The organism is Rheinheimera sp. MM224 (assembly GCF_947090785.1).
Taxonomy (GTDB): Bacteria; Pseudomonadota; Gammaproteobacteria; order Enterobacterales; family Alteromonadaceae; genus Pararheinheimera.
The window spans coordinates 1614373-2075745 of the sequence record NZ_OX352320.1; the positions used below are offsets into that span (position 1 = coordinate 1614373).

The window sequence follows — 461373 nt, forward strand, 5'->3', positions numbered from 1 at the left end:
GATGACCCAAATGTTTTCCCGTGTTAATCCCGAAGTTTGGTCTTATGCCAAAGGTGTTGGCACTCCGTTAATGATCCTGGCAGCTTTGGCCATGGTGGTATTACCTTTACCCCCTTTGATGCTGGATATTTTGTTTACCTTCAATATCACATTAGGTCTGGTGGTACTGTTAATCACCATCTACACCAGAAAACCTTTGGATTTTGCTATTTTCCCCAGCGTTATTCTGGTGGCTACTATTTTGCGTTTAACTTTGAACATTGCCAGTACGCGGGTCATTTTACTGGAAGGCCACAATGGCCCTGACGCAGCAGGTAAGGTGGTAGAAGCTTTCGGTGAAGTGGTGATAGGTGGTAATTACGCTGTAGGTTTTGTAGTTTTTATTATCCTCGTTATTATCAATATGATGGTTGTCACCTCTGGTGCTGCACGTATCTCTGAAGTAACGGCCCGTTTTACCCTTGATGCTATGCCGGGTAAACAAATGGCGATAGACGCCGACTTAAACGCTGGTTTTATTGACGCTGATCAGGCTCGTAAACGCCGAGAGGAAATTGGTGAAGAAGCTGATTTCTATGGTTCGATGGACGGTGCCAATAAATTCGTTAAAGGTGATGCCATGGCCGGTATCGTCATTATGGTAATAAACATCATCGGCGGTCTGATCATTGGTGTACTGCAGCACGATTTACCTTTTATGGAAGCTGTTGAAATTTATACCTTATTGACCATAGGTGACGGTCTGGTGGCGCAAATACCAGGTTTGTTGTTGTCAGTGGGTACAGCCATTATCGTTACCCGTCAAAACAAAGAGGGTGATTTTGGTACTCTGATGGCCGGCCAGTTCAGTAACTTTAAGGTGCTGGTCATTGCGACTGGCATTTTAGTCATTATGGGTATAGTCCCTGGCATGCCTCATGTCGCCTTCTTGAGTCTGGCCGCAATAGTGGGTGGTGCAGCTTATTATTTGTACCGGGTGGAAAACCCAACAGCTAAAAAAGCAGCTGCGATCAAAAAGGCTGAAATGACCACTCCTGTTGAAATGGCTCCCGTCAAAGAAATTGGCTGGGATGATGTACAGCCAGTCGACACTATAGGTTTAGAAGTCGGCTATCGTTTAATTCCACTGGTTGATAAAGCGCAGGGCGGCGAATTGCTGACCCGTATTAAAGGCGTGCGTAAAAAACTATCTCAGGAGCTGGGTTTCCTTATTCCGGCTGTGCATATTCGCGACAATCTGGATTTAGAGCCTAATACCTACCGTGTCACCATGATGGGCGTGACCACAGGCGAGTCAGAACTGCGGCACGATAACGAACTGGCGATTAACCCAGGTCAGGTGTTTGGTACTGTCAAAGGTATAGCCACTAAAGATCCTGCTTTTGGTTTAGAGGCGGTCTGGATCGCAAAAAATCAGCGTGAACATGCTCAAACCTTAGGCTACACAGTAGTGGATGCGGCGACCGTAGTGGCCACTCATTTAAGCCAGATTTTAACCAATAATGCTGCTCAGTTGCTGGGGCATGAAGAAGTGCAGAACTTGCTGGACATGCTGGCTAAATCTTCACCTAAGCTAGTGGATGCTTTAGTACCAGATACCTTGCCGCTGACTGTGGTGGTAAAAGTGCTGCAAAACCTGTTGCATGAGGGGGTGCCTATCCGTGATATGCGCACCATAGTACAAACCTTAGTGGACTATGGCTCGAAGAGTCAGGATGTTGACGTATTAACTGCATCTTGCCGTGTGGCGTTAAAACGCCTGATTATTCAGGAAGTGGTGGGCAGTGCGCCTGAAGTGCCGGTGATCACCTTCGCACCTGATTTAGAGCAGATGTTACATCAGTCGATGCAATCGGCCGGCAATGATGGCGCTGGTATAGAGCCTGGCCTTGCTGAGCGTATTCAGCAGTCATTAGCTACTGCCTGTCAGAATCAGGAATTAGCCGGCGAACCGGCAGTTTTATTGACTTCCGGCATTCTGCGATCAGTTATGGCACGATTCGTGAAGTACAGTATTCCAGGATTACGGGTTTTGTCCTACCAAGAGATCCCTGACAACAAACAAATCCGTATTGTCAGTGTGGTAGGCCAGTCGAATTAGGAGTTAAGCTATGAAAATCAAACGCTTTGTTGCCAAAGATATGCGTACCGCTCTGACAGAAGTCAAAGAGTTTTTAGGCCCTGATGCTATTATTCTGTCGAATAAAAAAGTGGCTGGCGGCGTTGAAATTGTAGCGGCAATAGACCCGGAAGCCGCGCCATCTGTGGTTGTGGCTGAACCTGCAGTTGCAGCTCAGCCTGCGGTAGGTAGTCGTTTGAATATCAAAGTAGATGATGAGCCAGAGCAAGTGCCTGCCGATTCTCTGCAAGCTTTATTAGCCCGTCAAATTAGTAAACAACCTGCAGCTGCTCAGGCTATCTCTGCCAATAAAATGGCGGCTGCAAAAACTGCTGCAGCGACCAACGCGCTATTTTCGGTTGCAAATTCAACACCTTCGGATAACGAACGTCAATCTTCCGACGCACCAGTGGTCAACCTGACTGAATTGACACGTTATCAGGAACAGCAAGCCAAGCTGATGCAAAAACAGTTTGATGCGATGCGTAGTGAAATGTCGTCGATGAAACAACTGCTGCAACACCAGGTCTCAGGTTTAATGTGGCAGGATTTAGCGCGTCGTGAGCCTGTGCGTGCCATGGTGATTGAAAAACTGCTGGCTCTGGGTTTATCTGAACCAGTGGCTGATCAAATTGCCTGCTTTATGCCAGAAGATATCAGCGATGCTGAAGCATGGGACAGTGCGTTAGAGTTATTAACAGGGCAGTTGATCACCACCAATGACGATATTATGCGTCGTGGCGGCGTAGTGGCCCTGGTTGGTCCTACAGGCGTAGGCAAAACCACGACTGTGGCAAAGCTTGCAGCTCAGTTTGCTAAACGTCATGGGGCGGATCAGGTGGCTTTAATTACCACAGATTCATTCCGCATTGGTGCTTACGAGCAGTTAGCTACTTTTGGCCGTATTATTGGTTGTCCGGTAAAACAGGTCAAAGACAGCGAAGAGTTAGCGACGCTGTTAAATCAGTTACAACAACGTAAATTAATTTTGATTGATACCGCAGGTATGAGTCAGCGTGACGTTCGTCTTGCTGAAAAACTTGCGTCTTTAGTGCATAATTCGCGTGTTAAAATAAAAAGTTATCTGGTATTGTCTGCAACATCTCAAGCTCGCGTGATGCAGGAAACCGTTGAACATTTCAAACGTATTCCATTAGCGGGTTGTATTTTCACCAAACTTGATGAATGCTTAAGTTTGGGAGAAATCATTAACGTGGCAATACAAAATGCGTTACCGGTCAGTTATTTGACCAACGGCCAACGAGTCCCTGAGGATATCGAGATGGCCGAAGCGAAAACAATGGTTGCCAAGGCAGAGCAGTTACGGACCTCTAACAGTAGTACGGGTTATCAGTGGTATTCAGACACGACGGCCCGGGTGGAAGGAACCTATGCATAATCTTCCGATGAATGATGATCAAGCCAGTGGCCTGAGAAGAATGAAGCAACAACAGAAACAACAGATTGTAAAAGTCATAGCAGTGACAGGCGGCAAAGGTGGCGTGGGTAAAACTAACGTTACGCTGAACCTTGCCATGTCTATGGCTCAGCTTGGAAAAAAAGTATTGGTGCTGGACGCTGACCTGGGGTTAGCGAACTGTGACGTAATGCTTGGACTTAGGGTGCAAAAAAACTTATTTCATGTGTTGTCTGGCGAAGCAGAACTGGATGACATTCTGATTGAAGGGCCTTTTGGTATCAAAATTGTACCAGCGACTTCAGGCACTCAATCCATGACCGAATTAAAGCCAGTGGAACATGCTGGTCTTATCCGTGCTTTTAGCGAAATGCGCACCCGTTTTGATATTTTACTGGTGGACACAGCTGCTGGTATTTCCGATATGGTATTAAGTTTTTCCCGCGCTTCACAAGACGTGTTAGTGGTGGTCTGTGATGAACCTTCTTCTATCACTGATGCTTACGCCTTAATGAAAATATTGAGCCGTGAACATGGTGTGCAGCGCTTTAAAATTGTTGCCAATATGGTTCGCAGTTTAAAAGAAGGGCAGGAGCTTTTTGCCAAGCTAAGCCGGGTGACAGACAGATTCCTTGATGTCACATTAGAGTTGGTCGCGACTATTCCATTTGATGAAAACGTCAGAAAAGCGGCACGTAAGCAGAAAGCTTTTGTGGATGCTTTTCCAAAAACTCCGGCCTCTTTGGCGATTCGTACTTTGGCCACCCGTGCAGTGCAGTGGCCTGTACCACCCGTCGCATCCGGGCATCTCGAATTTTTTCTGGAACAACTGGTACAACAACCTGAAGCGAGAGGTCTGGTTTGAATAGCAAACTTGCGGCCTACGGTGCCGCTGATCATCTGACTCAAATGGTTGAACGGCATGCGCCTCTGGTTAAACGTATTGCCTACCATTTGTTGGCCCGCTTACCTGCCAGTGTCCTGGTCGATGACCTTATTCAATCCGGTATGATTGGTCTGATCGAAGCTGCAAAAAACTTTGATGGCAGTAAAGGTGCAAGCTTTGAAACCTTTGCCGGTATTCGTATACGCGGTTCTATGCTGGATGAAATCCGTCGTGGTGATTGGACTCCGCGCTCTGTTCACCGCAATTCCCGTATGATAGCTGAAGCTATTTCTGAACTTGAATCCGAACTGGGTCGTGATGTAAAAGATAGTGAAGTTGCTGAAAAACTTGATATATCTTTAGATGAGTATCATCATATGCTCAGTGACGCCAGCAGTGGTCGCATTATTGGTATCGAAGATCTGGGCATCTCGGATGATGTGTTGGTCACGGCAAATGATAAAGATGACGATCATTTGTACGAACAACAGGCAACTGATGCATTTCAACAGGCGTTGATAAAAAATATCAGTAGCTTACCGGAACGAGAAGCTATAGTGTTGTCGCTGTATTATAATGACGAACTAAATTTGAAAGAGATTGGTGCTGTGCTGGATGTCAGCGAGTCCAGGGTCAGTCAGATTCATAGTCAGGCGCTGGTGCGCTTGCGCTCCAGAATGCAGGATTGGTTGTAATAGTTTGAGTTAGTCCAGCTTGGGCTCTCACCGGAGGGGATTTTGGATAAGAATATGAAAATTCTTGTGGTTGATGATTTCTCAACCATGAGACGCATTATAAAAAACCTGTTAAGAGATCTTGGCTTCACTAATGTGTCTGAAGCTGATGATGGCAGCACGGCTTTGCCTATGCTGCAAAACGGTGATTTTGATTTTGTTGTCACAGACTGGAACATGCCAGGTATGCAAGGTATTGATTTGCTGCGTGCAATTCGTGCTGATGCCAGACTGAAGCATATTCCTGTGTTGATGGTTACCGCTGAAGCGAAAAAGGAACAAATCATTGCAGCTGCACAAGCTGGTGTGAATGGATACATCGTCAAACCTTTTACTGCTGCAACCTTACAGGAAAAACTGGCTAAAGTATTTGAACGCCTGGGTTAAACCGTAACTGACAAAGGAGTACACCATGTCTGTAGCTACGGCACCCTTGATTTCATTAGAGCAGGCCCGTGAACTGGTTCAGTTGCTGGAGTTCGGCGAAACCGACGCGGCGAACGAATTGGTGCAACAGCTGGCTGTACCTGGCTCCTCCGAGTTATTTGCCGAGGTTGGAAAACTAACCCGGCAACTGCACGACTCGCTGAAAAGTTTCCAAATTGACCCATCCTTAAGTTCTTTGCTGGAAGATGATATTCCGGATGCAAAAAAACGGCTGAATCATGTTATTGATATGACAGAACAGGCCGCGAACAAAACCATGGACGCGGTTGAAAACTGTCTTCCTATCGCTGATGAACTCAACTCACACTTACAATCTATTTTGCCAAATTGGCAGAAATTGATGAGTCGCGACTTAAAAGTCGGTGAGTTCAAGGCCTTATGTCATAATCTCGATGGCTTTTTGCATCAGGCAACAGGAAACTCTGCTACCTTACATGCACGGCTGACCGAAGTATTGATGGCGCAGGATTATCAGGATTTAACAGGTCAGATTTTACGGCGGGTCATTGAATTGGTCCGGGAAGTGGAAGACAGCTTAATTGGTTTATTAACGGCCTTTGGTCAAACCAATTTAAGTATGGAAGAACGACCAGCAGCCGTATCGAAAAAACCAAAAGCAGGTCACGAAGCTGAAGGCCCTATTATTGACGCAGCAGAGCGTGATGACGTGGTGTCCGGTCAGGATGATGTGGACGATTTATTATCAAGTTTAGGTTTCTAAAAGGGGAGCTGTAGCATGGGCTTTGATTTAGATGAGGATATTTTACAGGATTTCCTAGTCGAAGCCGGCGAGATCCTTGAACTACTGCAAGAGCAGTTGGTTGAGTTGGAAAATAATCCGGATGACGCAAATTTATTAAATGCCATTTTCCGTGGTTTCCACACCGTCAAAGGTGGCGCTGGATTTTTATCGCTGACTGAATTAGTTGACGCCTGCCATGGCGCCGAAAACGTGTTTGATATTTTGCGGACCGGCAAACGTCGTGTGACCGCAGAATTGATGGATGTTATTTTACAGGCCCTGGATGCAGTCAACGCTATGTTTGCCGATGTGCAAAACCGCGAACCTCTGACTCCAGCTGACCCCGCTATTATCGAAGCTTTGCATCGACTGAGTATGCCTGAGTCGGAAGACGAACATGCTCATCATGCTGTGGCCTCAGAACCAGAACCTGAAATCAGCATGGAAGAGTTTGATGCTGTGGTCGAGTTTGCAGCTGCTCCTGCTGTCGAAAGTTCTTCTTCCATCGACGAAATCAGTGATGATGAATTTGAGTCATTGCTTGATGAATTGCATGGTGCCGGTGCGCCTGGCCGTGATACTTCAGCCAACTTGCCTCCGCCTGCCGTGAAAGAAACGGCCAGTGAAGATATTACTGATGATGAGTTCGAAGCTATCTTAGATCAGTTGCATGGTCAGGGTTCTTTTATTCCTGGCGAAGCCGCAGTTGCTGCATCTAAGCCAGTTGAAAAAGCTCCTGCTAAACCAGCAGAAAAAGCCAAAGCGGCTTCTGGTGATGATATCTCTGATGACGAATTTGAATCCTTGCTGGATGAATTGCATGGCAAAGGCAAAGCGCCTGTTGCGGTAGTGCCTGCTCCTGCGGCAAAAGCTCCTGAACCAGTGAAAGCAGCAGCGCCTGCACCAGCTGTAGCTAAAGCAGCTCCGGTAGCGGCAGCTCCAAAAGATCCAGATGCCGATCCAAAAGCTGCAGCCAACCAGCCAGAAACTACAGTCCGGGTTGATACCAAGCGCCTTGATCAGATCATGAACATGGTCGGTGAGTTGGTGCTGGTACGTAACCGTCTGGTGAGCTTGTCTGGTTCTGCTCAGAACGAAGAAATGAGCAAAGCCATTGCAAACCTGGATGTAGTCACCGCCGATTTACAAGGCGCTGTGATGAAAACCCGGATGCAGCCGATCAAGAAAGTATTTGGTCGTTTCCCACGCGTGGTTCGCGATTTAGCCCGTTCACTGCAAAAGGACATTAACCTTGAGCTGGAAGGGGAAGAAACAGATTTAGATAAAAACCTGGTGGAGGCTCTGGCCGACCCATTGGTCCACTTAGTGCGGAACTCGGTTGACCACGGTATTGAAATGCCGGACGTGCGTGTTAAAGCGGGTAAACCTCGTACAGGTTTAGTCAGACTGGCGGCCTCTCAGGCTGGTGATCATATTTTATTGACCATCCAGGATGACGGTGCTGGTATGGATCCGGAAAAACTGAAAGCCATCGCCATTAAACGTGGTGTGCTGGATCCGGATGCAGCTGCGCGTATGTCGGATACCGAAGCCTTTAACCTGATTTTTGCCCCTGGTTTCTCGACCAAAGAGCAAATTTCCGATATTTCTGGCCGTGGTGTGGGTATGGATGTGGTGAAAACCAAAATTACCCAACTGAACGGTACCGTACATATCAACTCGAAACTAGGTCAGGGTACTTTATTAGAGATTAAGGTTCCTCTGACTCTCGCCATATTACCAACCTTAATGGTGATAGTGGGTGAGCAGACCTTTGCCTTGCCGTTGGCAACAGTCAATGAAATTTTCCACCTTGATTTAGCCAAAACCAACAATGTTGATGGCCAGTTGACGATAGTAGTCCGCAATAAAGCTATTCCATTGTTTTATCTCGAGCATTGGCTGGTTAAAGGCTCAAGCAAGAAGATAAAGCGCGAGCAAGGCCATGTGGTGATAGTGCAAATAGGCACACAGCAAATTGGTTTTGTGGTGGATTCTCTGATTGGTCAGGAAGAAGTAGTGATCAAACCTCTGGATGCGTTATTGCAAGGCACTCCGGGTATGGCGGGCGCTACTATCACATCAGACGGCGGTATAGCGCTGATCCTGGATGTACCTAATCTGCTGAAGCATTATGCAAAACGCTCCAAAATTAAATTTGATCGCTTTGACAAATTCTCAGCTTAAGAGAGTGCACTATGACCATCAGGGTATTAGTTGTTGATGACTCCAGTTTTTTCCGTCGCCGTCTGACGGAAATACTGAGTCAGGATGCCGAGTTAGAGGTCATTGCCACCGCCAATAATGGTAAAGAGGCGGTGGAAAAAGCTTTAGCTTTACGTCCTGACGTTATTACGATGGACATCGAAATGCCGGTGATGGATGGCATTCAGGCCGTGCGCGAAATCTTAAGGGTGCAGCGCACGCCTATATTGATGTTTTCTTCGCTGACGCATGAAGGTGCCAAAGCCACTTTAGATGCATTAGAAGCTGGCGCCATCGATTTTCTACCGAAAAAATTCGAAGACATTGCCCGCGACAAAGCAGAAGCCGCTGATGTCTTACGTCAGCGCGTCAAAACAGTAGCCAGACGTCGAGTGATCAGCAGACCGTCCAGTTTAACTGGCTCTGCAAGCTCAACTTTAGCGTCAAGGACGCCATTGACGCCTCCGGCAAGTTCTTCAGCCATACCTGCAAGAGCACCTTTAGCTCAAAGTCTGGCCGCCAGAGCTTTAGCTGAACGTGCTGAATTGCAAAGTCGTGCTTCTGAGCGTGCAGAAACTCACCGTTCAGGCAGCTTTGATTCCAGCGGTAAAAACTACAAACTGGTTGCCATTGGTACGTCCACTGGCGGTCCTGTCGCTTTGCAACAAATTATCACCGCTTTGCCTGCCAATTTTCCTTTGCCTATAGTGCTTATCCAGCATATGCCTGCAGCCTTTACCGGCGCTTTTGCCAGCCGGTTAAATGGTTTAGCAAAAATTGAAGTGAAAGAAGCTGCAGACAACGATATTTTGCGCCCCGGTGTGGCTTATCTGGCACCTGGCGGTAAACAAATGCTGGTAGATGGCAATGAAAACCAAGCCAGATTGCGGGTTCGTGAAGATGATTCGCCCCGTATTACCTTTAAACCCAGTGTGGATATCACCTTTGGTACTGCAGCAAAAGTCTTTAATGACAAGGTGCTGGCTATAGTACTGACAGGCATGGGCTCTGATGGCCGTGAAGGCGCTCGTTTGCTGAAGCAATCCGGTTCACGTATCTGGGCGCAGGATGAAGCAAGTTGCGTGGTGTATGGTATGCCACAAGCTGTGACTGCTGCTGGTTTAACCGATCTTGAAGTGGCGTTATCTGACGTGGCAGCCCGTATTGTGGCTGAAGTAGGTCATGGATAAGCTTACCCTTGCCGGCATCATCATTGCGTTAGTGGCTATTGTCGGTGGGTTCAGCCAGGAAGGCGGCGATGTTTTTACCTTGTTGCATTGGCCTGCATTTTGTATCGTCTTCGGTGGTACTTTAGGTGCTGTGCTTATTCAAAGCCCTGCTTCGCAGTTTCGGTTAAGTATGAGTTTGCTGCCGTGGGTTATTACCCCTCCTAAACTGGACTTCGACTCCACTATTGAACGCATTACCCAGTGGGGCCACTCTGCACGTTTACAAGGGTTTTTGTCGTTAGAGCAAGATGCGTTAAACGAAGAAGAGCCTTTATTAAAACGGGGATTAAATTTATTGGTCGACGGCACTGAAGCCAAAGTGCTGCAGGATATTCTGGATACAGAGTTGCATCTGGAGAAAGAACGTTTATTGCGGGCAGCTAAGGTGTTTGAAGCTATGGGCGGCTACAGTCCAACTATAGGTATAGTGGGTGCTGTTCTTGGTCTTATTCTGGCGTTGTCTAACATTTCTAATCCGGATGAGTTAGGACAGGGGATAGCCACGGCTTTTGTTGCTACTATTTATGGTGTGGGTTTAGCTAACTTTGTATTTATACCTGTATTTAATAAAATCAAAGTATTAGTAGAAGAACGGGCATTGTTTCATTCGATGGTGATCGAAGGTTTGTGTTCTATAGCGCTGGGCGAAAACCCACGCAGTGTCGAATCCAAGCTGCTGGCTTACAGAGCAAATTAAATGTACAGGCCACGCCGCTCTGTCGCTGTTGAAGCGGATAAATCAGATACAGAACGTTGGTTGGTGTCCTACGCCGACTATATGACCTTGTTGTTTGCTCTTTTTGTGGTGCTTTATTCGATGGCTACCATGGAGCGTGAGCAGTTTCAAAAACTGCAGGACACTATTTCCAAGGTGTTTGTTGAAGCTACGGATAAAAAAGAGACGGGTATTCAGGGGCAATCGGTTCAACCTGATATCCATCCACAAAGTGACTTTGAATTATATGGTTCAGGTTTAGAAGAAGCGACAGGCCCGACTTTGTTGGCCGACAACGCTAAACTGGAACAGATCGACAGCACAAAATTGGGCAGTCCTTTGGCTGCAATGCAAAAAGACATCAACAGAGCTTTGCGTAGTCTGGTGGAGTCTGATTTGGCTAAGGTCACACTGGACGAAGACTGGCTGACCATTGAACTTAGCAGTGGCTTGTTATTTAGCAGCGGCAGTGCCAGTTCAAATAGTTCGGCTTCTGCGGTGATGACCGAACTTACTGCTATCCTGAAGCAGACAGACAACTTTATGAGGGTGCGTGGTTATACTGACTCAGTGCCTATCCGCACCGAACAATTTCCGTCGAACTGGGAATTGTCAGTTGCGCGGGCTGCGTCTATAGTCCGGTTATTGGAACAGTTAGGCATAGCACCACAACGTATGGCTATTGAAGGCTACGGGCAATATTCCCCTTTTGCAGAAAACAGCACTGCACAAGGGCGCAGCCAGAACCGTAAAGTAGTGATAGCCTTATCTAAATATGCATACGAGCCTGTTGTGGTTGAAGCGCCTGAACCAGTCGCACCGGACAGCGCAGCAGAACAAGTAGCTGAAGAAGCTGCACAACAAGAACAGAACAAAATACGGGTGATCCGCTTACCTCATGGTGGCATACGGATCACAACCAGACCGCCCGAGCCGGGCGAAGAAGAGCCACCTATACAGCAGGAACAGTAAATTGGTTGTTTGGACTATCGCAAATCAAAAGGGTGGAGTTGGCAAAACTACCACGACAGTCACTTTAGGCGCTTTGCTTGCACAGCGTGGTCATCGCGTTTTACTGATCGATACTGACCCTCACGGCTCTCTGACGTACTACTTTGGTATTGATGCCGAAGAGTTGGAAGTCAGCGTGTACGATATTTTCCTGCGCGGTAAAGACATTACCGGCGAAGAAATTCTGCAGTCCATGTGTCCAAGTGGTATGCCTAATCTGGATATTCTGCCGACCTCTATGGCACTTGCTACCTTAGACCGTTCTCATGGTCAGCAAGGGGGCATGGGCCTGATCCTGAAAAAGGCGCTGCAAAAAATAGAAAATGATTACGACTATGTGCTGATTGACTGCCCACCTGTCATTGGTGTGTTGATGGTCAATGCCATGGCCGCCTGTGACCGTATTTTAATACCTGTACAAACTGAGTTTCTGGCATTAAAAGGCCTGGACCGGATGATCGCCACTATGCAGCTGATGCATAGTTCGTCGCCACAGGATTATGCTTTCACCATAGTGCCGACTATGTACGACAAAAGAACTAAAGCATCACTGGATGCCTACAAAGCACTAAAAGCTCAGTATCAGGAAAGGGTTTGGTCGGCCGTTATTCCTATTGACACTAAATTCCGTGACGCCAGCCTGGCTCAGACTCCACCTCCTGTATTCGCGCCAAAATCGCGGGGTGTGTTTGCTTACAATACGCTGCTAACCTATTTACTGCAGTTAGCACCGGAGAATTAAGATGAGCGATTTACAAGCCAGCCAAAAAGTCATGAAGCATTATCTAAATGCTTTATTGACGGATGACGTGGTCGAAACGCCTATTCAGGAAGCAAAAAAACAGCAACTGAATGAACTGTTGGCTCCGGTATCAGCTCCGGTTATTGCGCCTGTTAAAGCCCCGGTGATAGCAAAACCGACCGTCGTAGCTCCGGTAGTAGCCCCAGTTGTCAAAGCTCCGGTAGTTGTGCCAGCCGCACCTGTTACTGAGCAGGTGAAAGTTGCTGCTCCTGTAGTTAAAGCAGCAGCGCCTGTGGTAAAAGATTACAGAAAAGGCCGTTTTCAGGCGCTGTTTTTTACAGTGGCAGGTTTAAAAGTGGCTTTACCTTTAAAGGCGCTGGGCGGTATTCATAAAATGATGCCTATCAACTCATTACCAGGCCAGCCTGAATGGCTCAAAGGTGTGATGTTGTACCGTGAACAAAAAATCAATGTGGTAGACACTGCGCTTTGGGTGATGCCAGAAAAATATGATCAGGGACTGGCAGAAAAGCTAAACTATCAATATGTTATTATGCTGGGCAATAGCCATTGGGGTCTGGCCTGTGATACTTTGGTCAACACAATCGCCTTAGAGCAAGACGAAGTAAAGTGGCGTGAGACCGAAGGCAAAAGGCCATGGCTCGCTGGTTTAATTAAAGAACATATGTGTGCTTTGCTGGACGTCGACGCCCTGATTGCCTTATTGGCAAAGGGAATGAATAGTCAGCACTGAATAAGAATACTATACCCAATTAACTTGGTGTTGCAGAGAGGCGACAAGCTTGTGAGTCCCCGGGAGCATAGTAAACTATGTGATTGGGGCGAGATGGCGCAGTCAACAAAGCTGCAGCTTCAAGTCTGACGGGTATATAAGAATTTAACCTCTGGGTAGGAGCTAGGCATGAGTAATTTAACAGCACAATCTGGCAAAACTAAAGAAGTCACAGACTTAGTGCTGCAATGGGTGACCTTTAAGCTGCAGGAAGAAACCTACGGTATTAACGTCATGCAGGTGCAGGAAGTTCTGAGATATACAGACATAGCGCCTGTTCCTGGTGCGCCAGATTATGTGATGGGCATTATCAATTTACGTGGCAACGTAGTCACTGTGATTGATACCCGTGCTCGTTTTGGTTTACCACCATCAGAAGTCACTGACAACAGCCGTATTGTGATCATCGAATCAGAACGTCAGGTCATTGGCATTATGGTCGACAGCGTGGCTGAAGTGGTTTATCTGAAACAATCAGAAATTGATACAGCTCCAAACGTAGGCACAGACGAAAGTGCCAAGTTCATCCAGGGCGTATCGAATCGTGACGGCGAATTATTAATCCTGGTGGATCTGAATAAACTGCTGTCCGATGACGAATGGGAAGAGATCCGTAGTATTTAATGGCTAATTTTCTGACTGACTTTTCATGGATATGGCTGCTGGGGATCGCAGCCATTTTGTTGCTTTCTGTAGTGATGGCTGTGGTTGCTTCACGCCAAAGTAGAAAGCTGCTGGCTATTATCAACGAAAATGCTGCCGCCAGCTGGCAACAGCAACAACAGATTGAGCAACTGCATCAGCTGCTGGAGCAACAAGTTGTGCAGTTAAAACGCTCGCATCAGGATGTGGAAGAATTGCGTTCCACCGTTATTGGTGTGGGACAAAGAGTACTGAGTTTAGAAAGTCATTTAGGGCAGGGCATGCAGCAAGTAGCTGAACTGGCCGAACAACAAAAATCCATGCATTTGTTTGATCCGGAATCAAAAATTTACAGCAGAGCGATGAAAATGGTTCATTTAGGCGCCAGCCTGGATGAAATTATGCTCGAGTGTGAACTTCCTCAGGCTGAGGCCGAACTGCTTTTTAACCTGCATAAACAATCTAAATAGCTCATTTCGTTGCAATAGTTGATGAGTTGTTAGTTATTTCACTTTTATCAAATTACAAATATTTACAAGTTAGTTACCTTTATGTGACCTATCGGGAAAGCCATGATATCTCTGGAAAAATCGCCATAGTTGTCTATGCTGGTGTGGGGAATTTCCCACAAGGAGTTAACATGAAAAACAAGATCTTAGGTAACGTATCGCTCAGCATTATTGCGTGTGCGGTTTTAGCAGGGTGTGGATCGGACGATAAAGACGAATTACCAACAGTATCCGTTGCAGCTGCAGTTTCGTTAAAAGAAAGCCGAACAACCACTATAGCTGCCACAGCAACAGATGATGACGACACTATCACATACAGCTGGACTCAAGTGTCTGGCCCAACTCTTACTCTGACCAACGCAACAACAGCTACTGTAGGTGTTACAGCACCAGCTGTGGATGCCAATGGCGCTGCAGTATTACGTATTACAGTAACAGACGAGGGCAGCCAAACTGCAAGTGCAGATGTAACGGTCAACGTAGCCAATAATGTATTGCCAACAGTGACCGCAACTTTTGATGCCGCGGCGGAAAAGTCTGATGTGACCTTAACAGCTGTTGCAGCTGATTCAGATGGTGAAATTGAAAGCTACAGCTGGACCCAAACTTCAGGCGCTGCTGTGACTCTGACAGGTGCTGATACTGCAACGCTCAGCTTTACCGCTCCTAGCGTGACAGAAGATACTGAACTCGCTTTTAGCCTGACAGTAACAGACGATGATGACGAATCTTCATCCGTTGAGGGTACTGTCACAATCACTCCTGTGATGACCACTTTTACGGTAACAGGCACTGTGTCTGATGCTGCTTTTGCCAACGCTGAAATCAGCGGCGAGTTAGCTGGTGAAGCTTTTACCACAACGGCAGATGCCGATGGTACTTTTAGCCTTGCCTTAGAAGCGGACGATGACGAAACTAATCTGTTTACCAATATCACCGCAAGCTCTGTAGTGACGCCCGGTGTTGAGTATTACAAATTTATTCCAAGCCTGACCGTTGGAGTTGCTGAAGCCGCGGCAGGTTCTGTCGTGGATAAAGTATCTGCAGTAGTTGCGACTTTATTAGATGTAACTCCATCCGCAGTGGGTGATAATCCGAACACTGTTTCTATCAATGCCGTTTCTACCGCATTGTATTCACTGATTGTTGCTGCCAATGGTGGCACGGCGCCAGCCGATCTGGATAGTTTTACTTTTGTTGAGAAATCAGTAAGCCCGGATGATTTGATTGAAGCTGCTGCTGTAGTTCAGTTAGTCATTCAAGGTGGTGCATTTGCATTACCTGAAGGGGTAACCAATGTGTTAGAACTGCTGACTAATACCGAAGCCTACAACAACTATGTTGAAGCTGCAGAAGCGGAAGATCCAGGTATTATTGCAGAGACTATTACCGCCATTATCGAAGATCCTGAATTAACTCCTCCAGTAGAAGAATCTGCTATTGCCAGTACCTATTATGAGGTATATCCGGCTGCGGACGGTTTCTTATCTCGTGGTGGTAATAGATTCGACTTCAACCAAGACGGCACTGGCGCTGAAACCTTCAGTAGTGGTATGAACGAATTTAGCTGGGAGCTGGTGGACGGTCTTATTCAGTTAACTTATCTGGATGAGGCACCATCGTATTACTATCCTAGTGTTCGTGATTCGAGTGTTGGCTTAACTGAAGATCAAAAGAATCTGTTAATTAACGCCGGTATCACTCAGATTGAAGTGAAGCGCGTTCAAGATAGCTCTTCAATGCAACGTATTGTTCAGGGCGAAAAAACTGACACCTATCGTTTTGTCTCAGCTGGCATTGACACCATGACACCTGTCACTGTGGGCCAGACTTTGGTTAACCCAACAGGTGTTGCATATCAAGCGACTCAAGACCAGTTATTGCGCAACGCTGACAAGTTAGGTGATGTTAAGTTTACTGAAACTGAGCTTGCAGGGCAGTGGATGTTTGAGCACTACTACTACGCTGGTGAGGCAGATTTAGGTTATGCCAGCATGTTTGCCGACATATTTGAAATTAATGCTGACGGTACTGGTACTGCATTAGAAGTAGACAAGAGCTTCGACTGGGAAGTTGATGCAGCAGGCGCTTTTGTCGCTACATTTGCCGATGGCTCCAGCATCAAAGCTATTAAGCTTGATCAAGTGGGTACAGATGTTCAGGTATTCAGCGCGACTTATGATGCAGAAGGCTCTTTAGTCGCAGCTGATGCTGATTATGCATTGATGTTGGATGGCAGTGACTTCAGTACTTTTGACCAAACCAATCCGGAAGATATGTATTGGAATACCACAATTAATACCTGGACTAAAGATTCATGGGACAATGGTAACTTATTGTGGAACAACGGAAATTCATACTTTGGTTGGCAGTTGCTTGAAGATAATACTGGCTACACCATGGGCAATACTGAGACTGCACCACCAACTTTCGAGCCTTTGTTTGACTTGCCATTAACTTGGGAAGAAGAAGCAGTAGAGGGCTCTGAAGATGAGTCTGTGGTGAGTATTAATCGTTGGACTTGTTGGGATGATGGTACTAAGCCCTGTGCTCAGCGCCAATGGCGTTTACTCAAATCTACTGATGGCAATTTAGGACCGCGTATTTATGTGTTTGAAATTGAAGAACGCAGAAATAGCAGTACTTCGCCATGGTATGTAGTAAATGGTTTAGGCCCACGCCTGAATATTTACGAAGAGCTGTCGTTCTCTTACTGGAATGATACAGCCGTAGCGCCAGCAGCGGCTGCTGTGACTTCCGGTGTGTCGACTACAAAAGCCTCGGCCGGCAGCAAAAAAGCGGTGGCACGTATCTTGGTTGAGCCAAACCAAAAGCCAGTCGCTGGTATGTAAGAGTAAAAACAGAACCATGTCTGTCCGGCATGGTGTGTTGAAATAAAACCACCTCTACATGAGGTGGTTTTTGCTTTTGTTGAAACAAAAACTATAGTTGTGCAGTATCAATAAACCGCTTAGGGCTTAGTTATGCACTATCAAAAAGTAGTCCATCACGGCGCAACTGACGGTGTTACTGGTTCATGCCACCAGTATTTCATCAATGAACAGCACAGCGTGCTGATTGACTGCGGTTTGTTTCAGGGCATAGAGCAGGGTAGGGGTAAAGCAGGAACAGATTCCGCCCAGATCAATTTCCCGCTCGATGGTATTCAGGCGCTGTTACTTACCCATGTGCATATTGACCACGCTGGCCGTATTCCTTATTTAATTGCAGCAGGCTTTCAGGGCCCTATTTATTGCAGCAGGGCATCCGCCTTGTTATTGCCTCTTGTGCTGGAGGATGCATTAAAAATGGGTATCACGCGGGATGAAAAGCTGATCACTGGCTTTATTCAGGCGGTATCGCGTCAATTGCGTCCATGCGACTACGGGACATGGTATCCATTGGAAGGATGTGCAGATACGGCCCGTGTACGTTTTCAAAATGCAGGTCATATTTTGGGCTCTGCGTATATCGAAATTCACCATCAAACCCTGTCGTCTTATAAGCAGGGTTGGTATAAGGCCGTTTTTTCAGGTGATTTAGGCGCACGTGATACCCCCTTGTTGCCTGACCCAACACCACTTGAAGATGCAGATTTACTGGTGCTTGAAAGTACTTATGGCGATAAAAATCATGAAGATCGAAAAAACCGGCAGCAGCGTTTACAACAAGTGCTGGAAAAAGCCTTTAGAGACAATGGCACAGTACTGATACCCGCTTTCAGTATTGGCCGCACTCAGGAATTGTTGTACGAGCTGGAGGATATTATTCATCGGATGCAAGGGCTGGCTATACATAAAGGTCTGAGATGGGAGCAGCTTGATATTATTGTCGACTCACCTCTGGCTGCAAACTTCACTGCAGTGTACAAAGAGTTAAAAGAGTACTGGGATGACGAGGCCAAACAAAAGCTACAAAGTGGCCGCCATCCTCTGCAGTTTGAGCAGCTACTTACCGTCAAAAGTCATGACGATCACCAAAAGGTAGTACAACATTTAGCGGATACCGGCAGACCAGCCATAGTGATAGCCGCCAGTGGTATGTGCGCAGGAGGCAGGGTGGTGAACTACCTGAAAGCTTTATTAAGTTCTGCGCGCCATCAAATTTTATTTATCGGTTATCAGGCTCGTGGCACACCAGGCGCAGCCATACTACAGCATGCCAAAACTGGCGGTTATGTGCAGCTTGATGATGAAGACTACCCCATTAATGCCGAAGTGATACAGCTGAGTGGTTATTCTGCCCATGCTGACCAGCAAGACTTATTGTATTTTGTCGATCAGATGCACAAGCCTCCGGAGCAAATTCGCTTAGTGCATGGCGATACAGAGGCCAAGTTAGAACTAAAGAGAAAGCTCGAAGCCAAAGGCCACAACGTAGTAATTGGATAACCTTATCCGGCATAATTTTGCCCTGAACTGATTTATTTAAGTTCCTGTTCAGCTAGCGTACTTTACTCTGCCGCCACAGCGTAAATTCTGATACCATTTCAGCAGTTTCATATTAATGGAAGTCCCTATGATCAAAGTATTAAGTGTGTTTGGTACCAGACCTGAAGCCATCAAAATGGCGCCTTTAGTTAATTTGTTAAAAGAAACGCCTGGTATCGATAGCAAAGTCTGTGTGACAGGCCAACACAGAGAAATGCTGGATCAGGTGCTGAAGCTGTTTGACATAAAGCCAGACTACGACCTGGCTATCATGAAAGCCGGTCAGGACTTGTATGATGTAACCACTAGTATTTTGTTAAATATCAAAGCAGTTCTGCGTGATTTCAAGCCTGACATAGTGCTGGTACATGGTGATACCAGCACCACTTTCGCTGCGGCTTTAGCTTGTTATTACGAGAAAACTGCAGTGGGTCATGTAGAAGCAGGGCTTCGTACCGGTAATATTTACAGCCCATGGCCTGAAGAAGCAAACCGCAAGTTAACTGGCGCTTTAACCAAGTTGCATTTTGCTCCAACCGACACGTCACAACAGAACTTGCTGAAAGAAAATATTGATCCTGCAGGCATAGTAGTCACAGGGAATACGGTCATTGATGCCTTGCATCAGGTAGTCGCAAAAATTGATGCTGATACCAATTTAACCAAAAACTTCGAACAACAGTTCCCTTATGGCTTAAATGGTCGTCGTTTAGTCTTGGTGACAGGTCACAGACGCGAAAGCTTTGGTGATGGTTTCGAACAAATTTGTGCCGGTTTAAAACAAATTGCTCAGCAATTCCCGGATACAGACGTTGTTTACCCAGTGCATTTAAACCCTAATGTGCGCGAACCTGTATTTCGTTTATTAAGCGACACGTCCAACGTGCACCTGATAGAACCTCAGGATTATCTGCCTTTTGTCTACCTGATGAGCCGAAGCACAGTGGTGTTAACCGACTCTGGCGGTATTCAGGAAGAAGCGCCATCTTTAGGTAAACCTGTATTGGTGATGCGCGATACGACAGAGCGCCCTGAAGCTGTAGCCGCTGGTACTGTTAGATTAGTCGGAACCGATGCACAAGTGATAGTGCAGGAAGTCAGCCGTTTATTAACAGACAAAGCCTATTACGAGCAAATGAGTTATGCCCACAACCCTTATGGTGATGGCAAAGCTTGTGCACGTATTATCGAGGCTATTAAAGCCAGTTTTAAAGGCTGAGCTATAAACAGCATTTTATAAATGAGGTGTTGTAACTAAATCAGGCGGCGAAATGTGATGAAATGTTTCGCCGTTGCTACCTTTAATAAACAAATTTCCATTAGACAAAAACAGCGTAATTCGCTAAAGTCGCCGCCGGTTTCGTTTGGATAAGAACCGTAAAGGACCTTTAGCATTAGGATGTGCAGAAATCCTCTCTGAGTTACTTCTGACATACAGCTGGTTTGACACAAAAAATCCTTTGGAAAGAACAATATCTTGTTCGGTTTTTTGTTTGTTAACAAAAGTGGCTAAAAATTTACTTGTGTATAGCTTGTGCAACCAAGCCGCAAGGCGGCATTTGATGCCAGTTTCTGCTTGGAAAAACGAGCAAAGCAGGTAAACTACATTGGTTTTTTGCTGGATCTAACAAATACAATATCTGGAGTTGTAGCGTGCTAAAACTTTTAAAAACTTGTGTGCTGGTGGCCTTGTTCGCCGCATTGCCAGTGTCTGCTGTGACACCTTCCCCTGCAATGATAGCGCAGTTTCAAAACTTATCTCCTGCCGAGCAGCAGCGTTTAGCTAAGCAATATGGTATTGAATTACCAACAGGTGCAGCAGGAGCTGCAAGCTCGCAACAGGCTCAGCCTCAGGTATTAGTACCGCAACAGCAAAGTGTTATTGTCGAAAATGTACTGTCTGAACCTGCTAGTACAGGCCGTGAGTCTCAGCGCTTCGGTATGACTATGTTTAATTCTCAAATCAGTACCTTTGCACCTGTAGATAACGCACCAGTGCCAGAAAATTACCGCTTAGGTCCGGACGATATTTTATTGCTGCAGTTATTTGGCAAACAAAACAGCAGCAACGAACTCATTGTAGGCCGTGATGGTTCAGTGAACCTGCCAGAGATTGGCCCAGTTCATGTCAGCGGTTTGTCTGTCTCTCAGGCATCCGATGTCATTGCCAATAAAGTACGTGAAGCCATGATAGGCGTCGATGCCGCTATTACTATGGGTAAGCTTCGTACTATCAATATTTTTGTCGCTGGCGAAGCAAAAACGCCTGGTATGTTTGCCGTATCAGCTTTAACTACTGTTACTCAGTCTTTGTATCTGGCTGGTGGTGTTTCAGATATTGGTAGCTTACGCGATATTCAGGTCAAACGTGGCGGTGCTACTGTAGGTCGTTTTGACTTATACGATTTATTACTGCGTGGCGACAGTTCAGGCGACATCCAGCTGCAGCACGGTGATGTAGTTTTTGTAGCCCCACTGAAAGCCACAGTTCAGGTGACAGGCGAAATTAAGCGTGCAGCCATCTACGAAGTTAAATCTGGTGAGACTATCGATACTTTGCTAAGTATGGCTGGTGGCACCAAAGCCGGGGCTTATCCTCAGTCTGTGGTGCTGGAGCGTTACAACAGCAACAACTTACGTGACTTACTGAACTTAGATTTAACCAACGCAGTAAACCGCCAAATGGCGTTACGTGACGGTGATTTATTGCGTATTGCCGAAACCTCTTCACGTATTGAAAATGTGGTCACTGTTGCTGGCGCTGTGGTTCGCCCTGGTTTTTATGCCTGGCAACAAGGTATTCGTATTAGCGATTTAATCAAGTCGTTCTGGTCTGATTTACATATGTCTGCCGATCTGGATTACGCCTTAGTAGTGCGTGAAGTGAACAACGCTGGTGATATCAAAGTGCTGCACTTCAGCCTGGCAGAAGCTATCAACCAGCCTTCAGGTGAAGCTAACCTTAGCTTAAAACCTCGTGATTTAGTCTTAGTCTTTCATCACGCCAATGAAGCTATAGATAGAGAAAAGTTAAGTGCTTATATTCGCGACAAAATTAAGCAGCGTTACAATTTGCCTGCAGACGTAAAATGGACTGCAGAAGACGACCTGTCCTCTAAAGCTTTTCTAAGCATGCTGCAGTACGATACTCAGTTGGATAGTAATCAGGGACGAGCGGGCAGAGCTTCAACTGCTGGTGAATTACGTATTATCGATGCACAAACTACGTTAAATGCTGACGTTACAGGAACACCTGTTGTGGCTACGCCGGATTTAGGTCGTGGCGCTTTACCAGCAATAATGCAACAGCTTATGCTGCAGATGTACAGAGACAAAAATGTTTTGGCATTATCCGCCAGCTTTAACAGAACAGAACTGCTGTACCCTTTATTACAGAAGCTGAAAAACCAGGTGCGTCGTGGCGCCGACCCGTTAATTCTTTCCGTCAGCGGAGAAGTAAAGGTACCAGGTGACTATCCTTTAACCGAAGGCGCTACAGTAGCCAGTTTAATAGCTGCCGCCAGTGGTTTAACTGAATCTGCGTTTTTAAACAGAGCTGAACTGACACGAGCTGCTGTCGCCGCCGACAGTAACAGCATTGAAGTAAACAATATCGCTGTCGATCTGAACAAGGTATTCTCTAAAGAAGAGGTAGTTGCCTTACAGCAAAGAGACAGACTGAATATTTTTCCAATCCCTGACTGGAATATCAACCGTACTATTGAAGTCCGTGGCGAAGTTAAATTCCCAGGGCGTTATACCATTCAACGTGGTGAAACCTTATCTAATGTGCTGAACAGGGCCGGTGGTTTAAACCGTAATGCTTTTATGGCTGGTGCTATCTACACTCGTGAAGATATAAAAGAGCGTGAGCGGGTGCAAACGAAAAAACTGGCCGCTCAGTTGCGTGCAGATATAGCCACTAAAAGTTTGTCTGAATCAGGCATTACAAGTACTCCGCAAGACGCATTACTCATGATTAAACAATTGGAAGAACAACCTCCGGTTGGGCGTTTAGTTATTGACTTGCCTTCTATTTTAGCAGGCCAGCCAGATTACGACGTACAAGTGCAAGATGGCGATTTACTATATGTGCCACGTATCGACAATACAGTGTCTATTGTCGGCGAAGTGCAACACGCCAGCAGTCACAGATTCCAGTCAGACCTTTCAGTGGAAGATTATTTAAAGCTTGCCGGTGGCACTCGTAAACGTGCTGATGAAGAGCGGGTTTATGTAATTAAAGCCGATGGTTCTGTAATGATGCCAGATCAAAATGGTTGGTTTGCAATAGAAAAAATGAATCTGGAGCCTGGTGATACAGTAGTTGTTCCTGTAGACACCGAATATAAAGACAATCTGTCATTATGGGGACAGTTTACTACTATTTTCTATCAAAGTGCTGTTGCTATAGCTGCGTTAAACACCTTCTAGGACTAACAGTTGTGGGGGAGTTCTTAAAAAATACGCTGATAAAATCAAGGCTCTGATGCGTTTGTGCTTGCTGATCTTAGGATGCTAGAAAAGTTAGGCAGACTACTTCAGCTACACGAGCCTTTTTTCTAATAGTGATAATGTTCAAATGACGAGAGCATGTCAGTAGTCCCTAGTCATATTTATTAGATTAGGGGATATAGAATATTTTTTAAGTGTGGGGATATTGCTCAAGCCAAACTTGGAAATGAGCCTGTATTCTGGGTAGTTCAATTTGAGTTTGTTATATTCATGATTCGATTAAAAAATCGGACTCAGCATTATTAAGAGTGTACCAATGCAATATGTTTTTGTTGGTGCGACGAGAAATAAACAGGGCTTTTGGGTTGCTATAACCTGAGGCTGAATTGTACCTAAAGTATGAGTATATGGTAGCTGATAACAATATGATTGATGAAAGCCAAACAGTAGCAGCCAGTAGTAGTTCAACTGACGAAATAGATTTACGTGAACTTTTTGCCGTTATTTGGCAAGGGAAATGGTTGATTATGGCTATCACTGCGCTATTTTCGATAGCCTCAGTGATTTATGTACTAACGCTGCCAAATATTTATAAAAGTGAGGCCTTGCTTGCCCCTGCCACAGAGCAAAAGGCGAATGGCTTATCGGGTCAATTAGGTGGCTTGGCTGCTTTGGCTGGTGTAAATTTGGGGGGAGGTGCTGCTGTTGATAAAACCGCTTTGGCAATCGAGATTGTAAAATCCCGAGAGTTTCTGGGCCGGTTTATTGAAAAGCGTATTCAACTGGCAGACTTAATGGCGATAGAAAACTGGGATTTAAGCACCAATACAGTTCAATATAATTCTGATATTTATGATGTGACAAATCAGCAATGGTTACGTGAAGTTGAGCCACCAAGACAAGCCAAACCTTCTGTACAGGAGGCATATAAAGAGCTGTTAAAAATTCTGGTTGTGAATCAGGACCAAGCGACCAGCATGGTAAAACTCAGCATTCAGCATGTATCACCCTACATAGCTCAAAGTTGGGTGAAAATCCTGGTAGAAGATCTTAATCTTGAAATGAAAACCCGTGATATCGAGGAGGCAGAAAAGAGCATCTCTTATCTGCAACAACAAATACCTAAGACAGAAGTTGCCGATTTAAGAACCGCTTTGTATTCATTGGTAGAAGAGCAAACGAAAACCTTGATGTTGGCTAATGTTCGTGAAGAGTATGCTCTTAAAACAATAGATAAGCCTATAGTGCCTGAAGAAAAAGCAGGACCGGCTCGAGCCTTGATTTGTCTGGTTATAACTTTCTTGGGCGGCTTTATTGGCATGATAGTCGTATTAAGCCGTGCTTTTCTGTCAAATAAAGAATGAAATACAATATGAAAACAATTCTAGTCACCGGTGGAGCCGGTTTTATTGGCTCAGCTGTGATCCGTCATATACGCGGTACTACGTCAAATAGGGTTATTAACGTAGACAAGCTAACTTATGCTGGTAACCTTAATTCGGTTTCTACGGTTGAGCAAAACGAGCTCTATCTGTTTGAGCAAGTAGATATCTGTGATGCGAAGGCGATGGCTGAACTTTTTGATAAATATATGCCGGATGCGGTAATGCATCTGGCCGCTGAAAGCCATGTAGACCGCTCCATCGATGGCCCTGCCGCTTTTATTGAAACAAATATCGTGGGTACTTACACTCTATTAGAAGCTACTCGTAGCTACTGGAAGGCTTTACCTGAAGACCGTAAGCGTGATTTTCGTTTCCACCATATTTCAACAGATGAAGTCTATGGCGACCTGCATGGCATCGATGATCTATTTACCGAAACAACGCCTTATGCCCCCAGCAGTCCTTACTCTGCAAGCAAAGCCAGTTCAGACCATTTAGTGCGTGCCTGGTATCGTACTTACGGTTTGCCTGTTATTGTAACAAATTGCTCCAATAACTATGGTCCTTACCATTTTCCGGAAAAACTAATACCACTGATGATCTTAAACGCCTTAGCAGGTAGACCTTTACCTGTTTATGGAAAAGGAAATCAAGTGCGTGACTGGCTGTATGTAGAAGACCATGCCCGCGCTCTTTATAAGGTTGTAACCGAAGGCAAAGTAGGTGAAACCTATAACATTGGTGGTCATAACGAGAAGCAAAACATTGAGGTCGTTCATACTCTTTGTAGCTTACTTGAAGAACTAGCACCCGCCAAGCCAACAGGCGTTGAACGCTATGAAGATTTGATTACTTTTGTCGCCGACCGTCCGGGCCATGATTTGCGTTACGCTATTGATGCCAGCAAAATCGAGTCTGAATTAGGATGGAAGCCAGAAGAAACCTTTGAAAGTGGTTTGCACAAAACCGTGTTGTGGTATTTAAACAATAGACATTGGTGGCAGTCTGTATTGGATGGCAGCTATAAAATTGAACGCTTAGGGCATGGAGGATAATAGATGAAAGGAATAGTTCTTGCTGGTGGTTCTGGTACCCGGCTTTATCCTATTACTCGTGGCGTATCGAAACAGCTATTACCTGTATATGACAAGCCAATGATTTACTACCCGATATCGGTTTTAATGCTGGCAGGTATCCGCGACATCCTAATTATCACAACGCCTGAAGATCAAGCCGCTTTTCAGCGCCTGCTTGGCGATGGTAGTGATTTTGGCATTAATTTGAGTTATGCCATTCAGCCAACTCCAGATGGCCTCGCGCAGGCTTTTATTATTGGGGAACAATTTATCGGTAACGATAGCGTTTGTTTAGTACTTGGAGATAACATTTTTTATGGTCACGGGCTTCGACCCAAACTTCAGAGCGCGGCGTTAAGAGACTCTGGTGCAACGGTGTTTGGATATCAGGTTAAAGATCCTCATCGGTTTGGTGTTGTTGAGTTTGACGACAATTACAAAGCGTTATCCATTGAAGAAAAACCAGAAAAACCTAAATCAAACTATGCAGTAACAGGACTGTATTTTTATGATAACGATGTTATTGATATAGCGAAGAACATCGAACCGTCCGCGCGTGGCGAGTTGGAAATAACTTGTGTTAACAATGAATATCTAAAACTAGGACGCCTCAATGTGGAGCTGTTGCGAAGAGGGTTCGCATGGTTAGACACAGGGACTCATGATAGCTTGTTAGAAGCTAGTGCTTTTGTTCAAACAGTTGAGCACAGACAAGGATTTAAAATTGCCTGCTTGGAAGAAATTGCTTTTATAAACAGCTGGTTGGATAAAGAACAGTTATTAAAATCATCTCAATCAATGCTGAAAAATGATTATGGCAAATATATTGCTTCTTTATTAGAAAGTATGTGATATGAAAGAAATATGCCATTTGATGTATTTGGACAAATTTAGTAAACCATTTTATCTTCTGATAAAAAATCACTTTACAAGTCAGCCTCACCACTTTATCACTTATGGTGAGTCAGTGAGTGATTATGTGCCAGACTTTTCTGAAAATCATTTGACTAACAGATTATCTGCTTTTATAAACGCAATACCAACTTTGAATCGAAGTGATAAAGTTATATTACATGGTGCGTTTAGTACAAAAGTTCTTTTTTATCTTATGTTGCAACCTTGGCTTTGGAATAAAGTATATTGGGTGATATGGGGTAAAGACCTTCAGTTTTTTAATAATCGTAAACGAAGCATATCATATGTGATTAGAAAGTTTGTGTTATCAAGAGTCAAGGCTTACATCACATATTTGCCTGAAGACTATGAAAAAGCTAAGTGCTTAATAAATGCTAAGCCAGTGTTTAGAGAATGTATCGCGTACCCAAGTAACGTTGTATCAGATTTTGATGACCGTGATTGCGAGAGAAAAAAACTTAAGATAATAATGGTGGGTAATAGCGCGGATCCGTCTAATTCTCATGTCGATGTCTTTGATAAACTGGTTGGCAGTAAAGATGAAATATCAAAGCTGATAGTTCCGTTATCGTATGGCGATAAGATTTATGCTGCTGAAATTATTGAAAAGGGTCAAGCTATATTCAAGGATAAGTTCTCCCCGTTGACAGAAATGTTGCCACTGAATGACTATAAAAAAATTCTAAAACAGATTGATTTAGCGTTCTTCAATCATGATAGGCAGCAGGCAATGGGAAATACGATATACCTCCTCTCCTTAGGAAAAACAGTATATATGCGTGAAAATACACCATCATGGCTGTTTTTTGAATCTAAGGGTGTTGTACTAAAAAGCATCAAAGATGATGAATTAGAATATATAGCACCTTCTGAATCGATGAGTAATAAAAGAGCAATTTTCAAATATTTTAATGAAGAAAATTTAGTTAAACAATGGACTGCAATTTTTAACGAATAGAATGAACACGTTTTAATGGGTTACGGGCAGTTTAAATGTGTAGGTTTGAGTCTGTTCGTAATGCTGCACTATATAGTATGGTTTTATGATTAAAACAAAGATTGCAATCAAAAGAATTTCAAGATAGTTAATTTTGCGGAGCGTACTGGTCTCGATTTTGAGTTTGAAAAACTCAGCAGACATTCAGAATCGGAATATATTACTGATGGTCTGCTTAAAATGAATTTCTTCTAAAAGATAGAAGTAACATAAATTTAAAAATAGAATGCCAGATTTATGCTGATAGCTCAGTGAAATGTGGTAAATAATACTCCCGTGTACTTCTTAAAATAGAAGTTGAGTTTTACAAGGAAGAACAATGATCCCATTTAATAAACCACCGGTAATCGGAACTGAGATTGACTATATTTCGAAAGCATTATCATCAAACAAACTCTGCGGTGATGGTGCTTTTGGAAAGTCGTGCCAGAATTGGTTTGAATCTAAGCTTGGTTGTTTCAAAGCTCTGATGGTTCCATCATGTACACATGCTTTAGAACTTGCCGCATTGCTAATCGATCTTCAGCCTGGTGATGAAGTCATCATGCCTAGTTATACTTTTGTAAGTACAGCGAATCCTTTTGTTTTACGAGGTGCAAAGATTATTTTTGTCGATATCGAACCCGATACGATGAATATTGATGTATCAAAAATAGAAAATGCAATTACAACCAAAACAAAAGCTATTGTGCCAGTACATTATGCAGGCGTTTCATGTGACATGGACTCGTTAATGAGCATAGCAAACCAGTATGGTTTAATCGTAATAGAAGATGCGGCTCAAGGGATGCTTTCAACGTATAAAAATCGTCATTTAGGTACTATTGGGCATTTGGCCGCGTTCAGCTTTCATGAGACAAAGAACTATACAAGCGGTGGAGAAGGAGGCCTGATTTTAATTAACGACAGCCGCTTTATTGAGCGTGCTGAAATAATCCGAGAGAAGGGCACTAACCGTAGCCAGTTCTTTCGTGGAATGGTCGATAAATACAGTTGGGTCGATATTGGCAGTAGCTACTTGCCTTCAGAAATACAGTCAGCTTATTTGCAGGCTCAGCTAGACAGCTCGGAAGTTATTTTTAAGCGAAGAATGGCAATTTGGAACCGTTATTATGATGCATTGACAGCAAAGGCTGGAGATAACGGCTGGAATCTTCCTGTAATCCCGGAAAATGTTACTCACAACGCCCATATGTTTTACATTAAATGTCGCGATATTGACGAGAGAGAACGATTTATTGGGCATTTAAAGCATAATGGTATTATCGCAGTATTCCATTATATACCTCTACATAGTGCTAAAGCCGGTAGGTTATTTAGTAAATTTAGTGGGCTGGATGAACATACAACGAAAGAAAGTGAGCGTCTGGTAAGGTTGCCACTGTTTTTTAACATGACAGATGATGAAGTTGAGCATGTTATTTCAACAGTTACAAATTTTAATTAATGAATCATAATCGTGTAGCACTAAGTGGCGTGAAGTGGACAACTGTTTCAATGTTGTTCACCACCCTATTAATGATGGTGCAAGTCGTTATTCTTGGCAGGTTTTTAGAGCCCGCAGAGTATGGCGTGCTTGCATTAATCATGATAATAATTGGATTGGGTGAGATATTTGTAAACTTCGGCCTTAGCGAAGCTATTGTACAAAATGAAGTTAACTCCAGTATCCAGCTTTCAAGCCTCTATATTGCTAATATCATTTTCTCAATTGTTGTTTTTCTGTTTTCTGCGGTGTTGATTTGGTTATTCTTCCCGTACCATGAGCATATTGTGCTCTGTACTGTTGCCATGAGCTCTGTCGTTATAAATTCAGTTTGTCTGCAATTTAAAGCTTTATGTCAAAGGGACTTCCTTTTTAACTTACTCGCCAAAATAGAGATTATTTCTTATTTAGCAGGATTTTTATCTTTACTTGTGGCGTTGGCTAACGGGTTTGGTCTTTGGTCAGTCATTATAGGCTTTCTGACAAGAATTGTTATATCAGTTCTTTTGCATGTTTTAAATGCAGTAAAAATGAATTGGTTTCCAGCATTTCATTTTAAACTCAACCAGATAAACGAGCAGCTCAAGTTTGGGTTTAACTTGCTGGGCGCAAATTTGCTTAATTACGTCAGTTCCCGATTTGACCAGGCCGTTGTAGCAGCAATATTAGGCCCGACGGCCTTAGGTTACTATTCAATGGCGTTTAATTTAGTCATACAGCCAATGCAGAAACTGAATCTTGTTGTGACCAAAGTTGCCTTTCCGGTGTTGTCTCGATTACAGAACAACAGGGACGACCTGACAAAAGGGTATATCCACGTGTTGCTTGCTGTTGTGCTGGTTAATACACCTATCATGTTGTCATTATGTTATCTGGCTCCAGAATTTGTAGGTCCTGTACTGGGGGATAACTGGCTACCTGTTGTTGTATTGCTGCAAATTTTATCTTTTTACGCTTTGATGAGATCAACAGGAAACGCTGGCGCGACTTTAGTCATGGCAACAGGCAAAGCCGCTCTGCTGTTTAAATGGAATATGTTCGTAACGGCTTTGCAGCCCTTGGTCATTGTTCTGTCTGCCAGATTTGGCGGGGTAGAAGATGTTGCCATTGCTTTAGTCATATTGCAGCTTACCTTGCTTTTTATCTGGTACCAATACGTGATCGTTGAATCGATTGGGAAATGCCTTAAAAAATATGTTTTAACTATTTTTGCTCCTGCTTTTATTTTTGGTCTTCTTCTATTTATTATCGAGCAATTCGGCTCATTCATTGAAGAACAATCGCCAATGTATAAAATTGTTTGGGTTATGTTGACATGTTTGATCTACTTTATAAGTATTTTAATACTTGTTAAGCGTGGCTATTTGTTTAATGTGAAAAAAGAAAATTAATATGCAATTAGTAACGGTAGTTATCCCTTTTTACTCAACGGTTAGAGGCTTGCTGATTAATTCAGTTCGCAGCGCTTTGAACCAGACACTCAGTGATATAGAAATCATTGTTGTTGATGATTGTTCACCAGTACCAGCACAAGACGAGTTAAAGAGCATAGATGATTCACGCTTGAAAATTGTTCGTCACAATATAAACAGCAATGGTGGTATTGCCAGAAATAGTGGATTGGATTCTGCCAGCGGTGACTATGTCGCTTTTCTTGACTACGATGATATCTGGTATCCTGATAAACTAGAAAAGCAACTGGCGCTTTTTAAGCAGGCAGAAAAAATGTCAGAAAATCCAGTGGTTTATTCACGCTGTAAAATTATTGATGGAAATAGGACAATGATAAGGCCAGTAAGGGCGATAGCGGATAAAGAGCCTGTTGGTGATTATCTGTTCTGTGCACGTCAAATTATTCAAACAAGCGGGATCTTTCTGAGAACTGCTGTGGCTAAGTCTGTCAGATTTGATGATTTAAAGCGGCATCAGGATTATCAGTTTTGTCTGTCGCTGGAACAATATGGTTGTACATTCCATATGTTAGAAACCCCCAGTTATGATTTTATTCAGATACCTAAGTTAAACGACTACAATTTTTCTTTGCAATGGTTAATGACATATTCTAAATTTTTATCAGGGAAGGCTAAGCATTCGTTCTTAGCATTGGTCGTTGTTAGATCGATGATAAGGCATAAACACTTTATAAGTGCGGTGATGTTATCTCTTAGACACGGGATTTTTTTGTCTTTTCTTTATTCACTTTTTGCTTTCATTTCTAAAGCAATTCTTTTTAAACGATAAAGTAGATATATTTTGTTTATAATATTTTTGGCAGCATTTATATTTCATATGGCCTCAATTTTTTTTACAATTGGGGCTGGCTTTTATTATCCAGTATCTAATGAAGTGATTTTCTATTCAACTGTGGATTTATTGTTAAGTTGTACAGTTGTTTATCTTGTGTTTCTCCGATTTCAGAGTGTAAGAGTTAGCTTCGTTGATGATTTCTCTTATAAGTGGGAAATTTTTTTAATAAACATAAATTCGTTATTGTTGCTCTAGTAGCATACACCGCTTATTTGGCATATCAATCATTTGGGTTAATTATGCAAGGGGTGGCGAGGCATCAGTTAATCGAGGAGTACGACACCGCAGGAGTAGATTACATGCTTCTCAGTGGGTTCTTTAAGCTTGCATTCCCTTTTTCTTTGATCTTTCTTAAAGATCGTAAGTTGAAATTCCTTCTTTTTATCGGATTGATCCTTTGTTTGGTGATAACTGCATCTAGGTCTGAGTTAAAATATGTGCTTAATTTTTTGCTAATGTATATGTTGTTCTTTCGTGGTTCAATACTTTTCAAAAAACTAGTTACACTTTTCATTGTTAGTTTTCTTTCTTATTAATAGCTACCTTGGTTACAGTGTTTATTCAGAATAGACCAGTTGCCGATGGGATATATTCAATCTTTTCTATTATTAGGAGTGTATTTCTTTATCAATCTTACGGATATTATCTCGCTGAGCGAGCGTTGGAGGCTGGTCATAATATAGATAAAGGTTTGTATCCATTCTTTGGTTATGCATCGGAGTTTATTGCGAAGCTTATTGGTGGAGCTTCTGTGCCAATTGATTCAAAGTTTGTTGGTGATCTTCATGTTCTTGGCGTCGGTTCGACAGATGGCAGACCGTTTTTAGCTAATATTGTTTATCCTTGGTGGGCTTGGTTTGTCGCTTATTTTGGTTTTTTCGGCCTTTTTGTTAAAGCGATATTTGTTTTCTTTTTCCTAAGTTTTTTGCTCAATTTCAGAATGATTTTTTCATTGGTACTGATATTGTCTTTTGTAATTCTTGGAACTGCAGGAGCACATCCTTTTTTGACGTTAACTCATACAATGTCTTTTGCCGTAGCATTTCTTCTAGATTTGTATGTTATAGCTTTTTCAAAATATTCAGTTCATCGGAGATAGAGGTAAATATGAAGATAATTGCGTTCGTTGGTGAGACTTTTGAGGCGTTTGATGATTATTTATATGCAAAGCCGACATCGGCTGCATTCCTTCAGGATGCTGTTGGTTCAGATAATGTATATGTATGTTCGCCTGTCATGTCTGCAGAAGTGCAACCAGAACGTTTTAGTACAAAAGTACAAGCCAAAAATTTTCATCCTTTCCCAAAATATTCATCTACAAAAGATTTTGTTATCAAGAGCTTATTAAAGCCTGGCTTTTTTGCGCAATATGCAAAAGTCGCTGATGATGTGATTAGGCAGCATTCCGGAGCTTACTTTTGGATAAGGACACCTTCTGTCGGAAGTATAGTTTTTGGGCTTCGCGCATTGAAGGCCGGAGAAAAAGTACTGCACCATATGTGCGCTGATGCGTCCAATACATGGCGCGATGCAAAATATTCTGGTTTTGAAAAAGTCTTGGGTTATGTATTGTCCCGGTATATTCGCTTTAAGCTTAAACAAATCTGTAGACACCCAGATACTCTGAATTTATGCACAGGTAACGCTTTAGAAGAGTTCAGTAAAGCCTATGCACCAGATCGTACTTTTCAGTTTGTCGATGTCATGGTGAAACCACCGAAAGAATTGACAGTAAATAGCTATACTCCAGGTTTTTTGAATATCTTATTTGTTGGTAGGCTTGTCGAAGACAAAGGCGTATTTGATCTGTTGCATGTTGTTTCTGAAATGGCAGACAAATGCCGTGTTACTTTTGTTGGTGATGGCCCTGACCTAGAGGCAGCAAAGCTGCTGTCAGCAAAACTTGGTGTGGATAACATAGTGAATTTTACAGGGCAGTTACCGCATCAGCAATTATCTGATATTTATAATGATTCAGATTTGGTTGTTGTGCCGTCAAATAACAATTATGAAGGTTTTCCTCGAGTTATTATGGAAGCATGGTCTCACCATAAACCTGTAGTTGTTGCTGACGTTGGAGGGATCAGAGCTTTTGTAAAAGATGGTGAGAATGGATTGATATTTCCACCAGGTGACCGCAAGCGGCTTTATCAGTGTATTCAGTCTGTTGTGCAAGATCAGTCCACCTACAATAAAGTCCGGGCAGGGGCTGAACTCATGGCTGCAGTTTCTATACAAGATTACTGGTTAGAAGTACTAAATAGTAAACTACGATAAATACAGGGATTTATTTATATGGGGCATAAAATTTCGCTACTTTACACCTGGTTTGTAAGGACATTGCTTATATTGTTACCTGACCATCCTGTGGTCATGAGGTTTAGGGGCCTGTTATACGGCTTTTGCATGCCAAGATGCGGAGTGGACTTTCAGGTTTCAGCGTCTGCAATTTTGAGAAATTTGGAGAATATTCATGTTGGACAAAATGTTTATATTGCTCCGAATGTTGTTATCAACGCGATTACATCAATCACTTTAGAAGACGAAGTGATGATAGGATTTAACAGCGTACTTGTATCCGGAAATCATACGTTAGTGGATGGTTCGTATAGATACGGAAAATCAAAGGTGAAGCAGATTATTATAGGGAAAGGTTCTTGGATTGCCGCAAACTGTACTGTTATTGCAGGAACCAAGCTTGCTGAAGGGTCTTTATTAGCTGCGAACTCATCTATTTCTGGTGAGTTTGTTGATACAGGGATATACGGTGGCGTACCGGCTAGGAAGATTAAGTGATGGCACAGTCAGTTTACGTGAGCGTAATTATGCCAGCCTATAACGTTGCTGGTTATATTGCAGAGTCTATACAAAGCGTAATAGCACAGAGTTTTCAGCAGTGGGAATTACTTATTGTCGATGACCGGTCAACTGACGATACGGTGAATGTTGTTCAGCAGTATGCGAATGATTCACGTATAAAACTGATCCAAAATGATAAAAATTTAGGTGGTGCTGGTTCCCGAAATGTAGCAATAAAAGCGGCCCAAGGTCGTTATATCGCATTTTTAGATTCTGATGATCTTTGGGCTCCAGAGAAGCTTGAGCGTCAACTGGCTTTTATGCACGAAAAGAAGGCAGATTTTTCTTTTTCTGGTTATTCGACCATTACCGAGCAAGGCGCGGTAGTGGACGATATTGAAGTACCGTCAAAAATTAATTTTAATAAGTTATTAAAGCATAACTATATAGGCTGTCTGACGGCTATTTATGATACAAAGCCTTTTGGCAAGATCTACATGCCATTGGTAAGAAAACGTCAGGATTTTGCACTTTGGCTTGAGTTATTAAAACGTTTTGACTACGCGTATGGTTTAAATGAGAATCTAGGGCAATACCGGGTGAGAGCTGGTTCATTGTCTGCGAGTAAAAAAGACGCATTAGTTTACTACTGGAGAGTGCTAAGGCAGGTTGGCGAATGTAATCTCTTTTCTTCTATTTATAACATTAGCTGTTATCTGGTTATTGTGTTTCTGAAGAAAAAGTATGTGAAGCTTTATAATCAAATTTTTATAAGTTGAACCAAGTGAGCACAAAAAAAATATTAGTGACTGGCGGTACTGGCTTTGTTGGCAAAGCTTTACTTAAGCAGCTTTCTGCAAAGGGCTACGACATTATCGCACCTGTCCGGCAAAAAACTGCTTATTTACCTGATGGCGTTGTGGCTCCGATAGTTGAAGATATATGCAGTCTGCCTGAACATTCTGATTTGTTTAATGGTTGTAGTGTTGTCATTCACGTAGCAGCAAAGGCACATGTAGTAGGTGAATCTCTGGAAGAGTTTAGACGGGTAAACACAGAGGCGACCTTAAATCTTGCTACTTTAGCAGCAAAGGCCGGAGTAAAGAGGTTTATCTTTTTAAGCTCGATAGGTGTGAATGGTATTAGCAATAAAGAGCCTTTTACTTCCTTTGATAAGCCTGCGCCTGTTGAAAATTATGCTATTTCTAAGTTAGAAGCTGAAATTGGTCTTACTCAACTTTCTGAAGCTTCGGGGATGGAAATTGTCATTATCCGTCCGCCATTAGTTTACGGCCCAGGAGCTCCCGGTAATTTTGGTAAGCTTATTCAGCTGGTGTATAAAAATCTTCCATTACCATTAGGCGCGATTGCTAATAAGAGAAGTTTGGTTGCTTTAGATAATTTAGTGGATTTAATCATTACCTGTATAAATCACCCTAATGCAGCTAATCAAACTTTTCTTGTCAGTGATGCCGAGGTCGTTTCAACAACGGAATTGTTAACCTCAATGATTTTGGCCTCCGGCAATAAGCCCAGACTGCTTCCCATCCCTATGAGTTGGTTAAAGGTAATTGGAAGGTTAACTGGAAAGCAAAGTGTTATCGACAGGCTTTGTGGCGATTTACAAGTTGACGCCAGCCATGCCAGAAATGTACTAGGCTGGACGCCGGTTATAACGCAAAGAGAAGGAATAGAAAGATGTTTTTTAAAGGATATTTGATTTGATGTTAATTCGACTATTCGATATTGTTTTTGCACTTTGTGGCCTAATCGTTGGTTTTCCACTGCTGATTTTACTTACTCTTATAGGCCTGTTTGATACGGGGTCTCCTCTTTTTCGTCAAGTGAGGGTTGGTCGCAATAAAAAACCTTTTACATTGGTGAAGTTCAGAACCATGAAGCCAGATACTGCGCATGTTGCAAGTCATTTGGCTAGCAGTTCCGCAATAACGACTTTTGGTGGATTTCTTAGAAGAACTAAACTTGATGAGTTACCTCAGCTATGGAATGTTCTCAAAGGGGAAATGAGTCTGGTAGGTCCGAGACCCTGTCTGTTTAATCAGGAAGAACTGATTATTGCCAGGGATAATTTAGATGTTTTCTCTGCTCGTCCCGGTATAACAGGTCTTGGTCAAATTAATGAAATAGATATGTCTACACCACAATTGCTCGCGGAGACAGACTGCATCATGAATAAAAGTTTGTCGGTTCGCTCTTATTTTAAATACATTTTGATGACCATTGCCGGAAAAGGCTCTGGTGACAGGGTCAGGCGCTTGTAAGTTGTCTGCTTGCTTTTGGAGAATGAAGAACTAATGAATACATTTAAAATTGCTGTAGCCGGCACTGGTTATGTTGGATTATCCAATGCGATGTTACTCGCTCAGCACCACCACGTAGTAGCTGTAGATATTGTCGATTGGAAGGTGAATTTACTTAATGAAAAAAAATCACCTATTGATGATAAAGAAATTTCAGATTTTCTGGCAAATAAATCACTGAACTTCGTTGCTACACTCGATAAGCAGCAAGCATATAAAGATGCAGATTTTGTAATAATAGCGACACCAACAGACTATGATCCTGAGACTAATTACTTCAATACTAAAAGTGTAGAAGCAGTTATTGCAGATGTTGTGTCTGTTAATCGTGATGCAATAATGGTTATTAAATCTACGGTGCCTGTTGGATTTACAAGTTCGGCTAAAGAACAATTCTCTACAAATAAAATCATGTTCTCACCTGAATTTCTTCGAGAAGGGAAGGCATTGTATGACAATCTCTATCCCAGCCGCATTATCGTTGGTGAGCAAAGCGAGTCAGCTAAAATTTTTGCATCATTGTTACAGCAAGGTGCTATAAAGCAGAATGTGCCGGTACTGTTTACTCACAGTACAGAAGCTGAGGCTATTAAGTTATTTTCTAATACCTATTTAGCAATGCGAGTTGCATATTTTAACGAGTTGGATAGCTATGCGGAAAGCCATGGTTTAGACAGTCGCCAGATCATTGAAGGTGTTGGTTTAGATCCTAGAATTGGCAATCATTATAATAATCCTAGTTTCGGTTATGGCGGTTATTGTTTACCTAAAGATACGAAACAGTTGCTGGCGAATTATAAAGATGTGCCTAACAATATGATTCAGGCGATAGTTGATGCTAATAGGACTAGAAAAGATTTTGTAGCCGATTCTATTCTGAAACGTAATCCAAAGACTGTTGGTATATACCGATTAGTGATGAAATCTGGTTCTGATAACTTCAGAGCTTCAGCGATTCAGGGAATCATGAAGCGTTTAAAGTCGAAAGGGGTAGAAGTTGTTATTTATGAGCCAGAGCTAAAAGCTGAATCCTTTTTTAATTCCAGAGTGATGACAGACTTAGACGAGTTTAAACGTTGCTCCGACGTTATTGTCGCAAACCGACGTAGTCCAGTGCTTGAGGATGTTGAATATAAGGTTTATACCCGTGATTTATTTGGAAATGATTAACAGGGAATGATTTTGAAATGGTAAAAAAAGCAGTAATACCCGTAGCAGGGCTTGGTACTCGTATGTTGCCCGCTACAAAAGCAATTCCAAAGGAAATGCTGCCTCTGGTGGATAAACCGCTGATACAGTATGTAGTGAACGAATGCATAGCTGCAGGTATAAAACAAATCGTATTAGTAACACATTCGTCTAAAAACTCGATAGAAAACCACTTTGATAAAAGTTTTGAGCTGGAATCTATTTTGGAAAAACGAGTGAAACGCCAGCTACTGGAAGATGTGCAAAGCATTTGCCCTAAAGATGTCACTATTATGCACGTGCGTCAGGGCGAAGCTAAGGGCTTAGGCCATGCTGTGCTTTGTGCTTTGCCTGCCGTTGGTGAAGAACCTTTTGTGGTGGTATTGCCTGATGTATTAATAGATGAGTACGACAGTAATTTGAAAAAAGATAATCTGTCGGAAATGGTGCGTCTGTTTGAAGAAACAGGCCACAGCCAGGTGATGGTTGAGCCTGTGCCTAAAGCAAATGTCAGCTCTTATGGTGTTGCTGACGTTGGAGGGCATCATCTGCAAGCCGGTGATTCAAAACAAATGACGGCTGTGGTTGAAAAACCTTCTGTTGAGGATGCACCGTCTAATCTGGCTGTAGTTGGACGTTATGTGTTTTCTGCGGAAATTTGGTCTTTGCTTAAACGCACTCCCGTAGGCGCTGGAGATGAAATTCAACTTACTGACGCTATAGCTATGCTAATGCAACAACAGCAAGTAAATGCTTACCATATTCGTGGTCGTAGTCACGACTGCGGCAATAAACTGGGGTATATCTCCGCTTTTGTTGAATATGCATTGCGGGATCAGATCTTAGGTGAAGATGTTAAAACTCGTCTGCAAGCTTTGCTGAGTTAACAGCTGTTTTTATTTAGCATGCAGCCTCTTAAAAGGGGCTGTTTTTGTATTTTTAAGTACCTATGATGCTGAAATGCAAAAAATAACCATGGGGTTCGCCTTGAATAAGTTGTCGTCCAAAGTGCTTTATCAGTTTTTTAGACCTTTAATGGGGTTGCACCGCAATACCAAGCGAATAATTTCTATGTTTGCGGACTGTTGCATTCTGTTTATTGCATGGCTTGGAGCGTACTATCTGCGTTTTGATAACTTTGCTGTATTGTCAGATGAGCCTTTTGTACTTAGTTTTTTTGCGGTAGCCTTTTTTACTTTGATTGTATTCAGTATTTTAGGGTTATACAGGGCTGTAGTGCGTTACATTGGTTTGCGCTCTATGTTGGCTGTGGCTATGGGAACTATTATTTCTGGCTTGTTGCTGCGCATGGCAACAGACGCAAACGCTGTGTTATATAGCGCCTCTGTTAATTTGAACTACATATTTTTTTCTTTTGTCGGCATAGGCGGCTCACGCTTGCTGTTAAGGGAAATAGTGTCAGTTGGGGGGCGCCACGCCCACCATAAAGTACTTATTTATGGAGCTGGAGCCAGTGGCAGACAGCTGCTTTTAGCTTTAGCCAGTAGTGTTGAGTATAGAGCCGTCGCCTTTGTTGACGACGACCCGTCGCTTAAAGGTGTGATGATTAAAGATGTAAAAGTGTATTCACCAGACTGTATTCAAGATGTCGTAACCAAATATGGTATAAGCAGAATTCTGCTTGCCGTGCCATCAGCGACCCGCACTATCAGAGCAGAGCTTATCCAAAGTTTAGAGCCCTTAGGTTTACCTGTGTTAACAATCCCGGGCATGGCCGACCTTGTCGACGGTAAAATGAAAATCGACGAGCTGCAGGATGTTAAGATAGAAGATTTATTGGGACGTGATGCTGTTACCCCTATACCGTCGTTATTAACAGCAAATATCACCAGTAAAGTGGTTATGGTGACTGGGGCTGGTGGTTCTATAGGCTCTGAATTATGCCGGCAAATTATTCTGCAATCTCCTTCCAAGCTGGTGTTGTTTGAAGCATCTGAGTTTTCGCTTTACGAAATAGATAAAGAGCTAAGTGGTACACTAACTGCTAAACAGCTGGATGTGCAGCTTATCCCAGCCTTAGGTTCTGTGTTGGACCAGCAGCGTTTGCAAACTATTATGCAAAATTATCAGGTACACACTGTGTACCACGCTGCTGCCTATAAACACGTACCTTTGGTTGAATTTAATGTGATTGAAGGGTTACGCAATAACTTGTTTGGTACCTGGCACACAGCTGAAGCAGCTATTGCTTCAGGCGTTGAAACTTTTGTGTTGATTTCAACAGATAAAGCGGTGCGCCCCACCAATGTAATGGGAACAACAAAACGTTTAGCTGAGCTTACTTTGCAGGCGCTGGCAAAAAGGCAGCAAGGTACCCGTTTTTGTATGGTTCGTTTTGGCAATGTGTTGGGGTCTTCAGGGTCTGTGGTGCCTTTATTCAGGAAACAAATCAAAAAGGGCGGGCCTATTACACTCACTCATGAAGATATTACCCGCTATTTTATGACAATACCCGAAGCGGCTCAGTTGGTTATACAGGCCGGCGCCATGGGCGAGGGCGGGGATGTATTTGTATTGGATATGGGCGAGCCGGTAAAAATTTATGATCTTGCGAAAAAGATGGTGCATTTAACTGGCCTGGAAATTAAGAATAAGCAAAACCCACTGGGTGACATCGAAATTAAAATTACCGGTTTAAGGCCGGGTGAAAAGCTATATGAGGAATTGCTGATAGGAGAAGATGAAAAATCGACCCGTCATCCGCGGATTAAAGCCGCGAACGAAGTGTCTTTGAGCTGGACAGAAATGCAGGCGTTGTTAAGTGAGCTTAGTGAAGCTGCTATAAATTATGATTTAGAAAAAATAAGAGCTTTGATGTTAAGTGCTCCCACTGGTTTTAATCCAACTGATGGTATTTGTGATTTAGTATGGCAAGCTCATCAAGGTTCAAGCCTGTCAACATCAGAAAAAACATAATAGAATTTTAACTGTTAGTTACTAAATGGCTGTTGTGCCAGTTTAGAAAAAAATGTAATGATGCTGTAAATAGCAAACTCAAAGGACATTTTTATTCATATAAAGTTCATTTTTAGTAGGTTAAAACTGGTAGATGGTCAGAGGCTGTCCTAAGCTGATGTTCTTAAAACCAGTCATATAGCTGACGAAGTGATAACTCTATGAATAAAGAGGGAGTGAAAGCGTGACTTGGATGATGTCGCTACCCCGTGCAACAAAACGGGGAATTTCGGTTGTATCAGATATAGTTTTTTTGCTAAGCGCATTGTTTTTGGCCAGTTGGCTAAGCGGTGTTTTGCAACCTTATGCATTTTTTCAGTCTCACTTTGTGGGCCTTCTTATTTGGCTTTTTTTTAGTATTTCTGTTTTTTTCTTCTTGGTTTGTACCGAGCCATTCTGCGTTATATGGCGCCGCAAGCCGTTGCTACGGTAATGAATGGTGTTGTGGTTAGCGCTGCCAGCCTGGCTGTTTTATGCTGGTTTTTACCTTGGGTCGATACTGCCCGTTTAGTTTTGTGTTTTGCTGTTATAGCGGTGTTGCTGATAGGTGGCAGCAGATGGGGTTTTCGCACAGCCCTACAAATACAACGGCATAAAACCAAAAGCAGGGTGCTGATCTATGGCGCTGGGTGTTCTGGAAGACAGTTGCTGTATGCATTGCAAAGTGGCGATGAATACAAACCCGTAGTTTTTGTTGACGACAGTACGGAGCTGCAAAAGACAACAGTATGTGGCTTAACTGTCTTGCCTTCAGAATTACTAGAAAAAGCACTTACGCGTTATCGTATTGACCGCGTGCTATTAGCTATGCCGTCTGCAGGGCGCGGTCGAAAACGTGAGTTGCTTGAATTATTGTCCAAGCTACCAGTACCTGTACAAAGTATTCCTGGTATGGCTGATTTAGTTGCCGGGCACATGAAAATTGACGATTTACAAGATATTCGTATTGAAGACTTGTTAGGCCGTGAAGTAATCGAGCCTGATCAGCAACTGTTGCAAGCCAATATCCGGCATAAAGTTGTAATGGTGACTGGGGCTGGTGGTTCTATCGGTTCTGAGTTATGCAGGCAAATTATCCGTTGTAAACCCGATGTACTGGTACTGTTTGATGTGTCTGAGTTCGCTTTATATTCGATAGAACGCGAATTAAATGCTGTTAAACGCCGTTTTGGTTACCCTTGTGCTATCAAGCCTGTATTGGGCTCTGTGCAGCAGCAAAAATTGCTGGAACAGGTGATGGCTAATTTTCAGGTTCAAACTGTGTATCATGCTGCCGCTTATAAGCATGTGCCTCTGGTGGAATACAATATGGTGGAAGGTGTGCGAAACAATGTGTTTGGCACCTGGGCCTGCGCTGAGGCAGCAATAGCTGCAAAAGTGGAGAACTTTGTATTAATTTCTACCGACAAAGCTGTACGTCCTACCAATGTGATGGGAGCAAGTAAACGCATGGCTGAACTTGTATTGCAAGGGTTGGCTAGCAGACAGACGACTACTCGCATGTGCATGGTACGCTTTGGCAATGTGTTGGGTTCTTCTGGTTCTGTAGTGCCATTATTTGCTCAGCAGATTAAAGCGGGTGGGCCTGTAACTTTAACCCATAAAGAAATTACCCGCTTCTTTATGACCATCCCAGAAGCTTCGCAGCTAGTGATACAAGCAAGTGCTATGGCCAAAGGCGGTGAAGTTTTTGTGTTGGATATGGGCGAGCCTGTGCGTATTTACGATTTGGCAAAACGTATGATCCATCTGGCTGGTTTAAAGTTAAAAGACAAAACTAATCCAAATGGCGATATTGAAATTCAAATCACAGGCTTACGCCCCGGTGAAAAGTTGTACGAAGAATTGTTGATAGGCAGCAACGAAAGCCGGACTGACCATGCCAGAATACGAGCTGCAAAAGAGCAATATTTATCCTGGTCTGCCACTATGTTGTTATTAAATAGTCTGGATGTAGCCTGCCAGAGTTTTGATCAACAAATGCTCAGACAAATTTTACTGGATGCTCCCACAGGCTTTGCGCCAAGCAGTGAAATTTGTGACTTATTATTTGTCAGTAGCCGTACCAGTGAGTCAGTTAAAAAGGAACTGGTGCATTAGGTAAATCGCTGTGACAACAAGGTTTTCCTGCTTATTTTAAGTTGGAAAGTTGTAAATCGATGGCAAAAAAATGCTTGTCGATTGTACGAAAAACCTCTATTCTTAGGGGACTTTTTTAAAAGGGATGATGTGATGAAAAAATTAAGCGTGTTAATGGCTGCTATGCTAGTAGTTTCTGGGTCTGTAATGGCTCAAGATGAAGAATCAGGTGCTGCAGGTGCAGGCTCTTCTGCTGGTACTATCGGTGGTATTGCTACTGGTACTATCGTAGCTGGTGCTATCGCTGCCGGTGTATTGGCTGCTGTTGTTTCTAACAACCGTAGCGATTCTCCAGTTGATTGCCCTACAGGTCAAACTCTGGTGAATGGTTCTTGCCAACCAAACAAAACTTTACAGTGCGAAGGCTCTGACCCGTTAGCTGGTGGTGTTTGTACTGGTACTACAATTGTTGTGTCTGGTTCTACTACAGTACCTGTGACCTTTACTTATGCTCCAACCTTAAAATAAGGTTTGCTAAGTTAAAAAGGCCGCCTGTTGGCGGCTTTTTATTGTCTGCTTAATTTATTTGAAATGGATACCATGTCTAAATTAGCCGCTATTTTTTGTTCTATTGCCTTAATAAGCCTTACTGCTTGTTCTAATACAGTTCGCACTTACACTGATACATTAAAATTAGCTTTTAACCCGGGCGAAGGCGCAAGCTTGACCAAAGAACAACTAGCCAGTCGCGCTGCTGATGCTTTGTATGCAACAGTAGGAAATTTACCCAGGGCGCAGCTAGCTTTGGCCTATATAGAACATGGCCAGCAAAAGTGGATTTCAGCAGATGACGCTTTTTTAGTGCTAGAGAATGGCCGCTTGGTAAAAACTACAGGCTTTGAGAATGATTTGATGTTTATTACCGGCTCAGAACAAGATCCATTAAAACAGCCAATGACTAAAATTCAGCCAGGACAACAATGGCAAGCTTTGTCTGACTGGAAAGCTCGTCAGGAAACAGGTTATCAGCTGAACTACGAAATAATAGAAATCGCTGTAGAAAAAATTGAATTGTTAGATCAACAGTTTGAGACCAAATTAGTAACTGAGCAGGTGACGTTTGCCAATGGAGACACCGCTATTAATTTGTTTTGGTTTGATTTAACCAGTGGCCGTTTATTAAAAAGCCAACAGCAAATAGCGCCGTTTTGGCCACAAGTTGAGCTTGTTCATATTAGTAGTGCTGCGCGTTTATTAGGTATTGTAAAAGCAGGGAGCAGCAAATGAGATTAGTTAGGTTTTTTTCCGCTGTTGTATTTTGTGTTGCCAGCCACAGCCATGCCGCAGGCCCTGCTGTGTTGGTAAAACATAATGAACAATATCAGGGCTTTATTTCACTGCCGCGCTTGAGCGAAGTAGTATCTGTCGTAAATAAAGAGCCTGCATTGTACTGGCCAGCTGCACGTTTATATAAAACTGACCCAGAAGCATTAGCAACACCAGAGCAGCAAAGGCAAGAATTGTTAATCACTCTGGCTAATCTTAAGCAGATTTATTTGCAGGATGACGATGCTGAATTGGCAGCTACAACAGAAAACTTACTGCAGCAAGTTAAAAGTTGGGTGTTGGCTAAGCAGCTTCTTTTAGCTTTAGACCCTGATAAAGTAAGAGCTAAACAAGCTTTAAACCCTAAATTACGTGCTGGCCAGTATTTACTGTTAGTTACCAAACGCCCGGATACAGTTACTGTGACTGGCTTAACCCAGAATAATAAATTGCCTTTCTTAAATGCGGCGGACGCAACAGAGTATCTTGAACAGATAAAACCTCTTGTTGGCGCCAGTTCTTCTTTTCTTTATATTTTGCCAGCTGGCGAAGCCGCTATTTTAGCCAAAACAGGCTTGTGGAACCGTCAACGTCAGGACATACCCGCAGGTGCAGTGCTTTATGTACCATTTGAACAGCGCTTGTTGCCATCAGAGTTTGAGCAGGTTAACCAACAAGTGATAGAGTTATTGCAGCACAGGGTTGTTTTAGAATGAAAAAATTATATTTAAGTGCTGTTATTACCACTTTAGTTACCCCTTTAGTTTCTGCCGAAACTAATCAGCCTGCGCCGAACAGCTATTCTCAGATGAATCAGGGTGGGGTTGGGTTAATTCAGATGCCGACGGCCCGTCATAATGCGGAAGGCAGCTTTAGCCTTAATTATCAGGATAGCGAAGAATATCGGTTTTGGTCAGCCTCATTACAACTGTTCCCCTGGATGGAAACCACAGTCCGTTATACAGACGTGCGCACTAAGCTTTATAGTGACGTTCCCAGCTTTAGTGGTGATCAGACCTATAAAGACAAAGGCATAGATGTTAAATTTCGTTTATGGCAAGAAAGTGAGTTTTTACCCGATTTGTCGGTTGGTTTCCGGGATTTTGGTGGTACAGGTTTATTTGAAAGTGAGTTTATTGCAGCCAGCAAACGTATTGGGCCTTTTGATTTTCACCTGGGCCTGGGTTTTGGTTATTTAGGTCGTAAAGACAATATTAGTAATCCGTTTTGTGACATAAAAGACAGTTTTTGTAGCAGACCTGGTGGTTTTAGCGGTTCAGGTGGAAAGATCGACTATCAAAAATTCTTTAAAGGACCAGCGTCTTTATATGGAGGTATAGAATATCAAACACCTTGGGATCCTTTGCGTTTAAAACTGGAATACGACGGTAACAATTACCAGCAAGACAGGGCTGGCGTTTTAATTCAGGATTCTGATTACAATGTCGCCGCAGTTTATGCGTTAAGTGAAGCTTTTGATTTAAACGTGAATTACCAAAGAGGTAATACCTTTGGTTTTGGTGTGAATTACAAACTTAACTTTAATACGATTAAACAAGTTAAATTTGACCCCCCAATCAAGGAGATCCCTGCTGTATCACCTGCTGCAATAGATACCTTAGATAAAGCCGAACTGCGCAGAGATTTATACTTAAACGCCGGTTTTGTCGTAAATAACTACGTAATAAAAGACGATGAAATTATTCTAAAGGGACAGCAAATTGCCTACCGTGATGAAGATCAATCGATAAATCGAATTGGGCGTGTTCTTGCGAATCATTTGCCAACACAGATTAAAACTTACCGTATAGTTACTGTAGCCTCTAATCTACCTATGGTAGAAACTGCAATTGACGCTGAGCAGTTTGTTCGCGCGGCAAGTTATCAAACTCCTGATGCAGTTGTAAAAAGCAGCTACCAGCGAGTAGAGCCAAAGCTAGAAGATGAAAACTGGGCTGTAGAACCTAATGAAACAGGCTTTGGTTACGGTGCTGAATTATTTTGGCTTCAGACTTTTGGTAATCCAGAAAGTTTTTATATGTATCAAGGCGGCTTATTTTTAGGTGGTGCTTACCAGTTTAATTCGAACTTTAGTGTACAAACTACTGCGAAAGTAAATCTGTTGACTAACTTTGATCAATTTAATTTTAAAGTCGATTCGCAAAATACCGGTGTTCCAAGAGTACGTACCTATATTCGTGAGTATGTTACCCGTAGTGACATCACCATGGAAAACTTTTATGGCCACTGGAAAGATCAATTAGCTGAGAATTGGTATGGTCAGATCTATGCTGGTTATTTAGAAACTATGTACGGTGGTGTAGGTGGGGAAGTTTTATACAGACCTATTGATTCAACGTTGTCTGTAGGTTTAGATTTGAATTATGTGCGACAGCGTTCTTATGAAAAAGAGCTGGCATTTTTTGATTATAAGACTCTTACTGGCCACTTAAGCTTTTACTGGAGACCACAGTTTTTAGATGACACTATGATCACGGCCAGCTTTGGCCAGTACCTGGCTAAAGATAGAGGTGTGACTGTAGATTTCGCTAAACGTTTTGACAGTGGAATTGTGGCTGGTGCTTACGCGGCGTTCACTGATATGTCTGCGGCTGAATACGGTGAAGGCAGTTTTACTAAAGGTTTTTATATATCCATTCCGTTTGATGTATTTTCATTGAAATCGGCAACTGGCCGCGGCCGTATCCCTTGGATACCTATTTCTCGTGATGGCGGTCAGATGCTAAATAAACCAGCAAGCTTAAATGGTTTAACTGAAAGTCGTACGCCATTTTTACGTTAAGCTTTAATTAGAAGAATATAAGGCCGCTGATACTAAGGTGGCCTTATTTATTTGTGCCAATGCTGTTTGATGCTGTTGCTATACACTTTACTATGTCGATTTTACGGAAAACTGATGAATAAAGTAACAACCTTACCTTTACCCGGCTTATTGTTGATACAGCCTCAATTGTATAAGGATGATCGCGGTTATTTTTTTGAAGTAAGCCGTAGTTCTGAGTTAAAACGGCAATTGGGTGACATTGACTTTGTGCAGGAGTCCCAGTCTGGCTCTTATCAACATGTGTTAAGAGGATTGCATTACCAGCTAAACAAACCTCAAGCGAAATTAATCCGGGTATTAACTGGTCGTATTTTTGATGTAGCAGTGGACTTACGGCAGCATTCAGCAAGTTTTGGCCAGTGGTATGGTTTTGAATTGTGTAGTGAGAAAAAGCAGCAGCTTTTTATTCCTGCAGGATTTGCTCATGGTTTTTTAACCTTAAGCTCTTATGCTGAGGTAGTTTACAAAACCGACCAATATTATGACCCTGTGTCTGAACGGGCTATTCGCTGGGATGATCCGCAGTTGGCCATACAATGGCCTTTAACAGAGACTCCAATAATTTCAGATAAAGACGCCAAAGCACAGTCATTTGCCAGCGCCGATATTTTTCTCAAATAAAATGGGGTCAGATCACATTATATGTTGAGGGTATTATTGCTTGGGCAATCAGGCCAACTTGCCTCTGAACTCAGATTAACCACGCCAGCATTAATTCAACTAAAAGTGCTGAGTTACGCTGAGTTTAGTGCTCTGTCTGACACAGCACTTAATAAGCTTTTTTTCAGCATTAATCCCGTTTGGGTGATTAATGCTGCTGCTTATAATCAGGTTGATCAAGCCGAACTTTTTCCTGAGTTGGCGCTGGCCGGAAATTTTTATCTGGTACAAAGGCTGCAGCGGCTTTGCGCATTAACACAGAGCAAGTTACTGCATATATCTACTGATTATGTGTTTGATGGTTTAGCTAAAACTCCATACAAGGAGCAGGATCAGGCACAGCCGCTAAATCAATACGGTAAAAGTAAGCGTGCTGCAGAACTCTGGTTGTTACAAGAGTATGCTGACTCGAGTGTGATTATCCGCACCAGCTGGTTGTATTCTGCCTATGGTACTAACTTTGTCAAAACTATGTTGCAGCTGATGCAGACAAAACCGCAAGTAAAGCTAGTACAGAATCAGCTAGGGTCACCTTGCGGGGCTTTGGGTCTGGCGCAGGTGATATGGCAAATTGTTAGCGGCAAAGCTGTAAATTCCGGAGTTTATCATTGGGCAGATGCTGGCTATTGTTCTCGCTATCAATTCGCACGGGAGATTCAGGCTGTTGGTTTAGAATTAGGATTGTTGCAGCAGAAAGCAGAGCTTTTACCCGTTGCGGCTAAACATTTTGCTTTATCGGCAGTGCGGCCTGCATTTAGTGCTTTAGATAGCAGTGCCTTAAGGCAGTTATTGTTGCTGCCAACAGTAAGTTGGCAGCAACAATTAGCGCTGGTATTACGCTCATTTTCGGTTATAAAATTGGATAAATTAGAAAAGGATTAGTGATGAGTTATGTTTTGTTAACAGGCGGTGCTGGTTATATCGGTAGCCACACAGCTTTAGCTTTGCTTCGGGCAGGCGAGCAGGTGATTAGTTTTGATAATTACAGCAATTCCAGCCCGGAATCATTAAAGCGGGTAGAGCAGTTGGCTTGTAAGCCTGTAATTCAGATTGAAGGCGATGTGTTGGATGCTGATGCGTTAGCTGCTGTATTTGAACAATACCCGATTAAAGCTGTAGTACATTTTGCTGGTTTAAAAGCTGTGGGTGAGTCGACACAAAAGCCTTTGTGGTATTACGAAACTAACGTCGGTGGCACTATTAAGCTTTGTCAGGTGATGGCGGAGTTTGGTGTTAAAAATCTGGTATTCAGTTCATCTGCAACAGTGTACGGCGATGCACAAAATAGCCCTCTGCCGGAAACTACTCCTACTGTGGCAATGAATCCTTATGGTCAGTCCAAGCTAATGACAGAATGGGTATTGCAGGACTTACATCAGTCAGACAACAGCTGGAACATAGCAGTGTTGCGCTATTTTAATCCGGTAGGTGCTGATGCCAGTGGCCGTATTGGAGAGGACCCTAATGGCATTCCTAACAACCTGATGCCGTTTATCACTCAAGTGGCGGTAGGTAAACGTGCGCAACTGCAGATTTTTGGCAAGGATTATCCAACAGCAGATGGCACAGGAGTGCGGGATTATATTCATGTGACAGATTTAGCTGTTGGCCATGTGGCAGCTTTGCAACATCTGTCTAAGGGACCTGGCTTTGATTACTTTAATTTAGGCAGCGGTGAAGGTTTATCAGTACTGGATATTGTAACTCGCTTCGCTGAAGTGAATCAGGTCACAGTGCCTTATCAATTCGCTGACAGGCGCCCTGGTGATGTGGCCCAGTATTTTGCCGATCCATCCAAGGCGAAAGCTATTTTGAACTGGCAAACAGAGCAGACACTGGATGATATAGTTCGGGATAGCTGGAACTGGCAAAAAAATAACCCGAACGGGTATTAATAAACCTGTTGATTCAGTAGAGTTTGAACTTGAAGCATCAATACCTTTCGCGCGTCTGTAAACACTTTTGGAGCTTAGATAATATGGAATATCAGACTGAACTACATATCCCCTCTTTAAATGTATTAGTCTTAGGGGCTGGCGGTAATGTCAGCATAGGTATTATTAAAACGCTTAAGCAAATTTCTTCAGTGAAGGTCAACGTATATGCTGCATGCGTAACTAAAGATGCTGCAGGATTTGCTTTATCTGATTTTGCTATTTTGTCTCCAATGGCTTCTAATCCAGAATTTCATGACTGGCTTGATCATATTGAACAAAGTTATTCAATTGACGTTGTTTTGAGTGGTGTTGAGGAGGTTAATCTGGCTTTAGCTGATCGGAATATAGAAGGTAAAGCTGGCCCAATCTACTTAATTCCAGAAAAGAATCATATGATGTGCTTTTCAGATAAATTAGAGACAACTAACTGGTTGAAGTTAAATAAAATTAATTACCCTGAAACTTTTAAGATAAACTCGACAACCAACCTTATAAAGGTTTACGAATCGTTATCTAAGCCTTTTATAATAAAACCCCGTTTTGGTAAGGGTTCTCAAGGAGTACATTTAATACACTCTTATGAGCAGTTTTCTTCGTTCGCACCTTTTGATGATTATGTTGCTCAACAGTGTATCGGAACGCCTGATTCGGAGTATACCTGCGGTGTCTACCCCACGGATGATGGTGACGCAAGCGTTATAGTTATGAAAAGGCGATTAAAAAATGGATCTACTTCTATTGCTGAAGTTGTGTTTGATAAAGCGATTGAGCAGTACTGCCGTGATATAGCAATTAAATTGAAAACTCAATCACCATTTAATGTTCAACTTCGAGTAAGTTCTGAAAATGGACATCCTTACTGTTTTGAAATTAATATGCGCCTCTCTGGAACTACGTTTATAAGGCATAACTTTGGATTTCCAGATTGTGAGGCTTGGTTGCTTCGCAAAGCTATGCCAAATATGATGCAGCCGATATTTGGTGTTCGCAAAGCCAAAGCTATTCGCTACGAGGCTGAGGTGTTTATAGAGCCTGAATCTTTAGAACAGACTAACCTTCTTTCTGCTATCAAACTTGGGTTGTTGGAAAGATGAGGGTTATCATTAGTGGTATAACTGGAGTTGTCGGGCGTAACCTTGGTATTGAGCTCGGCTCTAATGGTTGGAGTGTTTTTGGGCTTAGCCGAAGTCAAACGTCTTTGTTTGAAAGTTTATCGCTTGATTTAGCTGATGCAAATGAAGTTGATCGCGTAATTACTAAGATCCCTAAGTCAGATGTATTTATACATTGTGCAGCGTTGATTAACAGCGATAGTTCTCTTGTTGATTTAATTCAAGCCAATGTCATCGGAACTTTGAATGCCCTGAAGTTAGCACGAGAAGCGAACGTAAAGTACTTCATTAATATATCAAGCAGTGCAGTATTAGGCCCGATATTGTATCTACCTGTAGATGAGCTGCATGAGTCTAACCCGCAATCGCCTTATGCATTTTCTAAATATTTCGGTGAACTCGCACTAGCGTTTGAGCGGGAAAATTTTAAGCAAGTCTCTCAGCCTGAGATTACATCTTTCAGGATTCCGTCCCCTGTTGGGATCGGAATGCCTCAACGTTCAATTTTACCCATTATGCTTAGTCAAGCTATGAGGAAAAATCCATTAACAATTTCAGGTGATTCAGGACGTAAGCAAAACTTTTTAGATATAAGAGATATTGCAAACGCCGTTATGGGAGTCTGTGAGATAACTGGTGTTGAGCCTGTTTATAATATTGCTGGTGGCAGATCTTATTCTAATGCCGAGTTAGCTAGATTAATTAATAAAGTTACAGGAAACTTGCATGATATTGTTGATGAGAGCTCAAAATATGCTTTTCCGAATGGCACATTGAATCCTCAGTGTTGGGAAATATCGACAGAACTAGCGAACAAAAGCTTTGGCTTTATACCAAAATATGATCTGGAACATACATTAACTTGGCTAGTTAACTCGGATGCCTCCTTAACATGAGATGTATTATATTTTCTGATGTGCATGGAAATATTCATGCATTTAGAGCATTTTTAGAAAAGCTGCGGAAACAACAATACGATAAAATATTTTTTTTAGGTGATTTCGTTGGTTATTATTATAATCCGAATGAAATAATCGAGTATTGTATTGATTTAGAAGTGACTTGTTTGCTTGGAAATCATGATAGCTACTTTCTAAGAATGTTAAAAGCTGAGCTTGATGAAGATGAGTTAGTCCGTAAATATGGTAATTCGTATCGACAAGCTAGAAATACAATGACACAAGCATCAATTGATTTTTTGTCGTCTCTAAAGCCATCCCTTAATTTTAGTGCATCCGGAAGAAATGTTTTTTTGTGTCACGGGTCGCCGATTAATCCGCTTGAAGGTCGAATATACCCAGACACGGATCTATCAGTTTTTACGAGAGCCAGTAATTTTGACTACATCATCTGTGGACATACGCACCATAAAATTTCACGCAAGTGCGGGAGTACTTGGTTTTTAAATCCTGGTTCCTTAGGACAACAGCGAGACGGGAAAGGTTGTAGTTATTTATTAATAGACTTTTCTATTGATATGTGGACAATCGAGACTGTTGATTATGATATATGTGAGCTGGAAGCGCAGGTAGATAGATATGATATGGGAGCTGAGAGATTGAAGTCAGTGCTAAGGCGGACACCATCTCGTTAGATTTTTTCTCAATCAGTTACTGTAAATATAAAGTATTTTTCTAGATCTCATCTTATATAAAGACGTCTGGTATCATAAATACAGTATTTAAATTTTTTTGCGTTTTTTTAAAACTTTCAAAGGAAACTTAGCTGGGATATACCCCAATTAATGTAGGTTTACTGCGGATTAAACTAATATTCTAATATGGTGTGCTTTTAATGAAATATAGAAAAGAGATAGACGGGCTTAGGGCATTAGCTGTTTTGCCTGTTATCTTATTCCATGCTGGATTTACAGTATTTGGCGGTGGATTTGTAGGCGTTGATATTTTTTTTGTGATTAGTGGATACTTGATCACAACTATATTAATTTCTGAAATGGAGCAAGACAGGTTTTCATTGGCAAATTTTTATGACAGACGTGCTAGACGAATTCTTCCTGCTCTATTTTTTGTTATGTTATGTACTTTACCATTTGCTTGGTTATGGATGTTACCCGCTGATTTAAAGAGCTTTTCACAAAGCTTGGTAGCGGTGCCTCTGTTCGTCTCTAATATTCTTTTTTACTTGACTAGCGGATATTTTGATTTAACCTCAGAATTTAAGCCTTTGCTTCATACATGGAGTTTAGCGGTCGAAGAGCAGTATTATCTATTATTCCCTATATTTTTAATGATAACTTGGAAGTTTGGGAAAAATTTCATCACATATTTACTTATTGCGGCAACAATTCTAAGTGTAACTATTGCTCAATGGGCCTCATTTAACTACTCATCATTTAGTTTTTATATGTTACCAACCAGAGGGTTCGAGATACTGATTGGTGCATTAATTTCCTTTTATATCAATAGTAAGACTCTAAATCAGCCATTTTATCAGTTGTTTAGTAAACCTGTTAATCAGATCGGCAGTATAACTGGTATGGCACTAATTCTTTATTCAATATTCTTATTCGATAAAAATACACCATCTCCGAGTTTGTATACTTTAATTCCAACTTTGGGTGCTGGACTAATTATTCTTTTTGCGAATACCGACAATTTTGTCGGGAGACTTCTGGGTAGTAAAATACTGGTCTGGATTGGACTTATCAGTTACAGCACTTACTTATGGCATCAACCTTTGCTTTCCTTCGCCAGGTTACGTAGTGTAGAAGAGTTAACAAATGTGATGTTAGTTATGCTTTGCTTGGCTTCTCTGATTTTAGGTTACTTAAGTTGGAGATTCGTAGAAAGTCCGTTTCGAGACAGGAACGCTTTATCAACACAAAAAGTAGTGATTATTACGCTACCCTTGGGTATTTTATTTCTTGTATTAGGCGTTGTGGGCCACTTAACCAAAGGTTTTGAATCAAGATTTCAACCTGAAATAGGGAATATATATCAACCAACGAGAGGTTTCAGTTTACGATGTGATAAAAGCGACACTAAAGTTGGTTGTAAACTAGGAAGTTTGGGAACAACTCCAACTTTCGCTATGTTGGGTGATTCGCATAGTAGCGTTTTACAGCAAAATTTGAGCGATTCTTTAGAATTACAATTGAAGTCGATGGTAACTTACTACGGCAGTTGGTGCGCTCCACTTATAGATTTTGGTACGGATAACGTAAATAAAAATCCGCAATGCCGCAAGTTTATGAACGATTCTTTTGATCTCGTTTTAAAGGACAGCAATATATCAACTGTCATATTGGTAGCAGAGTGGGGTAACTACACTCAAGGGTATAGATGGAATGATTCAGGTATTGCCTTTTATACTGATGCTCAGTCTGGAACTTTGAGTGCACAAGAAACGATAAAGTCATTTCATAGAGCTCTTGAAAGAACTATCGGGCTGTTAAAAGAAAATCGTAAGAAAGTCATTATTGTAAAGAGCGTACCAGAATACGAAGAACATTTGCCTACATATATAGCCAAATCTATCGCTTTTGATGGTGGTTTACCTGAGGATGTGGATGACAAAATGATGAATTATGAACTTCGTAATGCTGATTTTGAAAACGTCCTTTCAAAACTTAAGGAAGATGGTTCAGTTACTGTTGTTGATACTGAACACCTATTTTGTAAAACTGGTAACTGTACTTTTATTGATGAGACGAACGAAATGCTTTATATAGATGGTAATCATTTATCTAAGTATGGTTCACGAATACTTGTAGAAGATATTATTAATAATCTCAAATAATGATTGTATAAGTTGAATACCATTCATATTCAACTTATACATATTGAAAACTCTGCAATGATTGTACGATATATTAAACCAAATTTGTCTTGCTAATAACAAAAAGACCAGCCGCAGCACCTATAATGACTTCTGTGGCTGGTTGTCTCTGCTTGTCCTTCAGCGGCACGGGCAATCGCTGCTCGCACTTAACCTTTATTTTTCCACATCTTTGAATCTGAAAGATTGATTAATCGATCTCTCATAGCTGAGATTACTCTTGATGTTTCAATGTATTTATATGCGGCTAACGACACTATATAGGTAAGAATTGAGATTAGACATATTGTTAATAATTCTGGTGTAGAGCTTGTCACAGTTTTTTGGTAATGAAGAAACAGTCCTATAATCAATACATGACAAAGATATGTGGAGTAAGAGTAATCGCCAAGTTTTGCAAAGAACATTGTTAGTTTGGATTTTTCATTTAATATGTTGTTTAATGCAATAAAAGAAATAACTAGCATAGTCGCTGAAACTGTCTTCTGTATTGTCCCATAACCAAGAACGCCCGACATTATTACTATAGAAAAGATAAGTATAAATGCCGCAGATTTTGGGCTAAGTATTTTCAATAAGTCAAACTTTGAATGTAGCCAACCAACGAATAGTCCAAAGACAAACTGCCACATAAGCACGCTAGATAGGACACTCATGATTGGGGCGTTATTTTTGAGTAGTACAAGAGGAAGTGAAATGACTATAATCCCACAAATATACACAGCATAGCGTTTGTTCAAAAATAAACATAATGCTAATATTGTATAAAACACTATTTCAAAGTTAAGTGTCCAGCCAACTGTTAAATAAGGAAATAAACCGAGACCAGAAGGGTTTTCATGAGGTATAAAGAACAGCGAATATAATAATGAGTTCAATGTATAAGCGGTAAAATTGAACGCATCAGGCATAAAATAGCTAAAAGATATCAATAGTACTGAAAAAAACCAATACGTGGGAAGGACTCTAAATAGTCTATTTATAAAGAATGACCATCCTGTGGATGATGAGCTATTTGCAGAGCCGAACATTACGAAACCACTTAGTACAAAAAAAATATCAACTCCAAATGCGCCAAACTTACTAAAGAACTCGCCTAAAAGGCTATCACTTCTTAAATTATAAAACAGCTGCATGTAGTGATGATATACAACAAGCCACGCGGCTATTGCTCTAAGGATTTGTAAAGACTGTATCTTCAATTCTTGCTCCGTACGGAATTATTTTCAAAATATATGAATAGATATTTTTATCCATTGCAAATCTACAGGCGTTTATTTTTGCCAAACGAGTTTTTTAATTATTCACTAATAAATATCTATAGTTCTACTTCTGAGGTATAGGATTTTTTTATAAAAATGCGGAAATAGAAAAATAGCATATATCTTAAAGTTAATATTAGACTTTCTCACTTTCTCACTTTCTCACTTTCTCACTTTCTCACTGGCTACCAGTGAACATGATTACATATAATTCGTGAGAACGTAACTTTGCTTCACAACATCTGCTGAATTTGCTCTTTGATGAAGTTGTATCTTTTACGTTGATCTTTGGGCAGTTCAGCTTCGTCTATCACGTTCATGCATTTATGGGCGAGGTAGATTAAATCTTCGTTTAAACGGCCGCGCTGGCTGATGGCTTGTAATAAGTTCATCGCGATGCTGGCGTTGGCCGGCATGGTTTTTTGTGCTTCGATAAAGTAGTTGATGGCTTCGGAGTACTGGCCCAGGCTGTAGGCTTCCATCCCGGCGTTGTGACTGGCCATCATAGTGGCTCTTTTGCTGCTGTATTTATCCTGTTCGGATAAAAACATCATATTCAACGCTTTGTTGTACAAATCGGCGCTTTGCGACAGGGTGTTTAAACTGCCCATGTAGTGGTCGCTCATCGCAAGATTGCCGCTTTCAAAATAAGCTCTGGCCCGGTCAAGCAAGGCGGAAGGGGATAAAGTTTTACCTAAACTTAACTCTTCGCTTTGCTGCAGCAGACTTTTGGCTTTTTCGGTTTTGCCTTCCAGTACTGCAACTCTGGCTTCTATCACCAGCTTGTCGTGCTCGTAAGTGGCAGGATTAAAACGTTTTTTTACGTCTTTTAGGAAATAATCTACTTTGCCAAGCACGGTGCGTTTATCCCGTACAGATAAACCCTGGGCATTTTGGATCATAGCGCGGGCGTAGTTCAGCATATTGTCTGCTGTGTCGTAGATAGAATACTTTGCCGCTTCCAGTAATTTGCTGTGCACCCGTACTGCTAAATCAGGTTGGTTGTTGATCACTGCTAAATTGGCCAGGACGTGCTGGCGCAGGTAGTTTTTTGGTGAGGCATCGGCTACGACACGGACCGTATTAAACGCGTCTTCAGCCCTGTTTTGGCTTAAATACAAACGCGTCAGCCAGTCGAGTGCTTCAATTTTAGTTTCAGGCTGGTCGACAAGTTCAATCAACATGCCTTCAGCTTCTGTATCCTGCTCCTGATAGCCTTTTGCTACCGCTATACCTAGTTTGGCCCAGGATAAATCCCGAAAGGCTAATACTTCGCTGTATAAGATTTCTGCTTCTTTGTAGCGACCTACTTTGACTAAGAGTTCGCCTTTGAGGCGTTGGGTATAGGTGTGGTGTACCGGGTATTGCTCTAAGGCGACGTCGCAGGCCTGAATCGCTTCAGGATAGTTTTCTTCTGCAATCATCTGGTAGGCGTACTTTAATGCACGTTTTACCTGAAAAGCCCGGCCAATACGGCGTTCCAGTTCGGCATAACTAAAAGGCTTGAGCAGATAATCGTCGGGCAGAAATTCAATCATGCCATAGACAGATTGACGGTGACGCTCGCCGCTGACCACAATAAAACAGCAGCTGTGTTTCAGGCAGTGTTCGGCTTTTAAGGCTTCAAACAGCTGATAACCGTCGCGGCCTACACCTAAGTTATAGTCACATAAAATAAAGTCGAAGTCGGTTCTGCGGCAGGCTGACATAGCGGTTTCTGCATTACGGGCTACTACGACCTGGTCGAAACCAATCAGCGCCAACATGCTTTTCATGTACGCTATGACTTGTTCATAATCTTCGATGACCAGAACTTTTTTAGACCGGTAAAATGCTCGCTTGGATACCACTGAACTCAACTCTCACGCCAACAGCCGCTAGCCTACCACAACAGCCAGCTACTCTGGGAATAAGAATATGTAACTTAATTTTGCGATCATGGGACCTAAAATCCTAAAGCTTTACCATAAATTCAATTGTTGTAATTCGGTAGGGCAGGCGCCTGCGCGGATCCATTTGGCTAAAGCCTGAGCCACATTAACGTATTGCACCTTATTGTTGTGTGACTGTGACTCTAACCAGATTTTGATCACATCTGTATTCAAAGTGTCGGTACTTTGACCCAATTGCAATTGAGTCAGCGCCAGTGCGTTGGATTGCTGTTCCATCTGGCCTTGCAATGCTTTGACTAAGATCCGTTTTTGTAGCTGCAGCGCTTCGCTAACCAGTTCAAAGCCTGCGTTGCTGATCACCGCATTGGATTGATGCAAGTCGCGCTTAAACTCGTCGACACAAGGGCCAGAGCATTGAATATGTCCGAGCTGGCTTTTACTTAGGCCTGGGCCATACAAATAAAATTGGTACTGAGTTAAAGGTTGTAGCCACTGCAGTACTTTGTTCTGGTTTTCAAATGGCAGATACACCAGCACTTTATTAGTATCAGCAGTATTTTCAGCCGGCTCTAAATCGACAATAGGTGGCAAAATTGGTTGGTTAAAATGATGCCAATGTAGACCAATTTGTTGCTGCCCTGGCGCAAAAAACTTAAAGATGTTGCGGCTTAAAGGTGTGGCATGTGTTTGAGGAATTTGATGTAAAAAGGCGTACTGATGACCAAAAGCAACAGAGCGCTTTTTCTGCATGCGTGCCGCCCAGGCGGTAATAGGTTCGAAATCGGTTAAGACTAAATCATAAGCTGAGCAGTCCAGTTGACGGATATCACGCCATAGCTCCAGAGGTTTGGCCCGCAGCGCGGTTTTTGGATAACTGATCTGGCCTTGTTCTGTGACAAAGGTCAGACCGGTTTTCACCTGATAGTCGCCAAACTGCTGCATATCAAAGAGTTGGTCAGCCGGACGGCCTGAAAATAAGAAGTCGACTGCTATGCCTTCAGCGTGAAGGTACTTGCCCATAGCGCGGGCTCTGCTGATATGTCCATTGCCTGTTGCCTGCACACCATACAAAACCCGCATCGAATGACTCCTTTAGTCCCTCCAGACCAGCGCTTTAAAGTGGACGCGGCACATGGAGATATATTGATTATTACCGCCTATCTGCACCTGACTGCCAGTGGTGGCTGCATGGCCGTTTTCGTCCAGTCGCACCACAAAGTTGGCTTTACGGCCACAATGACAGACCGTCTTTAATTCCACTAACTTATCTGCCCATGCCAGCAGAGCCTGGCTACCAGCAAAGGTTTCACCTAAAAAGTCGGTTCTAAGGCCAAAAGCCAATACAGGCACATTCAGATCGTCTACTACATAAGTCAGCTGTTTGACCTGAGCTTTGGATAAAAACTGTGCTTCATCAATCAGCACACAGTCCAAAGCACCTTGCTGTTTCAGCGTTTTGCAGGCTTCGATAAAGTCAAAGTTGGCGTCAAAAATCTGCGCATCCATCGACAAGCCAATGCGTGAACTGATTTTACCTACACCAAATCTGTCATCGATAGCAGCGGTAAAAAGCGCCACTGTCATGCCTCTTTCCTGATAGTTGTAAGCACTTTGCAGTAAAGAGGTCGATTTGCCTGCGTTCATCGCTGAATAATAAAAATACAATTGCGCCATCTGCGTGGTCTCGTTTTAAAAAGTCCGGCGCAGTATAACCAAAAGCATTACTCTGGCGTAGCCTAACGTCGGAAGATGACAGTAAGAAGACAATTGACGTACACTGCCGCTTCACGCAAATTGAGCTGTATAGTGTTAAATTTTATAGGGGAAACAATGGATAAGTTGTTGTTTGGAACTGTGTTGGTACAGGTGGTGTTAACCCTTGTGATGATGGTATTGATGGGAAAACGTCGTTTTAAAGCGGCGAAAAATCGTGAGTTACCTTTCAAAGCATTCAGACTAATGGATTTAACTGGTGCGAACGAGCAGGTGATCACCGCCAGCCGTAATTTTGATAATCAGTTCCAGTTGCCTGTGTTGTATTTATTTGCTGTGGCTTTTGCCATGCAGTTTGCAGTGGTTGATTTGAGTCTGGTGATTTTGGGTTGGTTATTTGCCATCAGCCGTCTGGCTCATGCTTATGTGCATGTGGGAGCTAACCATGTGCGTCTGCGTTTTGCAGTTTATGTATTTGGTGCCTTGATGTTACTGCTGTTCTGGCTGCGGTTAAGCATGGCGTATTTGCTCGCCTGATGACGGAGTTCCTTTGGCCTTATCTGAGTCTGGCCTTCAGCGCTTTTATCTCGGCGACTTTGTTGCCTTTTGGCTCAGAGCTGGTGCTGGTTGGCTTATTAACTCAAGGCCATCCGGTACTGGTGTTGTGGGGCATAGCTACGGTATTTAATACCGCAGGTTCGGTGCTGAACTGGTATTTGGGCCGACAACTGCTTTTGTTTCAGCACAAAAGCTGGTTTATGTTTAAACCACAGCAAATAGAACAAGCCAGCGGTCAGTTTCAGCGCTGGGGATTGCCTTCGTTATTGTTGGCATGGTTGCCAGTGATTGGTGATCCGCTGACCTTAGTGGCTGGTGTGCTGAGGGTTCCTTTGCTTTGGTTTGTGCTGTTGGTAGGATTAGGCAAAGGGTTGCGGTATGGTGTGGTTATTGGCCTGATGCCAGCGATTTGAACTGAATTTTGGAGATCTGATGAAGGCTTTATCTCTTTGTGCTCTGGTGGTGGCTTTAGGTTTTGGTACGGCTTTATCACAACAAAATCCGGCGACACCTATTCCCGCCCCCTCAACGACTGCAGCGCCAGTTGTGGCGGTAGATCCTTCCTGGCAACGGCTGCCACAGGATAATTTGCTTTATCTGGAAACCGATCAAGGCCGTATTGTGATTTTGTTGGCCCCTCAGTTTGCACCTGAACATGTAAAACGGGTCAAACAGCTGGTGAAAGCCGGCTTTTATGATGGTGTCACTTTTTATCGGGTGATTGAAGGTTTTGTCGCTCAGTTTGGCGTACCCGAACACGAGTGGGGCACCAGAGCCAAGTTAACACCAATGAAAGCTGAATTCAGCTGGCCTGTGCGAAGCGGCGATCCTTATCTTTTAGTGCAGCGTCCGGATTTATTAGCAGAAGAAACCGGCTTTAATCAGGGCTTTGCGGTAGCGCGTGAACAAAATCAGGAATGGCTGGTGCATTGCCCTGGTGTGGTCAATATGGCCCGTGCCAACGAACCTGATACCGGGGTGGCAGATATAGCAATTATGATGGGGCAGGCGACACGTCATCTGGATAAAAATATGTCAGCCTTTGGTAAAGTGATTTGGGGGCAATATGCTATCAATCGTATTCGCCGCGGTGACACTGCAGATGGCGGTGTAATAGGTTCTGCAGCGGCGCGCACTGTGATTAAGCAAGCACGTTTAGGCACAGATTTAGCGCCAGACAGACAGTTGCAGCTGGAGTGGCTTAGCACCACCAGTTCGGAGTTTTCGCAGTCTCTGGCTGAGCGTCGCTCCCGTACCCATGTGTTTTATCAGCACAAAGGCAACGGCAATATGGATGTTTGTTATCCGCAGGTGCCGGTGCGTGAGGTAAAAGCTGTATAAAGCCTGTAAAACACAAAATTTACTGGTCGATGACGGCCTTTTCAGTCATTATGTGCGCCTTTTCTGTGGCGCTCCGAGGGGATAGCAATGAACTACGAATTAACAGCTGACGATTTAAACAAACTCAGTTTATTGGACGCTGAACAGCGTTACGACTACTTCATTCAGGCCGTGGCCGATCTGGAAAAGATCTGGATCCTGGTAGATGAAGAAGGTTTTGTATTGGTTGATGCTGATGAAGAGCGTTGCATCCCGGTATGGCCACATGCTGAATTAGCAGAACTGTGGATCAACGGTGACTGGGCTCAGTGTCAGGCTCAGGCTGTTGACATCGCAACCTGGTTAGATAAGTGGACCAGTGGTTTAGACGGCGACGAATTAGCTATCGCTGTGTTCCCACACGCAGCTGAACCTGGCGTGGTGATTGGCCCTGAAGAGTTTTCTGAAACTCTGATTGAAGCTACACAAGACAACGAATAACAACTTAATTCGGGTCAGAGTAAAATTAATTCGATGATTTAATTTTACTCTGACCCGGATTATTTTTTCTCCTTGAAGCTATTGATAACAATTCTTGATTAGATTATGATGCCCGCAGTTCAACATGCAGGTGCATTTATGTACGTTTGTCTTTGTAAAGCAGTCACAGATAAAGCCATTCGCCAACAGGTCGAAGCGGGCGCTTGTTCTATGCGTGAGCTTAAACAAAATTTGGGCGTAGGCACTCAATGTGGCAAATGTGTCTGTCAGGCCAGCGATATTCTTGACTCTGCTTTATCTAAACAGTCAGCACAACAACGTATTCCGGTGTTGATGATCAATAACACTCGTCCTGCTGCTTAATTCATTCCTGTACTTTAAATTAGTCTAAGCACTATTCTTCATTTTTATTCATAAAATCAGCATTTAAAGTTAAATGGGCTGCATTTATCGCTGCGGCTAGGCATAATGTTGGCATCTTTTCCTGAGGTAAACCTTATGACTAAAATTGCTAAGGTTGCGATAGTGGGGGGCACCCACGGCAACGAATTCTCCGGTATTTATGCCATTCGTCAGTACCAGGCCAATCCAGCGTTGATCCAGCGCCCAAGCTTTGAAACCAGCACTTTGTTTGCTAATCCTGAAGCGCATAAAGCCAATAAGCGTTATTTACACAGCGATTTAAACCGCCAGTTTAAAAATGTCGATTTGGCCAATCCTGCGTTAACGAATTACGAACAGAGCCGCGCCAAAGTGATCAATGAAATTTTAGGGCCAAAAGGCAATGCCAAAACCGATCTGGTGATTGATTTACACAACACCACCAGCAATATGGGCGCCTGTTTGATCATGACGCAAGCCGGTCTTTTTTATAATCAGATGGCCGCTTACGTAAAGATGAAAATGCCAGAAGCTATTATCTCCCGCGATGAGGATCATTTAGCCGCTGAAGATCACGCGCTGATGTGTACGCTCGGCCGGTATGGTGTGATAGTGGAAGTAGGGCCACAATCTCAGTCTGTGCTGCGTCAGGACGTGCTGGAGCAAATGCATGAGATGACGGCACATATTCTGGACTTTGTGGAGCTGTACAACACCCAGAGCCTGCCAGAGCTGCCAAAACGCACTGAAGCTTATCTGTATCTGCACAGCATTAAATTGCCGATGAATGAAAAAGGCGAACGTTTGGGTATGGTGCACAAAAATGTGCAGGACAAGGACTATCATCCTATTCACCCTGGCGATCCGATTTTCACCTTATTTGATGGTACTGAAGTGCCTTACGACGGCGATACAGTGGTGTATCCAACCTTTATCAATGAAGCTGCCTATTACGACAACAATCTGGCTATGTCGCTGAATGACAAAATCTGGATTGAGCTGGAATAAGCCGGCGAGCCATTGAAAAAGGAGCCAATCGGCTCCTTTTTGCTATCAGCAGCTTTTTTCTATCCACAGCTTAAAGCTGCACGTAGCTGGCTTTTTTCTGGATAAGTTCGATGGCGTAGTTGTCCGGGTCGCGTACAAAAGCGATTTCTGTAGTACCACCTTTCACCGGGCCAGGTTCGCGGCTGATCACGCCACCTTTAGCGCGGATCAACTCACAAGCCGCATAAATATCATCTACTTCTAAGGCGATATGGCCATAAGCAGTGCCCAGCTCATAGCTGTCAACGCCCCAGTTGTAAGTTAACTCCAACACCGCACCTTCGCTTTCATCACTGAAACCAACAAAAGCCAATGTATATTTGTATTCAGCATTTTCTGAAGTGCGTAACAACTTCATGCCCAATACTTCAGTGTAAAAGGCCAAAGAGCGTTCTAAGTTAGTGACGCGGAGCATGGTATGTAAAATGCGCATAAAATTTCCTTAATCGACTTTGTCGGCAAACTCGCACAGATCTTCAATCAGGCAGCTGCCACATTTAGGTTTACGGGCTATGCAGGTGTAGCGGCCATGCAGGATCAGCCAGTGATGCAGGTCATACATAAATTCAGTTTTGTTCGGGGTGTTTTTAATAATGCTTTGTTCGGTTTCTTCAACCGTTTTGCCTTTGGCATAGCCTGTGCGGTTAGCCACGCGCTGGATATGGGTATCGACGGCGATAAAGTATTTACCTTCATTATCTTTTAGCCAGCCGAATGCTGTATTGAGCACCACGTTAGCCGTTTTGCGGCCTACACCAGGCAAGGCTTCTAAAGCTTCGCGGTTTTCCGGCACTATACTGTTGTGCTGGTCTATCAGGATACGGCAGGTTTTAATTAGGTTCTCTGCTTTTGAGTTAAAAAGCCCAATGGTCTTGATGTACTGCTTTACGCCATCCACACCCAAATCAAAAATAGCCTGCGGCGTATTGGCGACAGGGTAGAGCAATCGGGTGGCTTTATTGACGCTGACGTCCGTGGCCTGAGCCGATAACAACACAGCCACCAGCAATTCAAAAGGTGAGTTAAACTCAAGCTCAGTGGTAGGCTTAGGATTGTTTTCACGCAGGCGCTGTAAAATCTGAATACGTTTTTCTTTATTCATGTGGTTTTATTTAAAACTCTTTATTCAAATGTCTTTAGGCTAAGTGGAAACGTGGGTCACCCGTGCACGACTGATTTTTTGCTCTACAGGTTTAGCTTTAGCCGCTGCTCTGGCGTCCACTGCATTTTTACCCGCAATCAGAAAACCCATCACTAAAAATGCACCAGGCGGCAATATTGCCAATAAAAACTGATGGTCGGCCTGATACAAATGAATGGTCAGCACTTTGGCCCAGTCACCCAAGAGTAAATCGGCGCCGGCGAATAAAGTACCAGCACCTATCACTTCACGCACAGCACCTAAGGTGCAAAGCACTAACGCAAAACCGGTGCCCATCATCAAACCGTCAAATGCTGCTGGTAATACCGCATTTTTGGAGGCGTAGGCTTCGGCGCGGCCTATGACGATACAGTTGGTAACTATAAGCGGAATAAAAATACCTAAGGCCTGATACAGGTTATACATAAAGGCATGCATCAATAGCTCTATCACTGTCACCACAGAAGCAATGACCATAACAAAAACCGGTATACGGATTTCATTCGGTACATAGTTACGGATCAAGGACACGACGGTATTAGTGCTCAGTAACACCAGCATAGTGGCCAAACCTAAACCTAAAGCGCTGGTCAGGCTGGTGGTCACGGCCAATAAAGGACAAAGTCCTAATAACTGCACTAAGCCTGGGTTGTTTTTCCATAGACCCTGACGGACTATTTCCTGATATTGATTCATTGCTTCAGGCTCCACAATCGGCTGGCAAGCTGGCCAGTTCAGGATGTTGCTGAATATAAACCGCAGCATTTTTTACTGCTTTCACTACAGCACGAGGTGTAATAGTAGCACCGGCAAACTGATCAAACTGACCACCGTCTTTTTTAACCGCAAAGCTACGATCATCAGCTGAAGCCACAGTCTGACCATTAAAGCTCAGCACCCATGGGTTTTTACGCAGCTCAATTTTATCGCCAAGGCCTGGAGTTTCTTTATGACTCAACACCCTCACACCAATGACTTCACTGTCCGGACTAATAGCGGCCAGTACTTCGATAGCACCACTGTAACCATCGGGCGCTGTGGTCTCGATCAGATAGGCTTTTAGCTGACCTTCAGAGCGATAACGGTAGATCTTTTGTTTGGCATCTTTGCCTAATAACACAGTATCCAGTACAGCCACGCAGTCATTCAGTATGTCTGTATTACCGGCAAGTTCAGGCACAACTTCCACCAAAGTGCTCAATTTACTGGCTAGTTGCTGTTTTTCGATTTCAGCTTTGGTGATTTCATTGACTGCGGCCACTGCAAATACACAAAGCACGGCAGCGGTTCCAAGCAACAGCGCATTTTTACCGACAGAACTAAGCATCAGCGCACTCCCTTGTTTTTATGGCCATAAGTGCGTGGCTGGGTGTAGTAGTCAATTAAAGGCACTGTCATATTGGCCAGCATTACAGCAAAAGCAAAAGCGTCCGGATAACCGCCATAACTGCGGATCAAAAACACCAATACGCCTATTAAAGCGCCAAAAATCAACCGGCCTTTTTCAGTGGTCGAAGCGGATACCGGGTCAGTGGCGATAAAAAATGCTGCCAGCATAGTGGCACCAGAGAATAGTTGAAACACAGGACTGGCATTGGTATCGGGAGAGATCAGCCATGCCAGTAAACTACAGCCAAATAACGAACCTAATACAGCCACTGGAATGCGCCACTGAATGACTTTTTGCTGCAGTAAGAACAAACCACCGAGCAAATAGGCCAAATTGACCCAAAACCAGCCTTCACCCGATAACCAGCCAAACACAGGTTTTTTCATACTCTCTGCTGTGGTGTAACCTTGGGACAGATCGGTTTTTAAGGTATCCAGTGGTGTCGCCATACTGATGCCGTCCGCGTCCTGACGCAGTTGACTGACACTGTAACCGCTGCAGCTAAAGTCGGTAAAAATAGCGCAGACAGCATCAACAGGGCCTACAGATAAATGTTGCACCGGAGCCGCTGGCAACCAACTGGTCATAGGCAGAGGAAAGGACACCAAAAGCAACACATAAGCCGCCATGGCAGGGTTAAATAAGTTATTGCCTAAACCGCCGTACAGTTGTTTCACCACCACTATGGCAAAGGCAGTCCCTATCACCACTAACCACCAGGGCGCATAAGAGGGGATAGCGACAGCGAGTAACAAGGCTGTGACTAAGGCGCTGTGGTCCAACAGTTTGACTTTGATTTTTTTACTACGAATAGCCAATACAGCGGCCTCGCAACTCAAAGCCGTGATGATCGCCAGCACCAGTTGAATAAGCACGCCATAACCAAAAAAGTAAGCCTGCACTGCTATGCCTGGTACAGCAGCAAGCGCCACCAGTTTCATTAACTGAGCGGTATTTTTTTGACTGTGCTGGTGCGGAGAGCTGGCGATTTTAAAACTCATAACGGCTCACTGTTTTGTTGTTTTTTAGCTTTCGCACGGGCAATTGCTGCTGCAATGGCGGCTTTTTTCGCATCTTGTTCTGGCGCTGACTCTGCTGCTGCTTCAACTGGCTCCGTAACCTCTGCTGCAGGTGCAGGTGCAGGTTCTGTTTGTTGCACTTGCGCTTGTTCGGCCAGCTTTTTCGCTTTAGCACGGGCTATAGCGGCAGCAACTGCAGCTTTTTTGGCATCCGCATCAGCAGATGATGTTTCAACAGAAGCAGGTTCTGAAACTACTTCAGGCAGCGCTTCTGCTTGTTTTTTCGCTTTAGCACGGGCTATAGCGGCAGCAACTGCTGCTTTTTTTGCATCTGCGTCAGAAGCTGGTGTTTCAGCCGGAGTTGGTTCTGCAGTGGCTTCAGGCAAAGCTTCTGCCTGTTTTTTCGCTTTAGCTCGGGCTATAGCGGCTGCTACTGCGGCCTTTTTTGCATCCGCATCAGCAGATGATGCTTCAACAGGAGCTGGTTCTGCTGCAGCTTCAGGCTGTGCTTCTGGCTCTTGCTGTGTCAGCTTTTTCGCTTTAGCGCGGGCTATAGCGGCTGCTACTGCAGCTTTTTTTGCATCCGCATCAGCAGATGATGTTTCAACAGAAGTAGGTTCTGCAGCAGCTTCAGGCAAAGCTTCAGCTTGTTTTTTCGCTTTAGCACGGGCCAAAGCTGCGGCTATAGCTGCTTTACGTGGATCTTCTGTTTGCTCTGCACCAAGGTCTGCTGTAGGTTCAGCAGTCGCAGATTGTTGTTTCTGCTGCTGATAGGCCAAAGCCTCTGCTTTTTTACGTTCACGTTCTGCAATAATTTGTTCTTTATCCAGCTGCGGTGCGGCTTGATGTTGCGTACGCTCCAAAGCTTGTTGCACAGCTGCTGCGCTTTGAGTGGCCAAACCGCTGGCTTGTTGCTGGGCGACACGTTGTGCTGCCAGTTGCTGATTACGCTCTAAACGTTCTTGTTTATCCCGCTCCAAACGTTCAGTGCGCGCATCAAAACGGGCTTTGGCTTGTTCAGCTTTTAAGGCTTCGCGTTGAGTTTCCCGAATATCTGCTTTGGCGACACGGTAATAATGCACCAACGGAATTTCGCTTGGACACACATAAGCACAGGCACCACATTCAATGCAGTCGGATAAATTGTATTCCGCCAGTTTGTCCTGATCTTTGGCTTTGCTATACCACAACAGTTGCTGCGGTAATAAGCTGGCAGGGCAGGCATCGGCGCAGGCACCACAGCGGATACAGTCCATTTCGTCGCTGGCAGCGCCCAGTTCGTTTTCTGTTGGCGCCAGAATACAGTTGGTGGTTTTGACGACGGGTACAGACCAGTCTGCTATAGCAAAGCCCATCATAGGGCCGCCGATAATAACACGCTGCTGCGGTTCAGCCTGAAAACCACAGGCATTCAACAAGTCAGAAATAGGAGTACCGATCAGCGCCAATACGTTTTGTTGCTGAGCTAAAGTTTCACCAGCCACAGTGACTACACGATGGATCAGTGGAATATCATCCAGCACTGCCTGAGCTATCGCAAAGGCTGTGCCGACGTTTTGCATCACTATGCCAATGTCTAAAGGTCTGCGACCAGCAGGAACTTCTTTATTGGTCAGCAATTGGATGAGTTGTTTTTCGCCGCCAGAAGGATACTTGGTTGGCACTTCCCGCACGAGGTAGTTGTCTTTCTGGCCTATAGCGGCTTTTAAGGAGGCAGCTGCAATCGGCTTATCGTCTTCAATACCTATTAATACAGCTTTTGGATTCAGCAGTTTAACCAGTATCTCAATACCGGCGATAATGTCGCTGGCGCGCTCCTGCATCAGCATGTCATCTGCTGTGATATAGGGTTCGCATTCCACAGCATTGATAATCAGATAATCGACCGGCTGTTTAACATTCACCTTAATATGAGTCGGGAAACCTGCGCCGCCCATACCGGAAATACCAGACTCCTGAATACGTTCCAGCAAGGTATAGACATCCACCTGCTCTGGATCCAAAGGTCTACGAGGCCGCCATTCGTCCATACCATCCGGAGCCAGCACTAAGGTGGGCTCAGCCAAGCTGGATGGGTGCGCGCTGGTATGCAATTCAATAGCCTGCACCACGCCTGAGGTTGGCGCATGCACTGGCACTGCCATCGCATTATCAGCCTGAGTTAAAGCCTGGCCCTTCAGTACACGATCGCCTACTTTCACCAGCACTTTGCCAGCCACGCCAATATGCTGGCGCAGCGGAATATATAAACGGTCAGGAATATCCAAAAGCGCTACAGGCTTTTGGTTGGTGCGCTCTTTACGGCTTGGCGGGTGAATACCACCGTGAAAGTCCCAGACTTTTCCTGCCTGAATTTGTTGAAATAAAGTAGGCAAGTTACGACTCCAGCACTTTTACCGGGATAGCTTTTAAGTCCCATTTCCAGCGCTCAATACTGCTGGCTAATGGCACCATATCAATGCAATCCACAGGACAAGGTTCCACACATAAATCACAGCCGGTGCACTCGTCGACAATGACGGTGTGCATTTGCTTGGATGCACCTACAATAGCGTCGACAGGGCAGGCCTGAATACATTTGGTACAGCCAATACATTCATCTTCGCGGATAAAAGCCACACGTTTGACCGCCGGAGTTTGAGCTGCATCCAGAGGTTTGGCTTCAACACCCATTAAATCAGCCAGCTTTTTGATGGTGGCGTCACCACCCGGCGGGCATTTGTTGATGTCATCGCCATTGGCTATGGCTTCAGCATAAGGCCGGCAGCCTGGATAACCACATTGACCACATTGGGTTTGCGGTAAAATCTCATCAATTTGTTCAACCAGCGGATCGGCATCCACCTTAAAACGTATAGCGGCATATCCCAGCACAGCGCCAAAAATCAGCGCCAGAATACCCAAAGCCCAAAGGGCTGTGATAATAGACATTTACACTTTCACCAAACCAGTAAAGCCCATAAAGGCCAGTGACATTAAACCCGCGGTAATCATGCCGATAGCGGCACCTTTAAAAGAGACAGGCACATCGGCCGCGGCCAGACGCTCGCGCATCGCAGCAAATAAAATCAAGACTAAAGAAAAACCTACAGCTGCACCAAAGCCATAGACCACAGAGGAGAAAAAATCATGACGTGCTTTGACGTTTAAAAGCGCCACGCCCAATACTGCACAGTTGGTGGTGATCAGAGGTAAAAAGATCCCCAATAAGCGATACAAGGTAGGGCTGGTTTTATGCACCACCATTTCGGTAAATTGCACTACGACTGCGATCACCAGAATAAAAGCTAAAGTGCGCAGATAAATTAAATCCAGTGGCTGCAATAAGTAATAATCCACCAGATAACTGCAAAGCGAGGCTAAAGTCAGAACAAAAGTGGTGGCCATCGACATGCCAATAGCAGTTTCGAGTTTTTTTGATACGCCCATCACAGGACACAAGCCGAGAAACTTCACCAGCACGAAGTTATTCACCAGCACTGTGCTGACCAGCAACAGCAAAAATTCCGACATAAAAGAACCCCAGAAAAAAGTCGCGCTATTATGAAGCTTTGCGCCTTGTGAAACAACAGCGCTGAACGCGAATGGCTCTTATCTGAGCCTATGGCACACGCTGAAACAACAGTACACAACGCGAATGGCTCTTATCTTAGCCTATGGCACCGGACAAAAACGTAGGAGCGCCGAGTACTGCGACGTGACAAGCCGCGGTCGCTACACCAGCCCGTTTAAACAAAACCGTGGTTCAGGTGGATATTTGTATAAAGGTTTATTCCAATGGAGCAGGCTTACTTAAGAAGTAGCCTTGTATCCCGTCAATTAATAAAGATTCCAGCATTTGTTTTTCAGCAGCTGTTTCAACATTTTCAGCAAATACTGCCACACCAATACGGTGCGCTAAGTCGACCATCAACCGGACAAAGTACTGGTTGTTTTTATCTTCTTCAATTTGTCGGGTGTAACTGCCATCCATTTTGACAAAATCAGGTTTTAAATCGCGGAAAAATTTAAAGGATGTAATACCAGCACCAAATTTTTCCACTGTGACTCGTGAGCCGCACTGATGCAGCATATCAATCAGACGTTTACTCAATTTCAGGTTTTGTTGCAAACCCCATTCACTGATTTCAAATACCAGCCGGGATGTTAGTTCGTTTTCTTTTAACAAACGACGTTCCAGGTAGCTGATAAATTCTTCATCCTGCACTGAATGGGCGGACAGGTTCAGGCCGAAACTCTGGCCCGGATGTTTTGCCACTAATATCAATGCCTGTTCTACGATCATCTGCTCAATTTCGATCAACTTGTCGAGCTTTTGCGCCATGTCTAAAAACAAGGCTGTCGGCAGTAACTGATCTTCATTACTGCGAAAGCGCACCAATAATTCAGAATAGGTTTTACTGGTTTTATTCAGCGGTTGTATAGGCTGAACTAATAAGCTTAAACGCTGGCCTTGCAGCACATCATCAATCAGGTTACGCCAGTTTTTGGTGCTGAACGACGACTCTGCGGTTTGCTCCTGGCTGTCGGTAAACAAGTACCATAAATTACTTTGTTTAGTCGCTTTATTCTGTTTGGTTTTCGCCAGGCCCAAAGCTGTATCGGCCATCGCCAGCAGCTCGCCTAAAGGTTTACCCTGAGCCACCTGAACTAAACCCGTTAAGGCCACCGAGTCCAGCTGTTTTTGCTGCTGATAGCTATCGAAGTTTTGCTGCAGCAGTAATACCAGCTCTTCCGTTTGTTCGGGCGTCATTTGTGGAAACAACACACAGAAGTCTGTGTTGTTCAGGCGAAATAATGGGCTTTCATCAGACAGCTGCGGCAGTTGCTTTAATAAGTCCGCCATCTCTTTAATATACAAATCACCGGCCAGATAACCTTGTTTATGGTTGATCTGAGCCAGACTGTGACAACGTACCAGTAAAAATACTGATTGATGTACTGCATTGGCGGCTTTGAGTTGCTGTTCGTAATAACGCACAAATTGCTGACGGTTTGGTAACGAGGTCAGTTGATCATACAGTGCCAGCTCTAATAAATAGTCTGTGCCTGAGGTCGTTGCCTGAGGTTGTAATTGCTGCACTAGTGCTGGAGCTTGTTGCACAGCTGATTCTATTGGATGAGGCGGCAGAGCTTTTTGCTTTTTTGGCCGACCCGGCTGCAGGTAATAAGGCAATACACCTAAAATCAGCGGGCAAAAAAATAAAAACAAGCTAAAAAGCTCAAGGGTGCGCAATTGTTCTGACAGCTGGGGTAAAAACTCTACCTGTAAATTATGTGCCTGATCTTTGACTGAAGCTGGAGTAATGGGCCGGTCAAACTGAGTTAACATCCAGGAAGAGATAGTATAAGAGGGCATCGAATTGCTTTGTTCGTGCAGTACCACACCGTCGAGCTGACTCACTTTTAAGTAAGGTAAATCAAAACTGCTACTCAGCTGGCGGGTCAGAATTTTGGTATCACCAGTTAAATCGCTGGCTAACATCTGCTGAATAGCGCTGTAGTGCAGTTGATACAGGCTTTGAATTTGTTGAGCTGCCGCAAACCAGAATAACCAAAGTGCCAGCACAGCCGATACCAGAGCGGCAGTCCAGTGACTTAGAGCAATAAAGGATGGAGACTTCATAGCAGACAACCCATAAAGATTTTTTATCCGAGCTTGAACATCAGAAAATAAGCTTAAGGTATTTCAGGAAAAAACACTAAGGAAAAGAGACAATTAAGAGAGCAAACAAGATGTAATTTAGGTGGCTCCCCAGGTTGGACTCGAACCAACGACCTACGGATTAACAGTCCGCCGCTCTAACCGGCTGAGCTACTGAGGAATTGTATACGGTTATCAAATTGTGATTATTTCAGTTGGCTCCCCAGGTTGGACTCGAACCAACGACCTACGGATTAACAGTCCGCCGCTCTAACCGGCTGAGCTACTGAGGAACTGAAATAATATGTTGAGACTACAGTGGCTCCCCAGGTTGGACTCGAACCAACGACCTACGGATTAACAGTCCGCCGCTCTAACCGGCTGAGCTACTGAGGAACTGTGTTCTGCAACGGGGCGCAATACTAATGCCCGTCTCAAACACTGTCAACACTTTGCCCAGTGCTTTTTCATAAAAGAAGTTTACTTGCTGTTTGTTTAGCCAAAGCCGGTAGAAAAGCTGCGCAAAACCAATTTTTGCATATGCAAAAGCTATTCGCCCTTTTGTCATGGCATTGAAATTTGGCAAAGTCAGGCCAATAAAGGGCTAGCGTAAGTTACCCACAGAATCTGTGGATAAGTCTGTGAATTGTTGGCCTGATGGCTAGGCTAAGCCTTAACAGATAAGGCTTAGCGCCAGATCAATAGGTTTGCGACTAATTTTTTACCTTATATAAAACAACAGGTTATGAATCTGAAAGAACTGAAACTTTATGCAAAACGCTATTGAGGAAACAAAATTTCTATGCAAAAGCAGATTGTGAACATTTTTTCTTATTCTTGTTCAGTTTTACACCAATTTGGTCGCATTGCTGGTAGTGCCGCCTGTTACTTTTCTCTACAATAGCGCCACTTGCGCTTAAGCTGACTGTTATGACTCAATCCACTTCGAAACGTCCTGATCTACTCAAAGGTGATATTCAGGCCACCATGAAACAAATGACGGTGCCAGTGCTGTTTGGCATGATCACCTTAATGTCTTTTAATCTGGTGGATACCTTCTTTATTAGTATGCTTGGCACAGCAGAACTTGCAGCTGTCAGTTTTACTTTCCCTGTTACTTTTACCGTCATTAGTTTGGCTATTGGCCTGAGTATTGGTACTTCTGCAGTAATAGCCCGCGCATTAGGCAGTGGCGATCAGCAAAGTGCCCGTAGTGATGGGTTAGCGGCCTTGTGGTTATCGGCCTATTTAGTCATTGCTTTGTCGATAGTGGGTTATTTGACTATTGATCCTTTATTCCGATTGTTGGGTGCCAAAGAAGATACCTTGCCTTTTATTCATGAGTACATGGATATCTGGTTTTTTGGTGCCGTCTTCCTTATCACCCCCATGATTGGGAATGCGGTATTAAGAGCGGCGGGGGACACAAAAACGCCCAGTATTTTGATGGCCTCTGCTGGCTTATTAAATGCGATTTTGGACCCTATTCTGATTTTTGGTTGGGGCCCAGTGCCTGCTATGGGCGTTGCTGGTGCTTCACTGGCTAGCCTGATCTCCTGGTTATTGGGTTTTGGCCTTATTCTGTATTTGCTGATGGTGCGCCGTAAACTGGTAGATATAGGACATCAGCCTTTTGCTGAGTTTGTCAAAATCAGCCGGAAAATTCTGCATATAGGTTTACCGGCTGCTGGAGCCAATATGCTGACTCCATTGGCTATGGGGATTTTGACCGCCTTGATGGCAAGTTATGGCGCTGAAGCTGTGGCTGCTTTTGGGGTTGGGGCGCGCATCGAGAGTATTGCCTCTTTAGTAGTGCTGGCGCTTTCGATGACTTTACCTCCTTTTGTCAGTCAGAATTATGGAGCTTGTGCTTATCATCGTATTCACGATGCCTACAGAGGCTGCATTAAGTTTATTCTGGCCTGGCAATTTGTCGTTTATGTAGGATTAGCTGCGTGCGCCTGGGTATTGGCTGATGTATTTACCGAAGATCCGTTGGTGGCGCAGTATATCCGCTACTTTATCTGGATCTTGCCTTTAGGTTATGGCCTGCAAGGCATTATTATTCTGACTAACTCATCCTTTAACGCTTTGCATTTACCGCTGAATGCGCTGCAACTCAGTGTGATCCGCCTTTTCGTATTTTATGTGCCTTTTGCTTATATAGGTGGCTTGATAGGTGGCGTGATAGGGGTTTTTGTAGGCGGCTTGATTGCCAATGCTATTACCTCTGGCCTGGCATACAGTTGGTTTAAACGTAGATTGGCTGCCTTAACTTTAAGTGGAGAATCCTGATGAGCCGCGATATTAAATCGGTCTCCCATGACCTGCTCACTCTTACTTTGCAGGGGGATAGTTTATGAGCCGCGATATTAAATCGGTCTCCCATGACCTGCCCACTCTTACTTTGCAGGGGGATAGTTTATGAGCCGCGATATTAAATCGGTCTCCCATGACCTGCCCACTCTTACTTTGCAGGGAGATAGTTTATGAGCCGCGATTTCGAATTGGTCTCCAATTATCAACCTGCAGGTGATCAGCCCACAGCTATTGCAAAACTGGTTGAAGGCCTGGAGTCTGGTTTAGCTCATCAAACCTTATTAGGGGTTACGGGCTCAGGTAAAACCTTCACTATGGCCAATGTGATAGCGCAAGTGAACAGACCTACCTTGATTATGGCGCACAACAAAACCCTGGCGGCGCAGCTTTATGGTGAGATGAAGGAATTCTTTCCGAATAACTCGGTTGAATACTTTGTGTCTTATTATGACTATTACCAACCTGAAGCTTATGTGCCGTCCAGCGACACCTTTATCGAAAAAGACGCTTCTATTAATGAACATATAGAGCAGATGCGTTTGTCGGCGACCAAAGCGCTGATGGAACGACGGGACGTAGTGATTATCGCCTCAGTGTCGGCCATTTACGGTTTGGGCGATCCGGAATCCTATATGAAGATGCTGTTGCATCTCAAAGTAGGCGATATAGTCGATCAGCGTTTTATTTTACGACGTTTGGCTGAGCTGCAATACAGCCGCAATGATGCTGCGTTTGAACGTGCGACTTATCGTGTGCGTGGCGATGTGATTGATGTGTTTCCGGCTGAGTCGGATGAAATCGCAGTGCGGATTGAGCTGTTTGATGAAGAAATTGAGCGCATTAGTTTATTTGACCCGCTGACAGGTTCTGTCGAGAAAGTCGTCAGCCGTTACACTATTTATCCAAAAACGCACTATGTGACGCCACGGGAAAAAATCCTCGAAGCTACAGAGCGTATTAAGGTGGAACTCAAAGATCGCCGCGCTCACTTGCTTGCAGAAAACCGCTTGATTGAAGAGCAGCGTATTGGGCAGCGCACTTTGTTTGATTTAGAAATGATGGTGGAACTGGGGTATTGCTCCGGCATTGAAAACTACTCGCGCTATTTATCAGGCAGGGCAGAAGGTGAGCCGCCTCCAACTTTGCTGGATTATTTCCCGGCTGATGGTTTGATGTTTATCGACGAGTCGCATGTCACCATTTCACAAATTGGCGCTATGTACAAAGGCGATCGCTCACGTAAAGAAAACCTGGTGAACTATGGCTTTCGTTTACCTTCGGCTTTAGATAACAGGCCACTGAAGTTTGACGAATTTGAATCCATAGCGCCACAGCGGATTTATGTGTCGGCTACACCAGCAGATTACGAGTTAAAGCAATCAGCAGGTGAAGTGATAGAGCAGGTGGTACGACCAACAGGTTTGCTTGACCCTGTGATTGAAATCCGTCCTGTAGCGACCCAGGTTGACGATTTAATGTCAGAAGCTTTCCGCTGCGCCAAACTGGGTGAGCGGGTATTAGTCACAGTACTGACCAAAAAAATGGCTGAAGATTTAACGGACTATTTAGCAGGCCACGGCGTCAAGGTGCGGTATTTACACTCCGACATTGACACCGTAGAGCGGATGGAGATTATCCGGGATTTACGTTTAGGTGTATTTGACGTGCTAGTCGGTATTAACTTATTGCGGGAAGGCCTGGATATTCCTGAAGTGTCTTTAGTGGCGATTCTGGATGCGGATAAAGAAGGCTTTTTACGTTCAGAGCGCTCGCTGATTCAAACCATGGGCCGTGCCGCCCGTAACCTTTATGGTAAAGCAGTGCTTTATGCTGACCGTATTACCGGTTCTATGCAGCGCGCTATTAATGAAACCGATCGTCGGCGCAATAAGCAAATTGCATACAATGAACTGCATGGCATCACACCTACGGCTATTAAGAAGAAGGTGTCGGATGTGATGGATCTTGGTCAGGATGCCGATCTGCCGAAAGTGGCGGAGAAAATCAAACTGGCCAAAGGCAAAACGCCTTATCAGTTGCAGGCAGAAATTAAGCAACTGGAGCAAAAAATGCTGCAGCATGCCAAAGATCTGGAGTTTGAACTGGCAGCGCAGGCTCGGGATCAAATTCATCAATTACGCCAGGCTTTGCTGGAGATTTAAATCATGGGGTCAGAGTAAAATTAAACCGTGGTTTAATTTTACTCTGACCCCAATTATTATCTGCTTGATATTTATACACTTCTTTACTGAGCCATTCAGAGAGCATTAACTTTCAGACCTTTACACTGCCTGCGTTTTCTCAACCAAAAGGTAGTAATTATGAAACGTTCCATGCTCGCTTTACTTATCGCTGTAGTGTCAACCGGTGCAGCAGCGAACAGCTATCAAAATGAATCTTCAGTAGATTACATCAACGGTGATATCAACAATGTTGATGTAGACGCCTGGCAACTGAAGCATCAATATTTCTTTAATGCAGTAGACACTTCAGGCAATACACCACGTGCTGAAGCTGCATTTATCAATAAAAACGCCAGTGTCTTTGGCACCCTGTCCCGTACTTCTATCGGTGACTTTGATCAGAATGGCTGGTCAGTGGGTGGTGAGTATATGGACCAGAGCCATAACTTCTACGGTCAACTGGAATGGAGCCACTTCAGTGGCACTGACAGACAGGATGTCGATGGTACCGTAGGTTACTTCATCAGTAATGACTGGTTAGTAGGTGCTATTTTTGAGCACGACAGACCGGATCAAGGTGGCAGCAGCACTAACTATGGTGTAATGACTAAAAAGTTATGGGATTTAGGCACGGGTGATATGATCAACCTGGAAGCCGATATCCTGGACTACCGTAATAATTCAGCCACCCGTTATGGTGTGGGCGCGGATTACTACTTCGGCAAAAACTTCTCTGCCGGTGTAGGTTATCAGTGGATTTCTGACGGCGTATTAAGCGAAAGCGAAGATAGCCTGAGCTTACGCACTAAGTGGTTTGCTTTACCTAACCTGTCGTTATCAGCTGGCGTAGCCTTTGATGCGCTGGAAACGGGTGATGATCTGTATCAGTTAGGCGCAAGCTACCGCTTCTAATGTTTTGCCCGTTGTATTTGGCGCCGCAACGTTGTTGACCGGGCTCGTCGCCCCAGTCACAACTGAAGTGATGATTTAAGAAAGGAGCTTAACGGCTCCTTTTTTCTTTTCTGAGGTATTAACTTGCGGTTAGCTGTTGCCAGATGCTTTTTGCCACTGGGCCAAGCAGTTGATCTTTATGTCGCACCAGATGCACTTCTCCCTGAATAAACTTTGGAAACTCCACAGGTTTTAACTGCACTAAAGCACCGCTTGCTAACTCATCAGCCACCTGATGCCGTGCCACCATGCCCCAGCCTAAATGCGCTAACAGGGCTTGTTTCATACATAAACTGTTATTTACCTTAACCCGTCGTGCCGACTGCAAGGGCAGTAGTTTTCCACTGTCGAAATTCAGCGCTTCCGAGTTGGCCACCAATTGCGGTAATTCAGCTAATTGAGCCTGATGAGTTAAAGGGCCACCCAGTTGTTTTAAAAACTCCGGGGTTGCGACACATAAAATATCAAAACTACCAATAGCCACAGCCTCAAAATCACCCAGACTGATAAAGACCGGATACCAGGGGCTGATGGCTAAATCGGCCTGTTGGTTTTTTAGCTTTTCCAGCGCCTGCAGCCGGTAATCACAACTCAGTAATAACTCTGTATGAGGAAACTGCTGCTGGGCTTGCCGGATTGCAGCCATATAAGGTTGCAGATCAACAGCCTCGTCAAAGGCCAAACGTAAACTGGCTTCAGCGCCACGACTTAAGTGTTGAGCCAAAGATTTTAATTGAGCACTTTGATGCAGAAGTTGTTGAGCTTGTTGATAAAAACGTCTGCCAGCTTCGGTAAATTGAAGGCGATATTGACTGCGATCCACTATAGTAAAACCGCATTCCTGCTCCAGCTTTTTCAGCGCCATACTCAAAGCTGGTTGGGTTTTATGCAGTTTCACCGCGGCCTGCAGCAGACTTTCACTGCTGGCAACGGCGTCGAGAATATAGAGCTGAGTTAAGTTCATCAATTATTCTTATATAGAACTGAAATAAATATAAATTTTAATATCAAATTTGCTTTTGTATAGTGCAAATACAAAAAAGCGATGTAGCCAGAGCAAAAAAAGGGAAAGGTTTACATGTCCAGAAAGATAATGATAAGTGCGCTCTTATGTATGGTATCGGTAACGGGCTGTTCCAAGCCAGCAGAAACAGCAGAACAAAGTCTGAACAGACCGGTGAAATTGCATCAGGTGCAGGATGGCCAGCAAAAATTAATTCGTCAGTTCCCTGCGATAGTGGAGCCTACTGAAAATGCCCGTTTAACGTTTCGGGTTAGTGGCAAACTCACTCAGTTTTCTATTCGACCTGGCCAGGAAGTAAAAAAAGGCGATGTGTTAGCCCGTTTGGATGCCACAGATTTTAAATTAAGGGTTGAGCAGGCCCAGGCTCGTTATCAATTGTCGAAAGCGCAGTTTGACAGAGCGGCCAGCCTGATTGGGCAAAAACTGGTGTCTCAGGCTATGTACGATGAAGCCAAAGCACAGCTGCAAGTAGCTGACGCTGATTTGAAAACTGCCCAAACTAATCTTTCCTATACAGAAATGGTGGCACCTTTCAGCGGTACAGTGTCACGTTCTTTAGTGGAAAATCATGAAAACGTTGCGGCGCAGCAAGCCATTCTGGAATTGCAACTCAAAGGCATGGTGGATGTGGTGATCCAGGTGCCGGAAGATGTAATTGCACTAGTGAAAAAAGACGTCAGTTATCAGCCTGATGTAATTTATGACTCTTACCCAAGCCTTAGCTATAAAGCCAGTATCAAAGAGTGGGACACCAGGGCAGACAGCGCCACCAACAGCTTTAAAGTGGTGTTCAGCATGGCGGCACCGGAAGAATTTAATGTGCTCTCTGGGATGACGGCTAATGTAGTGGCTGATATGAGCCAGCTGATGCGCGCTCAGGCCTCTGTGGTCGTCGTGCCAGCCACAGCCGTATTTGCCGCTAATGATCAGCCTGTGGATGCGGCAGAGCGTTTTGTCTGGGTCTACAGTGAAGGTATGGTCAATAGACGTGCTGTGACTGTAGGGCGCTTAACAGAGCAGGGCATCGAAATTTTGTCTGGCTTAGCAGCTGGTGATCAGGTGGTGACCGCTGGTGTACAGCAATTGACGGAGAACCAGCAGGTAAGACCATGGCAACGTGAGCGGGGTCTGTAAGTTATGGATGTTGCTCAGTATTTTATAAAAAATAAAACATCGTCCTGGCTAGTGACTGCTATTTTATTGATAGGCGGCACCATGGCCTATTTTGGTCTGGGCCGGTTGGAAGATCCGCAGTTTACCCTCAAACAAGCCTTGATCATCACATCCTACCCCGGTGCTTCGCCTTTACAGGTCGAGGAAGAAGTCAGTTATCCGATTGAAAATGCCATTCAGCAATTGCCTTATGTCGACCATGTGACCTCTATTTCCACCAATGGTACCTCGCAAATTATGGTGGAGATGAAAGGCATTTACCGGGCGAAAGAGCTGAAACAAATTTGGGATGAGCTGCGTCGCAAGGTCCATGATTTAACTCCGCAATTACCACCCGGTGTGCAAACTCCGGTCGTCAATGACGACTTTGGTGATGTGTATGGCATGTTGTATGCCATTACAGGCGAAGGCTATTCAGACGAAGAAATTCGGGATTATGTCGACTTTTTACGTCGTGAGCTGGTGCTGGTTGATGGGGTTGGCAAAGTGTCAGTCAGTGGCAGGCAACAGGAACAAGTTGTGGTCGAAATATCCCGCTCCCGTCTGGCGGCTTTAGGTATTCCACCTACTCAGATTGCCAGCTTGCTGCAAACTCAGAATGTGGTGAGTAATGCCGGGGCTTTGCGCCTTGGGCCAGACAGGATCCGTATTCATCCAACAGGCGAGTTTCAGTCGGTACAGGAGCTTGAGCAACTGATTATCAGTAATCCTGCCGCCAAAGAGCTGATTTATTTAGGTGATGTCGCCAAGGTTTACAAAGATGTGCAGGAAGTGCCGAGTCAGATTTTAAAGTTTGACGGCAAAAATACCCTGACCTTGGGGGTGTCTTTTAGTCAGGGCGTAAACGTAGTCGACGTCGGAGCTTTAGTCACGGCCCGTATGGCCGAACTGGACTACGCCAGACCTGTGGGTATGGATATCAATACCATCTACAACCAGCCTGCCGAAGTAGAAGCCTCAGTTGGTGGTTTTGTGCTGAACCTGCTGGAATCTGTGGTCATAGTGATTGTGGTGTTGTTGGTGTTTATGGGGCTTCGCAGTGGCTTTTTAATTGGCCTTATTTTGCTGCTGACCGTGCTTGGCACCTTTATTTTTATGCAGCAAATGCAAATTGAGCTGCAACGGGTGTCACTGGGCGCGCTGATTATTGCCTTAGGTATGCTGGTGGATAATGCCATTGTGATAACCGAAGGAATTTTAATTGGCATGCAAAGGCGCTGGAGTATCAGTGAATCAGCTTCAGCCATAGTCAAACAAACCAAATGGCCTTTGTTAGGTGCAACAGTTATCGCTATTACCGCTTTTGCACCTATAGGTTTGTCCAGTGATGCAACGGGGGAGTTTGCCGGTAGTTTGTTTTGGGTCTTGTTGGTCAGTTTGCTGCTGAGCTGGGTGACAGCTATTACGCTAACGCCGTTTTTTGCCAGTCTGTTTTTTAAAGAAGAATTAAATGCCAAAGTGGATGAAACGCAGGGCGAACCTGAACTCTACCGTGGTTTTATTTTTGACTGGTACAGAGGTGCTTTAACGGCAGTATTGCGCTACAGAGTCTTAAGTTATGGCCTGATGATCCTGTTACTGATTTTGTCGGTGATGGGCTTTGCCAAGGTTAAACAAGTGTTTTTCCCAGCCTCTAATACACCAATTTTTTTAGTGGATCTATGGCAACCAGCCGGCACTGATATTCGGCAGTCCGACGCCGAGGCTTTGGAAGTTGTACGGTATTTAAAAGCTCTGGAAGGAGTAGAGGCTGTCACTTTAACCTCTGGCCGTGGCGCTGACCGTTTTATGCTGACCTATCAGCCCGAGCGTTTTTATGCAGCCTATAGCCAACTGATAGTGCGGGTGGAAGACAAATCGCTGCTTGCAGGACGTATGGCAGATGTCAGCTCTTACATCAACGAGCAACACCCTGGACTCCGGCACAAATTAAAACGACTGGATGTAGGCCCTTCCACTGCAGCTAAACTGGAAGCCCGTTTTAGTGGCGCAGACCCTAATGTACTAAGGCAACTGGCTGAGCAAGCCAAAGCTATTATGCTTCAGGACCCAGGCACCCGTAATTTACGCGATGACTGGAGCAACAGAGTCAAAGTGATCCGACCGCAGTTTAATGAGGCTTTAGCACGCAGAGTCGGCATTAGTAAGCAGGATGTGGACGATGTGCTGCTAACTCATGTCAATGGCCGCACTGTGGGTATTTACCGGGATGGCACGCATTTATTACCTATTATCACCCGTGCACCGGACTCGGAGCGACAAAGTGTGGATGCACTGGCCGATTTGCAGGTCTATAGCCCTAAGTTAAACCGCTATATCCCCATCAGTCAGGTGGTCAGCAGTTTTGCGTTGGAGTGGGAAGATCCACAAATTATGCGTCGTGACCGTAAACGCACTTTAACTGTGATGGCCGATCACAATATTTTAAGTGATGACACAGCGGCCTCTTTACTGAAAAGAGTAAGGCCACAAATCGAAGCTATACCGCTGCCTACGGGCTATAGCCTGAGCTGGGGTGGTGAACTGGAAGCACAGACCAAAGCACAAAAAGCTCTGTTCAGCTCTCTGCCTATGGGTTATCTGGTGATGTTTGTGATCACTGTGTTGCTATTCAGCTCCATGCGCGATGCACTGGTGATTTGGGCTTGTGTGCCCATGGCGCTGATTGGTGTCACACTTGGATTACTGGCGGTTAATGTCCCTTTTGGCTTTTTAGCCTTGCTGGGCTTTCTGAGTTTGTCCGGTATGCTGGTGAAAAACGGTATAGTCTTGCTTGATCAGATTAAACTGGAATTAAGTCAGGGGCTTGCGCCTTATCAAGCAGTCTATGACAGCGCTGTTAGCCGGGTTCGGCCAGTGTCTATGGGCGCCATTACTACTATTCTGGGTATGTTGCCTTTAGTCACAGATGACTTCTTCGCTAGTATGGCTGTGGTCATTATGTTTGGCCTTGGTTTTGGCACCATCCTCACCTTGCTGTTTTTACCTTTGATGTATTGTTCCATTTACCGAATTAAATCGGTGAGTTAGTTGTCTCTAAACCTGCCGGGGAAACAGCGTTTTACTGCTTTCTCCGGCTTTTCTTTGTGGTTTTTTTCGTTAAAACTATTCTTGCGGTTGTGTTGGTCTTTTTCTGCGATAAATGCTGGACTTTGCGCCCTGTGCTTGTGGTAATCTCCTAAAAAACACAGAACAAAAAGGATGCTGTGGCTCTTTTGCATAGCACCCGGATTCTATTTTTGAATTGTCGTGGGCTTGCCTGTGATCTCTGCCCCTGTATGGACATTATAACTATGAAAAAACTCGCCCTTTCTCTTGCATGCAGCTTTGTCTTTTCTGTTAGTGCTGCCGATCATTTACCGCCTTTACCTTACTGGCAAGGTTCGACCTTAAGTCTGATTAAACCTGCGCAGCATCCTTGGGTGACTCCTGCTGAAGTGTCTGATTTGTCAGAAACTCCTGATTACGAAACCACCATTAAGTATCTGGAGCGTTTAGCTGCCAGTACGCCCTTGATTAAGCTGGAAGTGATAGGCCAAAGCCCGCAGGGCAGGGCTATTTATCTGGTCAAAGCTGGTGCTGATCCCGACATGATTGGCCGGGACCATAAGCCGGTATTACTGGCGCAAGCTGGTATTCACAGTGGCGAAATTGACGGCAAAGATGCTGGTTTAATGTTGTTGCGTGACATTGTGCATGGCGATAAAGCGGATTTATTAAAAGAAGTAAACCTGTTATTTATCCCGGTTTTTTCTGTTGATGGCCATGAGCGCAGCGGTAAATACAATAGAATGAACCAGCGTGGGCCTGAGTTACAAGGCTGGCGTGCTACAGCGCAAAACCTGAATTTAAACCGCGATTATATGAAAGCGGAAGCACCTGAGATGCAGGCGCTGTTGAAATTGCTGAACAGCTATCAGCCGGACCTGTATCTGGATATTCATGTCACGGACGGTGAAGACTACCAGTACGATATTACTTATGGTTTTAATGAACCTTTTGCTGCTTTAAGCCCAAATGCGGCCAGCTGGCTTGCCAGTAGCTACCGCTCAGAAGTTGATCAGGCATTAACTGCCGCAGGCCATATACCAGGACCTCTGGTGTTTGCGCATAATAGCTCTGATTTCAGCAAAGGTTTGGCAGGTTCAACTTCTTCACCACGTTTTTCCAATGGCTATGGTGATTTACGCCATATCCCCACAGTACTGGTAGAAAACCATAGCTTAAAGCCTTATAAACAGCGGGTTTTAGGTACCTATGTGCTGTTAGAGCAAAGTTTAAAGCTGCTGCAGCAACAAGGCGCAGTGCTGAAACTGGCAAAAAAAGCCGATGAAAATGCGCGGCCAGAGCGCCAGGTTCTGGCGTGGAAAGCCAGCGAAACACCTGATTATATTGCTTTTAAAGGAGTGGAAGCTGTTCAGAAAAAAGATGCTATCACGGGTGTCACTTATCAAACCTGGACTGGCAAGCCACTGAATTATGAGCAGTTGCCAGTGTATTGGGAAAAAGAGCCAGCCGCTGAAATTGACGTGCCTAAAGCCTACTGGATCCCACCAGAGCAGCAGGAAGTGATCGCTAAACTGGCGCTGCATGGTGTGCAGTTTACCAGTTTAAAATCGCCCAAAACCATTCAATTACAGCAATTAACCGCCACTTCACATCAGTTTGCTAATAAACCTTTTGAAGGCCGTTTTGCGGTAAAAGCTGAATTTAGCCGCAACTGGCAAAAAATCCGTTTACCTGCTGGTTCAATCCGGGTCAGCACTGATCAGCCGTTAGGTGCTTTGGCTGTGGCATTACTGGAACCGACTGCGCCGGATTCTTTATTCAGCTGGGGTTTTATGCTGGGCATGTTTGAGCGGGTTGAGTACTTTGAAACTTACGCTATAGTGCCGCTGATTGAGACGGCACTGAAGCAGGACAAAAAGCTTAAAGCTGAATTTGACGAAGCAGTAAAACAGGATAAAAAGCTGGCGGCCGATCCGCAAGCCAAGCTGCAATGGTTATATCAGCGCCTGCCTTATTATGATCAGCATTACCTGAAGTACCCGGTTTTAATCGAATAATTAAAATGGGGTCGGCTGACATTGTTCGCTATTAACAATGCGCGCTGGCCCCACTTTTATGTTAACTCACCAATTCCTTATCCGTGTTGCTAAAGATAGCGTACTGGTTTTTGCCTGAGTGTTTGGCCTGGTACATGGCGATATCGGCTTGTCTTATTAGGGTTGCGTCATCCACAGCTTTTTTCTGCGGGTAAAAGGTAATACCAATGCTGGCACTGACTCTGGCTTGCTGTGTATGCAAATCAAAAGGTTTGCTGGCACTATGAAGTAAACGTTCAATCAGAGGAATACAATCTGCCTCGCAGGGTAATTCAGTTAACAAGGCAATAAATTCATCACCACCCAACCTGGCGAGTGTATCATTTTCCCTCATCACGCAACGCATCCGGTTTGCCAACTCAACTAACAGATAATCACCTGCTTCGTGACCCAGGCTGTCATTAACAGCCTTAAATCCGTCAATATCAATAAATATAACGGCCATCAGCTGTTTTCTGCGTTTAGCCAGAGCCATGTTTTGTGCAATCCTGTCTTTGAGCAGCAACCTGTTAGGTAAGCCGGTCAACGCATCAAAATGCGCAATAAAACGTAGTTTATCTTCCTGAGCTTTCTGCACTGTAATATCGGAAAACAAAGCGACATAATGCAGAGCTTGATGTTGCACATCCTTTACCACAGAGATGGTTAAAGCCAATAACATAGATTCGCCATTTTTGCGTTTACTTTGTATTTCACCTTCCCAGTATCCAGCCCGGCTTAGTTTTTGCCATAACGATTCGAAATACAACTTATCCGATTGCGATGAACCCAAAAGTGCCAGATGGCAGCCCAGTGCTTCGGTTTCTGTGTAACCTGTAATACGGCTAAAAGAATGGTTTAAATCCAGAATAGTGCCACTGGCGTCGGTAATAAAAATACCTTCACGGGCCTGAACAAACACACTTGCGGCCAGCTCTTGCTTCATCTGCGCATGATGCCGCTCCGAAATATCCAGTTGTGAGCCAATAACTTCAGTGACCCGGCCTTTTTCGTCTCTCAGTGCGCAAAGTTGATTTTCGATACAGATCTGTTGGTTGTTTTCCTGTGGCTCGTCAGCGTATAAGCTTGAATTGGCTAAATTACGCAGCAAGGTGCAGCTGTATTTCAGTACACCTGGGTAACCTGCACCTGCCCAGTCGATAAACTTCTGTGCAATGATCTGTTGATTATCCGGATGCACAGACAGGTTCCACCAGTTTGCCATTCGCATGATTTCCATCGAGCTTTTCAGATACATGGTAAAGCAATTGGGACTGATGTAATTCAGCCGCATCGTCTCTGGATCGAATGCATAAATGACCGAGGGACTACGCTCAATCAATTGATCCAGTCGCTTAAAACTTCTTTGCAGACGATTTTCAATCCAATAGCGGCGGCTAACATCAGTTCCTAGTAACACAAAGTCAGAACCATTTTCAGGCGCACCAGGCAAACGAAACAGATCGGAGTCCAGATACAGCTCTTTGCCGTTTGCCAGCTGGATTTTCAGGCTAAGCACCATAGCCTCTTTGGAGTGCTCCAGGAGCCGCTGCATAGCCGATTGCAGAGTCTCTTTTTGACTTGGATCCGCCAGCAAGTCTATCAATAATTGCCCCTGCAGATTTTGAGCTGGGATATGCAGAAGTTTGAGCGCATTGTCATTAAAATGCACAATACGACCTTGTAGATCTAAGCCAAATAACAGCACATGAACTGTATTGTTCAGTACTGTACTCATCTGTGTTTTTTGCAGCATCAAGCTTTGGTTTAACTGCTGTAATTTGTCATTCATCAGGCTTTGCCGGGCATTTTTATGCCGAAATACGATATACAAAGTTAAAAGCAACAGCAGTAACAGTACCACGGACAAAAGTGTTCCTCTGTGATCACTCCAGCTGTGCATAAAACTCTGGGCGCCGCCCGCCTGATAAGGTGCCAAGGCAAGTGCCTGCACGCTGTGCTCTACAGACTGGTAATCCGCCGCTGCACCAAAGGCCTCAGTAAATCCTCTAGCTCTGGCCTCAGTTTCCCAGCGAAGTAAAGCAGCCATCATGCGGCTGACTATGACCTGTGGTACTGCAGGCATCACCAGTAAAGGTCTGTCCGGGTAGAGGCGGGTTGAGCTTTGAAAAGGTAATTCAGCTAGTTGCTGAAGGTTCAGCAGCTTTATTTCATCTTTGGTAATAACGCCTTGTTGTGTCAGTTTTTCGACTGCGCCGCTGCGGACGAAGCCTATATCGGCCTGTTGATTTTTTACCGCTGCAATCACAGCTTGATCCGAAGTGAGGTGGTGTATTAACTCTGCTGGCAAACTAATACCTAGTTGCTGAAGTTCCCTGAGTTGAGCTACGTAACCAAGCAATGAAGTAGGGCCAGTCGTGGCAATTTTCGCCTGAGTGATAGCTTTCATATCACAAAGTGGATTGGACCCCAGACAAAATATAACCCCACCAGATAAATCAAATTGGCCAGCTTCTGTCAGCATAACCTGACTCAGTAGAGGCAATCGCAGCTTGCCTGTGGAGCGCAGATGCAGGTAGTGGTATGGGTCGGTCAGCAAGAAATCAGTTTGAGTTTGAATGTCTGCCAGATCCAGATTGGTGGGCTCAATAAAGACCAGTTGCACTTCAGCAGGTGCCAGCTGAGTGATGAGAAAGTGATACAAAGGCGCGTAGTGCAGCTGGGTTTCATGGTCAGTGTTGTGTGCCAGTACGCCAAAGCGGATCGGGGATGTTACAACTTGAGCTGATACTTGTATAGCAGCACAATAGAGTACAATCAGGCAATACAGAGCGCGTTTCATGACAGCAGCACCAATTGTCGAAGCGCAGCCGTATCAAATAAATTTGCGCTGTATTCGTACTGCAAATGCTGCTCTGCGGCAGGCATAAAAGCGACTAGTTGCTGCATCGAGTTATGTAAAGTGCCGGACTCACACAGCAGTGACATATTCTGCGCTGCTGTAGGAAAGTCCACACTGGCAAAGTAACTATGGGTTTCACTTAAAGTGAGATTGCGCCACAGTGCAGTGCGCCGCATGCTGTCCCCGGCAAATAGCCTCAGTTGCTGCAATCCAAGGTAATAACTATTAAGTAAACGCGTCGGTATGTCGTTCAGCCAGTCAATCCTGTCGGTTCGTACCGCCAGCACCTGAAACATTTGCGGAGTACACTGGCGTCCGTCAAACAGCCGTTTTGCGCCTGTACGTTCTATATAGTGTGACACTGGAGGAGAGTTGATAGCTGCGTCAATCTGACCATTTTCCCATGCCATCAGTTGTTTGAGTTGTGGCAAGTATGCGATTTCGACATCTTTTCGGGTCAGACCTACATCGACAAGATAATGTTCAAGTAATAATTCAGCGGCCGCACGTGGCTCCAGCGCAATAATTTTTCCTTTGAGATCTGCGGCTCTGCTGAACTCCGGGCGGGATAATAAGGTATGGGCACCGCAGGAGTTCGCTAGTACCAGTATGATTTGTAATGGAATACCAGCCGCGAGACAGAGCAGCACTTCATCTAACGCAAGAGTCGCTGCATCTAATTCTCCGGACATCATGGCGTTTACCACCGCATCGGCAGATCTGCTGCTTCTGAGCGTTACACCTGCGGGTAATAAATTGAAATGTTCGCTCAGATAAAAGGCTTCGTGACCCGGGTGTTGATAAACTCCAAGGCTAAAAGCTTTGTTTCTGCCGCATGCCGAAGCTGCTGTTATGAGCAAAGGAGTTGCCACGCACAGTTGTAAAAACTGACGGCGTGTCAATTTGTATGCGTTCCCCATAGTATTTTGCAATCCTTGCAACTCAATGGTTGCTAAATCAAATCCAGCCCGAACAGCAGACATCCCTTGTTCCTTAGGCTTCAGGCTGGTGCGGAACCCGATACTTTTACATCCTGCCGTGAAAATACAATGCCACTTAAACATAACACTGTGATAAACAGCACTGCGTTAGCTGGTGCCTGTAAGTTAAAATCGACCAGGTTGTGGATTAACATATGGACAATAGCCACAGAACAACCAAAGGCTATGCCTCTGCTTAGTTTATTCTGTTTTACCCTCATCGTTTTCAGGTTCAGCCAAAGTAACCACAGCAGCCATACTCCCAGCATCAGTGTGACTGGCAGGCCAAGCTCAATAGCAAATTGCAGGTATTCGTTGTGTGCGTGATCATAAAACCCATGGTAATGACCTGGCTGGTAGGCTGGAAATACGGTATAAAAACTCCCCCCACCATGACCAAACCAGGGCGCGTCATGCAGTATTGGCAGGCTATCCAATACCACTTCATCTCGTGTTTCGGAAGCGAATGAGGTGTCCTCATAGCGCTGTTGTAGTTTTTCTATGCCAAAAATTGATCCTATTGCGATCATGTCAAACACAAAAATACTGATCACCAGAGGTTTGAGTAGCGCAGGTTTATTTTTGTAAAACCAGATGGCATACAAAGAGATGACCAATAACGCGGTGAAAAAAGCAGCATTCCCCATACGTGAACGACTCAACACCAGACCAACGACCATAATGATGAGTGCAAGACGCAGCAATATTTTCGTGCTGAGTAAAGATTCCAGCAAGGTTCGGCTGATCGTTCGCCAGTTCCACTGCATAGCCCGGCTGGATAATTCTGCCATCAGTAAACCCAGGCCTAATGCCAGAGCCAGAGCCAGATAGTTGGCAAAATGATTTTGGTAAACAAAAGAACCACGGGCTCTGTTGCCTTCGATAACGCCAAAAATGGGCGAGATCTCTATGCCTTGTAAATTCAGTATAGAGCCATAAGTGGCCTGAAACACACCACTGGCGACCACGACGTAACACAGCAGCTTTAACTCTCTGTCGGTGCGGAAATAACCGGTGATCAGCCAGGCAAATAGGGCATAAAACAGGGTTTTAAACCACAGAATTTCAGTTTGATTTGGATCTACTGTGCTAAGCCAGATAAAGGGGGACCACAGCTGAGCGCCAAGCACCAGTAGCACCAGCATAAAAGGTAACAGAGACCAATAGTGCCAGCGGCCTGTAAACCATGGGGATCGTCCCAGATAGACACAAAGCAAATGCAGGCTGAAGATAACCGCAATCAGCAGTTCAAGGATAGTCCATGCCCAGGGCCTGTTGCTGGCCAGCGGGATAGGGGACCAAAGTAGCGTAAAACAACACAAGACCCGGATCATAGTGAATAACAGTTGTGGTGAAGTCATCGGGTAACGCTTTCCATTTCGCGCAGCTCCCATGGGTACTCAGAACTAGTGCTAAAAGTACTGAGGGCCCGCAGGCCCTCATTTTATTGAACAGCTTTAGTTACCAGAGGCTGTACCGCCGCCACCACCTGAACCACCACCAAAACCAGCGCCACCAGGAGCACCAGCTGTGCCTGTGCCGGCACCAGTTCCGGCACCTTCAGCACCAGGACCTGCAGCAGTGGCCAAAGCAACAGCATCCACATTAACCCCTGGAGTTGCAGCAGCGATGGCTGTGATGGTATCTGCAGACATGCCAGCTGCAGCAGCTGCAGCAGCAACTGCACTGACAGCCGCGTCATCTAACAAGGCTGCCGCTTCAAAAGCAGCCTGCAACAGTGTTTCCCTGGTTGCATCATCTGGCGCAGCTTCGAGAATTTGCTGAAGTTCTGTTTTGATCACTGCCAGAGCCTGAGTCTCAGCTTCAAGTTCTGTCATATTCTGTGCCTGGTTCTGAGCAACCAGCGTTTGATATTGTTCAACAACAGCTTTAACCGATGCTACATCCTGAGCTAATACCGGAGTTGAAGTGAATACCGCGGCTGCAAACAGAGCGGCAGCGAGAGTAGTGGTTTTCTTCATACCTGTAATCCTTGTTGGTTAATATTTAGGCGAATGAAGCAAGTCTAAGTTAATGAATGCTTGTGTCAAGATAGATTTTTTCACCTGTACATTCACCTTCTGTGGTGCAAGTAACCAATTGCCCTGAACTGCGTTGACGCCAGCGGCAAAACAATTATCCATCACTTGTTCACATTCAATGTGAGGAGCAAGCACCTTGATCCCTATACCGTGACTGATTTGACATAAGGTTTTTATAAAAAACTGGTTATCCTGATCACTCAATGCAGTGGTGTAAGCACCGTCAATTTTTACGTAGTCGACATTCAGCCCCTGCAGGTATTTAAAGGTCGTCATACTGGCGCCAAACCGTTCGATACAGACTTTGCACTTGTTGCGTTTAATGATATCCATCAGGGCTTTGGTTTCGTCCGGCGCTTTTAAAATTGAATATTCAGAGACTTCAAACACCAGACGAACTTTGCCAGCCAATTGTTGCAGTTCTTTGTCGAGCCACTGCAAAAATAATGTCGATCCTACAGCCCCTTGTGACAAGTTAATGGCGTAGATATGGCTGGTTTCTTCCTGAACTTGTTTCAGAATAAAATTGATCACCTGTTGATCCAGCTGCAAGGACAGCCCTTGTTGTTCAGCCATAGCATAGGTTTCTGCAGTAGACAATTGGGAGTGTAGGTAATAAAACCGGACAAAGGTTTCAATGTATTCAATGGATTTATCCGCATTTACTACAGGTTGTGCCCAGAGTTCAAAATGATGGTTTTGGATCAAATCTTTAATCACGGCATGCCATGCCATGCGGCCTTCTGGCTTAATCAGCATGCTTTCATCTTTGACCAGCAAGGGTAAGTCTGGCTGCTGCACACGCTGAATAATGGCGCTGTCCAGCGTAGACAAGCAGTGATGCAGATTATCTTCAGGTTCGACTTCCATCAGTGCAACTGAGGCGAAGCCATTGGGGAAAAACACACTGTCCAATTGCTTCAGTTTAGAGCTCAATTGACGAACTTGTTTTTCCAAAGGTTCTGCACTGGCTTGACTTAAAAAGATAAAGTCGCTGCCGCCAAGACGGAATAACTGATTATTGGCTGAATGCTCCAGCGCTTCCCTGAACTCTTTTACCGCCAGTAAAATATACTGGTCAGCCGCTTCAAAGCCTTGACGCTGGTGTACATCGGTCAGCGAATGCAAACTCATCATGCCGATATGCAAATGCAGGTCGTGCGCTTTTTGCTCATTTTTTTCTGCGGTAAAACGTTGTTCCAGTAATCGTCTGTTGCCAAGGCCTGTCAGCAAATCAGTGAATACTTTCACTTTCAGCTCATCGGCTTGCAGACTAAGTGATTTAAAACTGCGCTGAATATTGGCGACCATCGCATTCATGGCTTTGACCACAGAGCGAAGATCCGTAGTGAAGGGCAGTTTATCCAGCTGCAAAAAGTTCTTTTTGCCCACTTCCTGCGCCTGCATTTCAATTTGCCGCAGAGGTTTCAGAACAGCAAAGACAATCAGCTGTATAAGCAGCACGCTTAACAAGGTGATCAGGGCTATGCTGTAGAAACTTTGTTTGGCTTGTTGCCACAGTGTTTTGTAGGCAATACCCGGATTGGATTGGATAGATAAAACACCTGCGACCATCCAGCCGTTATTTACCTCGCTACTTTGCATTGGCGGATCCAGCGGGAACAAAGACACAAACCATTCTGGTACTTCATCGTACTCAATAGGGTTTTGCCGTTTGATTTTTATCTCGTCTTTGCTGGTTTTAAACTCCAGCTCGGCGTAATAACCAGAATCAAAAATAGCGCTGACCATAGTTTGCGCTATCACCAGATCCGGGTCGTCCATATAAGCCGACATCGATAAACCTAAGCTGGTCGCTGCATCCTGAGCGTGAGATTTCATTTGGGTGTTCAGATAGTGCTGTGTACTTTGCACTGAGATATACAAACTGAACGAAAAGGTAAACACCGCCACCAGCACAATGAGCATGTGCAGTTGCGCTCTTAACGATATACCGGGGAGTCTCCCCAAAAGCTTATGGGCCATAACAGTTACATTCCCTTCTCAATTCGGTTCAGCAAGTCCTGCCAGTTTGAACCCCCTGTCTTGCCTTCAACTTTACGTCCCAATCCCTGTGCTTTTGCAAGCCATAACCCTTCAGCGTTAAAGCCGTAGATAGGTTTGAGATCAGGTCTTCGGGTTGCCGGCTGGACTTTCTTAATCAGATTATCCAGAACCAGGGGTACAGAATTTTCACTCTCCATGTAAATCAGCACCATATGAGGCTCATTTACTGACATTGCTCTGACATACATGATCCGCAGCTTGCTATCAGGTACACCCATAGCTCGCAGAGATACATATTTAGCTATAGCAAAATCTTCGCAGTCGCCAGCTGCGGTTCCAAGCGTCTCTAGTGGTGTGGCCCAATAATCCGTCTGTCCCCAATGTCCCAGATCAGATTGAAAAGTGATCTGATCATTAAAGAACTGATTGACCTTATTGACCCGCACCCAGTCCGACTCTGACTGACCTTCCTGTAGTAAATCACGCCATTGTCTGACCCTGCTAAGCGCCGGATCACCATATTTACTACGAATACTTTCCAGTACTTTTGGCTCAAATACAGCTGCCAGATAATCGGCGTTGCCAAAAATAGAGACAGAAAAAGACAGCAGCACTACAACCGCATACCTGCGTAGCATAAACCTCCCGGTATCACCTGACATGCGGCCACCATTAGATGTGAGTCAAGCAAACTTCCATGACTATACAGTACAGTCTTGCCCATCCAATCCGTTTCCCAGAGCGTTTTAAAACAGATGTGTTGCGCCTGACATGCGGCCATCATTAGCTCAGAGTCAAGCAAATTTCCATAACTATACAGTCCTGCCTTATCTATCCGGTCCGTTTCCCTGAGCGTTTTAAAACAGATGTGTTGTCTTGAGTAAAACAGCTTTGGTTAAAAAAGATACTGTAATCTGCCACTTTCTGTAGAGCTTGCCAAGGGACTGATTGATGAATAATTCTGCATTGAATTCGGTGCATTAGTTTGGAGCGTTATCGCACCAAGATTGCACGGTGAAACAGGTTAAACTATGGAAAATAGCTATGATTTTATCATTTTTATCATATTTCAACTGGCCTGGACCTAAAATTTGCTCTGGCATAAGAAATGCTTGATTTGTGAACAGTGTGGTCTTGTCGTTTATTCCGGGCAGGCTTTAACTCTTTTGTCACATAGTGCAAATAGAGTAAATGAACATCAGGCTCCGTGTTGCGGAGTATTACAGGCAGGGAGTGGCCTTTGCTGAGCAGTTGAGCGAAAACATACCGTTTCATTACAACTTTATATCAGCACACTATAGAAGGAGTTTTATATGCAACCATCTGAATTTCGTAAAGTAACAAGAGCCGTCATACCTGTTGCCGGTCTTGGAACACGCATGTTGCCTGCAACAAAAGCTATCCCGAAAGAAATGTTACCTGTGGTTGATAAGCCTTTGATCCAATACGTGATTGAAGAAGCGGCAGCTGCAGGTATTACTGAAATCATTTTAGTCACCCACAGCAGTAAAAACTCCATCGAAAACCATTTCGACACCAGCTTTGAATTAGAAACTCAGTTGGAAAAAAGGGTGAAACGTTCGCTGTTAGAAGAAGTGCGATCGATTAATCCCAAGCATGTCACAGTGATTTCGGTGCGTCAGCATGTGGCTTTAGGTTTGGGGCATGCCATTTTGTGTGCCGCCCCTATTATAGGTAATGAACCTTTTGCGGTGCTGCTGCCTGATGTGTTGATCAGCAAGTACGAAAGTAATTTAAAACAAGATAACCTGAAAGCCATGCTCGACCGTTATCAGGTGACTGGCGCCAGTCAGGTGATGGTTGAAGCAGTACCTGCAGCTGCGGTCAGCTCTTATGGTGTGGTGGATTTAAATGGAGCTGCTATTGCAGAGGGCCAGTCTGTGCAGCTGCATGCCATGGTAGAGAAACCTTTGGTGGATGAAGCTCCGTCTAATATGGCCATTACCGGCCGTTATGTATTGTCTCCTGCTGTGATGGAAATCCTGAGTTTTACCCAGCCAGGTGCTGGTGATGAAATTCAGCTGACGGATGCATTAGCTCAGTTGTTAAAAGAACAAACCATGGAAGCCTACCGTATTGTTGGCCGAAGCCACGACTGCGGCAGTAAGCTGGGTTACCTGGAAGCTATTGTCACTTACGCACTGAAAGATCAGGTATTAGGCGCTGAATTTGGTGCCTACCTGCAAACTTTGTTAAGCAATAAAAAACTTAGTTTAATCGCCTGAGTCTGGCTTTTTTGTCTGTCTGGCGTCCGGCATTGAGCTGTTAAAGTAGCGGCGTTTATCTTTATCAATGGCCTGACGCATTGCTTCAAAGTTAAAGGGATAACACATGAAGTTAAGTATTTTTGGTACAGGTTATGTAGGTTTGGTCACTGGCGCTTGTCTGGCAGATGTTGGACACGATGTGATTTGTGTTGACGTCAATCAGGCAAAAATTGACAGCCTGAAACTGGGAGGGATCCCGATTTATGAACCTGGTCTTGAAAGCGTCGTAAAAAGTAATGTGGCGCAAGGCAATCTGAGATTTACCACCAGTGCTGAAGAGGCAGTGCAGCATGCTGAGGTTATTTACATCGCCGTAGGCACACCACCAGACGAAGACGGTTCGGCAGATTTGCAGTACGTAATGGCTGTTGGCAAAACCATAGGTCAGTTGATGAACAGCTATAAAGTGGTCGTCAATAAAAGTACTGTACCTGTAGGCACGGCAGATAAAGTGACGGAGGTCATGCAGCAGGCGCTGAACGATCGCAATTCCACTGCTGAATTTGACGTGGTCTCCAATCCTGAGTTTTTAAAAGAAGGCGCAGCTGTAGCTGACTTTATGCGGCCCGACCGCATTGTTATTGGCACCAGTTCAGACTTTGCTGAAAGTATTATGCGTGAGGTATACGCGCCTTTTAACCGTAACCACGAAAAAATCATCGTCATGGATGTGCGCAGCAGCGAACTGACCAAGTATGCAGCCAACTGCATGCTGGCGACCAAAATCAGCTTTATGAACGAAATGTCCAATATTGCAGAGCGGGTTGGTGCAGATATTGAGAATGTTCGTAAAGGTATTGGCTCGGATCCCCGTATTGGTTACCACTTTATTTACGCTGGCTGTGGTTATGGTGGCAGTTGCTTCCCTAAAGATGTTCAGGCGTTAGCGCGTACCTCGGCTCAGTTTGGTTATGAATCAAAAATTCTGAATGCGGTAGAAAACGTCAATAACAAACAGAAAGAAAAACTGTTTGAGATGATTTGTAAGCACTACGGTGTCTGGGATAAAGCTGAAAAAGGCGAGACCAAAGATATTTTAAAAGGCAAAACTTTTGCGCTTTGGGGTCTGGCCTTTAAACCTAACACGGATGATATGCGTGAAGCACCAAGCCGTGTATTGATGGAACAACTCTGGGCCGCCGGTGCAAAAGTGCAGGCTTATGATCCTGAAGCCATGGATGAAACCCAAAAAATCTACGGCGATCGGGCGACGTTGTCTTTGCTTGGTACCAAAGAGGGCGCAGTCCGGGACGCGAATGCGTTAGTGATTATCACCGAATGGAAGGCCTTTAAGGTGCTGGACTATGCCTTTGCGAAAAGCAATTTAAAAGATTCAGTGATCTTTGATGGCAGAAATATTTTTGACCAGGCGTCGATGAAAAGAGAGGGAATTACCTATTATTCAATAGGTCGTGGGTAACCTTCAATGAAAGGATTAGTGGCAAGCTTTCTTTCGAAAGGCTCTCTGTTTGCTTTTCAGCTATTGACCTTAATGCTGTTGTCCAGATTTGTCGACAAACAGTATTTTGGGGCTTTTGCGATCATCAACAGCTTATACTTTTTCTGCATTATCGTCTCGGAAGCGGGCGGTATGCAGCAGGTGATCAATGCACAAAACAGTGCTGATGAAAAAAGGATTATTGCAAAATCCTTTCTGACGTCAGCTCTTGGTGTTGCAGTCATGCTGCTGTTGTTAGTATTACTGCCTTTGCTTTACAGCATTGATGTCAGTGTTGGGGCTATGCTGTTGCTGATGTCAGCCTTGCTGTTTTATGGTGTCGCCTCAAGTCTGACCGGGGTGCTGTATAAAGAACTCAGATTTTACAAAGTTGCTTTTGTCGAATGCACAGCTGAGCTGCTTTCACTGGCGGTAGCTTTTGCGTACGGGTACTTTTATTCATTTGATATCACCGTCTTAATTATAAAAATCAGTGGTTACTCTTATATCCGCTTTTTAATCCTCTGGATTTTTTTCAAAGAACACGCCCTTTTTGGCAATGCTATTGGCCTGATACGGCAGAAATCATCGGATAACTCCGGTTTTTCGACCAAGGTCACCCTGAGTAACCTGTTGTCGTTTTTTGTCCGCTTTGGCGACAATTTGGTGATAGGCAAGCTGTTTAGTCTGGAGATTTTATCTCTGTATGACAGGGCCTATCAGATCACTAAATACCCTGTAATGCTGATCGCGTTTTCGTTACAACCTGCCATTCAGCCTTTGGTTAAAAAGTTAAAAAGCTTTCAGGAGCTGAGGTTTTTTTTGCTAAAAATAAGTGCGATATTTTTAGTAGGTGGTTTTTTCCTGGTGCTGTTTATCCAATTGAATGCACGGGACATCATTATCTTCATCATCGGTGAACAGTGGGTCGGTATTGAAGATATGCTGATCATCTTAAGTATTTCTATTCCTTTCCAGGCCATGTATAGCGTCAGTGGTGGTATTTATTACGCTCTTTCGCACCCCGAACGAAATTTGAAAATTAATCTGATGCTGGTGGTGATGTTGCTGGCTTCCATACTGCTGGGTTATTTCGCAGATAGCTTTTTAACTTCATTAGTACTTATTTCAGCCTCGTTTATCACCGTCTCATTTATTTGCTTCTTTGACATCTGGTATATGGAAAGAAGAATGATCATGCCATGGAGAGCCAATGAAAGTCCTTCACGTAGCTGAAACTGTTAAAGGCGGCGTCGCCACTTACCTGAATCTGTTGAGTCATGTGACAGGTGAGCAGTGCACTAATGTATTTTTGGTGCCTGAAAATCAGCGCACTTATATAGAGAATGAGTCTATAGGTTTTAGCTCCACAGGCCGCGGCGTGTCTGGTTTGCTCTCGATGTTCAAAGCTTTTTATCGGCTGTGTAAAAGTGACAGTCCGGACATTATTTTTCTGCACAGTACCTTTGCTGGTCTTCTTCGGCTTTTTTGCATCATCAACCCGGCACTGAAAGATAAGTTTGTTTATTGCTCCCATGGCTGGAGCTTTAATATGGATAAGAGAAAAATCATCTTAAAACTCTATGCTGCCATTGAGCTTTGTCTGTCCTGGCTCTGCGCAAAAATAGTCTGTATTTCGGGTTACGAGATGAATGAAGCCATCAGGATTGGCATCAGTAAAAGAAAACTCATCGTTATTTACAATTCCCTTCCTGAATCTTATGAGCTAGATCATGACTTTAAACCTGATTTTTTAACTGAAGAGCAGCAAAAGTACATTGTCTTTATCGGTCGGAAAAGCCAGCAGAAAGGCTATGACTTTTTAGATGAACTATCCCGTTACCTTCCCTCACATTACAAAATAGTCGTCATAGGCGATTTTGACAGCAGTGATTTTCACAGTGACCGTATCGTTGTCGCTGGCTGGCTTAGCAGCAGCAAAATCAACAGTATTTTAATTGGTGCCAGAGCCTTGATCTGCCCTTCAAGGTGGGAAGGTTTTGGTTTTGTTGTGATTGAATCCTTTCGTGTTGGCGTGCCTGTGATTGGTTCCAACAGAGGTGCTCTGCCTGAGCTGATTTTACCGCCTTTAAATGGCTTTACTTTTGATCTGGATAACCTGGCCTCAACAGAGTCCATCTTTGTGGCGCTTGACGATGAAGCTAAGTTTCGCGAGTTGAAATTAAATGCCAAAGCTGCATTTTTGCAGCGTTTTACCGCAGAGAAATTTAAGGCCTCGATATTAACTTTGTATAAAGACCTTCAGGTGGGAAAATAACATGATCACAGTGAACTCCTGCATCTCCACCTCATTGGGTGGTATTGAAACCTTAATTCGGGAGGTTCAGTCCTTATTTAAAGGCTCTGGCGCCCGGGTCACAGAGTTTTTTAAGTACAGAGCGGGCAAGCATGTCTACAGTGAATCTCCTGCAGTAACTTACATTTGCTACGGCGAAGAGAGTAAAGCTGGGTATGCCGCAAAAATAATGACGGCATTGAATTTATGGCGGCAGTTGAAAAAACTTGCTCCTGTAGGAGAGGACCTGCTGGTTTTTCATCCTACTGATATTCTGTATATCCCTGCCTCTGTCTTGAAACTGAACAATGTCATTTTAGTGCAGACCAACCGCCTGGACATTATCTTTACGCCTTTGGGCAAGCTGGCGATGGCGCTCAGAAGCCGCTATATCAATCACTTTACGGTTTATACCTCCTTCGATGAAGCTGAGCTCGGTGCACTGTATCCGCAGTTTAAATCCAGAATAAAAATTATCCCCAGAGCCAGTAAAATAGATAAAGCGGGCACTATTCCCGTGCAGTCGAAAAAATTACTGACGCTGGCGCGGGTTTTTGAAGATCAGAAAAACTTCAAAGCTATGGTGGAGGTGATGAGGCTTTTGCCTACAGACTACACTCTGGATATTTATGGTGATGGTTCAGAGCAAGAGGTGTCTGATTTAAAGGCACTGATAGCAGATGACAGCCGGATTACTTATAAAGGCTCTTCCAATAAAGTAGAGGAAATTTATAAAAAGTATTCTTTATTTTTAATGACGTCCCGCTATGAAGGCTTTGGACAAACCCTTGTGGAAGCAAGAAGCCAGGGCTTACCCATCATTTTGTTTGATACTTTTCCTGCCGCCCAATGGATAGTGCGCGACGGTGAAAATGGCTATTTGATCCCCCCTTATGACATAGCAGCTATGTCTGAAAAAATCATCACTGTGCTTGGCAATACGCAGGTCTATACCAGCTTTGGCCAGCGCGCTTTGGTGCTGGCCGAAGAAACCTCAAAAGGTGCGATCAATGACAGCTGGAAGGGGTTATCCATTGAACTCTAAACTCTGCTCCATCATTATTCCTGTGTATAACGACTGGGATTATCTAAAGCGACTGATAGAACGGATCCTCACTATCAGCGCTGGTTCCGCTGTTGATCTGAGTCACTTTTTTGAAGTGATTGTTATTGATGATGGCTCCGCTTCTGATCTTTCAGCTCAGATGCCGGTATCACCTATGGTGACTTATTTAAGAAAGACCAACGGCGGCGTGTCATCGGCGAGAAATCTGGGCATTGATTCCGCAAGCTCCGATTACATTATGTTTTTAGACTGTGATGACGATATACCGGACAACTTATTTGAAATCATGCAGCGGGATCTGGTGACATCAGATAAGGATATTCATCAGTACTCTTATGTCACACGGCATGAGGGGACTGGTGCAGAGACTAGCCACATCATCAATAGTGCTGATGGCACAGAGCTGTTTTCCCATTTTTTGCTGAAGAAAAATAGTTTTCATATCTGCTCATTTATTTTCAGCATGAAATTTTTGCAACAGCATCAGCTGCGTTTTAGCGAAGATACCGGCCTTAGCGAAGATGTATTGTTTATCTTTAATGCCTTTGCAGTCGCAGCGAACATCAAAGGTTTTGAGGATGTGCTTTATTATTACAACATCCGCCAGGGGTCTGTGATCTCTTCCTTTAAAGGCAAGCGAGAAACTGAACATCTGTCTGCTTTTGCTCAAATATCGCAGCTTAGTCAGACTCATCTGACCGGTGCTTTGCAATCCGAAGCCAATTTTTTTCTGAAAACCTGCCTTATTAACCTCTATGTCCGCAGTCTGAAGCTGGCAAAAGCCAATCATGCTGCAGACTACCTTGATTTATTGCAGCAAATGAAGCGTTTTGGCGCAGCGATAGGACGCTGTCACTATCCATATTCTTTCAAAGGCCTGTTCGTGATTGGATTCGATGTGTTGTTGAAAAGTTCTCAGTTTGAGCGCCTGTCGAAAGTAATGAACAGGACTGTACATGGGTAAGATCCTTTTATATTTAACCAGTTTTTTTCTTGTTTTCGAAAACACCGCGCTCAGTGTAATAGGGGGGCTTTTACTGCTCCTCTGGCTATTTCTTTATTTCCTGCAGTCACTTTGTATTTGCTGTTTAATTTTTATTCGATAGATGGTGTGGGTAAACGCATTATTTATTTTATCTTTGCTGTTTTATTTTTCTCTTTAGCCTACTTATTTATCTTCGCAGACAGTCTTTATTTTGGCTTTTTGCTTGACCGGGGATTGAGGTTGTTCTTGATTAATCTTGCCTCCTTTGTGTTTTTAGTTTTCTTCTTAACCTTTGATTACGCTGAATTAAAAGTAGCCAGCAAGATATCTGCCATTCTTATTGTGATGGTGTTTTTTATTAACCTTGTTGCCCCTGAGATTGTCAATAATCCCTCTTTTTTGCAGGGCTCTGCTGCATTTTCACCTGACCGGATGCGGGGTTTTACTCTGGAGGCGAGTACCTTCGGTTTTCAGGTGGTTACGGCAGTGATGTTGCTGGCCATTATATTCAGCGTTAATTATCTGTTGTCTATTGTGGTCGTGGTTTCTTTTTTACTCTTTACCTCGTCAAAAGGCGCCTTACTTGCTTTTTGTTTATCGGTTGTTATCTCAAAGTTTGTGTTGGCAAAAAGTGGCTTTAATAAAATCACTTTTCTTATTGTTGGCTTTCTCGCCTTTTCTTTTGGTTTTTATTATGTGCTGCTGGATGCCTTTATCCTCGATATCGAAAAGTACAATAGCTCCTCAACCCGCGGGGTCATGATATTTACCGGTGTTTACAGCGCCTTAGTCTCACCTCTTGGCGTGGGTTTTACCGGCTACTTTAATCAGATCTACCAGCTGGGCCCCGATATTATCAATTTTGTAGATTATTACTTTCCAAATTTGTTTAATTTTGACGAAGTGATTACTTATTTCATCGTAGGTAACGTGGAGTCTGTATCGACAAAAACCTTGTTTTTTGACTGGCTTATTTATGCAGGCTGGGTGTTTTTATACTTATTTTATAAATTTTTATCATTTTGCTTTTCAAAAATTAAAACAGCGGGTGGAAAAAACCTGTCTTTATTTATTTTTATGATCATTTCCTGGTGTTTTTATGTGCCGCTGGATGGCCGTATTATTGGACTGTTGGCGATAGCTACGCTTATTAAATTTAACAGGGAGCGGGGAGCATGAAGTATCGCGCTGACATTGATGGGCTAAGATCGATCGCTATTCTCCCGGTACTACTTTTTCATTTTGGTTTTGAAGTATTTTCGGGAGGCTTTGTAGGTGTAGACATATTTTTTGTCATCAGCGGTTTTTTAATTTCGTCCATTATCGTCGAAGAAATCAGGGAAGGGCGCTTCTCTTACATTTCTTTTTATGAGCGCCGGATCCGGCGATTAATGCCACTTTACTTTTCAGTACTGGTGGTCAGCCTAATTTTTGCTTTGATTTTGTTTAGCCCCAGAGAGTTTTCTGCATTTCTGGACAGCGCTGTTTATTCGTTGTTTTTTGCTTCAAATATTTATTTCTGGAATAACTTTGGTTATTTTGACGATGGTGCTGACCGATTGCCTCTGCTGCATACCTGGAGTTTGAGTGTTGAGGAACAGTTCTATATTGTTTTCCCTTTCCTGCTGATTTATTTGTTTCGCTCCGCGTTAAAAAACAGAGTCTTTCTGGTGCTTTTTGTGCTGTTTATTCTGGGTTATGTGCTCTCCTGTGTTGGGTCCTATTCGAAACCTCTGGCCAGTTACTATTTATTACCAACCCGCGGCTGGGAGTTGTTACTGGGTGCGCTTGCCTATTTTTACCGGGATAAATTTGATGGGATACGACATCCGCTAAAGGCCGATATTTTTCTTTTTTCGATGTTTTTTATACTGATTTATTTCATCCTGAGTTTTGAGAAAGGCAGTCCTTTTCCCGGTCCCTGGGCTTTGCCACCCACTTTAGTGGTATTTTTTATATTGGCGTTGAATAAAGCCGATTTTCTGTTCTATAAGCTTTTAGCCAATAAGGTTTTGGTTTATATAGGTTTGATCAGCTACAGCTTATACATGGTGCATCAGCCTGTTGTGGTTTTTTCCAACTTTATTAACCACAGCTCCACTCACCCTATCTGGTATAAATTTGTTCTGATCGCCATCACCTTTGCGATCTCTTATCTGACCTACAGATTTATAGAGTCGCCATTCAGATCAAAAAGCCGTATGGACAGATCCATGATTTATAAGCTGTTTTTTACCGCTTTTTTTCTGGTGCTGCTAAGTCTTGTGACGCTGAAAATGCTGGTGCTTTATAAACCTGCAACGCTATACAGCCCGCAGTTAATGCAGGTGGATGCACTGGTTAAACCCAACCTTGGGCTGTCAGATCTTTGCGATAACGGCCAATTAAACCCGGATGCCTGTCAAAATAGTGCAGAGCCTGAGTGGATTGTCTGGGGCGATTCACTGGGGATGCATGTCGCAAACAGTATGCAGGCAGCCAATGCGTTTAAATTTGTGCAGAAAACCTTGAGTGCATGCCCGCCTGTTTTAGATTTTAGTGTGCTTCGTTATGACCATACCGGCAAATGGGCGAATAAATGTCTGGCAAATAATCAGGCTGTGTTTGATTTTATAAAGTCGCGACCAGAGCTGAAGTATGTGGTGCTGGCATCCACTTTCGATTATTCCTATGCGAAAAATTACTATGATGGCCGCATCCAGAGCTATGACCGCAGCATCGCTTTACAGCGATTAACTGCAACTATTGCCGCCCTTGAAAAGCTTGGCAAGAAAGTGGTTGTGATTTCTCCACCACCTTTGTCTTCTTTTGACCCAGGATTTTGTTATGTCCGCTCTGTCGCCTCAGGCGCTCATGCAGAGCAGTGCAATTTCAAAGCTGTCCAGACCGGAGAAGCGACAGAGCTGTTAAGTCTGCTGCCACCACAGTATCTGCAGATCAATTTATCCCGATATTTTTGTTCTGACTCTGAGCATTGTATAAGCAGTTTCAACGACAAGCCTTTGTTTAAGGATTACATCCATTTAACCAAGAGTGGCTCCGCCTATCTGGTGAATGAAACCAGCTTTGTGTCTGACTTGAATTCGCTAAAAGAAGGAGAGCAGAAATGAGAGATCTGCGTATTGATTTTCTGAAATTTGTAGGGCTGGTGATGATTATACTCGCTCACTCAGGCCCGCCTGGTGGCATTTTCCAACTGAGAAACTTTGATGTGCCATTGATGGTGTTTTGTTCTGGTTTTGTGTTTTCTTATGGTGTGTCTTATAGCGGCTATTTGAGTTATGTGATGGCACGGCTGCAACGCTTAGTGATCCCTGTCTGGTTTTTTCTGCTGTTCTTTTTTGCATTCAACTCTGCTTTGGCGAGCGATCCGGACTATGTGTTTTTAACCTTTCTTTTTGTTGAAGGCGAGGGACTTGAGTATTTGTGGATTATTCAGGTGTTTGTATCCATTGCTATGGTTTCGCCTTTTATCTATAAATTTAATCAGTTGATCCGCTCTGATACAGTGTTTTTCTGCCTGTGTTTTTTGTTTTTAGTTCTTTACGATCTGTTTATCTCCTGGGCAGGCCGGGAGTTGTATCAGGACTATAAACTACTAAGGACACTATTACTTCTGATCCCCTATTCCCTGGTTTTTTTGTTAGGACTAAGGTTCAAAACCAAGAGTAACGCCAGCGTTTTAATGACGTCGGTATTTTGTATTGTGCTCTTTATGGTGATGTTTTATTGGGTAGGACGAACTGACGACGGTATTTTGTCCACCCAACATTTTAAATACCCACCAGGTTTGTATTATTTGTCTTATGCAGTGGCAGTGACTTGCTTGCTGTTGTACTGCTCAACCCGGTTTTATGCCCAGCTGTTTGCAGTGTCTCATTTCAATAACCTGGTACTTTTTGTCTCCTCGAATTCGATCTGGATTTACCTGTGGCACATCGTATTTTTAGGGCTAATAGACGGGCACTGGTTCGTGCGTTGGCTGCTGATCCTGAGCTGCTCCATTCTTTGTATGTATATTCAGGTGAGGATAGTGAAGGCTATTATTGCAAAGGCCTCTGTAAGGGAAACATACGCTAAGTTGATGTTAAAGACATTAACTGGCTGAGCGGGAAGATTTTGCGCAAAGATCATCTTTGATCAGCTGCTTAATGGGTTCAGGCAAACTGTTTTTTGACGTACGGAAGTAAGTGCAAGCAAGCTCAACCTTTCCTGTACTTCTGATGATGTTTAACGTTTGAAAATAAGAGCTTTGTCCGCTTTGCAGTGCTTTGTCCATCGCATAAAACGTATTAGTTTTTTGCTGGCCATTGAGTAATGACCAGCGTGATAGTCCTAACGCCAGCTCTCTTAACGAGGTTTCAGGCATATAAGGACCATACTTTTTCGCCAGCTCTAACTGTTCAAAAGCTTCAGTAATACGAAACTGGGTCACGCCGAGATAATAGGCATAGTCAGCATAAGCATTAGGCCATAAAGGCCTGGCCTGAATGGCTTCTTTATAATAAGTTTCCGTCTGTTCCAGTTCTTTGGTCGTCATTAAACCTGCGTACCAGCCCCATTCATTTATTTTTGCTTTGGTCAGCAGATAGTGCGGGTGTTTAGGATGAAGCTCTATGGCTTTATCTATAGCTTCACTTGCTTGCTTCCAGCTTTCTTCTGTCAGCAATGGCTGGTTTTTCACCCACAGCTCGACAAAATAATTGGCTTTAAAGTACCAGGCGCTGGCCAGTCCTATCGGGATTATATGCCAGGCCGTCAGGCCTAATAACAGCAACGCCGGCAGGGCGAGTAAACGGGACACTTTACTGCCATGCAACACAGGGCCTGCGCTCTGGTGGCGGGTGCGACGTTGGCGTTCTGGCATTCTAGAACCCTTAACTGAAATGGATATGGCTAATACGTTTTGGATGTTCTGTGACCAACTGTTCGGCATAATCATGACCACACAAGGTGGTTATATAATCCCGTGCTTCTGCTAGTTTGGGAGGTCGGCGCTGCAGGTTATGGCTGTCGCTGGCAACGATGTGAAAAGCTTTTTGCTGCAGCAACAGTAATGCTGTCTCTTTACTGCTTTCCCCCATATCACCCAGCACTGAACTCGCTGTCAGTTGCAGCAAACATCCCATACGCTGAAAGGGCAGCAGTTTTTTCAGATCAAGCTGAATGTCTCTGTTGCGCTCAGGATGGGCGATCATCGGCAGCACCTGTTTACCCAGCAACCATTTAACCAGCCGGTCTGCACCTGCAGGTATATGGCTATGCGGAAACTCCAGCAACAGCACTTTGTAGCCCTGATACTCACCTAAATAAGGCAAGCTGCCTGATTCAACCCAGCCCGGTAGTTCAGAGCATAAGCGTACTTCGGCAGCCGCAGCGAGTTGCACCGACAGGCCTGCTTCTTTTGCAGCAGCCTTGAGGCCTGCTAGTCCCTGTTGAATGCTGGCCAGAGTATTATCAAAGTGTCCCGGGTTGATATGAGGGGTGCTGACAATATGACTGATGCCATTGAGCTCTGCCATTTTCAGCAGTTGTATAGACTCTTCTACAGTTCTGGCTCCATCATCCAGCCCAGGAATAAAATGGCAGTGCAGGTCGTACATCAGCTGTTCTCGTTGCTGTAATAGTGGTAATAGCCATAATGGCTATAGTCACCATAACTTTGCGCCACTCTTTTCATATTCACTTTATTCAGAATGACGCCATAGAGGTTGTTTTCGGTCTGCAGCAATTTGGCGATACCACTTTGTATCGCGCCTTTACGTGTCTCGTCTGTCGCGACCACAAAGACAACAGCGTCGGCCTGTTTGGCAACGACTAAAGAGTCGCTTACTGCCTGAACAGGAGGCGTGTCAATAATAATTCTGTCGTAGCGGGCAGATAAATCGACCAACAGCTCGGCAAAACGTGGCGAAAGTAAAAGCTCCAGCGGGTTAGGGGGCACATTACCAGCGGGCAGCAGATCGATACCTGAGGTTTCATCTGCCACTATGCAGGTGTCAATTTGTTCACGGCCTGCTATTAAATTAGCCAGGCCTGGCTGATAGGCCGGTAAACCAAAACGTTTAGCGAGCGTAGGGCGGCGCATATCCGCATCAATCAGCAACACTTTTTCCATCTGGCCAAAAGCAAAAGCCAGATTAGTCGCAGAGGTTGATTTGCCCTCAGACGGTACTGCAGAGGTCACTTCAATCAGCTTTAAGGGTTTATCCAGCGCCAGCAAAATTAAGCTGGTTCTGATACTTCGTACCGCCTCAGCGTATTGCTTATGTTGATCGCTAAAAAAGCTATAGAGAGGCAAGTCCTGATTTTTCTTGTGAGGCAAGTCAGGCATAAAACCTAATGTACGTTGTCCCAATTGATTTTCGACGTCTTGAGGCGACTTTATCGTGTCGTTTAATGCATCCAACAAAAAGGCCAATAACATGCCCAAGCCGAGCGTAATGATAAAGGCGATAATGACCACCAGCTTACGTTTAGGTGAGATAGGCTCAGTCGACGGCGTTGCAAGATCGGTGAAACGCGCCAGGGCCGAATTAAAATTGCTGGTCGCCTGGGTTTCTTTTTGTCTGGATAAGAAGGTTTCAAATAGCTGTCTGTTGGTCAGAACTTCTCGCTCAAGGCTTTGATAAGTGGTCTCTTTTAAGCTGACCGTCTGATACTGATTTTTGGCTTTTGCCATTTCCTCTTCCAGTGAGCTGACGTTTTCCTTCACAGATTGGGCTTCATTCTCTATGCCAGAAATCAGTTTTTTAATCTGACTTCTTAAGTTTTCCTGTACAGCCGTCAATTCACTTTTCGCAGCTATCAGCCGTGGATGTTTTAGACCATAAATTTTTGACAGCTCAGACACTCTACGCTCAGTCAAAATAAGCTGGTTTTTTGCATCCTGGATCCCTCTGTGTGCGGTAATTTCAGGCAAGCTTTCCAGTTTTTCAATATTGTTGATGCCATATTGTTTGATCACACGGATAAAACCGTCGACCTGGGCTTTGCGGCTACGGGCTTCGGTCAAGGCTTCAGACAATCGTTCCAGCTCTTTGGCGCCTAAACCTCTAACGCCCTCTATATCAACCAGACCTTCCTGCGCTCTGTAGGCTTGTAATTTGGCTTCGGATTCGTCCAGTTGCACGCGCAGTTCGCCAAGACGACCACCCAGCCAACTGGCGGCCTGCTGCGTGATGCCAAGCCTCGCTTCCAACTGACTATTGATATAAGCCTCACCCACAGCATTAGCAACCTGAGCTGCAAGATCCGGGGTATAGGTGACAAAGCTGATTTGAACCAGTTGTGTTTTACGGATGGGACTGACATTGAGTCTGCTTTGGAATTGCGAAATCAGCTTATCTCTTTGTCTGAGCTCACGCTGTTCAGGTGTCAGTTTGCTTTCTGCGCTTGGAATAAAAGGGATCAGATCTTTAAGCCGGCTGATTAAACCTGGTTTTCCGATAAAATCCGGATGATCCTGCAGGTTCAGCTTATTAACCACAGCTTCTGCAATAGAACGTGATTTCAATATTTCGAATTGGGTCAGGTAGTACTCCTGCTGACTGGAGTTAATACCGTACACCTCTTCTATCGACACCGCGTTGGCCTGCTGACTTTCAATCAGCAGAGTAGCTGTGGCGGCATATCTGGATTTGACGTTGAGCATCACCAATACCGTCAGTATGGTCACCAGTACAGCTAAACTCAGAATACGCCATTTATGAATATTGATAATGGAAAGATATTTACGCAGGTCAATGGTTTCCTGCTGCGAAGGCGCACCTGCTAAGTCCGTTACTGCCATAGTTAAAAGAATCTCTGTTCGATGGTGATGGTATCGCCAGCATCCACTTTCGTGTTCAGGTTGGCATTTTCTTGTTTACTTTTATTGGCTTCACGGGTAATAAAAATCTTCTCTTTTGAAGCCCGCTCGGTCAGGCCACCAGCTAAAGCAACCGCCTGATTGACCGTCATCCCCGGTTGATAAGGGTAGCCTCCAGGTAACTTCACTTCACCATGAATAAAAAACGGTCTGTATTCCACCATTCCGACAAAGACGTTAGGTTCGACAAAATAATCCCCTTTCAGGCCATTATAAATACGGCTTTCGAGCTGTTTAATCGAAAGCCCTTTGGCCATGATTTCGCCAAGGAAGGGGTAGTTTATTTTGCCGCTGTCAGTGAGCTGAGTTTCTATTTTCAGCTCTTCTTCACCGTACACCTGAATAATAATTTTATCGCCAGGCCCCAATAAATAATTAGCATCTTCCTGGGCGTACACCCAGGAAGACCAACTGATTAAAAGGGCAACAAGCCAAACTACAAATTGCTGCATAATCTATCCATGAAATCTGATCCGAGGATCAAAGAGAAAAGTCAAAATTTACACCGACGATGTTCCGGTCAAATTCTATACCAGGTACAGAAGAGGTTTTATCTGTCACAGTGGTAAACAACGAAACATCGACAAAGCGGCGAAACGCATATTTGATACTGGCGGTGTAGGAGTCGTTTTCATCCTCTCTGTTTATCCCCACATAATCCTCTTCCAGCCTATTGTAGGCCAGTTGAGTTTGCACAGCTTCTGACCAGTTGTGGTACCAGCTTAGCGAATAGGTGGTCTCTTTAATGTAGTCACCGCCTTGTAACGGATCTTTAGCTTTACGTCCTGTGCCTAAATTAAAGTTACTGTAGGTCAGAGGGGCCCAGTTAGCGTTGACTGTCCAGGCCACGCCGCTGAAATCATCACGGGTTGAGTCATCAAATTCTTTTTTCTGATAACCTAATTTGAACTCACCTGAGGTCAGGGCACTGATTTGCCATTCTGCACCGGCTTTTACATTGGTTTCTTTGCTGTCTCTGGGCGCTTCCGGGTCAACGAAGTCATAGCCTATGTCGACAATACTGGTTTCCAGCACGGCTGTAGTACCGGACAAGGTGTCGTAGTAAAAATTAATGCCGCCCATGGTGGAGTCATAATCTCTGAACTGAGTGACTTCACGCTGGTTCATATACTCTTTATTAAAGTAACGGGCACCAAAACGAACCCGGGCTGGTGCGGCCAGAGCTCCATACTCGTAATAACCGGACAAGGTCTGATTATTAAAGCGGGTAGGGTCGTCCAGATTATTGTTCAGGCCTTCGGTAATGCCTGTACCTCTGTCCTCGTGGCCCCACACCATATCTGCTTTGACGTTTAACTTACCTTGCTCGGACAACTGGGTATTAAACAAGCCACCTAATAAGGTGTCGGTAAAATTATCGCTACTGCTGCTGAAATAGTTGCCGTGATAAGCGGCCGCACTGAATTCGAGACTGGTGACGCCATCATCTCTGCTGGCTTTTAACGATGGCAATACCGTCATAATCCAACTGTCTGTTTCGTTGGCACTGACACTGGTGATGTTGTCATCGTACTTCAGGCCAGTGCTGAGCAGAGGCGTAATATCAAAGCCCGACTCTGTCTTAATAGCCTGTGGATCTACAGCTTGTACTCCAGCGCTGGCAAAAGCCAGCGCTGTCATAATAGCTAACTTGGATTTCATAACAGTGGCCCTTCTAATATACATTTTTCCCTGTAAACCCTCTAAAGAAGGTCAAAAATACTATTTTTGTATCCCACCACAGTGACCAGTTCTTGATATACGTCAGGTCATATTCCACCCGTTTTTCCATCTTCTCTAACGAGTCGGTTTCACCGCGCCAGCCGTTAATTTGCGCCCAGCCGGTAATACCTGGTTTGACTTTGTGTCTGAGCATATAAAAGGCTACCAGCTTTCTATACTGTTCATTGTGCGCTACCGCATGTGGACGGGGGCCCACCACAGACATTTCACCTCTGAGTACATTGATAAACTGCGGTAACTCATCCAGTGATGTGCGTCTTAGTACAGCACCTAAGGGCGTGACTCGGGCATCGCCTTTTTTAGCCTGAACAACAGTATCTCCGTTGTCCTGAACCGTCATACTGCGAAACTTGAATACTTTGATCGCTTTACCATCCAATCCGTAGCGGTCTTGTTTAAAGAATACCGGACCACGGCTGGTGATTTTAATGGCAGCAGCTATCACTAGCATTGGAAGGGCCAATAACAACAAGGCGATACTGCTTACCGTCACGTCAAACGAACGTTTTAACCAGTCGTGAGCACCGTAGTAAGGGGATTCAAATACGCTCAGCGTCTCGACATCTCCTATAGTGCCTAGTCTGGCATGCATCAGGTTATACAGCAGGAAGTCAGGCACTATGTGGACATCTACTGTGGTATCGCCTAAACGCTGGATTATTTCAGCGATGCGCTTATCAGCAGATAAAGGCAAGGTGATATAAAGCTTATCAAATGCCCCATTTCTGGCTGATTCGACACATTCGTCAATTTTACCGCTGAGTGCTTTTCCACATTCAGGCAGGCGATCGGCTTCTCTGTCGTCGTATACACTGCAAAACTGTAATCCAAGCTCTGGTTTGCTGGTGATTTCATTGATTAAGCGCTTGGCATTGGCGGTGCAACCGATAACGGCAACACGACGGATGCTGTAGCCTTTTTTGTGCAGGGTGTTTTTGATCATACGGGCAGCAACACGCCACACAGTGGTGTAGCACAATGCCAGACTGAACCAGCCGACAAGAATGACCCTTGAGTAGCTGGCGGTACTTTTTAATGCAAAGGTAATAGCCAGCATCAGACTAAAGGCAACAAATAAGCACAGCACCACCAAAGCAACATTGCTGGTCAGTGTGCTAATGCGCCATGAACGATATAATTGAACGGATTCTGCCGTATACAGATAGACCGCCATTACAGTGAAGTACAGCATAATGTAACTGGTCGTCACGACTTCGCCATACAGCTTCAGGCTCAGGTACAAAGCTGCACCTATGGCCACTATGTCGAAGAGTCTGTTTAGGAAACAGAAACCACTATCTTCCGCCTTGAAACTTGTGTGCGTGTTCATAGTTAAATCCTGTTAACTTCCAATTGGCATCAAACGCCGTTGGTACGAAGTGCCTACAGCAAAAAATGAAGCAATGATTCATTGGTTGATTTTTCGCCATCCCAAGGACTATAGCCACGAGTTGTGACAGTCACCTTACACAGGCTTAACTAAAAAATCTGTTTGTTCAACTGGTTGAAAAATATTCAACTATAGTGCTTTTAGAGCTGTATTTGTATTGGGGAAGGAGGTTTTAGGCTGTCGGTCTTGATCTTGCTAGTGTTTTTGTCGAGATAAGCTAAAGCTGTTTCAAAATTCAGGTTATTTTCAGGCGGTTATGAGTTAAAAAAAATCGTGTATAAAATAACCAAAACACATTATTCAGGACCTGTGTTGGAACCAAAGGCTGTTTTTTCTGTATTTTGTTTTATTGGCAAAGCAGAAATTGTGATGTGAATTTTTTATGAAGTTACAGTCTTGTCGGGACAAACAAAGCCTGATCTTGTCAGGCTTTGTTTGTATTACCTATCAGGTGGCAGCTTTCATACTGCGAACAAAAGCTGAGAGTTCACTGAGCATAGTGTCTGGCTGATGTTGATGTTTTTCAATAATTTGCACTATAGCCGAACCAGAAATAGCGCCTGCTGCACCGCTATCAATAGCCGCTTTAACATGCTCTGGTTTGGAAATGCCAAAGCCCAAAAGCGTAGGGGCTGAATTGTATTCTTTTAACTGATTAATCAGCGTACTGGCGGGCATAGTGGCCTGGGTTTCAGTGCCTGTCACACCAGCGCGGCTTAACAGGTAAGTGTAACCACGGCTATAAGAGGCCAGTTCACGTAAGCTGTCGTCTGTGATGTTTGGCGGCGCGATAAAAATAGGTGCTATGTCATGTTTCATCGCGGCGTTTCTGAATAACTTGCTTTCATGCAGTGGCACATCGGCGATCAGAATGGAATCCACACCAGCTTGTTGTGCCTGCAGATAGAAGTTATCTATACCGCGCGCCATCACCAGGTTGCTGTACAACAACAAGCCAATAGGAATGTCTTTGTTGTACTGACGAATACGGCCAATCAGCTCAAAACACTGAGCTGGCGTCACACCAGCGGCCAAAGCGCGGATATTGGCGTTTTGGATCACAGGGCCGTCAGCTATAGGGTCGGAGAAGGGAATACCTAGCTCTAAGGCATCGGCGCCTGCATCTATTAAGGTTTTGATAATGTCAAAAGACAGTTCAAGGCCTGGATCGCCTATAGTCACGAAAGGCACAAAAGCACCTTGTTTGGTCTCGCTAAGGCGGCTGAATAACTGCTGATAACGTTGCATAAAAATCTCCTTAGCTGCGATCTGCCATGTTGTTTGGTTTGATATGGGCTTCGCCAATAATTGAGTAGACGTGATTTAAATCTTTGTCACCACGACCTGATAAGTTGACTAAAAGCACCAGAGGTTCTGTGGCAGCAGCAGCCATTTTTAGCGCATGAGCTAAAGCATGTGAGCTTTCAAGTGCCGGGATAATACCTTCAGATTTCGCCAGATGCTGGAAAGCTGCTAAGGCTTCATCGTCGTTAATCGCCACATATTCAGCGCGGCCTATGCTTTGCAAATAGGTATGTTGTGGCCCAACAGCCGGATAGTCTAAACCAGCAGAAACAGAGTAGGACTCTTCAATCTGACCATCTTTGGTTTGCATAATAGCGGTGTAAGCGCCGTGCAGAATACCAAAGCTGCCTGTACTTAATGCCGCACCGTGCTGATGGGTTTCAATGCCCATACCACCTGGTTCAATACCAATTAAGCGCACACCTTCTTCTTTGATGAAATCAGCGAACATACCAATAGCGTTTGAGCCACCACCCACACAAGCCAGCACCGCATCAGGTAATTTACCTTCAGCTGCAAGAATTTGTTGTTTGGCTTCTTCACCAATCATTTTCTGGAATTCGCGCACTATAGTCGGGAATGGGTGAGGGCCAGCCGCAGTACCTAATAAATAATGGCTGGTGGCATAACTGCCAGACCAGTCACGCATGGCTTCATTGACTGCATCTTTTAAGGTGCCAGAACCTGCTGTAACAGGAATAACGGTCGCGCCCATCAGCTTCATCCTAAATACGTTCGGCTGCTGACGGTCAATATCTTTAGCACCCATATAAATTTTGCAATTCAGGCCTAATAAAGCACAGGCGAGTGCTGTAGCTACACCATGCTGACCGGCACCGGTTTCAGCAATAATGTCTTTTTTGCCCATACGTTTAGCCAACAAGGCCTGGCCTAATACCTGATTGGTTTTATGCGCGCCACCGTGTAATAAGTCTTCACGTTTTAAGTAAATTTTTGCCAGTGGGTTAGGTGATACATTACGGCATAAAGTTAAAGGGGTAGGGCGACCGGCGTAGTCTTTCAGCAGCGCCTGAAATTCAGCAATAAAAGCCGGATCCTGCTGCGCGTCTACAAAAGCCTGCTCCAGCTGCACTAACGCAGGGACCAGCAACTCAGGCACAAACATGCCACCAAAATCGCCAAAATAAGGGTTTAAATTTAATTTAGTCATGACTGAATTCTCTGATGTTCACAAATGCGTGTTGAATTTTGCCCGCATCTTTCATGCCGGGAGCGGATTCGAGGCCAGAATTAAGATCCACGGCCAGTACCTGATGTTTCAGTGCTGCAACGACATTGTCCGGATTTAAACCTCCAGCCAGCATCACTTTTTTATCCAGCAGTTGTTCGTCCAATAATTGCCAGTCAAATTGTTGCCCTGTGCCGCCCGCCTGCTCTGGATGATAAGCATCGAGCAAATAACGGTCGGCATAACGACTTAGTTCGGGCAGCTTGTGTTGCACGCGGTAGGCTTTCCAAATCTCTGTAGTTTTAGGCAATAAAGGTCGCAGTTTTTGTAAATACAAGTCGGATTCATCACCGTGCAGCTGCACTGCGGCCAGTTTTAAATCCCGTGCTATTGCAGCCACTGTCTCTACTGCTTCATCAACAAAAACACCGACGTAATGCAGCGCTGGTGCGCCTTGTTGCACAACTTTAGCATGCTCTACTGTGACAAAACGGGGTGATTTTGGATAAAAAATCAGACCGCCAAAATAAGCACCATTGGCATATACAGCCTTGCTGTCCTCTGCGCGGGTTAAACCACAGACCTTATGTTCGCCCCGGATCAGTGAGCGACAGGCATTAGCCAAATCAGCTTGTGCCATTAACGAACTGCCCACCAGATAAGCATCAGCCACTTTGGCCAGCTGCCGTACCTGCTGCGAGCTGTAAATGCCTGATTCGGATACGATAGTAATACCTTTAGGGATCAGACGAGCGAGCTTGAAACTGGTTTCTAAGTTGGTATCTAAAGTACGTAAGTCGCGGTTATTGATACCAATTAGCTCTGCACCTAAAGCCACAGCTCTTAAGGTTTCTGACTCGTTACTGACTTCGGTCAGTACCGTCAGATTTAAGCTTTTCGCAACAGCGGCGAGCTCCAGATATTCCAGATCATTCAGTACAGATAACATCAAAAGCACAGCATCAGAGCCCTGCAAACGGCCAAGGTAAATCTGATAGGCGTCGATAATAAAATCTTTATGCAGCAAAGGCTGGTTTACTTTGGCTCTTACTTTCGCCAGATAATCGTAACTGCCCTGAAAAAACTTCTCGTCGGTCAGCACAGAAATACAGTCAGCATATTGACCATAAGCGGCACAAATTTCTTCTAAATCAAAAGGGCTGCGAATTAAACCTTTAGAAGGCGAAGCTTTTTTGCATTCCAGAATAAAACCTGGGCCTTTTTGCTGCAGAGCCTTTAAAAAATTACGTTGGCTGGGTTGCACCAGTTGCTGAAACTGCGCCAGTGGCAGTTTTTGCTTGCGCTCTGCCACTTCCAGTTTTTTGTGATCGATAATAGTGGTTAACACATTAGCCATGACTAAGTTCCCTTAACTGCGTCAATGTCGAAAAAGCCTGTCCTGAAGCTAAATGTTCCAGTACAGATTGGGTTAGCTGTTTTAAATCTTGACGCTCTTTATTTGCGCCACTGATATGCAGCATTGCCGCTACATTAGCCGCCACCGCCTGATTGTGCGCTGTTTTGCCAGTGCCCTGTAAAATCGCTAATGTGGCTGCAGCATTGTCAGCCGGGCTGCCACCTGTTAATTCGCTCAGGCTGATTTGAGGTAAACCAAAATCAGCAGGCGTCAGTTCAAAATGTTCAATAGCGCCTTCGCTGGTGACAGCGCTGACGTTAGTTACACCATGCAAAGCTATTTCATCACAGCCGCTGCCATGCACTACCCAGGCGGCTTTTACACCCAGTTGCTGCAATGCTGCTGCCATCACTGGCGTTAAGGCCGGATCGTAGACGCCAAGCAACTGATAATCAGGTTTAGCCGGGTTAATCAGTGGCCCTAATAAGTTAAAAATGGTGCGGCTTTTTAAGGCTGTACGCACTGGCATCGCATGCTTAATGCCTGCATGGTACAAAGGCGCAAATAAGAAGCTGCTGTTGCTTTGACTTAAGGCATTGGCTGCTGCTTCTGGGTTCATTTGAATATTGATGCCCAATTGCTCCAGCAAGTCTGCCGAACCGGACTGAGAGGATACGCTTCTGTTGCCATGTTTGGCCACTGGCAATCCCATACTGGCTGCCACAAGAGCTGCAGTGCTGGAAATATTGATGGTGTTGGAGCCGTCACCACCTGTGCCACAACAATCTATGGCGCCTGCAACAGTAGCCGGAAATTCAGTAGCGGCAGCGCGCATAGCAGCGGCAGCTCCTGCAATTTCATCGGCTGTTTCGCCACGCATTTTCAGCGCCACTAAAAGCGCTGTTAACAACACCGGCTCGACCTCACCTTTGACTACGGCACTGAAAAAAGCATGGCTTTGCTCAAAGGACAAGGCTTCACCTTTCAGGCTTTTTTGTACTAGTTCTAAAATTGGCTGACTCATGCTGTTGCTCCCAAGCTCATTGGGCTTTTCATTAAGTAGTCCAGACTTTGTTTTAGCAAAGGTTTACCTAAAGTGGTCAGAATAGACTCAGGGTGGAACTGGTAACCTAAAGCTTTGTGCTCTTCATGCACTATGGCCATAGGAATATGCTGATAGGCCGCGATCACCTGCAACGAATCCGGCACTTCAGTTGCCATTAAAGAGTGATAACGGGCGACATGGAATTGTTTAGGTAAAGTGCCAAACACCGGGTGATCAGTCAGCTCAATAATAGAAGTTTTACCATGTACGGTTTCGCCGGCACGACCGACCACGCCGCCATAATGTTCAACCAATGCCTGATGGCCTAAACAAATGCCCAGCATGGGGAATTTGCCAGCACAGAGTGCGATAAGCTCCGGCATGGAACCAGCTTCTGAAGGTGCGCCTGGGCCTGGCGATAATAACAACACTACAGGCTGTTGTTCCTGCTGCATTTTTTCAAAGATATAAGCAGCGGGCACCGTATTACGGTACAACTTTAAACTAAAACCTAATTGCGCCACTTCATCCACCAGGTTGTAGCTGAACGAATCTAAATTATCTAAAAGATACACAACACTCATTGCGCCGCTCCTGCAAAGTCCACCAGGTTGTAGCTGAAGGAATCTAAATTATCTAACAGATATACCACGCTCATACTGAAGCTCCTGCGGATTGAATAGCATTAATAACAGCCTGAGCTTTACTGCGGGTTTCATCGGCTTCAGCTTGCGCTACGCTGTCGTACACCACACCGGCACCGGCCTGAATATAAGCCATGCCGTTTTGCACATAAGCCGAACGAATGACTATGCAGCTGTCAAAATCACCATTGCATGCCAAATAACCTACTGCGCCACCATAACTGCCACGGCGTTTTTTCTCGACACCACGAATAAGCTCTGCTGCACGCACTTTTGGCGCACCCACTAAAGTGCCCATATTCATGCAGGCCTGATAGGCATGCAAAGCGTCCAGTTCAGGTTTTAAGGTGCCGACCACACGCGACACTAAATGCATCACGTAAGAGTAACGGTCTACTTTCAGCAGCTCTTTGACATAACGACTGCCCGGCACACTGATACGGGCTACGTCGTTACGGGCTAAATCGACCAACATTAAATGTTCGGCTTTCTCTTTTTCGTCCTGACGCAGTTCCAGCTCAATGCGGCTGTCTAAGTCGCGATCAATACTGCCATTGGCGGCAAAACCACGGCGACGGGTGCCTGCTATAGGGTAGATCTCTACTTGTGCTGTTTTTGCTTCATATTTCAACGCCGACTCAGGAGATGCACCAAACAGGCTGAAGTTTCTATCCTGCAGGTAAAACATATAAGGGCTTGGATTTTGTTGTTTCAGTTTGGCATAAGCCGCTTGTGGATCAGGGCAAGGCAGGCTGAAACAGCGTGATGGTACTACCTGAAATACATCTCCAGCTACGATGTTGTGTTTCAGAGCTTCGACTTGTGCGACAAAGTCGGCATCACTGATATCTACTTTGACTTCAGCTTTGGCTGCTGGCTCTGTTGCTGTTGTTGTATCCGTTGATTGCTGTAATAACTGCTGCAGTTCGGATAAACGCTGACCTATAACAAAATACTGCTGCTGGGCTTGAGTGCCACAAAACACATTACCAATCAGACGGCTATTGCCTGCCTGATGATCCACTACTAATAAGGTTTCAGCCAGATAAAACAGGTAGTCAGGGCATTGGTTTTCAGCTGCGGGCACCTGGGGTAAGTCTTCTACCATAGCCACTAAGTCGTAACCAATAACTCCACCTAAAAAGATCGCCAGTGGCTCGTCACTATTGTTCTGTAGCTGTTGTTGCAGTAAACGCAAAACAGTCAGTGAGTTAGGCAGCAATAAGCGGCTTTCTTCATCAAGCAGTGGGTCAGCTTTGGCAAACTGTACTCTGAGTTGGTTGGATGACAAATCAAGTTCTGCTTTGCCTTGCAGCAAAGACGCCAGATAAGGAAGCAGGGTTTTACCGTTGTCGGTTAAAGCTTCAATCTGCACCTGTAACGCATTGCATTCAATGCGCAAAGCGGCATCAATCAGCATCAGACTTTTTAAACTGTTTTTGCTGTCAATTTCTGCTGATTCAAGTAACAACGCCATTTGGCCCTGGCTGGTTAAGGCCCTAAAGCTTTGCAGCGGATCAGGCTGAATGCTCAGGGTTTGGCTGAAACTGGCCACTTGCCCTGTGGTGGTTGTAATTTGCTGTAAATTCATGGTGTTCCCTAAAAAGTGTTAAAAAAAAGCCCGCATCAAGCGGGCTTTTTGGCTGTATTCGGACAATAGTTGTCCGGCCCGCTAAACAGGAAGTCGCCACCAGTGCCAACGTGTTACTTGAGAATTCATTATGATTTTTCCTGTATTTAAATTTATATAAAGCTTAAAAAACGAAAAGGCCCGCATCTTTCGAAACGGGCCTGGTTTTATAGCGAATACAACGCCTCCACACGCCCGTTAAGGAGTATGCCACCACCAAATGTGAGTTTGAGTTGTTGTCTGAAATTGCATTGGCTATAAATCCGTTGTTAGTGAGTTGCTCTGAAAACGCCTCTATAAAACCCTGAAATCAAATGGCCGTCAAGCCTTGTTTAGTTATAAGTCCAAAAAAATACGTATAAGTGGATAGATGGCTAGTTTTCTTATGGCGATGCAGTGGTCTCTGATGGCATTACCAGAAGTTTTGCTGCTATCCGGAAATCATCTTTTCCCTGTATTGGCTAGGTGTTACACCTTCCAGCCGTTTAAAAAAGGTATTAAACACTGATTTGCTGTTAAAACCCACTTCGTAGTAGATGTCGGTAATGGTTTTGGCATCAGGCCCTTTTTCGGCAAGCAGTTTTTTAGCGGCTTTGATCCTATGACTGTTTACATACTCATAGAAATTCAGCTGATAGGCCTGCTTAATAGTCAGCGACACCTTTTTCGCCGGATAACCCGCGGCTTCGGCCAGCTTGTCCAGGGTGATATCTGGATGGGCATAAAACTTCTGTTGCAGCATTAGTTGCTCCAGTTTTTGCACTATAAGCGGATCAGAAAGCGGGTTTTGTTCTTCTTTGGCTTCATACAGAGGCTGTTCGCTGACAGGTTCTACGCTGGAAAATGCCGTAAAACGTAAGAAAATCAGAATGTTCAGCGCGATAAAGTTTAGATAATAACTGGATAAACCCACTACGTTCAGCAGCTCTAAATCAAAATTATCTGTGAATAAGCCATAAAGTTTGATGCAGTGCAACGCACTGTCCCAGCCAAAAATGATCAGGAAAGCCAGCAGCATCAGTTTTAACCATGCCACATCTGAGGTTTTCAGATCGGCCTGTTCATGCCGCAACTGCTTACGATAGTTCCATACCAGCAGGAAACACCAGATGACATAACCTACCCGGACAAAACGGCCCATGGCTTCAAAATACAAATGTGGAGAAGAGTAGGCGATATGCTGGCTCTCAATCAGATCGAGTCGTGTTGCATGATCCAACGAATAGAAATTCCACAGCATGTGCAGGGCATACAGCACTATAGGCGTCAGATGCCAGAGATGTTTTCGCTGCAACCGCACATCTTTATACAGTAAAGCCCGGACAAAAAAGTACAACAAAGGGCCATCTAAAAAGTAGGCGTAGCTAAACAGGAAAAAAATATTAGGTGAGATATCCAGCAGCCAGATGCGGAACAATTTGCCCCAGAAGGTTAGCTCATGCAGGGGGATTAAAAAGTGGCAAAACAAAAACGCAGCTAAAAGCCAGTTACTTAAAGACGATTTTGGTGACGAAGCCGCCAGCAATAACGCCAACAGCAGAGATTCAAAAGCCGTGACCACCATAAGCAGGTCATGGAAGTTAAACAGAATGGTATCCATAGAGGGTATCGTCAGCGTTTGTCGTTGTTTTCGTTATGGTTTTGCACTTCGGTGGTGCAAGCTGATCTTTACTATGCCTTTGTCCTCCGCTATCAGCAAGAATTTTGTATAACAAGCTGCTGATACTTTAGTTACAAGCCTATTTTCGGCTGAGTAAATGGATGGGCGCAGGACCAGGATTTTGTGACCTGATGGCTAAATGTTTGGATGGTGACGATTTAGTCTACACATTTTATGCGGCAGGTTACATAAGTGCCAGGTTATAATTTTATACTTTTCAATTACTTAATGGTAGTTATCGAGGTTCGACTTTATTCGAACCTCGATAAGTGAAATTTTTTAACGCGTTCGACCTGTTTCAAACGACAAGTAGGGAGCCTTGGGTTAGGGTCAAATCGGCATAACAACATAAATAAGGTGCGAAGCCGGCATCAACAGGGGAAGGAAGACACCATGATGAAAAAAACGAGGTTAGGCAGTGCCATTCAACAGATCTTGGGTCTGGCTGTTGGCGTTACATTGTTGCCTTCACTGGCGATGGCTCAGCAAGCTGAAACAGATGCTGAAACAAAGCAGAAGGCAGACGACAAAATTGAAGTCATTTCGGTGATGGGCATCCGTCGTAGTATGGAAACCACCATTGATATTAAAAAGAATGAAAGCTCTATCGTTGAAGCGGTATCGGCAGAAGACATTGGCAAATTACCAGATCAGAGTATTGCCGAGTCTTTAACCCGTTTACCTGGTCTGGCAGGACAGCGGGTAAATGGCCGGGTGCAGGTGATCTCTATTCGTGGTCTGGCGCCGGATTTTTCTACTACCACCTTAAATGGCCGCCAACAAGCCAGTGCCGGTGACAACAGAGCTGTGGAATACGATCAGTACCCTTCCGAGCTGATTAATGGTGCTGTTGTTTATAAAACCTCAGATTTAGCCATAGCAGGTATGGGGTTATCGGGCACTGTCGATATGCGCACCATCCGACCTTTGGCTCATGGCGAGCAAACCGTGATGATGAACCTGCGGGGTGAAAAAAGCTCCTTTGATCAAATGCACCCTGAAGTATCAGCCAATGGCTGGCGTGGTAGTGTCTCTTATATCGACCAGTTCGCCGACGATACAGTAGGCGTGGCCATTGGTTTTGCTCATATGGATACACCCACTCAGGTCAAACATTACAAAGCCTGGGAATGGAATACGGTAGAAACAGCACTTGAAGGCACAGAAAATGACGATGCGCTGGGTTTAGTCGGGCAGGAAGTGACAGCTGTGGCTCGTAGTCAGGTGCGTGATGGGGTGATGGCTGTATTTGAATTTAAGCCCAACGATCAGCTGCACAGTACTATTGATACCTACTACTCCAAATTCGAACAAGATGAAATTATGCGTGGCGTGATGTGGTTCACTAACCAGTGGACTGGTGATGGCATGCAGTTTGAAAATCCGACTTTTACTGAGTTTGGTGGCACCAAAGTTGTTCAAAGTGGCACTGCAACCAACCTTCGTCCTGTGCTGCGTAATGACAACAACACTCGCGATGATGAACTCAAAGCCATAGGCTGGAACACCAGTTATATAGTGGATCGCTGGACTTTGGAGCTGGATTTATCTTATTCAGGTTCCGAACGCGAAGAGCAGGTTCTGGAAACTTACGCGGGTTTAAACAATGGTGGTTTTGACTCCATTGGTTTTGACCTGACGCCTCATGGTTTCCCGACTTATACGCCTGCAACAGATTACACTGATGTCAATCAGGTGCAGTTAAGCGACCCGGCACCCTGGGGCGGCTGGGGCCACGACGGCTCTATTCGTTACCCTCATGTCAAAGAGCAAATCCGCGAAGCCGAAGCCAGTGCCCGTTATGATTTAACAGACACAGCTCTGGGTACTAATTTTAGCTCTATTGATTTTGGTATGAACTTTACCAAACGCACCAAAGATAAAGTGGTGGATGATAACGATCTGTTTTTGAAAAATGACAGAGCGCCAGTCTCCATAGACCCTTCGTTGCTGGTAAGCCCAACCTCGCTGGATTTCGCCGGTATACCGGGCGTGATTTCGTACGACATTTTGCCAACAGTTGACAGGTACTACGATATTTCTCCAATTCTGGATACCAACAGATGGAATAAAGCCTGGGGCGTGGATGAAGAAGTGTTGACCAGCTATCTGCGGATGAATCTGGATACTGAAGTCTTTGGTTTGCCACTCAAAGGTAACTTTGGTACTCAGGTGGTGCAAACCGATCAGCTATCCAGCGGTTTCCTAGCCAGCGATTATGATCCGGACAATCCGGCCACTCTGGTTCAGGTTGAAACCGGTGCTTCATATACTGATGTACTGCCGGCGCTGAACCTGAGTCTGGAAGTGCTGGAGGATCAGTTTGTCCGTTTTGCTGCAGGTAAAACTATGGCGCGTCCGCGTATGGATGAAATGCGCGCCAGCATTACCGCTGGTGTTGGTGTGGATTCCCGGCGCTGGAGCGGCAGCAGCGGTAACCCTGAACTGGAACCATGGCGTGCTAAAGCTTTGGATTTAACGTACGAAGCCTATTTTGATGGCAGTACTTATATTGCTGCTGGTGCCTTTTATAAAAAACTGGACAGCTATATCTACACCCAGAATTTTGACTTTGATTTTTCCAACGCACCGAATAATTCCACCATTGAGCCTATCAGTCCTATTGGCAATATGAGCCGGCCTGCCAACGGCCAGGGCGGTAATATCAAAGGGCTGGAGCTGAGTATGTCGATTGATATTGGCAATTACTATGCGCCGCTGGACGGTTTTGGTTTTATTGGCAGTCAGTCCTGGTCGGATTCGAGTATTCAGCCTGATGGCCCCGGAACTTCAAGCAAGCTGCCGGGCTTGTCAGACCGTGTACGTGATTTAACTCTGTACTTCGAACAAAACGGTTTTTCAGCCAGGGTGAGTCAGCGCTACCGTTCTGAATTCCGTGGTGAAGTGGTACAGCTGTTTGCGACACGGGGTTACACCGAAGTGCTGGCTGACAAACAAGTGGATGCTCAGTTGAGTTACAGCTTTGATGAAGGCCGTTTTGACGGCGTGACTTTGTTGATGCAGGTCAACAACCTGACCAACTCACCTTACACCACTCGTCTGAATACGCTGCAGGGCGGTGGTAGTTACTTCCCAGAAGTTTATGAAGAATACGGCCGGCAGTTCCTGCTGGGCGTGAGTTACAAGCTTTAGCAGAAGGTCGACACAATGCTTGAACCTATTCAGACCATTGTGATCGTCGGAGGCGGCTCATCCGGTTGGATGAGCGCGGCCTTACTGGCGAAACTGACAGGGCAGCGTTATCGGATTGAACTGGTTGAATCTGAACAGATTGGCACTGTAGGGGTTGGGGAAGCCACTATTCCTGCCATTAAGTTATACAACCATTTATGTGGCATTGATGAGCAGGAGTTTATTCGAGCTACAGGAGCCACCTTCAAATTAGGTATTGAGTTTGTGAACTGGGGGCAAAAAGGCGACAGCTATTTTCATGCTTTTGGCGCTTTGGGCCGCCAGTGGGAATGGCTAAGCTTTTATCAGTACTGGTTAAAGCTACAGCAGGAAGGTTTGGCGTTGCCTTTTGAACACTACTGCATCGCCAGTCAGATGGCGCAGCAGCATAAGTTTATGCCAGCCGACCCCACTCAGCCGAAGTCACCTGTCAGCGAAATTGCCTACGCCTATCATTTTGATGCCAGCCTGTATGCTCGTTACCTGCGCACCTTAAGTGAACAGCGTGGTGTAATTCGGCATGAAGGTATGATCAAGCATGTGGATCGGGATGCGGTGAGTGGCCATATCCGGCATCTGGTGCTGGAGGATGGCAGGCGAGTGGCCGGCGATTTGTTTATCGACTGCTCAGGGTTGCGGGCTTTATTGATTGGCCAGACTATGGGTGTGGGTTATGACGACTGGAGCCATTGGTTACCGAATGACAGCGCATGGGCTGTGCCTTCGGCAAGGCTTGCACAATTGCCGCCTTATACCAGGTCTACTGCTCACGAGTTTGGCTGGCAATGGCGTATTCCGCTGCAGCATCGAACCGGTAATGGTTTGGTGTTCAGTTCGGCTTATGTCAGTGATGAGCTGGCGCAACAACGCTTGCTGCAGACGCTTGAGCAGCAACAAAGTGCAGATCCACGGCTTATCCGCTTTACCACGGGCAAACGCAAACAGATGTGGCTTGGTAATTGTGTGGCTATTGGCTTGTCCAGTGGCTTCCTTGAACCGCTGGAGTCGACCAGTTTACATCTGGTGCAAACCGCTATTACCCGTCTGGTGAATTTGTTTCCTGATCGCAGTTTTTCTAAGGCCAATACCGATCATTACAACTTACTGGCCGCACAGGAAATGGAACAAATCCGCGATTTTATTATTGCGCATTACAAGGTGACTCAGCGGGATGACAGCGAGTACTGGCGCTACTTAAAGCAGATGAGTGTGCCGGACTCACTGCAACAAAAGCTGGATATTTTTCAGGCCTATGGCCGGGTGCATCGAGTGGCTGATGAGCTGTTTCGTGAAGACAGTTGGGTGCAGGTGTTGTTAGGTCAGCGCCTGATGCCACAGGGTTACGACCCTATGGTGGATAATAAAACCCTGGCTCAAATCAGCGATTTTGCCGCGTCCACAGCCCATGTGATTGCCGCTTGTGTGGACAAAATGCCAACACATACAGATTTTATTGCCGGAATTGCCGCGCATTAACAGAGGTTTTTTTATGAGATTGTTTCAAACACAGCTGAGGCTGATTGCTCTGGTATGGGCATGTATTTTGCCTTTCACTACCAGTGCCGCAACAAAAAGCTATTTATCCAGCGCTGATCAAAAGCAGTTATTGAGTACAGAAACAGCCTTATGGCAGCAGCCACTTGATAAAAAACTGCCGCTGTTGCAGCTTAATGCAGAGCAGCAATTTCAGCAGATGGATGGCTTTGGTTACACCCTGACGGGCGGTAGTGCTATGCATCTGATGGGCTTAACCGCAGAGAATCGCAAGCAATTGTTGCAGGAGTTATTTGGTGCTGATGGGCTGGCGGTGAGTTATTTACGTTTAAGCATTGGTGCTTCGGATCTGGACCCTGAGCCTTTTAGTTACAACGACTTACCCCAAGGCCAACAGGATCCTGAACTCAAACAGTTTTCAATAAAAGCGGATGAGAAATACCTGCTGCCTGTGTTGAAGCAAATACTGGCGATTAATCCGAACATTAAACTGCTTGGCAGCCCCTGGTCACCCCCAGCCTGGATGAAAAGCAACAATTCCACTATAGGCGGCGAGCTGCTGGAGCAGCATTTTGGCAGTTATGCCTTGTATTTTATGAAATACATTCAGGCGATGCAGCAACAGGGTATTCGTCTGGATGCTGTGACAGTACAAAACGAACCTTTGCATCCTGGCAATAACCCAAGCTTATTAATGCATGCCTGGGATCAGGCCAATTTTATTAAAAACCATCTGGGACCAGCGTTCAAAAAAGCCGGGCTTGCTACCAAGATTATTATTTATGATCACAATGCTGATCATGTGGAATACCCCATTACGGTGCTCAATGACAAAGAGGCAAAAGCCTATATAGACGGCTCGGCTTTTCATTTGTACAACGGCAGCATTGAAGAGTTGGACAAGCTAAAACAAGCGCATCCGGATAAGAATATTTACTTTACCGAGCAGTGGGTTGGCGCGAATTCAGAATTTGATGATTCACTGATGTGGCATATCGAGCATTTAATTATTGGTGCACCGCGGCATTGGGCCCGTAACGTGCTGGAATGGAATCTGAGTTCAGATGCTAAGCTGCGGCCTTTTACCAAAGGTGGCTGCAGTTTGTGTTTGGGGGCTTTGACTATTGATGGTCAGAAGGTGAAGCGGAATGTGGCCTATTACATTATTGCGCACGCTACTAAAGTAGTACCGTCCGGCTCAGTCCGTATTGATTCAGTATCAACGCAGGATATTCGTCATGTGGCTTATCTGCGCCCGGATGGCCGTTATGCGCTGATCCTGCAAAACCTGACGATGGACGCCAAAGGCTTTAATCTGCAATTAAATGGCTCGTTAGAGCCTTATTCGGTGCAGTTGCCACCCCGCACAGTATTAAGCTTGGTGCTTTAAGCTTAGAAAAGTCCTTTAGCTTTTGCTTTGATAGTAAAAGCTAAAGGCTGCTGTCAGAGTCTTTCTGGTCGCAAAGGGCATTGTATGGCACAATGACGGCCGTTTAGTCAGGCAGCCTTTCCCATGAAAATTGATTTACACAGCCACACTTATTGCTCAGATGGCGTATTAAGCCCAACCGAACTGGTTGAGCGTGCCGTCAGCAAAGGCGTGAATGTGCTTGCTATTACCGATCACGACACTATTGCAGGCCTTGCCGAAGCCCGCGTTGCTATTGCCGAAAAACAGCTGCCTTTGACTTTGATCCCAGGTGTGGAAATCTCGACCAGTTGGTACGAGTTTGAAATTCATATTGTCGGTTTAAATATCAATACTGATTGTCCGGTGTTTTTACAGCATTTAGCAGCTCAGCAGCAGCGCAGGGTAGAAAGGGCCGAAGAGATGGCGCGTCGTCTTGAGAAAAACAAAATACCGGACGTGCTGGAGAATGTATTAAAAATTGCCAATGGCGCAGCCTTAACCCGTACTCACTTTGCCCGTTATCTGGTGCAGATTGGCAAAGCCAGCTCGATGAATACCGTATTTAAAAAGTACTTAAGCCGCGGCAATACCGGTTATGTGCCGAACAACTGGGTGCCTATGCAAGAGGCTGTGCAGTGGATTTTAGCCGCAGGCGGCACTCCGGTGCTGGCGCATCCGCTGAAATACAAACTGAATGGCCGTTGGCTGACCCGTTTAGCAGAAGAGTTTTCTGCTGCTGGTGGTAAAGCCATGGAAGTTGCTTCTGCTCAAATGACACCAGTGCAAAAGCGCCAGGTCTGGATGCTGTGCCAGAAGTTTGGTTTAACGGCGTCAGCTGGTTCTGATTTTCATCAGGAAACACCATGGAATGAGTTGGGGCGCCAGTTGTATTTTACCGACGATGTCACTCCTGTATGGCATGACTGGCAGTTGCCAGAGCCTGAATCAGCACAGCTTTCATCTTGATTTTTAACGAATTTATTGCTATTTCTTAAACATACTTTAGTGCCAAGTGCAGAGAATAAGAAGAGTTTTATGAGCCAATTTTTTTATGTTCATCCTGAGAATCCACAGCAACGTTTAATTAAACAGGCTGTGCATATTATTCAACAAGGTGGGGTAGTGATTTACCCAACAGATTCAGGTTATGCGTTGGGTTGTCATATAGGTGATAAAGCGGCGCTTGAGCGTATTTTGCAAATCCGTCAGATGAGCACAGAGCATCACTTTACCCTGATGTGCCGCGACTTTTCTGAGTTGTCTGTTTATGCCAAGGTAGAAAACAGCGCCTTTCGCTTAATCAAAAACCATACGCCTGGTGCTTACACTTTTATTTTAAAAGGCACAAAAGAAGTCCCTAAGCGTTTGCTCAATGAAAAGAAAAAGACCGTAGGTTTACGTATTCCGCAAAACAAAATTGCGCTGGCGCTGTTAGAAGAGCTGGGTGAACCTTTGATGTCGAGTTCCTTAGTGTTGCCTGGCAATGACTTTGCTGAATCGGACCCGGAAGAAATGCGTGATCAATTAGAACGTCAGGTGGATTTAATTATTCACGGTGGCGTTATTGCTGAAAACCACACTACAGTGATTGATTTATCAGACGATAACCCCGTAGTAATCCGACAAGGTGCAGGCGATAGCAGTGCTTTCATATAAGTTTGGGTTTGGGTGTTTAGCCAATGTCTGAGTCTTTAGCCGACAGCTTTGCCAGCCTGACGATACAGCAGCCTTTGCCGCTGGCTTTTGTTCGCGGCGAGGCTGTGCTGGATAAGCCGGAAGACTTGTATATTCCGCCTGAAGCACTGTCGGTATTGCTGGAAAGTTTTGAGGGCCCACTCGATTTTCTGCTGTATTTAATTCGTCGTCATCGCTTTGATATTGTCGATTTACCCATCAACGAAATCACCCTGCAGTATATGGAATACATAGATTTAATGCAGGATATGAACTTTGAACTGGCAGCAGAGTATTTGTTAATGGCCGCTATGCTGGCGGAAATTAAATCGCGTTTATTACTGCCACAACACGACCATAAAGCTGATGACGAAACCGACCCCAGAGCCGATTTAGTCCGGCGCTTGCAGGAATACGAAATTATCCGTAAAGCTGCCACCGACGTGGATTTATTGCCACGCCAGGAGCGGGATTATTTCCCTGCCAAAGCGGGGTTGGACGATAACTTTGAACCTTATGTGATTTTGCCTGAAGTGTCGTTGCAGGAAATTTTGCTGGCACTGAAAGACATTGCTAAACGTGCCAAAGATTTTCAGCACCACCAGATTAAAAAAGAGCATTTATCCACCCGAGAGCGCATGAGTAAGATTTTAGAGTTGCTAAAAGGCCGCTCTGACTACCTTGAGTTTGCTGAATGTTTTGAGTTATCAGAAGGGCGACAGGGTGTAGTCGTCAGCTTTTTAGCTATTCTGGAGCTGGTAAAAGAAAAGCTAATTCAGGTCATCCAGATAGAAGCTTATGGTCAGATCCACGTGAAATTGGCATAATGACCGGCATATTTGAAGCTACAGACTAAGGAGAGGGCATGGCGAAAAAAATTAACGAGCAACAACTGCTGCAGTTAGTCGAAGCCGCTATTTTTGCCTCTGACAAACCTTTGTCTGTCAATGACTTACAAAGCACTGTGCTGGAAAGTTTTGAGTTAACCCGAAAACGTCTGCAGCAGGCATTAGCGCAGTTGCAACAGGATTATTTAGGCCGGGGTATTCAGTTGATTGAAACTGCCTCTGGTTTTCGGTTTCAGACCCGCGCTGATTTAAGTGAATATCTGGCCTTACTCTGGCCAGAGCGCTCGCCGCGTTATTCCCGTGCCGTGCTAGAGACTTTGGCGTTGATTGCTTATCGTCAACCTATTACCCGCGGCGAAATTGAAGAAGTGCGGGGTGTGACGGTCAGCAGTCAGATTATGCGTACTTTGCTCGACCGGGGTTGGGTCAAAGTGGTAGGGCATAAAGAAGTACCGGGTCGTCCTGGTTTGTACGCCACGACGCCGACATTTTTAGATTATTTTGGCTTAAAGGATTTAAGCGATTTACCTGCTCTGGCCGAGTTTCAAGCAACGCCGGATTTTTTTAACCCAGTCGTGATGACTGAAGAGATACATTAAATCATGAGTGAAAAACTACAGAAAGTGCTGGCGCGATCCGGTGTTGGATCCCGCCGCGAGATGGAAGAATACATCAGTGCTGGACGTGTGACTGTGGATGGCAAAGTGGCGTCATTAGGCGACCGTATTAATGCAAATCAACAAGTGCGGGTCGACGGCCATCCGGTCAAAATTGCAGCAGAAGCTGAACAGGTATGCCGTGTTATTGCTTACCACAAACCTGAGGGCGAAATTTGTTCGCGTATCGACCCTGAGGGTCGTCCTACAGTATTTGACCGCCTGCCAAAAATTAAAGACTCACGCTGGATTGCCATTGGCCGTTTAGATATCAATACCAGCGGTTTATTGCTGTTCACCACAGATGGTGAAATGGCCAACCGTTTAATGCATCCAAAGTTTGAAGTAGAACGTGAATATGCAGTGCGTGTATTCGGTGATGTAAACGATGCAATGATCCAAAAACTGCGCACAGGCGTGGAGCTGGAAGATGGTAAAGCCAACTTCAAAAAAGTAAAAGCTATGGGCGGCGAAGGTATTAACCGCTGGTTCCATGTGGTTTTGACGGAAGGCCGTAACCGTGAAGTTCGCCGTATGTGGGAATCGCAGGGTGCTGTGGTTAGCCGCTTAATTCGTATCCGTTACGGCGATTTGTTATTACCTAAACATTTACCAGCCGGTGGTTATGCCGAATATCCGCTGGAAGATGTGAACTACTTACGTAAGCTGGTGCATTTATCGGCTGAAACTGAAAGCTTAATGAAACCGGAAGACCGCGATGAGCGTCGTCGTCGTATGGCAGGCATTAAGCGTGCAGTGCGTAAGCATCAAATCATGGTGCAATCGGGTGTTAAACCTGAAGTAGTGAAAGCAGAAAAAGCAGCGGCCGCCGAAAAAGCCAAAGCGAAAAAGCCAAAACAAACTCAGAAAAAACGTACCCGCATCTGATGTTTAATTAACTTTCCTTATCAAAACATCACTGCAATCTGGCTTAAGGTCAGATTTTGGGGTCAGAGCCAAGGCTCTGACCCCGCAAACTAAATTTCACCTTAATTCATTCAGTTAGCATTAATTTATCTGGTCGGACATCAAAATGACATTTTGGGGCGTCTAACCTGTTAGATAAATGAAATGAAAGAGCCTGAGGAGAAGTGCAATGAATGTATTAGAGCTGAAATTAGGCATGGTTTGCCAAACCAAAAAAGGTATAGGTGTAGTGAGTTGGATTGATGCACAGGACAGAGCTGTGTATTTGTCTGATCTGGATAATAAAGATCAGCATATAGCCGTCTCTTTTGATGATCTGCAGGACGAACCTCAGCTGCATCAAAAAGCGGATATTTATTACTAAGAGTCCACGCTCCACTCTGCTCACAAAAGCCCGCCTGCTTATGCCGCGGGCTTTTTTTACAGAATTTTCTGCTTTGTCATTTTTACTTCGATTCTGATTTGTCTGAGCTGCTATACAGTTCCTGCCTGAATTGATACTGTAGTTTACATCAATACTTCAGAGACAAACCAATGAAAACCATAGGGTTATTAGGCGGAATGAGCTGGGAGTCGACTATTCCTTATTATCGTCAGATCAACCAGCGCATCAAACAACAGTTAGGTGGCCTGCACAGCGGAAAAATCATTTTATACAGTGTGGATTTTGCACAAATTGAAGAATTGCAGCGCAGTGGCGACTGGGACAAAGCCGGTGAGTTGTTAGCAGATGCCGCGCTCAAGTTACAGACTGCAGGTGCTGATTACTTAGTGCTTTGTACCAATACCATGCATAAGGTTGCCGCTGTTATTGAAACTGCAGTGACTATTCCACTGTTACATATTGCTGATGCAACGGCCGAAGCTATACAAGCTGCTGGTCTTCACAAAGTCGCTTTATTAGGCACCCGTTTTACCATGGAGCAGGATTTTTACAAAAAGCGCCTGACAGATCGTTATGGTTTAGAGGTGCTGGTGCCGGATGAAGAGGGCAGGAACCTGGTGCATCAGGTTATTTATCAGGAGTTGTGTTTGGGCGTGGTGAATCCAAATTCACGGCTGCAGTATCAACAAATCATGGCTGATTTGGTGACACAAGGCGCAGAAGCTATTATTTTAGGCTGCACTGAAATAGGTTTATTGGTAAGCGCTGAAGACTGCACAGTGCCGTTATTTGACACCACAGCTTTGCATGCGCAAAAAGCTGCAGATTATTCTCTGTCTGTTTCTTAGGGGACTGGGACGGTGGAGGCTTGGCAGAATAAGGAATTGATGATGTTGTATTTATACCTCGAAGTGGATTTATCGGATGATGATGCCGACTTAGACGAAGTTGCGCGGGACTGTGGTCATACGCTGAGTCACCCGCAGCTTTCAGACTGGGATCTGTTAGGTGTAACTAATTGGCATGGTCATGCTTGTCTGGAGTTTCAGCTGCAGATGAAAGAGGCCATTGAAGATGCTGAGTTACATCAGTTGATCAGCGATATACAGGTGCAGATTTCACATCCGGCCGTATCGTCCAGCCGCACTATGTTGGTGAGCAGTGTCAAAGAGAGTTAAACAATTTAGCTTTTCAAATCGATACGCTGGTGAATATTGTGCCACTCGTCCGGGAATTTCCCCTGTAGCACATAAGAAAATGCGATGAGCTCGGCGATAATAATATAGAGCTCTTTTGGGATATCACTGCCCAGTTCAATACGTTGCAGCACTTTCACCAGTTCCTGATCCTCATGCACCAAGACTCCATGTTCTTTGGCTGTAGCAATAATGTCCTGCGCCAGTTCGCCATGACCTTTAGCGACGATTTGTGGTGCATTTTTGCCATCGTAGGCCAGAGCAACGGCACTGGCGTCTATATCTATAGCATCGGGGTTTTTAGTCACGTCTTTCATCTGTATCCTTTAGACCCGAATGGCCAGCAAGCTGGTGGTTTTAGGCATTAAACTGTCCGGAATTTTACCCAACTGACAATGGGCTTCTTTGACATCAATGCCTTGAGCTTTGCATCTGTCTTTCAAAAGTGGCAAGTATTTTTCTGCCAGCAGTTTCAGCATGCTGGTGTCTGTATATAACTGCAACGACAAGGACGAGCCGGATAACTTGCTGATGGCCAATAATTGTCCCAGATGTTTTAAATCAAACTTCATCGATAACTGCCAGGCCACAGATTTGCCTTTGCCTTTTTCCTGCTCTTCTTCCTGCTGAGTAATGGCTATCTGGCAAAAATCCGAAACCTGCTGATTTTGAATGGGCAAGGTTAAGAAGATCTGCTGCAACGGGTCTTTGCTTTGCTGCTCCAGCGTAGATAACTGTGCATGTTGCATCGACGAGCTTTGGCTGGATAGTTGTTTCAATAACTGGCTGCTTTGAGTTTGATCGAGCTGTGCAACAAATTCTTTTAGCTTATGATCTTTATTTGGCCCCTTGTCATTTTGCGGCAGGGTCTGGCCTAAACGTCCTAATAACAACTGAATAGCGACCGCCAAAGTACCAGCTGCGGTTTGCGGCATAGTGACGTTTTGCAGCGGATTAAACTGCAATAAGGCCTGCAACTGAGCGGGTAGTTGTGCCAGATTAGTCAGCTTGCTGGCATCCGGCTGGCTTTGACGTACTAATTGCAAAATAGCTTTTACCGCTTCTGGCAATTCGGGCATTTCGACCAGACTTTCCCACTCTGGATCCAACATAGGCAATAACTGGCGCCACGCTTGATTCAGTACTGCCGGTTCTACTTGCGGTTTTATAAATTTAGCCGCTTCGACTGAGCCTGACACAGCCTGGCTTGGTTCTGTTTTAGAGCTTTGCAGCTGCAACACTTTAGGCTGTGCTTCAATCACTATGGTTTTTTGTTCTGGTATAGCTTTGAGCTGTAACTGGCCTTGAGGCGTGAGTTGCAGCTGATACTGTGGGTCTGCCAGTTGCTGTTTGGTTGCAGCTGGCAAAGGCAGTTGTTTTAACTCATTTAAACTCAGCACTGTGCCTGATACTGCATTGGTCAGTTGGGGTAATACCAAAGGCAAAATGCGTTGCTGCACAGGGGCAGACAACGGAATAATAGTTTGCTGCTGTGCTGAAGCTGAGGCAGATATTTTTATCTGTGCCGGAGTTTGTCCCGCTGCTACGGGCTGATTTTTGAGGTTGTGCGATGTGGATTCAGTTTTTAACGGCACTGTCAGCAACTCTGACGCAGCTTTTGTATCCACAGCATTCGGCAGCAAGGCCGCTTTTGGCAAAACCAGGCTAAGCTGCCCGGCTTTTAATTGCAGCTTCGCGTCCAGCCATTGGCTGGCTGGCAGGTTTTGCAAAGCCGCAGGTAAGGGCAACTGCACTTTATTTTGTCCCAATTGCAAAATCAGTTGTTGATCCTGGCGCTGAATTTGTACCTGCACCTGCACGACTTTTGCCAGGTTAGTGCTTGCCTGTGTTTGCAGCTGGGCCGTTAATTGAGTGCTTAATTGAGCGGAAAGTTGCGTACTGAGTTGAGTGCTGGGTTGGGCGCCGGGCTGAGTTGAAATTTGCGCACTGAGTTGTGTCACTAATTGTTGTAACTGCGGCTGAGTCAGTTGCACCGGCATAGGCTGAGGGCCGTTCTGGCTGAGTTTTAGCTGCAACTGTCCCGATAAGGCCTGGCTTAATTGCACCATTAACTGGCCCTGCAAGGCCGGTAAATTCAGTTTAGCGTCCTGAATAAGTACCATACCAGCAGCAGTTTGCAGCTTTAATTGGCCCAAACCATCTTTACCAATATTCAACAGCGCCTGATAGTTGTGTTCTTCCACCAGCACAGCAGCGGGCACAGACCCTTTGGTTTGGGCACTTAACGCGCTATCTACAGTAATCTGGTTCACTTATAGTCAGGTCCATTGTTAGTCACAGTGCATAGTTGCTTCTGTGTATCGGCAGTTGTGGCTTTGATCTGAAACATTAATTTCTACAAAGCCCGCTGTTTCAAGGTTATAGCGCATTCGTATTCTATTGCCAATATGCTAAGATGCCGCGACTTTTTTTGGGAGTTTGCCCTTTGTCGATAATTTTGGCCGCCGAAGCATTAAGCTGTGTCCGCCAGGACAGAGTGTTATTTGAAAACTTAAATTTTCAGTTAAGTGCAGGGCAAGTGCTTTATATACAAGGAAAAAACGGTGCCGGTAAAAGTTCGCTTTTGCGACTGCTGGCGGGTTTAACTTTGCCTGAAGACGGTCAGATTTTATTCCACGGTAAACCTCTACAGTCCCAAACCGAATTTTTCGCTGACCAATTACTTTTTATTGGCCATCAAAGCGGCATCCATCCCCAGCTCACGGCGTTACAAAATTTAGCCTTTTGGTCGGCCTTGTCCGAACAACCTCTGGTTGAGCCATATCAGTTACTTGGCTCTTTAGGTCTGGCTGGTCTGGAAGATATTCCTTGTTTCATGCTCTCTGCAGGTCAGCAGCGCCGCGTCTCTTTAGCCCGTTTATGGTTCACAGATAAATCACTCTGGATATTGGATGAGCCTTTTACTTCGTTGGATCAGCAGCTTATTGCTAAGCTTGAGTACCATTTTTTACAACATTTGTCCGCTGGTGGCGTTATTGTACTGACCAGCCATCAGAGCTTGTCTGCCTCTTATCCGGCACTTCAGGCTCTTGAACTGGAGTACAGATGGTGATGTGGCGAGCTTTAGTCAAACGTGAATTGCAGTTACTGGGGCGGCAAAAAGCCGATTGGCTCAATCCGCTGGTGTTCTTTTTATTGGTACTGAGCTTGTTTCCGCTGGGTATTGGTCCTGAACCCGGTATGCTTAAACAAATAGCACCAGGTCTGGTCTGGATAGCGGCTTTGTTGAGTGTATTGTTATCTGCTGAACGTTTGTTTAAAGATGATTACCGTTACGGCGTAATCGAGCAGTTGGTCGCAGGTCGGCAAGGCTTATTTAGCTATGTGACGGCAAAAATTTGCTGTCACTGGTTATCGACTGGCGTGCCTTTAGTACTGGTGTCTCCGTTAATTGCGGTGTTATTGGGACTCGATTGGCAAAGCTGGCAGGTTTTAGTGGTGACCTTATTGCTCGGTACGCCCGTATTAAGTTTGTTAAGTGTGCTTGGCGCAGCACTCACTATGGCCGCTGATAAAGGCGGCATATTGCAGGCGCTGATTATTTTACCTTTGTATATTCCACTGCTGATTTTTGCCAGTGGTGCAATGGAAGCCGCAGCCACAGCTTTGCCTTATACAGGGCAACTGGCTGTATTATTAGCTTTTTTATTATTTGCTTTAGCGCTGGTGCCTCTGGCCGTGCGTCAGGCACTTCGAATGAATGTGGGGTAGTATGTTCCGTTGGTTAGATCCTTACGCCAAACCTGAAACTTTGTACCACCTGTGTGGCCGCTTATTGCCTTATTTGATGGGGCTGGCGGTATTTACATTGTTGCTGGGAAATATCTGGGGACTGGCCTTTAGCCCTTCAGATTATCAGCAAGGTGACAGCTACCGCATTATCTACATTCATGTACCTTCCGCTATCTGGTCTATGGGCGCCTACAGCAGCATGGCTATTGCTGCATTTATCGGTTTAGTCTGGCAAATTCGTGTTGCACAATGGGCCGTTTTGGCGATAGCTCCTATAGGTGCTGTCTATACAGTCATCGCATTATTTACCGGTGCAGCCTGGGGCAAGCCGATGTGGGGCACCTGGTGGGTGTGGGACGCGCGTTTAACCTCCGAATTAGTGCTGTTGTTTTTATATTTAGGTGTCATAGCTTTAGCCGGTGCTTTTTCAGAAGCAGCCCGTGGGATTAAAGTGGCTTCCTTGCTGGCGATAGTTGGGGTGGTGAATCTGCCTATTATTCACTACTCAGTCGAGTGGTGGAATACGCTGCATCAGGGCGCCACTATTACGAAGTTTGCTAAACCTTCGATTGACGCTTCAATGCTGTGGCCTTTACTGATTAGCATTTTAGGTTTTGCGCTTTTATTAGCGGCTTTAACCTGTTTACGCTTACGCAGTCAGATCTTAATTTTTGAACAGCACAGACCCTGGGTCCGGCAGTTGGTAGATTCAATGGGTGACTTAAGTCAGAAGGAGCGGAACTAATGGCTTTTACATCCTGGACAGAATTTTGGGCTATGGGCGGTTACGCGCTTTTTGTCTGGTTATCTTTCGGTACTACTTATCTGTTATTGCTGGGGTTGTGGTGGTACAGCAAACGTCAGCATAAAGATATACAACAACAAATCCGTGCCAAAGCAGCGCGGGAACAACGGGTGCGGCAACATCAGGAGAGTGAGAAGTAGATGAATCCGAGACGTCAAAAACGCTTAGTGGCCGTCCTGGCCTTTGTGTTGTTGTTAGGTGGTGCTATTGGCGCCATGTTGTATGCATTGCAGCAAAATATTGATTTGTTTTATACCCCAAGCCAACTGATTGAAGGCATGGGAGATGACAAAGTGAAACCTGAAATAGGCCAGCGCTTGCGAATTGGCGGTATGGTGGTAAAAGGTTCAGTACGCCGTGACCCAAACTCACTGAAAGTCAGTTTCGATTTGGTCGATACGGGCCCACTGGTCACAGTGGAATACGAAGGCATATTGCCGGATTTATTCCGTGAAGGGCAGGGCATAGTAGCCCAAGGTGTGCTGGTTGATGCGAAGACAATACTGGCTTCTGAAGTGCTTGCGAAACACGACGAAGAATATATGCCTCCTGAAGTGGCTGAAGCGGTAAAAGGCATTAAACATGTAGCGCCGAAAAATTATCAGTCCTATGGGCAACCACAAGCCGAAAAACCTGAAACGACAAAGACTGAAGCCAAGAATCCTGAAGAAAACAAGCCAGCAGGTCAAAAGCCATGATTGCAGAATATGGTCAACTGGCGCTGACCTTTGCGCTTTGTATTTCTTTGGCTTTGGCGATAGTGCCTTTGTATGGCAGTTTTAAAGGCCAACAAACCGCCTTACAGCTTGGTAATCCGTTGGCTTATGCCTTGTTTTTACTGACCGCATTTTCGTTCTGGGCTTTGTCCTACGCCTTTTGGGCTAATGACTTTACTGTGGTTTATGTGGCAACCAACTCCAATTCTTTATTGCCTTGGTACTATCGTTTAACAGCGGTCTGGGGTGGTCATGAAGGCTCGATGTTATTGTGGTTATTAACCTTGTCCGGCTGGATTGCGGCAGTAGCGCTATTTTCCCGTAGTTTACCTCTGCAGTTTCAGGGCCGGATTTTAGGTGTGATGGGTTTAGTTGCTTTAGGTTTTTATGCCTTTGTGCTTTTTATGTCGAACCCCTTTGAACGCAGCCTGCCGTATTTCCCGGTTGATGGCCGTGACTTAAATCCGCTGCTACAAGATTTTGGCATGATCATTCACCCACCCATGTTGTATATGGGCTATGTCGGTTTTGCGGTGTCCTTTGCTTTTGCGATAGCGGCATTAATGGGTGGTAAGTTTGACAGCACCTGGGCGCGCTGGGCCAGACCCTGGACTTTAGCTGCCTGGTTGTTTTTAACTTTAGGTATTATGCTCGGCAGCTGGTGGGCTTATAACGAACTGGGCTGGGGCGGTTGGTGGTTCTGGGATCCGGTAGAAAACGCATCCTTTATGCCATGGCTGGTCGGCACAGCGCTGATCCACTCTTTAGCTGTAACTGAAAAACGCGGTACCTTCAAATCCTGGACAGTACTACTGGCGATAGCTGCATTTTCGTTAAGTTTATTGGGCGCCTTTTTAGTGCGTTCAGGCGTTTTAGTTTCTGTGCATTCTTTTGCCGCCGATCCGGACCGTGGTTTGTATTTACTGGCATTTTTACTGGTGGTCGTCGGTGGTTCATTACTGCTGTATGCCCTTCGGATGAACTCAGTTCGCAGTCAGGCCCGTTACGAGTTGTTTTCCCGTGAAGTGCTGCTGTGGGGCAATAATATTTTTCTGTTAACAGCTACCTTGGTGGTGCTGTTGGGCACTTTATTCCCGCTAGTGCATAAAGAGCTGGGTTTAGGTTCTATCTCTATTGGCGAGCCGTTTTTTAATCAGCTGTTTTATTATCTGGTGATCCCTTTTGCCTTGTTGTTGGGGTTAGGCCCCTGGGTGCGCTGGAAACAACAGCAGGTGAAGCCTCTGTTAAAGCCTATGAGTTTAATCGCCATTGCCACCTTAATTCTGGCGTTGGGGACTTTGGCAACGTTGCAAAGTGTTCAGGCCAATTTAGCTCTGCTCGGTTTGTTGTTAGGCGCCTGGGTTGGCTCGTCCGCTATTTTTGAATTGTTGCAGCGCTTACAGCAGTTTGGCTCTGTTAAACAAGGTTTAACTAAACTCAACGCCAGCCATTTTGGTATGACGCTGGCGCATATTGGTTTTGCTGTGCTGGTGATTGGTGTGGCTATGACCAAAACCTACAGTGTAGAAACACAAGTCAGAATGAAAGCCGGTGAGCAGGTGGAACTGGCTGGCTATCAATTTAAGTTAGTTGAAGTCTATCCATTAGATGGGCCTAATTACAAAGGCGAAGCGGCCGAACTGGATGTCAGTTACAAAGGCGACTACGTCACGCACTTACATGCAGAAAAACGTTTTTACACAGTGCAGCGCAGTGTGATGACAGAGGCTGCTGTACATGCCCGTTTAAGCCGTGACTTGTATGTGGCTTTGGGTGAATCGCTGAATGATGACAGTTGGGCCTTAAGTTTGTACGTGAAGCCTTTTGTGCGCTGGATTTGGTTGGGCGGTTTACTGATGGCGTTGGGCGGCTTGATTGCACTCTGCGATAAACGTTACCGTCGTCGCGTTGGTGATCGAAAAGAGGCCACTGAACTGAAGGAAACTGCAGATGCGTAAGTTGGCATTTTTTATCCCATTTGTGCTTTTTATTGCCTTGTCGGTGTTTTTATTCAGCGGCTTATTTTCAAACCCAATGGAGCGCGAATCCTCAGTCCTGAATCAACCATTGCCAGCTTTTGCGTTGCCAGATTTACAGCAACCTGAAAAAATCTGGACGCCAGACAGTGTGAAGGGGAAGCCTTTTTTACTGAACGTCTGGGGCACCTGGTGTGTGACCTGTAATGCTGAGCTGGCTTATTTAACAGAGCTGCGTGAGCAAGGTGTGATGATTGTTGGTTTGTATTATCAACAGCCGGTAGACGCCGCCTTTGGTGAAGTCTTTAACCTTGCTGCCTTGCAGCAGGAAGTAGCGCTGAAACTGGAGCAACAAGGCAATCCGTACCAGTGGAATATTCTGGATAAAGACCGCACGCTGATTTTTGATTTAGGTGTGACAGGCGCCCCCGAGACTTTTTTAATCGATGCTCAGGGCATTATCCGGTATCACCATATAGGCGATATTAATCCGCAGGTATGGCAACAAAAGCTGGCCGCCGCTTATCAGAGTTTGCAGGAGTAAGGCATGAAATACTTTTTCCTTAGTCTGCTGCTGATCACAGGCGCAGCGCAAGCGACCCAGGCCTTAACAGAGTTTAAAAGTCCAGAGCAGCAAGCGCTGTTTAAAGAGCTGACGCATGAGCTGCGTTGCCCTAAATGCCAGAACCAGAACATTGCCGACTCCAACGCTGTAGTGGCTGTGGATATGCGAGCCAAAACTCTGGAGCTGGTGCAGCAGGGGCAAAATAAAGAACAAGTGCTGGATTATATGAAAAGCCGTTACGGCGATTTTGTGCATTACCAGCCACCGCTGAATAAATTCACGTTGATTTTATGGTTGTTGCCAGCGCTGATGGTGTTTGGGCTTATTGTGTTGCTGTTGTTTCGCCGTAAGGCAGAACGCAACTTTGTTGCATCAGAGTCCAGTGATAAAACTCAGTCGCAACCAGAACAGCAATTGGAACAGCAACTTGATCAACTGATTGAGCAGTACAGGAGAAAAAGCTGATGCTGATGTCGTTAAGTTTTGCCGCAGCATTGATGCTGGTACTTATTCTGGTATTGCTGCTGTTTTTTCGCCGCAAAGGTGAGGAAGTGCAGTTAAGCCCGGTGGCGCAGTTTGAAGATAAACTACGCCTGTTGTCTCAAGCCCGTGATAACGGCGAATTGGCAGAACAGGATTTCGCCCAGGCCGCCACTGAATTAAAAACTCAGTACCTGCAATCGCAGCAAAGTCAGCAGACTGTAGCAAGCCCTGCAACAGCCTGGGTGTTAGGGACTAGCTTATTGGTTGTAGTGGGTACTGCAGCGCTTTATAGCCTGACAGGGCATTTTACAGAGCTGCAGAACTGGCAAACAGCGCAACAGCAGTTACCTGCTTATGGTGAGAGGGCACTGTTAAATCAAGGCGAGCCGCTGACGGAAGAAGAAATTGAGCTTTTTGCTTTGGCGCTGCGCACGAAAATCAGCAAGGAAGGCGATGATGCCGTAGCCTGGTTTGTGATTGGCCGGATCTGGTTATCCAAAGGAATGTTGGATGATGCCATTGAAGCCTTTGAAAAAGCCCTAGCGTTAACTCCGAACCGCGTCAATGTGCTGATCAGTTACAGTCAGGCACTTTTGGTCGCCAGTGGCGATGAAAATCTGGCCAAAGCCGCCTTGAGTTTAGCCAAAGTGTTGCAGCAGGACCCAGAGAACTCGGATGCTTTGTCTATGCTGGCGATGGTGGCTGAAGAGCGTGGCGATAAAGAGCAAGCTCAGCAGGCATGGCAGTTGTTGTTGCCTAAGCTGGATAAAGCCGATCCCCGTTATGCACTGGTGCAACAAAAACTGGGGTTAGCCTCTACACCACAACAAACTGCAACTTCAGAACAAACAGCCACAACAGCTGTGTCTGGTCGTCAGGTGTCTGTGCAGTTAACTATCAGCCCGGAGCTGGCAGAACACTACAAAACCGGTACTTTGTTTGTGTTCGCTAAAGCTGTGGATGGTCCGCCTTTGCCTTTGGCGGTACAAAAGCTTGCTGTGTTTAATGGCACTCAAACTATAGAGCTCAGTGAAGCTCAGGCCATGCAGCAAGGCTGGACCTTAGCCAATGCAGAACGTATTCAAATCAGCGCTCGTTTGTCTTTATCAGGGCAAGTATTGAATGACGAGAATGGCCCACAAGTACAGTCCGAAGTGCTGAGTTTTAACGAGCCTAAATTGCGTCTGAGTCTCAGTCTGCAGCCTTAACTCGCGCTGAAGCAGTGCAGATAAAAACTGCAGAATCGTCGATTAAATAAGCAAAAGGTCATGCTCTGGCCTTTTGCTGCGGCGTTCTGCCCCTTTGCCTCTTTTCATTTGATGCCCAATAGGCTATAACACGGCAACTTTGAGAAGTCTGTCCGGTGTTTGGGCTTGCAATTTGCGGTCTGCATCAGTCAGTCAGTTACCTTCAACCATAATTAAAATAAACCCACAATCTAGGATCACGTTATGAATCAACCGCCAGCTTCGGGGACTTTATTCGGTCATCCGAAAGGACTCTTCCTGCTTTTTTCCACGGAAATGTGGGAGCGTTTTTCCTACTACGGGATGCGCGCTTTACTTATTCTTACCTTAGTTGCTGCTACTGAATCCACTAACCCTGGTTTTGGTCTGAGCAATGGCGATGCCTTGTTATTGTATGGCTACTACACAGGTTTGGTGTACGCCGCGACTTTGTTTGGTGGTTTGATTGCAGACAACCTGTTAGGTCAGCGTAAATCTATTATCCTGGGCGGCACTTTAATGGCTATCGGTCAGTTTACGTTGTTTGCTGCCACACCCCACAGCATGTCGCTTTTTTATGTAGGTTTAGGTTTTATTATTGCCGGTAACGGTTTATTTAAACCAAATATCTCTGCCATAGTCGGTGATTTGTATCCTCAGGGTGATGCGCGTCGTGACGGTGGTTTTACCATTTTCTATATGGGTATTAACTTAGGTGCTTTTATTGCGCCGTTAGTCACTTCTTCTTTAGGTGAAAGCGACAGTTTCGGCTGGCGTTATGGTTATTTAGCTGCCGGTATTGGTATGGCTTTATCTGTCGTGATCCAGCTGTTGTTTGCACAAAAGTACTTAGGAGATTTAGGTAAAGTACCTGGTCGTATTTCGTCACGCAATGCCTCTGGTACTCCAACGCCGCTCACTAAAGTTGAATTCGACCGTCTGCGAGTCGTGTTATTCCTGTTTATCTTCGTGACTATGTTCTGGCTGGCCTTTGAACAAGCCGGTGGCTTAATGAGCTTGTTTGCTTCTGAACATACAGACCGTATGGTTGGCACTTTTGAAGTTCCGGCAGGCTGGTTCCAGTCATTAAACCCGCTGTTTATTCTGATGTTCGCGCCACTATTTGCCTGGTTATGGGTAAAACTGAATGCGATGAATAAGCAACCTGACGCCCCTATCAAAATTTTATTTGGTATGTTGTTGACCTCTATTGGTTTTATCTTCTTGATCGTTGGTGTATTTGAAATGCAGGTAAACCCTTCAGCCAAATCCAGCATGATGTGGTTAACCTTAGCTTTCTTATTCCATACGTTAGGAGAGCTGTGTATTTCTCCTGTTGGTTTGTCATTAATGACCAAGCTGGCTCCGGTGAAACTGGCGTCGCTTATTATGGGTGTCTGGTTCCTGATGCCTGCTGTTGCTCACTATCTGGCAGGTTTTGTGGGGGCTTATTCTGACACAGCCGGCGAAAACAGTGCTGTAGTTGAATTTGCCGCATCCTTTGGTGTACAGGCCGCTCACGCTGGTTTACTGGTGGTGTTTGGTGGTATAGCTGTAGCGCTGGTGGTATTTGCTGCTGTGCTGTGGATGTTATCCGGTACTTTAGTACGCTGGATGCATGGTGCTGAGCGTATGCAAAGCTAAGCGTTCAGAACGCTTAAAAAGGCCAGCTGGAGCAATCCGCTGGCCTTTTTTATGCCCGTTATACTTGTCGCATCCCTGCAACTTCCATTACTTTGGATTTATAAATTAAGGAGTAAAAATGAAATCCATCTGTTTGTTCATTTGTGTTCTGAGCTTCCAGTTAATGGCTGGTTCTTTGAACTGGCAAAGAAAAGCCGATTTGCTTATGCCTGTGCAGGAAATTTACCCTGCGGTATTTCAGGGCGAAATTTATGTCGCCGGAGGTTTAAGCTCTGAACTGCCAAAACAACAAGGCCAAATGACGGCACAAGTACAGATTTATAATCCAAAAACCAATACATGGCGTTATGGACCAGCTTTACCTGAAGGGCGCCATCATGGCCAACTGGTGGCTGTGAATGACCAGCTATTTTTATTCGGTGGTTTTATTCAGGCGAATGGCGGTAATTGGAGTGCCAGTGCTGATGTACTGCAATTAGATCTTGATCAGCAGCGCTGGTTAAAAGTAGCAAGCTTGCCTGCGCCATTAAGTGAAACCGTCAGTTGGGTGCTGGATCACAAAGTGCATCTGATCTCAGGTCGCTCTCCTGCAACAAAAGCGAATGCACAGTGGCACGATCAGGCGGATGTGGCAACCCACTGGATTTTTGATCCAAAGTTATTAAAAACCGAAGTGGCGCCAGCGCTGCCAGAAGCTAAAAATAGTGCAGCCGCTGTCGTGTTTAATGAAGCCGGCTATCTGGTCGGGGGACGACAAGTCAAAGGTGGTAACAAAGCTGGTGTTCATAGTTTTAATCCAAAAAACCAGCAGTGGGCTGCGCAAAAAGCTATGCCTGAAGCGCAAGCCGGTTTAGCCGCAGCTGTGCTCAATCAGCAGCTATGGGTGTTTGGTGGTGAGTTTTTTCAGCAGGGTGGAGGTGTCTTTCACAAAGTCTGGTCTTATTCTGCTGCAGACAATAACTGGCAACAACAGGGGGAAATGCCAGTACCACGCCATGGTTTAGGGGCTGTTGCATTGGATGATGCTATTTATGTCATAGGCGGGGCTACAGCAGCGGGTTTAAAACAAACCAGCGCAGTGCTGGAGAGAGTCATTATCAAATAAATATTAAATGAAAAAGGCCAGCAGTGCTGGCCTTTGCTCTCTGGATAGTTAACTGCTGCTGGTTAAGGCAGGTATTCATCCAGATAAGCTTCGTCTTCTTCGGCTTTTTTCGGTGGATTACCGTCGTAAATCTGAAACTCTTTACGCTGGTAATAGGCTTCTTTGATAAAAGCGTATGGGTCTACTGATTCATTGAGCAACTGTTCCATCGACATCATCTCCTCACGACCACCTAAAGCACCTAAGACGGCTTTGGTGATAGTTAAAGGCGTATTCAGCCAGGTCGATGGGAAATACAGGTTATCAACCACAGTGCCAGTGGTATCTCTTACCGTAGATGGGCCTAAGGCTGGCAGCATCAGATAAGGACCGTCACCTACACCCCAGGTGGCTAAGGTTTGATTAAAGTCTTCATCCTGATCTTTTAAATCCAGGCGGGTTGCTACATCAAACAAACCAAATAAACCTACAGTGCTGTTTAGTACAAAACGACCCAGGCTTATCGCCGCACTTTTCGGTTTGGCCTGCAAGATGCCGTTTACAAAGTTAGTAGGTTCATCCAGGTTGCTAATCACATTGGATATACCGGTACGGGCTGGTTTTGGCACTACTGTCATATACCCTACAGTGGCAGGGCGCAGTACATAAGCATCCAGTATGTCGTAGTTAAAATCCCAGATATCCCGGTTCACAGATTCAATAGGATCCCGCGGGTCCTGATAATTAGTTTGCGCTTGTTGTTCGTCTGCTGCTTTTTTGCTGGCGCAGCCAGTCGCCGTCAAGAGTAACAGGCACGACACTAAAACAGGCTTCATGCGTAAGACCATAAATTTGCATCCGTTTAGGGGAAATAACATATTGATTATTATACGGGTAAAGCATGGCATGGATCATCAGCTTTACTGCATTGATTTGTGTTAAATAGCTGAAAAAAGTTGCATCAAGCCGGAAAAATAGCCGAAAAGGAATAAAAGTCTATTTTAAGACCTGTGGCAAGCCTGTTGCGACTTGCTGCTGCTCGGTACTAAAGATTTCTTTTTCAATGCGCAGCCAGCTTTGGCAGTAGTCCCAGTCTGTGCTCAGTGGCAACCAGTTCATGCCATCAAGCATGCAGTTTAAATTGAACAAAAATGGATGAGCTCCTTGCAGGCGCTCTATGCTGTAGGTCTCGCTGGCACTGCTTAAAAGCGCTATACCACCAAAAGAAATAGCCCAGTTGGCAAACGCCATTAGATCCACTGTAGCGCCGGCTTTGGGTTGCAGTTCATTGGCCTCTATAGCCTGTTGCAACAACAGATCGACCATCCCTGATATGTCTTTCTCCAGCTCCTGCTGCGCAGTGAGACGTGCAGCAGAGCTTTTTTCCTGCACCCATGGCGATTTGGCAGTCAGTACACAGTTAAACAAAATCGGCTGCATTTTTGCTGACAATAAATAAGCCTGATGCAAAGCCAGCGCTTTTTCCCTGCTGCTGCCATTAAACAATTCAGCTTTTTTAAACAAACTGATTTCGTGGCGTAAAGCAGCGTTACAGAGGGCCGTGATCACATCTTCTTTGCTGGAAAAATGATTGTAGATTGTACCTTTGGAATAAGGGCTGGCTGCTGTCAGTTTATCCATGGTCAAATTGGCGTACCCTTCGGCTTCGACCAACTGATGGGCTATCTGCAGTAATTCCTGCTCACGATCGGCTATGGCTTGCTGTTTTTTGCTAAACCTGTGCTCTAAAGGGCAACTGCGTAACTCTTTGTTGGCAATGTCACACAAAAACTTCAGCATAAAGGTGTTTTCCTGTCCGCTGAACTAAAGCTTCAGCTTAGCGCGGGCTTGCTGTAAGTGAGGACGACACAAGGCAAAGGTCAGAGGCCTGGTCAGCAGAGGATAGGCGGCCAGCAACACAACAATAGTGACAGTACTTTGCCATGAATCCCATTGGGCTATGACTAAAAACAGCGGAATTAAAATGGCCAATTTAAGCAAGTTCAGCAAAAGTTTTTGGGGGGTTGGGACTTGCTCTGTGGCGGCGCGGATCACTTGCATACGTTCTGCAAATTTAAGGCCTGCAAGTTCCGGAATAGAATGGCTACCAAAATACATCGACAACTCCTTAAAAAAACAGGCCCCGTCAGAACAGGGCCTTTTGTACGACTAACAACATCAGAACGATTTGATTTGGGCTACTACGTCAGATAACGCCAGCATCAGCTTTTCTCCGGTCAGACGGTTTTTCAGCTCAACCTTCTGTTCATCCAGATTACGTTCACCCACTATAATGTGATAAGGCACGCCGACCAGTTCCATATCGGCAAACATCACACCAGGACGCTCTTTACGGTCGTCAAACAGCACTTCAAAACCAGCTGCAGTCAGCTCTTTATACAGCTGTTCTGCTGCATCCTGAATACGCACCGACTTGTGCATATTCATTGGTACTATAGCTACCTGGAATGGTGCTATAGCTGCTGGCCATTTGATGCCATATTCGTCATGGTTTTGCTCAATGGCAGCGGCGACAATACGAGATACACCTACACCATAACAACCCATGGTCATGATCTGGTGTTTGCCTTCTTCGTTTAACACGCCGGCTTTCATCGCAGAAGAATAACGGTCACCTAACTGGAAAATATGGCCTACTTCAATACCACGGCGAATGACTAAATGACCTTGACCACATGGGCTTGGATCGCCTTCTACCACGTTACGTAAGTCAGCCACCTGATAAGCCGTGATATCACGGTCAAAGTTCACACCTGTGAAGTGGAAACCGTCTTTATTCGCGCCGGTGACAAAGTCAGCTAAATGAGCAGCAGCATGATCGACAATCACAGGAATAGTTAAACCAACAGGGCCCACAGAACCTGGTTTAGCGCCAGTCACTGCCAGTACGTCTTCTTCTGATGCAAACTGCAGTGGAGAAGCCACCAATGGGTGTTTCTCTGCTTTGATTTCGTTTAACTCGTGATCGCCACGCAATACCAAGGCAACCACTTTAGAACGCCAGGTGTTTTCGATGGTTTCGGCATCTGCATTAGCCAGCAGCGCTTTTAGCTCATCAAAGCTCAATTCCGGGTTCAACTGCAGCAGTAAGGTTTTAGCTATGGCAGAGGCATCCAGCTTTAAAAAGACCGACACTTCTTCAATGCTTTTGGCACCAGGCGTTGCTACTTCAGTCTTAGCTTGGGTCGCAGCAGGACGCTGACCTTGAGGTGGCAGGGCTTCGGCTTTTTCGATATTGGCGGCGTAGTCGCTGCCATCAGAAAATACGATCGCATCTTCACCTGAAGCGGCCAAGACATGGAATTCGTGTGACATGCTGCCACCAATGGCACCTGTGTCCGCCAATACAGGACGGAAATCTAAACCTAAGCGGGTAAAGATATTGCAGTAGGCCTGATACATAGCGTCATAGGTTTGCTGCAAACTTTCCTGACTTAAGTGGAAAGAGTAGGCGTCTTTCATTAAGAATTCGCGCGCACGCATCACACCAAAACGTGGACGACGTTCGTCACGGAATTTGGTTTGGATTTGGTATAAATTAATAGGTAGCTGTTTGTAGCTGCTGATTTCCTTACGGACTAAATCAGTCACTACTTCTTCATGAGTTGGACCTAAAACAAAGTCGCGCTGGTGGCGGTCTTTAAAACGCAGCAACTCAGCGTCCATCTTTTCCCAACGACCAGATTCCTGCCACAACTCAGCATGTTGAACCACAGGCATCAATATTTCGATCGCGCCTGCTTTGTTCATTTCTTCGCGGACAATGTTCTCTACTTTGCGTAAAACCCTCAGGCCACTGGGCAACCAGGTGTATAAACCTGAAGCCAGACGACGCACCATACCGGCACGTAACATCAATTGATGGCTGATAATCTCGGCATCAGCCGGGGTTTCTTTCATAGTGGAGAGTAAATACTGACTTGTCCGCATAAATAGTTCCGTGTTTTAAGTTTAATTGCGCCTTAAATTGGCCGCTGTACTCTAATTAAGTTGCTGCTTTACCCTAAGTAATTGATGTTGCAGGGAGGCGACAAGTGCGTGAGACCCCAGGAGCATAGTTGTCCTATGTGACTGGGGCGAACAAACGTAGTCAACAAAGCTGCAGCTTCAAGTACGACGGGTAGAGTGTAACAAGGCTGTTAGTTTGGCAGAAGCTTAATCTGATGTTTTATCCATTCTGTCGTCAGATTTTGTCCTGAGACCATGCCACCTAAGCTGTAAAGCTCGTTGTTCATGCTCACTAGTGTGCGTAAATCCATCACTGCCCTGGTATTTTCAGCTTTCAGCCAGCTTTTGTCCGTTAACGAATAAGCCCAGACTTGCGCCGAAGGTTCAGCTGGCGTGCCGTTATAGCCGATTCCGTTGTAGTTATAAGCCGTTTCACTGCCACCAATAAATACAATCAGATCTTTGCCATCTTGTTTTACTGCCGCTGCCGCCATGCGATAACGGGCTTTGCCTGTTGGATGCTGTATTTGCTGCCAATTGATCCTATTAGCATCGGTTTTACTTATTTCACCTAACCAACACTGAGCTTGTGTTTCGTATTGGCGGGGTAGGGTCTGGTAACTAACTTTTACACCATCACAGAGCAGCAAATGCTGGCCGGATAAAGCGCCTGCTAAACCAAAAGTCGGAGTGCCCGGAAAAGGTGTAGCCTGACTCCATTTCTGCGTGAAATTATCAAATAACTGCACCAGATTGACGTTGCCGTCCTGTGACCAGCCACTGGTCAGATAAATGTATCTGTTGTTGTAAGCCAAGGCGACACTGTCATCGACAGCCACAGGCATATCCGGCAGCTTGTTATAGCTTTTAGTCACAGGACTGTATCGATAGCCCTCGGCACTAGATACTTCAGTGCCATTGGCCGCCACTGTGTAGCCGCCAAAGATAAAAAAGTGATTTTGTAAGGTCACACCTGAACTTGCAAGTCGGCCACTTAAACGCTGACGACTGGGCACCGCAGGCGCTTTCAGCCAGGTAGGTTCACCTACAGTCCATTGCCAGACTCTGTTGTGCACATCGGCATGGGTTTTTCCTGAGGATAGACCCATAAAGCTAGTGACATAAGTACGACCCGCTACGCTGGTGCTCATCACCAGATTATTACTGACGGCTTCGGGCAAGGCGGGTAAATCAGCAGCATGAAGCCATAAAGGCGTGCTAAGAGTCAGACAGAGGCTGAACTTCATGATCCTGTTGTTTGTCTTTAACATGCCTGATTTCTGTAACATGATTGTGTACTCCATCCACTGTCCATTTGATATTAAAGTGATACAGCGTCATGCCATAGCTCTGTTGCTCCGCTTTTTGCTTTTTATACGGAGGGCGCGGGTCTTGTTTTAACACCTTTTCTATCAAAACTGCTAATTCAGGCCGATCTTTCTGCCGCTGACAAAATTCCAGTACCGAAGGCTCAAAACTGACGGTCATATCAGTTTCAGGTGCCGCGTCGGCAAAACCACCAGCTGCTTCCGGCAAAGCATCTGCATAAGGAAGATAAGGTTTAATATCCAGTATTGGCGTGCCATCCAGCAGATCAATGCCAGACAACTGAATAATCAAACGGCCTTGTTTACGCACTACGCCTTCAAGTTTTACGACAGAAAGGCCAATTGGGTTTGGTCTGAAGGTGGCACGGGTGGCAAAAACCCCTTTTTTTTCATTGCCACCTAAGCGTGGCGGCCGTACCAGCGGTGACCAGCCTTTGTTTGCTGTTTCGTGAAATACAAATACCAGCCATAAATGACTAAAGGCCTCAATGCCACGGACAATAGCATCATCGTCATAGCCTGGTTCCAATACAAGCTCGCCTCTGGCTTCAGCAATCAGACCTGGCTGGCGGGGAATAGCAAACTTTTGTTTATAGGGTGAGCGGATGGTGCCCAGCACCTGCATTTGATAAGAGGGCATCAGTTCCTCAGAAGATAAAAGCCAGCAGAAAACGGAAAAATGAAGTCTATTATGGCGTTAGCATCTCTAAAGGACAAGCAAAGCAAATAAAGCCTTCTGGCTGAAAATAACTTTACAACAGAGTTAAAACTTGGGATTAATAGCAGGACGCTGCTTTATGTTGACCCACATTCTTACAGCAAGCATCCAAGAGTGGTAACAAACCACCATATTAAAAATAACCAAACCACGTGAATCCATCTTAATCTATGCAGCATCCTTGCTGTGTTTTTGCTATGGCTTGACGAGAGTTGATATGGAAAAGAAAGTTTTATTGATTGAATGCCCGGATTCAAAAGGGTTAATTGCTCAAATTACCAATATTTGCTACAAGCACCAGCTAAATATTATTCGTAATACCGAATATGTGGATCCGGATTCGGGGCAGTTTTTTATGCGCACTCAGCTTGAAGGTATTTTTAACGACAAAACTCTGATGCTGGATTTAGACAGAGCCTTGCCACATGGCAGCAGTCGGCAGTTGGTCGCTGCCGGGCGGAAAAAAGTAGTGATACTGGTGACTAAAGAAGCGCATTGCCTTGGTGATATTTTAATGAAGGTCTATGACGGTTCATTAAAACTGGATATTGCTGCAGTCGTGGGCAATCATCCGGATTTACAAAGTCTGGCCGAAAAGTTTGATATTCCTTACCATTTTGTCAGTCATATCAACTTAAGCCGCGAGCAACATGAAGCCGCACTGCAGCAGGTGATAGACCCTTATCAGGCGGATTATTTAGTGCTGGCAAAGTTTATGCGGGTATTAAGCCCTGCTTTTGTTGCGCATTACAAAGAACGCATCATCAATATTCATCATAGTTTTCTGCCCGCTTTTATTGGCGCGAATCCTTATCATCAGGCGCATAAAAGAGGTGTCAAAATTATTGGGGCTACAGCGCATTTTGTGACCGACGATCTGGATGAAGGCCCTATTATTAAACAGCTGGTGACTCCGGTGGATCATACGTACAGCGCTATGGATATGGTGAAAGCTGGTCGTGATGTTGAAAAAAATGTGCTGAGTAAAGCCTTGCAACTGGTGCTGGAAGATCGGGTTTTTGTACATGGAAATAAAACAGTGATTTTATAAAACAGCATTCAGATCAGTGGCTTGGTTCGATTTTTTCAGAAAACTAACTATGCTGATTAAAAACACTAAAGGTAAAAACTTTATGTCTGGTAAAAGGGCTGTTGAATTTCGTTTTCTGGCTGAACCTACTCATGTCAACTTTGGCGGTAAAGTGCATGGCGGCATGGTGATGAAATGGATTGATCAGGTGGCTTACGCCTGCGCGGCGGGTTGGAGTGGGTTGTATTGTGTCACTGTGTCTGTGGGCACTATCCGGTTTCGTCGGCCTATATTGGTGGGGCATCAGGTGGAGCTGATAGCCCGCATTGTCTACACAGGCACCACGAGTATGCATGTGCTGGTGCAAGTGCGCTCAGGCGATACGAAAGGCGATGAAATGCTGGAAACCAACCACTGCATCATCAGTTTTGTGGCTTTGGATGCACAAGGCAATACAGCCGCTGTGCCGGCTTGGGTGCCAAAAACAGAGGAAGACCGCTTTTTGCAGCAATATGCCGTCAAAACCAAAGCGTTCTCGCAGCAGGTAGAGCAAGATATGCTGGATTATTATCAGGAGACAACCGAATGAAACTAATCTGTCTGATAGCCGCTTTTTTTAGTTTTGCATCTTTTGCAGCTGAACCTGTATTACATCCTGAATTGGAAATCTTCCGCCCCTTTTTAAATAGCCACTGGGAAGGGGATTTAACAGAGCCTGGCAAAGAGAAAAAAATGATTGATCGCTCGAGCTGGAGCAGAGCCTTAAATGGTCAGGCCATTAAAACTGTGCACTCCATTAATGATGGCGAATATGGTGGTGAGACCATGATTTTCTGGGATCAGAAGCAGAAAAAAATTGCCTATTACTATTTCACCACTGCAGGTTTTTATACCCATGGCACTATGACCTATAACCCTGACACTCAAAGCATCGAAGCGCTGGAAAATGTAGAGAATAACGCGCAAGGCATCACGCAAGTGCGTTCACATTCAGTACTGGATAAAAGTGGCAAGCTTGAGGTCAGTTCAGAGTATTTGCAAAAGGGTAAGTGGGTGAAAGGGCACAGCGCTCTGTATAAACGTGTGCCTCACACCGAAGTGAAGTTTCGTTAGCTACTATTTTTCGATCACAAACTCTTCTGTCGGCTCCAGCGCGTAGATATTGTCTATCTGCGTTGCACTGGAGTGGCTGACTCTTAAGTCTTTTATATGGCCGTTACGCAAGCTGTAAACCCAACCGTGGACTGTCAAAGGCTGACCACGTTCCCAGGCGTCCTGCACAAAACTGGTATGGCAAACATTGCGTACCTGTTCCATCACGTTCAGCTCACATAGGCGGTTGACTCTTTCGCCATCGTCGGCAAAGCTGTCCAGCTCATCTCTGTGCAGCGCATACACATCTTTGATATTACGCAGCCAGTTATCGACAAAGCCGATGCGCTGTTTGTTCATCGCAGCTGCGACACCACCACAGCCATAATGACCACAGACAATAATATGTTTGATTTTTAAGATATCGATAGCGTACTGCAGTACAGACAAACAATTGATGTCGGAGTGCATTACCAGATTGGCTACATTGCGGTGAACAAAAAGCTCACCAGGCAATAAGCCTACGATTTCATTGGCTGGAACCCGGCTGTCGGAGCAGCCAATCCATAAATATTCAGGTGCTTGTTGTTCTGAGAGTTGCTTAAAAAAACCAGGAGCTTCCTGCTCAACCCGCTCAGCCCATGCCCTGTTATTGGCAAATAAGTGTTTTAAGGAACGCATTGAATCACCCTATAGAAAACTGGCGCTACGATAACAGATCTTACCCTTGGGGGAACACCGACCAGCAATTAATATGCAGGACTATAGGCTCAACAGATTCAGCTTGCGTAAATCTGTCTGGCTGCCTAATGGCGCTCAGGGTATGATAGAACAATAAGTTAAGCCTTATCTGAAGGAACCATATTTTATGGTGAAATTAAAAAAAGCAGTGATACCTGTTGCAGGTTTGGGTACGAGAATGTTGCCTGCAACCAAAGCTATTCCAAAAGAAATGTTGCCCGTGGTCGACAAACCGCTAATCCAGTATGTGGTCGAAGAAGCTGCTGCTGCTGGTATTACTGAAATAGTACTGGTGACTCACTCCAGTAAAAATTCAATAGAAAACCATTTTGATACCAGTTTTGAACTGGAAAACCAGCTGGAGAAACGCGTCAAGCGTTCCTTACTGGATGATGTACGTTCTATTAACCCAAAAAATGTCACTGTGATTTCAGTGCGTCAGCCTGTGGCTTTGGGTTTGGGTCATGCGGTGCTTTGCGCAGCACCAGTGGTCGGCAATGAGCCTTTTGCGGTGATTTTGCCTGATGTATTGATTGATAAATATCATGCTGACGCCCGTATACACAATTTAAAAGCCATGATTCAACGCTTTGAAACAACAGGCGCAAGCCAGATCATGGTGGAACCTGTGCCTGCGATGGAAGTAAACAAGTATGGCATAGTGGACATATCAGGCGAAACCTTAGTGCAGGGGCAGTCTGCTTTAATCCGTACTATGGTTGAAAAACCTGAGATTGAAGATGCACCTTCAAATTTAGCCATTACAGGTCGTTATGTGTTGTCGGCTAAGGTCTGGGATTTATTACGTCATACAGCTCCGGGAGCTGGTGGTGAAATTCAACTAACAGATGCATTACATCATTTATTATTAATTGAAAAAATTGAAGCCTATCATTTACAAGGTAAATCCCATGACTGTGGCAGTAAAATAGGCTATCTGAAAGCCGTGGTTGAGTACGCGCTACAGGATAAAAAGCTGTCAGATGAGTTCCGTAACTATCTGAAAGATCTGTATCTGTTAAAAGACTAAGATAATAAAGATGAGGTTTTATTTGAGCGGCGCTATCATTTTTTTCATTACGTCGAGCTGAGTAGTGATATGAGACCCGATTCGAACTCAATCTGAACGCTTTCAATCTTATTTAGTAAATAAGATTGTATTTGCGCTTTGATTTATAAGAATGATTCTGTACTATCAATCATAGTATTTATCCATGGGAGATTTTCATGTCATTGTTACTCGATAAAAAAGAACTGAAAAAAGCCGCCAAAGAAATCACTACTGTTAAATTACATGAAGTGATTGAGACGTTAAATGCAGTATTAGCTGAACGTCAAAAAGAAACTGAAGTGCTATCTCAAATAAGAGCATTGGCTAAAGCTCAGGGTTTTACCCTTGAACAATTGGGTTATCAATTGAACGCTGATGTTGTTGTCAGCCATGATGATGACAGCGAGTCAAAAGGCAAACGCCCGGTTAAACCAAAATTTAAAACCATCAATAAAGAAAGTCAGTTTTTCTATGTAGATGCAGGTAAATTACATTTACTGAAAACGCATACGATGAAAAAGGCTTTAGTGGACCGTGGTGTTAAAGTAGTGCCATTCCATAAAGTAGATGGCAAATACAGCAAAGATATCGAAGCTTTGTTGGCTGAAGCAGGTACGCAGGCTGTTGAAAACTTCAATAGCAAAGTAGACGTATGGAACGCTTATGCTCAGGCAAACGGCGAAGAAATTCTGTCTAAAAAGTAATTTGCTTTAAATGACTCTTTTTTAAAAAAACCGGCCTGAGCCGGTTTTTTTATGGAGAGACTGTATGGCGCAACTGCAGGGGGTCTGTTTGCTGCAATCAATCACTATTTCTGCTGCGCATCCAGCGACTGTCCATTGACGGCCTTGCTGTCATCACTCATTAAATACAAATACACAGGCATGATTTGTTCAGCCGTTGGCAAACTCAGCTGATCTTCGCCAGGATAAGCTTTACTACGCATTTTTGTACGGGTCGCACCCGGATTGATGGCGTTGACACGTAGCGTTGAGCCTTCGTATTCTGCTGCCATGACTTGCATTAAACCTTCAGTGGCAAACTTAGACACTGCATAACCACCCCAGTACGCTTTACCTTTGCGGCCCACACCAGATGAAGTGAAGACGATGGAGCTTTGTGGTGCGAGCTTTAACACAGGAGCCAGTGCCTGGCTCATCAACATCGCAGCAGTAACATTCACCTGAAGAATATCCTGCCAGGTCGGTAAATCCAGATGTTCAAACGGACTTAATACCCCAAGCATACCTGCATTGTGCAATACGCCATCCAGTTTGCCGAATTCAGCTTTAATAGTGGCAGCCATGTCATGGTAGTGTTTAGCTGTAGCGCCTTTTAAATCCAGAGGAACTATAGCGGGTTCAGGCCAGCCTGCTGCGACTATTTCGTCGTACACAGCAGTTAGCTTATTGGTGGTTTTACCTAATAAGATCACGGTAGCGCCATGTTTGGCGTAACAAAGTGCTGCCGCTTTACCTATACCGTCGCCGGCTCCTGTGACCAGAATAACTTTGTCTGCCAGTGCTTGTGGGCTTGCTTGATAATTGAACATAAATAGGGGTCCCAGCCGTTTAAAAACGGCGGCAGCATACCTGCTCTGTATTAAATTTGCACCTTTCTTCAACAAGCTTGATTTTGAGCTAGCGAATTTTTTCTGATTGGGTTAAGTTTAACTGGTCGTAGCTGTTAAAAGCTAACATCACAAAAACGAATGACCTCTTTAGGTAACTATCGGGGCAGAATAAGAAAAATACAGGACACGGGGAGAAGATATGAACAAGCTTTTGCTTAGCTTTGCTATTGCCAGTGCATTAGGTTTAGCCGGTTGCGGTGGCGAATCACTGGACGAAATTAAAGACGATACTCAAACAGGTGGTGAGGTTCAGATCCCTTTATCACGTGTAGTGTATGACCCTGCCAACGGTGTGCTATCACCTCCAAACGATTTATTATTACAAGGTACCAAAGATGGTACTTTGTTTATGCCAGGTGAAAAAAATGCGGCTGGTGCTCATCTTGATGCACCAAATTATGCAGACCCATCAACGGCCTTAGGTGCATTAGATGGTTGGTCGACGCAAAACCCATTTACTATCGCGTTGAACTTTACCTCTGGTGTGACTTTAGATGCAGCCAGTGTGCAGCAAGCAGGCGCAGTGTATTTAGTGGAAACGCTGATGGGCGATCCGGCATCACCTGACGCAGACTGCCGTGCAGTGCCTCGTGGTGCGGCTTGTAAAGCTGTTGGTAGTCTGACTTTTGGCGTGGACTATGTGACCCGCGCCAGTGGCAACAGCATCGCTGTGATCCCGTTAAAGCCATTAAAGCCTGCGACCACTTATATTTTGGTGTTCACCAGCGCGTTAAAAGATAGCGAAGGCCGTTCTGTGGCTCCTTCCTCTACTTATGAATTAGTGAAACAAGACATTACCACTAAGCCACTAGGTACTGCGGCTCAGTTGGCGTTACAAGGCGTCATCAATAGCTTTGAAAATGCAGTGTCTGCAGAGTCTATCAATAAAGCTGACATTATTTACACTGCAGCTATTACTACTCAGTCTACCGCTCCGGTATTTGCAACCATTAAACAGTTAATGGCACCAAGTCCGTTAAACAACAACACACCACCTTCAGTGCTGCTGACTGACACTGGCGCTGTGGTTTCTGATGTATTGTTCCCTGGACAAACAGTGGCAGACAGCCTGGCTGACCCACGTTTTATTTTTAAATTAGCCAAACTTTACACTGGTACTATTAACCTGCCGTACTATTTAGGAGCTGCTACAGCTGAAAGTCCAACAGCGCCTTTAAGCACTCGCTGGACAGCACGTTGTGATTCAGGCGCTATTATTGCTTCATTAACAGATGAACAGAAAACAGCTTTGGAAGCAGGTATTACTGACCCGGCTCAGGCTGGCAATGATGCGTTTTGTAAAGCTGCGTCAAGTGGTGCTTTACGTGACTTTGGCTTAGATAAACAACGCCATCTGACTAAGTTTAACGTGATACCTAAAACAAACAGTACTCAGACTTTAGCTGTGCAGGTCACTGTACCTGATGAAGTTCGTGGTGCAGCTTTAGGTTTAGTCAAACCAGCAGCAGGCTGGCCTGTGGTAATACTGCAACATGGTATTACCTCTAAGAAAGAAGATATGTTAGCTATCACTGGTGCGTTATCAGCCCGCGGTTTTGCCACTATTGCAATTGACCATCCATTACACGGCAGTCGTGGTTTTGGGGCGTTAAACGCCAGTAACGGCAATGCAACTGTGTATATGAACCTGTCGAACTTACTGGTGACCCGCGACAACCTGCGTCAAAGTATCGCCGATATGCTGGGTTTACGTTTAGGCATGAATTTTAATAACCAGCCTGGTTTATTAAATACTCAGGACGTGCAGTTCTTAGGTCACTCTTTAGGAGCGATTTCTGGTACTTCTATGGTGGCTTTAGCCAACAGCACTACGGGTAATGCCCAACTGGATGCTTTATATAAAATTCAGTCTGCCACTTTAGCTATGCCTGGTGGTGCTGTAGCCAACTTCCTGTTGGAATCCGCTTCGTTTGGCCCAACTATTAAAGCCAGCGTCTTGTTAGGTGCTGGTGGTACTACTGCGGCTGCTTACACAGAGTTTGCGACCACTAATAGTTGTGGTGCTGGCCAGACGGCTCCTTATGCTGCTTGCTTTAACTCTTTTGTTCAGGCTCTGAGTGCTACAAACCCAACAGCTCTGGCCGCATTAAACGCTTCTTTCGCTTCTTTTGCCTTTGCGGCACAAACTGTGACAGATGCTGGTGACCCAAATAACTATGCCTCTATGCTGGTTGCCTCTGAAACCCCAACTTACATTATTGAAGTAGTGGGTGATCAGGCTGAACAATTACCGGATCAGGTGATCCCAAACCGTTCTGCTGCAATGCCTCTGGCAGGTACTGAACCGCTAGCCGCCTTATTGGGTGCATCAGCAGTAAATAACGTTGCTGGTACTTATCCTGTGGCTGGTACTGCATTAAGTCGCTTTATTGCTGGTGGTCACAGCTCAATTCTTAGCCCAGCAGCAAGTGCTGCAGCCACTGCAGAAATGCAGGGCCAAAGCGTGAGCTTCTTTATGGGGCGTGGTGCTGGTGTTGTTGTCACTAACGGCGCTGTAATGGCTCCTGCCAACTAAGATTAAATAGCTATAAAAAGCCCGGCTCTGATGCCGGGCTTTTTTATATCCACGGACGGATGGTATGTCGAAAATGCAGGAGCATATTTTCGACGATATCCACGGACGGATGGTATGTCGAAAATGCAGGAGCATATTTTCGACTAATTTATTACCATAAGGCTACAATGCCGTTAGTTTTTCTTTAAAAGGAATAGAAGTGGAATTTTTATATCAATACGGTTTGTTTCTGGCGAAAACCGCCACTGTGGTGATAGCTGTGGCTGTCATTATTATTCTGGTGGTATCTGCCAAACAAAAAGCTAAAAAAGGCGAGCTGGAGTTTAGCGACCTGTCGGAAGATTACCGCGAACTAACCGCCGATCTGCAGCAACAGCTGCTGGATAAAAAAGCCTATAAAGCCTGGTTTAAAGGTCAAAAGCAAAAGGATGAGCCAAAAGATCGGCTTTTTGTGCTGGATTTTAATGGCAGTATGGATGCGCATGAAGTGGAGGCCTTGCGTGAAGAGGTCACAGCTGTGTTAGCTGTTGCGACGGGCACAGATGAAGTATTGATCCGGTTGGAAAGTCCTGGTGGGGTAGTGCATGGTTATGGTCTGGCCGCCTCTCAGCTTGACAGAATCAAGCAGCAAAATATTCGTCTGACCGTGGCTGTCGACAAAGTAGCAGCCAGTGGTGGTTATATGATGGCTTGTATTGCGGACCGCATTTTAGCTGCACCTTTTGCTATTGTTGGCTCTATAGGTGTTGTTGCCCAGTTGCCTAACTTTCATAAGCTGTTGAAGAAGAACCATATAGATGTAGAGCAGTTTACTGCAGGTGAATTTAAACGCACAGTCACAGTCTTTGCCGAAAATACTGAGAAAGGCCGTGAGAAGTTTCAGCAGGAACTGGAGCAAACTCATGTTTTATTTAAAGACTTTGTGTTTAAACACAGACCCATACTTCAGATGGAACAAGTCGCGACAGGTGAGCATTGGTTTGGTTATCAGGCGCTGGAGTTAAATTTAATCGACCAACTGCAAACCAGTGATGACTATCTGGTTCAGCACTTTAACAGCAAAAAAGTAGTGCAGGTGAAGTATCAGATCAAACGTAAACTGGCAGAAAAAGTCGGTTTAGCTGCAAGTACAGCCTTAGCTACCAGTCTGAACAAGTTATCTAACCTGAGTTTTTGGCGTTAAGTTATGCAGTCTGAGTTTTGGCATAATTGCTGGCAACAACAACGCATTGGCTTTCATCAAAATGAAATCCATCCGCTGTTACCTGTGGTGTTCTCTCAATTGAATTGGGACCCGTCAAAAGTGATTTTTGCACCTTTATGCGGTAAAAGCCTTGATCTGTGGTGGTTAGCAGAGCAAGGAAAAGTCATAGGTGCTGAGCTCTCTGAACTGGCATGCCAGCAGTTTTATCAGGATCAAGAGCAACCCTATTCAGTTTCAGCACAAGGTGATTTTCTGCGTTTTAGTCATCCCGCTGTGGATATATGGCAAGGTGACTACTTCGCTTTAAAGCCAGAGCAATTGGGCGAAATTGGGCTGGTTTATGATAGGGCTGCATTGATTGCCTTACCTTTGCAGATGCGAATTGACTACGTGCAGCAGTTAAAACGCTTATGCACAGGACCCGTTTCTTTGTTACTGCTGAGCCTTGAGTACCCGCAAGAAGAAATGTCGGGCCCTCCTTTTTCTGTGACTGAGCTGGAGGTCAGGCAGTTGTTTGATTTCGCAGTGTCCATTGAGTTAGTGGCGATGCGTAATCTGACAGGGCGACCTTTTGCGCAGAGGCAGTTTAACGTTAGCAGCCTTGTGGAAAAGGCATTTTGGATTTGCTGGTAATTTGAAAATTGTTTGTAAAAAACGCCGCATATAGCGGCGTTTTTTTACGAGGATGTTTAAACGTTTCTGCCCGCATCCGGGTTGTTAAAACAGGCTTCATCAAACTGGTTTTCGCTTTTGGCAACCAGACAAGACACCATCGCATCTCCGCTGATATTGACGGCTGTGCGGGTCATATCTAACAGGCGGTCGACACCAATAATCAGTGCTATACCCTCGACAGGTAAACCAACCTGCTGCAGTACCATCGCCAGCATAATTAAACCTACACCAGGTACACCAGCCGTGCCTATCGACGCTAAAGTAGCCGTCAGAATCACCATCAGGTAATCCATAGTGGTTAAATCAATCTGGAATACCTGAGCAATAAATACGGTCGCTACACCCTGCATAATAGCGGTTCCATCCATATTGATGGTGGCGCCTAAAGGGATAGTGAATGAGGCGATATTGTTGCTGACACCGAGTTTTTTGGTGGTCGTTTCCATATTCACAGCCAGCGTTGCATTGCTGCTTGAGGTGCTGAAGGCAAACAAAGCTGCATCTTTCATTTTGCGGAAAAACATCAAAGGACTTAAACGGCCAAAGACTTTTAAGAAGGTGCCATAAACCACAAAACCGTGGAAAACTAATACAAAAAGTACAGTGGCAAAATACCAGACCAGGCTGCCCATATCTTTCATATCCAGGGTAGTGAACAACTTTGCCATCAGGAAGAACACACCATAAGGGGCTAAAGCCATCATAAAGCCAACCAGCTTCATCACCACTTCGTTTAAATCATTAAAGAAATCCCGTACCCGCGCTCCGGCTTCACCACTCATGGCAACCGCCAGACCAAATAACACAGAGAATACGATAATTTGTAGCATTTCCCCTTTAGCCATGGCATCGACCGGATTGCTTGGGAACATGTTAATAAAAACTTCGGCTATTGAAGGGGCTGCGCCTGTCTGGAAGCTTGAATCTGCCACCATATTAACGCCTGCGCCCGGAGACACTAACACCGCAAAGAAAATAGCCAGAGCAATAGCTATGGCTGTTGTTAAGGTAAATAAGCCCATGGCTTTGGCACCCAAACGCCCCAGTGTATTCGGATCATTTAACGAGCTGGTACCACAGACGAGCGAGACAAAGACAAGAGGCACAACGAGCATTTTTAAGCTGGCAACAAAAATTTGTCCGCCGACATGAAAAATACCGTCAACAAAAAATGCCCGTAAGCCTAGTTCTGCGCCAAACAAACTTAAGGTTCGTTCTGCTTCACCTGCTAACAGGAATTTAAATAAAGCACCCACCAGGATACCCAGTGCCATGCCGATCAGAATACGTGGTGTAAGGCCTAATTTCTTTTTTGAAGTCATTTTTATTTTGTTATCAGTCCGGAAAATGCCGCTTAGCCTACCAGTTTGTGAACCAAAAGAAAAACCGCAACTGACTGAATTATTTTGCGTTGTGACTTAGCCCGTTGCAGAAGTTTCGACTAAGCTAGAATAATTACAATAAGTTAGCGCATCCAAGGGAGAATCCAGATGCTTAGAGTCCGCTGTTACTTTGTCATCGTTGTTTTAGCTTTGTTGGCTGCATGTGGCGGTGGAGGTGGCACTATCAGCGATGATGGTGACGGTGGTGGGACCACCGAAGTGATCAATATCAGTCTGTCGTTAACCAATGCATCTGGTGTGGTGTCGTCAGAAGTGAGCAAAGCTCAACCTTTAACATTAACCGCAACCTTAACTTCTTCAACGGGTCGTTCGATGTCCGGGCAGTTAGTGACCTTCAGTTTTAATGATGCGTTATTAGCCAGTTTTAATAACGAAGCAGGCACAGCTCAAACCAATAGTAATGGAGTCGCGACTATAGGTGTTTTGGTTGGCACCAAAAGTGGTGCCGGTACTATAGCGGCTACTTTAACCGGCGGGCAATCTACAACCATAAGTTTTGCTTCAGCGGGGGATGCAGATGATGTTGAACCTGAAAAGCCGGTTGGCTCGCTACGCCTGATTGCAGACAATTTACAGTTAGGCTCAGGCGAAACGGCGCAAGTGGCTTTGTCTGCAGTGGTTTTGGACACCAGCAATATATTACAACCAGGTGTGACTGTGCAATTCAGTGCCAGCTCTGGCGAGTTGCAGGTCGTCAGTGCTGTGACGGAAGCGGATGGTGTTGCCAAAGCGACCTTATCAAGCAGTGTGGACTCGTCATTACGCACAATTACAGTGACGGCCTCAGTCGGTGATAAAACTGCGACCGTTGATATTAATGTGGTGGGAACCTCGATTTTAATCAGTGCACCACGTTCTATGGTGTTATCGGACGAAGTGACCATCACAGCGGACTTAACCGACTTTGATGGTAAAGGTATACAAGGTCAAACCTTGGCTGTGACCTCGTCTTTAGGTAACCCTATTACCAGTGCGTCCCTGGTCACTGCGGGTAATAGTGGCCGGGTATCATTCAACTACAGAGCGACTCAGGGGGGGACAGATGAACTGACGGTGACAGGTTTGGGGGCTACGGCTTCGGTAACTATAAATATTCAGTCTGACCAGTTTAGATTTCTTAGGACAGAAGTGATAGAGGTAGATTTAGGGATAGAAGAGGACATTGATCGCAAACTGAGTCTGGAGTGGCTGGTCAATAGTAGCCCAAAAGAAGGAGGTGAACTGACCTTTACGACGACCCGAGGCACAGTGAACGACAGTGAGGATGCTATGGGGTCATCTATCTCCATCTCAGCAGAAACGAATTCTCAGGGTAGAGCTGATGTGTTTGTTCATTCAGACTTCGCTGGTTTCGCCAATATAGTCGCGACGGAGGACAATAATGGTGCAGGTGATGTGTTAACCACTCAGACCCGAATTGAGTTTGTAGCTAAAACACCTGACACTATTGAAGCTCAAGCATTTCCTGCTCAGGTGGGATCAGGAGAACAAAGCATTGTTCGGGCAATAGTTCGTGATGAAAACAAGAATCCGGTAAAAAATCAGACCGTTGCATTTACCTTGGTTGGGGCGCCCGGTGGACAAATAGACCCTTCAACAGCAGTGACTAACTCTCAAGGTTTGGCTAGCACAGTGTTTACGGCGGATAACACTACAGGAGCCGGCACAGGTCATAACCTGAACGTGCAAGCAACCTTGTTGGATCAACTATCAATAAGTAAATTGGTGCCGATATCTGTCGGTTCCAGGACTTTATTTTTTAGGTTTGGTACAGGAAATACAATTAAAGCTCCTAGCAACACATTGTTTGCACAGGAATTCTCTGTTTTGGTGACTGATTCATCTGGAAATCCTGTGGCAGGTCAAGATCTTAATGTTTCAGTATTATCTGTGAGTTACGACAAAGGGGAGTGGGTTCCTATACCTGACCTGATTGATTTTGAGTATTGGCACGCAGACAGCTCGGGCGCTGTAACAGACTGTCAAAGTGAAGATATAAATAACAACGGAATACTGGATGACGGTGAGGATACAAACGGAAACGACCAGTTGACGCCTGGTAATGTAGCATCAGTACCTCGTACAGTGACTGCTGATTCTAATGGTATTGCTACATTTGATATGACCTACCCAAGAGATATTGCACCATGGACTGAAGTTCTCATTACAGTGTCAGGTTTTGCAGATGGCACTGAAAATATATCCAGCAGGGAGTTCAGAACTCGTGTTTCAGGTGAATATATTGCTGATGAAACAGCAGCTCCAGCCAGAAATCCTTATGGTGAAGGAGCGTTTTGTACCGACACAGATTGAAATTGATGACCGTACTTTTTAATGACTCGTCCTACTATACGTTGACGGTTTTGAATTAAGCCAGTTGCATAATGCAACTGGCTTTTTTGTGCACTTCGTTTGGCGTTTTCATGCCCAAACTAAGATGCGGCCTGTATTCATTATAGATTGCGATAGATTGCTTCACTGCTCGCTTTAACTCGTCCTGATTTCGACACCTTGTCAGTAGAAACTCATGTTTGAGAATGCCATTGATACGCTCTGCCAGAGCATTCTGATAGCAATCATACCCATCCGTCATCGAAGGGATAATGGCATGTAACTGCAACTGCTTTTGGTACTCTTTTGAACAGTACTGTGAACCTCTGTCTGAATGATGAATTAAAGGACACCCAGTCATACGGTTTTTAGTCGCTTGCTGTAACGCCCGGCCAATATCCGTCGCTGTCATCGTTGAAGAGACGTCATGCCCCATAATTCTTCGACTATAAGCATCTGTGACCAGTGATAAATATTGAACACCTTCGTCGGTTTCAAGGTACGTAATATCGCTCACAAAAACCTGTTCAGGTCGGGTGATTATTAACCCTTTCATCAGGTTGGGATGTTTTTTCATCCAATGCTTACTGTCGGTCGTCTTGTGGTAATTCCGAGGTCTTTTTATCAGAAGGTTTTCGCTGCGCAGGTAGCTAAATAAGCCATCACGACCCAGTTTAATACCACACTCTTCTAATTTGGGCTTGAGCACATGATAGAGCTTTCGGGTTCCCAGGCGCGGCATAAACCGGCGGAGGTCCCTCACCATGGCCTGAACTGGCTGCAAGGCAAAAGCCCGTGATTGATAACGGCTCTCGGCTTGATAAATGGACTGTCGGGATATACCCATCACCCGACACAGCTGCGATAAGCTTATTTGAGCTTGGCTCTGGAGTTTCCTAACCCCATGTCGACAAGCTTTTTTCGCAGCTGGGTTCCTTGTGTAGTATCAATGTAATCAATCATTTCATTGAGAACGAGATTCCGGACTTTTTCATCTTCGAGCTTACGTTCAAGCTCTTTAATCCGCTGCTCAGGGGTTGGATTGGACTGAGTCATGAGAGTTAACCTCGGGTTGTGCCAATCTTGACGACCATGCTTACGAAGCCACGTCAAAACAGTACTTTTTCCTTGTATCCCATATCTAGCTTGCGCTTGCTTATACGTCAACTCGCCTTCTTCTACTTGCTCAACCACTGTCAATTTAAAAGTTAATGTGTAGTCTCGCTGTGTCCGCTTACGGTTTGATTTAATTGGCTTATCCATAATAAGTCTCCAATCTGTCAACTTATTTCAGGACGGGTCATAAGGGATAAAAAAGGCGGATTTATTATCCGCCTTTTTGCTGTAACGCGAGGTATCAATTACGCTGGAACTGATAGACAGAACCTAGTTTTAAGATTTTTGTCAGTTCATCCAACGCCTGACGGCTTTCAATCAGCAGCTGTGGATCGGCTAAATCCGCTTCGCTGATTTCGTCACGATAGTGTGTATCCACCCATTGATTTAACCGGACAAACAAAGTGTCACTCATCAGCACTGCCGGATTGACTGCCTGATGTTCTGCTTCGCTCATAGCCACACGTAAACGTAAACAGGCAGGCCCACCGCCATTTTGCATACTTTGTTTTACATCAAAATAATGCACCTGACGCACCGGAGTGCCACGTCCTGTCAGTTGTTCCAGATACGCGGATACAGTGTCGCTGTCACGGCATTCTGTTGGCGCAATAATGGCCATATCGCCGTTTGGCAAAGTCACCAACTGGGTGTTAAACAGATAGGTTTTCACTGCTTCTGACACCGACACTTCAGAAGTTTTCACTTCAATAAAGTGTAAATCAGCAGCAGAGCCAAACTTACGGCGAATTTCATCGAGCTTGCTTTGGGTATCGACAAAAGCCTGTTCGTGAAAAAACAGCACGTTTTGGTTGCCCACAGCTATGACGTCATTGTGAAAGACACCCTGATCAATCACATCCGGGTTTTGTTGCATCATCACAGCGCCGTTTTCGGACAAGCCATGCAGGCGTGCGACCGCTTCACAAGCTTCCAGCGTATGCCGGGCAGGGAAGCGTTTAGGTGCAGGCTTAGACGAATCGAAGGCGTAACGGCCGTAAACAAACAGCTCAACGCCTGACGTACCGTAATCACTGCATAAACGGGTATGGTTGGCAGCACCTTCATCACCAAAGTGATCGTTGTCTGGCAAATGCTGGTGATGAGCAAAATGTTTGTCATCACTGAACATCGCCTTGAGGATACGGCCTGTGGTGACAGGTTCCAGCGATCGGTGAAACTTATTGGTTAAGTTCGCCGGAGTAAAATGAATTTTACCGTCCGCTGTATCTGCACTTGGCGAAATAGTCGCGGCATTGGCTGTCCACATGCTGGAGGCTGAACAAACAGCTTTCAGTACTGCTGGAGCTTGTTTTGCAGCTTTACTGATGACTTCGCTGTCCGTGCCGGTAAAGCCTAAACGTCTTAAAGTGTAGACATCAGGCCGTTCCTGTGGAGCCAGTACGCCTTGTACTAAACCCAACTCAGACAAAGACTTCATCTTCTGCAAACCCTGTTTAGCGGCTTGTTTCGGATTGGAGGTGTTTTTGGCGTTATTTAGCGAGGCAACGTTGCCGATGGATAATCCGGCATAGTTGTGCGTCGGCCCGACCAGGCCGTCAAAATTTGCTTCAAAGAACTTCATTTTTGCTTTATTCCTTCATTTTTGGGAAGGGGCTCTGCTTTTATTATTATTGCGGCCGTTGCTTCATTTTTCCCTGCGTACTTAAAGCCACAGCGTTGTTGACTGCGCTACTCGCCCCAGTCACATAAGACAACTATGCTCCCGGGGGCTCGCTCGCTTGTCGCCTAGCTGTAACTTCAATTGCTTTGGGTAACAACCCTGCGTACTTAAAGCTACAGCGTTGTTGACTGCGCTACTCGCTCCTGTCACATAAGACAACTATGCTCCTGGGGTCTCGCTCGCTTGTCGCTGTGCTGCGACTTTTGTTACTTTATGCAGGACCCGCTGATTTATTCAGCGAAAAGTCACTAAATTGTGACCTTCTGGCATAATAATGAACTTATTCTCTTGTCACAACTTGAGTTTACGGATATACGTTAAAAAAGAAGTGCCCTGTGGCACGCTAAAAGGTCAGGGATCTCAATCATAAAATGGCGAAATCACTAGTCATAGTCGAATCACCAGCGAAAGCTAAAACCATCAATAAGTACCTTGGAAATGACTTTATTGTTAAATCCAGCGTAGGTCATATCCGCGATCTGCCAACCAGCAGCAACAAGGATAAAGCCAAAGAAGACAAGACTAAGCTCAGCAAAGAGCAAAAAGAGTATCAGGCTCTGGTTGAACGTATGGGGATAGACCCAAACAACAACTGGCAGGCCCGCTATGAAATTTTGCCCGGCAAAGAAAAAGTCGTCAAAGAGCTGAAAGCTCTGGCTGAAAAAGCAGACACTGTTTACCTGGCAACGGACTTAGACCGGGAAGGGGAGGCGATAGCCTGGCACCTTCAGGAAATTATTGGTGGCGAACATCAGAAGTTTAAGCGGGTGGTATTTAATGAAATTACCCAAAACGCCATTAAAAACGCTTTCGTTGAACCAGGTGAAGTCAATCAGCACCGTGTAAATGCTCAGCAAGCCCGTCGCTTTTTAGACCGGGTTGTTGGCTTTATGGTCTCTCCATTATTGTGGAAAAAAGTCGCCCGTGGCTTATCTGCTGGTCGTGTACAGTCTGTTGCTGTGCGTTTAGTGGTAGAGCGTGAGCGCGAAATTAAAGCTTTTGTGCCGGAAGAATACTGGACTGTTGCTGCGGACACCCTGACCAAAGCGGGTGTAAACCTGCAACTGGACGTAGCTAAACAAGCCGGAAAAGCCTTCAGACCGGAAAATAAAGCTCAGACTGATGCTGCTGTGGCTGTGTTGCAAAAAGCCAGCTATCAGGTCACTGAGCGTGAAGACAAGCCGTCGAGCAGTAAAGCTCAGGCGCCTTTTATCACGTCTACCTTACAGCAAGCCGCCAGTACCCGTTTAGGTTATGGCGTCAAGAAAACTATGATGCTGGCACAGCGTTTGTACGAAGCCGGCCACATTACCTATATGCGTACCGACTCGACGAACTTAAGTGTTGATGCATTAACAGCTTGTCGCGATTATATTGAAAAAAGTTTTGGTGCTAAGTATCTGCCGGAACAACCCTTAAGTTATGGCAGCAAAGCTAATGCTCAGGAAGCGCACGAAGCTATTCGTCCATCTGATGTGTTTGTTTTGGCCAGTAGCCTGCAGGATATGGAAGCCGATGCCCGTAAGCTTTACGAGCTGATTTGGCGCCAGTTTGTGGCCTGTCAGATGCCGTCTGCACAATATGATGTGACTGTGATTACAGTCGCTGCAGCGGACTTTGAATTAAAAGCCAAAGGTCGTGTATTACGTTTTGATGGCTGGACTAAAGTGCAGCCTGCGCAAAAGCGCAAAGACGAAGAAGAACTTGAACTGCCGGATGTCAAACCGGGTGAAACCTTAAAGCTGGAACAGTTAGCTCCGGCTCAGCATTTTACCAAACCACCAGCCCGTTTCAGCGAAGCCAGTTTAGTGAAAGAGCTGGAAAAACGTGGTATAGGCCGCCCTTCAACTTACGCAGCCATTATTTCGACTATTCAGGAACGTGGTTATGTCAAAGTAGACAATCGCCGTTTCTACGCTGAAAAAATGGGCGAAATTGTCACAGACCGTTTGGTTGAAAACTTCGGCGATTTAATGAGTTACGACTTTACCGCCAATATGGAAGTTCGCCTTGATGATATTGCTCATGGTGAACTGCAATGGCGTAAAGTGCTGGATCAATTTTATGGCGATTTCTCGCAGCAACTAAAAACTGCGGAATCTGACCCTGAACAAGGCGGCATGCGCACCAATCAATTTGTGCTGACCGATATCGCCTGTCCAACCTGTGGTCGTCAGATGGGTATCCGTACTGCATCTACCGGTGTGTTTCTAGGCTGTTCAGGCTACAACCTGCCGCCAAAAGAGCGCTGCACCACCACCATGAACCTGACTCCTGGGGATGATGCGGTAGAAGTTGCAGATGAAGATGAATTAGAAACCGAAATACTGCGTCATAAAAAACGCTGTGCTAAATGCGGCACCGCTATGGATCATTACCTGATTGACGAACAGCGTAAGTTGTATGTCTGTGGTAACAACCCGGGCTGTGACGGTTATCTGGTTGAAGCTGGTGTGTTTAAACTTAAAGGCTATGACGGCCCACTGATCGAATGTGAGAAGTGTGGTTCGGATATGCAGCTGAAATCAGGTCGTTTTGGTAAATACTTCGGTTGTACCAATGATACTTGTAAAAATACCCGCAAGTTATTGAAAAGTGGTGAAGCTGCTCCACCGAAAGAAGACCCGGTGCATTTGCCAGAATTAAAATGTGAAAAGTCAGACACTTATTTTGTATTGCGTGATGGTGCTGCAGGTTTATTCCTGGCTGCCGCTACTTTCCCTAAGTCCAGGGAAACACGAGCGCCACTAGTGTCTGAGCTGGCTCGTTTTAAAGACCGCATTATGCCGAAGTTCCACTATCTGGCAGAAGCTCCGGCAGCTGATGCTTCTGGTAATCCAACCATTATCCGCTGGAGTCGTAAGACCAAACAGCAGTATGTGATGACGGAAAAAGAAGGTAAAGCCACTGGCTGGTCGGCCTGGTACGAAAATGGCCGCTGGGTCGTGACCAAAGAGAAAGCGAAGTAATTTCAGAGTAATAAAAAAGGCGCCTTAGGCGCCTTTTTTATTATCTGAGGCTATACCCAAAGTAATTAGAGTTGCAGGGAGGCGACACGTGAGTGAGACCCCAGGAGCATAGTAGTCCTATGTGCAATTGGATTGAGGCGAGAATGCGCACGCAATGCCAAGTACATATTTTCTCTATATGTCTGGGGCGAAAGCACGCAGTCAACAAAGCTGCATCTTCAAGTACGAAGGGGATAGTTACCACTTACGTTTAGGGGCAAATAGCACATCCAAATCATTGTTTTCCTGTTCTGCTTTTTTCTGTCTGTCGCGTAAATTGCCTTCTTTTAATTCTGTCGCTATGTCTTCGAGTATCGTCATGACTTCACTTTTACGATTCGTGACGTAATCATCCACATGTGCACAGTTAGCTAAAGTAGTCAGCGCTTTTTCATAACATTGACGAGCAGAACCCAACATATTGCCAGCCCGAGCCTGATTACCGCGTTTCACCTGACTTTCCACATTAATACGCAATTGCAGCATTTCCAGTCGTCTGTCTTCCTGTACTACGGTTTGGGTGTCAATGTTGCCGCGGGCATGTTCAGCGCGCAAAATAGTGCGCAGCTTTTTAATGCCCTGGATCATACCGATAATTTGTTTATCGTTATCTGGCATAGTTAAACCTTCGACTGTCATATCGCCGGAGGCGGTATCATTTAAACGAGCTTCAGTCTCTCCAATCCGTTTTTTCAGTTCTTTTGAATTGGGCTCCAGCTCCAGCATGGCTTTGAGCGTGACAGTGATACGTTTGAGCAACATTTGTACTATGCCTTTAGTAATAGGCACATTGGCTGCGTTGAGCAGAATGTCTTCTGTCTCTTCCAGCAGCGATCTAAGTTTAGAAAACTCAGCGCGTTTCAGCGATGCAAGTCGCTCTTTATGTTGCTGCACAGCGTTGACAATCACGGCGATAATCACCAATGCAACGACCAGCACAATGATAATAGTAAAAAGCATCCACACTCCGTTTCCCCCCAAAGCGTCAAGGGGTAGCTCAGTTAAGGCCGGTGATTAGCCTAGCCTTCAAAAATATCTATAATCTTTAACAACTTCACTCGTCTTCAAAAACTTTTATGCGAAGGTTTAATCAAGGCAAAAACAGGCTGAACATGGCTCCACCATACAAACCGCCATTACTTAAGCGGATAAAACCAGTTTTACCATGATTTTTATGTGCCTTGGCTATTAACCCTGCAAAAAACAGGCCTAAACCTGTGCGACCTGCAGCCAAATTCAAATCTTTCATCAGAGTATCGGCATTTTCCAGCATAAATTCAGGATAACCCGGGCCATCATCATGCAATTCGATGGCCAGCCCATCTTCGGTTAACTCTGCACGCAATAATAATTTACTTTTGGTATAACGCAGCGCATTCACGAACATATCGTTCAGCAGATTACTAATCAGATCGCTGTCAAAATACCAAAGCAACTCGCTGCCTGTCTGTATTTCAACCTTGATATTTTTTTGTGCGCTGTACATTTCATTTTTCAGCAGAATTTCTTCAAATAAATCAGAGATATAATACTGATCGATTTGCAAAGGTAACTGGTTTTTTTCGATACGGTACAAGGACAGTAATTGCAGTAAGTTGATATTGAGTCTATTGGCTTCATAGTGAATACGGGATAACTCTTCACGACCATTGCTGTCCAATTGTTGCTGCTCTTGTTGCAGGTTATCAATAGACTGGATCAATAAGCACAAAGAGTTCTTCATATCATGTGCTGCAGATGCCAGCACTGTTGCAAAGTCGATGGATGAATCTGAACCTGACATACTGTCCCCGATGATCCCGTTGTACTGCCATTGATGCAAAAACAGCAGTTTTTTTAGTTACTATTGGTTATATATTCCAACTAAATCAAAATAAGTTGGAATATCCAAATGAATATGTATAGTGTTTATATCATATGCCAAGAACGGATCACTGACACATGAAATTACAACAGCTACGTTATATTGTTGAAGTTCTCAATCACAACCTGAATGTCTCTGCCACAGCGGAGAGCTTATACACGTCACAACCTGGCATCAGTAAGCAGGTGCGGATGCTTGAGGATGAACTTGGTATTCAGGTGTTTGGCCGTTCCGGTAAACATCTGACTCATGTTACACCAGCTGGCAGAGATGTTATTGAAATAGCTCAACAAATACTAGGAAAAGTTGAGAGCATCAAAGCCGTTGCCAAAGAACATACCTTGCCGGATCAAGGCAAACTGAATATAGCCACCACCCATACACAGGCTCGTTATGCGTTGCCTCCGGTGATTAGTGGTTTTATGAAAAAATTCCCTAAGGTGTCTTTGCATATGCACCAGGGCACACCATCACAAATTGCCGAAGCTGCATCACGCGGTGACGCTGATTTTGCTATAGCGACCGAAGCTATGCATTTATTTAATGATTTAGTGATGTTGCCTTGTTATCACTGGAACCGCAGCGTGATTGTGCGCCACGACCATCCGCTGGCCACTTTAAATCGTAAAATTGCGGTAGAAGATGTGGCTGAACATCCTATTGTTACTTATGTATTTGGTTTTACCGGCCGTTCTGAATTGGATCGTGCTTTTGGTGAAAAAGGCTTAGAGCCTAAAATTGTCTTTACAGCCACTGACGCAGATGTGATTAAAACCTATGTGCGTTTGGGGTTGGGTGTGGGTGTGATTGCGTCTATGGCGATGGATAAAGAAGCTGATAAAGATTTGGTCTCCATTGATGCCAGTCATTTATTTGCCGCGTCCACCACCAAAATTGGTTTTAGAAAAGGCACCTTCCTTCGTACTTATATGTATGATTTTATTGAACGTTTTGCCCCGCATTTAACCCGTGAAGTGGTAGAAAAAGCCAATATGCTGCGTAACCAGGACGATATAGACCGAATGTTTGCCAAGTTTGAGCTGCCGATTAAGTAGCTCTTCCTGATAACACAGAGGGCCTTGATGGCCCTTTCTGTTTATCTGCAGGTGAAGAGGCAAACTCTTGCCACAGTTATTGACAGATCTTCATCCTGGTGACCACAACTCTGAATAACCAACATTCGTCTGTTTTACATCCTGTACTTGATCAGTAAGCACCAATTCACGTTGCAGGGGGATGTACGAAAGCCACATTATTTTTTATTTGGATGTCTGGATGTTTACATGGCTACAGTGGCTGGTTATGCTAAATGGAGACAGACAAATTAATGCATGATCAGAATGAAGAAAACTGAAGATGCAGCCAGTTCGACCTAACGGGAGTTAAACATGATTGATTTAAAATTGCTGCGTACTTTACAGGCGTTGCAACAGACCGGCACTTTAGTGGCCGCTGCTGATCAGTTGTGTCTGACGCAGTCGGCTTTATCGCATCAGCTGAAAGAAGCCGAGTCTTATCTGGGGGCTGCACTTTATCTGCGCAAAAGCCAGCCAGTTTCTTTTAGCGCTCAAGGTCAGCTGTTATTGGAATTAGCAGCACAAGTTCTGCCTTTAGTAGCGCAGGCACAAGCACAACTCAAAGGTAAAGCCTTAAGCCGTATTCGATTGGCAGTGGAATGCCACGCCTGTTTTCACTGGTTAATGCCTGCCGTCAAAGCTTTTGGGTTACTGCAAAACGAATGCCCGGTCGAGTTTTCTGCGGAAATTGAACACAATGCGCTGGATGCATTATTAAGCGATGAATTGGATTTGGTGCTGACAACAGACAAGCGTGAGCTGGCAGGCTGTTTTTTCGAGGCATTATTTGAGATGGAGTTGTGCCTGGGAGTAAGCACGGATCATCCACTGGCGCAGCAGCCATTTATCCAGGCGCAGCAACTGAAGCAGGAAGTCTTGTTAGGTTATCCATTGCCTTTGGATCGGCAGGATTTATACCGTTATGTGCTGGCACCACAAGGGTTGGACGCCAAATTCAGAGCTGTGGCGCAAAGCAGTCAGATTTTGCAGTTAATTGCTGCGGGGCAGGGGGTCGCTTTGTTACCACGTTGGTTGATGGAGCCTTATCGGGCTCAGAGCCTGCTGGCGGTTATTCCTATAGGAGAACAAGGTTTATTCAGAACTATGTATGCAGCCTGTCGACAGGGGCAGCAAGAGACTAACCCGCTGCGACAGTTGTTAGAGCAAATAAGCCTGCATCAGCCTTCGTAAGCCAGTGGGTCTGTCGCTTTGTTTAATTCAAAAGCTTCCAGTCGTTCCTGGCAAGAGCCACATTTACCACAGGCTTTTTCACGGCCGTTATAGCAGGTCCAGGTTTTACTGTAATCCAGTCCCATGGCTAAACCGTCGCGCAAAATCTCAATTTTGGTTTGGCTTAAATAAGGGCTGACGATATCGACGGGTTCGTAGTTAGCCACCTGACAAACTTCATTCATTTTATGTACAAAATCAGGACGGCAATCCGGATAAATAAAATGATCACCAGAGTGTGCGCCGTAATACACAGCGCGTGCATTGAGCGATACGGCATAGCCTACGGCTAAGGATAACAAAATCATATTGCGGTTCGGCACCACGGTCGATTTCATCGTATCAGCAGCGTAATGGCCCTCAGGGATTTGAATATCTTCATGGGTGCTGTCCGGTGCCATCAGGCTGGACCCTGCCAGTAACTGATTAATCGCAGAAATATCCACCACTTTATGCGCAACGCCTAATTCTTCACAGACGCTCTTAGCACAGACCAGTTCTTTGACATGGCGCTGACCATAATTAAAAGACAGGGCATAAACTTCATGACCATCGGCAATGGCTTTATGCAGCACGGTAAATGAATCCATACCGCCGGAATAGATCACAACAACTTTTTGCGGCATCTGTCAGGCTCTCTCGCTATAATAGGCAAAATTTCGGGCGCGCATTGTACTGTATCTGAGCCTGTAGCTAAAGGAAAACCCCATAAAGTGTATAAAGTAAACGAGATTTTCGAGACCATTCAGGGTGAAGGCAGTTATACCGGCACTCCTGCTATTTTTCTGCGTTTACAAGGATGTCCTGTAGGCTGCTCCTGGTGTGATACCAAACAAACCTGGGACATAGATCCGGAGCTGCAATTAACCCCAGCTGCCATTTTAGAGAAAAAAGCCGATTCAGATCACTGGTGCAGTTTATCTTCTGCCGAAGTAGTGCAGCTGTTTGGCGACAAGGGCTACCGCGCTAAACATGTGGTGATCACGGGCGGTGAACCTTGTATGTATGATTTACGGCCTTTGTGTGAGCTGTTGCATGCTCGTGGTTTTTCTACGCAAATTGAAACCAGCGGTACTTTTGAAATTCTGGCGCCTGACAGTACCTGGGTGACGGTTTCACCTAAAGTGAATATGAAAGGTGGCTACCAAGTGCTGCGCACGGCGCTGGAGCGTGCAAACGAAATTAAGCACCCTGTGGCCATGGAGAAGCATATCGACGAGCTGCTAGAGCTGCTACAAGGTCTGGATTTAACCAACACACTAGTGTACTTGCAGCCTATCAGTCAAAAAGCCAAAGCCACCCAACTGGCCATCGAATTCTGCAAACAGCATAATTGGCGTTTAAGTGTGCAAGTGCATAAATATCTCGGCATCAACTAACAGCAAAGTTAGCTGATTTCTTCCAGACTGTCTTCCAGCCAGAGCTCTAAATCTCTGGCTGTGTCGTTTAAATCCTGCTTTAACCATTGGCGTTTTAAGTGGGGAGTCAACGGCAGCAGTTCCATCCAGCGCGAGACCAACCAGCATAAATTCTGATGTTCAGGTTCAGGGTAAAGACTGGCCAGTTCAGGGTATTGCTTAAACACCAGCTGCAATTTGTGCCACAGCAGCTGTTGTTCTGCATTGGTATTTTGTGCGCTCCAGAATGGCAGAGATGCCAGTTCTGCCACATGCAGCTGGTCCTGTTCCTGCCATCTTTTGGTGATTTGATAACGTCCTAATCCTTCGACCGTAATACCCAACAAACCATCAGGCAATTGCTCAAAATCTACAATAGAAACTAGCGTCACTTCCGGGCAAATCCGGTCTGCATGCTGCTGACTGACCAGCGGGTTGAGGCTTGCCATCGCAAAAGGGCGGACACCACTGCTGGCTTCTTTCATCAGCCTTAAATAACGTGGTTCAAATAAACGCAAACGCATTCTGCCTTGAGGCAGCAGCAGGGTGTTCAGTGGAAATAAAGCTATTGTTGAATTCATAACCGCATGTCGTTAACTACTCTGCGGTTATGTACGCAGCCAGGGGGTGTTTAGATTAGTCTTTGGCTGTTCTTATTGGATCATCTTTCAGTTTAGGTATTTTTAAACCCAACTCCTGGCCTCTGTTGCGGGCATAGTAAGTACAGCCAACAAACATCAGGGCGGAAAACAGCAGTTCGAGCAGGGCCAGAAAAAACTCTGTGCCAGAGCTGACCCACAAATGGGTCAAGCTGTGGATCATATACAGCATCACAATAAAATTGGCCCAGGCAAAGGTATAAGCTTTGCCTGTGATCATGCCCCACAGTGGAAACCATAAAGGCGTCCATAACAATGCAAGCAGAACCTTAGCGCTGCCCAGTTCTGGTGGTGCTAACCATAAAACCCAGACTGGGATCAGCATAAAAAGACCACTAAAACCTATGCGGCCAAGCCACAGATAAAGGCGGGTAGAAGGAGCCATAGCGACAGAAATATCGTTCATAAGGTACTGAATCCGGAAGTTTTTAAGGCGATAGCGGCTAAAGCTAAGCGTTTACCAAATTGAATAGCCAACTGATGTTCATCTTTACTTAAATTGCTTGCACCTGATAAGCCACTGACATGGCTTGGGCCATAAGGGGTACCGCCCGTTTGGGTATGATGCAGTTCTGGCTCCAGATAGGGCAAGCCAATCACCAGCATGCCATGGTGCAATAAAGGCAACATCATACTGAGTAAATTGGCTTCATTACCGCCATGCATACTGCCGGATGAGGTAAAAACCCCAGCAGGTTTATCCATTAACGCGCCTTTAAGCCAGAGACTACTGGTGTTATCCCAAAAGGCTTTCAGTGGTGCTGCCATATTGCCAAAACGCACCGGACTACCAAAGGCAAAGCCGTCGGCGTCGAGCAAGTCTTGTTCCGTCACATGCGGATGCATACCCACAGCGGATCCATCCAAAGCTGGTACTGTACGTAGCATCACTTCAGCTCCGGCCTGCTGGGCACCTATAGCAATTTTTTCAGCTAAAGCCGCAACAGAGCCATGACGGGAATAATACAAAATTAATAACTGAACACTCATGCCAGCAGCGCCAGCATTTTATCGGTAGGACGGGCTATCACAGCTTTGTTTCCCACCTGAAGCACAGGCCGTTCCATCAGTTTAGGATGAAGCAGCATAGCTTCAATCAACTGCTGTTCAGACAAGACAGGATTCGCCAGATCCAGCGCCTTGTATTCATCTTCTTTGCTGCGTAATAAATCACGGGCAGGTAGTTGCAAAGCCTTAAGTAAAGCCGTTAACTCGGCGACAGACAAAGGCTGATCCAGATAATAACGTACAGTAAAAGCCTTGCCGCTTTGCTCCAGGAGGGCCAAAGCTTCCCGGCTTTTAGAGCAACGGTTGTTGTGATAAAGCGTAATCATAAATTAACAGTGCCTTGATGTTACAAACGTTTCAGACGGTTTAACTCGGTTTGCCATTGTTTTTTCTTGGCCTCAATCCGTCTGTTTTCTAAGGTGTTATTTTTCCCCAGATGATTTAACGCCTCGTTTAAATCATCAATGGCTTTGGGGTAGATAGCCATTTGATAATATAAATCTGCTCTGGCTTCGTAATAGCGGGCGTAGTCTTCCATCGCTTTGTAAGTATCAGCCAGCATTTCATAAGCCAGGAAAATATCATTTTTGAAATAAAGTAAGTTTCTCAGTAAATGCACAGCTAATCGATGCGCTTTACCCTGAATAGCCGCATTGGCATAGTTCAGCGTGATCACCTGATTATTGGGTTTTAGTAAGTACTGCTGCTCCAGCATGGTCATGGCTTGCTCAGCTTTGCCTTGGGCCAGCAGAATATCTGTGTAAGCATCTATATAAAATAAGTTATCTGGTTCTTGCTGGCGCAGCTTGCTGATAATTTGCTCAGCTTTGTCGACTTGTTTGTCATCAAAATAGGTCAACGCCAGACCATACTGATTGGCTTTGGTATTACCGCCTGGTTCGGACAGTTTACGTAAAAAATAACTCTGGGCATCTTTGGTTTGGTAATGATAACGCGCCATCACCCGTGCTTTGATCAGGGTATAGTCCTGACTATCGGCGACAAAACGTTTAGGAAATTGTTCTGCTCTTAAACGGGAATCGGCAACACGGGATTGTGACAAAGGGTGAGTGTACAAAAAAGCCAGCTGGGTATTAGCAAAACGGCTTTTTTCCGCCAGCTTGTTAAAAAACTCAGGCACAGCATAAGGGTTATATCCCGCATCAGCCATCAGTTGAATACCAATGCGGTCGGCTTCCTGTTCGTTACTACGGGTAAAGTTAATCGCACTTTGTTGCGCCAAGCCCTGCGAGGCCATAATACCGGCCATACCGGCTTCCGGATTCACTGTTGCCAGTAATATAGAACCCAGAATACCCGCCAGAGTTAAAGGGCCATTTTCAGAGCGGGCTTCAACAGATCGGGCTATGTGGCGCTGGGTCACGTGAGAGATTTCGTGCGCTATAACAGAGGCAAATTCACTTTCGCTGTCTGACACCGCCAAAGTGCCGGTGTGGGAGACGATGTTGCCACCCAAGGTCGCGAAAGCGTTGATGTTTTTATCATTGACCCAATAAAAGCGGAATGGAAATTTAACATCCTGAGCCTTAGCCACCATCTGGTTACCCATAGAGTTCAGGTATTCATCCATCAGGGGGTCATACACCATAGGCAACTGGCCTTTAGTTTGACGCATCATCACGTCGCCCAGTTGTTTCTCTTTATCCGGCGTTAAGGTTGAAAAGGCATTGCCACCTATATCAGGTAACGCATTATTTGCCTGAACTGAGGCACTAGTCAGAGCCAGACAGATACTGAACAGGCTCAGTTTAATGAGTTGTGTTTTTACTGCAAATTGCTTCATTTATTTTTTGAACTCAGTCATACCGGCTTTAAACACTGGCAATTTTAATTCACTTGGTCCGCTTACCCCAGCTTTTTTTGATAAATCTGCAACAGTAGCAATCAGATACAACATCTTCAGGTTGCGCTGTTTAGTTTTTCAAAGCCAGAATAAAACAGAGTGTACAGTGGTTCAGTTAATTGTTGTTAAGCCACTGATTAATTTCAGTGTCTTTGGCAAAATAAAACGGATGAAGTTCAACCAGATCTGCTTTTTAGCACAAGATAGGGTGCATTCCCGAAGCAATACACCCTGAGACAGAGTTAAAAAACCAGGCTAAGTCCTAAAGAGACCGAGCGGGGCAGCGCAGGTTCGAAAGCGCGGCCATTGGCCTGATTCACCACCACAGCACCCACATAGTTTTTATCGGTCAGGTTATCCACACCCAGCCAGTAACGCAGTTGCGTATCGGACAGCGTCGACTCTGCAACCAGTTTCAGGTGATAGACAGTGGCGGAGGGCGCAAATAGCAGGTTTTGATCGCTGGTCGCTATTTTGCCGCGATACAGTGTGTCCAACTGCAGCATCCACTCCTGGCTTTGCAAAGGCATCCAGCTGATTTGCCACTGGGCCTGTTGTTTGGCCACTCCGGGGAGTAACTTGCCATCCAGATCGCCCTCTGTAAAACGGGCATTGAGCTGAGTGAGTGTCCATTGATGTTGCCAGGACGCTGAGGCAAACCACAAGGCCGACAGTTCAGCACCAGTGCGTGTTGTTTCACTGGCATTGCGATAACTGGTGCGACCGCCAAGGGACTGATCCACCACTAACTCATTTTCACTTTCAATCAAAAATACGGCCAGGCTGGACCGCCAGTTATCCAATTGCCACTTATTACCCAGCTCCCATTGCTGGTTGGTACTCTCTTTTAGTCCCAGATTCAGGCCATCGCCGTTGCTTTGGTACGCCATCTCGGTAAAGGTTGGGGTCTCAAAACCACGACCTGCACTGATATACCAGGATAGCTGTTCAGACTGGGCAAAGTTTAGAGCCAGTGCCGCTGAGGTTTTGGCAAAAGAAGTGGAGCCGCTGTCGTCCGGGTTTTGTGCGGTGATATAAAAATCAGTGACATCAAAATCCAGATCAGAGTGACGCACACCGCCACTCAATTGCCAGGCAGGGTCTAAATCCCAGACAAAACGGCTATACAAATCAGCAGACTGCACTTCGCCTTCTTCATCGCGACGTAAATCGCCCTGAACGCCCTGATTATTGACATAACCACGGCGCTCATCGGTACTTTGCTCAACCGCACCTCCTAAACTCAGGCGCACAGTGTCAAATTGCCAGCTGTAGGATGCATCCAGACCCTGATAAGGCCGGCTTAAATCGACCACACCACCAGCGGAGGTCGGCGCTATACCATCAAAACCCAAATACTGGCCTACATCACGTTGACCAAACCAGGCCGCCAGACGCCAGCTTTGATCAGCGAGTTGCTGCGACAGGTTCATGCTCCATTGCTGTTGTTTGGTAAATTTGCGGGTATCAAAAGTTAAAGCATTGGCTGCGGTCTGACGAGGATTGGCTTGCCACTCCTGTGTAGTTAAACCTAACGGGTCTTGTAGCAGCGGATCATAAGACCAGTCGTATCTCAGTTGTAGTTTTAGCTCGTTCTCAAAAGCACTTTGCCATAACCACTGGGCTTGTTGTTTTTTTGCATCACTGTGCGCACGTTGGCTTTGTAACTCTGCATTTTTCAGGCTAACTGAGGTTGCATGATTGCCTTTTACCACAGCGGCTGAGAGCAGTTGCTGACGGGCAAACTGACTGTGACTGAGTTGCACCGAGGCTGAGTTTTCTGTTGGCCAACGGCTTTGCAGCGCGACAACACCGCCCGCTGCATTGCCATACAACACCGCAAGCGGGCCTGTTAGCACTTCAACAGAGGCCAGTTGATCCAATAGCACCGAACTGAATTGGCCCTGACCATCCGGACTGGACAGCGGAATACCATCCTGTAGCAAGCGAATGCCACGAATGCCAAAACTGCTGCGGCTGCCAAAACCACGTGCGCTTAAACGGCTGTCCTGGGCGTAGTTGGCTCTGCTGTCGGCCTGAATGCCGGGGATATGCTGCAATAAACTGGCAGCATCCATCTGCAAGGGTTGTTGATCAAAACTTTTGCGAAAGCTACTGGCAGCACTGCCAATCCAGGGCGATTGCTGGCCCTGAGCTGTGATCACTATGATTTCGTCCGGGATTTCATCGGGTTTTTGGTTTTCTTCTGCGATAACAGCTGCAGAAAAAAAACTGAGCGCTAAAGCGCTCAGTTTAAAAGGTAAATAATTCATCTGAAGAGGATACTCATTACTGTGGGGATAAACGTAATAACTTACCGTCATCTTCGTCAGTCAGCAGATAGACTGAGCCATCAGGGCCAGCTTGCACATCACGGATACGTGCACCAATGCGGATACGCTCTTCATGGCTGACTTTATCGCCAGTCAACTCCAAACGTACTAACTGCCCAAATTTTAAAGAGCCCACTAACAGATTGTTTTGCCAGCCATTGATTTGAGTGCCGGTATAAAAACTCATACCACTTGGAGCAATAGAAGGCACCCAATAATGCAGAGGCTGTTCTAAACCGGCTTTGGTTTTGTTGCCTATCACACCACCACCATATTCTTCACCATAAGTGATGACCGGCCAGCCATAGTTTTTACCAGCCGTGGCTATATTGATTTCATCACCGCCCTGAGGGCCATGCTCATGAGTCCACAAGGCACCGGTTTGAGGATGAATAGCGGCACCTTGCAAATTACGGTGGCCATAAGACCAGACATCGGCTTTTGCATCTGTTTGTGCAGCAAAAGGATTGCCTGCTGCAGCAGTACCATCTTTATTCACTTTAACCACTTTGCCAAAGTGCCCCGACAGCTTTTGGGCATCATCACGACGTGAACCCCGATCGCCTAAAGTGATAAACAATTCACCAGCAGGGTTAAACGCTAAACGGCCACCGTAGTGATAGTTGCTGTCAATAGCTTCAGCTTGACGGAAAATAACCTTCACCTGCTTTAATGCCTGACCATCCAGAATGGCACTGGCCACAGCTGTAGCATTGATGCCACCGTCGCGAGGTTCACTGAAACTAAAGTAAATGGTTTTATTTTTTGCAAAGTCCGGATCCAGCACCAAGCCTAATAAACCACCCTGACCTTGCGCATGCACAGTGGGTACACCTGCAATTGCTTCACTTTTTTCACCGGTTTTGCTGATATAACGCAAAGAGCCTGCACGTTCTGTCACCAGCAAAGAGCCGTCTGGTAAAAACTGCATGGCCCACGGATGATTTAATCCGGAAGAAAGCGTTTGCATGTCCAAAGTGGCTTTTTCGGTTTTTAACGATTCAGCCACCAGAGGCTGAGCCACCAGACCAAGGCCGACAATCAGACCGAGCAGGGATAGTTTATGCATACAACAGATCCTTTTTTGAGCGCAATAAAAAAACTGAGCATAATAGATACCATAAAAAAGTAGTGAAAATGCGGCTGGTATCCACTTTGTTGGGATTAATGGAGATTAATTGGCGCTTTTCAGGTAAGCCAACACCACATCATGGTGATTGCTGGTTTTGAAGTCATCAAAGACTTTACTGACTGTGCCATCTTGCTCAACCAGAAAACTGATTCGGTGGATACCATCGTAAATTTTGCCCATAAATTTCTTTTCGCCCCAGACTCCAAAAGCTTCTGCAGCTGTGTGATCTTCATCACCTAACAAGGTAAAGTTTAACTGCTCTTTTTGTTCAAACTTAGCCAGACGGGCAGGGGCGTCAATACTGATGCCCACAACCTGCACATTAAAATCAGCCAATTGCGCTTTACTATCGCGTAAGCCACAGGCTTGTACTGTGCAGCCTGGTGTCATGGCTTTAGGGTAAAAATACACCAGTACTCGGCTTTTTTTCAGTAACTCGCTCAACTGCACAACTTGGCCTGTCTGATCTGGCAAACTAAAATCCGGTGCTTGTTGTCCTGCTGTTAATCTGTTCATTGTCTTTCCTTTGTTATAACTGAGCTTCAAAACTTCCGGTCAGTTGCAATTGCTCCAGCAGTGCTGAAACTTCCTGCTTAATCACCTCAAGCTGCGCACCTTGTGGCAGTTGGACCGTCATAGTGCAGTGGTTTAACAGCTGCTTAGTGTCGGTATCAGTAAGGGTTTCTGTGCGCAAAGCCCCTATATAAATCTGATGATTCGCCAGCAAAGTCGCAATGGCTCCCAAAGTGCCTACTTTATCTTTGCCAGTGTACTCCAACACGTAATGTGCGCTGACCTCTGCAGTATGATTGGCTGATGTACGTTTGGTCATGGTTAGCAGATCAAGTTCATAACCTAATCCGGGCAATAAATGTTCAATCCGGCTTATGGCCACAGCATCACCGGATAACAACATAATAAAAGTGAACTCATTGCCAAAAATAGCCATGCGGCTATCGACTATGTTGCAGTTACAATCCGTAACCAGGCGTGCAAGACGGCTAACCAGTCCTGTTCTGTCTGCACCTATTGCAGTGACGACCAATTGTTGTGGCATGCTAAGTTGATGTCTCTGAATGAAAAACGGCTGCGAAGTTTAGCATATTTCGCGTAAATTTCACCTGTGTGACAGTCCCTTGCTTGTGTTTGTTGTCGTGCGTCATTACCATAGGCAGCCTGAAAATTTTGGAGCCTTGAGCATGTTTAGCGGAAGTATTGTTGCTTTAATCACCCCTATGGATACTGATGGTGCTGTGGATTATGGCAGCCTGAAGCGACTGGTGGATTTTCATTTAAGCAACCAGACCGACGCTTTGGTGATTATGGGGACTACAGGCGAGTCCGTTACTTTAAGTTTTGCCGAACAACGTCAGGTCCTCGAAGCGGTTCTGGCTCAGGTTGATGGCCGTATTCCTGTGATCGCAGGCAATGGTTCAAATTCAACTGCGGACGCGGTAGAAAAGACCAAAATTTTATCCGCCTTGCCTATTGCAGGTTTTTTGACTGTGACTCCTTATTACAACAAACCTATGCAAAAAGGCATGATAGCTCACTATCAGGCTGTTGCCGCGGCAACAGATAAACCCGTTATTTTATATAACGTGCCAGGCCGCACCGGTGTGGATTTGTTGCCTGAAACTGTGGCTGAATTGGCAAAAATATCGAATATCGTTGGTATTAAAGAAGCGACAGGCTCAATGGCGCGTTTGGTGCAATTACAAGCTTTATGTCCGGCAGATTTTTTATTATTCAGCGGTGACGATGCCACTTGCTGCGAATTTATGTTAAAAGGTGGCCACGGCGTCATCTCGGTGACTACTAACGTTGCGCCTGCTTTGATGTCACAAATGTCAAAAGCAGCATTAGAAAAAAATACAGAATTGGCACAACAGCTTGATCAGAAGTTACAAGGCTTACATCATCAGCTGTTTATCGAAGCCAATCCTATTCCAAGTAAATGGGCACTGCTGAAGATGGGGTTAATTGCTGATGATATGGCAAGATTACCTTTGACCCGGTTGGAACCAATTCATCAAAGCGTAATCGAACAAGCGCTGAAACAAGCCCAGATTAATGTGTAGGAGTTTTATAGTGCAGTATTGGATCCCGGCAAGCTTAGTTGCCTCATTGTTTATTTCTGGTTGCTCTTTGTTCCCTGAAGACGTTGTTGAGCAAAGCCCGGTGGAGACTAAGCCTTTGGCTGAGTTAAAGGTACCTGCCGGATTAGCGGCTGCAAAAAAACCAGCACAGTTTGATATTCCACCAGCTCCAAATGCGCCAGTGACTGAAGTTGAACTGAAATCCCCTATGCAGGTATTGGCGCTGGCTACCAATAGCCGGGTGGAAGAAGAAGAAAAAGAAGCACGGATTTGGTTTGAGCGTTCTGAGTTTACAGGGGAGTTATTACCTTACCTGAAAACTAACGTGCTGGATTTCGGCAAAGAAAAACAAATCGAAATCACCCAAAAAGATCAGCAAGGCCTGGTATTTGAAACGGGTTGGGTGAGCCGTTTTGAAGAGGAAGGTTTCTGGTTGTGGAAAGATATGGTAGAGAAAGAACAGAGCCGTTTTCTGGTCGTTTTTGAACCTAAAACCCACGGTCGTACTGTAGGTCTTCGAGTGCAGTTGCTGGAACATCGTTATATAGACAACGATGCAAAATTATCCGCCATAGCGCAAAAACGCGAGGAAGTGTACTTCCTGAACCGTCTGGTGGATAAAGTTGCGACGGTAGAATTGGCTCAGATCAAGCAGAAGAAAGCACAATCACGTCAAATCACTTTGACAACTGGCTTTGATGCAGAGGGTAATGCGGCCATGCTCACTGGACAGTCTATCGATGCAGCCTGGCCTCAGTTAGAGTTGTTATTCGAACAAAATGGCTTTGTTGTGAATGATTTGGACAGAACAAAATACACCTTCTTCCTGACGTATCAGGAACCAGAGTCTGGCTTCTGGGATTCGTTATGGGGCGGCGAGGAAACTATTAAGGTGCCTTTGACTCCTGGCAATTATCAGTTGGTACTGACAAAATCAGAAGTAGGTACTAGTTTGAGCTGGCGTGATAGCGAAGGTAAAGTGATGTCTGCAGAGCAGGTCAGTGCATTGCATCAGGCCTTGGTTCAAATTATCAAAAGAGATAATATTGAGCTGTAAATCAGTAGTACTGAACTGCAGCTCGATCTAGTTAAAAAACCACCTGCGGGTGGTTTTTTTATGTGGTGACATCCAGCTGCATGCTTTATTGCATCTGGTTGAAGCCACTGAGTCGTCTTGGCCGGATGCAGGAAAGATAAAATAACGCTATGATTAGGCTCATTTTAATGACAATGCAGTAACGAAGAGGATAGCTGATGCTGGATGTGCAGGATTATTTAAAAATTTTTATCGGCATCATCGCTATCTTAAATCCTCTTGGCGCATTGCCTATGTATTTGTCATTAACTGCGGATCACAGCGAGCAAGACAAAAAACAGGTTGCGACTACAGCAGCCAAAGCGGCTACCGTGATTTTATTGGTCACATTATTTTTTGGTGAGTTTATCCTTGGTTTTTTTGGCATCTCGGTGAATTCGTTTCGGGTCGGTGGTGGTATTTTAATTCTGCTGATGGCGATTTCGATGTTAAACGCTCAAACCAGCGGTGCAAAAAGTACTGAAGCGGAGCGGTTAGAGGCAGCGCAAAAATCTTCTATTGCGGTGGTGCCGCTTGCTATGCCGATGCTGGCAGGCCCCGGAGCCATTAGTTCGATTATTTTATATGCCAACAGAGCTGAAGGTTGGCAACATTATTTAATTATTTCGGCAGAAATTTTACTTGTTGGCATTCTTCTGGCGATCCTGATGCGCTTATCAGGTAAAATAGCCAACAGATTAGGACAAACCGGCATGAATATTATCACCCGGGTGATGGGGCTTATTCTGGCGGCTATTTCTATTGAGTTTATCAGTCTTGGCTTAAAGGGAATTTTCCCTGTGTTGGCGGGTTAAGGTTTTTAGCAGGTTAAGGGCAAAAGATGCGATTACTTATTACAGCTCTGTGTTTTATGTTGTGCCTCAGCAGTGCACAAGCAAAACAACTGACTGACTTGTATCAGGCTGTTGTGCCTGCGGGTCAAAGCCAAAGTGCCTGGCAACAGCAGGCGCTGGCTCAGGTATTGGTCAAAGTGACAGTCAATCCAGCAGTGGTAGAGCAAGCTGCGATTAAAGCTGAACTGAAAAACGCAGGCAACTATATTAAAACTTTTGCTGCTGTAAGTTCAGAGCAAGGTCCTGCGTTAAAAGTAGGATTGGATGAGCAAAAAGTACAACAGTTGTTAAGCCAGCACCAGATCGCGATTTGGGGCGCCAGACGCCCAGCCATAGTGCTGTGGCCTGTAGAGCAAACCCCTGAAAGCCGTGTATTTATGCAAGGTGCTGCGAACCCTGTATTGACTCAATTGCAGCAGCAAGCGAAGGCTATTGGCTTGCCTCTTGAGCTACCTACCGCCAGTGACACTTATGTGCCAACCTTGTCGCAGGACGAGGTATGGGCCGGCAACTGGCTGCTGATTGAACAAGCCAGTTTGCCATTTAATGCCGATCAGACCTTAATTTTACTTTTTGATCAGCCAACAGCTGGCCAATACCGATTAACCTGGCAGGGCTATGAGCAAGATCAACTGGTCAGCAATGAGTTAGTAGCAAGCTCACAACAAGAGTTGGCTTCTGCATTTTTAAGCAGTTTAACGGCGCAACTGGCCAGTAAATTTGCAGTTCAACTCGGTAGCCAACAGGGCCAGACCGAGCTTGAGCTGGATATTGAAGGCTTAACTAATTTTGTCGATCAGGTCAAAGTACAACAAATGCTCAGCGCCATGTTGTCGGTCAAACAAGTGACAGTGCAGGAGCGCAAAGCGGATTTACTGAAGTTTAAAGTACAACTGGCGGCAGACCGCGGTGCTTTTATTAACTCCTTGTCGCTGGAACGTCGTTTGCAGTCTCTGCAAACTGCAGCTGAACAAACTGTTTCCGCAGAACCAACAGAGGCAACTGAAACTGCGGCGGAAACGGACGAGCTTTTTGCTGAAATGGCTGCCGAAATGGCAACAGAGCCAACCGCAGCATCGCCAGATGTTATGCCTTCCGTGCTGCGCTACAGGTATATCCCTAACTAATGACTCCGGTGCAATACACTCTGGCAGTGACGCTGCCAGAAGATGAAACTCTAGATACCTTCTATGGGGCTGAAACCAGCCCTGTGGTGGGTTATATCAAGCATTTTCTGACGACTCCCTCTGAACACCGTCTGCCTTTGTATTTATTTGGTGCCAGTGGTAGTGGTAAATCGCATTTGTTATACGCTGCTTGTGTGCAGGCGCAGGAACTGGGTTTAACCAGTCAGTTGTTGAGTCTGGAGGATTTTAAAGCCTGGAGTCCCAGAATATTGGACCAACTCGAAGAGCTGGATCTGGTTTGTCTGGATAATATTCAGGCCATAGCCGGGGATATCAGCTGGCAAGTGGCGGTATTTGATTTATACAACCGCATGACAGAGCAGGGCAAAGCTCTGATTATTGTCGCCGATCAGGCACCCACCGAGCTGGGCATTACCTTGCCGGATTTAGTCTCGCGTTTGCAGGCTTGTACCAGTTTTCAATTGCGTTTATTAGGCGATGAAGACAAACAAAAACTGCTGCAACAAAAAGCCCGTTTACGCGGCATGGAGCTGCCAGATGAAGTGGCGCGGTTTTTACTCAACCGTCAGCAACGTGATATCCGTGAACTGGTGCAAATTCTCGATTTACTGGATAAAGCCTCGATAGTGCATCAGCGTAAGTTGACCATTCCTTTTGTCAAAGACATGCTGAGCTTATCTCACTGATTTTTCGTCCTTTGAACTAAAAAAAGCCTTATTTTACGCAAGCTCTGAGCGCAAATCTGGTGTATTATTGCCACCTTTTTATACGACTTATCTACCCGAAGTTATCGATGCTGCAGCCCACAAAGCTGCCGCTTCAGGTACCAAGGGGATTAACGCTGGTCTGAGGATAGCGATGAACTTAACCGCCATTTTAGAAGAAGCCTTACAGGCAGTCGCTGTAGCGAACGATATCAACGCACTGGAAGATGTGCGCGTGGCCTTTATGGGTAAAAAAGGCAGCATCACTGAGTTGCTGAAATCTTTAGGTGCTATGGATCCGGAAACCCGCAAAACTGCTGGTCAACAGATCAATGACTTAAAACAGCAAGTGCAGGACGCGTTAAATACTAAACGTGACCAGATGCAACAGGCTGAACTGGCACAAAAACTGTCAAAAGAGCAGATTGACGTGACTTTGCCGGGCCGTGCTTTAGAAGCCGGTGGTCTGCACCCTGTGACCCGCACCATTCGCCGTATTGAAAGCTTTTTTGGTGAATTGGGGTTTGAAGTGAAACATGGCCCGGAAATCGAAGATGATTTCCATAACTTTGATGCACTGAATATTCCAACGCATCACCCGGCCCGTGCCGATCACGACACCTTTTATTTTAATCCTAAGCTGATGCTGCGTACTCAGACCTCTGGTGTGCAAATTCGTACTATGGAAACAGAACAGCCACCACTGCGGATCATTTCCCCTGGCCGTGTCTATCGTAACGACTACGATCAAACTCATACCCCGATGTTCCACCAGGTGGAAGGTTTGATGGTCGATAAAAACGTCAGCTTTACTGAACTCAAAGGTATTTTGCACGACTTCCTGAATAACTATTTTGAAGAAGACCTGCAAATCCGTTTCCGTCCGTCCTTTTTCCCTTTTACCGAACCTTCAGCTGAAGTGGACGTGATGGGCAAAAACGGCAAATGGCTGGAAGTATTAGGCTGCGGTATGGTGCATCCAAATGTATTACGTTCTGTTGGCATCGACCCTGAAGTGTACAGCGGTTTTGCTTTTGGTATGGGCGTTGAGCGTCTGACCATGTTGCGTTATGGCGTAACAGACCTTCGTTCATTCTTCGAAAACGATCTGCGTTTTCTAAAGCAATTCAGATAAGCGGGAGCAGATAATGAAATTCAGTGAATCCTGGTTACGTGAGTGGGTCAACCCGCAGTTATCGACCAATGAGTTAGCAGAACAAATTTCGATGGCCGGTTTGGAAGTCGACGGTGTCGAGCCGGTTGCCGGTGAATTTAGCGGTGTAGTTGTGGGCCATGTGGTTGAATGTGGTCGTCATCCTGAAGCCGACAAATTACAAGTAACCAAAGTTGATATTGGCACTGGTGAATTATTAGATATCGTCTGTGGAGCCGCCAACTGCCGTCAGGGCTTAAAAGTTGTGGTTGCGACAGTAGGCGCTGTATTGCCTGGCGATTTTAAAATTAAAGCCGCTAAGCTACGTGGTCAGCCATCGAACGGTATGTTGTGTTCTTTATCGGAGCTTGGCATGGCTGAAAGTTCAGAAGGCATTATTGAACTGCCTGCTGATGCGCCGCTGGGTCAGAACATTCGTCAGTACCTGACGTTAGACGACAATGCCATTGAAGTGGATTTAACACCAAACCGTGCTGATTGTTTAGGCTTAAAAGGTTTAGCCCGTGAAGTGGGGGTGTTGAATAACCTGGACGTCAAACAGCCTGACATTGCCGCTGTTGCTGCAAGTATCAGTGACGTCAAAGGCATTCAGTTGTCTGCGCCACAAGCTTGTCCACGTTATTTAGGTCGTGTGATTCGTAATATCAACACAGCTGCTGTCACGCCTTTGTGGATGGTAGAAAAATTACGTCGCTCTGGTATCCGTTCTATTGATGCTGTGGTGGACGTGACTAACTTCGTCTTGCTGGAGTTGGGTCATCCGATGCACGCTTTTGATTTAGCAAAAATCGAAGGTGATATTGATGTGCGTATGGCCAAAGACGGTGAAAAGCTGGTGTTGCTGGATAGCAACGAAGTGACGTTAAAAGCCAATACGCTGGTGATTGCGGATAGTCAAAAAGCCTTAGCAATGGCTGGTATCTTTGGTGGTTTGCACAGTGGTGTGACGAAAGACAGCAGCGACATTTTCCTTGAGAGCGCATTCTTCTCTCCGGTTGAAATGGCAGGTGTGGCCCGTCAATACGGTTTGCACACTGATGCTTCACACCGCTATGAGCGTGGTGTCGACCCTGAATTGCAACGCACAGCGATGGAAAGAGCAACAGCCTTGTTGTTAGCTATTGTCGGTGGTGAAGCAGGCCCTGTGGTTGAAGCTGTGTCAGAGGCGCACGTACCAAAATCGGCACAAATTGCGTTAACCCGCACTAAGCTGGATCGTATTTTAGGTATTTCTATTGCGACTGAGACCGTCACTGAGATTTTCCAGCGTTTAGGGATGCAGGTTCAGGCATCTACTGACGAGTGGCAGGTGACAGTACCAAGCTACCGTTTTGATATTTCTATACCGGAAGATTTAATTGAAGAAGTGGCGCGGGTCTATGGCTACAATAATATTCCTAATGTAGCACCACAAGCTGCGCTTGCGATGAGCAAACATCAGGAAAGCCGTATTTCCGTTCACAGCTTACGTGATTTGCTGGTCGCTCGTGGTTATCAGGAAGCTATTACTTATAGTTTTGTTGATCCTAAAGTGCAGGAAACCTTGTTCCCGGGTCAGGCTGCTCTGGTGTTGCCAAACCCAATTTCCGTTGATATGTCGGCGATGCGGTTAAACCTGTGGCCAGGTTTATTGCAAGCAGTGCAATACAATCAGAATCGTCAGCAAAACCGTATTCGTTTATTCGAATACGGCCTGAAATTTATCCCTGATGCCAATGCTGAAGGTGGTGTACGTCAGGTGCCGGTTTTAGGTGGTGTGATTGTTGGCAGTTATGGCAATGAGCACTGGACTATCGCAGAGCGGGCCGTTGATTTTTATGATGTTAAAGGCGATGTGGAAGCGCTGTTAAGCTGCACTTCAGCTACAGAGTGTTTTACTTTCGCTACAGGTCAACACAGCGCCTTACATCCGGGTCAAACTGCCCAGTTAAACCGGGATGGCAAAGCTGTAGGTGTGCTTGGCGCCTTGCATCCGGAAGCGGAACGTAAACTTGGTATTAAAGGAAAAGCCTTTTTATTTGAAGTAGAGCTTGAAGCATTTGGTGATAAACACATTGTTTTAGCTCAGGAAACTTCAAAATACCCTGCAAACCGTCGCGATTTAGCTATTGTTGTGAAATCTGATGTGCGTTTTTCAGATATCCTTGCTACTATTAGAAAAGTTGGCGGAAATCAATTAGTTGACCTAAAATTGTTTGACGTCTACACAGGGCAGGGTGTTGCTGAGGGCTATAAGTCATTAGCGATAGCTTTAACCTTGCAGGACAAGGCGCGGACGCTTGAAGATAAAGATATCCAACAGGTTATCTCTTCTGTGGTCGAGGTGCTGAGCAAAGAGTTCAACGCAACGTTGAGGGATTAAGAATGGCGCTTACCAAAGCCGATTTAGCAGAACGTTTATTTACCAAGTTTGGCATCAGCAAGCGCGATGCAAAATTAATAGTCGAATCTTTTTTTGAAGAGATCCGCATTGCTTTGGAAGCAGGCGACCAGGTAAAACTGTCAGGTTTTGGTAATTTCGACCTGCGAGTAAAAAACCAAAGACCAGGTCGCAACCCAAAAACAGGTGAAGATATTCCTATCTCCGCTCGTTGTGTGGTGACCTTCAGACCGGGTCAGAAGTTAAAAAGCAGAGTCGAAGTAGGCACCGCCAAGAAATAATTTCTTGTCGTTCTGTGTATAAAAGGAGTGTTCCGCGAGGGCGCTCCTTTTTTATTTCTATCGATCCGACGCGACCATGGATGAGTTATCTTCTCCATGTGAATAGGTTGGTTACATAAAATCACATGTTTAATTAAAAATGATTAAATGTAAAATTTATATAATAAAAATATAACATTAATATAAAGAGTAATCGCTATGCCTTGCTAAGTTTGGAGCCGCAGGATGCAACTTCACATCATGGACTTCAACACTCTTACAAGGTACACATATGAAAAATAGAAACAAAGTACTGTTACTGGGAACTGCTGGTTGTTTTGCATTATCTTTAACTTCAGTGGCTGTTGCTGCTGCGGTGGATACAGGGCCAGAGTTTGTTACAGCTGCAGATGTTGCTGCAATTGATCCAAGTGATGACAGTACCAGCCGTTATATCGTCAAATATAAAGACGGCACTTTCAGCACTTTACAAAGCGGCGCTCAGGCTGTTTCTGAATTTTCTGAACAAAGAGCAGAAACCTTAGCGCGTAGATACAAAGGGAAAGTTGTCAAACATTTAAGCTCGGTCAAATCCAGCGTACTGGAATTAAATCCACGTCAGTTAAAAGCTATGGTTTCCGACCCTGAAGTGCAGTACATCGAAGTGGATCAAAAGCGTTATTTGTTTGATGTGATCACGCCGATGGCACAAAGCACTCCTTATGGTATTCCTATGGTTCAGGCCAATTTGGTCAGCGATGCCAATGCTGCTAACGCCAAGGTCTGCGTTATTGATACAGGCTATACCTTAAGCCACCCGGATTTACCTAACTCTGGTGTCAGCGGTTTTGCCTTTTCAGGCCATGGTAACTGGTCATCGGATGGCAACGGTCACGGCACTCATGTCGCCGGTACTATGGTGGCGCTGAACAACAACGATGGTGTGATAGGGGTTTTACCTTCAGCTCAAGCCGATGTACATATAGTAAAAATATTTAATGATTCAGGAAACTGGACTTTTGCTTCTGATCTGATTGACGGCATAGAGTCTTGCCAAACAGCAGGCGCCAAAGTCGTCAATATGAGTTTAGGCGGCAGCAGTTCCAGTCAAACTGAACAAACGGCGATGACCAATTTTTATAACAGCGGTATGTTGTTGATTGCGGCGGCAGGTAATGCCGGTAATACCAGTTTGTCGTATCCTGCCTCTTATAATGACGTAGTGTCAGTGGCAGCTGTAGATTCTAACCGCAATCTGGCCAGTTTCTCTCAGCGCAACGCTCAGGTGGAATTGGCAGGCCCAGGTGTTGCAGTGAATTCCACCTGGAATAATGGGGGTTACAACAGTATTAGCGGCACCTCTATGGCTTCACCTCATGTCGCTGGTGTGGCAGCTTTAGTCTGGAGCAACCATCCACAATGTACTGCACCACAAATCCGCAGTGCTTTACAGGCCACAGCGCAGGACAGAGGTACAGCCGGGCGGGATAACTCTTTTGGTTTTGGTATAGTTCAGGCCAAAGCTGCAGTGGATTATCTGACTGCCAATGGCTGTAGTGGTGGCGGTGGTGGCAATCCTCCACCCACAGGGGGCGAAACCTTCCCTAACTTGAGTGCCAGCACTGGTACCTGGTTACGGGGTTCTTACGTTATCCCATCAGGTGTCAGCACCTTAACCTTTACCATCTCAGGCGGTACTGGTGATGCGGACTTGTATGTGCGCTTTAACAGTCAGCCGACGGAAAGCCAATACAACTGCCGTCCATACTTAAATGGCAATGCCGAGCAATGCACCATCAACAATCCACAAGCCGGAACCTGGCATGTGGGCGTGAAGGCGTATACGACTTTTAGTGGTGTAACCATGAGTTACTCCTACTAACACTCAAGAACCTTTCTGATGAAAAAGCTGCGTCATAAGGCGCAGCTTTTTACATTTTGCTGTCCTTGCAAAATGCCTGTTCAGGCCATCGTCACTTCGTTCCGATGTTAACAATCGCTCCCGGCGATTGTTTTACATTTTGCTGTCCTTGCAAAATGCCTGTTCAGGCCATCGTCACTTCGTTCCAATGTTAACAATCGCTCCCGGCGATTGTTTTGTGACAAAAGTAGCTCTATCTGATGATCAAAAATTTTCTCTTGCAGTGATCCAATGAACCTGCTGATCTGTAAACAATTATAGTCATCTCCGTGATTTTTTCTGTGAGTCCTTATTATGAGTATCCAAATCGGTGTCAGCGCTTGTGTGCTTGGGCAAAAAGTGCGTTTTGATGCCGGCCATAAAGCATCTGAATTCTGTAACAGCACTCTTGCTCCTTTTGTATCTTATGTCCCTGTTTGCCCTGAACAGGCAATAGGCTTAGGTGTGCCTCGTCCTGCTATTCGTTTGCAGCTTAATGCTGCTCAGCAAGTACGGTTGGTCAACAGCAAAGACAGCAGCATTGACCACACAGACACTATGCTGCAATTTACCGAGAAACTGTTGCCGGAGCTGAAGCAACTCTCTGGTTATATTGTCTGCGCCAAGTCCCCTAGCTGCGGCATGGAGCGGGTACGGTTAAATGATCAAAATGGCCACCAGTTGGGTAAAGTTGGAGTAGGTGTTTTTACGCAGCAATTGATGCATAGCTATCCCTGGTTACCTGTAGAGGAAGATGGCCGTTTGCTTGATAGCAACCTGAGAGAAAACTTTGTTACCCGGATATTTGCCTGCCATGACTATCAGCAGATGCTTCAATCTGGTTTTACTGTGGGCAAGTTAGTGACTTTTCACAGTCGCTATAAATTTTTGGTGATGGCGCATAGCCCAGTGGCGTACCGTGAATTAGGCCGCTTAGTGGCGCAAGCGAAATTGTTTGCTCCGGATGAATTGGCGCAGCGTTATTTACTGGATTTAATGCAGGCTTTAAAGCAACAAGCCACCCGTAAGCAGCAAGCCAATGTGTTGATGCATTTGCAGGGCTTTTTCAAGAAGATGCTGACAAGCGCTGCCAAGCAGGAGCTTTTGGCCCTTATTCATAAATACCGTCAGGGCCATTTGCCTTTGTTGGCACCTTTAACCTTATTGCGTCACCATTTGGCTCAGCATCCCCATCAGTATGTAGCGGCGCAGCAGTACCTGCAGCCGTTCCCTGACGAACTGGGATTACGCGCCTGATGAGTAACACAGCATTTTCTTTAGTCTGGCTGCGTAATGATTTACGTGTTTATGATAACCAAGCCTTATTGGAAGCCTGCCAGTCAGGTTTGCCTGTAGTGGCGCTTTTTATTGCCACACCGGATAGCTGGCAGCAGCATTTTATGGCGCCGATAAAACAAGATTTTATTCGTCGTCGTGTACAGCAGTTGCAGACTGAACTTGCAGCTTTGAATATCCCTTTGCTTGCGATTGAGGGTAGTCATTATTCTTCTATCCCAGAACTGATGCAGCAATTGATAGATGCTGGAGCAGAAGCCTTGTACGGCCACACTGAGTATGAACTACGTGAGTGTGTGCGTGATCGTAAGGTCAGCGATACCTTCGCCAATGCGGGTAAAGCCTGTTTTTGGTTTGACCGCAAAGCCGTGATGCCACCAGGTTCAATCCTTAGCAAAACCGGCGGCATTTATCAGATTTTTACGCCTTTTAAGAAAACCTGGTTGGCGCGTTTGCGTGAAGCGGGTGTGCGCTGCTTCCCTAAGCCTAAAGCTTTAGTAGAAACAACGCTGCAGTTGCCACAATTGCCTTTAATGAAACAAGGGGATGGCAGTTCGCTGGCTTATGCTGTGGATGAACTGCATGTACTGGAACAGATGCGGCAGTTCTGTCGGGATAAAGCAGCGTATTATCAAACAGAACGCGACTTTCCGGCGGTGGATGGAACATCTTCTTTATCGGCTTATCTTGCGATAGGCGTTATTTCAGCGCAGCAGTGCATAAGCCGTTTGCAATTGGAAGCTGCGAATGACTGGGACAGAGAAAAATCCGGCGCTGAAGTCTGGTTATCTGAGCTGGTATGGCGGGATTTTTATCATCATATTTTAATGGCCTTTCCGGATCTGATTAAACACAAAGCCTTCCAAAAAGATACGGACGCTATTGTCTGGCCGAATAATCAACAGCTGTTTCAGGCCTGGTGTGATGGACAAACCGGTTATCCAATAGTGGATGCTGCGATGCGCCAGCTGAATCAAACCGGCTGGATGCACAACAGATTACGTATGATAGTGGCGAGTTTCCTGGTGAAAGATTTACATATCGACTGGCGCTGGGGTGAACAGTATTTCATGTCGAAGCTGATTGATGGCGACTTCGCCGCTAACAATGGGGGCTGGCAATGGGCTGCATCAACAGGCACGGATGCTGCGCCTTATTTCCGTATTTTTAATCCAGTCACTCAAAGTGAACGTTTTGACCCGGATGGCGTATTTATAAAACGTATGCTGCCGGAACTTGCTGACGTGCCCAAAAAACAGATCCACTGGCCCCATCCTTTGCCGATGTGGAGTGACTATGTCAAACCTGTTGTGGATCACAGTAAAGCACGGCTGAAAACCTTAGAGTTGTTCCACACTGTTAAAAAACCGCAGGATGTACTGGATAATGAATGAAAATAACGCGACAGAACGGCTGGAACGTTTTTTAGATTTTTACAATAACTTAAGCCAGAACAACTTAGGTTCATTGCCTGAACTCTATGCCTGCAATGTGGAGTTTATTGACCCTGTGCATCATATGCTGGGGCTGGAGCAGTTGCAGCAGTATTTCTCTCACGCTTACGCACGTTTAAGCAGTTGCCACTTTGTTGCTACCTCAAAAATTGCCAATCAGGATCAAGGCTGCCTGAGTTGGGTGATGACTTTTACTCATGAAGCCATAGGCAATGGCAAGGCGATTTCTGTGCATGGTTGCTCCGTCGTGCACTGGAATAGTGACGGAAAAATTGCCTACCACAGAGATTATTACGATTTAAATGAAATGGTGCTGGAGCATATTCCGCTGCTGGGTTGGGTCACTAAAAAAATTAAACAAAAAATGGCTAAGGAAGGGTAGAAATGAAAATTGCAGTAGTAGGCGGCGGTATTTCCGGCATGATTAGCTGGTATTTGTTGCAGCGCCAGCATGATGTCACTTTATTTGAAGCGGGCTCTTACCTTGGTGGCCACACGGCGACAGTAGATGTGAATGTGGAAGGTAAAGAGTACGCTATAGATACGGGCTTTATTGTATTTAATAACTGGACTTATCCACTCTTTAATAAGTTTTTAGACGAGCTTAAGGTGGAGTCACAGCATACCCAAATGAGTTTTTCGGTGAAAAAAGCCGATACAGGGCTGGAATACAATGGCCACACTCTGGCGACTTTATTTGCCCAGCGCCGCAACCTGTTTCGCCCTTCGTTCTGGCGTATGCTGCTGGATATTGTCAAATTTAATAAACTGGGTAAGGAGTTGCTGGAGCAAAACCATCCGGATCTGGATTTACTGATAGATGAGTTTCTGGCCAAACATAATTTAGGCCTCGAGCTTCGCAATGACTACTTATTGCCTATGGGGGCCGCTATTTGGTCCTCTGGTCTTGCCGATATGCCTTCTTTTCCTCTGCGTTTTTTCCTGCAGTTTTTCAAAAACCATGGCTTGCTAAATGTAGCGGATCGGCCGCAGTGGTCGGTGATTAAAGGCGGCTCAAGAGAATACGTGCGCGCTTTATTAAATACACTGAATCCTGCACAGGTAAAACTCAATAGTCCTGTAAAATCTGTAACACGTGATACAGAGGGGGTCACTCTGGAATTTACCGATGGCCGTAGTGAGTCTTTTGATCAGGTGGTCTTTGCCTGCCATAGCGATCAGGCGTTGGCCTTATTAAAAGACCCTAGCGAAGCAGAGCGACAAATTCTGGGCGGCATCGCTTATCAGAAAAACGAAGTGATATTACATACCGACCAGCGCATTTTACCTAAACGTAAAGCAGCATGGGCGGCATGGAACTACCATCTGACCAATGCTGCATCCAGTCATGCGACTTTGAGTTACAACATGAATATTTTGCAGGGTATAGAAGCCCCTGTCACTTTTGTGGTGACACTGAATCACGGCCATGCCATTGATCAGAGTCGAATTTTAAAACGTTTTCAGTACGACCATCCGGTATTTAATCACTGCACTATTGCTGCGCAGCAACGCCGCAGTGAAATTAATGGCGTGAATAACAGCTGGTTTTGTGGTGCCTACTGGTATAACGGTTTCCATGAAGATGGGGTGCGTAGTGCTGTGGATATAGCCAGAGCCATGGGAGTGGAATGTTGATCCCATCAGGTCATGCGATATTAACGGGTGAAGTAGGGCATAAACGATACTTACCCAAAGTGCATGGTTTTGACTATCAGGTGCATTACTTCTGGCTTGACCTGGACGAGCTGGACCGTATACCGGCAAAAGGCTGGTTATGGTCAAAAGCGCGTTTTGCGGCTTGTAGTTACCGCCGCTCTGATTATTTGCCAGGTGCAGAAAATTTAACTCAGGCCGTCAGGCAAAAACTGTTGGATTTAGGTTTTGACACTGCTGTGGCTAAAGTCTGCATGATGAGCCCGCTGGCAAACTGGGGTTATTACTTCAGCCCTCTGACTTTGTATTACTGCTTTGATGAGACAAAACAACTGATTGCGTTAGTGGCTGAAGTCAGCAATACACCGTGGAATGAACGGCACTATTATCTGGTGCCAGTGGATAGCGCGGAAAAATCGCATTACCAACACGACAAAGCTTTTCATGTGTCGCCTTTTAATCCGATGGATATGCAATACCACTGGACTGTTGTGGCAAATTCAGCTCAACTGGAATTAGCAATTACTAATTTTAAAGCACAACAGAAGGTATTCAGCGCCTGGTTTCATTTGGTCAGTAAGCCATTTAGTCTACGCGAGCTGAAAAGTTTACTGATCCGCCGTCCATGGCAAAACGTACAAGTGATGACACGAATTTATTGGCATGCAATAAAACTGCTGGTCAAAGCAGTGCCTGTGTATGGCCACCCTAAGTCAAAGGAAACACCAAGATGACGGTTTTGATCACCGAACAATGTCCTTTTCAAAATTTACGCTGGTTTGATAAAACCTGTCGCAAACTGGTGCTGAACCATTTAAGTCAGTTGCATTATGGCGCCATTTTATTAGTTGAAGGTCAGGAAAAAACGCTGCTGGGCGATGCAAAGGGCGAGTTGCAATGTACGCTGACCGTATTGGATCCGGATTTTTATCAAAAAATGATGTTCGCAGGCTCAGTAGGTGCGGGTGAGTCTTATATTCTCGGTCAGTGGCGCTGCGATAATTTAACAGTGCTGGTGCAGTTGCTCGCCCGTAACTCATCGCTGCTGGATAAGCTGGAGTCGGCATGGGCGCGTTTAAGTAAACCTGCGCTAAAACTGCTGGACTGGCGTAATCGCAATACCAAAGAGCAATCACGCAAAAACATTTCTGCGCATTACGATTTAGGTAATGCCATGTATCAGTTGTTTTTAGATCCAAGCATGATGTATTCCAGCGCAGTGTATGAAACGGACAGCTGCACGCTGGAACAGGCGCAGTTGAATAAACTTAAATCTATTTGCGATAAGCTGCAGTTAAAACCAACAGATCATCTGATAGAAATTGGTACAGGCTGGGGCAGCATGGCGATATTTGCCGCCCGTAATTACGGCTGTCAGGTGACTACAACCACTATTTCGCGTGAACAACACGACTATGCGGCAGAAAAAATCCGTGAAGCAGGGCTGGAGTCACAAATCACTTTGTTATTTCAGGATTACCGCGATTTAACAGGGACTTATGACAAGCTTGTCTCTATAGAGATGATAGAAGCCGTCGGTGATGAGTTCTTAGATCAATACTTTGCGAAATGCTCAAGTTTACTCAAAGAAGATGGGTTGATGGTATTGCAGGCTATTACCATTGCCGATCAACGTTACAGTCACTATGTCAAAGAAGTCGACTTTATAAAGCGTTACATCTTTCCTGGTGGTTGCTTGCCTTCGATTCAACGCATGAGTAATGCAGTGGCTGATTACACTGATTTAGTGTTACGTCAGGTGCAGGATATAGGCCTGGATTACGCCCGCACCTTGCAGGATTGGTGTCATAACTTTATGGCGTCACGGGATAAACTGCATCAGTTGGGTTATGACGATCAGTTTATCCGGCTTTGGCATTTTTACTTGTGTTACTGCGAAGGTGGCTTTTTGGAAAGAGCGACCAGTGCAGTGCATTTAGTGTTCACCAAACCTATGAACAGGAACAAAATTTAACTTTTCGTTGCTTAATAAAGCACGGTCGTTTATAACTTTCTACGGATTAATGTAGTAGAGTCTGTATGACGACCGTGATCACTTCCCAGCCTCAAACTGATATCAGTGTCCTTCACGCTCAACTCCAGCAGTTACAGCAAGAAAATGCCAGACTAAGCTTAATTAATCAGTTTGCCATTGATCTGCATGAGTTGACGGGCGCGGATGACATTCTTAATTATGCTGCGAAACATGTCGTGGCAGGCTTAGGTTTTGTCGATTGTGCCATTTTTATACTGGCTACCGATGGCGAGACGCTGGTGCGTAAAGCTGGTACCGGTACTCGTGATTTACCCTCTCATTTAGGCATTTCTGAGCTGAAAGTAGGGGATGGTCTGGTCGGCTACGCTGCCAGTATCAAACAATCTGTATTGGTCTCTGATACCAGAGATGATCCCCATTATATGGCTGATTTAGTGCCGAGTTTATCTGAACTCGTTGTGCCTATTATGGATGGAGAAGACCTGCTGGGAGTGCTTGACTGTGAGCACTCGCAAATTAACTATTTCAGTGTTGAGCATCAGCAAATTCTGGAAGTAGTAGCCTCTATTCTGGCCAGCAAACTTCGAAAGTCGCAGATGCTGGACACTCTGGAATCATCGGTCAGTAAACTTGAATACGCTGAGCGATTACAAAAAGCCTTGTACGAAATTGCCTCTTTCTCCTATTTTGCCAACGACTTCTCCAGCTTTTACAAGCGACTCCATCAAATTGTTAACTCGCTGATTTATGCGCCGAATTTCTTTATTGCTTTGTTTGATGATGAAACTCAAACCTTACAGTTCCCTTATTTTGCTGACACTGAAGATGAAATAGACCCTAATCAGGTGTATGGCTCTGACGTACTGGAACACAGTCTGACAGGACATGTGTTTCGCTCTAAACAGCCGCTGCTGATTTGTCGTCAGCAAATGGCCGATTTTGACCGTGAACACAAAGTCCGCACTTATGGCTCTGAACCTGAATCCTGGCTTGGTGTGCCTTTCCAGTCCAGTGATACAGTACGTGGTGTGGTGGTGGTGCAAAGTTATGTCGCCAACATTCAGTACAGTGAGCGTGACCTTGAGCTGATGATCTTTGTCTCCCAGCATATCTCCAATGCTCTGGAACGGGTGTTTTCCGAAAAACGTTTGCAACATCAGGCATTGCATGATGCTCTGACTGCTTTGCCAAACCGCAGTTTATTGATGGACCGTATTGGCCAAGCCTTTAAGCGTATGCAACGTTTTCCTGCTAATCATCTAGCCGTGATGTATTTAGATTTGGACCGCTTTAAAACAGTGAATGATACCTTGGGCCATCAGGTCGGCGACGCCTTTCTTATTCAGGTAGGGCGGGTCCTAAAGCTTTGTATGCGTCAGACCGATACGCTAGCCCGTCTGGGCGGCGATGAGTTCGCAGTGGTGCTTGAAGATGTCGCCAGCCTTGCTGATGTGACGGATGTGGCACAACGAATTATTCAGGCGCTACAGCAGCCCTTACTGGTCGGTGAACATATGTTGTTGACTTCCTGCAGTATTGGCATAGCGCTGGCAAGTTCTGAGGATCAATTGCAGTCGGCTGATGAGCTTATTCGTCGCGCTGATATCGCTATGTATCAGGCCAAACAAGATGGGCGCGGAGTCTACCGAATTTATTCCTCTGATATGAAAGTGGAGGAGAGTCAGGAGTTCAGATTAGGTCTGGAAATCAAAGCCGCTTTGGCAAAACAGCATTTTATGCTGCATTATCAGCCTATTATCAGTTTGGATACGGACGATACCATAGGTTTTGAAGCGCTTATCCGCTGGACTCATCAAAGCCGTGGCGCTATCACACCAGATGAGTTTATTCCTTATGCTGAGAAAAATGGCCTGATAGGTTTGATTGACCACTATGTCTTGCGACAGAGCATTGAGCAGATCAGGCTGTGGCGGCAAAATTACGCTATGCCATTTTATGTCAGTGTCAATGTGTCAGGTCTGGCATTTTCTGAACCTGACTTTGCTGCCGCTGTGATCCAGAAACTGGCTGAAGCGGATGTACCAGCCCGTTATCTGGCGATTGAGATCACAGAGCGAGCGTTGATTGAAAATATTGAGCAAGCGCGTTTGTGCTTAAAGCAGCTGCGCCAGCATGGAGTGAAGGTGCTGCTGGATGACTTTGGTACAGGCTATTCCAGTTTAAGCTACCTGAACGAATTTAAGCTGGATGTGCTGAAAATCGACCGCTCTTTTATTGCCAATATGAAACCCCGTATTCAGGACAATCCTGTAGTCAATACGGTGATAGCTCTGGCAAAAACGCTGAATTTAAAGGTAGTGGCAGAAGGGGTTGAAACCAGTTTACAGCGGCAGTTATTAAAAGAATTGGGCTGTGACGCCGGGCAGGGTTATTGGTTTGCTAAGGCTCTTCCAGCGAGCGATGCCATCAAATGGCTACGTTGACTGTACTGGAATTGGATTGGCATTTGAAACGGACGCGGATAAACCGCGCCCCTACTATGTTAAACCAGGCGAATTGCTTCTGCTTCAATCACTATTTTGCCCGCTTTGTATAAAGCGCCAATCGCTTGTTTAAACATCTTTTTACTGACGCCAAACTCACCATAAATCTGCTCCGGTGTGCTTTTATCTGATATCGGCAAGCTGCCACCTTTGTGTTTTAAGCGCTCTAAAATCACATCAGTAAAAGCCTGGGCTTTTTCGTAACCAGGTTTATCCAGCATTAAATCAATACGGAAATCATCACGCATTTTTTGCACATAAGCTGTGCCTTTGTAGCCGATACGCAGTGGTTTAAAGACCTGATTTTTATACAATAAACCCCAGTGCTGATGATCCACCACCACTTTATAGCCCAGGTCGGTTTGTGACGCGACATAAAACTGCACTTCATCGCCTGGTTGGTAATCCGGCGTGTCTTTGCCTATGTATCTGTCCAGTTTGGCAGAGGCGACAATACGGTTACTTTTATCGACATAACAGTACACCAGATAATATTTATCCAGCTGCATCGGGATCTGTTGTTCGCTAAAAGGCACCAGTAAGTCTTTTTTCAGACCCCAGTTTAAAAAGGCACCTACTTTGGTGATAGCCACAGCTTTGAGCTGTGCCACCTGACCGACCATCACATAAGGTTTTTCTGTGGTAGCAATCAGCTGATCTTCAGAGTCCAGATACAGCAGTACTTCAAGCACTGTACCAATTTCAGTTCCTGCGGGCACATAACGTTTAGGTAATAAAATATCACCCCAGCTTAAGCCATCTAAGTACACGCCAAATTCGACCTGTTTTTTTACCGCCAGTTTGTTTAGTTTGCCTAAGGCGAGTTGGGTCATGTGATTACTCCGATGCCAGCAAAGCTGGGTTTGACTGTTGAATAAATTGTAGTTGGACCTGTACGCTCTGGGCTGCATTGCCAAACCAGACCTGGCCTTCATTAATGGTGCATTGCAACTGCATAGTACGGTCGCATAATTTTGCCAGCTCTACTGTGTCAGTTGGAGAAACGGCCACTATGGTCAGGTTTTTTAACTGACTTAGCGCTTTTTGCTCAGAGCTGTACCATTTATCCACTGCAGTACCGCCGTAAGCGATTAATAACAGCTGCTGAGTTTTATGACTGGCTCGGCGTAAACGTTTTTCTTCCGGTAAACCCAGCTCAATCCACAACTGAAAGTCACCGGTCAGATTTTGACGATACAAAGCCCCTTCATCGTCGTCGGAAATGCCTTTACCAAAGGTTAAATCTTCATGGGCACACAAAGCAAAAGCCAGCAGACGTAACATCATACGCTCTGTGGTTTCAGAAGGGTGCTGGGCTAACGTCAGGTTATAGTCCTGATAATGATGGCGCGACATGTCGGCCACAGCAAGGCTTGCTTTAAAAATGGTTGCCTTTAAGGCCATAACAAATCCGCGGAACAAATCAAAAGGGCGCTAGTGTACCTTGTTCGTCGGAATAATGCAGCTGGTGTGAATAGCCTGAGATGGAGTGACTCAGGCTTGTAGTTGATGATGCTGCTTTTGCCGCAGTGCTATACGGTTCCATGCTTTCTCATGAAAAAAGTAAGCGACAGTATTGATGGCTGGCTCTATGGTCGCCACTAAACCACCCACCAGCAGATCTCCGGTTAATAAATAGGTGACGCTAAAAGCAACGCTAAAATGTAGTACAGCAAAAGTCATAGTTTTTAACATGATGTGGCTCCAGATACCTTAATGTGGAAGGAGCTTAGCCTGCAGCGCTTTTCATCGAAAACGAATTAATCCAATCGCCGCTATCGTTTTTTTTGTTCAGCCGATCCTGAAACGATGCTTGAACGTATTGTTTTGGCTAACAGGAGCATAAAATGAATTCACTGGAAGTTTTTTATGATGGCGGTTGTCCCTTGTGCCGGCGAGAGATTAATTACTTTCGCGCACTGAAAAGTAGGGTGCCTATTATCTGGCTGGATTTAACGGATTTACATGCACAGCTGCCACCAGAGCTGGACAGATGCAGTGCGCTTGCGCGTATGCATGTGCGGGTAAACGGTCAAGTCTATTACAAAGGTGCTGCAGCTTTTGCTACGCTCTGGTCGCAGTTTGCCTATTGGCGTATGCTTGGACTCTTACTCAAAGTACCACCCGTCACCTGGTGCGCTGACAGGCTTTATAGCTTCTTTTTTGAGAATAAGGCCGCAGGTCCAGCGCTGGGTGCAAAAACAGGAGAAACCCTGATGGGGTTAGATTGTCGTGAGCTGTTGGATGTCAAAGAGTACGAGTTTTTAATCAACTGGTTTATGCGTAAGCAGAAGCAGCACCAGCTAGCTGAATTGGAAGAACCCTACAGCTATGATGGGTATTCCTTATATGACCAGAAAGTGAACCAGCTGATTGCCGAAGCGACCATTGCTTTTGTGGAGACCTTTCAGCGGGAAGCTCCGCCTCTGGTCTTTACCAACTTATTTCATCTGGCAGAGCTTGAATTGCAGGGCAAACGTGATCGGATCCTCAAAGCACCCAAAAGTTTGCAATAGAGACAATGAATAAAAAAACCACCTCGCGGTGGTTTTATTATTCATTTTATAACTACTGTTGCTGCACCCGTTTTAATGCATCGGTCAGTTGTGGAATATCCAGCTTTTCATTCAGTGGTACTAAGGTTCCAGCTGACCAGACGCCATAACTGCCATCGTCACGCACCAGAATCATTTTATCTTTTTTAAAGCTCACCATCTGGTGAGGCAATAAATTCAGCTTCGGGTAAGTGGAAGGCTTAAACCAGTTATCCCCAGGCCAGTTGCTGTGACAGCCAATTTGAGCCAGCAGAGTAGGGATCAAATCCAGATGTTGAGTCACTGTATTGGATAAAGCGCGATTTAGTGCAGGCCAGCTGCTGTAAAGCTGTGCTGGTGCCAGATCAAACTGTGACTCTGCTGCGCTCATAGTTAACACCAACAGATTGTCCGTACTGCTTACAGCTAATTCTGCGCTTAAATCACGACTGAATTTCACTTTCACTGGCGCAGCTGCATTTTCCGATAAGGATAACCAAGGCAGTAGTTTTTGAAATTCCGCATCGCTGGCACTGATACTCAGCTGTCCGGCAGGTAGCTGTTCCATCCAGGCTGGAGCCTGTTGCAAAGCGGCTACCATGTCTTTATTCAGCTGCATACTGCCATAAAGTAAGTTCAGCAATGCACTTTGAGTGTCTACTGGTGCAAAGTGTTGCTGATGGGCTTTAAACTTTTTTTGCTCCAAAAGTTCAATATCAGCTGCAGACAAAGAGGGAAGGATCAGTACAGTCACAGCTTCGCTTTGCTGACTGATACATTGTAAAGCTTCAGGCTCACGCCAGTTGCTTGGGCGCTGCAATTGCTCTGCTTTGCTTTCTTTTAAACGGGATAAATCCAACACATTGTATTTAGCTAAGAAGGTATTGGCAGTGGCCGGATAAGTAAAAGGCAGCACATTGTCTTGTTTCATCACATCCAAATCCAACTGTGCATCAGCCCAGATGTGCAGAGTATGGCTGGCGACAAAGCAGCCCAAAAACAGATAAAGCGCGGGTTGCCCTACGCCAGAGGCTTGCAGACGTGGTACTTTTTTCCAACAAAAGTTACTCAGCACCAGCTCTATCGCCAGCAACAAGGCTGAAACCACAGTGGTGATCAGAATAAAATTACGCAGGTTAGTGACGACCTGTTGACGTAGTAAATCAATAGTTTGTTCGCTCGATGCGCTGCCGACATGGTAGCCAAGCGCCTGATAGACGTAAGCATCAAAAATCAGTGCCACCAGTCCAACAGTTGCTAAAGCTGCGGCTATACCCCGCACATGGCGCTGGTACGGAAAAATAAGAGTGACAGGGAATATAGTCAGAATAAAAAACAAGAAACATAAAAATGCGGTATGGCCCAGCCAGTTGGTCAGCAGATAAAACCAGCCAGTGATGCTTTGTGGCAGAGGTTCAGCCCACCAGTAAGCTGCGGTGATCACCAGTGCCAGCAGGATATTAAAAAAAGTAAACCAATGGCCCCAGTTTAGCAGGCGGTTTACTTTATTGACCAATGACAGGTTTTGTTCCAGCACCATAGAGTTATTGTTTCTTGCTGTTGACGGCGTCTTTGAGCGCCTGACCAAAATGATTCGCCACATCCACACGCTGAGCGGCAGGGACACTGGTATTGATAATATGGCTGATGGTATTACCTAAACACATCAGACTCAGCTCGGTGCTGGCATCTTGCTGACGTAATTGGTCGAGAATACTGTTTACGATCTTTTCAATTTGGTTGGTCGAATACTTTGATACAATAGGCATGAAGGTCTCTGCTCGAAATAAAATGGAACAGCGGGGAATACTAGCAGAATTAGCTGAGAACAGGAAAATATATGTCCGTTGATGTGTTGCATCTGGCAATAAATTTTATCGAAAGTACTGAAAGTGAGCAGTTGCAGGCGCAATTTCGTCAGGAGTTGGTGCCAGTTTCTCAATCTGTAGCGCATTTAATTGAACAATTGCACCTGGCCTACAACGGCAAACCTGCCAAAGGCTACGCTACCTTTTCTGATGATTTACAGGACAGAATGGCACTGCCTTTAGCGCAGTGGCAAGCGCAGGAACGCAGCTTTTTACAACTGGCAGAACAAGCCACCAGCCAGCTCGTCGTGCAGCTGGTACAGCATCAAATTCAGGAAACCGGCTATTTTATGTTGTGTCACTATCGTTATCTGGCAACAGAATACGTGCTGGTGACTTTATTAGGCAGCAAAGATCACTTCAGTGTGACACCGGAGTTATTACTTTCCACCGATCAGCACCTGGACATAGCCCGGATGCAACTGGCAGCCCGTATCGATTTAACCGAATACCAAACCAGCCCGGAGCAAAACAAATACATTTCCTTTATTCGTGGCCGGGCAGGGCGTAAAGTCGCCGACTTTTTCCTCGATTTCTTAGGCTGTGCCGAAGGCATGGTCGCCAAAGAGCAAAGCAAAGTGGTGCTGGCTTCTGTCGAAGAGTATTTGTCGGCCTCGGATTACGATGCCAGCGAAAAATCTGCGGTGCGCAAGCAAGTCTATGAGTACTGTGAAGAGCAAACCAAACAAGGCCTGGATGTGCATTTGCAAGAACTGTCGGCCACCATCGACAGCAGTGACGCCCGGGCTTTTACCGATTACTGTGCAGAACAAAATATCGAAGTGCCAGAGCAGTTTCCTGTGGATGTCAAAGAGTTAAAAACGCTAGTGAAGTTCTCAGGCGCTGGCGGTGGAGTTAGTATCAGCTTTGAACAAAAGCATTTAGGCGAACGCATCCGCTACGATATGGACAAAGATCTGTTGATTATTCAGGGCGTGCCGCCGAACTTAAAAGATCAGCTGCAACGTTTCTTAAAAGGTTTTTCCAGCTTTGATAACAAAGGCTAAAACGCTGCAGAGCACAGCGAATCGCTAAACCTTAATCACCGCTACTGCTGCCACCGCCATCAGATCCACCATCTGATGAGCTGTGGTGGTGGTCGGTATCCACTTGTTTAATCCGGCTGCCATCCGTGCCGCTGCCCGCCACTATAGTTCCGGTAACGCCACCTTCAGCGGTTTTTTTCTGTCCTACTTCTCTTTTGGGTTCTTCCTGCAGGCGTTTTTTGTTACGACGCATCAGCCACAGATTAGCCAGTACAAGACCAGCAATAATAAGAAGTGTCCACCAGAGGGTCACAGTCATTTTTTATTCCTTACAAATGTTGCAAACATAACGCTGATAAATCAGTGGTATATGCTCGAGCAGCAGGGCTTTATCCGGTAACTCGCTTTGAGTGATGGCATCGAACAGCATAGTCTCGTCAAAGCAGTTTAAATAGTCTTCTGCCAAAGGACGGTAACTCAAATGCCAGGCTTCTTTTGCCACACCACCCTGATCTCGTTGATAAGGCCGGAAAAAGCCAAAGCCTGCTGCATGCTGATGCAGCCATTGATCCAAAACGTAAAAAGGCCCGCCTTGTTGATATTCAGCATCCAGTAACTGCACCTGATAATCTGCCGCTACAGGGGCTTTGTCAAAAACATCCAGATCGGTGCCCCAATGATGGCGGCTGGCACCAGGTAAAGCAGAATAGAGTAAAATCGCTTCAATTTTAGCAAAGCCATCTAACTGACTTATATCGACTTGCTGTTGCGCCTTGTTATAGACAGGGCGCTGGCCTGTGTATTTAGCCGTCCAAATTCGCGCTTGCTGAGCAAAAGAGCGATAGGAGGAGACCAGGGCCAACTCAATGCCATCGGCAGCAGCGGCCTGTTGCATCTGCATATAAGCGGCTTTGACTTGTGGCAATAATCGATGCCGCTGCTCCAGTTCAACCAGAGCAGTTTCATCAAAGCCTGTCAGAAGCTTGGCGACACTCATTTGGCAACCAGTTGCTGCAGTATATGTTGATACATATCGGCTAGAGGCTCTAAATCGGCCACTGCGACACATTCGTTAATTTTATGAATGGTGCCATTACAAGGCCCTAACTCCAGCACTTGAGCTCCTGTAGGAGCAATAAAACGACCATCTGATGTACCACCAGTCGTCTCCAGTGATGGCGCATAACCTTTGACTTGTTGCACTGCATGCACAGCAGCTGCCACCAGTTCACCACTGTCGGTCAGGAAAGGCAGACCATTGAGGATCCAGTCGATGCTGTAGTTCAGTCCATGTTTTTCTAAAATGGCAAGCACCCGTTGTTGCAATTGTTCAGCTGTGACTTCAGTGCTGTAACGGAAGTTAAAGGTTAGCTGTACATCACCTGGCACCACATTGGTGGCGCCAGTACCGGCATGGATATTAGAAATCTGAAAACTGGTGGCAGGGAAAAACGCATTGCCCTGATCCCACACAGTTTGGGCTAGTTCGGCCAACGCAGGAGCTGCTTTGTGAATAGGGTTATCCACCAGGTGTGGGTAAGCCACATGACCCTGAACCCCTTTGACAGTCAGATAACCTGTTAAAGACCCACGACGGCCATTTTTAATCACATCACCCAGAGTTTTAGTGCTGGATGGTTCACCCACTAAACACCATTTGATTTTTTCCTGACGGCTTTCCAGTACTTCAATGACACGTTTGGTACCATTGATAAAAGGGCCTTCTTCATCGCTGGTAATTAAAAAGGCAATGTCACCTGTAAGTGTTGGATTAGTCGCTAAAAAGCGTTCTGTCGCCACCACCATGGCCGCCAGACTACCTTTCATATCGGCGGTGCCGCGGCCGTAGAGCATGCCATCACGAATTTCGGGTTCAAATGGCGGGCTGGTCCATTGATCCAGCGGACCAGTCGGCACCACATCGGTATGGCCTGCAAAACAGAACAAAGGTTTGCCCTGACCTCTGCGTGCCCATAAATTGAGCGTATCTTCAAAAAACATCGACTCAATAGTAAAACCCAGAGCTTCAAGGCGTTTTGCCATCAGTTGCTGACACCCTGCATCTTCAGGTGTAACCGACTGGCGGCTGATTAAATCTTTGGTCAGGTCGAGTACGGCTGTGCTCATGCGGAGATCCCAAATAAAGTCTGATACTGTTGTTCTGAAAAACCAAGATAAAACTTGCCATTGTGCTCAAGTACGGGTCTTTTGATTATCGCAGGTTGTGCCAGCATCAGCTGCACAGCTTTTTCTGCGGTCATCTCTTGTTTGTCCGCATCAGGCAAAGCTCTGTAGGTGGTGCCTTTGGTATTCAGCAACTGTTGCCACTCAAGTTGCTGCATAAAATCTGCTAAGAGTTCAGCGCTGATACCGTCCTGACGATAATCAATATACTGATGAGGCAGATGCTGCTGTTCCAGATACTTGCGGGCTTTTTTAATGGTGTCACAATTTTTAATGCCATAAATGCGGGTCATAAAGCCATAAATCCTAAGCGCTAACCAATTGAATAGCCAACAAGTCATCCTGTAGCGCCTGATGATAACCTGCACGGCAATGAATACTATGAATTTTGGGGTGAGGGGCAATACGTAAAAATAATCCAAAGCTTTGGCCTGGCTGACTTAGCAGCGCTTTATCGTAATGCAACAACTGTTGTCCTGCCTGTACATTGGTCTGTTCATTGACCAGCCAGTGGAAACCCACACCATGTTTATCCTGACAATACAGCGGAAAATCCAGTACCAGTTTCAAACCACTGGAATGGCTGAACTGAATAGACTGCCCCGTCTGATTTTTCCTGCTAAATACACCGCTAAAGGGGCTGTATAAGGTCGTGCCCCGTAATTCAAGCCATAACCCGTCGCCCTGTAAACCAGAAGATATAAGTACATCATGGCTGGCTATACGGTGATGACTAAATGCGTCAACCGGGCTTCTGATCCTTAACTTTAATTGCGGATCCAGACTGGTGTGCCAGTGCAACAGACTAAAAGGGCTGAACATGAGCAAAGACATTTAAAGGGGCATAGCCCGATAGTAACGAAAAAAACAGAATTTGGCGAAGATTTCCTATGTTCAGTTGTTTCATTATTTTTACAGCTATTTTCGGATGCCCCAGAACTTATACAGAGCAGGGGAGTCGAACAAAACAGTACATTTTTCTGGTTTGAACATAAAAATGTCATGAAAAGCTGATAAGTCGAGGTCAGTTTTAATGACAAAACGATGAAAGCCTTTTGTTTTCTTTGTTACTGTTGTCCACAGATTCTGTGGATAACTTTGTGTGTTGTTATGTTTAACTGACTTAATTCATTGAAATATAATGATAAATACTAATGGCACAAAATTTGTTTAGTTTGCCCTTTCGCAAATAGTTATGCAAAGGCGGGAAAGTGATAGTTTTCGTCCTCAATCTGAAACTTTCTGCGTAAAACTTTTGAGCCCTTCGTGTTCTAAATATGTTACCGATTTTGGTGTTTTTTACAGGCGTTATAGAATATTTTCTGACATGGACGATTTTACCTTTAGTTTCTGCCAAAGCTGGACGATAGTAGATGCAGGGGGTAGACTCCGAACCAACGACTTTGTGGCATATCGACCTATTCTTAAGAGGAGTTCCTGCAATGTCAGCTATGTTTTCGACACTCAAAGCGGGACTGCAGTACAGCCGTGACTGGCCTGTAGTACTTGAATTAAATTCAGTTTTTCCGGAAAACAAAGTTATCCGTATGACTGTGTTTGCACAAAAAACTTTACCAGTAGTAGCTGTGGTAGGAGCATTGGTGCAGTTTAATCAATTGGGTTCAAGCCAATTGCCTTTGATTTTGACCATGATGCTGTTCATTTTGTCTATGCCATTTCAAGGCTGGTATTGGTTAGGGAAGCGGTCTCAAACCGAATTACCGCCTGGCTTGAGTAGCTGGTATGGTGAAATTAAACAAAAAATGCAGGCTCAGGGGCTGCAAACCCAAAACCCGCAACACAAGTTGCGTTATGCGGATTTAGCCTTGCTGTTAAAACAAGCTTTTGGGCAGTTGGACAAAACTTTCCTTCGCGACTGGCTATAAGCCAGTCGTCTGCTTTATTTTTCTGACAAGTAAATTCGTTGATAAAAGGTATAGACCCACTCTGGTTTGTAAATAACCAATAACGTCATGGCCATGCCATTGAGCAAAGCTTCAGGTAAAGCGGCCAACGGAATAAAAATCAGATAGCCTTCATACAACTGATGTGAGCTGTATTGGTCAGCCTGAAGCCAGGCTTGCAACAGCATAAAGACCACCAACCCCAGAGCGCTGTTTAAAAAGGCCGCGACAAAAAGATAGACGAATAATTGTCGCTGCAGATAATGAAAACACAACAAGTAAATCGCGTAGTTCAGAGCAAGCACCAACCAGCCACAAGCTAAAGTCCACAGCAGTTGATCAAGAGGCTGGGTGGTCATCAGCCACTGCAGCGCCATAACCAACAGAAAAAGCAAAGTGCTTAAACGAAAGCCAAATACCAATACTAAAGTGGTCAATGCCAGAAAATGGATGGATAGAGCGTCCAGCACTATTGCATCGGTTTGCCACAACAATGCCAGCACACAGACGCTGGCCCCGGCTACAGGCCAGGGCACTGCTTTTTGCTGCAAATCGCGCCAAAAGTCAGGGTTGAAGACTAAAGCTGCAATCAGCAGCAGGCAAAATGCAGCCAACATAGCTTAGCTCAGATCAAAGGTTGACCAGACTGGTGCATGATCAGAAGGGCGCTCTGATGCACGCAGTTCATAATCTACGTCACTTTCTGTACATAAGGCGGCCAGTGGTGCTGTCGCCATTACTACATCAATACGCAGGCCTCTGTTGTCATCAAAACCTTTAGAGCGGTAATCAAACCAGCTGTATTTTTCAGTCGCTTGTGGGTGTAAAGCACGGAAGGTGTCGATTAAACCCCAGCCTTTTAAAGTGGCTAACATTTCACGCTCTTCAGGTAAAAATGAACATTTCCCTTCTTTTAACCAACGTTTGGCGTTGGCTTCACCTATGCCAATATCTAAATCCTCAGGAGAGATATTGATGTCACCAATCACGGCCACATAATCGTCTGGGCTGTGGTGGCTGATTAAATACTGCTGTAAGTCTGCGTAAAACTTTTGTTTGGCCGGGAACTTGGTTTCGTGGCTACGGTTTTCGCCTTGTGGGAAATAACCGTTTAACAAGGTCAGGGTTTTACCGTTTTCCAGTGCGAAAGTGCCAATCAGCATGCGACGCTGTGCGTCAGGTGCATCCGTTGGGAAGCCGTATAACATCGACAGCGCAGGCTTTTTACTCAGAATAGCGACACCGTAATGGCCTTTTTGGCCAAAGTAATACAAGTGGTAACCAAATTTTTGCATCTCTTCGAGCGGGAATTCATCATCATGAACTTTGATTTCCTGCAAACCGACAAAATCAGGAGAATGTTTAGCCAGTAAAGCTTCGATTTGGTGGGGTCTGGCGCGTAAGCCATTTATATTAAAAGAGATAATTTTCATGGTGATTCTCTGGTCCATATAAGAGTAAAAGCGTCTGAGCTGCATACTAGCATTTTGTCGGCCTTGGCGTGAACAGCTGCTTGCTCAGTCCGCCGACAAACTTTAAGCTATGGCTTTGTATTGATGAGTTGGATGTTGTGAGTTCTGAGTTACCCGCCTACCAGTTAAAGTTTTCCGCCAAAAGGCGCAGTATTCAGCTGAAAATTCAGTCAGGCCAGCTATGGGTTTGTGCGCCTACAGGTTGCGATCTGCAATTTATTCAGCAGCTTATTCAGCAGAAAAAAGGTTGGATAGACAAACATCTGAGTCAGCAGCAACAACCAGTCGAAGTGGGTTGGCTGGAACAGAGGCAAATTCCGTTGTTTGACGATAAATTGCAGCTGAAAATAGTGCAGGATTCGGTTAATCAATTTAGCCTGGATGGCGATTGTTTATGGCTGCAGTTGTCGAGTCGTAACAAAGCCCAAAGCCAGCAGAAATGGATGGAAAAGCTGGTCAGTGAGTTTTATCTGCAGCAGGCACAGCTGTGGTTTGAGCAACAAGTGCAGCAAGAGCAGCAGCGAATGTCGCTTAAAAGCCGTGAAGTGCGGGTTTGTAATTTTAAAGCCAAGTGGGGCAGTTGCGATTCATCCGGTGTGCTGAGTTTTAACTGGCGTTTACTGATGGCGCCACAGTGGGTGGCTCAGTATGTGGTGGTGCACGAACTGGCGCATCTGGTCTATATGAATCACAGCAAAAGCTTTTGGACTTTAGTCGGCAAGTTTAACAGTGATGCGGCCAAAGCCCGGCTCTGGTTGAAACAAAACCAGCATTGGATGCAGTTATAGATTTCAAAGTATTTAATTTTACCTTAAGGGTAAAAAAAGAAAGCCGGCCATAAGGCCGGCAAAGTTTACATCTTGGGAGAATGGATAATTCACCTAGTCAGACAGGCAGCCCCTGAAAAGATTCCATTTTATTTTTGTTTTTTTTGATCTGTGCACTTTGCTTTGCATTTTGTCGTATTCAAACACCAGTTCAGGCTTCCCAGCTGACGGTGTTTTCTGTTTTAATTCGTCACAACTTCAGGTTCAATCTGAACCGGATCAACAGCAAATTGGCCAGTCAGAGCCGATATTCTCTTTTCAGGACAATAAGATGACAAACCCTCTGCGTATACAACAGCTGATGAAGCTGGTGGATTTAACCCGTTTAACGGATCAGGATACAGTGGCCGCCATGCAACAGTGGCTGGAACAGGATTTAGCCGGTGCTGCAGTGCTGCCTGCTGCTGTTTGTGTATATCCAGAGTATCTGGCTCAGGTGAAAGATTTTCTGCAGCAACGAAAGTTCGAGCTGAAACTCGCAACTGTCGTAAATTTCCCATCCGGAGCTTTGTCGTTAGAACAGGTACTGGAGCAAATTAAAGCGGCGCTGGCCGCTGGTGCTGATGAAATTGACTGTGTGTTGCCTTATCAGAGCTTATTATTGGGCCATACGGAGCAAGTGCGTGAGTTTTTAGCCGCGGTGCGCAAGGCTACAGAGGGTTTTTGTTTAAAAATTATTATTGAATCCGGTGAGTTAGTCACTTGTCAGCAGATCAGTAAAGCCGCTGAGTTGGTGGTGGAGTCGGGCGCAGATTTTGTCAAATCGTCCACTGGCAAAGTCAAAGTAGGTGTGACCGAAGAAGCCGCCCGTATTATGTTAGCTGTGATAGCCGCATCTGAGCGTCCAGTGGGTTTTAAGGCCTCAGGTGGCGTACGCTCAGTGGAGTTTGCGTTAAAACTGGTTAGCTTATTTGAAGAGCTGACAGGTGAAGTGGCCACAGCCCGTTATATGCGTCTGGGGGCCAGTGCTTTACTAAATGATTTAAGCCAACAGCTGGATTACTGAATGTTGCCCGTTTACAGCCGCAAAAGTGTATTTAGCGGCTGTAACGTTTTTCTTCTTTGAGTTTATTAAACTGCTGCAATAGCTCCTGATGCCGCACCCTGTGGTGCTCTGGCAGTGGCATATTGTCGACTATCCTGAAGGTTTTGCGGCATTTCTCTGCCAGTTCCAGCGGCTTTTTCCGTTTCGGATCGGCCATCATCTGAATTGCGGTCTGGATATAGTTCAGCGCGCTGCCAGTATTCATTGGCGCTACTTCCAGCGCTTGTTCAAAGCGGATCAACGCCTGTTCGTAATTGCTTTCTTTATAGAACTGAATACCTTGTTTATTCAATTCATTAAAGCTGGCCTGACGACTTAACGAACGGTGTTGCTGTTCGCTGAATAATTTTTCCAGTGTCGGATCTATGGCGCCGGATAAGTTTTGTAGTTTTTGTGTCAGTGCTGATGCTTGTTCAAACTCACCGATTTGGTTCAGCAGCAGTACTGCGTCTGCCGCACAATGAGGGATCGGTGGAACTTCATCCGGTTTTTCGGGATCGATCTCCGGGTTCATTTGCGCCGTTACGCGATCAGAGACTGTGGCAAAGGTTTTTTTCGCCAGATACTGCTGGCCACTTAACGACTCCAGACGGGCCTGACACAAGGTTTCAAACAAGTCGAAGTCAAAATCACGAATGACGGTATCTTCACGTTTGGCTCTGTGAATAGCCATTAAGGCTTCTTGCTGGTATTTGTTACGCTGATTCAGCTCTTCAGATCGCGATGCTGCATCTATAACGGTGCGGATATAGTTCAGCAGATGCACCACTTCCTGGCGGGCTGCGCGACGGGTGATTTCGTATATTTGTTTGCTGGCCTGTACCAGACTGGCCAAATCATCCATGTCTCTGGCTATATCCATCAGCAGGTTTTGTCTGCTGACTGAAAATGGCGAAATCACTATAGCCTGAGAGATGACGATCATTGCCTCTTCCATCAAACCCTGAGCTATTAAATTACGGGCTTTCAGGTCATAAGCTTCGGCAAAATATCTGTTGGTATCTATGGCTTCGTTACACAGCTCCAGACTTTCTTCAAAACGCTCTTGCTCAAAGCAAAGACGGGCCTGAAGTAATAAAGCCCAGTTGGTTCTGCTAAATGACAGGGTCTCTGACAATAAAGCCTCAGCTTCATCGTACTGTTTTAATTTTAAATGGGTTTCAGCTTGAATACGACCACATAAGGAATGATAACGACCAGTTTGTTCACGTTCTTGCTTACAGGCTTCGATCACGAGCTCAGGCTGATCGTCAAACATGGCCTGATAAATAGGGGCCAGCTGTTTCTTTCGGTTTTGAATTTTAACCAGACGAGTGCGTAATACACTTTGCGAAAAAGGTTTGATGATGTAATCGTCAGGCTCAACTTCAATAGCTCCGACCACCATAGGCACCTGATTTTCACCTGTCACTATCATATAAACAGCGCCAGGGTGCAGCAGTTTTTTCTCGCGTAAATCTTCTAATAACTGACGGCCGTTTTTACCTGAACCTAAGTTGTAATCCACAAACAACACATCGTAGGAACCATGCATGCACTTCCATAATGCCTGTTCGCCTGTTAAAACGAAGGCGATATTGGTTGCACCCATCGAATACAGTATGCCTTTGAGCAATAACTGGAAGGGACGTTGGTCATCAACAATAAGGACTCGAAGATTTTCGAGAGTTTTGTACGACATTCAGCAAACCTATCGATTCAATTATCGCAAGTGTTGATAATATGTTGGATTTTAGCAAGGAAAATTTAGCGACTTATTCTGGAACTATAACGCAGGAAGAGAATGGTGGAGGGGGAAGGATTCGAACCTTCGAAGGCAGTGCCGGCAGATTTACAGTCTGATCCCTTTGGCCACTCGGGAACCCCTCCACAAGTGTGGTGCGCATCTTATCAAAAAACATTTTGATGTAAAGGAAATTACTCAACTTTTTCGTCTGACTGCCGATAAAGCAAACAATATGATGTTTTTGTGTAGATTTTATGCTGATTAATGAGTGGCAAACCGGTATTCGGTTAAATGAGGCGATACAGCAACACCGGCTTAGTGATTTTTCACTCTGGCTGGCATTTTTGTCGCCTGCAGTTGAAGAGTTTGCTCAGTTTTATACCCCAGATACCCAAAGCGCCAGATTTCAGCCTGATTTGTATCAACAGTTGGGCATACAGCAAGCACGGCCTTTTGCATATTTACCAGAAGATGAAGTTCATTTAAAACAGCAAGCCACAGCTTTTCAGCAAGGTGGTGCCGTTGCTTTGCATTTAATGCAGTGTCTGCAAGGTGCGCCTTTAGTGATGGAAGATAATAAGCAGAAGCTGCCGGATGAGGTGAAATCAGGTTTAAGTTTGCATGCAAGACGTCACCTGGTGCAGCAAAAACCAGAGATGATGGTGGCTGATCCTACGGCTTTGTATGAGATTTTAAATCAGCTGCATGCCTGATAAGGCGGTTATCTTTGGTGCTGACATTTTTTAAATTTAAGGCCACTGCCACAAGGGCAGGCATCATTGCGGGATATTCGAGTCGCAGGATGTTCTGTTAATACACCACTGCAATACATCCAGTGGCCTTGCTCCAGCTCAAAATCTGACACTTCATCCAACACTTCCAGCTTATCGCCGACCAGATAAGAGGCAATAAAATGCACCTGAGTAGCGGTTAACTTAGTATCGTCAATAATCTTCAGGCCAATAAAACGCACTGCTTTGGCAAAATCCGCTATATCAGCGAGGTTGTGCTCAGCCCGGGCTTTGGAATGATAGGTATGCAGAATGTAGTGATAACACTGCGGGTTTTTATCATGATGGCAATAGGCGCTGTAACGCGACCGCATCAGTTGCTGTGGGTTTTGTGCGAAGGCCTGATCACAGATCAGCGGCTCACAACAGGCGGTAAAACTTTTACCTGAACCGCAATAACATAAAGATGACAACTCAGCCGCCAATGCAATACTCACTCTGCTTTTGATGATCCAATCAAAGTTTCACTAAATACTTCAATAAAACCATCTACAAAAACCTTAATCAGGCCCTAGTGTAAGCAAAATGGCAGTCAGGGCCAAGCCAGTTGTATTTTTAGCTGGGCTTGTGGCCTGAATTAGTGGCTTACCGCAATACGCGTGTTGGTAGTCTGGGCCTGTACTGCATCACTGCTTAACTGATAAAAGCAGGTTTGATGCTGCTCAGCCAGTTGTTGATAATGCTGCAACGAGCTTTCGCTGAACTGATCTTGCCAGACTACAACAGCACTACAGGTACTGCTGCTTAACGCATCGCCTAATACTGTATGGATATTGCTGATTTGTTTTTGCTGGATCACCAGTACTTTGGACATGTCTAAATCGAAACCACTGAAGGTTGATTTATCAGGCAGTTGGTTTGGTGCCAGTAACAGCACCCAGCCAGATTGTTGTTGGTGCTGCTGAATAATAAACAGCAATTCAGGTAATGCCAGTTGGCCAGCAGTGACCTGCAATTTTTGATAAAACGCGGTTTGACCGGTTTTATGCTGTAACTGGTTTTGGCCAACTGAAGGGTAGGCGTGAACTGCTTTGTTTAAATTCAACATGGTGATGCTCCAATACTGTTTGCATGTACAGTGTATGGATATACAGTAGTTTTCTGTTGTTTAAAAAGCAAGCTCTTTTTTCAAAGTTTTTGGCTGTTTTTTACTCTTTCTTCAAAAGTGATTTGTTACTCATTGTTTTGTAACGTTATTTTCTCAAAGCGTTCAGCAGCCAATTGCTGGGCCTGCTGCTGGTCAATGAGTGTTAGGTGTTTACACAGTACTGTACAAGCCTGTTGGGCTGTACTGTCTTGCTGTAAAGCCGCCAGAATAAACCAGCTGTAGGCGAACACTGCCGACTTAGGCACACCTGCACCTTTTAAGTAGCAATGGCCTAATTGAACCTGAGCCTGCAGATGGCCAGTGTAAGCAGCGCGGCAATAATAAGTCGCGGCCTGATACAGCTCTTGCTGCGCAGAACATGCCAAAGCCTGCTGAAACAGCTGTTCAGCGTCAGGTTGAGCATGAGCTTCGTTTTGCATCGCTACCGCATCGTTTTGCGGCAAATACGACAACATGCTGCCTGGTGACTGCAACAAAACCTGTAATAACTGCTGATGTTCTTTTAATTTGGCATCGACTTCGGCCAAAGTTAAATCATCAATACCGGTAAACTCCGAGCTTAAAAGTTGTGACGTAGTCATAAATACAAAATCCGGTTCTGAAAAAGCGCGTTATTAGACCCAAGCCACAGGGCAGGGTCAAGCGAATGAGTCAGCTTTGTGCCGCCATCTGTCAGATTTCTGACGTTCAAGGCAAGCGCAACCCTATTCCTTGCCAGAATCAAGCCAAAATAGTGCAAGGAGTAGAGCAAAAGCCCATCCTGTCGCAAAAAAAGCTTGGCCAAATTAATTGAAGTTGCAGCAAGGCGACAAGCGAAAGAGTCCCCATGAACATAGAAACACTATGTGATTGGGGCTATTGAGTAAGGTCAACGCAGCTGTGGCTTCAAGTAAGCAGACCATAGTCATATGGTTGTCACACAGCCTTCTTACACTTCACATATTAAAGTTGTAAGAGCGCAGTACCATGTGGACAGATGAAAGTTACAGGCAAGAACTGGTCAGTATTTTACAGCAGCGTAAGTTGCAGCCGCTGTTTCAGCCTGTACTGGATTTTAACACCGGTTATATACAAGGTTATGAAGCGCTGATCCGCGGCCCATCCGACAGCCCACTGCATTCTCCTTTAGTGTTATTTAAAGTGGCGCATCAGTGCCAGTTATTACCTGAACTGGAAATGTTGTGCCGCGAGCTGAGTATCGCTGCTTTTGCCGCCGCTGGTGTGCAGGGCGATTTGTATCTCAACGTCAATCCGCTGCTGTTGTTGTCGAACGATCACCCGTCCGGTTTGACTCTGGCTTTGTTAGACAAATACCAGTTAAACCCAAGCCGGGTGGTGATTGAGCTATCAGAGCAGTATCAGGTGGATGATTCCACCGTATTAATTAATGCAGTGCATCATTACCGTGAACTGGGTTTTCGTATTGCCATCGATGATTTAGGCAGTGGTTTTTCCGGTTTAAAGCTCTGGTCTGAACTCAAACCCGATTTGATTAAAATTGACCGCTATTTTATCAGTCAGGTGCATGCCGATCCGACCAAAAAAGAATTTGTCCGCAGCATTATTGCGCTGGCGAAAAGCACTGGCTCGGCTGTGGTGGCTGAAGGGATTGAAACCCGTGAAGAGTTGCTGCTCTGTCAGGAGCTAGGCGCAGATTATGGTCAGGGCTATTTATTAGGCCGTCCTAATGCGGTGATGAGCTCCGTAGTCACCGGCAGTTATCAGCTCAACCCAAATCAGGGCAGTACGCCGCCGAATTCGACCGAACAGGTAGGGGCCTTATTATTATCCGTGCCCGCTGTAGCCAGTGTCACTACTGTTGCGCAGTTGTTTGATTTATTTAGTAAAAACCCGCAGTGGTCCAGCCTCGCCATAGTGGAAGATGACCAGCCTGTTGGCATAGTGCAAAAGTCGGTGTTGTTTGAGCTGTTCTCCAGCCCTTATGGCCGCGCTTTGTATGAAAAGAAAAGTGTGAAAGCACTGATGGATAAAGATGCTGTGATAGTTGATGAGAACAGCACTTTGGATCAATTGAGTCAGCAGGTGACGGATCAGGACGACGAAGGCAGCTGGTATTTTATTGTCACCCGCGATCAAAAGTATCTGGGTTTAGGTTCTGTGCGTGCATTGCTGAAACGTATCACCGAAAGCAAATTACAAAATGCGCGTTACGCTAATCCTCTGACCTTGTTGCCCGGTAATGTGCCGATTTACCGTGAAATTGATGGTTTATTACAACGACGTAAAAGCTTTCACATAGCCTATTTTGATTTAAACGACTTTAAACCCTACAACGACACTTATGGCTACAGCAAAGGCGATTTAGTCATTCAACTGGTGGCTGAGCTATTAACCAGCATAGCGGGCGCTGGTGGTCATTTTGTTGGTCATGTCGGTGGCGATGATTTTGTCGTGATCTTCACCAGTGAAAACTGGCAGGAGTTGTGTCAGCAGGTGCTGAATGAGTTTGCTGAGCGGGTGCTGTTTTATTATGAAAGCGCCCATGTGCAGGCTGGTGGTATTCGCAGTCAGAATCGCAGTGGTGAGCAGGTGTTTTATCCTTTACTCAGTCTGGCAGTTGGGGTAGTGTCACCCGACCCGAGGTTATGTATTTGCCATCATGATGTTGCGGCTTTAGCCAGTGATGCCAAAACACAAGCGAAAAAACCACAGGGCAACTTTTTGTTTATTTCACGCCGACGTGGGCCTGGCTTGAGTGGATTAGTAAATTAGTCAGGGATTAATCAACTAAACCACTGGCTAGACCAATTCAACACGCCTGCTGAGGTACACTGCACCACTTCGATAGTCGTCAGGACGGGGATCCATGTTTTTACAGCAGTTTATTAGTGAGCATAACCACGAAGTCAGTTTTAGCCGTCAGCAGGCCTGCCGTTTTGCCAAGGAAGTGGCCACAGATTTTAACCCTATCCACGACGCCGACAGTAAAAGATTCTGTGTGCCAGGTGATTTGTTGTTTGCCCATATGGTCAGCAAACACGGTTTAGCGCAGAAGTTACATTGCACCTTCGCTGGTATGGTCAGCTCAGATGTATTGCTGCATTCAGAACAACAAGGCGATGAATGGCGCTTGTGTGATCAGCAGCAAAAAAATTACTTAATTTTGCGCCAGCAAGGCGAAATCTTCCACGATTTGGCTTATATCGAGTCTTTAGTGAAAGACTATGTACGTTTCTCTGGTCAAAACTTCCCACATATTCTGCAGCCTTTAATGAAGCAGCATCAGGTGATGATTAACCCTCAGCGTCCACTGGTGATTTACGAAAGTATGACGCTGGAATTCAACCGTTTTTCTGCTACCTCACCTGAATTACGTTTAGCCCACAATGGCTTAACAGTCGAAGGTAAACGTGGTTTAGCCCGCTTAGGTTTTGAGCTGGTGGAAAATGGTGAAGTGATAGGCCGCGGCGAAAAACGTATGATTTTAAGCAGCCTGCAGCCTTACGAAGAAACCGTGATGCAGCAAATGGTCGATTTCTACAACGAGCGTAAAACTCAGTTTCAGCACGCGGTTTAAGCCTGTAATTTTGGCGCAGCTGGCTTGGATTGAATCAGCGCTTCTGCTAAGGTGCCGCGAAATAAACCCTTTAAGTTGAGGTCGCTGATGTATTACATGATTTGTTCAGAAGATGTGCCAAATAGCCTGCCACTGCGTAAGCAAGTGCGTGAACAGCATTTAGCACGTTTGCAGGAGTTAAAAGCTCAGGACCGTTTATTGATTGCAGGCCCTCTGCCAGCAGTGGATCTGGAAGACCCGGCTGAAGCAGGTTTTACCGGTTCTTTAGTGGTGGCGCAGTTTGAGTCTTTAGAACAGGCCAAAGCCTGGGCCGCTGCCGATCCATACATTGCAGCAGGTGTGTATGCCAATTCAGTGGTGAAGCCATTTAAAAAAGTGTTGCCTTAAGTTTTGGCCACTTGATTAAATAGCTCTAAAAGATCCCCGACCATGTTCGGGGATTTTTTTATTTTTACAGCCTATTCTGTGATTACAAAACCAGGTGTTACTGCGGTAGGAGAGAAGCTGGTGCTGGCAAACTAAATTGATACTCTGCCAGTTGATAACGCTGAACTATGAGGCCAAGTTCGCCATTGTCGTATAAATGTTGCCAGGCTTTTGCCAGTTGCTCTAGCTGTTGTTGACTCAGTGTGTGTCGGTTAAAACCAAAATACACCGGGCTTTGATAGACCTCAAACAAAGGTTCTAAGCCGACTGTCGACAAGCCCGCCTGTTTTTTCCAGTAGTGATAAGCCACTATATCTTCAAGCACTCCATGCACACGACCATTCAGTAGCAGTGCCTGTTTATCTTCATTGCCACGAATAAAGACAAAACGGGTACGATTTTTGGCATCGTTTAAAATACTGTCCAGCTCATCGCCATAATAAGCGCCATTGAGTAAGGCGACAATGCCTGAGGTGCCGCTGCGCTTAAGTTGTGTCAGATTGGTTAAACCCGGGAAAGCCTCTGTTTTACCCACCAGATAAATAACTTCCTGCTGATGTGGACCAATAAAAGCAAATTGTTGACTGCGCTCGGCGTTGTAACTTAAGTGGCTTAACACATCCAGCTCGCCCTGCTCGATCAGCTTTAACGACCTCAACCAGGGGCTATGAATAAACTCCAGAGTACAACCTACTTCCTTTGCCAGGCGGCTCAGCAACTCAACATTCAGGCCGCTCCAGCTGTCATCCTGCTGAATAATATAAGGTGCAAAGCTGGTTTCAATACCCATACGTAAGGTGCAGCTTTCAGAGCGGAAACTCAGCAGTAAACAGACTATGGCGGCAAGAAAAAGCTTCATAAAGCCCTTAATAAGGCAGCGAAGGTATAACCCAACTATATACTCGGTAGTGGCAACTTGCCTGACAAATCAGTTATGCAGGTACAGGGTTTTATCCGGTTCATTATTCAATTACTTTTAAAAACAAACAAATACAGTTACCTTTTATTCAGGTTTTTGAAAAACTCTCTGTTATAGAAGGAATTGGTAATGCTGACTAAAGTACTAGGTTTGAGCGTGTTTCTGCTGCTAAGCCAAAGCAGTTTTGCCGCCACTGCGGATGCTGGCATCAGTATCAGTCAGGCTTTGCAGCACGAAGCCCGCACTGCAGAAAATAAAAAACGTGACGCTGCACGTAAGCCGGAGCAAACATTGGCGTTTTTTGAAGTGACGCCAGAAAGCACGGTAGTGGAAGTCTGGCCTGGTTCTGGTTGGTATACCGAAATTTTAGCGCCGTTACTGGCCGAAAAAGGCAAACTCTACGCTGCCCATTATTCCGATAAATTCACCATGCTCTCCGCTGACTATATGCAAAAAGGCCGCGCAGAATTCAAAGCAAAACTGGCATCGCACCCCATCTATAAAAATGTCACAGTGACAGACTTTGCACCTTTGGCTGATATCGACATAGCGCCAGCAGGCACTGTGGATCTGGTGCTGTCTATCCGCAATCAGCTCTATCTATTTGATGGCGAAACCTCGTTAAAACATGCGTTAGACAACTTTTATAAAGCGCTGAAACCAGGTGGCGTATTAGGGGTAGTAGCGCCGCGTCTGCCAGATAATTTAATCAATACAGACTGGAAAAAAACCGGTTATGTGCCAGAGCAGTTATGGTTAAAACTGGCCAAAGAGGCCGGATTTAACTTCGAGGCAAGTAGCGACATGCTACTCAACCCAAAAGACACCGCCGATCACCCATCAGGCATTTGGTCTTTACCACCCACTATGGCTGGAACTAAAGAAGAAAAAGCTAAGCATCTTGCTATTGGCGAAGTAAACCAGATGGTGCTGAAGTTTAGAAAGCCGCTGGTGTAGGGTGGTTGCCTGAATGGTTGTGTTCGTTGCAGGTTGCATTCGCCGCAAAGCGGCTAATGCTAAAGGGGTAGGCTTAGCCATAAACAGCTAATTCTCTATTTTTAGCCAAAAAAGGCTAACCCTCTATTTTACTTAATTCCTGCAATTAGCCAAAAATAGCTAAATTTGATTTTTTAGCTAAAAATGGCTAAATTTGTATCTGGATGTAAAAAGGAGTTTTAATGTGGAGCTTAGCCATAAACCTATCGCAGTGATCAGCGGGGACATTGTTAACTCAACTAAGTTAACCTCTGAGCAGTTTGAAAAACTACTTAAACGAATCAAAGATATTCAAACATGGATCAGCGTAGGGAATTCATCAAATGCGCACAGTATTGAGCGTGGTGATGAGTTTCAGTCCGTGGTACATGATATTGAATGCGCTCTGAGATACACCATCATTTATCGAATTGGTATTAAAGCGCTTGGCAAAGAATTTGATAGTCGCATTAGCTTTGCTATTGCTTCTAATGCAGATCTGCGTGAGTCGGTCTCTGAATCAATGGGGAAAGCATTTGTTCTTTCCGGGCGTGGATTAAAAGCCTTGAAGAGCGACAAGTTAGTTTTTAACTCTGACCGCTTTGAGCTCACTGAACACTTTGATTTGCTCTTTAAGTATCTTGACAGACAACTCACTGAATTAACCTCGCGCCAATGTGAAGTCATGCTTCCTATGCTCCAATCAAACGAAGGGTTGTCGATTAATGAGTTAGCAGAAAGGCTTGATGTCGCTACTGCCACTGCGAGTAAGTCACTTAAAGCTTCAGGTTGGCCGCTGATCAGTGAACTGAATTGGCGGTTTATTAACCAGGTGGCGGGGCTCAAGTATGTCTGATTTTTTTAGTGTTCTAATACCCTTCATGCTGATGCACATCATCTGCGACTTTTACTTGCAGCCAAAGCTATGGGTCGAAGCCAAAAAAGCGAGCACTTATCGCTCACTTGAGTTATACCTTCACTCACTACTACATGGCGTTGCTTCATTAATTCCTGCAGTGATCTTAGCTGTTGATTGGCGCACCGCTGCTTGCGTGGTTGTTATAGTTGCAGTAAGTCATTTTATTATCGATCTGTGGAAAGTAAGTACACCACGTGGTGAGACATTTTCCTATTTTGTTATTGACCAGACTTTGCATCTGTCGATATTAACGGTCATTGCTTTTCATATAGCAGACAGTGTAACGATTGAAGCAGTGCTAAAACATGAGAACTTCCAGGATGCAGTGATGCTGCTTTTTGGTTACCTTCTCATTCTCAAACCAACATCAATTGTGATTGCCAGCATCTTAAAAAAGTATCCAATATCAGGTAGCGCTGGAGACGACACTACTCAAGTCAGTGGTATTGTCGCTGGTGGCGAGTTGATTGGTTATTTAGAACGCTTGTTAATACTGACTTTTACCCTTGTGGGCAGTTATGAAGCTGTGGGGTTCGTATTGGCAGCCAAGTCAATATTTAGATTTGGTGAATTGAACAAAACAAACGACCGAAGCATGACTGAGTATGTGTTGATTGGATCATTGGTATCGGTGGTGATCACAACATTAGTGGGAACCTTATTGTCATTTGGTTTGGAGGTAAAAATTAAGTAGGCGAAAGGCTATTTGGCTGCTTATGGCTTAATGCCTCAATAAGTTCGAATCTTAAGGGATAGCTGCCTTCTGTTTACCTCAGGTTGTTCTTGGCAACCTAACCTTGTTATCGTTGTTAGGATAAGCTGTTCCTGCGACAACCCCATATTTCCAACAAAACCCAATAGGCGTATGCAACTCACTGTGGCAAAATCAGTTTTATAGCTTAAACAGCAAACTAATAAAGACTAACGGAGTACTGTCGCATTGGCACTTGAGCCTGGTTTTTTAGTGATCCATTCCAATCAGCTGGAGCAGCTGCGCTCGCTTCTGGTGCAGTTTTGTCAGCGGTATCCGCTCTCGCCTTTAGAGCTTGAACAGGTGCTGGTGCAAAGTAACGGTATAGCGCAGTGGCTGAAACTGGCTTTTGCCGCGTCCCCTGATGAAGCAGATCCCTATGAGCGTGGTTTGGGGATAGCCGCTGCTATGCAGGTGCAGTTGCCGGGTCGTTTTATCTGGAGTATGTATCAGTTGGCGCTGCCAGAGCAGCAACTGCCTGATTTATCGGTCTTTAGTAAAGACAGTTTACGCTGGCGTATTTTCCGTTTATTGCCTGCTTTAGTCACACAAGATGAATTTGAGCTGCTGCGCCGTTTTATCATTGACGATAAAGATCAGCAAAAACGCTCACAGCTGGCGCTGAAACTGGCGGATTTATTTGACCAGTATCAGGTATATCGTGCCGACTGGCTGGCTGATTGGGCCAAGGGGCTGTATCGCCTGGCGCAAATGGATGGTGACGCTAAAGTGATGCCTGATGATCAGCTGTGGCAGGCCAAACTCTGGCAGGCGATTTTGGCAGAACTACCAGCAGAACAGCAGCAACAAAGCCGGTTTTCCTTGCATCAGGCCTTTTTACAGCAAGTAAAAAGCTGGAAAAAAGCGCCAAAGAATTTACCACGCCGCGTCATTATTTTTGGTATCTCGTCATTACCGCAACAGATGCTGGAAGTCTTGTCGGCACTTGCGCCTTATTGTCAGATTTTATTGGCGGTATTAAACCCTTGTCAGTTGTATTGGGCTGATATTATTGCCGAAAAAGACAAAGTCAAAGCAGCACAAAGACGTCAGCCGGAAAAGACCGGTTTTTTACCTTTTGCCAGTGCCGAGCAGTTATCAGGCCAGGCCCAGCCTTTGCTGGCGGCCTGGGGCAAACAGGGGCGGGATTATATTCGTTTGCTGGATCAGTTTGACGAAACTGCCGCTCATAAAGAGCTGTTTGCCCATCAAAAAGTCGATTTATTTGAATCGCCCAACACCAGCCATTTATTAGGTCAGTTGCAGGACGATATTTTGCAGCTGCGGTCCATCACTGAAACCCAAAGCCAATGGCCAGCTTTAACAGCTGAAGCGGCGCGCAGCATCAGCTTTCAAAAAGCCCATAGTCCACTTCGCGAAGTAGAAATTCTGCATGATCACCTGCTGCAGCTGTTTGCCCAAAAACCAGAGCTTGGCGCTAAAGATGTGATGGTGATGGTGCCGGACATTAATTTGTATGCGCCTCTTATTGAAGCCGTATTTGGCAAAGTGCCGATGGGCGATTTGCGTTATATCCCTTACAGTATTTCCGATCAAAACAGCAAAAAGCAGCAGCCGTTGTTGCAGGCTTTAGAAGTGCTGTTAAGCCCCGAGCAGCAACGCTTAAACGCCAGTACCGTATTCGATATGCTGGATATCAGTGCCTTACAGCAACGTTTTGGTTTAAAAGCTGCCGCTTTACCCAAGATAAAACAGTGGATTGAAGGGGCTGGTATTCGCTGGGGGCTGGATCAGCCGCATCGTCAGCAACTGGGTTTGCAGCATGGTTTTGAGCAAAACAGCTGGCTCTTTGGTATTCGTCGTATGCTGCTGGGGTATGTGGCGGGCGATACAGCGCCCTGGCAAGGTATAGCGCCTTATGCCGATGTGGCAGGTTTAGAAGCCGCTGAACTTGGCCCTGTGCTGGTGCTGCTGCAAAAGATTAACGAGCTATGGCAACAACTAGCGGTAAAACGCAGCCCCGCCGATTGGCATTTGTTATTTACTCAGCTGCTACAAGACTTTTTTGCGCCTGACGAGCTGGAAAGTCAGCAGCTGGTGCAGCAGTTACAACAGCAACTGCAAAGTTGGCTCGACAACACTACAGGCGCTGAACTTGAAGAAAAGTTGAGTTTACAAATTGCCCGTCAGGCTTTGTTAGAACCTATGCAGGCCGGTGGCTTGCAGCAGAAGTTTTTTAGTGGTCGTGTTAATTTCGCCACTTTGCTGCCGATGCGCTCCATACCTTTTGCGGTGATTTGTTTATTAGGCATGAACGATGGCGCTTATCCTCGGGCGCAGCAGCGACAGGATTTTGACCTGATGGCGCTGGATTATCGCAGTGGCGACAGATCGCGCCGTGATGATGACCGTTATTTATTACTCGAAGCTTTATTATCGGCCCGCCAGCAGTTTTATATCAGCTGGGTAGGTTTTAGCGTCTTTGATAACAGCGCCCGCGCGCCTTCAGTGCTGGTCAGTCAGCTGCGTGATCATTTGTCTACAGGCTGGGTTATGGCCGATGATTCTGATTTATTGGATCAAATCACTGTTGAACACCCGTTGCAGCCTTTTAGCCGCCGTTACCGTGAAGCAGGATCGAATCTTGTTAGCTATCAGCAGGAATGGGCCAGCTTGCATCAAAAAATCGGTGCGGCAGAGCAGGGCGAGGCACTTGAAAAGCTTGACGATTTACACTGGACTTTAAAACAAGCCAGCGATTTTATGCGTGAGCCGGTGCGGTTCTTTTTTAATGAACGTTTAAAAGTACGGTTGGAATTGCCGGAACTCGCAAGTATTAACGATGAAGTTTTTGCTTTGGATCCGCTGGAACGTTGGCAAATGCAGCAGCAGTTGGTGGCTGAGTTAAAACGTAGTGTTGAACAAAATGGCCAGTGGCAACAACAGGCGGAGCAACAGCTGGAGTTATTCCGCTTGCAGGGCCGTTTGGCTGTGGGTTCGGGCGCTGCGTTAATGCAACAGGACTTAGTGGCAGGGCTGGAAGAACTAGCAGCTGGCTATCAGGAGTTTTTAACTGCTTTCCCAACAGCGGACACAGGTTTTTATCCGCTGAGTTTTGTTTGTCAGCACGGCGAGCTGGTTGAGCATTTAACAGGTTTTAGGCGCAGCGCTGATAACGCAGCTTTGGCTTATGCCGAGCTATTGCCTACAGCTTTGATTAAAGACCGCAGCCTTGTCTGGCGGAACTTAGTTGCGCCTTATCTGAAGCTGCTTTTATGCTGCGCCAGCGGTGTGCCGCTTACGCTTTATGTGCTCTCCAGAGTGGGGCAGTTAGTAGTGCAACCTATTGAAAAACAACAGGCAGAACAGCAGCTCACTCAGATCCTGCAGTTAATGCAACAAGGCTTATCTGCGCCTTTAGCACTGGAGTTTAATGTTGGTGTTGAGCTTGTGAAGCAATTGGAAAAAGGTGCGGCTTTGGATGACAAACTGCTGTCGAAGCTGGAACGTGTGTATATAGGCGATGACTTCAATTCAGGAGCTCTGCAACGTAGCCCTTATTTGCAGCGAGCTTTTGCGCAGTTTGATGCACTTTGGCAAAAGGGTCAGTTAGAGAAAAATGCTATGGCTTTATATGGGCCATTACTCGCCGTCAACTACAGCGAGGTGTCGGCATGAGCGCAGCTATAGCCAATCTGGATTTATTGTCCTTTCCGTTATCCGGCAGTCAGCTGATTGAAGCCAGTGCAGGTACGGGCAAAACATTTACCATAGCGGCTTTGTATTTACGTTTGGTATTGGGGCATGGCACCAGTAAAGCCTTATTGCCACCCGATATTCTGGTGGTAACTTTTACTGAAGCTGCCACCCAAGAGCTGACCGAACGTATAGGCCAGCGTTTAGCAGACGCTGCCCGTTATTTCCGCGAACAAACAAATGAAGCAGATCCATTTTTACAAAGTCTGCGCAGCGAATTTACCCCAGAGCAGTGGCCCCATTGCGCTTATCAGCTGGAGCTGGCGGTGCAGTATCTGGATGAAGCGGCCATTTCTACTATTCACGGCTGGTGTAATAAAGTACTGGCCGAATTTGCACTCTCCAGCGGTTATTTGTTTGAACAAAACCTGGTGACAGACGTTGAGCAGTTGCAGCTGGATGTGATCCGCGATTACTGGCGCAATTTTTATTACCCATTGCCGGAAGAGCATATAGCCACAGTCTGGCAACAGCTGCAAAACCCTGAAACTTTGCGCAAAAAAATTCTGCCGCTGATAAGCCATCTGTCGTTATTTACAGAACCCGCGACACCAGCTGTGTTATTGCCTGAAGTGAAAGCGCAGCGTAAGCAAAAACTGGCAGAGCTTAAAGCACCCTGGAATAACTGGATCAGCGAAATCCGCATTTTGCTGCATGGTGCTATTGAGCGTAAAGAGGTGGATGGCCGCAAATTGCAGGCGCGTTATCTCGACAGCTGGCTGGCAAAATTAGTAGCTTGGATCACCGATGCCGAAATGGTTGATCCGGATTTACAAACAGGCCAAAGCCGCTTAACGCCAGAAGGTTTAAGTGAAGCGTTTAAAGGCCCAGTTCCGAATCATCCGGCTTTTGAGGCTATGGCAAAACTGGCCGATGAACTGGCAGCTTTGCCGGATCCACAGCAGGATTTAGTGCTGCATGCGGCCTTTTGGTTTGCGCGGCGTTTCCATCAGTTGCAGTTAGAACGCTCTGAACTTGGTTTTGATGAGCTGCTAAGCCGCTTGCAGCAGGCGCTGCAAAAAGATCAGGGTGGGCTTCTGGCCGAACGTTTACGGCGTAAATTCCCGCTGGCCTTGATAGATGAATTTCAGGATACCGATCCTGTGCAGTATCAGTTATTTGATGCGATTTATCAGCTAAATGAAAACAGAAGCGATTGCGGTATTTTATTGATAGGCGACCCAAAACAAGCCATTTACGCCTTCCGTGGTGCTGATATTTATAGTTATTTAGCCGCCAAACAAGCCACAGCAGGAAGGCATTTTCAACTGCCAAAAAACTTTCGTTCTACCCACGAAATGGTCAGCGCGGTTAATCACTTATTTAGTTATGCCGAACAGCGCGCTTTAGGCGCTTTTGTATTAGGCCGACCAGATTTATTGAGTTTTTATCCGGTAGAAGCTCAAGGGCGTAAAGAGAGCTTTGTGGTGGATCAAAGCCCGGCCACAGCGCTGGAGTTTTGTATTAAAGAGTCCCCCGATGGCAAGCCTTTTAGTAAAGCAGCCTGTTTAGCAGAAATGGCGCAGGCCTGTGCTGAGCAAATCGCAGTGTTTTTAACCGGCAGTGCTGCAGGCAATACAGGTTTTGTGAAAGAGGCTCAGTTCACAGCACTTAAAACCAGCGATATAGCGGTTTTAGTCAATAACCAGCAGGAAGCCAATGCCATTAAAAAGGCCTTGGCAGAGCGTGCTTTGGCCTCTGTGTATTTATCCGATAAAGGCGCTGTATTTGAAAGCCCGGTGGCACTGGATTTATTGCTATGGCTACGCGCTTGCGCTGAGCCTCAACGAGAAGCTTTGGTACGCTCGGCTTTATCGAGCTGGAGCTTATCATTAAATTATTCCGAGCTTGAACAGCTGCTGCAGGATGAACTGTTGTGGGAGCAGCAACTGGCGCGTTTTGCTACTTATCAGCAACTCTGGCAACAGCAAGGTGTGCTGGTGATGTTATGGCAACTGATGCGTGATTTTGGTGTAGCTGAGTTTTTACAGCAGCAGCCATCAGGCGAAAGGCTGCTGACCGATATTCTGCATTTGGCTGAACTGTTGCAACAACGCTCGATGGAGCTGGAAGGTCCGGCTGCGCTTATTCGTTATCTGGCTGAGCATTTGGCGGGGCAAGGTGATTTAGCGGCTGAGCAGCAAAAACTGCGGTTAGAAAGCGATGAAGCCCTGATTAAAATTGTCACTATTCACAAATCCAAAGGCCTGGAGTACCCGCTGGTATTTTTACCTTTTATTGCCTTAGCCCGCGCTGTGGATGCCGGCAAAGGTCCTGTCACTTACCATCAGGACGGTGAGCTTACCGTGGTGTTACAAGCCAACGAGCAGCAAGCCCAACAAGCAGAGCGGGAACGTTTAGCCGAAGATATGCGTAAATTGTATGTGGCCTTAACCCGGGCGCGGCATTATTGCTGGGTGGGGCTGATGCCGGTCAAAGAGCAAAGCGCTATAGGTTACTTGTTATCTGATGATGCGCTAGTGTCGCCTGTGGCTTTGCCAGAGCAGTTATCGCCTTTACTGACACAGCCTGATATTCGTTTGGTCGACAACTTATCAGAGCAGCGGACTCAAGTCGCAGTGATGGATCAGGCGGGCGAGCTGTTGCCTTATGCCCAAATGACCCGTTCAGTGAAAGAGCTGTGGTGGATAGCCAGTTACAGCGCTTTGCTGGAGCAACATCAGCATGACAGTAAAGCAGCTGAGCTGTATCAGGAATTAGCACCAGAGCAATTGCAGGATGATGTTGAACCAACAGGATCAAAGGCCGTGACTTTGGCTCAGGGTTTTGTCCGTGGCAGTCAGGCCGGTACTTTTTTACATGATGCGTTGGAGTGGGGGGCGGTTCAGGGCTTTGATCTATTGGCGCAGCAGCCGGATTTATGGCAACAAGGCCTCACTCCTTTAATGCAGAAATATGGCTTATTGCAGCAACTGCCAGAGCATAGATGGCAAATCCGGTATTGGGCTGAGCAACAAGCACCTTATCCTGAAACTGACCATGTAGCCGAAGCCTTAGTGCCATTGCAGCAGTGGCTGACGGAGCTTATTCAAACGCCTCTCTGGCAGAATAACAAAACCAGCTTAAGCAGTCTTACCGAAGGGAGTTACAGGGCTGAACTAGAATTCTGGTTGGCAGTACAGCACTGCAGCAGTGCGCAGCTGGACGCCTTAGTGCAGCAGTATCTGTGGCCTGAATTGTCACGGTCAGCGCTTCGCACCACCCAGCTGCAGGGCATGCTGAAAGGTTTTATCGACTTAACTTTAGAGCAGGATGGCCGCTATTGGGTGCTGGATTATAAATCGAATTATATAGCCGATGGGCAATACGACAGCCCTGCCTTAATACAACAGATGTTGGCGCACCGCTACGACGTGCAGGCGGCTTTATATGCAGTGGCCATCCATCGCTTATTGCAAAGCCGTTTGACGGACTATAAGCCAAAAGAACATTTAGGCGGCGCTTTGTATTGGTTCCTGCGTGGTGGTGAGGCGACAAACAAAGGTGTGCTTGCTGTGGATATTCCGTTGGAGTTGGTGAACAAGCTTGACGCTCTGCTGCAAGGTCAACTGGTTGCTAAGGAGCTGGCCCATGTCTGATTCAGAATTATTGGAACTGCAGATGCAGGGTAAAGACTGGCGTGCTTTGGATAAAGCCCTGGTGACCTTTTTTCGTGAGCAACAAAAACTACCGGCTGCGCTTGCGCTATTGATTGGCCAGTGCAGCTTTGCGCTCGCTCAAGGCCATTTGTGTTTACCGCTTAAACGTATGCCACAGTATTCTGAACAAGAATGGCAGGCTTTGATGGCGCTTTATCCGGATTTGATTCAGCTGAATGACGCTGGTAATCAGCCTTTTGTTTATGCCAATAACGCTTTGTATATGCGCCGTTATTTTAGTTATCAGCAGCATATAGCGTTTTATCTAGAGCAGAGTAGCGAGCGCAGCCAACAGCTGCGACAGGCTATCAATCCGGCATTGCTGAATCAGTTGTTGGATCCGTTATTTCCTGCAACCGCAGCAACACAAGCTGCACCTGACTGGCAACGTTTGTCCTGTGCTATCGCAGCCAGCAGTAGTTTTAGTGTGATTACTGGCGGGCCTGGTACTGGCAAAACCACCACTGTCGTTAAGTTGCTTTTGGTGTTGCAGCAATTACAGCAACAACAAGGTGCAGCGCCTTTGACCATTCAGCTGGCCGCTCCTACAGGCAAAGCAGCGGTGCGGCTTCGAAGCTCCATTCGTAATACGCTGGACAAACTGCCAGCATCGGCAGAGATAAAAGGCCAGGTACCTACAGAGGTTTCGACCTTGCATAAGCTGCTGGGGGCTCGCGCACAAAGCCGGCAATTTAAGCAAAATGCACTGGAGCCTTTGGCGCTGGATTTATTAGTGGTGGATGAAGCCTCAATGCTGGATGTGGAGTTGATGGCGGCTTTATTGTCAGCCTTACCAGCTCATGCGAGGTTGATTTTATTAGGGGATAAAGATCAGCTGGCTTCAGTGGAAGCTGGAGCTTTAATGGCCGAACTTTGCCAATGGGCAGAGCAGGGGCATTATTTGCCTGAAACCGTAGCCTGGTTAAATCAACTATCTGCAGCTGCTATACCAGAGTCATTAATCAGCCAACAAGGCAAAGCGCTGGAGCAACAAATAGGGATGCTCAGAGTCAGCCACCGTTTTGATCCACAAAGTGGCATCGCCAAATTAGCCAATGCAGTCAATAGCGGGCAAAGCGCTGAAGTTGCCGCCATTTGCCGCGCTGATTATGCCGATCTGCAGTATCTTGAGGCGGCAGAGTTCAGGCAGCTTAAGCAATTGGTGTTGACGGGACAGGCGAAAAAGCAAATACCAGATGCAGCTGGTTTTAGTTTTTATCTGCAGACAGTAGCGCAAAGCCCTGCTTTGGATGCGTCAGATCACCTGATTGATCAATGGGCGCAACAGGTGCTGGCGGATTTTTCTGCCTTTCAGCTATTATGTGCTGTACGTCAGGGCCCGTTGGGTGTTGAGCAAGTCAATCTAAGCGTAGAGAAGATGTTGCATCAAGCCGGACTGATTCAGCAGAGCAGTCAATGGTACGCTGGTCGTCCAGTGATGGTGACGCAAAACGATTATGCGCTGGGACTGATGAATGGCGATGTGGGCATCTGTTTATTGCGGCCATACCAGGGCAAATTGATGCTGGCTGTGGCTTTTGCATCAGAGGATAGCAGTAAAGCTGTGCGTTGGGTTTTGCCAAGCCGGTTGCAGCAAGTCGAAACCGCCTATGCCATTACTGTGCATAAATCTCAGGGGTCGGAGTTTCGTCATGCGGTGCTGGTATTACCGGATCACTTCAGCCCGGTACTGACCCGCGAGCTGATTTACACCGGAATTACCAGAGCGGCGAAACTTTTTAGTTTTGTGTGTGCCAAACCGGACTTGTTGGCCTTAGCGATTGAGCAGAAGGTGCAACGTCATGGGGCTGTCAGGCTGTAAATCTGTAATGCTAGTGTTATATCCATAATAATTAGAGTTGCATCTTTAGCACGGACATCGATAATAACGCGCTTCAGCAAGGGTCGCTATGCTGGCCGAACACAATAAGGGAGTTGTCATGGATTTTTGGTTGTTATTTAAAGCTTTTATTCTGGGTATAGTTGAGGGTTTAACTGAATTTTTACCCGTATCCAGTACAGGTCATTTGATTGTAGTTGGTGATTTGATTGGGTTTTATAACGAAGGCAAAGTGTTTGAAATTGCTATTCAGTTAGGTGCTATTCTGGCCGTGGTATTTGAATACCGTCAGCGTTTTATCAATGTGGCGACAGGCATTACGCACGATAAAAAGGCTCAGAATTTTGTAATGAATTTGTTTGTCGCTTTCCTTCCTGCCGCCATCATTGGCTTGTTGTTTATTAAATACATTAAGTTGTATCTGTTTAACCCTATTACTGTCGCGACTATGCTGGTGCTGGGTGGTTTGGTGATTTTGTATGCGGAGCGCCGTACTCATCAGGTGAAAATTCATGATGTAGACGACATCACCTGGAAAGATGCGTTAAAAGTAGGTTGTGCGCAGATCATCTCGATGATCCCCGGCACCTCACGTTCTGGCTCAACCATTATTGGCGGTTTGTTTTTTGGTTTTGATCGTAAGGTAGCGGCAGAGTTTTCGTTCTTTTTAGCTGTGCCAACCATGTTTGCTGCGACCTTCTACGACTTGTTTAAACACCGTGATGTACTGGCCTTTGATCAGGCGCCAATGTTTATCGTAGGTTTTGTCACAGCCTTCTTCAGCGCTTTGTTAGCGGTAAGAACTTTTGTACGTTTTGTATCAAACCACAGCTATGAAATTTTTGCCTGGTACCGTATCGCCTTTGGTTTGGTGATCCTCGCGACCTGGTACTTTGGTTGGGTGAGCTGGTCTTAACAAGCTCTGTTAAGGGATACCACAACAAGGCTGTCGGCAGTTGTGGCAATGTACATAATAAAAAGGGCACCTAAAGTGCCCTTTTTGCTGTCTACCCGTTCGTTTCGGATGAACTTAACGGCCTAAGTATTTATCCAGAGTTTTGTATAAACCCTGCCACATAGTTTGGTTTTTCTGCTTCAGTTTGGCGGCGTTTTCTGCCAGACGAGGCGCGATTTCTTCCTGTTCAGCCAGTAACTGACTGACTTTTTGCGTCAGGCTGACCGCAGAGAGTTTTTCCAGGCAATAATCCGCCATACCAAAATCAGACATCATCGCATGGTACTTGTGGCTCCAACTGGTCGCAATACAAGGCACACCCTGACTCAACGCATTAATAGCACCGTGGAAACGCGAGCTGATGGCAACAGAGCTTTGGCCGATAAAGGCTTTAACGGCTAATGGGTCTTCAATCTGAATAATTTCACAAGGGGCTAAGCGGGCAATTTCCTGACACAACAGCTGATCTTCTTTGCCTTCATGATTGACCAGTACCACAGCGTAGCCTAATTCCACCAGCTGATTGGCCGCAGCAGCAAAAGCTTCAACATAGTTAGTGCGCTCCGCTTCAGCATTGGCGTGGTTAAATTTCGACACCACTTTGCTGTTTGGAATAAGAGCCGCAAATTTGCCTTCAATTTCAGGCAAAGCTGTAGTGCTGTGGCCTTTTAAACCGACGGTAAAATCAGGCGTTAACTTCACAGTATCCGGCAGATTGGCTTCACAGCTTTGTAAATGGCTGAAGGACACCGGGTCGCGCACATAAATCAGTGCTGCGCTGTGAATAATGTCACGCATCGCTGCTTTACTTTCGTCGCTGCTAAAAGGACCAAAGGCTTGAGGCATAAAGACAAAAGGCTTGCCTGCTTCTTTAAAACGTTTTACTTCACGGGCAGTATTTTGCAGAAACTTCAAAGGCCACTGGTCGCCATAGGCAAAACCGCTGGCTTCTAAAATGACGTCAACATCACGTTCTGTCACCATGCCGTAACGCTTCATCAGGTTGCGTAATGAGCCTGGTAATTTGCCAAACCATGGCGTTAAATCCAGGGCTTTGCGGCGGAACGATATTTTTTGCCATGCGCCTAATAGAGCACGCTCACGGTAGGGCAGGTTAGGGCCAGGTGATAACACCAGCTCTGTGTTGTTTAAGGTTTTTAAACCCTGTAAACAGGCCAGCAGCATCAGGTACGCGCCTTTATTGCGGAACTGCACCCCTTTGATTTCGACTAATAAGGCTTTTGATTCAGACATAAGTTAATAACTCCGTAGCGGTTTTCTTCTCGGAGTGAGGGATCAACGCCTGCGGATCAGGGTAACCCACAGCAATCAGCATCACGACTCGTTCGAAAGGTTGTAATTTCAGTAAGCGGCCAATTTTGGCTTCGTAGTTTTCGATATCAGGCCAGTTGATGGAACACGAGGCCAGGCCCATGGTTTCCAAAGCCAGCATCAGTTGCATATTGGATAAGCTGGCGTCGATATAAATCACATGGCGGTCGCGCTCAAATGGATAAGCACTTAAATCCCCGACCACAGCAAGCAGGGCAGGAATGCCATTGGCGTAACCCACAGTGCCCATAGGTAAATTCGCCAGCTTTGTCAGCATCTCGCCTTCTGTCGCTGCAATATAACGAAATGGTTGACGGTTACAGGCACTTGGCGCCTGAGCTGCAGCGGCAACCGCTTGTTCCAGAACGGCTTTAGGTACGCTCTGAGGTAAAAAAGTACGGACTGAACAACGCTGTTGGCACAAGATTAAAAACTGCTCGTAGCTGATGTCAGCTCTGGGTCTTTGTTCGTAAGGGGCTGGTGCAGAAGGACGGCTTTGTTCTAAACGTGGGGTGATCTGGGCTTTTAATGCGGCGAAAGTAACAGGTTGACTGGCACCTTCAGGCCATTGTGTAACAGAAAAATAGCTATCCATCACATCGTGGCAGTATTTCAGCAGCACTAAATCTAAGGCCTGATGATCGGCCAGCAGGTTTTGTAATGCAGTTAAAGTTTCGTCAATATAGTCCAGCGCAAACAAAGACTTGCGCGGCACCATGCTTAAACCTTTCTCCAGCCTGTGAATATTCCGGCGTAAAATAACTGTCGCTATGCTGCTGCTTTCTTCATGCAGGTGATAGTGATGACGGCCCGCCGCTGTGGCATGTTGCTCACGGCGAAAATGCGGGTTAAAAAATGCATAATACAGCGTTGCCGCCAGACGGCTTTTTGCTGCATAAGGTAATAATACCTTGTCGAGCTTTTGCCTGATTTGTTGGAGTTGTTTTTTCATACCGTCTCTTTCTCTACCACCACACCGGAGGCTTTTACCTTCATCAGTTGCCATAACTGACGACGGGTTCTTCCGGAAAAAAATAAAAAGAAAAATGAAGCGTAGGCGTAAGAAATCAGCGTTGCCCAGGCTGCACCATCAATGCCCATAATGGGAATAAGCCACCAGTTCAGCAGCACGTTCAACACTGCGCCTATGCCATGACTAGCTAAAGATAAAGGCTCCTGACCGGTAATAATTAAATGCTGCCCAATCAGGTAACGGATAAAGATAAACACACCAGCCCAGATATGGATTTGCAGTACTGAAATACCTGCATTAAATTTCTCACCAAAAATCAGTGGTACTAAAGGTGGCGCTACAATAAATATAATGACCGCGATGCTTAACGCCATCGCAAAAAAGTAACCACAATATTTTCGCAGCAACAACAGATAACCTGACCAACTGCTCTGATGGCTTTTCAGCAACTCAGGATAATACCGCACTGCTAAAGTCGCTGGTATGACATACCACAGTTCAGAAATACGGCTGACAGCGGCATAAACACCTGCAGCTTCAATATCAATCAGACGTTCGATCATAATCAGATCGATACGCAGATAAACCACAGATAAAATACCTGAAACCCATAACCAACTGGAACGGCGCAACAACTCTTTACCATGTTGCCAGTTAAACCAGGCTGGTGTCAGACGACCATGCTGTTCTGTCGAATTTGTCGGACTTTTGTTATGGCCTTTATAAATCTGGTACTGCAACACACCTACGGCCGCAAACTCCAGACCTACTATCCAAAACAAAGCGCCAATGCCCATGCCATACCAAAGCACAGCTAATTTGGCGATAAGTCCTAAAATACCTAACCCCAGCTTGCTGTAAGCGAGAGTACGGAAATGGCCTAAATAATTCTGGTGGTACTCAAATAAAATAAAAGCGTTAAACAGCTGGCCGACAAAAAGTACAGCAGCACCCAGCTGATAGGGTTCAAACTCTGACGGTAAATACCAGCTGAAGCCAATAAACATCAGAGCTGCGAACACAAAGCCTGCTATTAATCGAAGCCAGGTTGCGGTAAATAAGATTTGCTGGCCTGTGCGTAGGTCTGGTGCGGATTGCACCGACTTTTGCACCAGATTATTTAAACCTAAATTGGCTAAGGGTGCTAAAAATGCACTCCAGGTCATGACAATAGAGTAATAACCTGTGGCTTCAGGGCCCAGCATCCGTGCCACTATAATGGTGATTAACGCACCAGCCGCCAGCTTGACTAAACGCTCACCTAATAAAGCAACTGCTTTAGCTTTAGCGACTTTTACTAAAAACTTAACCACGTCGTTTCGCTTTGTAACGTTTTATAGCACGGGTAATACGCCAAATATGCTGCAAAGTGTATGAATAAACACTGAACACTATCAGGAATAACAGCAACATAATTAAATCAGGCACCATCAGGTATTCGCCAATGACACCCACTGTCGCTAACATGCAGGAGAAGGTACTGATCACGACCAGTGCCTGACGGGAATTTAAACCAAGACGCAGGAAGATATGATGTAAATGTTCACGGTCGGCTAAAAAGGGCGACTGACCTTTACGAATACGGCGCAGCATAATAGCTACCATATCCATCAGGGGTACTGCGATGACCCATAATGCGGTGACTGGGCGAAAACTGGCTGTATCGCTTTGGGTGCCGATAATCAATAACCAAATGACGGTTAAACCAATCAGCATGCTGCCGGCATCACCCATAAAGATTTTGCCTTTGCCTTTCCCTACCACGTCGAGGTTAAACAGCAGATAAGGAATAAGCGCGAATACCAGCACCATAGGCAAGACCGCATGTTCCAGCTGGCCACCCATGCCCATCATTAAGGTGACAGAGACAAAGGTCACACCACTAAGCATGCCTGCCAGACCGTCTATGCCGTCAATCATATTAAAAGCATTAATAGCGGCGATAACGGCAATCAAGGTCACAGGAATGCCTATATAACCTAAAGTGACATCGCCGAGTGAAAATAAGTTACCTAAATTACCCAAATGCAGTTGCAGGCCGTACACCATGGCAGAGCCTATGAGCAGTTGGACACAAAGCCGTAATTTGACGCTTAAGTCCATAAAGTCATCAAATACACCCAGAATGACAATAGTGCCACCGCACAGCAAGTAGTAGTAGTGAATATTATCTGGTAAGCCAAACCAGGCCAGAGTCAGACCCACGCCAGTGAATATCGAGATACCGCCTATTAACGGCACTGAACCTGTGTGCTGCTTGCGGCCTGCAGGTTTATCCACCAGCCCCACTTTGACAGATAACGGGATCAGAATAAAAATGGCGGTTAAGGTAAGGACAAAGGTGGTAATAAACAGCTGCAGATGTTCTGTCATGTGATTTCCATCGGGTTTTTGGCCTGAAATAATGCGAATTGGCTCAAACGAAATTGGCCTGATTATAGGTGAAGAAATCAGGGCTGACTATGGCGTGTCAGAGATAAAATTGAAAGGAATAACGACTTTGTTTGAAAATAATGCTCTAATTGTTATTTCTGTCACACTTGTTGTGGCAATGTCAGGTTTTGACTTATTTTTACGCTGTGAATCAAGACGTTGGCATTCCCTATTTATTGAAGCGCCGCTGCGGTTTTTGGTTTTTACAAACCAGAACTCCAGCTGTTGATGCAGGATACCCGCTGTGACCAAAGCAGTATTGATTATCACCAATATGGGGCCTAAGCCCTCTGCACCTTTTCAGGGACAGTTTGTTAAAAATCAGATGCTGGCGCTGAAAAAACGTCAGGCTTTGGCTTATTTCTATATGAGCTGGCATAACGACAGTCTGGTAAACCGCTTGCTGAAATACCCAGTGCTGTTTTTACAATTTTTCTGGTCTTATATTCTTAGCTTTAAAAGCTTTGATGTGATTCATGTGCACTTCTTTTATCCGACGATTTGGCTGGCTTTGGTCTACAAATACCTGCGCAAGCCTTCGGTCAAAATTGTGGTCACCTGCCATGGCAGTGATATTTACCATTATCAGCCTTTTAATGCGTTGTATCGTTGGTGTTGTGGTGCTGTGGACCAGTGGATTTTTACCAGTGAAAAACTTCAAAGCAAAGCCTTTACCCTTGCTCCGAAAGCTGTAGTGTTGTCCGCTGGTATAGCTCAGGTCTATGCAGATGCAACGCAATTAAGCAGAGCTGATAAGGATATCGATCTGCTTTATGTAGGGGCATTGGATAAAAACAAAGGCATGGACAGATTAATAGCGCTGTTGCCTCAAGTACAAGACAAAAAAATCTGTGTGATTGGCACTGGCCCTTATCAGGCCAAATTTGAACAATTAACCCAAGACTATCCGAATTTACAGCTTGAAGCTGGTCAAACTGCAGAGCAATTAAAGGCGTTTTATCAGCGCAGCAAATGTTTTTTAAGCTTGTCACGTAATGAATCTTTTGGCTTGGTGATGACCGAAGCTATGGCATGTTACACCCCTGTGATTGCAACCTTAACGGATGGCTCGGCAGAGCAGTTGGGGGTAGATTCATTTTGGGTGATTGAGCAGACAGATGAGCAGCTTTTACAGCAGCAGTTGCTGAAAAAAATTCAGCAGCTATTAAGTTTGTCAGACTCAGACTACACCGCATTGCAGCACTTGGGTCACCAGCATGCAAAAGACTGTCTGGTGGACGATGTAGCTGCAAAAATACAAACACTGTATCAGGCTCTGAAGCCTGAACAACGATGATAGAGAAAAAGGTAAATACAACCATGGCAATACAACCTGAAGTGGTACCGGTAGGTGGCATTGGGGTAATGGCGTTCAGCAACATGGCTGCGCTGGTGAATTATGTGATTCAGGACGACGGTACTGTTTTTTCCGGTTCAGCTATTGCGATGAACCCAGAGAAAGTCATTGCAGCCAGTAAAAATCCGGAACTGATGGCTATTCTGAATAAAGCCGATATCCGTTATGCCGATGGTATGGGCGTGGTTAAAGTGATGCGGCGTAAATTGGGCCGCAAAGTGGAACGTATTCCTGGCTGTGAATTATGGCAAGCCTTAATGGCTAAAGCAGCAGTGACTAAAACACCGGTATTTTTAGTAGGTGCTAAACCGCAGGTGATGGCTGAAACTGTGGAAAAACTGACGGCTATGGGCGTGAATGTCGTGGCCTCCCAGGACGGTTATTTTAAAGATGAAAATGAACTGATCAGCCGTATTGCTCAAAGTGGTGCCCGTATTGTGACAGTCGCTATGGGATCTCCAAAGCAGGAATTGTTTATTGGTAAATGTCAGCAGCAATTGCCAGATGCTTATTACATGGGCGTTGGTGGTACTTATGATGTATTCACAGGTCATGTGCAACGGGCTCCGGCCTTGTGGTGTAAATTACATTTAGAGTGGGCCTATCGGCTACTGTCACAGCCGTCCCGTATTGGTCGTCAGACAAATTTGCTGACGTATGCCTGGTTATTCTTGACCAACAAACTCTGATAAAAACGATTAAAAACAGAGAGAACTATAGTGCAGCAACAGTCCGATTTACCTTTGATCAGCGTCTATATGCCCACGTTTAACAGGGTAGATATGGTGCAACGTGCGATTCGCTCCGTGCTGGCGCAGGATTACCCTCATCTCGAACTTTTAGTGGTCGATGATGCGTCTACCGATACCACCTGGGACACCTTAAACCGGGTTTATGCAGATGAGCCTCGTGTTCGTTTGTTCCGACAGGATAAGGGGCAGGGCGCTTGCGCAGCTCGCAATTTGGCGATTGCTGAAGCCAAAGGTGAGTTTGTCACCGGCCTTGATGATGATGACGAGTTTTTACCCAATCGTCTGAGTTCGTTGTATCAGGCATATGACGATCAATATGCCTTTGTCTGCTCAAGCTATTTCTGGGATTACGGCACTATACGCAAACAGTTGTATCCGGAATCGGCCATAGTGGGTCTGAACGAACTGTTGGATGTGCACTGTTTATCCAATCAAGTGTTAGTGAAGCGCAGCCGCATGCTGGCTCAGGGTGGTTTTGATATTGGCCTTGCTGCATTTCAGGATTACGACATGTGGATCCGCTTGGTCGCAGCCTATGGCAAAGCCTTGCGTCTGGCGGAAGCGACTTATGTGGTGCATGTAGGGCATGAGCTGGGACGTATTACCACCTCACCTAAACGTCTGGCTGCACAAAGTTATTTTGTGGAAAAACATCTGCCGTTGATGAATGAGCGTAATAAACAGAACCAGCAGTTTTACAGGCTGGTGATGGAACAGCAGCAGCTCTCTTTTGGCCGTTTGTTGTTTTTCTGTCGTTACGGCTTATGGGCAACTAAAATCCGTTATTACCTGAAACAAAAATTACAGTGGGCGATTAAATTCCGCCAGCAGCTGTTGAGCAAAGGCATTAAAGGATTGTTTTCGAAAAAATGAGTCAGAATTTATTAGCCCATGCCAATTTTGTCAGCCTGAGCGCTGTATTGCTTAAGCGTTTTTGGTTGTTGTTATTAGCTGCTGCTGTATTGGGCGCGGCAGCTTTGTATATATTCCAGCTCAGTACAGCTGTGCGTTATCAGGCCGTTGCTGTGGTGACCTTAACGGATTGGCAAACCGAACGTTTAACACGGCGTGATGATCCAAATGATAAAAACCCGGCCAATGTAGGCGGAGCCTCCGCAGATGCGGTTTCCAGAGCCTTATTGTGGTTAAAAGACCCGGATTTTTTTCAGTCGCTGGCTCGTTCAGCCAATGCTGAACAATTGAGTGTTGAACACAAAAGACGTGGCAATCTGGTGACACTGAAATGGAGCAGTAACTCGGAAAAAAGCGCTGAAAAAGAATTGGCTTTAGTCATCAAGCAATGGGATCAGCGTTGGCGTCAACAATTTATCCAGCAAAAACAACAAGAGTTGCAGACTTTGCAGCAGCTTCAGACTAATGAGCTGGTGCAACAACAGCAAAACCGGCTGCAGTTTGAGCTGGATTATGCAAAACAGGCTCAACCTTTTGCGCTGCACCAATTACAAAGCCCTGAAGCGCCTGAACAAAGTAAAGGTCCTGCTTTATGGCTGATGTTACTTTTTGGCGCCTTTTTTGGGTTTAGCTGCGCTTTTATTCTGTTGATGTTATGGCGGCTTTAATGCGGCTTTCGACTTATTTCCAGCAGGTACAAGCGCTGGATAAATTGATCCTGTTGCTTTGCAGCTGTTACCTGCTGGTGGATGCTTGTAATGGTTTTTTATTAAATCAGTTTGGCCGCAGCTTTGGTTTGTCTGCGCTGTATAAAGTGCTGATGCTGATGTTGATGCTGGTTTCATTAAGCCTTCGCACCGGCAAGGCATTTTTACTCTTTCCAGCACTTTTTGTGTTGTTATTACCAGGTGCTTTTTACAGCTGGCTGCAACTTGGTGGCTCTTTGGCCGCAGATTTGGGGCTAATACTGAAACTGATTTCGCCGCTGATTGCATTTTATTATTTGCTGAGCCTGGCGCAACTGGACAAAGACTTTGCGCAGAAGTCCCTGCATCAGATTTTTGTGCTGAACTACCTGATTGTGCTGGTGAATTTTATTCTCGGCGCCTTAGGTTATGGCTACACCTCTTATTTGCCTCAACAGCATCTGACCCAAGTGGATTTAGGCAGCAAAGGTTTTTTTAATGCAGCCAACGAGCTTTCAGTGGTGCTTCTGGTGTTATCTGCCTGGCTATTGCAGTACTACTGGTGGCAGCAAAAGCTGATTTTTCTGGCTGTGGCTGCAACGTCTGTCTGGTGTGCCAGCTTAATGCTAACCAAAACAGGGTTATTAGGCAGCCTTATTTTAGTGCTGTTGATCCCTCTTATGCCCTGGTTCATTCGTCTGAACTGGACACGTTTGGCACTGGCGATGTTGTTGCTGTTAGCGTCTGCCGCTCTCGTCATTTGGCAGGCTCCGCTGCTGTTAAGTCAGCTAGGCCTTGCTGAGAAATTACAGCATATTTATCAACAACAAGGTTTATTAGGTGTGCTGTTATCGTCCCGTGACAAATATGCAGCCGAAATCTGGCAGGTGGTCAGTTTTTATTACAGCGATGCACATCGTTTGTTTGGTGTAGGTTTAATTGGGGTATCGGAGCATCTGTGGAAGTTTTGGGCTGAGTCTGATCCTTTTGATTTGTATATTTTTTATGGTGTAGCGGGTTTGATGTTTTCCAGCTGGATTTTTATAGGTTTTATCGCTCAGAATTTAAGGCTATGCAGGCTGTTTTCCTCCGATCTGGCGGCGACCTTAGTGCTGTTAAATCTGTTGTTGCTGATGGTGTCCTGTATTGCGGGTCATGTCATTAGCTCCGGAATGTTGTGGCCGGTCTGGGGATTTATCAATGCGGCAGCTCTGATCCGTTGCCAGTCACAGGCCAAGCCAACAGAGACGGAGCTTGTGCATGTTACGCAGTGATTTTGCCCGTAAGCTGCTCAATAACAGTCTGGCTCATGGCTTGAACTTTGGTTCGCGCTGGTTATTAAATCTGGTGGTTGCGCGGCAACTGCTGGCGAGTGATTTTGGTGTCTTCAGTTATGTCTATATGCTGGCGAACCTGTTTTTTCCAACCATAGCCTTTGGTGTCAGTTTTTACCTGATCCACTACTCAGCCAAACAGCAGCAAATCAGTTTGTTGTTCAACAGCCTGGTACTGAGTTTTATCGTGTTTTTGCTGTTGTGTCTTGGCGTGGTCGGTATCGATTATTGGATCAATGACAGCGTGCCTTATTATCTGTACCTGCTGAGTTTGTTGATTGGTTTGGTCTGGGCTATCAGTCAGGCCATATTCTGTTACCTCAAAGGCCGCCAGCAATTTTTTGTCGAAGTAAAGTCACAGTTTGTCGGCGCCTTAAGTTTGCTGGTGGTGGTTGCTTTACTTTTTGTCGGTGTGATTACAGAGCTGGATGCGATGCTCGAGGCTGTGCTTGTGGCGAGTTTGTTGCCTGTGGTGATGGGGCTGAATGTGCTTTGGCCTGAGCTAAAAGCTGGAGTGGGGCCTTATTTCCGCAATTTTTTCAGCTACTTTGGCTGGCAGGATATCCGGCATCGGTTGCACTTTGCGCTGCACGATGTATTCGCCATTATCATGACCAATATTCCTTTTATCTTTCTGGCGTTGTTCAGCACCTTACTGGCGCTGGGTCAGTTCAGAAAACTGTTTATTTTGTTTATGCCGATCACTTTATTACCAGTCATTTTTTCGCAGGTGTTTTTAAGTCGGTTAAGCCGCCTGACGGAGCTTGGTGCCAAACTGCAGTTTTTCCGTAAGGTGTTCCTGTTCACTCTGCCTGTGTTGTCACTGCCTTATCTGCTGATGTGGCCGCTGGGCGACTGGTTGTATCAGATCTCCTTTAATGAAGCGCTGGATCCTGGTCATCTGTTGATGTTGCATCTGGTGCTGGCGACTTTGTGGATCACCTTGCTGAAAACCTACTTTGAAGTATTGCTGACCTCATTAGGCGCGAACCATTACAAAGCCATGCTGGTGAGTCTGGCGGTGGTGTTAACTGCTTTGGCCTATTGCTGGTTTAATTATGACTTAACAGTAGAGCTGACAGCCTGGTTATTTTTAAGTGGTAATCTGCTGATCACCTCCATGCTGATTGTTACTTGCCTGTGGCACATCAGAAGGCAACAAAAACAGTAAAAGCTCATTTCTTCTGTGCTAATCAGTCGTTAGGCTTATGCTATGGTTAACATCAGTTCTGATCAAGCTCATACAGGGGGCGCTGTGCGTAAAGCTGTTTTGCTTACAGGTTTTTTCTGCTGTCAAAACGGTATGGCTGCAGAGGTCACCTGGCTGAAAACGGATTGGCCTCCTCATCAAATCACTACAGGTGTGTATCAGGAGCAGGGGACTTTTGATGTATTGCAAAAACTGGTGGTGGCAGGTTTACCGCATCTGACGCACCAGATAAAAGTCGTTAACCTGCAGAGACTGGAACAAGCATTTTTGCAAAACAGTCAGGGCGTGTGTAGCTTTGGTTCGCTTTTTACTGAAGAAAGAGCCAAAACGCGTTGGTATTCGAAAGCTGTTGCCGTACTTCCGGGTTTAGCAGTGCATTTCAGGCAATATTCCGATCTGAAACAGCACCAAGCCGTGCAGACGAATGGCAGCGTTGATGTACGTCAGCTGGCGCAGGACAAAAAACTGACCGGAGTGTATCAGCCGAATCGCTTTTATCCGTCCTCAGTGATGGATGCTGCGCAGCATGCCAACTTTATTCCACAAGAGTTTACCAGTCAAATTAATGCCGCCGCTTTGCTGTTATCTAAGCGGGTGGATTATGTCGTGGAATACCCCGAGCGGATGGCGTTTTACCTGAAGCAAAATCAACAACAGGAACAAGGCCAGCAGCTTCAGAGTCTGGTGGTTTCGGATGCCTCTCCTTACGTAGTGTCCTACATTACCTGCAACAAAAGCCCGCAAGGACAGCAAGTTATTGCTCAGATTAATAAGGTGCTGGAAGGGTTATGGCAAGAAAGCGACTACAAAACCGCTATGTTTCATTGGGTAGATGAAGAGACTAAATCCAGGTTGGAAAGTGCTTATGCAGAAGTGCAGCAACAGGTATTGGCTAGCTCTGGACTTGTGAAGCCATAAAAAGGCCGGTTTTGATGAACCGGCCTGGTGTTAATTTAACAAGGCTTTATCTTAGTGTGCTGAGCGTAGTGGGCCAACCACGTTGATCAAGCTGTGTTTACTGAAGTCCAAATCACCAAAACCTTTGTGGTTCACCAGAATCACAATAATGTCGGCTTTTAAACCTTGTTCAACAGACACCAATTCAATGTTGGAAGCGAGCTTATTGGTTTTTTCCACGTTCGGCTCAACTGCATAGATTTTGCCCTGATACGCAGCGGCTAAATCGTTGACTATGTGCAGCGCAGGGCTTTCACGTAAATCGTCGATATCCGGTTTAAAGGCTAAACCAAAACAGGCAATAGAAGGCTTATGCAATGCATGGTTAGCGACGGTGGATAATACTTTTTGCAGCACCCATTGAGGTTTAAAGTCATTAACTTCACGTGCTGTACGAATGAGTTTGGCTTGCTCTGGTGCTGAGTGCACAATAAACCATGGGTCAACGGCAATACAATGACCACCGACACCTGCACCTGGCGTCAGAATATTTACGCGAGGGTGGCGGTTCGCCATTTTAATCAGTTCCCAGACGTTAATATTCAACTCGTCACAGATTAAGGATAACTCGTTGGCAAAAGCGATATTGACGTCACGGAAGGCGTTCTCAGTCAGTTTCGACATTTCAGCGGTGCGGGCGTCAGAGATTAAACATTCGCCTGTAACGAAGGTTTGATACAGTGCTTTGGCTTTTTCAGAACAGGCAGGAGTTAAACCACCCACAATACGGTCATTAGCAATCAGCTCATAGACTACGCGGCCAGGTAACACACGCTCAGGGCAATAAGCGACATGAATATCTGGCTGGGAAGAATCTGTCGGTACTGTTAAATCAGGGCGTGCTTCACTGATCCACTGACAAATTTTTTCTGTGGTACCTACAGGGCTGGTCGATTCCAGCACGACCAGATTACCTTTGGCCAGAACTGGTGCAATAGATTTCACCGCAGCTTCAACATAAGTTAAATCAGGTGACAGATCATCAAAAAATGGCGTAGGTACAGCAATCATAAAAGCATCAGCAGCCACAGGGCTGGTTTGAGCTGATAAGTAGCCACCTGTCACTGCGGCATGCACCAACATGTCCAGTTCAGGTTCTACAATATGAATTTTACCCTGATTGATGGTGTCTACAGCGTGTTGATTCACGTCTATACCAATCACACGCAGCTTGCGTGATGCCAACATGGCTGCCGTTGGCAAGCCGATATACCCTAAACCAATCACTGATACCGTTTTAAACATAACGAACTCCATTAACCTTGTTGGCTCTTTCTTTGTAGACATCTTATCACAGCACGCCAGAAAGCTTAGATGACAGATAGCTGCTGTTGAAGAAAATTTTTAATAAAATAACAGTGTTAGCTGAATGGCTGCTTAGTGACTCTGTGGTATCTTGCAGCAATGAACTGCTCACACTAGTCACAAGGATTATGCAGTGAAAGATTTTTTAGAACCCTTTTTATACCCGCAGAATATATTCCTCTGGTTGTTTTTTTTCGCCTGTCTGTATTATCGCCGTAAAGGCTTATGGCTGTTGCTGATTTGGTTTTATTTAAGCGGCAATACATTAGTCGCCAATCAGGTGCGGGACTGGTACAACACGCAAATCAGTACAGCGGAGCTGCCTGTTAATTTTAGCGGTGACTATGTGCTATTAGGTTGTGGTGGCAATGAACACAGCTTGCCGGATTGCGCCAGTAACCGAATTAATCAGTTGGCTCTGATGATTAATGCGCAGCAGCGGCCAGTGAATGTTTATATGACTACGTTGCACTGCGCGCCTTATGAAACCTTACTAAAGCAAAAAACCGAATATGCGGCTATCCAGTGTTTTGATGGCGGTCCAACCACTTATCACGAGTTTGCCTCTTTGGATCAAAAGCTGGATAAAACCAAAAATTATCTGTTTATCAGCAGCGATTACCATGCGCTTCGAGTGAAAAAATTAGCGCAAATGCATCAGCTCAATGCACAGGTCTATGCCGCCTCCAGTGCGACCTTCAGGCCGGTGAATTGTGGCTGGAATTGCTTATTGACGGTGAATTTATCGAACTATGATTTGTTCTCAAAGCTGGCGGCAGAAACCGCAAGTTTGCAAGTCTATTGGCTGACGAAAGACTGGACTGAGTGGTATCAATAACTGCAGAAGGTTCTATCTGGGATACGACTGAAAATAACAAAGGGGCTTTAAGCCCCTTTGTTGATCCAAGCTTGAACTGAACAGTGTTAACGGGCGTTACGGATAATTTCCTGCGCCATTAAATCTGCCACTTCGTTGGTCGGTTTTTGCTGTGCGTCAGCGCGTTCGAAGATATTGATCAGCGTATGGTAAATCTGGTTGACCTTAGCTGTAGATTCTTCGGCGTTGTAGCCAACTGCACGCATTTCCATTGCCACGTTGATAATGCCACCCGCATTGATCACATAATCCGGTGCATACAGAATACCTTTTTGGCGTAACAGTTCACCATGACGGCTTTCTTTGAGCTGGTTATTGGCACAACCTGCAATAATTTTGCATTTCAGTTGAGGAATAGTGATGTCGTTAATGGTGGCACCTAAAGCGCAAGGAGCGTAGATGTCAGCATCAACAGCATAGATTTCATCTAAGCCTACAGCTGTAGCGTTAAACTGTGCTACGGCGCGGCTAACCGCATCCTGATTGATATCAGTGACAATAAGTTTGGCGCCTTCTTTGTGCAGATATTCACACAGATAAAAACCAACGCTGCCTAAACCTTGCACCGCAACGGTCAAACCATTCAAATCATCTGTACCAAACTTATGCTTAGCGGCGGCTTTAATACCACGGTAAGTTCCAAGTGCAGTGAATGGACCAGGGTTGCCACTTAAGCCTTCTAAACCTGCTACGTAAGGAGTTTCTTTATTGACGATCATAATGTCGCCCGTTGTGATATTCACATCTTCTGCGCTGACATAACGGCCGCTTAATGAATGCACAAACTTGCCGAACTTACGGAACAGGGCTTCAGATTTGATTTTTTTCGCATCACCAATAATCACTGCCTTACCGCCGCCTAATGGCAAACCAGCCATAGCATTTTTGTAAGTCATGCCGCGGGATAAACGTAATACGTCGACTAAGGCATCTTCATCAGCGACATAATCCCACATACGGCAGCCACCTGTTGCCGGACCTAAGGCTGTGCTGTGGATCGCAATAATGGCTTTTAAACCAGTGCTTTCATCACTGCAGAATACGACTTGCTCATGGTTATCAAATTCAGGATGGTTAAATACAGCCACGACTTGTTCTCCGTTGATATAACTCACCATGCCACAGAGGGCAGGGCGTAAGGGCTTTTTTGCGCCGCGGAATGTACCACTTCACTGCAGCTTTCGCCATCGATCTGTAAAAACAAAATCTGGTAAGACCAGGTGATTGTCGACAATTGAAGCCAGCTCTTGATTGTGTGGATTGAGTCACATAAAGTAACGCCACTTGGAGAAAGGAAAACAGTAATGGCAGAACAATTAACCGAGGAACAACAAGCAGAAGCGAACAGTGAGTGGGTCCGCATCCAGTTCCAAAAAGCTAACCAGTATTTGGCCGAAAAGGGCATATTGCCAGACAATGTGGCAGTGTCTGAATCTCGTTATTTAACACCATTAATGGCGGTCTGGAAGATTACAGCACAGGATCGTAAGCAATATTGGGTGATAAGTGGTGATTTACCTACAGATCATATGCCTTTGTCGGCAGCACAAGATGCAAGAGAGGCTGTGCGGGCTTTCTCATTAAGTTGGCAGTTAAAAGCTGAGCAAGTAATGAATTCAGGTTCTATCGATAAAACCAAAGCAGATTTCGCTAACTTATTGGTGCACAGAGCTCATGGTTTGTATGATTTATTTAATAAAGAAGAGCTGTGGGCTAAGCAGAGCTAAGCTCATTGTGAGTATATAAATCTTTACAATGCTTCGAATCGTTTTTTGAGTTGTTCAATAAAGCTTAGAAGCATAAAAAAACCGCCATTGGCGGTTTTTTTATGCTTGAACTTAAGGTTACTCAGTAAAGTACCAGTAGCCTTTATTAATCAGCAGAGTGATCAACTGTAAACGACCATGGTCTGATGCGAAATGCTGGCAATCTTCCACAGTAAGACTCACCTGATCGGTCAGTTTTTTCACGGTTTCAAGTTCAACAGCTGGTACTAAAAAGCGGTCGCCATTAATAAACAACTGGATATCTTCAGCAGCAGTGGCCTGATAATACAAAGTGCGTAGGCCACCTAATTTGGCCAGCACTGATCCTTCTTCCAGATACTCACCAATTTCATTGGCTTCATAATGTGGATCAGGTTCTGTTGCATCCAGCTCATGTTTGGCATGACTGATATAACTGCCGAACCACTGAGCGGCAAAGTGTTTATCGTCCACTAACTGGCGTAATAAACTTTGCACCTGGGTTAGATCCTGCTCGCTAATAGCACCAACAGAGGCTGGTACCTGACGCTCTGGATCAGTAAAACGACGGCCTGTAATATCCTGATCGATCAGGTGATCGGCCAAGCCTGTCAGTAAATCTTTTTGGGCTGGCGCACGGAAACCGACAGAATAATTCAGTGACGGGTCCAAAGAGATGCCATCATGTGGGCAACCCGGTGGAATATATAAAATATCACCAGGTTCAGTGATTACATCAATGCAGTCGATAAAAGGAGTCACCTGCAATAAACGTGGGTGAGGGCAGTGCTGTTTTAAGCTGGTATCCGGCATACCGACACGCCAATGGCGTTTACCCTGACCCTGAATAATAAATACATCGTATTGGTCCAGATGCGGGCCTACACCGCCACCTGCGGTAGAAAAGCTCACCATCAAATCATCAATACGCCAGTTTGGAATAAAGCGGAACGGCTCTATCAAAGCAGCAGAGTGCGGATGCCAGTGATCCACGGCCTGGACTAATAAAGTCCAGCCTTCTTCGCCCAAGTGGCTGAAATCCTCAAAAGGACCGGTTTCCATATCCCAAACTGCATTTTTATTGCTAACAATGCGGGATTCGATTTCTTCTTCACCGGCAAGACCTGCCAGTTCGTCCGGGCTGATAGGGTCGATAAAGTTTCTAAAACCCGCTTTGATAAGCAAAGGCTTTTTCTGCCAGTACTCTGCTAAAAACTGTGCAGGAGTTAATTCATTTAAAAATAATTGGTACATAGTTCTGTTTCACCATAAAAACAGGGCGATAAAATCGCCCTGTTGAAGGTTCTGAAGTGTTGATTAGTTTAGTTTAATAAATCAACAAGTTCGATTGCTGCGCCTAAGTAGTTATCAGGGCGCAACGCTTTTAATTCGGCTTTCACTTCTGCAGGCAGCTCTAATTTATCGATAAAGACAGCTAAATCTGCTGGCGTGATACGTTTGCCGCGGGTCAGTTCTTTCAGCTTTTCATACGGCTGTTCAATGCCATATTTACGCATCACTGTTTGTACCGGTTCTGCCAGTAATTCCCAGTTCTGATCCAGCTCGCTTAGCAGGTTGGCTTCGTTTACTTCCAGTTTGCTGATGCCTTTTAAGCTCGCATGGTAAGCAATGACAGTATATGCGAAACCTACACCTAAATTACGCAGTACAGTCGAATCTGTTAAGTCACGCTGCCAGCGTGATACTGGTAACTTGGAAGATAAATGCTGGAATATGGCGTTGGCCAGACCCAGGTTACCTTCGGAGTTTTCAAAGTCGATTGGGTTCACTTTATGCGGCATAGTGGACGAGCCAATTTCACCGGCAATAGTGCGCTGCTTAAAGTGACCTAAAGCTATATAACCCCAGACATCACGGTCGAAGTCGAGCAGGATGGTGTTGAAACGCGCGATGGCGTCGAACAGCTCGGCAATGTAGTCATGTGGTTCAATCTGTGTGGTGTACGGGTTCCAGCTTAAGCCAAGGCTTGTGACGAACTCTTCTGCAAACTGATGCCAGTTCAGGTTCGGGTAAGCGGATAAATGCGCATTGTAGTTACCTACAGCACCGTTGATTTTACCCAGCAGTTCAACCTTAGCAATTTGCTCACGCTGACGCTTTAAACGCATGTACACGTTCGCCATCTCTTTACCTAAAGTGGTCGGAGAGGCTGGTTGACCGTGGGTACGGGCCATCATAGGGATAGCTTTGTACTTATGGGCTAAAGCTTTGATTTCGTTTAATAACTGATCGCACAAAGGCAGCAGCACTTGATCACGGGCTGCACCTAACATCAAACCATGGGACAGGTTATTGATATCTTCAGAGGTGCAGGCAAAGTGAATAAATTCACTGACCGCAGCTAATTCAGCATGACCAGCTACTTTTTCTTTTAGTAAATACTCAACAGCTTTGACATCGTGGTTGGTGGTGCGCTCAATGTCTTTCACACGCTGTGCATCAGCAAGGCTGAAATTGTCGACAATTCCGTTTAACAGCGCATTAGCACTGTCGGATAAAGCTGGAACTTCAGTGATAGCTGCTGTGGCTGCTAATTTTTGCAACCAACGCACTTCTACAGTCACCCGGAATTTGATTAAACCATATTCACTAAAAAACTCACGCAGCTCGCTGGCTTTTGAGCCATAGCGGCCATCTACAGGGGAGATGGCGGTTAATGCTGATAATTCCATTAGGTGCTCCTATGAATGGGTTGGGGCAATAGTTTGTAAAACAGATTTGGCTTCATTCAGCAGTGCTTTGCGTTTGAATACAAAATGCAGGCGACTGCCACCGGACTGGCGCCATAACACCACGGCGCGAATAGCGGCCAATAACAAAGCGCGAACTTTATGCTGCACCAGTTGCTGCTTCAGCAGTTCTGGCTGACCAGCGACCTGAATTCGGGTGCCTAAAGAGCTGATGCATTCGACATAAATATCGGCCAGATTGGCAATGATGTTCTCATCGGTAATAGCAAAATGCTGCAATTGCTGCTCTAAGCGGGATAAGCGTTTACCCAGGTTATCCAGATTATCGCGGTTTTTTGTCAGCTTACGCTCAAGCGCAATCACGGACACCACATAACGGGTCAGTTCCACATCTTTGCGCTGATTGTCACCTAGCTGATCCACCAGACACTGATAACCAGCGCGCAGGTTGGCCACATCTTTGCCATAAATATCCAAAGGCTCTGCCGGAGATAAGTTCGCGATACTGGCTAAACACAACTGCAAATCAGCTAGTGCTACATCGTTGGTACGGGTGACTTGCTGTAATAGCTTAAGAGCCTGGCACATACCGGCCAGAGCAAGGGTTTGAGTCTGAATACTGTGTTGCATAAGTTACTGTATGGCCGAATTAATAATGCCACCACCCAAACAAATCTCGTCGCTGTAAAACACAGCAGACTGACCCGGAGTGACGGCTTTTTGAGGCTGATCAAATACCACAACCACAGTGCCATCCGGCATTGGGGTCAGAGTGCATGGAATATCGGTCTGACGATAACGGGTTTTGACAGTGCAGCGAAGCGCTTGCTGTGGGCCTGTACGATCAACCCAGTGCAGTTGGTTTGCCACTAACCCTTTGGAGAACATACTTGGATGGTCATGACCCTGAGCGACAATAAGACGGTTATTGATCAAATCTTTTGCCACCACATACCATGGCTGATCATCACCATCTTTTAAGCCACCAATACGTAAACCTTTACGCTGGCCTAAAGTGTGATACATCAGACCATCGTGCTGGCCAATTTTATCGCCGTCTACGGTGTAAATATCACCAGGCTGGGCTGGCAGATACTTTTGCAGGAAATCTTTAAATTTACGCTCGCCGATAAAACAAATACCTGTGCTGTCTTTTTTATCGTGCGTAATTAAACCTTGTTCTTCGGCAATAGCCCGTACCAGAGGTTTTTCCAGATGACCAACAGGGAACAGGGTTTGCGCCACATGTTCTTCACCTATGGTATAGAGGAAATAGCTTTGATCTTTGTTGGTATCCAGACCCCGCAATAACTGCCAGTGGCCTTCTACTTCACGGCGCTGTACATAATGGCCTGTGGCTATGTAGTCGGCGCCTAAAGCTTCGGCGGCGAATTCAAGGAAAGCTTTAAACTTAATTTCCTTGTTGCACATAATATCCGGGTTCGGCGTACGACCAGCTTTATATTCCTCGAGGAAATATTCAAACACATTGTCCCAGTACTCAGCGGCAAAGTTAACTTTATGCAGTTTTATACCCAGCTTGTCACAGACCGCCTGAGCATCTCTTAAGTCGTCAGCAGCAGCACAGTATTCGCTGTCGTCATCTTCTTCCCAGTTCTTCATAAACAGGCCTTCGACCTGATACCCTTGCTGCATCAGCAGGTAGGCGGACACTGAGGAATCAACACCACCGGACATACCGACAATGACTTTTTTGCTGCTGTTATCTGACATTACACCGCACTTTTTACTGGCTGGATGGGAACGGGCGCGGATTATAGCACCAAATTCTTTGCCAAAAAATGTTAATCAAAGCGAATGTGCGACGGCATTTCTGATCTGAGACAACGACAATAGCTGGTTTTGTTCAAACTGGGTGATGGCGTCCAGTACCAACTGACTGCGCACGGGCAGGGCATGACTGCGTAATTCAGCCAAACTTAACCAGTGCAAAGCCAGAATATCGTCATCCTGTGGCTGATGCTGCGCTGGTAATTCAGTAGGGGTAAAGACAAAATTTACCCGTACATAAAAATGGCCATTGGCGGCTTTGAGCTGGGAAATACCCAGCCAGGCATCGGGCTCTAAATTCAGGCCTGTTTCTTCCTGCAGCTCCCGTTTAATAGCACTGATTAAATCTTCATTTTCCTCAACATGGCCAGCAGGCTGATTCAATACAAGGCGGCCGGAGCTTTTGTCTTTTTCTTCCACCAATAAATAACGACCCTGAAAATACAACACTGCGGCAACGGTTAAATGCAATAAAGGACGAGACATAAACAACAGGCTCCTTAAATGAGGGCTTCGAATAAAAAGAAGGTGACGGAAAAACAACAAGACAGTCTATTTATGCCATATATGAACAAAAAAACCGATCTTTTGTTGTAATTGGCGCAAAACGCCCATAAATCGTTAAGGTTGCTTAAGTGGTCGGGCCGCAGAACTCTGTTTTCCGTCAGACATTTCAGTAATATAAAGCGCGTCAGAGTTTGGGCATCTACTACTTCTGTCGTAAAGCGCATGTCCTTGACTAGGCTCTTAGAATGAGCGCTGTTATACTCGAACACCACGAGTAACTGTAACGTTTTAAACAGCATAGGCCGCATCACATGAGACGCGCCTGGCTAACGACTCAATTTTGCTGTAAATCCAGGAAACGATATGACCACCTCAAAAATTATCTACACTATTACGGACGAAGCCCCGGCACTGGCCACTTATTCTTTTTTACCTGTAGTTGAGGCTTTTGCCAAAACTGCTGATATCGAAATCGAAACTCAGGATATTTCTCTGGCTGGCCGTATTCTTGCCTTGTTCCCTGAATTTCTGACCGAAGCACAGCGTCAACCTGATGCCTTAACAGGTTTAGGCGAGCTGGCGAATACACCTGAAGCCAATATCATCAAGTTGCCAAATATCAGTGCTTCTATCCCACAGTTAGTCGCTGCAATTAAAGAACTGCAAGCCAAAGGCTATAAACTGCCTGATTACTCGGAAGACCCAAAAACAGCGGAAGAAAAAGAAGCCCGCAGCCGTTACGACAAAGTTAAAGGCAGTGCGGTAAACCCTGTGCTGCGTGAAGGTAACTCTGACCGTCGTGCTCCTGCTTCTGTCAAACAATATGCCCGCAAAAACCCACATTCTATGGGAGCCTGGAGCAAAGAGTCGAAATCTCATGTGGCTCATATGAGTGCAGGTGATTTCTACGGTAGCGAAAAGTCTGTCACTATCGCTGATGCCGGTCAGGTGCGTATTGAGCATGTGGCTGCTGATGGTAGCGTGACTGTCCTCAAAGAAAAAACCACAGTAAAAGCTGGTGAAATCATTGATGCTTCTGCCATGAGCAAAAAAGCACTGCGTGATTTTATCGCCGTAGAAATTGCGGACGCGAAAGCTAAAGATGTGCTGCTGTCTGTGCATTTAAAAGCCACCATGATGAAAGTGTCTGATCCTATTATGTTTGGTCATGTGGTCACTGTATTCTTCAAAGAAGTCTTTGAAAAACACGCCGCCACTTTTGCTGAATTAGGTGTCGATGCCAACAACGGTTTAGGTGATGTCTACGCAAAAATCGCTAAGCTGCCAGCCGATAAAAAAGCTGAAATTGAAGCAGACATCAAAGCTGTGTATGCACAACAACCTGCTCTGGCGATGGTGAATTCTGATAAAGGCATCACTAACCTGCATGTGCCAAGCGATGTGATTATCGATGCTTCTATGCCTGCGGCTATCCGCTCTTCTGGCCAGATGTGGGGCCCGGATGGCAAGTTAAAAGATACCAAAGCTATTATCCCTGACCGTTGCTACGCCGGTGTGTATCAGGAAACCATCAATTTCTGCCGTGAACACGGTGCTTTTGACCCTCGTACTATGGGCTCAGTACCAAACGTTGGTTTGATGGCGCAAAAAGCGGAAGAATACGGCTCACACGATAAGACCTTCGAAATTAAAGCTGCAGGTCAGGTGCGTGTAGTTGATGCTGCTGGTACTGTGCTGATTCAGCATAACGTTGAGCAAGGCGATATCTGGCGTATGTGTCAGGCCAAAGATGCTCCAATCCAGGATTGGGTGAAACTGGCGGTCAACCGTGCCCGTTTAAGTAAAACTCCTGCGGTATTCTGGTTAGATAAAAACCGTGCTCACGATGCTCAGCTGATTGCTAAAGTAGAACGTTACTTAAACGATCACGACACCAGCGGTTTAGATATTCAGATCATGTCGCCTGAAGACGCTACCCGTCATACCTTAAAGCGTATCAAAGAAGGTCTGGATACCATTTCTGTCACAGGTAACGTATTACGTGACTACTTAACCGACTTATTCCCAATTCTGGAATTAGGCACCAGCGCGAAGATGTTATCTATTGTGCCTCTGATGAATGGCGGTGGTTTGTTTGAAACGGGCGCCGGTGGTTCTGCTCCTAAGCACGTTGAACAGTTTGTTGAAGAAAACCACTTACGTTGGGATTCATTAGGTGAATTCCTGGCTTTGGCTGCATCTCTGGAGCATTTAAGTCAGGTCACTGGCAATGCCAAAGCTCAGGTACTGGCTGATGCGTTGGATCAGGCTACAGCCAAGTTCCTGGATAACGACAAGTCACCAACCCGTAAACTGGGTCAGTTGGATAACCGTGGCAGCCATTTCTATCTGGCATTCTACTGGGCAGAAGCCTTGGCCGCACAAAGCAAAGACGCAGCTTTAGCTGCACAATTTGCTCCACTGGCGAAAGCTTTAGCTGAAAACGAAGCCAAAATTGTGCAGGAATTAAATTCTGTCCAAGGTAAAGCTGTAGATATCGGTGGTTACTACAAACCAGACGATGCGTTAGCGTCAAAAGCTATGCGTCCAAGCGATACCTTTAATCAGGCATTAGCTGCACTGTAATTCACTGTAGGGGAGAGGCTTGTCCTCTCCCGTCTAATGATACCGCGGTGCTTATGGACGGGCCGGGACAAGCCGCGGCCCCTACAATCTGCCCGTGTCTAATTTTAAGATGAACCATAGTTAATTAGAGATCAAAGAAAAATGCCGGCTTATGCCGGCATTTCATATGGATATGTGAGCTTCAGGTGGTTATTCAGGTTTGTGACCTTCTGGCAGTGCGATATTTACTGCATGTAAACCTTTTGGGCCCTCAGACAGGTCAAACACCACATCCTGGCCGGCCTTCAGCGTACGGTAGCCATCCATGTTAATGGTTGAATAATGGGCGAATATGTCTTCGTCACGACCATCTTCACGAATAAACCCAAATCCTTTGGCATTATTGAACCATTTCACTTTACCGGTAGCCATACTACTTCCTTCTCTAAGTTAGCTAAATTCTGTATTCTAAGGCGGAGCAACAGGGAGCTGCGGGCAGACTCCACCATTTACTGTAGATAATTTGTGCAGCTAGTCAAGTTTTTTACCCACTTGTAAAGAGGCGTTGCAGATACTATCTATAAGATACGGGATACAGAGTGGCTGCAAAGCCTGTAGTGGCTTTGGGTCCGGCGAAAAAAATTCATCAATGCAATTTTGATGCTTTGAACAGGCGTGGCTATAGTTTATGAGCGGTTATAAAGAAAACAATGGAACAGATCATGGAGTGGTGGAGAAAACCCGGCAACAGGTGAAACCTCCCTCTATGTATAAAGTCATACTTCACAACGATGACTACACCCCGATGGATTTTGTCATTGATGTGTTAACCCGGTTTTTTAATATGCAGTATGAAAAAGCCAGTGAAATTATGTTGCAAGTGCATTACGAAGGTATGGCGGTCTGTGGTGTGTTCACAGCCGAGGTTGCGGAGACCAAAGTTCAGCAAGTGTCCATTTATGCGAAAGAGCACGAACATCCATTGTTATGCACTATGGAGCGGGCTTAACGCCAAACAACTGCTGTTGTAACTCAGGTGGATTAGGAGTGATGTTGTATGTTGAACAAAGATCTTGAGTTAACCTTAAATCTGGCGTTTCGGTTTGCGCGGGAAAAACGTCATGAGTACATGACGGTCGAACATTTATTATTAGCGTTGTTGGATAATCCGGCTGCAGGTGAAGCGTTAAAGTCCTGCGGTGCCAATATAGACCGCCTGCGGCTCGATCTGTCGCATTTTATTGATTCCACCACCCCTTTGTTGCCAGAAGACGACGCAGACCGCGACACGCAGCCTACGCTCGGATTTCAGCGTGTATTACAAAGAGCGGTGTTTCATGTGCAATCCTCAGGTAAATCTGAAGTCACAGGCGCTAATGTATTAGTCGCTATTTTCAGTGAACAGGAATCTCAAGCTGTTTATTTGCTGAAGAAAATCGACATCAGCCGGTTGGATATCGTCAACTACATTTCTCATGGTGTGATTAAAACCGAAAAAATCGAGCAGCAAGACGAGCAGCAAGATGAAAACGGTGATGTGCAGATTGAAGAAAACAAATACCTGGAAAGCTTCACAGCCAATCTGAACGTTCTGGCAAAAAATGGTCAGATCGATCCTCTGGTTGGTCGTGATATGGAGCTGGAACGCACTATTCAGGTGTTATGCCGTCGCAAGAAAAATAACCCGTTATTGGTGGGCGAAGCAGGGGTGGGTAAAACTGCTATTGCCGAAGGTCTGGCCTATCGAATCGTCAATAAGCAAGTGCCTGAAGTCATTGCCAACGCCACTATTTATTCACTGGATATGGGCTCTTTGCTGGCAGGTACCAAATACCGCGGTGACTTTGAAAAACGCTTAAAATCCTTGCTGAAAGAAATCGAAAACGAAAAAGATGCAGTGCTGTTTATTGACGAAATTCATACTGTCATAGGCGCAGGTGCTGCGTCTGGTGGTGTGATGGATGCATCCAATCTGATTAAACCGCTGTTATCCAGTGGCCGTTTACGTTGCATAGGTTCCACCACCTATCAGGAATTCAAAAACATCTTTGAAAAAGATACAGCGCTGGTGCGCCGTTTCCAGAAAATTGATGTGGTTGAACCAAGCGTTGATGACACCACCCAAATTCTGCAGGGTTTAAAAGAACGTTACGAAGCCCACCATGGCGTGCGTTATACCCAAAAAGCGCTACGTGCAGCAGCTGAGTTGTCGGCGAAATACATTAACGAGCGGCATTTGCCGGATAAAGCCATAGACGTGATTGACGAGGCGGGAGCCAGCCAGCGTTTATTGCCAGTATCAAAACGTAAAAAAGTCATTAATGTGCCGGAAATTGAACACATTATTGCCAAGATGGCGCGTATTCCTGAGAAGTCAGTGTCAGCCTCTGATAAAGATGTGCTGGCGAACTTAGACCGTAACCTGAAAATGGTGGTCTTTGGTCAGGACGAGCCTATTGAAGTCTTAACTTCGGCTATTCGTTTATCCCGCTCTGGCTTAGGTAACGAAGAAAAGCCTATTGGTAACTTCTTATTTGCAGGCCCAACAGGGGTAGGTAAAACCGAAGTCACCAAACAACTGGCCAAAATCATGGGCGTAGAGTTGCTGCGTTTTGATATGTCCGAGTATATGGAGCGTCATGCCGTCAGCCGCCTTATTGGTGCGCCTCCTGGTTATGTAGGTTTTGATCAGGGCGGTTTGCTGACAGATGCCGTATCAAAACATCCTTACTCTGTCGTGCTTTTGGATGAAATCGAAAAAGCGCACTCTGATATCTACAACATTTTGTTGCAGGTGATGGACCATGGCACTTTAACCGACAACAGCGGCCGTAAAGTCGATTTCCGTAATGTGATTTTGGTGATGACCACCAATGCTGGTGTGCAGGAGACGGTGCGTAAAACCATCGGCTTCAAACAACAGGATCACAGCCACGATGCGTTAGCCGAAATAAACCGGACCTTTAGTCCTGAGTTCAGAAACCGCCTGGATGGCATCATCTGGTTTAAACATTTATCCCGCGACATTATTCTGCAAATTGTCGATAAGTTTGTCTGTGATCTGCAGGTGCAGCTGGATAAAAAACAAGTGTCGATGGAATTGAGTGGTGCCGCCCGTCAATGGCTGGCCGATAAAGGCTACGATCAGGCGATGGGTGCCCGTCCTATGGCGCGGGTTATTCAGGAACAATTGAAAAAACCTTTAGCCAACGAAATATTGTTTGGACGACTGGCACACGGCGGTGATGTACGGATTGACTTGAAAGGCGACGAGCTGGAGTTTGATTATAACGAAGAAGAAGCTTTAGTTTGAGCACTACTTAGCTAAGCAACTTAATACGAAAAAACCCGGCTTGGCCGGGTTTTTCTTTATGGAGCATAAAGCAAATAGCGTTAGCGCTATCTGGTTCCGTCAAATCTTAACGTTGACGGAACACGATGCGACCTTTGGTCAGATCGTAAGGAGTTAATTCAACAGTGACTTTGTCACCTGTCAGAATGCGAATGTAGTTTTTACGCATTTTGCCTGAAATATGGGCAATAACTACGTGGCCGTTTTCTAACTCGACCTTAAACATGGTATTTGGCAGGGTATCTAAGATAGTCCCTTGCATTTCAATTACGTCTTCTTTCGCCATTCAGCGTGCCAGCCTCTTATTTAAATTCATTAGTTCAAAAAACTGCCGCAGATTTTGCCGAAAAAGGGCAGATAAGTAAAGCAACATAGACAGATTTAGCTAAATGAGAGCCATTCTCCGGCTATAAAGCGTTGTTGTGGTAAAAATTTTGCTTTGTAACTCATTTTTTGACAGTGCTGGATGTAGTAACCCAGGTATACAAAACTGATGTTTTCTTCTTTGGCTTGTTCAATCAGTGCCAAAATTGCTAGCGTGCCAAAGGCCAGCACATGGCCTGTCTGATAAAAAGTATAAACAGCAGAAAAGGCATCGGCTGTGCAGTCGACTACAGTCACGGCGACTAACTCGTCATCTATGTATTGTTCTAAAAATTGTATTTTCAACCAGTTGGCTTGCCATAAATAAGCCATTTGTTCCGGACTGGTCGGAGACATCGAACTGTCGGCATGTTTGCTGTCGATATAGGATTTATACAAGGCATAGTACTTTTCTGTGCAGTTTTCTTTATCACTGAACTCTGTTAACTGATAATGCCAGCTACTGCGTTTTGCTTTGCTCCAGAGCCTTCGTTGATTGCTGTTTAACTGAAATGCCGTCGCTTCGAGCCGCACCGACTGGCATTGCTGGCAGCCTTCACAATACGTCGTATAAATCTGCTCACCACTGCGTCTGAAATTCAGCGTCAGTAGTTGTTGGTAAAACTGAGCATCTAAGGGCTCATCCGGCAGAGTAAAAAGCAATCGTTCCTGGCGGTCGGGCAGATAATTGCATTGTTGTTGCTGACTGACTCCAAGTTTTAAGCCCGACATCTTAAAGCTCCAACTGGATATCCTGCACACGCCAGATATCAGCGGGGCAGAGCAGGGCTTTATGATTTGCCAATAAAGTCAGGTAAGTTCTGCGAGACAAAGGCTCGGCTCCTAACTGCTGTAAAAAAGGATTCATCATCTGACAATCAATATAGCCTGTCGCAAAGGAAGACAAATGCTGTTGTAAGGCCGCAAGCGCAATTTTTGCGGTATTCGGTAAGGTATTAAACATCGACTCGCCGCAAAAGAGTTGGCCAACCATCACCCCATAACAGCCACCGACCAGTTCGCCATCAGACCAAACTTCGATACTGTGGGCATGGCCTTGTTGATGCAAGGTAATATAAGCCTGTTGAATATCCGGTACTATCCAGGTGCCTTGCTGCGAAGCGCGTGGTGCACTGCAAGCTCGGATCACGTGCGGAAAAGCTTTATTGATACTGATTTGAAAACTGGAATGATGCAGTAATTTACGCAAAGTGCGGTTGGGTTTTAATACGCCTGGCTTAAAAATAGCGCGTTGTGACGGACTCCACCACAGCAGCGGATCTCCTGGGCTAAACCAGGGGAAAATGCCGCTTTGATAAGCTTTGAGTAAACGTTGTGGCGATAAATCACCGCCCATGGCTAATAAACCATCCGGTTCAGTCAGAGCCTGACTGACCGGAGGGAATTCAAGCGAAGCATTTGATAACTCGGGTAAATAAATCACCACTATTTACCCCTGTATCACCTGAGCCTGTAAAGATATTACTTCGCCAAAGCGTCTAAATAACGCTCAGCATCTAAAGCGGCCATACAACCTGTACCAGCCGAGGTAATTGCCTGACGGTAGATATGATCGGACACATCGCCAGCAGCAAATACACCTTCAATACTGGTTTGAGTGGCGTTGCCTTCAGTGCCGCTTTGCACTTTCAGGTAACCGCCATTCATTTCCAGCTGACCAGCAAAAATGTCAGTATTTGGTTTGTGACCAATAGCGATAAATACACCGGCTACAGCCACATCTTCAGTCGGCTGGCCGTTGGTTGATTTTAAACGCATGCCGTTGACGCCCATATCGTCACCCAGAATTTCTTCCAGTTCACGGTGGGTGTGCAGAATAATGTTGCCTGCAGCGACTTTCGCCATTAAACGGTCAACCAGAATTTTTTCAGCTTTAAAGGTATCGCGACGGTGCACTAAATGCACTTCTGAGGCGATATTGGCTAAATACAGCGCTTCTTCTACTGCGGTATTACCACCACCGACCACTGCAACCTTTTGATTGCGGTAAAAGAAACCATCACAAGTGGCGCAGGCAGATACACCACGGCCATTGTAAGTTTCTTCTGAAGGTAAGCCTAAGTACTTGGCTGAAGCGCCTGTGGCGATAATCAGCGCGTCACAGCTGTACTGTCCGTTGTCACCGGTCAGAATAAATGGGCGCTGCTGGAAATCCACAGTGTGGATATGATCAAACAGAATTTCAGTGTTGAAGGTTTCAGCATGAGCTTTCATGCGGTCCATCAGTGCTGGGCCTGTTAAACCATGCGGGTCACCAGGCCAGTTTTCGACTTCAGTGGTGGTGGTTAATTGGCCGCCAGCCTGCATACCTGTCAGCAGCACCGGGTTTAAATTGGCGCGCGCAGCGTAAACAGCCGCAGTGTAGCCCGCTGGGCCAGAACCTAAAATCAATAAACGGCTGTGTTTAATAGTGGACATGCATTACTCCGGCATTTTTCAATGGTGTATTCAGTTGAGTCGTTAATGGGGCTGATTTTATGGCATTGCAATAGCGAGATAAAGCACAACCGCATTTTTTCCAATTCAGGCTCTGGCAAGGAATCCATGCTATGGTATTGTTTGTTTACACATATTTGCTGTTGACCCTCTGCTGAGGTTTACATTGCACTATTTTTCCCCTGCGTTTGGCCAACCTGGAGATCTGAAAGAATGATGATCAGGTTTTGGCATGTTCTGCTTATTGTGTGGCTGTTGTGCTGCAGTGTTGTGGCATCGGCACAAACTCATTTTACCCGGCTCAGTGTCGATGATGGCTTACCCAATGCCAGTATTTATCGCATTGTGCAGGATAAAGAAGGCCATATCTGGCTGGGTTCCACCAACACTGGTTTACTGCGTTACAACGGTTATGAACTGGAATCCTTCGATGTACTGCCTGCCTCTGTCAGCAACAACATACTGGTGCCTGATATTGATGCCTTGCTGATGGATCGGAACGATCAGTTGTGGATTGGCAGTTGGGGCATGGGCCTGAGCAAAGTAGATACCCACACAGGGACAATCTCACATTACTCCGATCGACCTGACAGTGCTGTAGTGTTGACCAGTAATTACATTCAGAGCCTGTTACTGGATCAGTCAGGTGTGTTATGGATTGGCACCAACAAAGGCTTACAGCGACTGTTGCCTGACGGAACTTTGCAGACAGTAGGCGCTGCTGATACCGCTCAGCCGCTGATTAACCAACGTATCTGGGCACTGGCTCAAACCGAAGATGGCACAATCTGGATTGCAACCAGTAGTGGCCTTCATCAGTGGACTGCCCAGGACGGGCTTAGTACTGCCTATCAGGCATTTGGTCAACACAGTGTCAATAATGAAATGCGTACCTTGTTCGCTCATGGTAATCAGTTGTGGGTGGGAGGGCGCAGCTCTTTGTTTCAGTTTGAGCGCTCCTCTTCTGTGTTTCGGGCCATACCTTTTTATGACGAAGCATTGAGTCCTATCGTCAATGTGCTGGAAAGTGACCGGCAAGGTAATTTGCTGGTCGGAACTTTTGACGGTATTTATAAAGTATCGTTAACCTCTGGTTTATTTGAGCCTTTTGCGGACGGCAGACAGCTATTGCCTGGTATTAATGTGCGTTCTTTACTGGTCGACCGTAGCGGGTTGTTGTGGGTAGGTAGCAGAGAAAGAGGTTTATTTTATGGCAGACACCAGCCTTCGGCATTTACCGACTTAACCAGTTGGGGGCCACAAGCCGCCGCTTTAGCAAAACAGCAACTGACAGCTGTAAAAGTGGAGGACGATTATTTATGGCTGGGTAGTGCCGATCAGTTTCATCAGCTCAACAGAAAAACTGGTGTTGTGGTGTCGTTTTCGATGCCCGCCCGGGTGAATACCATTACAAGAACCAGTCAGGGTGAGCTGTTTATAGGCTCGGACAATGGCTTATGGCAGTTTGATGAAAACAAACAACAGCTGATACAGCTTGATTCGGGTCAAAGGCCCAACAGTACTTCATGGCAAAATGTGCGGGATTTGATCAGCTTAGCTGATGGCAGCTTGTACCTGGGTTTATGGCAAAACGGATTGATGCGTTGGGACCCCAGTGGCAATCATCAATTTTGGTTGCAGGATATGGCGCAGCATAAAGTAGGCGATGCGGTGCAGGTGGTTCAGGAAATACAAGGTAAAATCTGGTTAGGGACGCGTTATTCTGGCATTTTTGTCCTGGACCCATCCAGTTTAGAGTTACAGTCGTTAACCGACTTAGTGCCCGTTGAGCAGGCACTTGATATTCAATGTATAGCACCAGGACCTGACAACACTGTACTGGTGTGTAGCCGAAGTGGGCTGCTCAGTCTGGACCTGCAGAATCGTATCGTGTCCGGGCAAAGAGATGGCATCAATGTTCTTAAAACTGAATTGCTGGGAGCTTATACTGACACACAAAAAAATATCTGGTTGTTATCTGCCAATGGCTTAAGTTTAAAACCCTACCAGCAAGAGCGTTTAATTACCTTCACCGAACAAGATGGCCTGAGTAACAGAGAAATGATTTTTAAGGCATTTTCGGTGTCTAAACGTGGCAATTTGTATTTGGGTACGGCCGGCGGTTTAGCCATAGTCAATGCAGAACGACTGTGGTTGAACAATTACAAAAGCAAAACCCATGTTTCTGCCATTTGGATTGATCAGAAAAAACTCAAGACAGGTATTATGCAGGGCCCCTGGTCTCATATTGAATTAAAACCGGGTGAGAGTATTAGTCTGGAACTTGCTAGTCTTGATTTTCACGACCCTAAACGGAATCAGTTTATCTATCAGTTGGAAGGTGTAGATAACAGCTGGCAACAAAGCACCGGCTATACCAAAGTGAACTACAGTCAGCTGGAGCCTGGTACTTATCAGTTTAAAGTGCTGGGCTCTAACCAACATGGTTTGTTTGCGGATGAGCCACAAATTTTGACCATCGAAGTCTTGCCTTTGTGGTGGCAACACAGTTGGGTGTTGCCTGGCCTTGCTGTTCTGTTGTTATTCCTCTTGTTGTGCGGGCACGCTTACCGGCTGCGTCATATGCGACAAATTAATAAACTGCTACAGCATTCAGTACAGGAACGGGCATACAACCAGACTGTATTAGAGACTATGGTAGAGGAGCGCACTAAAGCGCTACAGGACAGCTCCGCAACTTTGTCATTAAGGACCAGACAGTTGGAGATTAGCTTGTCGCAACTGGCCGAAAATAACAGAGAATTAAAGCGGCTGAATAATCTGAAAGACGAGTTTATTTCTACTGTCAGTCACGAACTGAGGACACCCCTCACCTCTATTCGTGGTGCTGTAGGCTTGCTGGCCAGTAAAGCTGTGGCTGAAGATTCACAGCATTATCAGCAGCTTTTGCAGACAGCGCTTGGCAATAGTGAACGTTTATCGCAATTGATTAATGACTTACTGGACTTACAAAAATTTGAATCCGGTAATTTTAGTTTGGCCTTTGATGCTGTGGATATGAAACTGCTGGTACTACAGGCGCTGGATGGCATAGCGCCATTCGCCGCCAAGTATCAGGTGAGTTTTCAGACTAAGCTTGTTGACTGTAAGGTGATGGCTGATCCAACCAGGATCAGGCAAGTGGTAGATAACCTGTTATCCAATGCGATTAAATTCTCCAGTGCTGGTCAGACTGTTGTGGTGCAGTTAACAGGGCTTGGGGATCGTATTCGCTTTGAAGTACGGGATCAGGGTTCAGGTATTCCCGATAATTTCCGCAACCGTATTTTTGAAAAATTCTCTCAGGCTGATGGCTCCACCAGCCGTAAAGCGGAAGGCACAGGGCTTGGCTTAAACATCTGTAAGACTATTATCGGAGCTCACCACGGCGAGATAGGTTTTGACAGTAAACCAGAACAGGGCGCTTTGTTCTGGTTTGAATTACCAGCACAGCAGCTTTAAATAACTGGCGGCGGCAGAACGTACCAGTACACCGCCAGAAAATGACAGACACTACCTGCCAGTACAAATAGATGCCAGATCAGGTGGTGCATAAACAAGGTTTTTTGCACGTAAAACAGCACACCACCTGAGTAAAACAAGCCACCAGCCAGCAACCACCACATGCCTGCTGCCGGCACATGGGTCAACATTGGGTCAATGGCGACAACCACTATCCAGCCCATGATCAGATACAGAGCTATAGATAATTTTTGATATTTAGCACCGGTAAAGAGTTTTAACAGCACACCAGCAAAAGCAATACTCCAAACCAGAGCAAATAACCACCAGCCCCAGTTATCTCGTAAACTGACTAGCGTAAAAGGAGTGTAGGTACCGGCGATCAGAATAAAAATAGCCGAATGATCGAGTTTTCTCAGCCAGAGTTTATGTTTCAGATCCTGCACCGAGTGGTACAAAGTCGAGCTGCCGTATAACAAAATTAAACTCAAACCAAACACCCAACTGCTGACCTGACGCCAAAAGTCGGTAGTGGCAGTCAATTCCAACATCAGATATAAGCCCACTAGGCTGGCTAAAACTCCAAGCCCATGGCTGATGGCATGGCTTAATTCTTCTGATGAACTGTAGCTGGTGGCTGCTTTGATACTTTGCACTGTGTTCTGACCTGCTGAAAACGGACTAAGGTGTTGAAAACCCCATGGTAACACTGGCCTGATTAAAGCAACCAGAGCAATTCGTTATTTTCTATGGATAAAGGTAAACTAACGGCCTTTGTGATCTTGTGGTGAAATTAAGTTTTTATGAGTGTGCTTCTTGTTGTGGGTTACGTCTGGCCTGAACCTAAGTCCTCTGCTGCTGGCAGCCGGATGTTGTCTTTGCTCTCGATGTTTCGCGGGCAAGGCTGGACCGTTATTTTTGCAAGTCCAGCCGAAAAAAGCCCACACCGTTTTGATTTAAGCCAATGGCAGATCGCTGAAGAGCAAATTCAGTTAAACGACAGCAGTTTTGACGAGCAACTCAAAGAGTGGCAACCCGATATGGTGATGTTTGATCGTTTTATGCTCGAAGAACAGTTTGGCTGGCGGGTAGAGCAACAGTGCCCGAACGCTTTACGGCTATTGGATACTGAAGATCTGCATTTTTTACGTTTAGCCCGTCAGCAGGCTTTTAAAGCAGGCAGGGAAGTGACACTGCAGGATTTGCACTCTGAACAGGCGCAGCGTGAAATTGCCGCTATTTATCGCTCTGATCTGACGCTGATTATCTCAGAAGCTGAAATGCAGCTTTTGACTGAGCATTTTAAAGTGCCTAAAGCGCTGTTATGTTACAGCCCGTTTTGGCTGGATACAGAAATAGCAGCTGATTTACCTGCATTTGAACAGCGCCAGCATTTTGTCTCTATTGGTAATTTCCGCCATGAACCGAACTGGCAGGCTGTGTTATGGCTCAAACAGCAGATTTGGCCGTTGATCCGCAAGCAGCTTCCCAAAGCAGAACTGCATATTTATGGTGCTTATCCACCGCCTAAAGCCACGCAGTTGCATCAGCCGAAGGACGGATTTCTGCTCAAAGGCTGGGCAGAAGATGCGGCAGAAGTCATTAAAAGTGCCCGGGTTTTATTGGCTCCTTTGCCTTTTGGAGCTGGCTTAAAAGGTAAGTTTATTGATGCAATGGCACAGGGCACACCCAATGTCACCACAGCTGTGGGCGCTGAGGGCATGTTGCATCAAGGCGAATGGGCTGGGCTTATGGCTGAAACCGCACAAGAGATAGCTGATGCCGCAGTGCTTTTGTATCAGGACGACACCTTATGGCAACAAAAGCAGCAGCAGGGTTTTGTTATTTTGGCAAAACGTTTTGCCATCAATGAACATCAACCCCGCGTCTGGCAGCAATTGATGGATGTGCAGCAACAGCTGTCACAGCACAGATTAACCAACTTCACAGGCGCGATGCTCAGACATCATCAGCATCGCAGCACGCAGTTTATGGCGCAGTGGATTGAAGCAAAAACTAAACTGGCAGAGCTGAAAAAATGTTCTGCCACGCAGGAGACAAATCATGAGTGAAATCAGCCGTCAGGAGTTAATTCAACTGCTTGATCAGGAGCTACAAAGTAGTTTGATCAAAGACTATTGCCCTAATGGTTTACAAGTCGAAGGCAAAAGCCAGATTAAAAAGATTGTCGCGGGCGTCACCGCCTCTCAGGCATTGCTGGATGCGGCGCTCGCTGCTGGTGCTGATGCCATTATGGTGCATCATGGTTATTTCTGGAAAAACGAAGACTATGCCATTACCGGTATTAAAAAATGCCGCTTACAAACCTTACTTAAACATGATATCAGCCTGATTGCCTATCATTTGCCGCTGGATGTGCATCCGCTGCTTGGCAATAATGCTCAATTGGCATTAAAGCTTGGTTTAACGAGTTGGCAGGCTGTGCCTGGTGCCAGCCCATCCGGTGTACTCATGCGTGGCACTTTAGCAAATCCTATGACCAGTCAGCAGATTGCGGACAGGCTACATAGTGAGCTTAACCGCTTACCTTTGTTGCATGCAGTGCTGGATAAACCTGTGACAGAACTGGCCTGGTGTACTGGCGGCGGGCAGTCTTATATCGACCAGGCTTATGCTGCTGGTGCAGAGCTTTTTATCAGCGGCGAAGTGTCGGAGCAAACGATCCATAGCTCACGTGAGCTTGGCATCGACTTTATTGCCGCAGGCCATCACGCCACAGAACGTTATGGCATTAAAGCTCTGGCCGAATTTGTGCAGCAGCGCACTGGTGTTGTCTGTGAATTTATTGATATCGATAATCCGGCTTAGGGCTAATAAGTAGCGAGTGATCAGTGGTGAGTAAAAAACAGCAGGACCGCAATTTTGATGGCATAGCGGGCAAATTTCAGAAGAATATTTATCAGACCACCAAAGGCCGTTTACGTCAGGCGGTATTGCTGCGTGATTTTGCCGAATGTGCCGATTTAGCAACACCAAACCGTATTCTGGATGTAGGCGCAGGGCAGGGCCAATTGGCGCTGGCATTGGCAGAGCAAGGCCATCAGGTGACCTTAACTGACTTGTCGCAGGATATGCTGGATATGGCGCTTGAGGATGCAAAAGAGCGCGGTGTAGATACGCAAATCCAATGTCATGCGCTGGCGTTGCAGCAGTTATCAGATCAACAATGGCCAGCTTTTCCTGTGGTGCTTTGTCATGCTGTACTTGAATGGTTGCATGAACCTGCTGAAGCTATCAAACAACTGCGTGCTTTAGTACAAACAGGAGGGCTGGTGTCGCTGATGTTTTATAACAAAGATGCCAAACGCCTGAGCAATATTATTTATGGCAATTTTAACTATGTGCTGCGCGATTTAGCCTTTAAGAAAAAAGTCAGTTTAAGCCCGCAAAATCCGCTGCAACCTGAAGATGTGTATCGTTGGTGCAAAGAGGCTGGTTTTGTCATTGAAGGCAAAACCGGCGTGCGTTGTTTTCATGACTACCTGCGCGACCGCTCAGAGCAAGAAACAGAGTTTGACAAGCTGTTACAGATAGAACTGCAATACAACAGACAAGAGCCTTATGCCTCAATAGGGCGTTATCAGCACCTGCTGCTTCGCGCTGTATAACTAAAACCTGAAAACGGGGTCAGCTCATATGGTTAATAATATGAGCTGACCCCGTTTTTATTTGCTGAGAATTAAAAGTAAAAAAACAGTTGCAGTGTGAAAGAAAGCTGTTATGATTTACTCCGTAATGCGAACGGTTATCATTTGCAAAATATGCAATCAAGTGGGAAGTCTGCACCCTGCCAGGAAGGCACCTTGATTTCGTAGGCGGGTAATTGTTGTGTTACATGTTGTGACCCTATGACAACAGCGATGTTGTCGAACTCCGAAGTCTTTGCCCATCCAAAGACCACGTTCTGGCCCGGCCTTATCAGCCGGGCATTTTTTTGTGTATTCGATCCGTCATGTTGAGTTTTTTATCTATAACAAAAAACCGCTGACGATGCAGCGGTTTCTAAAACACTCATGAAAATTAAAGATTGTGCTTTATTTTCCTAACTGAGTGGGCATAACAGGGGCTTGGCTATGATTTTCAGGCGGATTGGCTTTTAGCTCAGCTAAGGTATGAGCTATAGCACGCTCCAGTTGCACATCGCGGCCTTTGTTGACCGCTATTGGATCCAATTCCACTTCGATATCAGGTGCGACACCTTCGTTTTCTACACGCCACTCACCATCTGGGGTGTAAAAGCGGAAAAATGGCACTACATGGAAACCACCGTCAATCATGTCAGGGTTGGTGGAAATACCTATTAAGCCACCCCAGGTGCGGGTCCCTATAGTTTTTCCCAAACCTAAACGTTTAAAGGCCCACGGCAGGAAGTCACCACCTGAACCTGCATCCTGATCGATCAGCATGGTTTTTGGCCCATAAATACCAGCGCCAGGAGTGGTAAAGACCAAGCCATCACGATCTTTCCAGCCTGACAGGAAATCGCGGCCTAAAATTTCAGTGATATAGTTGGCTGCCTGACCACCGCCATTTTTACGTTCATCAAGAATAACGGCCGGCTTGTCGGTTTGAGCAAAGAACATACGGTTAAAGAAGTAAAAGCCGCCATCTGCTGTATTGGGCAGATAAACATAGGCAATTTTGCCATCGCTTTGTTTTTCAACAAACTGACGGTTTTGTTCTACCCAGTGCCAGGAACGCAACTGGCTTTCATTGGCGACAGGTTCGACGGTAATAGTGCGGCTATTGTCACCATCAGCACTGTCCGCTATGGTCAGTACGACCTGCTTGCCCAGCGTGTTGTCCATCAGCGCATGGATATTATCCTGCTCGCTTAACTCGCGACCATCGATAGCCAGCAAGTAATCACCAGCTTTCGCACTGGCTCCAGGCACATTCAGTGGTGCTTTTAAAAATGGACTCCAGCGATCGCCTTCAAACACAGTTTTAAACTGGTATTTACCATCATCAATGACAAAGTCAGCACCTAACAGGCCAACTTTACTTGGACTTTCCTGATGCACATCACCACCACCAATTCGGTTGTGGCCTACCTGCAACTCTGCAATCATCTCGACCAGCAGCTCGTTTAAGTCTTCCCGGCGCTGCACATCTTTTAATAAAGGCTGGTATTTGTCATAAACCGCCTGCCAATCCATGCCATGCAATTTGGCGTCATAGAAATAGTCTTTTTGCATACGCCAGGCGTCGTTGAAGATTTGCTGCCATTCCTGCTGCGGGTCAACAAAGCTGCGTACATCGGCCAGGTTAACAGCTTTTGCATCCAGCTTTTCTTTTGCATCAGCGACTTGCAGCGTGTTGGGCATACTGATTAACAGCAACTTTTTACCATCGTGACTCAGGTTGTAGCTGGCTATACCATCTTTGACGCTGGCTGCTTTTTTCTCTTCAAAGTCAAAACGATACAAAGTGCCATTGTTTTGACCATTGCTGCCCGGCAACTCATTGCTGGCACCTGCTTGTGGCCGGTCGACGTAATATAGCGCACCATCGCCAGCTACAGCTAAGCTGTCATAGTTACGTTCAGGCAGGGGCAACGCAACAATGCGGTTTTGCAGCGAATCCAAATCAATCCGCACTGCTTTGACTGTTTTTTCGTCCTTTTTATCTTTTGTCTCTTCTTTGTCTGTGTTGCTTTTCAGTGGTTCATCGCCGGTTTTTGCTAACAGCGGAGACTTGCCCTCTGCAGATAAAACATAAGCATAAATCGCTTTACGTACAGGCCGTTCGCGGGTGGATAAATCCAACCCAACCTGAGCAGGGCCTGTATTGACGGATGCGGTGAAATACAGATAGTCCTGGGTAAATACCGGATTATCAGTCTCGCTCATGCCATCTGTGATTAAGCTGCTCTTGTTCGTCTGAAAATCAAAGAGTTTGATTTGACTGAAGTAGTTGGCACCAGACACTGTGTAGGCCAGGTAACGACTGTCTGGCGAAAACGACAGCTTAAACTCAGCCCGGCGATCAGAGCTGTCCAGTTTCTGGCTGCGTTTGGTTTTCAGGTTAAACACATAGAGGTTTAAATGATTGTCATGATAGGCAATCAGCTTACCGTCTGGTGAAAAGCTCAGCAGGTTAAAATATCCAGCATCTGACAAAGCAAAATATTCAGGCTGACTTAAACCGTCCTGAGCCTGCAGTACTAGCTGATGTTTATTGCCTTTATCTGAAATAAAAGCCACTGAACTGCCATCCGGGCTCCATAAGCCGTCGAACTCTCTGACGCCGCTGCTTTGGGTCAGATTGCGGGTACTGCCATCTTTTACCGGTACTGTGAATACATCACCACGGGCACTGATCACAACACGCTGCCCTGTGGCCGATAAGCGGGCGTTGGTCAGGGTTTTGCTGGCATCTTTCCACTGTGGGCGTTTTTGTACGGACTGGGTTTGGATCTGCACAGGGATAGGTGTGCTTTGGCCGCTGCTGACATCATAACTATGTAAAAAACCGCCGGCTTCATAGACGATTTGATTGTTGTAGCCTGCGGCACTGCGCAAATCCCAGTCGGTATTCTTTGTCAGTTGTTCCACTTTTTTATTGCTGTAGCGAAACAGATTTACCGCAGTATTGTCGCGGTCAGACAGGAAATACACATCATCGCCGAGCCAAAACGGACTGAATTCATTGGCATTAGGATGTGGGATTTTTTCCAGCTGCTGTTTTTCTAAATCAATGATCCACACCGGAGGCGTGCTGCCACCGCGGTGCAGACGCCAGCCACTTGTGCCACTGTAAGCCATATTGTTGGGTCTGTAGGCCAGTTTCTTGCCATCAGCGCTTAAGTCCCCTTCAAAAGCCACGGCTTCCATCAGTTTTTGTTCAAAACCACCCGCAACAGGCACACTAAACAGCTGATTGCTGCGGCTGTTTGCTATCTCACGGTTGGATGCAAAGATGACTTCTTTACCATCAGGGCTCCAGCTATTGACGGTATCAGCACTTGGGTGAAAGGTCAGTCGTGTTGCAGCTCCACCGCTTGAAGGCATCAGGTAGACATCGGTGTTGTTATCGTAACTGGCTGAAAACGCAATCCACTTGCCGTCAGGAGAAAATTTAGGGGCAAATTCGCTGGCCGGATGGCTGGTGAGCTGACGTGGGTTTTGGCCGTTTTTGTCGCTGACCCAGATATCGCCGCCATAAACAAAAGCCAACTGGTTTGCGGAGATATCGGGTTGGCGCAGCAGGGCTGTGCCTTGTGAGGCAAAAGCGGAACAAGTAGCCAGGGCACAAAATAGCGTAAGGTAACGTGGTTTAAACATGGTATGTCCTTGGTGTGGTTCTGATTTACCCACAAGTAAACCACATAAGGCGCACCCTGCAAAACACAAGCTTGTAACAAGAAATGTAGAAAGAATAACAGATCAGCAACTCTGCTGATCTGTGGTGTCATTCGCAGCTTTAATCAAACTCAAACTTGTAAAGTACATCCACTGCGCTGTCTATGCCTTGCACAGCCTCAAGGTAGAAGTTTTTCATCAGCTCGTATCTTAAGGTGAATTCCCCCAAAGAGTTAAAAATACCCACGCCATACTTCAGCTGTAGTTTGGGTGATAAATAGCCGCTGACTGTGACTTGTGAGTCATCACCAGTGCCCGCTGTATCCAATGTAAATTGCTCAAACCCCAACGCCTGACCTAACTGGCTGACCATGCCGTTGCTGTTGGCAATACCAAGGCCTATTAAACCGCTGGTTAACGGATTACTTTTGGTATCAGCGCTACCGGATAAATCCCGTCCCATCAACAGATAAGACAAAGCGTTGGCCTGGGGTTTGGACGGTTCTGAAAAGATCACAACGGAAGCCTGATCGGCAGGGCCGTTCACTCTAATACCTGCAATCACATCATCTTCAGTGGAGGAGGGGTTACGTATCGCTTCAATATTTAAAAATGGCTGATCGGCAGGACCATTAAATATCAGTTTGCCTTTACGGATCAGCAAATCCTGGCCGTAAGAGCGGAAGGTTCCGTCCAGAATATTCACTTCGCCTTTTAAGCGTTGTTGCTGACCATTCTGACTGAATAATAACTGACCTTTTAAGCGACTTTTTAAGCCAAAAGCCTGCAGTTTTACTTCATCCCCTAAAATCAGCCGCATTTCGGTAACTAATTTAATTGAACTGGTGACAGCACCACGGCGCACTTCCAGTTCTTTATTCAGTAATATTTCATCGTCTGAGATTTGCACCGCGTTTTGCGGTAAATCGTCTATCGCTATATCAGCTTTTGGAATTTGCACTGTGCCTTGCACTGCAACCACCTGATTTTGCGCCAGTACTGTGATTTCCGGATTGATATAGACCACACCTTGCGACAGGGTAAGCGGCAGTTGCTGGCCGCTTAAGGCTAAACGAGCCTGATAGTTGGCTAAATCAAACCAGTCGGCATAACCAGATAATTGTGCTTTACCTTCACCACTTTGAATTTCCGCAGTTAGCAGAGCTTTTTGTTGTAAAAAATCCAGCTGCAGACTGCCTTGTTCTATATCCAGCGGGGCATTATTCCCCTGCAATTTCACGTCACTGACTTTGAGTTGACCTGACAATAAAGGCCGGCCCAAGGTGCCGCTAGCGCGAACCTGACCATTTAAAGTGGCGATAAATTCACTTTGTTCTGGCAATAAAGTGCGTAAAAAACTTAAATCCAATCGGGTTAACGTCAGCTCTGCTTCGAGCTTTTTATCCTCTGCAGTTAAATCGGGCAGGGAGGCTGAACCTTTGAGTGAACGGTCTTCACTGAACTGCATTTGCCAGTTGCTGGAAAGCTGTTTTGGCGTCAATGTCAGTGCCGCATTCCAGCTTTGCCACGGCAGTTGTAACGGGTTGACATCGGTTTGTTGCCATTTACCTGCTGTGCCTGTCAGCTTAATCGCTGCATTCAAACCTTGTTTTTTACCCCAGCTCAGCTGCAGATCTGCATCGGCTTCGCCGGTCAATCGTTGTGATTCGCCAATAAAAGGTTCCAGCAAAGCCAGCTGAAACTGTTGCAACCGCACTGCTAAGTCGCCCTGGCTGCCGCTGATTTTGCTGGCTTTCTCCAGGCAGAGTCTACCCGGCTCTGATGACCAGCAATGAGCTGGCAAACTGAGTTGTTGTTTTGGCCAATCCAGCGTCATCAGTATCGTATCGGCTAAAGCCCAATGACCGACAGGAGTCTGCAATTGAGTTTGTTGCAGCTCTATTTGCCACTGTTGTTTAGGTTTTGCTGTGGCTGCTGCCTGCAGCTGTGCTTTGTAGTCGGCCCCATCCAGCTGCAGTACCAAATCGCTGCTGTTTTTATTGCCTGTCAGCAGCAACTGGGCAGAATTCAGTTGTTGTCCTGAAAGCGTGCCTTTACCTAAGGTCAGTTCCAGTTGATGATCCAGATTGTCGCTGTTAATCAGTGCATTCAGGCTGAGGTTTTGCAGGCGCATTAGCTTTTTATAACGCAATTTCTCACCCTGCAGCTTGATATCCAGAGCCGGGTGTTGTTGTGGACCTGTTATTTTGGCATCGGCCATCAGGCTGCCCTGGGCGCCCTGAATAGAGCTGGCCAGATCGGGAGCAGCTACAGACAAAGCCATTTGCCATTTGTCTGTCACTTCCCCTTCAGCGGTGATTTTATTGTTGCCATGCTGTAGCACCAGCGTCTTACTGCTTAACGTCTCTACGTCCAGAGCTTTGCCTTTGGCCTGCAGCTGACCCGATAAAGACAGCGGTTGTTTACGCACTTGCCCCTGAATAGCTAAAGTCGGAAGTTCAAGCTGCCATTGTTGCTGGTGGTAACTGGCTTTGAGTTTGATATCACCACTGAGTTGTCCCGGATAATCTTTTAGCCATGGATCCAGTTGCATTTTATCAAGCGAAAGGGCCGCATCAAGCGCCAGCTCTTTGGTTAAATCCAAAGCACCAGTACTGCTTAGATTGCCCAGCGCGGAATTCAGCGTTAATGCAGACCAGCTCAACACCGGGGCTTGCCAATGCGCATTCAGTTGCAGTTGGCTATCTGGCAGTTGAGGAAGTTGTTGCTGGCTTTGTAAAGTGAGCTTCAAATCAGCTAATGAACCTTCAGCATCAATCAGCAATTGCTGCATTTTATATAAGGGCTCACCTTGCAGTGGCCACTGCAGGCTGGTGGCTTTTAATTGCAGTTGTATTGGTAGTCCTGCGCTCAGCGGTGCGACTTCTACCTGGGCGCTAGCCTGCTGGGTACCTGTCAGTTCAAGACCTAGCTGCAATTGATCTAATGAACCGGCTATGCTGCTATTGAGTACTAACCCAGAGCTTTCGGCTTTCACAAAGCCCTGCAATGCAAAAGGAGTGGAATTGGTCAGACTGAGTTGTGCTTCAGCATTAATTGGGTTGCCGTGCAAATCCGGCTGAGTTATTTGCAGTTGAGTAAGTTTAAACTCCGTAAGCTCAAACTGATCCGGATTGGCTTCGAGGGAAAAACTAAGCTGCTCTGCAGAAAGTTGCTGCGCTCCTGTGACTTTAGGCTGCTGTAATGTGAGCTTCTTTACACTCAGCCACAACGGCAATTCAATTCGCGTTAGTTGTGGCACCTGATAATGCCACCAGGCCACACTGTTCGTTGCGGTGCTGGCTGTTGTGGTGGCTTTTGTTGTGTTAGATGAGACACTGTTTTGTTCTGAAACTGCTGGTAAATGCAACTGTAATTGGTCCAATAGCGTGTCACCCAGTTGGATTTGCTGACCACCTAATTTCAGCTCTGTGCTCAGGCCATTGAGACTAAGCTGCAGTTCACTTTGCTGTACCGTCAGATCAGTGACCTGTAGTTGAGTAATACTGACTTTGGGCAGTTCCAGTACTGTCTCTTCTTGCTCTGGCGCAGTTTCGGGTAGGGTGGACGGACTGAGCACCAGATGCACACCTTCTGCTGTTGCGCTGTCCAGACAAATCTCAAATCGGCCTAAACAATACCAACTGACTTTAGCGGCAAGACTGTTGATCTGCAGCTGCACTCCATCTTGCTGAAACTGCAGTCCGGTCAGCGTAAAACCTTCAGCCAGGGTGCCGCTGATTTGGGTTATTTGAACCGGGCTGTTGTCCGGTAGCAACCGGTTCAGTAGTTGCAAAGGTTTATTGGTATAAAACAGCACAATCAGGCTGAGCAACAGTAATAAACTGAAGGCTAAAAAGAATTTCTTCCAACTAAAAACTGAGCTGACGTTTTTCACATCAGGCATGGTAGTGCGCTCTTCGCTGCCATTCACACTCATAATTCCGGCCCCAAACTAAAATGCAACTGCAGGGCCTGATCGGAGGGCACATCCAATCCCCATGCAACATCAATACGAATAGGGCCAACAGGGGAAGCCCAGCGCACACCTAAACCTACACCACGGTAAATATCAGCCTTATCATTCCAGGCACTACCGGCATCAAAAAATGCAGCAGCCCACCAGTTTCCTGACACCCTATGCTGATACTCAAGCGCAGCAGTCGCCAGATAACGGGCACCAATCAAGCTGCCTTCTGTATCCACAGGAGAAATGGATTCGTACGAATAACCACGAATACTGTTATCACCACCCGCAAAAAAGCGCAGGGAAGGCGGTAGTTCAGTGATGGCTTCCATCAGCACAGCACCTGCATCTACACGCACCAGATAACGCTGATCATCGGAGAAGGACCCGATCCAGCCAACACGACTGCGCAAACGCACAAAACTGCTGTCTGAGCCCCAGGCCGGGTCTGAAACTTCAGTGCCAATTAAATACCGGGTGGCTTCAGAGGGCATACTGCCACCACTGTCCCAACTGCGGCTAAAGCTGATGCCAGGCATAATCAAGTTGGCACTGCCGGAGTCTGTACCCTGCACATAATCTTCGTATAACCAGCGCACAGAAGCGGTTCTGTACCAGGCATCGTCCAGCAACCAGTGCCGCTCCAGAGAGGTATTGTATTCCTGACTACGGGTGTCTTCTAAATCTTTATTTTTGATACCAAAATTGAGTTTATAAAAATCTTCGCTGACATTTTTCTTTGGCCATTTATAGCCTGCCTCCACTGTTTGTTCAGGGCCCGATAACGCCATTTTACTGTTTAAACTATGGCCTCTGTCATTGAGCCAGGGTTTGTTCCAGTTCAGCTTAATACGTGGCCCCAGATCGGTGGAATAACCCACACCAGTCTCCACAGTGTTACGAATTTGCGGTTCGACTTTAATCTTCACCGCCAGTTGCTGTTCAGCGTTTTCAGGTTCATCCACAGTGACATCTATGCTGCGAAACCAGTTGGTTTCAGCCAGACGCTGATTCAGTTCACCCAGCTTGCTCGACAGATAAGGTTCGCCCGGCTTAAAAGGCAACATGGAGCGTAAACGTTCGTCACGGATTTGGCTGCCTTCAAAGGCGACTTCACCAAAGTGATAACGTGGGCCAGAGTCAAATTGAATATGAATAAAGCCCTGCAGCAGGCGTGGGGCAACGGACAGTTCTTGTTTAACAAACTTTGCCTGAAAATAACCACGGCGCAAAGCCAGCGAGTTCAGCTGATTTTTGATTTCTTCATAACGGCCATGATGCACCCTGTGATTCACCTTGGGTCCTACTTGTTTCACCAGTTTGGCAAACTCAGGATCGGTCGAGGCTTCACCCAGAATTTCCACTTTGACGGATTTCAGTCGTAAAGCTTCACCAGGTTTAATGGTCAGTCGTAGCTTTTGTTTTTTTCTTTACCGACAAGGCTTGGCTCTATAGCCATGCGGTAATAACCGACGGCCCGGCCTGCGAGTTTGACATCTTCAATCACTTTGTTTTGAAAACGTCTGGACCCAAGGTTGTTTTTAGCGGGCAACCTGTCTAAATAAAGTTCAATATTATCAGCAAGGGGGCCTGAAACGCCCTTGAGTTCAATTTGGGGATGCGCTGCAGCGGCAGAGGCGGCAAACAGCGCCAGAATGGCCAGAGTCCTGTACAACAAAATGCGAACTATCCTTTGTGTTAATACCGGACCAGCAAGGTCCGGCTTGGCTCTAAGAGTATAACAGTCTGATAGAGTTCAGTACGTTTTCAACTACTTAATGGACCAGTTTGCTTATTTCTTAATCTTTAACCCTGGCAAACAAAAAGGTTTTCATCAGCAAGGACCACTCTGGTTCTTTGCCATACATACGAATGCCAAGTTCAAATACTCTGCTGGCTGCATTTTTAAGCCAGAACAGACAGGCAACCAGCAAAACCAGCGATAAAATCCATTCCCACCATGGCACAGATACTGACGCCATACGCATAGGCATAGCGGCAAAAGAGGTCAGTGGAAACAAACTTAATATATGCATCAAGGTGCCTTCTGCATTGTCCATAGCGCTGAACACCACACCTAAAGGCACTGTTGGTAAAAACATCATAATAGAGCGGCTGGAATGATTTGGGTCGTCAATAGTGGCGGCAAAACCCGCCAGAAAGCTGTTGACCAACAGCAAACCTAAACTGACAAAAATCAGAGCGCTGGCCAGTTCCAGAGTTGTGATAGGCAACACAAACATACCTTTACCTTTGGCCAGTGAAACGGCCTGGATCATCAGGTATAAAAACAAGCCTGTAGTGACCATACTTTTTAAGCAAAACAGCGAAATACCTAAAATTTTGCCATCTATCCATTCTTTGGTGCTGATCAGTGTCAGCAGCTGTTCAGTGACCCGTTGCTGTTTTTCTGTGGTAATGGCGGTAAACATAAAGCCAAAGCCTGAAAATACGCCAATCCCCAGCAGGATCAGCAAACCACCGCTGACCATTTGTTGCTCTTTGTTTTGTTTGGCTGAGTCTTTTTTCAGAAAAACCAGCTGGGTCTCAGGCAGAGTATTCACAATAGTTTTTTGTTCTGCGCTCAGTGGCAACTGATTAATTCGTTGTTTTTGCAGCCAGTTCTGCAGTTCGGGTGTGATTTTATCCTGCCAACTGGCACTGGATTCTGCCGTCATCACCAGCTTATCGTCTTTGACCTGAACTACTAAATCCCAGACATCTCCAAGACCTGAGAGTGCAGTTTCTGCCGAGTTGTCCGGAATTTGACTGATGGTAAAGCCGCTGATTTTAGGTGCAGCAGCGCTGCTGACCAGCGCTATTTTATAGTCATTGTCCAGCCAGGTTTTTAGCAGTGGCCAGGCGCTCATCACCACTAAAGACAGCAGCATCAGGCCAATACTGATGATCTCCTGCTTCCATTTGAAATAACGTTGAAACTCAAAAACCGCTATGGTCCATAAATTCATGCTGCATCTCCTTGCGCATCTGGTGTTGTTTGCTGGTTATGTTGCTGCACTGCAGTGAGGTACAACTGATGCAAACTGGGCTGGATACGACTGAAATCAGCCAATTCCGCTACGCTGGTCAGCTGTTGCAGCAACTGACTGACACTAAAACCAGCTTTTAAGGTCAGTTGAATTTTAGAGGGGTCTAAGGTTTTGAATTCAGCTACTGCAGTTAAGCGCTGCAGCGCTTCAGAGTTAACCTGCTGTTCAAAGCTCACTTCAAACCACTGTTTTGGATCCAACTGATGGCTGACTTGAGCCAGACTACCCTGAGCCACCAGTTCACCTTTGTTCAGCAATAACATTTGATCCGCTAAACGTTCAATCAACGCCATTTGGTGGGCACTTAAAATAACGGTCGTACCACTTTGCTTTAACTCGGTCAGGATAGCTAACACATGCTCTTGATTGACCGGATCCAGACCTGAGAAGGGTTCATCTAAAATCAGCAGGTCGGGTTTATGCAACACGCAGCTAATAAGCTGTACCTTTTGCTGATTGCCTTTGGAGAGTTTATTTAAGGTGTCGTCCATTTTTTCCAGTAAATCGAGTCGGGTGCACCACTGCAGCAGCGCAGCGCTGATGTCTGCTGCGGCCATGCCTCGTAACTTACCTATATAAGTCAGGTTTTGCCGCACAGTTTTATCCAGATACAAGCCTCTGTCTTCCGGCAAATAGCCATAACAACGTTTTGGTAATGCACTGAGCTGTTCGCCTTTGTACTCAATACTGATTTTGCCTGCATCGGGGCGGGTTAAGCCAACCAGCATTCGAATAAGGGAAGATTTTCCGGCACCGTTGGGACCTAACAGCGCAAAAATCTGGCCAGATTGCACATCAAAACTGATGCGGTTGACGGCTTTGACTGTGCTGTAACTTTTTTCTATTTGATGTGCAGAAATCCTGAGCATGACCTGTCCTTGTATGGCATAGCAGTAACGAAAGTACCCCAAGCATATCAATGCTATCGCTTTCACAACAACAGAAAAGTGTGACAATTTATTAACTTGTCGGTACTCAGGTTTTTGTCAGCCTTTTGTCATCTGGCACAGGTACACTGCGCATAAAGATGGATCAGAGGCAGAGCAGAGCGATGAAAGTAAAAACTGCACTAACCATAGTGTTGCTGCCAGGACTGGATGGCACTGGTACTTTGTATCAGCAGCTTAGGCAGCAGTTAGCGCCGGATTATGAACTTCAGGTGATTGCTTATCCCTTGGACCAGCAATGGGGTTATCCGCAGTTGCTGGATTTTATCCGGCCACAACTACCACAGAATCCTTATCTGCTGCTGGCCGAGTCTTTTTCTGGTCCTTTGGGTATTTTACTGGCGGCAGAACAACCAGAGCATTTAAAAGCGCTGGCACTGTGTTGTACTTTTGGTCGTAACCCTTTACCTGCGATCAAAGGGCTAGCGGGTGCCGTTGATAAACTGCCGTGGAATGAACTGGTGCATCATTGGACAGCTTTATGGTTGCAGGGCCGTTATGCCAATGCAGAGTTATCCGCTTTGCTGGAAAAGGCTCTGACTATGGTGCCGGAACAAGTGATTAAACAACGGGCTAAACAGGTGTTGCAGGTTGATGTACTGACGGAATTTGCGACTTTAACTATTCCTCTGATGTATCTTCAGGCGCGGCAAGACCGGCTTATCTGGGCTTTTAATGCCAAATCCTTGTTGCAGCTCCAACCTGCAATGCAGCTGGTTCGACTGGACGCGCCGCATTTTTTATTGCAAGCCATACCGGAGCAAGCGGCATGGCAGCTCAAACTTTTTATTCAGCAGCACCTGAGCTTAGAATTACCACAGCAGAAGGCTTTAACAGGCTGAATCAAGGGCTGGTTTGCAAGGAAAAACAAGCACCGGGTGAGCTATTGGACGCTTTCAGTTGCCAGCCGTGTGTCGTGGCAATTTCATAACAAATCGCCAATCCAAGGCCTGCTCCCTGATGACGCCTGTGAGGACCTCGCCAGAACTTGGTAAAAAGCCAGGGTAAATGCTCTGGTGATATACCAGGGCCATAATCACGCACACTGATGCCAGACTCTGTGACGGTCAGTTCAACCACTGAGTGAGCTGGGGCATGGTGAATTGCATTTTCCAGTAAGTTTTTCAGAAGCACAAAACAGGTGCTGCGATCGGCATGTAACAAGGAGGCTTCTGACTCTACAACCACAGCGATCTGAACCTGAAAAATGACCGCCAGCCGGCTTAAATACAGCGCGACTTCTTCTGCCACATCGGTTAAATACAGCGCCTGATACTGATAATTCTGACTTTCTCTGGATTCTGCCCAATGCAGCAACTGATGGATAAGTCGTGCCATCTGGTCAATGTCCCGCAGTAACAGGTCGCGTTTGGGGAAATGTTCGGCCATTTCAATTTCGCCTCGTAGCAGCGCTAGCGGTGTTTTTAACTCATGTGCAGTGGTGGCCAGTAATTCCTGCTGCACTTTAAAACCTTTTTCCAGCCGATCAAGCGTCTGATTAAAAGCATTAATCAGCGGCAACACCTCTTGTGGCAGCTTATGGGTATCCAGTCGTTGGGTCAGGCTATGAGGTTCTATTTGTGCTGCAGTGGCAGATGCATTTTTTAGCGGCCTGAGCATATAACCAATAGTCAGCCAAACGACCAGACTTATCAGCAATAAACAAAGCAGAGTCACCAGTACTGCAACTACAGATAAAGGCTTCACGTTGGTCAGTTGGAACACACTCATCAGCCGATCACTGCCGATCACTTGTACATAGTAGCCGGGGTAATTAGGCAAAGGTGCTGTGTTGACGTGATACAACAAGTTCTGATGCATTAAGGTAAACAAGCGTTTTTCTGTCGAAAACTGCTTGTCAGCCTGATTGAAAAGCGACTGTGCATCCGCCGTGGACTGCAGCAACGCCACTCCGTGCTGATCGGTGATTTGATACAGGAGTTCTGAACTTAACACCTCGTATACCCAGTCATATTTTTTGTCATACAGCTTAGTTGTGGGGCGACCTCGTGCGTCCGGTATAATTTCTTTACTCAAATAATGGATTTGTTTATCCAGAGTGCGCTGCAGGATCAGATTAGGATTTAGCACAAAGATATAAAACAGGATACTGGCCAGAGTAAGGGCTAAAGCGGCAATAAAAGTGATAATTAAGCGAAAGGTTAGATTACGTTTGCGGTTGACTGAGAGCATAACCTAAGCCTCTGATATTATTGATAACAAGCGGAGAGCCTATAGCACTGAGTTTTTTTCTGATCCGGTGCAGCGCTACATCCAGCGCATTGGGAGTGACCGCATCAGTTAAGCCCCAGGCAGTTTGCTCTAGTTTTTGCCGGCGTACTGTTTTGCCTTGTTCCTGCATCAAGGTTTGAAGTATTTGCAGCTCAGCAGGGGCTAAAAGACTGCTTTGCAAACCATAATGCACTGAAGCCGAATGCAGGCATAAACGGGTGCCGCAGTATTCAGGTTCATTGAGTTGCAGCTGGCCCGGACGACGTAACAAGGCCCGAACTCTGGCGACCAGCTCGTCCATGGCAAAAGGTTTGATCAGATAATCATCGGCGCCACTTTCTAATCCGTCGATCCTGTCATGTAAGGCATTGCGGGCGGTCAGCACCAGACAAGGCAGGTTCTGCCGGTTCATTCTCAGATGACGCAGCAAATCCAGACCATCACCATCAGGTAAACCTCTGTCCAGAATTAGTAATTCATAAGGCTGCATCTGCATGGCCTGTAATGCTGATTTTGCATCTGAAAAAGTATCAGCGGCTATACCTGCTCTTTGTAGTGCGGTACAGACCAGTTCACTTAGGCGCTCATGGTCTTCGACCAGCAGTATTCTGCTCATATAATGTCCCGGATCCTATCTCTGTTACTGCAAGCTGGTGGCGCAAAAGGAGTAAATACAGCTTAACTTATATTCCGCGTCGACTGGTTGCTGAAATTGCTGAAAACGTTCTGCAGCGACGGGGCGGAAAGGGGAGATAAAACAGATCAACGCCAAAAGTAAAGCGAGCAACGCAACGGGACGCAAATTCATTAACTGACTCCATCTGAGTGAATTCAACAGGAGTCAGCTTACTGGCTGTTTTCTTACGCTTTACTTACCAGCGGTAACTAAAGCAGTCTTTTGTAGCATTAATGTGTTGGTGTTTTGTCTGCCTGAGCCGTCAGTAAAAACAAAATTTTATCCATATTCAGCTTTTCATAAGGCATTAAACGTTCAGGTTTGCCTTCACGTAAGATAGATAAATGATCAGCGGTAAAAGCCAGCACAGCAGCAGAAGTGGTGATGGTATTGCCTTCGACTTTGTAGTGGCAGTGCGCCAAATCTAAAAAAGCCAAAATACGATTACGGATAGTGGTCATCATGGATTGAGCTCCGGTTTAGCGCTTTTTAATAATATTCCCTGTCGTGTACTACTTCTCTCACTCCGGGAGGAGTTCTCATGCAAAGGCTCTGACAAAGGCTCAGCTGGCTTTGTTCCGCTGATTGGCTAAAAAGTTTAAAAATTACGATGAATACCCGCTGAATTCGGACTGATGTCACAAATATTGCGATTGATTAAATAAAAGCCTTAGTTTATTAATATGGTTGTAACATTGTTAACCTCTAATGTTTACCCGTTAAAATTATAAATAACCCTAAAAGTGAACTCCATGAGCATAAAAAATCTATGTGCAGTCGCTGTTGCGTTGGCGTTAAGTCCGCAGTTGCAGGCTGAATTACTGATCTCTGAATACGTTGAAGGTTCGTCCAATAACAAAGCCATAGAACTGGCGAATCTGGGCAGCGTTGCTGTTGATTTAAGCCAGTACAAACTGCAAATGTTTTTTAATGGCAATACCACTGCTGCCACCACTATTAATTTAACCGGTACTCTGGCCCCTGGTGCCGTGTATGTGATCGCTAATAACAATTCAGTAGCTGCGCTAAAAGACAAAGCCCAGTTGCTCAATAGCTCGTCCTGGTATAACGGCGATGATGCTCTGGTGTTATCCAAAGGCGATCAGATTATTGATTCGTTTGGCCAGGTAGGCTTTGATCCAGGTAGCGCATGGAATAGCGGTGGAGTTTCTACTGTCGATAAAAGCTTAAGACGCAAAGCTTCGGTCACTACAGGTGATATCACAACCACTGATGTATTTGACCCTTCATTGCAGTATGAGCAGTTTGCTCAGGATGATTTTAGTGATATTGGCAGCTATAACGGTGCAGGTCCTGGCACACCGGAAGAGCCAGTTTATGTGCATGGTCAATGTGGTGATGCAACCACGCTGATTTCTGCTATTCAGGGTGAGACTGATGAGTCCCCTCTGAAAGGTCAGACGGTTTCGGTAGAAGCTGTAGTGACAGCAAGTTTTCAGGATAGCACTGGTTTAAAAGGCTTCTTTATTCAGGAAGAAGCTGCAGATCAGGACTTAAACACCCAAAGCTCTGAAGCGGTCTTTGTGTACGACAACCTGTCTGGTAAAGCCGCTGTTGTAGGTGACAAGGTTCGGGTCAGCGCTGTAGTGGAAGAGTCTTTTGGTCAGACGCAACTGGCGAAACTGGTTGATTTAACGTCCTGTGGCGCAGGTGAAAGCATTGCTGCTGTGCCTGTTACTTTACCTGTGGCCAGTTTAAGTCAATTTGAAGCGGTTGAAGGCATGAAAGTGCGCTTAACCGAACGTCTGGTGGTGACGGATAACTATGGTTTAGGTCGCTATAACGAGCTGAGCTTGTCGTCTGAGCGTTTGTATCAGCCAACTCAGGTGGCTTTACCAGGTGATGCAGCCAAAGCTGTGATGGCAACAAACAGCCTGAATAAGCTGGTCTTGGATGATGGCTCTAACCTGCAAAATAAAGACACTGTGTATCCGGCTCCGGGTTTATCAGCCACTAACACTGTGCGGGTTGGCGATGAAGTTTTACCTTTTGATGCAGTGCTTGGTTACGGTTTTAGTAAATACCGTGTTCATCCGTTAACTGAACCTGTGTTTGTCAGCAGCAATCCACGTACTGAACAACCTGCTATCAGCAAAGGCGATTACCGCATCGCCAGCATTAACGTGCTGAACTATTTCAACGGTGACGGCACAGGAAATGGTTTCCCTACTTCCCGTGGCGCTTCTACAGCTGTTGAATTTGCCAAGCAACGCGACAAAATTATTGCTGCCATTTCTGCAATGAACGCTGATTTAGTGGGTTTACTGGAAATTGAAAACGACGGTTTTTCAGAGCAATCCGCTATTGCCGACTTAGTTCGTGGTTTAAATGAAAAAGCGGGTGCTGATGTTTGGGCTTTTGTTGATTTTGCGATGCCACAAGTAGGGACTGATGCTATTACGTCAGCCATGATTTATCGCAAAGACAAAGTCGTTCAGGCGGGTAGCGCTGCTGTCACTACAGCTGTGCCTTTTGATTATGGTAACAGAGCACTGATCAGCCAGAGTTTTCAACTGCCACAATCTGCTGAACTGCTGAATTTCACCGTAGCGCACTTACGATCTAAAGGCAGCTGCCCAAGTGATAAAGCGGATTTAGCGAACATTGACTCAGGCGATGGTCAGGGCTGCTGGAATGGAGTACGTCTGCAGGCTGTGCAAGCGATGCACAATTGGCTGGCCGGTTACCCAACAGGTGTAGAAACAGACAACAGCGTGATCGTAGGTGACTTTAATGCTTATATGCAGGAAGACCCAATCCGCGCTATGAATGACGCAGGTTATGTTCAGGTTAGTCAGCAGCTTTATGGCAATAAAGTCAGCTCTTACGTGTTTAATGGCGAGTCAGGCACGCTGGACCATGTATTTGCTGCAGGTGAAATTAAAAACCGCGTGGCTGAAGTGACAGAGTGGGCCATCAACGCTGATGAGCCTGTGATACTGGATTACAACGAAGAGTATAAGTCTGAGCTTGCTAAGGCAAATTTCTATGCGCCAGGCCCGTTCCGCTCTTCTGATCATGATCCTATGGTGATGTCGGTTTATTTTGCCAAGCCATTAGTCGAAGACCAGTTTTTCCTGCTGGACGAGCAATCTGCTGCTGGTACAGTCGTAGGGCAAATTATCACCAGTTCTGCTGTAGCCATCGCTGATTACCAGTTATCTGGTGAGCAAGCTGACTTGTTTAGTATCAACTCTACTGGCCAATTAGTAGTGGCCGCTGGTGCTGTGCTTGATTTTGAAAGCCGTCAGGTCCTGCGTTTTGAACTGACAGTACAAACTGAAACTGGCCTGGTGTCAGAACCAGCCACAGTTGAAGTACAACTGAATAACTTGCCTGAGTTACCCGTTGTTACTTTGGAAGGTTTAGCTGCTGTACTGTCAGATAACGTTCGCCCTGGTACTTTGCTGGCGACAGTGAAAGCTCAGGCGACAGGCAACAACGCTAGTATTCAGAACATTCAGTTGGTTGAAGGTGATAAGTATCTGGTACTGAAAAACGGTCAACTGACGCTGAAGAAAAAACTGAACGCAAAACATCAGCCTGAACTTAAATTCAGCATCAAGGCGACAGATTCCTTAGGTGTTAGTACTACTGTGACTTATGTGATTGAAGTTAATGATGGCAAAGGTAATGCCGTGGTGCAGTGGGTGATTTCTGTAATTAAAGCGGTATTGGGTTGGTTATTTGGTTAACCTTTATTTGAGGTAGACCAGAGAATAACGAAACAGCCACCTGCGGGTGGCTGTTTTTTTGGCTGCTCATCAGGGTTATTTTGTGTTACAAGGAACCTAATTGTTTAGCCAGAGTCTGGTTGATTCAGATCCAGGTATTCACGCTCTAGTAAAAGGAAATAGTCAGGTGAAACAACAGTATTGGGTAGGGCTTGTGAGTGTTGTTGTGCTTCTGGCCGGATGTTCATCAACACCGCATCAGCGCTCTGAGGCGAAGGCCATTTTTAAAGCCTGCGTGCATCCGGATCAAAGTAAACAATTCAGCTACCGCAAAGGCCGTCCTATGCAAATAGAACAAAAAGTGATGATGCAACGTATGGCAGAAGAGCGGTCAATGCAAAGACGAGCCCGGCCTGCCAATACCGACAGGTATGACAAAGAACCTGGCGAAGGACCTTTGTACGACGAGCTAGCCGAACTGATGGAAACCAAGCAATTCTGTAAAGAAGGCTACTTCGAACTCGACAGCAGTTTTGAGCATGGTTACGAGCGCATTATTGGTGAATGTAACGACAGCGCAACAGAGCAGGAGATGAAAAAGTTACCTCTTTGTGGGCCTGCGGATAGGCTCTGAATTCGCCTTGTTTAGCATTTTTAGACTGTCTAACCCCTGAGGCAGTCTGATTATTGATGCCAGTCAATAGGCACTGGCTGACCAATTGATTTTTGTACTGACACCCAAGCTGAGCACTGCTGCTATCCCATGGCAGCAGGTTTGCTGATTAGCTACACAGCTGCAAATGGACCTTGAAAGCCTGCGCGGGCTCTGACTTTGATGGACCCCTTTCTCTTATTACCTCCAGGTAGTGTGCTTCTTAGCCCAGGCTGTTGTTAGGCCCCAGATCCGATTGAATTTGTCTTTACCACGCTTGCCGACACAATGAGCAGAAAATTAAATGATAAAATTGATACCAATTTTATTTTCAATATGATATAAATGATAAAATCGGTAATTTAAGTGGTGGCTGATATGAACTTTAATAGTATTCGGGTGAAAAGTAGTATTCCTACAGCGTTGATGGCTATCACTGTGGTGGTGGTGATCTTGTTATTTAGTTACCTGAACTTGCTGCAAGAAAGAGCGTTAAAAATTGAAGCTGAAAATTTCTTGCCAGCCACTTCAACCGTATTAAACGCTGACCGCGATTTATACCAGGCAAAACTGGCGTTGACTCATTACAGCGTGACCACGAATGCCGAAGCGCGGACTGACTTTGATGAAAACGCAGCTCAGGTCAAACAACGTTTTGCCGAGTATTTAGGGCTATTGTCGGCTTACCCTGAGATTTCAACAAAATTCTCCGATTTTGATGCTAGCTATCAAAGCTGGTTGCAAAGCGCTGTGGTGGTGTTTAATGCTCCTGCAGGTGCCGAATTGACCTCTTTATTAGCGACTGAAGAAACTACCTTTGCGGCGCTTCGAAAAATACTGAATCTGGCAGGCGAGGTTGCATTAGAGTTATCCGGGCAGGAACAAACTAAATTGCATGAAAAAATTCAGCTGTTTAATAGACTGACTTACGGGTTTGCTTTCGCATTACTACTGATTTCCGGCTGGTTCAGTTATAAAGGCCCACGGGATTTAACCCGACAAATTAATGCGCTGACTCAGCGTCTGGCTGAAATAGCTTCAGGTGATGGTGACTTAACAGCACGCCTCCACATTACCAGTAAAGATGAATTTGCCGATTTGGCTGCGCAGTTTAATAGTTTTATTGCCAATCAGTGCAACATGATTGCCGCCATTTTGCAGCAGGCCAGTCAACTGAGCCAGTTGACGACCCAGTTGTCTGATTCAGCAGTAAAAACCAACGCTATTACCTCTTCGTTGAATATTGCCTCCGATTCTATTGTCAGCGCCGTTCACGAGATGACATTAGCCAATAAAGAAATGGCTCAGGTGGCGACAGAAACAGCTCAGGAGTCTGATCAGGCACGCAAAAGCGCTGGCTTAGGCTTGGAAGTGGTGGATAAAGTAACCAACAGCATGGGCAAACTGACCGCTGATGTGGATGCGGCTTTGGTTTTCTCGGCTGATTTGGAAAAAAGCTCAGGCACTATCAGCTCAGTGCTAGAGGTGATCCGCAGTATTGCCGATCAAACCAATTTACTGGCGTTAAACGCGGCTATAGAGGCCGCTCGGGCTGGCGAACAAGGCCGTGGTTTTGCGGTAGTGGCCGATGAAGTACGAACCCTTGCATCACGCACTCAGCAAAGCACGAACCATATTCAGGAGATTATTTCACAGCTGCAAAACCGGGTGTCCGAGTCGACTCAGGCCATTAATAGCGGTAAACAAAACGCCGATTTAACAGTGGCTAATTTTGGCCAGGCAGAGCAAGTGTTCCACCTGATTATGCAGTCCTCAGTACAAGTCAACGATATGGCGATTCGCACAGCAGCGGCAACAGAAGAGCAGGCCGTGGTATCGGAAGAGATCACGAAAAACCTCTACGCATTGCACGACCAGGCCAGCGCAGCCGGTGATGTGGCTAAAGAAAATAACAAGTTATCAGCCGATATCCGGCAATTATCCGATGTGCTTTTTAGTCTGGTTGGGAAGTTTAAAATCAGCTAAGCCGTATAACTATTGATGTATCAGGGCCTGCAGCAGAAATGTTGCAGGCTTTTTCTTTGTAGCTAATTAAGTAAGTTACCCTTTAATCCTTATGAGCAGCTTAAAAACAATAGCGCCTACTGAGTTCGACTCAAAGGGCGCAGTCAACTACAACGCAGTTGCCCGGACCTTTATTCAGGTCGTTAGTATCGTCACTTTGTGCCAAGAGCAGACATTTCTAATCTTTCCCAAACTTTGAGCTCGGTAAAAATATCCTGTCAGCATTTGGATGTTGCCTGCGCTTGTGAGAAGGATTGATCCGTATTTGTAGCAAACCTAAATACCATTTGTACCTAAATGGTATTGTAAGATTTAGAGAAGCGATGTAGTGTTCCATACAATAAATTTATAATTGAGGAGAGGTTCGTATTTAAATACAGATCTTTCCGCTGAATAAGCGTTACAGCTAGGATGTATGATGCAAAGCAAGACGATAACAAGCTGGAGTGATTTTGATCGAATCGTCAGTAAAAAACACTTTCGCAAATGGATTTTTAGAGGCCAGTCTTCGTCTGATTGGGCTCTTGAGAGTTCATTGCATCGTGCATTTAAAGAAGCTCAGTCAATACATAAACTAAGTAGGGGAAAAGAGAAAAATCTGAACCGGGTTGAGCATGAAAAGGTGATGATAGATCGTTTCAAGTGTAACGCTCACTTGTACCTAGATCATCTTCCACAGGCTGAAGATCTCCTAAGTTGGCTCTCCCTGATGCAACATCATGGGGCTCCTACCAGATTGTTAGATTTTTCGTTTTCTCCCTATGTTGCATTGTTCTTTGCGTTAGAGTCCGGCGAAGACGATGCTGCAGTCTATTGTATAAATCATGATGCTATTCGAAATGATGACGATAAATATTTCGGGGAAAATAGACTCGAAGTGTATTCTAAGATACTTGACCCTGTAAATGGAAAATCTGACCCATATCTTTTCGCATTTGAGCCTACGTTTTCTAATCAACGCTTACTATCTCAGCAAGGCCTATTTGTTGCGACAAACACGCTCGATATAAGTCATGGAAAAATATTGAATGACTATGCCATTAAAGATACTGATGTAATTAAAATTATAATACCAGCCAAGCAAAGGTTTGAAGGGCTTCGAAAGTTAAATAAAATGAACATAAATTCCTCAAATATATATCCAGGATTGGATGGTTTTTGCAAGAGTATGCTAAGACAACCAGTTTTTGGTCTGGAATGGCAGCGAAGAATCGGCAATGAGCTGTAACAAAGCATTGCAGCGTACAAGCCACTGAATGCGGCGTTAGAGTTTATGTGAAAAATATGAGCAGAAATTACAAGTACACAATAATTATCAGGTTTTCTACAGCAACAAATCGTTCTATTGGTAGTTTTAATGTAGAGTACCCATACTCAAGTAATTCAAGTTTAAAAGATAAGATTATAGTAAAAGAAAAATCGATAAAAATAACGGCAAATCGTAGTAAAAAGACTGTCATATCTGATGTACTCCATAATGCAAATACTGCTATGAATCGACAGATTTCAAAATCTCTCGCTTATTACTATGCCGCTGTAGGACAGCCAAACATAATTACAAGCATTAAAGTGTCTAGGCACCTGAGTGGGAAGCTGCAAGAAGAAAAGACGATTAATAAATCAGGCGTTCGTCAAATTATAAACTGTGACAATGGGATGGTTTATTTACAAAATATTAGTCGAATTGAACTTAAAACTGTTTGGGAAGAGTCAGAAGCTGGCCACGCTCTATTATACGCAATAACCCATCTCATAAGCTCCTGTTCATCACCCGAACCATTCCAAAGGTTTGAGGCGCTTTGGAAGTGTTTTAACTCCCTTTACAAGCTGAAAGAGGGCAGTACGCAAGATTCCTCTTGCTTACAAAATTTGAGAGCTCATATGGTTGCTAACGTGTCGCTCTACCCATTGTCCAGAGCATTCGTAAACCCTATGACCCATGATGATATTTTCTCGATTGTCAACTGGCGTGATATGATCCTTAATGATTATAAACTTGAGTCTCAGAGTGGTTACCTTCTTGGCTTTATCCAACGTATTTCTGATGCGCGATTAATAAAGAAAATCGAAGACTCTTTGCCAATTCGTCAACAATTTTTGCAGAATAAGGGGCACTTACCAGCAGTTCAGACTCATATTCAGCAGCAAAAAGTGCTAAATGCGAATAATGATATAGAAGTGGTAGCATTCATGTGTCTTAAATATCTTTATTTTGCACGAAATAAACTTGTGCATGCAGAACGAGTCCATCCGAGCTTTCATTGGGTAAAAGAGCATTCGAATGAAGAGTTGAAAATTGATAAATGTAGTCTGATTCTTAAGCTACTTGTCATCGATCTTTTAAACTTCAACACACAATTCTAACAAGCATATCAAGGATGGGACTGCTAACAGTTTGCTCGGTTCCGCTTCACTTCACAGTTTTAGCAAACTATTATCAGCCTCTTACGCGAACGTTAGCCTCGTTTGCTAATCCCTCAAAGGGCTGGTTCTGTGCCAATTGCAGACTTTGGCAGCGAATAAGGTCGAATACACAGTGTTATTTACTTTCACTAGATAACAAGTACGCTTTGAGGCTATGAGTAGGCCCAGTTATATGTTGCTGTAGTGGGGAAAATAAACTAATTTTAGGAGTCGGCAGTCCGCTTTTGATAGAACATAGCTTGATTTGTACAGAACTTTTTTTCATGTCGACCACTTATCTGGTAAAACATGGCATTTCAAGCCAAAGAAAATATTAATTTTGTAATATGGATAATAGTTATCATTGAAGCATAGGAAATTGACATGCCTGAAGAAGCTGAAAACAAAACGTTAGACCTGTATCCGATAGACTACCCATTTGAAACTTTAGTATCTAGGATAACTTCTAATCCCCCAAAAACTGTCTTAAATCCTGAATTCCAGAGGAAATATAAGTGGGACAAAGAAGGTTGGGGAAGAGCGTCGAAGTTTATTGAATCTTGCTTGATGAGAATCCCTTTGCCGTCATGTTATTTCGCTGAGGATGAAAATAGAAAGCAGCTAGTTATTGATGGCGTTCAGAGATTAACTACTATAGCCAAGTTTTTTAACGATGAGTTTGCACTGGAAGGGATGACAACCTTTAAAGACCTTGAGGGTAAAAAGTTTTCTGAGCTTGGAGATTTGCAAGCAGAGCTGGAGTCGACAACCATACGCTGCATTGTGCTTCGAAAAGAAAACCCCAAAAAACTTATAAGAGAAATTTTTGCGCGCCTTAATCAAGGAGCCGTTCAACTAAGCGATCAAGAAATACGACATGCTATTTACCCAGGAAGGCTAGATGAATTATTAATAGAACTTGCTGCTACGCAAGAAATAATTCAGTTTGGAATTGTTGAAGGTAGCGATAAGGTACGCAATGACAGAGAACCTGATGAACAAGTTTTAAGATTTTTCGCATTTACGGACGATCTGGAACTCACCAGTTACGATGGTGTATTAAAAGACTTTCTTCACGATTATATGGAGCTACATGCTGAAGCAGATGAACAAACAATTGTTCAGCTGCGTAATAGATTCCAAACAGCACTGCACAATTGTAAGCTAATCTTTGAGGAAAATGTATTTTTAGATACAACTCGAGATAGACCAAAACAGGGGATGGTGCACTACGACCTACTAATGGCTACAGTTGGCTTGCTAGATAGCCAGACTGTAGAAAATAAAAAAATAGAGATCAAAAACGCTTACGATCAATTATGCGCAAGCGATGAATTCAGACGTACTCTATCAAGCGGTTTGCAGAAAAAGTCCTCTATTTTAAGAAGACGGAACCTATGGAGGCCATTGTTGGATGCCGCAATCAGCTAGTGCCACTTTATTATTAAAATATGAAACCCTATTTGAATCCTTGAAACTGGTTGTAAGTAGTTCAGAGCAGCGGGTTATTTCGGATGAACCTGACCCACTATTTATTGACAATGTAAATTTTTTTGTGAAGTCTTATCTGATCAGCGTTTGTAGTTATCTTGAAGCATATCTTCAGGACATTGCTTTCAGGTATTCTCAAACGCTATCTAGCAGAGTGACTGCCGCAAAAATTCCGCATAATTTTCTTCATTGGAGATTAAATACTGGAATCAAGGATAGACAATTGAGTTACAGCCATATCGCATTGCCAGTTACTAAAAAAGATATTTCAGACGTAATTTCGGCTAACCCTTACAGAACTTTGAAATTATTCCAATCTCTAGGGGTAGATCTGTCTAAAAACGAAAAATTTGAAAGCAGAAAAGATTTGATAAATACTATAGTAACAAAGAGGAATAACATTGTTCATCATAATGATGAAGCTGCCGATATTTCATTCGGCGACATTAGAATATATATCAGTGTGATTGTTCCATATATGGCAGCAATTAAAGAATCAGTCGAGGAGCAAATAGTATAAAAATGGATTTAAATGAGCCATCCACAATTTTAAATGTGGTTGGTCTTATCAGTTGTATAACTATGGAGGTTTATTCTGAGTGTCTGCAATTCGCTCATAGTGGACTTCGTAATGCATGTTAATCGCCATTAAGGTGTATCAGGATAATGTCGCAACACTCTTACATATCGCGTTATTACCGGTCACCAAAAATTTTAAGCTGATTGACTAGCAACAAGAAAACCGACACTTTTTAGCCATTCAAAGGCTTCTTGCTGGTTGGTGAATATCTTTTTTTGGTTGTTGTAGTCTGCTGAATTGATAAATTTATCCAACTGATGTTCTTTCATGTTGTTTGGGTGGAATACATAAGCTGTGTACTTCAACTGATGCAACGCACACCATGTCATCAAATCTTTCATCACTTGTTCAAAATCCGGTGTGCCCAGCTGCCACTGATCTAAATACACGATGCGAGCCCATGGTTTTCCCTCCATAGACTTTACCCGCTGTTTGACTTGAGCTGCATAATCCAGCGCTGTTTCCATGCTCCATGCGCCATGGATCTCTGCAAACAACAGTTGATTTTCCTGCCAAAGTTTAAAATGTCCGTGGTAGTTCATTCTCTGCGTTTGTTCCTTGCCGGGATCCCTGTTCTGGTTTAATCACTATGGAACAGGTTATGGGTTCCAACAAGGTGCCATGTTGCACCAAAGTAGCAGCCGCACACCAAACTAAGATAAGCTGCCGTTTTACCGTCTTTAGCCAGGGTGTTTTATGCAACTTTCTGATGTGGTTATTCTTGCTGGTGTCCGCACTGCTATTGGTAGTTTTGGTGGCGCGCTTTCATCCTTCAGCCCTGCACAGCTTGGTACTGCGGCGGCTAAGGCGGCGATTAGCCGAAGTGGGGTGGCTGCTGCACAGATTGATCATGCGGTTTTTGGGCATATTATTACCACAGGCGCTGAAGATGCTTACCTGGCCCGTCATATTACGCTGAATTCTGGTTTAGCCGTTAGTAGCGCGGCTTTTAATGTTAATCGCTTATGTGGTTCGGCGCTGCAGGCTGTTATTTCTGCCGCTCAGTTGATCCAGTTAGGCCAAAGCCAGATCGCTTTGGCTGGAGGCGCTGAAAGTATGAGCAACGGTGCTTATCTGTTGCCTGCTGTGCGCAAAGGCTTGCGATTAGGCCATGGTGTTGTCACAGATTTAACCTTAGGTATTTTGTCCGACCCTTTTGGCACAGGTCATATGGGCCTGACTGCAGAGACTATCGCTGCTCAGTATGGTTTTAGCCGCAGAGAACTGGATAGTTTTGCTGCTGAAAGTCAGCGCCGTGCTGCTTATGCACAACAACAAGGTTATTTTGACGACCAAATTACTCCGGTTCTGGTGCAATCACGCCAATCTGAACTCTGGATCAGCAAGGATGAACACTTAAGAGCTGAAACTACAGTCGAGAGCCTAAGCACGCTAAAAGCAGCTTTTAAAAAAGACGGACTGGTCACAGCTGGCAATGCCTCTGGTTTAAATGACGGTGCCGCTGCTTTGGTATTAACCAGTCTGAGTGAAGCCAATCGTCTTGGTGTAGCACCTCAAGCCCGAATTGTTGGATACAGTTTTGCTGGTGTTGAACCGGCGTTGATGGGATTGGGGCCTATACCTGCGGTACAGAAATTACTGGCGCAGACGGGAATAGCGCTTGGTGATATTGATGTGATTGAATCTAATGAGGCTTTTGCATCTCAGGCAATGGCGGTCAGTCAGACCCTTGGTTTTGACCCGGATAAAGTAAACCCAAACGGTGGAGCTATAGCACTTGGGCATCCGGTTGGCGCTACTGGTGCCATATTGGTGGTGAAAGCTCTGGCAGAGTTACAAAGAACAGCAGGTCGTTATGGCCTTATCACTATGTGTATTGGCGGCGGGCAGGGCATAGCGCTGTTGATTGAGTATCTGCATTAGTCTGGAACACCAGAACTTGATCCTGGTCACAACCAAAGGTTGTAAAAGGGGGTAACCTGATCTGGTGTTTAATTAAAATTGGACTTTTATGCGTTGTCACTCAGCCGAACAAGCACTTTCACTGATCCAGAATGGCGAAACTATCTGGTGTCATTCGATGGCCGCAACCCCTTATGCCATGCTTAATGGCCTTGCACGTGTTGCCTTGGATAAACAAAACCTGACGTTGCTCAGTTTACATACTGAACATAGTGAAGTGTTGTGTCAGGCGGAGCTGCAAGGGCATTTACGCCAGCGGGTGTTTTTTGTTGGCCGACCCAGCCGTCCTGCTGTGAATGCCGGATTGGCCGATTATGTGCCGGCCTTTTTATCGGAAATCCCCAAGTTATTCCGCAGCGGCGAACAAAAGCTCGATACCGCTATTATTCAAGTGTCGCCACCCGATAAACATGGTTTATGCAGCCTTGGTATTTCAGTGGAAGCCACCAGAGCTGCTTTGCAATCGGCGAAAAAAATCATAGCGCAGATCAATCCGAATATGCCTCGCACTCATGGGGATTCTTTTGTACATCTGACTGATTTTGCAGCTTATGTTGAACTTGAAAGTCAAATTCCTTTGCATCTGCCTGCAGCGCAGGATCCGATCACAGCGCAAATTGGCCGTCATGTCGCGAGTTTAGTACGGGACGGAGATTGTCTGCAGATGGGCATAGGCGCTATTCCGGATGCGACTTTAGCTTGCCTTGGCGACCGACAGCATTTAGGTATTCATACCGAGATGTTTTCCGATGGCGTATTGCCGCTGCTGGAAAAAGGTGTGTTCACGAATCGCAATAAGAAAAAACATCCGGGCAAAATAGTGACGACCTTTGCGATGGGCAGTCAGGCGTTGTACGACTTTGTTGACGATAACCCTGAAGTGGTATTTTTGGATGTGGCTTATACCAACGATACCGCTGTGATCCGGCAAAATCCGCAGGTGATGGCAATCAATAGCGCTCTGCAGGTGGATTTATCCGGTCAGGTTTGTGCTGATTCACTAGGTACCCGTATTTATTCAGGAGTAGGTGGTCAGATGGATTTTGTGCGTGGTGCGGCTTTATCTGAAGGCGGCCGTTCAGTGATTGCATTACCTGCCACAGCTGCTGGTGGCACAGTGTCCCGCATCAGTTCGTTGTTAGCGCCAGGCGCTGGCGTGGTGACCACCCGTGCTCATGTGCATTATGTGGTGACTGAATATGGCGTGGCTAATTTGCGTGCACGTAGTTTAACCGAACGAGCCAGGGCTTTAATTGAGATAGCAGCTCCACAATTTCGGGAGCAATTAGCGCTTGAAGCCTATCAGGATTGGGGCTTGCTGATTTAATCGGGTAAGCACAGGCTCTGTAACTTGATAAATAGCAGAGTTACAGAGCCTGTTTATTGATTTAAAAAGTATTTTTCAAACCCAGATAAAGTCTGGTGTTTGTCACATCAGTGGATTCGTCCTCGAAACTGATGCTGTAGCGCATATAGTCTAAGCCCAGTGTCATATCCCATTTGTCTGTTAAGGCGTATTGTGCCACTAAGCCAGCAGCCAGGTCGGTGCCCTTATCAGACACAATAGTTAAACCTACATCAGGGGATGCATGCAGGGTTAAATTCAAATCTGTGTCCCAACGCACCAGACCCAAACGACCGCCAAAAGACCACTGCTCCAGTTGGCGCTCAGTCATATACTGCGCAAAGAGTCCAATAGCAGTGTTGTCCAAAGCCAGTGTTGCATCGTACATCACATCGCCAATAGCAAAAGTATCGCTGACTGTTGTCAGATCAGCCTCACCAGAATCCGTGTAGTTCAGCAGCACTGACCACTGCGGGGTGATTTGATAACTTAAACCCAAAGAGGCTGAGGCAGCTGTGCCTGACTCACCATCGCCTGATTGCTGGGTCGCGCCAACATCAGCGCTGACCGCGAAGTCTGATGCAGCAGCTAATAAAGAAGGTGCAGCGGTAAGTAAAGGCAATACAAGCAGTAATTTAACTGAGGTTTTCATCGAAGTTCCTTTTATATTAATCCAGCCTGTAATGTAAATTTAATTGAGTTAAGATGTAAATATGTATCTTGTTAGTTTTGTAACTGTTTGTTTCGATGGCACGTTTTATTCTGCTAACAAAAAAGCCCGTACAGTGCGAACGGGCTTTTTCATTTAAAGAATGATCTGATCAGAGTGAGCAAATCAAAGTCCAGCTGCTGTCTGAACCAGGAACCGATTGGGTCCACCAGTTAGCGCGATAGAGGTTATTCTGATAAGACAGGTAATCGCCTTCACTGGCATGGCTGGGTTGGCCACTCCAGTCTTTTTGTGGCCAGTTGGGGTAGGCAAAAATCTGAGCTGCATCTACGCCACCACAAGCCGGTGTTGTGGTGTCTGCCGGTTTTAGATCCAAATTAACAAAGTAGGTGTTATTACTCAGATAAAAGCGGTTTTGGCTGGCATTTGGCTGCACTGTGATCTGCGCATTTTCTAACAAACCAATGCGCAGAAGGCTGCTTTGTTGGTTATTCACTTGCGTAGCTAAATCCAGCGCCCATTGCTGATTTTGTGCTGAGGCCTCTGTGATCAACAGGCTTTGCTCAAGCAGTTCCAGACCTGAGCTGTCAAATACCCGCAGTACTGCAGTTTCGCCTTTAGCTCCTGTTTGACCTGAAGTTAAATAGCTACCTTTATCAAACCAGACAGGTTCTGGTTGTGGTTCTGTGCCGCCATTTACCAATAAGAGATCAGAACAGTTATAAAAACCTTCTCCAGCTGCGTCTTCGCGTTGCCAGCGGGTGTAGAGCACAGCTTTACCCTGACGATCAGCAGGCAGGTTGATGTTCAGTAAGTAATACCCCGCTTGTGCAGTGACATCAGCTTGTTGATGAATAAGCTGTAATTCATCCCAGCTTAATGGCTCGGAGGCCGGATCAAAATCGGCACTGGACAAATACACTTGCCAGTAGCTGGGGTTATGCGGTGTAGTGGCTTTAAATTTCAGTTGCAGGCTGTTTTGCTGGCTTAAATCGACAGTGCTGTATTGCCAATGTGCAGAAGGTGCATCCATACCGGCTTTGCGGGCATCGCCACCAGCACAGAGTAAACCTGTGGTCAGCTTGGCTTTTACAGCATTGATATCCTGATAATTGGCGACATTACTGGAAAATTCATGGTGCTGACTTAATGGGTACTCACCGGACTGCACAAAAGCGGCACGACAAGCTAAATTGGGGATGCCTGAACCGTCTGCAGGCCACCAGTAACCGCCATCTTCTTTGCAAATTTGCTGACGAGCTTTGGGGTATTCAACATAACCATGGGCTTGAGTCGCAAAAGAGCACAACAGGCTCAGCAGAGCCAAGCTGCTGCTAAACACTAGTTTTGAAGTCTTCATAAAAAATCTCCTTAAAAAGGCGCCGGAATAAATCCGGCGCAAACATGGGCAGAGAGCAAAGAGGTTGTGTTATTAAGGCGCTGTGCAGACCAAGGTCCAGCTGCTGTCTGAACCCGGTACTGAATTGGTCCACCAATTGGCTTTGTAAATCAGGTTCTTATAGCGGATATAGTTACCACCTGCAGCGTGATTGCCTTGAGGCCATGCAGGGTAGGTCACTACAGTTGCAGGTACACCAGAACAACTACCGCCGCCGTCACCGCCAGTGCCACCACTAATGGTGCCAGCCGGTAATTGTGGATAGTCCTGTTTCAGTGCAAAAGATTGTGAGCCTACAGTGACACGCCAGTTCGACGGCATAGGAATGGGTAAGTAGTAATTCAGCGTGACTTCTAATGTCGCACCTGCGGCTAACGGACTGTGGCCTGGCAACGTAAATTCCACTCTGTGGAAATCATTGTCCAGCCCGCCAATATTATTGCCTGAGCTGTTGGAGCCATTTTCAATCACAGTGGTGCCTAAACCACTTTGGTCTGTGACGTTATTGCCCGTTGCAGTAGGCACATCAAAGGTGATTTTTGTGCCACCAGGTAAGGTTTGGCCGCTGTTATTGACCAAGGTCAGTTTAGGATTAAGCGGGTAGTTTGAATCGCCTAATTTAAAGCCGCCAAGGCTGACTTTCAGGTCCAGACTGCTGGCTGGTAAAGGCCGTGGATCGCGCTGGTTGCCATACAACGAAGCGGTTTTAAATTTGTTGTAGAAGATACTGGTTAAGTCATCACCAAAACCATATTCGCCTGTGCTGCTGTTATAGCTGTAATCACCTGCCAGCTCCCAGAACATCACGCCACCTATGCCTCGTTCGATAATGTAATCGGCTTTGGCGGCAATACTGGTTTCATCTTCAATCGACAGGAATACTTTTTTGGTGTTGTTCCAAAGCCATGGCGCGACCAGTGTGCTGTCGTAGTGGTGCTGATAAGTGCCAATCAGTTGATCCGCAGCTTGGTTGACCGGATCCAGACCATAAATAGCGGCATAGCTACCTAAAATTCCGGCCTGCAGGTTTTTGGTATGCCAAAGCGGATTCGAACCAGCTGGCATTTCATCGCCATCTTTGCCCAAATCATGCCAGAGGTTGTCTATGCCGACAGCACCGCTACCACATTGGTTTTGCGCCGAACCGCCAGTGCCTGCAGGACATTGATTCTGGTTTGGTAATGGTGCTTTGCCCCATAAACCGTTAGTTCCGCCTGTAACATTGTTCCAGCCGCGGCTGTAATAAGGCACGCCAATATTGATCCGGCCAGCTTGCATAGCACCACGGAAATAATGGTAAGCCCAGTCGGTATTTAAGTAGCCAATATTTTGGTACTGCGCTGAGTTGTAGTAGTTCCAGGTCGCCAGCTCGTTGTCTTGTCCATCGTCAAACAGAGCAGCATTAGGGCCAACATACTGGTTCCAGGCACCATGCAGGTCGTAACTCATGATATTGACGTAATCCAGATATTGAGTGACTGGAAAGGCTTCCATACCACGCAGCAGATAACCGGATGAAGGAGAGGCGATGGTCAGTAAATAGTGTTTACCGTCCGCCACTGCTGCTGCATCCAGTTTTTCTCTTAAGGTTTTCATCAACACCGCATAAGAGGCCATTAAGCCAGCGCGGCGGGCGTTGGATAAAGCAAAATCATCCGGGTTGCCCGAGTCTTTCATGGTGGAAGGGTATTCGTAGTCGATATCTGCGCCATCAAAACCATAAGTGCGCAGGAAGCTGACCACTGAATCGGCAAAGGTATTGATACCGCTGTAATTAATGCTGTTATCGCTATTGGTGGTCATGCTGTAAAACCCACCACTGGCAATACGTTCACCGGCATCATTAAAGAAACCACCCGTTTCTGCCCAGCCACCGATGGAGATCAGGGTTTTGACATGGGGATACTGTTTTTTGTATTTATTCAGCAGGTTAAAGTGGCCTTTGTAATTAAACTCCGGATCCATTTCGGCACCTGTCACAGCAGGCCATTCCATCCCAGTGGCCGGATTGCTGGCACTTTGTGTGTTGCCTATCCCAATCTGATTACTGGCATTCACATGGGCAAAGGCATAGTTAATATGGCTGATTTTGCTCCATGGAATATTGGGCACTAAATAAGTCGGCTGGCCATTGGCGCCATTACGCCAACTGGTGAAATAACCAATGATGCGGCGTTTATGATCGGCACCCATCAGCTCGCGGCCATTGCTGTCGTACACTGTGCAATAAGGCACATCCAGATTTGGCGTGGCATACAAACCATCAGGACGACAAGCAGCGTGGCCACTTTGTTCATCTGTCACATTGACTAAAGCTGATACTTCGCTGGTCGCGCCCAGATTATCAGTGGCTATGACTTTCAGTTGCTGCTGGCCTGCAACAGCTGTCCAACTGGTGGTAAACGGCGCTGAGGTCTGTTCGGCTAATAAGGTAGTGCCAAGATAAAACTGCACTTTAGCGATACTGCCATCGCTGTCACTGGCTGAGGCACTGATTAAAATAGTTTCGCCTGTTCTGTATTGGCTATTGTTGGCAGGAGAGGACAGACTCACTACCGGAGCCTGATTACCAGGTGAAGCGGTCACACTAAAGGCGACAACGCTGCTTTGGCTGCTGGCATTTTGATTATCAAAAGCCACAGCATACAGCTGATGATTACCAGCTACCGCTGTCCATGGCGCCTGATAAGGGCTGGTATTATCAGAACTTAACAGCTGATTATTCAGATAAAAATCGACTTTAGTGATACTGCCGTCTGAGTCTGTGGCAGTCGCAGCGAAGCTGACTGCTGTACCAGCGCTAAAGCTGGCACTCGCAGCTGGGCTGGTGATGCTTGCACTGGGTAATTGATTTTGGGTTGCGCCATCGCAGTTGCCGAGTAAAGTCCACTCCTGATAAGGATTTGAATACAAAGCCGGATCGCGGTTTTGGTTCCACCAGTTGGCTTTGTAAGCCTTATTTTGTTGCTTGACCTGAGCGTTGGCGACATAGGTGCCGCCAGCATCCCAGGCGGCAAGCGGAGCGCAGTCTATTGCCAGACTACTGAAACTGCTCAGGCTCAGCAGGCCGGACAGATATAGTTTTTGTACCTGTTGCATAATGATTCTCTTATTTTTGGTCCTGAAGAATGCAGTGAAAAGCAGCGGTTCCTGACTTTAAAAGGGCAGGGCCGCTGCTCACAGACAGTTATTGCGCCGGATGGCCCAAACCTTCATGCATGGCATTGAGGATATGGCCGTTGTCCGCATCCAGTTCCCAGGCGAAAATGCCACCTAAGTTGTACTGCAGCACATAGTTGCCTTTGGCCTGCACAGAGCGTTTGGTATCGAAGCTGATTAAGGTGCCTATTGCTGAATTCCAGACATAGCTGGCTTTGGCTGTGTCATCCCATAACAAGCTGTAGCCATTGGTTCCTGTACCATTGACACCACCCATATAGTTGGTTTCTATTTTTTTGTAATCTTCAATACCCGCTTCCCAACTGCCGTTGATGCCAGCACCACCAGTGCCGGTGAAAGGGTTGTTGTTAGTTACATTGCTGACATTTTTCCAGCCTCTGCCATACATAGCTGCGCCTATACTGATTTTGCCTGCTGGCACCTGACGGGCCAGTAAGTGCTGCACTGCTTCATGGGCGCTAAAGCCGGACAAGGGTGAGTTTGGATTTGGGTATAAAGTAGCCTGATGGCCTAAGGTACTGTTAAAAGCGCCGTAGTAGTCGTACGTCATCAGGTTGATATAGTCCATGTAAGGATGAGCGGCTTCCCAGTCGACCAGTTGCAGCTTTTGTACTCCACCACTCATGGCTGCTGTCAGCTGGTAAGTCCGGCCTGTTTCCACACTTAATGCATCCATTGCCAGGCGTAAGTCACGCATCAAGAGCGCAAAACCTGCACCATCCTGAGCTGAACCAAGCGTAGGGTGAGCACCACCACCGCCAGGGAATTCCCAGTCGATATCAACACCATCAAAGAAGTCGTAGGTTTTGATCATGTTCACAATGGATGCAACAAAAGTAGCGCGGGCCTGGGCATTGACCCCTATGGTGTAAAGCGGATCAGACAAGGTCCAGCCGCCTACTGAAGGCAATATTTTCAGGTTTGGATGCGTTTTTTTCAGCCGGTACAGTTCGGCAAAAATACCCCGCACTGGCTGATCCCAGGTATCGCCCGGATAGGATTTTTCCAAAGCGGCAAATTTGTCATGCACTACCACTGTGTAGTCAGGTTTGCCTGCACATTGCGCCATTAATGCGCTGTAGCCCTGCGGATTGGCATCATTGAGCGAACTGTTTGGGCCACAGACCGGAATAAAACCATAAAACAGGTGGGTCAGGTTTTTCGCTGGTATATCAGCTACATGATAGTTGCGGCCATAAATACCCCATTCGACAAAATAACCACCGACCATTTTCCCTGTGCTGTTGGTATGGGCAACGTTGTTTTGTTTCAGGGGGTGAGGGTAGTTACTGGCATTGATATCTGTCCAGGGATCAAAACCATCGTCACCCCCTCCGGTATCACCACCGCCTGTGTCGCCACCTCCGGCGCCTGTCACTGTGATCACTCGTTTATCGCTGGCGGTACAGGTTTTTTCGGCACCTTGTTGATTACAGAGTTGCACGACAAATTCATAACTGCCCGCGCTGGTGACCACTGAACTTGTACTGCCACTTTGTGCATTCTGGCCATTTGGTGTGAGGCTGGAGCTGTAAACCACAGCTCCATTGCGGGTTAGGCTCCACTCGTTGCCGTTGGTACCCCACCACATATCCCATTGCAATGGGATGCTAAACTGGCCATTGACCAGACTGACATTGCTTTCCTGCCATGCAATCTGAGGCTTGCCAGGTGCTGCCGGGGCAGCACTTAGATGCATAGAGCATAACAGGCTGGTCAGAGCCACTACAAAAGCAGGATGGCGTAATTTGGTTTGCAAAGCGCTGCGGCGCGATGGTCGTTCGGCCTGAGTAATGAATGTTGTTAACATGAAATCTCCGGTTCTGTGTTGTAAGCAATACCCTGTTGTTTTGCTAAAAAACACCGACTACGGACCATCCTGCTCCCAGTGCGTTATCAGCGCCTATAACAGTTGATTTAAATGACATCGCTGTCAATTTTTGATCTTTACAAAATAATGATATATTTATGATGGTTTTATTAAGTTATTAATAATCAAATGTTTGATGTTGTTTTTGGATTTCAAAAAAAGATGAATTTTATGACAGCGCTGGTCATTTTTGTGCCTTTGTAAGGTATTTTAACCTAAGGCTAAGCTTCAAATAGATGAAGGTGTTGTAGATTTTGAGGCCATCAGCAGCTTTGAACCTAAGTAAAAACATCAGTTTTTAGCCTACAGACCAAGCCCGAACTGAAGTATGATCACCACAGTGTTAATCCACTGCTCGCCTGTAAAAGTAGTGCGGGTAGCAGAACAACTATAAAAATATCAAATGAACCAACTCAAAGAGGACTGCGGATGAACTACAACAAAATAATGCTGGCATTAAGCCTTGGTGGCGCTTTGGCTTTAACTGCCTGTAAACCTGCGCCAGAGCAGAAGACAGAACAACAGACTGCAACTGCAGAGCAAGCAGCACCGACTGCTGCATCAGCAACTGCACTAGTGCCAGGCTTTGAAAAACGCCTGGATATCTACCGCACAGTAGATTTAACCGCAGATTTATCCGCTGTATCTGCACAGCATAAACAAATGTTGGCCAAGCTGATTGAAGCTGCAGAAATCATGGATCAGTTATTCTGGAAACAGGCCTTTTCAGAGGATAAACAAAGCTTTTTAGGCAAAATAACGGATGCTAAAACCAAAGCTTTTGCCGATGTGAACTATGGCCCCTGGGACAGATTGCAAGGCGATGATGTGTTTTTAACAGGGTATGCAGCCAAGCCTCTGGGCGCTCAGTTTTATCCAACTGACATGACCAAAGAAGAGTTTGAAAAAACTGACTTTGCCGATAAAAACGGTCTTTATTCGGTGGTGCAGCGCGACAAAGACGGCAAGTTAGTGGCCGTGCCTTATTCACAAGTCTATAAAACTGAACTGACAGCGGCAGCAGAATTATTAAAACAAGCTGCGGCCTTATCGGAAGATAAAGACTTTGCTAACTACCTGACGATGCGCGCTGAAGCCTTTTTAAACGACAACTATCAGCCGTCTGATTTTGCCTGGATGGCAATGAAAACCAACCCTATTGACTTGGTGATTGGTCCTATCGAAACCTATGAAGATCAATTATTTGGTTACCGCGCTGCTTTTGAAGCTTATGTACTGGTGAAAGATTTAGCCTGGAGTGAGCGGTTGGCTAAATACGCTGCCACTTTGCCTGCGCTGCAAAAAGGCCTGCCAGTGCCAGAGCAATACAAAACTGAAAGCCCGGGTTCTGATGCGGACTTAAACGCTTATGATGTGATTTATTACGCTGGTCATTCCAACTCTGGCGGCAAAACTATAGCCATTAACCTGCCAAACGACGAGCAGGTACAGCTGGAAAAAGGCACCCGCCGTTTGCAGTTAAAAAATGCGATGCAGGCCAAGTTTGAACATATTATGTCGCCTATTGCGGACTTACTGATCGCGCCTTCGCAGCGCCAACATGTAACTTTTGATGCCTTTTTTAACAACGTGATGTTCCATGAAGTGGCGCATGGTTTAGGTATTAAAAACACCATCAATAACAAAGGCACAGTGCGTCAGAGCTTAAAAGAGCTGTCGGGTGGACTGGAAGAGGGCAAAGCCGATATTTTAGGTTTGTATATGATTTCTCAGTTGTCGGAGCAGGGCTTATTACCTGATGCCAAAATGGAAGATTTTTATACCACCTTTATGGCCGGTATTTTCCGCTCAGTACGTTTTGGTGCGTCCAGCGCGCACGGCAAAGCCAATATGGTTTGTTTTAACTATTTTGCCGAGCAGGGCGCTTTTGTCCGTAATGACGACGGCACCTATCAGGTGGATTACGTCAAAATGAAACAAGCTATGACCTCGTTATCGCAACTGATACTTACCTTGCAAGGGGATGGTAACTACGAAGGTGTGGCGTCATTGATGGCGGATAAAGGCGTGATCAAAGCTCAGCTGGCTGATGATTTAGCCCGTTTAACCAGTGCTAATATCCCAGTGGATATTATCTTTAATCAGGGTAAAGGCGTGTTGGGGCTTTAAATTCAAGTGATAAAAAAGGATGGCATTGCCATCCTTTTTATCATCACTGGTAATCAATCAAGCTGGTTCAGCTTCTGTAACCTGCTGTTCTACATCACCAGCCACCGGGATTTTTTCACATAAAATCCAGTCTTTTTCATCGACCCAGTTTTGTGCACCTCCAGCTACAGTGCGGATTGGCACTATATAACGGCACGAGGTCTGAGGTTTAACCGAAGCAAAGATGGGCACAAAACCAAAGTTCAACGCTGTTTCGATCAGAGCCTGTTGGTTATGCGGGTCAATATCGGCCGCTTCATCGATATAAATTGGAATACGGTATTTACCGCGTTCACGCTCGGACAATAACTGGCGGATAAATAACATACCGCACAATAACTTAATGGTAATACGGGTACCGTTGGAGCCAGCTGAGTCAATTTTGTCGAAGAACTCTATTTCACCGGCACGGTTGACCACTTTAAAGCGGATATCAAACAAGTCAGATAAAGTTAAACCACCTTTTTCGCTGGCAGCCTGAATTAAATAGTCTTTCGCCGCCTGCACTTCACGCTCATTGCTGCTGGCGTTGGGGGCCAGTAAATCCAGCGTGTCGCCTTGCTGATAAGATTCTGATGTCGTCAGAATGGTATCGATATGGCCAACCAATAAAGCGCGGTCGACAATTTCAATTTTAAAATCCTGCAGGTTGGAGATCTGATGACGCCAGATACCGCGGTTAAAACTATTCAGCTCACGGTGCAGACGGTTTAAGTCATCGCGTAAGCCTTTGAGCGTGGAGGCTACTTCAGTCAAAGCAACACGGGCACGACGTTCAATGGCTTCACGTTCTTTGTCGAGGTGATGGAAGGCGCTGATTAGTTTCTGGAACTTCAGCTCTTCATCCGATTCGACTTCAAACTTGGTAATACCGGCGTTAAAAATAAACAGGTAGGTGTTTTTGATATTGACGTCGATAAGTTTGAGCTCATTACACTGCTTATTAAAGTCGCGTAATACGTCAGCTAAGTTGTCAAAATCTAAGGTCACTTCAATAGGATAAGGTGTCACTTTGCCTGAGTAAAAATCGAGCTGAAAGTCGATACGCTCTTTTTTCTCCTGCTCAATACGTTCAGCCTGACGCTTAATCTGTTCCTGCTTATTAGAAACTAAGTTGCGGCGATCAGACAGGGTAGAGGCCTTGTGCTGCACTTCAGCCAACTGCTCCTGCAGCTTGTCTTCTTCAATCTCAAGCTCTGATTGCAACGCCTGTTGCTCGTCACTGAATTCCAGCATTTGCTGGTAGCGGCCAAACTTTTTAATGTCTTCTTCGGCTTGTAACAGATCCTGATACAAGCGGTCTTTTTCGCGGGTTTTACCGGCTAAATCACCAGCGACTGCCAATTGTTGCTCAAGCGTATGTAAAGTTTGCTGCAGCGCATCAATCTGCTCTTTTAGCTGGATTTTGTTCTCTAAACTGTTTTGCTCTACCGGCTGCAAATGATGCAGGTCAATGACTACACCAGGTAGATGCAATTTGCCTTGTTTAAAGCAATCAGCAATTTTCTCCAACTGCTCTGAAAACAGTGCATCGTCCAGAATTTCAATATCACCGCCACCAGTCGTAGAAAGCGACAACAAATCCGGATTCAGAATGCGGGTGATTTGCTGTACTTCCGGCAGGCTTAAATCTTCGCGCAGACGGGAGTACAGGTTAAATTCGAGGTTTTTCAGCTGCAGTTTTAAGCTTTGCAGTTGTTTGGCACTTTGGCTTTTCTGATGCGCCAAAGTGGTGGCATTGACCTGGCTTGCACCTTGTAAGCTATGGCTTAACTGCTCATAGGCTGCTCGGATATTGCTTAAGTTGGTTTGTAAGGTCGCTTCGTTACTTAAGCTGAATTTTTGTGACAGACCATCAAATTCGCCAAACCATTGCTGTAACTGCTGTTGACGGCCCGACAATTCTTTAATTTGGCCAACATACAAACGTTGACGTTCTTCCAACTGACTTTTTTCAGCCAATAAGCCGGTGAGCTGCTCGTTCAGAAGCTCCTGCTGATCGTCAAAATAGCTATGAAATTCAGTTAAAGCTACATCCAGCTTAGGGGCATAAGTCGCTAAACGGCCTTTGAGCACAGAGCGGTTTTCCAGCAGGCTTTCCAGGGCTGTGACTGCTTCCTGTTGGTTTTCCAACGCTTTAAGTTCACGCCTGTCTTTATTGACCTTTTCAAAGGCATTGTGCCAGACCTGATAAAAATCGACCTTAGGGTCGCCTAAATGCCGCGCAAATACAGGCAATAACAAACGTTTGACATCCTGAGCAGTCAGGCGGTGCAGGTTCAGAATACGACGGAAAATATCTTTGTAGACTGGTGCATCAGAAACGTTTGCCAACGGGATCATCCGAAGATTAATGCGGCTGTCAAAAGGCGTTGCACCACCTGTCAGCATGGCATTGAGTTCAGACTGTTTTAATTCGATAGGATCAAAACCTAAACTGCGTAAATGATGGTCCAGCTTGTTGTAACGCACATAACTTTTGCCATCTAAATAATGATTTAAATCCAGTTTGCCTTTATAGCAAAAATACTGAAACGCATAACCTGCAATTTTACCGCGGCCTGCTACACCAATGACGACAGGGCCGTCGGGCAAATTAGCTTCCAGCAGTATGTAGCTTTGGTCTGTGCCGAAGTAAAATTTACGGGTTTCGTCTAAGTCGTGACCATCCCACTCGGTTAAACGCAAATCGTTAATCAGCGGGAACTGCAGGGCGTTGATCACCGAACTTTTACCCGTATTATTGGGTGCGCAAATAGATGAAGAATCATCCAGCGGGATCACACACTTGGCGTAGCCTGCTGTGTTCAGTAGTGCCAGTTTAGTTAAGCCATATAGTTCTTGTTTTTGTTGCTCAGACATCAGCTTTCTCCTCTGTCACAGCGCTGTGATCCACATCCATCAGCGCGTCTAAATAACGATACACAGGGGACAATAATTTGATCTGATCGCCGCTTGGCCGTGCCAGGCCATAACGTAATAAGCGGTTGGCAATTTCGCGTTTCATATCGGTGACTGAGAAAATTTCCAATTGTTCGAATAAGTGGTATTGCTGCTGCAGCAACTGGCCCCAGATTTCTGTAGTGATTTCATGTTCAAACAAAGCCCGCAGCGGGTCCTGGCCTTTATCGGCATAAAACTCAACCAAGGCAAATAAGGTCAAAGCAAAAAGCCGGGAAATTTTACCCATGCTGGCGGTGGCGTCATCTACTTCAAAATAAAAGAAACCACGGCTGTCGCGTTTTAAGCTATTGCCTAAAGCGCCAAACAAGGCGGTGTAGGAATCTTCCTGCTGATCCAGTTCCTGCCACAAGGCAAAATCCTGTTCGCTGATATGGTAACCGTTCGATAGCTTTTTGCTGATTTCAGCCAGTTGGGTCAGTTCATCTAAGTTTAATTGCATTTATAAAGTCCCGGCTTCGCTGCTTTGAAAAGGGTGTAAGGTCAGCTTATAGCCATTGAGTGTCAATTCTGTGTTGTGTTCACTGTGCTGCAGTGTCAGCTCATCCGAGCGTGACAACTCCTGATATAAAAACAGCAACTCATCTACTGGTAATTCAGGGTAACTGTCAGCCAGCCAACGGCTTAAATCCGGCAGCTTTTTCAGCGCTTTGGCTTTGTGTACTACATCTTTGAGTTCAGGCACCTGCATCAGCATGCTGTGATTGCTGAGTATTTCCTCAGGCAGCTGATAGGCATCGTGTTCGTACTGACAAAGTTCAGCCATATAACTGGTGATTTGATTAGCCGAGCCTAATGAGAAACGCTGACTATCAGAGCTGATGGCTGGTACTAAAGGTTCTAACGTCAGATCTATGCCTTTTTTGCGCATCTGCCCTAATAAGAAACTGGCGTTACGGGACAGCAATGTATTACGGCGCAGCTCATCCCTAAGCGGCATCAGCAAGTCAGCACAGCGGCTTAAACTCTCACGGCCCACCTGATTCATTTCAATCAAACGGGTGCGCAGTTGGATAAGTGTCTCTTTTTCGGTGTTCAGTGTGCCCGTCACTTCAATGATTTGTAGTAAATCGCTGAGCATAGCCTCAACTGCAGAGACTGTGAGCTGGAAAGGGCCATTGATATCGACCAGCGCTAATACTGGGTCGATGTAGTCATCAAAAGCATCCATTACAGCTGCATAACGTCGAGCCAGGCTGAGTTTACCTTCGTCTGCTTTGGCGCGTTCAACTAAAGATAAAATGGCACTTTCATTTTGACCAAAGTGTTTCAGTACTTCACGGATACGTTCGTCCATCACCCGGGAGAAGCGGCGCAGTTCACTGCTGTCACGACTTTGAGCTGCCTCTTGCATACGTTCGGATAAACGTTTCAGCTCCAGAATGCGGCTTTCAATATCGGTTGCGAGGCCTAATTGCTGTTCTTGCATCAGTTGCTGAGCAAACTCCAGCACAGACCTGTTCAGCTCCAGTTGACTGGATTTAGCCAGCGGGATCAGAATTTCCAGTTGCAAGAAGCGTTGAGCTTCACGAAACACCTGTTCACTGCTCATGCCATTGTTATGGCGCAGGATCAGATGCTGTACATCCTGAAAACTGAAGTTACCGCTGACACTTCGTTCAACCAACTGCTCAATGACAGTCCAGTGCTCATCTAAGCAACGGATAATTTTACGTGGCGCTATCATCTGTCCTTTCTTTTCATAAATATTTCACAAATGTGACTTTGGTGGGGTAGTGGCATCTGGCAGGGGCTGGTAGAATACCACCCCGCAAATTCCTTCCTTTTCCACAACATTAAAGCTGGTACTACATCATGTTAAGCGCAGTAATTTTGGCTCTGGTGGCAATAGCCTTTGTGATGATCGTTATAGAGGATATTATCCACGTAAACAAGGCAAAAACGACACTTTTTTTCGGTACTCTTTGCTGGATCCTCGCTTTTATTTTTCCTATGCATGGCGCTACAAGTGCCGACATCAGCGAGCAACTGAATCATAACTTATTAGAAATAGCCACTTTGTGGTTGTTTTTGATGTCAACCATGACTTTTGTTGCTTATCTCAATAGCAAAGGCTTTATTTCTCAGGTGGTACAGCGCTTATTGCCGGCTGAATTGTCGGAACGCCGTTTGATGTTTATTATCGCTGTATTTGCTTTTGTCTTCTCATCTTTTGCTGACAACGTGACTGCCACTCTGGTGGCTATCGCAGTGATTAGCAGTATCAAACTGGAAGTGAAAAAACGTATTCAGTACGCCACTTTGATTATTTTTGCTGTGAACAGTGGTGGTGTATCGCTCATCACAGGTGACGTGACGACACTGATGTTCTTTTTAGCCGGCAAAGTCACTATTGCTAACCTGCTGTTGCTGATTATCCCTTCTTTATTTGCTGTAACTGTGCTGGCGATTTTGTTATCCCGCAAAATGAAAGGCCGTATAGTTCTTGAAAAATCACCTAAGCCGATTGAGAAAGCTGATGTGATTATCGCTATTATTTTTGCGTCCACTATAGGCTCAACGCTGCTGTTCAATATTCTGTTCCAGATCCCACCTGTACTGACTTTCCTGTTTGGTTTAGGTGTGATGTTCCTGGCCGCTCAGTACCTGCTGCGTAAGAAAACCGGAGTCAATATTTTAAGTTACATCCGCGAAGTCGAGTTTGATACCTTGTTGTTTTTCTTAGGTGTTTTACTGCTGGTTGGCATTATGAAAGAAATCGGCGTGCTGACCAATATCACGCATCTGTATCAGTATTTAGAGCCTGTTCAAGCAAACTACCTGATGGGTTTAATGTCCGCACTGATTGATAACGTGCCTTTAACTGCTGCGTTATTAAAAGCTGATTTAACTATGACGACTGCTGAATGGCTGACTTTAACTTATGCTACTGGTGTAGGTGGTTCTATTCTGATCATAGGTTCTGCGGCCGGTATTATCGCCATGAGTAAAGTAAAAGAGCTGACCTTTGGCACTTACTTTAAAATGGCCGGTTACCTGCTTGGCTGTTACAGCCTGGGTTATGTCGGTGTTTATTTTGTGGGGCAGACCTTCTTATCCTGAGCAACAACACCGGCTTAAGCTGTTGCCGTTTTTTGTAATTGAATTACAGAAAACGGCAAAAGACGGCTAAACGGCTATTGCCTTTTGTAAAAAAGTCACTTAAGCTCAGCGCCGTCAATCATACGTGATTATGAGATACCTAACGTAATTGGAACTGTGATGCAGCTTCAAGTACGACGGGTATCTACCCTAAGTAATTGGAGTTACAGCGCGACGACAAGTGCATGAGTCCCCAGGAGCATAGTAGTCCTATGTGACTGGGGCGAGGGCGCGCAGTCAACAAAGCTGTGGCTCCAAGAACGACGGGTATAGACCAGAAGAGGAGCGTTAACCAGGTAGAACATCTCAGGCTGCTACAAGCCGCAGGGTGTTTGAGGGGGATTAACGCCGAGGACCAGATGCTGTAGCGGCAGATGGTCCGGTTGTTAAGGCTGAATCCTTACGACTGTCACCTGTTTTTTGTGGTGGAGAGCTTCTGGCCTTTGTGTGTCTGTGATCAGTTGTTTGCAGCATCGTGCCTGCTTTACAACTTTATTTACTGCCTGCAAATGCCATGCTCTGCCTTATGACTTTTTGAATAAGGAGAGACTCGAATGTCTAATCAACTTATTGTCGCCAAATTTGGCGGAACTTCAGTGGCCGATTTTCCGGCTATGTCCCGTTGTGCTGATATTGTGTTAGCCGATCCGAATATCCGTCTGGTCGCTGTGAGCGCCAGTTCAGGCGTGACCAATTTATTGGTCGATATCACCAAACAAACCGAAGTTCAGGCCCGCTACACTTCATTTGAAGGCATAGAGCGTATTACTTTGGCTGTGTTGAATGCTCTGCAGCAACCAGAAGCTGTAGCTGCGCAAATCAATACGTTATTGGCTGATTTACGTAACCTGATTGAAACAGGTGGCGCTGTGTATTCTGGTGCGCACAAAGATCTGATCCAGTCCTTTGGTGAGCGTTTAAGTTCAGTGTTATTTACCCAGGTTTTAGTGGAACGAGGCGCAGCAGCCCAGTGCTTTGACGTGCGCCGGGTGCTTCGCACCGATAGCCGTTTTGGTAAAGGCGAACCGCAAATTCATCTGATTGCTGAATTAGCACAAACCCATCTGCAGCCTTTGCTGTTAGAACAGATAGTAGTGACCCAAGGTTTTATTGGCGCTGATGAAGCAGGGCAAACCACCACTTTAGGTCGCGGCGGCTCTGATTACAGCGCAGCCTTGTTAGGTGAAGCTTTAAACGCTCACATTGTACAAATCTGGACTGATGTGGTGGGGATTTTTACCACAGACCCACGTCTGACATCGGATGCCCGTTGTATCAATGAAATCAGTTTTGATGAAGCGGCCGAAATGGCCACTTTTGGTGCCAAAGTATTGCACCCGGCCACCTTAATTCCGGCGATGCGCCGCAACATCAAAGTTTTTGTCGGTTCCAGTCGGGAACCTGAAGCCGGTGGTACCTGGATTGCAAAAACTGTGGAACATAAACCTGCGTACCGCGCTATAGCATTGCGTAAATCCCAGACGCTGATCACGGTGAAAAGCCCGGAAATGCTACACGCTGCAGGCTTTTTAGCCCGGGTCTTTGATATTTTAAGCCGTCATCAGATTTCAGTAGATTTAGTGACTACATCGGAAATTTCAGTGGCTTTAACTCTGGATGAATCTGCTGGCAGCGCGTTCAGCACATCAACAGAACCTGCTATTGCAGAGCTGAAAGCATTTTGTGAAGTAACAGTAGAGCAGGGCTTAAGTCTGGTGGCTGTGATAGGTAATCATCTGCATAGCACCAAAGGTGTAACAGGTGAGCTATTTAGTGCTTTGGAGCAAATTAATATGCGGCTGATTTGTCACGGTGCTTCGCGCCACAACCTGTGCTTTTTAGTACAGGATGCGTCAGCTGCTGCAGTGGTGAAAGAGCTGCACCAGAAGTTATTTAATTAAATCATCTTTACAGACAGGGTCAGCAAGTACCCTGTCTTTTTCTCTGCTTCTGCCTTACTTTAGACACTTCTGTATAAAAATCAGCAATCCAGGACACGTGACCTTTACTTATTCTGGGTAGACTGAGTCACTTCTTCAGGCTGACAGGACTCTACGTATGGCAAATCAGGCGTATCTACTGCAACAATTAAACAAAGCTGTGTTGCTGATGGCAACCAGGTTGGATCAGGAGCAACAGGCCAGTTTGGATGAACTGGCTGAAGCCGCGGCTTTATCTAAATATCATTTTCATCGCATCTACCGTTTGCTGCTGGGGGAAACCTGTCAGCAAACTCAGCTCAGATTAAAGCTAGCCAAAGCAGGCCAGGCGCTAACTCTGGCAAAAACCTCAGTCACTGAAGCGGCGTTGCAGGCCGGTTTCACTTCGTCTCAATCTTTAGCAAAAGCCTTGCAGCGTGAATTGGGCAGTAACGCCACAGATTTACGCTCTGATCCGGACCGCTTGAAGAGTGTTTTGCTGGAGTTGACGACTCCACGGCAACCGGCTGATTCACCTTATCAGGTAACACTAGTGTCTCTTGCTCCTTGCACAGTGGTCAGTATTAGCACCCTTGGTCAGTATCCTGAATTGAACGACACTTATGGTTATCTGTTTAGTGTGCTGGCAGAGCATACCGAAATACAGGCCATTCTTGGCTTGGCCTATGAGGATGTCGATGGCGATCTGAATGCCCGTTTTGATTGTGCTTTACTGGTACAGCCACTACCAGCGCAATTGCAGCCTGAACTACAACTGCAGCAGCTTGGAGCTCAGCAGTATTTGGTGTTACGCCATCAGGGTAGTTATGAAACTTTGTCGGATAGTATCGACTGGTTGTACTCTTATTGTCTGAGCCATGGCTCTTACCTGCCAGATCACCAGCCTTGTTTGCACCATTATCTGGACGATCCGGAGCAGGTTGATGAGACTTTGCTGCGCACTGATATTTATTTGCCTGTGATGGCAAGCTAAACATCCTTATTGCATACATAAAAAAGGCGTCTCTGTAAACAGGACGCCTTATGCGTTTTATCCGTGAAAGAACTTAGACAAACAGCTGCTTCATATCCTGATAAATCACGGTGAATTCAGGAGATCGGTAGAAATCAACACCTGTGATTAAGCCGCGGTCAGCAAAAGGTTTTAATGCCAGACGAGGTTCAGTTTTGTCTTTGCTGTGGCCTTTTTGAATAGTGGCAATACGGATGAAATCCAGATAATTCACTTTATCAGTATGAGGCAATTTGGTGTTCCATTGCTCTGCCACTTCAACCAGTTCATCCGGGAATTCCCATTTACGTAAAATACTACCACCTATGCCACCCGCTAAATCTGTGATGCAGCCTGCGATAAAGTCTTTGTCACCAAACTGATCCAGATGTTTTTCCGCTTCAGTCAGAATAGGCAAAGCGCCGATGTTATGAATTAAACCGGCTAAAGTCATAGTGTCAAAATTCACCGGGCTGACTTTTAAGTTGCTGTTGTAAAGCTGCATAGCTGCCAGCGCTATAGCCGCCACTTCCAAAGTGTCTTGCCAGACTTTGCTCATCATGCCTTTGATTAAACTGGAATGAGAGACAAACAATTGCTCAACCGCCATAGCTGTCACTATGTTTTTGATATAACGCAAACCTATACGTGTTACAGCCTGATGCAGGGAATTGACATGAACAGATCGGCCTAAAAAGGCGCTGTTGGCTATTTTCATCATACGGGCCGACATGGCCGGGTCGTGAGAAATAATGTCTGCCATCTGGTTTAAATTAACATTTGGATCTTCCGCCATTTTACGAATTCGTAAGGCAATTTCAGGAAGACTTGGCAGCACCAAGGTATCATTCTGGATTTTTTCAACCAGCAAGCTTAATAACGCGTTTTCGTTTGACATAAACTGCAACCCTGTGACAAAAAAGGAGAACTATCTGTGTGTGGTGTCTTTTAATTTTGTTGTAGACGAACATCTTGATTATTAGCGAATTCTATTGGCTTTGCCCAGTAGTAAAACAAAAGAATTTTTCATTTTGTCCAGATTGTGGGAATTATTCGGCTTCTTTACCCTGAATTTGAAACAACTTGTCACGAATTTGCCAAAAACGACCATCCTTGCGCGCTATGATTGCTTCGGGCGGTTGCAATCGATGGGCTTGTTGTAAGACTTTATTGACTGTGGTTTCAGTGAATGGCCTGTGCCTGTCGACCAGATGAGGTGGCACAAACAAAGTTAAAAACTTTTGTTTTTGCGCTTTGGTCTGCAAGCTCCAGTATTCGGCAATTTCTGCGCCATCAGCACTAAAATAACTGACTTTGAGAGAGGTTTTGCCTTCTTTACTTTGGTGGCTTTGTAATTGCATTCGTGTGACATAAAGCACTAACGCATCTTTTAAGCTTAAGGCTTCTTTGAGTTTTTTATCCGGGTCGACCAACACCAGACCACAGTCACCGCAGTTGCGGGCGGCAATATCATTTTCGGCGCCACAGTCCGGGCAAAATTTCGCTTTAAAGCGATAACCACAGGCTAGCGGTTTGGCATCCTCATCTTCTTTGTAGCCCTGACAGCGGCGGCCGTAATGTTCCAGCACTAAACCCCTGTCGTCCGTTTTGCCCCAAAAGTTATTAAAAAAACCACACAAAGGGCAGGGTACAGTCACCAGTTCTGTGCCTGGCTCTGGTCTTAGTTCTCCTATATCAGGTTGCTCCAGATTAAAACGGTTCCCGGCATAATCCAGAACCAGACAATCGGTTTTTCCCGGACTTAATCGAAGTCCACGGCCAACAATCTGCTGATACAAAGTGACAGATTCTGTCGGGCGTAAAATAGCTATTAAGTCGATATGAGGGGCATCAAAGCCAGTCGTTAATACAGCCACATTCACCAGGTACTTCAGCTGCTTTTGCTTAAAGCTGTGGATCAGTGCATCCCGCTCTTTTTGTGGGGTGTCGCCTAAAATCAGTGCAGTTTGGCTAGCGGGTAAATAACCTAAAATCTCGCGTGCATGAGCTGTGGTGGCGGCAAAAATCATCACACCTACACGGCTTTGTGCCTGCTGTATCACTTGTTGAATAATTTGAGGGGTGGCGCGCTGTTGCTGATTAATGCGCAAATCCAGATCAGCTTCTTTAAAATAGCCACTGGCCGTCGGTTTTAAGCCCGCGAAGTCGTAACTTAATACCGGCGCATCCATCAGTACGGCTGGAGTTAAATAACCTTCCCCTAATAAAAAGCGGATGGGCAAATCAAAAATGCAGTACTTAAAAAAGCGGGGCTCTGTGGTGCGGATAAGGCCACGGCTGTGGTACTGATAAATCCAGCCTGAACCTAAACGGTAAGGTGTAGCTGTTAAGCCCAGCACTTTTAAATCCGGGTTTTGTGATTGCAGTGAGCGAATAACTTTTAAGTAACTGCTGTCTTCGTCGTCACCCACCCTATGGCATTCATCAATGACCAATAAGCTGTATTGTTCAGTAAATTCAGCCAGGTTTCTCGCTACCGACTGCACTGAGGCAAATACAACTTTGGCTGCGGTTTCTTTGCGACCGAGGCTTGCAGAAAAAATAGCGGCTTCCAAGCCATAACTTTGGTATTTAGCGTGGTTTTGTTCCACCAGCTCTTTGACATGAGCCAAGACTAAAACCCGACCCCGAGCCAAGCGTGCCAGTTCGGCTATCACCAAACTTTTGCCTGCACCTGTGGGCAATACCAACACTGCTGCATCTGGCTTCTGGCGAAAATGCACTAAAACGGATTTAACCGCCTGTTGTTGATAGTCTCGAAGTTGCAGCATAAGGATGGTTTACGCAGGAAGAAGGGGGCAAAAACAGCCCCCTTGATGATTTAAACGGAGTATTACTGAATACCGTGGTTGGAGAAGACGGTAGCGCGGTCAGCTAAGAAAGTGATTTTGATATTTTTTGCATCATCACCCCAACGGCAGCTTTTTGTACCAACAGCTTCGTCACAATGAGTCGCAGTGCCTAAAATGCTGGTCACTTCGTCGTACGTCATACCAGCTTTCACCTGGTTGTAATTGTCTTGAGTCAGTTTGCTACATGCCCCTAAAAGGCTTAGCGCTGCTAACAAAATCACGATTTTTTTCATAACAGATTCCTTGTGTTATTTAACTATTTAAAGTGTTGCCGCCTGTGTTGCTTGTGGCGGGGTAAAGCGTTTTACCTGAATAATCACTCCTAAACGTGGGTGATCCAGATAATGAATTTGGCCTAAGGTTAAACGTGCGCTTTGTTTCACCGCAATTTGTGCCGGCTGGTTGGCATCATCAAGCTGGCGCAGATAAAAAGTACCGTCAAACTGGATAAAGCGACCCAAACGTAACTGAACTAAAGAGTCAAATTGCCAAGGACTGTACCATAATTGCAGGCTGCTCTGACCTTGCTGCACTGCGGCTAACTGCTGTTGAACCTGCTGCATCAAATCGATACTTTGTTCAGTCTCTGTGGCCGCTTCATTCTGATACACCCCTGCATACCAATGACTACGGCTATTCCTGCCTGATACCAAAGGCTGACGCCAGGCAGTATGCAGCAGGAGTTGTTTGCCTGCTTCACGTTGTAACTGGTACGCCAGATTTTTCAATTGCAGACCATCAGGACCTACCAAATAGGCATTGTCTTTCGCCACGCCATCGCCAGTAAATGTGGTCGGAATTTGTGCCGGTGCAGGCAATTGTAAAGCTAGCTCTTGTGCACTTAAAGCTCTGCTTATCAACTGGCCATCAGCATCCCATTGTTCCATCTGGCAATTCTGGAAATTCAGCTGGTACAAAGACGCTACTACAGGTTCTGCGTCTAATTGCACATCCAATGAATCTGCCGGAGCTGCTGCAACTGGTTGCATAGTTTGTTGATGTTCGCTTAACAGTTGCTGAATTTGTTGTTGTGCTGTTATCGAAACAGGTGCAGAAACAGGGGCAGCAGCAGGCGCTGTTGCATCTAATGCCGCAGGTGCTGGTGCGCACGCTGGAATAGCCTTTATTAAATCAGCGACTGCAGGTTGCACCAGTGGGCGCATTAAATCCATCGCATTGCTGGTTTTTAACGGAGCCGTCGGCGCTTCAAACTGCTCTTTTAAGCTTTTGTCCGTGGTACGGCTAAAAGCTATTAGTTCAATTTCATACCAACTATTGGCGAAGGCTGGGGCTGTGGCAAACAAAGCCACTACAGCCAATCCCAGCGATGTTAAACGCAGATGTTTCATGATGCTCCTGTCTGATGTTTAGCAAAGTCATCCAGCATCAAGCTGACAAAGGCGAATCTGCTATTAGTATCAGGTAAATCTTTGATAAATTTCAGTTTACTGCCGCCTTCGAGCTTAAAGACTTTCGACTGAGTCTGAATAAGCTGAATAATAAAAGACGGGTTCACTGAAGTCCGTTCGGCGAATTCTAGCACACCACCTTTGCTGTTGGCTTCCAGTCGTTTAATTCCAAGGTGCTGCGCCTGCATTTTTAACTCTGTGATTTTGACTAAGTTTTTCGCAGCATCCGGTAATAAGCCAAAACGGTCGATCAATTCTACCTGTACATCATCCAGTTCCTGCTCGTCGCGACAGGAGGCTAAGCGTTTGTAAAATGACAACCTTAAGCTGACATCCGGAATATAAGAATCTGGCAGCAGTGCAGGTAGTTTCATATCCAGTTCGGTTTGTTGGGTTAGAAGTGCATCTAAGCTTGGCTCTTTACCCGCTTTTAGAGCTTCAACAGCTTGTTCCAGCATTTCCATATACAAACTAAAGCCGACAGACTCAATCTGGCCACTTTGCTCATCACCCAATAGCTCGCCTGCACCACGAATTTCCATATCCTGACTGGCCAGTGCAAAACCAGCTCCTAAATCTTCTAACGCCGAAATAGCTTCAAGGCGTTTTTCAGCATCTTTGCTCAGGCGTTTTGGTGGCGGCGTCAATAAATAGGCATAGGCCTGGTGGTGCGAGCGGCCGACACGGCCTCGCAACTGGTGCAACTGCGCCAGACCAAAGTTGTCCGCTCTGTTGATAATAATGGTATTGGCGGTGGGCACGTCTATGCCAGTTTCAATAATGGTAGAACACAGCAGTACATTAAAACGCTGATGGTAAAAGTCTGCCATGATCTGTTCCAGATCCCGCTCACGCATCTGGCCATGGGCTATGCCAATTAAAGCTTCTGGTAACAGCAAGGCTAAATCAGCAGCAGCTTTTTCTATAGTCGCTACATCATTGTGCAGGAAATAAACCTGACCACCACGGGAAATCTCCCTAAGCACAGCTTCACGAATTAAGCCTTCTTCATGCTCACGCACAAAGGTTTTTACTGCCAGACGTTTGGCTGGCGGCGTAGCGATAATGGATAAATCGCGCATGCCAGACATCGACATATTTAAAGTTCGTGGAATAGGGGTGGCCGTTAAGGTCAGGATATCTATATTGGCACGCAAAGCTTTGATTTTATCTTTTTGCCGCACGCCAAAACGGTGTTCTTCATCAACAATGAGCAGGCCCAGATCTTTAAAACGAATATCGTCCTGCAGCAGTTTGTGGGTGCCTATTAAAATATCCACTTTGCCTTGTTCGGCCTCTTCCAGAATCACCTTTTGCTCTTTAGTGCTGATAAAACGCGACAACACAGCCACTTTGACTGGCCAATTGGCAAAACGGTCACGGAAGTTTTCAAAATGCTGTTGTGCCAAAAGCGTGGTCGGTACTAAAACCGCCACTTGTTTATTGTCATTGACTGCAACAAATGCAGCGCGCATCGCAACTTCAGTTTTACCAAAACCTACATCACCACACACCAGCCTGTCCATAGCGCGTTCGGCCTGCATATCGGCAAGCACAGCTGCTATAGCATCAAGCTGATCGACGGTCTCCTGATAAGGGAAACCATCGGCAAAAATTTCGTATTGGTCAGCTTCAATTTTAAAGCCATAGCCTGTCTGGGCGGCACGCTGGGCATACACATCCAAAAGTTCTGCCGCCACATCCCGCACTTTCTCCGCAGCTTTACGCCGGGCTTTTTCCCAAGTGTCGTTGCCAAGCTTATGCAGCGGCGCATTGTCTTGATCAGAACCTGTATAACGGCTGATTAAATGCAAGGACGACACAGGCACATACAACTTGCTGCCACCTGCATATTCAATGGTCACGAACTCGGCACTAATGCCAGCGGCATCGAGCACCTGCAAACCCTGATAACGGCCTATACCATGCTGTAAATGCACCACAGGTTGGCCAACAGACAACTCGGCCAGATTGCGGATGATGGTATCGCCAGAGATTTGTTGACTGTGTTTGCGTTTACGTCTTTGGGTAACTTTTTGACCAAATAACTCGTTTTCACTGACTAAAGCTAAAGGCTCTTCACCTGCTTTGGCCTTGGCTTTGCCGGATACTGCTTGTGAAGAGCTGGATTGTAATAAACAGCCTTGCTCCAACGAACCTATGACTATGCCTAAATCAACCTGGTCTGTTAAAAACTCTTCGACCGACGCAAATTGCTGCAAGCGAATTTGATTACGTTGCATCAGCTGCAATAAGCTTTCGCGTCGGCCTTCAGATTCTACGAAAAACAGCACACGGCCTTGCTGCTTTTTGATATCGACAATAAATTGCTGCAGCTTTTCCAGTGGGTTTTTCAGCTGGTGATTAACCGTCAGCTCAGGCAAATCAGCCACTGCGGCATTGGATTGTCCGGCACGCTCTGGCAATTCAGCACGGCTTAAACGCAAGCGTGGCCACTGCTTTAATTGTGCAAAAAACTCATCGACCGCTAAATACAATTCTTGCGGTTTTAAAATAGGTTTGAGTAAATCGATTGCTCTGTCCTGATAACGACGTTGTAAGTCGTGCCAGAAACGTTCAGCTGCAGCTTCTAAATCACCCACAGCCAGCATCATGGTCTGTTTGGGTAACATTGAAAATAACGGCGCAGATTGTTCAGCAAACAGCGGTAGGTAATATTCGATACCAGCCGGCATCAGGCCTTGGCTGACCTGCATATACAACGACTCTTTTTCGCTACGCGCCGGAAAACGTTCACGATAACGAATACGGAATCGTTCTATTGCCGCTTTATCCTGCGGGAATTCGTGGGCGGGCAGCAGTTCAATTTCAGTGACTTGCTGCACAGTGCGCTGATTATCCGGGTCAAACAGGCGAATGCCGTCAATTTCATCGTCTAAAAAGTCAATGCGATAAGGCAGGGTACTGCCCATAGGATAGAGATCCAATAAGGATCCGCGCACTGAAAATTCACCATGCTCCATCACCTGATCCACAGCACGATAACCCACAGCAGCCAATTGCTGACGCAGCGCTGTTAAATCCAGCTGCTGGCCTTTTTTCAGCACCAGACTGTATTGCTGCAAATAGCTGGGGTCTGTTAAACGCAACAGCGCAGTATTCAGCGGCACTATCACTATACCGTGCTGCAAACGTGGCAGGCTGTACAGAGTTTTTATGCGCTGGGAAATAATGTCCTGATGCGGTGAAAATACATCATAAGGCAAGGTTTCCCAGTCAGGGAAAGTCCAGACATCCGCGGCATTGTCGTGGAAAAACACCGTCAGTTCCTGCTCTAAGCGCAGCGCTGTGGTGGTGTCCGGCACTATGACAACATAAAGGCCTTTCTGGCGTTGATACAGCTGATAAATAGCCCATGGCAAGGCTGCGCCGGACAGACGGCCCCATTGTTTTTGATCGGTGCTGGAGGTAGGCGCTGGTAATGCTTCAATGCGGATCATCAGGGAAATTCTTTACTCGTTATAAAAAGACCGTCGGTTAATACGGTCTGTTGTTTGATTTAGTTTCAACACAGTCGCTGTTTACTACTGTTGAGTCTGCTGCGCTTGCTGCTGCCGTTGTTCCGCCTTACGTTTCAGTTGTCTGGATTGCTCATGCAAGCTGGCCCTGACCACCATGTCTCTGTCTTCATCGCGAATGCGGCGAAACAGAATTTTCACCAGATAAACGGGTTTTTGCTCTGGCTCTGGCAGCTTTTGTTCAATGACTTCCAGCACCTGACCTAAACAAAATAAAGCACCGTCATTATTATCCAGAAAGAGTTTTACTTCGTACACCTGGCCTTGTGCAACGGCACCGTCCATCCACACCTGTATGCCTGAACCACCATAACTGAAGGTATGAAAACGTTGTTTAGGGTCATCCTGCGAGCGCAATACATAGTGGGTCAGTGCGTCCAGTTTACGTGCTTGTTGTTGCAGGTAATGGGCTAAATCGGCAGATAAATCTTTGACTGCATTAAAAGTACGGATAGACGAGTTATTCAACTGACTCAATTCGCTGGTCATTTTAAATGCGTCTGGAATAAGGCGTAAAAATCCATCCTGATCCGGCAGAGGCCCGGAAAAGGGTACCAAATTCACAGTCGTCTGATGCTCAATCTGAAAGTAGTCCGCAAATTCGTCTGCTAATTCTGCGGCTATGGTTGTATTGCCTGGTTGTTGCATAAGGATACCTCGGGTAGCAAGCTTGTAACCTTAACGGATAATCACTATTATCGCAGCAATTTCTTCACCAACCCAAGTGGAAGTCTGTGAAAAGCCTGCAATTCCCCCTGAGTGTCCGTATTGGTTTGCGTTACAGCCAAAGCCGGAAAGGCCACGGCTTTTTATCCTTTATTACGCTGTTTTCCGTCACAGGTATTTTTTTAGGTGTGATGGCTCTGACTATTGTCAGCTCTGTAATGAACGGTTTTGAAGCTGAGCTAAAAAAACGCATTCTCGGCGTGATCCCGCATTTAATAGTGCAAAGCGAGCCTACTCAACAACTTGATATAGCGGCTTTGCAGCAACAGTACCCTCAAATTCTGCAGGCCACACCTTATTTACAGCTTGAAGCTTTAGCGCAGAGTCCGGGTCAACTGACCGCTGTATTGTTACAAGGCATTGAACCAACACAAATCCCAGCCTTTTTACAGCAGTCTTTGGTGGCGGGTGATTGGTCTGATTTAACAAAACAACCTTATTCAGTGATTTTAGGCGCAGGCCTTGCGGATGAGTTAAAAGTTGGCCCTGGTCAGCAAATTCGTTTATTGCTGGCCGAAGGCGGCAGTTTTACTCCTATGGGCTGGTTACCACGCCAACGACTATTTACTGTCGCAGGCTTAATTAATACTGGCTCAGAAGTGGATAACGGCGTGGCTTTACTGCATTTGCCTGATTTAAAACGTCTTGGCAGCAAAGCAAAAGATGCACCGCAGTGGCGTTTAAGTTTAACTGAGCCTTTTGCTGCACCGGCTTTAGCCAATGAAATAGATGAATTTCCTGCTGTTGCTAAAGTGACAGACTGGCGCGACAGTCATGGCAAATTGTTTTCTGCCGTGGCCATGGAAAAAGCCATGATGTGGTTGATGTTATTACTGATAGTTGCAGTGGCTGCTTTTAATATTGTCTCAGCGCTGGTGATGATGGTGACGGAAAAACAACGTGAAGTGGCCATTTTAAAAACTCAGGGCATGACAGATACCCAGCTTTTTACCGTTTTTGCCGTGCAAGGCTTGAATAACGGCCTATTGGGTACATTAAGTGGTGCTGTTGCAGGTATTCTTATTGCGTGGCAACTGAACGGTATTTTATCGCTTTTGGGTATTAGTGTGGTCGCTGGCGTGGCTTTACCGGTGGATATTCAGCCAGTACAAATTTTCTTTATCATAGTGTGCGCTTTAGTGCTGACGGCATTGGCTGTGGTGTATCCAGCCTGGCGTGCAGTGCAAGTACAACCAGCAGAGATTTTAAGAGATGAGTAGTATTTTAACGGCCCGTCAAATCAGTAAAAGTTACACAGATGGCGCTAATGTCACTCCGGTGTTGCACCAGGTCAGTCTGGAAGTCAAAGCCGGCGATATGCTGGCGATAGTGGGTAGCTCAGGCTCTGGTAAAAGCACTTTGTTGCATATCCTGGGTACTTTGGACCAACCAGACAGTGGTGAAATGATGCTGTTGGGACAATCTGTCGCTAAGTTATCGGCCAATGCCAAAGCCAAACTGCGTAATGAAAAACTGGGTTTTATTTATCAGTTTCACCATTTATTGATGGATTTTACCGCGTTGGAAAACGTGGCTATGCCGCTGCTTATTCGCGGCGAAAGCAATGAAAGCGCCGAGCAAAAAGCCGCCGCTATGTTGACCCGTGTGGGTCTTGCGCATCGTATCAAACACCGACCTGCTGAACTCAGTGGTGGTGAACGTCAGCGTGTTGCTATAGCCCGTGCTTTAGTTGGAGAACCTGCGCTGGTATTGGCAGATGAGCCTACAGGTAATCTGGATCATCAAACCGCTGAGAGTATTTATAAGCTGCTGCGTGAATTAAACCGTGAGCTGAAAACCAGCTTTATTGTGGTGACCCATGATTTGGCACTGGCGAAGAAGCTGGATCAGCAGTATTGGATGCGTGATGGCCATTTGGGCAAAACGATGGATGGCTTAAGTCATGGCTAGTTTGTCCTGGCAACTGGCGCAGCGTTATCGCAAAAGCCGCAACAGCAACGCTTTTATTCGTTTTATCGCGGCGTCTTCCACTATAGGTATAGGCTTGGGTGTCGCTATTCTTATTCTGGCTTTGTCGGTGATGAATGGTTTTGAGCTGGCATTAAAAGACAAGCTATTGTCTGTGATCCCTCATGTGGAGTTGCAGGCGGTATCGGATCCTATTGGCAACTGGCAGAAAAAAATCAAGCCTTTGCAACAGCATCCTGGCGTAGTGGCCGGTGCACCTTATATCAAAACCAATACCATGATCCGTAGTGGTGCTAAAGTCAAAGCGGCCAGTTTACGGGGTATTGATCTGCAGCTGGAGCAAGGCATCAGTGCTTTAGGCTCTTTTGTGGTGGCTGGAGATTTAAGCCACATCAGTGAACATCAGATTGTGTTGGGCAAAGGCATAGCTGACGAAGTGCAAGCCAAAGTAGGGGATGAAGTGCAACTGATGCTGCCACAAGTGACAGCAGACGGTAAACTCGCCAGCCACAAACATGTCAGCTTAACTGTGGTGGCTATCGTCAGTATTGGTGGTCAACTGGATTATCAGCAAGCCTGGGTCGATATTGCTGCTTTAGGACAATGGCTGAATTACCCACAAGGTGCAGTACAGGGGTTTGCCTTTAAAATTGCTGATATTTTTACTGCGCCTACCTTATCCCGTGAATTAGGCAATATGGCCACTGATTATGTTTATATGCTGGACTGGTTTCGCACTCAGGGCCATTTATACAACGATATTCAGATGGTGCGCAGTATTTTGTATCTGGTATTAGTGCTGGTATTGGCGGTGGCCTGTTTTAATATTGTTGCGACCCTGGTGATGGCGGTGCGGGAAAAACAAGGCGATATCGCTATTTTACTGACCATGGGCATGCCCAGACGTCGTATTGTTAAAGCTTTTATGTGGCTCGGCTGGCTGAACGGTTTAACCGGTACTTTAGTGGGTGGTGTAGTGGGTCTGTTATTGGCCTGGCAAATAGAGCCACTGTTTCGTTTAATCACCAGCTTAACGGGCTTTAGTTTGCTCGATTCCAGCATCTACTTTGTTGATTATGTGCCTTCTCATATTGAGCCTATGCAAGTGGTGATGACCATAGGCATAGCGTTAATTATGAGCTTGCTGGCAACTATTTACCCTGCTCTTAGCGCCAGCAAAGTGCAGCCTGCTTTTGTATTAGGTCAACGCTAAAGCTTTTTTAAATAACAAAAGCCGTCAGAGTCAGTCGGGTTCAGTCTCACTCTGACGTTTTTTAATACGGTTCTTCCAGGCTTTTTTCGCCGACAGACACCAGAAATAATCCACCAGCACATAACCTGAGGCCGACAAGGTACAACCTACAATCAGGCTACCGAGCAGGAAAGGTTTGCCTATGGTATCCAGGCTATCGATCAACCAGCTTAAACTCACCTGTGGTTCTACATGATGACCAGGATGGCCTAAAATCAGAGCGCCTAACTGGTAACAAATAAAAAACACCGGCCCCATGGTCAGTGGGTTGGTTAGCCAGACTAAAGCGGCAGACAAAGGTAAGTTTACTCTGAATAAAATAGCCAAAGCGGCGGCCAATACCATCTGAAATGGCATAGGGATCAAGGCAACAAACAAACCCACTGCAAAAGCACCACGGGCAGAGCGACGGTTAAAGTGCCACAAATTGTTGTCATGCAACAAAGTGCCAAAGATCTTTAGCGAAGGGTGTCGCTTGATTTTTTCTGTATCTGGTAGATATTTCTTAATTAGATTCTTTGCCATTACAACTCATTAATGAAAAATTAACGTGAACCGTTTTTTCATCGGTGTGATCAGCGGATGCCTATTGTCATTATTTTCACCAATAGTGCCAGCCCTTTTGTGGCTTATTTTCCTGCTGTGTTTGATCTTGATCTGTATTTATTACCGTTTGTTATTTTTCACTGGTCTTTGTTGTGCTTTAAGCCTCTGGCTTTGGCAAGTGCAGCAGCATCAGTTGCATATAGCGCAGTTGCTTGGCTTGTCCGATCCATGGCTGAAAGGGCAAGTTGTCAGTATCAGACAACAGGATCAGGACTTCAGCAGATTTTTATGGCAAATAAATGAAGGGCCACAACAAGGTTACTTATTAAGACTGCGTTGGCAGGACGCGCCAGAGCTTTTAGGCCAAGGGCAACACTGGTGGTTTAAAGTACGCTGCAAAGCAGTTCGGGCGCCTGCCAATCCTGGCTCAGTGCATATTGAAGCCAATGCTTATGTGGTGGGTATTATTGGCAATTGTGTGGTGAAAGACGCACTGTTGTTGGACGCAAACTGGGATCATCGTCAGCAGTTGTATCAGCGTTTGCAGCAAAAAATTGGTGAATTGCCTTCTTTCTCACTGATCACAGCTTTTACTTTAGGAGAACGACCTTTTAGTGACGAGTTGTGGCTGGGTCTACAAGCGACAGCTTTAGGGCATTTAATTTCGATATCCGGTTTTCATATTGGCCTGCTGTTTGGCTGGGTCTATGGCCTGATGCTATGGTTCGCCAAACTTCATATCAATCTGCTGTGGTGCAGAAAAGCCGCTCCTTTTGTCGCCTTCACTGCAGCCTGGTATTACAGCTTATTGGCAGGTTTTGCCATTCCTACGTTGCGGGCTTTGCTCGCTTTGGCTTTAGCCGTGTATTTGATGCAGCAGCACAGGCGCTTAAGTTACAGTCAAAGCTGGATCCTGGTCTGTGGGTTCTTGTTGTTACTCAATCCCTTATGGGTGATGAGCATCAGTTTTTGGTTGACGCTTTATGCTGTGGCTTTGATCTTTTTATTTGTTTGGTCTTATCCACTGACAGACCGCACTTACTGGAGCGTCCTAAAACACGGGCTGAAATTTCAGGCGGTGATGACCCTTTTAATGAGTGCGCCCACCTTGCTGTTTTTTCACGGTATAGCACCTTTGGCTTTGCTGTCGAATCTGATTTTTGTGCCCTGGTGCTCGCTTTTGGTGATCCCTTATCTGCTGATTGCTTTGTTGCTGGAGCTGGTTTTGCCTGCAGAAATGCTGTGGCACTGGCAACTGGCTGATCTATTGTTATCTCCTTTGCAGCACTGGCTGATGGCAGGCGCTTCTATGGATTATTGGTGGTTGCTGCCGGCTCAAACTGTATTTTCTGCGTTTTGTATGGCCTTGTTATTGCTCGCCCTGTTTTTTCTGCCCGCTGTGATGCCCAGACTCAGAATTGCGTTGTTATTACTGCCTTTTGTCGTTTTGTTATGGCCCAAAATAGCGCAGTGGCAATTGCATCTGATTGATGTCGGGCAGGGCACGGCCGTGCTGTTGCAAAAAGGTGATAGAGGGCTGTTGTACGATGTTGGCCCTGTATATGGCAGTTTTAATGCCACCGAAGCTTATGTGTTGCCTTACCTGCATTATCAGGGCATACGGCAACTGGACTATTTGGTGTTAAGTCATGCAGATACCGATCATACAGGCGCTTTTGCCGAAGTCCTGAAGGCATATCCCAAAGTGCAATTGATCGCCGATTTTGAAACCGGCTTTTCGCAGCGACCTTGTGTATCTTTGCCTGCTAATTATCTGGACGCAGAGCTTTGGGCCTTTCGAAGTGCGCATCAGCTGCAGGAAGGCAATGACAGCTCTTGTGTTCTGGCAATAAAAACCGCCGGATGGCAAACGCTGCTGACTGGTGATATAGGCCATAGCGTAGAAGCTGAGTTATTAATTGATCAGCCCAATCTGACTACCGACCTGTTATTGCTGGGCCATCATGGCAGTAAAAGCTCAAGTCAGCTGAATTTCTTAAACAGCTTACAACCTCTGTTAGCGCTGAACAGTGCCGCCGCGAATAACGCCTATGGCCACCCCAGTTCAGAGGTGTTGGGGCGACTGGCATTGCTGCAAATTCCACTACTCAATACTGCAGAGCAGGGCGCTGTGCGGATTGAAATGACAGAGCAACAGCTCCATATCTGGCCCTATCGGCAGCAGCCTTTGCCATTTTGGCTGCAAAAGCAGTGAACAATTGCTGAAAGCGCCTGAACAACAAGGTAGAATGGCGGCGGTTTTCTTATTCTTTGGGGTTAAATTTGTCTTCACAAACAACGGGTTCAATTAGCACCTTTAAGCGTCTGATGCGTTATTTAAAACCCTACAAAGCGGGTTTTGCTCTGGCGATGTTTGGTATGGCGGGTTACGCCTGTGTGGATATTTACTTTATTTCTCAGTTTTCCAGCTTTATTGACCGTGGTATCACGCAAAAAGATACGGCTTATTTAGCCTGGGCTCCGGTTTTTGTCGTCGGCATGTTTTTGCTGCGTGGTGTGTTTCATTTTATCTCCAGCTACTGCCTGAACTGGGCTGGTACTCATATAGTTAAAGACTTACGCCAGCAACTGTTCCGTCAGATGATTGCTTTGCCTGTCAGTTATCATGACAAACATTCGACCGGCGAGCTGATTTCAAAAATCACCTACGATGCAGAACAAATTAAACAAGCCTCCAGCAAAGCGCTGGTCGTGCTTATTCACGAAGGTGTGTTTGTTTTAGGTTGCTTAGGTCTGATGTTTTACAACAGCTGGCATTTGTCGCTTATTTTTTTAGTCATAGCTCCGCTGATTGCCTTCATAGTGGCGCAGGTGTCTAAACGTTTCCGTAAAATCAGCAGCAATATGCAAAATGCCATGGGCGATGTCACCACCAGTTCAGAGCAAATGCTGAACGGCCACAAAGTGATTTTATCCTTTGGCGCAGGCGAGCTGGAAAATGACAGATTTAAAGCGGTGAATAACCGCAACCGTCAGCTGGATGTCAAAATGGAAGCGACCCGCGCCATCAGCGTCTCGCTGATTCAGTTGATTGCTTCTTTTGCTTTGGCTTTTGTGATTTATCTGGCTAGCTTCCCGGCTATGCTGGACACCTTAACACCTGGCACTTTCAGTGAAATGATCACCGCTATGATGCTGTTGTTAAAACCTCTGAAGCAGCTGACTACTGTCAACAGTGATTTTCAGCGGGGTATGGCAGCAGCTACCAATGTCTTTATGGTTCTGGATGAAAAACCAGAGCAGGACACTGGTACTATTGAACTGAAACAGGTCACAGGCGCTATTGAAATTAAAGACTTAAGCTTTAACTATCCAGGCCATCAGAAACAGGTGTTAAAGCAGATTAATATCAAAGTGGAACCTGGTCAGACTGTCGCTTTAGTCGGCCGTTCCGGCAGCGGTAAAACCACCATTTCCAGCTTATTGCCGCGTTTTTACGAAACAGAGCAAGGTGAAATTTTACTGGATGGTATCAATACCAAAGACTGTACGCTGGATTCATTACGCTCACAAATGGCCGTGGTATCGCAGCATGTAGTGCTGTTTAACGACACTATTGCCAATAACATTGCTTATGGCTACCGTGGTGAATTAAGTCCTGAACGTTTACTGGAAGTTGCAGAAAAAGCTCATGTGATGGAATTTGTCAATCAGATGCCTGCTGGGCTCGACACTGAAATTGGCGAAAACGGTGTGACTTTATCCGGTGGTCAACGTCAGCGTATCGCTATTGCCCGTGCTTTGTTACGCCAGGCTCCTGTGCTTATTCTGGATGAAGCGACTTCAGCCCTGGATACAGAGTCGGAGCGTAAAATTCAGGGGGCTTTGGATGAATTATTTAAAGGCCGCACCAGTATTGTCATAGCGCACCGTTTATCCACCATTGAAAATGCCGACCAGATTTTAGTCATGGATCAGGGCCAGATTGTAGAGCAGGGCAACCATCAGTCCTTGCTGGCACAAAATGGTTACTATGCTCAGCTGTATAAAATGCAATTTAGCGAAGTCTGATGAACTGGTTGGAGAGAGGCTGGTACCGTCAGCACCCTTTTACACTGCTGTTCTGGCCGCTGAGTCTGCTGTACCGGCTGGTCGCTCTGATCCGCCGTTTTGGCTATCAGCGTGGCTGGTTTCAGTCTTTTGCGGTAGAAAAACCAGTTGTTATTGTTGGTAATATTTCGGTAGGTGGTACAGGCAAAACGCCTTTTACCTTGTGGCTTTGTAAGTTTTTAACAGAGCAGGGCTTTACCCCTGGTATTGTCAGTAGAGGTTATGGTGCCCGAATCACAGAGCCTGTGCGGGTGACTTCTTTGCATTTGGCTTGTGATGTCGGGGATGAACCTTTACTTTTGGCCAGCAAAAGTAATTGCCCTGTAGTGGTCTGTCCGGACAGAGTGGCCGCTGCGCAGTATCTGCTCGCCTCCACAGACTGCGATATAGTGATTAGCGACGATGGCTTACAGCATTACCGATTAAAACGCGATCTGGAATTGGTACTGATTGATGGTCAGCGCGGTTTGGGTAATCAGCAGTTATTGCCAGCAGGGCCGTTACGGGAGCCGGTATCACGTTTACAAAGCGTCGATGCGGTTGTCGTCAATAGTGGTGACTTTGATCTGGCGCAGTACAGGATGCAGTTAAAAGCTGTTAAGCCTCTGGCATTAGATGGGCAAAGCCAATGGCCAGAAAAAGCTGTGACTTTAGTGGCAGCTATAGGCAATCCACAACGTTTTGTCGATACGGTAAAAAGTGTGGGTATTGAGATTAAAGCCACCGCCTTTTTCCGTGATCATTTTGCTTTTGATGAAAACAGTCTGGCTGATATCGAAGGCCCAGTGCTGATGACAGAAAAAGATGCGGTCAAATGTCGCACTTTTGCTAAACCCAATTGGTATTACCTGCCGGTCGAAGCCGACCTGTCGGATGAATTTAAATTCTGGCTGCAGCAACAGCTGCGTCAATGGAGAGATGAATAATGGCTTTAAATATCGCCTTGCTGGACATCATTGCTTGTCCTTTGTGTAAAAACAAACTGAAACTGGACAAAGAAAAACAGGAATTGATTTGTACTGCTGATCGTCTGGCTTATCCGGTCAAACAACATATACCTGTGTTATTAACGTCTGAAGCCCGTACTTTAAGTCTGGATGAGGCTGACAAATGGCGTTAGTTAAAACGGGGTTTCTGGTGGTTATTCCGGCCCGTTACGCCAGTAGCCGTCTGCCAGGTAAACCCCTGGCTGATATTGCAGGCTTCACCATGATTGAACGGGTGTACCGTCAGGCCATTAAAAGTGGTGCAGAGCGTGTTGTTATTGCCACAGACGATGTCCGGGTACAACAGGTATGCGAAGGTTTTGGTGCTGAAGTCTGTATGACAAGCCCGGCCCATAATTCAGGCACTGAGCGTCTGGCCGAAGTCGTGTCTTTATTAAGCCTGGCGAACGATACAGTGGTAGTGAATGTGCAAGGCGACGAGCCTTTTATTCCGCCAGCCATTATTCGCCAGGTCGCCGAAAACTTAGCCAGTCAAAGCAAAGCGCGCATGTCGACTTTATCTGTGCCTATTGCGCATGCAGATGAAGTACAAAACCCCAATGTGGTGAAAGTACAAAGCGATAAAAATGGTTATGCGCTGTATTTCAGCCGCTCTGTGATCCCATTTGATAGAGATAAAGCTTTTACAACACAACTGGCTGACATCTATCGTCGTCATATAGGTATTTACGCCTACCGTGCTGGTTTTATTAAAGAGTACGTCAGTTGGCCAGCGTCACAGCTTGAGCAGATTGAATGCTTAGAGCAGCTTAGAGTGTTATGGCAAGGCGAAGCTATTCATGTCGCTACTGCGCTTGAAACTCCGGCTGTTGGCGTTGATACGCCAGAAGATCTGGAACGAGCCCGTCTGGTTGCGGCTGCTTTATAAATGGCGGCTTTATAAATGACTACGGTTTTGAAGCTGGTGTTTGAGCATGCTGATTTTCTGGTGCTGGATAAACCGTCCGGCTTGAGTTTTCATTCTGAGTTTGAACCTGGTGTGGTGGCTTTGGCTGAAGCCCAGTTTGGGCTGAAGCTTTATGCCGTGCATCGCCTGGATAAAGGCACATCCGGTTTATTGCTGCTGGCAAAAAGCAGCGAAGCAGCGGCGAAGTTATCTGAATTGTTTCAAAACCAGCAGATCCAAAAGTTTTATCTGGCGCTGACCGATCAAAAACCGAAGAAAAAACAAGGCTGGGTCAAAGGCGATATGGTGCAGGCGCGCCGCTCGGCCTGGAAGCTGACCGGTACCTTAACCAATCCTGCTGTCAGTTATTTTGTATCGGCGTTTTACGATGTGGAAGGGCGTAGAGCTTTTCTGGTGAAACCTTTTACCGGTAAAACCCATCAGGTGCGGGTGGCGTTAAAAAGTGTCAGTGCAGCTATTTTAGGTGATGAGTTGTATCAGGGTACAGCAGCAGATCGTCTCTACCTGCACGCTTATGCATTGTATTTTAGCTGGCGTGATGCCGATATTGAGCTGGTGTTGCCGCCCTCTGATGGTGAGGAGTTTTTGGCTGAGCCGTTGCAACAGCATCTCAATCAGAATTGGGCAGAACCTGCTTTGCTGGAGTGGCCTTCCTATCAAAAACCAACAAGTTTAAGAGTTGAGTAACCTAAGTGTCTGATTATTTATTACGTTTTGCCGGCATAGGCCGTTTGTATGGCACCAAAGCGCTGGATGCGTTTCAGAAGGCCCATGTCTGTGTGGTTGGTATTGGTGGTGTCGGCAGCTGGGCGGCTGAAGCTTTAGCGCGCTCCGGCATAGGCGAAATAACCCTGATAGACCTGGACGATATTTGTATCAGCAACACCAACAGGCAGCTGCATGCGTTATCGGGCAGCATAGGTCAGGACAAAGTGGCTGTGATGGCTGAACGTATTAAAGCCATTAACCCAGAGTGCAAAGTGCATCAGGTCGAAGATTTTGTCACGCACGATAATTTATTTGAGCTAATGAGTACAGACTTTGATTACGTGGTGGATTGCATCGACTCTATCAAAGCCAAAGTGGCGCTGATTGCGCACTGCAAACGCAATAAAATTGCGATAGTCACAGTAGGTGGTGCCGGCGGGCAGGTAGATCCGACCCAAATTCAGTTGGCTGACTTAAGCCAGACTGTGTATGACCCTTTGTTATCTAAGGTTCGTAACACCCTGCGTCGTGACTACAATTACAGCCGCAATACCAAAAGACGTTTTGGCATAGATGCTGTGTATTCAACTGAGCAGTTGGTGTATCCAAAAGGTGATGGCACAGTCTGTCAGACCAAACCTGAACTGGAAGGCCCTATGCGTTTAGATTGCAGCGGTGGTTTTGGTGCTGTCACCGTAGTGACAGGATCTTTTGCTTTTGTTGCTGTCTCAAGAGTGCTGAAAAAGCTTGCCGAAAAAGCTAATAAAGTCTGAAGCGTAAATTTACTTGTGGGTCAGAGCCGAAGCTCTGACCCGATTCAATACAGCCAGCAAACCATTACTGCGGGACTGGCTGATATTTTGCTGCAGCTGTAATTCAGTCAATAATAATTCTGGTGTCGCCTTTGCCAGCTGTTCCGCAGTCAGACTATTCAGCTGCACTAAAATCAAAATTATAAGCCCCTTTACAATACGGGCATCACTGTCAAAAGCCCAGAAATGTTGCGCTGTAACAGGGTCCTGATAATGCAGCAGCCAGGCTTTGCTTTCACAACCCTGAACTAAAAATTCATCTCTGTGCCAATCGCTGTCAAAAGCGGGTAATTCTTTGCCCAGCGTCATTAAAATTCTGTATTTACTTTGCCAATCTTTCAGCTGACGCAACTGTGGCAGTTGTGTATCGTAAATATTTTTTAGCGCAGTAGCGGTTTCTGTAAAGATATCTGGTCGGATCATTCAGCAAGTAACTCCACTGCTGTAGCTAAAGCGGCTAAAGTGTAATCAATTTCGTCGAAACTGTTGTAACAGGCAAAGGAAAAACGCACTGAACCTTTGCTATTGAGTGCCTGAAACAGCGGCATAGCACAGTGAGTTCCGGCCCGAACTGCGATGTTTTGTTGGTCGAGCAAGGTTGCCAGGTCGGCAGGGTGCTCATTTTTCAGGTTGAGTGCCACAATTCCTGCGTTAGTTGTCGGACCAGATAGCAGCTCTAAAGCCGGAATTTGCCGACAACCGTCATAAAATCGCTGCACAAGAGCAGTCTTATGCTGTTGCCAAGCCTTCAAATCCTGCTGTTGTAGCCATAAAATAGCGGCAGCAAGGCCAATAGCACCCGCCATATTGGGTGTGCCAGCCTCTAATCTGTAAGGTAAATCATTCCAGCTGCTAGCCGAAAAGCTGACGGTTTTAATCATTTCACCACCGCCCAACAGCGGGCGCAGCAGCTCCAAATACTCTGTTTTGCCATACAAGACGCCAATGCCCGTTGGGCCATACAGCTTGTGACCAGAGAACAGATAAAAATCTACATCCAGAGCCTGCACGTCGACCTTCTCCCAAACGATGCCCTGAGCACCGTCCAGTACGACTATAGCGCCTGCAGCCTTGGCCAAACGCACTATGTCCGCTATTGGCTGAATATGACCCAATGCGTTGGATACATGGCTGATACTAACCACTTTTGGCTTGAGCTTTAATAATTTGGTAAAGGCGGCGAGATCAAAGCGATGTTCAGCTGTTAAAGGCACCACATCCAGCTCCACGCCAAAAGGCATGGTATGAATATGCCAGGGCACTATATTTGCGTGATGTTCCATAGTTGAAATTAATACCCTATCGCCGGTCTGCAACACAGGACCCATTAGGCCAAATACCAGCTGATTAAAACCTGCTGTGGTGCCGTTGGTCCAGATGATTTCATGCGAAAAACGGGCATTTAAAAATTGTGCGACAGTGGTTCTGGCCGCTTCAAAAGCAGCTGTGGCTTGTTGGCTTAAGCCATGGGCTGAGCGGTGAACATTGCTGTTTTGTTGGCTGTAAAACGTATTCATTGCATCAAGCACGGCTTGGGGCTTATGCAAAGTGGCTGCATTATCCAGATAAATCCAATCCGGATGAGCGTCAAAAAACGGGAATTGCTGACGTAAAGAGGGGAGACTGAAGTTCAAGGTTGCCAACCTAAAGCAAAAACATATGAGGCCGGATCATAACATCCGGCCTCATTAGCAGGTTAGGCTTTTTTGAAGTCGCGCTTCGTATAGCCAGTATAGAGTTGACGCGGACGACCAATTTTGTGGCCTTTGTCTGACAGCATTTCATCCCAGTGAGATATCCAGCCGACAGTACGTGACATAGCGAAAATCACAGTAAACATGCTGGTTGGAATACCAATGGCTTTTAAAATGATGCCTGAGTAGAAATCAACGTTTGGATACAATTTCTTCTCGATGAAGTACGGGTCTGACAGCGCAATACGCTCCAGTTCCATAGCTACGTCCAGCAGAGGATCCTTGATGTTCAGCTCTTTTAATACGTCGTGACAGGTTTCACGCATCACTTTGGCACGAGGGTCAAAGTTTTTGTAAACACGGTGACCAAAGCCCATCAAACGGAAACTGTCGTTTTTGTCTTTAGCGCGAGCCACGAACTCAGGAATACGATCTACTGAGCCGATTTCCTGTAACATTTTTAAGCAAGCTTCGTTGGCGCCGCCATGTGCAGGGCCCCACAGAGATGCAACGCCTGCAGCGATACAAGCGTAAGGGTTAGCGCCTGAAGAACCGGCTAAACGTACTGTGGACGTTGAAGCGTTTTGCTCATGGTCTGCGTGCAGCATAAAAATACGGTCCATTGCTTTAGCAACAATTGGACTGACTTGGTAATCTTCAGCTGGCACAGAGAACATCATATGCAGGAAGTTTTCTGCATATGTTAAGTCATTGCGTGGATACACAAAAGGCTGACCTACAGTGTATTTATACGCCATGGCAGAGATAGTTGGTAACTTGGCAATTAAGCGGTGAGCGCTGCGTTTACGCTGCTCCGGGTCGTTAATGTCCAGGTCTGAGTGGTAGAAAGAAGACAGAGCGCCAACCACACCACACAGCATGGCCATAGGGTGAGCGTCAACACGGAAGCCCTGGAAAAATGAGGCAATTTTCTCATGCACCATAGTGTGGCGCGTGATGGTATGCACAAATTCGTCGTATTGAGCTTTATTTGGTAGCTCGCCTTCCAATAACAGGTAGCAGGTTTCCAGATAATCTGAATATTCCGCTAATTGCTCAATTGGGTAACCCCGGTGTAACAACACGCCATTATCACCATCGATATAGGTGATTTTTGATTCGCATGAACCCGTGGCCATAAAGCCCGGATCGAAGGTGAAGTATCCTTGCTGACCTAAAGCACGAACATCAATAACATCAGTGCCTGCAGTGCCAGAATAGATAGGAAGTTCAAATGGTGCCTGTCCTTCGATCTGCACGACAGCTTTTTTATCTGCCATTGGATTTCTCCTGTTGTTTTAATTGGGTTAAACCTTCATCGCACCTATTCTAACGTCAAGTGCTGCCTAAAAGTCAATTTTAATGCGCGATTGGATAATAAGTATTCGACTCTGGTCGTATTGTCATCAAAGAGGAATGCTGTAGGGTAGAGTACGCAGAAATTCGATAACCAAATCAAACATAAATTGTAATCCGAAGTGGTGAATTATATACTGTCGCGGGTTTTAAACCTGTTCAGCGTTTGATAGATAAAAAAATAGGCTGAACCACACTTAGCTGTAGCCTGTATATCCATTGGGCGTTGACTGATTATTCAGCAACAAATAATGACAACAAAGCTCTATAAAGAGCGTCGATGGGCAAGAAACTGTGAAAAAGCAAAGACCTGTAAATCTAGACCTTACAACAATATCTTTTCCTGCTCCTGCGTTAGCGTCGATCCTGCACCGCGTAACTGGCGTCGCCATGTTTTTCGCTCTGGTGTTTGTGATCTGGGCTTGGGCAGTCTCTTTGTCTTCTCCGGAAGGCTTCGAGCAAGTCAGACTGGTATTACAATCCTTCATCGCCAAGTTTATCGCCTGGGGTACTATCACAGTTTTGCTGTATCACATGATTGGTGGCATCCGTCACTTGATTATGGACATGGGCCACTGGGAAGAACTTAAGTCCGGTAACACCAGCGCAGTCGTCACTATCGTACTGTGGATTGTATTAGCTGTTTTAGCAGGAGTTTGGTTATGGTTCTGAATCAAGCCAGTTTAAAGCGCGACGGTGTCCAGGACTACGTCTCGTTACGTGCAACAGCAGTTATTCTGACGCTGTACACTCTGTTTATTCTGGGATTTTTCCTGGTTACTCCTGAGGTAACCTACGATGTCTGGAAAGCACTGTTTTCCAGTCTGCTGATGAAAGCCTTCACTTTATTAACCTTAGCTTGTATCGCAGTTCACACCAAAATTGGTCTGTGGCAGGTATTAACTGACTACGTCAAAAACGCAGCTTTGCGTGGCGTTTTACAGTTCCTGTTATACACCTTAGCTTTTGGCTATGTGGCTGTTGGTCTCTTTGTTCTGTGGGGTGTTTAAGTGAATATTCCAGTACGCGAATTTGATGCCGTAGTAATAGGCGCAGGTGGTGCAGGTATGCGCGCCGCTCTGCAAATTACTGAATCAGGTTTAACCTGTGCTTTGTTATCCAAAGTATTCCCAACCCGTTCTCACACTGTATCTGCGCAAGGTGGTATCACTGTTGCGTTAGGTAACTCTCACCCGGACAACTGGGAATGGCACATGTTTGATACCGTCAAAGGTTCTGATTATATCGGTGACCAGGACGCTATCGAATACATGTGTAAAACTGGCCCTGAAGCCATTACTGAACTGGAAAACATGGGTTTACCTTTCTCTCGTTTTGAGAACGGCCGTGTTTATCAGCGTCCTTTTGGTGGTCAGTCTAAGAACTTTGGTGGCGAACAGGCCGCACGTACCGCAGCTGCTGCAGACCGTACTGGTCATGCCTTATTGCACCTGCTGTACCAACAAAACGTAAAAAACAAAACTCAGGTATTTTCTGAGTGGTATGCACTGGATCTGGTGAAAAACCAGGACGGCGCAGTGGTAGGTTGTACTGCCATTGAAATCGAAACCGGTGAAATTGTTTACTTCAAATCCCGTGCAGTAGTGTTAGCTACTGGTGGTGCAGGCCGCATCTTCGCCTCTACCACAAACGCGCACATCAACACTGGTGACGGTGTAGGTATGGCCTTACGTGCCGGTGTGCCGCTGCAGGATATGGAAATGTGGCAATTCCACCCGACAGGTATTGCAGGTGCCGGTACGCTGGTGACTGAAGGTTGTCGTGGTGAAGGTGGTTACTTATTAAATAAAGACGGCGAGCGTTTCATGGAGCGTTATGCTCCAAACGCCAAAGACTTAGCGGGTCGTGACGTTGTAGCTCGTTCTATGATGACTGAAATCCGTGAAGGCCGTGGTTGTGATGGTCCTTGGGGCCCACACATCAAACTGAAACTGGACCACTTAGGTGCCGAAGTTTTAGAAAGCCGTTTACCAGGTGTGTGTGAACTGTCGAAGACATTTGCTCACGTTGACCCTGTGAAAGAGCCAATTCCTGTAATCCCAACTTGTCACTATATGATGGGTGGTATTCCAACGAACGTTCATGGCCAGGTGATTCATCCGAAAGCCGATGGTTCTGAAGTGATAGTTCCAGGTTTATTTGCTTGTGGTGAAATCGCTTGTGTGTCTGTACATGGTGCAAACCGCTTAGGTGGTAACTCCTTGTTAGACTTAGTTGTATTTGGTCGCGCTACAGGTTTACACCTGGGTGAAGCACTGGCTGCAACCTCTGAATACCGTGCTGCCTCTGATTCCGATCTGCAAGCTGCTTTAGCCCGTACTCAACGTTGGGAAGACAGCAAGCCAGGTCAGGGTGAAGATCCGGTTCAAATCAAAAAAGACTTACAGCAATGTATGCAACTGAACTTCTCGGTATTCCGTGAAGGTGCTGCTATGGCTGAAGGTTTAGCTGAGTTAAAAGAAATCCGTGAACGTCTGAAATATGCACGTCTGGATGACAAGAGCTCAGACTTCAATACCATGCGTATTGAATGTTTAGAACTGGACAACCTGATGGAAACCGCATTCTCTACTGCAGTTGCTGCCAACTACAGAACAGAAAGCCGTGGTGCCCACGCTCGTTTTGACTTCCCGGACCGTGATGACGAAAACTGGTTATGCCACAGCGTCTACACGCCTGATACTGAATCAATGTTTAAGCGTAAAGTGAATATGGAACCTAAGTTCCGTGAAGCTTTCCCGCCTAAAGCACGTACGTACTAAGAGGGCTGCAGAATGAAGAAGTTAGTATTCTCTGTCTATCGTTACAACCCTGACGTTGATAAAGCGCCACGTATGCAGGACTATACTCTGGATAATCCAGAGGGTCGTGACATGATGGTGTTAGACGCACTGTTGAAATTAAAAGAACAAGACCCAACCTTATCATTCCGTCGCAGCTGCCGTGAAGGTGTCTGTGGTTCAGACGGTGTGAATATGAACGGTAAAAACGGTTTAGCCTGTATTACTCCATTGTCAGCTCTTGGCAAGGGGAAAGGTGGCAAACTGGTGATCCGTCCATTACCAGGTTTGCCTGTAGTGCGTGACTTAGTTGTTGATATGACTCAGTTCTACACTCAGTACGAAAAGGTGAAGCCTTACCTGATCAATGACGAGTTACCACCTGCAGGCGAATACCTGCAATCTCCTGAAGAACGTGAAAAGTTAGACGGCCTGTACGAATGTATTTTATGTGCATGTTGTTCAACGTCTTGCCCTTCATTCTGGTGGAACCCGGATAAATTTATCGGACCAGCTGGTTTATTACACGCTTACCGCTTCTTAGCAGACAGCCGTGATACTGCCACTGAACAGCGTTTAAACGATTTAGATGATGCATTCAGCGTGTTCCGCTGCCATGGCATCATGAACTGTGTCAACGTATGTCCAAAAGGTTTGAACCCGACCAAAGCTATAGGTCAGATCAAATCTATGCTGTTAAACCGGGCGCTTTAAGCGCCCTTTGTCAGAGCTTAATTAGTCTGATTGGTATAAAATGAAGCGCGCCCAAAACCTGGGGCGCTTTTTGCTAATTTTTTCCAGGTGCTTCGAATAAGGGAAACTAAATGCACGAAGGTGTAATGAAGGCGTGGTTAGAGTCTTCTCATTTAGGCGGTGGCAACATGGCCTATGTAGACGAACTCTATGAATCCTACTTAGCTGAATCGACCAGCGTCAGTGATGAGTGGCGTGAATTTTTTGCCAGTCTGCCAAAAATTGACGGCGTAGAACTCGAATCCCGTCACAGCGACATTCGCCAGCAATTCGCTGAACTCGCCAAAAACAAACATCGTGAAGTTATTACGGTGAATGCAGGTGGTTCAGATCAGCGCCAGGTGAAAGTTCTGCAATTAATCAATGCCTTCCGTTTCCGTGGTCATCAGCAAGCTAATCTTGACCCGCTGAACCTGTGGAAGCAGCCTCGTGTACGTGATCTGGAGTTGTCCTTTCACGACCTGACTCAGGCAGATTTTGATACCGAATTTAATGTCGGCTCTTTTGCTGGTGGCGAAACCAGTATGAAGTTAGGCGACTTATACAAAGCGTTGGAGTCCACTTATTGTGGTTCTATCGGTGCTGAGTATATGCACATTGTTTCGACGGACGAAAAACGTTGGATCCAACAACGTTTAGAAAGCCAACAGGCTTCACGTGCGTTCGGAAAAGAAGAAAAAACCAAACTGTTACAAGGCTTAGTGGCTGCAGACGGTCTGGAAAAATACCTCGCTTCTAAATTCCCGGGCGCCAAGCGCTTTGGTTTAGAAGGCGGTGATGCCATGGTGCCAATGCTTAAAGCCATGATCCATCGTGCAGGCGAGCAGGGCGCAAAAGACTGTATTATCGGTATGGCGCACCGTGGTCGTTTAAATACGCTGATCAACGTGCTGGGTAAAAACCCGGGCAAGCTGTTTGACGAATTTGCCGGTAAATACGAAGTGGTTGGCGCGGGCGATGTGAAATACCATATGGGTTTCTCATCAGACTTCGAAACCAAAGGTGGCAATGTTCACCTGGCGTTAGCCTTTAACCCGTCACACTTAGAAATTGTTAACCCTGTGGTGATGGGCTCTGTACGTGCCCGTTTAGACCGCCGCGGTAGCACTGACGGTACTTTAGCTCTGCCTATCACCATTCACGGTGACTCAGCTTTTGCTGGTCAGGGCGTGGTTGCTGAAACCTTTAATATCTCTCAAACCCGTGCTTTCAAAGTGGGTGGTTCTATCCGTCTGGTTATTAACAACCAGGTCGGTTTCACCACATCTAACCCGGAAGACACGCGTTCTACGCCATACTGTACTGACATCGCCAAGATGGTTCAGGCACCAATTTTCCATGTGAATGGTGATGACCCTGAAGCCGTGATTTTTGTTGCTCAGCTGGCTGTAGACTACCGCAACACCTTCAAACGTGATGTGGTGATCGACTTGGTTTGTTACCGTCGTAATGGTCACAACGAAGCGGACGAGCCAAACGCAACTCAGCCGCTGATGTACCAGAAAATCAAAAAACACCCAACTCCACGTGAGTTATACGCTCAGAAGCTGATTACTGAAGGCGTGGTGAATGCTGAACAAGTACAGCAGATGATCGACGGTTACCGTGACGCCTTAGATAAAGGTGACTGCGTGGTTGAAGAATGGCGTCCTATGACTGAAGTGTCAGTCGACTGGACTCCATACATTGGCCACGACTGGACTACAGCTTACGATGCCAGCATGACAGTGCCTGCTTTAGTCACTTTAGGTGAAAAAGCGATTTCTGTGCCGGAGTCTCATACTTTGCAGCGTCAGGTTGGCAAAGTGTATGAAGACCGCGCTTTAATGCTTAAAGGCGAGAAAAAGATCGACTGGGGTTTCGCTGAAATTCTGGCGTACGCTTCTATTGTTGAAGCCGGTAGTCGTATCCGTATCGTTGGTCAGGATTCAGGCCGCGGTACTTTCTTCCATCGCCATGCCGTACTGCACAATCAAAACGATGCAAGCACCTACACACCACTGGAACATATCAGCGACTCACAAGGTCCATTCCAGGTGTACGACTCAGCCTTGTCTGAAGAAGCGGTATTAGCGTTCGAATACGGTTATGCCACAGCTGAACCTCGTGCTTTAGTGATTTGGGAAGGTCAGTTTGGCGACTTCGCCAACGGCGCTCAGGTTGTTATTGATCAGTTCTTAAGCTCAGGCGAGCAGAAGTGGGGCCGTTTATGTGGTCTGACATTATTGTTGCCTCATGGCTACGAAGGTCAGGGCCCGGAGCACTCTTCAGCCCGTTTAGAGCGTTTCCTGCAACTTTGTGCTGATCACAATATGCAGGTTGTGGTTCCGACCACTCCAGCTCAGGTTTATGCGATGATCCGCCGTCAGATGGTACGCCCAATGCGTCGTCCTCTGATTGTGATGTCACCTAAGTCGTTATTACGTCACCCGTTAGCCACCTCTTCGTTAGAAGAAATCGCTTCTGGTGTATTCCAGAACGCCATCGCTGAAATTGATCCAATCAAGCCGGCTGATGTGAAACGTGTGGTGATGTGTAGCGGTAAAGTGTACTACGATCTGTTGGAAGAACGCCGTAAACGTAATATCACTGACATTGCTATTGTCCGTATTGAACAGTTGTATCCTTTCCCAGCGGAAGAGATGGCAACCATCATGAAAGACTATCAGCATGTAAAAGATTTTGTCTGGTGTCAGGAAGAACCTCAAAACCAGGGCGCCTGGTACTGCAGTCAACACCATTTCTGGTCTTCAATACCAGCAACTGGAAAACTGACGTACGCCGGCCGTGAAGCTTCGTCTTCACCTGCAGTAGGTTACTTGTCTGTGCACAACAAACAGCAACAGGCTTTAGTCAACGCAGCTTTAACTATTGCTTAATAATTTGGCACAACTTTGGCTGTGCCGTTTTTGTATTCAGTCAGTGCTGCCGCAAGGCGCTCTGACTTTAGTTTAAGTAACGATTCAGAACCCAATTTTTTAAAAAAAGGTGACAAAGTGGAAATTAAAGTCCCGGTACTACCAGAATCAGTTGCAGACGCAACAATCGCCACCTGGCATGTAAAAACAGGTGAAGCCGTTAGCCGTGATCAAGTCCTGGTTGACATTGAAACCGATAAAGTTGTACTTGAAGTCGTGGCTCAGGCCGATGGCGTTATGGGTGAAATTGTTCACGCTGAAGGTGCAACTGTATTAGCTGAACAAGTGATTGGTCACATGAACGCTGGCGCTGCAGCTCCTGCCGCCGCACCTGCTGCTAAAGCTGACGCTGCACCGGCCGCTGCTGCTCCTGCAACAGAATCAGATGACGTGTTAACTCCATCTGTTCGTCGCCTCATTGCTGAAAAAGGCTTAGACGCTGCTAAAATCCAGGGTTCTGGTAAAAATGGCCGTGTCACTAAAGAAGACGTAGAAAAATTCCTGGCCGGTGCACCAGCTGCTCCTGCTAAAGCTGCTGCTGTTGCAGCTCCTGCTCAGGTACAAGGTGATCGTTCACAAAAACGTGTGCCTATGACACGTTTACGTAAAACCATCGCTAACCGTCTGTTAGAAGCGAAAAACTCTACAGCCATGTTAACGACCTTCAACGAAGTGAACATGAAACCAATTATGGAACTGCGTAAGCAGTACCAGGACGTGTTTGAAAAGCGTCACGGTATCCGTTTAGGTTTTATGTCTTTCTACGTGAAAGCCGTAACAGAAGCGCTGAAACGTTTCCCAGAAGTGAACGCTGCTATTGATGGCGATGACATCGTGTACCACAACTACTTCGACGTCAGCATCGCTGTGTCTACACCTCGTGGTCTGGTAACACCGGTTCTGCGTGACTGTGACAAAATGAACCTGGCTGAAATCGAAAAAGCTATCAAAGACTTAGCCTTAAAAGGCCGTGACGGTAAGCTGTCTATGGACGACTTAACGGGCGGTAACTTCACTATCACTAACGGTGGTGTGTTCGGTTCTCTGATGTCTACTCCAATCATCAACCCGCCACAATCCGCTATTCTGGGCATGCACAAAATCCAGGACCGCGTTATGGTTGTTGACGGCAAGATGGAAATTCTGCCGATGATGTACTTAGCCCTGTCATATGACCACCGTATCATCGATGGTAAAGAGTCAGTAGGCTTCCTGGTGACTATCAAAGAATTACTGGAAGATCCAACCCGTATTCTGCTGGATATCTAATATCTGGAAAAAGTAACTAAAAATGCTGTTGTTTTATAGCAACAGCATTTTTTATCAGACTGATTGGCACTATAATACGCGCCGATCTAAAGGTCAGGTTGCACCTCCGGTGTAGCCTTCAATGTCAAAATGAACGGAAAATAGCCATGAATTTGCACGAGTATCAGGGTAAACAACTGTTTGCCCAATATGGTTTGCCTGTATCGAAAGGCATCGCCGCAGCAACTGTTGAAGAAGCGGTAGAAGCTGCAGATAAAATCGGCGGCGACATGTTTGTTGTCAAGGCTCAGGTTCACGCTGGTGGTCGCGGTAAAGCGGGCGGCGTTAAACTGGTTAAGAGCAAAGAAGACATCAGAGCTTTTGCTGAAAAATGGCTTGGTAAGCAACTGGTTACTTACCAGACAGACGAAAAAGGTCAGCCTGTAAGTCGTATCCTGGTTGAACCTTGTACTGACATCGCTAAAGAACTGTATTTAGGTGCAGTAGTAGACCGTTCTTCACGTCGTATCGTGTTTATGGCGTCTACTGAAGGCGGCGTGGAAATTGAAACTGTTGCCCACGAAACTCCGGAAAAAATTCTGAAAGCTGCAATCGATCCACTGGTAGGCGCTCAGCCATTCCAGGGTCGTGAATTAGCATTCAAATTAGGCCTGGAAGGCAAGCAAGTGAACCAGTTCGTGAAAATTTTCATGGGTCTGGCTCAACTGTTTAAAGACAAAGATTTAGCTCTGCTGGAAGTGAACCCTCTGGTTATCACTCCTGCTGGCGATCTGCACTGCTTAGATGCCAAACTGGTGATCGACGGCAACGCTCTGTACCGTCACCCTGATTTAAAAGCTATGCAGGATCCTTCACAGGAAGATCCACGTGAAGCACATGCTGCTTCATGGGAGTTGAACTACGTAGCTTTAGGTGGCGACATCGGCTGTATGGTAAACGGTGCAGGTTTAGCTATGGGTACTATGGACATCGTGAAATTACACGGTGGCCAACCAGCTAACTTCCTGGACGTTGGCGGCGGTGCGACTAAAGAACGTGTTGTTGAAGCCTTCAAAATTATCCTGTCTGATGACGCTGTTAAAGCGGTATTCATCAACATTTTCGGCGGTATCGTTCGTTGCGATATGATTGCTGAAGGTGTGATCGGCGCAGTGAAAGAAGTCGGCGTAAAAGTACCAGTTGTTGTTCGTCTGCAAGGTAACAATGCAGAACTGGGTGCTAAAGTGCTGTCTGAAAGCGGCCTGAATATTATCGCTGACACAGACCTGACCAGTGCTGCCAAGCAAGTAGTTGCTGCTGCAGCGGCTAAGGCATAAGGGGTAATCCATGAGCGTTTTAATTAATAAAGATACCAAAGTAATTTGTCAGGGCTTCACTGGTGCTCAGGGTACTTTCCACTCTGAACAAGCCATTGCTTACGGCACTAAAATGGTTGGTGGTGTGACTCCAGGTAAAGGCGGTCAAACTCACTTAGGTTTACCAGTATTCAATACAGTTAAAGAAGCAGTAGAAGCGACTGGTGCAGAAGCATCAGTAATTTACGTACCTGCAGCTTTCTGTAAAGATTCTATCCTGGAAGCTGCAAACGGTGGCATCAAGCTGATCGTTTGTATCACTGAAGGCATTCCTACTTTGGATATGCTGGACGCTAAAGTACGTTGTGACGAATTAGGCGTACGCTTAATTGGCCCTAACTGCCCAGGCGTGATCACTCCAGGCGAATGTAAAATTGGTATCATGCCAGGCCACATTCACTTACCAGGTAAAGTAGGTATTGTTTCACGTTCAGGCACTCTGACGTATGAAGCAGTAAAACAAACTACTGACTACGGTTTCGGCCAGTCTACTTGTGTAGGCATCGGTGGTGACCCAATCCCAGGTTCTAACTTCATCGACATCCTGAAATTATTCCAGGACGATCCACAAACTGAAGCCATCGTAATGATCGGTGAAATCGGTGGTTCAGCTGAAGAAGAAGCTGCTGCTTATATCAAGCAACACGTGACTAAGCCAGTTGTGTCTTACATTGCCGGTGTAACTGCACCAGCTGGTAAGCGCATGGGCCACGCAGGCGCCATCATCTCTGGTGGTAAAGGTACAGCTGACGAGAAGTTCGCTGCACTGGAAGACGCAGGCGTGAAAACCGTGAAAAGCTTAGCCGATATCGGTAAAGCACTGAAAGAGCTGACTGGCTGGTAATCCAACCGTTAGTGAATTTCTGCTAAGAAACCCGTCCTTGTGACGGGTTTTTTTATTCGCAGCCATCCATGGAGCTCACCCTCTGGGCCAACGCTTCGCATTGTTCAAAATTGCTCCTGGCAATTTTGTATACCAATTTTCTGCTTGTGGGATTTATTGTAGGGCGGGTCTTGTACCCGCCCGTCAAAATTCAAATTTAATCCCAAACCACCTTGATGGTCGCCCATTAAACAATCACAGGTGTTTATAGGTTTCGCTGAAAAAATAATTGAAATAGAGGTACATAGGCGCTAGTTTGGTACTTAGTGGAGAAGTAGAGACAAGGTTTTGGTATTAGTTTCTGAGCAAAGCCCTGCACTTTTTGGGAGATTTTACAAATGGTCACCATACCCGAACGAGACTGGAAAAGGATCAGAGATTTAAAAGACGAATTACTTAACGTCGCCTGTGAACAAATTTTCCAGCGCATTGAAAAAGTTTCAGCTGGCAGAGCAGGGCAGCAGCATAAAAGTTATCTTGAACTTTATAAATTAATCGAAAAAGAAGACGAAAAAATAGCCAAAATGTTCGACGACCTGAAACGCAGCAACGCCTTTTTTAAGATTGCCGCTCTTAGGCAGTATGGTGTGTTGACTGATGCACAGATGGGACTGTTTTCTGAAGAAACTCAAGCCGTTGTGAAAGACCTTTGCCAGTTTGGGCGTTGAGTTAATCCTTGGGGCAAAGGGCTAGACTGATACTGGATTCCCTAGTAATAAATAGCTAGTTATTTTTTTAATTGACGGGTTTGCTGGCGTGTTTCCGTTTTAATGAGACGCGGTGCAAGGCATGACCCCGACGCCATTGCTAAATGGCGCCACAAGGCGATTGATTTTTTCTGAATAATTTGGGGGAAATATGTCTAGGTCTTTTATTATTTTATTTTTATCCTCACTTTTTTTGTTTGAGCTTAATGGTAAGGAACGCGAAATTGTTCCTTATTTGGAGGCGTCTTTCTGCAAGCAACTAAAGGAAGAAGTTTTAAATGGAAAATATCGTGACTTTAGAGAAATAAGTATTAAGAAGAAAAAGTTATTCTTAGGTGAACGGATAGATCAATATAATCCAAGTGATTATACATTGTGGTTTTCCATATTTGATATTCAAGCGGACGGCACAGAAGATCTCATTGCAATTGATTTCCTTCAGCGTAGTCGAAATGCTTTTTACGCGGCATATTACGTTTTCCCAGATTACGGGAACATTGCTAATGACAAAGAAGAAATGAAGAAGTTTTTTATCAAAACTAAAGTATACCCTCGGTATCCGGATGGGGTTAAACCACTATTTCCCGAAAAGTTCTATATAAAGCTTACTGATGGCTCTATGGTTAGTGAAAGTTTCGTCGGGTATCACTTGATTGAACCGTTATCTTTCGAAGGTGGGAATTACATCTACGCACAAAGAGGGAAGGGGCACGACAGACGAGGGTTGCTTTTTAACGCGGATAATAGCTCTAATTTAAGCATATATTGCATCATTTAGTAATTCTTAGAGCCGATGGGGTCAAGTCTTGCCCCGTGCGTTGCCATTAAGTGTTTTAGAACTGGTGGCTATGTTTGAATTGGTTATTGTTTTCTTAATTAGCTGATTTTCTGGTGTGTTTCCATTTTGATGGGGCACGATGCAAGACCTGACCCTAAAGAGCATTTTTCAACATTTCTCTTGGGCACATTCCTCTTCAAATTGGAGTCCAGATTCAGGACGAAGATTTGTTTTCGCTGCTTTTGCTCAATTATTGGATATTTTTAAATGTATCGTAGGAATTATATGCAGAGAATTTTCAAAAAAATATTTTTGTCAGTGGCTATCTTAATTTTAATCGGTTGTGCGAGTAAGACCCAAGTTCACGTGTATGCGAAGTATTTGCAAGAGACGGAAAAAGAAGCAGTTATGGTGGAGTTGGAGAAGTTGGGGTTTACTGTTATTCCTAATGATCTTGAGTTTCCTATGAACGTTACTGACTCTACATTGTTGTATTCCCCTATGATATCGGATGTAAATAGTATTGATGTGGTAGCGGATGGCATGAATTCCTTGGGTCTGAAAATAGAATCTGTTTCTCCCCTTGTATCGGGGAATCATTGGTATACAAAAAGTTCGATTGCTCTATTTTTGATACCGATGAAAAATGATAAGAATAGGACTCAAAAAGTTGATTTAGTAAATTCGTATCAGTCAGTCGAGTGTGATAAGGGCGTGTCTATTGAGTTGAAAGAAACTGGGGAGTATCAGTTTTTTGGTATGCATTGGAATAAAGTCGATTCGTTGCTCTCAAAAGGTGTTTGGGAATATCGTCAGCATCCTTATATTGAATTACGGCCAATGCAAGGTGAAAGTGCTTATCGTTATTACGAAATAGTTAAAGGCATAGAGGAAGACAACGTTAGTAAAATTAGAACATTAAGGTTAGTGCCTTTACAATCTCATCAACTAGCAGGTGATTGTATATTTATGTTTGGCACAAGGATTCTGCCGAATTAAGGCCTAAATGTTTGAGTTTATAAGAACGTGTTGATCTTTACAGTTCCAATGGGGTTACCCATCCGCAACAATTGCTGCGGATGTGGCAAAAATCAGTCCAAGGTCAGAACCCCGGCAAGTTAGATGATATGGGTGGTGTATGTTAAAAGTCATAGATGTAGATTGGATTGGCGACCATAAACTGGAACTGACCTTTAACGACGGTTATCAGGGACTGGCTGATTTGTCGTTGTATTTCAGCAAAACACCATTTGCAGAGGTTTCAGATTTTAAGAAGTTCTCTTTAACTACTGATGGCTCATTAAACTGGAGTGGCAACGAATTATCGGCTGCGACATTGCGAGCTATCACCCAAGGCGAACATAAAACCATAGAGACCAGCTTTGATGTAAAAGAGATGGAAACTGTGATTAAACAGGCGTCATGGGATTCGATGCAGGAAGGGCGACCTGATATTTTGCAGGCCGCTGTTCGCTCTTACGTGGAGCAATTTGGTCATAGTCAGGTCATTGCCAAAGCCGGTATTAAGAGTCGAACCAGTGCTTATCGCTCCTTAAAGCCAGAAACAACCCCCAATTTTGCCACTCTGGTGCAGCTAGGTCATGCCGTGATTGAACTGGCCAAAGACAAAATAAAGCAAGTCTCGTAACCACTGGCATCTTTCTGAGCGAGTACCGCAGTCAGTTATACAACTTCAGAAAATACGGGCAAACTTTTCTTACCTATAATAATTAACCAAATGGTTGACAATTAATAATAACGCGAGGATACTTAACCATATGGTAAACATTCAAAGTACACAACTGGATGCCGTGTTTCATGCTCTGGCTGATCCAACACGACGGGCTATTATCGCAAGGCTGGCGCAAGCGCCTTGTGGTATCAGCGAGCTGGCGGCACCTTTTGCTATGACACTGGCTGCTATCTCTAAGCATATCAAAGTGCTGGAGGGCGCTGGGTTGGTGGTGCGAAGCATTGAAGGACGTAATCACACCTGCCGGCTGGACACTGGTCCTATGGTTGGTGGTATGGAATGGTTACGCCATTACGAGAAGTTCTGGAATCAACGACTGGACGCTCTGGTTACAGCGCTGAATACTGACGATACAGCAGAGTAAAATCTGGCTGCTTATCAAGGGTTTGGCTAAATAGACGCGAGCATTCTGGTTAGTTTGTCACCCCTTGGTTCAGGCAACAGGGCTTGAGCCACTTCACAGAAGGATGTTCGAAATGTCTGATTATGGTGTACTCCTTGCTCCCGATGTACTCAAGTTGGAACGTTTGCTGCCAGGCCCGCTTGAACGTGTATGGCACTACTTGACTGAATCCGATAAACGTGCGAAATGGTTAGCCGAAGGCCAGGTTGACCCTCGTATTGGCGGCAAAGTGGAACATAGGTTTCGCAATTCAGAGCTTAGCCCTGAGCATGATCTTCCTCCGCCTAAATACGCGGACTGCGCCGGAGCTGTGTCCATGCTGGGTAAAGTGACGACCTGGGATCCAATGCATCAGCTGAGTTACATCTGGAATGAAGGTTCTGGCAGCGAATCTGAAGTTTGTTTCACGCTGGAAGAGCAGGGCGAGCAGGTTAAACTTACAGTGGTCCACCGCCTGCTGACCAATCCGGATGACCGATTGAGCGTGGCTGGCGGCTGGCACACTCATCTCAACATATTACGTGATGTGCTTGAAGGCAAAACCCCAGCGGCGTTCTGGCGGGTACATAGCCTGTTGGAGGAGGAATATAAGGTATTTTTTGCGACTGCCTCTGTTGTTTCAAAGTAAGGAGCCAGCAGATAGCGGCTTTATTTGTTATTCGTCGCGCCTGTACTGTCAAAATACGAGGGTACTGCGTAAAGTGCCCTCTGGTTTCCGCCCTGAACAGACTAAAGTTTCGGCTTGCTCCAACTGAGCCTGTTCAGAGACTTGTTGCCCGTAATGCAGGGTATAACTTAAGCATCAGCAAATATTTACAAATTAACCATTTGCCCCACAGCCTTGAGGCACAGAGCGCTGGCGAATCATTTTAAGCAGTTGCGGCAACATCAGACCAAGCATAACGATCGCCATACCTGTCAGCTGAATAGCTGTGACTTCTTGTCCCATCATCACTGCGGTTAAGGCTGCGAACACCGGAATTAAATTAAAGAACAATGCAGCAGAAGCAGAGCCCAGTTTTTGCACGCCGTTTAAGAAAAACAGATAGCCAACCACAGTACCAAATACGCCTATGTAAAGCATAGCCAGCAGCTCGTTCAGAGACAGATTAAACAGTTCGGTAATAGGGTGGATGTCTCCTTGCAGGCTATTGGCGGCCAGAATAAATGCGTCTCCGGATAACATGCTGATCAAGGTAAAAGGCAAAACCGGTAACCAGTGGCTCATTTTTTGTGACGCTGTTGTGTAAGCCGACCATAGCAGCATAGCCGTGATAATAGTGATATCGCCCTGATTGAATTCAAATTGTAGCAGCGCCTGCCAGCTACCTTTGGTGATCACCAGCAATACACCGGCTAAACCAATCATTAAACTAAAAGCCTGAGCACGGCTGATCCACTTGCGGGACATGGCCGACACCATTAATAGCGTGACGAGTGGGCTTAGTGCCATCACCAAAGCGCCATTGGTGGCTGTTGTATGTTTAACCCCGGTAAATAACAGCAAATTAAAACCACCCACGCCTATCAGGCTGATACCAATCAACCAGCCGTATTGCTGTAACGTCAGTTTTGGCCAGCGTTCGGCTTTGAGCAGTAAATACAGCACTAAACAAAATGCAGCAATGCTGAAGCGCCACACCACCAGCGAATTTTGCGACATATGTTCCAGTACTACTTTTGAGACAGGAAACACACTTCCCCAACAAAAGACACTGATTAATAACAATAAAATAGTAATAAAAGTGGATTGCTGTTTCATAGGATTGATTTAGCTGGTGAACTTGCTTTACATTTTATATATTTCATAAATAAAATAAATAATGACAATTAGCAGGTTAGATTCCAAAAATGAAACCTAGTTACTCTCTTGATGATATGCGGCTATTTTGGGTCGTGGCAGAGGCGGGCAGCTTTCGTCAGGCTGCGACTGTGCTTGGCATTCCGCCTTCTACGTTAAGTCGTCGTATTAACGCTTTAGAACAAGCTTTGGGTTTACGGCTGCTGCATCGTGACGCCCATCGTATTAATTTAACCGGAACCGGTCGTCAGTATTTGGAGCGTTGTGGGCCGCTTTTTAGTGAACTGAATGATATTTCCGGTGAGCTCCATGCCGAAAAACACCAGCCTGCAGGTGTGCTCAGAATTGCAGTGCCTGTCAATACCATGTACCGCTGGCTGGCGAGTGCATTAAATCAATTTCAGTTACGTTATCCGAAAATTGATTTAGATATTCGTATGTCGAACTGGGTGATTGATGTTGGCGAACATGCGATAGATTTAGCGATCCGGGTTGGCGAACCAACTCTGCAGGGATGGATAGCAAGGCCTTTGACCCTAGTGCAATCTTTGCTTTGTGCCAGTAGTCAGGCAACGCAATGGCATCATATTCAGCATCCCTCAGAGCTAATCAATTATCCTTTGGTCGTCAGCAGCCCAATCAATGTATGGAGATTTATTCATCAGGAGCATCAGCAGCACATCGACTATAGTCCGCAGGGCAATATCCGGCTTTCGGTGGATGATATGAATATAGCGATGCAGGCCATTGAGGCCGGCGTAGGTATTGGCTATTTGCCTCGCAGGGTAGTGCAGGAATATATGCAGCAAGGCCGGCTGGTTGCACTTGCCACAGACTGGCAAGGACCAAAACGCGATACATATTTGTTATACCGCGACCGTGACAATCAGCCGCTGCGTTTACGTTTGCTGATTGAACATTTGCTCGAAGTAGCACCAAAAGAATATTAAGCTGGTGGAAGAGTTGTAAATTACACCTATGGCAGGATTCAGCATGTCTGAACACCGCATTTTCACCATGAAGTTTTCCTCTGTTTATCCGCTTTATGTACAAAAAGCTGAGCGTAAAGGCCGGACTCAAGCAGAAGTGGATCAGATTATCAGTTGGCTGACAGGCTATAGTGCTGCCGAATTACAGCAGCAACTGGAGCAGGGCACTGATTTTAAGACCTTTTTTAATATGGCACCTGCGATGAACCCTAATGTTACTTTGATTAAAGGCGTGGTTTGTGGTGTTCGGGTGGAAGAGGTTGCGGATCCTTTGATGCAAAAAATCCGCTATTTAGACAAACTGATTGATGAGCTAGCTAAGGGGAAAAGCATAGAAAAAATTCTACGCTAAAAGTGCTTACGGTCTTGTTGGTTTTGCTCATTTCTTCTAGTCCTCGCTCTTGGTTTTATGGCAAAGTAAGGTACTGAGTTTTAAACCTTATTTGACCAAAGGACAGCAGTGCTATGACTCCTGATTTGCTAACTGACAAAAGTTTTTCAGCCATGTTATTTGATATGGACGGCACCATCATCAATTCTATTGCTGCCGCAGAAAATGTCTGGGCCAAGTGGGCCAGATCTCATGGTATTGATGTTGAAACCTTTTTGCCTACTATTCATGGCAGAAGAGCGATAGACACTATCGCCAGTTTAAATCTGGCCGGAGTGGATGCTGCTACAGAAGCTGCTTACATAACCCAAGCCGAAATAGCTGAAGTGGAAGGTGTTCAGGAAATACCTGGCGCCGCGGCATTTTTAAATCAAATACCAAAGTCCAAATGGGCGGTAGTTACCTCGGCCCCGCGCGAACTGGCATTAACACGGCTCAAAGCGGCTGGCTTGCCAATTCCACACGTATTAATCACGGCCGAAGATGTTGAAAAGGGCAAACCCGCGCCTGACTGTTATTTACTGGCGGCAAAACGGCTTGGCGTGAGTTGCAGCGATAGTCTGATTTTTGAAGATGCTGAAATAGGTATAGCGGCTGCTTTGGCTTCTGGTGGTACTTTGGTGGTAGTAACTGCAACTCATACAATACATAGCCCGGCAGGGGCAGCGCAGCAGCTTGCTGTGAAAGATTATCTTCAGCATGGAGATCTGCTGCTTAGTACACTGAAATGCTTATAAACTCTATTACTACAGATAAAAATTGTTGAATGGCTTTTGGAGTTTAAGCAACTTCCAGACGCTTATGCACACACCAGGCTTTGTATTCTGCTTCCAGTCTGAACAGTAAATCTATTGGTGCGTTGTAAGTTTTCTTTAGTTTGATGGCTAAATCTATACTCAGCTCGCTTTCACCATTCAGCAGACGTGTGATGGTTGATTTGGCTACACCTAGATCCCGGGCAGCATCCGCCGCTGTTAATCCTTTTCTGACTAAAAAATCTTTGATATGCACACCAGCACCTTCGGGTTCCGCTATTAACCCCAAATTCCGTAAGTCTGCTGATAATAAAGCTGTATCTTTTTTCATAATAAAACCTGTATTAAACCACCTGAGTCAGTACTTGAGAGTAAATACCAGTTAGTCGTACGACATTATCTTAATCAACACTTCCTTTGAACCTTCATACTCGCCGAGTAACCCGGCAACGACAAACTGAAAGTTCACGCGAAACTTGATACTGAATTTATTACCTACTAGCTCCATATCATCCAGATACAGCTCTTTTACTGCTTCCAGATGATCGGCGTGTTCTAATACCTGGACTGCTCTGGATATTTCTTTAAATATTAAAGGTTGAGTCTGCTTCAGCTGTTGCATCACTGCCAAGGTTGTTTCCTGAGTTGCGTAATCTAAACGTACCCGCATAAGCAACTCCCTTTACTCAGCTTCTGTATACAAGCATACATTAGGTTGCGTGATGCGCAACCTAATTAGGCAGTAAAATTTCTTTATCCTTTTTCATCTCATCAGAGACTATTTTTAAAATATCACCTTACATTTACATCTGTTCCTTATTGGGCTAGGCTGGTTTTCGTGTTTCCATCATCCAAACAAAGCACTGCATTAGCCATACGCAGCAGCCAGAACCTAACTAGCCCAGTGAAAGGAATATCGTTATGAGCCAGCTTTTTTCTTCGTCCTGCAACGAACCAGAAGCCGAAATTGTCAGCGCCGCTATTTATCCGCCTATAGGTGTGATGCGGGTAGGGAATAGCCCAAAAGAGTTTTTTATTGGCCCTGAGGTCAATCAGCCTGTAGCGGCCAATCCGGTGTTTTATCGGGATGCAACAGGGGCGCTGAAGCGTCAGGCCGCGCGTTTTCGTGTCTATGGTTTAGATGCGTCAGGAGAGGTGGTTAAAGAGTTAACAGCAGGCAACGCGACAATCGAGTGGTCTGCGCGGCTGGCGAATCAAAAAGCGTCCTGGTACGAGTTTCAGCTGGCTTTGGATATTCCTGAAGCGGCAGAAGCTGATCCTTCTTTGCTGCGTAATGCCTTGGTTAAAGATCGCAGCACTTTATTGATTGATGGTGGTGCAAACAGCATTTCAGGCAAAAATGTGGATGGTACCAGCAGTCAATTTGTCGGCACATTTACCGGAGTGTCCGTTTACTTAGGTGAAATGCGCACTGATGAGGAAGGGCGTTTACTGATGTTAGGTGGCCATGGTAAATCGGCCAACCCCGAAGGTAAACCCGCCATCACCTTTGGTAATAACGAAGGCTGGTACGATGATACATCCGATGGCCCAATTACTGCGCAGGTGCAATACGGCGGAAAAACGCTGGCAGTGAAGCCGGCTTGGGTCGTTTGTGCGCCGCCTGACTATGCGCCTATGCAAAAGTCGGTGCGTACCATGTGGGATTTAATGCGTGATATAGCTGTCGATGCCGGTCAATTACCTATGCCGGGCCGTCCTTCTTTTAGCAATGATATTTTGCCGATTTTTCAGCGTTTAACAGATTTACAGTGGGTCAACGCCGGATATGCTGCAGGCTTTGGCTGGAACAGCGCTTTTGATTTTACTTCAGAACAGTGGCTGAAGCGTTTGTCTGATCCATCCAGCACCTGGCAGGAGGCCCGACGCACTCTGGCGCATAATTTCCGTTCTCTGGATACTGTATTCAGTGCGCCTAATGGTCAGGGCAGTAAGCAAAGCTGGGATCCCACTTATGCGGCAGCGTCGCCTCAGTTATGGCCTTGGCTATATGGTGATGCGATGGGCGTCAGTGCCAGTGCGTCGCCGCGTCAGTTCGTATCTTTAACTTCTTTACAGCTTCGCGCTTTAGCCGATTGGGTCAATGGCAACTTTATTGCTGATTATGAACCCCACAAGTTACCACCACAGACACTGGAACAAGTGCCAGTTTGCGAACAACCCGATATGTTAACCCGCGCCGCTATGGAGTTTTGTCTGGCGGATGCTTTTCATCCCGGCTGTGAAATGACCTGGCCTATGCGCACTGCAGGTATGTATTCTGAGGCGTTTCGGTTGCGCCATGCTGAAGATACTGCACCCACTCATGGTATTAACTATGGCCCTGAAATGACTTCGCAAATTGCGCTGCAAATCAACGGGCCTATCTGCAGTGGGCAGGTAGCTGGCGGTATTACGCGTTGGATGGCAATTCCGTGGCAGACCGACACCGCCAGTTGCCGTGATGGGTATAACCTGGCTTACGACCCCTATTTACCAACCTTCTGGCCAGCCCGTGTGCCAAACAATATGCTGAATCAGGCCAACTACGCCAAAGTGATTAACGAGAGTTTGCCTTTGACTGAGCGTGAGCAAGCCTTTAATGAACGTGAATTCTGGCTGGATGATTTGCCCATTGGCCCAACCACAGATTATTTGGCGCAAATTAACAACATGATTGATCACTTTGCCGATTTAGCCGTGGTGTTGCCGCAAACGAAAGCGGGCGTCAGTCATTTTCCCACTGTGATGCAAGTGGGAATCACACCGGAAAAACCTGTGCAGTTGCTGAAAGTCAAAGCCAATCAACAGGCGGATTTACAAGGACTTCCGCCAGAGCAACGCAGACCAGATCTAAGTCAGACCGACAAAGCCAACAGATTACGCAGGCGTTAACAGTGGCGGATTACAACACACAAATTGTGATCCTGGGCGCTGGCATTGGCGGCTGTATTGCCGCCCTTGCTTTGGCGCCTTTTTATTCAGTGGTGCTGGTTGATCAGCACTGTGAACCCCAAGCCAGAGTGGGTGAGTGTCTGGCTCCTGCTGCAGGTCGCATTTTGCATAAGCTGGGGCTGTTGGATCTATTAACGGAGGGTCATATAAACTCTCATGGCCTGTTGTCCTATTGGGGCTCTGAAATTCCAACATTGGTTGATCAATTAACAAACCCTGATGGTCATGGCTGGCATTTAAACAGACAATTATTTGAACAACAGTTAAGGAATAGAGTGCAAAGACGAGGTATTACTTGTCTTTGGCCTGCATCTTTTAGCAAAAGTGAACAAAAACCGAATGGCTGGGTACTGGATATACAGCACAGTGACAAACCGATGCAACTGCACAGTCAATTGGTGATAGATGCGACGGGTCGGCACAGCCGCTTTGCCCGTACCCTTGGAGTTCGTCGGCAGAATCTGGATCAACAACTGTCGGTCTGGCTGACGGCTTTAGTGAAAGTCCGGAAACATATCAGTGTATTAAGCTCTGTGCCAGAAGGGTGGTGGTACAGCGCTCCTTTGCCTAAATTACCTCTGATTGGCGCTGGTCTGTTAGATGCAGAACAATCAGAAGGCCAGGCCCGGCTTTTTGCTTTGCAGATGCAAGCGGGGCAGTTTGATAAAAACTTAAGTCTGTCCAGTGCTGCATTTTTACAGGCAGCGGCGACGGCTCCTGGACTGAATACCTTAGTGCAGCAGATTATTCCGGGCACTGAAACTTTACATGGCGTGGTCGCTGCTAATTCTTCGAAACTGGAGCAAGGCTGTGGAGAAGGCTGGTTTGCCATTGGTGATGCCGCAATGAGTTTTGATCCACTGTCTTCGCAAGGCATCTTTAATGCCATGGCAACAGCTATGCAACTGGCTGATCTGTTGATTGAACATGGCCTGCAGCATAAAGACATACCGGCTTTGTATCAAGTGCAACTGGACAGTATCTGGCAGTATTATCTGGCGCATAAAGACAGCTATTATGAGTTGGTGGGTTAGCAAAAAAGCACAGCCTCTTCGGCATGAAATAATTAAATGGATTTCTATAATCAATAGCTTAGAATCTAATCACTTTAGAAAAAAGTGATGCAATAACAGGGGTACACAGTGCTTCTCTACACTATAGATAAGGTTCTACATGGATAATCTGACTGACCTCCAACAAGATATGCGTCGTGGTTATTTATGGGGCGCAACCGGCATTATAACTTCAGGTTTGGTCTGGCTGACGGCTGGGCTAGTGGCCTGTTTTAGTTTGCCACAGCATGCGATCTGGACATTATTTATTGGTGCTTCTTTTATAGTTCCGGTTTCAAACTTAATAGACCGTGCTTTGGGAGCAGCAGGTAAACACTCGGCCGGAAATAAGCTAGCACCGCTGGCGATGGAAAGCACAGTCTTTATGCTGATGTGCCTGCCACTGGCCTATGGCTTGTCGTTATTCCGGATGGACTGGTTTTTCCCTGCTGTGCTGATGATTATTGGCGGTCGCTATTTAATTTTTGCCAGCGTCTATGGCACCCGTTTGTATTGGCTGTTGGGGGCCTGTCTTGGTGCAGCTGCATTCATCGCCTATCAGCTTGCCTTGCCGCCTTATGTCACTGCATTAACTGGTGCAGCTATAGAGCTGGTGTTTGGCGCTGTGCTTTTGGTTGTTAAACGGCGTAGTGATTAAACTTCGGCTAAACCCCTTGGCTTCAACACGATTTTAATAAAATCTTGAAACCTTATTTTTCCTTAAGTTTTCTTTAAGCTTCCTGACGCACACTGCATGCTAAATCGGTATGCAGGAGTGTGCTTATGTTGTCTTCTTATCAGTTCGACCAGTCTGTTGCTGTCAGATTGCCAGCGCAATCAGACGCTGACACCAAAGCGCTGTTACAGTTAGTAAAAAGCTCTGACATACAGCGTGCTTCTATTGAGCAGTTTATCGCTTCAGGTTTTGCCAAAGCTTATCAAGCCGATGTACATAGTTTTATGCCCAATTTGTTAGGCGTAAGCCGTGCAGGTGACTGGCAGGCTGTGCTTGGTTTACGTTGTGCAGCTCATACCGGGTTATTTATCGAACACTACCTGCCTGCTCCTGTTGAGCAATTACTTGCTACTTATGGCATACAGGCCGAACGCTCTCAATTGATTGAAATTGGCCACTTATATGCCATCAACAGACAAAGCTTATTGCAGCTGTTTGTATTGATGGCTTATGCGCTGGACCAGCTGAATTATCGGTATTTGTTATGTGCAGCTACCACTCAGGTGCGCGGTATTTTAAGCCGTCATGGCATTGAGCTGACAGAGCTTGGCGAAGCCAAAGCTGAAGCTTTAGGCAAAGATGCAGCCAGCTGGGGTAGTTATTACGACACCAATCCAAAAGTTTGTGTGATGGATTTAGCTGCCGTAACCCACCTTATTCATAGCGATGAAAAATTAACAGCTTTAGCGCATCAGCACTGGCCGCAGTTGCATCAGTTAGTGGCACGTTTACCAGAAGGGGACTGCTGATGCGTATTGAATTACCAACAACGGCTGTACTACGAGATTTAGCGACAGGTCTGGCTTATTCGCAGGCTCAAATCAAAAAGCAAATGACTTTATGGCAGGAATTATTGCTGGGTTATGGCGCGCAGCGTATTGCCTTGGCGGCGAATAGTTCAGCCCAGTGGGCCTTGTTGGATTTAGCTTGTCTGGATGCGGATTTACTCTTGGTGCCGCTGCCTACTTATTTATCTGAAAGCCAGCTCGCCCATGTCATGACGCAGTTGGAGCCTGATTTTTATATTTCAGACAAAGAGCAAAACGCGTCAGAATTTACCTTGATGGAACAAGTAGGCGATTTATTGTTGTATCAGCGCGAGTTACAAAGCCCAGGCGCCACTATTCCTGAGACTTGTCAGAAAATTACTTTTACTTCGGGGTCAACGGGCCAGCCAAAAGGCGTCTGTTTATCAGCGCAAAGTCAGCTGGATGTAGCCTACAGCCTGCTGGAACGCATCAACCAAAACGCGCCTAAGCATTTGTGTTTATTGCCTTTAAGTACCTTGCTGGAAAATATCGCTGGTATTTATGCGCCTTTATTGGCTGGTGGCGAAGTGCTGATAGCTCCGGATTCACTGCGTGGTTTTAGTGGTAGTCAACTGAGTAATCCACAAGCTTTGCTGGCGCTTATCAGCAGCACAACACCAAAAAGTCTGATTTTAGTGCCTGAGCTGCTGCAACTCTTGGTGATGGCGCGCGCTCAAGGCTGGCAAGCACCAGAATCACTGGAGTTTATTGCTGTAGGCGGTGCTCATGTATCCGCCGCTTTATTGCAACAGGCGGCACGTCTTGGCTTACCTGTGTATCAGGGGTATGGCCTGAGCGAATGCGCTTCTGTGGTGGCTTTATCTAGTGTCGATGCCCGTCAAAGTACGGCGACAGAACTGGAGTTAGTGGGCCTGCCTTTAGCTCATCGCGATATTGAAATCATCGATGGCGAAATAGTAGTGAAACAGCCATTTCTGGGCTATTTGGGCGATGCGGCGTCGCTAAGCGACAAAGTCTTTACTGGTGATTTAGGTGAGCTGGATGCACAAGGCCGGTTACGTATTCTGGGCCGTCGCAAAAACTTATTGATCTCAAGCCTGGGTCGCAATATTTCCCCTGAATGGCCAGAAGCTTTATTGACTCAAAGCGGTTTAATTCGTCAGGCCGTGCTGGTGGGCGATGCTCAACCTTATTGTGCGGCCTTGTTGTATCTGGCTGATGCCAAAGCGGTAACGCAGTTGCCTGCTTATCTGGCTCACGTCAACCAGCAGTTACCGGATTACGCGCAAATCAAAACTTATTTGCTGTTAAGCCAACCTTTGTCACTAGCCGACGGCACTTTAACAGCCAATGGCCGGCCACGCCGTGCTGAAGTAGTTAAAAAATACCAAAGCGAAATCAATAATTTATTTGTTTCTAATGATCTAACAGGAGAATCCTATGAGTTTTTATCAAACGCTGGTTAATGCCACCGAAGCAGAGCGTGCTTATTTACTGGATGCTCCGATGATCCGTCGTACTTTCGCCGGCGATTTTACGCTGGACCATTATGTGGCTTTTTTAACTCAGGCCTATCACCACGTCAAACACACAGTACCTCTGTTGATGTCGGTCGGGGCTTTACTGCCTGAATCAAAAGAATGGCTACGTGAAGCTGTAGCTGAATATATTGAAGAAGAATTAGGCCATCAGGAATGGGTATTAAACGACATAGCAGCTTGTGGTTATGACAAAGAGCAGGCCCGTGCCAGCACTCCGGCTTTTGCTACAGAGCTGATGGTGTCTTATGCCTATGATTCGGTGCGTCGTGTTAATCCATTGTGCTTCTTTGGCATGGTGCTGGTGCTGGAAGGAACCTCTATAGCTCTAGCAGAACAAGCGGCCAGCAAAATTGCCGGTACTTTGCAGTTACCACGCAAAGCATTTAGCTACCTGAACTCACATGGGGCTCTGGATCAGGACCATATCAAGTTTTTTGAAAGCCTGATGGACAAGATCACAGACCCGGCCGATCAGGCGCTGATTATTCATAGCGCCAAACGCTTTTTTCACTTATACGGCGATGTATTCCGTAGCCTGGAACAACCGCATGGCCTGACTAAAAAAGTTGTAGTTGAGGAGGCAATAGCATGAGCTTGTTAGCTGGCAAAACTGTGCTGCTGACAGGGGCGACGGGTGGCATAGGTGCGGAAGTGGCCAGGCAATTAAGCGGCGAGGGCGCCCGGTTGATTTTAACCGGTCGCTCTGTTGAAAAACTGCGTGCCTTACAAAGCCAACTGGCAGCTGAAACCTTGATCTACTGCTGTGATTTAACCAGCACAGCAGAGCAACAGGGCTTGCTGCAGTATTGCCAGCAGCAAGGTGGCATTGATGTGCTGATTAATAACGCAGGGATCAGTCAGTTTGGCTTATGTCAGCAACAGCAATTTAATGACTTGGTCAGTATTAATCTGCTGGTGCCTATGCAACTGTGCCAGATTTTTCTGCCTATGTTGCGTCAACGCCAGGGCCAAATCGTCAACGTAGGTTCTGCCTTTGGCAGTATTGGTCATCCGGGTTTTACCGGTTATTGCGCGACTAAGTTTGGTTTGCGTGGTTTCACAGAAGCCTTGCAGCGTGAACTGGCCGATAGCGGCATACAGGTGAAGTATTTTGCACCAAGGGCGACAGAAACCACTATTAACTCCAGCGATGTAGTGCAGTTAAATCAACAGCTTGGCAACAGCATGGATAGCCCGGGCTGGGTCGCAGAACAGCTTATTAAGCAGCTGAAGTCGAACGAGCTTCGTCGTTTTCTCGGTTGGCCTGAACGGATTTTTGTTCGCCTGAATGGGGTTTTCCCCGCTTTGGTGGATATGGGTTTAAAAAGTAAATTAACACTAATTGAATTATTTGCTGTGGGCAAAAACCACTAACGAGGTACCTATGAACAGATCCAAGAACACATTTAAATTAGCCACTTTAATCCCAGCCTTATTCCTGACGTTGGCTGCTCAGGCCGATGTACTGCAGGATATTAAACCTTTGCAGGACCGCTGGGCTGAAGCGAATTACAGTATGAGCGAAGACCAGAAAGAGAAGGCTTTTCCAGAGCTGGTCAAACAAGCCAATGCAGTGGTCGCTGCTAATCCTGACAAAGCCGAAGCCTTGATTTGGCGTGGCATTATTAAATCCAGTTATGCCGGGGTAAAAGGTGGCTTGGGCGCTATGTCGCTGGCAGAAGAATCCAAAGCTGACCTGGAAGCTGCGCTTAAAATTGACAGTCAGGCCTTACAAGGTTCGGCTTACACCAGTTTAGGTGTGCTTTACTACAAAGTACCAGGCTGGCCTATTGGCTTTGGCAGCGACAAAAATGCCAAAAAAATGCTGGAAAAAGCGCTGAGCATTAATCCTCAAGGCATTGATCCTAATTATTTTTATGCAGAATTTTTAACTGAAGAGCGCGACTATAAAGCAGCCATGAGTTACATTGAAAAGGCAAAACAGGCAGCACCTCGTCCGGATCGCCCAACTGCCGATCAAGGCCGCTTGCAAGAAATCGCTGCACTGGAAGCCAAAGTAGCGAAAAAGCTAAAACGTTAATCTACAAAACGTGTAGGGGCGGGGCTTGTCCTCGCCCGTCTATCGTTCAATACGATGCTGGATGGGTTTATCCCCGCCCGCATCAAATTTCAATCAGATGCTGTTTAGGGTTTATCCCAATCTATATTCAGGTTCGAATACAGGGGCATGTATGAGACTATTACTGGTCGAAGACGACTTAGATTTAGCCAAAGGTCTTGTGCTGGCGTTGTCCAGTCAGGGTTTTGCGGTCAATCATGTAAGTTTGGGTCAACATGCCTTAAGCAGCATCAAAGCCAAAGACTGCGATGCTGTGATCCTCGATTTAGGTCTGCCTGATATGGACGGTCTGGATATCCTCAAACAAAGTCGTCAGAGAGAAGGCCATTTACCTGTGCTGGTGCTGACTGCCCGTGATGGGGTAGATGACAGGATCCGAGGTCTGGATTTAGGCGCAGACGATTATCTGGTGAAACCTTTTGCTATGCCTGAATTGTTCGCCCGTTTACGGGTGATAGAGCGGCGGCTTGGCACAGCGGCCACTCATTTAATTAAGTTACAACAAGTCGAATTGGATACCAGCGCGCATCTGGTGCGGGTCGAAGGGGAAGCTGTTGGCTTGTCACGCCGCGAATATATGCTGCTGAAAGAATTGATGGAATCAGCTGGACGGATAAAAACCCGCGAGCAGCTTGAAGCCAGTTTATATGCCTGGGGTGAGGAAGTAGCCAGCAACGCGCTGGAAGTACATATCTCTAACTTACGTAAAAAGTTACCAAAAGATTTTATTAAAACCCTGCGAGGGGTTGGTTATAGCGTGAGTTCAACCTAAATATATGAGATCCCTACGCCGCTATTTAGTTACAGTGCTGATCGCGCTTTTTACGCTGATTAGCTTTGTTGCTGCTTTGCAAAGCTATAAACAAAGCGCCATCAGGGCTGAAGCATTGTTTGATCAGGATTTGCAGGTACTGGCGTCCAGTTTGTCGCAGCAGTATCAGGCTGGCTCACAGCAAGAGTTGGGATTGGCGCTGCAAGTCTGGCAAAAAGGCGAGCTGGTGTATCGCAGTGCTTTGGCGCCTGAAACGTCGATGTCGGACGCTGAAGGTTTTAGTGAGCATAATTTTGCTGGTAAAAGATGGCGGGTGTTTCGTCAGACGCCTACCGATCTGCTGACTGTGATAGTGGCACAACCCTTGAAACAGCGGCAGCAACTGGCGGATGAAGTGATCACAGCCTCTATTTATCCTGTCGTGCTGAGTTTACCGCTGCAAGCCTTATTGATTTGGTTAGTCGTCAGTAAAGCTTTGTCGCCTATCAAACGTTTCTCTGCCCAGCTGTCGTCTAAAAAAGCCAATGATTTAAGCCCGGTAGAGTTAGACCAGGTGCCAGCAGAGCTGGATCAGATGCTAAAAACCACCAATCAGTTATTTGCCCGTTTAGCCGATGCCTTTGAGCGGGAAAAACGTTTTGCCTCAGACGTGGCGCACGAGCTGCGCACCCCATTAAGTGTATTGCAGGTGAATTTGCATAATGCTTCTCAGCAGTGGCAGCGATCAAACATTAGCGACCCTGAAGGTTCCATGTTGGCCTTGCAGGCAGGTGTTGAGCGTATGAGCGCGCTGATCGAACAAATTATGCTGCTCAACCGCACCAACCCCGAACACTTCCAGGCCCGCACTGAACAGCTGGATTTAGCAGGTTTATGCCGTCAGGTGGTGGCCGACTGGTACCCACAAATTGACAGTAAGCAGCAACAAATTGAGCTGCTGGGCCTTGAGCATTTATCACTGAAAGGGGACGCTTTTGCTTTGCGTTTATTAGTCAGCAATCTGGTGGGTAATGCCAGTAAATACAGTGCGGTGGGTGGTTCTATCCAGCTGGAATTGTCTACACAACTATCTAATGAACAACAGCAAGCCATACTGGTGGTGCAGGATAATGGCCCAGGTATAGCGCCGGAAGAATACAGCAGAGTGTTTGACCGTTTTTATCGGGTGGGAGGCGACAGGCACCAATCCGGCACTATAGGTTCAGGTTTGGGTCTGGCTATAGTACGGGATATAGTGGTTTTGCATCAGGGCCGCATTAGCCTTGGGGCCTCTGATTTTAGCAGCGGGTTAAAAGTGACAGTGGAACTGCCCCTTTGAAAAACAAAGAGTTAAGAAAAAACAGTAAAAAAGCATTGCCTATTACAGCATTGTTATTGCTGACTCTGCCTGTTGTAGCGGAGCAAAGCGTATTTGAACTGCAGATTAAAGATCATCTGTTTCTGCCTTCAGTGCTGTATGTGCCCGCTGGTGAAAAAGTGAAGTTGCTGGTGTTGAATCAGGATCCGTCGCCTGAAGAGTTTGAAAGCTTTAGTTTAAACCGCGAAAAAGTGATTTTAGGCAAAGGCAAAGCCACTTTATTCATCGGGCCTTTGCAGCCAGGAAAATACCAGTTTTTTGGCGAATATAATCCGGACAGCGCGCAAGGGGTGTTAATAGCTCTGCCCACAGAAGAGTGGCTTCAGTATAAGGCTAAACATGCTTATTAATACGGTGCTGATGTTTTTACGCGAGCTCTTACCGCTTTGTTTGTTGCTGGCGACGTTGCTGGTATGGCATAGAAGTGTCTGGCGTAGTTTTGCCATGTATTTTGCCTTGCCATCAGTACTGATGCTAAGCCTGATCAGCCTTAAAATGGTATGGATCTCCGAGCAACTGGATGGCCTGGGGTTGGAGCTTTTATACAGCTTTTTGTATCTGAGCTGTTTTGTCTTGCTTTGTATGGCAGCTTTGAAATCAAAGTATGCGCTCTGGAGTTCAGCTTTTGCCGCTGCTTGTCTGTTTAGTATCAGTGGCAGTAACTTATTGTTATATATCTGGTTACCTAGTCAGGCAGAAAACACACCGGCCGATCTGGTGTTAGGTTCAGCTTTGGGAGTAGGTATAGGGGCCAGCATAGCTGTGCTTTGGTATTACTTGCTGACCGAGCTGAAACAGTGGCGTATCCATAGTTTCGCTTTGCTGCTGTCCTTGTCAGGTGCTCGTCAGGTGATGATGGCATCGGCTTTACTTATTCAGTCCGATTGGCTTGTGGCTGGACCACAGCTTTGGCAAACCGAGCAGTTGTTGTCGGAGCAATCTGAATTGGGTTTCTTTTTGCAGGCGCTGATGGGTTATGAAGCCACACCCAGTCTGTCGCAAGTTCTGTTGTATTTGCTGTGTTTTACGGTGTTGTTCTGGTGTTGCAGCTTGATGGAGAAAAAAAGATGAAGCTTTACAGCAAAAAAGCGATGGTGAAGGCTTTGTGTTTTGTTTGTCTGTGCAGCAGCATGCCGGCTTTGGCGGATGGGCGTGTGGTGGATAAGGTGTATCACCCTTATGTACAGCCGCTAGAGCGTGAATTTGAATACCGCTACTTTTATCAGCGTCAGGCTGATCACCCGGATAACAACACCATGGGGCAAAAACTGGGTTACGGTTTCTCCGTCGCTGAACGTGCAGCCTTGGAAATTTATGTCATCGCAGATCGCATCAGCCCTGAAGATTACAAACTGACAGGTTACGAGCTGGAGCTGCGCTGGATGCTGACAGAGCAGGGCCAGTACAGTGCTGACTGGGGTATGTTGTTTGAACTGGAGCGGCAAAATAACCAGGACAACTACGAATTCACCACTGGCCTTTTAATGGAAAAAGAATTCGGCCCAACCAGCCTGACGTTAAACGCTCTGGCTGTGTATGAATGGGGCCAAACGCTGGATGCCGAATGGGAAGGCGAGTTCCGCGCTCAATACCGTTATCGCTGGTTACCCGCAGTACAACCAGCCATTGAATTATATGCCGGCGAAAACTACAAAGGCGCAGGCCCAAGCTTAATGGGCGTGCATAAATTTGATAAACAAGAACAGCTGAAATGGGAATTTGCGGTGATAGTTGCCATCGACAACGACACAGTAGACCGCACTTTACGTTTTGCGCTGGAGTATGAGTTTTAGTAGTTACTGGATTTTGTTGCTGCATAGCTTGCACTCGCCACAAAGTTGCAGTGCAACAGGGGATAGGAAGCGGATATATTCTCTGGTTAGACTTTAGTTCTTTATTCATTTCTGCTTTTTAGTAGCAAGTAAGGTCACAGCGTAAAGAGCATGGTCTGTGCAGACGACCACAAGTGTACTGGTTGAAATACCAGGCCTCTAATAGCGATCAAAATTCCCCCCTTAAGTCTCCCTTAAGTATTCACTTTTATGCTGGTCTCAACTAAAACCACAAGCCTGTTTATGTCTATGATCACCGCCGAAAAACCTTCTTTCTTTTCCAATTTGTTTTGCTTAGGCCCTTATCGCTATTTGATCCGTACTGCTGCGCTGGGTTTGGTGCTGTTGAGTCTGAGCAGGCTGGCTTTGGTGTTATGGCAATACGACAGAGTAGCCCAGACTGATGTGCTGACGCAGTTGTTTGTGCAGGGCCTGCGGGCCGATATTATCGTGATTTGTTTACTCTTGGTTGTGCCTGTGCTGCTTATTCCTCTCTCGTCAGTGCGAGGCTTAGGCAAGCTCTGGTTTCAGTTTAGTTATTTGTGGTGCCTGCTAGCATTAGTGCTATTGGTGTTTATGGAACTGGCATCACCGGCTTTTATTCTGCAATACGATGTGCGACCGAATCGGCTTTTTATCGAGTATCTGAAATACCCAAAAGAAGTGCTGTCGACTTTATGGTTTGGTTTTCGCTTGCCTTTAGTTTTAGGTGTTGTTGCGACTTTGGTGTTGACCTGGTTAATGCGGCAGATCTTTCGCTCTGGCAAATGCAGCCTGATTAGATGGTCCGTGGGTAAAACTGTTGGGCTTTGGTGTCTGGCCTTTATGTTGTTATTTGCCGGTATTCGTTCTACCACTGATCACAGGCCTGCTAATCCGGCCATTTTTGCTATTACTGCGGACGCTATGGTGAATTCGCTGGTTTTAAGTTCTGGGTATTCAGTGCTTTATGCTTTGTACAATCTGAAGCATGAAGCGCATTCCAGTGAGATCTATGGCAAATTGCCGACAGAACAAATGCTGAAGCAAAGTCTGGACTGGCCTTGGTTAAAATCTTATCAGTTTACCAACCCCAATTACCCCACAGCGCATTGGCAACAAGCGATGATCAAGCGTCCGAAGCCACTGAATTTGGTGATAGTGTTGCAGGAAAGTTTAGGTGCTACTTTTGTAAAGTCTTTAGGTGGTTTGGCCGTCACGCCGGAGCTTGAAAAGTTAAAACAGCAGGGCATCTGGTTTGAAAATTTGTATGCCACAGGCACCCGTTCTGTGCGTGGTATTGAAGCTGTAGTGGCTGGGTTTCCGCCGACACCAGCACAAAGCACAGTGAAGTTATCCAATAGCCAACAACATTTCACTACGCTTGCATCAATCCTTAAAGCCCAGGGCTACCAGACCCAGTTTGTGTATGGTGGTGAAGCGCATTTTGACAATATGCGCAGCTTTTTTACCGGTAATGGTGTGGATCAGATTGTGGATCAAAGCCAGATGCAAAACCCTGTGTTTACCGGCAGTTGGGGCGCCAGTGATGAGGACCTATTTGCTACTGCGCACCAACAATTAACGGCTTTGCATCAGCAGGATAAGCCATTTTTCAGTCTGATTTTTACCTCGAGCAATCATGAACCTTTTGAGTTTCCGGATGGCCGCATCGATTTAAATGAAGAACCAAAAGCTACAGTCAATAACGCGGTGAAATATGCCGACTGGGCCATGGGGCAGTTTTTCAAGAAGGCCAAACAAAGCGATTATTGGCAAGATACCTTGTTTTTAATAGTGGCCGATCATGACAACAGAGTGTACGGCGATAACCTGATCCCGGTCGAAAAGTTTCATATTCCGGGGCTGATTTTAGGAGCTGATACAAAACCAGAACTGCTGAAAACCCTTGCCAGTCAGATTGATTTAGCGCCCACCTTATTATCCATGATGGGTATATCCAGTTGCCATACCATGACAGGCCGCGATTTTACTCTGGATAACACCAGCCCCGGCCGCGCATTATTGCAGTTTGAAAATTACTTTGCCTTGATGCAGCAAAAAACACAGCAGCAGGAGTTAGTGATCTTAAAACCTGATGGTGAAAGTGTCGCTGGGTTTTATCAGCCACAGCAGCAAAAGCTTGATTTAAGCGCTCAGGCTGTGTCGCTTTCAGATAAAAATCAGGCTTTGGCTTTAGTGCAGTTGCCCTCTTATTTATATAGAGAACAGAAAAACTCCAGCTCCGCTCTTTGCGGGCAACACTGATTTAATCTCATAAAAACGGCAGAATGATTCTGCCGTTTTTTATTCTTTAAGTATGCCTTAAGTTTTGAGCTTTAGTTTGAAGGCTACAACCGCAGTGACTTATCCGGAGTAGAAATTTTGCCCCTTTTAACTTCTTCTTATGCAGGCACTTTAATAAAAACAGTGCTGCTGCCTTTGCTTATTTTGAGCCTGATGTTTTATCTGTTTTACCAGTTGAAACTGGATTTTGTATTGGCCGACTGGTTGTATCAACAGCAGGGGGGCCGTTGGGTTTTACAGCAGCATTGGCTGATGCAGAAGGTTTTACACGACAGAGTGCGGGATTTAAACCTGGTGCTGGTCGTGGTGTTGATTTGCTACGGAGTGTGGCTGTGTTCTGCCGGACAATCTGCTGTGCTACGCCGTGCTGTGGCGACTTTGTTGTATTCACTCCTGAGTTGTTTTGCTGTGGTTTCCTGGCTGAAGCATGTTTTACCTATGGAATGCCCATGGGATCTGCTTCAGTTTGGCGGAGATATGCCATTTTATGGGCTACTCGAGCCAAGGCCAGAGGGCACTCCCACTCATCTGTGTTTTCCGGCAGGCCACGCCAGCATAGGCTTTGCCTGGCTTGGGCTTTATTATTTTTTCCTCGAGATTAAACCGCAGTGGGCCTTCAAAGCTTTGATTGGTGCTGCGGTGACAGGCTTACTACTAGGTGCAGTACAACAAAGCCGGGGCGCTCATTTTTTCTCTCATGATATTGGTACCGCTGCTATTTGTTGGGCACTTTGCAGCGCCATTTATTATATCCGGCTACAAAGGCCGGGTTTTGATGCTTCGGGCCTATCAGTTGGAGGGCGCCAGAATGGCTGAGTCTTTGATTTCTGTATTACCAGTTGCGGGCGTACATCAAAGTGCTGTTCAGCTACAAAAGCTCTGGCATCCATTATGGTTTGCGCTGATCTCTGCGCTTGGTATGACCTTGCTGCTCAATGGGCCCTTTTTATCCAGTATTCAGGCTAAAGTTCCAGGCCAGTTTAAATTGCAGTTCTGTTTGATTTTATTGTTATTTTTACTGAACTTTTTGCTGACAGTTTTAGTTAGTTTCAGAACGATTCAAAAACCTGTGATGCTGTTGTTGTTTGGTGCAGGTGCTGTGAGTTATTACTTTATTACCAGCTTTGGCATAGTGATCGACACCTCTATGCTGCAAAACGCAATGGAAACGGATGCGGCAGAGGCGAGGGGCTTGCTGAGTATTACTATGCTCTGGACTGTCAGCACTGTGATGTTGTTTCCTTTGCTGTGCAGTAGTCTGATCAAAGTTCGGGTGATGCCACTGCGGCAGTTTTTGTTGCATTGGTTGCTCTGTCTGGTACTGATTTTTGCTGCGCTGTTGAGTCTGGCCGCTTCAGCTTATACAGAACTTGCGCCTTTTTTCCGTAATTTCAGAGATGTTAAACATCTGGCTTTGCCTGTTAGTCCTGTATCGGCCGCTGTATCCTTTTCCGGCTCATGGTTAAACAGCCGCTTTCCCGAGCAATTTATAGAGCTTGGCACTGATGCAGTGCAGCCTGTTGCGGCCAAAACAGCAAAACCACGATTGGTTGTACTGGTTCTGGGGGAAACTGCGCGAGCGGATCATTTTCAGCTCAATGGATATAACAGAGCCACTAACCCCGCATTATCTGCGTTACCTCTGTACAGTTTTCGCGATGTCAGCTCCTGCGGCACAGCCACAGCGCACTCTGTACCTTGTATGTTTTCCGCTATGGGACGCGATAAATATGTCGAGTCTGTGGCAAAAAACTCCAGCAATGTGCTGGATATACTTAAGCGCAGTGGCATAGCTGTCAGCTGGTTTGATAATAATTCGGGCTGTAAAACGGTTTGTGACAGAGTGCCGTCAGAGTTTTTATTTAACGACAGCCCCAATCCGTTATGTGAAGACGGACAATGTCAGGACGAGATTTTATTGCAGGCATTGCAAGCTCAGCTCACCAAACAATACAGCTCAGATCGGCTGATTGTGTTGCACCAGTTGGGTAGTCATGGTCCTGAGTATTTCAAACGTAGCTCTGCCAGCCAAAAGCACTTTTTACCTGAATGTACGAACAAGCAACTGCAACTTTGTCAGCAAGCTGAAATTATCAATGCCTATGACAACAGCATAGTGGCGACTGACGAGCTGCTTAGCCGTATTATCCGGACCTTACAGGACGAGCAGGGCTATCAGACGGCCATGCTGTATCTATCAGATCACGGTGAATCTCTGGGTGAAAATGGCGTTTATTTGCATGGTTTACCTTACTGGATGGCGCCGGATGCCCAGACTAAAGTACCTATGCTGTGGTGGATGTCCGATGCTTATGCCAGCGCTCAAAAATTACAAGCTGAATGTATGGCGCAAAGAACAACACAAAAGCTCAGCCATGATCATTTGTTCCATAGTTTGTTGGGTATTTTTCAAATCAGCAGCCAAATCCATCAGCAAAGCCTGGATTTATTTAGGCCCTGCTGAGCTGGAAAATCTGCCTTTTCGTCAGAACCAGCTTCAGGTAATCTGGCGGTTGATGCCGATTTAAGGAAATAGCATGACCCGCAAATTATTTATCAACTTAGCTGCTATCGATATAAAAGCCTCCACCGACTTTTTTCTGCAGCTGGGTTTTGGTTTTCATCCTCAGTTTAGTGACGATACCGCCAGCTGTATTGTGCTGAGTGATGACTTGTACCTGATGCTTTTGACCAAAGAGAAGTTTGTTTCATTCAGCCCGAATCCTTTAATCAACAGCCATCAGCAGACTGAAGTACTGAACTGTTTAAGTTGCCACAGCAAAGCTGAAGTGGATGAACTGGTGCAAAAGGCGGTAAAAGCAGGTGGTAAAACCTATAACCAGCCCCAAGATCACGGAGTTATGTATGCTCATGGTTTTCAGGATTTAGATGGTCATGTCTGGGAACTGGTGTATATGGAAATGCTGCAATCTTAAGTCTGAAACTCCAGTAGTCAGCGGCATTTCAGCTGTTATAATGCAGCAGTATTTTATATGTCCAAACTGACAAATTTGCTGTCGGTGCATTTAGATAAGGATTTGAATTTTATGGCGGACGTTGAACATCGCCCAACTAACTTTATTCGTCAGATCATCGATGCCGATCTGGCTTCAGGCAAACACAACACTACTGTGACCCGTTTCCCGCCAGAGCCTAATGGGTATCTGCACATTGGTCATGCTAAATCTATTTGTCTGAACTTTGGCATCGCTGAAGATTATCAGGGCCAGTGTAACTTACGTTTTGACGACACCAACCCTGAAAAAGAAGACATCGACTTTGTAAATTCTATTCAGCAGGACGTGAAGTGGTTAGGCTTTCACTGGTCTGGCAATGTGCGTTATTCATCAGATTACTTTGATACTTTGTATGGCTATGCGGTTGAGCTGATTAACAAAGGTTTGGCTTATGTTTGTTTTTTAAATGCAGAACAAATGCGTGAATACCGTGGCAACTTAACTCAGCCTGGTAAAAACAGCCCAACCCGTGATACCTCACCTGAAGAAAACCTGGCCTTGTTTGAAAAAATGCGTGCTGGTGGTTTTAAAGAAGGCGAGTGTTCGCTGCGCGCTAAAGTTGATATGAGCTCAGCGTTTATGTGTATGCGGGATCCGGTGATTTACCGTGTCAAGTTTGCCCATCACCATCAAACCGGTGATAAGTGGTGCATTTACCCAATGTACGACTTCACGCACTGTATTTCTGATGCGCTGGAAGGCATTACGCATTCGTTATGTACGCTGGAGTTCCAGGACAACCGTCGTTTATACGACTGGATTTTGGACAACATCACTATTGCTTGTCATCCACAGCAAATCGAATTCTCCCGTCTGAATCTTGAATATCAGGTGATGAGTAAACGTAAGCTGCACAATCTGGTTGAAGGTGGCCATGTAGCGGGTTGGGATGACCCGCGTATGCCTACTATTGCAGGTTTACGTCGCCGTGGTTTTACGCCAGCGTCACTGCGTGAATTCGCCAAACGTATTGGTGTCACCAAGCAAGACAATATGATTGAAATCAGTGCTTTGGACTCTTGTATCCGTGAAGATCTGGATGCCAATGCGCCACGGGCTATGGCGGTCATTGATCCGTTAAAAGTCACTATCAGCAACTACAACGCCGCCGATGTGGAATGGTTAGAGGTTCATAACCATCCAAAAGAAGAAAGCATGGGCAGCCGTAAAGTGCCGTTTGGCCGTACTTTGTATATAGACCGTGCGGACTTCCGTGAAGAAGCCAACAAAAAGTACAAACGTATGGTGACAGGTGGCGAAGTTCGCTTACGTGGCGCTTATGTCATTCGTGCTGACGAAGTGATTAAAAACGAAGCAGGCGATATTGTTGAACTGATTTGTTCTTACGATCCGGATACTTTAGGCGTTAATCCAGCGGATGGCCGTAAAGTGCGTGGTGTTATTCATTGGGTAGAAGCGTCACAAGCTGTGCCTGCTGAATTCCGTATTTACGACAAGTTATTTACAGTGCCAAACCCTGCTGCTGAAGAAGACTTTTTAGCTGTGATTAACCCAGCTTCACTCACAGTGAAAACAGGTTGGGTTGAGCCAAGCTTAAAAGCAGCTGAAGCAGAAAAAGCCTTCCAGTTTGAGCGGGAAGGTTATTACTGTGCTGACAACAAAGATTCAACGCCGGATCATTTGGTGTTTAACCGCACTGTAGCTCTGCGCGATACCTTCTTCGAAGATTAAAACCTTAAAATGGGGTCAGATCACATTGTTAACTGTTAACAATGTGATCTGACCCCATTTTTATATTTATCTATTACACTCTAAGCAGTTCATTTTTCAGGATATGCCTGATGTACAGATCTTGCTTTTATCTGCTGCTTTGCCTGACCTTTTTTCCTTTAAGCTCTTTTGCTGACACTGTGCGTTATCCTGCCATCGAAGATTCAGGTGATCAGCGCTCAAACTATCCCATTGCTTTACTTGAACTTGCTTTGAAAAAAGCGGGTAGCACAGCCACTTTGCAAAGCACCTCTGCGCGGGTGTCCAAAAGCCGGGCTTTGCATTTATTGGAAACCGGGGTTGAAGTAGATGTGGTGTGGACCATGACGTCCATTGATCGTGAAAAACGCTTTTTACCTATACGTATTCCTATCTATAAAGGTTTGGGTAGCTACAGATTATTGCTTATTAGAAACGAAGATCAGGCAAAATTCAGTGCTTTGAAAGATCAAGCGGCACTAAAACAGCAAATGATGTCGCAGATGCATGATTGGGTCGATACAGATGTGCTGCGCCACAATAAATTTAAAGTGCTGAACGCATCCAGTTATCAGAGTTTGTTTCAGATGTTGCTACATAAAAGAGTGGATGCGGTGCCACGCAGTGTGTTGGAAATAGAAGCCGAGCAGCAACTTTATGCAGAGCAAGGCTTACATATTGAAACCGATTGGCTGCTGCATTATCCGGGCGCTGTGTATTTTTTTGTTTCAAATAAAAATCCGCAACTGGCAGAAAAAATTGAGTCGGGTTTACGCAAGGCACTCAAAGATGGCAGCTTTGATTTATTGTTCCAAAAACACTTTGTCAGTCAGTTAAAGAAAATGAAACTGTCGGAGCGCAAACTGGTTGAACTTGAGAATCCATTGTTACCACCAGAAACTCCGCTGGGGGAATCGATCCTTTGGTACAAGCCGGATTAACTATTTTTGTTGTATTACTGCCCTGATCTGCTTTAGATTCAATGAATTAAACCCTAGAGAACCGGAGTTGAAGTGGACGTTTTTTTCGCCGTACTGTTTTTTGCCTTTTCTACCACCATCACTCCAGGTCCGAATAACATCATGATGTTGTCCTCTGGCGTGAACTATGGTGTTAAAGCCAGCTTGCCGCATTTTTTCGGTATTTGTTTCGGTTTCCCTTTAATGGTGTTGCTGGTTGGTCTGGGTTTTGGTGTGGTGTTTGAACGATTTCCGCAACTACATATCTGGATCAAAGTCATAGGTGTTTTGTATTTACTGTGGCTGGCCTGGAAAATTGGTTCAAGCACGCCCAGCAGTATTGAAGGCTCTGACGCTAAACCTTTTAGTTTTCTGCAAGCTGCTTTATTTCAATGGGTGAATGGCAAGGCCTGGATTATGGCCTCTGGTGCAGTTGCTGCTTTTACTACTGTAGCTGGTAACGCCTGGTGGGATGTCACTCAAATCACAGCCGCCTTTTTACTGGTCAGTTTCCCTTGTGTGGGTGTCTGGTTAACCTGTGGTGCTTTGCTTCGTTCTGTATTAAATCAGCCTTTGTACCAGCGTATTTTTAACTGGGCTATGGCGCTGTTGCTGGTGTTATCGGTAGGTCCTGTGTTGGCTGAGCTTTATGCAGAGTGGATGCTGTAAATGCTGAGTATTCAGAATTTAAGCTTTAGTTATGGCAAACAGCAGCTGTTCTCACATTTAAGCCTGCAGTTAGAGCCGGGTTTACACTGGTTAAGTGGTGCTAATGGCTCTGGTAAATCCAGTTTGTTACGAATTTTAGCCGCTCTGGATAAAGCATCGCAGGGTAGTATTCACTTTAATCAGCAGCAGGTTGGTAGCTCTGCTTATCAGGCTTTGGTGAGTATTAGTGCTGATGCGGTGGCTCCTTTACAGGACAATACAGTGCTTGGTGTGTTGCAGTTGATGGCGCGTTGTCGTGGCACTGCGATGGAACAGTTGCTACTGCATGCCAAAGCTTTTGCATTAGAGCCTTTGTTGCAGCAAAAAGTGGCCGTATTGTCGTTAGGCCAACAAAAGAAGCTGAGTTTAACTTTGGCTTTGGCGGCAAAGCCACAACTGCTGTTGCTGGATGAGCCTTTTAACGCACTGGACCCGGATTCTTTAGTCTATTGCTGCACGCAGTTACAAACAGCGAAAGAGCGGGGGGCTTTGGTGCTTATCGCCAGTCATTTATCACCACAAAGTTTTCAGCTGGAGCTTAATCAACATCTGGAGTTAAAGGCCGGTGGGCACTTATCTTTTTCTCCGTTATGAGTTGTTCAGGCAACAGGCTGAGGATGCTTTTGCACCACTGAAGCAATTCTCTTTTATGCTGTTGCTGATTGCAGGCCATGCGCTGATAGGACTCTGGGCGCCTTTGGTCTTGCTGGGTTTTCAGTTATTTAACCCAGAGCTGGCTACTTTTGAGCGTTGGCCATATTTGCAAATGTTGTTGGTGATTATCCTATGCTGGCAAGGCTCTGTGGCCTGGCAGCAAAAATCTGTAGCAGAACAGTATTTTATCGAAAGTCTGGCACCTTCAGCACGCGTAGCCTGGCTTAGCAATAAGCTGATGGCGCTGCTCAATCAGCTGCCTTTCTGGTTTTTAACTTTGCCGGTATTTATTTATCTGCTGTTCAGTGAAAAGACGATGGCATGGCTGGATGCCATGCAGTTGCTGTTGGTATTATGCTGGGGGTTTCAAGCGCGACAGACCAGTTGGCTGGCGCTTTTTACTGTATTTGTGTTACCTGTTGTCACGGTTTGGAGCCTACCGCTGGTAGCTTTGATGCTGCTCGAGAGGGCTTTACAACATCAGTTGAGTGGGAACTCCTTTTCGGCTGGTTCTTTATTTCGTTATTGGCTCTATTGGTTTATCGGGCAGCAGCAAAATAAGGCACTGTTATTGCTCATTATTTTTGTGTTGGCTTTATGGCAATACTGGCTGGTGCAACCATTAAAAGCTGAAGCTCTGCTTTTTATAAATTGTGTGTTTACCTGGGTTTTAGCCTTGTTGTGTTATGCCCAACAGAAACTTTGGCAGCAGCAGTTGTTATCGCAGCATTACTTCTGGTTAAGCTGCTGTACTTCAAAGCAACGTTTTGTTTTAAAACTGATGAATGTGTTGCCTGTGCTGGCAGGTTCTGTACTGGCGATGACTTTTCTGGATGCGGCTTCGGCAGTCTGGATTATCATTCTGGCTGTTGTTTTAAGTTTTTGGTCTAAGCCAGGTTTGTTGTCGGTTGCAGTCTGTTGCTTTATGCTTTTGTTATTATTAAATGGACAAGGACTTTGGGCATGAAAAAATTACTGGTGTTGCTGTTGTTACTGTGGGGGCCACAGGCTTTAGCACAAAGCCTGTGGATTGATGTGCGTACTGTCGAGGAATACAACGCAGGGCATTTAGAAGGTGCGATCAACATTCCTTACGATGAAATTGAACAAAAAATTCAGGCAGTCGCTGCTGATAAGACGGCCGATATTCAGCTGTATTGCCGCAGTGGCCGTCGTTCAGGTATTGCGCTGGAAAGCTTAAGAAACCTGGGCTATAGCAAAGTGACAAATGCTGGTGCTTATGAGCAGCTGAAACAAAAACAAGCTAAATCTAACGAGTAGCTTGTGTTGCCTTCTCCTGATAGGCAGGGCGTTTTAACTCAGTTTTAAAGGCGACAAAGCTGGCGCGTAATGAGCTTAACGTCAGTTGTTTTACCAGCCATTTTGGCAATTCACCGCCCGGGTTAGCACTGCCCTGATACTGCATGTCAAAACCCTGATCTTTGGCAGTTAAAGTCCAGACTGCTTTCACATCCCGAATTCGCACATAATTTTTAGCTTCTGGTACTAAATCTGAACAATCGGTGATTTCAATAAGCAGGCTATTTTCTTTTTTGAGCACATCAGCGCAGGTCACCATATCCCGTGGACTAACAGGCCAAACTGACTGAAAGCGGGTGTAAACCTTCCAGTGGTGTTCTGTGCTGCCATCCATAAGCTTGGCATCCTCGCTTTGTTTCAGCCAACGTCGCACCGATTTGGTGTCTTTGAGTAACAACAAAAAGCTCTCTGGTTTGCCTGGATAAAAGGCGCTGGCTTTGACTTCAAGCTCTGGAGTGTATCGGTAACTCAAACTGATGCCGGCTTTGGTTTTTAATGCAGTCCATTCAGGCTCTGCAGCAACAGAGGGTAGAGCCAGCAGAGATAAAACCACAGCGAATAAAAAATGCATAACCACCTGACTTTTTTTCGTTAAGATACAAGCTTATACGAAACACAACTTTGTTGGGTGTGATGAAAAGCAGTATCGGTGAAAAAATAGCGCTGGAACATCAGGCTGCAAAACTTTTTATGCGACTGTACCAGCACAAATTCGGCATCAAAATGCAGCATATCTGGCATAACGAACCGGCTAAGCCTGACGTGTCCTGTTACCTGGAGCAGCAACGGCTGGATCTGGAAATAGCCCATTTGTATGGCAGCGAAGCCGAAGCGATGAAAATTCTCGGCCGTGAACTTAAAGGTGGCACGCTGGACGCTTTGCAGTCGCTGACCCAATTTCCTGTGGCAGAACGTTTATTGCAGGCGCTTGATAAACTCATTAGCAATAAAGCGCAAAAAAGCTATGACTCAGAAAAAGTCTGGCTGGTGATCCGCAATGCTCATCCGGACTGGCACGCAGAAGAGCTGGCCCAAACTCCGCATTTATTACAAATTCCACCTAAACATCCGTTTGAACAAATTTGGCTGGTGGCTGATATGACAGGGCAAGCTGGTCTGATGCCTTTGTATCCTATGACTTTAGCAGAGAGCCTGAAAGAGAAGGGCGTATGAAACTGCTTAGCAAAGCGCAGCAACTGGCACAACGGCTTTATGTCTGGCGTTTTGGCTTAGTCTTTCTGGGGTTTTATGCGCTTGGTTTTGGGATTTATTATCTGCTGCAAGGCCCGTCTGTGGTGTTTGAAGTCGCCTTGTTATTATCCGTGGTATTACTTGGCTGGGTGTTATTGGCATGGCTTACTTTATTGCTGTTTCGACAGTTGCCCGACTGGCAACAGCCCCAAAGTTTTTGGCAAAAATTAAAACAAGCAGCGCATAAATTATGGTACCAAGCCTTGCTTTGGGGTTGTCTGCTGCTTAGTATCGCCACCCTGTATTTAATGGCCAAAGCGCTGAAAGCTTTGGTCAGCCAACTGATTTGATAGGTAAAGCATGCGCTGCGATTTGTTTTGCTCTGTGGTAGATAACTTTGGTGACATTGGCATTTGTTGGCGTTTAGCCCGGCAGTTGCAGAGTGAACATCAATGGCAGGTCACCTTGTGGGTCGACGATTTAGTCAGCTTTCAGAAGATTTGCCATAGCGTGAACCCAGGCCTCGCCAGTCAGTTGCAACATGATGTGCTGGTACGGCATTGGACTGCTGTATTGCCGAAGCTTACAGCAGCAGACAGACCGGATTTGGTGATTGAAGCTTTAGCCTGCACTATTCCGCCATCTTATTTAGAGTGGATGGCTTCTTTTACTGACAAACCTCTGTGGCTGAATCTGGAATACCTGTCGGCAGAAGATTGGGTGCATGGCTGTCATGCCTTGCCTTCGCCTCATCCGCAGTTACCTCTGCAGAAGTATTTCTTTTTCCCGGGTTTTACCGCGCAAACCGGTGGCTTATTAAGAGAGCATGGGCTGGTCGATACTTTGGCAGAATTAAACGGTTCAGCGCAGTTGCAACAGCAGTTTTGGCAAGGGCTTGGCCTGTTGGATGCGATGCATTATCAGCGAAAAATCTCGTTATTTGCTTATAGTCAGGCACAGATCCGCCCATGGCTTGAGCAATTGGCGAACTCAGCACAAACAACCTTACTACTGGTGCCACAAGGGCAACTGGCGACAGATTTAACCCAACTTTTCTCCGAACTTAAAACCGGGCGTTTTGACCATAAGTCTTTAAGTATCCGCATTTTAAATTTTATGCCACAGCCTATGTACGATCAGTTGCTGGCTTGCTGTGATATTAATTTTGTCCGCGGTGAAGACTCAGTGATCAGAGCTCATTGGGCGGGTAAAGCTTTTATCTGGCAAATTTACCGACAGGAAGAGCAGGCACATTTAGTCAAACTACAGGCCTTTTTAGACAAGTATCAGCAGCATGCCCCTGAACAACAAAAAGCCTGTATAGAAAAGCTGCATATGGCCTGGAATCTGGAGCAGGATATCAGCGCAGAATTCGCTTTATTCAGTAATTTTAGTGAACAAATTCAGATGCATAACAAAAAGTGGCAGGAATATTTAATTCAGCAGCAAGATCTTGCCAGCAACCTCGTGCGTTTTGCTGAAAATAAACTTATAATGTCGCGCAATTTTTCCTAACAAGAAGATATTTCAATTATGATGAAGACTGCTCAAGAAGTACGCGCTGGCCAGGTGATAATGGTCAACAACGAGCCAATGGTTGTTCAGAAAGCTGAATTCAACAAATCTGGCCGTAACTCTGCTGTTGTAAAAATGAAGATGAAAGGTCTGTTAACTGGTGGCGGTCTTGAGACTGTGTACCGTGCTGACGACAAGTTCGAACAAGTCATGTTAGACACTAAAGAAGTGACTTATTCTTACTACGCAGATCCAATGTATGTATTTATGGATGCTGAGTACAACCAGTACGAAATCGAAGCTGATAACATGACTGAAGCTCTGAAATATCTGGTTCCGGATATGCAGTGTTCAGTAGTTTTCTACGGCGAGCGCGCTATCTCTGTTGACTTACCTCCATTCGTAGTACGTGAAGTTGTTTACTCTGAACCTGCTGCCCGTGGCGACACTTCAGGTAAAGTCATGAAGCCAGCTAAGCTGGACACAGGTTTCGAATTAATGGTTCCTGCTTTCGTTGAAATCGGCGACAAGATTGAAATCGATACCCGTACTGACGAATACCGCAGCCGCGCTAAGTAATTAGCCCGTTGCCGGCCAAGGGGTCAGAGTCATTGATTTGCTGATAGCGGATTAATGACTCTGACCCCTTTGTTTTTTGTGTCGTTATTTTTCTGAACCACTTCTTTTTAAGGAATTCTGATGAGCATTATTTCAACCCGTATCGATGGCCTTGAGCTTCGTTTGGCGACTGAAGCTGATGTGCCCGCTATTTTAAGTTTTATTCAGCAACTGGCTGACTATGAAAAGCTGTCGGATCAGGTGGTAGCCACTGAACAAAAGCTGCGTGATACCTTATTTGCTGACAACCCTTATGCTGAAGTGGTACTGGCAAATTATCAGGGCAAAGACGTAGGTTTTGCGCTGTTTTTCCATAACTACTCGACCTTTTTGGCCAAACCAGGAATTTATCTGGAAGACTTATTTGTTGAGCCAGCTTGCCGTGGCGTGGGTGTTGGCAAAGCTTTGATCACCTATCTGGCGAAGCTGGCGGTAGAACGTGATTGTGGCCGTCTGGAATGGTCCGTGCTGGATTGGAATCAACCCGCTATCGACTTCTATCAGTCTTTAGGTGCTGTGATGCTACACGACTGGCGCATTAACAGGGTGACTGGCGCTACTTTAACGCAAATGGCGGAGCTGTTCCCGGCTTGATTCATTTCGGCGTGACTGTTTCCTGCTCTGCAGGACGATCCGGATACAGCAAATAGGGCTGGCGTTGTTGCCTGAAGCGTATGAGTTCACTCTGCCAGCTCTGACGAATTTGTGCTTCACTCCAGCCTTGTTCAATCTGTTGCCTGAGCTTATGGCTGCCAGAGAGTTTGTCCATAAAATCAGGTGAGTTAAATAGCTTTAGTTGATGTTTTGCAAAAAGTGCCTGCGCCTGAATTAAATAACTTAAATCCAGACCTCCGGCTTTTACGCTGCGTAAATCCAGCCCCAACACCAACTGATTTTTCAGTGGTGGGTTCAGCGCAGCGCCAGCTTTGGAAACAGGACTAAAGGCAAAAGGGCCTAAAGGCGGATTGGTGTAACCCAGCACCTGAAATGGAAAATCAGTACCACGGCCAATGCTGAAAGGCGTGGCTTCAAAAAATCCTAATGATGGATACAAGGCCACAGCCTGAGCATTCGGCAGATTCGGACTTGGCCGCACGGGCAACTGATACGGCATATCCCGCTGATAGTTTTTTACCGGCAACACATACAGCTTTAATTGCGCAGCCTTATTAATCCAGCCTTCGCCTTTGATCATCAACGACAGTTCACCCAGTGTCATGCCATGTAAAAGTGGGATAGGGTGCATCCCAACAAAAGACTGGTAGTGTTTATCAAGCACAGGACCGTCAACATAAGCGCCGTTGGGGTTGGGTCTGTCCAATACCAGCAATGGAATATTCTGCTCTGCAGCTGCTTCCATCACATAATGCAAAGTGGATAAATAGGTGTAATAACGTACGCCAACATCCTGCAAATCAAAAATCAGCAGGTTGATATCTTTCAGTGCTTCTGCCGTTGGTTTTTTGTTTTTGCCATACAAAGACAACACTGCGACACCAGTCTGTGGATCTACGCTGTTATCCACTTTTGCACCGGCATCGGCGGTGCCACGAAAACCATGCTCAGGCGAGAATACCGTTTTGACTGCAAGGTCTTGTTGCAGCAATAGTTCCAGCAGATGGGTATCGCCCACAAGCGAGCTTTGATTCACCACCAGAGCTATATGTTTTGCTTTTAGCTCAACAGGGGAGATATCAGGCTGAGTGACTAACTGCTGAGCTGCTGTTTGTAGCTCTTTAGTGTCGGCAAAGCAGGTCGCTGCGAAACAGAGCAGCAGCATTAAATAACGCATCAGGCTGGTACTCCATTAAGTTCTGTTTGCGCCACTGCATCGCTGTTTTTTCCTAGCTGACAAATAACAAAAGAGCAGGCAAAACCTATACACAATTGCCAGCTAAAGGCTAAATCAAACTGCCAGCTGGTCGGTAAATAATAGCTTTGTAGATAAGGCTGCATCAGAAGCGTGATGACAAAGCCGCCAATTAATGCAGCTAATACGGAAGCCGGACTGCCACGCTGACTAAAGAGCGCGCTGGCATAGACCCCAAGTAAACCACTGTAACTAAATACCATCACACCCAAAGCAAAAGTCAAAAGTGGCATATCGCTGCTTTGTTGCCAGTAAAAACACAGCAGCGCCATCAATGCTAAAGCCAGAGCGCACAGCAACATAGACCAACGTGCAGCACTCACATAATGCTGTTCTGTCTTCGCTTGTCGTTGTTGCTGCCAGGGCTTATACAAGTCCTGAATAATCACAGAAGCCATAGAGTTTAAGCCAGATGTCAGTGTTGACACTGCTGCAGCTATCACGCCTACTGTGACTAAACCACGCAAACCAGCCGGCATTTCATGCAAAACGTAATACATAAACACAGTGATATTTTCACCGCTGAATTGACTGCTTTGCATCACAGCACCAGACCCAGCCATCAGATCGGGCCGTTGATAAAAGATATGCAGTAAAAAACCAATCAGCATAAAGACCAGCGTGACAGGCACCACTAACACCACAGACCAGATAATAGCCAACGAACCCTGACGGGCATTTTTGCAGGTTAAAGCGCGTTGAGTCAGATCCTGATCCAAACCATAGGAGGCGATATAAAGCAAAAACAAGCCGGTTACACTGGAGTAAAGCGTAAAAGCACTGGCTGAACTGAAATCCCAGCTGGTGTCTATCAAGGTCAGTTTACTGGCTGCATTATGCGGCGGATGCTCTAAGGCCTGCCAGACCGTTGAAAAATCGGCAGGAATAGAGCTCCATAAATACAACAGCACCAGAACTGCTGCCCCGACATAAACAAAACACTGAAAAGCATCACCATAAATCACAGATTTAATGCCACCAAAAATCGAATACAGCAACGAAACCAGGCAAAGCAGTGCTATGGACCAAATGACATGCTGCAAGGCTATATCGGTAAATAAAATCATCGACACTGCGATAGCTGCCATATAAAGCCTGGCACCGTTGGCAAAAATACGGCCAAACAAATACATCAAGCCGGCCTGTTTTTTCGCTCTGCTGCCAAAACGTAACTCAAGCAATTCATACACTGTGCTGACTTTGTAGCGATAAAATCGTGGGATCAGAAAATAACCAACGAAAAAGGCTGCCATTAAGGCTCCAATGTTACTGGCGAGGTAGGTCAGATTGCTACGATAACCAATATCAGGTCCGCCTAAAAAAGTCGCAGCAGATTGTGCAGTGGCCAGAACTGAAATAGCGGCCAGCCAGGTGGGCATGCTGTTGCTGCCAATAAAATACTCCTGACTGTTTTTTGCGCCAGAGCGATTGATCCACCAGCCAGTCAGGGCCAGCAGCACAAAATACAAAACAAACATCAGCCAGTCTAAAGTGGCAAAAGTGGAGGTCATGCTTCCTCTGCTGGCTCTGTTGGCCAGTTGATTGATTTCAGTTGCCATTGAAGCTTATTCATTATCTGTTGGCAAGGGCTGATTCAAGCTACGAATATCAGTTAAAATTTTGTGCGATTAATGTACGAAATTAACAATTGGCGTTCTGTTTCAAGGCAGACTCTGGCATAATAGAGTTACTGTGCAAACGGTTACATCAGTAAAATTGAAACTTTTTGATGATAGGCTGATTAACTTACAGTGCTAATGACTAAAGTTCAGCAGAGCTAATGGCCCTGTATCGTTTTAGTTCGGGTGCGACCGGACTAAATATTTCGTAGCAAATATGGATTTTTGATACGGAAATAGGGTGTATACCCGCATTCTTGATGAATGTCCTGAAACAGCAGAACCCTTTTTCTATTGGGTTTGCAAAGGCCAGTCCTGGTGACTGGCCTTTTTTTGATTTTAAAAAGCCTTGCCTGCGAAATAAAAATCTACAGGCTAAACTATTTTATTACGCAATACTTTGATCCAGGTCGCCTTTAGTTAAGGTAGCCACAAAACCACTAAGGAATCTTTATGTCGGTACAGCGCAAATTTATGTTAACACTCACCGGCCTGGTTCTACTGGCGATGCTGGGTTCCATAGTTGTGATTTCGTTTAGTAAATATCAGGAAATAGAAAGCTCGGTTAACACAGACAAAGACCGTCTGAACCGCGAAATTACCAATATCTTAACTATTACCGACAGTCTGCTGAGCCAGCAAGTGCAAAGCAGCATGAAGCTGTTTCGTAAGCGTATTGCTGATGTCGGGCCTGTATCCCAAGGTGAGACTTTATCTTTTGGCTCACAGCAAGTGCCGGATTTAGTGTTAGGAAGTGTAGGTCAGGGCAACAAATACCAGTTAGTGGACGATCTGACCGCTATTATGGGCGGCACTGCGACCCTTTTTAGCCGCACTGGTGATGATTTTGTACGTATATCGACAAACGTTGTCACAGATACAGGCCGGGCGACCGGGACTTTATTGGCCCCTACAGGCGCGGCTATGGCGGCGATACGTCAAGGCAATGCTTTTTATGGTTCAGTGGATATTTTAGGCAACCCTTTTGTCACTGGCTATGAACCTTTGACCAATGCACAAAGTGAAGTGGTTGGTATAGGTTATGTGGGCTATAAGGCAGATTTAGAAGCCTTGCGTCAATTGCTGGCATCCAGTCGCTTACTGACTTCAGGTTTTGTGGCTTTGCTTGACAGAAACGGTGCTATCCGGGCTCAGTCCAGCCATATCAAGGCAGAAGAGTTGGAGCAGATCCTGAAAACGAAAAATCCGGATTGGACCATTCAGACTGAACAGTTTGCACCTTGGGGTTATCAGATTGTATCTGCGTATTCCAACGATGAACTTAGTGGTGAAGTGCGTGGCAATGTGATTAAAAGCTCGGCTGCCATTGCTGCAGGCGCCGCTATTTTATTATTGGTCGTGTACTGGTTAACTCATAGCATAGTGGTCACCCGTGTAAACGATACCATCAGAGCCATTAAAGCCATTACCGAAGGTGAGGGCGATTTAACCCGTCGTTTTTCTAATTACAGCACTGATGAATTTGGTGAAATGGCGCGCTGTTTTGACCAGCTACTGGAGCAACTGCGGTTAACTATAGTGGAGCTGAGTTCTATGACTCATGGTCTGGTACAAGCTTCAGTAGAGCTGGCTCATGTGGCAGAGGAGTCCAGTGCTGAAGTCGTCAAGCAAACCTGTGATTTAGAAGTGACAGCTTCTTCTGTTCATGAGTTGGCGACTACAGCTTCTGTGGTGGCTCACAATGCAGAGCAGGCAGAGCAGGCCAGTGTTGAGGCCTCGCGTTTGACTCAGGGCGCTATGAAAACTCTGGAAGCCTCTGTCAAAAATGCCGCACAGCAGTTATTGGATTCTCAGCAATCTCAGCGTTCAATTGCAAGCTTATCAGCCTCAAGCGCTGAAATAGGCAAAGTATTAGAAGTGATTAACACCATAGCGGAGCAAACCAACCTGCTGGCGTTAAATGCTGCTATTGAAGCCGCCAGAGCCGGTGAGCAAGGCCGTGGTTTTAGTGTGGTTGCCGATGAAGTTCGTTTATTGGCTGGCCGTACCCAGTCTTCTACCGGCGAAATTAAACGTATGATTGAGCAGTTGCAGCAAGGTGTAAACGAAGTGCAGACATTAAATTCGACTGCACAGGCAACTGTAAAAGACAACGAAGTCAAAGCTTCTGAGGCAAGTAGCGCTATGGATTTAGTGCTCAAAGCCATAGAGGAAATTAATCATCTGAACAGCCAAATCAGTACAGCTGCGGCAGAGCAACGTGATGTGGCGGACGGCGTGAGTCAAAAAACCAACCATATCCATACGGCTGCGCAACAAAATGCAGTACACAGCGCCACGACAAAAGATTCCAGTCAGGGCTTAAAGCGTATAGCTGAGGATTTTAGCGCTGTATTGTCGAAGTTTAAGGTGTAAAGCCAACAGGCGACTTAAAGAAGCAGGTTGTGGCCTGCTTCTTTTATCACTGTGATTTTGAGCTCTGTTCATTAGTCAAAGACTGCTCTGTGATCCATTCAATCAAGCTATCCAACACCACACGGCCGCGTCCAGCTTTGGGGTCGTTGATAAAGCTCGCGACCACCCAGGTGCGGCCGCTTGGGTCTGTGACAAAACCTGCCAGCGCTGTGACATTACGCAAAGTGCCGGTTTTTAAGCGGGCTTTGCCTTTGGTTTGTGTCTGAGTGAAGCGGCGTTTTAAGGTGCCATCCACACCTGCGAGTGGCATGCTGCTGATAAGTTCTGGTTGATAGTGAGCCTGGTAAGCATGTTGCAGCAAAGCGGCCATCAACTCCGGGCTGATGCGTTCAGTGCGGGACAAACCAGAGCCGTTTTCTAATATCAGGCTACTGTGATCCAGCTTGATACTGCTGAAAAAACTGCGAACCTGTTGCTCTGACCTGTCGGCCGTCAGTTCAGTTTCGGTATCAGTTTGTGTTGCTCCTAAAGCCAAATACAGCTGGCGAGTGACGGCATTGTCTGAGCTTTTATTAATATCCCGCAACACTTCAGCTAAAGTACGGCTTTGATGTTCAGCCAGCAGCACTGTGGCTTCTGCTGCGCCTTGTTCCAGCACCGGGACCTGGTGTTGCCCTGAGATTTGTTGCCATAACTGCTGCACCAGTAAGCGGCTGAAATCTGAGCGATTGATCAGCTGTAAATAATCTCTTTTCTGGCAGTTCTTAGGAAAGTCTCCTTGTAACACCAGTTGCACTTTATCGGGCTGACGTTTAAAGGCTAATTGCTCTGGATCTGGATACCAGTGTGCGCAGCCGCCGTCCACAAGACGAACTTCAGTAGTGACCAGCTCCAGGCCTTGTAATGCTGGATAGAGCCGGCCTGTGACGCTGTCAGCTGTGGACTGCAAGCGGATACCCAGCATATTGCGCTGTAAAAACAACGCATCAGGCAACAGGTTGTAGTATTCCCGTGGCGTTTCATCAAAAGGCAAAGCGGTCAGTTCAGGCCTGGCCGGATTAAACCAGCTGCGGTCAATCTGGATGGCAGGCACATGGCGTATGCCCTGATCATAAGCCTGTTGCAGCAAAGACCAAAGCTCCTGTACGGTAAAATCCATATCGCCATAGCCTTTTAACACCAAAGGCTGTTGCATCGTCTTTTGCGGCTGCTCGTAAGCTCGCAACTGAGTGCTACCCCGGTAAGCCGGGCCTAGTTGTTCCAACGCGGTGATACTGGTGACCAGTTTCATCGTCGAAGCGGGCTGCATGGCTTTTGTGGGCTGATAACTTAGTTGTTCTGTTGGCGTATTCAGTGGATAAGCCACAAAGGCGAGGGCATTTGGTGGCAGTTGAGCTTGTTGTAGTTGCTCTGACAGTCGATTCAGTAGCTCTTGCTGCTTTACCGGCAGGGATGCAGAGCTGCTGCAGGCACAGAGCAATAACGCCGATAGCAGGGCCGATAACGATGCTATGCCAGATGGACGCTGGCGAAGAGGGTGCATGACAGCTCCTTTTAGTTCACCACAAAGTCAAAATAGGTGTTTGGATAGGTTTCGTTTTGCAGTGTGAAATGCCACCATTCCAGCTCGTAAGGAGCAAAACCCTGTTGCTGCATTAAATCTTTCAGTAACAAACGGTTGGCTTTTTGCTGTGCTGTAATTTCAGTGCTGTTTAAATGAGAAACCGGGTCAAATAAATCATAAGTGCCGCCCATATCTATAGCAGACCATTGGCCTGCTGCATTCTTTCGCAGCAAGGTTAAATCCAGAGTAGAAGCGCGGCTATGACCTGAATGAGCTGCAATATAACCTTGATTTAAAACACTTTTGTCTAAATTTGGGTAATAGCTGCTTTTCGTGCTTTGATCGGTATTATCTGCAACCCACTGCATAAAGTGATTGGATGCACCTTGAGGTCTGTAGCAATCCAGTAATTGCAGACGATAGCCTAAACGTTCAGTCTGCAGTGCCACTTTTGCCAGAGCTTCAGCTGCATTTTTTGCTAAATAGCAGCTGTTCGCCTGATACCCTGGTACTACTTTGCCGGTAAAATTGCTGTTGCTGGCATAGGCCATGCTAATTTGTACTTTGCTTGTCACTGTGAGTAAATCGACTATATCGACGGGTTTATTCGCTTCAATACGAACCGGACCTTGTGGTTTTACAATCTGTGTTGCAGCAGTTTTAGTTGCCGGCGCAGAACTTTGCTGCTGCACAGTGTTGCTGCACGACAGCAATAAAAAACAGCTCATCAGTAAGGCTTGTGTTTTCATCCAATCATCACCCAGCCGCTGATTAAAAAGGCAATCAGTGCTAACACGCCACAAAACAGCGCATAAGGCAGCTGAGTTTTTACATGCTCTAATAAATCACAGCCTGAAGCGACGGCACTAACCACTGTGGTATCGGAGATAGGAGAGCAGTGATCACCCCAAATACCGCCACTTAAAATAGCGGCCAGGATCAGCGAAGGTGGTAATCCCAGCATTTCAACTAAAGGCATACCAATAGGAATTAAAATAGCAAAAGTGCCCCAGGAGGTGCCCGTGGTAAAAGAGATGATGGCACCAGCGATAAAAAGTAATGCCGGAATAAGCACAAGAGGAGTGGATTCTTTGACAAAAGAGGCAACATAAGCCCCTGTACCTAAGTCTTTCATGGCGCTGCCGAGTGCCAGTGACAACAGTACAATACTGACTAGAGGTAAGAGTTCGCCCATACCTCTGAAACCAATAGTAACCAGTTGCTGGTGGCTAAAGCGACGACTCCACGCCATCAGGCCATAAGCTACTACACAAGCAATAGTGGTGGCATAAAGCGCCGCTTTGGCACCTGAACCTTCGACTAAACTGCCGTTGCCTGTCCACAGCATAAAACCTACCATACCAACAATCAGAGTCAGTAAAGGCACTAACATCAGTGACATGCTACTTGGTGGTGTATCAATATCGCTATGACTTGATACGGTATTCAGATCAATTTCTGCCTGTTTCATCGGGCCATAGACCTTGTCGGTATAAATGGTGTAGAACACCACAATCAAAGTAAATAAGGCATAAAAGTTCAGCGGAATAGTACCAATCAATACAGAGACGGCAGATTCAGGCAGATTATAAGTACTCAACAGCCCCAGCACATAAGCACCCCAGCCGTTGAGTAAAATTAAGATACAGACAGGAGCACTGGTGCTGTCGACTATATAAGCCAGACGAGCGCGGCTCATTTTGAATTTATCGTACAAACCGCGTGACACAATACCCGCAGTTAAGGCGCTCAGGTTGGATTCTATAAAGACCAGAATACCTATGCCGTAGCTGATAAAACCAGCCTGGCGTTTGGTGCGGGCCACCCCTTTGCGGATAAACCAGTCGACCATAGCGGACACGCCACCTGAGTCCCGCATATAAGCCATCAGTGCACCTATCAGCAGAGAAAATAATAAAATTCTGCTGTTATCGGCAGAAGAGGTGACCGAAATAATGCGTTCTAAACTTTGCACAGGACCATGCAACAAAGCGCCAAATACACTTAGCTCCGGCTGCTTCAAGTACAACAGAACTTCAGCACAGGCGACGGCTAAAATAAGCGCCAGTATCACTTCTTTACGCCAAATAACTATGGCAATGGCCAGAATGGCAGGCAATAAACTTAAACTTTCGGGCACTGGAACTTCCCTAACTATGAAATGGAGCAATTGATGCTGTTTATACTGCAGCAATTAGCTGTGGCTTTCCAGTTAGGTTGGCTTTTTTATTTGGTTAGTTGGCTGATTTATATTCAGAATTTAACGCTGTTGCGCTTCATAAAGGCTGTTGCGGATTAAAAGACAAAAAAAATTAGCTAACGTATGCAGAGTACATTAGCTAATTCGCTGTAAGCACAGCTGCTGGTTTGGGCTATCTCCACAGCTGTGTTCACAAAACTTTTGGTAAAAGCTGGGTTACTTAAAAGTTAAACCACCAGCGTCGACGCTTTGCACACCTTTGACATTCTCTGCCAGTTGTACGGCCAGTGCTTTTTCCGATCCACTGTCGACCAGACCATTCAGTGTCACCACACCTTTGTTGGTATTGACCGCAATATCAGAACTGTCGACATTGTTTGAATACATAAAAGTGGATTTCACTTTGGTAGTGATCCAACCGTCTGCCATTGCAGTGCCTGGCTTGGATTTTTTATCCGGATTTGCCAGCACAGTCAGCTTATTGTCGACTGACATTACACCACGGGTGGTCATGGCCAGGTTTTCAGCCAGATCTACCGCTGCTTTGTTTTCGGCTGTACCAGTTAAAGTCACCATGCCTTTTTTGGTGGTGACTTTGGTGGTGCTACCGTCGACATAACGGCTCCAGGTCAATTTAGATTTCACGGCTGCCGTGATACTGGCATCGTCGATGATCTCGGCATAACTCGACTCAGTTGAGCGCGCCGGTTTTTTGTAGTTATCTTCGGTGATCATGGTGTTGTCGACTTTGCTGATGCCTTTTACACCTTCAGCAATTTCGGTAGCCAACTCTTTGTTAGCATCACTTTCCACCCGGCCACTGATGGTGGCTTTATCACCTTCAACAGTGACTGTAATGTCATCGTGACGCAGATAAGGGCTGAGCTGATAGGTCGTCAGGATCTGGCTTTCCAGGCGGGCGTCTTTTACGCCTTGACTACTTTTAGCGTCCTGCGCCATCGCAGGGACTGACAAACTACTTACTATCAGTGCCAGTACGGCTGGATATTCTTTTTTAATCAGTTTCATGGTGCTCTCCCTCGCTGAATTAACTGCGATTGTCGATAAAGTTTTTTACTTGCTTGTCAGCATCCGGGCGGCTGATGGAATAACGCATTTGCACCAGTTCAGCTAACTTAGCCGGTTCGCCTGCAGATTTTTTCAGCTCACTTTCGGACAATTTGCTCCAGACTTTATGTGCAGCACCAATACGTTTTTGCCAGGCATCGTCTGATGCTTTGGTGTGTAGTGGAGATGATATGCCTTTCACAGAACTCAACTGAGGAGTAGAAGGCTTTGAAGCTTGAGTTGTTTTTGGGTATTTAGTTACAGCAGCAGTGATGGTGCTGGATTTTATGGTTTTATCGTTAGAATTAGTCATGAGTATGCTCCTTAACCTGCATGGTTCTGCGAAAGTGCAAACCATGCAGGGGGTGACGCCTGACTAAAGTAGAGTGATTCAATGGTCAGTTCAGTGCGTTGCCGCGCTAAACTGGAAAACGGTTATTTAATGCGCATATCATCTTTGACAGAAGTCACACCAGATATGCCGCGAGCCAGTGCAATAGCGCGGTCTGCGTCAGCGCGGGAATTAATAAAGCCGCTTAATTGCACAACGCCTTTAAAGGTTTCAACATTAATCTCTGCGACTTTCAAGCCTTCTTCTGCCAAAAAGGCAGATTTGACCTTCGCAGTGATCACTGTATCGTCAACATATTCCCCTGTACCTTCAGAGGTTCGGGTTGAGGCGCAGCTGATGCTTGATACCGCGGCAACGGCCAGCAATGTGGCCAGCACTAATGGTTTAATGGTCATAAGTATTCTCCGATAGATGCAGCTCGATACAGGCGCCGGGATGGGCCTGATTTATGAACGGCGGGGGATTAACAATAAGCAACAGCCTGAAGCAATTAGCATCCAGCCTAGCCAGGCTGGCAGACTAATTTGCTCTGTTTCTTTGACTGACAGTTCAAATGAACCAATTTCTGCAGTCTGGCGGCTCGTGGTGTAACTAAAGCCAGAGTAAAACAACGAAGAAATGCCCAGCAGGATCAGTACCACCGCCAGTATTCTCATTAGTTTCATCAGAGGCCCCTTAATCAGAGCCTGCGTCTTTGCAGTACACGCAGCACGATAATCACCAGCGCTACGACCAGTAACAAGTGCAGCGCGCCGCCTAACGAGTAGGATGACACCATACCGAGGAGCCATAAGATCACGAGGATTGCGACAATAGTTTCTAACATAGAGGTACTCCAAATAGATGGGAAAGTCTTTACTTTGGGCCCGGTGCGGTAGACGGTCTGTGCGTTAGCGTACTTATAGAAAAAAAGCCCTGAAACAAAATTCAGGGCTGGGCATTATTTTTTATTCAGGGTGGATTATCAGAGGTTTTTGTTGCTGTAATAGCTATGGATCAATTCACGCCATGTGCTGTCAGCCATATCAGGCCAGTTGTCTTTATCAAAGCCTGGGGCATTGTCTAAGCGATCTTTTTCTATATCCAGCGTAAAACGTTTGTTTTCCGTATCAAGGATCAGTGCACTCCATGGTACCGCAAATAATTTTTCGCCCATGCCTAAAAAAGATCCGAAGGACAATACGGCATAACTGATTTTACCGCCGCTCATGTCCAACATAATCTCTTTGATATCACCAACTTTTTCATCGCGGTGGTTATAGACATCATTACCGAGCAGAGTTTCTGCGCCCATCAGGCCAGGACCAGGCCCCTGATGGCCATTGGCATGTAGGTGACTGGTTTTGTAGATGCCATACTGGTCTTTATCGTTGTAATTCATGGATAACTCCTTGAGGCTTTCGCCTGGGCTACCGGTGCAGCGGCACAATACCGCACAATACCGGACCATGAGTCTGGCCCGTTCAGCGGCAAGGTTCAGTTCGTCAACGAACACAGGCGACATCCTGATAGAAAGACCCAGGCAGGAACTGTGGTTGTTTGTCGAGCAAAGCGCGATAGCAACTACAGCTGGCCTTTTCCAGAGCAGGGCGGTTTAAAATATGGATTTGCCCTCTGTGATAGTCGATGATCTTTTTCTCCAGCAAAGAACCAGCAGCTTGCGTCACGCTGCTGCGCCGGACTCCTAACATAAAAGCTAAATACTGATGAGTCAGAAAAAATTGATCACCACCGGCTCTGTCGTGTGTCATCAGCAGCCAGCGTGCTAAACGCGGTTCAGTTTCATGGTAGTGATTGCAACAAACTAAACGGGTGAGCTGAACCACATAAAATGCCAGGTACTGGTGTAGAATGTGCTGCAGCTTTACACAACGTTTTAATTCAGCGTTAAAAGCCTGATGTTCTATTTGCAACGCCAGACCATGGCCCTGAACTATGGCCTGAACCGGAGAGGTCTCCATTCCAATAGAGACTAAAGCCCCTAATATGCCCTCGTTACCAATCAGACCTACTTCTAAGTGTTGGTTCTGCTGCACTGAGGTTAAAATTGAAATATAACCAGACAAAGGTAGATAGACAAAACCGCTGTTTTTTCCTTCTTCACATAACACCTGACCAAAGTGCATTTCGATGGTTTTGCTGTGGCGCATGACAGCCTGTTGCTCTTCGTCAGACAGTTGTTGCAAAAGTTTGTTTTGCGGTAGATCTGTGTGCATCAGGTGGGCCTTGATAAAGAATAGTAAAAACAGTCTGTTCGATTGTGTTACTGATTTCTGTTCGGCACAGCACCAAAGTCTAAAGTCAGGAGGGCTGGATAGGAAAACTTTTAGGTGAAAGGTTAGAACCGCTGTTGAAACTGACGAGTGGCCACTCAGTTCAAAATAGATGTTAAGTGATTGCTGCGCTTTTAGCCCATGGCAGTAAACGGTCAGATTCTTTGCGCACTACGGCGTAACATTCACAGCACAGAGTCTCAAGTTTAGGCCGGTTAAGCACCCGAATATGACCCCTGTGGTATTCAATCACGTCCAAGCGTTGTAAACGACCGGCAGCATCAGTCACGCCCTCACGTCGTACACCCAACATATTGGCAATCAACTCCTGCGTCATCACCAGTTCATTGCTTTCGAGCCGATCGAGCGATAATAACAACCAGCGACAAAGTTGCTGATCAATGGAATGGTGGCGATTGCAGACCGCAGTTTGCGCCATTTGAGTGATCAAGGCCTGAGTGTAACGTAACAAGGTATGCAACAAGGCACCATGACGATTAAATTCGTCTTTTAAGCGCTGGCCTAACAGGCGATAGGCCTGACCGGCACTTTGTACTATGGCCCGGCTGGTCGTGCTTTCGCCGCCCATAAAAAGAGCGACTCCTATTAATCCCTCGTTGCCTACGACGGATATTTCTGCAGAAGCACCACTTTCCATCACATACAACAACGACACTATAGAATTGGTAGGAAAGTAGACATAACGCAGGGTATCACCGGATTCATACAAAACTTTGCCCAGTGGCAACTCAACTAATTCCATATGGGGACACAATCGTTCCTGAACATCAGCAGGCAAGGTGGCCAGCAAATGGTTTTGCAGCGGGCCTTTTAGTTGTGGCATAACACTCCATGTAAAGATTGAAGATCAACACTGATCAACGGCAGCGTGACTCACTTTTGGGCCCGAAGTCTGTACGCTGACGAACATATAGCAAGCTATAAAGAGTGTATTTATCCATTCAGCTGTGTAAGTCGTCTTATTCCTGAGTTTTGCTCTTTTTTTGCAACCAGTGTTGGCCCAAAGTTAAAGCCACTGACCAGAGTAAAGCTGATTCTTTGCCATGAAGTTTATTTTTTAACATCATCAGCCAAGGCGCCGCGCCTGACAACTGCTGTTGCAGCAATCTCATACCCAAACTGCGGGGAAACTGGTCGTTATCTTGTTGCTGCTGTGGTCCTAGCTGCTGTTGGATCAGATGACGTTGTTGGGCCATCTTCTGCCGTAATAACAGGATCTGAACTGGTAAGGGGAGAGGTTTCTCTGTATTCATACCTGGCGCCTTAGTAGTTTCATATCCGTCATAAACTCCTGAAACTCCCGCTAAACGCACTCTGGCCTTTTTTGCCTAAGCGTTGGATCAGAAAAAAGCAGGCTGCTGCTAAAAAGGTGAACACCATAGGTAAAGTCCAGATAAAGAAGGTAAAACTTTCATTATTTCGATTCAGATAAAGCACTGCAAAACCTGCAAACAGGAATGCCAGAAACACAAAACTGATACTCAGTACACCGCAGAGCATAATCCATTGCAAACGGCGTTTTTCCTGCTGCCATTCCAAATGCAGCAATTGACCATGTAAACCCAGTTGTGTCATCAGTTGCGGGCTTGCTCTGTCCAGCAACCATAACCAGCGGGCAGGATCAAAACCTACAGAGCCTGTATTGGCATTTTCCATTTCAGGTGTCGACATGCGAACTCCATTCAAAAAACCGACCTCAAAGGGTCGGCATACATCGTATTATTTAGAACCTGAACCGCTGCAGCGGGCAACAAAAACACCCAGCACGAAGCTGACTGCTGCACAGGCAGCAATAGACTGCCATGGTTGTTGATGCACATAACGGTCTGTGACTTCAGCAGAATGACGTGCTTTAGCGGCAAAATTTTGGCCTATATCTTCTACTGATGCTTTGGCTGTAGCGACACGTTCAGTCAGCTTTTTCTTCGCCTGCTCAAACTCCGCTCCTGTTAATGAAGTGGTGGTTTTCAGTAAATCTTCGATATCGGCAATAAAGTTGTGGAATTCATCGGTTAAAGCCGGGCCGCTCTGACTTGAGTTTGGAGCTGCGCCATCGGTACGAGTTGGCATAAGTACATCCTTTTATGTGGGTGGCAATCTGTTCCCTGAAAAATCTGACCTTCAAATCCTTTTGCTCAGAGTGAAGGGCCAGACTATAGCACCTAAATAGCCTTGTATGTGGGTCATAGCACAAAGTAGCTAATTAACTTTGTTTTAAACTTTTTATTTTGTCTTTTTTACACCAAAAGTAAACAAAGTATATGAGCGCCAGCGCACCGAACTCTTTGAATGGAGGGGCCAGTATGCAACAACAGGCAAACTCGTATTGGCTGAGTTCCGGCAAGGGTTCTGCTGTTTGTTGTTATTTTTTTGATTATTGATCAGGGAGTTACCATGTATATATCCACCTATCTGCCCATGTATCTGTCGAACCGGTACCCACAGGTCCGCAAAACCCTGTTGCTGTTAAGCCTGAGTGGTTTGCTGGCATCTTGTGCTTCGGCGCCTGAAGCTCCTGTCAGCCAAATCCAGGCGGCAGAACAAGCTATAGCTGCAGCCGAACGCATCACTGCAAGTGATTATGCGTTACCAGAATTATTAGAAGCCAGAGCTGATTTAGTTTCAGCCCGTGCTGCGGTTCAGAAAAAAGATATGTTGGCTGCACGTCGTTATGCCGAGTTATCTCAGGCTGGTGCTGAGCTGGCTTCTGCCCGTGCCGGAGAAGGAAAAGTCCGCGCTGTGATTGACGATATGCAAAAAAATATCGATGTATTGAAGCAGGAAATGCAACGTAAAACAGGACAAATGCAATGAAAATTTTAACGGGTAAAAGCCAATTACTGGTGCTGGTTGCTGGTGTAATGACATTAAGCGCTTGTAGCTCAGCCGTTGTGAAACCAGATGGCTCCTACGCTGTACGACAAAAACTGACTGCATTGCAGGCCGATCCTAATTTGACCAATAGAGCTGTGTTGCCAGTGCAACAGGCTGAAGCTGCAGTATTAGCAGCAGAACAACCGACCAAAGATTTAGCTCTTGCCAGCTACAGAGTGAAATTGGCGGATAAAAAAGTCGAAATAGCCAAAGCTGTGGCAGAAACTAATTATCTGGATGAACAATACAAAACTCTGGGCGCACAGCAGGCTGATGCCCGTCTGGATTCCAGAACTCAGGAAGCTGATTCTGCCCGTTATGACGCCAAATTAGCCAGACAAGATGCAACAGCAGCAGAAGCTGAATCAGAACTTGCCAAACAGCAGGCTTTGGAATTACAGCAACAAATCGCAGAACTGAATGCAAAAGAAACCGAAAGAGGTTGGGTTGTGACTTTAGGGGATGTGCTGTTTGATACAGGCCGTGCTGATCTCAAAGAAGGTTCGCTGAATAATTTGTCGAAACTTTCTGCCTTCTTAAATCGTTATCAGGACCGCAAGGTTCAGATTGAAGGTCATACCGATAGCATTGGCAGTTCAGATTCAAATCAGGGCTTGTCAGAGCGCCGGGCTAATTCAGTGCGACGTTATCTGGAAGCTCAGGGCATAGCATCGGACCGTTTAAGCGCTACAGGACTGGGCGAGAACTCACCTGTCACTGACAATGATTCAGCCACCAGCCGTCAGCAAAACCGCAGGGTTGAAGTCATTATTGCCAATACGGCCTCTGCACCAACAAGCCCGTAACAAGGTAATGGGAGCGTTTTGATGAGAACTGTAACCAAACTTAAAAGCCAGGCAGCGACATCCGCTGCCGGAGCTTTGCTTGCGCAAGAACAATTCTGGCAGAGACACCTGGATGAGGCGCAGCAGTGTTGGAATCAATTATCCAGAGAACAGTTGTTGCAGTCGGAAGGAAAACCTCACCGATTGTGTCGCTTATTGCAGGAACATTATTATTTATCGCGGGAGCAGGCTGATCATCAAATCAACCGGTTTAAACAAAGCTGCCAGTTATCTGTTGAAGACGCCACATCAGACTGGTCTTAGGGCATAAATTAAATACTTTCATCTATCTATGTGCGTTATCACACGAACAGCTGAATTTTTGTACTGCATGGTAAGTTAGCTGCGCCAAATGAAAAGGCACTAAGAAATAAGGAAGTCCTTGATGAGTACACTAATTACCGATCATAAATTACTGCGCCAGCATGCCAGAAAGCATGTAGAGGCGGGTGCTGTGACTCAGGGCTACCAAGCCGGGCGCGGCGACGTAGTGCGTATGCTGAATTCCGCTTTAGCTTCTGAGCTGATTTGTGTGCTGCGTTATCGCAGTCATTATTTTTTAGCCAAAGGTATCCATGCCAATACAGTAGCTGCTGAATTTCTGGAACACTCAAACGAAGAGTTACTGCATGTGGATTGGTTAGCCGCCCGCATAGTTCAGCTGGGAGGCGAGCCCGATTTTTCGCCGCAGGGTGTGATTGAACGCGGTCAGTCGGTGTTTGGTACTGCTCAGAATTTATATGAAATGATCAAAGAAAACCTGATTGAAGAACGGGTCGCTATCGATCATTACAAAGAGTTGCTGTTATTTATCGGTGATGACGACCCGACCAGCACCGCACTGATCCAAAATATTCTGCAAACCGAAGAAGAACATGCTGATGAGCTGGCCAGTTTATTATGGGGACTGCCGGAACAGCATAATTAACGTCGTAGTTAAGTGACGCCAAAGCTATATAAAACCGCAGGTTAATGGAGCAAAAGCTAAATGAAGCGACAGGAAAGGAATCTATGAAAACAGATCAACAACTGACGCAGGATATTCAGGCTGAGCTGAAGTGGGATAGTGCTGTGCAGGCAGATAAACTGCAGGTTTTGGTGCATGGTGGCATAGTGACCTTATCGGGGAAAGTGGCCTCATTGGCTGAATTGTGGCATGTGCAATGCGCGGTACACAGAGTCTATGGCGTGCAGTCGCTGGACAATCAACTGGTAGTGGCATTGCCTCATCAGCATGTGTATCAGGATGCTGATTTAACCCGGGTTGCTGAATCGGTGTTGCAATGGTGTAGTCATATTCCGGCTCAGGGCATTGAATTAACTGTCTCTATGGGATGGATTAATTTAACAGGGGAAGTGGCTTTTGATTATCAGCGCCGTGCTGCCACTCAGGCTTTACGGTATCTGGCTGGTGTGCGTGGTGTGACCAATCAGATTCGTTTAACCCCGAAGAATGTGGCTGGAACAGTTAAAAAAGATATAGAAACAGCCTTGGCCAGGCAAAGTCAGGGGGTTGAACCCGCTATTCAGGTGGAAGTCATTGAGTCTGATGTGGTACTGACTGGCACTGTGAGCAGTTGGGCTGAGCACGACAAGGCCCTGGTGTCCGTCTGGAGTACACCAGGTGTTTCTCATATTACCGATCATATTTACGTATTGTAACCTCGCGTTTATCTACACTTTTCCTCTGTCAGCTTTGCACTAAAAACAGATCTAAGTGATTGATCTGTTTTTTGCTTTTTGTCCGTTACAACTTGTTACCCTTTTCGCAGGACTGAAACTTCTGACTGTTTTATAGTGGCGTTAATAAAAAAGTATCTATGCTTGCTTGAACTACCGGATGGGTCTGGACCATGAAAACTATAAAACTAACTCTCATTGCCTTGTGTATTGCCACCACGTTAACGGCTTGCTCTAAGCCTGAAGTGGCCAAAGTACAGGAAGAAAGCGCCAAACCATTACAATTGGTGACACAGGACTTACTGACTTTATCGGAAAGTACACTCTCCCGTGGCCCTGTGATTTCAGGCTCATTACAGCCTGTGGTGAAAGCTGAACTGAATGCAGAAGTGTCCGGCATAGTGATGCAAGTGTTGAAAGACAATGGAGATGTAGTCAAAGCTGGTGATGTGCTGGTGAAGCTGGATCAAACCACCTACCGTGATAAATTATTGTCTGCTCAGGAAGCTGAACGTTCAGCTGTGGTCACACTGGAGCAGTCCAATCGTCAACTCAAGCGTATGCAGTCTTTGTCTAAACAAAGTTTAGTCACTCAGGAAGGGCTTGAGGCCGCTGAAAACAAAGCCAATCAGGCCCAATCTGATTTAGCCTCAGCCCGCGCCCGTTTAGTTGAAGCGCGTCAGCAGATGGAAAAAACTGATGTGAAAGCACCATTTTCCGGTGTAGTGGCTACCCGAAAAGTGTCAGCTGGTGATACAGCTCAGATAGGTAAAGGTCTGATGGTACTGATTGACCCTGCCAGTATTCGTTTTGAAGGTTATGTGGCTGCAGACCGTGTTGGTCAGGTTAAAGTTGGCAATAAAGTCACCTTTAAAGTGAATGGTTACAGCGGTCAGTTTTTTACCGGTACTGTTGAGCGTATTAACCCATTGGCCAATGAAAGTACCCGTCAGGTGCAATTGTTGGTGACCATGGACTTAAAAGAGCAGTCTTTAGTGGCTGGTTTGTATGCTGAAGGTCATGTTGAAGCGCAAAATAGCAACGCGCTGATGGTGCCGGAGTCAGCCCTTATCCGTGAAGGTGATAAGCACTTTGTCTGGCAATTTGCCAATAACGAGCTGAAAAAGACCGAAGTGGAATTAGGTAGCAAAGACGAAAGGTGGGGCACTCAAGAGGTATTGTCAGGCGTCACTTCAGGTGCGCAGATTTTACGTCATCCACAAGGTGCTTTAACGGACGGAGCTAAAGCTGAATTGGCTGCTGCCGGTTCTGAAACGCCGGATCAAACCGCAGCTAAAGTCAGCGCAGGAAACTAAGCTATGTTTTTATCTGATTTTAGTATCAAGCGCCCTATGGTGGTGGTGGCTATTACGCTTGCCATGATGATTTTTGGTTATTTTGCGATGACCAATTTAAAAACCAACCAATTCCCCGATGTCCAGCCTCCTGTGCTGGTAATGACTATCCCATATCCTGGGGCTTCCCCCGAAACTGTGGAACGGGAAATACTGAACAGAGTCGAAGATTCGATGGCAACTATCACCGGCATGAGAGAACTACGTTCTTATGCCCGTGATTCCAATGCTGTCATAGTGGCGATTTTTGAGTTTGATAAAGACCTGATTGAAGCCTCACAGGAAATGCGTGATGCGGTGGCCGTGGTGCGTGACAAACTGCCCACTGAAATGAAAGAGCCATTCCTTCGCCGTGAAGACCCCAATGCTTTCCCTATTATGTCTTTGGCTTTGTCGTCAAAATCCATGGATCCAATAGAGTTGTCGCAACTGGCTGAACATCAGATAGCCCGTGAAATTCGTGCTGTGCCTGGTGTAGCACTTGTGAATCTGGAAGGTGAAAAAGAGCGCGAAATGACAGTGTTCTTAAACTCTAATGCGATGCGTGAAGCCAACATTTCAGCTATGGATGTGGTGAATGCGTTGCGAGCGCAGAATATTGCAGCTCCTGTTGGCCGTGTAGTGAATGGCATGGAAGAGCAGGGCATTCGTATTCAGGGCCGTTTACGTGATGTGCGTGAATTTGAACAAATGGTGGTCAAACGTAATGGCGATCAGGCCATTCGTTTAGAACAGGTGGCAGACGTAGTGGATGGTGCAGCAGAGCAGCGTCGTTTATCTATCTTTAACGGCGTGCCTTCTTTAGGTATTGACGTGATTAAGGCCCGTGACGCTTCAACCATCAGTGTCACAGACGATATCAAAGCCAAAATTGAACAGTTAAAGAAAACCTTACCTGCTGATTTTGAATTAGTGGTGGTACGTGATTCGGGTGAAGACGTGGCGGCCAGTATGCGCAACGTCACTGAAGCTTTATCCATGGGCGCCTTGCTGACTATTATCACCGTCTTTGTGTTTCTGAACTCCTGGCGTTCAACTTTAATTACGTCATTAGCTTTGCCTACCTCAGTACTAGCGTCTTTTATTGCGGTTTGGGCCTGCGGTTTTACGCTGAACTTTATGTCGCTATTAGGCTTGTCACTGGCGATAGGTATTCTGATTGACGATGCGATAGTAGTGCGTGAAAACATAGTGCGTCATATGGAAATGGGCAAAGACAATATGACGGCGGCCCGCGACGGTACCCGTGAAATTGGCATGGCTGTTATAGCGACCACTATGTCTATTGTGGCGGTGTTTATTCCTATCGCTTTTCTGGACGGTATTACCGGTCAGTGGTTTAAACCTTTTGGTTTAACAGTGGCTTGTTCTGTATTGGTGTCTTTGTTTATCTCCTTTACGCTGGATCCGATGATGTCTGCTTACTGGCACGACCCGGATCACGATAAACATGCTAAACGCCGTGGTTTGGGCAAAGTACTGCAGAAATTTAATATCTGGTTTGATCATCAGGCTGAGCGTTATTCCAGAGTAATAGGCTGGGCACTGAAGCACCGCAAGTCGATGTGGCTACTGGCCTTTGGTTCATTTTTCGGCGCTATTTATCTGCAAGGTGCTCATGGTGGTTCTGGTTTTCTGCCAGAAACGGACGATGGGGGCGTGATAATTTCAGTACGGGCGCCTTCAGAAGCCAGTATTGAATACACCAGCATTAAAGCTGAGCAGGCTGCTGCTATTGCCCGTCAGTTGCCGGAACAGTTGTATACCCAAACTACTGTAGGTACTCAGGGCAATATCACCCGGGCACAGATTTTTGTCCGGCTGAAAAAAGAGTATGAACGTGATCGTAATTCACGTGAAATAGCGGCAGAACTTCGTGCCAAAATTAAACAGCTGGTGGGGGCTGAATACACAGTGTCCGCTGACTTAAACGGTGGTGGTGATGGCAAGGCGCTGCAAATTCAGTTCCGGGGTCCGGATAGCCGTGTGCTGGAAGGTTTAGTGCTGGATTTTGTTGAGAAACTTAAAACTGTGCCCGGTGCAGTGGATGTCGGTTTGTCGGCTCAGGATCCAAAACCAGAGCTACAAATTGAGTTTAACCGTGGTTTAGCTTCAAGTCTGGGCTTGTCTATGGGCGATGCCGCTAATGCTTTACGTCTGGCTTTTGCTGGTGCTGAGATAGGTGACTGGATAGATCCAACAGGGGAAACCCGTAACGTCTATGTCCGTATTAAACCGGAAGAGCGTATGACAGTACAGGATCTGGAACGTTTACCCCTGTTATCCAGCATGACAGGCGCTATGATCCCACTGGAGCAGGTGGCCACTGTGACTATAGGCAAAGGTCCTGCGGTGATAGAACACTTAGACCGTGAAAGTATGATGGCGGTCAGCGCCAACGTTCAGGGGCGCAGCTTCGGTGAAGTGGACTCTGATGCGAAAAAACTGCTGAAAACCATTCCATTCCCACCTGGTTATGACGTTGTGTCTGGTGGTCAAAGCCGTGATCAGGAAGAAGTTTTTGGTAGCATCTTTGGCGCTTTGGGTTTAGCCGTGATGTTGATGTATCTGATTTTAGTGGTGCAGTTCCATAGCTTCCTGGCTCCGGTTTCTATCATGATGTCCTTGCCGTTATCTTTGATTGGTGTGGTGTTGTCCTTGCTGGTGGCAGGCGCAACCTTAAACCTGATGAGTTTAATAGGGGTTGTGATGCTGATGGGCATAGTCGTGAAAAACGGCATTTTGTTGATTGACTGTGCCCGTAAAAAAGAAAGTGAAGGTTTAGGTCTGGAAGAAGCGTTAATAGCTGCTGGTCGTGAACGTTTACGTCCTATCCTGATGACCACTTTTGCTTTGGTCGCTGGTATGTTACCTGTGGCTATCGGCATTGGTGAAGGCGCAGCCTTCTATAAACCTCTGGGGATTTCAGTCATAGGTGGCGTACTCACCTCGACTGTACTGACCTTGTTGGTGGTGCCAACCTTCTACGACAGTCTGGAGACCTTTAAACGTAAAGTGAAAGCCAGATTTAACCGCAACAGAAAACCAGCTCCTACTGGTTATGATGTGCCGCTGGCTTCTAAATAAGTCAGGTGAGTTAAACAGAAAAGAGCACTTCGGTGCTCTTTTTTTGGCTGATAAAAAGTTGAGACTATTCTATTCAACCAGGCAAATTGTGCTTTTATCACAGAGAGTTGGGAAAGACTGCTAAATCCGCTAGTATGACTTTATGCCACTATTTTTAAGTATTCAGTATGGACAAGCTCACACCGTACCAGTTACGCCAGCAGATCAGAGCCGGCCAGTTTAACAGCCAGACCAGCGGTTTGGCGCCGGGTTATGTGCAATGCAATATGGCGATAGTGCCACAAGGTTGGGCGGCCGAATTTTTGCTGTTTTGTCAGCGCAACCCAAAAGCTTGTCCTTTAGTGGCAGTGACTGAACCTGGACAGTTTTTACTGCCTGAACTCGGGCAGGAGATAGATCTTCGAACTGATTTACCTGCCTACCGTGTGTTTAAGCATGGTGAGTTGGTGGATGAAGTTCAGGATATCCGCGCTTTATGGCGGGATGATTTAGTCAGTTTCCTGATTGGCTGCTCTTTTTCCTTTGAAGAAGCGTTAGTGGCCGCAGGACTGGAAATTCGTCATATCAGTGAAGGCAAAAATGTCCCTATGTACAACACTGATTTGCCATGTGTCAGCGCAGGCCGTTTTTCTGGCTCTATGGTGGTCAGTATGAGGCCAATGAAACCCGTTGATGCGATACGCGCTATTCAGATTTGTAGTCGTTTTCCTGCGGTGCACGGTGCGCCTGTACATTTTGGTAACCCGCAAGATATTGGTATTTCTGATATCCGATCACCGGATTATGGTGAGGCAGTGAGTATCCAACCTGGCGAAGTACCGGTATTCTGGGCTTGTGGTGTCACGCCTCAAGCTGTGATGAAGCAAGCCAAGCCTGATTTTTGTATCACGCACAGCCCCGGCCATATGCTGGTGACCGATTTGCTGAATTCTTCTTTAGCGAGTTTTTAATGAGTCCTTTAATCAATTCCGTGATCAAACTTAATTGCGACTTAGGCGAAAGTTTTGGCGCCTGGCAAATGGGGCTGGATGCAGAGGTGATGCCTTTGATTGATCAGGCCAATATCGCCTGTGGTTTTCACGCTGGCGATCCAACAGTACTGGTCAATACCTTAACCCTTGCCAAAACACATCAGGTGCAGATTGGCGCACACCCAAGCTATGACGATAAACAGGGGTTTGGCCGTCGCTCCGTAAAAATGACTGCAGATGAGCTCAAGCATTTACTCTGGTATCAGATGGCTGCAGTGGATGGTGTGGCAAAAAGCCTTGGACTGGAACTGAGTTACGTCAAACCCCATGGCGCTTTGTATAACGATATGATGGCAAACCCGGCTTTGCTTGAAACTGTGATGCACGCAGTCGCCAGTTACCATAAACCTTTAAAGCTCATGCTGTTGGCTACTGGTTGTGCAGCGCAGCACAAAGTGTTGGCGCAGCAGTATCAGTTGGAGTTGTTATTTGAAGCTTTTGCCGACCGGCGCTATAAAAGCGATGGTTCTTTAACACCTCGCAGCCAGACGGGCAGTGTGCTGGATCATCAGACTGCATTAGTGCAAGTGCAGCAGTTGCTGCAAAACGGCACTGTGCAAAGTGATACAGGCGACAGGGTGGTTATTCAAGCCGACACTTTATGTGTGCATGGCGATAATCCAGCGGCCGTTGCTTTGGTGAAGTCCATTCGCCAGTTGCTGGACAAGCCATGATCCAACTGGAACTGGCGGGTGAAAATGGCCTGATCTTGTATCTGCCAGCAGAGATCTCCGCTAAGAATCTCAATCAACTCGAGCAGTTGCAACAGCAAATCCGTCTGTTACTTGGTGAGCAACTGCAGGAGTTATTGCCTTCTTATGCGTCCTTGCTGATTGTATTAAAGCCTGCGCATCAAGGTGTGTTGGCCATTAAGGCCTTGTTAGAACAGCAACTGACATTAAGCGCCACAGTGTCAGAACAGCAAGGGCAGTTAGTGATTTTACCTGTGTACTACCACAATGCCTGGGACTTAGATCTGGTTGCTACACAGGCAGGTTTAAGCACAGCAGAAGTGATTGAATTGCATCAGGCTATGGAATATCGGATCTATGCAATAGGTTTTGCGCCGGGTTTTGCGTATTTGAGTGAATTGGACGCACGCCTTGCCACACCACGTTTAAAAAGCCCAAGGGCTAAAGTGCCCAAAGGTGCTGTGGCTATAGCGGATCGGCAAACAGCTGTGTATCCGGCCGAATCGCCCGGAGGCTGGAATATTTTGGGTTTATGTCCAACGCCCTTATTTAAACCAGAACAGGCCGGCACAGCAGAAACACTGATGCCTTTTGCTGTGGGTGACAGAGTGCGTTTTCAGTCGGTTAACCTGCAAGAGTTTTTAGCTTTGGGTGGCCAGTTGCCACAGGAGCTGTGCTGATGTCTGCTTTTGTCGTGTTAAAAGCCGGAGTGCTGGCGACTTTACAAGATCAGGGCCGTGTTGGTTATGCACATTTGGGTTTAACTCAAGGTGGGCCCGCTGATTATGTCAGCTACCGCATTGCCGATTTGTTATTGCAAAACCAAAGCCAAAGCTGCCAGATAGAAGTCTCTTTGGGTGGTCTGAGCCTGCTGGCCTTAACAGACACTGTGTTTTGCGTCACAGGCGCGCAGATGTCTTTGACAGTAAACGGGCAGCCCAAAACCTTATGGCAAAGTCATCGCATCAAAAAAGACGATGTGATTGAACTGGGGTTTGCCAAATCCGGCTTGCGCTGTTATCTGGCGGTAGCCGGAGGCTTTAAACTAGCAAAAGAATTTGGCAGCAATAGCACTGTGTTAAGGGAAAAAGTCGGAGGTATAGGTGGCACTGCTTTGCAGCAAGGCCAGTTTTTACCTGCAGCTTCCACGTATCGGCCTCTGCTTTGGGCTTTACCGGAAAAGTATTGGCCTGAATTTTCTAACCCGCTGGAGCTTGGTTTACTACCTGGCTATCAACAACATTGGTTTGACGAAGCGCAATGGCAACAGCTTTGCGACACTGACTATCAGGTGTCTGCTTTGTATGACCGTATGGGCTATCGCCTGCAAGGGCAGTCAATTTTGTACCAAAGCCGGGCTTTATTGTCCGAAGGCATCAGTTATGGCGCTGTGCAATTGCCACCTGATGGCTTGCCAATAGTGCTTTTGAACGACAGGCAAACTTTAGGGGGTTACCCCAAACCCGGAGTAGTGCTGGCACGTGATGCGGCGGCTTTAGCTCAGCGTCAGCAAGGCCAGCAGATCCGCTTTTATAAAGTTCTGCCAGAACAACTTGAATCCTATCAGCACGGGCAACAGCGTTATTGGGCTGAACTGCCAATGGATTTTCGGAGTCTGCGCTAATGGATTTACTTCAGCTCAGCATACAAATAGAACAGATGCTGGTTCGGCAAAACCTGCGGGGTATGGCAAGGCTGTTACCCCATTTAAAAGCCGGTAGTTATGTGCGGGCCGCAACATTAATCACAAAATGTAAAGGTGTAGTGCTGATAGGCACCGGATTTCCGGTCGGTGACAGTTTTGAAACCGATGGTCCAGTTGGCGCTATAGTTCTGTACCAATTGCTTAAAAAGCTGGGTGCGACGCCATTACTTTGTTGTGGCGACCCTTTGTTTTCTGCTTTAAAAGACGATTATTCCTGCCTGCAATTGCCGGTAAACAGCGCAGATGCCACAGACTTTGCCCGTCATTCGTTGCAGCAGCTTAATCCAGAATTAATTATTTCAATTGAAAGACCAGGTTTGGCCGCAGATGGTCGCTATTACAATATGAGGGGCGTTGATATTTCAGCGCGTTGTGCCAATTTTGATGTATTTTTTCAGCAGGCCTCTTGCCCAACTATAGCTATAGGTGATGGTGGCAATGAAATAGGTATGGGAAATCTCAATGAAGTTGTGTCGGAGCTGGCTATTACGCCTAGTGTGACTCGCTGCGACGAGTTATTACTGGCTGATGTATCAAACTGGGCTGCCTATGGCTTACTGGCTTTGGTGTCAAAGCTAAAAGATGCTGAAACGGGTTGCGGCTGGTTGATCGATTGTCAGCCTGCAGAACTTTTACAGTATTTGGTCAATCGAGGTTGTGTTGACGGTGTTACAGGCCTTGCCAGTATTACAGAAGATAGTTTGCCGCCCGAACATGCAATGCAGTTGATAAAAGACTTACAGAAACTTTGTTATTAAAAATAATAACTTACAGGGAAAATCATGAGTGTGGTGTATTTAAACGGACAATTTATGCCAGCGTCAGAGGCTAAAATCTCGCCTATGGACAGAGGCTTTTTATTTGGTGATGGTATTTACGAGGTGATCCCGTCCTATGGCGGTCGTTGTGTTGGTTTTACCTCTCATATCAAAAGACTACAGCAAGGTTTAGCTGCTCTGGAAATTCACTGTGGTTTAACAGAACAAGACTGGCAAGAACTGGTGCAGCAGTTGATGATGCAAAACGGTGCGGGAAATCTAGGCATTTATCTGCATGTCAGCCGTGGCACAGACACCAAAAGAGCTCATGCTTATCCAAAAGATATTTCTCCTACTATTTTTGCTTATTGTTTTGAGATTGCAGAAGAACCCGATGCAAACATAGACACTGCACCTCGTTATAAAGTCATTACAGCTCCGGATTTACGCTGGCAACGTTGCCATATTAAATCCACAGCCTTGCTTGGTAATGTGATGCATCATCAGCAAGCCGCAGCTTTGGGTTTAAACGAGTGTATTTTGTTCGACGAACACGACTTTTTAACCGAAGGCAGCTCGACTAATGTGTTTATTGTCAAAGATTCTGTGGTCGTCACTCCGCCTTTAAGTCACAAAATTCTGCCAGGCATTACCCGTCAATTACTACTGAGCATTTTACGTCAGCACAGCACACTGAAAGTGGAAGAACGGCCTGTCAGTAAAAACGAGGTACTGGCCGCCGATGAAGTCTGGCTGACTAGTTCGAGTAAAGAAGTAGCTGCTGTGATAGAAGTCAACGGGCATGCTATTGGCAACGCAAAACCCGGCGCTGTATGGCTGCAGGCGCAGCAATTATTTGGCCAGTACAAATACAATTATTAACAGCTAATTATCTGTAAAATTTTAAGTTTTTCTATAAGTTGTCGCCTATGCTTTTAGGCTGAAACATAATGCTAATTATAAAAATCATATAAATAGGGAAGGACAGGTATGTTATTAAGGAATTATAAAATTGGGGCCCGCTTATTGGCTGGTTTTGCGGTATTAGGATTGTTGGTGGTGTTGCAAGGCAGCATGGCGCTGATGAATATGGCGCAAATGCGCGATGTATCAGCAGAGATAGAAAATGACACCATTCCTAGTCTGGATAGTCTGGCGGCGTTGAATTTAAGCATGATGCGGGTGAGGATCTTTACTTTTCGCCTGATGCTGGCTGAAACTGATGAGCAAAAGACGGACTATCAGGCGTCGTTGACAAAAGTACGGACTGAGCTGGCTGAGTTTCAACAACAATACGAAAAACTGATTTCTCTGGACGAAGAACGTACCATGTATCAGCAATTTACCAGCGCTCAACAGGATTATTTTGCTGGTCAAAATCGATTATTGCAGGCTTTGGATGCAGGCAATAAAGCTGAAGCGACCCGTATCAGTAACGAAGAGTTAACTGGTCATTCAGATAAAATGACCAAAGCTCTGGTTCAATTGGCGCATATCAACAGAGATTTCTCAAAACAACAAACTCATCAGTCAGCAGAAAACTACAACAGCAGCAAAATTCTGGTGATCATTGCCATAGTAGTTGGAATTACCGTCAGTATTTTTATTGCTCTATGGATGACCCGCAGTATCACAACACCTATGACAGAAGCCGTCATTGTGGCTGAAACTGTAGCTGCTGGTGATTTAACACAAAAAATCGCTGTCAGTGGTGATGACGAAGCCAGTCGCCTGATGGCAGCGTTGCAAAAAATGCAGCAAAACCTGCGTGACGCGATGAGCCATATTTCTAATTCATCTGATCAACTGGCATCCGCAGCAGAAGAGCTGAACTCTGTGACCGAAGATTCATCCCGAGGCTTACAACAGCAGAATGATGAAATTCAGCAGGCTGCGACTGCTATTACTGAAATGAGTTCTGCCGTGGATGAAGTAGCGCAAACCGCAGTTCAAACCTCTGAGCAATCGACTGAATCAGCGAAAATGGCAGTACAGGGCCAACAACAGGTCGATGAAACTGTGAAAGCGATTCGGGATATGAATCAGGACGTGGCGGTGACATCAGAGCTTATTCAGGGTTTAGCTGTGCAGTCACAAGATATCGGCAAAGTGTTGGATGTGATTCGTGCTATTGCTGAACAAACCAATTTACTTGCATTAAATGCTGCTATTGAAGCAGCGCGGGCAGGGGATGCAGGTCGCGGTTTTGCTGTGGTCGCTGATGAAGTAAGGGCTTTAGCGCATCGTACTCAAACCTCCACTCGTGAAATTGAGGAAATGATTGCCAAAATTCGCAGTGGTACAGGGGATGCGGTCAGTGCGATGAAACATAGCAGTGATAAAGCAGGTTATGCGTTAACAGTGGCGCAAGCGGCCGGTGAGGCCTTGACCATCATTACCCAACGTATTAATAAAATCAGCGATAGTAATCTGGTGATTGCAAGCGCAGCGGAAGAGCAGGCCAAAGTAGCGCGTGAAATTGATCGCAACATTGTTAACATCAGCGACTTAGCCGCACAAACTGCAGCAGGAGCCAATCAGACCAGCGCTTCAGCTCATGAGTTATCCCGTTTAGCTGTGGATTTAAATGCGTTGGTTACCCGCTTTAAAGTCTAACTCTAGCTAGTGAGCATGGACACCCTACCTCAAGCCATACCACGTTTGCATCAGATAGATGCACTACGGGGTGTGGCTGTACTGATGATCTTATTTGCCAATATTTTTGCTTTTGGCTATCCGTTTGAAGTCTCCGAGCTAGCCGGACTTTCAGAGTCTATGTCTTTATGGTCACAGCTACAGCATCAGTTGTATGAGCTGTTGATCCGTGGCAAGTTTATCAGTCTGCTGACGCTGCTATTTGGTGCCAGTTTGTATCTGTTATGGCAGCAAAGCCAGATGTCTGCGGACAAACTCAAAGCCAGAATGTCAGCTTTGTTGCTGATAGGTTTTTGCCATGCAGTTTTTGTCTGGTCTGGTGATGTTCTGCTGATGTATGCACTGGTGGCTTCAGGGCTTTTGTGGCAGCAAGTGCTGCACTGGGCACCAGAGCATCAGCTGCGTTATGCGAAAAACTATCTGCTGGCAGGCTTGGTTTTACCTGCTTTGGTATGGCTGCTTCCATCCGGGCAAGCTGAAGACCCAGCCGATACTGCAAAGCTAGTTGCGTTGTATACCGGGACTTATAGTGACCAGCTATGGCATCAGATGAAGTATGTGGCTCTGGTTGTGCTTGATTTGCTGTTTATTAGTTACTGGTGGTTTGGTGGCATGATGTTACTGGCTATTTGGGCTATGCAATCGGATTGGCAACAGCTATTAAAACATCATTTTGTTACTTTGCTGCTGATTGCTTTTGGCTGCGGCTTACTGCCTATGCTCTGGACTGGATTTACGTTTGCAGATCATGGACTGCATCCTCTACACATGATCTCCGATCTGTGTTTTGCCCTGATTTACATCCGGTTGTTTATGTTTGTTATGCCTTTATTCCCTGTTGTGTTTGAACTACTCAGGCGCTGTGGCCGTTGCTCTTTGTCTTTATACCTTTGGCAGTCAGTCACTATGGTGCTGCTGTTTCGCTGGGTCTGCCCACAGTGGTTTGCTACGCTGGACAGAGGGTCTCTGACTGCTATAGCTGTAGCCTTTATTCTGTTGCAACTGCTGTGTGTGCAGTATTTTTACAAAACCAGCCAGTTATGGTGGTTTGAGCAGCTGTATCGTTGGCTCAGCGTAAAACTGGAGCGCAGAGCTCACGATACAGCACTATAAAACTCAGATTTCGGATTCTTCGCTAGAAACGATAAGCATAGGATAAGGCAATAAAATCCAGGCCTGGGTTAGGTTTTTGTAAACCCGCATTGGAATAATGCATATAACGTAAAGCCAGCTGAGCTTTGCTGTGCAGTTGCCAAATCAGACCTATCCTGTCTTCAAACTGATAGTGAGATCCCAAATCTTTACCGGCAAAACGTTGTTTATTTAACAAACTAAAGCCTATACCAAACTCCCAATACAAGGCCCTGTTGTACAAGGTGGCGAATTGCTTCATTAGCACGGGAGATAAGGCCACAGCCAGATTACTTTCATATTCAGGATCGTCACCATAACGCCACAGATTTGCGCTGACTTCCATATAAAGCTGGGCATCCCCTAAAACAGGCAGTTCGGCCAGATGCCATTCCACAGGTCGGTAACCCAGCCTTAACCCCAACACATCGCCTTCACCTTTGACCAGATCAATAGCCGCAACCTGAGCCTGAGCCTGCAGGCTCAACAGCATAAAACTAAGTACCAGTAGAATTTTTTTCATCGATCATCCCGCCTTACTCCACCCTGATGTTTTGCCTGTTTTACTTTTGGCGTCACAGTGGATAAATACCTAAAACTTCATAGCTATTACCTGATCCTCACTAGTTTGATTTTGCAGATGCTTTAAAATCAGAACGCTGGAGTAGTTAATAAATATGCATTATGTAACAGTCGGTACATAAGTTGTGATAAAAAAACAGATATCAAGAGCGCACTATAAAAAATTTATGACAGCAAAAAACGATGGGAACAAAAGACGATTGAGAGGTAAAAGCGGATAAGAAGTTGACCTTTGTCTGCATGCTGATTAACCTTGCGGTTTCTTAGTTCTAAGGCAGGCAATTTCAACATGGCGAATTCTTCAGACCAGACCACTACCACTTTGGATCCAAAAAGCCTGAAAGCTTTACATCTGGATCAGCAGCTGTGTTTTGCTTTGTATTCCACCTCTCTGGCGATGACTAAGGTCTACAAGCCTTTGCTGGACAAGCTGAGTCTGACCTATCCGCAGTATCTGATTATGCTGATTTTGTGGCAAAACGATGGCCTGGCGTTAAAAGACGTGGGCGAGCAGTTGCAAATAGACTCTGGTGCTTTGACTCCAGTGATTAAGCGAATGGAAGCTATGGGGTTATTGATCCGAACCCGCAATCCACACAATGAACGCACTCTGGAAATTCGTTTAACCAAAGCGGGTTGGGCTATGCGTGAGCAAGCGGTTCAGGTGAACCAGACCATAGGTTTAAGTTGTGGCATGGCTGAGCCTGAAATCCATGCATTACGACAGGAATTAGTGCAGTTACGATCGCAGTTAAGTAAGAAACTCTAAACCATAGTAGACTTCAGCAACACGAAAAAGGGCCTTAACGGCCCTTTTTTAATGCTGTTCATTTCACTGAGTGTTAACTTTAAATCATTAAAAAACAATCACATAAAAAATATTTGCAAAATAAGTGAAAATTAAACTTGCGAAGTAATAGTTATCGCAATAATATAATCACAAGTCGGGTCGAACAGCTGGTTCAACAGCAGTAAAACGACCTGATACAGAAGCTAGCAAAGAGTGTAAAAGCTAAGACGTAAAGAGTTCTTAAGCAGTACAGATTAGGTCCATAAGGACTGGCAGTAACAGAAGTAAAACCGGGTGAGTTCACCCATTTTTTTAAACCATACAGTTATCGCGATAACACATATCGCAAACAAATAAACTTAACAGAGGAATACATCATGCAAGTACTTTACAAAGCAGTAGCAACTTCAACTTCAGGTCGTGACGGTCGTTCAGTGTCTTCAGACGGCGTATTGGATGTGAAATTAAGCACTCCTAAAGAATTAGGTGGCGCTGGTGGTGCAGCGACGAACCCTGAGCAATTATTTGCCGCTGGTTACTCAGCTTGTTTCTTAGGTGCCATTAAATATGTCGCTTCACAACAAAAAGTGCTGATTGGTAACGATGCAAAAATCACAGCTGAAGTGGGTATCGGTCAAATCCCTGGTGGTTTTGGTCTGGATATCGAACTGCAAATCAGTCTGCCAGGTGTAAGCTTGGAAGTAGCTCAGGACTTAGTGACTAAAGCTCACCAGGTATGTCCTTACTCTAACGCAACTCGCGGCAATATAGACGTTCGTTTAGTGATTTTGAACTAAGGCTATACGACGCCATACCTTCAGATAACCAAACTAAACCTTTAGACAATAGCGACAGTGGTGATTAAAAAATACACTGCTGTCGCCAACTAAACAAAGGCCAAGAGGCCAGTGGAGAATGATGATGAACACATTTCGTAAAGTTGTAGGTTTTACAGTGATAGCGTTAGGTATCAACAGTGCATTCGCCGCTGGTGGTCCAGGTGTTGAACAACAAACTCAGGGCTTTTTAAATGCTCTGGCTCAGGGCGGTGGCAAACCTTTAGAGCAACTGTCGCCTAAAGATGCACGCGCTGTTTTAACTGGTGCTCAGGCCGGTGCCAAATTACCAGCCGCTGATGTCAGTGAAAAAACCATCACTATCGATGGCAAACCATTAAAACTGGTAGTGGTTCGCCCTGTAGGCAGCAAAGGGGTATTACCGGCCTTTATGTTCTTCCACGGTGGTGGCTGGGTGTTAGGCGATTTCCCAACCCACGAGCGTTTAATCCGTGATTTAGTCAGCCGCTCTGGTGCAGCTGCTGTCTATGTGGATTACACGCCATCACCAGAAGCGAAATACCCAACGGCTATTAATCAGGCTTATGCTGCAACCAAATGGGTGGCAGAGCATGGTAAAGAGCTGAATATCGACAGTTCACGTTTAGCAGTAGCCGGTAACAGTGTCGGTGGCAATATGGCGGCAGTGGTGGCGTTAAAAGCCAAAGATGCAGGTACACCAAAACTGAAATTTCAGTTGCTGTTATGGCCTGTGACAGACGCGAACTTTGAAAATACCTCGTACAACCAGTTTGCAGACGGCTACTTCCTGACCAAAAACATGATGCAGTGGTTCTGGGATAGCTACACCACTAACCCTGCAGAACGTAACGAGATTTATGCCTCACCACTGCGCGCAACCACAGAGCAGTTAAAAGGTTTACCGCCAACTTTAATTCAGACTGCTGGCTTAGATGTACTGCGTGATGAAGGCGAAGCTTACGGTTACAAACTGGATGCTGCTGGTGTGACTGTCACTTCAGTGCGCTACAACGGCATGATCCACGACTTCGGTTTACTGAACGTGCTGGCCGATGTACCAGGTACACAAGCTGCTATGGACCAGGCAGGTCAGGCGCTGAAAAAACATCTAAACTGAGATCTGCTCCAAAGACACATAAGTCAAAAAAACTGAGCCTCCTGAAGGGGGCTTTTTTATTAACAATCTAAAAATGAGAACGGACTGTCAGCTTTTTAGTGATTTCCGTTCTGGCTGCTCATTCATAAAATAATGAACAGACCAGAATGAAAAATCGATAAGAGGTTCGTATGAAAAAGTTAATCATGGCTTTGGTTGTAAGCCTATTTGTCTCTACTGCGATGGCCGATGAAGTGGCGATTGATTTGCTTAAAGGCGAAGGTGATGTGACAGGTGTACGGTTGGCATACCGACCTTACCACACCACGGTAACGGATTTTCCTCTGATTGGCGATGTGAACTTATACCTCGAACTCAGTGCCAATAAATGGCGTTATGGTGACCCGGCCGAGTATGACGATAATCTGGCTATTGCTTTCTCACCTGTATTAACGCGCCAATTTACCACTGTATACGGCAAAGCTTTATTTTGGGAGTTGGGAGTAGGCGTCAGCTTCTTGGATAAAAAGCGTTTTGCAGGCAAAGACTTAGGAACTTATTATCAATTTGAGGATAGATTAGGTTTGACTCTGGCACTGGACCCTGCGAAAAAACGCAGCATTTCACTGCGCTATTTCCACTACTCCAATGGTGGTTTGGAAAAACCTAATCCAGGCATGGATTTTATTAACTTATCTTATACCTGGCGTTTTTAAGTCAGGCCTTCGTCTGCTTTCAGTTTTGCGGCAAAATCAGCCAGATTTTGCCGTAATGTCGCAAACTATCACTGCGCTGCTGAGCTTCATCTCCAATGCCTTGATACACATCAATCCGGCCCGGTGTTTTAATGGCTGCCCCTTTATCCTGAGCCAGCATTAATCTGAACTCATGTCCTGTTAATTCACCTTTATCATCCAATAGCGGTACTTGTGCCAGTAACACTGAACCTAAAGGAATAAAAGCCGGGTCAACGGCTATGGAGTGTAGTGGGGTTAAAGGCACATTGGCCGCGCCTACAGGTTTATCTAAGCCCGGCGAGAAAAAGGTATAGCTGGGGTTACGACTCATCAGCTCACGTTGTCTATCCGGATGTTTCGCTAGCCATTCTTTAATGGCTGATGCGGAAATGGTGTCGGCTGTGTATTCGCCCATTTCAATCAGTACTTTACCTAAACTGCGGTATGAATGACCGTTACCGCCGCCATAACTGAGTAAATGCTGCTGGCCATATTCGTCTTCAACTACACCTGAACCTTGAACCTGCATAAAAAAATTATCGACCAGGCTGTTGCTATAAAACAGCTCCAGCCCTTGACCCGCCAGCGCCTGTTCGAAGTCAATTTGTTCGCGGCTTGGGTAATTTGTTACCCCTGCAGGCTTACGATAAATAGGGTATTTGTACTCTGCATCAGCTGTGGTCCGTACTTTAAAAACCGGCACATAGTAGCCGGTAAACTGCACATTACCTCTACCATCTTCACCTGCGAGCTGGCGCAGCGCAAAAGCTTTGCCTCCTTCAGCTGCGGGTTGCTCTGCCCACTGCTGTAAGTCGCGAATGCTCTGTTGTAACTGGCTTTTATTGATGGTTAAACCCGGCAAGTTATGCTGTTGTGCTACCGACTTTTTGTTCAGGTACTTTAATTGTTCTTCAAGACCGGCTAACAACTCCGGCGTCAGCCACTGAGCTTTTAATGCAGCACCTTGTTGTAACTGATAGGTACCACTGAATGCTTTGGCTTTTTTATCCAGCCCATTGTTCTCAAACTGATTAGACTGATGAATGCCGGACGTTTGACTACAGGCAGATAAAAACAGGCTGGCAATGCCAAGCCATAAAAGATGTTGTTTCATAAGCGGATAAGATTCGAAAATAACAGACTGTGGCTGCACTCTATGTCACAGTGGTCGGACTGACAACAGCTGTCCGGGAATTTTTCGGTTGATATGGTGTAAAAACAACTATTTGATAAAAACGCTAATGCTTGTATTATCAGCTTTATAGGCAGACAGCTTCTGATCTGGTTTGACAGGTAACCCAATGAAACTATGGAAAGTACAGCTTGTGATGCTACTGGCTTTGGTGAGCTGCGCCACTGCGGTACAAGCAGAGGCTAAACAAGCCGATCTGAAATTTGTGCTGTATTACCCTCAAGTTCCGCCTTATATGTACCAGGACGAAAAAACTGAAAAGGTCGTAGGGCTGGTCCCGGAAATATTGCAGGACTTTTTCCAACAGCAGAATATTCGCGTGCAGTATGTCGCAGATAACAGAACCCGCGCCGAGCACAGGCTTTACCAGGGGGATGTTGACGCTATTTTGCTGGCCAAAGAGTGGACACAACATCCTGAGCAACTGTTATTTTCCGAGCCTTTACTTGAGCATCAGGACTATTTATTTTCCCGTCAGCCGATGGCTGCACAAGGTCAGTTAGCGGAGTGGGTGAAAGGCAAAGCAATTTGCACCCGCCAGTATTATGTTTATGACGCCTTAACCCCATTTTTTCAGACCAATGAAACCGCGAGGGTAGATTCGTCCAGCGAAATGACGCAGCTAAAAATGTTACTCAATGGTCGTTGTGATTTTGCTTTTATGAATGAGCATGTCGCGAATTGGTTGTTGCATCATCATTTTCCTGATCAGCAATTGTATCGCTCAGCCAAAGGCTTTAGCCCTGTCGGACTTACTGTTGCTTTTCATCCACGCTGGAAACCTCAGCTGGCTGCTTTTAATCAGTACCTGGCAGTGCAGCGCCAGCAAGGCACCATAGCGCAGTGGTTAAAGTTTTATGTCACCAAGTCCTGAATAAAATACTGCATGCGCGCTGCTGTCTGTTGAACTTGCCAGATTATTCTCATAAGACACTGAGTTAGATCAATCCAGACTAGTCTTTTTTCGTCCATACTCCGTAGGGTTATGTATCAAGGGGCAGAACACCTTGATACAACAACGACAAAAACGGAGAGACAAGATGGGAAATTTAGACAGACGTAATTTTTTAAAACTATCAGCTTCTACTTTAGTGGGTATCACTTTGGGCGGCACGGCTTTACATGCTTTAGCTCAGGAGCATGTAAAAGCGGATGATCCTATGGCTGTGGCGATGAAATATGTAGATAAATCCACTGTGGCAGGTTCGAACTGTGCCAACTGCATGCAAGTGCAGGGCAAAGATGGCGACGCCTTAAGGGGTTGTAATATATTCCCCGGCAAACTGGTCAGTGCTGAAGGCTGGTGTGCTGCCTGGGCGAAAAAAGCTTAGGATTGGCTCAACCCATTGAACTCATGTATACAAAGCCAGTAGCACAGCACTGGCTTTTTACATTTAAAATACCTGTTCAGGCCATCGTCGCTGCGCTCTGTTGTTAACAATCGCTCCCGGCGATTGTTTTACATGTTGCTGTTCGATAAGCTTCTGGCAACGTTGTCTTTTTGGTTGCAAATGATGCCGTATTACAGCAGCGAGTTTTTCTCTCCTAAAATCAATACTTTCGGTTTCAGCTGCTGCGGGCTTCAGGCAAGATAGGAAGGAATTGACCCTATGGCCAAATCTGATATAGGGTTTGACGTTGTCTTTAACAAGAAAGCAACCAGATTGTATCCAGCGGATATGGCGAAAAGCGATGAACTATGCGAACAGGCTTATGGGGGGACAGGCTATGGTAACTATTAAAGATGTGGCAAAACATGCCGGGGTGGCTTTTAAAACGGTAGCTCGTGTCGTAAACAACGACCCAACGGTAAAACCAGAGAACAGAGAGAAGGTTTTGCGATCTATTGAGGCGCTGGGGTATAGGCCAAACCGCGCGGCTCAGATGACCAGACGTAAAAAATCCGGAGTGATTGGTTTTATTGCTGATGAGTTGTTACGGATCCCATACACCTTTGATTTAATCCGCGGCGCTCAGGAAATGGCGTGGAAACACAACAGAGAGTTAATGGTACTGAACATTAATGAGCACAAATATAGTCTGGAAGCTGCAGTGGATCATTTATTCCAACACCGTGTGGAAGGCATTATCTATGCGTCTATGTATCATCGTCAGGTGGATTTGCCTGATAGCCTGACTCAGATCCCCACTGTTTTAGCGAATTGTTATACCTCTTGTGGACGTTTTACTTCGGTTGTGCCAGATGAAGAACTTGCTGGTGAGCAAATCGTAGGCGCTATGCTGGATAAAGGCTATAGACGTATCGCCTTTTTAAATCTTGATGAGCGTATTATCGCTGCACAAGGACGCAAAGCGGGGGCTATCCGTGCTTATGAAAAACGGGGAGAGTCTTTGCAAAATTTACATATTGAATCAGTGATTGCTGAACAGGATGGCAAATTGGTATCAAGAGCGCGGCTTGCGGCATGCGAAGTGATAAAACAATTTAAACCTGATGCTATTTTATGTGGCCAGGATCCTATGGCGATGGAAATTTATTTCGTCTTGCAGTCCCTGGGTCTGAAAGTAGGAGACGATATTGGCATTGGCAGTTTTGACAACTGGGATCTGATCCCTGAATTATTGCAACCCAGTCTGACAACCATGGCATTACCTCACTATGAAATGGGGCGTTGGGCATTTAATTATTTGCTTGATGAACGCACGGACCTTGTGGCCAGCAAGCTGCCGTTCAGACTGATCAGCCGTGGCTCATTGTAAAACAGGTTTTATACCTTCCTGAACAGGAGTCAGCAAGAATGCTGACAGCAGGGTGCAACACGCCATAACGCTGCCTATCAGCAGGTAGGAGGGAGCATAGCCATAGTGGTCATACAGGTAGCCAAAACATGGAGACAGCACCATAGCGCTGAGTTGGCTGAACAGCAAAAATCCGACCATATACAAGGTGGTAGATAGCCGTGAATCAAAGACTGCAGCTATGTATTTGAACATGGCGACCAATAAAATAGGCAGTTCTACCGCATGTAGCAGCTTTAACGCAGAAATCGCCAGCATTTCTGTCGCCAGTCCTGAACCCAATATTCTCATCACCATAATGCAACCAGCTAAAATCAGCGCCTGTCGTGCCCCCATTCGGTTCACCAGTGCCGGGGTTATAAACATCAGTGCGGCCTCCAGCAACACCTGCGAAGAATTCAGATAACCAAAGTAGATATTCGCCAGTTCAGGGTCTGCAAACATAGAGGCAAAATAAACCGGAAACTGCTGGTCAAACACCTGATAAATACAAGGAACACTGATGATATAAAATGCAAAACGCCGAAACTCCGGTAGCTTCAATACCAGCAGCAGATCAGACCGGCCAGGCTTTTTGCTGTGTTGCTGGCAACTCAGTGGAGCAGAGCAGGTGGGTGTTGTCACCTGTGATAGGCAAAACAAGAAAACAATACCGGCCAGACTAGATAACCAGAACACTGATGGAGGAGACCAGTTCAGTAGCAGACCCGTAAAAAATGTGGCGATGGCCCAGCCCAGAGATCCCCACATTCTGGAGCGGCCAAACTCAAAACCATCTCTGCGGCTTAAGCGTTCAATAAAAGATTCCAACACCCCTACAGCAGCGCCAAAACTTACCGCAGTAAACAGGGCTCCAACACCAGAACCCAACCAGAAGTTACGTTCAAGTAAGGGTTGATAAAGCCAGTTTAAAAATGGTCCACAGCATAAAATTGCGACAGCTATTACATAAAGCAGGGTTTTACTTTCGCTTAGCCTGTCCTGCCAATAACCATAAAAAGGCATCAGCACAAATGCCACCATGGCGTTTATGCTGAAGACAAAGCCAATATCTGTTGCTGTGAGTCCTACATTTTGCTTCAGCCAAATGGCATAAAATGAAAAGGAAAAAGACCAGGCCACAAAAAAGCTGAAAAATGCGCCATTAAGCAACCAGTAATTCAGGCGGTGTTGTTGCATCTGATCTTTCCCCTTCAGGGTATATGCTAATTTTTCCAGATTGACTTCAGCTTTGTTATGGTCAACTGTTGGATGGTCGAATGTTCGGCAAGATCCAGTTGTAAGCTGTCATAAGGTTGTTGTGGAAACAGCAGGGTAGTCATGACCACTTGACCATCTTGCCAAAACAGCTCCAGTGACGATGCATCCAGCACTATGGTCAGGCTGTTTTTACTGAAATCCCCCAGCATTGGGGCTGTTTGCACATTGCCAAAATGCTTATCAAAACCCACCTTACCAGACTGTCTGCGGTCAAGTCGTAGTTCTTTCTTGACAAAATCAAGCTCAATTTTTACCTGATCACCAGCCTGATTATGCAGGATCAACTCAGACACACCCTGGTGTTGCTCCAGGTTCAGGTCAATACGGCTGGAACCGGACTGATGTTCAGGCTGGGGCAAAGCGATTTGATGCCGACCTGAGAGTGGCCCAAATTGTTTTTTATTCAGCTCAAGCTTTTGCAGTTCAGGTATCAGTGTAGATTTCAGTCGTAACAGGCCATCACTGTGCACCAGATTTAGCTGTCGGGGTAAGGTCATGGCACTACGCCATACTTCAGTTGGAACCGTTTGTGCATATTGCCAGTTGCTCATCCAGCCCATAAAGATACTCTGTTTCAGCTCCCCTGGTATAGCGCTAAAGGTGACGCCTGCATAATTGTCCGTGCCATAGTCCAGCCAGACTGCCGGTTCTACTTTTGACGAAGCAGGCTTATCGGAAAATACTATCTGATCCAGATAAATATGCCCCCAATTTTCGCTAATCTCATCGATAACCTGCACTACAGCCTGCTGTCCTTTCAGATCGGCCACATCCCAACTATGTAATTGAACGTTTTCGCTATTCTGGCCTGTTGCAGTGCGGACTACCTTGCCATCCACCAGCAGGTTCATGCCCAGTTTTCCCTCAAACTGACCACCAGCCAACATAAAGTTGATATAGCTGTTGCTAATAGTAAAGGCTCCTGATGTTAAAGTTCCTGTCGCCTTGTCTTTATCGGCGAAACTGTTGAGCAGATACTTGCCTTCAAAGCCCTTTACCGGAGACTGTTCCGGGTGAGCACCTGCGGTAGGTGCATTCGCAAAGGCGTTACCCACTGCAGTCCATCCCTGTAATCCACTTTCAAAATCGGCGAAGACTTGCCCTTGTGGAAATAGTTGTGCTTCAGGTTTTAATGCCTGTTGCCAGTCTTCGTCCAACTGAAAGGTTTTGCCGTCAAAGTCACCAACAAAGTACTGAGTACCAGAACCTCCATTCGGGCCTCCGGAACCTACACTGACAATCAGCACATATTTGTATTGATCTGAACCTTCAATGGGCAGCAGAACTAAATCCGGACATTCCCAAACACCAATATGGCTGCCCCAGTCTTTGCCAAAGTTACTTTCAAAGTTCCAGTCGATTAAGTTTTTTGAGCTATAAAAACCTATATGATCCGCCTGAGCCAATACCATAATCCATTTGTTACTCTGCTCATGCCATACCACTTTAGGGTCACGAAAATCTTTGATCCCGGGATTGGCTAACACAGGGTTTGCCTGATGTTTGATCCAGCTACGGCCTTTATCCAGGCTATAGGCCAGACCTTGAGTCTGGAAATCTGTCCGGCCCTGTTTTTCTCCTACGGGGTCATGATAGGTATAAATGGCCACTATAGGCGGGTTCTCTTTCGTGCCAAGACCGCTGCTGTTTTTATGATCAACGACGGCACTGCCTGAAAATATTGTGCCTAAAGGATCCGGGGATAAGGCGATGGGCTGATGTTCCCAGTGCAGCAGATCTTTACTGATAGCATGGCCCCAATGCATTGGGCCCCAGACTGATGCATCCGGATTGTGCTGATAAAACAGGTGGTATTCACCCTGGTAATAGAACATACCGTTTGGGTCATTCATCCAGCGTTGTTCAGGCGAAAAATGCACTTGCGGCCTGTATTGTTCGTGATAAAGCGGCGGCTCACCAGCCGCTGTTTTTTCTGCTATTGGGGGCATGTTACAGCCTGCTAAAACTAAAGCTGTGCATAAAACATAAATGCGACGCATAGGTTATATCTCCTTCGACAGCAGGCTACCGGATAATTCTTCCAGGGTCCTGCCTTTGGTTTCTGGCATCATGGTTTTGACAAAAATGAGTTGTAACACCATGGCGAACGTGAAAAATGCAAACACCTGAGCAGCGCTGAAATGGGCAAGAACCCAGGGCATCATCAGGGTGATCAGAGCAGCAAAGATCCAGTGAGTACCTGAACCCAGTGACTGGCCTTTAGAGCGCACAGCATTTGGGAATATCTCAGAAATAAAGACCCAGATCACAGCGCCCTGACCTATGGCATGGGCTGCAATAAAGGTAAAAATGGCAGCCACAACAAAGTAACCTGTGACTCCGCTGGAGAAGGCCCAACTGACGGTTGCGAGTGACAGGATGTAACCCACAGAGCCAATATACATCAGCGTTTTTCGACCCAGACGATCAATCAGATAGAGCCCCAGCATGGTAAAGATTAAGTTGATCACTCCTATACCAGCACTGGACAGCAGTGAGGCTGAGCTATCCAGCCCTGCCAATTCAAAAACACGGGGAGCGTAATAAATTATAAAATTGATACCGGACACCTGATTAAAGACGGCAATCAGAAATGCCAGCATGACGGGGAAACGGTAGCGTTTGGCCAACAAGGATTCGTTGGCATGAACCCGCTGCTCACGCTGGAAATCGGAAATAATTTGCTCAGCATTTTGATGCCCAAGCTGGCTAAAGACGGCTCTGGCCTGTTCAGGCTTTTGTTGTTGCAATAGCCAGCGGGGACTTTCAGGAGCACGTAACACCATCAGTAAATAGGCCAGCGCAGGGATAGTTTCTACGCCCAGCATTAAGCGCCAATCAGCTTCAATAGTGCCGGCCAGCAAATAATTCGACAGGAATGCGACCAGAATTCCGAATACAATCTGGAACTGATACAAAGCGACCAGCCTGCCACGCCAGGCTGCCGGAGCAATTTCTGCGATATAGGCCGGAACTGCAATAGAGGACATACCCACACCTAAGCCGCCAATAAAACGCAGCACTGCAAAACTGTAGGGATCAGGAGCTAAGGCGCTGCCAATAGCGGATACTGTATAAAGCACCCCAATCAGCACCAATGTGTATTTACGTCCAAAGCGGTCACAAGGCCAACTGCCGAACAAGGCTCCCAGAACTGTACCCCATAATGCTGAGGACATCACAAATAAACCATGAAACAGAGGGGAGCTTTGCCAAAGCTCTTGTGTGGGTTTATCTGCGCCGGAAATAACGGCCGTATCAAAACCAAACAAAAAACCAGCGACAGCAACTGTCATCGCCCAATACAAAATTTTATTCATGTCTTTCTTCTTTAGTGACAACAGTCAGAGCTAACACCAGGCCAGCTCTGACTGTTGCTGGTTAGTATCCCGGGTTCTGGATGTACAACCCGCCGCTTAAGTTGATCTGCAGATTTGGGATCGGCAGGTATTCGTGTTTGTTTTTGGTGAAATGAGCCGATTGCAGGTAAGGTTTTCGGCCTTTTTCGATCAGGAAATACTGATCCAGCGTTTCTTTGGCTATACCCCAGCGCACCAGATCAAAAAAGCGATGCCCTTCCAGTCCTAACTCCAGCCGACGCTCCCAACGCAGAGCTTGTCGGGCTTCGTCTTTTGAGTTGAAAGCGCTGTATTGACCTATTCTGTAGATACTGGCGTTGTTTAAACGAGCTGTGCTGGCTGCAGCTCTTTGACGTAACCTGTTAATAATAGGAACTGCTTCGTTCATTCGATCCAGCTCAATCAGGGCTTCAGCTTTCCATAACAACACATCTGAAAAACGCACCAGCACAGTGTTCAGGGAGAAAATAGGAAAAGGGCCATTTTCACCACGACAATCGCAGTCTGGATGTTCTAAATCTTTCATCCCGGTATAGTTGCCATAGATAGCAGGTGCTCTGGACCAGGAATCTCCACCATGGATTAAATTGGCATCGTATTTAAAAGGTTTGCCTTCCATCGCGACAGTGTGATCCAGCCGTGGGTCAACAGCGTCAGTGTCTTTGTTATAAACAGCGTTATTACCTGTCTCAAACAAAGGCAAGCCATCAGCCCCTGTTTTAAAGGCATTGACAAAGTTTTCTGTCGGCACATGAAAACCACAACAACCAAAGCCACCTGACTGAGGAGCGTTTAATGCGCTGGCCCAGCTGCCGCGTCCATCCGGAGATCCATCATTTAATGAACGCTGTATTGCAAAAACGGATTCCACGCCATTTTCATACTCAACCAGGAAGTTTTTCGCATAGTCGTCATGCAGGTTATAGACATTCGACTGTTCGACTTCGGTCACCAATCTGACGACTTCATTGAGCTTGTCTGCATTGATGGCGATCACATTGTGTTGTTCGTCTTGCTCATAAGCCTGATACAACAAGGTTTTTGCCAGTAATGCTTTTGCAGAAAGGGCGGATGCCCTGCCGACATCTTTTTGTACATCAGGCAAATTGTTCACTGCAAAACGAAAATCTTCCGCTATTTTGTCCCACAGCTGCTGATCCGTCAGATCGCGGTTACCTGTGGTTAGTATTTGCTCCTGCGACAGAGTTTCATCTATCCAGGGGATCCATTTGTGGTGGATTTTCAGGTCAAAGTAAAACAGAGCTCTGACAAAACGAGCTTCAGCAGCCTTTGACTGCAGTGTTTCTTTCACCGCACTGTCGGCGCTGGCGATGACACGCAGCACTTCGTTAGCCCTTGAAATACCTGTGTAATTGCGGCTCCACTTTTTATCATTTAAATCAATAAGGTCGGGTGGAAACGATTCCATTTCCGGTACTATAGGTTCAAACATAGATAGAGCATGATAAGCAAAGATATCGGAAGGGCCGTTACCTCCTTTGTGGGCATCTCCTGCACGAAGATTTCCTGTAGGCCATAAAAAGTTGGGTGCTGTGTAATGGTCGTTGCCAAGGTAGCTATAAGTGGCAATCACCAGTGCATCTATGTTACTTACCGTGGAGATCTGCTCAGGTGTCAATACTGCCTTTGGTGGTACGTCGAGATCGTCACTTCCGCCACATGCAGCCAGCTGGAGTGCGAGCAGGCTACAGATTAAAGTGTATGTAAGCTGTTTCATGTTGGTTCTCATTCGTTGATGTGCTGAAATTGCTGTTAAAAGGTCATTTCAAGGCCAAGAGTGATACGGCGTGGTACCGGGAAGACTTCATTGGGTGTTTCCGGGTCTTCGCTTAAGGTTCCATCTGGGGTCAGAGTGAGTAAATTAGCGGCTTGTAAATAAATCCGGGCTTCCTGAATGCCAAACTTATCCAGCAGATCAAGATTAGGTCTGTAACCAACAGAAATATTTCTGAGCTTCAGATAGCTGCCTTCTTCCCAGAAAAAACTGGACTGACGGCCTTCGCCATTGGTATCAACCAGAGTCAGAGCAGGGACAGAGGAATCGCTATTTTGCACAGTCCAGGCATCCAGCACTCTTGAGCCATAATTAGAGCCAATATTCAGCGAAGTGAAATCTGTAAAAAGGCGCCAGTTGTTACGAATTTGGCCACCTTTCACACCTTGCCAGAACATATTCAAGTCCCAGTCGTTGTAGTTCAGTGTCAGATTAAAGCCATAAAGAAAATCAGGATCTGTAGTGGCAAAAAAGTCCTGATCGTTTTCATTGATCACGCCATTGCCATCCAAGTCAGCCCAGCGTATCCGTCCCGGAGCTGCACCGGCCTGAGTGGCATGTTCATCCACTTCGGTTTGGTTTTGAAACAAACCTTCGGCCACATAACCGTACACAGAGTTGATGGAACGACCAAGAATGGTTTTATCCTGACCGTTGCCACCAAAACTGTTGATCACGTCTTGCGGTAAAGCTGTGACCTTATTTCTGGATTTGGACAAGTTAAAGGATGCGTCCACTTTGAGATCGTCCCAGCCATCGAAACTTAACCAGTCCTGATAACCTAAGATCATTTCAAAACCATTATTTTCTATGGTGCCGCCGTTCACCCATTTTTGTGCTCCTTCGCCTAAAGTGGCTACAGGGCGGGTCAGTGTAAGAATGTCCTTTGTTTCTTTTTGATACCAATCGAAGCTTGCATAGACAGTGTTGGAAAACAGGTCAATATCCAGGCCTATGTTGCTTTGAGTGGATGTTTCCCACTTCAGGTCAGGGTTACCCGTTTGAGCGCGGACAAAACCTGAAGGCAAAGTACCGCCATTGGCGCCTGTGATGTCATACGCTGTGCCTTCGTCTTGTTGATTGGTAAACAAAGACTGAGTGGCGTAACGGGGGACGTAAGTAGTTGCAGTGGCATTGCCCGGGATTTCCTGATTACCGGTTTCACCCCAGCTCAGCCGTAGTTTCAGGTTGGATATAGAATCCAGATTAAAAAACTCTTCGTTGGACAGCACCCAGCCTGCAGAAAAAGCCGGAAAAGTGCCGTATTTATTGTTTTCGCCAAAACGGGATGAACCGTCACGTCGCACTGTGGCTGATGCAAGATAACGATCATCGTAGTTATAGTCGGCACGGGCAAACTGAGAGTCCAGTGCCCAGCTGTCGCCATCACCTTCTACCCGTACGTCCCGGGTAGCCTGAGATAAAAACGCAAAATCACGATCATTGGACGCAAAACCAGACCCTATGCCGCGGGCGGATTCGCTTTTAAAGTTGATTTGTTCAATACCAGCCAGCAGGTTGAAGTTGTGTTTATCATTTAATACCACTTTGTAGCTGGCGGTATTACTGGCAATGATACTGCGGCTCCAATTATCGTCGACCGTTAGTCTGTCGCCAAAGGTCAGAGTTCCTGCCTTAAAACTACGGGTAAAATTACGGAAGTAAAACTGGCTGTAGTCAACACTTAAACTGCTTTTGAGTTTCAGGTCGTTTAAAGGACTGTATTCGACAAAAAAGCCGGGCATCACTTTATTGAATCTATGGGTATTGTCACGGTTTTGCTCAATGATCCTGACCGGGTTATCTCTGTCAGTGATCCCAGGCACAGGGCCTCCCCAGCCACCCTCATCGTTAAAAACCGGTACTATGGATTGCTGTTCAATGGACAGACTAAGAATTTGCCCTGCTAAGTCATTAATCAGGTTGCCAACCTGATTAGTCAGCAGAAAAGTTTGACCTAGCTTTAAGCGGTCTTTAATCAATTCATGTTCAGAATTAAGCCGAAAGGCCATACGCTCAAAGCTAGAACCATCCACTATGCCGTCTGAGTCGTAATAACCGAATGAACTGTAATACCGGCTATTGTCATCTCCGCCAGATAAAGATGCATTAAAGTCCCGTACATCAGCTTCACGGGTGACTAAATCAAACCAGCGGGTGTCGGCAGGGCGTTGCAGATTGTCGGGATCTGTAAAAGCTGGAAGGTTTACGCTGTTGAGTTGTGGATTGTCGTAATCGCCATTCCAATCAAAGTTATACAAAGGGCTTGCTGTATTTGGATTGGTTTTGTCATTGACTGCCGCGCGCCATACGGCTACGCCTCTTTGTTCAGTATTCAGGGGTTGTAGATCATAATTATAACTTTCACGGGTCTGATTAAAACGAAAGTTAAAATCTAGTCCTTCCTGGCCCTTTTTTGTCGTGACCACAATGACGCCATTGCCCGCACGTGAACCATAAATGCTGGAGGAGGCAGCGTCACGCAGTACCTGCACGTCCGCTATATCATTGCTGTTGATCTCGTGCAAACCCGATTTAGTGGGAATACCGTCAATCACATACAGAGGGTCATTGTTTCCCAACGGGCCCAGACCCTGGCCACGAATACGCACTGTGGCTGCTGAGCTTGGGTTACCGCTGGTGGTTATTTGCAGGCCTGGTACCCGACCTTGCAAATTTTGCATGATATTCCCGGCCGGCATGTCGGCAATATCTTCAAGCTTTACTGTGGCTATAGCACCCGTCAGGTCTTTTTTCTCAACTGAGGCATAGCCATAAGAAACCTGAATTATTTCGATATCCTGCTGCTCTTTTTCCTTATTGGTTTTCTGCTCTTCCTGTATAGGCGGCTCTGTTTGTTGCTCTGCCCAAACGAAAGTGGGGAGTAACAAAGTGCTACTTGTCAGAAGCATATGAATGCCTCTCGCCAACGGATGCATGGAGAATGTTTTCATGTCTTGTCCTGTTGATGTGAATGTTATTTTTATCGACAATAAACAACGTTGTCTTTTTGTTTATAATGCAGGATGAACGTTTTTTCAACATATAAATCGAAGATTTGCACAGATGTTGTGCGTTTTCATTCAAATTGGTGCATCACTCTGTGATAACAAAGTACCTGAAGCCAATGCTATCGTTGTTTTTTTGACCTGGGGCTTGGCAATCTTCATAGGTTTGCCTGAGAAGGTTCTTGGTCGTCTTTTGTTGAAGTCAGAGGTCAGATACAGTTGGGAAGCCTGCCCGCTGCTTTAGGGGTGGATTGCTTGAGTGGCCGGAGAATTGCGATGGATTGAACCATTAAATGCAGAGGAAAGAGCAGGGAACAGACGTCGGATCCCCGCTAAACCTGCTTCCTCTTTAATGACCATCAGTTGGCTCTGTGTCCGCGAGTAACCATAGATGAGTAGATATCAATAAGCATCGTATGTGTCAGCTTCAGCTCAGACTAAAAACGATATCCAACGGATAATCGCAGCATACGGGGTTCCAGCGGATGAAAGTGCCTGTCTTCCACAGCTGTGGCTTCGTTTTGCAAACGGGATGGATAAAAATACACCATATCCGCCACTTTCCTGTTGGTGAGATTCAAGAGTTCAGCACCAAATTCCCATTCTTGCCATTGGTAGGATAAGTCCGCATTGAGGACTGTACTACTTGGCGCTTGCTGTTTGTTGTAGCTGTCGAGGGTTCTGTTGCCAAAATGGCGTAAACGTAGATTGGCATGCAGTCCTGTATCGTCATGGTAGTTGATAGCGATACTGGCGACGCTGGGTAAGGCACCTTCAATAAACCGGCCTTCATCTGCACTGTTACTTTTATACCTGCTGCGACTGGTGGCAAGTTCCAGATCCAAAGTCCATGCAGGGCTTATCCAGTAGTACCAGGCTAGCTCTGCGCCGGTTCTGCGAGATGCTCTGTTCGGTTCTGTGCCTCCGGCATCACCTATATAGACCAGCTCGGAATCAAGCTGCAAGGCCCAAACCGCGACCGAAATTTGCCATTGCTTCGATTGGAGATAACGCCAGCCGAGTTCTGCACCTTCAGAGCGAACCCAAAGTGGAACTGCATTAGCTGGTTCTCCGGTAACAGGATCTGTGTTAATGGTCGCGCCTCTGGCATCATTAGAATGCATGCCTTGTCCGACTGAAAAATCCCATTGCTGAGCTTCATCGCTTTGGTAGCGTAGTCCAAGTTTCACAGAGCTGATGCCTTGTGAGGCCCGTCCACTATTTTCCTGGCGAAGAAGGCTTTCTACTTTGGCGGACATCCAGTCATAACGTAGTCCAAGCTGAGCTTGCCAGTCAGGGTTTAACTGCAGTTGCTGCTGATGAAATACAGACCAGGACTGCTGTTGTACCTGATCCATTCGCACCGCCTGATGTTGTATCCGGTTTTCAGTGAGTGACAAGCCAAGTTGATCAATATCGTCATAACGGCTTTGCAGACCAAATTGATGGCTCCAGTCTAAAGAACCCAGTTTAAGTTGCAGCTCTTGGCTAAGCTCACCACCAAACAGCTGCCTTTTGTCGCTTTGTTCAAACTGGTCGCCTTTGAGTGGATCATTGAGAAAGTAACTGAAATTCGACCAGAGCTGCAATTCACTCTGGATCCAATAGCCACTGGCTTTGAAGTTCTGCTGTTGCCAGTGCCCGGAGATGCTCTGCCTGTTGCTATTGCCTCCTGAGCTTGGATCGATGACGCCTAGCCTGTCGATCAGTCCCTGATCGATGGCCCGCTGCGGGATTTGATCCGCTGCATTCCAGCTATTGTCATACAGCATAAAGGTTAGTTGTTGTGCTGAGTCGAGCTGTTGTGTGCTGTAACGGCTGACCAGATTCACTTTTTTTACCTGTTCATCGACACCTTGCCATGGGCCTGCATAACCTTGCAGCTCGACCGCATTCAGCCAGTCTGCAGAGTCGTAACTACTGCTGCCACTGACTAAAAGTCTCTGGTATTGATGTTGACCCAGGCTCAGTTGAAGCAGTTCTGGGCTTTGATTTTTTAATTCAAAATCAGCCGCTCCTGCATTGGCAAAATCACCATCCTTCGCCTGATAGTTCCCTTTACGATAGCGGATATGCTCCACCAGTTCGGGGATCAGAAAATTCAGATCTGAATAGCCCTGACCATGGCCATGGCTTCGCATATTCACAGGCATACCATCGACTGAAGTGGCAAAGTCAGTGCCGTGATCCAGATTAAAACCCCGTAAAAAATACTGATTGGCTTTGCCACTGCCGCTGTGCTGAGTTACGACCATGCCTGGTACAAACTCCAGCATATCGCCTGGTCTTAGCAGTGCCCGTTGTTCAATATCTACGCCATGCACATGGCCTTCTGAGGCATTGATAGTGGATCCATGTTGATGTTGATTACCCCGTACTAAAATCAGTTCAGGTTCCGTTGCACTGGTCTGTTCTTGATCCTGCTCTTGCGCTGTGACCAGAGCTGAACAAAGCACTAAGACGGAGATTAACATCTGTTCAGATCTGTTCATCAGGGAGCCATTTGGGTCAGATTCAGGGCAGGGCTTTGTTGCGAGACAACCCATTGTTTGTCTTGCCAGCTCACCAGCAGTTTATGATCGTGCAGCTCGCTAAACAGCTGATAATGTAATGAACTTTGTTGCGCATCACAGGTGCTGAATAAGGGCAAACTTAAATAATAGGTTTGATTTTTCTCAACAGCTATCCATGCATTGGCCTCTGTTTCCAACACACAGCTGTTATTCTGCTTGCTCTTTACATGCAGGTGTTGCTGCAAATAGTTGATGATCTGTGTCTTGTTTTTTTGGATATCACTCCAGCGAACATCCTGATCCGCAGGCCAGTTCAATGCCTGCTGTAAGTCGACAATACTCAGTTCCAGTGTGGCGGATAACCCTGCCTCTGTATTTTGTAGTTGCATAAAGGCGGTGCTTAAACTGTGTGCTGAGACAGAGCAACTTAAACATAAGCTTATGACTGCAAACCATTTCATGGTTGTTCTCCTGTTTGGACTGAGCGGGCGTTGTCTTGCTGCGACTGCGCAAGTGCCAGAGTGAATAACAGCTGATCATCCGGCTCTTGTGCTTGCTGCACATTTAGTCTTGCGTAGTACAAGGCTTTCTTTGGATCAGGGGCGAGTCGCAGGTAATAATGAGCCAAGTCAGCGCTGTGCAGTGTGTCCTGACGCTGTTCTCGCAGTGAAACCCTTTGTTGCATCAGGACTTGATACTCTTGCCCTTCGGCCAGTTGTTGTTCCGCTAAAGCCAGACGCAGCAGAAGTGCGTCTTCGAGCTGTTGGTGTTGGTGCAGATATTGTAATTTCTGATACACCAAAGCGGCATCCTGCTTCAGCGTCAAATCGGCCCATTTCACCCAGAGTGGCAAAGGTACGAACTCAGATTGTGCTGCGAATAGCAGCTGCTCTAACCAGGCTCTGGCTTGTTTGGGTTGGTGTAAGGCTTCCGCTTGCTCAGCCAGCACGGCAATCAGCCACTGTTGTTGCGCCAGTGGGATACTTTGCTGTTGTCTCGCCAGCAATTGTAAAGCCTTATAACTGTCCTGAGTTTTGCCTTGACGTCCTGCAACTTCCAGACTGCACAAGGACAATAAAAACAGCTCTTGTTGTCCCAGCAATTTTTTGCATTCAGCCAGCGCTGCGGCAGTATTATTTTGTACCAGATAAATCCGGTTTTTCATTAACAAAGCATTGATATCGTCAGGCTGCAGTTGCTGGGCTTTTGCCAGATAATTCAGCGCATCCTCAAACTGATGTTGCTGCTGCGCAGTATCGGCTAAAGCCAGCCAATAGGCGGCAGAGGAGGGACTGTGCGCATTTTTTAATAGTTGCTGCGCTTTATCAAAATAGCGGCTCCAGCCCGGCTGACGAGCCAGTTGCAGGTAGGCCTGTGCCAGTGTCACCTGATCCGCAGTTGACTGAGCTTGTGAGGTCTGCTGTTCCAGCTGCTTCACCCAAGAGGGCAACACAACTCGATTTTTGCTTTGCAACACCAATCCATCTTCAGGAGATGCCGCAAAAGTTATAGCAGGCAAGGCTGCTGTACCTGCCATTAAAAGAGAAACCACGGTAATGCATGCTGTTTTTTGTAACATCATCTGCTCCATAAAAGCCCCGGTCAGACCGGGGCTTGCTTACTTCAGTCCATTGTTACTGAAACACTTCAGCGTAATCCGCTGTATCTTCAGTGTCCTGAGTAAAATCCCGCCCATTGGTCGATAAGGCCATGTCAGTTTCCTGTTGAGCAAAAGCTGCTTTGCTGTATTGCAGGAAAGAGACAATAGCTCTGTCGACTTCTACGCGGATTGTCGCGCTTGCGGTGAACTCTCCATCTGTGACCCGGGCGACAAAACTGTCGCTGCCTGTATATTCAGCTTTGGGTTGGTAAACAAAATCACCATTGCTGTTCAGTGTCAGACTGCCATTGGCTGGCTGAGAGTCGATGCTATAGCTCAGCATATCTCCGTCTGGATCTGTGGCCATCAGTTTATCCATCACTTGTGTCTCTGTTTCTGTCACAAAACTGGCTTCAGCAAATACAGGTGCCGAATTTTTTTGTCGTCAGAACCACAAGCGGATAAAAACACTAAAGGGAAAAGCCATATTAATTTACGCATTATCCAGCTCCTTCTTAGTTAGGTGAACCAGCCAGTGGTGCACGTAAATAGGGGAAACTGCTGTCTATCATGCTGGCATCCAGCGGAGCACCATCTGTAAAAGGCACATTACCTACGGCCGCATCTGCAGGTTCACAGAGTCCCAGATTAGTCGGTGTGCCATTGACCGGAATGTCATGACACAAAGCGCCCATCATGACCCGCAGCGCAATATCAACTACATCATCACCAGGGCGACGACCATTAGGGAAACCAGCTAAATCGTTGCCTGCAACACCAAAAGCAGATTGACTGGCTGCTGGCGTAGCCGCTATGGCCGTATTTAACCGCAGCATTTCAGACGGCGTGACTGTACTTAACTGATTCACACCAGGCACACCTGTTAAAAATGCCGTCACTAAGTCGTTGCGTGGAAAATTGGTGGGTGCTAAATCCTCGATGCTGGTGCCCAGCGTTGCATTGACAGCGTCTTTAAACAGCACGTTCAGCAGAGCGGGTAAGCTAGGATGGGTCACATAGTCGGCAAACTGACCATCGTCTTTCGGGTGACTGGCTGAGAATTTATCTTTATCCGCCACACCTATGACCAGCTCATTCACCAGCGGGTTACTTAAACGCGAAACCTGCACTAAAGCGCCGCCATTGACTTCTGTGTTATCAAAAGCCGGATTGGGGTTTAAGATCCTCGCTTGTGGCAGACTGGCTGTGGTCCAGGCTCCAATCACACCGTTACCGGTTCCTGTGATACAAGAGGTTGGCAGTTCCAATGCCAGTGTGGTGACATTTTTACCGCGTAAATCATCATTGGCTGAGTTTTGTGTAATACCACCTGGGAAGCCAGCATCATCAGCTGCACCAGGAGCACTGTCGCCTTCAACCGGAACATAATTCACTAAATCGAAAGTTTCACCCAGGTTTACAACAAAAGGATCTTTACGCTGTCCGACAAAAACACGGGCTTTAGCTTCACAGCCTGGCAAGCTGGCTTCGTACATGTATTGATTGGCATAACTTTGGTACGCTGCGCTGTTACCGAAGGTTTTTTCGCCAATATAATCGTAAGGTTTGGTAAAACTACCGTCAGCAGAGCCTGAACTTAAGGCGGTTTTAGTGCCGCTTTGCTGCGGACCTGTCACCAGACTTAATTGATAGGTTTCGATAAAGTTTAATGCCGCAGAGTTACCTGCACTGATAGCACCGACGTTTTTCAGTGGTACAGCAACCATTTTTTGGTTGTCGGCCGGACCTATAGGAAGTTTTACTCCCATGTTGTCATTGGCCAGTTGCTGGCTAAAGCGGAACTGGAAGGTCAGATCTTCTAACGCATCCCCGGTGTTATCGATGTGGATGCTATACACAGCCGCAGGGTCGAGCGCAAAGTAGTTAGGTCCGCCTTGTGGGTCCTGCAGCGGGATATAGTTTGCAAGCACAGTGACATAACCAGCTCGCCCAGCTTCGTAACTGTTAAATACGTAAAAGTCGGTCGAATCGAGTGTTGGCAGGCGGGTAATATTTGGAGCCTCCCTGTGACTGGATGCCTGAGCCATACCTGATAAGGCAATCGCGACGGCGAGACTGATGGTGCTTATGGTCTTTTGTAGTTTCATCATTGTATTCCTCTGTTGATGTTGCAGAGGGAGTAACGACAAAGTGTTTTTTTTGGATGCAGCAAAAAGAAAATAAATAAATTATTTTTTTCAGGCCGTTTTAGCGGCTGAGAAAAACAGGACAAACAGGCATAAAAAAACGGAACCTGATGGCTCCGTTCTTATTCAATAACAAAATTCATCACTCAAGTCAGAGTGTCATTAATTCGCTGGTGTGCAGCACAACTCCGGTCGGCTGCCCTGTAGGTGAGCCTCCTTTAGGTTCTAAACTGACCGCAAGGACCGCCACCATTAAACCTGCCGCAGCTTTTGGCCATGGATAACTGGCTTTGCCACTTTGTGGTAATAACCCCAGTGAAATAGGGGGTTGGCCTGAGGTCGGTAGCATCCAGAGTTCATAATCATGCGCCGGATCGGCAGGCACAGCAGCAGTGGCTTGCAGTACCACTGTGTCCCCTTGTTTTGAAACTAACCACAAGGCTTTCGCCTCTTTGGTTTGGATCACGGCCAGCTCCACTGGTGCTGTAGCCGGAGGAGGCAGTAGTAACACCAGAGCCAGACAAGCGGCAGCAGCCACTGCAACCCAGTTTGCCGGATGAAGCCAGTTACTGCTGGGTTTTAGTTGCACCACCTCTGCGGTTTGCCAGCCTAGGCGTTGTTGCAGCTTTTGCCACAGACTCTCATCAGGCTCTACCGCCGGCAAAGACTCTGCCAGTGGATTTAAATGTTGTTCCCAGCGCCATACCGACTCACGAGCTTGTTGCTGTTGCATCAATAGCCGCTGAAACCTTTGCCTGGCTTTGCCCCTCATGCCCCCGAGTACATAGTTCACACTTAAGGCGTCCAGCCGTTCTTGTTGTAAATAATTCATGCTTCAAGACACCTCTTTAAGCGGGCTAATCCCCGGCGGATCCAACTTTTGACTGAACCTAAAGGCGCGCCGGTATGGCTTGTGATTTCGTGATGTGTAAGGCCGTTTACAAAAGCCAAATAAATAGACTGACGATGCTCAGCCTCCAATGCAGACATACAGTCATCCAGCTTGACCTTTTCCCTGACCAGGCTGACAGACTCCCCCTCGTTATCGTCCGGGCTCCAGTCCGGATCCAGCTCTATATGTTCGGCTTTAAATTGTCGGGTTTTGATCAGATCCAAGGCCCGGTAACGTGTGATACTGATCATCCAGGTCATCACTGTGCCTTTGTCGGTATGATAATCTGACGCATTGTGCCAGATGCGGACAAAGGCATCCTGCAATACATCTTCCGCCCAGTCCCGACGTCTGAGCAATTGCAGGCTTACGGCAAAAAGTTTTCCTGATGTTGCTTTATAAAGTTGTGCAAAGGCGCTTTTATCGCCCTGTGCAGTGGCTTGAAGCCATTGGATCAACTGTTCCTGTGGTCCCATTTGTTATTTTTCCACTCCGTTACTTTGACATCTATATCAGCTACGACCGGCACAGCGCTTTGGATGCACTCTGGTGAAACTTTTTTGTTGCCGCTAAGATAGCCGCCAACCGAAATAACAAGGCGCTGGTATGTCATCCTGGGTAACAGCTTTATTAGATTCTGCAGTGGGCCGCTGGTGTGGTGTGCCGCAGGCCACTGCTTTGCAACGTGCTTCAGGCGAAGAGCAGTGTTTTAGCGGCACTGTGCTGCTGTGTGGCAAAACATCAGAACACAGTGTGCTGTTACGCCAGCATCTGAGCGCTTTGCCGGATATTCGTTTTGATGAGAGTTCAGAGCAGCCACTACAGGTCATTATTTTTGATGGCACAGCACTGCAAAGTACTGCACAACTTGATTTACTCTGGCAGCAATTACACTCTGTGTTGCCCCGTTTAGCGAAGAATGGTCGTTTTATTGTGCTTGCGCGGTCAGTGTTGCATGCAGCAGATGCCGATGCAGCCGCAGCTGCTGGGGCTTTATCAGGCTTTACCCGCTCCATTGCAAAAGAACTTGGACGTTTTGGCAGTACAGCAAACTTATTATCATTAGATCAGGGCGTGCAGCAGAGCCTGTTGCCTGTGGCTGAATTTTTTCTGTCTAAAGCTTCGGCTTATGTGACTGGGCAAGTAGTATCTGTGCGTGCGGCAAAAATCACGCAAGTGAACTCTTGGCAAAAACCACTACAAGGTAAAACCGCCTTGGTGACAGGTGCGGCCCGTGGCATAGGTGCTGCTATAGCGAAAACGCTGACAGAGCAGGGCGCTAAAGTGATAGGGCTGGATATTCCGCAAGCAGAACAGGCGCTGGTTGCCTTGATGCAGCAGTTAGAGGGCAAACCTCTGTTACTGGATATCAGTCAGGCCACTAGTGCTGAACTAGTCAGTGATTGGCTGACACAAGAAGGAATAAAGTTGGATATTCTGGTCCACAATGCCGGTATTACCCGCGATAAATTATTCCATCGCATGACGGAAACACAGTGGACTCAAACTCTTGATATCAATCTGCGTGCTGTGCAGCGTATCAATACAATGCTGCTGGAAAGGCAACAGATCCAAACCGAAGGCAGGGTAGTGCTGCTCTCATCAATGAATGGTTTAGCCGGACAAAAAGGTCAGACCAACTATGCCAGTTCAAAAGCCGCTTTGGTGGGATATTGCCAGTTTATGGCGACACAAAATCAGTGGGGCATTACTTTTAACGCCATAGCCCCTGGTTTTATTGAAACTCAAATGACAGCGGCTATGCCAGCTATTCCCCGCGAAGTAGGGCGCAGACTTAATTCCCTGAATCAGGCTGGAGTGCCTGAAGATGTGGCTTTGGCCGTGGCTTTTTTTGCGCGGCCAGATGCTGCGGGTTTAAACGGCTCTGTGCTTAGAGTCTGTGGTCAGTGTTTTATTGGTGCTTGATCCATTAGTACCAGGGCCATTCGCAGCAGAACCGACACAAGCAGCTGCCCATACGTCAGGCGGCATCCAGGCTTTTTTCCATGGCATAAACTGCTCTGCAGGCATAGGGCGGGCTATGCCATAGCCCTGCGCATGAGTACAACCTAATTGTAGTAATAACTCGCCATGTTCTGTGGTTTCAACACCTTCGGCCACAATTTCGCGTTTAAACTCATTGGCCAGCACAATAATACCTTTAAGGATGGCTAAATCATCCGGGTCGACTAACATATCGCGGACAAAACTCTGGTCGATTTTTAATACTGTTGCAGGTAGTCGTTTTAAGTAGGTCAAAGACGAATAGCCTGTACCAAAATCGTCCAGCGCAAAACTGACACCACTGCGGATACAGGCCTGCATCACAGCTTGCACATGAGTTAAATCATTCAGCGCGCTGGTTTCTAAAATTTCCAGCTGCAATAACGAAGCAGGGACATCAGAATAAAAATGCAGTAACAGCTGCAGGCGATTAACGAAATCCAGCTGCTGCAAGTGATAAGCAGAGATATTGACACTGACAGGTATAGTCATACCCTGACGTTGCCATTCAGCCAGTTGTCGTAATGCCTCTTCGATGACCCAATAGCCTAACTCTACACCCAGACTATGCTGCTCTATTGCGGGCAGAAACAAAGCCGGAGCCACCATACCTTTTTGTGGATGTAGCCAGCGGATCAGGGCCTCAGCTCCTATCACTTCACCTGTGTGCATATTCACTTTGGGCTGATAAAACAACCTGAACTGCTTTTGCGCCAGACCCTGACGAATTTCCAGTATGGTTTCCTGATGCCCACGCAAACTGCGGGCGTAGTCGGTATCAAATAAATGACAGCGGTTTTTACCGTCCTGTTTAGCCTGATACATGGCATGATCGGCCTGGCGTATCAGCTGTTCCGCTTCTGTAGTATCAGCTTGAGGATAAAAGGTCAGGCCTATACTGGCCGACACCGACAGCATCCATTCATCTATTTTCAGTGGCTTTGCCACCACGTCCAGCAGTTGTTGTATTTTGGCAAGGCCTGCCTTTTTATCGCAAAGCTGCGGCAGCAGCACGACAAATTCATCGCCACCAATACGGGCGAGCAGCTCTTCTTCTCCCAATTGCGCTTGTAAACGCTCGGACAAGGCAACTAAAAACTGGTCGCCTGTTTCATGACCGTGGCGGTCATTAATTTCTTTAAAACCATCCAAGTCCAGATAGGCAACGGCTAACATATTCTCTTTGCTGGATTTTTTTAGTAGCAGCTGCAATTGTTGGGTTAAAGCGCTACGGTTGGGTAAGCCTGTCATGCCATCGTAAAGTGCTATTTTCTCCAGATATTGCTGTTGCTGATACTGATTGGTGATATCCGAAAACAGTCCAACATGATGTTGCAATTGACCTTTATCATCCAGCACCGCACTTAAAGTTAAACTTTGGAAATAATCTTCGCCTGAAGCTTTGCGACTCCAGAGTTCGCCTGACCAGAACCCTTGCTGCTGTAAGTTTTGCCACATAGTACTGAAGGTGAGTTCATCCTGATGCTCAGACTGGAGCAAACGGGGTGTGCAACCTATGGCCTGTTTAGCGCTGTACCCTGTGATCTCGGTAAAAGCCTGATTGACGTCAATGATGACGCCCAAGGGGTCAGTGATCATAATGCCTTCACGGGCATGGGTGAACACGCTGGCGGACAAGCGAAGCTTATTATCTGCAGTATGTTCCAGCGTAATATCACGAGATAAACCCACAGTCCCTACATAGTCACCATCAACCAAAACGGGTGCTTTATAGGTTTCGAACCAGTGTTGTTCAGCCTCAATTTTATGCTGAGACTGGATCACCTGAGGCTGCCCGGATGCCAGCACTTGTTTATCGTGTACCACGTGGCTTAAAGCGCGCTGCGCATCAAACAGCTGTGCATCTGTTTTTCCCACCAGCTCGCCGATCTCTTTGTCCTGAAATTGCTCCGCAAACTTTTGGTTTACTTCCAGATAACGCCCATGAATATCTTTTAACCAGACAACAAAAGGGATGCTGTCGATTAGAGTTCGCTGGTACTGCTCCTTTTGCTGCAGGGTATGGATCAGGGTTTGGCGTTCCTGAATGGAGCTGTTCAGACGAAGTTGCGTTGCACCCAGCCAGCTCATAATACTGCCAGGTTTAGCTTTTCGTAGCTCAGAACTTTGCAGCACTTCCCCACGGCCCATAGCTTTGATTTGTTCGTACAAATGACTGACGGAGGCACCCAGAATACTGTTATGTACGCGTTTGATATCCCAGAGTGAATAAAACAGCAGCAAGCCAGATAAAATAAATAGAATACGCATCACCAATGCATAAAACATTGCGTCTTCCACTTCGTCTGCAGTGCGTGCATCCACCAGACTGTATACAGTGGCGATAGGCTGCATAATGGAAATTTTGGCGTGATGATAATTGTTGTCAAAAACGGCAAGCAGAGCCTGTTGTTTATTTTTGTCTTTTTGCGCCAGATCGGTTTCAGGCCGTTCCAATAATTGCATGGCTTTGAGCTCGGTCAGCGCCAACGCATCAGATTGAATTTTGGCTTCCTGTAATGCCGCCAGTTCTGTGGCAGTAAAACCTGAGGCTCTCATCAAGTCCAATAAAGCGACACGAGAGCCAGCAGGTCGGGGTCTTGGATTTTCATCACTGACTAAATCCCAGTACACTTGGTGGTAATTTACAGGCCGTGCTGATTGACCATTACGAATAGCGATAATTTCATTAAAGTAGTTTTTGTAACGATGTTCGCCTGTGGCTATGTAACTTCGTACCATACGGGTTAAATCATCAGAGGATTGCCGTAGCTCACCAATTATTTTTAATGAATACACTCTCTGATCATTGGCTTGATCAATACGTTTTTCTGCATAGACATAGGCAACAAAAATTGCACTAAAAGTTAATAGCAATGCAAATGCTGCCCAAAATCGCAGCGTCAATTCAGAAGTGGTATAACGCCTTACCTGCACAAAAACTCCTGCTTTCACTCTGTTCAGCTGTTCAAATGCAAGCTGTAAGTTGCCTGTGTGTTCTGCCTCAATAGTTATTGAGCCGAATAGCGAAAGCAAGCTGTAATGTTCTGTTTTTGCAGTTTTATTTATAAAAATTTAGAAAAACTGCTCAAAAATAGCTAACACTTTGTTTTTTCAGTGAACCTCTATTAGTCTTACTGGGTCAATAAAACAGATACACTGAATAAAACAGGTGGTTGCGCCATGGACATATATCGGAGCTTTTATCAGCCAGACTCAGACATGTCTGAGTTAATGCAGCATATAGAAGTATTACTGACTGAATGGACTGAGCGTATTGCTTTGATTTCATCGCAACAAGGCTTGGTGCTCCAGCATCGCGCCTTGCAGGCCAGCCTGGCGCTGGATCACAATTCTTTGTCTGTGGTGCAGTTACAGGAGCTTGCCGCTGGTAAACGAGTGGTCGCCTTGGTGCAGGACATACGACAGGCCAAAAACGCACTGGCCTTGCTCCAGCAACTGGATAGTCTTAAGCCTTATCAAAGCACCGACTTACGTCGGGCTCATGCTACCTTTATGGCAACTGTTGTTTCTGATGCAGGGCAGTATCGGCAGCAGGGCGCCGGAGTATATGAAGATCATAAGCTGGTGCATATGCCACCTGCACCTTCTAAAGTTGAGGCTTTGGTGGATGAGCTTTTTGCCGGACAGCAGCATGAACAGCTCCATCCGTTGATCTCTTCTTGCCTGATGCATTATCAGCTGGCTTATATTCATCCATTTTCTGATGGCAATGGTCGTTTGTGTCGTTTATGGCAGCAGTTGATTTTAATTCAGTGGCAGCCATCTATGGCTTATCTGCCTTTTACTGCAGTACTGAAAGAAAAAGCGCGTGACTATCAGAAAACCTTACGACAAGCTGCACCTAAATATGATGCAACCAGTTTTATTCTGTTTATGCTGCGCAGTATACAAGAATCTTTGGTGGCTGAATTGCAGCAATTAGGTCAAAGCAGCGCCACTCAGAACGTAGTTCTGCCGGATCAACCGCTAGTGAATTTATCACAGTTTGTGCAGTTAAAAGCGCAAAAAGTGAAAAGTAAAACGCCTGGACCCTGGTATAAAACCGAAGATCAGATTTTGAAAAAACTGAAAAAAGACAACAGATTAAGTGCCAAAACTATTGCCGATGAATTGGGGTTGAGCTCCAGAGCCATAGAAAAACAACTTGCAAAGTTAAAAGCCGAAGGCAAGCTGGTGCGTACTGGTCCTGCCAAAGGCGGGCGCTGGCAGGTTGTGGCCTAAGACACATTTTATTACCAACAAAAACCGGTTTTTACTGCGGCTGATAGCATTTTTTTTACCTCTGGTCGGTTTTGTCATTTGTCAGAAAGGCCGTCTGGGTACACTGCTATTTTTTGGGTGTAGACAGGATGCTCCGGTGCGTAGTTTTTTTCTGGTTTTGTGTGGTTTAGCTGTCAGTCTGAGTGTTTACAGCGCTGATTTAAAGCCGAAATCACAAGCCGACAGTTTGATACTGATCTCTGTTGATGGTTTTGCGCAGCATTATCTGCAGCGCTACAAAGCCCCTGTATTACAGCGGTTGGCACAAGGTGGTGTGACAGCAGTCAGCATGCAGCCGGCATTTCCTACCAAAACTTTCCCGAATCACTACAGCATAGCCACAGGTTTGTATCCGGCTCATCATGGCATAGTTGAAAACAATATTTACGATGCCGATTTTGATGCCGTGTTTCGGCTGAACAAACACGAAGAAGTGAGGAATGGCCGCTGGTGGTTGGGTGAGCCTGTTTGGGTCACCGCGGAGAAGCAGGGCGTAAAAACCGGCACCTATTTTTTCCCCGGATCAGAAGCTGCGATTAAAGGGGTACGGCCTGGCCTGTGGCAGGCTTATGACGGTTCTGTCAGTAATATCGACAGAGTCAAGTCGGTATTGGCCTGGTTGGATTTGCCAGTGGAAAAACGCCCCCGATTTTTGACCTTGTACTTCAGTTCTGTTGATGATGCGGGTCATGCTTATGGACCTGAATCGGAGCATGTCGCAGCTGCTATTGCTGATGTTGATCAGGCGCTTGGGGTGTTAGTTGCCGGACTTGAACAAAGAGGCTTAATGCATTCCACTAATCTGATGCTGGTCTCAGACCATGGTATGGCCAAAGTGCCGGAGCATCAGGTGATTGAATTGGATCAGCTGTTTGATGAAAAGAAGGCTGCTTTGGTGCTGTGGACACCTGAAATAGTATCGATTTTTCCTAAAGCAGGTGAACTGGAGCCAATTTATCGGCAGCTCAAAACCTCGTTGCCACCCCAAGCCACTGTGTATAAGAAGTCGGAGTTACCAAAGCGCTGGCACTATCAAAACAGCAAACGTATTGCGCCTTTGCTGGTTGTTCCTGAACCAGGTTGGCGCTTAATGCAAAAACATAAGCAGCAAGCATGGCTGGAAACACCAGGCCGCAGTGTGGTCACCGGCAGCCACGGTTATGATAATAATAGTCCGGCTATGCAGGCTATTTTTATTGGTCACGGTCCTGCTTTTAGCGCAGGACGTCAAATTCCGACTTTTGCCAATATTGAACTCTATAACCTGATGTGTCGTATTTTAGCTATTCAACCTGCTGCAAATGATGGTGATCCGCACTGGTCAGAGACAGTGTTAAAGGCTGAGTATAGGAAGGTGTTGTCAGCAGACTAAAGTTGTTTGGTCATAAAATGCTTGCAGCCGGTAAAAGGGTAGTTGGGCTGAGTCCACTCGACCTTGTAGCCATGTCGCTGATAAAAAGGCTGGGCCTGAAAATCCAGCGTATCGAGGATTACAAAGCTGCAACCACGTGCCCTTGCTATATTTTCAGCTTCAGCCAATAGGCTTGACCCTACGCCTTTTCCCCGAACTGTTTCATCCAACCACAAAGATTCCAGATAAAACCAATTGCCAAAAGTACGGCCAGCTAAAGCGGCGACAAGTTCACCCTTTTCATTTTCCAGTTTTAATCCCAGTTGCTGTCTCTTTGAAGCGTCCCAGTGCAGCGCATTAAATTCAGCAATTTTTTGTTTGGCCAGATCGGCAAATTCGTGGGTATGAACAGGGGTAAAGATCACAGTTTTATCTCAAAAAGCCGGAAAGCTGCACTATAGCATGATGAGGCAGTGCCTATAAACACTGGCTGCCTGACTGTTTTAGCAACCAGATCAGGATCACTGGCGGTGAGCGTAAGTTGTTTGTCGATGCTATTTACTGGCCAGATGGAGGATGGTTATAGCTACAAAACCGCAGGGCTGGGTGTACAAACACGTTTTGGTTTGGGTGAAACGCATTATGACGCTTACCGGCATAAACTGGAGATGAACCTTGAATGGCAGTATCAATTGGCAGGTGATTTAAGCGAGGATCAGCACGCTTTATCGTTGCAGCTGTCTTATCAGTATTAACAAAAGTTATGACGGACGGTTTTTTTCAGCCAAAAACGAGGGATCATTTAGAAAAACACATGTAGATTCATATTTTTCACTTATGTCACATTAAAGTGATACATGCAGGCGATAATGTATCACTTTAATATTTAAATTGATAAATATGAAACTTGCCGGTAAGATCTATTCCATATCTGGTTTTTAGCTCGCTAGAAATAGCTTGTCATGGTGTGGAAATGCTGCTGGTCGATCTGCTCGCGAATTATCTTTATCTGCTGCGTTATATAGTGGTTGTGCTGATGATATTGCTTCTGGTGTTTGCGCTGGATGATGTCTTTATTGACCTGTATTACTGGGCGCGGCATTGGGGGCGTTATTTTCGTTTTTATCGAAAAACCAAGAAGTTTGACGAGCAGGAACTGTTTCATCTAAAAGAGCATCCCATAGCTATTATGGTGCCGGCCTGGCAAGAGGTTGGGGTGGTTGGCAAGATGGCTGAATTTGCAGCTGCTGAGCTGGACTACGAAAATTACCAGATTTTTGTCGGTACCTATCCGAATGACCCCGCCACTCAGGCTGATGTTGACGCGGCATGCGCCCGTTTTCCTCATGTACACAAGGTGGTATGTGCACGACCAGGTCCCACCAGCAAAGCGGATTGTCTGAACAATATTATTACCTCTATTCTGGATTTTGAGCGCCGCACCCAAGTGAAATTCGCAGGTTTTGTCTTACATGATGCTGAAGATGTGGTGTCGGCTATGGAATTGCGGCTGTTTAATTATCTGTTGCCGAAAAAGGATTTAATCCAACTGCCGGTATACCCTTTTGCTAAAGGTCCTTTTGCTTTTACCTCTGGCCATTATCTGGACGAGTTCTCTGAAAGCCATGGCAAAGATGTTGTCGTACGCGAGTCTATGGTTGGGCAGGTACCAAGCGCTGGAGTAGGAACCTGTTTTAGTCGTCGCGCTATTATCAAATTATCACAAGAAGGGGATGGTTTACCTTTTGACGTGCAGTCTTTAACAGAAGACTACGACATAGGTTTCCGGCTTAAACACTGGGGGATGGAAGAAATTTTTGTTCGCTTCCCAGTGACAGATAATGCGTTGGCCCGCCACGCCGAAACGAGCCGCAGTCGCAGTAAAAGTGATGGTAACGTAGTTTGTGTGCGTGAGTATTTTCCTGAGACCTTTCATACGGCTGTCAGGCAAAAAAGTCGCTGGATCATAGGTATTGTGTTTCAGGGCTTTAAAACCCACCGTTGGGTTGATGACTGGCGGTTAAATTACTTCTTATGGCGTGATCGCAAAGGTGTGATTACCTATTTTGTCAGCTTTATTTCCACCTTGATTTTTGCGCAGTTATGCCTGTTCTGGTTGTACGATCAACTGGTGGCTGATGGCTATCACTTTTTATCTATTTTTGTTGATGACCCTTTGGTTCAAACCTTGCTCGGCCTGAACTTCATCTTTTTTATCAACCGTTTATTTCAGCGTATGGTGTTTGTGCGCCGGTATTACGGCATAGGGCAGGCATTGTTGTCTGTGCCTCGTCAACTGTGGGGCAATGTGATTAACTTTTTCGCCAATGTGCGCGCCTGGAAGCAGGTATTACAACATGGTGATCCGCGTCGTGTCGCCTGGGATAAGACCTCTCATGAATATCCAAGCATCAGTCAGAGCCGCGCGACCCGCTCCATTGGTTCAATTCTGGTTGCGCAAGGGACCTTGTCGCAACAAGAGCTGGATTTTGGTTTAGAGCAGCAACAAAAAGGTGAGAGGCTGGGACAGTCCTTATTAAGATTAGGCATGCTGACCCCCACTCAATTGGGTAAGGCTGTGGCCGAGCAATTGGAATTACCTTATGTTGAAACCGACCCTTTTGCTTTAGATGCAGAGCTTATCAGCCGCTTGCCTGAACGGCTGGCGCTGAAATATATGGTGTTACCAGTCAAACTTCAGAATGGCGTCTTAACCCTAGTGCGGGAAAGCCAACTGTCTCCTGTGGCTTTATCCCAAATTGAACGTCAGACCGGTTTTAAAGTGCAGTTGTGTATTTGTGCTTATGGTGTTGTCAGTTTAGGCGTGCGGCATTGGTACAGACAGGAAGAGAATCTGAACCCGGATCTGTATCTGCAGCAGTGCTTAGCGCAAGGTGTGATCAGCGAATCTGATCTGCTGATCCTGACTCAAAGTTATCTGGCCAGTCAGTTGTCTTTTGGTGACGCTTTAGTACAGGCTGCCTTGTTGGAACCCGCTGTGGTCAATCAGGTGCTGATTAGTTTTGACCATCAGAGTGGTTTGCGTTTAGGTGACTATTTGATCCAGGAGGGCATTGTCACTACAGAAAATCTGGCACAAGTGGTCAAGCTACAACAGCAACGGCGTAAAACCATACAGCAGTTGGTGCAGGAATTAGCCCCTGAATTGATAAATCAACGGCAGGAGGCTGTAGTTTGATACGGATATTGGTTGTATTTCTACTGGTTTTCACTGCGTCTGTTTCTGCTGAAGCGATGACGGATTATCAGAAGTTCCGCACTTACCCTTACATTGAGAAAGCTTACCGTTTACAGCAAAAAGACGATGTAACAGGGGCTATTGCCGAAATCAATAAAGCACTGGCTCTGGTACCTACGCAGCCAGAGTTATTGGCATTGTTGTTTCGTTATCAGATTGAAGCGAAAGATGTTGCCGCTGCTACATCGACATTGCAACAAATCCCTCAGTCAGAGCAGCAGGGTTTATATCCACTTTTGCTTGAGTTGCAATTACAAAAACAGTCGTTACCTGACTTGGCCGGGCTAGATGTGCTCTGGCCTGCGCTCAATGCAAAGGATCAACTGGAGATAGCCAGGCTTGTAAGCTCCAGGCTTATTGCATTAAAACAAGAGCAACAGGCCTACCAGTGGCTGGCAACAAAAAGGCCGCTTCCTGCAGAGGTGCTGAAATTACATGCTGCGTTGGCTGAATCCTTACGTCTGACTGATCAGGTTATTCGTGATTTATCGTCTTTAGAGGACTCCCAGTTATCTGAAGAAGACAAAACCAGGCTGGTGATGGCATTGGTGCAAACAGGGCAGGCCGATCAGGCGTTTTTACTGATTGAGTCAGAGCCAAAATCTGAAGCGGCGCTGATGTATTACCGTCAGTTGTTGCAGCAACAAATCGCTTTGCAGGACTGGACTGCTGCATTGACAAGTTTTGACTTTATAGAAACTTATCATCAGTTAACTCCGGATGAAAAACAGCAAAAGTTACAGTGGGCTCTGTTGCAGAAAAACTGGCAAATGGCTTTTGAGTTAGCCGAGCAGCTGCAACTTAATTGTTGGCAACGTATTGATTTGTATATGCAAGCCGGCGAAGAGCATCAGGCGAAAGCCTTGTTTCTGCAATGCCCATCTGTTGATAACCCTGATAGCTGGCTGGTGTATGCTGAGAAATGGCTGAGTGCTGATGAAATCAGTCAAGAGTATCTGGCTGCTGAGCATTTACAGGCGCAGCAACGCCGTCTGGTCGCACAAAAACGGCTCTCTGCCGGGCAATATCAACAAGTATTGCAACAGCTGTTGGACGATCCAAAACAATCAGCTCAGTACGAGCTGGTATTGGCAAGCGCTCAGGCCTTGCCTGCAGGGCCTGTGAAAATGCAGTCTATGCAGAAGCTGCATCAGTATAAAGCCAGTACGCCTACGCTGGATGAGTTGAGTTACCAGTACATTTTGGCGGGAGAGTCAGACAAGGCGATGCAAATCCTGGCAAAAGCTTTGCCTTTTGATGCTGAATCTCAACAAAAGAGCGTATTGCCAGAGCGGGTATTGGAACTATTAAAACAGCAACACCCCATAGATGCAGTGGTATTAGCAAAAACTGACAGTTGGACTGTGCTGGCTGCTGAGCGCGCTGAACTGTGGCGTCTGACCGGGCGCTGCGATAAAACCCTGACTATTTTGTCGGGCAAAGCCAATACTGCATCGGGCTGGCGTAGCCTGGCGTTATGCCAGGAAGAGCAAAATGCAGAGTTTGCTTTATTGCACTGGCAAAAAGCCTATCAGTTGCAGGGGCAAGACACAGATGTGTTGAATATTGCTTATTTGCAGCAAAAATTAAATGACCCTGCTGCTGCATTTTTATCCTTTACTTCTTTAGATCTCAATGTGTTATCTGATGAAGATAGACAGAACACAGCGCAGCTGGCGCTTGAGTTGGATGAACTGGAAAAAGGCGAGCAGTACTTGTTAGCATCTTGTGCTGATCAGGCCAGCTGGTATCTGGAAGCTGCGGCGTTAAAACGCAAGCAGCAGCAAAATGAAGCCGCTTTGGTCTATCTGAACAAAATAGTCCGGACTGACAAAGAGCAATGGGTCAGATTGCATTTGCAAAAAGCCTGGATTTATCAGGCGATGCACAACTTTCCGGCGGCCGAACAAGCCTGGCGCGCCGCTCTTGCAAAAGCGCCTGAGCAGGCTGAGTTACATGCAGGCTACGGCTACTTGTTGGTGGGCATGAAACGCAACAAAGAAGCTTTGGCACACCTGCGTTATGCCGCAAAACAACCTCAATATGACAACGATGTCGCTATTGCCGGGCAAGTGGCTTATTTATCAGCTGAAGAGCAGGATGCCGAAGACACTTTGTATTGGTTAAAGCAGTCGATTGACCGCCAGCACCAAGCTGAAAAACAAAATGCGCTGAGTAAAACAGAATTGTATCGCTTAAAACGCTACCATCAGACCATAGCTAAAAACTGGCAGCTGACAGCCAGTACTGCGTTACGCCATGGTGCCAGTCTGACGGTGCTTGGCAGTGCTGCACAGCAGGCTCCTGATCTGGATCCCGTGCGTAACGAAGCCTCAGTGCGACTGGAACACTTTACCGATACATTAAAGCGTGACCAGAGTTTGTACCTGCAAGTATCGGCCAATGGCAGTAGTGAGCAGTATTATCGCAACTTTGGCCAGGAGTTTGGTGCGGCCTATAAGCCTCTGAAGCATACCAACTTATGGTTAAGCGCGGCATTGCAACAATACCCTTTAGGTGAGGGAGACTGGCGTGCTCTGGTGCGTTTAACCGGCGATTTTCTGAATCAGGGTAAATGGCAATCTGAATGGCAACCAGAGCAGGACCACTGGCGCGAGCGTAAGTTATTTGTCGACGCTGTCTATTGGCCTGTGGATGGTCAAATTCTGTTGCAGTCTAAGTTTGAACAAGGCAAGGTGGTTCGTTACGACGATAGCCTGTTTCAGGTCACACGTGCTTATGTGTTAAGCCAGCTGGACTACCGAAAACAAAAGGCACTGGATACCAATCTGAATGCTGAAGGCTGGCAGTGGACCACTGGATTGGGCCTGCAGTCACGAATTGGTTTGGGTGAAACGCACTATGATGCTTACCGGCATAAATTGGAGATGAACCTTGAATGGCAGTATCAAATGGCGGGCGATTTAAGCAAGGATCAGCACGCTTTATCTTTGCAGCTGTCTTATCAGTATTAATTTTAGGCCCAGCTAAAGTGTGGGCGGGGATTGTCTTTTATCAGCCCTTATTACGAGACAAGAACGTTAGTACAGAGCAGTGGCTGCAGATCTTAAGTGCAGCGCAACAGCAGGGCATGACGGAGCTTGCGTTGCAGTGGGGGCAACATGGCGAGGTCAAATTCTTTGATCCACTAGGACCTTCTGCTGCGTTATTTTCCGCGGTGCAACAATTAAAGATCCCGCTGTGGCTTGGTTTGTATGCTGACCCTGATTATTTTAAAAAAATAGACAGTGCTGAGGCACAGAAGCAGGCGTATTTTAAACAGCAAATGCTGTTGTCTTTACAAGTGCGGCGCCACTGGCTGAGTTTGTTAAAACAACAGCCACTACTTCAGCTTAAAGGTTGGTATTTACCGATGGAGCTGAACGATACAGATTTTGTATCGGCCTCTTATCTGACCTGGTTAAGCCGAGAACTCAAAGGTTTAAGTGAAGTATTAGATAAACCTGTAGCTATCAGTTTGTATTTTAATGGCAAAGTTCCGGTTAAAAACTGGCTGGCATCAGCTCGTCAGTTGCAAAGTGACAGTTTACAGCTTTGGGTGCAGGATGGAGCCGGTGCTGCTCTGGTTTCAGAACAGAAGCGGCAGGAGTTGTTACAACAACTGCCTTGCACTATACCGCTGATCCGGGAGCAATTTCGGCAAAGCTCCAAACCGGGAGAAGTGTTCCAGGCCCGCGCTTTAACTGAAGCGGAAAAGCAAACACAAGCTGACAGTTGTCATCCTGTGATTTATTTTGAATTGCGTTATATGTCTGCAGCTGCAGGCAAACTTCCTTTAGCAGACCCGCAAGAAACCGTCATAACGCATTGAAGCGTTTAAAATAACAGCAAACAACAGCGCTTTTAAAAAAAGTGCTTGCAAGCAAAGCAGTGGCTGCATAACATAGCGCCCGTTGTGACGACTTCGTTGCAACACAGCAATGCGTCCTTAGCTCAGTTGGTTAGAGCACTACCTTGACATGGTAGGGGTCGGTGGTTCGAGTCCACTAGGACGCACCAATTTTTCCTCACTCGAAGCCCTTGTAAATTAAGCATTTTTTCTCAAAACTCCAATCAAATTTTTCAGGGCAAATACTCTAATATTGTTCATTTGTTGCGTCGGTGACCAAACGGTGACCAAACCGTGACCACGACTTCCAAAAAATCTTCTGACTCTTATGTTTTTCTGACCCCTATACCGATTTCCTTAAAAAGGTAAAATGATTTTGGTCACCGAAAAAAATAGGAAAAACGTCATTTTTACATTTGTAACTTATTGAATTCATTGATTGACCTATAATGGGTAAAATTGCCGTGGTCACCGAAAAAGTTGGGATAAACGTCAAAAATGCTTGTTTATTGAACGGTTGGTCTGTTTTGGGAACTGTCAGGACAGATCTGGATGACATTGAAATTACCCAACTACAGCTGTTCTACCAAATCAGTTCAAAGGCTTTCCAACACCGTCTTGCCAGGTTGCCCCTCTATTGAATACACTTGAACCAAGCGAGCCGTCAGCATGAGCCTTTGTCTTCTGGCAGGAAGGGATAAAGTGATGGGCTGACGGCTTGGCTTCTTGCAACTAGTGAATGCCCTCTCTCGATACCGTCATATCGAATTGTCGCGATGGTTAGTAACGCCTATGATGATAAAGAGTAGTGGATAGAACGATTGTTGGACGATGGATGCGTAGGGTCATGGGGGAGTTGTGAATACTTTAGGAAAAACATCAGATGTTGCAGAAGCATTGGAAAATGAGAGAACCGCTCATGAGTCAATTCTTTGTGGCACAAAAAAGCGGTTTACTGAGGATCAATTGCTTGCAGGGCTTGATCATGCCCCTTTTTATTGCGCACTTCTGGCATCACCCACAGCGAAGGAGTGGGGTAACAGCGAATAACTATGAAGTGTTAGTTGAGACTCCAAGTTTTGATTTGCACAGATAGTGCAGCTAGTAATGCCCACTAATGCCATAGTGTCTTATCCATACAGATAACCTCATCGCTATGTCACATAACTCGGTTTGTAGCTGTTTTTAAGATGAGTCTTTGCTTTCAACCGATAAATCAACATACTATTTCACTCTGCCGCCTTAGGGGCATCCATCAAAAAAACAGTTCTCTGTTCGAAAATATACTCTTTGGATAATTTAAGGGGTAACCATGAAATACAAAGTTGAACTCGACAGCAACAATCAATTACCTCTTCCTGATGACTTTTGTCAGGAACTTAACTTCGCCGTAGGCGACATTTTGCTTTGCGAAAAATTAGATAACACGACAGCAATTTCGCTGCACAAGCACGTAGACCAAACTCTAACCGATGCTGAAATTGCATCTGCAGGAAATTTGACGCGTGTTATTCCACTTGTCACTCAAGACGTCTGTATAGAATAAGGCTCAGTATTCTTCGAAATGTGGCCAATGGTATGCTTATGGCGTTCCCGGCAGAAAATGGATGAACAACTGAGTGACTCATAGTAACGACTGAGTTGGAATAGAAACCCCAAACTAGGGGAAGGTGTTGTCAGGTATTACTGCTTTCTGGTTGCTTTACTGGAACGTGGTAGTTGTACTGTTTATCCTGCTCTGTGTAAAAATTGGCAGTTGTATTTGATAACAGCTTTAGCCAGTAAATGAACTCAACTCAGTTTAATCCGCTCTTGAACTTGAACGCTTGATATAGGCTTGTCTTGCTGCCAATGCTTGTTGTGTCAGCCGCTTTGTATCCACCTTTCTTCGCTTTAACGTCGACTCCAGACACCCTTGCAGGTCTTTTAAAATCTGATGTGGTACAGGCTTTTGCACTGTGAACTGGTAGTTGATCAAAATGAGCACGGCTTTGTGTGCCAGTGTTCTGCTTACCACTTCTACATCATCCAGATAAAGTTTGTCGTCGATGCAGCGGTTGCGGATCAACTCTTGAATGTTGTCGGTCATCGCCATCACGTCTTTGGTTTCAGTGTAATAAAATTGCGGTGAGTAGATCACATCCAGGCACAAACTGGTAGTGTGAATTGAAATTGGGCTAATTGTTTGATTCATGGTCAAGTTTTCCTTTTAGATTTGGTTTTCATTTAATAAGCGTTCCATGGCGCTGCCATCCTGACGAGTCAGGTTAGGAACAAAGCGGCTGTATATTTCAAACAGCATTTTTGTGGTTGAATGGCCCATTTGACGGGCAATCCATTCAGG

Annotated in this window: 408 protein-coding genes, 5 tRNA genes, 1 pseudogene and 1 riboswitch (2 of these 415 cut by a window edge); of the genes and pseudogenes, 252 read left to right on the plus strand and 162 right to left on the minus strand. The window is 45.9% G+C overall.

The features are described from left to right. From flhA to OM978_RS08015, 46 genes are all read left to right on the plus strand, one after another. Nucleotides 1–2101 carry the 3' portion of a flagellar biosynthesis protein FlhA gene (gene flhA / locus OM978_RS07790; protein ID WP_264346276.1) on the plus strand. The gene continues 5 nt to the left of window position 1, outside the view, so only the last 2101 of its 2106 coding nucleotides appear in the window; the start codon falls outside the window, past its left edge; its stop codon occupies nucleotides 2099–2101. A 10-nt stretch (nucleotides 2102–2111) separates the two neighbouring features. Continuing rightward, nucleotides 2112–3518: a flagellar biosynthesis protein FlhF gene (gene flhF, locus OM978_RS07795; protein WP_264346277.1), complete on the plus strand. Its 1407-nt coding sequence runs from the start codon at nucleotides 2112–2114 to the stop codon at nucleotides 3516–3518. A gap of 7 nt (nucleotides 3519–3525) precedes the next feature. After that, a complete protein-coding gene (locus OM978_RS07800; protein ID WP_319633908.1) occupies nucleotides 3526–4401 on the plus strand; it encodes a MinD/ParA family protein in 876 nt (291 codons plus the stop codon). Nucleotides 4402–4445: 44 nt separating this feature from the next. After that, entirely contained in the window at nucleotides 4446–5117 is a 672-nt protein-coding gene (locus tag OM978_RS07805) for an RNA polymerase sigma factor FliA (RefSeq protein ID WP_233008986.1), read from the plus strand. Between the two features lie 42 nt (nucleotides 5118–5159). Next, entirely contained in the window at nucleotides 5160–5543 is a 384-nt protein-coding gene (cheY, locus tag OM978_RS07810; protein ID WP_233008834.1) for a chemotaxis response regulator CheY, read from the plus strand. Nucleotides 5544–5568: 25 nt separating this feature from the next. Then, nucleotides 5569–6324, plus strand: a complete 756-nt coding sequence (locus OM978_RS07815; protein ID WP_264346279.1) for a protein phosphatase CheZ — start codon at nucleotides 5569–5571, stop codon at nucleotides 6322–6324. A 15-nt stretch (nucleotides 6325–6339) separates the two neighbouring features. Further along, a complete protein-coding gene (locus OM978_RS07820) occupies nucleotides 6340–8532 on the plus strand; it encodes a chemotaxis protein CheA (protein ID WP_264346280.1) in 2193 nt (730 codons plus the stop codon). Nucleotides 8533–8543: 11 nt separating this feature from the next. Continuing rightward, the gene (locus OM978_RS07825; RefSeq protein ID WP_264346281.1) at nucleotides 8544–9740 is read left to right on the plus strand and encodes a protein-glutamate methylesterase/protein-glutamine glutaminase; all 1197 of its coding nucleotides are present in this window, start codon (nucleotides 8544–8546) and stop codon (nucleotides 9738–9740) included. Further along, nucleotides 9733–10476 carry a flagellar motor protein gene (locus tag OM978_RS07830; RefSeq protein ID WP_264346282.1) on the plus strand — a complete coding sequence of 248 codons (744 nt, stop codon included), beginning with the start codon at nucleotides 9733–9735 and terminating at the stop codon, nucleotides 10474–10476. Before OM978_RS07825 ends, OM978_RS07830 begins: the two co-directional genes overlap by 8 nt. Then, nucleotides 10477–11466: a flagellar motor protein MotB gene (locus OM978_RS07835; RefSeq protein WP_264346283.1), complete on the plus strand. Its 990-nt coding sequence runs from the start codon at nucleotides 10477–10479 to the stop codon at nucleotides 11464–11466. Nucleotide 11467: 1 nt separating this feature from the next. Next, nucleotides 11468–12247, plus strand: a complete 780-nt coding sequence (locus OM978_RS07840; RefSeq protein WP_233008846.1) for a ParA family protein — start codon at nucleotides 11468–11470, stop codon at nucleotides 12245–12247. A gap of 1 nt (nucleotide 12248) precedes the next feature. Beyond that, nucleotides 12249–13001, plus strand: coding sequence for a chemotaxis protein CheW (locus OM978_RS07845; protein ID WP_264346284.1), 753 nt, complete (start codon nucleotides 12249–12251; stop codon nucleotides 12999–13001). Nucleotides 13002–13169: 168 nt separating this feature from the next. After that, on the plus strand, nucleotides 13170–13664 hold the full coding sequence (locus OM978_RS07850) for a chemotaxis protein CheW (RefSeq protein ID WP_127021573.1): 495 nt from the start codon (nucleotides 13170–13172) through the stop codon (nucleotides 13662–13664). Then, a complete protein-coding gene (locus OM978_RS07855) occupies nucleotides 13664–14152 on the plus strand; it encodes a DUF2802 domain-containing protein (RefSeq protein WP_264346285.1) in 489 nt (162 codons plus the stop codon). The genes OM978_RS07850 and OM978_RS07855 overlap by 1 nt, the downstream gene beginning before the upstream one ends. Nucleotides 14153–14322: 170 nt before the next feature. Next, nucleotides 14323–17043: a PKD domain-containing protein gene (locus tag OM978_RS07860; protein ID WP_264346286.1), complete on the plus strand. Its 2721-nt coding sequence runs from the start codon at nucleotides 14323–14325 to the stop codon at nucleotides 17041–17043. 132 nt (nucleotides 17044–17175) lie between these two features. Further along, on the plus strand, nucleotides 17176–18582 hold the full coding sequence (locus tag OM978_RS07865) for an MBL fold metallo-hydrolase RNA specificity domain-containing protein (protein ID WP_264346287.1): 1407 nt from the start codon (nucleotides 17176–17178) through the stop codon (nucleotides 18580–18582). Between the two features lie 127 nt (nucleotides 18583–18709). Beyond that, on the plus strand, nucleotides 18710–19840 hold the full coding sequence (gene wecB, locus OM978_RS07870) for a non-hydrolyzing UDP-N-acetylglucosamine 2-epimerase (RefSeq protein ID WP_264346288.1): 1131 nt from the start codon (nucleotides 18710–18712) through the stop codon (nucleotides 19838–19840). Nucleotides 19841–20274: 434 nt separating this feature from the next. Continuing rightward, nucleotides 20275–23055: an SLBB domain-containing protein gene (locus tag OM978_RS07875; RefSeq protein WP_264346289.1), complete on the plus strand. Its 2781-nt coding sequence runs from the start codon at nucleotides 20275–20277 to the stop codon at nucleotides 23053–23055. Nucleotides 23056–23501: 446 nt separating this feature from the next. Further along, nucleotides 23502–24440, plus strand: a complete 939-nt coding sequence (locus tag OM978_RS07880; protein ID WP_264346290.1) for a Wzz/FepE/Etk N-terminal domain-containing protein — start codon at nucleotides 23502–23504, stop codon at nucleotides 24438–24440. A gap of 8 nt (nucleotides 24441–24448) precedes the next feature. Further along, on the plus strand, nucleotides 24449–25516 hold the full coding sequence (rfbB, locus tag OM978_RS07885; protein ID WP_264346291.1) for a dTDP-glucose 4,6-dehydratase: 1068 nt from the start codon (nucleotides 24449–24451) through the stop codon (nucleotides 25514–25516). Between the two features lie 3 nt (nucleotides 25517–25519). Beyond that, nucleotides 25520–26389: a glucose-1-phosphate thymidylyltransferase RfbA gene (gene rfbA, locus OM978_RS07890; protein ID WP_264346292.1), complete on the plus strand. Its 870-nt coding sequence runs from the start codon at nucleotides 25520–25522 to the stop codon at nucleotides 26387–26389. 1 nt (nucleotide 26390) lies between these two features. Continuing rightward, nucleotides 26391–27410: a TDP-N-acetylfucosamine:lipid II N-acetylfucosaminyltransferase gene (locus tag OM978_RS07895; protein ID WP_264346293.1), complete on the plus strand. Its 1020-nt coding sequence runs from the start codon at nucleotides 26391–26393 to the stop codon at nucleotides 27408–27410. 358 nt (nucleotides 27411–27768) lie between these two features. Beyond that, the gene (gene rffA, locus OM978_RS07900) at nucleotides 27769–28896 is read left to right on the plus strand and encodes a dTDP-4-amino-4,6-dideoxygalactose transaminase (protein ID WP_264346294.1); all 1128 of its coding nucleotides are present in this window, start codon (nucleotides 27769–27771) and stop codon (nucleotides 28894–28896) included. Between the two features lie 50 nt (nucleotides 28897–28946). Continuing rightward, a complete protein-coding gene (locus tag OM978_RS07905; RefSeq protein WP_413691064.1) occupies nucleotides 28947–30326 on the plus strand; it encodes an MOP flippase family protein in 1380 nt (459 codons plus the stop codon). 1 nt (nucleotide 30327) lies between these two features. Further along, complete coding sequence (locus OM978_RS07910; protein ID WP_264346296.1) at nucleotides 30328–31176, plus strand: glycosyltransferase family 2 protein; 849 nt, start codon at nucleotides 30328–30330, stop codon at nucleotides 31174–31176. 619 nt (nucleotides 31177–31795) lie between these two features. After that, nucleotides 31796–32341 carry a hypothetical protein gene (locus tag OM978_RS07915; protein WP_264346297.1) on the plus strand — a complete coding sequence of 182 codons (546 nt, stop codon included), beginning with the start codon at nucleotides 31796–31798 and terminating at the stop codon, nucleotides 32339–32341. An 8-nt stretch (nucleotides 32342–32349) separates the two neighbouring features. Then, nucleotides 32350–33519: a glycosyltransferase family 4 protein gene (locus OM978_RS07920; protein WP_264346298.1), complete on the plus strand. Its 1170-nt coding sequence runs from the start codon at nucleotides 32350–32352 to the stop codon at nucleotides 33517–33519. Nucleotides 33520–33663: 144 nt separating this feature from the next. Continuing rightward, nucleotides 33664–34038, plus strand: coding sequence for an acyltransferase (locus OM978_RS07925; RefSeq protein ID WP_264346299.1), 375 nt, complete (start codon nucleotides 33664–33666; stop codon nucleotides 34036–34038). Beyond that, a complete protein-coding gene (locus OM978_RS07930) occupies nucleotides 34038–34820 on the plus strand; it encodes a glycosyltransferase family 2 protein (RefSeq protein ID WP_264346300.1) in 783 nt (260 codons plus the stop codon). Before OM978_RS07925 ends, OM978_RS07930 begins: the two co-directional genes overlap by 1 nt. A gap of 5 nt (nucleotides 34821–34825) precedes the next feature. Next, complete coding sequence (locus tag OM978_RS07935) at nucleotides 34826–35761, plus strand: UDP-glucose 4-epimerase family protein (RefSeq protein WP_264346301.1); 936 nt, start codon at nucleotides 34826–34828, stop codon at nucleotides 35759–35761. A 4-nt stretch (nucleotides 35762–35765) separates the two neighbouring features. Then, nucleotides 35766–36323, plus strand: a complete 558-nt coding sequence (locus OM978_RS07940) for a sugar transferase (protein WP_264346923.1) — start codon at nucleotides 35766–35768, stop codon at nucleotides 36321–36323. 33 nt (nucleotides 36324–36356) lie between these two features. Then, nucleotides 36357–37532 carry a nucleotide sugar dehydrogenase gene (locus OM978_RS07945; RefSeq protein ID WP_264346302.1) on the plus strand — a complete coding sequence of 392 codons (1176 nt, stop codon included), beginning with the start codon at nucleotides 36357–36359 and terminating at the stop codon, nucleotides 37530–37532. A 17-nt stretch (nucleotides 37533–37549) separates the two neighbouring features. Beyond that, nucleotides 37550–38437 carry a UTP--glucose-1-phosphate uridylyltransferase GalU gene (galU, locus tag OM978_RS07950; RefSeq protein ID WP_264346303.1) on the plus strand — a complete coding sequence of 296 codons (888 nt, stop codon included), beginning with the start codon at nucleotides 37550–37552 and terminating at the stop codon, nucleotides 38435–38437. A gap of 73 nt (nucleotides 38438–38510) precedes the next feature. Next, on the plus strand, nucleotides 38511–40487 hold the full coding sequence (locus OM978_RS07955; protein WP_319633897.1) for a polysaccharide biosynthesis protein: 1977 nt from the start codon (nucleotides 38511–38513) through the stop codon (nucleotides 40485–40487). A gap of 444 nt (nucleotides 40488–40931) precedes the next feature. Beyond that, entirely contained in the window at nucleotides 40932–42626 is a 1695-nt protein-coding gene (locus OM978_RS07960) for a polysaccharide biosynthesis protein (protein ID WP_264346304.1), read from the plus strand. Nucleotides 42627–42758: 132 nt separating this feature from the next. Then, nucleotides 42759–43133 carry a hypothetical protein gene (locus tag OM978_RS07965; RefSeq protein WP_264346305.1) on the plus strand — a complete coding sequence of 125 codons (375 nt, stop codon included), beginning with the start codon at nucleotides 42759–42761 and terminating at the stop codon, nucleotides 43131–43133. A 72-nt stretch (nucleotides 43134–43205) separates the two neighbouring features. Continuing rightward, the gene (locus OM978_RS07970) at nucleotides 43206–43892 is read left to right on the plus strand and encodes a YjbF family lipoprotein (RefSeq protein ID WP_264346306.1); all 687 of its coding nucleotides are present in this window, start codon (nucleotides 43206–43208) and stop codon (nucleotides 43890–43892) included. Further along, a complete protein-coding gene (locus tag OM978_RS07975; protein WP_264346307.1) occupies nucleotides 43889–44647 on the plus strand; it encodes a capsule biosynthesis GfcC family protein in 759 nt (252 codons plus the stop codon). The genes OM978_RS07970 and OM978_RS07975 overlap by 4 nt, the downstream gene beginning before the upstream one ends. Beyond that, nucleotides 44644–46734 (plus strand): YjbH domain-containing protein, encoded by a 2091-nt coding sequence (locus OM978_RS07980; protein WP_264346308.1) that lies wholly within the window; start codon nucleotides 44644–44646, stop codon nucleotides 46732–46734. The genes OM978_RS07975 and OM978_RS07980 overlap by 4 nt, the downstream gene beginning before the upstream one ends. Nucleotides 46735–46848: 114 nt before the next feature. Then, nucleotides 46849–47397, plus strand: a complete 549-nt coding sequence (rfbC, locus tag OM978_RS07985) for a dTDP-4-dehydrorhamnose 3,5-epimerase (RefSeq protein WP_264346309.1) — start codon at nucleotides 46849–46851, stop codon at nucleotides 47395–47397. A 21-nt stretch (nucleotides 47398–47418) separates the two neighbouring features. Next, complete coding sequence (rfbD, locus tag OM978_RS07990; RefSeq protein ID WP_264346310.1) at nucleotides 47419–48318, plus strand: dTDP-4-dehydrorhamnose reductase; 900 nt, start codon at nucleotides 47419–47421, stop codon at nucleotides 48316–48318. 2 nt (nucleotides 48319–48320) lie between these two features. Further along, nucleotides 48321–49331 (plus strand): UDP-glucose 4-epimerase GalE, encoded by a 1011-nt coding sequence (gene galE / locus OM978_RS07995; protein ID WP_264346311.1) that lies wholly within the window; start codon nucleotides 48321–48323, stop codon nucleotides 49329–49331. 83 nt (nucleotides 49332–49414) lie between these two features. Then, on the plus strand, nucleotides 49415–50467 hold the full coding sequence (locus tag OM978_RS08000; RefSeq protein ID WP_264346312.1) for an ATP-grasp domain-containing protein: 1053 nt from the start codon (nucleotides 49415–49417) through the stop codon (nucleotides 50465–50467). Continuing rightward, the gene (locus OM978_RS08005) at nucleotides 50464–51381 is read left to right on the plus strand and encodes an NAD-dependent epimerase/dehydratase family protein (RefSeq protein ID WP_264346313.1); all 918 of its coding nucleotides are present in this window, start codon (nucleotides 50464–50466) and stop codon (nucleotides 51379–51381) included. Before OM978_RS08000 ends, OM978_RS08005 begins: the two co-directional genes overlap by 4 nt. Next, nucleotides 51378–52079: a metallophosphoesterase family protein gene (locus OM978_RS08010; protein ID WP_264346314.1), complete on the plus strand. Its 702-nt coding sequence runs from the start codon at nucleotides 51378–51380 to the stop codon at nucleotides 52077–52079. The genes OM978_RS08005 and OM978_RS08010 overlap by 4 nt, the downstream gene beginning before the upstream one ends. A 200-nt stretch (nucleotides 52080–52279) precedes the next feature. Beyond that, the gene (locus OM978_RS08015; protein WP_264346315.1) at nucleotides 52280–54244 is read left to right on the plus strand and encodes an acyltransferase family protein; all 1965 of its coding nucleotides are present in this window, start codon (nucleotides 52280–52282) and stop codon (nucleotides 54242–54244) included. 188 nt (nucleotides 54245–54432) lie between these two features. On the opposite strand, the gene OM978_RS08020 is transcribed toward OM978_RS08015, so the two are convergent. From OM978_RS08020 to OM978_RS08035, 4 genes are all read right to left on the minus strand, one after another. Continuing rightward, nucleotides 54433–55485: an acyltransferase family protein gene (locus OM978_RS08020; RefSeq protein ID WP_264346316.1), complete on the minus strand. Its 1053-nt coding sequence runs from the start codon at nucleotides 55483–55485 to the stop codon at nucleotides 54433–54435. A 293-nt stretch (nucleotides 55486–55778) separates the two neighbouring features. Further along, nucleotides 55779–57320 (minus strand): response regulator, encoded by a 1542-nt coding sequence (locus OM978_RS08025; protein ID WP_413691069.1) that lies wholly within the window; start codon nucleotides 57318–57320, stop codon nucleotides 55779–55781. 186 nt (nucleotides 57321–57506) lie between these two features. After that, on the minus strand, nucleotides 57507–58517 hold the full coding sequence (locus tag OM978_RS08030; protein ID WP_264346317.1) for an MJ1255/VC2487 family glycosyltransferase: 1011 nt from the start codon (nucleotides 58515–58517) through the stop codon (nucleotides 57507–57509). Between the two features lie 12 nt (nucleotides 58518–58529). Next, nucleotides 58530–59111: a thymidine kinase gene (locus tag OM978_RS08035; RefSeq protein ID WP_264346318.1), complete on the minus strand. Its 582-nt coding sequence runs from the start codon at nucleotides 59109–59111 to the stop codon at nucleotides 58530–58532. Between the two features lie 156 nt (nucleotides 59112–59267). On the opposite strand from OM978_RS08035, the gene OM978_RS08040 reads away from it, so the two are divergent. The 6 genes from OM978_RS08040 to OM978_RS08065 all read left to right on the plus strand — a co-directional run bounded on the left by OM978_RS08040 (nucleotide 59268) and on the right by OM978_RS08065 (nucleotide 62918). Continuing rightward, the gene (locus OM978_RS08040) at nucleotides 59268–59687 is read left to right on the plus strand and encodes an MAPEG family protein (RefSeq protein WP_264346319.1); all 420 of its coding nucleotides are present in this window, start codon (nucleotides 59268–59270) and stop codon (nucleotides 59685–59687) included. Next, on the plus strand, nucleotides 59687–60121 hold the full coding sequence (locus OM978_RS08045; protein ID WP_264346320.1) for a YqaA family protein: 435 nt from the start codon (nucleotides 59687–59689) through the stop codon (nucleotides 60119–60121). The genes OM978_RS08040 and OM978_RS08045 overlap by 1 nt, the downstream gene beginning before the upstream one ends. Nucleotides 60122–60140: 19 nt before the next feature. Beyond that, on the plus strand, nucleotides 60141–61049 hold the full coding sequence (locus OM978_RS08050) for a peptidylprolyl isomerase (protein WP_264346321.1): 909 nt from the start codon (nucleotides 60141–60143) through the stop codon (nucleotides 61047–61049). An 87-nt stretch (nucleotides 61050–61136) separates the two neighbouring features. Continuing rightward, on the plus strand, nucleotides 61137–61529 hold the full coding sequence (locus OM978_RS08055) for a DUF2750 domain-containing protein (RefSeq protein WP_233008912.1): 393 nt from the start codon (nucleotides 61137–61139) through the stop codon (nucleotides 61527–61529). A gap of 138 nt (nucleotides 61530–61667) precedes the next feature. Beyond that, nucleotides 61668–61892: a bacterioferritin-associated ferredoxin gene (locus OM978_RS08060; protein ID WP_264346322.1), complete on the plus strand. Its 225-nt coding sequence runs from the start codon at nucleotides 61668–61670 to the stop codon at nucleotides 61890–61892. A 135-nt stretch (nucleotides 61893–62027) separates the two neighbouring features. After that, on the plus strand, nucleotides 62028–62918 hold the full coding sequence (locus OM978_RS08065; RefSeq protein ID WP_264346323.1) for an aspartoacylase: 891 nt from the start codon (nucleotides 62028–62030) through the stop codon (nucleotides 62916–62918). A 70-nt stretch (nucleotides 62919–62988) separates the two neighbouring features. Here the strand turns inward: OM978_RS08065 and gloA are convergent, their stop codons facing one another. From gloA to OM978_RS08125, 12 genes are all read right to left on the minus strand, one after another. After that, nucleotides 62989–63390 (minus strand): lactoylglutathione lyase, encoded by a 402-nt coding sequence (gene gloA / locus OM978_RS08070; RefSeq protein WP_233008916.1) that lies wholly within the window; start codon nucleotides 63388–63390, stop codon nucleotides 62989–62991. 9 nt (nucleotides 63391–63399) lie between these two features. Beyond that, nucleotides 63400–64059, minus strand: a complete 660-nt coding sequence (gene nth, locus OM978_RS08075) for an endonuclease III (protein WP_264346324.1) — start codon at nucleotides 64057–64059, stop codon at nucleotides 63400–63402. A gap of 39 nt (nucleotides 64060–64098) precedes the next feature. Beyond that, complete coding sequence (locus OM978_RS08080) at nucleotides 64099–64794, minus strand: electron transport complex subunit E (protein ID WP_264346325.1); 696 nt, start codon at nucleotides 64792–64794, stop codon at nucleotides 64099–64101. A 4-nt stretch (nucleotides 64795–64798) separates the two neighbouring features. Then, nucleotides 64799–65425, minus strand: a complete 627-nt coding sequence (rsxG, locus tag OM978_RS08085) for an electron transport complex subunit RsxG (protein WP_264346326.1) — start codon at nucleotides 65423–65425, stop codon at nucleotides 64799–64801. Continuing rightward, nucleotides 65425–66489 (minus strand): electron transport complex subunit RsxD, encoded by a 1065-nt coding sequence (gene rsxD, locus OM978_RS08090; RefSeq protein ID WP_264346327.1) that lies wholly within the window; start codon nucleotides 66487–66489, stop codon nucleotides 65425–65427. The genes rsxG and rsxD overlap by 1 nt, the downstream gene beginning before the upstream one ends. Beyond that, a complete protein-coding gene (rsxC, locus tag OM978_RS08095; RefSeq protein WP_264346328.1) occupies nucleotides 66486–68882 on the minus strand; it encodes an electron transport complex subunit RsxC in 2397 nt (798 codons plus the stop codon). The genes rsxD and rsxC overlap by 4 nt, the downstream gene beginning before the upstream one ends. Nucleotide 68883: 1 nt before the next feature. Then, entirely contained in the window at nucleotides 68884–69438 is a 555-nt protein-coding gene (rsxB, locus tag OM978_RS08100; protein ID WP_264346329.1) for an electron transport complex subunit RsxB, read from the minus strand. Continuing rightward, a complete protein-coding gene (gene rsxA, locus OM978_RS08105; protein WP_264346330.1) occupies nucleotides 69439–70020 on the minus strand; it encodes an electron transport complex subunit RsxA in 582 nt (193 codons plus the stop codon). 256 nt (nucleotides 70021–70276) lie between these two features. Next, complete coding sequence (locus OM978_RS08110; RefSeq protein WP_264346331.1) at nucleotides 70277–72133, minus strand: EAL domain-containing protein; 1857 nt, start codon at nucleotides 72131–72133, stop codon at nucleotides 70277–70279. A gap of 122 nt (nucleotides 72134–72255) precedes the next feature. Next, nucleotides 72256–72332: transfer RNA gene (locus OM978_RS08115), tRNA-Asn, on the minus strand. Between the two features lie 35 nt (nucleotides 72333–72367). Next, nucleotides 72368–72444, minus strand: a tRNA-Asn gene (locus tag OM978_RS08120). A gap of 26 nt (nucleotides 72445–72470) precedes the next feature. Next, nucleotides 72471–72547: transfer RNA gene (locus OM978_RS08125), tRNA-Asn, on the minus strand. Between the two features lie 534 nt (nucleotides 72548–73081). Between OM978_RS08125 and OM978_RS08130 the strand changes: the two genes are divergently transcribed. The 3 genes from OM978_RS08130 to OM978_RS08140 all read left to right on the plus strand — a co-directional run bounded on the left by OM978_RS08130 (nucleotide 73082) and on the right by OM978_RS08140 (nucleotide 77565). Beyond that, the gene (locus OM978_RS08130; RefSeq protein WP_264346332.1) at nucleotides 73082–74446 is read left to right on the plus strand and encodes an MATE family efflux transporter; all 1365 of its coding nucleotides are present in this window, start codon (nucleotides 73082–73084) and stop codon (nucleotides 74444–74446) included. A gap of 194 nt (nucleotides 74447–74640) precedes the next feature. Continuing rightward, on the plus strand, nucleotides 74641–76632 hold the full coding sequence (uvrB, locus tag OM978_RS08135) for an excinuclease ABC subunit UvrB (protein WP_264346333.1): 1992 nt from the start codon (nucleotides 74641–74643) through the stop codon (nucleotides 76630–76632). A gap of 159 nt (nucleotides 76633–76791) precedes the next feature. Continuing rightward, complete coding sequence (locus OM978_RS08140) at nucleotides 76792–77565, plus strand: putative porin (protein ID WP_264346334.1); 774 nt, start codon at nucleotides 76792–76794, stop codon at nucleotides 77563–77565. A 118-nt stretch (nucleotides 77566–77683) separates the two neighbouring features. Here the strand turns inward: OM978_RS08140 and OM978_RS08145 are convergent, their stop codons facing one another. Continuing rightward, nucleotides 77684–78568, minus strand: coding sequence for a LysR family transcriptional regulator (locus OM978_RS08145; RefSeq protein ID WP_264346335.1), 885 nt, complete (start codon nucleotides 78566–78568; stop codon nucleotides 77684–77686). Between the two features lie 114 nt (nucleotides 78569–78682). Here OM978_RS08145 and OM978_RS08150 point away from each other — a divergent pair, with 114 nt between their 5' ends. The 3 genes from OM978_RS08150 (at nucleotide 78683) to OM978_RS08160 (ending at nucleotide 84867) form a co-directional block, all read left to right on the plus strand. Continuing rightward, complete coding sequence (locus tag OM978_RS08150; protein ID WP_264346336.1) at nucleotides 78683–79762, plus strand: efflux RND transporter periplasmic adaptor subunit; 1080 nt, start codon at nucleotides 78683–78685, stop codon at nucleotides 79760–79762. Between the two features lie 3 nt (nucleotides 79763–79765). Continuing rightward, the gene (locus tag OM978_RS08155) at nucleotides 79766–82831 is read left to right on the plus strand and encodes an efflux RND transporter permease subunit (protein WP_264346337.1); all 3066 of its coding nucleotides are present in this window, start codon (nucleotides 79766–79768) and stop codon (nucleotides 82829–82831) included. Nucleotides 82832–83094: 263 nt separating this feature from the next. Next, entirely contained in the window at nucleotides 83095–84867 is a 1773-nt protein-coding gene (locus OM978_RS08160) for a M14 family metallopeptidase (protein ID WP_264346338.1), read from the plus strand. A gap of 61 nt (nucleotides 84868–84928) precedes the next feature. On the opposite strand, the gene OM978_RS08165 is transcribed toward OM978_RS08160, so the two are convergent. From OM978_RS08165 to OM978_RS08190, 6 genes are all read right to left on the minus strand, one after another. Further along, nucleotides 84929–87688, minus strand: a complete 2760-nt coding sequence (locus OM978_RS08165; protein ID WP_264346339.1) for a diguanylate cyclase domain-containing protein — start codon at nucleotides 87686–87688, stop codon at nucleotides 84929–84931. Then, a complete protein-coding gene (locus OM978_RS08170) occupies nucleotides 87685–88731 on the minus strand; it encodes an ABC transporter substrate-binding protein (RefSeq protein WP_264346340.1) in 1047 nt (348 codons plus the stop codon). The genes OM978_RS08165 and OM978_RS08170 overlap by 4 nt, the downstream gene beginning before the upstream one ends. Nucleotides 88732–88748: 17 nt before the next feature. Next, entirely contained in the window at nucleotides 88749–90089 is a 1341-nt protein-coding gene (locus tag OM978_RS08175; protein WP_264346341.1) for an O-antigen ligase family protein, read from the minus strand. Nucleotides 90090–90185: 96 nt separating this feature from the next. After that, nucleotides 90186–90710: a hypothetical protein gene (locus tag OM978_RS08180; RefSeq protein WP_264346342.1), complete on the minus strand. Its 525-nt coding sequence runs from the start codon at nucleotides 90708–90710 to the stop codon at nucleotides 90186–90188. 18 nt (nucleotides 90711–90728) lie between these two features. Next, entirely contained in the window at nucleotides 90729–92699 is a 1971-nt protein-coding gene (locus OM978_RS08185; protein ID WP_264346343.1) for an EAL domain-containing protein, read from the minus strand. Nucleotides 92700–92761: 62 nt separating this feature from the next. Further along, entirely contained in the window at nucleotides 92762–93439 is a 678-nt protein-coding gene (locus tag OM978_RS08190) for a transglutaminase-like cysteine peptidase (RefSeq protein WP_264346344.1), read from the minus strand. Nucleotides 93440–94090: 651 nt separating this feature from the next. On the opposite strand from OM978_RS08190, the gene galU (OM978_RS08195) reads away from it, so the two are divergent. The 9 genes and pseudogenes from galU (OM978_RS08195) (at nucleotide 94091) to OM978_RS08235 (ending at nucleotide 104958) form a co-directional block, all read left to right on the plus strand. Continuing rightward, complete coding sequence (galU, locus tag OM978_RS08195) at nucleotides 94091–95023, plus strand: UTP--glucose-1-phosphate uridylyltransferase GalU (protein ID WP_264346345.1); 933 nt, start codon at nucleotides 94091–94093, stop codon at nucleotides 95021–95023. A 106-nt stretch (nucleotides 95024–95129) separates the two neighbouring features. Continuing rightward, nucleotides 95130–96485: a UDP-glucose dehydrogenase family protein gene (locus OM978_RS08200; protein ID WP_264346346.1), complete on the plus strand. Its 1356-nt coding sequence runs from the start codon at nucleotides 95130–95132 to the stop codon at nucleotides 96483–96485. A gap of 6 nt (nucleotides 96486–96491) precedes the next feature. Then, nucleotides 96492–97739, plus strand: coding sequence for an oligosaccharide flippase family protein (locus tag OM978_RS08205; RefSeq protein ID WP_264346347.1), 1248 nt, complete (start codon nucleotides 96492–96494; stop codon nucleotides 97737–97739). Continuing rightward, entirely contained in the window at nucleotides 97717–98781 is a 1065-nt protein-coding gene (locus tag OM978_RS08210) for a glycosyltransferase (RefSeq protein ID WP_264346348.1), read from the plus strand. Before OM978_RS08205 ends, OM978_RS08210 begins: the two co-directional genes overlap by 23 nt. 388 nt (nucleotides 98782–99169) lie before the next feature. After that, nucleotides 99170–99712: pseudogene (locus OM978_RS21500) on the plus strand (glycosyltransferase); the annotation flags it as partial. A 97-nt stretch (nucleotides 99713–99809) separates the two neighbouring features. Further along, nucleotides 99810–100829: a glycosyltransferase family 2 protein gene (locus OM978_RS08220; protein WP_264346350.1), complete on the plus strand. Its 1020-nt coding sequence runs from the start codon at nucleotides 99810–99812 to the stop codon at nucleotides 100827–100829. Between the two features lie 267 nt (nucleotides 100830–101096). Then, nucleotides 101097–102029, plus strand: a complete 933-nt coding sequence (locus OM978_RS08225) for a hypothetical protein (RefSeq protein ID WP_264346351.1) — start codon at nucleotides 101097–101099, stop codon at nucleotides 102027–102029. Continuing rightward, nucleotides 102026–103960 (plus strand): acyltransferase family protein, encoded by a 1935-nt coding sequence (locus OM978_RS08230; protein WP_264346352.1) that lies wholly within the window; start codon nucleotides 102026–102028, stop codon nucleotides 103958–103960. Before OM978_RS08225 ends, OM978_RS08230 begins: the two co-directional genes overlap by 4 nt. Then, nucleotides 103957–104958 (plus strand): acyltransferase, encoded by a 1002-nt coding sequence (locus OM978_RS08235; protein ID WP_264346353.1) that lies wholly within the window; start codon nucleotides 103957–103959, stop codon nucleotides 104956–104958. Before OM978_RS08230 ends, OM978_RS08235 begins: the two co-directional genes overlap by 4 nt. Here OM978_RS08235 and OM978_RS08240 read toward each other — a convergent pair. The 13 genes from OM978_RS08240 to OM978_RS08300 all read right to left on the minus strand — a co-directional run bounded on the left by OM978_RS08240 (nucleotide 104947) and on the right by OM978_RS08300 (nucleotide 120623). Then, nucleotides 104947–105717, minus strand: coding sequence for a hypothetical protein (locus tag OM978_RS08240; protein WP_264346354.1), 771 nt, complete (start codon nucleotides 105715–105717; stop codon nucleotides 104947–104949). The two genes, OM978_RS08235 and OM978_RS08240, sit on opposite strands and share 12 nt — an antisense overlap. Before the next feature lie 10 nt (nucleotides 105718–105727). After that, the gene (locus OM978_RS08245; protein WP_264346355.1) at nucleotides 105728–106453 is read right to left on the minus strand and encodes a tyrosine-protein phosphatase; all 726 of its coding nucleotides are present in this window, start codon (nucleotides 106451–106453) and stop codon (nucleotides 105728–105730) included. Then, a complete protein-coding gene (locus tag OM978_RS08250; protein WP_264346356.1) occupies nucleotides 106453–108642 on the minus strand; it encodes a GumC family protein in 2190 nt (729 codons plus the stop codon). Before OM978_RS08250 ends, OM978_RS08245 begins: the two co-directional genes overlap by 1 nt. 2 nt (nucleotides 108643–108644) lie before the next feature. Beyond that, nucleotides 108645–109172, minus strand: a complete 528-nt coding sequence (locus OM978_RS08255; RefSeq protein WP_264346357.1) for a polysaccharide biosynthesis/export family protein — start codon at nucleotides 109170–109172, stop codon at nucleotides 108645–108647. Between the two features lie 28 nt (nucleotides 109173–109200). After that, the gene (locus OM978_RS08260) at nucleotides 109201–110382 is read right to left on the minus strand and encodes an outer membrane beta-barrel protein (protein WP_264346358.1); all 1182 of its coding nucleotides are present in this window, start codon (nucleotides 110380–110382) and stop codon (nucleotides 109201–109203) included. Between the two features lie 13 nt (nucleotides 110383–110395). Next, on the minus strand, nucleotides 110396–111793 hold the full coding sequence (locus tag OM978_RS08265; protein WP_264346359.1) for an undecaprenyl-phosphate glucose phosphotransferase: 1398 nt from the start codon (nucleotides 111791–111793) through the stop codon (nucleotides 110396–110398). A 507-nt stretch (nucleotides 111794–112300) separates the two neighbouring features. Then, nucleotides 112301–113101 carry a tryptophan synthase subunit alpha gene (gene trpA / locus OM978_RS08270; protein WP_264346360.1) on the minus strand — a complete coding sequence of 267 codons (801 nt, stop codon included), beginning with the start codon at nucleotides 113099–113101 and terminating at the stop codon, nucleotides 112301–112303. Between the two features lie 10 nt (nucleotides 113102–113111). Next, nucleotides 113112–114329, minus strand: a complete 1218-nt coding sequence (gene trpB, locus OM978_RS08275; protein WP_264346361.1) for a tryptophan synthase subunit beta — start codon at nucleotides 114327–114329, stop codon at nucleotides 113112–113114. Continuing rightward, the gene (gene trpCF, locus OM978_RS08280) at nucleotides 114322–115704 is read right to left on the minus strand and encodes a bifunctional indole-3-glycerol-phosphate synthase TrpC/phosphoribosylanthranilate isomerase TrpF (protein WP_264346362.1); all 1383 of its coding nucleotides are present in this window, start codon (nucleotides 115702–115704) and stop codon (nucleotides 114322–114324) included. The genes trpB and trpCF overlap by 8 nt, the downstream gene beginning before the upstream one ends. Next, on the minus strand, nucleotides 115697–116728 hold the full coding sequence (trpD, locus tag OM978_RS08285; protein ID WP_264346363.1) for an anthranilate phosphoribosyltransferase: 1032 nt from the start codon (nucleotides 116726–116728) through the stop codon (nucleotides 115697–115699). Before trpD ends, trpCF begins: the two co-directional genes overlap by 8 nt. After that, nucleotides 116725–117333: an aminodeoxychorismate/anthranilate synthase component II gene (locus OM978_RS08290; RefSeq protein ID WP_264346364.1), complete on the minus strand. Its 609-nt coding sequence runs from the start codon at nucleotides 117331–117333 to the stop codon at nucleotides 116725–116727. The genes trpD and OM978_RS08290 overlap by 4 nt, the downstream gene beginning before the upstream one ends. Nucleotides 117334–117403: 70 nt before the next feature. Beyond that, nucleotides 117404–118984, minus strand: a complete 1581-nt coding sequence (locus tag OM978_RS08295; RefSeq protein WP_264346365.1) for an anthranilate synthase component 1 — start codon at nucleotides 118982–118984, stop codon at nucleotides 117404–117406. A 469-nt stretch (nucleotides 118985–119453) separates the two neighbouring features. Next, a complete protein-coding gene (locus tag OM978_RS08300; RefSeq protein ID WP_264346366.1) occupies nucleotides 119454–120623 on the minus strand; it encodes an AraC family transcriptional regulator in 1170 nt (389 codons plus the stop codon). Between the two features lie 453 nt (nucleotides 120624–121076). Between OM978_RS08300 and OM978_RS08305 the strand changes: the two genes are divergently transcribed. The 11 genes from OM978_RS08305 to OM978_RS08355 all read left to right on the plus strand — a co-directional run bounded on the left by OM978_RS08305 (nucleotide 121077) and on the right by OM978_RS08355 (nucleotide 132448). Further along, entirely contained in the window at nucleotides 121077–123836 is a 2760-nt protein-coding gene (locus OM978_RS08305; RefSeq protein WP_264346367.1) for a TonB-dependent receptor, read from the plus strand. 15 nt (nucleotides 123837–123851) lie between these two features. Then, nucleotides 123852–125351: a tryptophan halogenase family protein gene (locus tag OM978_RS08310; RefSeq protein WP_264346368.1), complete on the plus strand. Its 1500-nt coding sequence runs from the start codon at nucleotides 123852–123854 to the stop codon at nucleotides 125349–125351. Nucleotides 125352–125364: 13 nt separating this feature from the next. Next, nucleotides 125365–126759: a glycoside hydrolase family 30 protein gene (locus OM978_RS08315; protein ID WP_264346369.1), complete on the plus strand. Its 1395-nt coding sequence runs from the start codon at nucleotides 125365–125367 to the stop codon at nucleotides 126757–126759. 123 nt (nucleotides 126760–126882) lie between these two features. Continuing rightward, nucleotides 126883–127746: an RNase RNM gene (rnm, locus tag OM978_RS08320; RefSeq protein WP_264346370.1), complete on the plus strand. Its 864-nt coding sequence runs from the start codon at nucleotides 126883–126885 to the stop codon at nucleotides 127744–127746. Between the two features lie 69 nt (nucleotides 127747–127815). Beyond that, nucleotides 127816–128436, plus strand: coding sequence for an L-threonylcarbamoyladenylate synthase (locus tag OM978_RS08325; RefSeq protein ID WP_264346371.1), 621 nt, complete (start codon nucleotides 127816–127818; stop codon nucleotides 128434–128436). A gap of 23 nt (nucleotides 128437–128459) precedes the next feature. Beyond that, a complete protein-coding gene (locus OM978_RS08330; protein WP_264346372.1) occupies nucleotides 128460–129281 on the plus strand; it encodes a segregation and condensation protein A in 822 nt (273 codons plus the stop codon). A gap of 38 nt (nucleotides 129282–129319) precedes the next feature. Beyond that, nucleotides 129320–129901 (plus strand): SMC-Scp complex subunit ScpB, encoded by a 582-nt coding sequence (scpB, locus tag OM978_RS08335; RefSeq protein WP_233008962.1) that lies wholly within the window; start codon nucleotides 129320–129322, stop codon nucleotides 129899–129901. Nucleotides 129902–129904: 3 nt separating this feature from the next. Beyond that, the gene (rluB, locus tag OM978_RS08340) at nucleotides 129905–130846 is read left to right on the plus strand and encodes a 23S rRNA pseudouridine(2605) synthase RluB (protein WP_264346373.1); all 942 of its coding nucleotides are present in this window, start codon (nucleotides 129905–129907) and stop codon (nucleotides 130844–130846) included. 208 nt (nucleotides 130847–131054) lie between these two features. Beyond that, nucleotides 131055–131249: a hypothetical protein gene (locus OM978_RS08345; RefSeq protein WP_053424663.1), complete on the plus strand. Its 195-nt coding sequence runs from the start codon at nucleotides 131055–131057 to the stop codon at nucleotides 131247–131249. Between the two features lie 170 nt (nucleotides 131250–131419). Beyond that, nucleotides 131420–132118, plus strand: a complete 699-nt coding sequence (locus tag OM978_RS08350) for an aspartate/glutamate racemase family protein (protein WP_264346374.1) — start codon at nucleotides 131420–131422, stop codon at nucleotides 132116–132118. Nucleotides 132119–132157: 39 nt separating this feature from the next. Beyond that, nucleotides 132158–132448 carry a hypothetical protein gene (locus OM978_RS08355; RefSeq protein ID WP_264346375.1) on the plus strand — a complete coding sequence of 97 codons (291 nt, stop codon included), beginning with the start codon at nucleotides 132158–132160 and terminating at the stop codon, nucleotides 132446–132448. Between the two features lie 5 nt (nucleotides 132449–132453). Here OM978_RS08355 and OM978_RS08360 read toward each other — a convergent pair whose 3' ends face one another. After that, the gene (locus OM978_RS08360; protein WP_264346376.1) at nucleotides 132454–132783 is read right to left on the minus strand and encodes an EscU/YscU/HrcU family type III secretion system export apparatus switch protein; all 330 of its coding nucleotides are present in this window, start codon (nucleotides 132781–132783) and stop codon (nucleotides 132454–132456) included. A gap of 9 nt (nucleotides 132784–132792) precedes the next feature. Next, nucleotides 132793–134739 carry a hypothetical protein gene (locus tag OM978_RS08365; protein ID WP_264346377.1) on the minus strand — a complete coding sequence of 649 codons (1947 nt, stop codon included), beginning with the start codon at nucleotides 134737–134739 and terminating at the stop codon, nucleotides 132793–132795. Nucleotides 134740–134912: 173 nt separating this feature from the next. On the opposite strand from OM978_RS08365, the gene ccmA reads away from it, so the two are divergent. The 11 genes from ccmA to OM978_RS08420 all read left to right on the plus strand — a co-directional run bounded on the left by ccmA (nucleotide 134913) and on the right by OM978_RS08420 (nucleotide 144739). Beyond that, entirely contained in the window at nucleotides 134913–135539 is a 627-nt protein-coding gene (ccmA, locus tag OM978_RS08370) for a cytochrome c biogenesis heme-transporting ATPase CcmA (RefSeq protein WP_264346378.1), read from the plus strand. Next, nucleotides 135533–136198, plus strand: coding sequence for a heme exporter protein CcmB (gene ccmB / locus OM978_RS08375; protein ID WP_264346379.1), 666 nt, complete (start codon nucleotides 135533–135535; stop codon nucleotides 136196–136198). Before ccmA ends, ccmB begins: the two co-directional genes overlap by 7 nt. A 1-nt stretch (nucleotide 136199) precedes the next feature. Further along, on the plus strand, nucleotides 136200–136964 hold the full coding sequence (locus OM978_RS08380; RefSeq protein ID WP_264346380.1) for a heme ABC transporter permease: 765 nt from the start codon (nucleotides 136200–136202) through the stop codon (nucleotides 136962–136964). Further along, on the plus strand, nucleotides 136964–137164 hold the full coding sequence (ccmD, locus tag OM978_RS08385) for a heme exporter protein CcmD (RefSeq protein WP_264346381.1): 201 nt from the start codon (nucleotides 136964–136966) through the stop codon (nucleotides 137162–137164). The genes OM978_RS08380 and ccmD overlap by 1 nt, the downstream gene beginning before the upstream one ends. Continuing rightward, nucleotides 137165–137722: a cytochrome c maturation protein CcmE gene (ccmE, locus tag OM978_RS08390; RefSeq protein ID WP_264346382.1), complete on the plus strand. Its 558-nt coding sequence runs from the start codon at nucleotides 137165–137167 to the stop codon at nucleotides 137720–137722. It begins immediately after the preceding gene. Further along, on the plus strand, nucleotides 137719–139698 hold the full coding sequence (locus OM978_RS08395) for a heme lyase CcmF/NrfE family subunit (protein WP_264346383.1): 1980 nt from the start codon (nucleotides 137719–137721) through the stop codon (nucleotides 139696–139698). The genes ccmE and OM978_RS08395 overlap by 4 nt, the downstream gene beginning before the upstream one ends. After that, on the plus strand, nucleotides 139691–140260 hold the full coding sequence (locus OM978_RS08400; protein ID WP_233008974.1) for a DsbE family thiol:disulfide interchange protein: 570 nt from the start codon (nucleotides 139691–139693) through the stop codon (nucleotides 140258–140260). The genes OM978_RS08395 and OM978_RS08400 overlap by 8 nt, the downstream gene beginning before the upstream one ends. 3 nt (nucleotides 140261–140263) lie before the next feature. Next, a complete protein-coding gene (locus OM978_RS08405) occupies nucleotides 140264–140746 on the plus strand; it encodes a cytochrome c-type biogenesis protein CcmH (RefSeq protein WP_264346384.1) in 483 nt (160 codons plus the stop codon). Further along, a complete protein-coding gene (ccmI, locus tag OM978_RS08410; protein ID WP_264346385.1) occupies nucleotides 140746–141972 on the plus strand; it encodes a c-type cytochrome biogenesis protein CcmI in 1227 nt (408 codons plus the stop codon). The genes OM978_RS08405 and ccmI overlap by 1 nt, the downstream gene beginning before the upstream one ends. A gap of 243 nt (nucleotides 141973–142215) precedes the next feature. Continuing rightward, a complete protein-coding gene (locus OM978_RS08415) occupies nucleotides 142216–143634 on the plus strand; it encodes a peptide MFS transporter (RefSeq protein ID WP_264346386.1) in 1419 nt (472 codons plus the stop codon). A 118-nt stretch (nucleotides 143635–143752) separates the two neighbouring features. Then, nucleotides 143753–144739, plus strand: a complete 987-nt coding sequence (locus OM978_RS08420) for a Kelch repeat-containing protein (protein WP_264346387.1) — start codon at nucleotides 143753–143755, stop codon at nucleotides 144737–144739. Nucleotides 144740–144801: 62 nt separating this feature from the next. On the opposite strand, the gene OM978_RS08425 is transcribed toward OM978_RS08420, so the two are convergent. The 6 genes from OM978_RS08425 to tsaA form a co-directional block, all read right to left on the minus strand. Continuing rightward, a complete protein-coding gene (locus OM978_RS08425; protein ID WP_264346388.1) occupies nucleotides 144802–145554 on the minus strand; it encodes a VacJ family lipoprotein in 753 nt (250 codons plus the stop codon). A gap of 160 nt (nucleotides 145555–145714) precedes the next feature. After that, complete coding sequence (locus OM978_RS08430) at nucleotides 145715–146518, minus strand: TetR/AcrR family transcriptional regulator (protein ID WP_264346389.1); 804 nt, start codon at nucleotides 146516–146518, stop codon at nucleotides 145715–145717. A gap of 24 nt (nucleotides 146519–146542) precedes the next feature. Continuing rightward, nucleotides 146543–146836, minus strand: a complete 294-nt coding sequence (locus OM978_RS08435; RefSeq protein WP_264346390.1) for a DUF6170 family protein — start codon at nucleotides 146834–146836, stop codon at nucleotides 146543–146545. Nucleotides 146837–146896: 60 nt separating this feature from the next. After that, nucleotides 146897–148669, minus strand: coding sequence for a proline--tRNA ligase (locus tag OM978_RS08440; RefSeq protein ID WP_264346391.1), 1773 nt, complete (start codon nucleotides 148667–148669; stop codon nucleotides 146897–146899). Nucleotides 148670–148878: 209 nt separating this feature from the next. After that, nucleotides 148879–149976: a Kelch repeat-containing protein gene (locus OM978_RS08445; protein ID WP_264346392.1), complete on the minus strand. Its 1098-nt coding sequence runs from the start codon at nucleotides 149974–149976 to the stop codon at nucleotides 148879–148881. After that, complete coding sequence (tsaA, locus tag OM978_RS08450; RefSeq protein WP_264346393.1) at nucleotides 149906–150655, minus strand: tRNA (N6-threonylcarbamoyladenosine(37)-N6)-methyltransferase TrmO; 750 nt, start codon at nucleotides 150653–150655, stop codon at nucleotides 149906–149908. The genes OM978_RS08445 and tsaA overlap by 71 nt, the downstream gene beginning before the upstream one ends. Nucleotides 150656–150950: 295 nt before the next feature. Here tsaA and purU point away from each other — a divergent pair, with 295 nt between their 5' ends. The 3 genes from purU (at nucleotide 150951) to OM978_RS08465 (ending at nucleotide 152876) form a co-directional block, all read left to right on the plus strand. Next, nucleotides 150951–151784: a formyltetrahydrofolate deformylase gene (purU, locus tag OM978_RS08455; RefSeq protein ID WP_127021816.1), complete on the plus strand. Its 834-nt coding sequence runs from the start codon at nucleotides 150951–150953 to the stop codon at nucleotides 151782–151784. A gap of 82 nt (nucleotides 151785–151866) precedes the next feature. Further along, nucleotides 151867–152352, plus strand: a complete 486-nt coding sequence (locus tag OM978_RS08460; protein WP_264346394.1) for an acyl-CoA thioesterase — start codon at nucleotides 151867–151869, stop codon at nucleotides 152350–152352. After that, on the plus strand, nucleotides 152349–152876 hold the full coding sequence (locus tag OM978_RS08465; RefSeq protein WP_264346395.1) for a hypothetical protein: 528 nt from the start codon (nucleotides 152349–152351) through the stop codon (nucleotides 152874–152876). Before OM978_RS08460 ends, OM978_RS08465 begins: the two co-directional genes overlap by 4 nt. A gap of 3 nt (nucleotides 152877–152879) precedes the next feature. On the opposite strand, the gene can is transcribed toward OM978_RS08465, so the two are convergent. Beyond that, nucleotides 152880–153536: a carbonate dehydratase gene (can, locus tag OM978_RS08470; RefSeq protein ID WP_264346396.1), complete on the minus strand. Its 657-nt coding sequence runs from the start codon at nucleotides 153534–153536 to the stop codon at nucleotides 152880–152882. A 187-nt stretch (nucleotides 153537–153723) separates the two neighbouring features. On the opposite strand from can, the gene galU (OM978_RS08475) reads away from it, so the two are divergent. Both galU (OM978_RS08475) and OM978_RS08480 read left to right on the plus strand, forming a co-directional pair. After that, on the plus strand, nucleotides 153724–154626 hold the full coding sequence (gene galU / locus OM978_RS08475; RefSeq protein WP_264346397.1) for a UTP--glucose-1-phosphate uridylyltransferase GalU: 903 nt from the start codon (nucleotides 153724–153726) through the stop codon (nucleotides 154624–154626). Nucleotides 154627–154823: 197 nt separating this feature from the next. Next, a complete protein-coding gene (locus tag OM978_RS08480) occupies nucleotides 154824–155351 on the plus strand; it encodes an H-NS histone family protein (protein WP_264346398.1) in 528 nt (175 codons plus the stop codon). 104 nt (nucleotides 155352–155455) lie between these two features. Here the strand turns inward: OM978_RS08480 and OM978_RS08485 are convergent, their stop codons facing one another. Next, on the minus strand, nucleotides 155456–156199 hold the full coding sequence (locus OM978_RS08485; protein ID WP_264346399.1) for a YciK family oxidoreductase: 744 nt from the start codon (nucleotides 156197–156199) through the stop codon (nucleotides 155456–155458). A gap of 220 nt (nucleotides 156200–156419) precedes the next feature. Between OM978_RS08485 and OM978_RS08490 the strand changes: the two genes are divergently transcribed. The 3 genes from OM978_RS08490 to tmpT all read left to right on the plus strand — a co-directional run bounded on the left by OM978_RS08490 (nucleotide 156420) and on the right by tmpT (nucleotide 160653). Beyond that, nucleotides 156420–158816: a VolA/Pla-1 family phospholipase gene (locus tag OM978_RS08490; protein WP_264346400.1), complete on the plus strand. Its 2397-nt coding sequence runs from the start codon at nucleotides 156420–156422 to the stop codon at nucleotides 158814–158816. 193 nt (nucleotides 158817–159009) lie between these two features. Further along, a complete protein-coding gene (sohB, locus tag OM978_RS08495) occupies nucleotides 159010–159999 on the plus strand; it encodes a protease SohB (RefSeq protein WP_264346926.1) in 990 nt (329 codons plus the stop codon). Between the two features lie 3 nt (nucleotides 160000–160002). After that, nucleotides 160003–160653, plus strand: coding sequence for a thiopurine S-methyltransferase (gene tmpT, locus OM978_RS08500; RefSeq protein ID WP_264346401.1), 651 nt, complete (start codon nucleotides 160003–160005; stop codon nucleotides 160651–160653). 56 nt (nucleotides 160654–160709) lie between these two features. On the opposite strand, the gene OM978_RS08505 is transcribed toward tmpT, so the two are convergent. After that, nucleotides 160710–162017 (minus strand): dicarboxylate/amino acid:cation symporter, encoded by a 1308-nt coding sequence (locus tag OM978_RS08505; protein WP_264346402.1) that lies wholly within the window; start codon nucleotides 162015–162017, stop codon nucleotides 160710–160712. A 168-nt stretch (nucleotides 162018–162185) separates the two neighbouring features. Here OM978_RS08505 and OM978_RS08510 point away from each other — a divergent pair, with 168 nt between their 5' ends. Continuing rightward, nucleotides 162186–164411: an Ig-like domain-containing protein gene (locus OM978_RS08510; RefSeq protein ID WP_264346403.1), complete on the plus strand. Its 2226-nt coding sequence runs from the start codon at nucleotides 162186–162188 to the stop codon at nucleotides 164409–164411. A gap of 55 nt (nucleotides 164412–164466) precedes the next feature. On the opposite strand, the gene OM978_RS08515 is transcribed toward OM978_RS08510, so the two are convergent. Beyond that, nucleotides 164467–165692 (minus strand): IS3 family transposase gene (locus OM978_RS08515; RefSeq protein ID WP_413691091.1). Its coding sequence is split into 2 segments (ribosomal slippage): nucleotides 164467–165338 and nucleotides 165338–165692, totalling 1227 coding nucleotides; the frame shifts between segments, so codons are not numbered across the junction. Nucleotides 165693–165786: 94 nt separating this feature from the next. Further along, the gene (gene astB, locus OM978_RS08520; protein ID WP_264346405.1) at nucleotides 165787–167130 is read right to left on the minus strand and encodes an N-succinylarginine dihydrolase; all 1344 of its coding nucleotides are present in this window, start codon (nucleotides 167128–167130) and stop codon (nucleotides 165787–165789) included. 470 nt (nucleotides 167131–167600) lie between these two features. On the opposite strand from astB, the gene topA reads away from it, so the two are divergent. Continuing rightward, the gene (gene topA / locus OM978_RS08525; protein WP_264346406.1) at nucleotides 167601–170198 is read left to right on the plus strand and encodes a type I DNA topoisomerase; all 2598 of its coding nucleotides are present in this window, start codon (nucleotides 167601–167603) and stop codon (nucleotides 170196–170198) included. Nucleotides 170199–170435: 237 nt separating this feature from the next. On the opposite strand, the gene OM978_RS08530 is transcribed toward topA, so the two are convergent. Both OM978_RS08530 and OM978_RS08535 read right to left on the minus strand, forming a co-directional pair. Continuing rightward, nucleotides 170436–171197, minus strand: a complete 762-nt coding sequence (locus OM978_RS08530; protein WP_264346407.1) for a hypothetical protein — start codon at nucleotides 171195–171197, stop codon at nucleotides 170436–170438. Nucleotides 171198–171327: 130 nt separating this feature from the next. Beyond that, a complete protein-coding gene (locus OM978_RS08535) occupies nucleotides 171328–172020 on the minus strand; it encodes a sensor histidine kinase (RefSeq protein WP_264346408.1) in 693 nt (230 codons plus the stop codon). 158 nt (nucleotides 172021–172178) lie between these two features. Here OM978_RS08535 and cysB point away from each other — a divergent pair, with 158 nt between their 5' ends. Continuing rightward, a complete protein-coding gene (gene cysB, locus OM978_RS08540) occupies nucleotides 172179–173156 on the plus strand; it encodes an HTH-type transcriptional regulator CysB (protein ID WP_264346409.1) in 978 nt (325 codons plus the stop codon). 333 nt (nucleotides 173157–173489) lie between these two features. Further along, nucleotides 173490–174368 carry a LysR substrate-binding domain-containing protein gene (locus OM978_RS08545; RefSeq protein WP_264346410.1) on the plus strand — a complete coding sequence of 293 codons (879 nt, stop codon included), beginning with the start codon at nucleotides 173490–173492 and terminating at the stop codon, nucleotides 174366–174368. Here the strand turns inward: OM978_RS08545 and queC are convergent. Next, the gene (gene queC / locus OM978_RS08550) at nucleotides 174356–175033 is read right to left on the minus strand and encodes a 7-cyano-7-deazaguanine synthase QueC (RefSeq protein WP_264346411.1); all 678 of its coding nucleotides are present in this window, start codon (nucleotides 175031–175033) and stop codon (nucleotides 174356–174358) included. The genes OM978_RS08545 and queC overlap by 13 nt on opposite strands. Before the next feature lie 87 nt (nucleotides 175034–175120). Between queC and queE the strand changes: the two genes are divergently transcribed. Further along, nucleotides 175121–175786, plus strand: a complete 666-nt coding sequence (gene queE / locus OM978_RS08555; RefSeq protein WP_264346412.1) for a 7-carboxy-7-deazaguanine synthase QueE — start codon at nucleotides 175121–175123, stop codon at nucleotides 175784–175786. An 8-nt stretch (nucleotides 175787–175794) separates the two neighbouring features. Here the strand turns inward: queE and OM978_RS08560 are convergent, their stop codons facing one another. From OM978_RS08560 to OM978_RS08600, 9 genes are all read right to left on the minus strand, one after another. Beyond that, nucleotides 175795–176385, minus strand: coding sequence for an LON peptidase substrate-binding domain-containing protein (locus tag OM978_RS08560; protein ID WP_264346413.1), 591 nt, complete (start codon nucleotides 176383–176385; stop codon nucleotides 175795–175797). Nucleotides 176386–176440: 55 nt separating this feature from the next. Continuing rightward, entirely contained in the window at nucleotides 176441–176869 is a 429-nt protein-coding gene (locus OM978_RS08565) for a DUF2069 domain-containing protein (protein WP_264346414.1), read from the minus strand. Beyond that, entirely contained in the window at nucleotides 176866–177453 is a 588-nt protein-coding gene (gene wrbA / locus OM978_RS08570; RefSeq protein WP_264346415.1) for an NAD(P)H:quinone oxidoreductase, read from the minus strand. Before wrbA ends, OM978_RS08565 begins: the two co-directional genes overlap by 4 nt. After that, complete coding sequence (gene arsC, locus OM978_RS08575; protein WP_264346416.1) at nucleotides 177450–177797, minus strand: arsenate reductase (glutaredoxin); 348 nt, start codon at nucleotides 177795–177797, stop codon at nucleotides 177450–177452. The genes wrbA and arsC overlap by 4 nt, the downstream gene beginning before the upstream one ends. Nucleotides 177798–177817: 20 nt before the next feature. Continuing rightward, nucleotides 177818–179275, minus strand: coding sequence for a M48 family metalloprotease (locus OM978_RS08580; protein ID WP_264346417.1), 1458 nt, complete (start codon nucleotides 179273–179275; stop codon nucleotides 177818–177820). Nucleotides 179276–179577: 302 nt separating this feature from the next. Then, a complete protein-coding gene (locus tag OM978_RS08585) occupies nucleotides 179578–181608 on the minus strand; it encodes a TonB-dependent receptor family protein (RefSeq protein ID WP_264346418.1) in 2031 nt (676 codons plus the stop codon). A gap of 16 nt (nucleotides 181609–181624) precedes the next feature. Next, nucleotides 181625–182737: a PQQ-dependent sugar dehydrogenase gene (locus OM978_RS08590; protein ID WP_264346420.1), complete on the minus strand. Its 1113-nt coding sequence runs from the start codon at nucleotides 182735–182737 to the stop codon at nucleotides 181625–181627. Between the two features lie 105 nt (nucleotides 182738–182842). Next, nucleotides 182843–183316, minus strand: coding sequence for a thioredoxin-dependent thiol peroxidase (bcp, locus tag OM978_RS08595; protein WP_264346422.1), 474 nt, complete (start codon nucleotides 183314–183316; stop codon nucleotides 182843–182845). Nucleotides 183317–183329: 13 nt separating this feature from the next. Continuing rightward, nucleotides 183330–183857 (minus strand): glycine cleavage system protein R, encoded by a 528-nt coding sequence (locus OM978_RS08600; protein ID WP_264346424.1) that lies wholly within the window; start codon nucleotides 183855–183857, stop codon nucleotides 183330–183332. A 142-nt stretch (nucleotides 183858–183999) separates the two neighbouring features. On the opposite strand from OM978_RS08600, the gene dapA reads away from it, so the two are divergent. The 16 genes from dapA to OM978_RS08680 all read left to right on the plus strand — a co-directional run bounded on the left by dapA (nucleotide 184000) and on the right by OM978_RS08680 (nucleotide 203240). Beyond that, nucleotides 184000–184881 (plus strand): 4-hydroxy-tetrahydrodipicolinate synthase, encoded by an 882-nt coding sequence (gene dapA / locus OM978_RS08605; RefSeq protein WP_264346425.1) that lies wholly within the window; start codon nucleotides 184000–184002, stop codon nucleotides 184879–184881. A gap of 10 nt (nucleotides 184882–184891) precedes the next feature. Further along, nucleotides 184892–185956: an outer membrane protein assembly factor BamC gene (gene bamC / locus OM978_RS08610; RefSeq protein ID WP_264346426.1), complete on the plus strand. Its 1065-nt coding sequence runs from the start codon at nucleotides 184892–184894 to the stop codon at nucleotides 185954–185956. Nucleotides 185957–186153: 197 nt separating this feature from the next. Continuing rightward, the gene (locus OM978_RS08615) at nucleotides 186154–186789 is read left to right on the plus strand and encodes a YchE family NAAT transporter (protein WP_233006799.1); all 636 of its coding nucleotides are present in this window, start codon (nucleotides 186154–186156) and stop codon (nucleotides 186787–186789) included. A 26-nt stretch (nucleotides 186790–186815) separates the two neighbouring features. Next, a complete protein-coding gene (locus tag OM978_RS08620) occupies nucleotides 186816–187955 on the plus strand; it encodes a DUF2066 domain-containing protein (RefSeq protein ID WP_264346428.1) in 1140 nt (379 codons plus the stop codon). Continuing rightward, nucleotides 187955–188662: a DnaA regulatory inactivator Hda gene (gene hda / locus OM978_RS08625; RefSeq protein ID WP_127021876.1), complete on the plus strand. Its 708-nt coding sequence runs from the start codon at nucleotides 187955–187957 to the stop codon at nucleotides 188660–188662. Before OM978_RS08620 ends, hda begins: the two co-directional genes overlap by 1 nt. Nucleotides 188663–188834: 172 nt before the next feature. Beyond that, nucleotides 188835–189815, plus strand: coding sequence for a phenylalanine--tRNA ligase subunit alpha (gene pheS / locus OM978_RS08630; protein ID WP_264346927.1), 981 nt, complete (start codon nucleotides 188835–188837; stop codon nucleotides 189813–189815). A 13-nt stretch (nucleotides 189816–189828) separates the two neighbouring features. Then, the gene (pheT, locus tag OM978_RS08635; protein ID WP_264346430.1) at nucleotides 189829–192216 is read left to right on the plus strand and encodes a phenylalanine--tRNA ligase subunit beta; all 2388 of its coding nucleotides are present in this window, start codon (nucleotides 189829–189831) and stop codon (nucleotides 192214–192216) included. Between the two features lie 2 nt (nucleotides 192217–192218). Further along, nucleotides 192219–192515 carry an integration host factor subunit alpha gene (gene ihfA / locus OM978_RS08640; RefSeq protein WP_008898181.1) on the plus strand — a complete coding sequence of 99 codons (297 nt, stop codon included), beginning with the start codon at nucleotides 192219–192221 and terminating at the stop codon, nucleotides 192513–192515. 271 nt (nucleotides 192516–192786) lie between these two features. Beyond that, entirely contained in the window at nucleotides 192787–194376 is a 1590-nt protein-coding gene (locus OM978_RS08645; protein WP_264346431.1) for a S8 family serine peptidase, read from the plus strand. Between the two features lie 333 nt (nucleotides 194377–194709). Continuing rightward, nucleotides 194710–195651 (plus strand): YbgA family protein, encoded by a 942-nt coding sequence (locus tag OM978_RS08650; RefSeq protein WP_264346433.1) that lies wholly within the window; start codon nucleotides 194710–194712, stop codon nucleotides 195649–195651. Continuing rightward, entirely contained in the window at nucleotides 195651–197084 is a 1434-nt protein-coding gene (phrB, locus tag OM978_RS08655; protein ID WP_264346434.1) for a deoxyribodipyrimidine photo-lyase, read from the plus strand. Before OM978_RS08650 ends, phrB begins: the two co-directional genes overlap by 1 nt. Further along, entirely contained in the window at nucleotides 197077–197526 is a 450-nt protein-coding gene (locus OM978_RS08660; protein WP_264346435.1) for a nuclear transport factor 2 family protein, read from the plus strand. The genes phrB and OM978_RS08660 overlap by 8 nt, the downstream gene beginning before the upstream one ends. A 2-nt stretch (nucleotides 197527–197528) precedes the next feature. Continuing rightward, nucleotides 197529–198782, plus strand: coding sequence for an NAD(P)/FAD-dependent oxidoreductase (locus OM978_RS08665; protein WP_264346436.1), 1254 nt, complete (start codon nucleotides 197529–197531; stop codon nucleotides 198780–198782). Next, nucleotides 198776–199534, plus strand: coding sequence for a DUF1365 domain-containing protein (locus OM978_RS08670; protein WP_264346438.1), 759 nt, complete (start codon nucleotides 198776–198778; stop codon nucleotides 199532–199534). Before OM978_RS08665 ends, OM978_RS08670 begins: the two co-directional genes overlap by 7 nt. Then, nucleotides 199531–200775 (plus strand): SAM-dependent methyltransferase, encoded by a 1245-nt coding sequence (locus OM978_RS08675; protein WP_264346439.1) that lies wholly within the window; start codon nucleotides 199531–199533, stop codon nucleotides 200773–200775. Before OM978_RS08670 ends, OM978_RS08675 begins: the two co-directional genes overlap by 4 nt. Before the next feature lie 65 nt (nucleotides 200776–200840). Then, complete coding sequence (locus tag OM978_RS08680) at nucleotides 200841–203240, plus strand: EAL domain-containing protein (protein ID WP_264346441.1); 2400 nt, start codon at nucleotides 200841–200843, stop codon at nucleotides 203238–203240. 59 nt (nucleotides 203241–203299) lie between these two features. On the opposite strand, the gene OM978_RS08685 is transcribed toward OM978_RS08680, so the two are convergent. The 3 genes from OM978_RS08685 to OM978_RS08695 all read right to left on the minus strand — a co-directional run bounded on the left by OM978_RS08685 (nucleotide 203300) and on the right by OM978_RS08695 (nucleotide 204995). After that, nucleotides 203300–204133 carry a S1 RNA-binding domain-containing protein gene (locus OM978_RS08685; RefSeq protein WP_264346442.1) on the minus strand — a complete coding sequence of 278 codons (834 nt, stop codon included), beginning with the start codon at nucleotides 204131–204133 and terminating at the stop codon, nucleotides 203300–203302. Nucleotides 204134–204137: 4 nt separating this feature from the next. After that, entirely contained in the window at nucleotides 204138–204704 is a 567-nt protein-coding gene (locus OM978_RS08690) for a YaeQ family protein (RefSeq protein ID WP_264346444.1), read from the minus strand. A gap of 90 nt (nucleotides 204705–204794) precedes the next feature. Beyond that, a complete protein-coding gene (locus tag OM978_RS08695; RefSeq protein ID WP_127684533.1) occupies nucleotides 204795–204995 on the minus strand; it encodes a DUF2061 domain-containing protein in 201 nt (66 codons plus the stop codon). A gap of 152 nt (nucleotides 204996–205147) precedes the next feature. Between OM978_RS08695 and OM978_RS08700 the strand changes: the two genes are divergently transcribed. Then, on the plus strand, nucleotides 205148–205816 hold the full coding sequence (locus tag OM978_RS08700) for a thiol-disulfide oxidoreductase DCC family protein (protein ID WP_264346445.1): 669 nt from the start codon (nucleotides 205148–205150) through the stop codon (nucleotides 205814–205816). A 52-nt stretch (nucleotides 205817–205868) separates the two neighbouring features. Here OM978_RS08700 and OM978_RS08705 read toward each other — a convergent pair whose 3' ends face one another. Together OM978_RS08705 and OM978_RS08710 are read right to left on the minus strand one after the other, a co-directional pair. After that, nucleotides 205869–207374: a DUF3413 domain-containing protein gene (locus OM978_RS08705; RefSeq protein ID WP_264346447.1), complete on the minus strand. Its 1506-nt coding sequence runs from the start codon at nucleotides 207372–207374 to the stop codon at nucleotides 205869–205871. Nucleotides 207375–207378: 4 nt separating this feature from the next. Then, a complete protein-coding gene (locus tag OM978_RS08710; protein ID WP_264346449.1) occupies nucleotides 207379–207603 on the minus strand; it encodes a DUF1414 domain-containing protein in 225 nt (74 codons plus the stop codon). A 71-nt stretch (nucleotides 207604–207674) separates the two neighbouring features. Between OM978_RS08710 and yejK the strand changes: the two genes are divergently transcribed. Beyond that, on the plus strand, nucleotides 207675–208709 hold the full coding sequence (gene yejK, locus OM978_RS08715; RefSeq protein WP_127021906.1) for a nucleoid-associated protein YejK: 1035 nt from the start codon (nucleotides 207675–207677) through the stop codon (nucleotides 208707–208709). Between the two features lie 31 nt (nucleotides 208710–208740). Here yejK and OM978_RS08720 read toward each other — a convergent pair whose 3' ends face one another. The 5 genes from OM978_RS08720 to OM978_RS08740 are packed head-to-tail and all read right to left on the minus strand — an operon-like array spanning nucleotide 208741 to nucleotide 211694. After that, complete coding sequence (locus OM978_RS08720) at nucleotides 208741–209007, minus strand: hypothetical protein (protein WP_264346451.1); 267 nt, start codon at nucleotides 209005–209007, stop codon at nucleotides 208741–208743. A gap of 3 nt (nucleotides 209008–209010) precedes the next feature. Next, nucleotides 209011–209685, minus strand: a complete 675-nt coding sequence (locus tag OM978_RS08725) for a M15 family metallopeptidase (RefSeq protein WP_264346452.1) — start codon at nucleotides 209683–209685, stop codon at nucleotides 209011–209013. Next, nucleotides 209682–210815 carry a succinyl-diaminopimelate desuccinylase gene (gene dapE / locus OM978_RS08730; RefSeq protein ID WP_264346454.1) on the minus strand — a complete coding sequence of 378 codons (1134 nt, stop codon included), beginning with the start codon at nucleotides 210813–210815 and terminating at the stop codon, nucleotides 209682–209684. Before dapE ends, OM978_RS08725 begins: the two co-directional genes overlap by 4 nt. Next, nucleotides 210812–211165 (minus strand): ArsC family reductase, encoded by a 354-nt coding sequence (locus OM978_RS08735; RefSeq protein ID WP_264346455.1) that lies wholly within the window; start codon nucleotides 211163–211165, stop codon nucleotides 210812–210814. The genes dapE and OM978_RS08735 overlap by 4 nt, the downstream gene beginning before the upstream one ends. Nucleotides 211166–211178: 13 nt before the next feature. Beyond that, nucleotides 211179–211694, minus strand: a complete 516-nt coding sequence (locus OM978_RS08740; RefSeq protein ID WP_264346456.1) for a PTS glucose transporter subunit IIA — start codon at nucleotides 211692–211694, stop codon at nucleotides 211179–211181. 620 nt (nucleotides 211695–212314) lie between these two features. Here OM978_RS08740 and yfbV point away from each other — a divergent pair. Beyond that, a complete protein-coding gene (gene yfbV, locus OM978_RS08745; protein WP_264346457.1) occupies nucleotides 212315–212758 on the plus strand; it encodes a terminus macrodomain insulation protein YfbV in 444 nt (147 codons plus the stop codon). Between the two features lie 14 nt (nucleotides 212759–212772). Here yfbV and OM978_RS08750 read toward each other — a convergent pair whose 3' ends face one another. Together OM978_RS08750 and xthA are read right to left on the minus strand one after the other, a co-directional pair. After that, a complete protein-coding gene (locus OM978_RS08750) occupies nucleotides 212773–213393 on the minus strand; it encodes an energy-coupling factor ABC transporter permease (RefSeq protein WP_264346458.1) in 621 nt (206 codons plus the stop codon). A 3-nt stretch (nucleotides 213394–213396) separates the two neighbouring features. Beyond that, the gene (xthA, locus tag OM978_RS08755) at nucleotides 213397–214209 is read right to left on the minus strand and encodes an exodeoxyribonuclease III (RefSeq protein WP_264346460.1); all 813 of its coding nucleotides are present in this window, start codon (nucleotides 214207–214209) and stop codon (nucleotides 213397–213399) included. 137 nt (nucleotides 214210–214346) lie between these two features. Between xthA and OM978_RS08760 the strand changes: the two genes are divergently transcribed. Both OM978_RS08760 and deoC read left to right on the plus strand, forming a co-directional pair. Continuing rightward, on the plus strand, nucleotides 214347–215036 hold the full coding sequence (locus OM978_RS08760; protein ID WP_264346461.1) for a M48 family metallopeptidase: 690 nt from the start codon (nucleotides 214347–214349) through the stop codon (nucleotides 215034–215036). 310 nt (nucleotides 215037–215346) lie between these two features. After that, the gene (gene deoC / locus OM978_RS08765) at nucleotides 215347–216081 is read left to right on the plus strand and encodes a deoxyribose-phosphate aldolase (RefSeq protein WP_264346462.1); all 735 of its coding nucleotides are present in this window, start codon (nucleotides 215347–215349) and stop codon (nucleotides 216079–216081) included. 31 nt (nucleotides 216082–216112) lie between these two features. Here deoC and OM978_RS08770 read toward each other — a convergent pair whose 3' ends face one another. Both OM978_RS08770 and OM978_RS08775 read right to left on the minus strand, forming a co-directional pair. Continuing rightward, on the minus strand, nucleotides 216113–217801 hold the full coding sequence (locus OM978_RS08770) for a tetratricopeptide repeat-containing response regulator (RefSeq protein ID WP_264346463.1): 1689 nt from the start codon (nucleotides 217799–217801) through the stop codon (nucleotides 216113–216115). A 103-nt stretch (nucleotides 217802–217904) separates the two neighbouring features. Then, nucleotides 217905–217989, minus strand: a tRNA-Tyr gene (locus OM978_RS08775). Between the two features lie 111 nt (nucleotides 217990–218100). Between OM978_RS08775 and OM978_RS08780 the strand changes: the two genes are divergently transcribed. Beyond that, nucleotides 218101–218559, plus strand: coding sequence for a VC2046/SO_2500 family protein (locus tag OM978_RS08780; RefSeq protein ID WP_264346464.1), 459 nt, complete (start codon nucleotides 218101–218103; stop codon nucleotides 218557–218559). 8 nt (nucleotides 218560–218567) lie between these two features. Here OM978_RS08780 and OM978_RS08785 read toward each other — a convergent pair whose 3' ends face one another. The 3 genes from OM978_RS08785 to OM978_RS08795 all read right to left on the minus strand — a co-directional run bounded on the left by OM978_RS08785 (nucleotide 218568) and on the right by OM978_RS08795 (nucleotide 220326). Next, complete coding sequence (locus OM978_RS08785; RefSeq protein WP_264346465.1) at nucleotides 218568–219074, minus strand: YchJ family protein; 507 nt, start codon at nucleotides 219072–219074, stop codon at nucleotides 218568–218570. Between the two features lie 140 nt (nucleotides 219075–219214). Continuing rightward, nucleotides 219215–219685: a cell division inhibitor SulA gene (locus OM978_RS08790; RefSeq protein ID WP_264346466.1), complete on the minus strand. Its 471-nt coding sequence runs from the start codon at nucleotides 219683–219685 to the stop codon at nucleotides 219215–219217. Between the two features lie 125 nt (nucleotides 219686–219810). Next, entirely contained in the window at nucleotides 219811–220326 is a 516-nt protein-coding gene (locus tag OM978_RS08795; RefSeq protein ID WP_264346468.1) for a hypothetical protein, read from the minus strand. 385 nt (nucleotides 220327–220711) lie between these two features. On the opposite strand from OM978_RS08795, the gene OM978_RS08800 reads away from it, so the two are divergent. From OM978_RS08800 to OM978_RS08810, 3 genes are all read left to right on the plus strand, one after another. Then, nucleotides 220712–222478, plus strand: coding sequence for an EAL domain-containing protein (locus OM978_RS08800; protein WP_264346469.1), 1767 nt, complete (start codon nucleotides 220712–220714; stop codon nucleotides 222476–222478). 94 nt (nucleotides 222479–222572) lie between these two features. Continuing rightward, complete coding sequence (locus OM978_RS08805; protein ID WP_264346470.1) at nucleotides 222573–223283, plus strand: DUF3581 domain-containing protein; 711 nt, start codon at nucleotides 222573–222575, stop codon at nucleotides 223281–223283. Nucleotides 223284–223370: 87 nt separating this feature from the next. Further along, nucleotides 223371–223670, plus strand: a complete 300-nt coding sequence (locus tag OM978_RS08810) for a YciI family protein (protein ID WP_233006836.1) — start codon at nucleotides 223371–223373, stop codon at nucleotides 223668–223670. A gap of 97 nt (nucleotides 223671–223767) precedes the next feature. Here the strand turns inward: OM978_RS08810 and OM978_RS08815 are convergent, their stop codons facing one another. Then, the gene (locus OM978_RS08815) at nucleotides 223768–224568 is read right to left on the minus strand and encodes a substrate-binding periplasmic protein (RefSeq protein ID WP_264346472.1); all 801 of its coding nucleotides are present in this window, start codon (nucleotides 224566–224568) and stop codon (nucleotides 223768–223770) included. Nucleotides 224569–224757: 189 nt separating this feature from the next. Here OM978_RS08815 and OM978_RS08820 point away from each other — a divergent pair, with 189 nt between their 5' ends. The 7 genes from OM978_RS08820 (at nucleotide 224758) to OM978_RS08850 (ending at nucleotide 237405) form a co-directional block, all read left to right on the plus strand. Then, a complete protein-coding gene (locus tag OM978_RS08820) occupies nucleotides 224758–225585 on the plus strand; it encodes a class I SAM-dependent methyltransferase (RefSeq protein ID WP_264346474.1) in 828 nt (275 codons plus the stop codon). Nucleotides 225586–225808: 223 nt separating this feature from the next. Beyond that, nucleotides 225809–226459: a hypothetical protein gene (locus OM978_RS08825; protein ID WP_264346475.1), complete on the plus strand. Its 651-nt coding sequence runs from the start codon at nucleotides 225809–225811 to the stop codon at nucleotides 226457–226459. Next, nucleotides 226452–227216 carry a DUF3307 domain-containing protein gene (locus tag OM978_RS08830; RefSeq protein WP_264346476.1) on the plus strand — a complete coding sequence of 255 codons (765 nt, stop codon included), beginning with the start codon at nucleotides 226452–226454 and terminating at the stop codon, nucleotides 227214–227216. The genes OM978_RS08825 and OM978_RS08830 overlap by 8 nt, the downstream gene beginning before the upstream one ends. Before the next feature lie 246 nt (nucleotides 227217–227462). After that, entirely contained in the window at nucleotides 227463–230912 is a 3450-nt protein-coding gene (gene recC / locus OM978_RS08835) for an exodeoxyribonuclease V subunit gamma (protein ID WP_264346477.1), read from the plus strand. Further along, a complete protein-coding gene (gene recB / locus OM978_RS08840) occupies nucleotides 230909–234589 on the plus strand; it encodes an exodeoxyribonuclease V subunit beta (protein ID WP_264346478.1) in 3681 nt (1226 codons plus the stop codon). The genes recC and recB overlap by 4 nt, the downstream gene beginning before the upstream one ends. Beyond that, on the plus strand, nucleotides 234582–236471 hold the full coding sequence (recD, locus tag OM978_RS08845; protein WP_264346479.1) for an exodeoxyribonuclease V subunit alpha: 1890 nt from the start codon (nucleotides 234582–234584) through the stop codon (nucleotides 236469–236471). Before recB ends, recD begins: the two co-directional genes overlap by 8 nt. Nucleotides 236472–236589: 118 nt before the next feature. Continuing rightward, nucleotides 236590–237405 (plus strand): undecaprenyl-diphosphate phosphatase, encoded by an 816-nt coding sequence (locus OM978_RS08850; protein WP_264346480.1) that lies wholly within the window; start codon nucleotides 236590–236592, stop codon nucleotides 237403–237405. A gap of 114 nt (nucleotides 237406–237519) precedes the next feature. Here the strand turns inward: OM978_RS08850 and OM978_RS08855 are convergent, their stop codons facing one another. The 4 genes from OM978_RS08855 to wecA are packed head-to-tail and all read right to left on the minus strand — an operon-like array spanning nucleotide 237520 to nucleotide 242122. After that, a complete protein-coding gene (locus OM978_RS08855) occupies nucleotides 237520–238698 on the minus strand; it encodes a polysaccharide pyruvyl transferase family protein (protein WP_264346481.1) in 1179 nt (392 codons plus the stop codon). Beyond that, a complete protein-coding gene (locus OM978_RS08860; RefSeq protein ID WP_264346482.1) occupies nucleotides 238691–239728 on the minus strand; it encodes a nitroreductase family protein in 1038 nt (345 codons plus the stop codon). The genes OM978_RS08855 and OM978_RS08860 overlap by 8 nt, the downstream gene beginning before the upstream one ends. Further along, nucleotides 239725–241062: a flippase gene (locus OM978_RS08865; RefSeq protein ID WP_264346484.1), complete on the minus strand. Its 1338-nt coding sequence runs from the start codon at nucleotides 241060–241062 to the stop codon at nucleotides 239725–239727. Before OM978_RS08865 ends, OM978_RS08860 begins: the two co-directional genes overlap by 4 nt. After that, complete coding sequence (gene wecA, locus OM978_RS08870) at nucleotides 241055–242122, minus strand: UDP-N-acetylglucosamine--undecaprenyl-phosphate N-acetylglucosaminephosphotransferase (RefSeq protein WP_264346485.1); 1068 nt, start codon at nucleotides 242120–242122, stop codon at nucleotides 241055–241057. Before wecA ends, OM978_RS08865 begins: the two co-directional genes overlap by 8 nt. Before the next feature lie 304 nt (nucleotides 242123–242426). On the opposite strand from wecA, the gene OM978_RS08875 reads away from it, so the two are divergent. Genes OM978_RS08875 through OM978_RS08905 form a run of 7 tightly spaced genes read left to right on the plus strand, consistent with a single transcriptional unit; the run spans nucleotide 242427 to nucleotide 249351 of the window. Further along, nucleotides 242427–243479 carry a glycosyltransferase family 4 protein gene (locus OM978_RS08875; RefSeq protein WP_264346486.1) on the plus strand — a complete coding sequence of 351 codons (1053 nt, stop codon included), beginning with the start codon at nucleotides 242427–242429 and terminating at the stop codon, nucleotides 243477–243479. A 23-nt stretch (nucleotides 243480–243502) separates the two neighbouring features. Then, nucleotides 243503–244228 (plus strand): WecB/TagA/CpsF family glycosyltransferase, encoded by a 726-nt coding sequence (locus OM978_RS08880; RefSeq protein WP_264346487.1) that lies wholly within the window; start codon nucleotides 243503–243505, stop codon nucleotides 244226–244228. A gap of 30 nt (nucleotides 244229–244258) precedes the next feature. After that, complete coding sequence (locus OM978_RS08885; RefSeq protein ID WP_264346488.1) at nucleotides 244259–245164, plus strand: glycosyltransferase; 906 nt, start codon at nucleotides 244259–244261, stop codon at nucleotides 245162–245164. Then, nucleotides 245161–245871 carry a hypothetical protein gene (locus OM978_RS08890; RefSeq protein WP_264346490.1) on the plus strand — a complete coding sequence of 237 codons (711 nt, stop codon included), beginning with the start codon at nucleotides 245161–245163 and terminating at the stop codon, nucleotides 245869–245871. The genes OM978_RS08885 and OM978_RS08890 overlap by 4 nt, the downstream gene beginning before the upstream one ends. Further along, nucleotides 245871–247163, plus strand: coding sequence for an O-antigen ligase family protein (locus OM978_RS08895; protein WP_264346492.1), 1293 nt, complete (start codon nucleotides 245871–245873; stop codon nucleotides 247161–247163). Before OM978_RS08890 ends, OM978_RS08895 begins: the two co-directional genes overlap by 1 nt. Further along, a complete protein-coding gene (locus OM978_RS08900) occupies nucleotides 247150–248394 on the plus strand; it encodes a lipopolysaccharide biosynthesis protein (RefSeq protein WP_264346494.1) in 1245 nt (414 codons plus the stop codon). The genes OM978_RS08895 and OM978_RS08900 overlap by 14 nt, the downstream gene beginning before the upstream one ends. Before the next feature lie 42 nt (nucleotides 248395–248436). Then, a complete protein-coding gene (locus tag OM978_RS08905) occupies nucleotides 248437–249351 on the plus strand; it encodes a hypothetical protein (RefSeq protein WP_264346496.1) in 915 nt (304 codons plus the stop codon). 51 nt (nucleotides 249352–249402) lie between these two features. On the opposite strand, the gene wecC is transcribed toward OM978_RS08905, so the two are convergent. Beyond that, complete coding sequence (gene wecC, locus OM978_RS08910; RefSeq protein ID WP_264346497.1) at nucleotides 249403–250635, minus strand: UDP-N-acetyl-D-mannosamine dehydrogenase; 1233 nt, start codon at nucleotides 250633–250635, stop codon at nucleotides 249403–249405. 193 nt (nucleotides 250636–250828) lie between these two features. Between wecC and OM978_RS08915 the strand changes: the two genes are divergently transcribed. Continuing rightward, complete coding sequence (locus tag OM978_RS08915; RefSeq protein ID WP_264346498.1) at nucleotides 250829–251533, plus strand: hypothetical protein; 705 nt, start codon at nucleotides 250829–250831, stop codon at nucleotides 251531–251533. Nucleotides 251534–251619: 86 nt separating this feature from the next. On the opposite strand, the gene OM978_RS08920 is transcribed toward OM978_RS08915, so the two are convergent. Further along, on the minus strand, nucleotides 251620–252660 hold the full coding sequence (locus OM978_RS08920; RefSeq protein WP_319633899.1) for a Leu/Phe/Val dehydrogenase: 1041 nt from the start codon (nucleotides 252658–252660) through the stop codon (nucleotides 251620–251622). A 216-nt stretch (nucleotides 252661–252876) separates the two neighbouring features. On the opposite strand from OM978_RS08920, the gene OM978_RS08925 reads away from it, so the two are divergent. After that, nucleotides 252877–253299 (plus strand): DUF4826 family protein, encoded by a 423-nt coding sequence (locus OM978_RS08925; RefSeq protein WP_233006866.1) that lies wholly within the window; start codon nucleotides 252877–252879, stop codon nucleotides 253297–253299. A gap of 117 nt (nucleotides 253300–253416) precedes the next feature. Here OM978_RS08925 and OM978_RS08930 read toward each other — a convergent pair whose 3' ends face one another. From OM978_RS08930 to OM978_RS08950, 5 genes are all read right to left on the minus strand, one after another. Further along, complete coding sequence (locus OM978_RS08930; protein WP_264346501.1) at nucleotides 253417–254571, minus strand: cupin domain-containing protein; 1155 nt, start codon at nucleotides 254569–254571, stop codon at nucleotides 253417–253419. A 68-nt stretch (nucleotides 254572–254639) separates the two neighbouring features. Further along, nucleotides 254640–256010: an adenylosuccinate lyase gene (gene purB, locus OM978_RS08935; RefSeq protein ID WP_264346503.1), complete on the minus strand. Its 1371-nt coding sequence runs from the start codon at nucleotides 256008–256010 to the stop codon at nucleotides 254640–254642. A gap of 9 nt (nucleotides 256011–256019) precedes the next feature. Beyond that, nucleotides 256020–256658 (minus strand): high frequency lysogenization protein HflD, encoded by a 639-nt coding sequence (gene hflD / locus OM978_RS08940; RefSeq protein ID WP_264346504.1) that lies wholly within the window; start codon nucleotides 256656–256658, stop codon nucleotides 256020–256022. Nucleotides 256659–256661: 3 nt separating this feature from the next. Next, nucleotides 256662–257762 carry a tRNA 2-thiouridine(34) synthase MnmA gene (gene mnmA, locus OM978_RS08945; protein WP_264346505.1) on the minus strand — a complete coding sequence of 367 codons (1101 nt, stop codon included), beginning with the start codon at nucleotides 257760–257762 and terminating at the stop codon, nucleotides 256662–256664. A 75-nt stretch (nucleotides 257763–257837) separates the two neighbouring features. Further along, entirely contained in the window at nucleotides 257838–258305 is a 468-nt protein-coding gene (locus tag OM978_RS08950; RefSeq protein WP_264346506.1) for an NUDIX domain-containing protein, read from the minus strand. Nucleotides 258306–258689: 384 nt separating this feature from the next. Here OM978_RS08950 and OM978_RS08955 point away from each other — a divergent pair, with 384 nt between their 5' ends. After that, nucleotides 258690–260912 (plus strand): NADP-dependent isocitrate dehydrogenase, encoded by a 2223-nt coding sequence (locus OM978_RS08955; protein WP_264346508.1) that lies wholly within the window; start codon nucleotides 258690–258692, stop codon nucleotides 260910–260912. A 189-nt stretch (nucleotides 260913–261101) separates the two neighbouring features. On the opposite strand, the gene cspD is transcribed toward OM978_RS08955, so the two are convergent. After that, the gene (gene cspD / locus OM978_RS08960) at nucleotides 261102–261323 is read right to left on the minus strand and encodes a cold shock domain-containing protein CspD (protein ID WP_046518730.1); all 222 of its coding nucleotides are present in this window, start codon (nucleotides 261321–261323) and stop codon (nucleotides 261102–261104) included. 256 nt (nucleotides 261324–261579) lie between these two features. On the opposite strand from cspD, the gene clpS reads away from it, so the two are divergent. Both clpS and clpA read left to right on the plus strand, forming a co-directional pair. After that, entirely contained in the window at nucleotides 261580–261900 is a 321-nt protein-coding gene (clpS, locus tag OM978_RS08965; RefSeq protein WP_233006877.1) for an ATP-dependent Clp protease adapter ClpS, read from the plus strand. A gap of 48 nt (nucleotides 261901–261948) precedes the next feature. Next, nucleotides 261949–264204: an ATP-dependent Clp protease ATP-binding subunit ClpA gene (gene clpA / locus OM978_RS08970; RefSeq protein WP_233006878.1), complete on the plus strand. Its 2256-nt coding sequence runs from the start codon at nucleotides 261949–261951 to the stop codon at nucleotides 264202–264204. 106 nt (nucleotides 264205–264310) lie between these two features. Here the strand turns inward: clpA and infA are convergent, their stop codons facing one another. From infA to trxB, 4 genes are all read right to left on the minus strand, one after another. Then, nucleotides 264311–264529: a translation initiation factor IF-1 gene (infA, locus tag OM978_RS08975; protein WP_008610216.1), complete on the minus strand. Its 219-nt coding sequence runs from the start codon at nucleotides 264527–264529 to the stop codon at nucleotides 264311–264313. Between the two features lie 95 nt (nucleotides 264530–264624). Then, nucleotides 264625–265338, minus strand: coding sequence for an arginyltransferase (locus OM978_RS08980; RefSeq protein WP_264346513.1), 714 nt, complete (start codon nucleotides 265336–265338; stop codon nucleotides 264625–264627). A gap of 1 nt (nucleotide 265339) precedes the next feature. After that, on the minus strand, nucleotides 265340–266053 hold the full coding sequence (gene aat, locus OM978_RS08985) for a leucyl/phenylalanyl-tRNA--protein transferase (RefSeq protein ID WP_264346515.1): 714 nt from the start codon (nucleotides 266051–266053) through the stop codon (nucleotides 265340–265342). 35 nt (nucleotides 266054–266088) lie between these two features. Further along, entirely contained in the window at nucleotides 266089–267045 is a 957-nt protein-coding gene (trxB, locus tag OM978_RS08990; RefSeq protein WP_008899359.1) for a thioredoxin-disulfide reductase, read from the minus strand. Between the two features lie 231 nt (nucleotides 267046–267276). Here trxB and OM978_RS08995 point away from each other — a divergent pair, with 231 nt between their 5' ends. Continuing rightward, entirely contained in the window at nucleotides 267277–270525 is a 3249-nt protein-coding gene (locus tag OM978_RS08995) for a sensor histidine kinase (RefSeq protein ID WP_264346516.1), read from the plus strand. Here the strand turns inward: OM978_RS08995 and trhA are convergent. Then, entirely contained in the window at nucleotides 270522–271181 is a 660-nt protein-coding gene (gene trhA, locus OM978_RS09000) for a PAQR family membrane homeostasis protein TrhA (protein WP_264346517.1), read from the minus strand. The two genes, OM978_RS08995 and trhA, sit on opposite strands and share 4 nt — an antisense overlap. Before the next feature lie 147 nt (nucleotides 271182–271328). Here trhA and OM978_RS09005 point away from each other — a divergent pair, with 147 nt between their 5' ends. From OM978_RS09005 to OM978_RS09015, 3 genes are read left to right on the plus strand one after another with little or no spacing between them, the layout of a single operon-like run. Continuing rightward, entirely contained in the window at nucleotides 271329–272597 is a 1269-nt protein-coding gene (locus tag OM978_RS09005; protein ID WP_264346518.1) for a glycosyltransferase, read from the plus strand. Next, entirely contained in the window at nucleotides 272590–273354 is a 765-nt protein-coding gene (locus tag OM978_RS09010) for a Nif3-like dinuclear metal center hexameric protein (RefSeq protein WP_413691104.1), read from the plus strand. Before OM978_RS09005 ends, OM978_RS09010 begins: the two co-directional genes overlap by 8 nt. 26 nt (nucleotides 273355–273380) lie before the next feature. Next, the gene (locus OM978_RS09015) at nucleotides 273381–274154 is read left to right on the plus strand and encodes a methyltransferase domain-containing protein (RefSeq protein WP_264346520.1); all 774 of its coding nucleotides are present in this window, start codon (nucleotides 273381–273383) and stop codon (nucleotides 274152–274154) included. A 426-nt stretch (nucleotides 274155–274580) separates the two neighbouring features. Here the strand turns inward: OM978_RS09015 and OM978_RS09020 are convergent, their stop codons facing one another. From OM978_RS09020 to OM978_RS09045, 6 genes are all read right to left on the minus strand, one after another. Beyond that, nucleotides 274581–277832, minus strand: a complete 3252-nt coding sequence (locus OM978_RS09020; RefSeq protein WP_264346521.1) for a S41 family peptidase — start codon at nucleotides 277830–277832, stop codon at nucleotides 274581–274583. A 139-nt stretch (nucleotides 277833–277971) separates the two neighbouring features. Continuing rightward, nucleotides 277972–281790 carry a translocation/assembly module TamB domain-containing protein gene (locus OM978_RS09025; RefSeq protein WP_264346522.1) on the minus strand — a complete coding sequence of 1273 codons (3819 nt, stop codon included), beginning with the start codon at nucleotides 281788–281790 and terminating at the stop codon, nucleotides 277972–277974. Further along, a complete protein-coding gene (locus OM978_RS09030; protein WP_264346524.1) occupies nucleotides 281787–283181 on the minus strand; it encodes an autotransporter assembly complex protein TamA in 1395 nt (464 codons plus the stop codon). Before OM978_RS09030 ends, OM978_RS09025 begins: the two co-directional genes overlap by 4 nt. A 41-nt stretch (nucleotides 283182–283222) precedes the next feature. Continuing rightward, nucleotides 283223–283495, minus strand: a complete 273-nt coding sequence (locus OM978_RS09035; protein ID WP_264346526.1) for a POTRA domain-containing protein — start codon at nucleotides 283493–283495, stop codon at nucleotides 283223–283225. A 121-nt stretch (nucleotides 283496–283616) separates the two neighbouring features. Next, the gene (locus OM978_RS09040; RefSeq protein ID WP_264346527.1) at nucleotides 283617–284786 is read right to left on the minus strand and encodes an ABC transporter permease; all 1170 of its coding nucleotides are present in this window, start codon (nucleotides 284784–284786) and stop codon (nucleotides 283617–283619) included. Further along, nucleotides 284783–285736: an ABC transporter ATP-binding protein gene (locus OM978_RS09045; protein WP_264346528.1), complete on the minus strand. Its 954-nt coding sequence runs from the start codon at nucleotides 285734–285736 to the stop codon at nucleotides 284783–284785. Before OM978_RS09045 ends, OM978_RS09040 begins: the two co-directional genes overlap by 4 nt. Nucleotides 285737–285918: 182 nt before the next feature. Between OM978_RS09045 and OM978_RS09050 the strand changes: the two genes are divergently transcribed. Continuing rightward, entirely contained in the window at nucleotides 285919–286656 is a 738-nt protein-coding gene (locus OM978_RS09050) for an alpha/beta fold hydrolase (RefSeq protein ID WP_264346529.1), read from the plus strand. Nucleotide 286657: 1 nt separating this feature from the next. Here the strand turns inward: OM978_RS09050 and OM978_RS09055 are convergent, their stop codons facing one another. From OM978_RS09055 to OM978_RS09070, 4 genes are all read right to left on the minus strand, one after another. Next, nucleotides 286658–288007 carry a HAMP domain-containing histidine kinase gene (locus tag OM978_RS09055; RefSeq protein WP_264346530.1) on the minus strand — a complete coding sequence of 450 codons (1350 nt, stop codon included), beginning with the start codon at nucleotides 288005–288007 and terminating at the stop codon, nucleotides 286658–286660. Further along, nucleotides 287982–288662, minus strand: coding sequence for a response regulator transcription factor (locus OM978_RS09060; RefSeq protein ID WP_264346531.1), 681 nt, complete (start codon nucleotides 288660–288662; stop codon nucleotides 287982–287984). The genes OM978_RS09055 and OM978_RS09060 overlap by 26 nt, the downstream gene beginning before the upstream one ends. Nucleotides 288663–288686: 24 nt before the next feature. Next, the gene (locus OM978_RS09065; protein ID WP_264346533.1) at nucleotides 288687–288854 is read right to left on the minus strand and encodes a hypothetical protein; all 168 of its coding nucleotides are present in this window, start codon (nucleotides 288852–288854) and stop codon (nucleotides 288687–288689) included. A 98-nt stretch (nucleotides 288855–288952) separates the two neighbouring features. Then, nucleotides 288953–289186, minus strand: a complete 234-nt coding sequence (locus OM978_RS09070; protein WP_264346534.1) for a hypothetical protein — start codon at nucleotides 289184–289186, stop codon at nucleotides 288953–288955. A 288-nt stretch (nucleotides 289187–289474) separates the two neighbouring features. Between OM978_RS09070 and OM978_RS09075 the strand changes: the two genes are divergently transcribed. The 7 genes from OM978_RS09075 (at nucleotide 289475) to OM978_RS09105 (ending at nucleotide 299508) form a co-directional block, all read left to right on the plus strand. Continuing rightward, a complete protein-coding gene (locus tag OM978_RS09075) occupies nucleotides 289475–292438 on the plus strand; it encodes an ExeM/NucH family extracellular endonuclease (protein ID WP_264346535.1) in 2964 nt (987 codons plus the stop codon). A 166-nt stretch (nucleotides 292439–292604) separates the two neighbouring features. Next, on the plus strand, nucleotides 292605–293051 hold the full coding sequence (locus tag OM978_RS09080; RefSeq protein ID WP_233006897.1) for a hypothetical protein: 447 nt from the start codon (nucleotides 292605–292607) through the stop codon (nucleotides 293049–293051). A 396-nt stretch (nucleotides 293052–293447) separates the two neighbouring features. Then, complete coding sequence (locus OM978_RS09085; protein WP_264346536.1) at nucleotides 293448–295055, plus strand: methyl-accepting chemotaxis protein; 1608 nt, start codon at nucleotides 293448–293450, stop codon at nucleotides 295053–295055. A 454-nt stretch (nucleotides 295056–295509) separates the two neighbouring features. Continuing rightward, a complete protein-coding gene (locus tag OM978_RS09090; RefSeq protein ID WP_264346537.1) occupies nucleotides 295510–296322 on the plus strand; it encodes an FRG domain-containing protein in 813 nt (270 codons plus the stop codon). A 56-nt stretch (nucleotides 296323–296378) separates the two neighbouring features. Then, nucleotides 296379–297458 (plus strand): hypothetical protein, encoded by a 1080-nt coding sequence (locus OM978_RS09095; RefSeq protein WP_264346539.1) that lies wholly within the window; start codon nucleotides 296379–296381, stop codon nucleotides 297456–297458. A 423-nt stretch (nucleotides 297459–297881) separates the two neighbouring features. Next, entirely contained in the window at nucleotides 297882–298928 is a 1047-nt protein-coding gene (locus OM978_RS09100) for a DUF262 domain-containing protein (RefSeq protein WP_264346540.1), read from the plus strand. Further along, nucleotides 298912–299508, plus strand: coding sequence for a HEPN domain-containing protein (locus tag OM978_RS09105; protein WP_264346541.1), 597 nt, complete (start codon nucleotides 298912–298914; stop codon nucleotides 299506–299508). Before OM978_RS09100 ends, OM978_RS09105 begins: the two co-directional genes overlap by 17 nt. A 194-nt stretch (nucleotides 299509–299702) precedes the next feature. Here OM978_RS09105 and OM978_RS09110 read toward each other — a convergent pair whose 3' ends face one another. Then, complete coding sequence (locus OM978_RS09110) at nucleotides 299703–300110, minus strand: hypothetical protein (RefSeq protein WP_264346542.1); 408 nt, start codon at nucleotides 300108–300110, stop codon at nucleotides 299703–299705. Nucleotides 300111–300264: 154 nt separating this feature from the next. Here OM978_RS09110 and bktB point away from each other — a divergent pair, with 154 nt between their 5' ends. Beyond that, entirely contained in the window at nucleotides 300265–301452 is a 1188-nt protein-coding gene (bktB, locus tag OM978_RS09115) for a beta-ketothiolase BktB (protein WP_264346544.1), read from the plus strand. 88 nt (nucleotides 301453–301540) lie between these two features. Continuing rightward, a complete protein-coding gene (locus OM978_RS09120) occupies nucleotides 301541–302818 on the plus strand; it encodes an acetyl-CoA hydrolase/transferase family protein (RefSeq protein WP_264346545.1) in 1278 nt (425 codons plus the stop codon). A gap of 61 nt (nucleotides 302819–302879) precedes the next feature. Here OM978_RS09120 and OM978_RS09125 read toward each other — a convergent pair whose 3' ends face one another. From OM978_RS09125 to OM978_RS09140, 4 genes are all read right to left on the minus strand, one after another. After that, on the minus strand, nucleotides 302880–303488 hold the full coding sequence (locus OM978_RS09125; protein ID WP_264346546.1) for an outer membrane beta-barrel protein: 609 nt from the start codon (nucleotides 303486–303488) through the stop codon (nucleotides 302880–302882). A 169-nt stretch (nucleotides 303489–303657) separates the two neighbouring features. Continuing rightward, entirely contained in the window at nucleotides 303658–304866 is a 1209-nt protein-coding gene (locus OM978_RS09130) for a lytic polysaccharide monooxygenase (RefSeq protein ID WP_264346548.1), read from the minus strand. Nucleotides 304867–304938: 72 nt separating this feature from the next. Continuing rightward, on the minus strand, nucleotides 304939–308004 hold the full coding sequence (locus OM978_RS09135) for a chitinase C-terminal domain-containing protein (protein WP_264346549.1): 3066 nt from the start codon (nucleotides 308002–308004) through the stop codon (nucleotides 304939–304941). A gap of 88 nt (nucleotides 308005–308092) precedes the next feature. Further along, nucleotides 308093–309895: a glycosyl hydrolase family 18 protein gene (locus OM978_RS09140; protein ID WP_264346551.1), complete on the minus strand. Its 1803-nt coding sequence runs from the start codon at nucleotides 309893–309895 to the stop codon at nucleotides 308093–308095. A gap of 489 nt (nucleotides 309896–310384) precedes the next feature. Here OM978_RS09140 and OM978_RS09145 point away from each other — a divergent pair, with 489 nt between their 5' ends. Then, nucleotides 310385–312085, plus strand: coding sequence for a dipeptidyl-peptidase 3 family protein (locus OM978_RS09145; RefSeq protein ID WP_264346552.1), 1701 nt, complete (start codon nucleotides 310385–310387; stop codon nucleotides 312083–312085). A 57-nt stretch (nucleotides 312086–312142) separates the two neighbouring features. Here OM978_RS09145 and OM978_RS09150 read toward each other — a convergent pair whose 3' ends face one another. From OM978_RS09150 to OM978_RS09160, 3 genes are read right to left on the minus strand one after another with little or no spacing between them, the layout of a single operon-like run. Next, nucleotides 312143–314986: an ATPase gene (locus OM978_RS09150; RefSeq protein ID WP_264346553.1), complete on the minus strand. Its 2844-nt coding sequence runs from the start codon at nucleotides 314984–314986 to the stop codon at nucleotides 312143–312145. Next, a complete protein-coding gene (locus OM978_RS09155) occupies nucleotides 314979–315527 on the minus strand; it encodes a condensin complex protein MksE (RefSeq protein WP_264346554.1) in 549 nt (182 codons plus the stop codon). The genes OM978_RS09150 and OM978_RS09155 overlap by 8 nt, the downstream gene beginning before the upstream one ends. After that, complete coding sequence (locus OM978_RS09160; protein WP_264346555.1) at nucleotides 315528–316772, minus strand: hypothetical protein; 1245 nt, start codon at nucleotides 316770–316772, stop codon at nucleotides 315528–315530. It lies immediately after the preceding gene. 128 nt (nucleotides 316773–316900) lie between these two features. Here OM978_RS09160 and nhaD point away from each other — a divergent pair, with 128 nt between their 5' ends. From nhaD to OM978_RS09175, 3 genes are all read left to right on the plus strand, one after another. Further along, nucleotides 316901–318148, plus strand: coding sequence for a sodium:proton antiporter NhaD (gene nhaD / locus OM978_RS09165; protein WP_264346558.1), 1248 nt, complete (start codon nucleotides 316901–316903; stop codon nucleotides 318146–318148). A 309-nt stretch (nucleotides 318149–318457) separates the two neighbouring features. Then, nucleotides 318458–318631: riboswitch (Lysine riboswitch) on the plus strand. A 110-nt stretch (nucleotides 318632–318741) separates the two neighbouring features. Continuing rightward, the gene (gene lysC, locus OM978_RS09170; protein WP_264346559.1) at nucleotides 318742–320088 is read left to right on the plus strand and encodes a lysine-sensitive aspartokinase 3; all 1347 of its coding nucleotides are present in this window, start codon (nucleotides 318742–318744) and stop codon (nucleotides 320086–320088) included. Between the two features lie 157 nt (nucleotides 320089–320245). Then, nucleotides 320246–321100 carry an AraC family transcriptional regulator gene (locus OM978_RS09175; protein WP_264346561.1) on the plus strand — a complete coding sequence of 285 codons (855 nt, stop codon included), beginning with the start codon at nucleotides 320246–320248 and terminating at the stop codon, nucleotides 321098–321100. 73 nt (nucleotides 321101–321173) lie between these two features. Here the strand turns inward: OM978_RS09175 and OM978_RS09180 are convergent, their stop codons facing one another. The 6 genes from OM978_RS09180 to OM978_RS09205 form a co-directional block, all read right to left on the minus strand. After that, nucleotides 321174–322016 (minus strand): HDOD domain-containing protein, encoded by an 843-nt coding sequence (locus OM978_RS09180; RefSeq protein WP_264346564.1) that lies wholly within the window; start codon nucleotides 322014–322016, stop codon nucleotides 321174–321176. 151 nt (nucleotides 322017–322167) lie between these two features. Further along, complete coding sequence (locus tag OM978_RS09185; protein WP_264346568.1) at nucleotides 322168–323910, minus strand: DEAD/DEAH box helicase; 1743 nt, start codon at nucleotides 323908–323910, stop codon at nucleotides 322168–322170. A 62-nt stretch (nucleotides 323911–323972) separates the two neighbouring features. Further along, nucleotides 323973–324224, minus strand: a complete 252-nt coding sequence (locus OM978_RS09190; RefSeq protein WP_264346570.1) for an outer membrane protein assembly factor BamE — start codon at nucleotides 324222–324224, stop codon at nucleotides 323973–323975. Between the two features lie 27 nt (nucleotides 324225–324251). Next, nucleotides 324252–325340, minus strand: coding sequence for a peptidoglycan binding protein CsiV (locus OM978_RS09195; RefSeq protein ID WP_264346572.1), 1089 nt, complete (start codon nucleotides 325338–325340; stop codon nucleotides 324252–324254). Next, entirely contained in the window at nucleotides 325337–328861 is a 3525-nt protein-coding gene (gene mfd / locus OM978_RS09200) for a transcription-repair coupling factor (protein ID WP_264346574.1), read from the minus strand. The genes OM978_RS09195 and mfd overlap by 4 nt, the downstream gene beginning before the upstream one ends. 84 nt (nucleotides 328862–328945) lie before the next feature. After that, nucleotides 328946–329587 carry a PilZ domain-containing protein gene (locus OM978_RS09205; RefSeq protein WP_264346576.1) on the minus strand — a complete coding sequence of 214 codons (642 nt, stop codon included), beginning with the start codon at nucleotides 329585–329587 and terminating at the stop codon, nucleotides 328946–328948. 86 nt (nucleotides 329588–329673) lie between these two features. Here OM978_RS09205 and OM978_RS09210 point away from each other — a divergent pair, with 86 nt between their 5' ends. The 3 genes from OM978_RS09210 to OM978_RS09220 are packed head-to-tail and all read left to right on the plus strand — an operon-like array spanning nucleotide 329674 to nucleotide 332807. Continuing rightward, a complete protein-coding gene (locus OM978_RS09210) occupies nucleotides 329674–330885 on the plus strand; it encodes a lipoprotein-releasing ABC transporter permease subunit (protein ID WP_264346577.1) in 1212 nt (403 codons plus the stop codon). Then, nucleotides 330878–331576 (plus strand): lipoprotein-releasing ABC transporter ATP-binding protein LolD, encoded by a 699-nt coding sequence (gene lolD, locus OM978_RS09215; protein WP_264346579.1) that lies wholly within the window; start codon nucleotides 330878–330880, stop codon nucleotides 331574–331576. The genes OM978_RS09210 and lolD overlap by 8 nt, the downstream gene beginning before the upstream one ends. Continuing rightward, nucleotides 331569–332807: a lipoprotein-releasing ABC transporter permease subunit gene (locus OM978_RS09220; RefSeq protein ID WP_264346580.1), complete on the plus strand. Its 1239-nt coding sequence runs from the start codon at nucleotides 331569–331571 to the stop codon at nucleotides 332805–332807. The genes lolD and OM978_RS09220 overlap by 8 nt, the downstream gene beginning before the upstream one ends. Before the next feature lie 30 nt (nucleotides 332808–332837). Here the strand turns inward: OM978_RS09220 and OM978_RS09225 are convergent, their stop codons facing one another. Then, nucleotides 332838–333371 (minus strand): DUF2062 domain-containing protein, encoded by a 534-nt coding sequence (locus tag OM978_RS09225; RefSeq protein ID WP_264346582.1) that lies wholly within the window; start codon nucleotides 333369–333371, stop codon nucleotides 332838–332840. A gap of 64 nt (nucleotides 333372–333435) precedes the next feature. On the opposite strand from OM978_RS09225, the gene OM978_RS09230 reads away from it, so the two are divergent. The 7 genes from OM978_RS09230 to tcdA all read left to right on the plus strand — a co-directional run bounded on the left by OM978_RS09230 (nucleotide 333436) and on the right by tcdA (nucleotide 340858). Continuing rightward, nucleotides 333436–335607, plus strand: a complete 2172-nt coding sequence (locus OM978_RS09230) for a DNA internalization-related competence protein ComEC/Rec2 (protein ID WP_264346584.1) — start codon at nucleotides 333436–333438, stop codon at nucleotides 335605–335607. Nucleotides 335608–335720: 113 nt separating this feature from the next. Continuing rightward, entirely contained in the window at nucleotides 335721–337424 is a 1704-nt protein-coding gene (gene msbA, locus OM978_RS09235; RefSeq protein ID WP_413691117.1) for a lipid A export permease/ATP-binding protein MsbA, read from the plus strand. Beyond that, nucleotides 337424–338389: a tetraacyldisaccharide 4'-kinase gene (gene lpxK, locus OM978_RS09240; RefSeq protein WP_264346586.1), complete on the plus strand. Its 966-nt coding sequence runs from the start codon at nucleotides 337424–337426 to the stop codon at nucleotides 338387–338389. The genes msbA and lpxK overlap by 1 nt, the downstream gene beginning before the upstream one ends. Next, nucleotides 338389–338583, plus strand: coding sequence for a Trm112 family protein (locus OM978_RS09245; protein WP_233006933.1), 195 nt, complete (start codon nucleotides 338389–338391; stop codon nucleotides 338581–338583). Before lpxK ends, OM978_RS09245 begins: the two co-directional genes overlap by 1 nt. After that, nucleotides 338574–339338 carry a 3-deoxy-manno-octulosonate cytidylyltransferase gene (gene kdsB, locus OM978_RS09250; protein WP_264346590.1) on the plus strand — a complete coding sequence of 255 codons (765 nt, stop codon included), beginning with the start codon at nucleotides 338574–338576 and terminating at the stop codon, nucleotides 339336–339338. Before OM978_RS09245 ends, kdsB begins: the two co-directional genes overlap by 10 nt. A gap of 15 nt (nucleotides 339339–339353) precedes the next feature. Beyond that, a complete protein-coding gene (locus OM978_RS09255; RefSeq protein ID WP_264346592.1) occupies nucleotides 339354–340064 on the plus strand; it encodes a TIGR01621 family pseudouridine synthase in 711 nt (236 codons plus the stop codon). A gap of 5 nt (nucleotides 340065–340069) precedes the next feature. Then, nucleotides 340070–340858 carry a tRNA cyclic N6-threonylcarbamoyladenosine(37) synthase TcdA gene (tcdA, locus tag OM978_RS09260; protein ID WP_264346594.1) on the plus strand — a complete coding sequence of 263 codons (789 nt, stop codon included), beginning with the start codon at nucleotides 340070–340072 and terminating at the stop codon, nucleotides 340856–340858. Nucleotides 340859–340867: 9 nt separating this feature from the next. Here tcdA and OM978_RS09265 read toward each other — a convergent pair whose 3' ends face one another. The 3 genes from OM978_RS09265 to OM978_RS09275 all read right to left on the minus strand — a co-directional run bounded on the left by OM978_RS09265 (nucleotide 340868) and on the right by OM978_RS09275 (nucleotide 343871). Continuing rightward, nucleotides 340868–341320 carry a SufE family protein gene (locus tag OM978_RS09265; protein ID WP_264346596.1) on the minus strand — a complete coding sequence of 151 codons (453 nt, stop codon included), beginning with the start codon at nucleotides 341318–341320 and terminating at the stop codon, nucleotides 340868–340870. Continuing rightward, a complete protein-coding gene (locus tag OM978_RS09270) occupies nucleotides 341317–342531 on the minus strand; it encodes an aminotransferase class V-fold PLP-dependent enzyme (RefSeq protein ID WP_264346598.1) in 1215 nt (404 codons plus the stop codon). Before OM978_RS09270 ends, OM978_RS09265 begins: the two co-directional genes overlap by 4 nt. 62 nt (nucleotides 342532–342593) lie before the next feature. Then, nucleotides 342594–343871, minus strand: coding sequence for a citrate synthase (locus OM978_RS09275; RefSeq protein WP_264346599.1), 1278 nt, complete (start codon nucleotides 343869–343871; stop codon nucleotides 342594–342596). A 370-nt stretch (nucleotides 343872–344241) separates the two neighbouring features. Between OM978_RS09275 and sdhC the strand changes: the two genes are divergently transcribed. The 14 genes from sdhC to OM978_RS09345 all read left to right on the plus strand — a co-directional run bounded on the left by sdhC (nucleotide 344242) and on the right by OM978_RS09345 (nucleotide 358195). Then, nucleotides 344242–344619, plus strand: a complete 378-nt coding sequence (sdhC, locus tag OM978_RS09280) for a succinate dehydrogenase, cytochrome b556 subunit (RefSeq protein WP_127022189.1) — start codon at nucleotides 344242–344244, stop codon at nucleotides 344617–344619. Next, nucleotides 344610–344957 carry a succinate dehydrogenase, hydrophobic membrane anchor protein gene (gene sdhD / locus OM978_RS09285; RefSeq protein WP_233006940.1) on the plus strand — a complete coding sequence of 116 codons (348 nt, stop codon included), beginning with the start codon at nucleotides 344610–344612 and terminating at the stop codon, nucleotides 344955–344957. The genes sdhC and sdhD overlap by 10 nt, the downstream gene beginning before the upstream one ends. Next, nucleotides 344958–346730, plus strand: coding sequence for a succinate dehydrogenase flavoprotein subunit (sdhA, locus tag OM978_RS09290; RefSeq protein WP_264346601.1), 1773 nt, complete (start codon nucleotides 344958–344960; stop codon nucleotides 346728–346730). Nucleotides 346731–346742: 12 nt separating this feature from the next. Continuing rightward, nucleotides 346743–347462, plus strand: coding sequence for a succinate dehydrogenase iron-sulfur subunit (locus tag OM978_RS09295; RefSeq protein ID WP_233006942.1), 720 nt, complete (start codon nucleotides 346743–346745; stop codon nucleotides 347460–347462). A gap of 110 nt (nucleotides 347463–347572) precedes the next feature. Beyond that, nucleotides 347573–350380, plus strand: coding sequence for a 2-oxoglutarate dehydrogenase E1 component (locus OM978_RS09300; protein ID WP_264346604.1), 2808 nt, complete (start codon nucleotides 347573–347575; stop codon nucleotides 350378–350380). 117 nt (nucleotides 350381–350497) lie between these two features. Further along, complete coding sequence (gene odhB / locus OM978_RS09305) at nucleotides 350498–351688, plus strand: 2-oxoglutarate dehydrogenase complex dihydrolipoyllysine-residue succinyltransferase (RefSeq protein ID WP_264346606.1); 1191 nt, start codon at nucleotides 350498–350500, stop codon at nucleotides 351686–351688. Nucleotides 351689–351834: 146 nt separating this feature from the next. Continuing rightward, nucleotides 351835–353004, plus strand: coding sequence for an ADP-forming succinate--CoA ligase subunit beta (sucC, locus tag OM978_RS09310; RefSeq protein ID WP_233006945.1), 1170 nt, complete (start codon nucleotides 351835–351837; stop codon nucleotides 353002–353004). A 10-nt stretch (nucleotides 353005–353014) separates the two neighbouring features. After that, nucleotides 353015–353887 carry a succinate--CoA ligase subunit alpha gene (gene sucD, locus OM978_RS09315; RefSeq protein ID WP_008899439.1) on the plus strand — a complete coding sequence of 291 codons (873 nt, stop codon included), beginning with the start codon at nucleotides 353015–353017 and terminating at the stop codon, nucleotides 353885–353887. 377 nt (nucleotides 353888–354264) lie between these two features. After that, nucleotides 354265–354594 (plus strand): hypothetical protein, encoded by a 330-nt coding sequence (locus OM978_RS09320; RefSeq protein ID WP_264346609.1) that lies wholly within the window; start codon nucleotides 354265–354267, stop codon nucleotides 354592–354594. Nucleotides 354595–354784: 190 nt separating this feature from the next. Then, complete coding sequence (locus OM978_RS09325) at nucleotides 354785–355411, plus strand: hypothetical protein (RefSeq protein ID WP_264346611.1); 627 nt, start codon at nucleotides 354785–354787, stop codon at nucleotides 355409–355411. A gap of 285 nt (nucleotides 355412–355696) precedes the next feature. Next, nucleotides 355697–356410: a hypothetical protein gene (locus OM978_RS09330; RefSeq protein ID WP_264346613.1), complete on the plus strand. Its 714-nt coding sequence runs from the start codon at nucleotides 355697–355699 to the stop codon at nucleotides 356408–356410. Nucleotides 356411–356549: 139 nt separating this feature from the next. Next, on the plus strand, nucleotides 356550–357059 hold the full coding sequence (locus tag OM978_RS09335) for a DUF2442 domain-containing protein (protein WP_264346614.1): 510 nt from the start codon (nucleotides 356550–356552) through the stop codon (nucleotides 357057–357059). A 130-nt stretch (nucleotides 357060–357189) separates the two neighbouring features. Next, complete coding sequence (locus tag OM978_RS09340; RefSeq protein WP_264346615.1) at nucleotides 357190–357528, plus strand: ArsR/SmtB family transcription factor; 339 nt, start codon at nucleotides 357190–357192, stop codon at nucleotides 357526–357528. Nucleotides 357529–357640: 112 nt separating this feature from the next. After that, nucleotides 357641–358195, plus strand: coding sequence for an SRPBCC family protein (locus tag OM978_RS09345; protein ID WP_264346616.1), 555 nt, complete (start codon nucleotides 357641–357643; stop codon nucleotides 358193–358195). A gap of 192 nt (nucleotides 358196–358387) precedes the next feature. Here the strand turns inward: OM978_RS09345 and OM978_RS09350 are convergent, their stop codons facing one another. Then, nucleotides 358388–359329, minus strand: coding sequence for a DMT family transporter (locus OM978_RS09350; RefSeq protein ID WP_264346617.1), 942 nt, complete (start codon nucleotides 359327–359329; stop codon nucleotides 358388–358390). 89 nt (nucleotides 359330–359418) lie between these two features. Between OM978_RS09350 and OM978_RS09355 the strand changes: the two genes are divergently transcribed. The 3 genes from OM978_RS09355 (at nucleotide 359419) to OM978_RS09365 (ending at nucleotide 361485) form a co-directional block, all read left to right on the plus strand. Then, complete coding sequence (locus tag OM978_RS09355; protein WP_264346618.1) at nucleotides 359419–360318, plus strand: LysR family transcriptional regulator; 900 nt, start codon at nucleotides 359419–359421, stop codon at nucleotides 360316–360318. A gap of 43 nt (nucleotides 360319–360361) precedes the next feature. Continuing rightward, the gene (locus OM978_RS09360; protein ID WP_264346619.1) at nucleotides 360362–360709 is read left to right on the plus strand and encodes a DUF2200 domain-containing protein; all 348 of its coding nucleotides are present in this window, start codon (nucleotides 360362–360364) and stop codon (nucleotides 360707–360709) included. A gap of 113 nt (nucleotides 360710–360822) precedes the next feature. Next, nucleotides 360823–361485 (plus strand): HAD-IA family hydrolase, encoded by a 663-nt coding sequence (locus tag OM978_RS09365; protein WP_264346620.1) that lies wholly within the window; start codon nucleotides 360823–360825, stop codon nucleotides 361483–361485. A 43-nt stretch (nucleotides 361486–361528) separates the two neighbouring features. On the opposite strand, the gene OM978_RS09370 is transcribed toward OM978_RS09365, so the two are convergent. Both OM978_RS09370 and OM978_RS09375 read right to left on the minus strand, forming a co-directional pair. Next, nucleotides 361529–361834, minus strand: coding sequence for a helix-turn-helix transcriptional regulator (locus OM978_RS09370; protein WP_264346621.1), 306 nt, complete (start codon nucleotides 361832–361834; stop codon nucleotides 361529–361531). A 51-nt stretch (nucleotides 361835–361885) separates the two neighbouring features. Beyond that, on the minus strand, nucleotides 361886–362173 hold the full coding sequence (locus tag OM978_RS09375; protein WP_264346622.1) for a hypothetical protein: 288 nt from the start codon (nucleotides 362171–362173) through the stop codon (nucleotides 361886–361888). A 251-nt stretch (nucleotides 362174–362424) separates the two neighbouring features. On the opposite strand from OM978_RS09375, the gene OM978_RS09380 reads away from it, so the two are divergent. From OM978_RS09380 to OM978_RS09490, 23 genes are all read left to right on the plus strand, one after another. Beyond that, the gene (locus OM978_RS09380; RefSeq protein ID WP_264346623.1) at nucleotides 362425–364398 is read left to right on the plus strand and encodes a LodA/GoxA family CTQ-dependent oxidase; all 1974 of its coding nucleotides are present in this window, start codon (nucleotides 362425–362427) and stop codon (nucleotides 364396–364398) included. Nucleotides 364399–364400: 2 nt separating this feature from the next. Then, complete coding sequence (locus OM978_RS09385) at nucleotides 364401–365492, plus strand: NAD(P)/FAD-dependent oxidoreductase (RefSeq protein WP_264346624.1); 1092 nt, start codon at nucleotides 364401–364403, stop codon at nucleotides 365490–365492. Between the two features lie 139 nt (nucleotides 365493–365631). Further along, nucleotides 365632–366168 (plus strand): DUF7010 family protein, encoded by a 537-nt coding sequence (locus OM978_RS09390; protein ID WP_264346625.1) that lies wholly within the window; start codon nucleotides 365632–365634, stop codon nucleotides 366166–366168. A 125-nt stretch (nucleotides 366169–366293) separates the two neighbouring features. After that, nucleotides 366294–366995, plus strand: coding sequence for a thermostable hemolysin (locus tag OM978_RS09395; protein ID WP_264346626.1), 702 nt, complete (start codon nucleotides 366294–366296; stop codon nucleotides 366993–366995). After that, nucleotides 366995–368482 carry an AMP-binding protein gene (locus OM978_RS09400; protein ID WP_264346627.1) on the plus strand — a complete coding sequence of 496 codons (1488 nt, stop codon included), beginning with the start codon at nucleotides 366995–366997 and terminating at the stop codon, nucleotides 368480–368482. Before OM978_RS09395 ends, OM978_RS09400 begins: the two co-directional genes overlap by 1 nt. Continuing rightward, complete coding sequence (locus OM978_RS09405) at nucleotides 368457–369149, plus strand: TenA family transcriptional regulator (protein WP_264346628.1); 693 nt, start codon at nucleotides 368457–368459, stop codon at nucleotides 369147–369149. Before OM978_RS09400 ends, OM978_RS09405 begins: the two co-directional genes overlap by 26 nt. After that, complete coding sequence (locus OM978_RS09410) at nucleotides 369146–369931, plus strand: SDR family oxidoreductase (RefSeq protein ID WP_264346629.1); 786 nt, start codon at nucleotides 369146–369148, stop codon at nucleotides 369929–369931. The genes OM978_RS09405 and OM978_RS09410 overlap by 4 nt, the downstream gene beginning before the upstream one ends. 10 nt (nucleotides 369932–369941) lie before the next feature. Further along, nucleotides 369942–370598 carry a hypothetical protein gene (locus OM978_RS09415; protein ID WP_264346630.1) on the plus strand — a complete coding sequence of 219 codons (657 nt, stop codon included), beginning with the start codon at nucleotides 369942–369944 and terminating at the stop codon, nucleotides 370596–370598. A 151-nt stretch (nucleotides 370599–370749) separates the two neighbouring features. Beyond that, on the plus strand, nucleotides 370750–371409 hold the full coding sequence (locus OM978_RS09420; RefSeq protein WP_264346631.1) for a response regulator: 660 nt from the start codon (nucleotides 370750–370752) through the stop codon (nucleotides 371407–371409). A gap of 4 nt (nucleotides 371410–371413) precedes the next feature. After that, nucleotides 371414–372727, plus strand: a complete 1314-nt coding sequence (locus tag OM978_RS09425) for an ATP-binding protein (protein ID WP_264346632.1) — start codon at nucleotides 371414–371416, stop codon at nucleotides 372725–372727. Next, nucleotides 372724–373116, plus strand: coding sequence for a cupredoxin domain-containing protein (locus OM978_RS09430; RefSeq protein WP_264346633.1), 393 nt, complete (start codon nucleotides 372724–372726; stop codon nucleotides 373114–373116). The genes OM978_RS09425 and OM978_RS09430 overlap by 4 nt, the downstream gene beginning before the upstream one ends. Further along, entirely contained in the window at nucleotides 373106–373837 is a 732-nt protein-coding gene (locus OM978_RS09435) for a hypothetical protein (RefSeq protein WP_264346634.1), read from the plus strand. The genes OM978_RS09430 and OM978_RS09435 overlap by 11 nt, the downstream gene beginning before the upstream one ends. After that, nucleotides 373834–374559, plus strand: a complete 726-nt coding sequence (locus OM978_RS09440) for a hypothetical protein (protein WP_264346635.1) — start codon at nucleotides 373834–373836, stop codon at nucleotides 374557–374559. The genes OM978_RS09435 and OM978_RS09440 overlap by 4 nt, the downstream gene beginning before the upstream one ends. Before the next feature lie 282 nt (nucleotides 374560–374841). Continuing rightward, nucleotides 374842–376845 (plus strand): LTA synthase family protein, encoded by a 2004-nt coding sequence (locus OM978_RS09445; RefSeq protein ID WP_264346636.1) that lies wholly within the window; start codon nucleotides 374842–374844, stop codon nucleotides 376843–376845. Between the two features lie 117 nt (nucleotides 376846–376962). Then, on the plus strand, nucleotides 376963–377700 hold the full coding sequence (locus OM978_RS09450; protein ID WP_264346637.1) for a phosphatase PAP2 family protein: 738 nt from the start codon (nucleotides 376963–376965) through the stop codon (nucleotides 377698–377700). After that, nucleotides 377693–379348: a phosphoethanolamine transferase gene (locus tag OM978_RS09455; protein ID WP_264346638.1), complete on the plus strand. Its 1656-nt coding sequence runs from the start codon at nucleotides 377693–377695 to the stop codon at nucleotides 379346–379348. The genes OM978_RS09450 and OM978_RS09455 overlap by 8 nt, the downstream gene beginning before the upstream one ends. A gap of 73 nt (nucleotides 379349–379421) precedes the next feature. Further along, nucleotides 379422–379820, plus strand: a complete 399-nt coding sequence (locus OM978_RS09460) for a VOC family protein (RefSeq protein ID WP_264346639.1) — start codon at nucleotides 379422–379424, stop codon at nucleotides 379818–379820. 111 nt (nucleotides 379821–379931) lie between these two features. Further along, entirely contained in the window at nucleotides 379932–381593 is a 1662-nt protein-coding gene (glnS, locus tag OM978_RS09465; protein ID WP_264346930.1) for a glutamine--tRNA ligase, read from the plus strand. A gap of 110 nt (nucleotides 381594–381703) precedes the next feature. Beyond that, nucleotides 381704–382552 carry a substrate-binding periplasmic protein gene (locus tag OM978_RS09470; RefSeq protein WP_264346640.1) on the plus strand — a complete coding sequence of 283 codons (849 nt, stop codon included), beginning with the start codon at nucleotides 381704–381706 and terminating at the stop codon, nucleotides 382550–382552. Between the two features lie 72 nt (nucleotides 382553–382624). Continuing rightward, nucleotides 382625–383239 (plus strand): LysE family translocator, encoded by a 615-nt coding sequence (locus OM978_RS09475; RefSeq protein WP_264346641.1) that lies wholly within the window; start codon nucleotides 382625–382627, stop codon nucleotides 383237–383239. Further along, the gene (locus OM978_RS09480; protein WP_264346642.1) at nucleotides 383240–383872 is read left to right on the plus strand and encodes an ATP-binding cassette domain-containing protein; all 633 of its coding nucleotides are present in this window, start codon (nucleotides 383240–383242) and stop codon (nucleotides 383870–383872) included. Continuing rightward, the gene (locus tag OM978_RS09485; protein WP_264346643.1) at nucleotides 383844–384899 is read left to right on the plus strand and encodes a hypothetical protein; all 1056 of its coding nucleotides are present in this window, start codon (nucleotides 383844–383846) and stop codon (nucleotides 384897–384899) included. Before OM978_RS09480 ends, OM978_RS09485 begins: the two co-directional genes overlap by 29 nt. Further along, nucleotides 384896–385213 (plus strand): rhodanese-like domain-containing protein, encoded by a 318-nt coding sequence (locus OM978_RS09490; protein WP_264346644.1) that lies wholly within the window; start codon nucleotides 384896–384898, stop codon nucleotides 385211–385213. Before OM978_RS09485 ends, OM978_RS09490 begins: the two co-directional genes overlap by 4 nt. Here the strand turns inward: OM978_RS09490 and OM978_RS09495 are convergent. Beyond that, a complete protein-coding gene (locus OM978_RS09495; protein WP_264346645.1) occupies nucleotides 385203–385823 on the minus strand; it encodes an START domain-containing protein in 621 nt (206 codons plus the stop codon). The two genes, OM978_RS09490 and OM978_RS09495, sit on opposite strands and share 11 nt — an antisense overlap. 62 nt (nucleotides 385824–385885) lie before the next feature. Between OM978_RS09495 and OM978_RS09500 the strand changes: the two genes are divergently transcribed. The 5 genes from OM978_RS09500 (at nucleotide 385886) to OM978_RS09520 (ending at nucleotide 389170) form a co-directional block, all read left to right on the plus strand. Then, entirely contained in the window at nucleotides 385886–386425 is a 540-nt protein-coding gene (locus OM978_RS09500; protein WP_264346646.1) for a hypothetical protein, read from the plus strand. Then, the gene (locus OM978_RS09505; protein WP_233006980.1) at nucleotides 386422–386793 is read left to right on the plus strand and encodes a hypothetical protein; all 372 of its coding nucleotides are present in this window, start codon (nucleotides 386422–386424) and stop codon (nucleotides 386791–386793) included. Before OM978_RS09500 ends, OM978_RS09505 begins: the two co-directional genes overlap by 4 nt. Nucleotides 386794–386803: 10 nt before the next feature. Beyond that, the gene (gene earP, locus OM978_RS09510; RefSeq protein ID WP_264346647.1) at nucleotides 386804–387958 is read left to right on the plus strand and encodes an elongation factor P maturation arginine rhamnosyltransferase EarP; all 1155 of its coding nucleotides are present in this window, start codon (nucleotides 386804–386806) and stop codon (nucleotides 387956–387958) included. A gap of 21 nt (nucleotides 387959–387979) precedes the next feature. Beyond that, nucleotides 387980–388537 carry an elongation factor P gene (efp, locus tag OM978_RS09515; RefSeq protein ID WP_264346931.1) on the plus strand — a complete coding sequence of 186 codons (558 nt, stop codon included), beginning with the start codon at nucleotides 387980–387982 and terminating at the stop codon, nucleotides 388535–388537. A 120-nt stretch (nucleotides 388538–388657) separates the two neighbouring features. Further along, a complete protein-coding gene (locus OM978_RS09520; RefSeq protein WP_264346648.1) occupies nucleotides 388658–389170 on the plus strand; it encodes a GNAT family N-acetyltransferase in 513 nt (170 codons plus the stop codon). A gap of 1 nt (nucleotide 389171) precedes the next feature. Here OM978_RS09520 and OM978_RS09525 read toward each other — a convergent pair whose 3' ends face one another. Together OM978_RS09525 and OM978_RS09530 are read right to left on the minus strand one after the other, a co-directional pair. Next, nucleotides 389172–390368, minus strand: coding sequence for a DUF1343 domain-containing protein (locus tag OM978_RS09525; RefSeq protein ID WP_264346649.1), 1197 nt, complete (start codon nucleotides 390366–390368; stop codon nucleotides 389172–389174). Then, complete coding sequence (locus OM978_RS09530) at nucleotides 390368–392005, minus strand: sodium:solute symporter (RefSeq protein WP_264346650.1); 1638 nt, start codon at nucleotides 392003–392005, stop codon at nucleotides 390368–390370. The genes OM978_RS09525 and OM978_RS09530 overlap by 1 nt, the downstream gene beginning before the upstream one ends. Nucleotides 392006–392518: 513 nt before the next feature. Here OM978_RS09530 and OM978_RS09535 point away from each other — a divergent pair. Continuing rightward, a complete protein-coding gene (locus tag OM978_RS09535; protein ID WP_264346651.1) occupies nucleotides 392519–394441 on the plus strand; it encodes a methyl-accepting chemotaxis protein in 1923 nt (640 codons plus the stop codon). A 46-nt stretch (nucleotides 394442–394487) separates the two neighbouring features. On the opposite strand, the gene dacB is transcribed toward OM978_RS09535, so the two are convergent. The 14 genes from dacB to OM978_RS09605 all read right to left on the minus strand — a co-directional run bounded on the left by dacB (nucleotide 394488) and on the right by OM978_RS09605 (nucleotide 403989). After that, entirely contained in the window at nucleotides 394488–395984 is a 1497-nt protein-coding gene (gene dacB, locus OM978_RS09540) for a D-alanyl-D-alanine carboxypeptidase/D-alanyl-D-alanine-endopeptidase (RefSeq protein WP_264346652.1), read from the minus strand. An 11-nt stretch (nucleotides 395985–395995) separates the two neighbouring features. Beyond that, complete coding sequence (locus OM978_RS09545) at nucleotides 395996–396754, minus strand: M15 family metallopeptidase (RefSeq protein ID WP_264346653.1); 759 nt, start codon at nucleotides 396752–396754, stop codon at nucleotides 395996–395998. Beyond that, nucleotides 396751–398145: a Na+/H+ antiporter NhaC family protein gene (locus tag OM978_RS09550; protein WP_264346654.1), complete on the minus strand. Its 1395-nt coding sequence runs from the start codon at nucleotides 398143–398145 to the stop codon at nucleotides 396751–396753. Before OM978_RS09550 ends, OM978_RS09545 begins: the two co-directional genes overlap by 4 nt. A gap of 276 nt (nucleotides 398146–398421) precedes the next feature. Further along, entirely contained in the window at nucleotides 398422–399234 is an 813-nt protein-coding gene (locus OM978_RS09555; protein WP_264346655.1) for a BON domain-containing protein, read from the minus strand. A 19-nt stretch (nucleotides 399235–399253) separates the two neighbouring features. Next, nucleotides 399254–399586: a hypothetical protein gene (locus tag OM978_RS09560; protein WP_264346656.1), complete on the minus strand. Its 333-nt coding sequence runs from the start codon at nucleotides 399584–399586 to the stop codon at nucleotides 399254–399256. Between the two features lie 122 nt (nucleotides 399587–399708). Continuing rightward, nucleotides 399709–400020 (minus strand): BON domain-containing protein, encoded by a 312-nt coding sequence (locus OM978_RS09565; RefSeq protein WP_264346657.1) that lies wholly within the window; start codon nucleotides 400018–400020, stop codon nucleotides 399709–399711. Nucleotides 400021–400071: 51 nt separating this feature from the next. Next, nucleotides 400072–400290 (minus strand): hypothetical protein, encoded by a 219-nt coding sequence (locus tag OM978_RS09570; protein WP_264346658.1) that lies wholly within the window; start codon nucleotides 400288–400290, stop codon nucleotides 400072–400074. A 14-nt stretch (nucleotides 400291–400304) separates the two neighbouring features. After that, a complete protein-coding gene (locus OM978_RS09575) occupies nucleotides 400305–400451 on the minus strand; it encodes a lmo0937 family membrane protein (protein ID WP_152342847.1) in 147 nt (48 codons plus the stop codon). Nucleotides 400452–400589: 138 nt separating this feature from the next. Continuing rightward, complete coding sequence (locus OM978_RS09580; protein WP_264346659.1) at nucleotides 400590–401006, minus strand: PRC-barrel domain-containing protein; 417 nt, start codon at nucleotides 401004–401006, stop codon at nucleotides 400590–400592. Between the two features lie 103 nt (nucleotides 401007–401109). Further along, nucleotides 401110–401841, minus strand: a complete 732-nt coding sequence (locus OM978_RS09585; protein ID WP_264346660.1) for a Crp/Fnr family transcriptional regulator — start codon at nucleotides 401839–401841, stop codon at nucleotides 401110–401112. A gap of 172 nt (nucleotides 401842–402013) precedes the next feature. Beyond that, nucleotides 402014–402742, minus strand: coding sequence for a Crp/Fnr family transcriptional regulator (locus OM978_RS09590; RefSeq protein ID WP_264346661.1), 729 nt, complete (start codon nucleotides 402740–402742; stop codon nucleotides 402014–402016). Nucleotides 402743–402878: 136 nt separating this feature from the next. Beyond that, complete coding sequence (locus OM978_RS09595) at nucleotides 402879–403172, minus strand: hypothetical protein (protein WP_264346662.1); 294 nt, start codon at nucleotides 403170–403172, stop codon at nucleotides 402879–402881. A gap of 28 nt (nucleotides 403173–403200) precedes the next feature. Continuing rightward, nucleotides 403201–403590 (minus strand): hypothetical protein, encoded by a 390-nt coding sequence (locus tag OM978_RS09600; RefSeq protein WP_264346663.1) that lies wholly within the window; start codon nucleotides 403588–403590, stop codon nucleotides 403201–403203. A gap of 48 nt (nucleotides 403591–403638) precedes the next feature. Continuing rightward, on the minus strand, nucleotides 403639–403989 hold the full coding sequence (locus OM978_RS09605; RefSeq protein ID WP_264346664.1) for a DUF883 family protein: 351 nt from the start codon (nucleotides 403987–403989) through the stop codon (nucleotides 403639–403641). 324 nt (nucleotides 403990–404313) lie between these two features. Here OM978_RS09605 and OM978_RS09610 point away from each other — a divergent pair, with 324 nt between their 5' ends. The 15 genes from OM978_RS09610 (at nucleotide 404314) to OM978_RS09680 (ending at nucleotide 419714) form a co-directional block, all read left to right on the plus strand. After that, a complete protein-coding gene (locus OM978_RS09610; protein WP_264346665.1) occupies nucleotides 404314–404733 on the plus strand; it encodes a DUF4398 domain-containing protein in 420 nt (139 codons plus the stop codon). Continuing rightward, nucleotides 404730–405599 (plus strand): OmpA family protein, encoded by an 870-nt coding sequence (locus tag OM978_RS09615; protein ID WP_264346666.1) that lies wholly within the window; start codon nucleotides 404730–404732, stop codon nucleotides 405597–405599. Before OM978_RS09610 ends, OM978_RS09615 begins: the two co-directional genes overlap by 4 nt. 21 nt (nucleotides 405600–405620) lie before the next feature. After that, a complete protein-coding gene (locus OM978_RS09620) occupies nucleotides 405621–405902 on the plus strand; it encodes a hypothetical protein (protein ID WP_264346667.1) in 282 nt (93 codons plus the stop codon). 121 nt (nucleotides 405903–406023) lie between these two features. Further along, complete coding sequence (locus OM978_RS09625) at nucleotides 406024–406566, plus strand: ferritin-like domain-containing protein (RefSeq protein ID WP_264346668.1); 543 nt, start codon at nucleotides 406024–406026, stop codon at nucleotides 406564–406566. Nucleotides 406567–406649: 83 nt separating this feature from the next. Next, complete coding sequence (locus tag OM978_RS09630; protein ID WP_264346669.1) at nucleotides 406650–407300, plus strand: BON domain-containing protein; 651 nt, start codon at nucleotides 406650–406652, stop codon at nucleotides 407298–407300. A 191-nt stretch (nucleotides 407301–407491) separates the two neighbouring features. Further along, the gene (locus OM978_RS09635) at nucleotides 407492–408634 is read left to right on the plus strand and encodes an efflux RND transporter periplasmic adaptor subunit (protein ID WP_264346670.1); all 1143 of its coding nucleotides are present in this window, start codon (nucleotides 407492–407494) and stop codon (nucleotides 408632–408634) included. A 3-nt stretch (nucleotides 408635–408637) separates the two neighbouring features. Then, complete coding sequence (locus OM978_RS09640; RefSeq protein ID WP_264346671.1) at nucleotides 408638–411760, plus strand: efflux RND transporter permease subunit; 3123 nt, start codon at nucleotides 408638–408640, stop codon at nucleotides 411758–411760. A 167-nt stretch (nucleotides 411761–411927) separates the two neighbouring features. Further along, on the plus strand, nucleotides 411928–412710 hold the full coding sequence (locus OM978_RS09645) for a putative hydro-lyase (RefSeq protein ID WP_264346672.1): 783 nt from the start codon (nucleotides 411928–411930) through the stop codon (nucleotides 412708–412710). Beyond that, nucleotides 412710–413465, plus strand: coding sequence for a 5-oxoprolinase subunit PxpA (locus OM978_RS09650; RefSeq protein ID WP_264346673.1), 756 nt, complete (start codon nucleotides 412710–412712; stop codon nucleotides 413463–413465). Before OM978_RS09645 ends, OM978_RS09650 begins: the two co-directional genes overlap by 1 nt. Next, nucleotides 413462–414163: a 5-oxoprolinase subunit B family protein gene (locus tag OM978_RS09655; RefSeq protein ID WP_264346674.1), complete on the plus strand. Its 702-nt coding sequence runs from the start codon at nucleotides 413462–413464 to the stop codon at nucleotides 414161–414163. Before OM978_RS09650 ends, OM978_RS09655 begins: the two co-directional genes overlap by 4 nt. After that, nucleotides 414163–415107 (plus strand): biotin-dependent carboxyltransferase family protein, encoded by a 945-nt coding sequence (locus tag OM978_RS09660; RefSeq protein ID WP_264346675.1) that lies wholly within the window; start codon nucleotides 414163–414165, stop codon nucleotides 415105–415107. Before OM978_RS09655 ends, OM978_RS09660 begins: the two co-directional genes overlap by 1 nt. Beyond that, on the plus strand, nucleotides 415107–415946 hold the full coding sequence (locus OM978_RS09665) for a DUF4392 domain-containing protein (RefSeq protein WP_264346676.1): 840 nt from the start codon (nucleotides 415107–415109) through the stop codon (nucleotides 415944–415946). Before OM978_RS09660 ends, OM978_RS09665 begins: the two co-directional genes overlap by 1 nt. Nucleotides 415947–415970: 24 nt before the next feature. Further along, the gene (locus OM978_RS09670; protein ID WP_264346677.1) at nucleotides 415971–416828 is read left to right on the plus strand and encodes an aminotransferase class IV; all 858 of its coding nucleotides are present in this window, start codon (nucleotides 415971–415973) and stop codon (nucleotides 416826–416828) included. 108 nt (nucleotides 416829–416936) lie between these two features. Beyond that, nucleotides 416937–418562, plus strand: coding sequence for a methyl-accepting chemotaxis protein (locus OM978_RS09675; protein ID WP_264346678.1), 1626 nt, complete (start codon nucleotides 416937–416939; stop codon nucleotides 418560–418562). A 15-nt stretch (nucleotides 418563–418577) separates the two neighbouring features. Continuing rightward, complete coding sequence (locus OM978_RS09680; RefSeq protein WP_264346679.1) at nucleotides 418578–419714, plus strand: DUF418 domain-containing protein; 1137 nt, start codon at nucleotides 418578–418580, stop codon at nucleotides 419712–419714. Between the two features lie 22 nt (nucleotides 419715–419736). Here the strand turns inward: OM978_RS09680 and OM978_RS09685 are convergent, their stop codons facing one another. Continuing rightward, nucleotides 419737–420255 carry an acyloxyacyl hydrolase gene (locus OM978_RS09685; RefSeq protein WP_264346680.1) on the minus strand — a complete coding sequence of 173 codons (519 nt, stop codon included), beginning with the start codon at nucleotides 420253–420255 and terminating at the stop codon, nucleotides 419737–419739. 348 nt (nucleotides 420256–420603) lie between these two features. Here OM978_RS09685 and OM978_RS09690 point away from each other — a divergent pair, with 348 nt between their 5' ends. The 4 genes from OM978_RS09690 to OM978_RS09705 all read left to right on the plus strand — a co-directional run bounded on the left by OM978_RS09690 (nucleotide 420604) and on the right by OM978_RS09705 (nucleotide 423734). Further along, nucleotides 420604–421083: a MarR family winged helix-turn-helix transcriptional regulator gene (locus OM978_RS09690; protein WP_233007016.1), complete on the plus strand. Its 480-nt coding sequence runs from the start codon at nucleotides 420604–420606 to the stop codon at nucleotides 421081–421083. Between the two features lie 398 nt (nucleotides 421084–421481). Then, nucleotides 421482–421901 carry an organic hydroperoxide resistance protein gene (locus OM978_RS09695; protein WP_264346681.1) on the plus strand — a complete coding sequence of 140 codons (420 nt, stop codon included), beginning with the start codon at nucleotides 421482–421484 and terminating at the stop codon, nucleotides 421899–421901. 118 nt (nucleotides 421902–422019) lie between these two features. Continuing rightward, nucleotides 422020–423039, plus strand: coding sequence for an alpha/beta hydrolase (locus OM978_RS09700; protein ID WP_264346682.1), 1020 nt, complete (start codon nucleotides 422020–422022; stop codon nucleotides 423037–423039). Between the two features lie 170 nt (nucleotides 423040–423209). Then, a complete protein-coding gene (locus tag OM978_RS09705) occupies nucleotides 423210–423734 on the plus strand; it encodes an acyloxyacyl hydrolase (RefSeq protein WP_264346683.1) in 525 nt (174 codons plus the stop codon). A 19-nt stretch (nucleotides 423735–423753) separates the two neighbouring features. Here the strand turns inward: OM978_RS09705 and mltA are convergent, their stop codons facing one another. Then, nucleotides 423754–424869: a murein transglycosylase A gene (mltA, locus tag OM978_RS09710; protein ID WP_264346684.1), complete on the minus strand. Its 1116-nt coding sequence runs from the start codon at nucleotides 424867–424869 to the stop codon at nucleotides 423754–423756. Between the two features lie 187 nt (nucleotides 424870–425056). On the opposite strand from mltA, the gene OM978_RS09715 reads away from it, so the two are divergent. The 3 genes from OM978_RS09715 to OM978_RS09725 all read left to right on the plus strand — a co-directional run bounded on the left by OM978_RS09715 (nucleotide 425057) and on the right by OM978_RS09725 (nucleotide 427668). Then, nucleotides 425057–425821 (plus strand): substrate-binding periplasmic protein, encoded by a 765-nt coding sequence (locus tag OM978_RS09715; protein ID WP_264346685.1) that lies wholly within the window; start codon nucleotides 425057–425059, stop codon nucleotides 425819–425821. A gap of 166 nt (nucleotides 425822–425987) precedes the next feature. After that, nucleotides 425988–426278 (plus strand): high-potential iron-sulfur protein, encoded by a 291-nt coding sequence (locus OM978_RS09720; protein ID WP_264346686.1) that lies wholly within the window; start codon nucleotides 425988–425990, stop codon nucleotides 426276–426278. A 397-nt stretch (nucleotides 426279–426675) separates the two neighbouring features. Continuing rightward, nucleotides 426676–427668 (plus strand): LacI family DNA-binding transcriptional regulator, encoded by a 993-nt coding sequence (locus OM978_RS09725; RefSeq protein ID WP_264346687.1) that lies wholly within the window; start codon nucleotides 426676–426678, stop codon nucleotides 427666–427668. Here OM978_RS09725 and OM978_RS09730 read toward each other — a convergent pair. The 12 genes from OM978_RS09730 to OM978_RS09785 form a co-directional block, all read right to left on the minus strand. Beyond that, entirely contained in the window at nucleotides 427660–428886 is a 1227-nt protein-coding gene (locus OM978_RS09730; protein WP_264346688.1) for an oligosaccharide MFS transporter, read from the minus strand. The genes OM978_RS09725 and OM978_RS09730 overlap by 9 nt on opposite strands. A gap of 26 nt (nucleotides 428887–428912) precedes the next feature. After that, a complete protein-coding gene (locus OM978_RS09735) occupies nucleotides 428913–430967 on the minus strand; it encodes a glycoside hydrolase family 32 protein (protein ID WP_319633900.1) in 2055 nt (684 codons plus the stop codon). 3 nt (nucleotides 430968–430970) lie between these two features. Continuing rightward, nucleotides 430971–432287 carry a sugar porter family MFS transporter gene (locus OM978_RS09740; RefSeq protein ID WP_264346689.1) on the minus strand — a complete coding sequence of 439 codons (1317 nt, stop codon included), beginning with the start codon at nucleotides 432285–432287 and terminating at the stop codon, nucleotides 430971–430973. A gap of 61 nt (nucleotides 432288–432348) precedes the next feature. Continuing rightward, a complete protein-coding gene (locus tag OM978_RS09745; protein WP_264346690.1) occupies nucleotides 432349–434064 on the minus strand; it encodes a RagB/SusD family nutrient uptake outer membrane protein in 1716 nt (571 codons plus the stop codon). A gap of 35 nt (nucleotides 434065–434099) precedes the next feature. Continuing rightward, on the minus strand, nucleotides 434100–437075 hold the full coding sequence (locus tag OM978_RS09750; protein WP_264346691.1) for a SusC/RagA family TonB-linked outer membrane protein: 2976 nt from the start codon (nucleotides 437073–437075) through the stop codon (nucleotides 434100–434102). A 491-nt stretch (nucleotides 437076–437566) separates the two neighbouring features. Continuing rightward, the gene (locus tag OM978_RS09755) at nucleotides 437567–439621 is read right to left on the minus strand and encodes a TonB-dependent receptor (protein ID WP_264346692.1); all 2055 of its coding nucleotides are present in this window, start codon (nucleotides 439619–439621) and stop codon (nucleotides 437567–437569) included. Next, on the minus strand, nucleotides 439621–440103 hold the full coding sequence (locus tag OM978_RS09760) for a hypothetical protein (protein WP_264346693.1): 483 nt from the start codon (nucleotides 440101–440103) through the stop codon (nucleotides 439621–439623). Before OM978_RS09760 ends, OM978_RS09755 begins: the two co-directional genes overlap by 1 nt. Next, complete coding sequence (locus OM978_RS09765; protein WP_264346694.1) at nucleotides 440100–441224, minus strand: tetratricopeptide repeat protein; 1125 nt, start codon at nucleotides 441222–441224, stop codon at nucleotides 440100–440102. Before OM978_RS09765 ends, OM978_RS09760 begins: the two co-directional genes overlap by 4 nt. Nucleotides 441225–441276: 52 nt before the next feature. Then, nucleotides 441277–441645, minus strand: a complete 369-nt coding sequence (locus OM978_RS09770) for a cadherin-like domain-containing protein (protein WP_264346695.1) — start codon at nucleotides 441643–441645, stop codon at nucleotides 441277–441279. A 112-nt stretch (nucleotides 441646–441757) separates the two neighbouring features. Further along, nucleotides 441758–443353 carry a DUF4331 domain-containing protein gene (locus OM978_RS09775; RefSeq protein ID WP_264346696.1) on the minus strand — a complete coding sequence of 532 codons (1596 nt, stop codon included), beginning with the start codon at nucleotides 443351–443353 and terminating at the stop codon, nucleotides 441758–441760. A gap of 187 nt (nucleotides 443354–443540) precedes the next feature. Beyond that, nucleotides 443541–444221 carry an anti-sigma factor domain-containing protein gene (locus OM978_RS09780; RefSeq protein ID WP_264346697.1) on the minus strand — a complete coding sequence of 227 codons (681 nt, stop codon included), beginning with the start codon at nucleotides 444219–444221 and terminating at the stop codon, nucleotides 443541–443543. Continuing rightward, nucleotides 444218–444757 (minus strand): sigma-70 family RNA polymerase sigma factor, encoded by a 540-nt coding sequence (locus OM978_RS09785; RefSeq protein ID WP_264346698.1) that lies wholly within the window; start codon nucleotides 444755–444757, stop codon nucleotides 444218–444220. The genes OM978_RS09780 and OM978_RS09785 overlap by 4 nt, the downstream gene beginning before the upstream one ends. A 130-nt stretch (nucleotides 444758–444887) precedes the next feature. Between OM978_RS09785 and OM978_RS09790 the strand changes: the two genes are divergently transcribed. After that, nucleotides 444888–446207 (plus strand): 3-oxoacyl-ACP reductase, encoded by a 1320-nt coding sequence (locus OM978_RS09790; RefSeq protein WP_264346699.1) that lies wholly within the window; start codon nucleotides 444888–444890, stop codon nucleotides 446205–446207. On the opposite strand, the gene OM978_RS09795 is transcribed toward OM978_RS09790, so the two are convergent. After that, on the minus strand, nucleotides 446157–449240 hold the full coding sequence (locus OM978_RS09795) for an EAL domain-containing protein (RefSeq protein ID WP_264346700.1): 3084 nt from the start codon (nucleotides 449238–449240) through the stop codon (nucleotides 446157–446159). The two genes, OM978_RS09790 and OM978_RS09795, sit on opposite strands and share 51 nt — an antisense overlap. 228 nt (nucleotides 449241–449468) lie before the next feature. Here OM978_RS09795 and OM978_RS09800 point away from each other — a divergent pair, with 228 nt between their 5' ends. Further along, nucleotides 449469–450530, plus strand: a complete 1062-nt coding sequence (locus OM978_RS09800; protein WP_264346701.1) for a Fic family protein — start codon at nucleotides 449469–449471, stop codon at nucleotides 450528–450530. A 136-nt stretch (nucleotides 450531–450666) separates the two neighbouring features. After that, entirely contained in the window at nucleotides 450667–451941 is a 1275-nt protein-coding gene (locus OM978_RS09805) for an ectonucleotide pyrophosphatase/phosphodiesterase (protein WP_264346702.1), read from the plus strand. On the opposite strand, the gene OM978_RS09810 is transcribed toward OM978_RS09805, so the two are convergent. Next, nucleotides 451938–452345, minus strand: coding sequence for a GNAT family N-acetyltransferase (locus OM978_RS09810; protein WP_264346703.1), 408 nt, complete (start codon nucleotides 452343–452345; stop codon nucleotides 451938–451940). The two genes, OM978_RS09805 and OM978_RS09810, sit on opposite strands and share 4 nt — an antisense overlap. Nucleotides 452346–452450: 105 nt before the next feature. On the opposite strand from OM978_RS09810, the gene OM978_RS09815 reads away from it, so the two are divergent. The 7 genes from OM978_RS09815 to OM978_RS09845 all read left to right on the plus strand — a co-directional run bounded on the left by OM978_RS09815 (nucleotide 452451) and on the right by OM978_RS09845 (nucleotide 460575). Beyond that, complete coding sequence (locus OM978_RS09815; RefSeq protein ID WP_264346704.1) at nucleotides 452451–452675, plus strand: bacteriophage N4 adsorption protein A; 225 nt, start codon at nucleotides 452451–452453, stop codon at nucleotides 452673–452675. Between the two features lie 218 nt (nucleotides 452676–452893). Continuing rightward, nucleotides 452894–455119 (plus strand): glycosyl transferase family protein, encoded by a 2226-nt coding sequence (locus OM978_RS09820; RefSeq protein WP_264346705.1) that lies wholly within the window; start codon nucleotides 452894–452896, stop codon nucleotides 455117–455119. Then, nucleotides 455116–458154 (plus strand): NfrA family protein, encoded by a 3039-nt coding sequence (locus tag OM978_RS09825; RefSeq protein ID WP_264346706.1) that lies wholly within the window; start codon nucleotides 455116–455118, stop codon nucleotides 458152–458154. Before OM978_RS09820 ends, OM978_RS09825 begins: the two co-directional genes overlap by 4 nt. Before the next feature lie 17 nt (nucleotides 458155–458171). Beyond that, on the plus strand, nucleotides 458172–459011 hold the full coding sequence (locus OM978_RS09830) for a DUF4434 domain-containing protein (RefSeq protein WP_264346707.1): 840 nt from the start codon (nucleotides 458172–458174) through the stop codon (nucleotides 459009–459011). Nucleotides 459012–459122: 111 nt separating this feature from the next. After that, nucleotides 459123–459199, plus strand: a tRNA-Val gene (locus OM978_RS09835). A 688-nt stretch (nucleotides 459200–459887) separates the two neighbouring features. Further along, nucleotides 459888–460079 carry a hypothetical protein gene (locus tag OM978_RS09840; RefSeq protein ID WP_264346708.1) on the plus strand — a complete coding sequence of 64 codons (192 nt, stop codon included), beginning with the start codon at nucleotides 459888–459890 and terminating at the stop codon, nucleotides 460077–460079. 262 nt (nucleotides 460080–460341) lie between these two features. Beyond that, nucleotides 460342–460575 carry a hypothetical protein gene (locus tag OM978_RS09845; protein WP_264346709.1) on the plus strand — a complete coding sequence of 78 codons (234 nt, stop codon included), beginning with the start codon at nucleotides 460342–460344 and terminating at the stop codon, nucleotides 460573–460575. A gap of 255 nt (nucleotides 460576–460830) precedes the next feature. Here the strand turns inward: OM978_RS09845 and OM978_RS09850 are convergent, their stop codons facing one another. Together OM978_RS09850 and OM978_RS09855 are read right to left on the minus strand one after the other, a co-directional pair. Then, nucleotides 460831–461223, minus strand: a complete 393-nt coding sequence (locus OM978_RS09850; RefSeq protein WP_264346710.1) for a hypothetical protein — start codon at nucleotides 461221–461223, stop codon at nucleotides 460831–460833. 15 nt (nucleotides 461224–461238) lie between these two features. Beyond that, on the minus strand, nucleotides 461239–461373 hold the end of the coding sequence (locus OM978_RS09855; RefSeq protein WP_264346711.1) for a site-specific integrase. Its footprint extends 1134 nt past the window's final position; 135 of the gene's 1269 nt are visible here — the last part of the coding sequence; the start codon falls outside the window, past its right edge; it ends in the stop codon at nucleotides 461239–461241.

Bases quoted from the DNA above. Each gene is read 5' to 3' on its own strand.
- flhF (WP_264346277.1), top strand. From the start codon at position 2,112: ATGAAAATCAAACGCTTTGTTGCCAAAGATATGCGTACCGCTCTGACA.
- OM978_RS07800 (WP_319633908.1), top strand. From the start codon at position 3,526: ATGAATGATGATCAAGCCAGTGGCCTGAGAAGAATGAAGCAACAACAG.
- OM978_RS07805 (WP_233008986.1), top strand. From the start codon at position 4,446: ATGGTTGAACGGCATGCGCCTCTGGTTAAACGTATTGCCTACCATTTG.
- OM978_RS07815 (WP_264346279.1), top strand. From the start codon at position 5,569: ATGTCTGTAGCTACGGCACCCTTGATTTCATTAGAGCAGGCCCGTGAA.
- OM978_RS07820 (WP_264346280.1), top strand. From the start codon at position 6,340: ATGGGCTTTGATTTAGATGAGGATATTTTACAGGATTTCCTAGTCGAA.
- OM978_RS07825 (WP_264346281.1), top strand. From the start codon at position 8,544: ATGACCATCAGGGTATTAGTTGTTGATGACTCCAGTTTTTTCCGTCGC.
- OM978_RS07830 (WP_264346282.1), top strand. From the start codon at position 9,733: ATGGATAAGCTTACCCTTGCCGGCATCATCATTGCGTTAGTGGCTATT.
- OM978_RS07835 (WP_264346283.1), top strand. From the start codon at position 10,477: ATGTACAGGCCACGCCGCTCTGTCGCTGTTGAAGCGGATAAATCAGAT.
- OM978_RS07845 (WP_264346284.1), top strand. From the start codon at position 12,249: ATGAGCGATTTACAAGCCAGCCAAAAAGTCATGAAGCATTATCTAAAT.
- OM978_RS07850 (WP_127021573.1), top strand. From the start codon at position 13,170: ATGAGTAATTTAACAGCACAATCTGGCAAAACTAAAGAAGTCACAGAC.
- OM978_RS07855 (WP_264346285.1), top strand. From the start codon at position 13,664: ATGGCTAATTTTCTGACTGACTTTTCATGGATATGGCTGCTGGGGATC.
- OM978_RS07860 (WP_264346286.1), top strand. From the start codon at position 14,323: ATGAAAAACAAGATCTTAGGTAACGTATCGCTCAGCATTATTGCGTGT.
- OM978_RS07865 (WP_264346287.1), top strand. From the start codon at position 17,176: ATGCACTATCAAAAAGTAGTCCATCACGGCGCAACTGACGGTGTTACT.
- wecB (WP_264346288.1), top strand. From the start codon at position 18,710: ATGATCAAAGTATTAAGTGTGTTTGGTACCAGACCTGAAGCCATCAAA.
- OM978_RS07880 (WP_264346290.1), top strand. From the start codon at position 23,502: ATGATTGATGAAAGCCAAACAGTAGCAGCCAGTAGTAGTTCAACTGAC.
- rfbB (WP_264346291.1), top strand. From the start codon at position 24,449: ATGAAAACAATTCTAGTCACCGGTGGAGCCGGTTTTATTGGCTCAGCT.
- rfbA (WP_264346292.1), top strand. From the start codon at position 25,520: ATGAAAGGAATAGTTCTTGCTGGTGGTTCTGGTACCCGGCTTTATCCT.
- OM978_RS07895 (WP_264346293.1), top strand. From the start codon at position 26,391: ATGAAAGAAATATGCCATTTGATGTATTTGGACAAATTTAGTAAACCA.
- rffA (WP_264346294.1), top strand. From the start codon at position 27,769: ATGATCCCATTTAATAAACCACCGGTAATCGGAACTGAGATTGACTAT.
- OM978_RS07905 (WP_413691064.1), top strand. From the start codon at position 28,947: ATGTTGTTCACCACCCTATTAATGATGGTGCAAGTCGTTATTCTTGGC.
- OM978_RS07910 (WP_264346296.1), top strand. From the start codon at position 30,328: ATGCAATTAGTAACGGTAGTTATCCCTTTTTACTCAACGGTTAGAGGC.
- OM978_RS07920 (WP_264346298.1), top strand. From the start codon at position 32,350: ATGAAGATAATTGCGTTCGTTGGTGAGACTTTTGAGGCGTTTGATGAT.
- OM978_RS07930 (WP_264346300.1), top strand. From the start codon at position 34,038: ATGGCACAGTCAGTTTACGTGAGCGTAATTATGCCAGCCTATAACGTT.
- OM978_RS07940 (WP_264346923.1), top strand. From the start codon at position 35,766: ATGTTAATTCGACTATTCGATATTGTTTTTGCACTTTGTGGCCTAATC.
- OM978_RS07945 (WP_264346302.1), top strand. From the start codon at position 36,357: ATGAATACATTTAAAATTGCTGTAGCCGGCACTGGTTATGTTGGATTA.
- galU (WP_264346303.1), top strand. From the start codon at position 37,550: ATGGTAAAAAAAGCAGTAATACCCGTAGCAGGGCTTGGTACTCGTATG.
- OM978_RS07955 (WP_319633897.1), top strand. From the start codon at position 38,511: ATGCAAAAAATAACCATGGGGTTCGCCTTGAATAAGTTGTCGTCCAAA.
- OM978_RS07960 (WP_264346304.1), top strand. From the start codon at position 40,932: ATGGCGCCGCAAGCCGTTGCTACGGTAATGAATGGTGTTGTGGTTAGC.
- OM978_RS07965 (WP_264346305.1), top strand. From the start codon at position 42,759: ATGAAAAAATTAAGCGTGTTAATGGCTGCTATGCTAGTAGTTTCTGGG.
- OM978_RS07970 (WP_264346306.1), top strand. From the start codon at position 43,206: ATGTCTAAATTAGCCGCTATTTTTTGTTCTATTGCCTTAATAAGCCTT.
- OM978_RS07975 (WP_264346307.1), top strand. From the start codon at position 43,889: ATGAGATTAGTTAGGTTTTTTTCCGCTGTTGTATTTTGTGTTGCCAGC.
- OM978_RS07980 (WP_264346308.1), top strand. From the start codon at position 44,644: ATGAAAAAATTATATTTAAGTGCTGTTATTACCACTTTAGTTACCCCT.
- rfbC (WP_264346309.1), top strand. From the start codon at position 46,849: ATGAATAAAGTAACAACCTTACCTTTACCCGGCTTATTGTTGATACAG.
- rfbD (WP_264346310.1), top strand. From the start codon at position 47,419: ATGTTGAGGGTATTATTGCTTGGGCAATCAGGCCAACTTGCCTCTGAA.
- galE (WP_264346311.1), top strand. From the start codon at position 48,321: ATGAGTTATGTTTTGTTAACAGGCGGTGCTGGTTATATCGGTAGCCAC.
- OM978_RS08000 (WP_264346312.1), top strand. From the start codon at position 49,415: ATGGAATATCAGACTGAACTACATATCCCCTCTTTAAATGTATTAGTC.
- OM978_RS08005 (WP_264346313.1), top strand. From the start codon at position 50,464: ATGAGGGTTATCATTAGTGGTATAACTGGAGTTGTCGGGCGTAACCTT.
- OM978_RS08010 (WP_264346314.1), top strand. From the start codon at position 51,378: ATGAGATGTATTATATTTTCTGATGTGCATGGAAATATTCATGCATTT.
- OM978_RS08015 (WP_264346315.1), top strand. From the start codon at position 52,280: ATGAAATATAGAAAAGAGATAGACGGGCTTAGGGCATTAGCTGTTTTG.
- OM978_RS08025 (WP_413691069.1), bottom strand. From the start codon at position 57,320: ATGAAAAGCATGTTGGCGCTGATTGGTTTCGACCAGGTCGTAGTAGCC.
- OM978_RS08030 (WP_264346317.1), bottom strand. From the start codon at position 58,517: ATGCGGGTTTTGTATGGTGTGCAGGCAACAGGCAATGGACATATCAGC.
- OM978_RS08035 (WP_264346318.1), bottom strand. From the start codon at position 59,111: ATGGCGCAATTGTATTTTTATTATTCAGCGATGAACGCAGGCAAATCG.
- OM978_RS08040 (WP_264346319.1), top strand. From the start codon at position 59,268: ATGGATAAGTTGTTGTTTGGAACTGTGTTGGTACAGGTGGTGTTAACC.
- OM978_RS08045 (WP_264346320.1), top strand. From the start codon at position 59,687: ATGACGGAGTTCCTTTGGCCTTATCTGAGTCTGGCCTTCAGCGCTTTT.
- OM978_RS08050 (WP_264346321.1), top strand. From the start codon at position 60,141: ATGAAGGCTTTATCTCTTTGTGCTCTGGTGGTGGCTTTAGGTTTTGGT.
- OM978_RS08055 (WP_233008912.1), top strand. From the start codon at position 61,137: ATGAACTACGAATTAACAGCTGACGATTTAAACAAACTCAGTTTATTG.
- OM978_RS08060 (WP_264346322.1), top strand. From the start codon at position 61,668: ATGTACGTTTGTCTTTGTAAAGCAGTCACAGATAAAGCCATTCGCCAA.
- OM978_RS08065 (WP_264346323.1), top strand. From the start codon at position 62,028: ATGACTAAAATTGCTAAGGTTGCGATAGTGGGGGGCACCCACGGCAAC.
- gloA (WP_233008916.1), bottom strand. From the start codon at position 63,390: ATGCGCATTTTACATACCATGCTCCGCGTCACTAACTTAGAACGCTCT.
- nth (WP_264346324.1), bottom strand. From the start codon at position 64,059: ATGAATAAAGAAAAACGTATTCAGATTTTACAGCGCCTGCGTGAAAAC.
- OM978_RS08080 (WP_264346325.1), bottom strand. From the start codon at position 64,794: ATGAATCAATATCAGGAAATAGTCCGTCAGGGTCTATGGAAAAACAAC.
- rsxG (WP_264346326.1), bottom strand. From the start codon at position 65,425: ATGCTTAGTTCTGTCGGTAAAAATGCGCTGTTGCTTGGAACCGCTGCC.
- rsxD (WP_264346327.1), bottom strand. From the start codon at position 66,489: ATGAGTTTTAAAATCGCCAGCTCTCCGCACCAGCACAGTCAAAAAAAT.
- rsxB (WP_264346329.1), bottom strand. From the start codon at position 69,438: ATGTCTATTATCACAGCCCTTTGGGCTTTGGGTATTCTGGCGCTGATT.
- rsxA (WP_264346330.1), bottom strand. From the start codon at position 70,020: ATGTCGGAATTTTTGCTGTTGCTGGTCAGCACAGTGCTGGTGAATAAC.
- OM978_RS08110 (WP_264346331.1), bottom strand. From the start codon at position 72,133: ATGAAGTCTCCATCCTTTATTGCTCTAAGTCACTGGACTGCCGCTCTG.
- OM978_RS08130 (WP_264346332.1), top strand. From the start codon at position 73,082: ATGACTCAATCCACTTCGAAACGTCCTGATCTACTCAAAGGTGATATT.
- uvrB (WP_264346333.1), top strand. From the start codon at position 74,641: ATGAGCCGCGATTTCGAATTGGTCTCCAATTATCAACCTGCAGGTGAT.
- OM978_RS08140 (WP_264346334.1), top strand. From the start codon at position 76,792: ATGAAACGTTCCATGCTCGCTTTACTTATCGCTGTAGTGTCAACCGGT.
- OM978_RS08145 (WP_264346335.1), bottom strand. From the start codon at position 78,568: ATGAACTTAACTCAGCTCTATATTCTCGACGCCGTTGCCAGCAGTGAA.
- OM978_RS08150 (WP_264346336.1), top strand. From the start codon at position 78,683: ATGTCCAGAAAGATAATGATAAGTGCGCTCTTATGTATGGTATCGGTA.
- OM978_RS08155 (WP_264346337.1), top strand. From the start codon at position 79,766: ATGGATGTTGCTCAGTATTTTATAAAAAATAAAACATCGTCCTGGCTA.
- OM978_RS08160 (WP_264346338.1), top strand. From the start codon at position 83,095: ATGAAAAAACTCGCCCTTTCTCTTGCATGCAGCTTTGTCTTTTCTGTT.
- OM978_RS08165 (WP_264346339.1), bottom strand. From the start codon at position 87,688: ATGAAACGCGCTCTGTATTGCCTGATTGTACTCTATTGTGCTGCTATA.
- OM978_RS08170 (WP_264346340.1), bottom strand. From the start codon at position 88,731: ATGTCTGCTGTTCGGGCTGGATTTGATTTAGCAACCATTGAGTTGCAA.
- OM978_RS08175 (WP_264346341.1), bottom strand. From the start codon at position 90,089: ATGACTTCACCACAACTGTTATTCACTATGATCCGGGTCTTGTGTTGT.
- OM978_RS08180 (WP_264346342.1), bottom strand. From the start codon at position 90,710: ATGAAGAAAACCACTACTCTCGCTGCCGCTCTGTTTGCAGCCGCGGTA.
- OM978_RS08185 (WP_264346343.1), bottom strand. From the start codon at position 92,699: ATGCTCATTGTGCTGGTGGCGGTGTTTACCTTTTCGTTCAGTTTGTAT.
- OM978_RS08190 (WP_264346344.1), bottom strand. From the start codon at position 93,439: ATGTCAGGTGATACCGGGAGGTTTATGCTACGCAGGTATGCGGTTGTA.
- galU (WP_264346345.1), top strand. From the start codon at position 94,091: ATGCAACCATCTGAATTTCGTAAAGTAACAAGAGCCGTCATACCTGTT.
- OM978_RS08200 (WP_264346346.1), top strand. From the start codon at position 95,130: ATGAAGTTAAGTATTTTTGGTACAGGTTATGTAGGTTTGGTCACTGGC.
- OM978_RS08205 (WP_264346347.1), top strand. From the start codon at position 96,492: ATGAAAGGATTAGTGGCAAGCTTTCTTTCGAAAGGCTCTCTGTTTGCT.
- OM978_RS08210 (WP_264346348.1), top strand. From the start codon at position 97,717: ATGAAAGTCCTTCACGTAGCTGAAACTGTTAAAGGCGGCGTCGCCACT.
- OM978_RS08220 (WP_264346350.1), top strand. From the start codon at position 99,810: ATGACAGCTGGAAGGGGTTATCCATTGAACTCTAAACTCTGCTCCATC.
- OM978_RS08230 (WP_264346352.1), top strand. From the start codon at position 102,026: ATGAAGTATCGCGCTGACATTGATGGGCTAAGATCGATCGCTATTCTC.
- OM978_RS08235 (WP_264346353.1), top strand. From the start codon at position 103,957: ATGAGAGATCTGCGTATTGATTTTCTGAAATTTGTAGGGCTGGTGATG.
- OM978_RS08240 (WP_264346354.1), bottom strand. From the start codon at position 105,717: ATGCCAGAACGCCAACGTCGCACCCGCCACCAGAGCGCAGGCCCTGTG.
- OM978_RS08245 (WP_264346355.1), bottom strand. From the start codon at position 106,453: ATGTACGACCTGCACTGCCATTTTATTCCTGGGCTGGATGATGGAGCC.
- OM978_RS08250 (WP_264346356.1), bottom strand. From the start codon at position 108,642: ATGGCAGTAACGGACTTAGCAGGTGCGCCTTCGCAGCAGGAAACCATT.
- OM978_RS08255 (WP_264346357.1), bottom strand. From the start codon at position 109,172: ATGCAGCAATTTGTAGTTTGGCTTGTTGCCCTTTTAATCAGTTGGTCT.
- OM978_RS08260 (WP_264346358.1), bottom strand. From the start codon at position 110,382: ATGAAATCCAAGTTAGCTATTATGACAGCGCTGGCTTTTGCCAGCGCT.
- OM978_RS08265 (WP_264346359.1), bottom strand. From the start codon at position 111,793: ATGAACACGCACACAAGTTTCAAGGCGGAAGATAGTGGTTTCTGTTTC.
- trpA (WP_264346360.1), bottom strand. From the start codon at position 113,101: ATGCAACGTTATCAGCAGTTATTCAGCCGCCTTAGCGAGACCAAACAA.
- trpB (WP_264346361.1), bottom strand. From the start codon at position 114,329: ATGACTAAATTAAATTTAAACCCTTATTTTGGCGATTTTGGTGGCATG.
- trpCF (WP_264346362.1), bottom strand. From the start codon at position 115,704: ATGGCTAATGTGTTAACCACTATTATCGATCACAAAAAACTGGAAGTG.
- trpD (WP_264346363.1), bottom strand. From the start codon at position 116,728: ATGAGTCAGCCAATTTTAGAACTAGTACAAAAAAGCCTGAAAGGTGAA.
- OM978_RS08290 (WP_264346364.1), bottom strand. From the start codon at position 117,333: ATGAGTGTTGTGTATCTTTTAGATAATTTAGATTCGTTCAGCTACAAC.
- OM978_RS08295 (WP_264346365.1), bottom strand. From the start codon at position 118,984: ATGAATTTACAGCAAATTACAACCACCACAGGGCAAGTGGCCAGTTTC.
- OM978_RS08300 (WP_264346366.1), bottom strand. From the start codon at position 120,623: ATGGATACCATTCTGTTTAACTTCCATGACCTGCTTATGGTGGTCACG.
- OM978_RS08305 (WP_264346367.1), top strand. From the start codon at position 121,077: ATGATGAAAAAAACGAGGTTAGGCAGTGCCATTCAACAGATCTTGGGT.
- OM978_RS08310 (WP_264346368.1), top strand. From the start codon at position 123,852: ATGCTTGAACCTATTCAGACCATTGTGATCGTCGGAGGCGGCTCATCC.
- OM978_RS08315 (WP_264346369.1), top strand. From the start codon at position 125,365: ATGAGATTGTTTCAAACACAGCTGAGGCTGATTGCTCTGGTATGGGCA.
- rnm (WP_264346370.1), top strand. From the start codon at position 126,883: ATGAAAATTGATTTACACAGCCACACTTATTGCTCAGATGGCGTATTA.
- OM978_RS08325 (WP_264346371.1), top strand. From the start codon at position 127,816: ATGAGCCAATTTTTTTATGTTCATCCTGAGAATCCACAGCAACGTTTA.
- OM978_RS08330 (WP_264346372.1), top strand. From the start codon at position 128,460: ATGTCTGAGTCTTTAGCCGACAGCTTTGCCAGCCTGACGATACAGCAG.
- scpB (WP_233008962.1), top strand. From the start codon at position 129,320: ATGGCGAAAAAAATTAACGAGCAACAACTGCTGCAGTTAGTCGAAGCC.
- rluB (WP_264346373.1), top strand. From the start codon at position 129,905: ATGAGTGAAAAACTACAGAAAGTGCTGGCGCGATCCGGTGTTGGATCC.
- OM978_RS08345 (WP_053424663.1), top strand. From the start codon at position 131,055: ATGAATGTATTAGAGCTGAAATTAGGCATGGTTTGCCAAACCAAAAAA.
- OM978_RS08350 (WP_264346374.1), top strand. From the start codon at position 131,420: ATGAAAACCATAGGGTTATTAGGCGGAATGAGCTGGGAGTCGACTATT.
- OM978_RS08355 (WP_264346375.1), top strand. From the start codon at position 132,158: ATGATGTTGTATTTATACCTCGAAGTGGATTTATCGGATGATGATGCC.
- OM978_RS08360 (WP_264346376.1), bottom strand. From the start codon at position 132,783: ATGAAAGACGTGACTAAAAACCCCGATGCTATAGATATAGACGCCAGT.
- ccmB (WP_264346379.1), top strand. From the start codon at position 135,533: ATGGTGATGTGGCGAGCTTTAGTCAAACGTGAATTGCAGTTACTGGGG.
- OM978_RS08380 (WP_264346380.1), top strand. From the start codon at position 136,200: ATGTTCCGTTGGTTAGATCCTTACGCCAAACCTGAAACTTTGTACCAC.
- ccmD (WP_264346381.1), top strand. From the start codon at position 136,964: ATGGCTTTTACATCCTGGACAGAATTTTGGGCTATGGGCGGTTACGCG.
- ccmE (WP_264346382.1), top strand. From the start codon at position 137,165: ATGAATCCGAGACGTCAAAAACGCTTAGTGGCCGTCCTGGCCTTTGTG.
- OM978_RS08395 (WP_264346383.1), top strand. From the start codon at position 137,719: ATGATTGCAGAATATGGTCAACTGGCGCTGACCTTTGCGCTTTGTATT.
- OM978_RS08400 (WP_233008974.1), top strand. From the start codon at position 139,691: ATGCGTAAGTTGGCATTTTTTATCCCATTTGTGCTTTTTATTGCCTTG.
- OM978_RS08405 (WP_264346384.1), top strand. From the start codon at position 140,264: ATGAAATACTTTTTCCTTAGTCTGCTGCTGATCACAGGCGCAGCGCAA.
- ccmI (WP_264346385.1), top strand. From the start codon at position 140,746: ATGCTGATGTCGTTAAGTTTTGCCGCAGCATTGATGCTGGTACTTATT.
- OM978_RS08415 (WP_264346386.1), top strand. From the start codon at position 142,216: ATGAATCAACCGCCAGCTTCGGGGACTTTATTCGGTCATCCGAAAGGA.
- OM978_RS08420 (WP_264346387.1), top strand. From the start codon at position 143,753: ATGAAATCCATCTGTTTGTTCATTTGTGTTCTGAGCTTCCAGTTAATG.
- OM978_RS08425 (WP_264346388.1), bottom strand. From the start codon at position 145,554: ATGAAGCCTGTTTTAGTGTCGTGCCTGTTACTCTTGACGGCGACTGGC.
- OM978_RS08430 (WP_264346389.1), bottom strand. From the start codon at position 146,518: ATGCTGAAGTTTTTGTGTGACATTGCCAACAAAGAGTTACGCAGTTGC.
- OM978_RS08435 (WP_264346390.1), bottom strand. From the start codon at position 146,836: ATGTATTTTGGTAGCCATTCTATTCCGGAACTTGCAGGCCTTAAATTT.
- OM978_RS08440 (WP_264346391.1), bottom strand. From the start codon at position 148,669: ATGCGGACAAGTCAGTATTTACTCTCCACTATGAAAGAAACCCCGGCT.
- OM978_RS08445 (WP_264346392.1), bottom strand. From the start codon at position 149,976: ATGTTACAGAAATCAGGCATGTTAAAGACAAACAACAGGATCATGAAG.
- tsaA (WP_264346393.1), bottom strand. From the start codon at position 150,655: ATGCCCTCTTATCAAATGCAGGTGCTGGGCACCATCCGCTCACCCTAT.
- purU (WP_127021816.1), top strand. From the start codon at position 150,951: ATGGAAAAGAAAGTTTTATTGATTGAATGCCCGGATTCAAAAGGGTTA.
- OM978_RS08460 (WP_264346394.1), top strand. From the start codon at position 151,867: ATGTCTGGTAAAAGGGCTGTTGAATTTCGTTTTCTGGCTGAACCTACT.
- OM978_RS08465 (WP_264346395.1), top strand. From the start codon at position 152,349: ATGAAACTAATCTGTCTGATAGCCGCTTTTTTTAGTTTTGCATCTTTT.
- can (WP_264346396.1), bottom strand. From the start codon at position 153,536: ATGCGTTCCTTAAAACACTTATTTGCCAATAACAGGGCATGGGCTGAG.
- galU (WP_264346397.1), top strand. From the start codon at position 153,724: ATGGTGAAATTAAAAAAAGCAGTGATACCTGTTGCAGGTTTGGGTACG.
- OM978_RS08480 (WP_264346398.1), top strand. From the start codon at position 154,824: ATGTCATTGTTACTCGATAAAAAAGAACTGAAAAAAGCCGCCAAAGAA.
- OM978_RS08485 (WP_264346399.1), bottom strand. From the start codon at position 156,199: ATGTTCAATTATCAAGCAAGCCCACAAGCACTGGCAGACAAAGTTATT.
- OM978_RS08490 (WP_264346400.1), top strand. From the start codon at position 156,420: ATGAACAAGCTTTTGCTTAGCTTTGCTATTGCCAGTGCATTAGGTTTA.
- tmpT (WP_264346401.1), top strand. From the start codon at position 160,003: ATGCAGTCTGAGTTTTGGCATAATTGCTGGCAACAACAACGCATTGGC.
- OM978_RS08505 (WP_264346402.1), bottom strand. From the start codon at position 162,017: ATGACTTCAAAAAAGAAATTAGGCCTTACACCACGTATTCTGATCGGC.
- OM978_RS08510 (WP_264346403.1), top strand. From the start codon at position 162,186: ATGCTTAGAGTCCGCTGTTACTTTGTCATCGTTGTTTTAGCTTTGTTG.
- astB (WP_264346405.1), bottom strand. From the start codon at position 167,130: ATGAAGTTCTTTGAAGCAAATTTTGACGGCCTGGTCGGGCCGACGCAC.
- topA (WP_264346406.1), top strand. From the start codon at position 167,601: ATGGCGAAATCACTAGTCATAGTCGAATCACCAGCGAAAGCTAAAACC.
- OM978_RS08530 (WP_264346407.1), bottom strand. From the start codon at position 171,197: ATGCTTTTTACTATTATCATTGTGCTGGTCGTTGCATTGGTGATTATC.
- OM978_RS08535 (WP_264346408.1), bottom strand. From the start codon at position 172,020: ATGTCAGGTTCAGATTCATCCATCGACTTTGCAACAGTGCTGGCATCT.
- cysB (WP_264346409.1), top strand. From the start codon at position 172,179: ATGAAATTACAACAGCTACGTTATATTGTTGAAGTTCTCAATCACAAC.
- OM978_RS08545 (WP_264346410.1), top strand. From the start codon at position 173,490: ATGATTGATTTAAAATTGCTGCGTACTTTACAGGCGTTGCAACAGACC.
- queC (WP_264346411.1), bottom strand. From the start codon at position 175,033: ATGCCGCAAAAAGTTGTTGTGATCTATTCCGGCGGTATGGATTCATTT.
- OM978_RS08560 (WP_264346413.1), bottom strand. From the start codon at position 176,385: ATGAATTCAACAATAGCTTTATTTCCACTGAACACCCTGCTGCTGCCT.
- OM978_RS08565 (WP_264346414.1), bottom strand. From the start codon at position 176,869: ATGAACGATATTTCTGTCGCTATGGCTCCTTCTACCCGCCTTTATCTG.
- wrbA (WP_264346415.1), bottom strand. From the start codon at position 177,453: ATGAGTGTTCAGTTATTAATTTTGTATTATTCCCGTCATGGCTCTGTT.
- arsC (WP_264346416.1), bottom strand. From the start codon at position 177,797: ATGATTACGCTTTATCACAACAACCGTTGCTCTAAAAGCCGGGAAGCT.
- OM978_RS08580 (WP_264346417.1), bottom strand. From the start codon at position 179,275: ATGAAGCAATTTGCAGTAAAAACACAACTCATTAAACTGAGCCTGTTC.
- OM978_RS08585 (WP_264346418.1), bottom strand. From the start codon at position 181,608: ATGAATTATTTACCTTTTAAACTGAGCGCTTTAGCGCTCAGTTTTTTT.
- OM978_RS08590 (WP_264346420.1), bottom strand. From the start codon at position 182,737: ATGCATAAACTATCCCTGCTCGGTCTGATTGTCGGCCTTGGTCTGGTG.
- bcp (WP_264346422.1), bottom strand. From the start codon at position 183,316: ATGAACAGATTAACAGCAGGACAACAAGCACCGGATTTTAGTTTGCCA.
- OM978_RS08600 (WP_264346424.1), bottom strand. From the start codon at position 183,857: ATGCCACAACAATTGGTCGTCACTGCAATAGGTGCAGACAGAACAGGA.
- dapA (WP_264346425.1), top strand. From the start codon at position 184,000: ATGTTTAGCGGAAGTATTGTTGCTTTAATCACCCCTATGGATACTGAT.
- OM978_RS08615 (WP_233006799.1), top strand. From the start codon at position 186,154: ATGCTGGATGTGCAGGATTATTTAAAAATTTTTATCGGCATCATCGCT.
- OM978_RS08620 (WP_264346428.1), top strand. From the start codon at position 186,816: ATGCGATTACTTATTACAGCTCTGTGTTTTATGTTGTGCCTCAGCAGT.
- hda (WP_127021876.1), top strand. From the start codon at position 187,955: ATGACTCCGGTGCAATACACTCTGGCAGTGACGCTGCCAGAAGATGAA.
- pheS (WP_264346927.1), top strand. From the start codon at position 188,835: ATGAACTTAACCGCCATTTTAGAAGAAGCCTTACAGGCAGTCGCTGTA.
- pheT (WP_264346430.1), top strand. From the start codon at position 189,829: ATGAAATTCAGTGAATCCTGGTTACGTGAGTGGGTCAACCCGCAGTTA.
- ihfA (WP_008898181.1), top strand. From the start codon at position 192,219: ATGGCGCTTACCAAAGCCGATTTAGCAGAACGTTTATTTACCAAGTTT.
- OM978_RS08645 (WP_264346431.1), top strand. From the start codon at position 192,787: ATGAAAAATAGAAACAAAGTACTGTTACTGGGAACTGCTGGTTGTTTT.
- OM978_RS08650 (WP_264346433.1), top strand. From the start codon at position 194,710: ATGAGTATCCAAATCGGTGTCAGCGCTTGTGTGCTTGGGCAAAAAGTG.
- phrB (WP_264346434.1), top strand. From the start codon at position 195,651: ATGAGTAACACAGCATTTTCTTTAGTCTGGCTGCGTAATGATTTACGT.
- OM978_RS08660 (WP_264346435.1), top strand. From the start codon at position 197,077: ATGAATGAAAATAACGCGACAGAACGGCTGGAACGTTTTTTAGATTTT.
- OM978_RS08665 (WP_264346436.1), top strand. From the start codon at position 197,529: ATGAAAATTGCAGTAGTAGGCGGCGGTATTTCCGGCATGATTAGCTGG.
- OM978_RS08670 (WP_264346438.1), top strand. From the start codon at position 198,776: ATGTTGATCCCATCAGGTCATGCGATATTAACGGGTGAAGTAGGGCAT.
- OM978_RS08675 (WP_264346439.1), top strand. From the start codon at position 199,531: ATGACGGTTTTGATCACCGAACAATGTCCTTTTCAAAATTTACGCTGG.
- OM978_RS08680 (WP_264346441.1), top strand. From the start codon at position 200,841: ATGACGACCGTGATCACTTCCCAGCCTCAAACTGATATCAGTGTCCTT.
- OM978_RS08685 (WP_264346442.1), bottom strand. From the start codon at position 204,133: ATGACCCAACTCGCCTTAGGCAAACTAAACAAACTGGCGGTAAAAAAA.
- OM978_RS08690 (WP_264346444.1), bottom strand. From the start codon at position 204,704: ATGGCCTTAAAGGCAACCATTTTTAAAGCAAGCCTTGCTGTGGCCGAC.
- OM978_RS08695 (WP_127684533.1), bottom strand. From the start codon at position 204,995: ATGTTAAAAACTATGACTTTTGCTGTACTACATTTTAGCGTTGCTTTT.
- OM978_RS08700 (WP_264346445.1), top strand. From the start codon at position 205,148: ATGAATTCACTGGAAGTTTTTTATGATGGCGGTTGTCCCTTGTGCCGG.
- OM978_RS08705 (WP_264346447.1), bottom strand. From the start codon at position 207,374: ATGGTGCTGGAACAAAACCTGTCATTGGTCAATAAAGTAAACCGCCTG.
- OM978_RS08710 (WP_264346449.1), bottom strand. From the start codon at position 207,603: ATGCCTATTGTATCAAAGTATTCGACCAACCAAATTGAAAAGATCGTA.
- yejK (WP_127021906.1), top strand. From the start codon at position 207,675: ATGTCCGTTGATGTGTTGCATCTGGCAATAAATTTTATCGAAAGTACT.
- OM978_RS08720 (WP_264346451.1), bottom strand. From the start codon at position 209,007: ATGACTGTGACCCTCTGGTGGACACTTCTTATTATTGCTGGTCTTGTA.
- OM978_RS08725 (WP_264346452.1), bottom strand. From the start codon at position 209,685: ATGAGTGTCGCCAAGCTTCTGACAGGCTTTGATGAAACTGCTCTGGTT.
- dapE (WP_264346454.1), bottom strand. From the start codon at position 210,815: ATGAGCACAGCCGTACTCGACCTGACCAAAGATTTAATCAGCCGCCAG.
- OM978_RS08735 (WP_264346455.1), bottom strand. From the start codon at position 211,165: ATGACCCGCATTTATGGCATTAAAAATTGTGACACCATTAAAAAAGCC.
- OM978_RS08740 (WP_264346456.1), bottom strand. From the start codon at position 211,694: ATGTTCAGCCCTTTTAGTCTGTTGCACTGGCACACCAGTCTGGATCCG.
- yfbV (WP_264346457.1), top strand. From the start codon at position 212,315: ATGTCAGCTATGTTTTCGACACTCAAAGCGGGACTGCAGTACAGCCGT.
- OM978_RS08750 (WP_264346458.1), bottom strand. From the start codon at position 213,393: ATGTTGGCTGCATTTTGCCTGCTGCTGATTGCAGCTTTAGTCTTCAAC.
- xthA (WP_264346460.1), bottom strand. From the start codon at position 214,209: ATGAAAATTATCTCTTTTAATATAAATGGCTTACGCGCCAGACCCCAC.
- deoC (WP_264346462.1), top strand. From the start codon at position 215,347: ATGACAAACCCTCTGCGTATACAACAGCTGATGAAGCTGGTGGATTTA.
- OM978_RS08770 (WP_264346463.1), bottom strand. From the start codon at position 217,801: ATGTCGTACAAAACTCTCGAAAATCTTCGAGTCCTTATTGTTGATGAC.
- OM978_RS08780 (WP_264346464.1), top strand. From the start codon at position 218,101: ATGCTGATTAATGAGTGGCAAACCGGTATTCGGTTAAATGAGGCGATA.
- OM978_RS08790 (WP_264346466.1), bottom strand. From the start codon at position 219,685: ATGTTGAATTTAAACAAAGCAGTTCACGCCTACCCTTCAGTTGGCCAA.
- OM978_RS08795 (WP_264346468.1), bottom strand. From the start codon at position 220,326: ATGACTACGTCACAACTTTTAAGCTCGGAGTTTACCGGTATTGATGAT.
- OM978_RS08800 (WP_264346469.1), top strand. From the start codon at position 220,712: ATGTGGACAGATGAAAGTTACAGGCAAGAACTGGTCAGTATTTTACAG.
- OM978_RS08805 (WP_264346470.1), top strand. From the start codon at position 222,573: ATGTTTTTACAGCAGTTTATTAGTGAGCATAACCACGAAGTCAGTTTT.
- OM978_RS08810 (WP_233006836.1), top strand. From the start codon at position 223,371: ATGTATTACATGATTTGTTCAGAAGATGTGCCAAATAGCCTGCCACTG.
- OM978_RS08815 (WP_264346472.1), bottom strand. From the start codon at position 224,568: ATGAAGCTTTTTCTTGCCGCCATAGTCTGTTTACTGCTGAGTTTCCGC.
- OM978_RS08820 (WP_264346474.1), top strand. From the start codon at position 224,758: ATGCTGACTAAAGTACTAGGTTTGAGCGTGTTTCTGCTGCTAAGCCAA.
- OM978_RS08830 (WP_264346476.1), top strand. From the start codon at position 226,452: ATGTCTGATTTTTTTAGTGTTCTAATACCCTTCATGCTGATGCACATC.
- recB (WP_264346478.1), top strand. From the start codon at position 230,909: ATGAGCGCAGCTATAGCCAATCTGGATTTATTGTCCTTTCCGTTATCC.
- recD (WP_264346479.1), top strand. From the start codon at position 234,582: ATGTCTGATTCAGAATTATTGGAACTGCAGATGCAGGGTAAAGACTGG.
- OM978_RS08850 (WP_264346480.1), top strand. From the start codon at position 236,590: ATGGATTTTTGGTTGTTATTTAAAGCTTTTATTCTGGGTATAGTTGAG.
- OM978_RS08855 (WP_264346481.1), bottom strand. From the start codon at position 238,698: ATGTCTGAATCAAAAGCCTTATTAGTCGAAATCAAAGGGGTGCAGTTC.
- OM978_RS08860 (WP_264346482.1), bottom strand. From the start codon at position 239,728: ATGAAAAAACAACTCCAACAAATCAGGCAAAAGCTCGACAAGGTATTA.
- wecA (WP_264346485.1), bottom strand. From the start codon at position 242,122: ATGACAGAACATCTGCAGCTGTTTATTACCACCTTTGTCCTTACCTTA.
- OM978_RS08880 (WP_264346487.1), top strand. From the start codon at position 243,503: ATGGCAATACAACCTGAAGTGGTACCGGTAGGTGGCATTGGGGTAATG.
- OM978_RS08890 (WP_264346490.1), top strand. From the start codon at position 245,161: ATGAGTCAGAATTTATTAGCCCATGCCAATTTTGTCAGCCTGAGCGCT.
- OM978_RS08895 (WP_264346492.1), top strand. From the start codon at position 245,871: ATGCGGCTTTCGACTTATTTCCAGCAGGTACAAGCGCTGGATAAATTG.
- OM978_RS08900 (WP_264346494.1), top strand. From the start codon at position 247,150: ATGTTACGCAGTGATTTTGCCCGTAAGCTGCTCAATAACAGTCTGGCT.
- OM978_RS08905 (WP_264346496.1), top strand. From the start codon at position 248,437: ATGGTTAACATCAGTTCTGATCAAGCTCATACAGGGGGCGCTGTGCGT.
- wecC (WP_264346497.1), bottom strand. From the start codon at position 250,635: ATGTTTAAAACGGTATCAGTGATTGGTTTAGGGTATATCGGCTTGCCA.
- OM978_RS08925 (WP_233006866.1), top strand. From the start codon at position 252,877: ATGGCAGAACAATTAACCGAGGAACAACAAGCAGAAGCGAACAGTGAG.
- OM978_RS08930 (WP_264346501.1), bottom strand. From the start codon at position 254,571: ATGTACCAATTATTTTTAAATGAATTAACTCCTGCACAGTTTTTAGCA.
- purB (WP_264346503.1), bottom strand. From the start codon at position 256,010: ATGGAATTATCAGCATTAACCGCCATCTCCCCTGTAGATGGCCGCTAT.
- hflD (WP_264346504.1), bottom strand. From the start codon at position 256,658: ATGCAACACAGTATTCAGACTCAAACCCTTGCTCTGGCCGGTATGTGC.
- mnmA (WP_264346505.1), bottom strand. From the start codon at position 257,762: ATGTCAGATAACAGCAGCAAAAAAGTCATTGTCGGTATGTCCGGTGGT.
- OM978_RS08950 (WP_264346506.1), bottom strand. From the start codon at position 258,305: ATGTCTCGTCCTTTATTGCATTTAACCGTTGCCGCAGTGTTGTATTTT.
- OM978_RS08955 (WP_264346508.1), top strand. From the start codon at position 258,690: ATGACCACCTCAAAAATTATCTACACTATTACGGACGAAGCCCCGGCA.
- cspD (WP_046518730.1), bottom strand. From the start codon at position 261,323: ATGGCTACCGGTAAAGTGAAATGGTTCAATAATGCCAAAGGATTTGGG.
- clpS (WP_233006877.1), top strand. From the start codon at position 261,580: ATGAGCGGTTATAAAGAAAACAATGGAACAGATCATGGAGTGGTGGAG.
- clpA (WP_233006878.1), top strand. From the start codon at position 261,949: ATGTTGAACAAAGATCTTGAGTTAACCTTAAATCTGGCGTTTCGGTTT.
- infA (WP_008610216.1), bottom strand. From the start codon at position 264,529: ATGGCGAAAGAAGACGTAATTGAAATGCAAGGGACTATCTTAGATACC.
- OM978_RS08980 (WP_264346513.1), bottom strand. From the start codon at position 265,338: ATGTCGGGCTTAAAACTTGGAGTCAGTCAGCAACAACAATGCAATTAT.
- trxB (WP_008899359.1), bottom strand. From the start codon at position 267,045: ATGTCCACTATTAAACACAGCCGTTTATTGATTTTAGGTTCTGGCCCA.
- OM978_RS08995 (WP_264346516.1), top strand. From the start codon at position 267,277: ATGATGATCAGGTTTTGGCATGTTCTGCTTATTGTGTGGCTGTTGTGC.
- OM978_RS09005 (WP_264346518.1), top strand. From the start codon at position 271,329: ATGAGTGTGCTTCTTGTTGTGGGTTACGTCTGGCCTGAACCTAAGTCC.
- OM978_RS09010 (WP_413691104.1), top strand. From the start codon at position 272,590: ATGAGTGAAATCAGCCGTCAGGAGTTAATTCAACTGCTTGATCAGGAG.
- OM978_RS09020 (WP_264346521.1), bottom strand. From the start codon at position 277,832: ATGTTTAAACCACGTTACCTTACGCTATTTTGTGCCCTGGCTACTTGT.
- OM978_RS09025 (WP_264346522.1), bottom strand. From the start codon at position 281,790: ATGAGTGTGAATGGCAGCGAAGAGCGCACTACCATGCCTGATGTGAAA.
- OM978_RS09040 (WP_264346527.1), bottom strand. From the start codon at position 284,786: ATGAATTTATGGACCATAGCGGTTTTTGAGTTTCAACGTTATTTCAAA.
- OM978_RS09045 (WP_264346528.1), bottom strand. From the start codon at position 285,736: ATGCTCAGGATTTCTGCACATCAAATAGAAAAAAGTTACAGCACAGTC.
- OM978_RS09050 (WP_264346529.1), top strand. From the start codon at position 285,919: ATGAAAGTAAAAACTGCACTAACCATAGTGTTGCTGCCAGGACTGGAT.
- OM978_RS09055 (WP_264346530.1), bottom strand. From the start codon at position 288,007: ATGCTCTCAGTCAACCGCAAACGTAATCTAACCTTTCGCTTAATTATC.
- OM978_RS09060 (WP_264346531.1), bottom strand. From the start codon at position 288,662: ATGAGCAGAATACTGCTGGTCGAAGACCATGAGCGCCTAAGTGAACTG.
- OM978_RS09065 (WP_264346533.1), bottom strand. From the start codon at position 288,854: ATGAATTTGCGTCCCGTTGCGTTGCTCGCTTTACTTTTGGCGTTGATC.
- OM978_RS09070 (WP_264346534.1), bottom strand. From the start codon at position 289,186: ATGATGACCACTATCCGTAATCGTATTTTGGCTTTTTTAGATTTGGCG.
- OM978_RS09075 (WP_264346535.1), top strand. From the start codon at position 289,475: ATGAGCATAAAAAATCTATGTGCAGTCGCTGTTGCGTTGGCGTTAAGT.
- OM978_RS09085 (WP_264346536.1), top strand. From the start codon at position 293,448: ATGAACTTTAATAGTATTCGGGTGAAAAGTAGTATTCCTACAGCGTTG.
- OM978_RS09090 (WP_264346537.1), top strand. From the start codon at position 295,510: ATGATGCAAAGCAAGACGATAACAAGCTGGAGTGATTTTGATCGAATC.
- OM978_RS09095 (WP_264346539.1), top strand. From the start codon at position 296,379: ATGAGCAGAAATTACAAGTACACAATAATTATCAGGTTTTCTACAGCA.
- OM978_RS09100 (WP_264346540.1), top strand. From the start codon at position 297,882: ATGCCTGAAGAAGCTGAAAACAAAACGTTAGACCTGTATCCGATAGAC.
- OM978_RS09105 (WP_264346541.1), top strand. From the start codon at position 298,912: ATGCCGCAATCAGCTAGTGCCACTTTATTATTAAAATATGAAACCCTA.
- OM978_RS09110 (WP_264346542.1), bottom strand. From the start codon at position 300,110: ATGAACTACCACGGACATTTTAAACTTTGGCAGGAAAATCAACTGTTG.
- bktB (WP_264346544.1), top strand. From the start codon at position 300,265: ATGCAACTTTCTGATGTGGTTATTCTTGCTGGTGTCCGCACTGCTATT.
- OM978_RS09120 (WP_264346545.1), top strand. From the start codon at position 301,541: ATGCGTTGTCACTCAGCCGAACAAGCACTTTCACTGATCCAGAATGGC.
- OM978_RS09125 (WP_264346546.1), bottom strand. From the start codon at position 303,488: ATGAAAACCTCAGTTAAATTACTGCTTGTATTGCCTTTACTTACCGCT.
- OM978_RS09130 (WP_264346548.1), bottom strand. From the start codon at position 304,866: ATGAAGACTTCAAAACTAGTGTTTAGCAGCAGCTTGGCTCTGCTGAGC.
- OM978_RS09135 (WP_264346549.1), bottom strand. From the start codon at position 308,004: ATGCAACAGGTACAAAAACTATATCTGTCCGGCCTGCTGAGCCTGAGC.
- OM978_RS09140 (WP_264346551.1), bottom strand. From the start codon at position 309,895: ATGTTAACAACATTCATTACTCAGGCCGAACGACCATCGCGCCGCAGC.
- OM978_RS09145 (WP_264346552.1), top strand. From the start codon at position 310,385: ATGAACTACAACAAAATAATGCTGGCATTAAGCCTTGGTGGCGCTTTG.
- OM978_RS09150 (WP_264346553.1), bottom strand. From the start codon at position 314,986: ATGTCTGAGCAACAAAAACAAGAACTATATGGCTTAACTAAACTGGCA.
- OM978_RS09155 (WP_264346554.1), bottom strand. From the start codon at position 315,527: ATGCAATTAAACTTAGATGAACTGACCCAACTGGCTGAAATCAGCAAA.
- OM978_RS09160 (WP_264346555.1), bottom strand. From the start codon at position 316,772: ATGATAGCGCCACGTAAAATTATCCGTTGCTTAGATGAGCACTGGACT.
- nhaD (WP_264346558.1), top strand. From the start codon at position 316,901: ATGTTAAGCGCAGTAATTTTGGCTCTGGTGGCAATAGCCTTTGTGATG.
- lysC (WP_264346559.1), top strand. From the start codon at position 318,742: ATGTCTAATCAACTTATTGTCGCCAAATTTGGCGGAACTTCAGTGGCC.
- OM978_RS09175 (WP_264346561.1), top strand. From the start codon at position 320,246: ATGGCAAATCAGGCGTATCTACTGCAACAATTAAACAAAGCTGTGTTG.
- OM978_RS09180 (WP_264346564.1), bottom strand. From the start codon at position 322,016: ATGTCAAACGAAAACGCGTTATTAAGCTTGCTGGTTGAAAAAATCCAG.
- OM978_RS09185 (WP_264346568.1), bottom strand. From the start codon at position 323,910: ATGCTGCAACTTCGAGACTATCAACAACAGGCGGTTAAATCCGTTTTA.
- OM978_RS09190 (WP_264346570.1), bottom strand. From the start codon at position 324,224: ATGAAAAAAATCGTGATTTTGTTAGCAGCGCTAAGCCTTTTAGGGGCA.
- OM978_RS09195 (WP_264346572.1), bottom strand. From the start codon at position 325,340: ATGAAACATCTGCGTTTAACATCGCTGGGATTGGCTGTAGTGGCTTTG.
- mfd (WP_264346574.1), bottom strand. From the start codon at position 328,861: ATGATCCGCATTGAAGCATTACCAGCGCCTACCTCCAGCACCGATCAA.
- OM978_RS09205 (WP_264346576.1), bottom strand. From the start codon at position 329,587: ATGCAACAACCAGGCAATACAACCATAGCCGCAGAATTAGCAGACGAA.
- lolD (WP_264346579.1), top strand. From the start codon at position 330,878: ATGAGTAGTATTTTAACGGCCCGTCAAATCAGTAAAAGTTACACAGAT.
- OM978_RS09220 (WP_264346580.1), top strand. From the start codon at position 331,569: ATGGCTAGTTTGTCCTGGCAACTGGCGCAGCGTTATCGCAAAAGCCGC.
- OM978_RS09225 (WP_264346582.1), bottom strand. From the start codon at position 333,371: ATGGCAAAGAATCTAATTAAGAAATATCTACCAGATACAGAAAAAATC.
- msbA (WP_413691117.1), top strand. From the start codon at position 335,721: ATGCGTTATTTAAAACCCTACAAAGCGGGTTTTGCTCTGGCGATGTTT.
- lpxK (WP_264346586.1), top strand. From the start codon at position 337,424: ATGAACTGGTTGGAGAGAGGCTGGTACCGTCAGCACCCTTTTACACTG.
- OM978_RS09245 (WP_233006933.1), top strand. From the start codon at position 338,389: ATGGCTTTAAATATCGCCTTGCTGGACATCATTGCTTGTCCTTTGTGT.
- kdsB (WP_264346590.1), top strand. From the start codon at position 338,574: ATGGCGTTAGTTAAAACGGGGTTTCTGGTGGTTATTCCGGCCCGTTAC.
- OM978_RS09255 (WP_264346592.1), top strand. From the start codon at position 339,354: ATGACTACGGTTTTGAAGCTGGTGTTTGAGCATGCTGATTTTCTGGTG.
- OM978_RS09265 (WP_264346596.1), bottom strand. From the start codon at position 341,320: ATGATCCGACCAGATATCTTTACAGAAACCGCTACTGCGCTAAAAAAT.
- OM978_RS09275 (WP_264346599.1), bottom strand. From the start codon at position 343,871: ATGGCAGATAAAAAAGCTGTCGTGCAGATCGAAGGACAGGCACCATTT.
- sdhD (WP_233006940.1), top strand. From the start codon at position 344,610: ATGGTTCTGAATCAAGCCAGTTTAAAGCGCGACGGTGTCCAGGACTAC.
- OM978_RS09295 (WP_233006942.1), top strand. From the start codon at position 346,743: ATGAAGAAGTTAGTATTCTCTGTCTATCGTTACAACCCTGACGTTGAT.
- OM978_RS09300 (WP_264346604.1), top strand. From the start codon at position 347,573: ATGCACGAAGGTGTAATGAAGGCGTGGTTAGAGTCTTCTCATTTAGGC.
- sucC (WP_233006945.1), top strand. From the start codon at position 351,835: ATGAATTTGCACGAGTATCAGGGTAAACAACTGTTTGCCCAATATGGT.
- sucD (WP_008899439.1), top strand. From the start codon at position 353,015: ATGAGCGTTTTAATTAATAAAGATACCAAAGTAATTTGTCAGGGCTTC.
- OM978_RS09320 (WP_264346609.1), top strand. From the start codon at position 354,265: ATGGTCACCATACCCGAACGAGACTGGAAAAGGATCAGAGATTTAAAA.
- OM978_RS09325 (WP_264346611.1), top strand. From the start codon at position 354,785: ATGTCTAGGTCTTTTATTATTTTATTTTTATCCTCACTTTTTTTGTTT.
- OM978_RS09330 (WP_264346613.1), top strand. From the start codon at position 355,697: ATGCAGAGAATTTTCAAAAAAATATTTTTGTCAGTGGCTATCTTAATT.
- OM978_RS09335 (WP_264346614.1), top strand. From the start codon at position 356,550: ATGTTAAAAGTCATAGATGTAGATTGGATTGGCGACCATAAACTGGAA.
- OM978_RS09340 (WP_264346615.1), top strand. From the start codon at position 357,190: ATGGTAAACATTCAAAGTACACAACTGGATGCCGTGTTTCATGCTCTG.
- OM978_RS09345 (WP_264346616.1), top strand. From the start codon at position 357,641: ATGTCTGATTATGGTGTACTCCTTGCTCCCGATGTACTCAAGTTGGAA.
- OM978_RS09350 (WP_264346617.1), bottom strand. From the start codon at position 359,329: ATGAAACAGCAATCCACTTTTATTACTATTTTATTGTTATTAATCAGT.
- OM978_RS09355 (WP_264346618.1), top strand. From the start codon at position 359,419: ATGAAACCTAGTTACTCTCTTGATGATATGCGGCTATTTTGGGTCGTG.
- OM978_RS09360 (WP_264346619.1), top strand. From the start codon at position 360,362: ATGTCTGAACACCGCATTTTCACCATGAAGTTTTCCTCTGTTTATCCG.
- OM978_RS09365 (WP_264346620.1), top strand. From the start codon at position 360,823: ATGACTCCTGATTTGCTAACTGACAAAAGTTTTTCAGCCATGTTATTT.
- OM978_RS09370 (WP_264346621.1), bottom strand. From the start codon at position 361,834: ATGAAAAAAGATACAGCTTTATTATCAGCAGACTTACGGAATTTGGGG.
- OM978_RS09375 (WP_264346622.1), bottom strand. From the start codon at position 362,173: ATGCGGGTACGTTTAGATTACGCAACTCAGGAAACAACCTTGGCAGTG.
- OM978_RS09380 (WP_264346623.1), top strand. From the start codon at position 362,425: ATGAGCCAGCTTTTTTCTTCGTCCTGCAACGAACCAGAAGCCGAAATT.
- OM978_RS09390 (WP_264346625.1), top strand. From the start codon at position 365,632: ATGGATAATCTGACTGACCTCCAACAAGATATGCGTCGTGGTTATTTA.
- OM978_RS09395 (WP_264346626.1), top strand. From the start codon at position 366,294: ATGTTGTCTTCTTATCAGTTCGACCAGTCTGTTGCTGTCAGATTGCCA.
- OM978_RS09400 (WP_264346627.1), top strand. From the start codon at position 366,995: ATGCGTATTGAATTACCAACAACGGCTGTACTACGAGATTTAGCGACA.
- OM978_RS09405 (WP_264346628.1), top strand. From the start codon at position 368,457: ATGAGTTTTTATCAAACGCTGGTTAATGCCACCGAAGCAGAGCGTGCT.
- OM978_RS09410 (WP_264346629.1), top strand. From the start codon at position 369,146: ATGAGCTTGTTAGCTGGCAAAACTGTGCTGCTGACAGGGGCGACGGGT.
- OM978_RS09415 (WP_264346630.1), top strand. From the start codon at position 369,942: ATGAACAGATCCAAGAACACATTTAAATTAGCCACTTTAATCCCAGCC.
- OM978_RS09420 (WP_264346631.1), top strand. From the start codon at position 370,750: ATGAGACTATTACTGGTCGAAGACGACTTAGATTTAGCCAAAGGTCTT.
- OM978_RS09425 (WP_264346632.1), top strand. From the start codon at position 371,414: ATGAGATCCCTACGCCGCTATTTAGTTACAGTGCTGATCGCGCTTTTT.
- OM978_RS09435 (WP_264346634.1), top strand. From the start codon at position 373,106: ATGCTTATTAATACGGTGCTGATGTTTTTACGCGAGCTCTTACCGCTT.
- OM978_RS09440 (WP_264346635.1), top strand. From the start codon at position 373,834: ATGAAGCTTTACAGCAAAAAAGCGATGGTGAAGGCTTTGTGTTTTGTT.
- OM978_RS09445 (WP_264346636.1), top strand. From the start codon at position 374,842: ATGTCTATGATCACCGCCGAAAAACCTTCTTTCTTTTCCAATTTGTTT.
- OM978_RS09455 (WP_264346638.1), top strand. From the start codon at position 377,693: ATGGCTGAGTCTTTGATTTCTGTATTACCAGTTGCGGGCGTACATCAA.
- OM978_RS09460 (WP_264346639.1), top strand. From the start codon at position 379,422: ATGACCCGCAAATTATTTATCAACTTAGCTGCTATCGATATAAAAGCC.
- glnS (WP_264346930.1), top strand. From the start codon at position 379,932: ATGGCGGACGTTGAACATCGCCCAACTAACTTTATTCGTCAGATCATC.
- OM978_RS09470 (WP_264346640.1), top strand. From the start codon at position 381,704: ATGTACAGATCTTGCTTTTATCTGCTGCTTTGCCTGACCTTTTTTCCT.
- OM978_RS09480 (WP_264346642.1), top strand. From the start codon at position 383,240: ATGCTGAGTATTCAGAATTTAAGCTTTAGTTATGGCAAACAGCAGCTG.
- OM978_RS09490 (WP_264346644.1), top strand. From the start codon at position 384,896: ATGAAAAAATTACTGGTGTTGCTGTTGTTACTGTGGGGGCCACAGGCT.
- OM978_RS09495 (WP_264346645.1), bottom strand. From the start codon at position 385,823: ATGCATTTTTTATTCGCTGTGGTTTTATCTCTGCTGGCTCTACCCTCT.
- OM978_RS09500 (WP_264346646.1), top strand. From the start codon at position 385,886: ATGAAAAGCAGTATCGGTGAAAAAATAGCGCTGGAACATCAGGCTGCA.
- OM978_RS09505 (WP_233006980.1), top strand. From the start codon at position 386,422: ATGAAACTGCTTAGCAAAGCGCAGCAACTGGCACAACGGCTTTATGTC.
- earP (WP_264346647.1), top strand. From the start codon at position 386,804: ATGCGCTGCGATTTGTTTTGCTCTGTGGTAGATAACTTTGGTGACATT.
- efp (WP_264346931.1), top strand. From the start codon at position 387,980: ATGAAGACTGCTCAAGAAGTACGCGCTGGCCAGGTGATAATGGTCAAC.
- OM978_RS09520 (WP_264346648.1), top strand. From the start codon at position 388,658: ATGAGCATTATTTCAACCCGTATCGATGGCCTTGAGCTTCGTTTGGCG.
- OM978_RS09525 (WP_264346649.1), bottom strand. From the start codon at position 390,368: ATGCGTTATTTAATGCTGCTGCTCTGTTTCGCAGCGACCTGCTTTGCC.
- OM978_RS09530 (WP_264346650.1), bottom strand. From the start codon at position 392,005: ATGGCAACTGAAATCAATCAACTGGCCAACAGAGCCAGCAGAGGAAGC.
- OM978_RS09535 (WP_264346651.1), top strand. From the start codon at position 392,519: ATGTCGGTACAGCGCAAATTTATGTTAACACTCACCGGCCTGGTTCTA.
- dacB (WP_264346652.1), bottom strand. From the start codon at position 395,984: ATGCACCCTCTTCGCCAGCGTCCATCTGGCATAGCATCGTTATCGGCC.
- OM978_RS09545 (WP_264346653.1), bottom strand. From the start codon at position 396,754: ATGAAAACACAAGCCTTACTGATGAGCTGTTTTTTATTGCTGTCGTGC.
- OM978_RS09555 (WP_264346655.1), bottom strand. From the start codon at position 399,234: ATGAAACTGATTAAAAAAGAATATCCAGCCGTACTGGCACTGATAGTA.
- OM978_RS09560 (WP_264346656.1), bottom strand. From the start codon at position 399,586: ATGACTAATTCTAACGATAAAACCATAAAATCCAGCACCATCACTGCT.
- OM978_RS09565 (WP_264346657.1), bottom strand. From the start codon at position 400,020: ATGACCATTAAACCATTAGTGCTGGCCACATTGCTGGCCGTTGCCGCG.
- OM978_RS09570 (WP_264346658.1), bottom strand. From the start codon at position 400,290: ATGAAACTAATGAGAATACTGGCGGTGGTACTGATCCTGCTGGGCATT.
- OM978_RS09575 (WP_152342847.1), bottom strand. From the start codon at position 400,451: ATGTTAGAAACTATTGTCGCAATCCTCGTGATCTTATGGCTCCTCGGT.
- OM978_RS09580 (WP_264346659.1), bottom strand. From the start codon at position 401,006: ATGAATTACAACGATAAAGACCAGTATGGCATCTACAAAACCAGTCAC.
- OM978_RS09585 (WP_264346660.1), bottom strand. From the start codon at position 401,841: ATGCACACAGATCTACCGCAAAACAAACTTTTGCAACAACTGTCTGAC.
- OM978_RS09590 (WP_264346661.1), bottom strand. From the start codon at position 402,742: ATGCCACAACTAAAAGGCCCGCTGCAAAACCATTTGCTGGCCACCTTG.
- OM978_RS09595 (WP_264346662.1), bottom strand. From the start codon at position 403,172: ATGAATACAGAGAAACCTCTCCCCTTACCAGTTCAGATCCTGTTATTA.
- OM978_RS09600 (WP_264346663.1), bottom strand. From the start codon at position 403,590: ATGTCGACACCTGAAATGGAAAATGCCAATACAGGCTCTGTAGGTTTT.
- OM978_RS09605 (WP_264346664.1), bottom strand. From the start codon at position 403,989: ATGCCAACTCGTACCGATGGCGCAGCTCCAAACTCAAGTCAGAGCGGC.
- OM978_RS09610 (WP_264346665.1), top strand. From the start codon at position 404,314: ATGTATATATCCACCTATCTGCCCATGTATCTGTCGAACCGGTACCCA.
- OM978_RS09615 (WP_264346666.1), top strand. From the start codon at position 404,730: ATGAAAATTTTAACGGGTAAAAGCCAATTACTGGTGCTGGTTGCTGGT.
- OM978_RS09620 (WP_264346667.1), top strand. From the start codon at position 405,621: ATGAGAACTGTAACCAAACTTAAAAGCCAGGCAGCGACATCCGCTGCC.
- OM978_RS09625 (WP_264346668.1), top strand. From the start codon at position 406,024: ATGAGTACACTAATTACCGATCATAAATTACTGCGCCAGCATGCCAGA.
- OM978_RS09630 (WP_264346669.1), top strand. From the start codon at position 406,650: ATGAAAACAGATCAACAACTGACGCAGGATATTCAGGCTGAGCTGAAG.
- OM978_RS09635 (WP_264346670.1), top strand. From the start codon at position 407,492: ATGAAAACTATAAAACTAACTCTCATTGCCTTGTGTATTGCCACCACG.
- OM978_RS09640 (WP_264346671.1), top strand. From the start codon at position 408,638: ATGTTTTTATCTGATTTTAGTATCAAGCGCCCTATGGTGGTGGTGGCT.
- OM978_RS09645 (WP_264346672.1), top strand. From the start codon at position 411,928: ATGGACAAGCTCACACCGTACCAGTTACGCCAGCAGATCAGAGCCGGC.
- OM978_RS09650 (WP_264346673.1), top strand. From the start codon at position 412,710: ATGAGTCCTTTAATCAATTCCGTGATCAAACTTAATTGCGACTTAGGC.
- OM978_RS09655 (WP_264346674.1), top strand. From the start codon at position 413,462: ATGATCCAACTGGAACTGGCGGGTGAAAATGGCCTGATCTTGTATCTG.
- OM978_RS09660 (WP_264346675.1), top strand. From the start codon at position 414,163: ATGTCTGCTTTTGTCGTGTTAAAAGCCGGAGTGCTGGCGACTTTACAA.
- OM978_RS09665 (WP_264346676.1), top strand. From the start codon at position 415,107: ATGGATTTACTTCAGCTCAGCATACAAATAGAACAGATGCTGGTTCGG.
- OM978_RS09670 (WP_264346677.1), top strand. From the start codon at position 415,971: ATGAGTGTGGTGTATTTAAACGGACAATTTATGCCAGCGTCAGAGGCT.
- OM978_RS09675 (WP_264346678.1), top strand. From the start codon at position 416,937: ATGTTATTAAGGAATTATAAAATTGGGGCCCGCTTATTGGCTGGTTTT.
- OM978_RS09680 (WP_264346679.1), top strand. From the start codon at position 418,578: ATGGACACCCTACCTCAAGCCATACCACGTTTGCATCAGATAGATGCA.
- OM978_RS09685 (WP_264346680.1), bottom strand. From the start codon at position 420,255: ATGAAAAAAATTCTACTGGTACTTAGTTTTATGCTGTTGAGCCTGCAG.
- OM978_RS09690 (WP_233007016.1), top strand. From the start codon at position 420,604: ATGGCGAATTCTTCAGACCAGACCACTACCACTTTGGATCCAAAAAGC.
- OM978_RS09695 (WP_264346681.1), top strand. From the start codon at position 421,482: ATGCAAGTACTTTACAAAGCAGTAGCAACTTCAACTTCAGGTCGTGAC.
- OM978_RS09700 (WP_264346682.1), top strand. From the start codon at position 422,020: ATGATGATGAACACATTTCGTAAAGTTGTAGGTTTTACAGTGATAGCG.
- OM978_RS09705 (WP_264346683.1), top strand. From the start codon at position 423,210: ATGAAAAAGTTAATCATGGCTTTGGTTGTAAGCCTATTTGTCTCTACT.
- mltA (WP_264346684.1), bottom strand. From the start codon at position 424,869: ATGAAACAACATCTTTTATGGCTTGGCATTGCCAGCCTGTTTTTATCT.
- OM978_RS09715 (WP_264346685.1), top strand. From the start codon at position 425,057: ATGAAACTATGGAAAGTACAGCTTGTGATGCTACTGGCTTTGGTGAGC.
- OM978_RS09720 (WP_264346686.1), top strand. From the start codon at position 425,988: ATGGGAAATTTAGACAGACGTAATTTTTTAAAACTATCAGCTTCTACT.
- OM978_RS09725 (WP_264346687.1), top strand. From the start codon at position 426,676: ATGGTAACTATTAAAGATGTGGCAAAACATGCCGGGGTGGCTTTTAAA.
- OM978_RS09730 (WP_264346688.1), bottom strand. From the start codon at position 428,886: ATGCAACAACACCGCCTGAATTACTGGTTGCTTAATGGCGCATTTTTC.
- OM978_RS09735 (WP_319633900.1), bottom strand. From the start codon at position 430,967: ATGCGTCGCATTTATGTTTTATGCACAGCTTTAGTTTTAGCAGGCTGT.
- OM978_RS09740 (WP_264346689.1), bottom strand. From the start codon at position 432,287: ATGAATAAAATTTTGTATTGGGCGATGACAGTTGCTGTCGCTGGTTTT.
- OM978_RS09745 (WP_264346690.1), bottom strand. From the start codon at position 434,064: ATGAAACAGCTTACATACACTTTAATCTGTAGCCTGCTCGCACTCCAG.
- OM978_RS09750 (WP_264346691.1), bottom strand. From the start codon at position 437,075: ATGAAAACATTCTCCATGCATCCGTTGGCGAGAGGCATTCATATGCTT.
- OM978_RS09755 (WP_264346692.1), bottom strand. From the start codon at position 439,621: ATGAACAGATCTGAACAGATGTTAATCTCCGTCTTAGTGCTTTGTTCA.
- OM978_RS09760 (WP_264346693.1), bottom strand. From the start codon at position 440,103: ATGAAATGGTTTGCAGTCATAAGCTTATGTTTAAGTTGCTCTGTCTCA.
- OM978_RS09765 (WP_264346694.1), bottom strand. From the start codon at position 441,224: ATGATGTTACAAAAAACAGCATGCATTACCGTGGTTTCTCTTTTAATG.
- OM978_RS09775 (WP_264346696.1), bottom strand. From the start codon at position 443,353: ATGATGAAACTACAAAAGACCATAAGCACCATCAGTCTCGCCGTCGCG.
- OM978_RS09780 (WP_264346697.1), bottom strand. From the start codon at position 444,221: ATGAATTATTTACAACAAGAACGGCTGGACGCCTTAAGTGTGAACTAT.
- OM978_RS09785 (WP_264346698.1), bottom strand. From the start codon at position 444,757: ATGGGACCACAGGAACAGTTGATCCAATGGCTTCAAGCCACTGCACAG.
- OM978_RS09790 (WP_264346699.1), top strand. From the start codon at position 444,888: ATGTCATCCTGGGTAACAGCTTTATTAGATTCTGCAGTGGGCCGCTGG.
- OM978_RS09800 (WP_264346701.1), top strand. From the start codon at position 449,469: ATGGACATATATCGGAGCTTTTATCAGCCAGACTCAGACATGTCTGAG.
- OM978_RS09820 (WP_264346705.1), top strand. From the start codon at position 452,894: ATGCTGCTGGTCGATCTGCTCGCGAATTATCTTTATCTGCTGCGTTAT.
- OM978_RS09845 (WP_264346709.1), top strand. From the start codon at position 460,342: ATGAAATACAAAGTTGAACTCGACAGCAACAATCAATTACCTCTTCCT.
- OM978_RS09850 (WP_264346710.1), bottom strand. From the start codon at position 461,223: ATGAATCAAACAATTAGCCCAATTTCAATTCACACTACCAGTTTGTGC.